383 protein-coding genes, 4 tRNA genes, 1 other RNA gene and 1 pseudogene (1 of these 389 cut by a window edge) are annotated in these 431,148 nt (G+C 68.4%); 232 read left to right on the forward strand and 157 right to left on the reverse strand.

Annotated elements, in window-relative coordinates; translation table 11 throughout:
• Window positions 1-237 carry the 3' end of a Rieske (2Fe-2S) protein gene (locus R8G01_21480; GenBank protein ID MDW3216579.1) on the forward strand. 516 nt of this gene lie to the left of the window's left edge, so only the last 237 of its 753 coding nucleotides appear in the window; its start codon lies off the left edge, out of view; the stop codon is at window positions 235-237.
• 682 nt (window positions 238-919) lie between these two features.
• The gene (locus R8G01_21485; GenBank protein MDW3216580.1) at window positions 920-1,477 is read left to right on the forward strand and encodes a type 1 glutamine amidotransferase domain-containing protein; all 558 of its coding nucleotides are present in this window, start codon (window positions 920-922) and stop codon (window positions 1,475-1,477) included.
• A 236-nt stretch (window positions 1,478-1,713) separates the two neighbouring features.
• Here R8G01_21485 and R8G01_21490 read toward each other — a convergent pair whose 3' ends face one another.
• Window positions 1,714-4,101, reverse strand: a complete 2,388-nt coding sequence (locus R8G01_21490) for an HAD-IC family P-type ATPase (protein MDW3216581.1) — start codon at window positions 4,099-4,101, stop codon at window positions 1,714-1,716.
• Window positions 4,102-4,114: 13 nt separating this feature from the next.
• Window positions 4,115-5,002 (reverse strand): universal stress protein, encoded by an 888-nt coding sequence (locus R8G01_21495; protein ID MDW3216582.1) that lies wholly within the window; start codon window positions 5,000-5,002, stop codon window positions 4,115-4,117.
• A gap of 242 nt (window positions 5,003-5,244) precedes the next feature.
• Here R8G01_21495 and R8G01_21500 point away from each other — a divergent pair, with 242 nt between their 5' ends.
• Window positions 5,245-6,189: a universal stress protein gene (locus tag R8G01_21500; protein ID MDW3216583.1), complete on the forward strand. Its 945-nt coding sequence runs from the start codon at window positions 5,245-5,247 to the stop codon at window positions 6,187-6,189.
• Window positions 6,190-6,219: 30 nt separating this feature from the next.
• Here the strand turns inward: R8G01_21500 and R8G01_21505 are convergent, their stop codons facing one another.
• Both R8G01_21505 and R8G01_21510 read right to left on the reverse strand, forming a co-directional pair.
• On the reverse strand, window positions 6,220-7,167 hold the full coding sequence (locus R8G01_21505; GenBank protein MDW3216584.1) for a hypothetical protein: 948 nt from the start codon (window positions 7,165-7,167) through the stop codon (window positions 6,220-6,222).
• Window positions 7,168-7,303: 136 nt separating this feature from the next.
• A complete protein-coding gene (locus R8G01_21510; protein ID MDW3216585.1) occupies window positions 7,304-7,507 on the reverse strand; it encodes a DUF1918 domain-containing protein in 204 nt (67 codons plus the stop codon).
• A 455-nt stretch (window positions 7,508-7,962) separates the two neighbouring features.
• Between R8G01_21510 and R8G01_21515 the strand changes: the two genes are divergently transcribed.
• Window positions 7,963-10,176 carry a hypothetical protein gene (locus R8G01_21515; GenBank protein ID MDW3216586.1) on the forward strand — a complete coding sequence of 738 codons (2,214 nt, stop codon included), beginning with the start codon at window positions 7,963-7,965 and terminating at the stop codon, window positions 10,174-10,176.
• Window positions 10,177-10,323: 147 nt separating this feature from the next.
• Here R8G01_21515 and ssrA read toward each other — a convergent pair.
• From ssrA to R8G01_21550, 7 genes are all read right to left on the reverse strand, one after another.
• Window positions 10,324-10,723: a transfer-messenger RNA gene (ssrA, locus tag R8G01_21520) on the reverse strand.
• Between the two features lie 96 nt (window positions 10,724-10,819).
• Window positions 10,820-12,124, reverse strand: coding sequence for a dihydrolipoamide acetyltransferase family protein (locus R8G01_21525; protein ID MDW3216587.1), 1,305 nt, complete (start codon window positions 12,122-12,124; stop codon window positions 10,820-10,822).
• The gene (locus R8G01_21530) at window positions 12,121-13,125 is read right to left on the reverse strand and encodes an alpha-ketoacid dehydrogenase subunit beta (GenBank protein MDW3216588.1); all 1,005 of its coding nucleotides are present in this window, start codon (window positions 13,123-13,125) and stop codon (window positions 12,121-12,123) included. The genes R8G01_21525 and R8G01_21530 overlap by 4 nt, the downstream gene beginning before the upstream one ends.
• 49 nt (window positions 13,126-13,174) lie before the next feature.
• Window positions 13,175-14,410 (reverse strand): thiamine pyrophosphate-dependent dehydrogenase E1 component subunit alpha, encoded by a 1,236-nt coding sequence (locus tag R8G01_21535; protein MDW3216589.1) that lies wholly within the window; start codon window positions 14,408-14,410, stop codon window positions 13,175-13,177.
• Window positions 14,411-14,517: 107 nt separating this feature from the next.
• The gene (locus R8G01_21540) at window positions 14,518-15,804 is read right to left on the reverse strand and encodes a glycosyltransferase (GenBank protein ID MDW3216590.1); all 1,287 of its coding nucleotides are present in this window, start codon (window positions 15,802-15,804) and stop codon (window positions 14,518-14,520) included.
• Window positions 15,801-18,020, reverse strand: a complete 2,220-nt coding sequence (locus R8G01_21545) for a glycoside hydrolase family 92 protein (protein MDW3216591.1) — start codon at window positions 18,018-18,020, stop codon at window positions 15,801-15,803. The genes R8G01_21540 and R8G01_21545 overlap by 4 nt, the downstream gene beginning before the upstream one ends.
• Before the next feature lie 186 nt (window positions 18,021-18,206).
• Window positions 18,207-18,986, reverse strand: a complete 780-nt coding sequence (locus tag R8G01_21550) for a hypothetical protein (protein MDW3216592.1) — start codon at window positions 18,984-18,986, stop codon at window positions 18,207-18,209.
• A 259-nt stretch (window positions 18,987-19,245) separates the two neighbouring features.
• Here R8G01_21550 and R8G01_21555 point away from each other — a divergent pair, with 259 nt between their 5' ends.
• From R8G01_21555 to R8G01_21575, 5 genes are read left to right on the forward strand one after another with little or no spacing between them, the layout of a single operon-like run.
• Window positions 19,246-21,297 carry a cyclic nucleotide-binding domain-containing protein gene (locus R8G01_21555; protein MDW3216593.1) on the forward strand — a complete coding sequence of 684 codons (2,052 nt, stop codon included), beginning with the start codon at window positions 19,246-19,248 and terminating at the stop codon, window positions 21,295-21,297.
• A gap of 10 nt (window positions 21,298-21,307) precedes the next feature.
• Complete coding sequence (locus R8G01_21560; protein MDW3216594.1) at window positions 21,308-22,453, forward strand: acetyl-CoA C-acetyltransferase; 1,146 nt, start codon at window positions 21,308-21,310, stop codon at window positions 22,451-22,453.
• A 56-nt stretch (window positions 22,454-22,509) separates the two neighbouring features.
• Window positions 22,510-23,031 (forward strand): TIGR03086 family metal-binding protein, encoded by a 522-nt coding sequence (locus R8G01_21565; GenBank protein MDW3216595.1) that lies wholly within the window; start codon window positions 22,510-22,512, stop codon window positions 23,029-23,031.
• 37 nt (window positions 23,032-23,068) lie between these two features.
• On the forward strand, window positions 23,069-23,653 hold the full coding sequence (locus R8G01_21570) for a GNAT family N-acetyltransferase (GenBank protein ID MDW3216596.1): 585 nt from the start codon (window positions 23,069-23,071) through the stop codon (window positions 23,651-23,653).
• Between the two features lie 7 nt (window positions 23,654-23,660).
• Complete coding sequence (locus tag R8G01_21575; GenBank protein MDW3216597.1) at window positions 23,661-24,047, forward strand: VOC family protein; 387 nt, start codon at window positions 23,661-23,663, stop codon at window positions 24,045-24,047.
• Here the strand turns inward: R8G01_21575 and R8G01_21580 are convergent, their stop codons facing one another.
• Complete coding sequence (locus R8G01_21580) at window positions 24,048-24,869, reverse strand: fumarylacetoacetate hydrolase family protein (GenBank protein MDW3216598.1); 822 nt, start codon at window positions 24,867-24,869, stop codon at window positions 24,048-24,050.
• A gap of 154 nt (window positions 24,870-25,023) precedes the next feature.
• On the opposite strand from R8G01_21580, the gene R8G01_21585 reads away from it, so the two are divergent.
• On the forward strand, window positions 25,024-25,272 hold the full coding sequence (locus R8G01_21585) for a hypothetical protein (GenBank protein ID MDW3216599.1): 249 nt from the start codon (window positions 25,024-25,026) through the stop codon (window positions 25,270-25,272).
• Here the strand turns inward: R8G01_21585 and R8G01_21590 are convergent, their stop codons facing one another.
• Complete coding sequence (locus R8G01_21590) at window positions 25,273-26,700, reverse strand: NAD-dependent succinate-semialdehyde dehydrogenase (GenBank protein MDW3216600.1); 1,428 nt, start codon at window positions 26,698-26,700, stop codon at window positions 25,273-25,275.
• 84 nt (window positions 26,701-26,784) lie between these two features.
• On the opposite strand from R8G01_21590, the gene R8G01_21595 reads away from it, so the two are divergent.
• A complete protein-coding gene (locus R8G01_21595; protein ID MDW3216601.1) occupies window positions 26,785-27,519 on the forward strand; it encodes a sulfite exporter TauE/SafE family protein in 735 nt (244 codons plus the stop codon).
• A 14-nt stretch (window positions 27,520-27,533) separates the two neighbouring features.
• Here the strand turns inward: R8G01_21595 and smpB are convergent, their stop codons facing one another.
• Window positions 27,534-28,037, reverse strand: a complete 504-nt coding sequence (smpB, locus tag R8G01_21600) for an SsrA-binding protein SmpB (GenBank protein MDW3216602.1) — start codon at window positions 28,035-28,037, stop codon at window positions 27,534-27,536.
• Window positions 28,038-28,103: 66 nt separating this feature from the next.
• Between smpB and R8G01_21605 the strand changes: the two genes are divergently transcribed.
• From R8G01_21605 to R8G01_21625, 5 genes are all read left to right on the forward strand, one after another.
• A complete protein-coding gene (locus R8G01_21605) occupies window positions 28,104-28,523 on the forward strand; it encodes a M67 family metallopeptidase (protein MDW3216603.1) in 420 nt (139 codons plus the stop codon).
• A 186-nt stretch (window positions 28,524-28,709) separates the two neighbouring features.
• Window positions 28,710-29,696: a cysteine synthase family protein gene (locus R8G01_21610; GenBank protein MDW3216604.1), complete on the forward strand. Its 987-nt coding sequence runs from the start codon at window positions 28,710-28,712 to the stop codon at window positions 29,694-29,696.
• A 99-nt stretch (window positions 29,697-29,795) separates the two neighbouring features.
• Window positions 29,796-30,938 (forward strand): Na/Pi symporter, encoded by a 1,143-nt coding sequence (locus tag R8G01_21615; GenBank protein ID MDW3216605.1) that lies wholly within the window; start codon window positions 29,796-29,798, stop codon window positions 30,936-30,938.
• A gap of 17 nt (window positions 30,939-30,955) precedes the next feature.
• Window positions 30,956-31,627: a PhoU domain-containing protein gene (locus R8G01_21620; protein MDW3216606.1), complete on the forward strand. Its 672-nt coding sequence runs from the start codon at window positions 30,956-30,958 to the stop codon at window positions 31,625-31,627.
• Between the two features lie 60 nt (window positions 31,628-31,687).
• Window positions 31,688-32,653, forward strand: coding sequence for a fasciclin domain-containing protein (locus R8G01_21625; GenBank protein ID MDW3216607.1), 966 nt, complete (start codon window positions 31,688-31,690; stop codon window positions 32,651-32,653).
• Window positions 32,654-32,670: 17 nt separating this feature from the next.
• Here R8G01_21625 and R8G01_21630 read toward each other — a convergent pair whose 3' ends face one another.
• Window positions 32,671-35,229, reverse strand: a complete 2,559-nt coding sequence (locus R8G01_21630) for a GNAT family N-acetyltransferase (GenBank protein ID MDW3216608.1) — start codon at window positions 35,227-35,229, stop codon at window positions 32,671-32,673.
• Between the two features lie 62 nt (window positions 35,230-35,291).
• Here R8G01_21630 and murI point away from each other — a divergent pair, with 62 nt between their 5' ends.
• The 3 genes from murI to rdgB are packed head-to-tail and all read left to right on the forward strand — an operon-like array spanning window position 35,292 to window position 37,445.
• Complete coding sequence (gene murI / locus R8G01_21635; protein MDW3216609.1) at window positions 35,292-36,128, forward strand: glutamate racemase; 837 nt, start codon at window positions 35,292-35,294, stop codon at window positions 36,126-36,128.
• Window positions 36,115-36,864 carry a ribonuclease PH gene (rph, locus tag R8G01_21640; protein MDW3216610.1) on the forward strand — a complete coding sequence of 250 codons (750 nt, stop codon included), beginning with the start codon at window positions 36,115-36,117 and terminating at the stop codon, window positions 36,862-36,864. The genes murI and rph overlap by 14 nt, the downstream gene beginning before the upstream one ends.
• The gene (rdgB, locus tag R8G01_21645; protein MDW3216611.1) at window positions 36,861-37,445 is read left to right on the forward strand and encodes an RdgB/HAM1 family non-canonical purine NTP pyrophosphatase; all 585 of its coding nucleotides are present in this window, start codon (window positions 36,861-36,863) and stop codon (window positions 37,443-37,445) included. Before rph ends, rdgB begins: the two co-directional genes overlap by 4 nt.
• On the opposite strand, the gene R8G01_21650 is transcribed toward rdgB, so the two are convergent.
• Genes R8G01_21650 through R8G01_21660 form a run of 3 tightly spaced genes read right to left on the reverse strand, consistent with a single transcriptional unit; the run spans window position 37,437 to window position 41,537 of the window.
• Complete coding sequence (locus R8G01_21650) at window positions 37,437-38,390, reverse strand: endonuclease/exonuclease/phosphatase family protein (GenBank protein MDW3216612.1); 954 nt, start codon at window positions 38,388-38,390, stop codon at window positions 37,437-37,439. The genes rdgB and R8G01_21650 overlap by 9 nt on opposite strands.
• 20 nt (window positions 38,391-38,410) lie before the next feature.
• A complete protein-coding gene (locus R8G01_21655) occupies window positions 38,411-39,409 on the reverse strand; it encodes an alanine racemase (GenBank protein MDW3216613.1) in 999 nt (332 codons plus the stop codon).
• A 52-nt stretch (window positions 39,410-39,461) separates the two neighbouring features.
• The gene (locus R8G01_21660) at window positions 39,462-41,537 is read right to left on the reverse strand and encodes an EAL domain-containing protein (GenBank protein MDW3216614.1); all 2,076 of its coding nucleotides are present in this window, start codon (window positions 41,535-41,537) and stop codon (window positions 39,462-39,464) included.
• Window positions 41,538-42,247: 710 nt separating this feature from the next.
• On the opposite strand from R8G01_21660, the gene R8G01_21665 reads away from it, so the two are divergent.
• Window positions 42,248-42,321, forward strand: a tRNA-Leu gene (locus R8G01_21665).
• A gap of 41 nt (window positions 42,322-42,362) precedes the next feature.
• On the opposite strand, the gene R8G01_21670 is transcribed toward R8G01_21665, so the two are convergent.
• Window positions 42,363-44,759, reverse strand: coding sequence for a helicase HerA-like domain-containing protein (locus R8G01_21670; protein MDW3216615.1), 2,397 nt, complete (start codon window positions 44,757-44,759; stop codon window positions 42,363-42,365).
• A 90-nt stretch (window positions 44,760-44,849) separates the two neighbouring features.
• On the opposite strand from R8G01_21670, the gene R8G01_21675 reads away from it, so the two are divergent.
• The gene (locus R8G01_21675) at window positions 44,850-46,268 is read left to right on the forward strand and encodes a hypothetical protein (GenBank protein ID MDW3216616.1); all 1,419 of its coding nucleotides are present in this window, start codon (window positions 44,850-44,852) and stop codon (window positions 46,266-46,268) included.
• A gap of 10 nt (window positions 46,269-46,278) precedes the next feature.
• Window positions 46,279-46,941 (forward strand): DUF2461 domain-containing protein, encoded by a 663-nt coding sequence (locus tag R8G01_21680; protein ID MDW3216617.1) that lies wholly within the window; start codon window positions 46,279-46,281, stop codon window positions 46,939-46,941.
• Window positions 46,942-46,965: 24 nt separating this feature from the next.
• Here R8G01_21680 and R8G01_21685 read toward each other — a convergent pair whose 3' ends face one another.
• The 3 genes from R8G01_21685 to R8G01_21695 form a co-directional block, all read right to left on the reverse strand.
• Window positions 46,966-48,489, reverse strand: a complete 1,524-nt coding sequence (locus R8G01_21685; protein MDW3216618.1) for a PH domain-containing protein — start codon at window positions 48,487-48,489, stop codon at window positions 46,966-46,968.
• Window positions 48,479-49,036, reverse strand: a complete 558-nt coding sequence (locus R8G01_21690; protein ID MDW3216619.1) for a PH domain-containing protein — start codon at window positions 49,034-49,036, stop codon at window positions 48,479-48,481. The genes R8G01_21685 and R8G01_21690 overlap by 11 nt, the downstream gene beginning before the upstream one ends.
• A 93-nt stretch (window positions 49,037-49,129) precedes the next feature.
• Window positions 49,130-52,087: a BTAD domain-containing putative transcriptional regulator gene (locus R8G01_21695; protein MDW3216620.1), complete on the reverse strand. Its 2,958-nt coding sequence runs from the start codon at window positions 52,085-52,087 to the stop codon at window positions 49,130-49,132.
• Window positions 52,088-52,229: 142 nt separating this feature from the next.
• Between R8G01_21695 and R8G01_21700 the strand changes: the two genes are divergently transcribed.
• The 5 genes from R8G01_21700 (at window position 52,230) to R8G01_21720 (ending at window position 59,391) form a co-directional block, all read left to right on the forward strand.
• Window positions 52,230-54,554 carry a hypothetical protein gene (locus tag R8G01_21700; GenBank protein MDW3216621.1) on the forward strand — a complete coding sequence of 775 codons (2,325 nt, stop codon included), beginning with the start codon at window positions 52,230-52,232 and terminating at the stop codon, window positions 54,552-54,554.
• 70 nt (window positions 54,555-54,624) lie between these two features.
• Window positions 54,625-56,142, forward strand: a complete 1,518-nt coding sequence (locus R8G01_21705) for a pyridoxal-5'-phosphate-dependent protein subunit beta (protein ID MDW3216622.1) — start codon at window positions 54,625-54,627, stop codon at window positions 56,140-56,142.
• Window positions 56,143-56,321: 179 nt separating this feature from the next.
• The gene (locus tag R8G01_21710; GenBank protein ID MDW3216623.1) at window positions 56,322-56,885 is read left to right on the forward strand and encodes a cysteine hydrolase family protein; all 564 of its coding nucleotides are present in this window, start codon (window positions 56,322-56,324) and stop codon (window positions 56,883-56,885) included.
• A gap of 39 nt (window positions 56,886-56,924) precedes the next feature.
• Window positions 56,925-57,650, forward strand: coding sequence for a class I SAM-dependent methyltransferase (locus tag R8G01_21715; GenBank protein MDW3216624.1), 726 nt, complete (start codon window positions 56,925-56,927; stop codon window positions 57,648-57,650).
• Between the two features lie 106 nt (window positions 57,651-57,756).
• The gene (locus R8G01_21720; GenBank protein MDW3216625.1) at window positions 57,757-59,391 is read left to right on the forward strand and encodes a tetratricopeptide repeat protein; all 1,635 of its coding nucleotides are present in this window, start codon (window positions 57,757-57,759) and stop codon (window positions 59,389-59,391) included.
• 27 nt (window positions 59,392-59,418) lie between these two features.
• Here R8G01_21720 and R8G01_21725 read toward each other — a convergent pair whose 3' ends face one another.
• A complete protein-coding gene (locus tag R8G01_21725) occupies window positions 59,419-60,582 on the reverse strand; it encodes a L,D-transpeptidase (GenBank protein MDW3216626.1) in 1,164 nt (387 codons plus the stop codon).
• A 72-nt stretch (window positions 60,583-60,654) separates the two neighbouring features.
• Here R8G01_21725 and R8G01_21730 point away from each other — a divergent pair, with 72 nt between their 5' ends.
• The 4 genes from R8G01_21730 to R8G01_21745 all read left to right on the forward strand — a co-directional run bounded on the left by R8G01_21730 (window position 60,655) and on the right by R8G01_21745 (window position 64,240).
• Window positions 60,655-61,893 (forward strand): PLP-dependent lyase/thiolase, encoded by a 1,239-nt coding sequence (locus R8G01_21730; GenBank protein MDW3216627.1) that lies wholly within the window; start codon window positions 60,655-60,657, stop codon window positions 61,891-61,893.
• A gap of 48 nt (window positions 61,894-61,941) precedes the next feature.
• Window positions 61,942-62,448, forward strand: a complete 507-nt coding sequence (locus R8G01_21735; protein ID MDW3216628.1) for a DUF664 domain-containing protein — start codon at window positions 61,942-61,944, stop codon at window positions 62,446-62,448.
• Window positions 62,449-62,517: 69 nt separating this feature from the next.
• The gene (locus R8G01_21740) at window positions 62,518-63,570 is read left to right on the forward strand and encodes a phosphotransferase family protein (GenBank protein MDW3216629.1); all 1,053 of its coding nucleotides are present in this window, start codon (window positions 62,518-62,520) and stop codon (window positions 63,568-63,570) included.
• A 73-nt stretch (window positions 63,571-63,643) separates the two neighbouring features.
• Window positions 63,644-64,240: an ATP-dependent Clp protease proteolytic subunit gene (locus R8G01_21745; protein ID MDW3216630.1), complete on the forward strand. Its 597-nt coding sequence runs from the start codon at window positions 63,644-63,646 to the stop codon at window positions 64,238-64,240.
• 44 nt (window positions 64,241-64,284) lie between these two features.
• On the opposite strand, the gene R8G01_21750 is transcribed toward R8G01_21745, so the two are convergent.
• Entirely contained in the window at window positions 64,285-64,743 is a 459-nt protein-coding gene (locus R8G01_21750) for a hypothetical protein (GenBank protein MDW3216631.1), read from the reverse strand.
• Between the two features lie 150 nt (window positions 64,744-64,893).
• Between R8G01_21750 and R8G01_21755 the strand changes: the two genes are divergently transcribed.
• The 10 genes from R8G01_21755 to treZ all read left to right on the forward strand — a co-directional run bounded on the left by R8G01_21755 (window position 64,894) and on the right by treZ (window position 78,208).
• On the forward strand, window positions 64,894-66,414 hold the full coding sequence (locus R8G01_21755; GenBank protein ID MDW3216632.1) for a YifB family Mg chelatase-like AAA ATPase: 1,521 nt from the start codon (window positions 64,894-64,896) through the stop codon (window positions 66,412-66,414).
• Window positions 66,411-67,532: a DNA-processing protein DprA gene (gene dprA, locus R8G01_21760; protein ID MDW3216633.1), complete on the forward strand. Its 1,122-nt coding sequence runs from the start codon at window positions 66,411-66,413 to the stop codon at window positions 67,530-67,532. Before R8G01_21755 ends, dprA begins: the two co-directional genes overlap by 4 nt.
• A gap of 18 nt (window positions 67,533-67,550) precedes the next feature.
• Window positions 67,551-68,432, forward strand: coding sequence for a tyrosine-type recombinase/integrase (locus R8G01_21765; protein ID MDW3216634.1), 882 nt, complete (start codon window positions 67,551-67,553; stop codon window positions 68,430-68,432).
• Complete coding sequence (locus R8G01_21770; protein MDW3216635.1) at window positions 68,429-69,190, forward strand: FliA/WhiG family RNA polymerase sigma factor; 762 nt, start codon at window positions 68,429-68,431, stop codon at window positions 69,188-69,190. Before R8G01_21765 ends, R8G01_21770 begins: the two co-directional genes overlap by 4 nt.
• Window positions 69,191-69,265: 75 nt before the next feature.
• Window positions 69,266-69,781: a M23 family metallopeptidase gene (locus R8G01_21775; GenBank protein MDW3216636.1), complete on the forward strand. Its 516-nt coding sequence runs from the start codon at window positions 69,266-69,268 to the stop codon at window positions 69,779-69,781.
• 140 nt (window positions 69,782-69,921) lie between these two features.
• Window positions 69,922-71,175, forward strand: coding sequence for a 30S ribosomal protein S2 (rpsB, locus tag R8G01_21780; GenBank protein ID MDW3216637.1), 1,254 nt, complete (start codon window positions 69,922-69,924; stop codon window positions 71,173-71,175).
• A 13-nt stretch (window positions 71,176-71,188) separates the two neighbouring features.
• On the forward strand, window positions 71,189-71,977 hold the full coding sequence (gene tsf, locus R8G01_21785) for a translation elongation factor Ts (GenBank protein MDW3216638.1): 789 nt from the start codon (window positions 71,189-71,191) through the stop codon (window positions 71,975-71,977).
• A 249-nt stretch (window positions 71,978-72,226) separates the two neighbouring features.
• Entirely contained in the window at window positions 72,227-74,455 is a 2,229-nt protein-coding gene (gene glgX / locus R8G01_21790) for a glycogen debranching protein GlgX (protein MDW3216639.1), read from the forward strand.
• A gap of 91 nt (window positions 74,456-74,546) precedes the next feature.
• Window positions 74,547-76,373 (forward strand): 4-alpha-glucanotransferase, encoded by a 1,827-nt coding sequence (locus R8G01_21795; GenBank protein ID MDW3216640.1) that lies wholly within the window; start codon window positions 74,547-74,549, stop codon window positions 76,371-76,373.
• On the forward strand, window positions 76,370-78,208 hold the full coding sequence (gene treZ, locus R8G01_21800) for a malto-oligosyltrehalose trehalohydrolase (GenBank protein MDW3216641.1): 1,839 nt from the start codon (window positions 76,370-76,372) through the stop codon (window positions 78,206-78,208). The genes R8G01_21795 and treZ overlap by 4 nt, the downstream gene beginning before the upstream one ends.
• Window positions 78,209-78,211: 3 nt before the next feature.
• Here treZ and treY read toward each other — a convergent pair whose 3' ends face one another.
• Window positions 78,212-80,569: a malto-oligosyltrehalose synthase gene (gene treY / locus R8G01_21805; GenBank protein ID MDW3216642.1), complete on the reverse strand. Its 2,358-nt coding sequence runs from the start codon at window positions 80,567-80,569 to the stop codon at window positions 78,212-78,214.
• A 25-nt stretch (window positions 80,570-80,594) separates the two neighbouring features.
• Entirely contained in the window at window positions 80,595-81,479 is an 885-nt protein-coding gene (locus R8G01_21810) for a CPBP family glutamic-type intramembrane protease (GenBank protein ID MDW3216643.1), read from the reverse strand.
• 74 nt (window positions 81,480-81,553) lie between these two features.
• On the opposite strand from R8G01_21810, the gene pyrH reads away from it, so the two are divergent.
• The 9 genes from pyrH to R8G01_21855 all read left to right on the forward strand — a co-directional run bounded on the left by pyrH (window position 81,554) and on the right by R8G01_21855 (window position 90,197).
• A complete protein-coding gene (pyrH, locus tag R8G01_21815) occupies window positions 81,554-82,297 on the forward strand; it encodes a UMP kinase (GenBank protein MDW3216644.1) in 744 nt (247 codons plus the stop codon).
• Window positions 82,298-82,353: 56 nt separating this feature from the next.
• Window positions 82,354-82,911 carry a ribosome recycling factor gene (gene frr / locus R8G01_21820; protein ID MDW3216645.1) on the forward strand — a complete coding sequence of 186 codons (558 nt, stop codon included), beginning with the start codon at window positions 82,354-82,356 and terminating at the stop codon, window positions 82,909-82,911.
• A gap of 38 nt (window positions 82,912-82,949) precedes the next feature.
• On the forward strand, window positions 82,950-84,374 hold the full coding sequence (locus R8G01_21825) for a phosphatidate cytidylyltransferase (GenBank protein ID MDW3216646.1): 1,425 nt from the start codon (window positions 82,950-82,952) through the stop codon (window positions 84,372-84,374).
• Between the two features lie 15 nt (window positions 84,375-84,389).
• The gene (gene dxr / locus R8G01_21830; GenBank protein MDW3216647.1) at window positions 84,390-85,544 is read left to right on the forward strand and encodes a 1-deoxy-D-xylulose-5-phosphate reductoisomerase; all 1,155 of its coding nucleotides are present in this window, start codon (window positions 84,390-84,392) and stop codon (window positions 85,542-85,544) included.
• Entirely contained in the window at window positions 85,545-86,831 is a 1,287-nt protein-coding gene (locus tag R8G01_21835) for a M50 family metallopeptidase (GenBank protein MDW3216648.1), read from the forward strand. It begins immediately after the preceding gene.
• 411 nt (window positions 86,832-87,242) lie between these two features.
• Window positions 87,243-87,512, forward strand: a complete 270-nt coding sequence (locus R8G01_21840) for a hypothetical protein (GenBank protein ID MDW3216649.1) — start codon at window positions 87,243-87,245, stop codon at window positions 87,510-87,512.
• Between the two features lie 107 nt (window positions 87,513-87,619).
• Window positions 87,620-88,123, forward strand: a complete 504-nt coding sequence (locus tag R8G01_21845) for a nitroreductase family protein (GenBank protein MDW3216650.1) — start codon at window positions 87,620-87,622, stop codon at window positions 88,121-88,123.
• Window positions 88,124-88,198: 75 nt separating this feature from the next.
• A complete protein-coding gene (gene ispG / locus R8G01_21850) occupies window positions 88,199-89,428 on the forward strand; it encodes a flavodoxin-dependent (E)-4-hydroxy-3-methylbut-2-enyl-diphosphate synthase (protein ID MDW3216651.1) in 1,230 nt (409 codons plus the stop codon).
• A gap of 43 nt (window positions 89,429-89,471) precedes the next feature.
• Window positions 89,472-90,197, forward strand: a complete 726-nt coding sequence (locus tag R8G01_21855; GenBank protein ID MDW3216652.1) for a hypothetical protein — start codon at window positions 89,472-89,474, stop codon at window positions 90,195-90,197.
• A 17-nt stretch (window positions 90,198-90,214) separates the two neighbouring features.
• Here R8G01_21855 and manA read toward each other — a convergent pair whose 3' ends face one another.
• The gene (manA, locus tag R8G01_21860; protein MDW3216653.1) at window positions 90,215-91,177 is read right to left on the reverse strand and encodes a mannose-6-phosphate isomerase, class I; all 963 of its coding nucleotides are present in this window, start codon (window positions 91,175-91,177) and stop codon (window positions 90,215-90,217) included.
• Window positions 91,178-91,292: 115 nt separating this feature from the next.
• Here manA and R8G01_21865 point away from each other — a divergent pair, with 115 nt between their 5' ends.
• Complete coding sequence (locus R8G01_21865) at window positions 91,293-92,168, forward strand: hypothetical protein (protein MDW3216654.1); 876 nt, start codon at window positions 91,293-91,295, stop codon at window positions 92,166-92,168.
• 6 nt (window positions 92,169-92,174) lie between these two features.
• Here the strand turns inward: R8G01_21865 and R8G01_21870 are convergent, their stop codons facing one another.
• The 8 genes from R8G01_21870 to R8G01_21905 all read right to left on the reverse strand — a co-directional run bounded on the left by R8G01_21870 (window position 92,175) and on the right by R8G01_21905 (window position 101,076).
• The gene (locus R8G01_21870) at window positions 92,175-92,804 is read right to left on the reverse strand and encodes an MBL fold metallo-hydrolase (protein ID MDW3216655.1); all 630 of its coding nucleotides are present in this window, start codon (window positions 92,802-92,804) and stop codon (window positions 92,175-92,177) included.
• Window positions 92,804-93,895 (reverse strand): S-(hydroxymethyl)mycothiol dehydrogenase, encoded by a 1,092-nt coding sequence (locus R8G01_21875; protein MDW3216656.1) that lies wholly within the window; start codon window positions 93,893-93,895, stop codon window positions 92,804-92,806. Before R8G01_21875 ends, R8G01_21870 begins: the two co-directional genes overlap by 1 nt.
• A gap of 63 nt (window positions 93,896-93,958) precedes the next feature.
• Window positions 93,959-94,840 carry a hypothetical protein gene (locus tag R8G01_21880; protein ID MDW3216657.1) on the reverse strand — a complete coding sequence of 294 codons (882 nt, stop codon included), beginning with the start codon at window positions 94,838-94,840 and terminating at the stop codon, window positions 93,959-93,961.
• A gap of 63 nt (window positions 94,841-94,903) precedes the next feature.
• Complete coding sequence (nucS, locus tag R8G01_21885) at window positions 94,904-95,575, reverse strand: endonuclease NucS (GenBank protein ID MDW3216658.1); 672 nt, start codon at window positions 95,573-95,575, stop codon at window positions 94,904-94,906.
• 163 nt (window positions 95,576-95,738) lie between these two features.
• Entirely contained in the window at window positions 95,739-97,337 is a 1,599-nt protein-coding gene (locus tag R8G01_21890; GenBank protein ID MDW3216659.1) for an AarF/UbiB family protein, read from the reverse strand.
• 85 nt (window positions 97,338-97,422) lie between these two features.
• Window positions 97,423-99,390: a hypothetical protein gene (locus R8G01_21895; protein ID MDW3216660.1), complete on the reverse strand. Its 1,968-nt coding sequence runs from the start codon at window positions 99,388-99,390 to the stop codon at window positions 97,423-97,425.
• Window positions 99,391-99,443: 53 nt separating this feature from the next.
• A complete protein-coding gene (locus R8G01_21900) occupies window positions 99,444-100,283 on the reverse strand; it encodes an enoyl-CoA hydratase-related protein (protein ID MDW3216661.1) in 840 nt (279 codons plus the stop codon).
• A 19-nt stretch (window positions 100,284-100,302) separates the two neighbouring features.
• Window positions 100,303-101,076 carry a 3'(2'),5'-bisphosphate nucleotidase CysQ gene (locus tag R8G01_21905; protein MDW3216662.1) on the reverse strand — a complete coding sequence of 258 codons (774 nt, stop codon included), beginning with the start codon at window positions 101,074-101,076 and terminating at the stop codon, window positions 100,303-100,305.
• Window positions 101,077-101,133: 57 nt separating this feature from the next.
• Between R8G01_21905 and dinB the strand changes: the two genes are divergently transcribed.
• The 4 genes from dinB to nadC all read left to right on the forward strand — a co-directional run bounded on the left by dinB (window position 101,134) and on the right by nadC (window position 106,045).
• Entirely contained in the window at window positions 101,134-102,345 is a 1,212-nt protein-coding gene (gene dinB / locus R8G01_21910; protein MDW3216663.1) for a DNA polymerase IV, read from the forward strand.
• A 93-nt stretch (window positions 102,346-102,438) separates the two neighbouring features.
• Window positions 102,439-103,428: a quinolinate synthase NadA gene (gene nadA / locus R8G01_21915; GenBank protein ID MDW3216664.1), complete on the forward strand. Its 990-nt coding sequence runs from the start codon at window positions 102,439-102,441 to the stop codon at window positions 103,426-103,428.
• Between the two features lies 1 nt (window position 103,429).
• Complete coding sequence (locus R8G01_21920; protein MDW3216665.1) at window positions 103,430-105,091, forward strand: L-aspartate oxidase; 1,662 nt, start codon at window positions 103,430-103,432, stop codon at window positions 105,089-105,091.
• 21 nt (window positions 105,092-105,112) lie between these two features.
• Window positions 105,113-106,045, forward strand: coding sequence for a carboxylating nicotinate-nucleotide diphosphorylase (gene nadC / locus R8G01_21925; protein ID MDW3216666.1), 933 nt, complete (start codon window positions 105,113-105,115; stop codon window positions 106,043-106,045).
• 8 nt (window positions 106,046-106,053) lie between these two features.
• Here the strand turns inward: nadC and R8G01_21930 are convergent, their stop codons facing one another.
• The 6 genes from R8G01_21930 to R8G01_21955 all read right to left on the reverse strand — a co-directional run bounded on the left by R8G01_21930 (window position 106,054) and on the right by R8G01_21955 (window position 111,569).
• The gene (locus R8G01_21930) at window positions 106,054-106,995 is read right to left on the reverse strand and encodes an FKBP-type peptidyl-prolyl cis-trans isomerase (GenBank protein ID MDW3216667.1); all 942 of its coding nucleotides are present in this window, start codon (window positions 106,993-106,995) and stop codon (window positions 106,054-106,056) included.
• Window positions 106,996-107,014: 19 nt separating this feature from the next.
• A complete protein-coding gene (locus R8G01_21935; protein ID MDW3216668.1) occupies window positions 107,015-108,388 on the reverse strand; it encodes an AarF/ABC1/UbiB kinase family protein in 1,374 nt (457 codons plus the stop codon).
• A gap of 138 nt (window positions 108,389-108,526) precedes the next feature.
• On the reverse strand, window positions 108,527-109,627 hold the full coding sequence (locus R8G01_21940) for a hypothetical protein (protein MDW3216669.1): 1,101 nt from the start codon (window positions 109,625-109,627) through the stop codon (window positions 108,527-108,529).
• A 174-nt stretch (window positions 109,628-109,801) separates the two neighbouring features.
• Window positions 109,802-110,545, reverse strand: coding sequence for an alpha/beta fold hydrolase (locus R8G01_21945; GenBank protein ID MDW3216670.1), 744 nt, complete (start codon window positions 110,543-110,545; stop codon window positions 109,802-109,804).
• Between the two features lie 137 nt (window positions 110,546-110,682).
• A complete protein-coding gene (gene greA / locus R8G01_21950; GenBank protein ID MDW3216671.1) occupies window positions 110,683-111,132 on the reverse strand; it encodes a transcription elongation factor GreA in 450 nt (149 codons plus the stop codon).
• Window positions 111,133-111,191: 59 nt separating this feature from the next.
• Window positions 111,192-111,569, reverse strand: a complete 378-nt coding sequence (locus R8G01_21955; GenBank protein ID MDW3216672.1) for a VOC family protein — start codon at window positions 111,567-111,569, stop codon at window positions 111,192-111,194.
• A gap of 43 nt (window positions 111,570-111,612) precedes the next feature.
• Between R8G01_21955 and R8G01_21960 the strand changes: the two genes are divergently transcribed.
• From R8G01_21960 to R8G01_21970, 3 genes are read left to right on the forward strand one after another with little or no spacing between them, the layout of a single operon-like run.
• Complete coding sequence (locus tag R8G01_21960) at window positions 111,613-112,605, forward strand: 3-isopropylmalate dehydrogenase (GenBank protein ID MDW3216673.1); 993 nt, start codon at window positions 111,613-111,615, stop codon at window positions 112,603-112,605.
• Window positions 112,606-112,665: 60 nt separating this feature from the next.
• On the forward strand, window positions 112,666-113,583 hold the full coding sequence (locus R8G01_21965) for a branched-chain amino acid transaminase (GenBank protein MDW3216674.1): 918 nt from the start codon (window positions 112,666-112,668) through the stop codon (window positions 113,581-113,583).
• 58 nt (window positions 113,584-113,641) lie between these two features.
• On the forward strand, window positions 113,642-114,295 hold the full coding sequence (locus R8G01_21970; GenBank protein ID MDW3216675.1) for a DUF5995 family protein: 654 nt from the start codon (window positions 113,642-113,644) through the stop codon (window positions 114,293-114,295).
• Window positions 114,296-114,304: 9 nt separating this feature from the next.
• Here R8G01_21970 and R8G01_21975 read toward each other — a convergent pair whose 3' ends face one another.
• The 5 genes from R8G01_21975 to speB all read right to left on the reverse strand — a co-directional run bounded on the left by R8G01_21975 (window position 114,305) and on the right by speB (window position 121,493).
• Window positions 114,305-115,240, reverse strand: coding sequence for a nucleoside hydrolase (locus tag R8G01_21975; protein ID MDW3216676.1), 936 nt, complete (start codon window positions 115,238-115,240; stop codon window positions 114,305-114,307).
• Between the two features lie 123 nt (window positions 115,241-115,363).
• On the reverse strand, window positions 115,364-118,564 hold the full coding sequence (locus R8G01_21980; GenBank protein ID MDW3216677.1) for an ExeM/NucH family extracellular endonuclease: 3,201 nt from the start codon (window positions 118,562-118,564) through the stop codon (window positions 115,364-115,366).
• Between the two features lie 190 nt (window positions 118,565-118,754).
• A complete protein-coding gene (locus tag R8G01_21985) occupies window positions 118,755-119,990 on the reverse strand; it encodes a DUF6596 domain-containing protein (GenBank protein MDW3216678.1) in 1,236 nt (411 codons plus the stop codon).
• A 35-nt stretch (window positions 119,991-120,025) separates the two neighbouring features.
• Window positions 120,026-120,388, reverse strand: coding sequence for a YciI family protein (locus tag R8G01_21990; protein MDW3216679.1), 363 nt, complete (start codon window positions 120,386-120,388; stop codon window positions 120,026-120,028).
• Window positions 120,389-120,476: 88 nt separating this feature from the next.
• Window positions 120,477-121,493: an agmatinase gene (gene speB, locus R8G01_21995; GenBank protein MDW3216680.1), complete on the reverse strand. Its 1,017-nt coding sequence runs from the start codon at window positions 121,491-121,493 to the stop codon at window positions 120,477-120,479.
• A 57-nt stretch (window positions 121,494-121,550) separates the two neighbouring features.
• On the opposite strand from speB, the gene R8G01_22000 reads away from it, so the two are divergent.
• From R8G01_22000 to bcp, 5 genes are all read left to right on the forward strand, one after another.
• Window positions 121,551-121,886 carry a hypothetical protein gene (locus R8G01_22000; GenBank protein ID MDW3216681.1) on the forward strand — a complete coding sequence of 112 codons (336 nt, stop codon included), beginning with the start codon at window positions 121,551-121,553 and terminating at the stop codon, window positions 121,884-121,886.
• A gap of 1,085 nt (window positions 121,887-122,971) precedes the next feature.
• Window positions 122,972-124,582, forward strand: coding sequence for a citramalate synthase (cimA, locus tag R8G01_22005; GenBank protein ID MDW3216682.1), 1,611 nt, complete (start codon window positions 122,972-122,974; stop codon window positions 124,580-124,582).
• Window positions 124,583-124,611: 29 nt separating this feature from the next.
• Window positions 124,612-125,133 carry a hypothetical protein gene (locus tag R8G01_22010; protein ID MDW3216683.1) on the forward strand — a complete coding sequence of 174 codons (522 nt, stop codon included), beginning with the start codon at window positions 124,612-124,614 and terminating at the stop codon, window positions 125,131-125,133.
• Window positions 125,134-125,196: 63 nt separating this feature from the next.
• Window positions 125,197-126,033 carry a TIGR03619 family F420-dependent LLM class oxidoreductase gene (locus R8G01_22015; protein ID MDW3216684.1) on the forward strand — a complete coding sequence of 279 codons (837 nt, stop codon included), beginning with the start codon at window positions 125,197-125,199 and terminating at the stop codon, window positions 126,031-126,033.
• Between the two features lie 80 nt (window positions 126,034-126,113).
• Window positions 126,114-126,590 (forward strand): thioredoxin-dependent thiol peroxidase, encoded by a 477-nt coding sequence (gene bcp, locus R8G01_22020; protein MDW3216685.1) that lies wholly within the window; start codon window positions 126,114-126,116, stop codon window positions 126,588-126,590.
• Window positions 126,591-126,905: 315 nt separating this feature from the next.
• On the opposite strand, the gene R8G01_22025 is transcribed toward bcp, so the two are convergent.
• Complete coding sequence (locus R8G01_22025) at window positions 126,906-127,157, reverse strand: hypothetical protein (protein MDW3216686.1); 252 nt, start codon at window positions 127,155-127,157, stop codon at window positions 126,906-126,908.
• 46 nt (window positions 127,158-127,203) lie between these two features.
• Window positions 127,204-128,031, reverse strand: a complete 828-nt coding sequence (locus tag R8G01_22030; protein MDW3216687.1) for a GNAT family N-acetyltransferase — start codon at window positions 128,029-128,031, stop codon at window positions 127,204-127,206.
• Window positions 128,032-128,135: 104 nt separating this feature from the next.
• On the opposite strand from R8G01_22030, the gene R8G01_22035 reads away from it, so the two are divergent.
• The 4 genes from R8G01_22035 (at window position 128,136) to R8G01_22050 (ending at window position 130,217) form a co-directional block, all read left to right on the forward strand.
• Window positions 128,136-128,318 (forward strand): hypothetical protein, encoded by a 183-nt coding sequence (locus R8G01_22035; protein ID MDW3216688.1) that lies wholly within the window; start codon window positions 128,136-128,138, stop codon window positions 128,316-128,318.
• A gap of 35 nt (window positions 128,319-128,353) precedes the next feature.
• Entirely contained in the window at window positions 128,354-129,433 is a 1,080-nt protein-coding gene (locus tag R8G01_22040; GenBank protein MDW3216689.1) for a DUF3048 domain-containing protein, read from the forward strand.
• 149 nt (window positions 129,434-129,582) lie between these two features.
• Entirely contained in the window at window positions 129,583-129,816 is a 234-nt protein-coding gene (locus R8G01_22045) for a CopG family transcriptional regulator (GenBank protein ID MDW3216690.1), read from the forward strand.
• Window positions 129,816-130,217 (forward strand): PIN domain-containing protein, encoded by a 402-nt coding sequence (locus R8G01_22050; protein ID MDW3216691.1) that lies wholly within the window; start codon window positions 129,816-129,818, stop codon window positions 130,215-130,217. The genes R8G01_22045 and R8G01_22050 overlap by 1 nt, the downstream gene beginning before the upstream one ends.
• Window positions 130,218-130,432: 215 nt before the next feature.
• On the opposite strand, the gene R8G01_22055 is transcribed toward R8G01_22050, so the two are convergent.
• Window positions 130,433-130,801 carry a DUF2237 domain-containing protein gene (locus R8G01_22055; protein ID MDW3216692.1) on the reverse strand — a complete coding sequence of 123 codons (369 nt, stop codon included), beginning with the start codon at window positions 130,799-130,801 and terminating at the stop codon, window positions 130,433-130,435.
• Window positions 130,802-130,837: 36 nt separating this feature from the next.
• On the opposite strand from R8G01_22055, the gene R8G01_22060 reads away from it, so the two are divergent.
• The 3 genes from R8G01_22060 to R8G01_22070 are packed head-to-tail and all read left to right on the forward strand — an operon-like array spanning window position 130,838 to window position 132,857.
• Complete coding sequence (locus R8G01_22060) at window positions 130,838-131,230, forward strand: TIGR03618 family F420-dependent PPOX class oxidoreductase (GenBank protein ID MDW3216693.1); 393 nt, start codon at window positions 130,838-130,840, stop codon at window positions 131,228-131,230.
• A complete protein-coding gene (gene purE / locus R8G01_22065; GenBank protein MDW3216694.1) occupies window positions 131,227-131,724 on the forward strand; it encodes a 5-(carboxyamino)imidazole ribonucleotide mutase in 498 nt (165 codons plus the stop codon). The genes R8G01_22060 and purE overlap by 4 nt, the downstream gene beginning before the upstream one ends.
• The gene (locus tag R8G01_22070) at window positions 131,721-132,857 is read left to right on the forward strand and encodes a 5-(carboxyamino)imidazole ribonucleotide synthase (protein ID MDW3216695.1); all 1,137 of its coding nucleotides are present in this window, start codon (window positions 131,721-131,723) and stop codon (window positions 132,855-132,857) included. Before purE ends, R8G01_22070 begins: the two co-directional genes overlap by 4 nt.
• Here R8G01_22070 and R8G01_22075 read toward each other — a convergent pair.
• From R8G01_22075 to R8G01_22085, 3 genes are all read right to left on the reverse strand, one after another.
• On the reverse strand, window positions 132,841-133,557 hold the full coding sequence (locus R8G01_22075) for a VIT1/CCC1 transporter family protein (protein ID MDW3216696.1): 717 nt from the start codon (window positions 133,555-133,557) through the stop codon (window positions 132,841-132,843). The two genes, R8G01_22070 and R8G01_22075, sit on opposite strands and share 17 nt — an antisense overlap.
• An 87-nt stretch (window positions 133,558-133,644) precedes the next feature.
• Window positions 133,645-134,562 (reverse strand): hypothetical protein, encoded by a 918-nt coding sequence (locus R8G01_22080; protein ID MDW3216697.1) that lies wholly within the window; start codon window positions 134,560-134,562, stop codon window positions 133,645-133,647.
• Window positions 134,559-135,116, reverse strand: a complete 558-nt coding sequence (locus R8G01_22085; GenBank protein ID MDW3216698.1) for a sigma-70 family RNA polymerase sigma factor — start codon at window positions 135,114-135,116, stop codon at window positions 134,559-134,561. The genes R8G01_22080 and R8G01_22085 overlap by 4 nt, the downstream gene beginning before the upstream one ends.
• 93 nt (window positions 135,117-135,209) lie before the next feature.
• Here R8G01_22085 and R8G01_22090 point away from each other — a divergent pair, with 93 nt between their 5' ends.
• The 6 genes from R8G01_22090 (at window position 135,210) to R8G01_22115 (ending at window position 144,598) form a co-directional block, all read left to right on the forward strand.
• Window positions 135,210-139,904: an NAD-glutamate dehydrogenase gene (locus R8G01_22090; protein ID MDW3216699.1), complete on the forward strand. Its 4,695-nt coding sequence runs from the start codon at window positions 135,210-135,212 to the stop codon at window positions 139,902-139,904.
• A gap of 49 nt (window positions 139,905-139,953) precedes the next feature.
• Entirely contained in the window at window positions 139,954-141,363 is a 1,410-nt protein-coding gene (gene gltX / locus R8G01_22095) for a glutamate--tRNA ligase (protein ID MDW3216700.1), read from the forward strand.
• A 17-nt stretch (window positions 141,364-141,380) separates the two neighbouring features.
• On the forward strand, window positions 141,381-142,082 hold the full coding sequence (locus R8G01_22100) for a YdcF family protein (GenBank protein ID MDW3216701.1): 702 nt from the start codon (window positions 141,381-141,383) through the stop codon (window positions 142,080-142,082).
• Window positions 142,083-142,142: 60 nt separating this feature from the next.
• Window positions 142,143-142,217 (forward strand) — tRNA-Gln (locus tag R8G01_22105).
• 63 nt (window positions 142,218-142,280) lie between these two features.
• Window positions 142,281-142,356, forward strand: a tRNA-Glu gene (locus R8G01_22110).
• A 193-nt stretch (window positions 142,357-142,549) separates the two neighbouring features.
• A complete protein-coding gene (locus R8G01_22115) occupies window positions 142,550-144,598 on the forward strand; it encodes a PKD domain-containing protein (GenBank protein MDW3216702.1) in 2,049 nt (682 codons plus the stop codon).
• Window positions 144,599-144,634: 36 nt separating this feature from the next.
• Here the strand turns inward: R8G01_22115 and R8G01_22120 are convergent, their stop codons facing one another.
• Window positions 144,635-145,900 carry a cytochrome P450 gene (locus R8G01_22120; GenBank protein ID MDW3216703.1) on the reverse strand — a complete coding sequence of 422 codons (1,266 nt, stop codon included), beginning with the start codon at window positions 145,898-145,900 and terminating at the stop codon, window positions 144,635-144,637.
• A 101-nt stretch (window positions 145,901-146,001) separates the two neighbouring features.
• Here R8G01_22120 and R8G01_22125 point away from each other — a divergent pair, with 101 nt between their 5' ends.
• Window positions 146,002-146,808 carry a DUF1330 domain-containing protein gene (locus R8G01_22125; protein ID MDW3216704.1) on the forward strand — a complete coding sequence of 269 codons (807 nt, stop codon included), beginning with the start codon at window positions 146,002-146,004 and terminating at the stop codon, window positions 146,806-146,808.
• A gap of 8 nt (window positions 146,809-146,816) precedes the next feature.
• Here the strand turns inward: R8G01_22125 and R8G01_22130 are convergent, their stop codons facing one another.
• From R8G01_22130 to selD, 3 genes are all read right to left on the reverse strand, one after another.
• Window positions 146,817-149,318 carry a vWA domain-containing protein gene (locus R8G01_22130; GenBank protein MDW3216705.1) on the reverse strand — a complete coding sequence of 834 codons (2,502 nt, stop codon included), beginning with the start codon at window positions 149,316-149,318 and terminating at the stop codon, window positions 146,817-146,819.
• A gap of 79 nt (window positions 149,319-149,397) precedes the next feature.
• Window positions 149,398-149,958, reverse strand: a complete 561-nt coding sequence (locus R8G01_22135) for a hypothetical protein (protein MDW3216706.1) — start codon at window positions 149,956-149,958, stop codon at window positions 149,398-149,400.
• A gap of 195 nt (window positions 149,959-150,153) precedes the next feature.
• Window positions 150,154-151,194, reverse strand: a complete 1,041-nt coding sequence (selD, locus tag R8G01_22140) for a selenide, water dikinase SelD (protein MDW3216707.1) — start codon at window positions 151,192-151,194, stop codon at window positions 150,154-150,156.
• A 74-nt stretch (window positions 151,195-151,268) separates the two neighbouring features.
• On the opposite strand from selD, the gene R8G01_22145 reads away from it, so the two are divergent.
• Window positions 151,269-152,135 (forward strand): aldo/keto reductase, encoded by an 867-nt coding sequence (locus R8G01_22145; protein ID MDW3216708.1) that lies wholly within the window; start codon window positions 151,269-151,271, stop codon window positions 152,133-152,135.
• 132 nt (window positions 152,136-152,267) lie between these two features.
• On the opposite strand, the gene R8G01_22150 is transcribed toward R8G01_22145, so the two are convergent.
• The 3 genes from R8G01_22150 to R8G01_22160 all read right to left on the reverse strand — a co-directional run bounded on the left by R8G01_22150 (window position 152,268) and on the right by R8G01_22160 (window position 157,648).
• A complete protein-coding gene (locus R8G01_22150; protein MDW3216709.1) occupies window positions 152,268-154,973 on the reverse strand; it encodes a PKD domain-containing protein in 2,706 nt (901 codons plus the stop codon).
• Between the two features lie 142 nt (window positions 154,974-155,115).
• Window positions 155,116-157,302, reverse strand: a complete 2,187-nt coding sequence (locus R8G01_22155) for a PKD domain-containing protein (GenBank protein MDW3216710.1) — start codon at window positions 157,300-157,302, stop codon at window positions 155,116-155,118.
• A gap of 208 nt (window positions 157,303-157,510) precedes the next feature.
• Window positions 157,511-157,648, reverse strand: a complete 138-nt coding sequence (locus tag R8G01_22160) for a hypothetical protein (protein ID MDW3216711.1) — start codon at window positions 157,646-157,648, stop codon at window positions 157,511-157,513.
• Between the two features lie 49 nt (window positions 157,649-157,697).
• On the opposite strand from R8G01_22160, the gene R8G01_22165 reads away from it, so the two are divergent.
• From R8G01_22165 to R8G01_22175, 3 genes are read left to right on the forward strand one after another with little or no spacing between them, the layout of a single operon-like run.
• Complete coding sequence (locus R8G01_22165) at window positions 157,698-159,614, forward strand: PKD domain-containing protein (GenBank protein MDW3216712.1); 1,917 nt, start codon at window positions 157,698-157,700, stop codon at window positions 159,612-159,614.
• A 46-nt stretch (window positions 159,615-159,660) separates the two neighbouring features.
• Entirely contained in the window at window positions 159,661-162,825 is a 3,165-nt protein-coding gene (locus R8G01_22170) for a hypothetical protein (GenBank protein MDW3216713.1), read from the forward strand.
• A 30-nt stretch (window positions 162,826-162,855) separates the two neighbouring features.
• Window positions 162,856-163,575, forward strand: a complete 720-nt coding sequence (locus R8G01_22175; protein ID MDW3216714.1) for a sulfite exporter TauE/SafE family protein — start codon at window positions 162,856-162,858, stop codon at window positions 163,573-163,575.
• A gap of 146 nt (window positions 163,576-163,721) precedes the next feature.
• Here R8G01_22175 and R8G01_22180 read toward each other — a convergent pair whose 3' ends face one another.
• Window positions 163,722-164,546 (reverse strand): thioesterase family protein, encoded by an 825-nt coding sequence (locus R8G01_22180; GenBank protein ID MDW3216715.1) that lies wholly within the window; start codon window positions 164,544-164,546, stop codon window positions 163,722-163,724.
• A 1-nt stretch (window position 164,547) separates the two neighbouring features.
• Between R8G01_22180 and R8G01_22185 the strand changes: the two genes are divergently transcribed.
• A complete protein-coding gene (locus tag R8G01_22185; GenBank protein MDW3216716.1) occupies window positions 164,548-165,402 on the forward strand; it encodes an LLM class flavin-dependent oxidoreductase in 855 nt (284 codons plus the stop codon).
• Entirely contained in the window at window positions 165,399-166,076 is a 678-nt protein-coding gene (locus R8G01_22190; GenBank protein MDW3216717.1) for a CDP-alcohol phosphatidyltransferase family protein, read from the forward strand. Before R8G01_22185 ends, R8G01_22190 begins: the two co-directional genes overlap by 4 nt.
• Window positions 166,077-166,085: 9 nt before the next feature.
• Here R8G01_22190 and metH read toward each other — a convergent pair whose 3' ends face one another.
• The 3 genes from metH to R8G01_22205 are packed head-to-tail and all read right to left on the reverse strand — an operon-like array spanning window position 166,086 to window position 171,651.
• The gene (gene metH, locus R8G01_22195; protein MDW3216718.1) at window positions 166,086-169,781 is read right to left on the reverse strand and encodes a methionine synthase; all 3,696 of its coding nucleotides are present in this window, start codon (window positions 169,779-169,781) and stop codon (window positions 166,086-166,088) included.
• Window positions 169,778-170,626: a methylenetetrahydrofolate reductase [NAD(P)H] gene (gene metF, locus R8G01_22200; protein MDW3216719.1), complete on the reverse strand. Its 849-nt coding sequence runs from the start codon at window positions 170,624-170,626 to the stop codon at window positions 169,778-169,780. The genes metH and metF overlap by 4 nt, the downstream gene beginning before the upstream one ends.
• Complete coding sequence (locus tag R8G01_22205; protein MDW3216720.1) at window positions 170,623-171,651, reverse strand: metalloregulator ArsR/SmtB family transcription factor; 1,029 nt, start codon at window positions 171,649-171,651, stop codon at window positions 170,623-170,625. Before R8G01_22205 ends, metF begins: the two co-directional genes overlap by 4 nt.
• Window positions 171,652-171,809: 158 nt before the next feature.
• Between R8G01_22205 and R8G01_22210 the strand changes: the two genes are divergently transcribed.
• Both R8G01_22210 and R8G01_22215 read left to right on the forward strand, forming a co-directional pair.
• A complete protein-coding gene (locus R8G01_22210; GenBank protein ID MDW3216721.1) occupies window positions 171,810-172,742 on the forward strand; it encodes an ATP-binding cassette domain-containing protein in 933 nt (310 codons plus the stop codon).
• Entirely contained in the window at window positions 172,739-173,491 is a 753-nt protein-coding gene (locus R8G01_22215; GenBank protein MDW3216722.1) for a hypothetical protein, read from the forward strand. The genes R8G01_22210 and R8G01_22215 overlap by 4 nt, the downstream gene beginning before the upstream one ends.
• Window positions 173,492-173,518: 27 nt before the next feature.
• On the opposite strand, the gene R8G01_22220 is transcribed toward R8G01_22215, so the two are convergent.
• Window positions 173,519-173,722, reverse strand: a complete 204-nt coding sequence (locus tag R8G01_22220) for a hypothetical protein (protein ID MDW3216723.1) — start codon at window positions 173,720-173,722, stop codon at window positions 173,519-173,521.
• A 1-nt stretch (window position 173,723) separates the two neighbouring features.
• Entirely contained in the window at window positions 173,724-175,427 is a 1,704-nt protein-coding gene (locus R8G01_22225) for a glutamine--tRNA ligase/YqeY domain fusion protein (GenBank protein MDW3216724.1), read from the reverse strand.
• A gap of 74 nt (window positions 175,428-175,501) precedes the next feature.
• Between R8G01_22225 and hrcA the strand changes: the two genes are divergently transcribed.
• From hrcA to hemW, 5 genes are all read left to right on the forward strand, one after another.
• On the forward strand, window positions 175,502-176,497 hold the full coding sequence (gene hrcA / locus R8G01_22230; GenBank protein ID MDW3216725.1) for a heat-inducible transcriptional repressor HrcA: 996 nt from the start codon (window positions 175,502-175,504) through the stop codon (window positions 176,495-176,497).
• Entirely contained in the window at window positions 176,497-177,639 is a 1,143-nt protein-coding gene (gene dnaJ, locus R8G01_22235; GenBank protein ID MDW3216726.1) for a molecular chaperone DnaJ, read from the forward strand. The genes hrcA and dnaJ overlap by 1 nt, the downstream gene beginning before the upstream one ends.
• Window positions 177,640-177,649: 10 nt before the next feature.
• On the forward strand, window positions 177,650-178,321 hold the full coding sequence (locus R8G01_22240; protein ID MDW3216727.1) for an RsmE family RNA methyltransferase: 672 nt from the start codon (window positions 177,650-177,652) through the stop codon (window positions 178,319-178,321).
• 91 nt (window positions 178,322-178,412) lie between these two features.
• Entirely contained in the window at window positions 178,413-178,922 is a 510-nt protein-coding gene (locus R8G01_22245) for a transcriptional regulator (protein MDW3216728.1), read from the forward strand.
• A gap of 17 nt (window positions 178,923-178,939) precedes the next feature.
• Window positions 178,940-180,010 carry a radical SAM family heme chaperone HemW gene (hemW, locus tag R8G01_22250; GenBank protein ID MDW3216729.1) on the forward strand — a complete coding sequence of 357 codons (1,071 nt, stop codon included), beginning with the start codon at window positions 178,940-178,942 and terminating at the stop codon, window positions 180,008-180,010.
• Here the strand turns inward: hemW and R8G01_22255 are convergent.
• A complete protein-coding gene (locus R8G01_22255; protein MDW3216730.1) occupies window positions 180,007-181,035 on the reverse strand; it encodes a 2-oxoglutarate and iron-dependent oxygenase domain-containing protein in 1,029 nt (342 codons plus the stop codon). The two genes, hemW and R8G01_22255, sit on opposite strands and share 4 nt — an antisense overlap.
• Before the next feature lie 25 nt (window positions 181,036-181,060).
• On the opposite strand from R8G01_22255, the gene R8G01_22260 reads away from it, so the two are divergent.
• Together R8G01_22260 and R8G01_22265 are read left to right on the forward strand one after the other, a co-directional pair.
• Window positions 181,061-181,134, forward strand: a tRNA-Val gene (locus R8G01_22260).
• 1,051 nt (window positions 181,135-182,185) lie between these two features.
• A complete protein-coding gene (locus R8G01_22265; protein MDW3216731.1) occupies window positions 182,186-182,425 on the forward strand; it encodes a YegP family protein in 240 nt (79 codons plus the stop codon).
• Between the two features lie 60 nt (window positions 182,426-182,485).
• Here the strand turns inward: R8G01_22265 and R8G01_22270 are convergent, their stop codons facing one another.
• Entirely contained in the window at window positions 182,486-184,210 is a 1,725-nt protein-coding gene (locus R8G01_22270; protein ID MDW3216732.1) for an NACHT domain-containing protein, read from the reverse strand.
• Window positions 184,211-185,036: 826 nt separating this feature from the next.
• On the opposite strand from R8G01_22270, the gene R8G01_22275 reads away from it, so the two are divergent.
• Both R8G01_22275 and R8G01_22280 read left to right on the forward strand, forming a co-directional pair.
• Entirely contained in the window at window positions 185,037-185,789 is a 753-nt protein-coding gene (locus R8G01_22275; GenBank protein ID MDW3216733.1) for a hypothetical protein, read from the forward strand.
• A 392-nt stretch (window positions 185,790-186,181) separates the two neighbouring features.
• A complete protein-coding gene (locus R8G01_22280) occupies window positions 186,182-186,829 on the forward strand; it encodes a hypothetical protein (GenBank protein MDW3216734.1) in 648 nt (215 codons plus the stop codon).
• Between the two features lie 336 nt (window positions 186,830-187,165).
• Here R8G01_22280 and R8G01_22285 read toward each other — a convergent pair whose 3' ends face one another.
• The 3 genes from R8G01_22285 to R8G01_22295 all read right to left on the reverse strand — a co-directional run bounded on the left by R8G01_22285 (window position 187,166) and on the right by R8G01_22295 (window position 190,215).
• On the reverse strand, window positions 187,166-188,533 hold the full coding sequence (locus R8G01_22285; protein MDW3216735.1) for a hypothetical protein: 1,368 nt from the start codon (window positions 188,531-188,533) through the stop codon (window positions 187,166-187,168).
• Between the two features lie 482 nt (window positions 188,534-189,015).
• Window positions 189,016-189,495, reverse strand: coding sequence for a SigE family RNA polymerase sigma factor (locus R8G01_22290; GenBank protein MDW3216736.1), 480 nt, complete (start codon window positions 189,493-189,495; stop codon window positions 189,016-189,018).
• A 240-nt stretch (window positions 189,496-189,735) separates the two neighbouring features.
• On the reverse strand, window positions 189,736-190,215 hold the full coding sequence (locus R8G01_22295; GenBank protein MDW3216737.1) for a DUF5990 family protein: 480 nt from the start codon (window positions 190,213-190,215) through the stop codon (window positions 189,736-189,738).
• Window positions 190,216-190,304: 89 nt separating this feature from the next.
• On the opposite strand from R8G01_22295, the gene R8G01_22300 reads away from it, so the two are divergent.
• On the forward strand, window positions 190,305-190,721 hold the full coding sequence (locus tag R8G01_22300) for a hypothetical protein (protein MDW3216738.1): 417 nt from the start codon (window positions 190,305-190,307) through the stop codon (window positions 190,719-190,721).
• A 231-nt stretch (window positions 190,722-190,952) separates the two neighbouring features.
• Here the strand turns inward: R8G01_22300 and R8G01_22305 are convergent, their stop codons facing one another.
• Window positions 190,953-191,603, reverse strand: a complete 651-nt coding sequence (locus R8G01_22305) for a hypothetical protein (protein ID MDW3216739.1) — start codon at window positions 191,601-191,603, stop codon at window positions 190,953-190,955.
• Window positions 191,604-192,520: 917 nt separating this feature from the next.
• On the opposite strand from R8G01_22305, the gene R8G01_22310 reads away from it, so the two are divergent.
• The gene (locus R8G01_22310; GenBank protein MDW3216740.1) at window positions 192,521-194,476 is read left to right on the forward strand and encodes a hypothetical protein; all 1,956 of its coding nucleotides are present in this window, start codon (window positions 192,521-192,523) and stop codon (window positions 194,474-194,476) included.
• Window positions 194,477-194,925: 449 nt separating this feature from the next.
• Here the strand turns inward: R8G01_22310 and R8G01_22315 are convergent, their stop codons facing one another.
• Together R8G01_22315 and R8G01_22320 are read right to left on the reverse strand one after the other, a co-directional pair.
• Window positions 194,926-195,318 carry a PIN domain-containing protein gene (locus tag R8G01_22315; GenBank protein ID MDW3216741.1) on the reverse strand — a complete coding sequence of 131 codons (393 nt, stop codon included), beginning with the start codon at window positions 195,316-195,318 and terminating at the stop codon, window positions 194,926-194,928.
• Window positions 195,315-195,563: an AbrB/MazE/SpoVT family DNA-binding domain-containing protein gene (locus tag R8G01_22320; GenBank protein ID MDW3216742.1), complete on the reverse strand. Its 249-nt coding sequence runs from the start codon at window positions 195,561-195,563 to the stop codon at window positions 195,315-195,317. Before R8G01_22320 ends, R8G01_22315 begins: the two co-directional genes overlap by 4 nt.
• Window positions 195,564-195,911: 348 nt before the next feature.
• On the opposite strand from R8G01_22320, the gene R8G01_22325 reads away from it, so the two are divergent.
• Window positions 195,912-196,328, forward strand: a complete 417-nt coding sequence (locus R8G01_22325; protein ID MDW3216743.1) for a GNAT family N-acetyltransferase — start codon at window positions 195,912-195,914, stop codon at window positions 196,326-196,328.
• A 233-nt stretch (window positions 196,329-196,561) separates the two neighbouring features.
• Here the strand turns inward: R8G01_22325 and R8G01_22330 are convergent, their stop codons facing one another.
• Both R8G01_22330 and R8G01_22335 read right to left on the reverse strand, forming a co-directional pair.
• Window positions 196,562-197,566, reverse strand: coding sequence for a tyrosine-type recombinase/integrase (locus tag R8G01_22330; GenBank protein ID MDW3216744.1), 1,005 nt, complete (start codon window positions 197,564-197,566; stop codon window positions 196,562-196,564).
• Complete coding sequence (locus tag R8G01_22335; GenBank protein ID MDW3216745.1) at window positions 197,563-198,606, reverse strand: tyrosine-type recombinase/integrase; 1,044 nt, start codon at window positions 198,604-198,606, stop codon at window positions 197,563-197,565. Before R8G01_22335 ends, R8G01_22330 begins: the two co-directional genes overlap by 4 nt.
• Window positions 198,607-198,743: 137 nt before the next feature.
• On the opposite strand from R8G01_22335, the gene R8G01_22340 reads away from it, so the two are divergent.
• Both R8G01_22340 and R8G01_22345 read left to right on the forward strand, forming a co-directional pair.
• Window positions 198,744-199,031, forward strand: coding sequence for an antibiotic biosynthesis monooxygenase family protein (locus R8G01_22340; GenBank protein ID MDW3216746.1), 288 nt, complete (start codon window positions 198,744-198,746; stop codon window positions 199,029-199,031).
• 713 nt (window positions 199,032-199,744) lie between these two features.
• Window positions 199,745-201,016 (forward strand): IS256 family transposase, encoded by a 1,272-nt coding sequence (locus tag R8G01_22345; protein ID MDW3216747.1) that lies wholly within the window; start codon window positions 199,745-199,747, stop codon window positions 201,014-201,016.
• Window positions 201,017-201,372: 356 nt separating this feature from the next.
• Here the strand turns inward: R8G01_22345 and R8G01_22350 are convergent, their stop codons facing one another.
• Window positions 201,373-201,615: a hypothetical protein gene (locus tag R8G01_22350; GenBank protein ID MDW3216748.1), complete on the reverse strand. Its 243-nt coding sequence runs from the start codon at window positions 201,613-201,615 to the stop codon at window positions 201,373-201,375.
• Window positions 201,616-202,041: 426 nt separating this feature from the next.
• Between R8G01_22350 and R8G01_22355 the strand changes: the two are divergent.
• Window positions 202,042-202,791 (forward strand): annotated as a pseudogene (locus R8G01_22355) (DDE-type integrase/transposase/recombinase).
• 19 nt (window positions 202,792-202,810) lie between these two features.
• Entirely contained in the window at window positions 202,811-203,431 is a 621-nt protein-coding gene (locus R8G01_22360; GenBank protein MDW3216749.1) for a hypothetical protein, read from the forward strand.
• A gap of 593 nt (window positions 203,432-204,024) precedes the next feature.
• On the opposite strand, the gene R8G01_22365 is transcribed toward R8G01_22360, so the two are convergent.
• Window positions 204,025-205,197 carry a tyrosine-type recombinase/integrase gene (locus R8G01_22365; protein ID MDW3216750.1) on the reverse strand — a complete coding sequence of 391 codons (1,173 nt, stop codon included), beginning with the start codon at window positions 205,195-205,197 and terminating at the stop codon, window positions 204,025-204,027.
• Window positions 205,198-205,604: 407 nt separating this feature from the next.
• Here R8G01_22365 and R8G01_22370 point away from each other — a divergent pair, with 407 nt between their 5' ends.
• Genes R8G01_22370 through R8G01_22380 form a run of 3 tightly spaced genes read left to right on the forward strand, consistent with a single transcriptional unit; the run spans window position 205,605 to window position 206,418 of the window.
• Window positions 205,605-205,832 (forward strand): hypothetical protein, encoded by a 228-nt coding sequence (locus R8G01_22370; protein ID MDW3216751.1) that lies wholly within the window; start codon window positions 205,605-205,607, stop codon window positions 205,830-205,832.
• Complete coding sequence (locus R8G01_22375) at window positions 205,829-206,050, forward strand: hypothetical protein (GenBank protein MDW3216752.1); 222 nt, start codon at window positions 205,829-205,831, stop codon at window positions 206,048-206,050. Before R8G01_22370 ends, R8G01_22375 begins: the two co-directional genes overlap by 4 nt.
• Complete coding sequence (locus R8G01_22380) at window positions 206,047-206,418, forward strand: DoxX family protein (GenBank protein ID MDW3216753.1); 372 nt, start codon at window positions 206,047-206,049, stop codon at window positions 206,416-206,418. The genes R8G01_22375 and R8G01_22380 overlap by 4 nt, the downstream gene beginning before the upstream one ends.
• 106 nt (window positions 206,419-206,524) lie before the next feature.
• Here R8G01_22380 and R8G01_22385 read toward each other — a convergent pair whose 3' ends face one another.
• The 5 genes from R8G01_22385 to R8G01_22405 all read right to left on the reverse strand — a co-directional run bounded on the left by R8G01_22385 (window position 206,525) and on the right by R8G01_22405 (window position 211,631).
• Complete coding sequence (locus tag R8G01_22385; GenBank protein MDW3216754.1) at window positions 206,525-207,571, reverse strand: Gfo/Idh/MocA family oxidoreductase; 1,047 nt, start codon at window positions 207,569-207,571, stop codon at window positions 206,525-206,527.
• On the reverse strand, window positions 207,568-208,587 hold the full coding sequence (locus R8G01_22390) for a Gfo/Idh/MocA family oxidoreductase (GenBank protein ID MDW3216755.1): 1,020 nt from the start codon (window positions 208,585-208,587) through the stop codon (window positions 207,568-207,570). Before R8G01_22390 ends, R8G01_22385 begins: the two co-directional genes overlap by 4 nt.
• A 106-nt stretch (window positions 208,588-208,693) precedes the next feature.
• Complete coding sequence (locus R8G01_22395) at window positions 208,694-209,359, reverse strand: GntR family transcriptional regulator (protein MDW3216756.1); 666 nt, start codon at window positions 209,357-209,359, stop codon at window positions 208,694-208,696.
• 76 nt (window positions 209,360-209,435) lie between these two features.
• On the reverse strand, window positions 209,436-210,503 hold the full coding sequence (locus R8G01_22400) for a pyridoxal-phosphate dependent enzyme (GenBank protein ID MDW3216757.1): 1,068 nt from the start codon (window positions 210,501-210,503) through the stop codon (window positions 209,436-209,438).
• A gap of 36 nt (window positions 210,504-210,539) precedes the next feature.
• Window positions 210,540-211,631, reverse strand: coding sequence for an Ldh family oxidoreductase (locus tag R8G01_22405; protein ID MDW3216758.1), 1,092 nt, complete (start codon window positions 211,629-211,631; stop codon window positions 210,540-210,542).
• 132 nt (window positions 211,632-211,763) lie between these two features.
• Here R8G01_22405 and R8G01_22410 point away from each other — a divergent pair, with 132 nt between their 5' ends.
• Genes R8G01_22410 through R8G01_22420 form a run of 3 tightly spaced genes read left to right on the forward strand, consistent with a single transcriptional unit; the run spans window position 211,764 to window position 215,835 of the window.
• Window positions 211,764-213,353 (forward strand): CocE/NonD family hydrolase, encoded by a 1,590-nt coding sequence (locus tag R8G01_22410; GenBank protein MDW3216759.1) that lies wholly within the window; start codon window positions 211,764-211,766, stop codon window positions 213,351-213,353.
• The gene (locus R8G01_22415) at window positions 213,350-214,384 is read left to right on the forward strand and encodes a Gfo/Idh/MocA family oxidoreductase (protein MDW3216760.1); all 1,035 of its coding nucleotides are present in this window, start codon (window positions 213,350-213,352) and stop codon (window positions 214,382-214,384) included. The genes R8G01_22410 and R8G01_22415 overlap by 4 nt, the downstream gene beginning before the upstream one ends.
• Complete coding sequence (locus R8G01_22420; protein ID MDW3216761.1) at window positions 214,381-215,835, forward strand: sulfatase-like hydrolase/transferase; 1,455 nt, start codon at window positions 214,381-214,383, stop codon at window positions 215,833-215,835. The genes R8G01_22415 and R8G01_22420 overlap by 4 nt, the downstream gene beginning before the upstream one ends.
• Before the next feature lie 18 nt (window positions 215,836-215,853).
• Here the strand turns inward: R8G01_22420 and R8G01_22425 are convergent, their stop codons facing one another.
• Complete coding sequence (locus R8G01_22425; protein MDW3216762.1) at window positions 215,854-216,768, reverse strand: dihydrodipicolinate synthase family protein; 915 nt, start codon at window positions 216,766-216,768, stop codon at window positions 215,854-215,856.
• Between the two features lie 311 nt (window positions 216,769-217,079).
• On the opposite strand from R8G01_22425, the gene R8G01_22430 reads away from it, so the two are divergent.
• The 6 genes from R8G01_22430 to R8G01_22455 all read left to right on the forward strand — a co-directional run bounded on the left by R8G01_22430 (window position 217,080) and on the right by R8G01_22455 (window position 224,422).
• Complete coding sequence (locus R8G01_22430) at window positions 217,080-218,843, forward strand: ABC transporter substrate-binding protein (protein ID MDW3216763.1); 1,764 nt, start codon at window positions 217,080-217,082, stop codon at window positions 218,841-218,843.
• Between the two features lie 96 nt (window positions 218,844-218,939).
• Entirely contained in the window at window positions 218,940-219,911 is a 972-nt protein-coding gene (locus R8G01_22435) for an ABC transporter permease (protein MDW3216764.1), read from the forward strand.
• The gene (locus tag R8G01_22440) at window positions 219,908-220,870 is read left to right on the forward strand and encodes an ABC transporter permease (protein ID MDW3216765.1); all 963 of its coding nucleotides are present in this window, start codon (window positions 219,908-219,910) and stop codon (window positions 220,868-220,870) included. The genes R8G01_22435 and R8G01_22440 overlap by 4 nt, the downstream gene beginning before the upstream one ends.
• Window positions 220,867-221,868, forward strand: a complete 1,002-nt coding sequence (locus R8G01_22445) for an ABC transporter ATP-binding protein (GenBank protein MDW3216766.1) — start codon at window positions 220,867-220,869, stop codon at window positions 221,866-221,868. The genes R8G01_22440 and R8G01_22445 overlap by 4 nt, the downstream gene beginning before the upstream one ends.
• Complete coding sequence (locus tag R8G01_22450; GenBank protein ID MDW3216767.1) at window positions 221,865-222,902, forward strand: ATP-binding cassette domain-containing protein; 1,038 nt, start codon at window positions 221,865-221,867, stop codon at window positions 222,900-222,902. The genes R8G01_22445 and R8G01_22450 overlap by 4 nt, the downstream gene beginning before the upstream one ends.
• On the forward strand, window positions 222,899-224,422 hold the full coding sequence (locus tag R8G01_22455; GenBank protein ID MDW3216768.1) for a sulfatase-like hydrolase/transferase: 1,524 nt from the start codon (window positions 222,899-222,901) through the stop codon (window positions 224,420-224,422). The genes R8G01_22450 and R8G01_22455 overlap by 4 nt, the downstream gene beginning before the upstream one ends.
• A 37-nt stretch (window positions 224,423-224,459) precedes the next feature.
• Here the strand turns inward: R8G01_22455 and R8G01_22460 are convergent, their stop codons facing one another.
• Entirely contained in the window at window positions 224,460-225,245 is a 786-nt protein-coding gene (locus R8G01_22460) for an SDR family oxidoreductase (protein MDW3216769.1), read from the reverse strand.
• 358 nt (window positions 225,246-225,603) lie between these two features.
• On the opposite strand from R8G01_22460, the gene R8G01_22465 reads away from it, so the two are divergent.
• The 11 genes from R8G01_22465 to R8G01_22515 all read left to right on the forward strand — a co-directional run bounded on the left by R8G01_22465 (window position 225,604) and on the right by R8G01_22515 (window position 238,112).
• Window positions 225,604-226,569, forward strand: a complete 966-nt coding sequence (locus R8G01_22465; GenBank protein ID MDW3216770.1) for a dihydrodipicolinate synthase family protein — start codon at window positions 225,604-225,606, stop codon at window positions 226,567-226,569.
• Window positions 226,566-227,525, forward strand: a complete 960-nt coding sequence (locus R8G01_22470; protein MDW3216771.1) for a succinylglutamate desuccinylase/aspartoacylase family protein — start codon at window positions 226,566-226,568, stop codon at window positions 227,523-227,525. The genes R8G01_22465 and R8G01_22470 overlap by 4 nt, the downstream gene beginning before the upstream one ends.
• On the forward strand, window positions 227,522-228,283 hold the full coding sequence (locus tag R8G01_22475) for an SDR family oxidoreductase (protein MDW3216772.1): 762 nt from the start codon (window positions 227,522-227,524) through the stop codon (window positions 228,281-228,283). Before R8G01_22470 ends, R8G01_22475 begins: the two co-directional genes overlap by 4 nt.
• A gap of 67 nt (window positions 228,284-228,350) precedes the next feature.
• Window positions 228,351-229,346, forward strand: a complete 996-nt coding sequence (locus R8G01_22480) for a C-terminal binding protein (GenBank protein ID MDW3216773.1) — start codon at window positions 228,351-228,353, stop codon at window positions 229,344-229,346.
• The gene (locus R8G01_22485) at window positions 229,343-230,380 is read left to right on the forward strand and encodes a Gfo/Idh/MocA family oxidoreductase (GenBank protein MDW3216774.1); all 1,038 of its coding nucleotides are present in this window, start codon (window positions 229,343-229,345) and stop codon (window positions 230,378-230,380) included. Before R8G01_22480 ends, R8G01_22485 begins: the two co-directional genes overlap by 4 nt.
• Window positions 230,377-231,543, forward strand: a complete 1,167-nt coding sequence (locus R8G01_22490; protein MDW3216775.1) for a mandelate racemase/muconate lactonizing enzyme family protein — start codon at window positions 230,377-230,379, stop codon at window positions 231,541-231,543. The genes R8G01_22485 and R8G01_22490 overlap by 4 nt, the downstream gene beginning before the upstream one ends.
• A gap of 89 nt (window positions 231,544-231,632) precedes the next feature.
• Window positions 231,633-232,442 carry an aldolase/citrate lyase family protein gene (locus tag R8G01_22495; protein MDW3216776.1) on the forward strand — a complete coding sequence of 270 codons (810 nt, stop codon included), beginning with the start codon at window positions 231,633-231,635 and terminating at the stop codon, window positions 232,440-232,442.
• 39 nt (window positions 232,443-232,481) lie between these two features.
• Window positions 232,482-234,098, forward strand: coding sequence for an MFS transporter (locus tag R8G01_22500; protein ID MDW3216777.1), 1,617 nt, complete (start codon window positions 232,482-232,484; stop codon window positions 234,096-234,098).
• A 69-nt stretch (window positions 234,099-234,167) separates the two neighbouring features.
• Window positions 234,168-236,057, forward strand: coding sequence for a hypothetical protein (locus R8G01_22505; GenBank protein ID MDW3216778.1), 1,890 nt, complete (start codon window positions 234,168-234,170; stop codon window positions 236,055-236,057).
• Between the two features lie 184 nt (window positions 236,058-236,241).
• On the forward strand, window positions 236,242-236,853 hold the full coding sequence (locus R8G01_22510) for a TRIC cation channel family protein (protein ID MDW3216779.1): 612 nt from the start codon (window positions 236,242-236,244) through the stop codon (window positions 236,851-236,853).
• A 23-nt stretch (window positions 236,854-236,876) separates the two neighbouring features.
• Window positions 236,877-238,112, forward strand: a complete 1,236-nt coding sequence (locus R8G01_22515) for a threonine ammonia-lyase (GenBank protein ID MDW3216780.1) — start codon at window positions 236,877-236,879, stop codon at window positions 238,110-238,112.
• A 2-nt stretch (window positions 238,113-238,114) separates the two neighbouring features.
• On the opposite strand, the gene R8G01_22520 is transcribed toward R8G01_22515, so the two are convergent.
• Window positions 238,115-238,576: an Lrp/AsnC family transcriptional regulator gene (locus tag R8G01_22520; protein MDW3216781.1), complete on the reverse strand. Its 462-nt coding sequence runs from the start codon at window positions 238,574-238,576 to the stop codon at window positions 238,115-238,117.
• Between the two features lie 149 nt (window positions 238,577-238,725).
• Here R8G01_22520 and R8G01_22525 point away from each other — a divergent pair, with 149 nt between their 5' ends.
• Complete coding sequence (locus tag R8G01_22525) at window positions 238,726-239,349, forward strand: hypothetical protein (protein MDW3216782.1); 624 nt, start codon at window positions 238,726-238,728, stop codon at window positions 239,347-239,349.
• A 33-nt stretch (window positions 239,350-239,382) separates the two neighbouring features.
• Here the strand turns inward: R8G01_22525 and R8G01_22530 are convergent, their stop codons facing one another.
• Window positions 239,383-241,611: a sulfatase-like hydrolase/transferase gene (locus R8G01_22530; protein ID MDW3216783.1), complete on the reverse strand. Its 2,229-nt coding sequence runs from the start codon at window positions 241,609-241,611 to the stop codon at window positions 239,383-239,385.
• Between the two features lie 65 nt (window positions 241,612-241,676).
• Between R8G01_22530 and R8G01_22535 the strand changes: the two genes are divergently transcribed.
• Together R8G01_22535 and R8G01_22540 are read left to right on the forward strand one after the other, a co-directional pair.
• Complete coding sequence (locus tag R8G01_22535) at window positions 241,677-242,822, forward strand: acyl-CoA dehydrogenase family protein (GenBank protein ID MDW3216784.1); 1,146 nt, start codon at window positions 241,677-241,679, stop codon at window positions 242,820-242,822.
• Window positions 242,822-243,517, forward strand: coding sequence for a phosphotransferase (locus R8G01_22540; protein ID MDW3216785.1), 696 nt, complete (start codon window positions 242,822-242,824; stop codon window positions 243,515-243,517). The genes R8G01_22535 and R8G01_22540 overlap by 1 nt, the downstream gene beginning before the upstream one ends.
• Here R8G01_22540 and R8G01_22545 read toward each other — a convergent pair.
• The 3 genes from R8G01_22545 to R8G01_22555 form a co-directional block, all read right to left on the reverse strand.
• Window positions 243,492-244,307: a DUF1932 domain-containing protein gene (locus R8G01_22545; GenBank protein MDW3216786.1), complete on the reverse strand. Its 816-nt coding sequence runs from the start codon at window positions 244,305-244,307 to the stop codon at window positions 243,492-243,494. The two genes, R8G01_22540 and R8G01_22545, sit on opposite strands and share 26 nt — an antisense overlap.
• Window positions 244,308-244,311: 4 nt before the next feature.
• The gene (locus tag R8G01_22550) at window positions 244,312-244,965 is read right to left on the reverse strand and encodes a nitroreductase family protein (GenBank protein MDW3216787.1); all 654 of its coding nucleotides are present in this window, start codon (window positions 244,963-244,965) and stop codon (window positions 244,312-244,314) included.
• A 231-nt stretch (window positions 244,966-245,196) separates the two neighbouring features.
• The gene (locus R8G01_22555; protein ID MDW3216788.1) at window positions 245,197-246,312 is read right to left on the reverse strand and encodes a hypothetical protein; all 1,116 of its coding nucleotides are present in this window, start codon (window positions 246,310-246,312) and stop codon (window positions 245,197-245,199) included.
• Between the two features lie 89 nt (window positions 246,313-246,401).
• Here R8G01_22555 and R8G01_22560 point away from each other — a divergent pair, with 89 nt between their 5' ends.
• Window positions 246,402-247,541 carry an alpha/beta hydrolase gene (locus R8G01_22560; protein ID MDW3216789.1) on the forward strand — a complete coding sequence of 380 codons (1,140 nt, stop codon included), beginning with the start codon at window positions 246,402-246,404 and terminating at the stop codon, window positions 247,539-247,541.
• 100 nt (window positions 247,542-247,641) lie between these two features.
• Here the strand turns inward: R8G01_22560 and R8G01_22565 are convergent, their stop codons facing one another.
• On the reverse strand, window positions 247,642-249,129 hold the full coding sequence (locus tag R8G01_22565; GenBank protein ID MDW3216790.1) for an NAD(P)/FAD-dependent oxidoreductase: 1,488 nt from the start codon (window positions 249,127-249,129) through the stop codon (window positions 247,642-247,644).
• Between the two features lie 62 nt (window positions 249,130-249,191).
• Entirely contained in the window at window positions 249,192-250,088 is an 897-nt protein-coding gene (locus tag R8G01_22570; GenBank protein ID MDW3216791.1) for an alpha/beta hydrolase, read from the reverse strand.
• 250 nt (window positions 250,089-250,338) lie between these two features.
• Here R8G01_22570 and R8G01_22575 point away from each other — a divergent pair, with 250 nt between their 5' ends.
• Complete coding sequence (locus R8G01_22575) at window positions 250,339-252,234, forward strand: alkyl sulfatase dimerization domain-containing protein (protein ID MDW3216792.1); 1,896 nt, start codon at window positions 250,339-250,341, stop codon at window positions 252,232-252,234.
• Between the two features lie 130 nt (window positions 252,235-252,364).
• Here R8G01_22575 and R8G01_22580 read toward each other — a convergent pair whose 3' ends face one another.
• Entirely contained in the window at window positions 252,365-258,415 is a 6,051-nt protein-coding gene (locus R8G01_22580; protein MDW3216793.1) for an alpha-2-macroglobulin family protein, read from the reverse strand.
• 125 nt (window positions 258,416-258,540) lie between these two features.
• Window positions 258,541-259,512, reverse strand: a complete 972-nt coding sequence (locus tag R8G01_22585; protein ID MDW3216794.1) for a hypothetical protein — start codon at window positions 259,510-259,512, stop codon at window positions 258,541-258,543.
• 60 nt (window positions 259,513-259,572) lie between these two features.
• On the opposite strand from R8G01_22585, the gene panB reads away from it, so the two are divergent.
• The 4 genes from panB to R8G01_22605 are packed head-to-tail and all read left to right on the forward strand — an operon-like array spanning window position 259,573 to window position 262,609.
• Complete coding sequence (gene panB, locus R8G01_22590; GenBank protein ID MDW3216795.1) at window positions 259,573-260,427, forward strand: 3-methyl-2-oxobutanoate hydroxymethyltransferase; 855 nt, start codon at window positions 259,573-259,575, stop codon at window positions 260,425-260,427.
• A gap of 3 nt (window positions 260,428-260,430) precedes the next feature.
• A complete protein-coding gene (gene trmB / locus R8G01_22595; protein MDW3216796.1) occupies window positions 260,431-261,102 on the forward strand; it encodes a tRNA (guanosine(46)-N7)-methyltransferase TrmB in 672 nt (223 codons plus the stop codon).
• Between the two features lie 25 nt (window positions 261,103-261,127).
• Window positions 261,128-261,754, forward strand: coding sequence for a TetR/AcrR family transcriptional regulator (locus R8G01_22600; GenBank protein ID MDW3216797.1), 627 nt, complete (start codon window positions 261,128-261,130; stop codon window positions 261,752-261,754).
• A 42-nt stretch (window positions 261,755-261,796) separates the two neighbouring features.
• Window positions 261,797-262,609 (forward strand): thioesterase family protein, encoded by an 813-nt coding sequence (locus R8G01_22605; GenBank protein MDW3216798.1) that lies wholly within the window; start codon window positions 261,797-261,799, stop codon window positions 262,607-262,609.
• Between the two features lie 7 nt (window positions 262,610-262,616).
• Here R8G01_22605 and R8G01_22610 read toward each other — a convergent pair whose 3' ends face one another.
• The gene (locus R8G01_22610) at window positions 262,617-263,759 is read right to left on the reverse strand and encodes a nitronate monooxygenase family protein (protein MDW3216799.1); all 1,143 of its coding nucleotides are present in this window, start codon (window positions 263,757-263,759) and stop codon (window positions 262,617-262,619) included.
• A 288-nt stretch (window positions 263,760-264,047) separates the two neighbouring features.
• Here R8G01_22610 and R8G01_22615 point away from each other — a divergent pair, with 288 nt between their 5' ends.
• The 8 genes from R8G01_22615 (at window position 264,048) to R8G01_22650 (ending at window position 269,321) form a co-directional block, all read left to right on the forward strand.
• Window positions 264,048-264,500: a DUF1778 domain-containing protein gene (locus R8G01_22615; protein ID MDW3216800.1), complete on the forward strand. Its 453-nt coding sequence runs from the start codon at window positions 264,048-264,050 to the stop codon at window positions 264,498-264,500.
• A 10-nt stretch (window positions 264,501-264,510) separates the two neighbouring features.
• Window positions 264,511-265,278 carry a DUF4097 family beta strand repeat-containing protein gene (locus tag R8G01_22620; protein MDW3216801.1) on the forward strand — a complete coding sequence of 256 codons (768 nt, stop codon included), beginning with the start codon at window positions 264,511-264,513 and terminating at the stop codon, window positions 265,276-265,278.
• A 21-nt stretch (window positions 265,279-265,299) separates the two neighbouring features.
• A complete protein-coding gene (locus R8G01_22625) occupies window positions 265,300-266,475 on the forward strand; it encodes a CoA transferase (GenBank protein MDW3216802.1) in 1,176 nt (391 codons plus the stop codon).
• Between the two features lie 21 nt (window positions 266,476-266,496).
• Window positions 266,497-267,591: a histidinol-phosphate transaminase gene (hisC, locus tag R8G01_22630; GenBank protein MDW3216803.1), complete on the forward strand. Its 1,095-nt coding sequence runs from the start codon at window positions 266,497-266,499 to the stop codon at window positions 267,589-267,591.
• Window positions 267,588-267,950, forward strand: a complete 363-nt coding sequence (locus tag R8G01_22635) for a DUF202 domain-containing protein (GenBank protein MDW3216804.1) — start codon at window positions 267,588-267,590, stop codon at window positions 267,948-267,950. Before hisC ends, R8G01_22635 begins: the two co-directional genes overlap by 4 nt.
• Before the next feature lie 13 nt (window positions 267,951-267,963).
• Window positions 267,964-268,311: a DUF202 domain-containing protein gene (locus R8G01_22640; GenBank protein MDW3216805.1), complete on the forward strand. Its 348-nt coding sequence runs from the start codon at window positions 267,964-267,966 to the stop codon at window positions 268,309-268,311.
• Between the two features lie 150 nt (window positions 268,312-268,461).
• Complete coding sequence (locus R8G01_22645) at window positions 268,462-269,025, forward strand: sigma-70 family RNA polymerase sigma factor (protein MDW3216806.1); 564 nt, start codon at window positions 268,462-268,464, stop codon at window positions 269,023-269,025.
• Window positions 269,022-269,321: a zf-HC2 domain-containing protein gene (locus R8G01_22650; protein MDW3216807.1), complete on the forward strand. Its 300-nt coding sequence runs from the start codon at window positions 269,022-269,024 to the stop codon at window positions 269,319-269,321. Before R8G01_22645 ends, R8G01_22650 begins: the two co-directional genes overlap by 4 nt.
• A 206-nt stretch (window positions 269,322-269,527) precedes the next feature.
• Here the strand turns inward: R8G01_22650 and R8G01_22655 are convergent, their stop codons facing one another.
• Genes R8G01_22655 through R8G01_22665 form a run of 3 tightly spaced genes read right to left on the reverse strand, consistent with a single transcriptional unit; the run spans window position 269,528 to window position 273,055 of the window.
• Window positions 269,528-269,923 (reverse strand): TerB family tellurite resistance protein, encoded by a 396-nt coding sequence (locus R8G01_22655; GenBank protein ID MDW3216808.1) that lies wholly within the window; start codon window positions 269,921-269,923, stop codon window positions 269,528-269,530.
• Between the two features lie 10 nt (window positions 269,924-269,933).
• Window positions 269,934-272,039 carry a prolyl oligopeptidase family serine peptidase gene (locus R8G01_22660; protein ID MDW3216809.1) on the reverse strand — a complete coding sequence of 702 codons (2,106 nt, stop codon included), beginning with the start codon at window positions 272,037-272,039 and terminating at the stop codon, window positions 269,934-269,936.
• Window positions 272,040-272,074: 35 nt separating this feature from the next.
• The gene (locus tag R8G01_22665) at window positions 272,075-273,055 is read right to left on the reverse strand and encodes a nucleoside hydrolase (GenBank protein MDW3216810.1); all 981 of its coding nucleotides are present in this window, start codon (window positions 273,053-273,055) and stop codon (window positions 272,075-272,077) included.
• Between the two features lie 38 nt (window positions 273,056-273,093).
• Here R8G01_22665 and R8G01_22670 point away from each other — a divergent pair, with 38 nt between their 5' ends.
• From R8G01_22670 to atpC, 15 genes are all read left to right on the forward strand, one after another.
• Window positions 273,094-273,951, forward strand: a complete 858-nt coding sequence (locus R8G01_22670; GenBank protein MDW3216811.1) for a hypothetical protein — start codon at window positions 273,094-273,096, stop codon at window positions 273,949-273,951.
• Between the two features lie 67 nt (window positions 273,952-274,018).
• Window positions 274,019-274,465: a ribose 5-phosphate isomerase B gene (gene rpiB, locus R8G01_22675; GenBank protein MDW3216812.1), complete on the forward strand. Its 447-nt coding sequence runs from the start codon at window positions 274,019-274,021 to the stop codon at window positions 274,463-274,465.
• Between the two features lie 51 nt (window positions 274,466-274,516).
• Window positions 274,517-275,770: a serine hydroxymethyltransferase gene (glyA, locus tag R8G01_22680; protein ID MDW3216813.1), complete on the forward strand. Its 1,254-nt coding sequence runs from the start codon at window positions 274,517-274,519 to the stop codon at window positions 275,768-275,770.
• A 37-nt stretch (window positions 275,771-275,807) separates the two neighbouring features.
• Window positions 275,808-277,226 (forward strand): undecaprenyl/decaprenyl-phosphate alpha-N-acetylglucosaminyl 1-phosphate transferase, encoded by a 1,419-nt coding sequence (locus R8G01_22685; GenBank protein MDW3216814.1) that lies wholly within the window; start codon window positions 275,808-275,810, stop codon window positions 277,224-277,226.
• Window positions 277,227-277,288: 62 nt separating this feature from the next.
• Window positions 277,289-277,588 carry an AtpZ/AtpI family protein gene (locus R8G01_22690; protein ID MDW3216815.1) on the forward strand — a complete coding sequence of 100 codons (300 nt, stop codon included), beginning with the start codon at window positions 277,289-277,291 and terminating at the stop codon, window positions 277,586-277,588.
• Complete coding sequence (locus R8G01_22695; GenBank protein ID MDW3216816.1) at window positions 277,585-278,028, forward strand: ATP synthase subunit I; 444 nt, start codon at window positions 277,585-277,587, stop codon at window positions 278,026-278,028. Before R8G01_22690 ends, R8G01_22695 begins: the two co-directional genes overlap by 4 nt.
• Window positions 278,029-278,060: 32 nt before the next feature.
• On the forward strand, window positions 278,061-278,822 hold the full coding sequence (gene atpB / locus R8G01_22700; GenBank protein ID MDW3216817.1) for a F0F1 ATP synthase subunit A: 762 nt from the start codon (window positions 278,061-278,063) through the stop codon (window positions 278,820-278,822).
• A gap of 54 nt (window positions 278,823-278,876) precedes the next feature.
• Window positions 278,877-279,140: an ATP synthase F0 subunit C gene (gene atpE, locus R8G01_22705; protein ID MDW3216818.1), complete on the forward strand. Its 264-nt coding sequence runs from the start codon at window positions 278,877-278,879 to the stop codon at window positions 279,138-279,140.
• A 52-nt stretch (window positions 279,141-279,192) separates the two neighbouring features.
• Window positions 279,193-279,828, forward strand: a complete 636-nt coding sequence (locus R8G01_22710; protein ID MDW3216819.1) for an ATP synthase F0 subunit B — start codon at window positions 279,193-279,195, stop codon at window positions 279,826-279,828.
• Window positions 279,825-280,370: a hypothetical protein gene (locus R8G01_22715; GenBank protein MDW3216820.1), complete on the forward strand. Its 546-nt coding sequence runs from the start codon at window positions 279,825-279,827 to the stop codon at window positions 280,368-280,370. The genes R8G01_22710 and R8G01_22715 overlap by 4 nt, the downstream gene beginning before the upstream one ends.
• Window positions 280,370-280,897, forward strand: a complete 528-nt coding sequence (atpH, locus tag R8G01_22720) for an ATP synthase F1 subunit delta (GenBank protein MDW3216821.1) — start codon at window positions 280,370-280,372, stop codon at window positions 280,895-280,897. The genes R8G01_22715 and atpH overlap by 1 nt, the downstream gene beginning before the upstream one ends.
• 51 nt (window positions 280,898-280,948) lie before the next feature.
• Complete coding sequence (gene atpA / locus R8G01_22725; protein ID MDW3216822.1) at window positions 280,949-282,541, forward strand: F0F1 ATP synthase subunit alpha; 1,593 nt, start codon at window positions 280,949-280,951, stop codon at window positions 282,539-282,541.
• Between the two features lie 5 nt (window positions 282,542-282,546).
• Complete coding sequence (locus R8G01_22730; protein MDW3216823.1) at window positions 282,547-283,839, forward strand: F0F1 ATP synthase subunit gamma; 1,293 nt, start codon at window positions 282,547-282,549, stop codon at window positions 283,837-283,839.
• Window positions 283,840-283,872: 33 nt separating this feature from the next.
• Window positions 283,873-285,309, forward strand: coding sequence for a F0F1 ATP synthase subunit beta (gene atpD / locus R8G01_22735; GenBank protein ID MDW3216824.1), 1,437 nt, complete (start codon window positions 283,873-283,875; stop codon window positions 285,307-285,309).
• Window positions 285,309-285,710: an ATP synthase F1 subunit epsilon gene (atpC, locus tag R8G01_22740; protein ID MDW3216825.1), complete on the forward strand. Its 402-nt coding sequence runs from the start codon at window positions 285,309-285,311 to the stop codon at window positions 285,708-285,710. Before atpD ends, atpC begins: the two co-directional genes overlap by 1 nt.
• A gap of 25 nt (window positions 285,711-285,735) precedes the next feature.
• Here atpC and R8G01_22745 read toward each other — a convergent pair whose 3' ends face one another.
• Window positions 285,736-286,071 carry a hypothetical protein gene (locus R8G01_22745; protein MDW3216826.1) on the reverse strand — a complete coding sequence of 112 codons (336 nt, stop codon included), beginning with the start codon at window positions 286,069-286,071 and terminating at the stop codon, window positions 285,736-285,738.
• Window positions 286,072-286,234: 163 nt separating this feature from the next.
• On the opposite strand from R8G01_22745, the gene R8G01_22750 reads away from it, so the two are divergent.
• Window positions 286,235-287,011, forward strand: coding sequence for an SDR family NAD(P)-dependent oxidoreductase (locus R8G01_22750; protein MDW3216827.1), 777 nt, complete (start codon window positions 286,235-286,237; stop codon window positions 287,009-287,011).
• Between the two features lie 18 nt (window positions 287,012-287,029).
• Here R8G01_22750 and glpX read toward each other — a convergent pair whose 3' ends face one another.
• The gene (gene glpX, locus R8G01_22755) at window positions 287,030-288,028 is read right to left on the reverse strand and encodes a class II fructose-bisphosphatase (protein MDW3216828.1); all 999 of its coding nucleotides are present in this window, start codon (window positions 288,026-288,028) and stop codon (window positions 287,030-287,032) included.
• A 545-nt stretch (window positions 288,029-288,573) separates the two neighbouring features.
• Here glpX and R8G01_22760 point away from each other — a divergent pair.
• The 4 genes from R8G01_22760 to R8G01_22775 are packed head-to-tail and all read left to right on the forward strand — an operon-like array spanning window position 288,574 to window position 292,424.
• Window positions 288,574-290,346: a prolyl oligopeptidase family serine peptidase gene (locus R8G01_22760; protein MDW3216829.1), complete on the forward strand. Its 1,773-nt coding sequence runs from the start codon at window positions 288,574-288,576 to the stop codon at window positions 290,344-290,346.
• A gap of 16 nt (window positions 290,347-290,362) precedes the next feature.
• Window positions 290,363-291,139: a hypothetical protein gene (locus R8G01_22765; GenBank protein ID MDW3216830.1), complete on the forward strand. Its 777-nt coding sequence runs from the start codon at window positions 290,363-290,365 to the stop codon at window positions 291,137-291,139.
• Between the two features lie 5 nt (window positions 291,140-291,144).
• Window positions 291,145-291,861: a J domain-containing protein gene (locus tag R8G01_22770; protein MDW3216831.1), complete on the forward strand. Its 717-nt coding sequence runs from the start codon at window positions 291,145-291,147 to the stop codon at window positions 291,859-291,861.
• On the forward strand, window positions 291,858-292,424 hold the full coding sequence (locus tag R8G01_22775; GenBank protein MDW3216832.1) for an alpha/beta family hydrolase: 567 nt from the start codon (window positions 291,858-291,860) through the stop codon (window positions 292,422-292,424). Before R8G01_22770 ends, R8G01_22775 begins: the two co-directional genes overlap by 4 nt.
• Here the strand turns inward: R8G01_22775 and R8G01_22780 are convergent.
• Window positions 292,393-293,937 (reverse strand): MFS transporter, encoded by a 1,545-nt coding sequence (locus R8G01_22780; GenBank protein MDW3216833.1) that lies wholly within the window; start codon window positions 293,935-293,937, stop codon window positions 292,393-292,395. The two genes, R8G01_22775 and R8G01_22780, sit on opposite strands and share 32 nt — an antisense overlap.
• A 77-nt stretch (window positions 293,938-294,014) precedes the next feature.
• Between R8G01_22780 and murA the strand changes: the two genes are divergently transcribed.
• Window positions 294,015-295,292 carry a UDP-N-acetylglucosamine 1-carboxyvinyltransferase gene (murA, locus tag R8G01_22785; GenBank protein MDW3216834.1) on the forward strand — a complete coding sequence of 426 codons (1,278 nt, stop codon included), beginning with the start codon at window positions 294,015-294,017 and terminating at the stop codon, window positions 295,290-295,292.
• A gap of 10 nt (window positions 295,293-295,302) precedes the next feature.
• Here the strand turns inward: murA and R8G01_22790 are convergent, their stop codons facing one another.
• Window positions 295,303-295,458 (reverse strand): hypothetical protein, encoded by a 156-nt coding sequence (locus tag R8G01_22790; protein MDW3216835.1) that lies wholly within the window; start codon window positions 295,456-295,458, stop codon window positions 295,303-295,305.
• A gap of 63 nt (window positions 295,459-295,521) precedes the next feature.
• Between R8G01_22790 and R8G01_22795 the strand changes: the two genes are divergently transcribed.
• The 3 genes from R8G01_22795 to R8G01_22805 are packed head-to-tail and all read left to right on the forward strand — an operon-like array spanning window position 295,522 to window position 297,570.
• Window positions 295,522-295,779 (forward strand): NifU family protein, encoded by a 258-nt coding sequence (locus R8G01_22795; protein ID MDW3216836.1) that lies wholly within the window; start codon window positions 295,522-295,524, stop codon window positions 295,777-295,779.
• A gap of 14 nt (window positions 295,780-295,793) precedes the next feature.
• A complete protein-coding gene (gene meaB, locus R8G01_22800; protein MDW3216837.1) occupies window positions 295,794-296,753 on the forward strand; it encodes a methylmalonyl Co-A mutase-associated GTPase MeaB in 960 nt (319 codons plus the stop codon).
• 40 nt (window positions 296,754-296,793) lie between these two features.
• Complete coding sequence (locus R8G01_22805) at window positions 296,794-297,570, forward strand: enoyl-CoA hydratase-related protein (protein ID MDW3216838.1); 777 nt, start codon at window positions 296,794-296,796, stop codon at window positions 297,568-297,570.
• A gap of 3 nt (window positions 297,571-297,573) precedes the next feature.
• Here R8G01_22805 and R8G01_22810 read toward each other — a convergent pair whose 3' ends face one another.
• The 4 genes from R8G01_22810 to R8G01_22825 form a co-directional block, all read right to left on the reverse strand.
• Window positions 297,574-298,734 (reverse strand): glycosyltransferase family 4 protein, encoded by a 1,161-nt coding sequence (locus R8G01_22810; protein MDW3216839.1) that lies wholly within the window; start codon window positions 298,732-298,734, stop codon window positions 297,574-297,576.
• Window positions 298,735-298,758: 24 nt separating this feature from the next.
• Window positions 298,759-299,196: an SRPBCC family protein gene (locus R8G01_22815; protein ID MDW3216840.1), complete on the reverse strand. Its 438-nt coding sequence runs from the start codon at window positions 299,194-299,196 to the stop codon at window positions 298,759-298,761.
• Window positions 299,197-299,210: 14 nt separating this feature from the next.
• The gene (gene galT / locus R8G01_22820) at window positions 299,211-300,197 is read right to left on the reverse strand and encodes a galactose-1-phosphate uridylyltransferase (GenBank protein ID MDW3216841.1); all 987 of its coding nucleotides are present in this window, start codon (window positions 300,195-300,197) and stop codon (window positions 299,211-299,213) included.
• A gap of 74 nt (window positions 300,198-300,271) precedes the next feature.
• A complete protein-coding gene (locus R8G01_22825) occupies window positions 300,272-301,018 on the reverse strand; it encodes a class I SAM-dependent methyltransferase (GenBank protein ID MDW3216842.1) in 747 nt (248 codons plus the stop codon).
• Between the two features lie 68 nt (window positions 301,019-301,086).
• Here R8G01_22825 and R8G01_22830 point away from each other — a divergent pair, with 68 nt between their 5' ends.
• Together R8G01_22830 and mnmA are read left to right on the forward strand one after the other, a co-directional pair.
• Window positions 301,087-302,205, forward strand: coding sequence for a cysteine desulfurase family protein (locus R8G01_22830; protein ID MDW3216843.1), 1,119 nt, complete (start codon window positions 301,087-301,089; stop codon window positions 302,203-302,205).
• Entirely contained in the window at window positions 302,202-303,248 is a 1,047-nt protein-coding gene (mnmA, locus tag R8G01_22835; GenBank protein MDW3216844.1) for a tRNA 2-thiouridine(34) synthase MnmA, read from the forward strand. The genes R8G01_22830 and mnmA overlap by 4 nt, the downstream gene beginning before the upstream one ends.
• Window position 303,249: 1 nt before the next feature.
• Here mnmA and R8G01_22840 read toward each other — a convergent pair whose 3' ends face one another.
• Window positions 303,250-304,137, reverse strand: a complete 888-nt coding sequence (locus R8G01_22840) for a hypothetical protein (GenBank protein ID MDW3216845.1) — start codon at window positions 304,135-304,137, stop codon at window positions 303,250-303,252.
• 85 nt (window positions 304,138-304,222) lie between these two features.
• Here R8G01_22840 and R8G01_22845 point away from each other — a divergent pair, with 85 nt between their 5' ends.
• From R8G01_22845 to R8G01_22855, 3 genes are read left to right on the forward strand one after another with little or no spacing between them, the layout of a single operon-like run.
• On the forward strand, window positions 304,223-305,272 hold the full coding sequence (locus R8G01_22845) for a hypothetical protein (protein MDW3216846.1): 1,050 nt from the start codon (window positions 304,223-304,225) through the stop codon (window positions 305,270-305,272).
• Window positions 305,273-305,301: 29 nt separating this feature from the next.
• A complete protein-coding gene (gene ligA, locus R8G01_22850; GenBank protein ID MDW3216847.1) occupies window positions 305,302-307,368 on the forward strand; it encodes an NAD-dependent DNA ligase LigA in 2,067 nt (688 codons plus the stop codon).
• Between the two features lie 10 nt (window positions 307,369-307,378).
• Window positions 307,379-308,068 (forward strand): aspartate/glutamate racemase family protein, encoded by a 690-nt coding sequence (locus R8G01_22855; GenBank protein ID MDW3216848.1) that lies wholly within the window; start codon window positions 307,379-307,381, stop codon window positions 308,066-308,068.
• A gap of 3 nt (window positions 308,069-308,071) precedes the next feature.
• On the opposite strand, the gene R8G01_22860 is transcribed toward R8G01_22855, so the two are convergent.
• Window positions 308,072-308,617 carry a hypothetical protein gene (locus R8G01_22860; GenBank protein MDW3216849.1) on the reverse strand — a complete coding sequence of 182 codons (546 nt, stop codon included), beginning with the start codon at window positions 308,615-308,617 and terminating at the stop codon, window positions 308,072-308,074.
• 120 nt (window positions 308,618-308,737) lie between these two features.
• Here R8G01_22860 and R8G01_22865 point away from each other — a divergent pair, with 120 nt between their 5' ends.
• Together R8G01_22865 and R8G01_22870 are read left to right on the forward strand one after the other, a co-directional pair.
• Window positions 308,738-310,909, forward strand: a complete 2,172-nt coding sequence (locus tag R8G01_22865) for a PASTA domain-containing protein (GenBank protein MDW3216850.1) — start codon at window positions 308,738-308,740, stop codon at window positions 310,907-310,909.
• Window positions 310,910-310,955: 46 nt separating this feature from the next.
• Window positions 310,956-311,855: an SDR family NAD(P)-dependent oxidoreductase gene (locus R8G01_22870; protein ID MDW3216851.1), complete on the forward strand. Its 900-nt coding sequence runs from the start codon at window positions 310,956-310,958 to the stop codon at window positions 311,853-311,855.
• Here R8G01_22870 and R8G01_22875 read toward each other — a convergent pair.
• Genes R8G01_22875 through R8G01_22885 form a run of 3 tightly spaced genes read right to left on the reverse strand, consistent with a single transcriptional unit; the run spans window position 311,845 to window position 314,099 of the window.
• Window positions 311,845-312,249, reverse strand: a complete 405-nt coding sequence (locus R8G01_22875) for an SCP2 sterol-binding domain-containing protein (GenBank protein MDW3216852.1) — start codon at window positions 312,247-312,249, stop codon at window positions 311,845-311,847. The two genes, R8G01_22870 and R8G01_22875, sit on opposite strands and share 11 nt — an antisense overlap.
• Window positions 312,250-312,273: 24 nt before the next feature.
• Window positions 312,274-313,389: an o-succinylbenzoate synthase gene (gene menC / locus R8G01_22880; GenBank protein ID MDW3216853.1), complete on the reverse strand. Its 1,116-nt coding sequence runs from the start codon at window positions 313,387-313,389 to the stop codon at window positions 312,274-312,276.
• Entirely contained in the window at window positions 313,386-314,099 is a 714-nt protein-coding gene (locus R8G01_22885) for a hypothetical protein (protein MDW3216854.1), read from the reverse strand. Before R8G01_22885 ends, menC begins: the two co-directional genes overlap by 4 nt.
• A 125-nt stretch (window positions 314,100-314,224) precedes the next feature.
• On the opposite strand from R8G01_22885, the gene serA reads away from it, so the two are divergent.
• Together serA and R8G01_22895 are read left to right on the forward strand one after the other, a co-directional pair.
• Complete coding sequence (serA, locus tag R8G01_22890) at window positions 314,225-315,790, forward strand: phosphoglycerate dehydrogenase (GenBank protein MDW3216855.1); 1,566 nt, start codon at window positions 314,225-314,227, stop codon at window positions 315,788-315,790.
• Window positions 315,791-315,838: 48 nt separating this feature from the next.
• Complete coding sequence (locus tag R8G01_22895; protein ID MDW3216856.1) at window positions 315,839-316,189, forward strand: hypothetical protein; 351 nt, start codon at window positions 315,839-315,841, stop codon at window positions 316,187-316,189.
• A gap of 14 nt (window positions 316,190-316,203) precedes the next feature.
• Here R8G01_22895 and R8G01_22900 read toward each other — a convergent pair whose 3' ends face one another.
• From R8G01_22900 to R8G01_22930, 7 genes are all read right to left on the reverse strand, one after another.
• Window positions 316,204-317,013 carry an isocitrate lyase/phosphoenolpyruvate mutase family protein gene (locus R8G01_22900; protein ID MDW3216857.1) on the reverse strand — a complete coding sequence of 270 codons (810 nt, stop codon included), beginning with the start codon at window positions 317,011-317,013 and terminating at the stop codon, window positions 316,204-316,206.
• 66 nt (window positions 317,014-317,079) lie between these two features.
• Window positions 317,080-317,892: an orotidine-5'-phosphate decarboxylase gene (gene pyrF, locus R8G01_22905; protein ID MDW3216858.1), complete on the reverse strand. Its 813-nt coding sequence runs from the start codon at window positions 317,890-317,892 to the stop codon at window positions 317,080-317,082.
• Between the two features lie 77 nt (window positions 317,893-317,969).
• Complete coding sequence (locus R8G01_22910) at window positions 317,970-318,161, reverse strand: ferredoxin (GenBank protein ID MDW3216859.1); 192 nt, start codon at window positions 318,159-318,161, stop codon at window positions 317,970-317,972.
• 21 nt (window positions 318,162-318,182) lie between these two features.
• A complete protein-coding gene (locus R8G01_22915; GenBank protein ID MDW3216860.1) occupies window positions 318,183-318,638 on the reverse strand; it encodes a hypothetical protein in 456 nt (151 codons plus the stop codon).
• Between the two features lie 81 nt (window positions 318,639-318,719).
• The gene (leuA, locus tag R8G01_22920) at window positions 318,720-320,399 is read right to left on the reverse strand and encodes a 2-isopropylmalate synthase (protein ID MDW3216861.1); all 1,680 of its coding nucleotides are present in this window, start codon (window positions 320,397-320,399) and stop codon (window positions 318,720-318,722) included.
• Window positions 320,400-320,710: 311 nt separating this feature from the next.
• Window positions 320,711-322,096 (reverse strand): hypothetical protein, encoded by a 1,386-nt coding sequence (locus tag R8G01_22925; protein ID MDW3216862.1) that lies wholly within the window; start codon window positions 322,094-322,096, stop codon window positions 320,711-320,713.
• A 326-nt stretch (window positions 322,097-322,422) separates the two neighbouring features.
• Entirely contained in the window at window positions 322,423-324,114 is a 1,692-nt protein-coding gene (locus R8G01_22930) for a sigma-70 family RNA polymerase sigma factor (protein MDW3216863.1), read from the reverse strand.
• A 223-nt stretch (window positions 324,115-324,337) separates the two neighbouring features.
• Here R8G01_22930 and R8G01_22935 point away from each other — a divergent pair, with 223 nt between their 5' ends.
• Together R8G01_22935 and R8G01_22940 are read left to right on the forward strand one after the other, a co-directional pair.
• Window positions 324,338-325,705: a DEAD/DEAH box helicase gene (locus R8G01_22935; GenBank protein MDW3216864.1), complete on the forward strand. Its 1,368-nt coding sequence runs from the start codon at window positions 324,338-324,340 to the stop codon at window positions 325,703-325,705.
• Between the two features lie 63 nt (window positions 325,706-325,768).
• Window positions 325,769-326,731, forward strand: coding sequence for a hypothetical protein (locus R8G01_22940; protein ID MDW3216865.1), 963 nt, complete (start codon window positions 325,769-325,771; stop codon window positions 326,729-326,731).
• Window positions 326,732-326,737: 6 nt separating this feature from the next.
• Here the strand turns inward: R8G01_22940 and leuD are convergent, their stop codons facing one another.
• Both leuD and leuC read right to left on the reverse strand, forming a co-directional pair.
• Entirely contained in the window at window positions 326,738-327,325 is a 588-nt protein-coding gene (leuD, locus tag R8G01_22945) for a 3-isopropylmalate dehydratase small subunit (GenBank protein ID MDW3216866.1), read from the reverse strand.
• Window positions 327,326-327,422: 97 nt separating this feature from the next.
• Entirely contained in the window at window positions 327,423-328,814 is a 1,392-nt protein-coding gene (gene leuC / locus R8G01_22950) for a 3-isopropylmalate dehydratase large subunit (protein ID MDW3216867.1), read from the reverse strand.
• Window positions 328,815-328,870: 56 nt separating this feature from the next.
• Between leuC and R8G01_22955 the strand changes: the two genes are divergently transcribed.
• Complete coding sequence (locus R8G01_22955; protein MDW3216868.1) at window positions 328,871-329,518, forward strand: IclR family transcriptional regulator; 648 nt, start codon at window positions 328,871-328,873, stop codon at window positions 329,516-329,518.
• A gap of 83 nt (window positions 329,519-329,601) precedes the next feature.
• The gene (locus tag R8G01_22960) at window positions 329,602-330,900 is read left to right on the forward strand and encodes an META domain-containing protein (GenBank protein MDW3216869.1); all 1,299 of its coding nucleotides are present in this window, start codon (window positions 329,602-329,604) and stop codon (window positions 330,898-330,900) included.
• 254 nt (window positions 330,901-331,154) lie between these two features.
• Here the strand turns inward: R8G01_22960 and R8G01_22965 are convergent, their stop codons facing one another.
• Entirely contained in the window at window positions 331,155-332,459 is a 1,305-nt protein-coding gene (locus R8G01_22965; GenBank protein ID MDW3216870.1) for an HNH endonuclease, read from the reverse strand.
• Window positions 332,460-332,707: 248 nt separating this feature from the next.
• On the opposite strand from R8G01_22965, the gene R8G01_22970 reads away from it, so the two are divergent.
• Together R8G01_22970 and R8G01_22975 are read left to right on the forward strand one after the other, a co-directional pair.
• A complete protein-coding gene (locus R8G01_22970) occupies window positions 332,708-333,676 on the forward strand; it encodes an RNA polymerase subunit sigma-70 (GenBank protein ID MDW3216871.1) in 969 nt (322 codons plus the stop codon).
• A 118-nt stretch (window positions 333,677-333,794) separates the two neighbouring features.
• Window positions 333,795-334,340: a dihydrofolate reductase family protein gene (locus tag R8G01_22975; protein MDW3216872.1), complete on the forward strand. Its 546-nt coding sequence runs from the start codon at window positions 333,795-333,797 to the stop codon at window positions 334,338-334,340.
• Window positions 334,341-334,418: 78 nt separating this feature from the next.
• Here R8G01_22975 and R8G01_22980 read toward each other — a convergent pair whose 3' ends face one another.
• Window positions 334,419-335,987: an NAD(P)-binding domain-containing protein gene (locus R8G01_22980; GenBank protein MDW3216873.1), complete on the reverse strand. Its 1,569-nt coding sequence runs from the start codon at window positions 335,985-335,987 to the stop codon at window positions 334,419-334,421.
• Window positions 335,988-336,163: 176 nt separating this feature from the next.
• Between R8G01_22980 and R8G01_22985 the strand changes: the two genes are divergently transcribed.
• Window positions 336,164-336,502, forward strand: a complete 339-nt coding sequence (locus R8G01_22985; protein ID MDW3216874.1) for a PRC-barrel domain-containing protein — start codon at window positions 336,164-336,166, stop codon at window positions 336,500-336,502.
• A 112-nt stretch (window positions 336,503-336,614) separates the two neighbouring features.
• On the opposite strand, the gene ettA is transcribed toward R8G01_22985, so the two are convergent.
• Window positions 336,615-338,288 carry an energy-dependent translational throttle protein EttA gene (ettA, locus tag R8G01_22990; protein ID MDW3216875.1) on the reverse strand — a complete coding sequence of 558 codons (1,674 nt, stop codon included), beginning with the start codon at window positions 338,286-338,288 and terminating at the stop codon, window positions 336,615-336,617.
• A gap of 156 nt (window positions 338,289-338,444) precedes the next feature.
• Between ettA and R8G01_22995 the strand changes: the two genes are divergently transcribed.
• Together R8G01_22995 and R8G01_23000 are read left to right on the forward strand one after the other, a co-directional pair.
• The gene (locus R8G01_22995; GenBank protein ID MDW3216876.1) at window positions 338,445-340,892 is read left to right on the forward strand and encodes a hypothetical protein; all 2,448 of its coding nucleotides are present in this window, start codon (window positions 338,445-338,447) and stop codon (window positions 340,890-340,892) included.
• 62 nt (window positions 340,893-340,954) lie between these two features.
• Window positions 340,955-341,761 (forward strand): DUF4111 domain-containing protein, encoded by an 807-nt coding sequence (locus R8G01_23000; GenBank protein MDW3216877.1) that lies wholly within the window; start codon window positions 340,955-340,957, stop codon window positions 341,759-341,761.
• A 141-nt stretch (window positions 341,762-341,902) separates the two neighbouring features.
• Here R8G01_23000 and R8G01_23005 read toward each other — a convergent pair whose 3' ends face one another.
• Complete coding sequence (locus R8G01_23005) at window positions 341,903-343,051, reverse strand: ATP-binding protein (GenBank protein ID MDW3216878.1); 1,149 nt, start codon at window positions 343,049-343,051, stop codon at window positions 341,903-341,905.
• Window positions 343,052-343,143: 92 nt separating this feature from the next.
• Between R8G01_23005 and R8G01_23010 the strand changes: the two genes are divergently transcribed.
• The 4 genes from R8G01_23010 to R8G01_23025 all read left to right on the forward strand — a co-directional run bounded on the left by R8G01_23010 (window position 343,144) and on the right by R8G01_23025 (window position 346,477).
• The gene (locus tag R8G01_23010) at window positions 343,144-343,932 is read left to right on the forward strand and encodes a fumarylacetoacetate hydrolase family protein (GenBank protein ID MDW3216879.1); all 789 of its coding nucleotides are present in this window, start codon (window positions 343,144-343,146) and stop codon (window positions 343,930-343,932) included.
• A 40-nt stretch (window positions 343,933-343,972) separates the two neighbouring features.
• On the forward strand, window positions 343,973-345,154 hold the full coding sequence (locus tag R8G01_23015) for an aminotransferase class V-fold PLP-dependent enzyme (protein MDW3216880.1): 1,182 nt from the start codon (window positions 343,973-343,975) through the stop codon (window positions 345,152-345,154).
• A 130-nt stretch (window positions 345,155-345,284) separates the two neighbouring features.
• Entirely contained in the window at window positions 345,285-346,103 is an 819-nt protein-coding gene (locus tag R8G01_23020) for an MBL fold metallo-hydrolase (protein MDW3216881.1), read from the forward strand.
• Window positions 346,100-346,477, forward strand: a complete 378-nt coding sequence (locus R8G01_23025) for a hypothetical protein (protein ID MDW3216882.1) — start codon at window positions 346,100-346,102, stop codon at window positions 346,475-346,477. The genes R8G01_23020 and R8G01_23025 overlap by 4 nt, the downstream gene beginning before the upstream one ends.
• A gap of 24 nt (window positions 346,478-346,501) precedes the next feature.
• On the opposite strand, the gene R8G01_23030 is transcribed toward R8G01_23025, so the two are convergent.
• Entirely contained in the window at window positions 346,502-348,520 is a 2,019-nt protein-coding gene (locus tag R8G01_23030; protein MDW3216883.1) for a S9 family peptidase, read from the reverse strand.
• A 34-nt stretch (window positions 348,521-348,554) separates the two neighbouring features.
• On the opposite strand from R8G01_23030, the gene R8G01_23035 reads away from it, so the two are divergent.
• The 8 genes from R8G01_23035 (at window position 348,555) to R8G01_23070 (ending at window position 356,483) form a co-directional block, all read left to right on the forward strand.
• Window positions 348,555-348,893: a ferredoxin gene (locus tag R8G01_23035; protein ID MDW3216884.1), complete on the forward strand. Its 339-nt coding sequence runs from the start codon at window positions 348,555-348,557 to the stop codon at window positions 348,891-348,893.
• A gap of 155 nt (window positions 348,894-349,048) precedes the next feature.
• Window positions 349,049-350,452 (forward strand): Fe-S cluster assembly protein SufB, encoded by a 1,404-nt coding sequence (gene sufB, locus R8G01_23040; GenBank protein MDW3216885.1) that lies wholly within the window; start codon window positions 349,049-349,051, stop codon window positions 350,450-350,452.
• A gap of 64 nt (window positions 350,453-350,516) precedes the next feature.
• Entirely contained in the window at window positions 350,517-352,472 is a 1,956-nt protein-coding gene (locus R8G01_23045; protein MDW3216886.1) for a hypothetical protein, read from the forward strand.
• Window positions 352,473-352,520: 48 nt separating this feature from the next.
• Window positions 352,521-352,883 (forward strand): hypothetical protein, encoded by a 363-nt coding sequence (locus R8G01_23050; GenBank protein MDW3216887.1) that lies wholly within the window; start codon window positions 352,521-352,523, stop codon window positions 352,881-352,883.
• A 43-nt stretch (window positions 352,884-352,926) separates the two neighbouring features.
• Window positions 352,927-354,030, forward strand: a complete 1,104-nt coding sequence (sufD, locus tag R8G01_23055; protein MDW3216888.1) for a Fe-S cluster assembly protein SufD — start codon at window positions 352,927-352,929, stop codon at window positions 354,028-354,030.
• The gene (locus R8G01_23060) at window positions 354,027-354,362 is read left to right on the forward strand and encodes a non-heme iron oxygenase ferredoxin subunit (GenBank protein MDW3216889.1); all 336 of its coding nucleotides are present in this window, start codon (window positions 354,027-354,029) and stop codon (window positions 354,360-354,362) included. The genes sufD and R8G01_23060 overlap by 4 nt, the downstream gene beginning before the upstream one ends.
• Window positions 354,359-355,144 (forward strand): Fe-S cluster assembly ATPase SufC, encoded by a 786-nt coding sequence (gene sufC / locus R8G01_23065; GenBank protein MDW3216890.1) that lies wholly within the window; start codon window positions 354,359-354,361, stop codon window positions 355,142-355,144. The genes R8G01_23060 and sufC (R8G01_23065) overlap by 4 nt, the downstream gene beginning before the upstream one ends.
• Before the next feature lie 58 nt (window positions 355,145-355,202).
• A complete protein-coding gene (locus R8G01_23070) occupies window positions 355,203-356,483 on the forward strand; it encodes an acyl-CoA dehydrogenase family protein (protein MDW3216891.1) in 1,281 nt (426 codons plus the stop codon).
• Window positions 356,484-356,490: 7 nt separating this feature from the next.
• On the opposite strand, the gene R8G01_23075 is transcribed toward R8G01_23070, so the two are convergent.
• Complete coding sequence (locus tag R8G01_23075) at window positions 356,491-357,354, reverse strand: zinc metalloprotease HtpX (protein ID MDW3216892.1); 864 nt, start codon at window positions 357,352-357,354, stop codon at window positions 356,491-356,493.
• 94 nt (window positions 357,355-357,448) lie between these two features.
• On the opposite strand from R8G01_23075, the gene R8G01_23080 reads away from it, so the two are divergent.
• Genes R8G01_23080 through add form a run of 6 tightly spaced genes read left to right on the forward strand, consistent with a single transcriptional unit; the run spans window position 357,449 to window position 363,673 of the window.
• Window positions 357,449-358,693 (forward strand): MFS transporter, encoded by a 1,245-nt coding sequence (locus R8G01_23080; GenBank protein ID MDW3216893.1) that lies wholly within the window; start codon window positions 357,449-357,451, stop codon window positions 358,691-358,693.
• A complete protein-coding gene (locus tag R8G01_23085) occupies window positions 358,690-360,096 on the forward strand; it encodes an amidase (GenBank protein MDW3216894.1) in 1,407 nt (468 codons plus the stop codon). Before R8G01_23080 ends, R8G01_23085 begins: the two co-directional genes overlap by 4 nt.
• Complete coding sequence (locus R8G01_23090) at window positions 360,093-360,569, forward strand: YbaK/EbsC family protein (GenBank protein MDW3216895.1); 477 nt, start codon at window positions 360,093-360,095, stop codon at window positions 360,567-360,569. The genes R8G01_23085 and R8G01_23090 overlap by 4 nt, the downstream gene beginning before the upstream one ends.
• Window positions 360,566-362,116, forward strand: coding sequence for a carboxyl transferase domain-containing protein (locus tag R8G01_23095; GenBank protein ID MDW3216896.1), 1,551 nt, complete (start codon window positions 360,566-360,568; stop codon window positions 362,114-362,116). Before R8G01_23090 ends, R8G01_23095 begins: the two co-directional genes overlap by 4 nt.
• A gap of 19 nt (window positions 362,117-362,135) precedes the next feature.
• On the forward strand, window positions 362,136-362,648 hold the full coding sequence (locus tag R8G01_23100; GenBank protein MDW3216897.1) for a pyridoxamine 5'-phosphate oxidase family protein: 513 nt from the start codon (window positions 362,136-362,138) through the stop codon (window positions 362,646-362,648).
• Window positions 362,645-363,673 carry an adenosine deaminase gene (gene add, locus R8G01_23105; protein ID MDW3216898.1) on the forward strand — a complete coding sequence of 343 codons (1,029 nt, stop codon included), beginning with the start codon at window positions 362,645-362,647 and terminating at the stop codon, window positions 363,671-363,673. The genes R8G01_23100 and add overlap by 4 nt, the downstream gene beginning before the upstream one ends.
• A gap of 563 nt (window positions 363,674-364,236) precedes the next feature.
• On the opposite strand, the gene R8G01_23110 is transcribed toward add, so the two are convergent.
• The 3 genes from R8G01_23110 to R8G01_23120 form a co-directional block, all read right to left on the reverse strand.
• Entirely contained in the window at window positions 364,237-365,508 is a 1,272-nt protein-coding gene (locus tag R8G01_23110; GenBank protein MDW3216899.1) for an HNH endonuclease, read from the reverse strand.
• A gap of 415 nt (window positions 365,509-365,923) precedes the next feature.
• Complete coding sequence (locus R8G01_23115; GenBank protein ID MDW3216900.1) at window positions 365,924-367,357, reverse strand: FAD-binding oxidoreductase; 1,434 nt, start codon at window positions 367,355-367,357, stop codon at window positions 365,924-365,926.
• 194 nt (window positions 367,358-367,551) lie between these two features.
• On the reverse strand, window positions 367,552-369,648 hold the full coding sequence (locus R8G01_23120) for a hypothetical protein (GenBank protein MDW3216901.1): 2,097 nt from the start codon (window positions 369,646-369,648) through the stop codon (window positions 367,552-367,554).
• Window positions 369,649-369,829: 181 nt separating this feature from the next.
• Between R8G01_23120 and R8G01_23125 the strand changes: the two genes are divergently transcribed.
• A complete protein-coding gene (locus R8G01_23125) occupies window positions 369,830-370,405 on the forward strand; it encodes a TIGR03086 family metal-binding protein (protein MDW3216902.1) in 576 nt (191 codons plus the stop codon).
• 46 nt (window positions 370,406-370,451) lie between these two features.
• Window positions 370,452-370,835: a hypothetical protein gene (locus tag R8G01_23130; GenBank protein MDW3216903.1), complete on the forward strand. Its 384-nt coding sequence runs from the start codon at window positions 370,452-370,454 to the stop codon at window positions 370,833-370,835.
• 597 nt (window positions 370,836-371,432) lie between these two features.
• Here the strand turns inward: R8G01_23130 and R8G01_23135 are convergent.
• Together R8G01_23135 and R8G01_23140 are read right to left on the reverse strand one after the other, a co-directional pair.
• A complete protein-coding gene (locus tag R8G01_23135) occupies window positions 371,433-371,768 on the reverse strand; it encodes a hypothetical protein (protein MDW3216904.1) in 336 nt (111 codons plus the stop codon).
• Window positions 371,765-372,289 carry a hypothetical protein gene (locus R8G01_23140; GenBank protein MDW3216905.1) on the reverse strand — a complete coding sequence of 175 codons (525 nt, stop codon included), beginning with the start codon at window positions 372,287-372,289 and terminating at the stop codon, window positions 371,765-371,767. Before R8G01_23140 ends, R8G01_23135 begins: the two co-directional genes overlap by 4 nt.
• Before the next feature lie 559 nt (window positions 372,290-372,848).
• Here R8G01_23140 and R8G01_23145 point away from each other — a divergent pair.
• Both R8G01_23145 and R8G01_23150 read left to right on the forward strand, forming a co-directional pair.
• Window positions 372,849-373,493 (forward strand): cation transporter, encoded by a 645-nt coding sequence (locus R8G01_23145; GenBank protein ID MDW3216906.1) that lies wholly within the window; start codon window positions 372,849-372,851, stop codon window positions 373,491-373,493.
• A gap of 384 nt (window positions 373,494-373,877) precedes the next feature.
• Window positions 373,878-374,585 carry a GNAT family N-acetyltransferase gene (locus R8G01_23150; protein MDW3216907.1) on the forward strand — a complete coding sequence of 236 codons (708 nt, stop codon included), beginning with the start codon at window positions 373,878-373,880 and terminating at the stop codon, window positions 374,583-374,585.
• A gap of 167 nt (window positions 374,586-374,752) precedes the next feature.
• Here the strand turns inward: R8G01_23150 and R8G01_23155 are convergent, their stop codons facing one another.
• Genes R8G01_23155 through R8G01_23165 form a run of 3 tightly spaced genes read right to left on the reverse strand, consistent with a single transcriptional unit; the run spans window position 374,753 to window position 376,170 of the window.
• The gene (locus tag R8G01_23155; protein ID MDW3216908.1) at window positions 374,753-375,259 is read right to left on the reverse strand and encodes an SRPBCC domain-containing protein; all 507 of its coding nucleotides are present in this window, start codon (window positions 375,257-375,259) and stop codon (window positions 374,753-374,755) included.
• Window positions 375,256-375,678 (reverse strand): metalloregulator ArsR/SmtB family transcription factor, encoded by a 423-nt coding sequence (locus R8G01_23160; protein MDW3216909.1) that lies wholly within the window; start codon window positions 375,676-375,678, stop codon window positions 375,256-375,258. The genes R8G01_23155 and R8G01_23160 overlap by 4 nt, the downstream gene beginning before the upstream one ends.
• 33 nt (window positions 375,679-375,711) lie before the next feature.
• On the reverse strand, window positions 375,712-376,170 hold the full coding sequence (locus tag R8G01_23165; GenBank protein ID MDW3216910.1) for a helix-turn-helix domain-containing protein: 459 nt from the start codon (window positions 376,168-376,170) through the stop codon (window positions 375,712-375,714).
• 54 nt (window positions 376,171-376,224) lie between these two features.
• Between R8G01_23165 and R8G01_23170 the strand changes: the two genes are divergently transcribed.
• Window positions 376,225-377,064, forward strand: coding sequence for a thioesterase family protein (locus tag R8G01_23170; GenBank protein MDW3216911.1), 840 nt, complete (start codon window positions 376,225-376,227; stop codon window positions 377,062-377,064).
• An 87-nt stretch (window positions 377,065-377,151) separates the two neighbouring features.
• Here R8G01_23170 and R8G01_23175 read toward each other — a convergent pair whose 3' ends face one another.
• From R8G01_23175 to sufC (R8G01_23195), 5 genes are read right to left on the reverse strand one after another with little or no spacing between them, the layout of a single operon-like run.
• Window positions 377,152-378,210 carry a DNA adenine methylase gene (locus tag R8G01_23175; protein MDW3216912.1) on the reverse strand — a complete coding sequence of 353 codons (1,059 nt, stop codon included), beginning with the start codon at window positions 378,208-378,210 and terminating at the stop codon, window positions 377,152-377,154.
• On the reverse strand, window positions 378,207-378,881 hold the full coding sequence (locus tag R8G01_23180) for a PaaI family thioesterase (protein ID MDW3216913.1): 675 nt from the start codon (window positions 378,879-378,881) through the stop codon (window positions 378,207-378,209). Before R8G01_23180 ends, R8G01_23175 begins: the two co-directional genes overlap by 4 nt.
• Before the next feature lie 33 nt (window positions 378,882-378,914).
• Window positions 378,915-379,358, reverse strand: coding sequence for an SUF system NifU family Fe-S cluster assembly protein (locus R8G01_23185; GenBank protein ID MDW3216914.1), 444 nt, complete (start codon window positions 379,356-379,358; stop codon window positions 378,915-378,917).
• A gap of 31 nt (window positions 379,359-379,389) precedes the next feature.
• Window positions 379,390-380,622 (reverse strand): SufS family cysteine desulfurase, encoded by a 1,233-nt coding sequence (locus R8G01_23190; protein MDW3216915.1) that lies wholly within the window; start codon window positions 380,620-380,622, stop codon window positions 379,390-379,392.
• A gap of 2 nt (window positions 380,623-380,624) precedes the next feature.
• Complete coding sequence (gene sufC, locus R8G01_23195) at window positions 380,625-381,395, reverse strand: Fe-S cluster assembly ATPase SufC (GenBank protein MDW3216916.1); 771 nt, start codon at window positions 381,393-381,395, stop codon at window positions 380,625-380,627.
• A gap of 60 nt (window positions 381,396-381,455) precedes the next feature.
• Here sufC (R8G01_23195) and R8G01_23200 point away from each other — a divergent pair, with 60 nt between their 5' ends.
• Together R8G01_23200 and R8G01_23205 are read left to right on the forward strand one after the other, a co-directional pair.
• The gene (locus R8G01_23200) at window positions 381,456-382,904 is read left to right on the forward strand and encodes an LCP family protein (protein ID MDW3216917.1); all 1,449 of its coding nucleotides are present in this window, start codon (window positions 381,456-381,458) and stop codon (window positions 382,902-382,904) included.
• A gap of 47 nt (window positions 382,905-382,951) precedes the next feature.
• The gene (locus R8G01_23205; protein ID MDW3216918.1) at window positions 382,952-384,346 is read left to right on the forward strand and encodes an LCP family protein; all 1,395 of its coding nucleotides are present in this window, start codon (window positions 382,952-382,954) and stop codon (window positions 384,344-384,346) included.
• 162 nt (window positions 384,347-384,508) lie between these two features.
• On the opposite strand, the gene R8G01_23210 is transcribed toward R8G01_23205, so the two are convergent.
• Window positions 384,509-385,108 (reverse strand): class I SAM-dependent methyltransferase, encoded by a 600-nt coding sequence (locus tag R8G01_23210; protein MDW3216919.1) that lies wholly within the window; start codon window positions 385,106-385,108, stop codon window positions 384,509-384,511.
• 44 nt (window positions 385,109-385,152) lie between these two features.
• Here R8G01_23210 and R8G01_23215 point away from each other — a divergent pair, with 44 nt between their 5' ends.
• The gene (locus R8G01_23215; protein MDW3216920.1) at window positions 385,153-386,127 is read left to right on the forward strand and encodes a glycosyltransferase family 2 protein; all 975 of its coding nucleotides are present in this window, start codon (window positions 385,153-385,155) and stop codon (window positions 386,125-386,127) included.
• Window position 386,128: 1 nt separating this feature from the next.
• Here R8G01_23215 and R8G01_23220 read toward each other — a convergent pair whose 3' ends face one another.
• The gene (locus R8G01_23220) at window positions 386,129-386,764 is read right to left on the reverse strand and encodes an MBL fold metallo-hydrolase (GenBank protein MDW3216921.1); all 636 of its coding nucleotides are present in this window, start codon (window positions 386,762-386,764) and stop codon (window positions 386,129-386,131) included.
• A 44-nt stretch (window positions 386,765-386,808) separates the two neighbouring features.
• On the opposite strand from R8G01_23220, the gene R8G01_23225 reads away from it, so the two are divergent.
• Window positions 386,809-387,507, forward strand: coding sequence for an ATP-binding cassette domain-containing protein (locus R8G01_23225; GenBank protein ID MDW3216922.1), 699 nt, complete (start codon window positions 386,809-386,811; stop codon window positions 387,505-387,507).
• Window positions 387,504-388,283, forward strand: a complete 780-nt coding sequence (gene fetB / locus R8G01_23230) for an iron export ABC transporter permease subunit FetB (protein ID MDW3216923.1) — start codon at window positions 387,504-387,506, stop codon at window positions 388,281-388,283. Before R8G01_23225 ends, fetB begins: the two co-directional genes overlap by 4 nt.
• A 16-nt stretch (window positions 388,284-388,299) precedes the next feature.
• On the opposite strand, the gene R8G01_23235 is transcribed toward fetB, so the two are convergent.
• Complete coding sequence (locus R8G01_23235; GenBank protein MDW3216924.1) at window positions 388,300-388,704, reverse strand: type II toxin-antitoxin system VapC family toxin; 405 nt, start codon at window positions 388,702-388,704, stop codon at window positions 388,300-388,302.
• On the reverse strand, window positions 388,701-388,970 hold the full coding sequence (locus R8G01_23240) for a type II toxin-antitoxin system prevent-host-death family antitoxin (GenBank protein MDW3216925.1): 270 nt from the start codon (window positions 388,968-388,970) through the stop codon (window positions 388,701-388,703). The genes R8G01_23235 and R8G01_23240 overlap by 4 nt, the downstream gene beginning before the upstream one ends.
• Before the next feature lie 55 nt (window positions 388,971-389,025).
• On the opposite strand from R8G01_23240, the gene R8G01_23245 reads away from it, so the two are divergent.
• The 11 genes from R8G01_23245 (at window position 389,026) to R8G01_23295 (ending at window position 399,859) form a co-directional block, all read left to right on the forward strand.
• Window positions 389,026-390,141: an acyl-CoA dehydrogenase family protein gene (locus tag R8G01_23245; GenBank protein ID MDW3216926.1), complete on the forward strand. Its 1,116-nt coding sequence runs from the start codon at window positions 389,026-389,028 to the stop codon at window positions 390,139-390,141.
• A gap of 321 nt (window positions 390,142-390,462) precedes the next feature.
• On the forward strand, window positions 390,463-391,029 hold the full coding sequence (locus R8G01_23250) for a hypothetical protein (GenBank protein MDW3216927.1): 567 nt from the start codon (window positions 390,463-390,465) through the stop codon (window positions 391,027-391,029).
• 498 nt (window positions 391,030-391,527) lie between these two features.
• On the forward strand, window positions 391,528-391,923 hold the full coding sequence (locus tag R8G01_23255; protein ID MDW3216928.1) for a hypothetical protein: 396 nt from the start codon (window positions 391,528-391,530) through the stop codon (window positions 391,921-391,923).
• A gap of 9 nt (window positions 391,924-391,932) precedes the next feature.
• Window positions 391,933-392,391 carry a hypothetical protein gene (locus R8G01_23260; protein ID MDW3216929.1) on the forward strand — a complete coding sequence of 153 codons (459 nt, stop codon included), beginning with the start codon at window positions 391,933-391,935 and terminating at the stop codon, window positions 392,389-392,391.
• A 297-nt stretch (window positions 392,392-392,688) separates the two neighbouring features.
• A complete protein-coding gene (locus tag R8G01_23265) occupies window positions 392,689-392,913 on the forward strand; it encodes a hypothetical protein (GenBank protein MDW3216930.1) in 225 nt (74 codons plus the stop codon).
• Between the two features lie 21 nt (window positions 392,914-392,934).
• The gene (locus R8G01_23270; GenBank protein ID MDW3216931.1) at window positions 392,935-393,693 is read left to right on the forward strand and encodes an alpha/beta hydrolase; all 759 of its coding nucleotides are present in this window, start codon (window positions 392,935-392,937) and stop codon (window positions 393,691-393,693) included.
• Between the two features lie 45 nt (window positions 393,694-393,738).
• The gene (locus R8G01_23275; GenBank protein MDW3216932.1) at window positions 393,739-394,203 is read left to right on the forward strand and encodes an Rrf2 family transcriptional regulator; all 465 of its coding nucleotides are present in this window, start codon (window positions 393,739-393,741) and stop codon (window positions 394,201-394,203) included.
• A complete protein-coding gene (locus tag R8G01_23280; protein ID MDW3216933.1) occupies window positions 394,200-395,165 on the forward strand; it encodes a 3'(2'),5'-bisphosphate nucleotidase in 966 nt (321 codons plus the stop codon). The genes R8G01_23275 and R8G01_23280 overlap by 4 nt, the downstream gene beginning before the upstream one ends.
• Window positions 395,166-395,245: 80 nt before the next feature.
• Window positions 395,246-396,175, forward strand: coding sequence for a sulfate adenylyltransferase subunit CysD (gene cysD / locus R8G01_23285; GenBank protein MDW3216934.1), 930 nt, complete (start codon window positions 395,246-395,248; stop codon window positions 396,173-396,175).
• On the forward strand, window positions 396,175-398,076 hold the full coding sequence (gene cysN / locus R8G01_23290; GenBank protein MDW3216935.1) for a sulfate adenylyltransferase subunit CysN: 1,902 nt from the start codon (window positions 396,175-396,177) through the stop codon (window positions 398,074-398,076). The genes cysD and cysN overlap by 1 nt, the downstream gene beginning before the upstream one ends.
• A gap of 19 nt (window positions 398,077-398,095) precedes the next feature.
• On the forward strand, window positions 398,096-399,859 hold the full coding sequence (locus tag R8G01_23295; GenBank protein MDW3216936.1) for an SLC13 family permease: 1,764 nt from the start codon (window positions 398,096-398,098) through the stop codon (window positions 399,857-399,859).
• A 21-nt stretch (window positions 399,860-399,880) separates the two neighbouring features.
• On the opposite strand, the gene R8G01_23300 is transcribed toward R8G01_23295, so the two are convergent.
• The gene (locus tag R8G01_23300) at window positions 399,881-400,435 is read right to left on the reverse strand and encodes a hypothetical protein (protein MDW3216937.1); all 555 of its coding nucleotides are present in this window, start codon (window positions 400,433-400,435) and stop codon (window positions 399,881-399,883) included.
• A 203-nt stretch (window positions 400,436-400,638) separates the two neighbouring features.
• Here R8G01_23300 and R8G01_23305 point away from each other — a divergent pair, with 203 nt between their 5' ends.
• Both R8G01_23305 and R8G01_23310 read left to right on the forward strand, forming a co-directional pair.
• On the forward strand, window positions 400,639-401,886 hold the full coding sequence (locus R8G01_23305; protein MDW3216938.1) for a glycosyltransferase family A protein: 1,248 nt from the start codon (window positions 400,639-400,641) through the stop codon (window positions 401,884-401,886).
• A gap of 1 nt (window position 401,887) precedes the next feature.
• Window positions 401,888-404,338 carry a glycosyltransferase family A protein gene (locus R8G01_23310; protein MDW3216939.1) on the forward strand — a complete coding sequence of 817 codons (2,451 nt, stop codon included), beginning with the start codon at window positions 401,888-401,890 and terminating at the stop codon, window positions 404,336-404,338.
• A 9-nt stretch (window positions 404,339-404,347) separates the two neighbouring features.
• Here the strand turns inward: R8G01_23310 and R8G01_23315 are convergent, their stop codons facing one another.
• The 7 genes from R8G01_23315 to R8G01_23345 form a co-directional block, all read right to left on the reverse strand.
• On the reverse strand, window positions 404,348-405,736 hold the full coding sequence (locus R8G01_23315; protein MDW3216940.1) for a class I SAM-dependent methyltransferase: 1,389 nt from the start codon (window positions 405,734-405,736) through the stop codon (window positions 404,348-404,350).
• On the reverse strand, window positions 405,733-407,196 hold the full coding sequence (locus tag R8G01_23320; GenBank protein MDW3216941.1) for a hypothetical protein: 1,464 nt from the start codon (window positions 407,194-407,196) through the stop codon (window positions 405,733-405,735). The genes R8G01_23315 and R8G01_23320 overlap by 4 nt, the downstream gene beginning before the upstream one ends.
• 83 nt (window positions 407,197-407,279) lie before the next feature.
• Entirely contained in the window at window positions 407,280-408,293 is a 1,014-nt protein-coding gene (locus tag R8G01_23325; protein ID MDW3216942.1) for a hypothetical protein, read from the reverse strand.
• Window positions 408,290-409,234: a hypothetical protein gene (locus R8G01_23330; GenBank protein MDW3216943.1), complete on the reverse strand. Its 945-nt coding sequence runs from the start codon at window positions 409,232-409,234 to the stop codon at window positions 408,290-408,292. The genes R8G01_23325 and R8G01_23330 overlap by 4 nt, the downstream gene beginning before the upstream one ends.
• Window positions 409,235-409,334: 100 nt before the next feature.
• Complete coding sequence (locus R8G01_23335) at window positions 409,335-410,594, reverse strand: nucleotide sugar dehydrogenase (protein MDW3216944.1); 1,260 nt, start codon at window positions 410,592-410,594, stop codon at window positions 409,335-409,337.
• 62 nt (window positions 410,595-410,656) lie between these two features.
• A complete protein-coding gene (locus R8G01_23340) occupies window positions 410,657-411,547 on the reverse strand; it encodes a glycosyltransferase family A protein (protein MDW3216945.1) in 891 nt (296 codons plus the stop codon).
• Window positions 411,544-412,776, reverse strand: coding sequence for a glycosyltransferase (locus R8G01_23345; GenBank protein MDW3216946.1), 1,233 nt, complete (start codon window positions 412,774-412,776; stop codon window positions 411,544-411,546). Before R8G01_23345 ends, R8G01_23340 begins: the two co-directional genes overlap by 4 nt.
• 222 nt (window positions 412,777-412,998) lie before the next feature.
• Here R8G01_23345 and R8G01_23350 point away from each other — a divergent pair, with 222 nt between their 5' ends.
• From R8G01_23350 to R8G01_23360, 3 genes are read left to right on the forward strand one after another with little or no spacing between them, the layout of a single operon-like run.
• Window positions 412,999-413,724 carry a class I SAM-dependent methyltransferase gene (locus R8G01_23350; protein MDW3216947.1) on the forward strand — a complete coding sequence of 242 codons (726 nt, stop codon included), beginning with the start codon at window positions 412,999-413,001 and terminating at the stop codon, window positions 413,722-413,724.
• A 53-nt stretch (window positions 413,725-413,777) separates the two neighbouring features.
• A complete protein-coding gene (locus R8G01_23355; GenBank protein ID MDW3216948.1) occupies window positions 413,778-415,022 on the forward strand; it encodes a hypothetical protein in 1,245 nt (414 codons plus the stop codon).
• Window positions 415,019-415,888, forward strand: coding sequence for a glycosyltransferase (locus R8G01_23360; GenBank protein MDW3216949.1), 870 nt, complete (start codon window positions 415,019-415,021; stop codon window positions 415,886-415,888). The genes R8G01_23355 and R8G01_23360 overlap by 4 nt, the downstream gene beginning before the upstream one ends.
• Window positions 415,889-415,910: 22 nt before the next feature.
• Here R8G01_23360 and R8G01_23365 read toward each other — a convergent pair whose 3' ends face one another.
• Window positions 415,911-416,954 (reverse strand): hypothetical protein, encoded by a 1,044-nt coding sequence (locus R8G01_23365; protein ID MDW3216950.1) that lies wholly within the window; start codon window positions 416,952-416,954, stop codon window positions 415,911-415,913.
• Window positions 416,955-417,080: 126 nt separating this feature from the next.
• Here R8G01_23365 and R8G01_23370 point away from each other — a divergent pair, with 126 nt between their 5' ends.
• Window positions 417,081-419,939: a heparinase II/III family protein gene (locus R8G01_23370; GenBank protein MDW3216951.1), complete on the forward strand. Its 2,859-nt coding sequence runs from the start codon at window positions 417,081-417,083 to the stop codon at window positions 419,937-419,939.
• Window positions 419,940-419,955: 16 nt separating this feature from the next.
• Here the strand turns inward: R8G01_23370 and R8G01_23375 are convergent, their stop codons facing one another.
• Genes R8G01_23375 through R8G01_23395 form a run of 5 tightly spaced genes read right to left on the reverse strand, consistent with a single transcriptional unit; the run spans window position 419,956 to window position 426,109 of the window.
• Window positions 419,956-422,031 (reverse strand): acyltransferase family protein, encoded by a 2,076-nt coding sequence (locus R8G01_23375; protein ID MDW3216952.1) that lies wholly within the window; start codon window positions 422,029-422,031, stop codon window positions 419,956-419,958.
• Between the two features lie 21 nt (window positions 422,032-422,052).
• Complete coding sequence (locus R8G01_23380; protein MDW3216953.1) at window positions 422,053-422,820, reverse strand: ABC transporter ATP-binding protein; 768 nt, start codon at window positions 422,818-422,820, stop codon at window positions 422,053-422,055.
• Entirely contained in the window at window positions 422,807-423,661 is an 855-nt protein-coding gene (locus R8G01_23385; GenBank protein ID MDW3216954.1) for an ABC transporter permease, read from the reverse strand. Before R8G01_23385 ends, R8G01_23380 begins: the two co-directional genes overlap by 14 nt.
• Window positions 423,658-424,710: a glycosyltransferase family 2 protein gene (locus R8G01_23390; protein MDW3216955.1), complete on the reverse strand. Its 1,053-nt coding sequence runs from the start codon at window positions 424,708-424,710 to the stop codon at window positions 423,658-423,660. The genes R8G01_23385 and R8G01_23390 overlap by 4 nt, the downstream gene beginning before the upstream one ends.
• Window positions 424,703-426,109 carry an exopolysaccharide biosynthesis polyprenyl glycosylphosphotransferase gene (locus R8G01_23395; GenBank protein ID MDW3216956.1) on the reverse strand — a complete coding sequence of 469 codons (1,407 nt, stop codon included), beginning with the start codon at window positions 426,107-426,109 and terminating at the stop codon, window positions 424,703-424,705. The genes R8G01_23390 and R8G01_23395 overlap by 8 nt, the downstream gene beginning before the upstream one ends.
• A 58-nt stretch (window positions 426,110-426,167) precedes the next feature.
• On the opposite strand from R8G01_23395, the gene R8G01_23400 reads away from it, so the two are divergent.
• Genes R8G01_23400 through R8G01_23410 form a run of 3 tightly spaced genes read left to right on the forward strand, consistent with a single transcriptional unit; the run spans window position 426,168 to window position 429,135 of the window.
• Entirely contained in the window at window positions 426,168-426,419 is a 252-nt protein-coding gene (locus tag R8G01_23400) for a hypothetical protein (protein ID MDW3216957.1), read from the forward strand.
• A 1-nt stretch (window position 426,420) separates the two neighbouring features.
• Window positions 426,421-428,274 (forward strand): glycosyltransferase, encoded by a 1,854-nt coding sequence (locus R8G01_23405; protein MDW3216958.1) that lies wholly within the window; start codon window positions 426,421-426,423, stop codon window positions 428,272-428,274.
• A gap of 45 nt (window positions 428,275-428,319) precedes the next feature.
• Complete coding sequence (locus R8G01_23410) at window positions 428,320-429,135, forward strand: ABC transporter permease (protein MDW3216959.1); 816 nt, start codon at window positions 428,320-428,322, stop codon at window positions 429,133-429,135.
• 31 nt (window positions 429,136-429,166) lie between these two features.
• On the opposite strand, the gene R8G01_23415 is transcribed toward R8G01_23410, so the two are convergent.
• On the reverse strand, window positions 429,167-430,375 hold the full coding sequence (locus tag R8G01_23415; protein MDW3216960.1) for an ABC transporter ATP-binding protein: 1,209 nt from the start codon (window positions 430,373-430,375) through the stop codon (window positions 429,167-429,169).
• A gap of 125 nt (window positions 430,376-430,500) precedes the next feature.
• On the opposite strand from R8G01_23415, the gene R8G01_23420 reads away from it, so the two are divergent.
• Window positions 430,501-431,148, forward strand: a 648-nt coding sequence (locus R8G01_23420; GenBank protein MDW3216961.1) for a hypothetical protein, incomplete at its 3' end; no start/stop codon positions are given.

Consider the following 431,148-nt stretch of genomic DNA (forward strand, 5'->3'; position numbering starts at 1 on the left):
CTCGAGGACCGTTGCTCACATCGCGGCGGTCCGCTCGGCGAGGGTTGGATCGACGGCGACTGCGTGGTGTGCCCGTGGCACGGATCGAGCTTCGAGCTGGGTTCGGGCCGGGTTCGTCAGGGGCCGGCATCGGTCGCGCAACCTGCCTATGACACTCGTGTCGTCGACGGGCGACTCGAGGTCCGGCGCACCGAGCACGGAGCGTTGCGTCGCAACCCCGTCGGAGCGCGGGCGTGATCCGGGAGTTGTGACCGAGCGCCGAGCGAGGCGCGCGACGGTTCGCGTCACCCGACCGGGGGATCTCGGGCCGGTGAGGTCGCCCGACCGGCCACCGTGGGTAGGGAACGGGCGATGTCCGTTCTCGATGATGCACCGCCGGCGGCCCACCGACGGCCCCACGGTTCCGGTGAACCCGCCGAGGTGCAGACTCGCTTCGAGCAGCACCGCGCACTCGCCTCTCGGGTCGCTCGCCGCCACCTGGGCACAGGCGACATTGACGACGTCGTCGAGCTCGCGGAGGCGGCGCTCCTGGCGGCATGCCGGACGTACGAACCGAGCGATGGCGCCTTCGAACGCGTCGCGGTGCTCGCCATCCTGAGCCAACTCAGGTCGTCCCGCCGCTCGGGACACGGCGGTGACTCGGCGTCTCGCCGACTTCGTGCCGATACGGCGAAGGTCGTCGTGGCGATCGACCGGCTCAGCGTCGAGTTCGGTCGGTCGCCGCGGCTCACGGAACTGGCCGACGCCTGTCATCTCACGGTTGCCAGGGTCGCTCGGGTCGTGCGTGCCGGGGTCGTCGGACGCGACGTTCCGGACGGTCGGGTATCGGATCGACGGCAACGGGGTAGTCCAACGGCGACGCCATCTGGCGGATCGAACGACGAACACCCATGAGACCGAACACTCAACGGAGGACATCATGTCGAACGAACTCAACGGCAAGCGGATCGCGTTCCTGGCGGCGAACGAAGGTGTCGAGCAGGTCGAGTTGACCGAGCCATGGCAGGCCGTACAGGACGCCGGCGGCACGCCCGCCCTGATCGCCCCCAAGCCAGGCAAGGTGCAGGCGTTCGACCATCTCGACAAGGCGGACACCTTCGAGGCCACCATCGCAGCGAACGACGCCGACGCTGGAGACTTCGACGGTTTGGTGTTGCCGGGAGGGGTGGCGAACCCCGATCAGTTGCGGATGGACGACGACGCCGTTGCCTTCACGTCGGCGTTCTTCGAACTCGGCAAGCCGGTCGCGGTGATCTGCCACGGGCCGTGGACGCTGATCGAGGCGAACCGAGTCGCGGACCGCACGCTCACGAGTTGGCCGAGTCTGCAGACCGACATCGAGAACGCGGGCGGCACGTGGGTCGACCAGGACATCGTGGTCTGTACGGAGGGGCCGAATCGGCTGGTGTCGAGTCGCAAGCCCGACGATCTGCCGGCGTTCACGAAACAGATGGTCGAGACGTTCTCGTCCGTCTGATCTCGCGAGGTCGGTGACACCCCCGAACGTCGGCAACCCGGCCCGGACAGGAGGTCCCGATCGGTCGCGGGTGAGCGTCGATGTCGAGCGAGTGCGGACTGGCCTCGAGTTTGCTCGGCCTCGCACGAGTGGTGAACGGGTGAGCAGCCGGGTGCGCATGTGGCCATCGCGGCGATGTGCCCGACGTACACGACGACGATGACGCTGCCCCAGTCCTAGCTGACCGAGGGCCGTCCTCAGCGGCGACGGAGGAGCACGGCACCGATCTGAGCGAACACGGTGCCGGCGCCGACGGTCCCCGCCGTCGTCGCCCACACCGCGGCCGGCGGCCAGTCGAGCCGGTAGAACTCGCGGATCGGCGCGACCGTCAGGCTGAGCACGAACGCACCGACGAGCGCGGCGAGCAGGAGCAGGTCGAGGCGGTCGACGGGGTGCATCAGCACGAACAGCACCCAGAACCCGAACGCGACGAGCGCGATGGTCGACGCCGTGCGGGCTTCGTCGAGGCTGGCTCCGCTCACCGGGGCCCGGGCGATCCAGTAGGCCGACAGCGTCACGACGGTCGCCGCCACGCCCGCCGGTGCGGCGAACCGCATGACCCGCCGCAGATACCCGGGACGGCTCGCCGTGTCGGCGGCGCGGAAACTCAGCATGAACGCCGGGATGCCGATCGTGAGTTCGGACACGAGGCTGATGTGACGCGGCAGGAACGGGTACACCGACCCGGAGAACCCGATCGCGAGGACGAACAACGCGGCGTACACCGTCTTGGTCACGAAGAGCTTGGAGACCCGTTCCATGTTCGCGATGACTCGCCGGCCCTCCGCGACGACGTGCGGCATCCGATCGAATCGTCCGTCGAGCAGCACGAGCTGCGAGATCGCCTTCGTCGCCGAGGTCGCGGTGTCGACCGCCACGGCGATGTCGGCGCGCTTCAACGCCGGGATGTCGTTCACGCCGTCGCCGGTCATGGCGACGTTGTGGCCCGCCTGTTGGAGCGCATCGACGATCGCCCGCTTCTGATCGGGGCGGACCCGGCCGAACACCGTGGTGGCCTCGACGAGCTCGGCGAAGCCCGGCCCGGTGACGTCGACCGTTCGCATGTCGACCCGGTGGCCGGCGCCCGGGAGGTCGAGGCGTGCGGCGATCGCTCCGGCGGTGACCGCGCTGTCGCCCGAGATCACCTTCACGGTGACCCCCTGTCGGTGGAAGAAGTCCATCGTCTCGCCGACGTCGGGCCGCACCTGTTCGGTCAGGACGATGATCGCGGCGGGCGTCAGGTCGTCGGGAAGATCGTCGGTGTGCATCGTCGACGAGGACGAAGCGAGCAGGACCACCCGCCCGGCGCGCTCCGCCGCGGCGTCGACGTCGGTCATCACGGCGCGGCTCGTCGGCTCGTCGGCTCGTTCGAGCAGCACCTCGGGTGCGCCGAGCACCCACGTGGGTGCGATGTCCGTCCACGGAGCGGTCGACCGGAACGACGAACCGCTCCACTTCCGCGTCGACGAGAACGGCACCCGGTGCTCGGTCGTCCAGCCGGGATCGGTGTCGACCCGTTCCGCGATGACCCGAAGCGTGGCCGTGGGGTTCGGTTCGTTGTCGGCGATCGCGGCCAACGCGGCGTCGACGATCGCGGCGTCGGTACCGATCGGCTCGATCGACTCGACCTCCATCGTCCCGGTCGTGAGCGTGCCCGTCTTGTCGACGCAGAACACGTCGATCCGGGCGAGCCCCTCGACGGCGTGGAGTTCCTGAACGACGACGTGCTCGCGGGCGAGGCGGATCACGGCGACCGCCAACGCCATGCTGACCAGCAGCACGAGGCCTTGCGGGACGAGTCCGACGACTCCGGCCACCGCGGAGATGATCGCGTCGTCGGTCGGCTGGTCCGAGCGGAGCTGGCTCCAGACGAGCAGCGCTCCGAGCGGCACGATGACCCACGCGACCAGGCGCAGGATCTGGTCGACGCCGCTGCGGAGTTCGGACGTGGCCGGCGCATACTCCTTGGCCTGTGTGACCAACGCGTGGATCCACGTCGCGGTGCCCACCGCCTCGGTCACGACGACCGCCTCGCCGGCCGTGACGGCGCTGCCGGACAACACGGTGTCGCCGACCAACTTGCCGACCGGGTCGGCCTCTCCGGTGAGCGCCGATTCGTCGACCTCGAGACCGCGGGTCTCGACGACCCGCGCATCGACCGCGACCTGGTCGCCGGGCACCAGCACGATCACGTCGCCGTACACCACGGCCTCGGGCTCGATCTGCTCGATGCGACCGTCACGTCGCACGGTGACGACCGGGGCGATCAGCAGCCGGAGACGGTCGAGGGTGCGTTTCGCCCGGATCTCCTGCACCACACCGACGGTGGTGTTGACGACCATGACGATCGCGAACAGCGCGTCGGCCGGCTCGCCGACCGTGAGCACGACGACCGCCAAGGCGGAGATGATGAAGTTGAACCGGGTGAGGAGGTTGCTCCGGATGATCTCCCCGTGAGACCTCGAGGTCCGATCGGGCACGCTGTTGAGCTGACCGGCGCGGGTCCGACGGTCGACCTCCGATGCGGTGAGCCCGACGGTCGCGTCGACCGGTGGGGCCACGAGTTCTTCATCCGGCTGTGTCATCCCGTCGGTCACGTCATCGTTCGAGCTGAACGGGAACGACCGCGATCGGACAGCGGGCGTGGGCGAGCGCGTATCGCAGCGGCTGGGTGGCGTGGCGGGTGCCGGTGACCGGGGTGCGGTGCTGGCCGATGACGAGCAGCGACGCGTTCGTGCCGGCTTCGGTGAGGCGCGTCGCCGGCCGGCCGGGAACTGCGGTCGTCGCGATGTCGAGGGGCGTCTCGGTCGCCGCCTGGGCGGCGAGCGCGAGCTGCGCCAGGTCTTCCTGGGTCCACACGTGGCGCTGCGCCGGATCGATGTAGAACGACACGACGTCGAGAAAGCCGTCGACCTGGAAGATCGGGCTCTCACCCGTCGCTCGGATCAGCCCGAGTCCGACGTCGTGGGCTGCGGCGAACTTCGCGCCCCACCGCACCGCCTCGTCGGTGGCATCCCCGTGGCCGACGCCGACGATGACGGGGTCGCCGTCGCCGGGCGCGTGCTGCCACCGGTGCGGGATGACGAGCAGCGGGCACGGCAGCTCCTTCATCAGCTGCCGCGTGGTCGTCCCGATGGTCTTCGGGAGGAGCCGGGCAGGAACATGCGCTCCGACTGCGATCGCGTCGACGTCGCGCCGGCGCGCCTCCGCGACGATCGCGTCGGCTGCCCAACCCTCGTCGGCCACTGCCGTCACGGTGCCGACCAGGTCACGCACCGGTGCCAGCCAGACCGATTCGAGTTCGTGCTGCAACCGGTGCACGTAGGCGACACTGTCACCCAGCACTGCGTCGATGGCCAGCTCGGTGACCGGCGAGACGGCGGTCACCGCGTGGATCGTCCCGTCGGGGCCTACCGCTCGGGCAGCCCACTCGAGCGCGCGCTCGGCCGACGCACTGCCGTCGACACCGACCACGATCGATCTCATCGCTCCCTCATCTTCCTGTCAACTCCATGGTCGAACACGAGACCGGGATGACGGCAGGGTCGAACGTCACGACCGATGGTCGGTGCCCGGCACCAGCCGGCCGTTCGGTCGTTCCGAGAGTACCTGCGTGGCCGCCCGCTCCTCGACGGGCCGAACCACCGGTCTCAGGGTCATCTCGTCAGACCTCGGGAAAGGGTCGTTCGTCGCTACCGCCGCGTCCTCCTCCTGCGTACGTTCGGAGTATGAGCGCGACCAGTTCCGCTGTTGCGGCAGCCCCGCGTGGTCGGCTGTTCCACAACGTGCTGTTCTCCCCGCTCGCTCGCCGAGGGAATGCCGCGGCATTGCGGCGCGTCTGCGGTCTCGCCGGCGTCGATGGTGGCACGGTCACCGTCGTGGGCGTGATCGACGAACCCACCCGTCTCCAGCGCCTGCTCCACGGTTCCGGCCACGTCGAACGTGTGCTCGCGGCCGAGCACCGCGCGATGCAGCAACGTCTCGATCGGTGCACACGCCCAGTCGAGGGCTGCGACGTCACGACGATCATCGACATGGGATCGCCCGCGTTGAGGCTGCTCAAGCGCACGATCGCGGCGCAACACGACCTGCTCGTGATCACCAGTGACGAAGACGAGGAGGATCAGGCCACGATCAAGCGCCTGATGCGGAAGAGCCCGTGCCCGGTCTGGCTCGTGCGACCCAGCAGGGCCCGTGCCGTTCGGGTGTTGGCCGCGATCGACCCCGAACCCGACGAACTCGGCCTGAACCAATCGATTCTCGACATCGCCGCTGCGATCGCCGGTCCGGAGAACGGCGAGCTGCACGTCGCGAACGCCTGGGAGTTGTTCGGTGAGGCGACCATGCAGTCGTCGGCCTTCCTCGAGATCGATCCCGAGACGCTCGACGAACAACGTCGGGAGGTACGGGTCGCTCACGAGGCAGCGGTCGCCGAACTCGTCGCCGACCGACTCGGCGAGGGTGTCGAGGTGCACGTCGAGGCCGGGACGGCGACACATGTCATCCCGGGCCTCGTCGACCGTGAGCACATCAACGTCGTCGTGATGGGCACCGTCGGCCGATCAGGCGTGTCGGGTTTGGTGATGGGCAACACGGCAGAGCAGGTCATCGACCGGTTGACGTGCTCGATGGTGACCGTCAAGCCACCGGGATTCGTCTCACCGCTCGAGTGACGAGCCGGGTTCGGTACCAGGTGAGCGCGGTCACCCCGGCGCCCACACGATCAGCGCTGCGATGCACACGACGTAGACCGTGGCGAGCTGGAGAGCTGTCTGTGTGCTCGTCCGCTGACGACGCCAGACGTAGGTTGCCAGGGCGACGCCCGCGGCCACGATGAGCACGCTCGTCACCGCATCACCCGACACCTCGGTCGACCGGAACAGCGGTCCGATGCCGATCGACAGGCTCGCGTCGACGAGCGACGATCCGAAGATGTCGCCGAAGGCGAGCGCGGTCGCACCCCGTCGGATCGCCGTCCAGTCGACGACCAGCTCCGGCAGCGATGTCCCGAGCGCCAGCACGACGGTGGACGCGACGAGTTCGGGAACGCCGATCGCGTCGGTCAGCTCGACGAACGATCGGACGACGAGCGTGGCGGCTGCGCCGACCACGGCCAGCCAGCCCATCAGCATCGCCACCGCACGCCCGAGGCCGAGCCGCGGGCCGTCCGGCACGACCTTGGTCTCGCGTTGCCAGCGGCCCAGGATCAACACGGAGCTCACCCAGAACGACACGAGCAGCAGGCCGTCGAACCGGCCCAGCTCCCCGTCGCTGACGGCCCAGGCGATCCCGAGACACGCGACCACCGTGAGGGCCCCGATGGCGACCGCCAATTCGGTCCCGGTGTCCTGGGAGACATTGCCCATCTTGGCGGCAGCGACGACGAGGATCGCCAGGATCAGTGTGATCTGGGTGAGGGCCGACCCCGTCGCGTCGCCGACGATCAGGTCGCCGTGCCCGGTGAGCGACGCCGAAATCGAGTTCGCGATCTCGGGCAGGTCGGTGCCGATCGCGACGAGCGTGGCTCCGATCAGACCTTTGGACCAGCCCATCTCGTCGGCGACCGCGAGCGCGCCGGTCACCGCGCGTCGGCTGCCGTACGAGGCACCGACGACGCCGACAACGAGCGCGACCACCCACAGGGCCAACACGGTGATCGTCCGTCGTCCTCAGGTCGTCACGGGGCGAGGGCCGGCGCGCTGGATGGTTCGGTCGGGGCCGACCGGGACGCCGGATCGCTGACGACGCTGGATGGCACGCATGACGTGGTTCCTTTCGTGAGCCGGGTCATTCGTCGTGATGACCGAGGTGTCGGACGAACGCGTCCGAACCGGGGAAGAACAGTGATTCGTGGCCGTCCTCGGACCAGCGGACCACGAACGGTGGGCCACCGTCGGGTCCTCGCACTTCGAGGACCTCGGCATCGCGTTCGGGTTCCCCCACACGATGGCCGTGGACGACCAGTTGGTCTCCGACCTGTGCGGTGATCACGGCGACTCCTTCCGATGGTCGATCGGTTGCACTTCGATCATCCCGCCTCGTGGAATCGGTCCGTAGAGGCGATCGACCCGTTTCGTGGGCGTTTCCGTGCGGTCGACCCGAGGAGTCGGTGCCGTGGGGACCCAGCCCGCAGCACTGACCAGGTACGTCGCGGCGGACCCGGATCGGATCACGTCGGATCGCTGGATGCCTCGTCGGCCTTCCGCTGGCCCTGGCACATCGTGGTCGGTATCTCGCCTGGCCGGAGCGGGGCGGCCGGTTCGGATGTTCTGTGCGCGCGATGATGGCGCATGTCGTCTGCTCATGCGAAGGTCGGTTTGGCGGGTCGTCGCGGGAGTCGAAAACGTTCGAGGTCGTTGCGGGTGGGGGTCGTTGCGTGCGTTGCGGCGGGTTCGGCTGTGGTGCTGTCGCCGCCCGGCGCGGCCGGGGGTACGTCGGGTCCTGTTGTGGCTGCGACCGAGGAGGCGGATGGTGTGTACTTCGACCAGGTCGGTCAGAACATTCCCGCCGATGCGGCGGCGATGTCTGCCGACGGGAATCGCCTGGCCGTCGAGACGTCGCGTGCCGACCCGGGCGGCCAGGTTCCCGTCGTGCGCGTGTTCGGTTGGGAGGGAGCGGAGTGGCTGCAGCTCGGCGCCGACATCGACGGGGCGCACGTGAAGGCGCTGTCGGGCGACGGGGATCGGTTGGTCGTCGGCGTCCCGGTCGAAGCCGGCGGTCGGATCCGCGTTCTCGAATGGGATGGCTCGGGATGGGCGCAGCTCGGCGCCGACATCGACGGCGAGCACGAGTTCGGCCGGTCGGCGGAGATCTCGTCCGCCGGGGATCGCGTGGCGATCGGTGTCACCGGTGGTCCGTCCTCGAGTGCCGGACATGTACGAGTGTTCGACTGGGACGGCGTCGCGTGGAATCAGGCGGGCGCCGACATCGATGGGGCCACCCCAGCGGCTGACTTCGGTTGGTTGGTGGCGATGTCCGCCGCGGGCGATCGAATTGCGATCAGCGAACGCCGGGACGAGGGCTTGGTGCGCGTCGTCGAATGGGACGGTGCCGGATGGGCACAGGTGGGGAGCGACATCGAGGCGGCCGGCGATGACCTGGCCCTGTCGGGATCAGGCGACCGCGTGGCGGTCGGCATGCGCGGCGAGTACGGCGCCGGGCCCTGGGGTCGAGTGCGGGTGTTCGATCTCGTCGGCGATGTCTGGAGCGTGGTCGACGACAGCGGCGAGAACTGCTGCCAGGGAAGACCGGCCCAGTCGGTCGCCCTCTCCGCCGACGGGCATCGCCTCATCTACGCGGGGAACCGACAGAACTGGCCGATCGACAGTTCTCCCGGCGAGTCGGTGGTGCGCGACGAAGGCCCGACGGGTTGGACGGACGTCGGTGTGGTGCGTGGGGAGTTCTTCGAGAGTCACGACGATTGGGTGGGGCTCTCCGCTGATGGGAGCCGCTTGGCGATCGGCGGTTCCGGGTACATCCGAGTGCTCGACATCTCGTCGACGCCGCCTCCGCCGCTGGCTGGTCCGGTGCCGGTGGCGCCCGCGCGGTTGTTGGACTCGCGCGTCGGCGAGGCGACGGTGGACGGGTTGTCGGCCGGCATCGGGGTGCGACCGGCCGGTTCCGTCACCGAGGTGTCGGTCGCGGGCCGCGGCGGTGTCCCCGCCGATGCGTTGTCGGTGATGTTGAACGTGGCGGTGGTGTCGCCCGAAGCTCCCGGCTTCCTCACCGTGTATCCATGCGGTTCTCAAACGCCGTTGGCGTCGAGTCTGAACCACGCCGCCGGTGAGGTGATCGCGAACTCGGTGTTCACCGGGTTCGGCGCTGACGGCAAGGTGTGCATCTACAGCTTGGTGGCAACGGACCTGATCGTTGATGTCACCGGCTATACACCGCGGGGTACCGGGCTCCAGACGACGTTCCCGAAGCGCCTGATGGATTCGCGCACGGGTGAGATCACCACGGGTTACGAGGTCTGGGACGAAGTGAACCGAGTCACGGCCGGCACCACCGTCAGTCTGTGGGCGCTGGGCCCGTTCCCGGTGCCGTTCGAGGCGTCGGCGCTGATGTTGAACGTGACCGCGGTGGATCCCGAGTCGGCCGGCCATCTGACGGTGCATTCATGTGACAGCCCACGTCCGCTGGCGTCGAGTCTGAACTATGCGGCAGGGCAGGTGATCGCCAAGCAGGTGTTCACGTTCATCGGTGCCCGCAACAGGATCTGCATCTACACCCACGCGACCACCGACATCGTCGTCGACGTCACCGGATACACGTCGAACGTGTCGGGCCTGTCGTCGCTGGATGCGACACGACTGCTGGACACCCGGGTCGGCGAACTCACCGTGGACGGGGTATCGGCCGGAATCGGTCGCCGCCCCGCGATGTCGGTCACCCGGATACCGGTGGCCGGTCGGGGTGGCGTGCCGGCCGACGCCACCGCCGTGATGTTGGACGTCATCGCGGTGTTGCCCGACGAGCCCGGCTACCTGACGGTGTACCCGTGCGGCACGGCGGTCCCGTTGGCGTCGAACGTGAACCATGGCAATGGGCAGGTGATCTCGAACTCGGTCTTCACCGGGATCGGCAGCGACGGCACGGTGTGCATCTACAGCCACGCAGCCGTCGATCTCGTCGCCGACGTCACCGGCTACACCGAGTAACGCCCGCGGTCGGTCCGCATTCTGTGTCCACAAGCGGCGGGCTCACGACCCCCCCCCCCCCCCGAAGACAACACGCCGTACTCCCGGTAACCGCAACACCCGAACCCCATGAGGGTTCGGGTGTCCGAGATGTCTCGCGACATCACATCGTGGAGCTGGGGGGAATCGAACCCCCGTCCAACAGCCTGAGAACGGACCCGATACGACCATTCCCGACTTCACACCTACGCAGGTGTACCGGCGGGTCGGCTACTCATCCGTCACCGAAGATCAGGGTGAGTCACGAATCGTCTTTCCGAATCGTCAGCGGTCTTTCTCGCCGTCAGCAGTCTTTCCTGCCGTCATCCCTCACTTCTGTTGCCGGGCTGTGATGGATTGGCCCCGTGCGGCATTGCTGCTCACGATGACTCTCCTTCCATCTGAAATGAATCAGGCGGCGAGAGCGAACTGCTCATCGGCAATTCTTTTGGTTGCCCCGTTTAGCGAGTCTGAGCAACTCGGGTCGCAAACCCGCCCAACAGTTCTGATGTCGAAACCAGTCAGCCCCGAGATCGTTCCTGAGAACGGTATGTAGATCCCCAGTCTACGGCCGTGCCCGGCCTTCCGGCGATCGGGTTCGGGCCCGCCGGCTCGATCGACCGGATCAGTCGTCGACGAACAGCAGCGCCGGTGTTTCCAGGAGCGTCTTGATCCGCTGGACGAACGTCGCAGCATCCCACCCGTCGACCATGCGGTGATCGAAGCTCGACGACAGGTTGAGCACCTGCCGGGGCTCGAACCGGTCGCCGTGCCACACCGGGCGGGTCTCGATCTTGTTGACGCCGACGATCGCGACCTCGGGGGCGTTGAGGATCGGTGTCGTGGTGACCCCGCCGATCGCACCGAGCGACGTGATCGTGATCGTCGAACCCGACAGTTCGTCACGGGTGGCTGATCCGTCGCGGGCGGCTTCGGTGACCCTGGCGATCTCGGCGGCGAGGTCGCGGAGGCGTCGCGCCTCGGCGTGGCGCACGACCGGCACCAGCAACCCGCCGTCGGTCTGCGTGGCGATGCCGATGTGCACCCCGTCGAACCGGGTGAGCACCTGTTCGGCGTGGTCGTAGTGCGCATTGATCGTCGGCTGCTCCGAGCAGGCGATCGCGAGCGCGACGGCGAGGAACGGCAGCATCGTGAGGCGGTCGGCAGCGTGCTGCTCTCCCTGCCGGTTGAGCTCGGCCCGCAACCGTTCGAGCTCGGTCACGTCGACCGACTCCACGTACGTGATGTGGGGGATCTCCGTCCACGCCGCAGTCAGTCGTTCGGCGATCCGGCGACGGATACCGCGCACCGGTTCGGGATGCCTGTCGTCGGCGCTGCCGGTGCCGCCGGCCAGGGGGCGGGCACCCGACCCACCGGCGATCATCCGGTCGAGGTCGGCGTGCACGACACGTCCGTCCGGGCCGGTCCCGGGCACCGAACCGAGGTCGACCCCGAGCCCGCGCGCACGACGCCGAACGGCGGGTGCGGCTGATGCGCGAGCGCCGGCGGGATGGCCGGACGGCGCCGGCGGGGGAGCGGGCAACTCGGTCGCCGACTCCGAATCGCCCTCGGGCGCGTCCGCAGGAGGAACCGGCGGGTCGAGCGGTGTGCCGGCATCGGATGTGTCGCCGCCGGCATCGACGTCCGGTTCGGCCGGCTCGACCTCGGGGTCGGGTGGTGCCGTCGGCGAGTCGCCGGTGTCGATCTCGATCAGGTCACTGCCGACGGCGAGGGTGTCGCCCGGCTCGCCGTGCAGCGCGGTCACGACGCCCGACACCGGACACGAGACCTCGACCGTCGCCTTGTCGGTCAACACCTCGACCAGCGCCGAGTCGGGCGTGACCTCGTCGCCAACGGCCACCAACCATTCGATCAGTTCGGCTTCGGCCACGCCCTCGCCGACGTCGGGCAGTCGCATCGTGTAGGTCATGCGTCCAGCACCTCCCGCATCGCCCGTCCCACCCGTTCGGGGCCGGGAAAGTACGACCACTCCAGCGCATGCGGGTACGGCGTGTCCCAACCGCCCACCCTGGCGATCGGCGCCTCCAGGTCGTAGAAGCAGCGTTCCTGCACGGTGGCCGCGAGTTCGGCGCCGAACCCGGAGGTCGTCGTCGCCTCGTGCACGACGACGCATCGGCCGGTCTTCGTCACCGACTCGACGATCGTGTCGACGTCGAGCGGTACCAGCGTGCGCAGGTCGATGATCTCGGCATCGATCTCCTGCTCGGCCGCGGCCGCCTCGGCCACGTGGACGAGCGTGCCGTAGGTCAGCACCGTGAGGTCGCCGCCGGCCCGGTGGATCCGTGCCTTGCCGAGCTCGACCCGGTAGTGGCCCTCCGGGACGTCGCCGAGCGGATGCTGCGACCACGGCACGATCGCCCGATCGTGGTGTCCGTCGAACGGGCCGTTGTACACGCGTTTCGGCTCGAGGAACACGACCGGGTCCTCGTCTTCGATCGCGGCGATCAACAACCCCTTCGCGTCGTACGGGTTGGACACGACCACGGTCGTCAGGCCGGCCACGTGCGTGAACAGGGCCTCAGGGCTCTGCGAGTGCGTCTGGCCGCCGTAGATGCCGCCGCCGGTCGGCATCCGCACGACGATCGGCGCGGTGAAATCACCGGCGGAGCGGTGTCGGAGCCGAGCGGCCTCCGACACGATCTGGTCGTAGGCCGGATACATGTAGTCCGCGAACTGGATCTCCACGCACGGCCGCAGCCCGTAGGCCGCCATCCCGACCGCCGCACCGACGATGCCCGACTCGCTGATCGGTGCGTCGAAACATCGGGTTCGGCCGAATCGTTCCTGCAACCCCTGCGTGCACCGGAACACCCCGCCGAAGTACCCGACGTCCTCGCCGAAGACCACGACCCGATCGTCGCGCTCCATCGCGACCATGTGGGCGTCGCGAATCGCCTCGATCATCGTCATCGACGTCACGGCGACACCGCCGGGTCCGCCGCCGTTGCCACCGGTGCGCTCATCGCTGCGACCTCGCCCGGTCGCGCTGCTCGACCAGATGTCGTGGCAGGTCGCGGAACACGTCGTCGAACATCGTGTCGGGGTCGGGCACGTCGCCGCTCTTCAACGAACCATTGGCGAGGGCTTCGGCGAATGCTGCGTCGACCTGGCCGGTGACCTCGGCGAGCAGGTCACCATCGCGGTCGTCGTCCCATTCACCCGACGCCACCAGGTGCCGGCGCAGGCGATCGATCGGGTCGCCGAGCGGGAACGATTCGGCCTCGTGGTCGGGGCGGTACACCGACGGGTCGTCGGACGTCGAATGCGCTCCCCGGCGCAACGTGATCCACTCCAGCAGCGTCGGCCCGAGGTTGGCCCTCGCCCGTTCCGCCGCCCACTGTGATGCCGCATAGGCCGCGAGATAGTCGTTGCCGTCGACCCGGATCGCCGGGATGCTGAAGCCGTATCCCCGGTCGGCGAACGTCGCCGACGCGCCGCGGGCGAAGTCTTCCGGGGTCGAGATCGCCCAGTGGTTGTTCACGATGTTGAGGATCACGGGTGCCTGGTAGGTCGAGGCGAACACGAGCGCCGAGTGGAAATCCGACTCGGCCGTCGAACCCTCACCGATCCACGCCGATGCGATCTCGGTGCCGCCTCGCATCGCCGACGCCATCGCCCACCCGACCGCCTGCGGATACTGCGTGGCGAGGTTGCCCGAGATCGAGAAGTACCCGTACTCCTTGGCCGAGTACAACACCGGCAACTGGCGGCCCTTCAACGGATCCTTCGGGTTCGACAGGATCTGGTTCATCATCTCCACGAGCGGGTAGCCCGCCGAGATCAGCAACCCCTGCTGCCGGTAGGTCGGAAAATGCATGTCGCCGGCCCGGAGTGCCCGCTGGTGGGCGCAGGCGATCGCCTCCTCGCCCAACGCCTGCATGTAGAACGAGATCGTGCCCTGCCGGTGGGCTCGCAACATGCGTGCGTCGAACGCCCGCAGCAGCATCATGTCGCGCAGGCCCGCCAGCTTCTGGTCGACCGACAGTTCGGGCACCCACTCGCCGACGGCGGCCCCATCATCGTCGAGCACCCGGACGAGCTGCTTGCGCATCAGCGCCACCCGCTCGACCTTCTCGTCGAGCGCGGGTTTCTTCATCTCGCCGGCCGCGCTCACGAACCTGACCCGGTCGGGCTCCTGATGGCCCCGCGCCGGGTCGGGGATGTTCAGCCGGAGTGCATCGGGCTCGGTTCCCACAGGCCAACCCTGCCACGCCGATCGGCCGCGAGCCAGTGCACCCGTCGCGGTCGGCGTGTCGCCCCGTGAGCGGGACCGCCCTCCGAAGGTGTGTCGGTGTCCTCGGCTCAGGCGGCGATCGCCGGGGCCGACTCGGTGAAGAGCCGGTCGAACACGTTGACCCGGTCGAACTGCATCGCATACGAGCGGGCCGCCAGCTCACGCTGACGCAACTCGGCCGGTGTCATGCCGCCCACCGCCCGGTCGATCGCGTCGGCGATGTCCTGTCGGGAGCCGTGGCGCACCGTCAGCGCGTGCTCGCCGACCGCCTCGGGGATACCACCCGTACGGCAGGTGATCACCGGCCCGCCGCCGGCAAGCATCTTCTCGACGAGTGCGATCCCGAACGTCTCGACGAACTCGGGTCGCGGCTTGCTCGGCAGGGCGAACGCCGAGCTGCCCGCCATCAGTGCGGGCTTCTCCTCGTCGCTGACGTCGTCGAGGAACACGATCTGATGGGCGGCGGGCGACGACGCTGCCTGCTGGCGCAACGCGACGGCCTCGGGGCCGTTGCCCGCGACCACCAACTTCGCGTAGCGACGCGAACGCGATCGAGCGAAGCCGTCGATCAGGTCGTTCACACCCTTCGCCTTCGACAGGCGAGAGAGGAACAACACGTACCGATCGCGCTCCAGGCCCCGTCGGGCGACGGCGTGCCCGATCGCTGCATCGCCCAACCCGACGTACTCCCGGCTGTCGATCGCCGGGTACGAGATCGCGATCTGTCGACGGCAGCGCTCGGCGAAGTCGGTGCCGTGTCGCAGGTCGATCTCGGCGGCTGCGGCGACGATGATGTCGCGGGTGTACTCCGACACGGCGACACACCGGTCGTTCGACAGATAGGTCGCGAACAGGTGCGCTGCGGCACCGAACCGGCCGGAGTCGACGCACGACCGCACCACGTTCGTGATGTCCGAGCCCACGGCCTCAGCGATCGTGGTCAGCTGCATCGGCAGGCCGGTCGCCTCGGCTGCGACGCGCGCGTCGGCGACGATCGACGCATGGGGGGTGAGGTAGAGCGACATGCACACGGTCGGCACCCCGTCGGTGAAGAGCTCGATCAGGCGTCCCGTCATGCCGCCGGTGAATCGGCCGTCGGGCACCTTGTAGTCGCCGACCGCGTCGGGCCGCTCGACCGTGATGCCGTCGCTGTACGGCGACACCGCATCGAGCGGCTTGAGCGGCAACCCCGCGGCTCGCAGCGTGTCGAGCTGCCAGGTGACGATCCGCACGTCGTCGAAGCCTCTCGTCAGCGCCACCTCGGCGAGGTTGCGGGCCTCGCCGGAATGACCGCAGATCACCGGGTCGGCTCGGACCACGATGACGAGGCGTTTCGACGGACGTTCGGGCTTCATGACATGGACCTCCGGGACGGGGGAGCGGTGCTGGTGGACGGGGGACGGGTCGTGGTGGCCCAGGCCGACGGGCTCGGGCCGAGTTCGACGTGCAGCGTCGACGCGGCGCGCAGTTCGTCGCCGGACAGCCACGAGCGGTCGAGATCGACGCCGTCGAGCCGCATCGACCGGACGAACTGTGGCGGGTCGTGCGGGGTGGGCTCGACGAAGCCGGTGGTCTCGATCGTCAGCGGTGCGTCGCCGAGTCGGATCGTCGCCCGCTCGAACGACGGTGCGTTGACGAGCACGAAGTTCTGGCCGGCGACCGGGAACAGGCCGAGCGAGGCCCACACGTACCACGAGCTCAGGCCGCCGGAATCGTCGTTGCCGGGCAGTCCGCCACGACCGACACCGAACTGGTTGTTGACCGCGGCGTGCACGACCTCGGCGGTGCGATCCGGCCGGCCGACGTAGTGATAGGCCCACGGCGCTTCCATGTCGGGCTCGTTGTTGAGGCCTTCGAACCGACCGAGTGCGTACCCAGCCGCCATCTCCTCGGCGCCCGGGTGTTCGCCGGGTTGTTCGACCGGGTCGGCACCGAACCCGAAGAACCGGTCGAGCAGCTCGACGAAGGCCGTCTCGCCGCCGGCCAACTCGATCCGTCGTGCCATGTCGTGCACGAGCCGGAACGAATAGTTCCACTTGCCACCTTCGTAGAACGACGAGTCGACGAGCAGGCCCGTCTCCGGGTCGAACGCGCGCTCCCAACCAGTGGCCAACGCCTCGAACTGGCCGGCCAACGCGTCGTCGTCGAGATGTCGGGCGACGACCGCCGTGCACTGGTAGGCGAACGCGACGTCGAGCGTCTGGCTGATCGGGTGCGTGATGCCGCGCTCGAGGTACTCCTCGCCGTAGGCGCGGCGCAGGTCGCCGTGCATGTTCACCAGCGCCCACTCCCAGTCGATGCCGCCGGCATCGAGGTGGCACAGGTCGGCGAGGAACGTCTGCGCCAGACCGCTCGCCTGGCGGGAGAACCGGTCGGCGCCCTTGGCCATCCGGTAGCCGATCGGCAGATTGCCCTCCTCCTCGCAGACGTGGAGCAGCGCGTTCGCCAGCTCGACCGACCGCTCGGGGAACAGCGCCGTCATCAGCGGGAGCTGTGTGCGGTAGATGTCCCACATCGTGCAGATGTCGAACGCGAACGGCCCCGTCGATGGCCAGAACGGGCTCTCGCCGAACGCGAAGCACGGTTTGATCAGCGAGTGGTAGAGCGCGGTGGCGAACACCGTCGCTCGCTCCGGCGTCGCCGTCGAGATCTGGATCCGATCGAGGTGACCGGACCAGGTCTGGCGGGTGGTGCGCCGCCGCCGGTCGAACGTGTGCGACTCGGTACCGCAATCGGCGCGGAGGTTGGCGTGCGCCTGCTCCACACCGCGCAGCGAGAACCCGAAGCGCATCTCGATCGTCTGACCGGCGACGGACGGGCCCCGCCACAGCATGCCGAACGGTCGGAGCGTCGTCGGCCGGATGTAGTCGAACTCGAGGCGCGTGCTGCCCTGCATCAGCCGGCGGTCGTACCAGAGCATCTGGCGCCACCCCGGCGCGTCGCATTCGACGTGGAACGCCAGCGGCGCTCCTTCGACGACCACCTCGCCGCTCGCCGACGCGGCCGACAGGGCGTGGACCTGTGCCCTGATCGGGACGGTGGTGCCGTGGGGGATCGCCAACCCGCCGAGCGACAGGTCGACGACCAGTCGGGCGTCGTCGTCGTTCGGGAACGTGTAGCGGTGGACGGCCGACTTCGGTCCGACCGTGATCTCGCACCGGACTCCCGAGTCGAGCGTGCAGGCGTAGTACCCGGGTTCGGCGACCTCGTCGGAGAGCGCCCACGCCTCGCCGAGCGAGTCGAGTGGTGCCCGCATCGGCGTGACCCGGAAGTAGTTGTAGTACTTGCGGATCGCTCCGGTGCCCGACTGCTGGAAGTGCGTGAACCCTGACGCCGCCGGCCGGTCGAACATGCGGCCGGGCACGCCTTCGGTGTTGAACTCGAAGCAGCCGTAGCCGGTGGGATAGGCGCCGGAGTAGGCGCTGGCGGACACCATCCCGAACGGGTACGTCGCTCCGGGGTGGGTGTTGCCGACCTGAGGTTTCGGCCACCACCACGTGGCTGCGAGTCCCTCGGGCGGCGGCAGATCGGTGGCGTCGGTCCCGATGAACGGGTCGACGCGGTCGTACATGATCGGACCATACGAACCAACGGCGTCGCCATGGTGCCGACCCGGTTTCGGCTCGGTGAACAGTTCGTGCGTCGGGCGGGGCCCCGCTCGGTCCGTCGACCCGACGCGAAAAAGCCGAGTGGGCCTCTCCGATCGGAGAGGCCCACCCGGGTTGTCAAGTCGGCGGAACCGACTCGAGATGGTGGATCAGGCGTTGACCTTCTCGGGCATGTCCTGGAGGAGACCCTCCGGAACCGTGTCCGGCGCCTTGTACATGTTCCGGCGTGTGTGCCAGAGGAAGGCGACGCCCATGGCCAGCGTGACCACACCGAGCCCGGCGAGCAGGCCGGCGATGCCGAGGGCCAGCATCAGGGCGCTGTGGGTGGCGGCACCCACACCGAGTTCGGCGACCAGTGCGTGGGTCGTACCGCTCCAGGCTCCTTCACGGGCGGGCCCGTCGAGGAGGTCGGTGCGGCTGAAGTCGGTCCAGTAGCGGCCGTTCACCGGCACCTCGTAGACGCCCGGCTCGAGCACCTCACCCTGGTAGGCCTCGACCACACCGGTGTAGGTGCCGTCGGGCTCCAGCGCTCCGGACTCCGTCGCCGCAGCGATCTGGTCGGCGCTCAGGTTGACCATCTGGGTGCCGGTCAGCGTGTGGTGCACGATCGTGGCCATCTGGTACATGTACTCGCTCTGGTTGTTGACGACCGGGTCGTTCGGGTCGAGCCCGCCCTTGCCCATGACGACGGGGAAGTCCCATTCGTCTTCCAGCAACTCCAGGATCGCATCGGCGCCTTCGGTGGTGCCCCGGTCGATCAGCTGACCGTCCTCGTTGTAGGACAACTCGACGTTCTGTGCTGCACTGAATGCCTCCAGTGAGCCGTAGCCGCCCTGGGTCTTGCTGTAGGCGACACCTGCGCCCACGAAGTAACCCATACTGACGACGATCAGGAACGCTCCGAGCAATCCGAGTGGCTTCCTCAACATGACAACCCCTTTCATTTGGTTCTCAAATCAGTTCGTGATCTCGATCACGAACTCTTGGACTCAGTGTGTGTCACGGTCGGGGGGTGGGCCAGGGGCCGAAGGTCCCAAGGGTCCCGCCGAAGGGCACACGCGGGCAGCGAATCCAACGGCCGTGCGTGCCGGCGGTCCGGTTCGGCCCCGGCCCCGCCACCTGCGGTAGCGGCATCGGTGACCACGATCGACTCGGCGTCCCCCGCGCCGCCTTCGGTACCCTGCGTCGATGCGGAGGGGCGGGGCTGCGGGCCGAATCGTGACGGTCGCCGTGATCGCGTCGATCACACAGATCGCACTGACGATCGCGTACACGTCACTGACCTTCCGTGACGAGTTGTCACCTCAGATCGGGCTCGGGCTCACCGCCATGCTCCTCGGTGTCCTGATCACCGCCGCTGCGATCGGTCGCTGGAGCGGTGTGCGCGGCCACGTTGCCGGCCCGCAGGACAGCGGCCTCGTGGTGCTCTCCGTCGTCGCGCCCACGATCGCCGCGACGGCCGATGCGCCGGGAGAGACCATCGTCGTCCTGATGGGGCTGAGCTCGCTCGCCGTCGGGCTCACGATGATGACACTCGGCCGATCGGGACTCGGTCGGATGATCCGGTATCTGCCGTATCCCGTTCTCGCCGGCTTCCTGGCCGGTACCGGACTCGTGATGGCCCGGGCGGTCGTCGAGATCGGCGACCGAGGGATCAGCGGAGACGCAGCCGGCGGCGGCGATCGGGTGGCACGTTTCGCGGTCGTGCTCGTCGTGGTGTTCCTGATGACGGCGATCTCGCGGAGCCGTCTGCCGAACGAGCGCTTCGTGCCGCCGATCGTGCTCGGCTCGATCGCGCTCTACCACGCCGTCGCACTGGCGGTCGGTGTTGGCCGAATCTCCGGTGCTGAGCGTGGCTGGCTGCTACCGGTGCTGCCCGACGGGGCGCTGATCAGCGGTGACACGTTCACGGTCGCCGGTCGGGCCGACTGGGCCGTCGTCGCCGACCACCTGCCGGCACTGCTGCCGCTGCTGCTCCTCGCCCCGCTCACCGTGTTGCTGTACCTCGGAGCGCTCGAGACGATCCTCGACGTCGACATCGACACCGACCGCGAGTTCCAGGTCATGGGTGGTGCCGGCGCGGTTGCGGGCCTGTTCGGCAGCGCTCCGTCGTACACGCAGTTCGCCAACACGATGCTCGTTCAGCGCATGGTGGGGCCCGTGCGAGCGGTGCCGATCGCGATCGGCGGTTCGGCCGTCGCCGTGCTCCTCCTCGGCGACCGGGTCGTCGGGTTGATTCCGCAGCCGGTCGTCGCCGGAATGCTCGGGTTCATCGCGGTGTCGTTCGTGCTCGACTGGACCTGGGATCTCAGGAACCGGGTCGGTGCCATCGAGCTCGCGCTCGCCGCAGCCGTGTCGATACCGGTGTTCGGGTTCCTGGCCGGCGTCGGGTTCGGCCTGGTGCTCACGTCCGGATGGTTCATCGTGCAGTACAGCCGGATCAGTGGGGTGCGCCGAATCCGCAATGCCCGCCGGGTCCGGAGCAACGCCTACCGCTCGGTCGAGGACGACGACGTGCTCGTCGAGGCCGGCCGACGCGTGCTGATCGTCGAACTCGAGGGCTTCCTGTTCTTCGGTATCGGCGACGTCATGCTCCGGTCCGTGACCGAGCGCGCCGACTCGGCGCGGCACCACGACGTCGATGTCGTGTGGGTCGCAGCGAATGCGCACGTTCAGCGCGCCCTGTCGCCGCTGATGACCGGCGAGCGGTGGGGAACGGTCGAGGTCGACCTGGACCGGGCGCTCGCAGCCGTCGAGGACCAGCTCCTCGCGGAACGCTCCGCCGGTTCCGATCAACCGAAGCTCCATCTCCTCGAGATGAGTGCGGTGGCCGGAGCGGAGCAACGCGAGTTCGGCCCCGGTGATGCGCTGATCGCTGCGGGGGAACCCGTCGACGGCCTCCTGGTGATCGAACAGGGGCGGGTGAGCGTGCTCGGCGGCGCTCCCGGCACCCGGTTGCGTCAGCTCGGACCCGGCGCGGTGCTGGGTGAGCTGAGTCTGTACGGCGACCGGACGGCTTCGGCCACCGTGGTCGCCGACGAACCGGTCATCACCCGTCACGTCGGGCTGGAGGAGATCGATCGGCTGGAGCGCACGGACCCGACGGCCGCCGCCGCGCTCCATCGCGAACTCGCGACGCTCGTCGCCGAGCGACTCCGGACGGCGAACGATGCTGTCGACTCGTTTCGCGGACGTCACGACCGAGGCCCCGATTCGGCCCGTGAGCAGGACGAGCCGTAGCGTCGGGGTCATGTCGGAAGCGTTCATCGTCGAAGCAGTTCGTTCGCCCGTCGGCCGTCGCGGCGGTGGGCTGTCACAGGTCCATCCCGCCGACCTCGGTGCTCACTCGATCCGTGCCCTCATGGAGCGCTCGGGCGTCGATCCGCACGCCGTCGACGACGTCGTGTTCGGCTGCCTCGACACCATCGGACCGCAGGCCGGCGACATCGCCAGGACCTGCGGACTGGTCGGCGGTCTCCCCGAGCACGTCCCCGGCGTCACCGTCGACCGCCAGTGCGGGTCTGCCCAGCAGTCGGTGCACTTCGCCGCCCAGGCCGTCATGTCGGGCACCATGGACGTCGTCGTCGCCGGCGGGGTGCAGAACATGTCGCAGGTCCCGATCACGTCGTCGTTCACGCTCGGCCAGGAGGAGGGGTTCAACCCCTACAACAGTTCGCCCGGTTGGCAGACGATCTACGGCGCCGGTGACGTGAGCCAGTTCGTCGGCGCCGAGCTGATGGTCGACAAGTGGGACATCACCCGCGACGAGATGGAGGCCTTCGCCGTCGAGTCGCACGAGCGGGCGCTGCGGGCGCAGGCCGAGGGCCGGTTCGACAACGAGATCGTGCCGCTCGCCGGCGTCGAACGCGACGAAGGGCCCCGCGAGCCCGACTGGGACAAGATCCGGTCCCTCAAGACGCTCACCCCTGACGGCCGGATCACCGCCGCCGTCGCCAGCCAGATCTCCGACGGTTCGGCCGCGATGCTGATCATGAACGAACGGGCCGTCGAGGCTCACGGCGTCACGCCGCGAGCTCGCATCCACCACATGTCGGTGCTCGCGGACGACCCGATCATGATGCTGTCGGCGCCGATCCCCGCCACGCTCCGAGCGCTCGCCAAGACCGGTCTGAAGCCGAGCGACATCGACCTCGTCGAGATCAACGAGGCGTTCGCGCCGGTGCCGCTCGCGTGGATGCGTGAGACGGGGTTCGAACACGAGCAGATCAATGTCAACGGCGGAGCGATCGCGCTCGGGCACCCGCTCGGCGCGACGGGTGCGCGGCTGATGATCACGCTGCTCAACGAACTGGAGCGAACGGGCGGGCGATACGGCCTCCAGACGATGTGCGAAGGTGGTGGCCAGGCGAACGTCACCATCATCGAACGCCTCTGATCACGAGTTGTGCCAGGCACAACTCGTGATCGGCCAGCAGACAAAGGAGCACCATCATGAGTGGCATCGGAGACATCTGGCGTCAGGCCGCAGCGAAGTGGAGCGAGGTGTCGGGGCAGATCACCGACGACGATTGGGGGAAACCGACCCCGTGCGACGAGTGGACGGTGCGCGAGCTCGTCGACCACGCCATGCACTGGCAGGGCATGGGCGGCGGGATCCTCGGTGCGGGCACGGCGCCCGGCGACGACTGGGCCACGATCGAGCCGAAGCTGTCGGCGGCGCTCGACGACCCCAGCAATCTCGAGGGCACCGCCGAGCAGATGGGCGGCATGCCCAAGCAGCAGGTTGCCGGGTTCGTGATCGGCGACCTCGTCATCCATTCGTGGGACCTCGCCAGGGCGATCGGTGTCGACGACACCCTGCCCGAGCCGGCGGTCGAGGCGACCCTCATGGGGTTGCAGCGGGTTCCGGCGGAGATGCTCCGCTCGTCGACCATGTTCGGTGAGCCGGTCGAGGTGGCCGACGACGCCAGCGCCCAGGATCGGCTGCTGGCGTTCGCCGGCCGCACTCCCTGATCAGCGTCATTCGCACCGTCGCATGGTGGAGCACGTCATGGTGAACGTCCGACGCGCCACCGAGCTCGACATCTCTCGCATCGCTCGGACCGCGAGTCGCGCGTTCGTCGACGATCCGGTGATGCGATGGCTCGTCCCCGACGACGAGGAGTACGAGCGCGATCACCGCCTGCTGTTCGGCAACATCGCCCGCCGCTGGTTGGCGACCGACTCGCTGTGGTGCACCGACGACGTGGCGGCGGTGGCCGGCTGGATCCCGCCCGGCCGCCCCGAGGTCGACCCCGAGGGGATCGTTCAGGTCGAGCACCCCGAGTGGCGGCTCGCACGGTTCGCCGCGCTCGGTGAGGCGATGGGGGCCAACACGCCACCCGAGCCGCACTGGTACCTCAACATGTTGGCGACCCATCCGGATTGGCAGCGCCAGGGAATGGGCGGCGCGCTGATGCGGGTCGTGTTCGAGATCGCCGACGCCGAGGGCCTGCCCTGTTACCTCGAGACGGAGACCGAGGTCAACGTGGCGTACTACCGGCGGCACGGATTCGAGGTGCGTACCGAATGGGACGTGCAGACCGACGACAGCGAGGGCCCGCACATGTGGGGCATGTTGCGGCCCGCGAGGTGATGGTGCGATGAGCAGGCCACGCCTCCGTATCGCCGGCACGGTCCTCAGCACCCGTGATCCGCGCGGGCTCGCAGCGTTCTACGAACGCCTCCTCGGTTGGCCACGGCTGATGGACGAAGACGGATGGGTGGTGCTGCGCGACGACCCCGCCGGGCAGGCGCTCTCGTTCCACGGCGACGACGAGTACGTGCCGCCGACGTGGCCGTCGGTCGCCGGTGAGCAGTTGATGATGCTGCACCTCGACATCGCCACCGATGACCTCGACGCCGCGGTCGCTCACGCGATCGAGTGTGGGGCGACCCGTGCGGCGTTTCAGCCGCAGGACGACGAGGTCACGGTCATGCTCGACCCGGATGGCCACCCGTTCTGCCTGTTCCCGTCACCGAACTGGTGATCAGACGCACCGATTGCGGCACTCGCCGACGCCGTCGACGCGCGTGACGACCGTCTGACCACGCTGCAGGAACACCTGCGGATCACGCGCCACACCGACGCCGCCGGGGGTGCCGGTCACGATCAGGTCGCCGGGCACGAGCGTGGTGAATGTGGAGATGTAGCGGATCAGTTCGGTCGGCCCGAAGCACAGCTCGCGGGTGTTCGACGACTGCATCACCACCCCGTCGACCTCGCACGAGATCGCGAACTCCGGCGCCGCGTCCGCTTCGTCGACGACGAGGTGGGGTCCGACCGGCGTCGAACGTTCCCATGCCTTACCCGGCATGAACTGCGTCGTACGGTTCTGGAAGTCGCGAACGCTGATGTCGTTGACCACCGTGTAGCCGGCGATCGCTGCGGCCGCCTGCTCGTCGTTCGCCCGTCGGACCGAGGCGCCGATCACCATGCCCAGCTCGGCCTCCCAGTCGACGCTGGTCGACTCGTCGTCGCGGGGGAGTTCGATCGGGTCGTTGGCGCCCACGAGCGAGTTGGCGAACTTCGGGAACAGCGTCGGGGCGGTCGGCCGCTCACGGCCGGTCTCGGCGATGTGATCGAGGTAGTTCAGGCCGACGCAGATGATCTTGTCGGGGCTCGTCACCAGCGGCGCGTAGTCGAGGGATGCCACTTCGTGTTGGGCTCCGTCAGCATCGGCGGCGAGATCGCGCCAGCCGGGAAGCCGGAGGAGTGCACCGACGTCGGCGTGGCCCGTCTCGGTCGCGGTGCTGTCGTCGACACGTACGCAGATCGTGCCGTTCGAGGTTCGAATCGTTGCGAGGCGCATGCGTGCAGCTTGCTCGATTCGCGACGGCGGAGCGCGATCCGAGACGCTTGATCATCAGCAGGAATGATCATCATGATCGATGATCATCGCTGTACGTGATCCTCACCGGTCCGTACCTTGGAACGTGACGGACCCACCCCGACAGGAGTTCACCATGTCGTCCCTCTCCGAACAGATCGACCAGATCGCGGCGCACGTCGGCCGCTACGGCATCGCCGCCAGCGAGACCCAGCTGCATCGGCTCCACGGTCTCGCGGCGCGACTCCAGGTGCAACCCGCGATCTCGTCGCTGCTCGTCGACGGCGACGCACCCGATGTCGTGCGCAGCCGCGCGGTCGCCCGTGTCGTCGCCGGTCTCCGCGCGGTGCCGGTCACGTCGTCGCTCGCCACGTTCGTCGCCTGATCAGATCGCGAAGCCACCGAGTTTGGTCTCGAGGTATTCGGCGATGCCGTCGTGGCTGCCCTCGCGACCGATCCCCGAGTCGTTCATCCCACCGAACGGCGCCGATGCCGCCGTCGGGTTGACATCGTTGATGCCGACGATCCCGAACCGCAACCCTTCGAATGCCCGGATCGCCGTGGAGAGGTCCTGCGTGTAGACGTACGCGGCGAGGCCGTAGTTCGTGTCGTTCGCGAGGTCGATCACCTGGTCGACGTCGTCGTACGTCACGACCGGCGCGACCGGACCGAAGGTCTCCTCCCGGTAGATCGACATGCCGTCGGCGACGCCGTCGAGCAGCGTGGGTGCGAAGAAGTGGCCTCGGTCGAACGGCTCGTCGGTCAGCCGCGCCCCGCCGACGAGGGCGGTCGCACCCCGGGCGACCGCGTCGTCGACCTGCGCCTCGACCTTGGCGACCGCTGCCTCGTCGACGAGCGGGCCGACGCCCACCCCCTCGTCCAACCCGTTGCCGGCCCGTACCCTGCCGACCCGCTCGACGAGCGTCGACACGAACGCGTCGTGGTGGCCTGCGCTGACGTACAGCCGGTTCGGACTGATGCACGCCTGGCCGGCGTTGAGGAACTTGAGGGCGGCGGCCCCCTTCGCCGCCCGGACCGGATCGGCGTCGGGGAACACGACAAACGGAGCGTGCCCGCCCAACTCGACCGAGACACGCTTGAGGTTGCCGGCGGCGACGCCGGCCAGGTGTCGCCCGACCGCGGTCGACCCCGTGAACGTGAGCTTGCGCACCCGTGGGTCGTTCGTGAACACGTCGCCGATCGGCTTCGGGTCGCTCGCCGTCACCAGGTTGGCCACTCCGGCGGGAAGCCCGACCTCCTCGAAGATCTCGAAGACGGCTCGCGCGCACAGCGGGGTCGCCTCGGCCGGCTTGAGGACCAGGGTGCAACCGGCGGCGAGCGCGGGCCCCATCTTCCGGGTCAGCATCGAGATCGGGTAGTTCCACGGCGTCACCATCGCGACCACGCCGACCGGCTGGCGCAGCACCAGGAAGCGCTGATCGGGCCGCGCCGACGGCAACCATTCACCCGCCACCCTGGTCGCCTCCTCGGCGTAGAAGCGGAGGAAGTCGGCGGCGTAGGTCACCTCGGCCCGGCTCGCCTTGAGCGGCTTGCCCTGTTCGCGGGTCATCAGTTCGGCCAACGATTCGCTGCGTTCGGTCATGAGCCGCCACGCGGCGTACAACAGGTCGGCGCGGGTGCGTGCCGTCGTGCCGGCCCACGACCCGAAGGCCGCGTCGGCGGCCGCGATCGCATCGGTGGCGTCATCGGCCTCGCCGTCGGGTACCGAACCGATCACCTCACCCGTCGCCGGGTCGGTGACGTCGAACTCCCGACCCGAACGCGCAGCCTGCCAACTCCCGTCGATGAACATGACGACGACGATAGGACAGACGTCACACTCGCGTTCGCCCCGCGACCTGGGTCGTCCGGTCACCGGTCTGGCAGGATGCCGCCCGTGGAATGGTGGGAAGCGCTGCTCTTGATCTTCGGCGGGACCGCCGCCGGTCTGATCAACGCCGTCGCCGGTGGCGGTTCCACCCTCACGGTCCCGCTGCTCGTGCTGGCCGGCGTGCCGGGCAACAACGCCAACGGATCGAATCGCGTCGGCATCCTCACCTCCAACGCTGCGGCGGCGACCGCGTTCCGGAAGCTGGGCGTGCGGGGGCTGTCGAAGTCGGCGCCGGTGCTCGTGCCGATCGTCGTCGGTTCGCTGATCGGCGCCTTCGCGATCACCAGCCTCACCGACGACACGTTCGAGCGCGTCTTCGGTCTCGTGATGCTGCCGATCATCTTCCTGTCGATCCGAAAGCCGAAGGTCAAGCTCGACGCCGAGCCGTGGCCGGTCGCGATGACGGTCGGTGTGTTCTTCGCGGTCGGTCTGTACGGCGGGGCGGTGCAGGCGGGCGTCGGCCTCGTCATGCTCGCCGCGCTCACGCGCGCCGGCTACGACCTGGTCACCGCGAACAACATCAAGGTGGTCGCCAACCTCACGTTGACCGCCGTCGTGCTCCCGATCTTCATCGCTCAGGGCAAGGTCGAATGGGTGCCGGCCCTGATCCTCGCGGCCGGCCTCACCGCAGGCGGCTGGATCGGAGCGCACGCCGCCGTCAAGGGCGGCGAACGGTTGATCCGGGGCGGCATGATCATCTCGGCCCTGATCCTCTCGGGCAGCCTGCTCGGGCTGTACTGAGCGTCGCTCGGGTTTCAGCCGCCGTACTTGCGGGCGCGGCCCATCTCGCGTTCGGCGTCGCGGAGCGCGTCGCGCTCGGCGATCGCGTGCCGTTTGTCTTCCTTGGACCGACCCTTGCCGACGCCGATCTCGACCTTGACCCGACCGTCACGGAAGTAGAGCGTCATCGGCACGAGCGACACACGGTCCTGGTCGACGCGCGCCTTGAGCTTCTGGATCTCCGAGCGGTGCAGGAGCAGCTTGCGTGAGCGATCGGGGTCGTGGGCGCCGAACCCGATCGCGAACGAGTACGGGGCGATGTGGATGCCGTCGAGCCACGCCTCGCCGTCGCGGATGCGGACGTAACCGTCGGCGATCTGGACCTGCGCCTCGCGCATGCTCTTGACCTCGCTGCCGAGCAGCACGAGGCCCGCTTCGAAGGTGTCGGTGATGGCGTAGTTGCGGCGCGCGGCGCGGTTGCTCGCGATCAGCGTCGTGCCGTCGGGCGCGCGCTTGGCCTTGGTGGACTTCTTCGCCATCGTGCGAAGGCTACCGACCGGCCCCGTTCTGGGGGCCGGGAGTTGCCAACCACTAGCCTCCGCGGTGTGCTCCGTCTCGGTCGTGAAGTGTTCGACGCCATCTGTGACCTGGCGTTTCGCGAGTACCCGCTCGAGATGTGCGGGCTGATCGCGGGTGCGCCGGGTGCCGACCATGCCGTCCGGTTCTTCCCGTGTCACAACGATGCCGAGTCGGCCAAGGTGTACACGATCAACCCGAAAGATCACCTGCGGGCCGAGATGGCGGCGGACGACCTCGACGAGGAGATCATCGGCGTGGTGCACAGCCACACGCATTCCGAGCCGTACCCGAGCCCGACCGACGTCCGTCAGGCACCCGATCCCGACTGGCACTACGTGATCGTCGGTCTCAAGCGTGACGCACCCGAACTCCGCAGCTACCGGATCGTCGACGGCGACATCACCGAGGAGTCGGTCGAACTGGTCGACGCCGTCCGGCCGGCCTGACCGGCGGCGTCGGACGGCGCCTCAACGGGCGAGCACGGCCGGCACGACCGCCACGGCGATCGCGTCGATGGCGACGACCGCGAGCAGCAACTCGGATGTGGGGACGACGGCGCTGATCCGTACAATCCTGATGAGTCAGATCGGATTTGTCGGAATGATCACTGGAGCGAGGCGGTTGTGAACAGCATGAGCATGATCACACAGGAGCGGAAGGCGTCGGCCGGTGCCGTACACGGCGATGTGCTGGGGCTCGTCGGCAACACCCCGGTGGTCGACGTGTCCAACCTGTCGCCGAACCCGAATGTGCGCATCCTCGCCAAGCTCGAGATGCAGAACCCGTTCGGGTCGGTGAAAGACCGGATCGCCAAGGCGATGATCGAGGCCGCCGAGGCCGACGGCTCGCTGCTGCCCGGTCAGACCATCCTCGAACCGTCGTCGGGCAACACCGGCATCGCGCTCGCGGCCATCGCCCGGCTCAAGGGCTACCCGATCAAGATCCTCATGCCGGAGAGCGTGTCGATCGAGCGCCGACAGATGCTCGAGATCATGGGTGCCGAGATCATCCTCACCCCCGGACCCGAAGGGTCGAACGGTGCGGTCAAGCGTGCCCAGCAGCTCGCCGCCGAACATCCGGAGTGGTGCTTCATCTACCAGTACGGCAACGACGCCAATCCCCGCGCCCACTACGAGGGCACCGGCCCGGAGATCTGGCGCGATGTGCCCGACATCACCCACTTCGTCGCCGGACTCGGCACGAGCGGCACGCTGATGGGCACCGGACGGTTCCTCAAGGAACAGAACCCCGACATCCAGATCGTCGCCGTCGAGCCGCCGCTCGGCGAGCGGGTCGAAGGCCTCCGCAACATGGACGAGGGATACATCCCGCCCGTGTTCGAGCAGTGGAACGGCTACGACCTGCTCGACCGCAAGCGGGTCGTCCGCCCTCGCGAATCGATCGAGTGGGTCCGCCGCTTGGTGAACGAATGCGGCGTGTTCGCCGGGCTGTCGTCGGGTGCCGCGCTCGCTGGTGCGGCCAAGGTGGCCGCCGACATCGACCACGGCACGATCCTGTTCATCGTGTGCGACGGCGGCTGGAAGTACCTGTCGACCGGGGCGTACACGGCCGACCTCGACGAGGCCGAGCAGAACGCGGAAGCGATCATCTACTTCTGAGGCACCGAGCCGCCGAGTTGCGGCTCCCCCGAGCACTGTTCATCTGCGGTCCACGCTCCGTTTCATCGCGGTTCACCCGCTGGCTACAGTCATCGGCACATGCCGAGCCTGCCGCCTCCCCTCGCGCGCCTCCTGCCGCTGCCGCGTCCGGCTCGCGCGGCACTCGTCGTCCTGCTGATCTACATCTTCCTGGTCGGCGTGTCGTCGCTCGAAGGCGGTATCAAGGTGATGGGCGCCGACACCCAGGCCCGTCTCTTCGACAACGTCGACCATCCGCTCGCCGGCCTCTTCGTCGGCATCCTCGGCACCGTGCTCGTGCAGTCGTCGTCGGCGAGCACGTCGGTGATCGTCGGGCTCGTCGCCTCGGGAGCCCTCGGGGTCGAAGCGGCGGTCCCCATGATCATGGGTGCCAACATCGGCACCACCGTCACCAACACGCTCGTGTCGCTCGGGCACGTCCGGCAGTCGAACGAGTTCCGCCGCGCCTTCGCAGCGGCCACGGTGCACGACTTCTTCAACGTGTTGGCCGTCATGATCCTGCTGCCACTCGAACTCATCACGGGGTGGTTGTCGTCGATCGCCGAATGGGTGAGCGGCAAGCTCGTGGGGTCGGCAGGCGCCGACTGGGAGAGTCCGATCAAGAAGTGGGTCAAGGAGCCCGTCGGGTGGGTCCAGGACGGGCTCGGGGCCCTCGTCGACAGCAACAACGTGCTCGGCACGATGATGGTGCTCGCCGGTCTCGCGATCGTGCTCACGTCGCTCGTGTTCATCACCAAGAACATGAAGACGCTGATCGCCGAGCGCGTCGAACGTTCGATGAACGCAATCCTCGGGCGAGGCGGCGGAGCGGTCGCGATGGTCGTCGGTGTGCTGATCACGGTCGCGGTGCAGAGTTCGAGCATCACCACGTCGATCCTGATCCCCATGTCGGCCGCCGGGGTGATCAAGCTGAAGAACGCCTACCCGGTCACGCTCGGCGCCAACGTCGGAACCACGATCACCGCCCTGCTGGCCGCGCTCGCTGCCAGCCGACCCGAGGCGCTCACGATCGCACTCGTCCACACGACGTTCAACCTCGCCGGCATCCTGGTCCTGTACGTCATCCCGATCCTTCGGCCGGTGCCGATCTTGGCGGCCGAACGACTTGCCGACATCGCGGTCGAGCGGCGGATGATCGCCGTCGCGTACGTCGTCGGGTCGTTCATCGTGCTCCCGCTGCTCGGTGTGGCAATCTTCCGTTAGGCCCTGGAGGTCCTCACATGGTCATGTCCTTCTTCCGGAAGTCAGAGTCCGGTCTCGAACACGTCTCGCATCAGACCATCTCGATGCTCGGCGATGCCCGCCACTCCTTCGACCTCGCCTCGACCGCTGTCCTGAGCGGTGCCGACCCCGGCGCGATCGGTGCCGACATCGAAGCGACCGATCGTCGGATCAACGAGGCCGAGCAGCAACTCCGGTCGGAACTCGTCGTGCACGTGTCGGTGCGCGGCAGCGACGACATCGGGCTCGTGCTCGGTTACACGTTGCTGTTGAAGAAGATCGAGCGGATCGGCGACCAGGCCAAGAACATCTTCGAACTCGCCACCGAGGGGGTGTCGCTCGTCGGAGCGGACGACATCGAGGAGTTCGTCACCCGCCGCCAGGAGATCTCGCTGATGTACGTCGAGGCGGCCGACCTGCTCGCGTCGCAGGACGTCGACGCGGCACGCGACTTCCTCGCCCGGTCGCTCGAGTTGAACGACCAGTGCGGCGCCAAGGTCCGCGAGTACATGCAGTCGGAGCAGCCGGGGAGCTGGGCGGTGCCGCGCGCGATCCTGTACCGGTACTGGAAGCGCATCGTCGCCAACCTCGCGGGGATCGTCACCGCGGCGATCGAGCCACTCCAGAGCATCGATTACCTCGACGAGGGCCGGACCGACCTCGACGACTGATCCCTGTCGCCGCCGACGGACGTCACGTTTCGTCGGCGCAGCGCCAGGGCACCGTCGGGCATGCCCGACGATCCGAACACGCCCGAGCCGCCGAACGATCCGGCCGGCGTCCCGCCGACCGAGCCGATCCCGATCGTCCCCCAGACCCCCGATCCGCCACTGCCGCCGACCACGCAGATGTCGACGACACCGACCGACCCCAACCTCGCGGTCCCGAACGGGCCGCGCGACCCCCGATGGTACGAGAACCGCGCCGCCACCGCATCACTGATCGCGATCGGTCTCATCACCATCTTCCTGTTGATCGGTTGGTTGCTGTGGTGGTCGGACGACGACGACTCGGCCGCGCCGGCCGACACGATCGGGACCGCCGTCGTCGTCGACGGCTCGACGGTGCCCACGATCGACCCCACGACGATCCCGCCGGCCTCGGTCGTGCAGGGCACACCGGTGTCGACCGTCGTGGCCACTCTGCCGCCGGAGTCCACCGCACCGACGACCGCCCTGCCGGCGACGACGGTCGCCCCGACGACCGTGCCGACCACCGAGGCGACCACCACGTCGACGTCGACGTCGACGACGACCACGACATCGGTCCCGGTCGTCAGCGTGCCGGCGTCGCCGTCGGCCACCGTCATGGACATCCTCGCGGTCAGCCCCGACCTGTCACGGTTGGAAGAACTCGTGATCGACGCCGATCTGGTCGAGACGCTCGCCGGTGACGAACCGATGACCCTGTTCGCTCCGTCGAACCAGGCGATCGAGACCCTCGAGGCAGCGCCCGGGGGAGCGGAACTCCTGGCCGACCCCGACCGGCTTCGGAATCTGTTGCTCGGTCACGTCGTCCCCGGTGAACTCGACATTGCGACGATCCTCGCCGGCCAGGACCTCACCTCGTTGAGTGGCTCGATCCTCGCGGTCGACGCCGCCACCGAGACGATCGGCGGGGCGAACGCCGTCGTCACCGACGTGACCGCAGCCAATGGCGTGCTGCACGTGATCGACCGCGTCTTCGACGAGGCCTGACGTTCGAGCGACGGTCGCTATTCGAGTCGCCGCAACGCCTGCTCGACCCGCTCGGGCAGGCGCAGCTCGATGTGGGCGTCGGTCACCCACATGCCGACCTCGCCGACGATCACCGGATTGAGATCGAGTTCGGCGATCCGATCGTGGTCAGACACGAGCTGGGCGATGCGCGTGAGCTGATCGGCGACCAGGTCGAGGTCGTCGTCGTCGAGCATCGAAGCGGCCCGCGTGTCGGCGACCATCGACCGTGCCGTCGAGGGAGAGAACGGCGCGAGTCGGCTCGTGACGTCGCCGATCGCGTCGGCCTGGGCGCCACCGATCCCGACCGACACGAGTGGACCGAGTCGCGGGTCACGGCTCGCCCGGATGCGGAGGTCGACGCCGGGTGGCACCATCCGTTGGACGAACACCCGGTCGGCACCAGCGCCGAGTGCCTGGTGCATCGCGGCGGCCGACACCCGCACGTCGCTGTCGTCGGCGAGGTCGAGCCCGATGCCCGCCTCGACCGAGCGGCCGATACGACGCCCGGTGGCCTTCACCGCGACCGGGTAGCCGAGGCGTTGCGCGGCGTCGACCGCGTCATCGATGTCGACCAGTTCGGTGGGTGGCATCCTGACGCCGTAGGCGCCGAGCAGGTCGGCGACCCGATCGGGCGGCACCTGAGCGCCGTCGTCGAAGGTGGCGAGGATGCTGCCTGCTGTCGCTGAGTCGATGTGCGATGCCGGGTGGTCGGCCTGGCCGTCGGGCGCGGTCGCGGTCTCGCTCCGACGCCAGGCGGAATAGGCGGCCAACCGACCGAGCACTGCCGCCGCCTGCTCGGGGAACGAGAAGTTGGGGATCGACGAACCTTCGCCGAGCGGACCGTCACTCGCCCCGAGCATGACCGCCACGACCGGCTTGTCGGCCGCCGTCGCCGCCGCGTCGATCGCCGCGACCTGGTCGCTCACGGCGCCGAACGTGGCGGGGGCGTGCACGACCAAGAGGGCATCGACCTCGTCGTCGGCGAGGACCGCACGAATCGCCGTGGCGTACGCCGCGGTGTCGCTCCGCCAGTCGAGGTGTGGCGTCGCGGTGACCCGCAGGCCGGCGGCTTCGAGGGTGGCGGTCGCGAGCACGGTCGGACTCGCCGAATTGCTGACGACCGCGACCCGGTCACCATCCATCAGCGGCTGTGATGCGAAGACACGCAGGGTGTCGAGCAGCGCGGTCACCGTCGGGACCTCGATCAGCCCGGTCTGCTCGTACAGCGCAGCGTTGGCCTGACCGACCAGAGCGGCACCCGTTCGCACCGAGACGATCGGCTTGCGAACCGAGACCCGGCGAGCGATCCGGGCGAACTTGCGGGGGTTACCGAGCGACTCGGTGTACAGCCCGATCACCGTGGTCGCGTCGTCGTCCTCCCAGAACTGGAGGAGGTCGTTGGCGGAGATGTCGCGTTTGGTGCCGAGCGACACGAACCAGGACATTCCGAGCCGGAGCGAGTCGGCGAGGAGCAGCAGCGCACTGGCGAGCGTGCCTGACTGCATCGAGATCGCGACGCCTCCGGCCGGGAGATCGACATCGACGAGGGCCGCCTGCAACTCCACCTCTGGTCGTGGTGACGCGATCCCGAAGCTCGACGGGCCGATGATGCGCAGGCCGTTGCGGCGGGCGTGCGCGACGAGCTCGTCGCCGGCCTCGTCGTCGCTGTCGGCGGTGATCACCACGGCACCGCGGACGCGCTGATCGATGCATTGGTCGACCGTGTCGCGCAGCGCTGCGGCCGGCACGGCGATCACCGCCAGACCGATCTCCTCCGGCACGTCGGCGATGGTGCGATACGCCGGCACGCCGCCGACCGAGTCATGGGCCGGGTTGACCGGATAGACGGCGACACGGGCATGACCGTGGACGTTGGTCCACACGGCATGGCCGACCGACCCCGCGACGTCGGAGGCACCGATCACCGCGATCGACGTCGGCAGGAGGAGGCGGGCGACCGCGCGCGAGTCGGCGCGGTGCTCACGGCGCTCGACCGAGTCGATGAACTCCGACGTGTCGGCCAGCGGGAAGTCGACGTCGATCACGCCGGACTCGAACCGCCGGTGCACCGGCCAGCCTGCCTTGGAGAACACCGCCAGCATCGCCCCGTTGTCGCCGAGCGTCTGAGCGGTGAATCGCTCGATGCCGTTCGTGCGGGCGATCGCCGCCAGGTGCTCGAGGAGCAGGGTGGCGATGCCCTTCCCACTGTGGTCGTCGCCGACCATGAACGCGACCTCGGCGTCGGTGCGGTTCTGCAGCCGCTCGTAGCTGGCCCAGGCGATGAACTCGCCCCGGTCCTCGACGACCAGGGCGACCCGGTCGACGAAATCGACGTGGGTGAACCGCTCGAGATCGGCGTCGCGCAACGTGGGTTTCGGGGAGAAGAACCGTCGATATCTGCTCTCGGGAGACTGCCGCACGTGGAAGTCGGCGAGTGCCGGCGCGTCGTCGGGATCGATCGGCCGTATCACCGCGGTCGAACCGTCGCCGAGCACCACGGTGGAACTCCACGTCGCCACGACGTCGTCGGGAGCGGCGGGGGTGGCGGACTCCATGGCCACGAGCTTGCCAGATCCGAACCGCCTCGGCCGCCCGGCTCCCGTAGCCTGGCCGATCGATGGATGGACCGATCGGTATGTTCGACTCCGGATTCGGCGGGCTGACGGTCGCCCGCGCCGTCATCGACCTGCTGCCGACCGAAGACCTGGTGTACATCGGCGACACCGGTCGGTACCCCTACGGTTCGAAGCCATTGGGCGACGTGCGCGAGTACGCGACCGAGCTCGCCCGATCGCTGGTGGCCGACTTCGGGGCCAAGGCGATCATCGTTGCGTGCAACACGGCGACCGCCGCCGGCCTCGACGACCTGCGGGCCGAGCTCCCGGTGCCGGTCATCGACGTCATCGAGCCGGGAGCGCGAGCGATCGTCCGTGCGACCAGCTCGGGTCGCGTCGGAGTGATCGGCACGGTCGGCACCGTGTCGTCGGGCGCCTACGTCGACGCGGTCGGTCGTACCGGCGCCCCGGTCGAACTGGTCTCGGCCGCGTGCCCTGGTTTCGTCGAGTTCGTCGAGCGGGGGCAGACCGTCGGCGACGAGGTGACGGTCCTGGCCGAGCGGCTGCTCGCCCCGATCCGTGACGTCGGCATCGACGCGCTGCTGCTCGGCTGCACGCACTACCCGTTCCTGGCCCGTCCGATCAACGACGTGATGGGACCCGGCGTGACGCTCGTGAGCTCGGCCGACGAAACCGCGTTCGCCGCCCGAGACCGCCTCCAGGCGCTCGGGCTGTTGCGTGGCGGCGATGTCGCGGGCCAACATCGATTCCTGTCGAGCGGCGACATCGACATGTTCCGCGAACTCGGTGGCCGACTGCTCGGCTCCGAACTCGCCAGCACCGAACGCTGGCCCCTCATCGAATACCCAACCACTGGAGATGACCATGACACGACCTGATGGCCGAGCCGTCGACGAACTGCGCCCGATGCGATTCGAGCGCGACTTCACGGAGATGGCCGAGGGCTCGTGCCTCGTGTCGTTCGGCAAGACGCGCGTGTTGTGCACTGCGTCGGTCGACGAAGACGTGCCGCGCTGGATGAAAGGACGCGGATCGGGCTGGGTCACCGCCGAGTACTCGATGCTGCCGGGCTCGTCGCCCGAGCGCGTCGGTCGCGAGGCGGCGAAGGGCAAGCAGAGCGGCCGCACGGTGGAGATCCAGCGGTTGATCGCCCGGTCGCTCCGCGCCGCGTGCGACATGAAGGTGCTCGGCGAACGCCAGGTGACGGTCGACTGCGACGTGCTCCAGGCCGACGGCGGCACCCGCACGGCCAGCATCTGCGGCGGTTTCATCGCCCTCCACGACGCACTCGAGCGGGTCGTCGCTCGCGGCGACCTCGCAGCCAACCCGCTGCACTCGTTCTGCAGCGCGATCAGCGTCGGCATCGTCGGCGGCACCCCCGTCCTCGACCTTCCGTACGTCGAAGACAGCGCCGCCGAGGTCGACATGAACGTCGTCATGCTGAAGCCGCGCGACGGGGGAGAGGCCCGGTTCGTCGAGGTGCAGGGAACCGCCGAGGGCATGGCGTTCACCCGTGGCGAACTCGACTCGCTGCTCGCACTCGCCGAGGGCGGCCTGGGTCGGATCGCCGCGACTCAGCGCGAGTTGGTGGCCACGCCGCCGGCATCACGATGAGCGACCTGCCCCGACTCGTCTGCGCCTCGGCCAACCCCGACAAGGTCGCCGAAATCGAATCGATCCTCCGTGGCGTGGTCGACCTCGTGCCCCGTCCGGCCGACGTGCCCGACGTGGTCGAGGATGCCGACACGCTCGAGGGGAACGCCCGACTCAAGGCGGTGGCGATCTGCGATGCGACCGGACTCGCTGCGGTGGCCGACGATACGGGGTTGGAGGTCGCCGCGCTCGACGGCGCCCCTGGCGTGTACTCGGCCCGCTATGCCGGCGAGGGCTGTTCGTACGCGGACAACCGGGCCAAGCTGCTGCGCGAACTCGACGGCGTCGCCGACCGCCGCGCGGCGTTCCGTACCTGTGTGATCGTCCGCCGTCCCGACGGCACCGAAGTCGTGGTCGATGGGGTGTGCACCGGCACGATCGCGTCGTCACCGGGCGGCGACCGTGGATTCGGCTACGACTCTATCTTCGTGCCCGACGACGGCAACGGTCGAACGTTCGCCGAGATGACCGATTCGGAGAAGAACGACATCTCGCACCGAGGACGCGCGTTCCGGAACTTGCTCGCCGCCCTGTCAGCCTGAACCGGCGAATCCGACCGTCGCCCAGACGGCGCGATGGTCGGCCCCCGGGACGGCGATCACGCCGGCGTGGTCGACCGCGAGGCGGCCGTCGAGGAGGATGTGGTCGAGGGCGACGAACGGGGGCAGCCAGATGTCGGTCGGCCACGTCATGGCGAGAGGATGCCCTGCGGCCGGAACGGCGTCGATCAGGCCCGCCTCGTCGAGCGCCTCACGGAACGGCGGGTGGAAGACGTTGGCGTTGAAATCGCCCATGACGATCGTCGGGAACTCGGAACGGCCCACTGCGACCGGAACGGCATCGAGTTCCTGCTGCCACACCGGCCGGTTGAACACCGGCGGCGGTGGGTGCACCAGCACGACCCTGACCGGCCCGTCGGGCGTGGCCACGTCGGCCGCGAGGCTCCGGTCGAGGTCGGCGCCGGTGTCGGCCTCGACGATGGGAAACCGACTCCAGATCATCAGACCGCGTGCGCCTCGACCGGCGCGCTCGAGGCGATACGCATAACGCTCGGCCAGCGGGTGGGCCCGCAGTATCGCCAGTTGTTCTGGCGTGATCTCGGCGAGCCCGACGATGTCGGCGTCGCCGAGCAGCACGTCGCCGGCGCGGTCGATCCGGTCGTTGGAATACAGCACGTTCGACGCCAGCACCGTGAACGTCGCGGCGTCGGAGCTCACCTCCGGCCCCTGCGCGGGGAACGCCACGGGCGCCGTGAGCACGAGGTAGCCGAACCCGACGAGCGACGCGACGAACCCGAGCCGGTGCCGTCGCCGGAACATGGCGATCAGGGCCACCGTGACGACCGGCGGCAGCGCCCAGGGGCTCAACGACTGCAGCGCAGCGATGGTGGCGGTGGGCGTGCCGAACGGTTGGGTGAGCAGCACGAGCGCGGCACCGACGGCGATCGTCCAACCGGCGACCGACCAGACGGGGTGCAACCGGTCCACGACCGTCCTCCCGGCCGGGCTCACCAACCGCGTAGGTCGATCGGCCAGCGGTCGATCACCTCGTCGCCGCGCACGAGCCACGCCGACTCGTGCAAGGCCATCGTCGGGTCGACGTGGGCGGTGACCACCCGCACTCGATCACCGACGGCCGGCCGCTCGTTCGGAGCGAAGACCACATGCTCATCGGAGCAGAACCACACCTTCCCGCCGGTGACCGAGGGGTTGCCGTGGTCCATCGCGAGCGCCTTGAGGCCGGCGTCGGCGACCGCCCAGTCGTCACTCACCGAGATGACGGTGGCGACCACGAACAAGGCCTGCTCGAACGGCAACCCCTGTTCGCCGTACTGCGAGTCCATGAGGACGTAACTGCCGGCCTGCACCTCGTTGACGCCGGTCGCACCATGGAGGTCGAACGTTCCGGTTCCTCCCGCCGAAACGATGTCGCCGCCCACGTCGTCGTGGGCCCGCCGCAGGAGCGCCATCGACGCTTCGACGGCCACCAGTCGGTCGGAGCGTTCCGGCACCATCATCAGGTGGCCCTCGTAGCCCATCACGCCGCGCACCTCGAGGCCGGCGGCGCGGGCGCGGTCGGCGAGCGCTCCTGCCGATTCGGGGGCGACGCCGCATCGGGGGAGTCCGACGTTCACGTCGATGAGACACGCGGTGATGCCGTTGCGAGCTGCCGCGTCGATCGTCGCGTCGGAGTCGACGGCGACGGTCACCGCGACGTCGAGTTCGGCCATCGCCCGCAGGCGTGCAGCGTCGAGCGTCTCGTTGGCGAGCAGGAGATCGGTGCCGACGCCGGCTTTGGCCATGCCGACCACCTCACGAGGCGTCGCGCACGTGAAGGTCTCATGGCCGGAAGCGATCTGCCGTGCGGCCAACGCTGTGCACTTGTGGGCTTTCACGTGCGGCCGAAGCGCCCGGCCTGGATGCACGGCCGCCATCGTCGCCAGGTTGCGATCCAACGCATCCGCGTCGATGATCAGCGCAGGGGTCGGGAGTTCATCGGGGTGCACGTCGACAGCGTGGCAGGTCGGAACCGGGCCGGGAGACTCAGCGTCGGTCGGTTCAGTGGGTGACGACGGGTGCGTGCGGTCGGATCTGTCGTTGGCTGATCGGCTCCGGGACGCCCGGAACCGGCTCGACGACGACCTCGTTCCAGCCGGAGAGCCAGCCACGGAGTTCGGGGTAGGCCATCGGCGCCGCGATGCCGTATCCCTGCGCCACGTCGCAGTCGAGCTCGGCGATCGCATCCCACAGCTCGGTGTTCTCCACGCCTTCGGCGACGACGTCGAGACCGAGGTCGTGCGCGAGGCGGATGACCGATGCGACGATCAGCCGATCGCGCTCGTCGTGGAGCACACCCTGCACGAAGTCCCGGTCGATCTTGACCCGGTCGACCTGCAGCACGCGAAGGGCTTGGAACGAGGAGTAGCCGATCCCGAAGTCGTCGATCGCGATGCGGACGCCACGCCGTCGGAGCTGCTCGATGGTGTACCGGCAACGTTCGGCGTTGCTGACGATCGAGCGTTCCGTGACCTCGAGTTCGAGTCGGTCGGGACGGAACCCCGATTCTTGGAGGATGGCGAAGACCTGTTGGGCGAACGACGGGTCCTGGAGGTTTCGCGGCGAGACGTTGACGGCCAGGCGGGCGGTGACGCCGCTGTTGACGAGTCCCCGTGTGGCCACCCGCAGCACCATCTCGGTGATCGGACCGATCAGGTCGGTCTGTTCGGCGAGGCCGATGAACTCGTCCGGCGGGATCGACCCGTGTTCGGGGTGCTGCCAACGGATCAATGCCTCGACCGTGTCGACCTCACCGTTGGCGACTCGCAACTGGGGCTGGAAGTGGATGTAGAGCTCGTGGTTCTCGAGCGCGACACCGAGGTCGCTCAGCAGGTTGAGTCGGCCACGCTGCGGCCCTTGGACGCAGGACTCGTAGTGGCACACGGGCACGCCGGTCCGCTTCGCCTTGTACATCGCGATGTCGGCCGCGCGGAGCAGGTCGGACGAAGTGCGTCCGTCGACCGGGTACGTCGCCGCGCCGATGCTCACGCCGATCGTGACGGGGAAGCCCTCGACCATCAGCGGGGCACGGAGCGCGGCACACAGTTGCTCGATCGAGCGAGCGACGTTCTCGCGGGTGTCGACGAACAGGATCGCGAATTCGTCGCCGCCGAAGCGGGCGGCGATGGCGTCGGCGGACAGGCTGTTCTCGAGCCGGTCGGCGAACGCCATCAGGACCGAGTCGCCGAGCTGATGGCCGAGCCGATCGTTGATGTCCTTGAAGTCGGTGAGGTCCATGACGAGCGTGACGGGCAGGACCGCCGAGTCGCCGTGTGATTCGGCGAGCGTCTCGTCGAGGGTCTCGAGGAAGTTGCGCCGGTTGATCAGCCCGGTCAGGGCGTCGTGGTGCGCTTCGTGCGAGCGTTCGAGCGCCTGGCGAGTCGACCGGAAGACGAGGGCGGTGGTGATCCCCAACAGCGGGAGCAGCACGAGTCCGAAGTCGACGCCGATCACCCAGATCGGTGCCAGCGAGAGGAGCGCGCCTTCGGCGGTGATCCTCATGCCGAGGCCGCGCTGCATGAGCGACAGGAATCGGATCCGACGTCGGATCGACATCGAGAGGGCGGCGACGGCGGTGTTGAGGACGACGATCGTGACGCCGGACAGGACGATCGCGAACGCCCACCGCCACGGGAGTTCACCGAACTGCGTGATCGAACCCCGGACGCCGAGCCCCATGAGCACGAGCCCCGCGGACGCGAGCGAGATGGCCGTGCCGCCGACGCGCAGCACGATTCCGGTGACGGTCTCGGCCTGCGTCACCGAGTGGAGCGTGGCGCCGAGCAGCGCGACGCAGAGCGCGAACGAGGGTGAGCCCACGAGCATGAGGCCGAATGCGAACAGCCACAGCGGGGTGACGACGCCGGCGGGCCCCAGTCGGACCCATGCCGCCGGCACCCGTTCGCACAGGAGCAGCATCGTCCCGATGACCGCGAACGCCGGCCAGTTGACGACCGGCTGTCCGGCACCGGTCTCGGTGAGGACGAGCACCCAGGTCGCCACGAAGGCGATGACACCGATCGCGCCCGTCACGAGCGCCACACGATGGCGGAGGAGGAGGTGTCGAAGGTGAGTCATGGCCAAGAACGGAACAGCGCTGGTGTCCCCCTGCGTTATCGTCACGAACGCGTTGTTATTGAGTGAAGGTTGTGTCAAACCCCATGGTCACGGCGGATTCTTCGCTGTCGCCCGGACGTGCGATGCGCCGGGCCCGCCCGATCCGGGAGTGGAGACGGGTCGAGGGGGCGTCGGGCGCGGTGGTGATGGGGTCGTCGTGGGGAGGTTCGGGTGTGGTTCCGCCGACGTAGCCCAACTGGCACAGGCACGGTGTTGAGGGGGTCGTCGAGTGTAGGTTCGGGTGTGGTTCCGCCGACGTAGCCCAACTGGCACAGGCACGGTGTTGAGGGGGTCGTCGAGTGTAGGTTCGGGTGTGGTTCCGCCGACGTAGCCCAACTGGCACAGGCACGGCGTTGAGGGGGTCGTCGAGTGTAGGTTCGGGTGTGGTTCCGCCGACGTAGCCCAATTGGCAGAGGCACGGTGTTGAGGGGGCCGTCGAGTGTAGGTTCGGGTGTGGTTCCGCCGACGTAGCCCAATTGGCAGAGGCACGGTGTTGAGGGGGTCGTCGAGTGTAGGTTCGGGTGTGGTTCCGCCGACGTAGCCCAATTGGCAGAGGCACGGTGTTGAGGGGGTCGTCGAGTGTAGGTTCGGGTGTGGTTCCGCCGACGTAGCCCAATTGGCAGAGGCACGGTGTTGAGGGGGTCGTCGAGTGTAGGTTCGGGTGTGGTTCCGCCGACGTAGCCCAATTGGCAGAGGCACGGCGTTTAGGTCGCCGTCAGTGAGAGTTCGAGTCTCTCCGTCGGCACGCACCGATCGCTCACCTCGTTCGGGGCGAAGCTGGTGGCGTCAGTCGACGGGCATCCAGGCGAGCACCAACTGCGACACCTTGACGTCGGTCTTCTCGAGCGGCACGCGCAGCGTGTCGACATCGGCGGCCGCGGACGTCCACTTCGTGTCGATCTCGACGACGTCCTCGGCGAGGTCGGCCTCGAGGTCCTCGAGCTGCTCCTGCAACCGTGTGACCTTGTTCTCGGCCGCATCGACCCGCTCGCGACTGGCCTTGGTCCGACCGCGCCGCCCGGCAGCCGTGCCGAGCTTGCCGAGCAGGCCACCTCGTGATTTTCCGCCGAGCAGGCCGCCCAGGACGGAGCCGGCGGTCGACAGCAGCTCGGAGTTGCGTTTGCTGTTCGCCTCCTCCTCCAGCACGTCGACGCGGTCTTGGGCGGCCTCGATCTGATCGCGGAGTCGGGTGACCTTGGACTCGTACTTGTCGCGCAGTTTCGCGATGTCGGCGTCGGCGAGTTCGTCGGCGGCGCGGGCGCAGCGCCCGCGGAACTCTTCGGCGGTTTCGCCGGGCCGTCCGTAGAGCTTGAGCGACGCGTTGGCGGGGACCTCGATGTTCATGCTGCGCACCAGGTGGTCGCGCAGGTCGCGTTCGACCCCGGAGAAGAACGTCTTGTTCGTCAACCTGGCGTCGGTCATCCGGTACACCGCGCCATCGGCCGGCTCGCTGCGGAGATCGCGATCGTCGTAGTCGACGGCCAGCGCCCGGCTGACGTCGACGGTCTCGCCGATCGGAGCGATCACGCACTCGTACTCCTCGTCGTGGACGAGGTCGGCCTTCGTCTCGTCGTACCGGAGCTGCACGCGGGCGACGATCGCCGCTTCGAGCCGGGTGCCACGCGGGTTGCCACCGGCGGTGTCGAGCCACGGAGCAGCGGCGTCGATCCAACGGACCGGCACGCTGCTGGTGGTCTCGGGCATCACGGTGGTTTCGTCGTCGGCGAGGTCCGGCCCGGTCGCGGTGGAACCGACCGCGGTCGTACCGGCGATGTCGCCGGCCGTCGTCGATTCGGCGACCTCGGCGCGCTCGGCGGCCATCAGTTCGCTGATCTGGTCGCGGGTCATCGGCCCGCGCAGGTAACTCATCGCCCAGCGCGTCGTGAAGACCGACGTACCGTCCTGGCCGGGCACCCGCAGCACGAACTCGCGCTTGCCGAGCCCGGAGATCGTGTCGTCGACCGCGCCGATGTCGACGCTGCCGGCCGCCGACGTCAACCCTTCGAGCAGACGCGACTTGTCACGTTCGGTGGAGAGGCGTCCGATCATCCAGGTGCCGGCGTTCGAGAGCGCCTTGTAGTCGATGTCGACCGGGTTCTGGGTGGAGAGGACGACGCCGACACCGAACGCACGCGCCTGCTTCATCAACGTCATGATCGGCTTCTTGGTCGGCGGGTTGGCGGTGGGCGGCAGATAGCCGGCCACCTCATCCATGTAGAGCATCGCCCGCAGGTCGGTCGTCCCCGACTGGCGGCGCATCCACGTGACGAGCTTGGCGAGCACCAGGGAGGTGACGAACTGGCGCTCCTCGTCGCTCAGGTGTGCGGTCGTGACGATCGCGCAACGCGGTGAGCCTTCGGCGGTGTAGAGCATCGATTGGATGTCGAGCGCAGGGCCCTCGGCCCACGTCGCGAACGACGGCGAGGCGAGCAATCCGTTCAGCTGCATCGCCAGCTTCATACGGTCATCCGGCGGGAAGAACTGGTCGAGCTCGAACACCCCGAGCTTGCGGATCGGCGGGTTGCCGACGAGCCCGACCAGGGTGGGGAGGTCGAGCGCCTTGCCCGCCGACCACGAGTGGTGGATCAGGTTGGAGAGCAAGATGTGTTCGCGACTCGACAGGGGATCGGCCTCGATGCCGACCAGGCCCAGCAGGCCGGACACGTAGCCCTCGATCTCGTCGCCGACGATCTCGGCGTCGCTCATGTCGTCGGGAACCTGGAGCGACCCGACGATGTTGACGGGCACCCCCGACTGCGAGCCGGGGGTGTAGATCGTGAAGTCGGTCGTTGCGCGCAGGTCGGTGATGTTCTGCGTGGTGTAGCCCCACCCGAGCAGACCCTTGGTCCAGAGTTCGCTCTGCTGTCGGGCGAACTCGTCGGGAGTCGCGCCCGCGGCCTTGGCCTGTGCCTCGTCGACCCAGGGCCGGAACTCGGGTGGGCTCAGCGCCGGGAACGTGAGGCACAGGTTGGTGAGGTCGCCTTTCGGGTCGATCACCAGTGCGGGGAGCCCGGACGCCAGGACCTCTTCCAACAGCACCACGCCGAGGCCGGTCTTGCCCGACCCGGTCATGCCGACGATGACCCCGTGCGTCGTGAATTTGTCGGTGTCGATCCGGATCTCGTCGCCGGTGCGCTCGTGCGTGGCGGGATCGACATGACCGCCGAGGAAGAGTTCAGGCATGTCGGGCAGGGTAGTTGCCGCGGCCGAACGGTTCCGAGGGTGGCGTGTTGCGGCCCCGACCCCGACAGCGCCGTGGGATATCGTCCTGCGATGGGGAGCACACGAGCCGGGGGTCGCTCGCGCACTCCTCGGCAAGGACGCGTCACCGAACCTGGCTCGCGGCGCGGTCGGCTCGTCGCCACGCCGGTGTTCGCCGGCTCGGTCGGGTTGCTCCTGCTGAACGACCACGTGCTCAAAGCGGCGTGGCCGGGTTGGGTGACCGGCAAACTCAGCGACGTCGCCGGGGTGGTGATGGTCGCGATCGCGCTGACGGCGCTGATCCGCGTTCGTGCGGTGGCGTTCGGCATCACCGTGTGCGCCTTCACGCTGCTCAAGACCGTGCCGGCGGTCGCCGGGTGGGCGGCTCCGATCCTGGGCGGCGTCACCCGCACCGATCACACCGACCTGCTGGCGCTCACCGCCCTCGTGCCCCTCGCCAGATGGATGGCGGGATCCGCGCCGCCGCCTCCGAAACCTCGGCGGGCGACCGTCGTTCGGGTGCGCCTCGCGTTGCAGGTCATTCTGATCGGGGCGGCGATCTTCGCGACGACGGCCACCTCGGCCGATTGTGGACCGACCGGTCTCTGGGACGTCCAGGTGATCGACGACGTCGTCTACGCACGGGAGGATCAGAACGTCTGGACCAGCACCGATGGCGGGGCGTCGTGGCAGTCCAGTGCGATCCCCACCAACGACCATCGCTTCGCCAATGGACCGAAGTTCGAGAGTTGCGCGGGTGACCGATGTTTCCACATCGTCACGTCCGCGTCGGACGACTCGTTCGAGATCGTCGAAACCGTCGGCGGCACGGAGACCGAGATCCTGCGGGTCGGCAGCGAGCAGCGACGGGAGTTCCGGTCCGAGATCCAACCGTCATGTGGCGACGACTCGGGTGGAGACGTGGCCGCCGTCGAGGTCGACGGCGATGTGAGCGTCGTCGTCGGTATGGGGGAGGCCGGCACGCTGCATCGGTCCGCCGACCACGGGTGGGAGTGGGTCGCGGTCGGCCAGTGGGGTGTCGGGAGTGGCGTCGCGACGGGCGACACGTTCCTCGGGCACCCGATCGCGGAGCGACCGGACCGTCCGCCGTTCTCGTCGAGGTGGACGGCTCGCGCACTGCTGTGGGCGGCGCCGATCCTCTCGTTCGGTGCCGCCGCTCCACTCGCGGCACTCGCGCACCGCCGGGGACGTAGCCGGGTGGCGGCGCTCTCGCTCGCCGTGCTGCTCGGTCTTGTCGTCCTGGCCCCGTCGCTCCTGCTGTCGAGCCTCCTCGACGGCGCCACCGATCGCAGCCTCGGCGGCTTCCTGATCGGCGGTGGCATCATCCTCTTCCTGGCCGTCGTCGGCGTGGGATCCTTGGCGGTGTGGTTCGGACGGGATGCGCGCCCGCTGCAACCGGATCCGGGCTGGACGTCCACGACGCCGGCGTGGCCACCACCGCCGAGTCAGCGTCCACCGAACCCCGACTAGCGTTCCGGCCATGAGGTTCCGCGGCATCCCGGTCGAGGTCATCCAGTTCTACGACCGGCTCGAGGCCGACAATTCGAAGACGTTCTGGGACACCAAGAAGCACATCCACCGCGACGTGGTGAAGGCCACGGCGACCGCGTTGGCCGAGGAACTGGACGAGTTCGGCCCGTTCCACCTGTTCCGGCCGCACAACGACCTCCGGTTCTCGAAGAACAAGCCGCCGTACAAGACGCACCAGGGCGCGTACGGAGAATCCGAGGGTGGAGCCGGGCACTATTTCCAGATCTCGGCCGGCGGCCTGATGTGCGGCACCGGGTACTACGCCATGGCCAAGGACCAACTGCTGCGATTCCGCGAGGCGGTGGTGGCCGACCACACCGGCGCCGAGATCGCCGAGATCGTGGCCGGGCTCACGAAGCGGCGGTACACGATCGGTGCGATCGGTGAACTGAAGACCGCACCTCGCGGTTTCGACAAGCACCACCCGAGGATCGAACTGATCCGCCGCAAGGGACTGATGGCGTCGAAGGACTTCGGTGCCCCGAAGTGGATCCACACGAAGCAGGCGGCGGCGAAGATCCGCGAGGTCTGGGACGCGGCCGGCGACATGAACGCCTGGCTCGACGCCCACGTCGGGCCGAGCAACCTGGAGCCAGAGGGCTTCTTCGTCTGACGCGTCGCCGAGCCCGGAACGGCGTCAGATGACGCGCCGGCGGTCGGTCTCGACGACGTGCAGGATCCGGTCGCGGACCGCGACGGCGTCGCGGTAGGGGATCAGTGGCACGGCGAGGAAGCCGGCCGCCGTGCGGACCTGGACGGTGGCGAGGTCCTTGCGCCGCTCGAAGAAGCTCTGCGACACCGTGACGACCTGCGCCTTGTGGAGCGGTACCTCTGCCGTGTGGCGGGCCACGAACTGGTACGACTCCGCGATCCGGTCGTCGTCGAGGCTCCAACGGCGCAGGCGCCACTGCCGTCGCGCTGCCGCCCACCTGGCGGCGACCGCCGCGAGGAGGAGCAACGACCACCATCCGAACACGAACCAGAACGGCACGGCCAGCAGCACCGCCACCACGGCGATGCCGCGGGTGGCCTTGAACACGAACCAGCGGGAGATCGATCGGTCGAATTCCGGCTCGTCGGCGTAGCCGAAGACCATCGTGCGCAGGACAGCGACCTCGTCGGCTCGCGTGCCGGGGAGGCCGATGTCGTTCTCGCCGAAGGTCCGGAGCCTGAGCAGCGTGAACCCGAGCCAGCGTTGGGGTGGTGATTCGTCGGTGGTGATCGACTGGATCCGTCGGATCGTCGACGACCGGCTGGTGGTGCTCACGAGCCCTGCGGTCCTCCGCAGCCCGGTCGTCGTGCGGGCGAGCGTCAGGTCCCAGTTGGTCAACAGCTCGCGAGCGAGCTGGAGCACCGTCCCCACGATGGTCGCCGCCACGATGATGGCGACGACGAGCGCGGTCACGGCGATCGCCGACCCCCCGCCGATGTCGCCACCACGGTCGACGAGCCGTTCGAGGCGCGACCCGACGCCGAGTTCGTCGTCGAGTTCGCCGGCGAGCGCGATCAGGGGAGCGAACGCGACGAGACCGGCCCAGGGCACCTTGGTGACGCCGACCCGAACCAGTTCGGCCGGCGTTCGCCGGAGCACGATCTCGTCGAGGTTCGCGGGCCGGGTCGCGCGCTGCTCGGCTCCCGCCGCGGTGGGCCGGGAATCCGCCGCGACTCGACGGAGCGCCTCGGCATGTTCCGCCTCGATCGCGTCGATCACGAACTCGACTCCCGCCGATCCGGCCGTATCGACGGATGCGCTCACGAGACCGACGAATCGGTGCGCGAGCCGCTGCTCGATGGCGACGCTCTGGACGCGGTCGAGCGGGATCACCAGTCGCTCGACCGAGAGGATGCCCCGCGTGACCACGAGTTCGTCGTCGCTGACCATGAACGTGAACCGCCACCAACTCAGCGCCGAGAAGACCAGTAGCGCCGTCGCCGCTGCGGCGGCCAGCACGCCGATCCCGAGCCCGAGTCCGCCGTTGGTCACGAACAGCACGGCCGCGATGACGGCAGACATGCCGAGCCGGCGGGTGAATCGCACGGCGATGAACATCAGTGCGATCGGCGATTGCCGAGCCGGGTGAGCGAGTCGGATGCGGTCCGCGTCGGTCGCCGTGCCAGGTGTCGGTGGTGCCCAGTCGGGGGCGCCGTCCTCAGACGGCATCGGTGTCGATCTCCGCATCCGCGAGTGCGCCGGCCCGGTCGGCGACGAGTTGCTTCAGGCGATCGGCGAAGTCGGTGTTCAGACCGGGGATGGAGACCTCGCCGCCCGCGGTGCGGAGCTGGAGCGACGCGAGCCCGTACCGGCGCTCGACGGGCCCTCTCGTGATGCTCACGTGTTGCACGCGTGCGAACGGCACCGTGGCGACCGAACGTCCGATCACGCCCCGCCGGAACGAGAGGTCGTGCTCGCGCACGAGGTATCCCATGTGGGCGACCTCGATCCGATGCGCGATGCCGACGGCGGCGACGAGGGCGAGCACCCCGGCGCCGACGAAGACGGCCACCCACGACGAGGTCGCCCAGGCCGACGCGACGGTGACCAGGGCCACGGCGCCGGCGAACCCGAGCGCGAACATCGTCCTCAGTCGCGCGTAGTCGGGGTCGAGCGGTTCGAAGTCGTGTTCGTCGAGCCGCGGGAGATCCGTCGCGCCGACGACATCGTTCGTGAACCCGGTCCGCCCCGAGTCGTCGGGTTCGGTGCTGTCCACACGTCGATCGTACCGGTGCCGGGCCGCTCGAGATCGCCGGTGTCCGCCACCCACCCGGAGCCCGAGCGTGATTCCGTCCCCGCCGCACGCGTGTCAGGTCAGCGCCACGCCGATCTGCTCGGAGCCGCGTTCGAGGATCGCCCTGGCCGACGTGTGGTCGTCGATCGCACGGTATGCGTCGGCAAGCGCCCGGTAGCTGCGTTCGTGGTACGGGTCCGCATCGAGCGCCGGACGAGCCGCGGTGATCGCCCGCTCCGGTTGCCCGATCGCGACGAGCAGTTCTGCGGCTCGACACGACGCCCGCACGTATCGGCTGCGTACGTGAATCCGTTCCAGCTCGAGCCACTCGTGGTCCAGCCCGGCCGCGAGCTCACCGCGCCACTCGGCGATCGCCTCGGCCAGGAGCGGTAGCGCCTCTCGCGGGTGACCGTCGCGGTCCGCCTGTTCGGCGCGATCGAGCAACTCGTGGAAGCGCCAGAGGTCGACCACGGCACTCGGATGCAGCGTGAGGCGTTGGCCGACCGTTCGAATGAGCCACGGGGCGTCGCCTGGGGCGCGTGTCGGCTCGAGGACCCCGTGCAGGTAGTTGAGCGTGGTGCGGAGGTTCTTCGCGCTGCGGTCCCGATCCAGATCGGGCCAGAGCGCCGTCGCAGCCCGGTCGCGGCTCGTCGCCGGGTGCAGAACCAGCCACGCGAGCAGAGCCTGCACCCGCTCGCGCCGCCAGTTCGGGTCGTGGGTCGGAGCGCCGTCGACGTCGACGTCGAGTTGGCCGAGCGTCTTGATCCGGATCGACTGAGTCGGCGGCGTCGGGGTGTGAGCCAGCACATCCCGCGCCGTCTCGCCGAGCTCCGGATCGTCGACCCACGCCGCCAGTGCGTCATGTGCCGGTCGCTGCCAGTGCTCGCACAGCCAACCGGCGAGCCGCCGGCCTTCCTGCCGATTCGCCCGTACCCCGTGAACCGCGAGCTCCATCGCCCACCGCGCGGGAATGTACGCGGCGATCAAGCCGGCATCCGGCCACTCGATCGACGCAAGTACCGACAGGTCGCCGTCGCGCGCCGAAGCGAGGCCCACGACCATCTCGTGCGCTCGCTTGACCGTGCCGTCCCTCGCCATCGCGTCCCACATCGGGCGAGTCTCGGGGAGCAGAAGATACGGGTAACAGAAGTGATGCCGGAACACGTGCTGCACCAAGTTGGTGTCGGCGGGAACGAACTCGAGGAGCCCCGCCAACAGCTCGGCAGCGTCGTCGTCACGGTCCTCGGCGACCCTGATCAACACCTCGAGACCGGCAATCTGCGCCTGGACGAAGACACCGGGGTGCTCGCCGGCGTATCGGCTCGCTGCGGACGTGGCATCGCGAGCACCGTCGACGTCCCCGGCGTAGCAGCAGATCATCGCCTCCCAAGCGCTCGCGATGAACCGGTCGCGGGCACCGTGACGGTCGGTCGAGCCGCGCGGCGGGGCGGCGCGGGCCAGCTCGGGCCGGCCCGCGTACCACAGGCATTGCGACTCGGTCACGAGCGCACCGGGAATCGGAACGGGCAACGTGTCGATGTCGTTGGGCACGACCTCGAGGCCTTCCGCGGCGCGTCCGAGGTTGAACAATGCGTTCGCGATGAGATGGCGGCGCGTGATCCGCCACACCGGCGGGAGTTCGTCGCCGTCGATCGAGGTGAGCGCTGCGAGTTGGAGGTCCGGTCGCCCCGTCGTCAGCGCAGACCATGCCTCACCGATCGCGAGGAACGGTCGCGCCGGTGGGTATCGCTCGGACAGCGCTGAGAACCGATCGGCGACGGCGGCGATCTCATCGGTGTCACCGAGAATTCTGGCGAGGTAGCCGAGCTGCGTCAGCGCGACCAATTCGAGTTCGGGTTCGTCCGCGCCGGCGAATCGATCGGCGGCCTCGCCGAGCAGAGCGACCGCCTGCGTGGAGGTCGGATCATGTTCGCGTGCGAGCAGGCCGTCGATCAGCATCGCCAGCCCTGATGTGTCGTCGGAGATGTCGAGGTGGCGCTTCCACGAGCGAAGATGATCGGCACGGATACCGCCGTCGATGCCGTCGATCGCGGCTTGGCGAATGCTCGTCTCGATGTCGTGCTGCTCACCGACCAGCGCCGCGAGATCGATCGCGGTCGCGATGTCTCGACGTTCCCGGGCGACACGTGCCGCGGCGAGGGCGGCGCTCCGCCGTTCGTCGGCACCGAGGTCGGGAACGAGCAGGTCGCTCCACAGGTCGTGCAGTTGGGCGACGTCGCCCGACCACCGAACCAGCGGGAGATCGGCGACCAGGTCCGCCAGCGGCCCGCCGGTCACTGCGTGTGCTACCTCGTCGTCGCCGCCGCCGACGAACGCGAACACGGCGAGTCGCCGCCGGCGCTCGGGGCCCACGCCGGCGAGCGCCTCTTCGTCGAGATAGGTCCGTGATCGCGAGTCGGTGCCGCTCGATGCGAGCTCGACGAAGGCGGGCCATCCGCCTGCGTTGCGCAGCTGTTCGACGTCGACACCTCGGAGCTTCGCGAAGTCGATGAGCTCGTCGGGCGTCAGCAGGAGTTCGTCTTGCTCGATCACTTCGAGCTGGCCGGCTGCATCGAGTCGCGCGACATCGATGGCCGGCCTCACGCGGCCCGCGATCAGGACGTGTCCGTTCGTGGGAAGCTCTCGCACGAGTTGCGTGACGAGCTCGGCCTGCCCGAGCAGATGGCCGTCGTCGAGCACGACGCACATCTGTCGTGGCGACGCGCCGACGACGAGTTCGTTGACGCGGTCGAGCGACGAGTCCTTCGGTGATGCGCCGACGGACTCGCTGAGCACGTCGCAGACGCGCGCCGCGAGCCGAGCGGGATCGCTGTCGAGACTGCGGCACGGGACCCACACGTCGACGTGGTGTCCTTCTGTCGACATCGCCTGTGCCAACAGGGTGGTCTTCCCGCACCCCGCTCCTCCGGTCAGCAGCGTCAAGCGGACATCGAACCGTCGTTGGAGACGATCGATCAACCGCTGCCGCTCGACGACGGAGCGTCGCGGTGCTTCTCCGACCGGCGGGCCCATGTCCCGACGGTAGATCACGCTCCGTCAGCGAGGCGTCAGCGCCATCGGTTGTCATCTCGCTGACGCGCCTCGGATAGCTGTTCGCCGACATCGGAGGGCGGGCGCTGACGCGGCGAGGACGCCCGACGCGAAGGAGGAACCGATGAGACGTCCAGCAATCGCGACACTGGCTGCAGCCGTCCTGGCGTTGGGAACCATCGCCGGGGAGGCCGGTGCAGCAGGGACCGGAGATCCGGAACCGGAGGAACTCACACAGCTCGAGATCGCGGCGATCTTCCTCATCGAGGGATGGGACGGGCTCTTGCCCCCGGAGTCAGAATCGCTGTTCGAACCCGTTGGAGCGGCCCCTGTCGACGGCGACCCGAACCAGATGTGTGGGGCCGTGGCGCAGTCGTTCCGGTTCGACGGGGCCGCCGCCGACGCCGACACGTTCTCGCTGGAGGCGCTCGGTGACGGCATCGATGTCATCAGCCCCGGCGATCCGAGCTTCTTCCAGTTCCAACAAACCTTCACACTGGTGATCGCGTGCTTTCGTACGTCGCCGCTGCTCACCGACGCATCGATCAGCGAGGTATCGCTCGGGTATCTGCTGTTCGGGCAGGAACCGCTGACGGACAGCCAGTACCCGGGCGAACCGCATCTCGGCATGAACACGGTCGTCAGCAGCGCCTCGATCAAAGGCACCGATGCCCCCGAGGACCAGTTGCTGAGCGGTGCCTCGTTCGTGTCGAACGGTGCCTTCGCCCCGGCCGCGACCAATCCGATCCCGACGTCGCAGTTCTGGCTCTCCGCCGGCTACTTCCAAGCGTGGCTCCTGCCCGGGATTCCCGAGGAGATCCGCGTCAACTCGGCGGACGCCGGTGCGCTGACACTCGACGCGTTGTCGAACCAACAGGTCGCGGTGACACCGAGTCCGGAACTCGTCGATCTCGAGGACCCCGGCATACGGGCGGCTGCCGGCGAACGTCTGTCGGCGGTTCGCCAGTCGCTGACCGAAGCGAACCCGACGGCTGACGACCCGGAGGACGTCGTCGACGGCGAGCCGCCACAGGATCCCGAGCCCGACTCCGAACAGCCGGTCGTCATCGCGGCGCCGGACGATGAGGCCGCCGTCGTGTCGACCACGACCACCGCGTCGACGACCACAGCCGCCTCGACGACCACGGTGGCGTTGACCACGGTCGCGCCGACGACCACAGCCACCGAGGGCAGCGGTGAGCAGGCCGGCGGTGGCCGGTGGAAGTGGCTGGCGATCCTGCTCGGCGCGAGCGCATTCGCCGTGCTCGTCGCGTTCCTGACGCGGATGCGTCGCCGTCGCTCACGGCCATCGGGGACGGACGAGGATGAAGACGGCGGAGTCGGGGACCCGGTCCCCGAGCAACCGGCGCCACCGATGCCACCCGACGGGCCCGTCGTGGAGGAGGGCACCGCGCCGCCGCTCGTCCCGGGCACACCGCCGCCCCCGCACGTCCAGTGCGACTGGGAGTTCTGGTTCGGCGCTGCGCAGCTGAAGCAGGTCGCGCCGGGCCACCAGGTGTGTTGCGTGTACCGGATGGAGATCGACACCACGCGCACGATCGCCGAACAGAACGAGATGATCGCAGGGTCGACGACAGGGCGGATTCGCATCCCGGGTTCCGTGTTCGACGGTTCCGGCCTCGGCTGCACGGCCGAGGCCATGACCCGGAGCGTGCCCGAGGACGGCGGTTCCGAGGAGATCGCGGCGCCGGGCGCGCCGGTCGCCGACGTGGTGGCGGCGGTCTTGCCCGACGGGGTCCCGCCGGATGTCGCCGCCCACATCGCGTGTGAAGAGGACACCCGGGTGTCGGTCACGTTGGCGTCGCGCTGCCATGACCACGGTCACCAGTATCTGGGCTCGGCCGAGACGATCATCGATCTCTCGGCCGGCGGGCGCTGTTCGAACACCGATCCCGGCGACGATTGTGCCGTGTCGCTGGCCGCCGCGAGCTCTGGGGACGCCGGCATATCCGGTGACCTCGATCTGTCCGTCGGCGGTGACATCGGGCTCCATGGCGATCGGAACCAGGCGCGGCCCGCGCACGGTAGTGATCCTCATCGCCACGAAACGGACGGGAAGCCGGTGGTCGAGGTCGTCGACTCGTCGACGATCGGCTCGGCCATCGCCGCGGGGTTCGCGTGGTCGGCGACGTTCGCGAGCAGCTTCGAGGTGGATGCGGCCCAGATCGTTCCACCGGTCGTCCGTCCGACGACCGATGAGGTCGAAACCCGAGCAGCCGGGACGACGAGGCACGCACTCGCGCTCCAGGCGATGACCATCGCGCGAGGATGCGCCGGCACGGCATGCGGCTGCGGTGCAACGGAATGCACCTGCGACCCGTCCTTCGATCTGCGCGTCGACGCGCAACAGCAGGAGTTGGTCATCGACGGGAGGCGGTGGGTGCTGTCACGGCCCGCCGCCGGCGCCGGGCGCTGGACCGCGAGGTGACCTCTGAGTGATCGGCGTGCTGGTGCCGAGCATCATGCGGTCTCGGCCAACCTTTGACAGAATGTCAATCGTGACGATCACCGACATCAACCGCGAGGCCCTCGAGAACCAGTTCGGACTGGCCGACCGCATCGTCGACGCTGAGGCCCTGGACAACACGGTGGCGCGCTTCCGTGAACGGGGCATCAGCCTGCCGACGCTCGCCCAACTGGCTGACCCGTCGACGTTCGACCACGCCGCCCACGTCGGAGATGCGGACCCACAGGGGCCCGACGCCCGGAACCTGTGGCGCGTGCACTGGTACAACGACCTCGCGGGCAACCGCGTCGACGTGCCAGAGCACGTCGTGCTGCCACCCGAACTGACCGGCGTCGAGAGTCCGATCATCGTCGTATTCGGCGACCGGTTCCCGATGATCACGGCCCACAAGGTGCTCGCGGCCTACGCCTGCCTCGCACCCCGAGTCGTCACCGGGCAGTTCGACCCCACCCGGCACCGTGCGATCTGGCCGTCCACGGGCAATTACGCCCGCGGCGGCATCGCGATCAGCCGCATCATGGCCAGCCGCGGTGTGGCGATCCTGCCCGAGGGCATGAGCCAGGAGCGGTTCGACTGGCTCAACCGCTGGTGCGAGAACCCCGACGACGACGTGATCCGGACGTTCGGCACCGAGTCGAACGTCAAGGAGATCTACGACGCCTGCAACGAGCTGGCGAAAGACCCGGGCAACTTCGTCCTCAACCAGTTCTCCGAGTTCGGCAACCACCTCGGGCACTACACGGTCACCGGCCGAGCGCTCGGCCACGTGTTCGAGACGGTGCGCGACGCCAGCGGACGCGATCTGCGGCTCGCTGCCTTCACGTCGGCGACCGGGTCGGCCGGCACGATCGCAGCGGGCGACCGGCTCAAGGAGGAGTACGGCGCCCAGATCGTCGCCGTCGAGGCGCTCGAGTGCCCGACGATGCTCGAGAACGGCTACGGCGAGCACAACATCCAGGGCATCGGCGACAAGCACATCCCGCTGATCCACAACGTGATGAACACCGACGTCGTGTGTGCGATCAGCGACGTCGCCACCGACGAACTCGACATGCTCTGGAACACACCCGCCGGTCAGGGGTACCTCGTGCAGTCCAAAGGCGTGTCGCCCGACCTGGTCGAGGCGCTCACGCACTTCGGGTTCTCGTCGTCGTGCAACGTGCTCGCCGCGATCAAGACGGCGAAGCTGCACGGTCTGGGTGCCGACGACGCGATCATCACCGTCGCCACCGACGGCGGAGCGATGTACCCGAGCTCACGAGCGGAGTTCCTACAGACTCGCTACCACGGTGAGTACAGCCACACCGACGCCGCCGAAGCGTTCGGTCAGCACCTCGGCCACGCCTCGACCGAGAACATGATCGACATGACCGAGGCCGACCGGCGTCGCGTGTTCCAGCTCGGCTACTACACCTGGGTCGAGCAGCAGGGCACACCGTTCGAGATGTTCGAGCAGCGTCGCTCGCAGGAGTTTTGGCGCGGCCTGCGCCGCTATGTCGGCGTGTGGGACGACATGATCAGCGACCTGAACGACCAGATCTCAAGCTGACAGAACCCACGACCACGACGATGATGACGATCAGTACAGCGACCACGACGGTGATCGTAACCATCACGGTCACCGACCGAGGGGGTCAGACCCCCTCCGCTCACCCGCTGGCGTCGGACGGATAACGTCGCGGTCCAGGCGGTAGCCGTCGGGTTGCCGGGAGACCCGGGGAGGGTGCGATGACGTCACTGGCCGATCGACCGAACACGGCGCTCGTCGTGATCGACATGCAACGGGGCGTCGTCGCCGACGCCCACGACGTCGACGCGGTGGTCGACAACATCAACACGCTCGTCGACCGGGCCCGAACCGCGTCGGTGCCCGTGGTGTGGGTCCAGCACACCAGTGACGAACTGCCCACCGGCTCCGAGCCATGGGAGTACATCGACGAACTGGAACGCCACGACGACGAACCGCTCGTGCACAAGGCATACGGCGACTCGTTCGAGGAGACCGACCTCGAGTCGGTCCTCGCCGAACACCGCGTCGGCAGGCTCGTCGTGACCGGCGCCCAGACCGATGCCTGCGTCCGCTCGACGCTCCACGGTGCGCTGGCACGCGGCTACGACGCGGTCCTGGTCGAGGACGCCCACACCACCGAGGACATGCGGCAGTGGGGTGGGCCGATCGGCCCCGCCGAGGCGATCGCCTACACCAACCTCTACTGGCGCTTCTCCAACGCTCCCGGGCGATCGGGTTCCACGATGCCCACCGCAGCGGTGGAGTTCGCCCCGCCCGCCTGACCCGTCGGATCGAGGCCGAGCCGATGGCATGATCATCCCATGTCGAACGAGCATCCCGACCATGCCCACGGACATGGTCACGACCACGACCACGACCACGCGGGTCACAATCACGGGCACCATCACGGGCACGAGAACGATCAGGGGCTCCGCGGTGCGCTCCGCTACCTCCGGTGGCTCCCACAGATGTGGAGTTCCGACATCAACGACGCGGTCGTCGACCTGATCGACCCGAAGCCCGACGAGCGGGTCGTCGACATCGGCGCCGGCATGGGTGCCGGGTCGTTCCGTGCCGCATCCGTCGGTGCTCAGGTCACGGCGGTCGAGCCGACGCCGTTCATGCGTCGCGTCCTCGGACTCCGGCGTCTCACGTCGCGACACCGCAGCCGCATCGTCGTCGTCGAAGGCACTGCCGAGCAGCTCCCGATCGCCGACCACCACGTCGACGCGATCTGGGCCGTCAACACGATGCACCACTGGAGCGACCTCGAGCAGGGCGCCCAAGAGATCGCCCGCGTCCTTCGACCCGGCGGCCGCGTGGTGCTCGTCGACGAGGTGTTCACCGACCCGTCGCACCCCGACTACGAACGATTCGGCCGGGAGCACGAAAGCGACCATCACGGGTTCACGCTGGTCGAGGCCGACCGGATGGGCGAGCTCGCTCGGACCGTCGGTCTCGTCGATGTCCAGGCCGGCTCACGGTCGGTGGCCGACCGCCCGGTGATCGTCGTGTCCGCACGGAGCGCCGCCGCCGGCGTGGGCTGATCGTCTCGGATTCCCCGGTCGTATCGGCCGTCGCGCGCCTCGTCTCGCCGGAATCTCGACCACCCCGGTTCTGCTAGAATCGTACGCCTCACACGGGGAGTGCAGCATGGAGTACTTCGACCTCGGTGCCCACACGCGGCCCGTCACCACGACGTCTGCCGAGGCGCAGACGTGGTTCGATCGAGGCCTCGGCTGGACCTACGGGTACAACCACGAGGAGGCCATCGAGTGCTTCCGCAAGGCCATCGCCGCCGACCCCTCCTGTGGCATGGCGTACTGGGGCCTGGCGTACGCGATCGGCCCCAACTACAACAAGCCGTGGGACCTGTTCGAGCCCGACGAGCGCGTCGCCGCGCTCGAGGAAGCCCGCGCCGCGCTCGACGCGGCCCAGGGCCTGACCGGTCTGACGCCGGTCGAGACGGCCATGATCGCAGCCCTCGCCGCGCGCTACCCATCCGATCCCGAGATCGACGACTTCGGTCCGTGGAACGACGCGTTCACCGATGCGATGAGGCCGGTGTACGAGGAACACCCCGACGATCTCGACGTGGTCTCGGTCTTCGCTGAGGCGGGCATGAACCGGACACCATGGCTCCTCTGGGATCTCGTCGCGCGCACCCCGGCCGAAGGCGCCTCGACGCTCGAGGCCCGCGCCGCCCTCGAGCGCGCGTTCGCCTCGCTCCCGGGGGCCTGGGACCACCCTGGGCTCCTGCACCTGTACATCCATCTCATGGAGATGTCGCCGTGGCCCGAACTCGCGCTGAGCCACGGCGATCGCCTCTGCGAGATCGTCCCGGACAGCGGTCACCTGCAGCACATGGCGACCCACATCGACGTGCTGTGTGGCGACTACCACAACGTGATCGTCCGCAATCAGCGTGCGGCGGCGGTCGACCGCAGGTTCGAGGACTATGCCGGCAGCGCGAATTTCTACACCCTCTACCGCATCCACAATGTGCACTTCGAGGCGTACGGAGCGATGTTCATCGGTCGCAAGTCGCAGGCGTTGGCGGCGGCCGCCGACCTTCGACGGCTGCTGCCCGTCGAGACGGTGGCGTTCCTGCCCGACTTCTTCGAGGCGTTCTGGGGGATCCGCCTGCACGTCTTCATCCGGTTCGGGATGTGGCAGGAGATCCTCGACGAGCCGTTGCAGGACGACACCGAGTTGTTCAGCTTCACGACCGCGCTCCAGCGGTACGCGCGCACGGTGGCGCTGGCCAATCTCGGGCGGATCGCAGACGCGAAGGCCGAGTACGACCTCTTCCATCCGGCCCGGGCCGCGGTGCAGGAGACGCGCTACATGTTCAACAACCCGGCCGAGAATGTGCTCGCCATCGCCGACCACATGGCGGCCGGCGAGCTGGAGTACAAGTCCGGTCGGATCGACGACGGGCTGGAGCAGCTCCGCCGTGCCGTGGTGGCCTCCGACGAGCTGCTCTACGACGAGCCGTGGGGTTGGATGCAGCCACCGCGCCACGCGCTCGCGGCCCTGCTTCTCGACCAAGGCCGCCATGCCGAGGCGGAGGCGATCTACCGCGCCGATCTGGGCCTCGACGAGACGTTGCCGCGTGCCGTGCAGCACCCCCGCAACGTCTGGTCGCTGCACGGGCTCGACGAATGTCTCGCGGCCCGCGGCGAGTCGATCGAGCGCCCCCACGTCCAGTCGTTGCTCGCACAGGCCGTGGCGCGCTCGGATGTGCCGATCCGTTCGTCGTGCTACTGCCGCGGCGCCGCGGCCTGACCGGTCGGTGGTCGCGCGCCGACTGCGTCAGCGGTCGACGTAGGCGCCCTGCACGTTGACCGCGAGGCCGATCCGGTCCTCGTTGTAGGTGACACCGCCGACGTCGTCGAGACCGAGCCAGCTCACGAGTGCGTCCATGTGTTCGAGGCGCAGCCGGGCACATCCGTGGCTGGCCGGCGACCGTGGAACGTTGTTGGCACCGTGGATCGCCTGCCCGCCGTCGAAGTAGATCGGCTTGTACATGTTGCCGTTCAGGGGGTTGTCCTCGGCAGCCGGGAAGTCGAAGCTGTCGTGCCAGCCGCCGTTGTCGAGCGCCGGGTCGTACTTGAAGGCGTCACTCCGCGTCTGTGGGCGGGTCGGGAACTCGGCGAGCCCGGTCGAGGTGGGGAACACGAACTGCAGGCGTTCGGTGCCCTCGCCGACGAACATGATCTGACAGGTCTCGTCGATGAGCGCCCAGCGATCGGCGAGAATCGCCGAGGTGAACGGGATGCCGAGCGTCTCGGTGGCCATGAGGAGTTGCTCTTCCTCGCTGCCGGCGACCATGTCCTCGGTGTTGACCGGCAGGTTGGCGCTCAGCCGGAACGCACACAACCGCTGGCGTGTGACCGGACCGGAGATGCCGTCGACGAGCAGTTCACGGATGCCATAGCCCTCGAACAGCTCGTTGAGCTTCTCCTGCTGGGCCATGACCTCACGTTCGACGAACACCGCGGCGCGTTCGGTCCGGGTCGACCCGTCGATGTCGTTGACGCCGTTGTCGGGGCAGACGTCGAGCAGTTGGTCATCGACCAGGTCGGGCGATTCCATGCCGTTCTCGGCCATCAGGGTGTCGACGTCGATGGTGTCGTCGTCGATCATCGCCGCGATCTCCTCGAGGGTCTCGCCGGGGAAGACCTGCAGCGCGCACGCCAGGTCGTACACGTCGAGCGGCGGCAACGTCGTCGACGTCGTGGTGGTGCCGGGGGTCGTCGTGGTGGGGGTGGTCGTGGTGGGGGCCGTCGTGGTGGTTGCGACGGTGGACGTCGGTGCAGATGTCGTACTCGGCGGTGTGGTCGTCATGACCACGGTGGTCGATGGGAGGCCAGCCGAGGTCGGGGTGGTCTCGCCGCCGCTCGACTGGACGGCGGCGCTACACGCCGTTCCGACCAGGGCGAGTGCCAGGAGAAGAGCTGCCCGCCGATCACGCATGACCGTCGACGGTAGCGCCAATCTCACTCGGAGTGACGTCGGGTCGCAGGTGCCGACGGTACGGTTCGTGGCATGCGACGACGTGCAGCAGCGACGGCGATCACTGGGCTCCGGTGCGCCGTGTGCGGCACCGCCGTCGACATCGCCGACGCCGCTGCGTGGCAGTGCCCGCGGCGGACACCGGACGACCTGCACCACGTCCTCCACCTCGTCGCCGGCACCGAGCCGGTCGATGATCTCGACGACCCGAACCCGCTCGTACGGTACGGACCGCGGCTCGGTTGGTGGGCGTTCGCCAGGGCCCACGGCATGTCCGACGATGCGTGTGCCGAGCTCACGCGTCGCGTCGCCGACGGGTTCGTCACGACGCCGTTCGCTCGTTCGGGGGTGATCTCCGACGAACTCGGCGTCGACGTGTGGGTCAAGGACGAGACCGGTCAGGTCGCCGGGTCGCAGAAGGGCCGCCACCTGGTGTCGATTCTGCTGCACCTCCTCGCGGCCGAGGAACTGGGTGTCACGTCGGGTCGGCCACCGCTGGCGATCGCCTCGTGCGGCAACGCCGCCATGGCGGCCGCGACGCTCGCGCACGGGGTGGGTTGGCCGATCGATGTCTACGTCCCGACCTGGATGGACCCGACATTCGGGCGACGGCTCGACGAACTCGACGCCCGCACCCACGCATGCGAGCGCCGGGAGGGTGATCCCCCCGGTGACCCGGCGATGTTGCGCTTCCGCGAGGCGGTCGCCGATGGCGCCGTGCCGTTCAGCGTGCAGGGGCCCGAGAACGCGTTCTGCCTCGACGCCGGCCGCACGATGGGGTGGGAGCTCTTCGACCAGGCCGGCGCCGCGGGCGTCTCGCTCGATCGGGTGCTGGTCCAGGTCGGCGGCGGGGCCTTCGCAGCCTCCGTCGGTGCCGGGCTCGGCCCCGACGTCCGGCTCGACACCGTGCAGGCCGCCGGATGCGCCCCGCTCGCCGCGGCTGCTCGGCGAGCCGCACCGTTCGACGAACCGGCACGACATTGGGGCGAGGTCATGCAGCCGTGGCCCGACCCACACTCGGCCGCCGACGGCATCCTCGACGACGAGACCTACGACTGGCTCGCCGACCTCGAAGCCATGCAGCGGAGCGGGGGAGCGGCGGTCGTCGCGACCGAGGACGAGATCGTACGAGCGCACGAACTCGCCACGACGGCCGGGTTCGACGTCAGCGTCACCGGTGCCGCCGGACTGGCGGGTCTGCTCCACATCCGCGACGATCTCGGCGCCGACGAGCAGGTCGCCCTGATCATGTCCGGCGTCGCCCGCGACTGAGGCGGGTCGCGGCGGGACCCGGGCCGGCAGATGTGCTGAGATCTGGTCATGGATGTGTCCGATCTGTACCTCGAGCTCTATGGCCGGATCCCGCCGCTCGCCGAGCAAGCCGTCGACGGGCTCGGTCCCGAGTCGCTGTGCGCTCCTCCCCGACCCGGAGCCAACACGGTGGGCTGGTTGATCTGGCATCTGGCGCGAGTGCAGGACCATCACATCAGTGAGTTAATGTCGGTGGAGCAGCTGTGGCAGCGGCCAGGGTGTGCCGCACGCTTCGGCCTCCGTCCGGATCCCTCGAACACGGGCTACGGGCACAGCGCCGACGACGTCCTGACCGTCCGCCCGGACTCGACCGATGCCGTGCTCGAGTATCTCGGCGAAGTCGACGCCCGCACCCGCGGCTACCTCGGAACCATCGACGCTGCCGGTCTCGACCGCATCGTCGACGACAGTTGGGACCCCCCGGTCACGCTCGGCGTCCGACTGGTGAGCGTGGCCGACGACTGTCTGCAACACGTCGGCCAGGCGAACTACGTACGGGGTCTGCTCGTTCCCTGAGGTGCTTCACCGAGGGTCGCGAGTCGGCCGGTTGCGCCCACCGAGCGCCGGGGTGGCACGCTGACCGGCATGGCATCGCAGAGTCCCGAGGTCGTCGGCTTCGACGTACCGACCATCGAACGCTGGCTCCCGACCGTGACCGACGTGACGACGCCGATCACCTGGGAGCGATTGCCGGGCGGCCACTCCAACCTGACCTACCTGCTCACCGACGCCGCCGGCCGCCAGATGGTCATCCGCCGGCCGCCGCGCGGCGAGCTGCTGCCCAAGGCCCATGACATGTGGCGCGAGTACCGGATCATCGACGGTCTCTGGCCGACGGCGGTGCCCGTCGCCGAGCCGATCGCGTACTGCGACGATCGCGACATCTGCGAGGTCCACTTCTACGTGATGGGCAAGGCCGAGGGGCAGGCGCTCTACGACGGCGAGACCGTGTCCGCCTGGCTCACCGAAGACGCGCGTCGTGCCGCCGGCGAGCACTTCGTCGACGTGCTGGCCGCGCTGCACTCGATCGACCCTGCCGACGTCGGTCTGGCCGAACTCGGCCGTCACGACGGCTACGTCGCACGCCAGTTGAAGACCTGGTACGGATCGTGGAACGCGTCGATCGCGTACGCCGATCACGACGATCCGCGGGTGCACGAGTTGCACGAGATGCTCGTCGCGACCATCCCCGAGCAGGGCCCGGCTCGCGTCGTGCACGGCGACTACGGCCCGCACAACAGTCTGTTCTCGCGCAGCGGCGAGGTCACGGCGGTGCTCGACTGGGAGATCGCGACCTTGGGTGATCCGCTCGCCGACTTCGCCTACTCGATCAACGCATGGGTGGAGCCGGGTGACGCCGGCGTGTACGGCGCCGACCCGCCCACCGCTCTGCCCGGCTTCCCGAGCCGCGACGACATGATCGCCCGCTACGGGGCCGCGACCGGCGCAGACCTGTCGAACCTGGCGTACTACCGCTCCTTCAACTCGTTCAAGACCGCCTGCATCCTGCACGGCGTGTACGCCAGATACCGCGCTGGTCAGAAGAGCTCCGAGGGCGTCGACCTCGAGATGCTGTTCGCCCGCATCGGCCTCTCGCTCGACGCCGCCGAGGCGATGTCGAACGAGATCGACCGCTGAGTCGCCGGCGTCGGCGATCGCCGACCGATGGCGTCGGACGAGCTTCGGCACACGTCCCGATAGTCTGACCCGCATGACCGAACGCATCGCTTCGCCCGTCGCGCTCGAAGGTGGCTTCGACCCCCGCTCCGACGTCTTCAACCGGTTGATGAAGAACCGCGTGATCATGCTCGGTTCCGACGTGAACGACGACATCGCGAACCAGATCTGTGCGCAGCTGCTGTACCTCGAGGGCGAAGATCCCAACGCCGACATCTGGCTGTACATCAACAGCCCGGGTGGGTCCGTCACCGCCGGCATGGCCATCTACGACACGATGCAGTTCGTCGGTTGCGATGTCGCCACCGTCTGCCTGGGCCTCGCCGCCTCGATGGGGCAGTTCCTGCTCACCGCCGGTGCCGCCGACAAGCGCTACACGCTCCCCAACGCCCGCATCATGATGCACCAGCCGCTCGCCGGTCTGCGAGGCCAGGCAACCGACATCGCGATCCAGGCCGAGCAGCTCCGCTACACCAAGCGCCGCATGGCCGAACTGATCGCCGAGCATTCCGGCCAGACGCTCGAGCAGATCCAGCGCGACTCCGAGCGCGACCGTTGGTTCACCGCCGAAGAGGCCGTCGAGTACGGCCTGGTCGACGCCGTCAAGAAGGCTCGCAACGAGGTCGTCTGACGGGCGCTGTCGCCGGCGCGGCGGCAGACAGGACTTCGCCGACGTCAGCCGTCGGACGGGACCGTGGTCTCGATGGTCGGCGGAGGGATCGTCCGAGCCGGCACCGCTGCTTGCGGGGCGATCGTGGTGATCGGGATGTCGAGGCGGCAGTTGTCGAAGAGCCACTCCTTCACGGCGAACGCCGACGGCTCGGTCGCGTATGCGGTCTTGGCCACGAGTTGTTCCGACTCCGGATCGCCCGGTACGAGCGTCGACGCGGTCTCGAGGCTGATGAGGACGTCGTTCCACTCGTCGGCGATCGCGACCGGGGCGAGTTGACCCATCAATTCGTAGAACTCGAGGGTCGCGTCGATCTCCGCGTCGGTCGTCAGCGGGGGAGCGACGAGGCTGTTCCGGTTCTCGATCGCCTCGCCGCAGAACCGCTCGGCGTCTGACTGCACCGGCTCGTCACGGCTGCACCCGACCAGCAGCACGGCGACGATGAGGAGGGCGATCCGTGGCACCGAATGAGTGTGCCATAGCGACCCTGGGTTGCGTCGGGCAGCGGAGCTTCGTTGTGGCACCCCGGCGGTAGGGTGATCCGTGCTGTCGAGGGGGCAGTTCCTCCCTCCCAATCGAGTCGGTGCACGGCACCGGTGATGTGGGAGGTCGAGATGATCGCATCGGTCGATGCAGCAACGATCGTGGGGGCACGTGGCCACGCGGTCACCGTCGAGGTCCACGTCGGCAAGGGATTGCCGACGTTCACGATGTTGGGATTGCCCGACGAGTCGTGCCGCGAGGCGCGCGATCGGGTCAGGGCCGCGATCTCGTCGGCCGGATTCGAGTTCCCCGAGAAGAAGGTGGTCGTCAACCTGGCGCCGCCACAGTTCCGCAAGACCGGGTCGGGGCTCGATGTCGCGATCGCGATCGGGGTCCTGGTCGCGACCGAGATCATCATGCCCGAGTCGATCGCCGGGCTGGCGTTCGCCGGCGAGCTCGGCCTCGACGGTTCGGTCCGCTCGATCCCCGGCGTCGCGCCGATGGTCGGCGTGCGCCCCGAGCACGACTGGATCGTGCCGGCCCGGTGTGTCGCCGAGGCCCGCATCGCCGGGCAGGGCATCGTGCGGCCGGTCGACTCGCTGCGCGATCTGGTCAACGCGCTGAACGGCGTCGAGCGGTGGCCGCGCCCCGACGAAGCGGTGTCCACGTTCGTCGAAGTCGAGACGCCCGACCTCGCCGATGTCCGTGGTCAGCCGTTGGCGCGCCTCGCCCTCGAAGTGGCGGCCGCGGGCGGGCATCACCTGCTGTTCGTCGGGCCGCCCGGTGCGGGCAAGACGATGCTGGCCCGGCGGCTCCCCGGTCTGCTGCCCGACCTCGAGGCCGACGTGGCGCTCCAGACGACGATGGTGCACTCGGCCGCCGGCGCCCAGTTGCCCGAAGGCGGGCTCGTGCGGCGACCGCCGTTCCGGTCGCCGCACCACACGAGCTCGCTGGGTTCCCTGGTGGGCGGGGGCGGTCACCAGCAACGGCCCGGTGAGATCTCGATGGCTCACGGCGGCGTCCTCTTTCTCGACGAGATGGGCCAGTTCGTCCCGCAGGCGCTCGACGGGCTTCGCGAAGCGCTCGAATCCGGGCAGATCATGGTGGGGCGGGTCGAACAGCTCCGGGTGGCGATGCCGGCCAGCTTCCAGCTGATCGGGGCGACCAATCCCTGCCCGTGTGGCGGCGGAGCACCCGGCGCCTGCCAGTGCGACGAGCGGGCCAAGTCGCGCTACTCGTCACGCCTCTCGGGGCCACTGCTCGATCGTTTCGATCTCCGTGTCGCGGTCCAACGCCCCGACGTGGCCGAGATCCTCGATGGTTCGCCGGGCGAATCGACGGCCGACGTGGCCGTTCGTGTGGCCGCGGCCCGCACCGCCGCGAGAGCTCGCGGAGGGTCGCTCAACGCGGCGCTCGACGACCGGGGGCTCGCCGAACATGCTCCACTCGATGCGGCTGCTGCGGCGTTGCTGCGCGACGAACTCGAACGAGGCCGCCTCACGGCTCGCGGGTACCACCGTGTCCGGCGGGTCGCTCGCACGCTCGCCGACCTCGCCGGGGCGTACGACGACCCGATCACCGACGAGTTCGTCGTCACGGCGCTGGGCATGCGGACGAGGGTCGGTTTGAGCAAGGTCGAGCAGGCGGCATGATCGACGACCGATCGGGAGCGATCGCGCTCGCGTCCATCGCTCGGTTGGGGCCGCGGCGACTCCGGCGCATCGTCGGTCACCACGATCCCGCCGACGCGTTCGAACGGCTGCGGTCGGGCTGCCCGCTCGATCCGATGGTCGAGCGAGCGATCCCCCAGCGCGACCTCGCGGTCATTCGGCGTGAGGCAGCCGAGGTCGACATCCGGGCGATGATCGGTGCATGCGACGAGGCGGGCGTCGAGGTGACCTGGCTGGGCTCGTCCGGCTACCCGGTGCAGTTGGCCGACGACCACGAAGCACCGGCGGTGCTCTTCTGGCGTGGTGAACTTGGCGCGCTCGATCATCGTCGCGTCGGTGTGGTCGGCACCCGTAACGCCACGGCCTCGGGCCTTGCCACCGCTCGCGAGCTCGGTGTCGAGCTGGGCCGTGCCGGCGTCACCGTGGTCTCCGGCTTGGCGCTCGGGATCGACGGTGCCGTCCACGACGGGGTGCGCTCCGCTCAGGGGCCCGGTCGTGCGGTCGCGGTGGTGGGGTGTGGGCTCGATCGGCCGTATCCCAGACGCAACGGATTGCTGTGGCAGTGGGTCGCCGCCGAAGGTCTGATGCTCTCCGAGTGGATGCCGGCGACCACACCCGACGCGTGGCGGTTCCCCCTCCGCAACCGCATCATCGCTGCGCTGAGCGAGGTCCTCGTGGTCGTCGAGAGCCGTGAGAAGGGCGGGAGTCTGATCACGGCGCGAGCCGCCGCCGATCGTGACGTCGAGGTCATGGCGGTACCCGGTTCACCCCGGGTCAGGGCATCGGCCGGCACCAACATGCTGCTCGTCGACGGCGCGGCCCCGGTGACCTCGGTCGCCGATGTCCTCATGATGCTGGGGCTCGACCACCGCCGAGCGGGTGCCGCCCGGTTCGATCCCCGCCGGCGACCCGATGGGGTGGAAGTGTCGGTCCTCGAGGCCTGTCGAGTCGAGCCGCGGACGCTCGACGGCATCGTCGCCGCCACCGGTCTGGCGATCGCGACAGCGGCGCTCGCCGTCGCTCGGCTCGAGCAAACCGGCTGGTTGCAGGAGGCCGACGGATGGTTCGAACCCGTGGGATCCCGGTTGAGCGGCCGATGACCGAATACCGTTATCGCAATGGCGGATCCGGACCTCTGGCGATTGGGCGACTTCCAGCGCTCGCAGACGTCGCTGTCCGAACGCACCCTGTCCGCCTACGGGTCCGACCTCCGACTCTTCGCCGAATGGGTCGCTCGTTCCTCCGTCGACTCGCCCGCCGGGGTGACACGAACCCTCGTCCGGCGCTACATCGCGTCGCTGTCGACGCGCGACTACGCACGCCGCAGCATCGCCCGCAAGGCAGCCGCACTCCGCCGTTACTACGCCTGGGCGATCGAATCGGGGCTGGCCGAGGTCGACCCGACGATCGGCGTCCAGGTGAGCGCCGGGCAGGGGCGGCTGCCCCGGGTTCTCGACCGACGCGAACTCGACCACCTGCTCGACGGGCCGACGGCCGACGACGAGCCGGTCTGGCGTCGACGGCGCGACGACGCCGTCCTCGAGGTGCTCTACGGGTCGGGCGTCCGGGTGTCCGAGCTCTGCGAACTCACCCTCGACCAGGTGCGCGTCGACGAGCGCGTCTTGCTCGTGTGGGGCAAGGGCTCCAAGGAACGGCGTGTTCCGCTGGGCGACCCGGCGGTCGACGCGTTGCGAGCCTGGTTCGCCGTTCGGGCCGAGGTGGTGCCCGCCGCGGCCGGCCCGATCGTGTTCGCCAACGAGCGCGGCAACCAGCTCACCCCGCGCGATGTGCGCCGCATCCTCGACCGTCGCTCGCCCACCCCGACGCACCCGCACGCACTCCGCCACACGTTCGCGACCCACCTCCTCGACGGTGGGGCAGACCTGCGATCGGTGCAGGAGCTGCTCGGCCACTCCGACGTGGCGACCACGCAGCGTTACACTCACGTCAGCCGAGATCGTCTGCGCTCGGCCTATCAGAAGAGCCACCCACGCGCATGAGCATCGTTCCCGACGACCCCGATCTGGCAATGCATTGGACGCGTTGGCTGAATCGCAAGAACGCAGCCTCGCGAGATCACCTGATCGTCCACTACTCGCCGCTGGTCAAGTTCGTCGCCGGCCGTATCGGCGCCGGCCTGCCCAACAGCGTCGATCCGGGCGACCTCGTCAGCTCCGGCGTGTTCGGCCTCATCGATGCGATCGACCGGTACGACCCCGAACGGGCCGTCAAGTTCGAGACCTTTGCAGCGCCGCGGATCCGCGGCGCGATCTACGACGGCTTGCGTCAACTCGACTGGGTGCCGCGCTCGGTCCGGAGCCGTGCCCGCGAGGTCGAGCGGGCCTTCGCTCAACTCGAGCACGAACTCGGACGCGCGCCGACCGACGACGAACTCGCCGAGAAGCTCCACATCGGCGAAGACGAACTGGCCCGCTGGTTGGCGTCGATCGCGGCGACCACGATCGGTCCGCTCGATCGGGCCGTCGCCGCCGGCTACGAGCCCGAGTCCGTCGAGTCCGAGGGGATGGAGCACCCGGTCGCGGCGGTCGAAGACCGCGAACTGCGCGACATCATGAAGACCGAGATCCTCAAGCTGCCCGAGCGGGAGAAGCTCGTACTCTCCCTGTACTACGACGAGGGTCTCACCCTCGCCGAGATCGGCAACGTGCTCGGTGTCACCGAGAGCCGGGTCTCACAGATCCACACCAAGTCGGTGCTGCACCTGCGGTCGCGTATGGCCGCCGCCGGCGTCGGCTGACCGTCACCTCGGCCCGGTCGGGCTCCCTTCGTGGCTCCGGCCACCTCCCGTTCCACGAACCGAGAGGGCCGACCCATGTGGCGTTCCGTCCAGTTGTCATCCGTCGTACTCGGAGCCGTCTGTCTGCTGCTCCCATCGGGCGTCGTGCACGCCGCCCCGTGTTGGCCGCCACCCGTCGCTGCGCCGGTCTCCGACCCGTTCCGCGAGCCGGCGTGTGCGTGGTGCCCGGGGAACCGTGGCGTCGAGTTCGGAACGGCGCGGGGTGCGTCCGTCCGGGCCGTTGCGACGGGTCGGGTCACGTTCGCGGGCTCGGTCACCGGCACGGTGTACGTCGTCGTCCGACACGGCGACGGTCGTCGGGTCACGTACGGCAACCTCGTTTCCGAGTCGTACGACGTCGGTGACCTGGTGGTTCGCGGTCAGGTGGTCGGTCGCGCCGCCGGTCCGTTCCACCTCGGGCTCCGCGTCGGCGAGCGCTACGTCGACCCGGGATCGCTCATCGGTCGTCACGTGTACCGGCCGCGCCTGATCCCGGTCGACGGCAGTCCGCCCAACCCGGCCCCACCACCTCGGCTGCGCTGCAGCGGCTAGGGCGGTTTGACGGCACGGCTCAGCTACACTCGGTCGCTGGCTCACCGTCCGGTGGGCTGCCACGAATCAGCCGCTCGTTCCTCAGATGCGGTCGCCACGGCGCCCGGAACGAGTCGGACAACCGCAACAAGGAGCACCACATGGCTGTCATCAGCATGCGTCAGATGTTGGAAGCCGGCGTTCACTTCGGGCACCAGACCCGTCGTTGGAACCCGAAAATGCGTCGTTTCATCTTTGGCGAACGCAACGGCATCTACATCATCGATCTCGAGCAGACGCTCACCCGCGTCGAGACGGCCTACGGGTTCGTCCGTGACCTCGTCGCCAACGGCGGCAACGTGCTGTTCGTCGGCACCAAGAAGCAGGCGCAGGACCCGGTCCAGAGCTACGCCCTCAAGGTCGGGATGCCGTACGTCAACGAGCGTTGGCTCGGCGGCATGCTCACCAACTTCGAAACCATGTCGAAGCGTGTCGACAAGATGCTCGAGTACGAGCGCATGAAGGCCTCGGGCGAGTTCGACGCCATGATCAAGAAGGAAGCGCTCCTCCTCGATCGCGAGCTCACCAAGCTCCAGCGCAACCTCGGTGGTCTGCGCGACATGAAGAAGGCCCCTGACTGCGTGTTCGTGATCGACACCAAGAAAGAGCACATCGCCGTCACCGAGGCCAACAAGCTCGGCATCCCGGTCGTCGCGATCGTCGACACCAACGTCGACCCCGACGTGATCCAGTTCCCGATCCCGGGCAACGACGACGCGATCCGCGCCAACAGCCTGCTGGTTCGGGTCATCGCCGATGCCGTCGAAGAGGGTCGCTACATCGCACAGCGTCGTCCGAAGGCCGCCGGTGCTGCCGGCGCTGACGGTGCCGCCGCCGAGGCGAAGCCCGAGCGCAGCCCCGAAGAAGAGGCAGCGTTCGCCCAGGCGCAGGCCGAGGCCCGCAACGCGGCAGCCCGCGCCCAGGCCGATCGCGAGGCGCGCCTGACCGCGAGCAAGCAGAAGCCCGCCGACGAAGCGCCCGCCGAGGCATCGCCCGCCACCGAGGCCGCCGACGGCAGCGCCCCGGCCGCCGATGTCGAGGTCGCCGACGGCGCTGCGGTCGAGACCGACGGCACGACCGTCGAGGCGTCCGCCGCCGCACCGGTCGACGAGGCTCCGGCCGAGGCCGCGACCGAAGCGCCGTACGGCGAGGGGTCGCACGCACCGATCGCCGACGACGCACAGCCCGACGGCTTCCCGATCAAGGGCAACGCCGATTCGATGCTCTACCACACCCCGGAGAGCCCGTTCTACGGCCGCACGGTGGCCGAAGTCTGGTTCGCCGACGAGGCCGCCGCCGAGGCCGCCGGGTTCTCGAAGCCCGCCAGCCAGCAGAAGACCGAAGACGAGAGCTGAGGAACACCCCCAAATGTCATTCACCGCACAAGATGTCAAGGCGCTGCGTGAAGCCACCGGCGCCGGCATGATGGACTGCAAGAAGGCCCTCGAGGAGACGGGTGGCGACATCGAAGCCGCCAAGCAGCTGCTCCGCGAGAAGGGCCTCGCGGCGAGCGCGAAGCGCGACGACCGCGACAACAACCAGGGCGTCGTCACGCTCAAGGTCGACGGCAACGTCGGAGCGATCGTCCAGCTCAAGAGCGAGACCGACTTCGTCGCCGGCTCCGACCAGTTCAAGGAAGAGGCCGATGCCCTCGTCGACCTGGTCATCGCCAAGGGCGCCGACGCCGTCGCCGAGCGCGACGCCGAACTCGAAGAGCTCAAGATCACCCTCAAGGAGAAGATCGAACTCGGCGAGATCGTGCACATGGCCGCTGCCGACGGCAACACGATCGGGTCGTACTCGCACATCCAGGGCGGACGCGGCGTCAACGGCGTCCTCGTCGAGCTGACCGGCGACAACGCCGAACTGGCGCACGACGTCGCAGTGCACATCGCGTTCGCTCGTCCGAAGTACCTGACCCGCGACGACGTCCCGGCCGACGTGGTCGAGGCCGAGCGCAAGACGCTCGAGACGATCACTCTCAACGAGGGCAAGCCCGAGGCCGCGGTCCCGAAGATCGTCGAAGGGCGGATCAACGGGTTCTTCAAGGACGTGTGCCTGCTCGAGCAGCCGTACGCCAAGGACGACAAGCAGTCCGTGAAGCAGATCATCGGCGACGCCGAGATCGTCCGCTTCGCCCAAGTCGAGATCGGCTGACCTCGACGGTTCTGACGGGCCCCGTGGCCCGATCCGACGATGCCCGTCCGCGAGGGCGGGCATCGTCGCGTCCGGTCCCGGATGTTTTGTCTTGCCGAGGAGGTGCCGGTTCGCGATCGGGCCAGACTGTGGACACATGGATCGTCACCTCGTCACCTCGTCAACCGATCGGCCTGATCATCGCTGGTGCCACGCCGCGGCGGGTCAGCGATGACGGATCGGGCTTCGCGACCCGATCGTCGTGTGTGGGTGGGCAAGCCGTTCCCGCTCGGAGCGATCTACGACGGTTCCGGTACGAACTTCGCCCTGTTCTCGAGCGCGGCCGACGGCGTCGAGCTCTGCCTGTTCGGCGACGACCACACCCGCGGTGGTGACGAAGCCGACGACGAGGTGCGGATCGAACTCACCGAGGTCGACGGTCACATCTGGCACGCCTATCTGCCCGACGTCCGCCCCGGGCAGCGCTACGGCTATCGGGTCCACGGTCCGTGGAACCCGAGCGCCGGTCAGCGCTGCAACTCGAGCAAGTTGCTGCTCGACCCGTACGCCAAGGCGATCGCCGGCGACATCGACTGGGACCCGGCGTGCTTCGGTTACGACTTCGACGATCCCGACCGCCGCAACGACCAGGACAGTGCTCGTCACGTGGCCAAGGCGGTCGTCGGCGATCGGTTCTTCGACTGGGGGAACGACCGCGCCCCCGACATCCCGTTGCACGAGACCGTGATCTACGAGGCGCACGTCCGAGGCATGACGATGCGGCACCCGAAGGTCCCACCCGAACTCCGTGGCACCTACGCGGGCATCGCCCACCCGGCGATCATCGAGCACCTCCACGATCTCGGGATCACCGCGATCGAACTGATGCCGGTCCACCAGTTCGTCCAGGATCACCACCTCGTCGAGAAGGGCCTGCGGAACTACTGGGGCTACAACTCGATCGCGTTCCTCGCGCCGCACAACGGCTACACCTCCTCGGCGGCGCTCGGCCAGATCCAGGAGTTCAAGACGATGGTCAAGGCTCTCCATTCGGCCGGCATCGAGGTCATCTTGGACGTGGTGTACAACCACACCGCCGAGGGCAACCACATGGGCCCGACCCTGTCGATGAAGGGCATCGACAACCAGGCGTACTACCGCCTGGTCGACGACGACCCGCGCTACTACCTCGACTTCACGGGGACGGGCAACAGCCTCAACATGCGCCATCCGCACGTCCTGCAACTGATCATGGACAGCCTCCGGTACTGGGTGCTCGAGATGCACGTCGACGGGTTCCGGTTCGACCTCGCGTCGACGCTCGCCCGCGAACTCCACGAGGTCGATCGGCTGTCGGCCTTCTTCGATCTGGTCCAACAGGACCCCGTGCTCTCCCAGGTCAAGCTGATCGCCGAGCCGTGGGACATCGGCGAGGGCGGCTACCAGGTCGGCAACTTCCCGCCCCAGTGGTCGGAGTGGAACGGCCAGTACCGCGACGTCATGCGCGACTTCTGGCGTGGCGAACCGTCGACGCTCGCGGAGTTCGGGTCTCGCTTCACCGGGAGTTCCGACCTCTACGAGGCCGACACGCGGCGACCGACGGCCTCGATCAACTTCATCACCGCGCACGACGGCTTCACGCTGGCCGATCTCGTGTCGTACAACGACAAGCACAACGAAGCCAACCTCGAGGGCGGCAACGACGGCGAGTCGCACAACCGCACGTGGAACCACGGCGTCGAGGGTCCGACGGACGATCCGGAGATCAACGAACTCCGGGCGCGACAACGACGCAACCTGGTGACCACGCTGATGCTGTCGCAAGGTGTGCCGATGCTCGTCGGCGGCGACGAACTCGGCCACACGCAGCACGGCAACAACAACGCCTACTGCCAGGACAACGAGATCTCCTGGTACCCATGGGACGACATCGACGCCGACTTCGCCGCCTGGTGTCGGCGTGTCATCGCCTTCCGTGGTTCGCACCCGGTCTTCCGTCGTCGACGCTGGTTCCAGGGCAGCGTCATCCGCGGGATCGACGACCTCGCCTGGCTGCGCCCCGACGGTGACGAGATGACCGACGACGACTGGTCGACGGGCTACGCCCGAGCGGTCGGCGTCTTCTTGAACGGTTCGGCGATCCCGACCACCGACACCTACGGCGAGCCGATCGTCGACGACACCTTCCTGGTGCTGTTCAACGCCGGCCACGAGTCGATCGAGTGGCGGCTGCCCGGACCCGCGTGGGGTCGCCGTTGGACCGTCGATCTCGACACCGCCGACCCGCGCAAGGGGGTGCAGCGCACCGCCAACGCGCGTCAGGGCAGCACGCTCGACGTGCTCGGCCGATCGATCGTCGTGCTCCGTTCGACGCAACCACCACTCGCGCCCCGTCGCCCCACCGCGCGGCCCGATGCGCCTGCCCCCGCCCCGAGCACGAAGCAGCGCCGGAGCGGGGACGACGACCCCGACGAGACGAAGGAGGCCGTGGCGACGTGAGCCGGTCGAGCGCGCCCCCGTGCCCACCCCCGACCCGTGAGCGACCGAGACCTCGGACCTCCTCGCTCGCCGAACTGCAGGAGTCCCGGACATGACGCGCCGACCGACCGACCGATCCTCCTCGCCCGAGCTCGCGCAGCGCGCCACCGATCTCGGTGTCGTCGTCCGCTACGAGGACGTTGATCAGGTCCCGCACGACGCAGACCCCGACGTTCTGGCCCGAGTGGTGGAGATCCTCGAGGCCGATCGCGCGGAGTCGCGGCGCCACGTCGTCGACGGTGTCCACGTGGTCGATCCCGGTGGCTCGCGAGGCGCGATCAGGATCGGTGTCCAGGGCCGGGTCGATGATGCCTCGCTGATCGTCGGCGGCACACGCACGGCGGTCGCCCCCGGGTCGACGCCCGGAGCGATCACCCTGCCCGAGTTGCCGATCGGGTGTCACGTCCTCACGGTCGAGTCGGGTGCCCACGTCGAGGAGTGCACGATCGTCGTACCCCCGGCGACCATGCCCGGTCTCGACCCGGACCGTGCCTGGAGCAGCCTGTTCGTGCCGGCTTACGCCCTCTGGGAACGCGACGATCCGATGCCGGCGTACGAGCACCTGCGGTCGCTCGCCGTGACGTTGGGCGAGCGCGGCGTCGACACGCTGGCGACGTTGCCGCTCTATGCGACGTTCCTCGACGAGCCGTTCGATCCGAGCCCGTACTCGCCGATCAGTCGGCTGCACTGGAACGAGTCGTACATCGACGACGACGTGCTGCCTGCCGCCCCGGTCCCCGAGTTCGGTGATGTGGTCGACTGGCGTGTTGTCGGCGCTCGTCGCCGGCGCCAACTGGTCGAAGCCGCCGCCGCTGCCGACCCGGCGCTCCTCCGGCGACTGAGCCAGTTCGTCGCCGCCCATCCCGACGTCGGTGCCTACGCCCGGTTCATGGCCGACCGTGACCCTGCCGGTGGCGAGATCGTCGAGCGCTCGCACGTGCTGGCCCAGCTGCTGTGCGATGAACAGATCGGGGCGATCGGGGCCGCCCCCGGCAGCGCCGGACTGTCGATCGATCTGCCGATCGGTTCGCACCCCGCCGGCTACGAAGCATGGGCGCACCCGCGTCTGTTCGCACCCGACACGGCGGTGGGTGCTCCGCCCGACACGTTCTTCGTCGACGGTCAGAACTGGGGTTTCCCGCCCCAGTTGCCCGGCCAGATGCGAGACAGCGGCTACGGGCTCTGGCGTCAGATGATCGAGCGGGCCGGGCGGCACGCGACGATGCTGCGCATCGACCACGTGATGGCCGTCCACCGGCTCTGGTGGATCCCCGACGGCAGCTCTGCCGACCGGGGCGTCTACGTCCGGTATCCCGAGCGAGAGCTGCTCGCCGTCATCGCTGCCAGTGCCGCCGTGGCCGATGTCGCGGTCGTGGGGGAGAACCTCGGCACGGTGCCGCCCGAGGTCGGCGTCGCCCTCGACGACTGGGAAATGCTCGGCATGTACGAGGAGCAGTTCACGACCGGCGAAGCGCAGCTCGCCGACATTCCCGCACGCAGCGTCACCGGCGTGCGAACCCACGACATGGCAGCATTCGCCGAGCACGTGGCCACCACCGACCTGACGACCTACATCCGCAATCTGGCCGCGAGTCGGGACGAACCGATCGACGACCTGTTGGACGCGGTGCTCGAACGCCTCGCGGCGAGCGATGCCGCCATGCTCGTGGTCGACCTGGACGATCTGCTCGGCGAACGGCGCCCGCACAATCTGCCCGGCCGCGTCGTGCCGGGGATCTGGCAGCGTCGTCTCGACCGACCGACGTCCGAAGTGCTCGCCGACGAGACCGTGCGAAGCCGCCTCCGCATCCTGAGCCGTGCTGCGAGCGTGGACGACACACCCTCCGGCCGACCGCCGGTCGACCCGGCGGCGTCATGACGGGCCGTCTCGGGGCGACACCGGTCGCTGACGGAACACGCTTCGAGGTGTGGGCGCCCGATGCCACCAGCGTCGACATCGTCGCCGAGCGCTCCGGCGCGGTCTTCGGCCTGACGTCGACTGAGGATCCCGACGTCGCTGGTCGCTTGACCTGGGTCGGCGTCGTCGCCGAGATCGGCGCCGGCGATCGGTACCGGGTCCGACTCGACGACGGCGACCCGCTTCCCGACCCGGCGTCGCGCTGGCAGCCGGACGGCGTGCACGGCGCATCCGCCGTCGTCGATCCGGGTCGGTTCGCCTGGAGCGATCACGAGTGGACCGGGGTGTCCCTCGACGACGCCGTGCTGTACGAGTTGCACGTGGGCACGTTCACGCCGGGCGGCACGTTCGATGCGGCGATCGGGCGGCTGCAGCACCTCGCCGACCTCGGCGTCACCCTCGTCGAGGTGATGCCCGTCAACGCGTTCCCGGGCGAGCGCAACTGGGGTTACGACGGCGTCTTCCCGTCGGCGGTCCAGCACTCGTACGGCGGACCCGAAGGGTTCGCCCGCTTCGTCGACGCTGCCCACGCTCACGGCCTGGGCGTGGTGCTCGACGTCGTGTACAACCACGTCGGTCCGGAGGGCAACGTGCTCGGAGCGTTCGGGCCCTACTTCACCGATGCCTACGGCACGCCGTGGGGTCCGGCCGTCAATGTCGCCGGACCCGGCAGCGACGACGTCCGGCGGTACTTCATCGAGAGCGCCGTCGGCTGGGTCGACGACTTCCACGTCGACGGCTTGCGCCTCGACGCCGTCCACGCGATCGTCGACCCGACGGCTCGCCCGATGGTCGAAGAACTCGTCGCTGCGGTACAGGAAGCCGGTGAACGAGCCGGGCGAACGGTGCTGGTGACACTGGAGAGCGCGGCGAACGATCCCTCGATGGTGCGCCCGGTCGCCTCGCACGGTTGGGGGGCAGATGCCGTCTGGAACGACGACGTGCACCACGCCCTCCGGGTGGCGCTGACGGGCGAGCGCCACGAGTACTACGCGGCCTACGAGGGGGTCCGCGACCTCGCTGCAGCGCTCGAACACCGCTGGGTCTATCGGGGCCAGTACTCGCCGACCCTCCGACGCCGACACGGCGCACCGGCGACCGGCATCGACCCGGCGCGTTTCGTCGTGTTCGCGACGAACCACGACCATGTGGGCAACACCCCACGCGGCGAGCGGATGCTGCACGATGCTGCGCCGACCGATCCGCGACGCCGTCTCGCTGCGGCGTTCGTGCTGCTGTCGCCGTTCACGCCGATGCTCTTCATGGGCGAGGAGTACGGCGAACCGGCACCCTTCCCGTACTTCGTCGACCATGGTGACCCCGAACTGGTCGACGCCGTCCGTCGTGGGCGCCAGGCCGAGTTCGCCGATGTCGATTGGGGAGGCGGCGTGGCCGACCCCGCCGATCCGGCGACGTTCGCGGCGGCCGTGCTCGACCCCTCGGTCGCCGAATCCGGCGCCAACGCTGCGCTGCTCGCGATGTACACCGAGTTGCTCCGCATCCGTCGGGAGACACCGGTGCTGACCGACCCGGATGCCGAACAGCAGGTGCTGCTCGATGGAGCGGTACTCACCGTCGTTCGCGCGTCGGCGACGTCGGTGGCGGTCGCTCGGTTCAACTTCTCCGATCGGCCGATCGACGTGTCGCTCGATGTGAACGACGCCGGCACCTTCGAGGCCGGGTCCGAGCTGTTCGATTCGTCGGCGGAGCGGTGGGGTGGCGAACCGGCCACCGCAGCGACCGTCTCGACGCCGGCGTTCTCGGCCCGACTGTGGGTCGCCCCACGAGCAGGCTGAAGGTCAGGAACGCCTCAACACGGCGACCCCGTCGTCGCCCGTGAGCGCGGCGACGTCGATCGACCCGGCGGCCACCTCGACGTCGTGCACGAGATCGTGCCACCGAGCACCGGGAACGGCGACGGACGCGTCCAGGTCGGATGCGCCCGGTCGGACGGCGACGGTGGTCACGGCGGGTACGCCGTCGGGGTCGGCCCGGGCGAACGCGATGACCCGTCGTGCATCGGGGCCGTCCGACTCCAGCGGCACGTAGCCGGCACGGGGACCGAACGCTGCCGCGTGCTCGCGGCGGGCGGCGAACACGCGCCCGACGAACCGTGTGCGTGCGAGGTCGGGCTCGTCGAGGTCGATGGGAGCGTTTCGGGCCAGAGCGTCGTCGACCAGGTCGCCCCACGCCGACCATCCGGGTCGGCGTCGGTTGTCGGGATCGACGAGCGACAGCAACTCGCGGGGCGCGCCCTGGTACAGGTCGGGCACGCCGGGGCAGGTGAGCTGCAGTGCGAGGAGCCGCAGACCGATCGAACTGCCTGGCCCCACGACGTCGGATGCCATCCGGGCGAGCGGCGTGCGCTCATCGCCGGCTTCGTCGACCAGCGTGGTCGCGAGCGAGTGCAGGGCAGCTTCGTACGTGTCGTCGGGCTCGGTCCAGCTGGTGACGAGGTCGGCTTCTCTCGAGGCCTTGACGAGGTACTGGTGGAGGCGGTCGGCGTCGAGCGGCCACGCCGCCACGACCGTCTGGAGCGCGAGCGACACGTCGGTCGTGTGGAGCGACCCGAGGTCGTGCTCCGAGATCCACGCTCGCACGAGGTCGGACCATTCGTCGGCCCGGGTCACCAACGCGAGCGATCGGGCACGTACCGCCGCCGAGCGCTTGGTGTCGTGGGTGGTCGCGGTCAACATCGTGGTCGGCCAGCCCGACTGGACCCGCTGCTGGTGGTTGTGGAAATCCGCGACGTCGAGCGTCCAGGTGCCAGGGCTGCCGCCGACCTCACACATCGACGACAGTCGCTGGTGCCGGTAGAAGGCCCGGTCTTCCGCCCCCTTGGCCATCACCGGGCCGGTGAGCTGCTGCCACCGGGTTCGCACGACGTCGTCGGTGCGGACGAGGGAGGCGACGGCCGCGATGGCGGCGGCGTGTTGCGGTGTACGTCCGAGCGCCACCTGCTCGGCGGTGTCGAGTACGGCGACCGACTCGGGGTCGGGCAGGTAGGTGCGGTACCGATCGAGGGCGAGCGTCAACTCGACGAATCCGGTCCGGAGATCTTCGTCGGACGGCCCCCGGTCGCGCCGAACGGCCCTCACGAGGCGGTCGAGGTCGGGTCGCAGCCCACCATCGAGCACCTCGCGCCGGGCGGTGGCTTCGAGGGCGTGGAACTCGTGGGGTTGTCCGGACTCGGCGGCCAGTTCACGCCAGAGCCCGTCGAGCGGGTCGAGGCCCGACGGGTCGAGCAGCGTGTGCTCGGCCGCCGTCACCTGCTCGTACCCGGTCGTGCCGGCGACCGGCCACGACGTGGGGAGCGTCTCGTCGGGGGCGAGGATCTTCTCCACGACCAGCCACCGGTCGCCGATCACCGACCGCAGTGCGCGGAGGTACCCCTCGGGGTCGGCGAGACCGTCGACGTGGTCGACGCGAACGCCCGCGAACGCCTCGTGTTCCGCGAGGAGCCGCGGGATCGTGTCGACCGCGGCGGCGACGTCGTCGTGCTCGACGCACAGGGCCACCAGGTTGTCGATCGTGAAGAAGCGGCGGACGTTGCGTCGCGGCGATCGCCACCACTCGAGCTCGAAGTGCTGCGCAGCGAGGGCTTCGTCGATCGGCAAGTCCTCGGTGCCGGCGGCCATCGGGTAACGCAACGGTCCGTACCGGATCTCGTGGCCGTCGTCGCCGGCGGCGACGGTGAGCTCGCCACGCTCGACGAGTTCGGCCACCGGAGCGCCGAGCTGGGGGATGATCACCTTGCCGCCGGCGTACTCCCAGTCGACGTCGAACCACGCCGCGGCCGGCGATTCGGGCCCGCCTCGCAACATCTCCCACCAGGAGGGGTTCAGGTCGGGGCGTTCGACGGACGCATGGTTCGGGACGTGGTCGATGATCACGCCGAGACCGGCCGCGCCGGCTGCGTCGAGCAGGTCGAACAGTCCGGCCTCGCCGCCGAACTCGGTCCGGACACGTCGGTGGTCGACGACGTCGTACCCGTGGCTGCTGCCCGCCATCGCCTCGGCGACCGGCGACAGGTACAGATGACTCGCGCCGAGCGACGCGATCGACTCGATCAGCCCGGTGGCCTGCGCGAATCCGAACGTCGGTGTGAGTTGGAGTCGGTAGGTCGCGACGAGTGGGCGGTCGGCGGGAGCGTTCACGTTCACCGGTCTATCGCGAGATCGATCACTGGCCGACGTAGAGCGCGACGACCGCGAGCCCGTTGACGACGAAGTGGGCGACGATCGGCGCGGCGAGTCGGTTGCCGGTCCAGTGGCAGGCCAGGTTGAACCCCAGACCGAGCACCCCGATCGACGCGAACAGACTCACGACCTCGGGCCAGCTGCCGACCGCCGGGAGATGGGGGAGCACGAAGACGAGCGTGGTGATCGGGATCGCTCGTCGCGGTGAACGGCCACGTTTCAGGATGCTGCGATACAGCAGCCCTCGGAAGAAGAGTTCCTCCACGATCGGTGTCACGATCGCCACGGCGACGAAGAACACGGCGAAGTCACCGAACGATGCCAGTTCGTCGAGCGGGACGTTGCTCGTCGGTTCCTCGGCGCCGAACGCAGTGTCGATGCCGTAGCTCGCGAGTCCTGCGACCATCAGGGCCGCGAACCCCGTCCCGAGACCCACGAGCGGATCCCACCGGCGCATCTCGAGTCCGAAGTCGGCCCGCAGACTGCCCTGGCCGCGCCGGCGGGTCGCCAGCACCACGACACCCACCGTGGCGATCGCGTTGAGTCCGACGAACGCTGCGATCGCGACCGGTCCGTCGCCGTCGATCGGGTCGCCGGTGATCGCCTCGATGCCCACGAGTGCGAGTCCACCCGCCAGTCCGGCGACGACGTAGGCGAGCACACCCCACCAGACGTCGCCGAGCCCCCAGCCCGACAGCCGCCAGCGCTCGTGCCCGGCCGGACGCCAGCGACCGTCGTCCGCGAGCACGTATCCGGGCGCCGGGGAGCGGTCCGACCGGTACCACTCGCCGTCGTCGGCGAGGTACCAACCGGTCGTGCCCTCGGGGACGCCGGTGGGTGCCGCCCACGACCTGCCCGAATCCGCCATGTGGACATCGTACGAACCTCCGACGCCGGGAATGATGCGCGATGCGCCGGGTCGATCTGTCAAACTCTCCGGCGATGTCTGACGAGCAGCCCGTGACACCGACGCCTCGCTGGAAGCGGATCGTGTTCAAGCCGTCGGGTGAGGCGCTCGCCGGCGAGTCGGGTCGGGGACTCGACGGGCCGACGCTCGATCAGACGGCGACCGAGATCATCGACATCCGTCAGAACCTCGGCGTCGACGTCGCCGTCGTGGTCGGTGGGGGCAACTTCTGGCGTGGCCGTACCGGCGCGATGGAGGGGATGGACGCGACGCAGAGCGATCACATCGGCATGCTCGGCACGGTCATGAACGCCCTCGCGCTCCAAGATGCGCTCGAGCGGCGTGGTCAGCCCACCCGCGTGCAGTCGGCGATCGAGATGCCCCGGATCGCCGAGCCGTACATCCGACGCCGGGCGATGCGGCACCTCGAGAAGGGCCGCGTCGTCATCTTTGCCGCCGGTACCGGCAACCCGTTCTTCACCACCGACACCGCCGCCGCCCTGCGAGCTGCGGAGATCGAGGCCGACGCGCTGCTCAAGGGCACCCATTCGGGCGTCGACGGGGTCTACGACAGCGATCCACGCACGAACGCCGACGCGGCGAAGTACGACGAGATCGACTACATGGACGTCATGAACCAGGACCTCAAGGTCATGGACGCGACCGCGATCGCCTTCTGTCGCGACAACGAGATCCCGATCGTGGTGTTCGACATGTCCGCCGACGGCGCGCTCCGGACGATCCTGACCGGCGGCGACGTCGGCACGATCATTCACTGACGCACGTTCGCGGCGTATCTCCCCCCGTCGCCCAATCCCTGGTTACGCTGGTCCGTGTGACCGAAGAAACCCTGCTCGATGCCATGGACAAGATGGACAAGGCGGTCGAGCACGTCCAAGTCCAGTTCTCGACCGTCCGAACGGGCCGTGCTGCGCCGGCGCTCGTCGAGCGCTTGACGGCGGAGTACTACGGTGCGCAGGTGCCGATCCAGCAGATGGCGTCGATCTCGGTGCCGGAGGCCCGGATGCTGATGGTCAAGCCACACGACCGCAGCTCGCTCGGGGCGATCGAGCGGGCCATTCGCGACAGCGACCTGGGCGTGTCGCCCAACAACGACGGCGTCGTCATCCGATTGAACTTCCCGCCGTTGACCGAGGAGCGTCGTCGCGACTACGTCAAGGTCGTCAAGACGATGTCCGAGGACGGCCGCATCGCGATCCGGAACATCCGTCGCGATGCCCGCAAGGCGATGGAGGCATCGGAGAAGGCCGGCGACATCTCGGCCGACGATCTCGAGCGGGCCGAGAAGGAACTCGAGAAGATCACTGCCGAACACGTCGACAAGATCGACGCCGCGTTCGGACGCAAGGAAGCAGAGCTGCTCGAGGTCTGAGCCCGAGCTGATCACCTGATGGGGAAGGGACGCAATCGATGAGCGATGAGAGCTGGCGGAGTCGCCGCGACGACGATTTCAGCGAGTTCGGCTCGTTGTTCGACGACGCCGAGCCGACGCAGAACCTGCCGCCCGTCGCCGCCGAGCCCGATGCGGAATCCTCCGACGCGATCACCTTCGGCGACAGCGACACCGGATCGCTGCCGCACTGGACCGAACCGCCGACCGGTGAGATCCCGCGCTTCGAGGCGCAGGCCGACGCCGGTCACGACGATGACGAAGAACTCGACGTGTGGTCGTCGTTCTCGTCGGAGTCGCCCGTGTGGAAAGACGACGAACCCGCCGTCACCGACAGCGGGGCGGTCGACGAACAGCTGCCCACGGCGCAGCACCGTCGGGTGACCGACGAACACGGCGCCGTGTCCGGTCAGCACCGTCGGGTCACCGGCGAGTCGGCGGCCGTCGAGAGCGAGCCGAGCCGCATCACGATCGGTACCGACCCGTCCGGTATGCCCCGGCGCCAGCCCCCTTCGCCCCGCCGCCGCGGCGGAGGCACCCCGCCGCCGCGGGCCACCCACGCGCCGGCGCCCCGAGCGTCGGGCCGTGACATGCCGGCGGCGATCGCCGTCGGCCTCGGTCTCGCCGCAGCGTTCATCGCCGCACTCATGTACAAGCCGGTCGCCGCCGCCGCCCTGATCGTCGTGATCCTCGGTCTGGCCGCCGTCGAGTTCTACGACAAGGTCGCCGAAAAGGGTTACCGGCCGGCCGTCGTCCCGGGGATCGTCGCCTGCGTCGCCGCCCCGCTGACCGCCTATTGGCTCGGTGTCGGCGCATTGCCGCTCGTCTTCGCGTTCGGGTTCATGGCCACGGCTGCGAGTTTCATCGGCGCCCGCAGCGTCGAGGCCGGTCCGATGCCGAACGTGTCGATCACCACGCTCGGCATCGTCTGGATCGGCTTGCTCGGTTCGTTCGCGATGCTGATCCTGCGTTTCTCGACCAACTCGGGCAGCCTGCTCGAGGTGGCCGAGCATCGAGGCACCGACACGTTGTTCCTGTTGGCGCTGGGTGTCGTCGCCAACGACGTCGGCGCGCTGTTCGTCGGGTCGGCCGTCGGGCGCACCCCGCTCCGCCACTGGATCAGCCCCAACAAGACCGTCGAGGGTTTCATGGGTGGAGCGATGCTCACGGTGATCGCCCTCATGCTCGTCGGCATCAGTGAGAGCAGCTCGACCTGGACCTCCTACTGGCATCTGCTGGCGCTCGCCGTGGTGATCTCGATCATGGCGCCGATGGGCGATCTCGTCGAGAGCATGTTCAAGCGCAACCTCGACGTGAAGGACTTCGGTTCGATCGTGAAGGGTCACGGCGGCATCCTCGACCGGTTCGACGGGTTCCTGTTCAGCCTCCCGGCCGTGTACTACCTCACCCTCGTCCTCGAGCCCTGGACGAACTTCGTCGGCTGATCCCGACGCTCGTCGATGGCTCCGGTCCGAGTCGCGATCGCCGGTTCCACCGGTTCGATCGGCACGCAGACGCTCGACGTCATCCGAGCCGAAGGGCTCGACCGGTACGAGGTGGTTGCGCTCGGTGTCGGTTCCTCCGCCGACGCCCTGATCGAACAGGCCCGTGAGTTCCGTCCGGCGGTCGTGGCGGTCGCCGACGAGGCCGAACGGAAGCGAGTTGCGGCCGAACTCCCCGACGTCTACGTCGTCGCCGACCAGGCCGAACTGATCGTCGACGCCGATGTCGTGATCAACGGCGTCGTCGGTTTCGCCGGGCTGTCGGTCACCACCGAGACCCTGCGTGCCGGTAAGCGCCTCGGGCTGGCCAACAAGGAGAGCCTGATCGCCGCCGGCCCGGTGGTGCAGCCGCTGCGCGACACGCCGGGCGCCGAACTGGTGCCGGTCGACAGCGAGCACTGTGCGGTGCACCAGTGTCTCCGATCGTCGCTCGATCCGCGTGAGATCAGCGGCATCGTGCTGACGGCGAGCGGCGGTCCGTTCCGTGGTCGATCCGCCGACGAACTCGCCTCGGTCACCGTCGCCGAAGCGCTGAAACATCCGACCTGGTCGATGGGTCCGAAGATCACGGTGGACTCCAGCACCCTGATGAACAAGGGCCTCGAGGTCATCGAGGCGCACGAACTGTTCGGCGTCGCCTACGACGACATCGACGTCGTCGTCCACCCGCAGTCGATCGTGCACTCGATGGCCGAGTTCACCGACGGTTCGACGATCGCCCAGCTCAGCATGCCCGACATGCGGTTGCCGATCGGCTACGCCCTCGGGTATCCCCATCGGATCGGCACTGCGTTCGGTCGCATCGACTGGACCACGCTGTCACGCCTCGACTTCGAACCGCCTGACCGGGCGACGTTCCGCTGCCTCGATCTCGCCTACGCGGTCGGTCGCGCCGGCGGTGCGGCGCCGGCGTGGCTCAGCGCGGCGAACGAAGTCGCCGTCGACGCATTCCTCGACGGGCTCATCTCGTGGACGGGAATTGCCGATGTGTGTGCTGCGGTGCTCGACGAGTATGACGGCGTCGCACCAGATACTGTCCACGATGTCATCGCCGCCGACGGCACGGCCCGTCGCCGAGCAGAGCGTGTGATCCAGCAGAGATTGGCGAAGTAGATGTCCACCGACGAACGAACGGAAGCGAAGCCGCAGCACGGCCGGTTCACCAGTGAGGTGATGGCCGGCGGCTCGGTCGTGGAGAAGTCCGACGACGAGCTCGTCGGTGGTCTCCGCGGCGCCGTCGGGGTGCTCGGCGTGGTCGCACTCATCGGCATCCTCGGGCTGTTCAGCATCTGGTGGCTGGTGTTCGTCGTCGGGGTGCTGATCGCGATCTTCCTGCACGAGACCGGCCACTTCGTCACCGCTCGCTGGACCGGCATGAAGGCGACGCAGTTCTTCATCGGGTTCGGACCCCGACTGTGGAGTTTCCGCCGGGGCGAGACCGAGTACGGCGTGCGAGCGCTACCGCTCGGTGCGTTCGTCCGCATCATCGGCATGAACAACATGGACGAGGTCGAGGCGGGCGACGAGGATCGCACCTATCGCTCGAAGAGCTACCCGAAGCGGCTGCTCGTGATCTCGGCCGGATCGATCATGCACATGCTGATCGCGATCGCGCTGCTGTTCGTGGTGTACGTCGCCGACGGCGAGGTCGTCGAGCGCGACGGTGCCGAGATCGGCATCGTCCAGGAAGCCGGTCCCGCGGCCGTCGCCGGCCTCGAGCCGGGCGACGTGGTGCTGTCGATCGACGGCGAAGAGGTCGGTGGTTCCGCCGATCTCGGACGTCTGGTCCAGGCCAACGAGCCGGGCACCTCGCTCGCGTTCGACGTGCTCCGTGAGGGGCAGGCGCTCACGATCCCCGTGACGCTCGGTGCCAACACCGACGAGGAATCGGTCCTCTTCGGCAAGCCGTACGTCGGTGTGTCGAGCGGGGCCTACTACGACACGATCGAACACTCCGTCCCCGCCGCCGCCGTCAACGCGGTCACCGACATCTTCCCGACCTCGTGGGAGATGACCAAGGGTGCGGTTCGGGTGCTGAACCCGGTCAACATCTTCACGCACGTCACGGGCAGCAACGACGACCTCGAGACCCGTCCGACCACCCTGGTCGGGGTCACCGGCCTCAGTGACGACGTCGGCGACGCCCAGGGGATCATCGGCATCCTGTTCCTGCTCGCCGTGCTGAACGTGTTCGTCGGCGTGTTTAACATGTTCCCGCTGCTGCCGCTCGACGGCGGCCACGCGGCGATCGCCACCTACGAGCGGTTGCGCGAGCGCGGCGGCCAGCGGTACTACGCGGACGTCGCCAAGATGATGCCGTTCGCCATGGCGGTGATGACGGTGTTGCTGTTCCTGTTCATGAGCGGGCTCTACCTCGACATCACCGACCCCGTCGGCTGAGCGGGGCCGTTTTCCGCCCTGGCGGCGTTGCGCCTCGCCGCTCACAGCCCGAAGGCTGTTCGGGCTCGTCGCGCCTTGCCAGGACGAAAACCGATCCCCGCTCAGCTTCGCTGCTGGTCGCGGCTGGGACGGTGGTGTGTGGGTGGTGCGGTTGCGTTGGTGGCGTTGCGGCTCGCGGCTGACAACTCGAAGGCTGTTCGGGTTGCCCGGTGTCGGCGCGTAGAAGCGTTGTCCGCCTCAGCGGCTACTCGATGCGATTGACGTCGGCGTTGGTGTTGCCGAAATGGGCGTTTGGTTCCGATCCCGCCCGCACTGGGGACGCTAGGCCGGGACCGGGTGGACTTGCGGTCGTGGTGATGACCGCATCTCTGCGCTCATCTGGTGAGTGCAGCTGTCGGTAGTGTTGGCACCATGAGCTCTGCTCTCGGCGTTGCGGGCGACACTTCGAGCGTCGTGGTGGAGAAGGTCGTCGAGTGGTGGCGTGGGATGTCCGCCGGCGAGAAACTCGATCAGGTTGTCGAACTGAATCGGACGTGCGAACGGCTGTCCGAGGCCGGCGTCCGTGCTCGTTATCCGGAGGCCGGTGGTGACGAGGTGCGGCTACGGGTGTTGGCGTTGCGGCTCGGCCGTGATGTGATGGTCGAGGTGTACGGCTGGGATCCGACGGTTGAAGGCTGGTAGGTCGTGACACCACTCGAGCATGTGGTGTCGCTCGGGCGGATCCTCGATGAGCTCGGGATTGCGTGGGTGCTGGGAGGCTCGCTGGCGAGCGTGAGGGCGATCGGCTGGTGAGGCTGGTTCGGTCGATGCGGGCGGTTCGGACGTTCACGGCCGAGGCGGTCGACGATGCCGTGCTCACGCAGATCCTCGATGTCGCCCGATGGGCGGGGTCGGCCCGGAACCGACAGCCGTGGCACTGGACGGTCTGTCGTGGCGCTCGTCTTCGTCGTGAGCTGGCACGATCCGGCCCGTACGCCGGGTTCCTGACGGATGCTCCCGTGGTCGCCGTGCTCAGCGTCGACTCCGATACCGGGGGAGCGGACGGCGAGTTCGACTGCGGTCGAGCGGCGCAGCAGCTCCTCGTTGCCGCCGCCGCGGTCGGGCTCGGGGCGTGCCCGGTGACGCTCGACCCCGACCGTGTCGTCGGCCTGCGGACGCTGCTCGGCTTGGACGACCGGTGGTCACCCCGCTGGGCGATCGCCCTCGGGCACCCGGCACCGCCTCCCACGGAGGGGCGTTCGGCGATCCCACGCGGTCGCCGGGCCCTCGATGACGTCGTGACCTGGCGGTGACATCACCGGTGCGGCGCGATGTGCCCGATGCCCTACGCCATGAACGGGTGTCGGCGCGGTAGCGTCGGTCGTGCCATGGACGTGACCGACTGGAAGACCGAGCGGCGGAAGACCCGCCAGATCATGGTGGGCGACGTGCCCGTCGGCGGTGACGCCCCCATCAGCATCCAGTCGATGACGATCACCAAGACGGCCGACGTCGACGGCACGCTGCAGCAGATCTACGCGCTCGCAGCCGCCGGATGCGACATCGTGCGGTGCACCTGCAACGAGCAGGCGGCCGCCGAAGGCCTCGCCCAGATCGTTCCCCGCTCACCCGTGCCGATCATCGCCGACATCCACCACCAGTACAAGATGGCGCTGGCGGCCATGGAGGCCGGCGTCCACGGGCTCCGGCTCAACCCCGGCAACATCCGCAAGCCCGAGCACATCAAAGCCGTCGCCAGCGAGGCTCGCGACCGGCAGATCCCGATCCGGATCGGTGTCAACGCCGGCTCGCTCGACCCGGCGCTCTACGAGAAGTACGGCGGAGCGACGCCCGAGGCGATGGTCGAATCGGCCCAGCGCGAGATGGCGTACTTCCACGAGGTCGACTTCGACCTGATGAAGATCTCCGTCAAGGCGTCGAGCGTGCCGCTGATGGTCGAGGCATACCGGCAGCTGTCGGCCGTCACCGATGTGCCGCTGCACCTCGGCGTGACCGAGGCCGGGCCGCCGCCCGCCGGGCTGGTCAAGGCCACCGCCGGTATCGCCACGCTCCTGATGGAGGGCATCGGCGACACCATCCGGTACTCGCTCACCGCCGACCCCGTCGAAGAAGCCAAGGCCGGCCGCCAGCTGCTCGAAGCGCTGGGCCTGCGTGAACGCAAGAACGTCGACCTGATCGCGTGCCCCTCGTGCGGCCGCGCGGAGGTCGACGTGATCGACGTCGCCAACCGGGCCATGGAGGCGTTCGGCGAGCGCGAGCTCCCGCTCCAGGTCGCCGTGATGGGATGCGTCGTCAACGGGCCGGGCGAGGCTCGCGAGGCCGACATCGGCATCGCCGCCGGCAACAAGCGCGGTCATCTGTTCGTCAAGGGCCGCAACATTGCGGTCGTGCCCGAAGACGAGATGGTCGACGCGCTCGTCGAGTGGGCGGAGTTCATCAACGAACACGGGACCGACGCAGCGATCGCCAAGGCCGACACGGCGGTGGCCGAACGCGAGGCGGCCCGCGACCGTTCGGCGCTGCTCGAAGCGCAGGGTGACGATGCCAATGCCGCCGGCGAGAAGATCGTCGAGATCCGCAAGACGGTGTCGGGCTGACCCGACTCGCTACCTCACTCGCCGGAGTGTGAGCATGGGGTGCATGACCCCCGTCGAGATCATGCGAGCCACCGACGCGATCGGCACCGTCGGTGCGGCGTTCTACTTCCACCCCGACACGCTGGCCCGCGGCAAGGCCGCCGGTCTCGACGGGTTCCGCTTCTACATCCTCGGGCGCGGCGGCGTGCTCGGCGACGTCGAACCGGCCGTCGTGCACGGCGCGTTCGGCTACTTCCATCCCGGTCTGATCGCCAAGATGTGGACCACCGCCGCCGAGCGTGTGGCGCCCCGTGAGGCCGCCCGCATGTACCACCAGTGCGCGCACGAACTCGGACGTTCGGCGCTGGCGGAGGTCGACGGACTCGACGGGTTCGTCGACGCTGCGTCGCAGATCATCGGCTCGGTCGAGGGAGCGTCGCTGCCGCTGTTCACGGCGATGCGGGCCGAACCCGTCCCCGAGGATGCTCCGGCCGCCGCCATCCACCAGGCGATGGTGCTCCGCGAACTCCGCGGTAGCGTGCACCTGCTCGCACTGGTCGCTCAGGGGCTCGACAGCGCCACGGCGCACGCGATCAAGCGGCCCGACGACGTGACCGTCTTCGGCTACGAGACGGCACCCGACGTGACCGACGACGACCGTGCAACGTGGCAGCGAGCCGATGACATGACCGACGAACTGTTGACGCCCGCCTACGCGTCGCTCAGCGATGCACAGGCCGACGCACTCGTCGCCGGAACCGCCGCGATCGCCGCCGCCCTCGGCGTCTGATCGACTCTCCGCCGGGGTCAGCCGTCGATCGGGACCGTCACGTACGTGACCTCGTCGGCGACCAGCCGATCGCCGGGTGCGGCGTACCAGCTGTTGCCGAGCAGGTCGATCGACAGCTCGTGGTCGCTGGCGACGTGCGACTCGCCCGGTCCCAGGCGGAGCAACGACACGCCCGCATCGGGCAGGTCGTAGCGGGTCCCCGACGGCAACGTCGGCTCGACCAGCGGCGTCGGATCGACAGTGGCGAGCAGGAGGTCGACGTCGACCGGTTTGGTCGTGAGGCCGCCGCGCACCACGTTGTCGCTCGCGCCCATGAGTTCGACGCCGGCGCCGTGGAGGTAGGCGTGCAGATTGCCCGCATCGAGCCGGATTGCGTCACCAGGCTTCAACGTGATCAGGTTGAGCAACAGCGTCGCGGCGACGCTCGGATCGCCGGGGTAGCGCTCGGCCAACCGGCGGACCCACTCGGCTTCGGGAAGTGACGAATCGGCGCACGCATCGACGATCGGCAGGGGATCGATCGTGTGACGGTACAGACCCTCGAGCGCCGCACCGGGACCGTGCTCGGCAAGCACGTCGGCGAGCGCCTCGATGTCGAGTCCGCGGAGCAGACCGAGCGTGGCGTCGACGGGGCGGACCCCACACAAGGCCTGGAACGGCGTGAGCGCACACAGCAGTTCGGGCTTGGGGTTGGCGTCGAGGAAGACACCGCGTTCGAACCCCGCCCTGGCCTGCTCCCGGTCGGGATGGGTCTGGAGCGAGAGCGGGCGCGAGCAGGCGAGCACCTTGAGCAGGTAGGGGAGCGGGCCGCTGACGTCGACGAGCGGTGCGCCATCGTCGAACATCGACGGCCCGTTCGGATGGGTACCGAGCCACAGTTCGGCCCAGGGTCGGCCGTCGGGATCGAGCCCGAGCAGCGCGGGGATGAACGTCGGGTCTCCCCAGTCGTAGTGCCGGACGATCCCTTCGATGCGCTGCACCTTGCCGACCTTATCCCGGTGTCAGTGACGGCGACTGCGGCGTCCGATGCCGGGTGGATCCGGTACATCCGGATGTTTTCGGGAACTGCGATCGGGGTAGGAACGTCGAAGAACCATGCAACGACGCAACAACCCCCAACTCCGCCTCGCTGCCGCCACCGCCACCGTGGCGCTCGTCCTCGCCGCTTGCGGCGACGACGGCGCCGAGCCGGTCGCGCAGCCGGGCGACAGCATTCCCACCCCCGATACGACGGTCCCAGCGACCGACGCTCCGTCCGACGATGCCCTGGAGCATCCGACCGGTGCCGACGAGGTCGTGGTCGAGATCGGCTACGAGGGCGGCTTCATGCCGGTCGACGGCGTGTTCACGCAACTCCCGCTCCTCCTGGTCGCCGGCGATGGCAGCCAATACGTCCAGGGGCCCCAGATCGAGATCTACCCGGGCCCGCTCCTGCCGAACGTGCAGGTCAGCGACATCGGGGAGGACGGCATCCAGTCGCTCCTCGACCTCGCCGCCGAGCACGGCCTCTTGACCGAGCGCGAGTACGACGCGCCCGACAACGTCGCCGACGCCCCCGACACCGTGGTGACCATCCATGCGAACGGCGAGACCTACGTCCATCGAGCCTACGCGCTCGGCATCGGCGGACTCGACGGCTCCGCGGAGACCGGCGACCGCGGCGAGCTGCAGGCGTTCGTCGAGGCGGCGACCGCCGGCCAACTCGAAGGCGAGCGCCGTTTCGAACCCGACACGTTCCTCGTCAGGGCCACCCCGGTCGACGACCTGTCGGCCTACGAGGTCGAGCCGACCGTGCTCGACTGGCCGGCCGACGTGACGCTGGCGCTGGCCGACGCCGGTGATTGTGCCGAGGTGCCCGCCGCCGAGGTCGCCGAGATGTTCGCCGACGCGAACCAACTGACGTTCTACGTCGACGGTGACGTGACGTACCAGATCTCGGTCAAGCCCGAGCTCCCCGGCAGCGGCTGCTGAGCGAACTCAGGCGACACCGAGCTCGGCGGCCCGCGCCATCACGGTCTCGCGCTCGTCGCGGATCGTGGTGGTGTCGCCGTGCCCGGTGTGCACGATCGTCTCGTCGGGCAGCGTGAGCAGCTGCGAGATGATCGACCGCAGGATTGTCGGCTCGTCGCTGTAGCTGCGCCCCGTGGCACCGGGGCCACCACAGAACAGCGTGTCGCCCGACACCACGAGACCGGACGCCTGGTCGTGGAAGCAGCAGCATCCCGGTGAATGACCAGGCGTGTGGAGGATGCCGAGCGAGTGACCCCCGACGTCGATGGTCTCTCCGGGGATCACGGCACCGTCGGTGTCGTGGCCCGGCCACACGACGTCCCACAGCATCCGGTCGTCGGTGTGGAGCAGGATCGGGGCGTCGACGGCATCACGGAGTGGTACGGCGGCGTTGATGTGGTCGTTGTGGCCGTGTGTGAGCACGATCGCCTTGACCCGACGGCCGTTGATGCCGTCGATGATCGGCTGGGCGTCGTGGGCGGCGTCGAACACCACGACTTCGCGGTCGTCGCCGACGATCCAGATGTTGTTCGTGACCTCCCATTCGCCGCCGTCGAGAGCGAAGATCCCGTCGGTGGTGACCAGTTCGATCGCCATCAGGAGTCGACTACCACGACGCTGCGGAGGACCTCGCCGCGCTCCATCTTGTGGAACGCTTCCTCGACGTCGCCGATCCCGATCGTCTCGCTCACGAACCGGTCGAGGTCGAGTCGGCCCTGTCGGTACAGGTCGATCAGCATGGGGAAGTCGCGGCTGGGCAGGCAGTCGCCGTACCACGACGACTTCAGCGAACCGCCACGACCGAACATCTCGATGAACGGCAGCTCGACGGTGTGGTCGGGGTGCGGCACACCGACCAGCACCACGGTGCCGGCGAGGTCGCGCGCCTCGAACGCCTGCTTGTAGACGTGCGGGTTGCCGATCGCCTCGATGCAGACGTCGGCCCCGTTGCCGTCGGTGACCGACTTGACGAACTCGACGGCGTCGGTGTCGTTGGCGTTGCAGGTGTGCGTGGCGCCGAAGTCCTTGGCCCACTCGAGCTTCTGGTCGTCGATGTCGATCGCGATGATCGTGGAGGCGCCGGCCAGGTAGGCACCGGCGATGGCGGCGTCGCCGACGCCGCCGCACCCGAACACGGCGACCGAGTCACCGCGGGTGACCTCACCGGTGTTGATCGCCGCACCGAGTCCGGCCATCACGCCGCACCCGAGGAGTCCGGCCGCGGTGGCCGGTGCCTCGGGATCCACGGGGGTGCACTGACCCGAGTGCACCAGTGTCTTCTCGACGAACGCGCCGATGCCCAGGGCGGGGGAGAGTTCGGTGCCGTCCTCGAGGGTCATCTTCTGCGTGGCATTGAACGTGCTGAAGCAGTACCAGGGCTTGCCCTTGAGACACGACCGGCACGTGCCGCACACCGCACGCCAGTTGAGGATCACGTAGTCGCCCGGTGCGACGTTGGTGACACCCTCGCCGACCGACTCGACGATGCCGGCGGCCTCGTGGCCGAGCAGGAACGGGAACTCGTCGTTGATCCCACCCTCGCGGTAGTGCAGGTCGGTGTGGCAGACACCGCACGCCTGGATCTTGACGACCGCCTCGCCGGGGCCGGGGTCGGGAATGACGATCGTTTCGAGGGTGACGGGCTCGCCCTTGGCGCGGGCGACGACTCCTTGTACGTGCTGAGGCATGGCATCAGACCGTAGTGCACGACCGGGAACGTGTCCGGTCCCGCGGAACGGAAACCGGCAACTTCAGTCCGCGGGCGTGTGTGCGCCGAAGAAGCGGACGAACTCGCCCGCGAAGAAGTCGGCCAACACCTCGACGCCGACCTCGCTCGGATGGACCATGTCGTTGAACTCCACGCCCTCTCGGAGCGGTTCGAGGTCACGCGACAGGATGTGACCGACGTACTCGATGCGCTCGAGTTCGGGGTCCAACTCGGCGAACTGTGACTCGGTCGCGGCGAGTCGCGGTTCGAGCTCGGGGTCGGCGAGCGATTCGGCGGAGTGGGGGATCACGTACAGATAGGCCGGGATCCCGGTGGCGACGATCGTGTCGACGAGGCTGCGGACGTCGTCGCGCAGCGCTGAGACGTCGGTCTCGGGACGGGGTTCGAGCACGCAGGCGTAGTAGGCGTGCGCCGGCGTGATGCCCGAACACTCCTCGTGCCCGTCCCAGCTCAGCCACGACGGGTTGAGGATGACGACCAGCCCGTCGGTGTTCCGTTCGGCCGCCTGCTCGACCCGGGCCTCGACCTCACCCGGGAGTGGCGCGATCTTGGTGTCGGCGACCACGACGAGGGGTCGATCGCCGAGCATCGGTGAGCGAGCCATCACCGCCGCCGGGACCGAGCGCCCGTCGAGGTCGAGATCGGATCCGCCGATCCAGGTGAGGTGGACGGCCTCGTCGAGTCGATCGGCCGGGGTGGTCGCCGTCGCCGGTTCGTCGACCCGTGTGACCGTCGGTGGCGCCGTGTCGGCTGCCGTCGTGGACGACGGGGCGGGCGTCGTCGCCGCGGCGGGTTCGACCCGTTCGTCGTCGGAGGCACCGCACCCGGCGAGCACCGAGGTGGTCAGCGCGATGGCGGCGACGGCACGTCGCGTGGAGCGGCCGGTCTCACGGGATGGGATCACCGGTACCACGGTACCGATCCGTCGCCGACCGCGGGCCGCGGGCGGTGCGGGGCGGTTCGGGCGTCAGAACAGCCGGAGTTCGTCGGGTGCCATGCCCCGGAGGTCGTCGTAGTCGACCTCGACCCAGCGGAAACCTCGACTCTCGGCGAGCACCTTGGCCTGCGGCTTGATGGACTGGGCCACGAACACGCCGCGGATTTCGCCGAGCGACGAATCGAGCTGCAGCCGCTCGATGTAGCGACCGAGCTGCTCGACGCCGTCGATGTCGCCGCGCCGCTTCACCTCCACGGCGACCACCGTGTCCTCGGGGTCGCGGCAGACGAGGTCGATGGGCCCGATCGCCGTCGGGTACTCGCGTCGGACCAGCGTGAGCCCGTCCTCGATCGCCTGCGGCGAGGCGGCGAGGAGCTCTTGGAGGTGCGCCTCGACGCCGTCCTTCTGGAGCCCGGGGTCATCGCCGAGTTCGTGGGCGCTGTCGGCGAGCACCTCGTGCAGCGTGATCGTCAGCGTCTCCTTCTTGTGGTTCGTCACGACCCACTGGTGCACGTCGTCGTCGTGCACCTCGGTGATGATGTTGGGCGCGTTCATCCAGTTGAGTGGCTTGTAGGCGCCGCCGTCGGCGTGGATTGCCACACATCCGTCGGCCTTGACCATGATCAGCCGGTTCGCTTCGGGGAGATGGGCGGCCAGCCGACCGGCGTAGTCGACGGAACAGCGGGCGATCACGAGACGCACGGTGTGCGACCCTACCGATCGCGAGTTGTGCCTGGAGGATCAGCGGAGAGGTCGCTCCGCTCCTTTTCATTCCGCTGATCCCTCCCCGTATCCATTGGGAGGTCGAGCGGCCAGGTTCGGCAGAGCCTCACCTATCCGCTCGACCTCCAGGCACAACTCGTGATCAGCGGTGCTGTTCGACGTGGTGGCGCATGCGCTTCTGGATCAGCTCGCGGCGTGCCTGCAACTCGCGGTAGGTGAGGCTGTCGACGTCGGACTCGAGCCCGAAGCCGGCCTTGACCCCGTCGAAATCGAACTCGATGTCGGTCGAGGCGAGCCCGAGTTCGGTCGCGATCCGTTGCCCGTGGCGCTGGGCGAACATCATCGAGATGTTGGTGACCTCGGCGAGCAGGTCGAGGTCGGGTGCCAGGCGGGCGATCGCGCCGTCGAGGAACACCATGTTCTTGACGTACAGCATCAGCTCCTTGGGAAGCCGGGCGCCGTACCCGAGCAGCGCCTTCACGACCCGCTGCACCTCGTGCACCATCTCCTCACCGGTGAGCGTGGTCGGGTCGAGCGGCGGCCGGTCGAGGCCGAGGTCGACGATCACGGCGTCGAGGTCGGTGTCGCGGGGCAGGGCTCCCAGATCGCGCAGCGCCGCCAACTGGCCCTTGACGTCGTTGGTCGTGGCGCCGAGCATGAGGCGGAGGAAGGCGAGGCGGCGCTCTTGCGAGAGTCGTGCGACGATGCCGAAGTCGAGCAGTGCCGTGCGGCCGTCGGGGAGCACGAACAGGTTGCCGCCGTGCAGGTCGCCGTGGAAGACCCCGTGGATCATGGCGCCTTCCATGAAGGCGATCATCCCGGTCCGGATCACGGCTTCGGTGTCGATGCCGGCGTCCTGCATCCCGGCGACGTCGTCGAAGTTGAAGCCCGACAGCCGCTCCATGACCAGCACGCGTTTCGTTACGAGTTGCGGGTGTGGCCGCGGCACGACGTAGCCGTCCTGGCCCAGGTCGTGGATCACGGCGCCGACGTCGAGCATGTTGGCGGCCTCGAGCCGGAAGTCGAGTTCCTCGACGATCGTCTCCGCGAAGAGTTCGACCAGCGCCGGCGGGTTGGCGAGCGCGGCGACCGGGATCCTGCCGACGAGGTGCGGCGCGATCCACGCCATCGCCCGTAGGTCGTTGTGGACGAGCTTGCCGACCGACGGACGCTGGACCTTGACCACGACGTCTTCACCCGTCCGGAGGCGGGCGGCGTGCACCTGGGCGATCGACGCGGCGGCCAGCGGCTGTGTGTCGAAGTACTCGAACACGTCGTGCAGTCGGCAGCCGAGGTCCTGCTCGACCGTCAGCCGGACGGCGTCGAACGGCTCGGCCGGCACCTGGTCGCGGCACTTCTTGAACTCCTCGACCAGCTCCGGCGGGAACAGACCTTCACCGGAGGAGATGATCTGCCCGAGTTTGATGTAGCTCGGCCCGAGGGCCTCGGCGGCGAGCCGGAGACGCTGGGAGAGGTCGGCGCGGCTGGCCTCGGGCCCGGCGTACGCCCCTCGACGCTTGCGCCACCACCACGGGAGGATCGCCCGCGTGAGTCGGGCGACGACGACCGCCACCCGCCGCGCCGGCGGCCGTCGGGACGTGGCCGTGAGGCGTGGCACATCGGTGCGAGCCTTCGCCCGGAGCCGGTCGACCGGCGGCATCCAACGGATCGCCGACCGATCGAGCACCCAGGGGGCCTGCTCCGAGAAGGCGGCCCAGCTGCGATCATCCGGTGAGGCCATGTCCACATGATGCCGCGGCCGACCGAGGAATCGGGCGCGTCCGGCGCCTGGCACAGGTCAGCGAGTACCGGTCAGGGGGGACGGATCAGTGGGCGCCGTGGGCGCTGTCGCACAGGATCGACTCGCCCTCGGGGACCTGGCCGCCGGCGATGCCGTCGAGGGCGGCGAACGGCCCGCACTCGTGCGGGGTGATCCACACGTGGATCATCGGCGCCAGCGTGCCGTCGACGAGCGGCGGGGGACACGGTGATCCGACCGGCTTGATTCCGGCGACCTTCGGGGCTTCGGGGTCGTCGGTGAAGCAGAGGTCGCCGTGGACGTGCCACTGCATGAGGGCGCCACCGAAGTCGGGGACCTCGTCGAGCGGGGTGGTGCTCGGCATCATGAACATCGCCGACACGAGCCGCTTCGAGCCGTCGGGCTGCGGCTCGAAGACGAGGCTCTCTGGGTAGTCCGGGTCGAGGACGACGTCGTCGTCGATCCAATCCCACTGGATGTAGTGCTCGTGGCCGGTGGCGGCGTCACCGATCGACCGGAACCCGGCGGCCTCCACCGCGTCGAGATCGGCCCACTGCGGCAGGTCACGGACGGTGGCGGCGACGAGGTTCTCCGCGAACGCCTGCTGCTGGAGCGTGACCCCGTCGACGCCGCCCAGGTCGATCGGGAGTTCGGGGTCGTACGGGACCGTCGCAGCGGCGTCGTGGCCGACGGTGCCGTGGTCGTCGTGGCTGCACTGGTCCATGCGGGCGCCGTCGCTGACGCTCGCCTGTCCGGCGCCGTGACCTTCGAGCGCGGCGAACGGACCACATGCGTGCGGAGCGATCCAGACGTGGACCATCGGGTTCTCGCCGCCGGCGTTCAGCGTGCCGGGTGGGCAGGTGCCACCGAACGATTCGAGCACGCCGACGACGACGGGCACGCCGTCGCTGTCGAGGCCCCAGCAGAGGTTGTCGTGGACGTGCCACTGCATGAGCGGGCCGGCGAAGTCGGTGAGTGTCGGGTCGTCGATCGGCGTCTCGGCCGCGATGAACATCGCCGAGACGAGGGTCCGGTCGTCGCCGTCGACCTGGTACACGAGCGATTCGGGCGCCGTCGGGTCGAGGAACTTGTCGTCGTTGATCAGGTCGGTGTTGATGTAGTGCTCGAACCCGGTGCTCGCGTCACCGATCGAGCGATATCCGAGCGCCGGGAGGTCGGTCACGTCGGCGAACCGGGGGAGGTCGCGGATGGTGTCGGCCGTGAGCTGTTCGGCCCGGGCGCGCTGCTCGTCGGTGACCCCCTCGACACCCGAGAAGTCGATCGGCTGGGACGGGTCCCACGGCCGCGGCCACGCACCGGTCTCGGCCAGGTACTGCGCATGCTCGTCGTCGGTGTGTGCCGAGTGGTCGACGTCGGCGTCCGGGTCGGCAACGTCGTGGTCGTCGGTCGAATGATCGCCGTGGTCACCGCTCGCCAGCGCCGGTGCGAGCGCTTCGACGAGGTCGTCGCCCTGGGCGATGTGATCGTGACCGTCGTCGTGTTCGTCGCCGGTGGCCGTGGTGCTGCCGTGATCGTGGGTGTCGCTCGATGCCTCGCCGTGGCTGCTGTGTTCGTGGGCGGTCGCGTCGGCGAGGCCGGGTACCGTCAGGACACCGACGAGGATGGCTGCGCTGCTGATCGCCCTCGGCGGCAGCGCCACGGAGCGTGAGCCGAGCGTCGACGCCGCGCCGGCGACGGCGACCAGTGCGAGCGTCGCTGCGATCGTGTCGGCGAGGCCCGGACGTTGGGCGACCTGCAGCCCGTCGATCCACGACACACCGGTCAATCGGGCCGCGGCCCAACCGAGCACGGCGGCGGCGTTCACACCGATCAGGGCGAGGGCGGCGCGGCGGTCACCACGGACGAATCCAACGACGGCAGCGGCGGCCTGCGCGATCGCCAGCGCGATGAACACGCGGGCGAGTCCGGTGGTGTCGGCGTGTACCCCGGCGGCGGTGGCATGCAGGACAGCAGCTCCCGCTGACGCGATCGCCGGGATCGCCAGGCGATGGCCGACGGGCCACGTGTCGTCCATCGGGTCAGTCTACGAGGTGACCGGTTGACGACGCCGTCGGCGCTGCCCGGAGTTCAGAACGCCGGCGGTCGTTTGTCGCGCAGGGCGGCGACGCCCTCTCGGTACTCGGCCGTGCCCATCGCTTCGTCGAGCAGCACCTTGGAGTCGGCCACGGACGCCGCCGCGTCGTGACGATGGAGGTCCCGGTAGATCTGCGACTTGGTCACGGTGACCGCATTCGGGCCGACGCTCGTCGCGAGCAGTTCCGCGTACGCCGTCGCGGCGGCGAGGGTCGCCTCGCCGTCGGGGAGCACCTCGTTCCAGAGGCCCCAGTCGGCGGTGTCGCCCACCGTGACAATGCGGCCGGAGAGCAGCAGGTCGTTCGAGCGGGTGACCCCCACGAGCCTCGGCAGGATCCAGCTCATCCCGTACTCGGCGGGCAGGCCGAGTTTGGGGGCGGCGGTGGTGAGCTTGGCGTCGGTGGCGCCGAATCGGAGGTCGCAGAACAGCGCGAGCGCGAGGCCGACGCCGGCGGCCGCGCCGTTGACGGCGGCGATGATGGGGGTCCGGTATCCGAACATCCAGGCGAAATCGTCGTCGTACTCGGGGCGGCGACGGGCGCCGGGTGTCGCCGGCTCCGGCGGCAGACCGGTGTCGTAGCCGCCCTGTTCGGCGTGTCGGGCGAGCGCCTCGCTGTCGCCGCCGACGCAGAACGCCGGGGGCGTGCCGGTGATCACCACGGCGCGCACGTCGAGGTCGTCCTCGATCTGCTGCATCACCCAGCGGAACTCGGCGTGCATCCGCCCGGTCCACGCGTTGTGGCGGTGCGGACGGTCGAGGTGGACGGTGGCGACCCGTCCGGCGGTCGCGGAGCGGATCGACATGAGTTCCGTGTGGTCGTCGGTGCCGCTCATCGTCGTGAGGTCCTGGCGATCATCCCCACAAGGCCTCGAGAACCGGGCCGGCGAGTTCTTTGCGACAGATGATCAGGTCGGGAAGCCATGGGTCGCGAGCGTTGTACACGATCGGGCTGCCGTCCACTCGGCTGACGTGCAGCCCGGCGGCGAGGGCGACGGCGGCCGGGGCTGCCGAGTCCCACTGGTACATCCCGCCGTCGTGCACGTAGATGTCGGCCTCACCCATGACGACTGCCATCGCCTTGGCCCCGGCCGAGCCGAGCCGGACCGCGTCGCACTCGAGGGCGTTGGCCACGATCACCGCCGCGTACGGCGCCCGGTAGCGGGAGGTGATGATGCGCGGCCGGTCGCGTTCGGGCGGGCGCAGGGTCGGCGCGGGGTCGGTGGCGAAGACGAGATCGACCGCCGGGAGCGACACCGCTCCCGCCACGAAGTCGTAGCCGCCCCAGAGCGCCACGTGCACCGCCCAGTCGTGACGGCCCGGTTCGCCGTACTCGCGGGTGCCGTCGAGTGGATCGATGATCCAGACCCGGTCCGAGGTGAAGCGGCGGGGATCTTCGGCTGCTTCCTCGTCGAGGACGGCGTCGTCGGGCCGGTGGCGGCGCAGTTGCTCGGCGATGAATGCGTGGCCGACGGCGTCGCCGGTGTCCATGACCTCCCAGGCGCCGGCGCCGGACTCGAACATCTCGGTCCGTGTCGCCACCAGACGTCGACCCGCCTCGACGGCCAGCCGGATCGCCAGGTCGGCGTCGGTCTCGCCGGCGGGCGAGGTGGCAGGGTCGTTCGTCACGGGCCACCAGTATGACCGCAGCCCCCACCATCACACCCATGTGCGAACATGTGTTCGATGAGTCGAGTCCGAACGGGCACCGAGGCGACGATCCTGCACGCCGACCTCGATTCGTTCTACGCGTCGGTCGAGCAGCGTGACCGGCCCGAGCTGCGGGGGCGCCCGGTCGTTGTCGGTGGCGGCATCGTGCTGGCGGCGAGCTACGAGGCGAAGCGGCTGGGAGTGTTCACCCCGATGGCCGAGCACCGGGCGCGGCGGCTGTGCCCCGACCTCGTCGTGGTGCCACCCCGCTTCGACGCGTACACCGAGGCCAGCCGTGCGGTCTTCGACGTGTTCCACGACACGACGCCACTGGTCGAGGGCATGTCGATTGACGAGGCCTTCCTCGACGTCGCCGGCCTCCGACGCATTGCCGGTTCGCCCGCCGAGATCGCGGCGCGTTTGCGTCGCGACGTGGCCGAACGGGTCGGTCTACCGATCACCGTCGGTGTGGCCCGCACGAAGTTCCTCGCCAAGGTCGCCAGCGGGGTCGCCAAACCCGACGGCCTCCTCGTGGTCGACCCCGAGTTCGAACTCGAGTTCCTGCACCCGCTGCCGGTCGGTCGGCTCTGGGGCGTCGGGCCGGTGACCGAACGCAAACTCCGCGATCGTGGGATCTTCACGGTCGGCGACGTGGCGCTGCTCGGCGAACCGCACCTGACGGCCATGCTCGGCCCGGGCTCGGGCCGTCACCTCCATGCGCTCGCCCACAATCGCGACCCGCGTCCGATCGACACGACGAAGCGGCGCGGCTCCATCGGCTCCCAGCAGGCCCTCGGCCGCGGGTCCAAGTCGCCGGCTGTCATCGAGGCGATGCTGCTGGGCATCGTCGACCGCGTGACCCGGCGCCTCCGCGCCGCCGGACGTCTGGGACGGACGATCACGCTCCGCTTCCGATACGACGACTTCCAGCGCGCGACCCGCGCCAAGACGTTGGTGCATGCGACCGCCGCCACCGATCCGATCCAGGCGGTCGCGCTGTCGGTGCTCCGGGGCGAGCACGACACGATCGCGGAACGTGGTCTGACGCTGATCGGCCTGTCGGTCGGCGGGCTCACCGACCGGTCGTGCGGGGCCGAGCAACTGCTGATCCCGTTCGGACGGGCCGGTGGCTCCGAGCTCGACGGGGCGGTCGACTCGCTTCGCGAGCGGTTCGGCGCCGCGGTGCTGACCCGAGCGTCGTCGATCGGTCGTCGCACCGGGCTCGAGGTACCGAAGCTGCCCGACTGAGGCGGCGGCCTGACGCTGGTCGATCGAATCGGGCGGTGGGGTCCGACTGGGCTTCGGCCTAACGTGGGCCTAATGACGGCGATCGACGTAGAGGTGGAAGTCCTGCCGACCGACTGGCGTGAACAGGTCCGGGCCCTCGCCGACGAACGCGACGCGGTGATCCTGGCGCACAACTACCAACTCCCCGAGATCCAAGACGTCGCCCACCACACCGGCGATTCACTGGGACTCTCCCGCCTCGCCGCGCAGGCCGAGCAGTCGACGATCGTGTTCTGCGGCGTCCACTTCATGGCCGAGACCGCCAAGATCCTCAGCTACGACAAGACCGTGCTGATTCCCGACGAGCGGGCCGGGTGCAGTCTGGCCGAGACGGTCAACGCCGAGCAGCTCCGGGCCTGGAAGGCCGAGTACACGGTCGAAGGGCAACCGCCGCCGGTCGTCGTCAGCTACGTCAACACCACCGCCGCCGTCAAGGCCGAGACCGACATCTGCTGCACGTCGTCCAATGCGGTCGACGTAGTCGCCAGCATCCCGGCCGACCGCACGGTGCTGTTCGGCCCCGACCAGTTCCTCGGTGCTCACGTGCAACGCAGCCTGCAGCGCGAGAACATGCACATCTGGCTCGGCGAATGCCATGTGCATGCGGGCATCAACGGTGCCGAGCTCAAGGAGCAGGTCGCGGCTGACCCCGACGCCGAGCTGTTCATCCACCCCGAGTGCGGGTGTGCCACCAGCGCGCTGTACCTCGCCGAGGCGGGCGTCGTGCCCGAGGGTCGCACGAAGATCCTCTCGACGAGCGGCATGGTCGATCGTGCCCGTCGCACGGGTGCCAAGCGGGTCCTGGTGGCGACCGAGACCGGCATGCTGTACCCGCTGTCGAAGGCCGCCCCCGACACCGAGTTCGCCCCGGTGAACCGGGCCGCGGTGTGCAAGTACATGAAGATGATCACACCGGCGAAGCTGCTGGCGTCGCTGCGCGACGGCACCGACGTGGTCGACGTGCCGGCCGACATCGCCGATCGGGCGCGGGCGAGCGTGGAGCGGATGATCGAGATCGGCACGCCGTCACCCACGGCCGAATGACGTGAACTTCACCCTGCCGGCAAAACTCGCCGCGCCGTCGGCCACGTGGGAGCGCGATGTCGACGTCGTCGTCCTCGGTTCGGGTGCGTCAGGACTCGCCGCAGCGTTGGCGATGCGCCCCGAACGGTCGGTGCTCGTGGTGACCAAGGACGTGCTCGCCGCCGGTTCGACCGCGTGGGCGCAGGGCGGCCTCGCGGCCGTGCTCCACCCCGACGACTCGATCGAGAACCATGTGCACGACACGCTGGTCGCCGGCGCCGGCCTGTGCGACGAGTCGGCCGTGCGCACACTCGCCGCCGAGGCCCCGGCTGCGATCCGGCAGCTGATCGAACTCGGTGCGCTGTTCGACCCCGACGAGTCGGGTGAGATGGCGCTCACCATGGAGGGAGGGCACTCCCATCGCCGGATCGTCCACGCCGGCGGCGATCAGTCGGGTGCCGAGGTGCAGCGAACGCTCGACTCGGCCGCGATCGAGGCCGGGGTCGAGATCATGGAGCACACGTTCGCGCTCGACCTCTTGACGGCCCGCAACGGCCACGGCCGCCGTCAGGCGGCCGGTGTCCGCGTCGCCGAGCTCGACGCGACGGGCGCGGTCGAATCGGTCGGCGTGATCACCGCCAGGGCGGTCGTGATCGCCACCGGTGGGTACGGCCAGGTCTTCGCGTCGACCTCCAACCCGCCGGCGGTCACCGGCGACGGGTTGGCGCTGGCGCTGCGTGCCGGCCTCGCCGCCCGCGACGTCGAGTTCGTGCAGTTCCATCCGTCGGTGTTGTGGGTCGGCCCCGACTCGCGCGGCCAGCAGGCCTTGGTCTCCGAAGCCGTGCGCGGTGAGGGAGCGATCCTCTACGACGGCCTCGGCCGCCGGGTGATGGCAGGCGTGCACCCGCTCGAAGACCTCGCGCCGCGCGACGTGGTGGCGTCGGCGATCAGCCGGCGGATGGCCGAGGCGCCCGGCGGCGTCGGCGACCACGTGTTCCTCGATGCCACGCACATGGGCGAGGAGTTCTACGAGCGGTTCCCGTCGATCACCGAGTCGTGCAAGGCGGCCGGCGTCGACCCGGCCCGAGACCGCATCCCCGTCGCTCCGGCCGCCCACTACGTGTGTGGTGGCATCCCGGCCGACCTCGACGGCAACACGGAGATGCCCGGCCTGTTCGCGATCGGCGAGGTCACCTGCACGGGTGTGCACGGTGCCAACCGGCTCGCGTCCAACAGCGTGACCGAGGGCATCGTCGCCGGCACCCGGGTCGGGGCTTCGCTCAAGGCCTCGGTGCCCGAACCGGTCGAGCTCGCGCACGATGCCGGTCGGAGCTACGACGCGCCGCTGCGCAACCCTGCCCAGCGGGTCGAGCTGCGCTCGATCATGTCGAGCCACGTCGGCGTGCTGTGCACGCCGTGGGGTCTCGAGGGAGCGCTGCGTCAGTTGCAGGTGCTCGCCTCGACCGCGTCGGTGGGCGTCACCGGCTCGCGCGCCGCGTGGGAGGCCACCAACATGCTCACCGTGGCCGCTGCGGTCACCTCGGCGGCGATGACCCGCACCGAGAGTCGGGGCTGTCACCGCCGCGACGACCACCCCGAGCCGCGTGCCGAGTGGCTGACGCATCTCGACGTGCGGATGACGATCGACGGCGACCTCGCGGTCACCGGCATCCCACACGTGTGAACGGGCCGGTACGTTGGCCCGATGTTCGTGTTCCATCCCATCAGCGACGAGACCCGCCGGCGGCTGATCGACGCGGGGCTCGACCCCGATGCGGTCGCTGCGCTGGTCAGGGCCGCGGTGCAGGAAGACCTGATGGGCGGTGTCGACGTCACGTCGACCGCCACGATCGGGGCCGACCACCGCAGCGTCGCCACGTTCGGTGCCCGCGAGGCCGGTGTGATCGCCGGTCTCCCGGTGGCGGCCGCGACGATCGACGCGGTCTGCGGCGATGCGGCGAGCGATTTCGAGTACCTGGTGGCGGACGCGTCACGCGTCGAGGCCGGGCAGCGGGTCGCGAGGGTGACGGCGCCGACCCGTCTGCTGCTCACGGCCGAGCGGACGGCGCTCAACCTGCTCTGTCGCATGTCGGGCATCGCGTCGCTGACGCGCGGGTGGGCCGATCAACTCGAGGGCACCACCGCCACGGTCCGCGACACGCGCAAGACGACGCCGGGGCTCCGAGCCCTCGAGAAGTACGCGGTGCGCTGCGGCGGGGGAGCCAACCACCGGTTCGGGCTCTCCGACATGGCGCTCGTCAAGGACAACCACGTCGCCGCGGCCGGTGGCGTCGCCGAGGCCTACGCGTCGGTCCGCGAGCTCGAGGCCACGATCCCGGTCGAGATCGAGGTCGACACCCTCGATGGTCTGGCCGAGGCGATCACCGCCGGCGCCGACATGGTCCTGATCGACAACTTCGACACCGACCGGATGCGGGCGGCGGTGCGATATCGCGACGAGCACGCGCCCGAGGTGCTGCTCGAGGCCAGTGGCGGGCTCACGCTCGAGACCGCACGGTCGGTCGGGGAGACCGGGGTGGATCTCATCGCCGTCGGCGAACTCACGCACTCGGCCCGGGTGCTCGATCTCGGACTCGACTTCGAGTCGGTCGACGAGGCATCCGCGACCGCTCGCTGACGGTGGGGTCAGTAGACGCCGACGACGTCGACGATCGCGATCAGATCGGTCCCCGCGGGGAGCCCCAGGCTCGCGTCGCCCTGCTCGCCGAACGCCTCCGACGGCGGCATCGCGATCGAGAGCCGTGAGCCGACCTCTGCGCCCTGCAGCCCTTGGAACAGCCCGGGGATCGTCTGACCCTCCTGGAGGATGATCTGGAAGGGGTCGGACCGTTCCCACGTGTTGAACAACACGACCTCGTTGTCGCCGCGGACCAGCAGGAGGTGCACGACGACGGTGTCGCCGAGTTCGACCGTGGCACCGTCGCCGGGCGAGAGTTCGGTCACCGTGACCTCGGTGGCGCCCACCGACGGTTCGATCTGGAGGTCGAGGGGTGCATCGACGGCGGTGACGGGCGCGATCACCGCTCGGACCTCGACGATGAACGACAGCGCGTCGCCCGGTTCGATACCGCTGCTCTCGCCGCCGGGTGGCGTGTCGCCGTAGGCGAGATCCGCCGGCACGTCGAGCTTCACGAGGGAGCCGGCCTGTGTGCCGATCAGCCCGTCGTCCCACCCCTGGATGACGCCGCCACGCCCCAGGGGGAACTCTTGCGGAACACCACGCGAGTAGCTCTCGTCGAAGATCGCTCCGTCCTCGGCGCGGATGCCGATGTAGTCGACGATGAGCGAGTCGCCGTCTTGTGCGTTCCGGCCGGTGCCCGACCGGATCGTGTGCGTCACGAGCGCCGTCGGGGTCTCGCACGGCCGCACAGCCTGCGGGATGGCGCCGACTTCGTAGTCGGCGGGGTCGGGGGCGTCTTCACACCCCTCGGCGGGCAACAGCGGGCTGTTCACGATCGACGTCGGGACGACGACAGGGGCGGTGGTGTCGGCCGCCGGCGTTGCGTCGTCGTCGCCGCCCCCACACGCAGCGAGGACGACGAGGAGGGCTGGAACGGTGGGCCGCATGGTGGGCGACGCTACCGGCTCAGGGTCGCGGGTTGGCGGCGAGCCAGGCCGCCTCGGCGACACCGATGTCGGTCGACGGCGTGGCTCGCATGAACGGCCAGAGCTCTTCGGCGATCCGCCGATAGTTGCCCGTGGCGCCGAGCTCGCCGAGCAGCGCATACAGCCCGAGGTTGATGCGCTGGATGAACACGAACGCCCGCGGCACGGTCGCGTACTGCGAGATCGGGCTCGTGCGGTCGAACGTGTGCCGCACGATGCTGCTGGCGTACTCGCCCGTCCAGGTCATCTCCCGGTCTTCGGCGACCGGTTCGTAGAAGCGGCGGAAGTACTCGCCAACCTCGTCGGTGGGGACGGGTGCGCCGGGCGCGAGCATGCCTGCCCGCTCGAGGATGGAGCGGAACTCGGCCGCGTCGTCGTCGACCGCTGCGGCCTCGACCATCGATGCGAAGGTCCGCATCTCGTCGGGTGTGAAGTGCTTGACCAGGCCGAAGTCGAGGAACGTGACCCGCCCGTCGCCGTGGAACAGGTAGTTGCCCGGGTGCGGATCGCCGTTGAAGGCCCGCATCAGGTAGAGGCTGCGGAACACGAACCGGAAGATGGTCTCGGCCGCCAGGTCTCGTTCGCGCTGCTCCCAGGTGAGGAGTTCGTCCCAGGTGGCGCCGACGACGAGTTCGGAGGTCAGTACCCGGCCGGTGGAGTAGTCCGGCACGACGTCGGGCACGTGGATGAACGGATGGTCTCGGTAGTAGTCGGCGAACTCGGCCTGGTTGCGGGCTTCGAGCCGGTAGTCGAGTTCTTCGACGAGCCGTTCCTTGATCTCAGCGACCATCTCGTCGGGGTCGAGACCGCCGAAGCCCTGCTTGAGCATCGTGCCGAGCATGCCGGCGTTCTTCAGGTCGGCCGTGATCGCCTCGTCGACACCCGGGTACTGCACCTTGACCGCGACCGGGATCTCGTCGCCGGTGTCGGGGTGGAGGGCGATCGCCCGGTGGACTTGGCCGATCGACGCGGCGGCGATCGGGATCGGGTCCCACTCGACGAAGACATCGTCGGGACGCCCACCGAGTTCACGCTCGACCACCTGTGCCGCGAGTTCGCTCGACATGGGTGGCGCCTCGGACCGCAGCTGGGCCAGCGCCAGACGCATCGGCTCGGGCAGGCCTTCGTCGAGGTAGCTCGCCATCTGGCCGAGCTTCATCAGCGCGCCCTTCATCTGGCCCAGTTCCGCGGCGACCGCCTCGGCGGTCTTCATCTCGCGGGCCGAGTCGAGCTCGACCCGGCGCTCGGTCGACGCGAACACCTTCCGTGCGGCCGTCGATGCGTAGTTGCCGCCGACCTTGGCGCCCAGCTTGGCGACCTTGGCGGAACGCCCCGCCCACGACTTGCGCATCATCGGGCCAAGGCTACGACGCTCGAGCGGGGTAGCTCCGCCCGAGCCGTCGACCCGTTTCGTCTTCCCGCGTCAGCGGGACCGTCACGCCGGGATGCCGTCGTGCGGGCATCCCGGCGTGAGAGCTGCGTGCGGCCGTCGTCAGTCGACGGACCCTGCCTCGGCCAACCCGTCGGCACCGAACGGGAGGACGATCAACCCGGCCGGCTTGTACGAGGTCGCGAAGAACGTGGCCGAGATCTGGATGTCATCGAAGCGAGCCGTGCCAGAAATCAGATCACACACGAGGTTGATCGGCTGACCGGTGCTGAACAGCAGCGGGTTGTCGGCCAGGTCGATCTCCATCACCCGGTGCGCCGAGAACTCCGTGTACCGGCTGATGGTGGCAGCGCCGCGTTCATCGAGGATGAACCAGGGCTCCGAGGTGTTGATGGCGCCGATCGAGCCCTTCTGGAGCTGGCACCACACCTCGTCCTCCGCACCTTCGTTCTCGTTGCGCCACATGCCCGTGACTTCGATCGAGACGTAGCCGTCCGACGGTACCCGGATCGCCGTCGCGGCGATCGAACCCGGCTCCGAGGTGGCCGCCACCGATGTGGACTGGTAGTCGAACGCGATGCCCGGCTCGTTGGAGGTGTCGGCGTTGCTGACGGTGCCGTTGTCGATGTCGTCACCGGTCACGGTCTCGTCTTCGATGTCGGCCCCGGTCAGCGACCCGTCGACGATGTCGGCGCCCGTGTGCTCGTGGTCGTCGAAGACGCCCACCACGTCGATGATGACGTTGACGGTGCCGGCGAGGTTGTAGATCGAGAACTCGCCCCCACCGTTCAGGTCGACGTTGACGGCATTCGGGGTCGGGCCCTGGCCCGGCAGCGGGTTGAGGTGCGAGGCGACCGGTAGTGAGGCGCCGGCCGGGAACAACGACACGAAGGTCGGTGCCGAGGCATCGAGTGCGGTCACGTTGAGGCTGAGTGCCGTGGTGCCGTTCGGCAGGTTGCAGTTGCCGACGGAGCCCTGGCCGTCGAGGGTGTAGGTCTCGTCGGCACCCAGTGGGGTGCCGCGCGAGCCGACCTGGAAGTCTGTTCTGGTGTCGGCGAGACGGCATGGCTCGATCGGAATGTAGATCGGCATCTCACCCGATGAGGTGGTGGCGTGGGTGATACCGATGCCGCCGGCACCGAGTGTGACGGCAACGGCGGCCCCCACCGCTGCCCACTTGCTCCTGAGTCGATTGACGTTCATGATGCTTCCCTTCGCGTGTTGCGTGTGCGACAGCCAGCGTTGCACACCGCATGCGGGGGAAGCGGTTATTAAATCCGGTGCGAAGGATGAGTGACCCGCACGCGCCGTTGACCACGAAACGCTCTTCCAGGCACAACCCGTGATCCGGGAGACGGGGCTTCGGGGGACCGGCTCTCAGTGGCCCGCCCGCGTCGTCGCCGAGTCGACGGCCCGCATGAGCTGTGGGACGAAACGTTTCGCGTTGGCGACGACCGCGTCGTGGCCGCCCTCGACCCGGAACGCCTCGGCGCCGGGGATCCAGTCGAACAGCTTGACCTGCCGCCGCAGCGGCACCACGGGGTCGTCCATCGTGATGACGACCGAGGTCGGCACGTCGATGTCACCGATCCAGTCGGACGACGAGAACTCGCCGATCGCCCTACCGGCCTCGAGGATCGCCTTCCAGTCGTGCTCGGCGACCTGCTCGGTCGCCCACGTTCCCCAGGTGTCGGTCTTGCGTTGGAGGTACACCTGGTCGGTGATCCAGTCGCGGGCCTGCACGGGCGTGAAGCGTGCGAGCGCGGCGAGACCGGTGAGTCCGATGAACGACAGTCGCTCAGGACGCTTGCCGGCGAAGTACGGGGTCGTCGCGCACAGCACGAGTGCATCGACGCGGTCGCGATGGCGCTGCCAGGTCAGCTGGGCCACCGGGCCGCCCATCGAATAGCCGACCGGGACGAACGTGTCGATGCCGAGCGCATCCGCGACCGCGGCGACGTCGTCGGCGCAGTCCTCGAGCCGGAAGGGACGGCGGCTGCGGATGCCGCGGCCGTGGCCACGGTGATCGAAGGCGACGACGCGGTAGCGCTCGCTCAGAGCTGCGTAGCAGGTGAACCAGTTGATGTCGGCCGTGGCCGTCCATCCGTGCAGTAGCACCACCGTGGGTGCGCCGGGAGGGCCGGCGAGGTCGCGGACGAACAGCGACCCCCGTTCACCCAGGTCGAGCTCCTGGCCGGGCGGGAGGTCCGGCGTGTGGGATGAGCCCGACGCGAAGGTGAGGTCACGGTCGGTCGAGGTCAGACGGACTCCACTTTCAACACCTTGACGGTGAGCGCGCCGTTGGGGGCGTCGTACGAGACGGTGTCGCCCTCGGACGCCGTCTGGAGCGCGGCGCCGAGCGGGCTCGCCGGGCTGATCACATCGGCTCCGTCGACCTGCTCTTCCATGTTGCCGATGACGTACCGCTCCGCCATGTCGTCGGAGTCGCCGTCGTACACGATCGTGTACACGCTCTGGTCTTCGACGATCTCACAGTTCTCCAGCATGTGTTCGAGCTGACGAATGCGGCCCTCCATGTGGCCCTGTTCGTCTTTGGCGGCGTGGTAGCCGGCGTTCTCCTTGAGATCGCCTTCTTCCCGGGCCCGTTCGATCTTGTCGGCCACCTCGATCCGGCCACGTGTGGTCAGGTCGTGGAATTCCGCCTGGAGCCGGTCGTAGGCGTCGCGTGAGAACTTCTGAGTCGCCATAGGCGGGCCAGCTTACCGAAGGGCCTCGACGGTCGAACGTTGCTGGACGCCGTCGCCGGTCAGTCGTAGCTGCGGATCTCGACGGTGTTGCCGTCGGGGTCGGTGACGTAGATCGACCACCCGTCGCCGCGGGCCCCGTACCGTCGATCGGGTCCGTCGACGACCGTGAACCGATCGTCGTCGGCGATGGCGTCGACGTCGGTCCTCCGCGCGACGAGACAGAAGTGGTTCAGGCTGCCCGCCGGTGCGACCTCGTCGGCGGCGAACAGATCGATGATGCAGCCGGGGCTCACCCGAACGGAAGGGAACGGTGCCTCTCCCCGTCGCCATTCGTCGACGCGGACGCCGTCGAGCCCCAAGAGGCCGGTGTACCAGGCGAGCGAACGCTCGACATCGGAGACGTTCAGCACCAAGTGATCCAACTCGTGAATCTCCACGGCCTGTGACCGTAGCCCCGTGAGGCTCTAGATTCGACGGACTATGGCACACAAGATCGCAGTCATCGGAGGAGACGGAATCGGCCCGGAGGTGACGGCCGAGGCACTCAAGGTGATGGAGGCCGCCGGCGTCGACCTCGACACCACCGATTTCGACCTCGGCGGAGCCCGGTACCTCCGCGACGGCGAGATCCTCAGCGACGCCACGCTGGCCGAACTCCGGGGCTTCGACGCGATCCTGCTCGGCGCGGTCGGAACACCCGACGTGCCGCCCGGCGTGATCGAGCGCGGGTTGCTCCTCAAGATGCGCTTCGAACTCGACCTGTACGTGAACCAGCGGCCGTTCCAGGGCACCGCTCCCGGCCACGACCGACCCCACGACTTCGTGGTGATCCGCGAGAACACCGAGGGCCCCTACGTCGGCGAAGGTGGCGTGCTGCGCAAGGGCACACCGAACGAGGTCGCGACCCAGGGTTCGGTCAACACCCGGATGGGCGTCGAACGGTGCGTCCGCTACGCCTTCGAACTCGCTCAGACCCGCGAGCGCAAGCACGTCACGCTGGTGCACAAGACGAACGTGCTGACCTTCGCCGGTGATCTCTGGGAGCGCACGTTCAACCAGGTGGCGGCCGAGTACCCCGACACCGAGACTGCGTACAACCACGTCGACGCGGCCTGCATCTACTTCGTGCAGGATCCGCACCGCTACGACGTGGTGGTGACCGACAACCTGTTCGGCGACATCCTGACCGACCTCGGCGGCGCGGTCAGCGGGGGCATCGGTCTCGCGTCGTCGGCCAATCTCAACCCGGCCCGCACCGGCCCATCGATGTTCGAGCCGGTGCACGGATCGGCGCCCGACATCGCCGGGCAGAACAAGGCGAACCCGACCGCGGCCGTGCTGTCGGCCGCGCTCATGCTCGACTTCCTCGGGGAGAGCGACGCGGCCGATCGGATTCGTGCCGCCTGCGACGACGCAGGTACCGGGAGTACCACGTCCGTGGGTGACACCATCGCCGCCCGAGTGCGAGACTGAAACCGGTCGCACCGCCGCTGCGGGCGACGCCACCACCTGCTTCATCAGTAAGGACACACGATGCCCATCACACCGACCCCGAAGATCTGGATGAACGGCGAACTCGTCGCCTGGGAAGATGCCACGGTGCACGTGCTGACGCACACGCTGCACTACGGGACCGGTGTGTTCGAGGGCATCCGTGCCTACGAGACCTCGCAGGGGCCGGCGATCTTCCGGTTGACCGAGCACATCGAACGGCTCTTCAACTCGGCGAAGATCCTCGGCATGGAGATCCCGTACACGGTCGACGAACTGATCGCGGCGACCAAGGCCACGGTCGCATCGACGGGGCTCCCGTCGTGCTACGTGCGGCCACTCGTGTACCTCGGGTACGGCGAGGTCGGGCTCAACACGATGCCCTGCCCGGTCGACGTGTCGATCGCCTGCTGGCCGTGGGGTGCCTACCTCGGCGACGACGCGGTGACCAAGGGCGTCCGCCTGAAGACGTCGTCGTGGACCCGGCACGACCACAACACGATGCCGCCGGCAGCGAAGACCACCGGGAACTACGTCAACTCGTCGCTGGCCAAGGTCGAAGCCCTCAAGGCCGGCTACGACGAGGCGCTCATGCTCGCCCCGAACGGACTGGTCGCCGAGTGCTCGGGCGAGAACATCTTCGTGTCGCGCCACGGCAAGCTGATCACCCCGCCGGTGTCGGCCGGCGCCCTCGAGGGCATCACGCAGAACACGGTCATGGCGCTTTGTGAGGACCTCGGGATCGAGGCGGTGTGCGACAACCTCGCTCGGTCCGACGTGTACATCGCCGACGAGATGTTTCTCGTCGGCACGGCTGCCGAGGTCAGCTCCGTGAACTCGGTCGACGATCGTTCGATCCCGTGCCCCGGCCCGAAGACGTCGGCGATCGCCGAGCTCTACCACCAGGTGGTCCGCGGTGAGGTCGATCGTTTCAAGGACTGGTGCGAGCTGGCACAGTGACGTGACGGCCGGGAGCGCACCGAACGGTCGGCCACGCCAGCAACTGCTGGCAGCTGACATGGCCGAGCGTGCAGCGTCGTGGGAGCAGTGCGGCGACGGCCGGGCGGTGTTCCTCGATTGCTACGCACGGATGACCGATGCGGTCGTGACCGCGGTCGTGAACGATCGGTTCCGCGACGGCGACTGGGTGCTCCTCCTCCTCGAACGTTTCGCGTCGTATTACGACGCATCGATCGACGGGGGGTCGGAGGGTCTGATGATCCCCGAGCCGTGGGTGCTGGCACATGCTGCCGCGGTCGGCAACGACGCGCACCCGATGCAACTCCTGCTCGCCGGTGTCAACGCCCACATCAACTACGACCTGGTCCTCACACTGATCGATCTGCTCGAACCCGAGTGGGCGTCGATCGACGGCACGATGATCGAGCATCGCAAGCGCGATTACGACGAGATCAACCAGGTGATCGCCGAGACGGCCGACCTCGTGCAGGACCGTGTCCTCGAGCGGCGCGTGCCGTGGTTGCAGATCCTCGACCGTGGCCTCGGGCGGTGGGACGAGCGGATGGCCGTGCGCCTGCTGGGTGGTTGGAGGAGCCGGGTGTGGCGCCAGTCGGTCACGTTGCTCGACCTCGACGACCTCGACGACCGCCGCGCACGGACCGCTGCGATCGAGCGACAGTGCGCCCGACGGGCGCGGATGCTGTTGGCCTGACCGCGGTGGTCACGACAGGGCGGCGCGCAGCATCTCGATGAACTTCGCAGCGTCGGCCGCCGTGACGACCGTGGCGTTCGGCTCGGCACCGGTGAGCCCGAGCAGATCCATGACGACCATGCCGCGGGTGAGCTCGCTCTCGGTCTCGACGGAGAGGTGGAGTCGCCGAACCGCGGTGGCGATCGAGGGGTCGATCGCGTAGGCCATCGCGATGGGGTCGGGCAGGTCGAACCCGGCGAGCTTGGTCTCGGTCGCACAGAACTCGGCGACGACGCACTGGATGTCGATGCAGAACCCGGCGAGCGGGGTGCCGATCGTCCGGAGATCGGCCGCGAGGTCCGGCTCGACCACGGCGAAGTGCCGGGAGATGTCCCAACCGACGAACTCGACGTCGAGGCCCGACTGCAGGACGACGTCGACGGCGTGTGGGTCGGCCCACATGTTGAACTCGGCGACCGGCGTGACGTTGCCGATGTGATCGGCGACAGCTCCCATCGTGACCACTCGGGCGAGACGGGACGGCAGCGTGGTGTCGCGCTGCACGGCGAGCGCGAGGTTGGTGAGTGGGCCCAAGGTCACCAGTGTGAGTTCGCCTGCGTGGTCGTGCGATGCGCGGATCAACTCCTCGACGGCGTCACCCTCGTCCGGCACCCGCCCGGCGAGGGCGAGCCCGATGTCGCCCATCCCGTCACCGCCGTGCACGTTCTGTGCGGTCTCCAGCGGGATCGAGAGCGGAGCGGCGGCACCCGAATGGACGGGGACGTCGTCGCGTCGGCACAGCTCTCGTGTGTAGAGCGCATTCTGCACGGCCATGTCGAGCGGGACGTTGCCGGCGACCACGCCGACACCGATGACGTCGATGTCGGCGTGACGGAGTGCCATGACGAGAGCGACGGCATCGTCCGACGCGGTGTCGGTGTCGATCCAGAACGGGCGGCCGGTCATGGCGACAGACGGTACGCCGGGCAAGGCGGCGGGACGGAATCCGAACCGGGTCCGGACGCGGAACGGGCACGGCGACCGAAGCCGCCGTGCCCGTTCCGCAGCGTCAACGACGCCCGCTGAACCTCAGCGCCACCACCAGCGGCGCGAATGCGGCACGAACACCGTCGAGGTCTCGTACCGAACCTGCCCCGGCTGCTCGAGCATCACGGTGAGCGTGTACGTGCGGCCCTCGGTGCTGAAGCGCTCCGCGCGCAGCTTCACGAGGTTGTCGTTCACGATCTGGATGTCGTTCGGCCGGTCACCGCCACCCAGCCCGGAGTCGGCCTCCGACGAGGTGACGTCGACGATCGAACTCGGAATCAGGTTCCGGTAGTCGGTGGCGAACACCAGCACGTTTCGGAGCTTGTGGTTGGGAGCCCAGAGGGTGCCCGGCAACGTGATCACGTCGGCGTCGAAACTCTCGAGCGAGAGTCCGACGACGGCAGCGTCGTGGTCGGACGCACGGTACGGCGACGCCGGGTCGAACAACGCGTCCTGGTAGTCGGACTTGAACCCGGTGTCGTAGTCGAACACGTCGGGCTCGTCGGCGTTGATGTGCCACTCGGTGGCACCGGTGACCTGCGACGTCATCGACGAGCTCGACATGACGTAGTCGAGGTAGCCGAACTGGCCGTCGAACACGTAGCTGTACGCCAGCTCGCCGCCGTACTCGCCGATCAGGTCGGCGTAGCCGTTCGCCGCGAGTGCGGAGATCGGGTCTTCCTTGTCGTACGAATTGAGGTCGCCGAGGATGAGCCAGTCGTCGTCGTCAACGCCGGTCGGATCGCCGGCGATCCACGAAGCGAGTTCCTGCGCCGCCTTCGTGCGGGTGTCATTGCAGTTGCCCGCGAGCGGGTGATCGTCGGGTGCACCACACTCGGAGCCCTTCGACTTCAGGTGGTTGACCGCCACGGAGAACACCTCACCGCTCGCGTTGTCGATGAACGACGCTGCGACCGACGCCCGGTTCTTGTCGTCGGACGAACCATCGTCGTTCACGTACCCGTTCGGGTTGAGGAACTCGGGTGTGTCGAGCACCGCGACTGCACCGGTCGGGGTGACCGCGGCGGGCCGATAGATGATGCCGACCTTGATCGCGTCGGTTCCGACCACGGAGTTGTCGCCGGCGGCGATGTAGTCGTACGTGCCGGCGCCGAGGCGGTCGTTGAGGCCGGCGGCGATGTCCGCCAGCGGTTCGACACCCGGGGTGTTCTCGACCTCGACGAGGCCGATCACGTCGGCGTCGAGCCCTTCGAGCGCGTTGAGGAGCTTGACCCGCTGCCGATCGAACTCTTCGGCGTCGTCGGCTCCACGGCAGTCCTGGTCCTGTGTCGGACCACAGGTGTCGGCGGTGTCGAGGCTGACGAAGTAGTTGAGAGCGTTCAACGTGGCGACACGGACGTCACCGCCGACCGCCTCGGGGGCTTCGGGCTGCTCGGTCTGCACGTAGCTGTCGTAGCCGCCATCGGCCACGGGGACGATCCGATACTGGCTGAACGCGTAGTAGATCGGGCCCGTGAGACCGACGACCTGGTCACCGCCGCGGAAGCTGTTGTCCTGCGTGAACGGTTTGCGGTTGATCGGATGGATCGGTGCGTCGGGGTTCTGACTGCTGTTGCCGTCGTCGACGGTGATCCGGCTACGCAGGTTGAGGTCGAGCCGGTCGGCCGCTTCCTGGCTGTCGGGGTCGAACAGGGCCGTCGGGTTGTAGGGACGGTCCTCGCCGTCGGCCGGCAACGCCACCACGATCTCGCCGAAGCGGTCGTAGTTGAAGTACTCGGAGATCACGAGCGTCTGCGGCATGGTCACCGCCATGCCCTCATACGCCTCGAGGTCACCGGCCACGGGGAGCGGGAACTCGAGTGTCGCCGGAGTCGCGACCCGAGGTTCGACGTCGAGCACCTCGACCTCGACGAACGAGCCGAGTTGGGTGTTGTCGAACTGCTCCTCGACGGTGCCCTCGACCCGCACGACATCACCGACGTTCACGTCGTCGTCGTCGAAGTTGAACACGAAGATGCCCTCGGACGTGGCCGGGTCGGCGTCGGCGTCGGTGTCCTCTTCCTGGACGAAGAAGCCGCGCAGCGCCGGCGACGGGCCCTCCTCGTCGCCGACGACGACGCCTTCGACGATCACGCGCTGGCCGAGCAGCGGGGAGTCGCCGCCGGTTCCCTGGATCTCGTGGATCTTGACCTCGGCGGGCGGTAGCGGGCACGTCGTCTCGGCCTCGGGATCGTTCAGTTCGCCGAACGAGTTGCAGAGTGGGCCGGCCCAGGCGCCTGTGCCATCGCGTTGGAGCGACTGATCGCCCAGCGTCGAACTGGTCTCCTGCGCCAGGATGTCGGTCGAGGTCATGCCGGCGGCCGGGCCGCTGGCGGCCTCGAACGAGCCCTCGTAGCTGAGGAACTCGACGACGGCACCGTCGGGGTCGACGAGCGCGAGCCCGTCGGGTGCACCGTTCTGGATGCCGTTTCCGGGGCCCTCGACCACGACGACCCCGTTGCCGTCACCCTGGTCGGTGACGACGCCGGAGAGCGTCAGCGTGGCGTACACGTTGCGCTGCGAGGAGCTGCCGTTGTAGAGCGCGATCGTCCAACCGGCGAGGTCGGTGCCGTCCGGAGCGAGCACCTCGACCGCTTCGTTGACGTCGTCGCTGGCGTTGTCGTAGTGCAACTCGTTGATGCGGATCGGCGAGACCGCGCACGCCGCCGGGTCGCCACCGGCGCCCTCGGGGGTCATCAGACCGAACCCACCGAAGTTGTCGGCGCCGCTGGTCCAGGTGAAGTCGCCGTAGGTGTCGCCGGTGCCCTGGAGCTGCAGCGAATCGCCGATCGGGCTGTCGGACGCCTCGGCGACGCCGATGTCGGTCGAGGCCATGCCGGCGGCGGGGCCGTCGGTCGGCGTGAAGTCACCCTCGTAGCTGAGGAACTGACGGACGGTGCCGGTGCCGTCGACGAGTGCGAGGCCGTCGGGACCGCCGTTCTGGATGCCGACTGCAGCGACGGAGACGGTACCGAAGCCGGCGCCGCCGTCGGGGATGACGCCGCCCAGCGGCAGCGTGTCATACACGTTGAGCTGGCTGGGGCTGCCGTTGTACAGCTCGATCGTCCAGCCGCTGAGGTCGGTGCAGGTCGGACCGAAGACCTCGATCGCCTCACCCTCGTCGCCGCCGCCGTTGTCGTAGTGCAGTTCGCTGATGAAGACGGCGTCGTCCGGCGAACTCACCGCCGACGCCGTTCCGACCGGGATCGCCCCGATGAGTCCGAGGATGGAAGCTGCGCCCACCCATGTTCGAAGCCGCTGGCCCATGTTCAACACTCCTTGTCGATCCGCCGCTGGTTGTCGCTGTCGGCACGTCCCCAACGTGATGGCATCGCCACCGGCCGCAACACCTGGCACCGTAGTGCACCCACGGCGCGGTGCCCAGGGGGTCCACCGAAGCACCATCGGATGTTCACATGCCGTTGACCGATCATCACCCGGACAGGTGCCGGACGGCCCGGAGCCGCCGCTCGAGGTGCCGTCGCTCCGTGTCGGACGAGACCGTGGCGAGTGCGTCCTCGAACGCCGTGGAGGCCTGTTCGTGCCGACCCGACCGGGTGAGGAACTCGCCCCGTGCCGCCGACAGCAGATGCGGCTGAGGGAAGCGTGACGGGTCGGCGACGATCTCATCGATCGCGGCGAGTCCTGCCTCGGGGCCGTTGGCGAAGCCGACGGCCACCGCTCGGTTGAGGGCGATGACCGGGCTGGCGTCGATCCCGACCAGGAGGTCGTACAGGGCGACGATCTGCGCCCAGTCGGTGTCGGCGAACGTCGAGGCCTCGCTGTGCAGGGCTGCGATCGCCGCCTGGAGTTGGTACGGCCCGATCGAGCGCCGTCGCATCGCCGCTTCGAGGATTCGTCCCGCCTCGCCGATCGCGGCCCGGTCCCAACGGCCACGGTCCTGGTCCTCCAGCAACACCAGATCGCCGACCTCGTCGAAGCGTGCGTGGGCCCGTGCGTGCTGCGCCAGCATCAGCGCGAGCAGGCCACCCGCCTCGGGCTCGTCGGGCATCAGGTCGACGAGGGCACGTCCCAGACGGATCGCCTCGTCGGCGAGGTCGACCCGGACCGGTTGATCGGTGCGCCTCGACAGGTACGCCTCGTTGAACACGAGGTAGATGACGCGGAGCACCCCCGCCAGCCGTCCGGGCAGCTCGTGGCCGACCGGGACCCGGTACGGGATCCCGGCGCGCTTGATCTTCGCCTTGGCGCGGACGATTCGTTGGGCCATCGTCGGCGTCGGGACCCCGAACGCCTGCGCGATCTCGTCGGTGCCGAGCCACGTGACGCTGCGGAGGGTCAGGGCGATCCGTGACTCGAGGTCGAGGTCCGGATGGCAGCAGGTGAACAGCAGCCGAAGGCGGTCGTCGTCCACGCCGCTGTGCCAGCGCTCGGCCCGCCGGTCGAGTTCGTCGAGCTCGCGCCGCTCGAGCTCTCGATGTGCGGACTGCTGACGTTCGCTGCGGCTCCGTTCGCGTCGGATCGTGTCGAGTGCCTTGCGCGACGCGACGGTGAACACCCAGCCCGGTGGGTTGTCCGGCCAGCCGTCGGCTGGCCACGACTCGGCAGCGGCGAGCCATGCGTCCTGCAGCGCCTCCTCGGCCAGTTGGAAGTCGCGGTACTGGCCGATCAGCGACGCGAGGATGCGGCCCGAGTGCTCTCGGACCACACCCTCGAAGCGACGCCGCTCGGCGTCGGGCGAGTTCAGCCGCCCGCTCCCGGGATCACCATCAGCGGGCGGACCTCGGTGCGGCCGTACTTCGCCGAGGGCAACTCGGCACCGAGTTGCTGCGCCCGCTCGAGTGAGTCGACGTCGACGATGTAGTAGCCGCCGAGAATCTCCTTCGTCTCGGCGAACGGCCCGTCGGTGACGACGGTCTCGCCGCCGCGGACGGTCACGGTGGTCGCCGTCTCGATGCCCTGGAGCGGGTCACCGGCCACCAGCTCGCCGCTGTCGACGATGCGCTGGGTGAAGGCGAACCATTCGCCCATCGCCGCCTCTTGCTCGGCTTCGGTGCCGACGCCCTCGGCGCCCGGCTCGCTGTAGATCAGCAGCATGTACTTCATTGGTTCCTCCTGTGTGTCATAAGTGGTACGGAGTGGAGACGAACCACATCCGGCGTTCTCGACAGCCGGCCGTAACTTTCTCGATTTCCTACGGGGAGGGGGGTGCGGCGTTGCGGCGGCGACGTTCGGCCATGCCGCCGAGCGCCTCGAACACCATGCGGTGCGCTGCATTGACCGTGAGGTCACTGACGTCGTAGGCGGGAGCGACTTCGACGACGTCCATGCCGACCACCTCGTGGTCGAGGGCCAGCTGGCGGACCATGCGCAGCAAGTCGACCGTGGTGATGCCACCCGGCTCCGGCGTGCCGGTGCCGGGAGCGAAGGCCGGATCGAGACTGTCGACGTCGAGCGAGATGTAGAGCTTGTCGGCCTGACCGAGAGCCTCGCCGATCGCGTCGGCCATCACGGCCTTGAAGCCGCGTTCCCAGATCTCCTGCATGGTGTGCCAGACCATGCCCTGCTCCTTCATCCACGCAAAGGTGTCGGCGGGTGGCCAGTACCCGCGCAGGCCGACCTGCACGAATCGGTCGCCGGGCACCGCCCCTGATTCGATCAGGCGCCGGATGGGGGTGCCGTGGCTGGCGAGGTTGCCGTCGATGATGTCGGCCGTGTCCGCGTGCGCGTCGAAGTGCACGATGCCGACGTTGCCGTAGCCATGCACGTCGGCGACGGCGGTGGCGGCGGGCCACGTGATCGAGTGGTCGCCGCCGAGGACGATCGGGACGATGCCTCGTGAGGCGATCTGGTGGACGCGCTCGCGGATGTTCCGGTGGCTGGTCTCGGTCTGGCCGTGGGGGCAGTACGCGTCGCCGTAGTCGACCACCTCGAGGTGGTCGAAGATCTCGATGTCGAGATCCATGTGGTACGTGCCCGACTCGTACGCGGCCGAGCGGATCGCCCGCGGGCCGAACCGGGCGCCCGGCCGATTGGTGGTGGCGATGTCGAACGGTGCGCCGACGATCGCGACGTCGGGCTGCCACTCATCGAGCTGCTCGGGGTCGGTGAGGAACGGACGCTGACCGAACGTCGAGAGGCCGCCGAAGACGTACCCCAGTTCGAGCTGTTCGTGCATGCCGGGGGAGAGGTGTCGGCGGGGTTCGGTCACGGGCCCACCGTAGCCCGGCCACGTTTGGCGCCGAACCCGCTCGGGCACCCTCGTGCCATGTCTGACAACCACGCACCCCAACTCGATGGCGACGTCCTCGGTGAGCAGGTGGGCGACGACGGCCTTCCCGGCGTCGCCGGATTCCCGCCCGACCAGATGCAGGGCGTCAACGACCCGAACCAGGTCGCGTCCGACGACGTAGCGATGCGTGAGGCACGAACCCGCGACGAGGAGTTGCCGGGCAGCACCGAACGCACGGGCGACCTGTTGCCACCCGACGGCGACGACGACCGGCGAGACGACGTCGAGCAGCTGCTCGGGGCCGAGGGCGACGACGACCGGGCCGAGGCACCGGCCGAGGTCGCTGCCGTGCACGTCGACGAAGCCGACTGACGCCCGGATCCTGACCGTCCCGAAAAAGAGCGGCCCCGGGTGCCGCAGCCAGCTGACGCCGGCGCAGCCCCCGGGGCTACCCAAAAGGTGGAGCGATCCACCACCGATCGATCTGCGGGCGTTAGCCTTTCGCTCGATCATCACATCGCCCGTCGGACCCGAAGGTCTGGCGGGCGATGCCCGTTTTCGGCCGTCGACCCGGTTGCCCGGATCCGCTGCCGTTCGACACCGTCCATCGGTCGCCCGATGTTCGCGGCCACTCCGAGCCTCGGGCCGGCGGACCGGCCTCTGTCTCGCAGCTGAGCACCCGGTCGATCGGCTACCCGACCTCGTTGCGCTCTGGCGTTGCCGCCGGTTCCCCGGCCGCTGTGCCGCCCCGACCACGCTGCCCGGCGGACCGGACCCCGTTGCCGGAGCCGAGGCCCGGTCTGCCGGCAAGCCGGCTCCGTCGCCTCTCGACGTCGTTCACGCTGACCCGGTAAACCGTGCCATCGGATGGTGACGCCGCCGAACCTCGGCATTCGGGAGCAGTTGGGGTGCTCCCTCGGCCTCGGCCCGGTAACCCTGTGCCCGTGGCCACCGGTTGCCCGGCGACTCGGTACCCAGAGCGAGTGGTTTCTCGCTCCGTCCGGACCCGCTTCCGCCTCGTGGGCCGAACTCGTCATCGCTCTCGGATCACCCGGAGGTGTTCGTCGTGCGACTCGGTTTCCCGGCCCCGGTCGGCGTGCGCTCTCCGGTACGAGGGATACCTTCGCGAATGAGAAACCCCAGGTCAAGGGGTATTTCTGAATCCCCAGGGTTATCCCCTGAACTTTCCGTCAATCCCCAGGAATTTGGTGTTCATCCACCTTCCGTACACAAGCTCGTGCACAGCTTTGTCCCCAGGATCGCCGTCTCGGACCCACCCGGGGGACCTCGGCGTTTGACGTTCGCGCCCGCGACGGGTTGAATGGGGAGCGATGAGTTGCGTTCCGACCTCCCACGACGTCGTCGTCATCATCATTTCGTAGAGCACGTGGACATCCACGTGCTCGTCAAGCCGCCCACCGGGCGGCTTTTTTGTTGCTCCAGTGAGGAATCACCCCATGACCAGCCAACCGAACTCCCCTGACAAGGTGCGGGTCGAGATCTTCGACACGACACTCCGCGACGGCTTGCAGGTCGAGGGTGTGTCGGCCTCGGTCGACGACAAGCTGCGCATCGCCGAGCAACTCGACCACCTCGGCGTCCGCTTCATCGAGGGCGGCTGGCCAGGTGCCAACCCCAAGGACATCGAGTTCTTCGCCCGAGCGGCGACCGAACTCGCCCTGACCACGTCGACGTTCGTGGCGTTCGGGTCCACACGACGTCCGCGTGGCAAGGTCGATGACGACCAGACGCTGCAGCACCTGCTCGACGCGAACACGTCGGCGGTCTGCATCGTGGCGAAGAGCAGCGACTACCACGTCACCGAGGCGCTCAAGACCACCCTCGACGAGGGTGCCGCGATGATCGCCGACTCGGTCGAGTTCCTGCACGGACACGGCCGGCAGGTGCTCGTCGACATGGAGCACTTCTTCGACGGGTTCAAGGACAACCCGGAGTTCTCGTTCCGGGCGCTGGAGGCCGCCGTCGTCAAGGGCGCCACCCATGTGGTGCTCTGCGACACCAACGGCGGCTCGCTGCCACACGAGATCGAAGAGATCGTCACCGCCGTCCACGCTCACGTCGGCAACGACGTCATCATCGGGATCCACTGCCACGACGACACGGGGTGTGCCGTGGCGAACTCGATGGCGGCCGTGCGCGGTGGCGCCCGGCACGTCCAGGGCACGCTGAACGGCCTCGGCGAACGGACCGGCAACGCGAACCTGACGTCGATCATCCCGAACCTCCAGCTGAAGCAGAACTACCTGTGCCTGCCCGAGGGGCGGATGGAACGGCTGACCGTCGTGTCGCACCGCATCGCCGAGACGCTCAACCGTGCGGTCGACCCGCAGGCGCCGTACGTCGGGTCGTCGGCGTTCGCTCACAAGGCCGGGTTGCACGTCAGCGCGATCGCTCGGGCGAAGGACGCCTACGAGCACGTCAGTCCCGAAGCGGTCGGCAACGGCACACGGTTCGTCGTGTCGGAGATGGCCGGCAAGGCGACGATCCAGATGAAGGCCGACGACCTCGGCATCGACATGGACGGGCCGGCCGTGATGCAGGTCATCGACGACCTGAAGCGACTCGAGCACGAGGGATACCACTTCGAGGCGGCGGATGCGTCGCTCGAACTGCTCATGCGTCGCTCGGCCGGCTGGGAACACGAGTTCTTCCAGGTCGAGTCGATGCGGGTGATCACCGACGAGGTCGGGGGCGGCGAGTTCAACACCGAGGCCACGGTCAAGGTCTGGGTCGGTGACGAGCGCTACGTGTTCACCGCAGAGGGCAACGGCCCGGTCAACGCGATCGACACCGCGCTGCGCCGCGCGGTCGGCAAGGCGTACCCGCATCTCGCCAACATCCACCTCACCGACTACAAGGTGCGCATCCTCGAAGGTGGGGGAGCGACCGGCGCCGTGACCAGGGTGCTGCTGTCGGCGACCGACGGTGTGACCGACTGGACGACGATCGGTGTGAGCCCGAACATCATCGAGGCATCGTGGCGAGCGCTGGAGGAGAGCGTGGTCTACGGCCTCCTGCACGCGCCCGACGCCGTAGGCGGTGTCTGAGGCACCGAGCGCCTACGATGGGGCTCGCTATGGCCGCCCCGAAATCAGCCCCTGCCGGTGCACGCGAGACGCGCTACTACTCGTCGCCGGACGTCGTCCCCGAACCGTGGTCGCCCGACCGACCCGGCGTCGTCGAGGGCCTGCAGCCCGTCGGCCGACGGATGGGTGCCCAGGGGCCCGATCAGGGATACGCACTGACGATCGCGGAACGGCTGGCTCCACGTCTTCACCTGCAGGGCCAGGAGCGCCGTGACGACGCGATTCGCGGCTGTCTGGGCATCGCGCTGCGCCGGGCGTCGCTGTACTCGCGTGCTCCGGTCGTGCACGACCTCACGATCGCGTTCACGATCTGGGGTTTCTTCGACGAGCAACCGCCCGACGACCTGATCGCACGCCGACCGCAACTGTTCGAGGGCGTCGGCAACGTCAACCACCACTACGCCGAAGGCCGCAAGATCGCCGACCTCGTGCCCGAGTCGACGCTGCGCATGACCCCCGACCAGGCGGCCGCGGCCTATCCGGCCCGCTGGCGCGAACTCACCGGCGCCTGACGCCGGCGAGCGGCCAGGCGGCGCCGCATCGACAGCGCACCGGGGATTCTCTACGGTCACGGCATGCACATCGGCGCCCTGATCTTCCCGACCGACGAGACGATCCGTCCGGACGTCCTGGCGCCCGAGCTGGAGCGGCGCGGCTACGAGTCGTTCTGGGTTGCCGAACACACCCACATTCCCGTTGGCCGACGCACCCCGTATCCGGGTGGTGGCGATCTGCCCGACATGTACTGGCGCACGATGGACCCCTTCGTCGTGCTCACGGCCGCAGCCCTGGCGACCACGACGCTCAAGGTCGGGACGGGTATCGCGCTGGTGAACCAGCATCACCCGATCAACGCCGCCAAGCAGACCGCGTCGATCGACTTCCTGTCGGGAGGTCGGTTCCTGTACGGCGTGGGCGTCGGGTGGAACGAGGACGAGATGGAGCATCACGGCATCGACCCGTCGAAGCGCCGCACGAGCGCCCGCGAGCGCATCCTCGCGACCAAGGCGCTCTGGACGCAGGACGAAGCATCGTTCGACGGTGACCACGTGCAGATCGCCCCGAGTGTCTCGTACCCCAAGCCGGTCACGAAGCCGCATCCTCCGGTGATCATGGGAGGTGGCGGTGGGCCGGTCACGTTCCGGCACATCGTCGAGTACTGCGACGGCTGGATGCCGATCCACGGCCGCACCGATCCGCTCGAACGACTGCCGCTGCTGCACGAGATGGCCGAACAGGCGGGCCGCGATCCCGGCTCGATCGAGATCGGGATCTACGGCTGCCCGATGCAGAGCGACGTGGTCGAGCGCTATCGCAACGCCGGGGTGGATCGGGTCGTGTTCTGGTTGCCCGCCACCGACCCCGATTCGGTGATGGCGGCGGTCGATCGCGGCGCAGAGTTCATCGGCTGACCGCAGCCGCCGGTGGGCGGCGGGGTGCGACGCCGATCGTCGACTTCGTCGACCGGTGCTCCCGTCGTATCCTGCCCCACATGGCTGAAACATCATCGACCCCCGCCGTCGGCAAGCGCGCCCCGGCGTTCACCCTCCTCGATCAGAACGAGGAGTCGGTCCGGTTGTCGGCGCTCAAGGGCCGCCGCGTGCTCGTGTACTTCTACCCGCGAGCCGACACGCCGGGTTGCACCACGCAGGCGTGCGGTCTGCGCGACATCAGCGCCGACATCGGCGACACGGTGATCATCGGCATCAGCCCCGACAAGCCGGCCAAGCTGAAGAAGTTCGACGACAAGTACGAGCTCGGGTTCACGCTCGTCAGCGATCTCGATCATGCGATCGCCGAGAAGTACGGCGTGTGGGTGCTCAAGAAGAACTACGGCAAGGAGTACATGGGCGTGCAGCGCTCGGCGTTCCTGGTCGGCGCCGACGGCAAGATCGAACAGGCCTGGCCGAAGATCAAGCCCAAGGACACCCCCACCGAACTCCTCGCCGCCCTCGCCGACGACGCCTGAACGCGAGTTTGCCTCCTCACGACCGGAGGAGTTGCAGGGTTCCGAGCCCAGGCACCAGGCGCCTCGAGGCAGACTGGCGATCAGCAGCTGGAGGCCCACGTTCTGAAAGGCGTCCCCAACCCGCACATCGAGGGCGCGATCATTCGGGTGATCCCGGAGCGTCATGTGGCGGTCGGCCGTGATAAGAATGCCGGTTCCCGAGCGGGTCCGATGACCGCCGTCAGCCGTCGGTATGCGCACAGGTCTCCGGCGTTGGAGGACGCCGTCCGTGCCGGGTTGCGATGAGTTCCTCGGAGGCCGACATCGATGTCGGCCTCATACGTGAGCGACGACCTCGCACACCTCGGGGAGCTCGAGGTCCATCGGCGACCCATTGAGGATCTCCCCGAGCAGACGGTCGAGACCGGCCTGCGCTTCGGCCCTCGTCTCGAACAGGAACATGCTCCGTCCGAACTTGCCGAACTGCGTGTTCGTCGACCAGGCAACGGTGCCGTTGATGAAGCCAGGCGACTCAGCCAGACGCTTCAGCACGTCCTCCATCACGTCCTGCTCGGCGGTGGGTGCCATTCTGCTCGCTCCGACGATCGCATACATCAGGCTCTCCGCTGGCCCCTCAGACCCGGACGAACGTACGGACGTGGCCAGCGGTCTCGAATCCCATCCGGGTGTACACGGGGGCACCCATGACCGACGCAACGAGCGTCGAGCGCACCGCCCCTCGTTCCCGGCCGCAGCGGACGGCCTCCCACGTCGCCGCCGCGCCGAATCCCTTCCGGCGATGAGCGGCTGGAACAGCGACGTTGAAGATGTTCGCCGTGTCGTCTGCGAGGAACAGCATCGCGGTCGCAACGGGTTCGCCACCAGCCCACAGCGTGAACCACTCGAGGTCGTCCCAGGTGAGCGTTGACGCGTCGGTCGCTGCCTCAGCAACCTCGCGAGGCATACCGAACACCTCGACGCTGAACCTGGTCGGCGCCGCGAGGTCCGCTGCCGTCATCGCCCGGACTGACGTGACGCCGTCAGGGAGCGGCGGGACATCCAGGTCGGTCAGAATCATCGCAGGAGCCGGTCCACCCAGCACCGCAAACCCCAGCTCGATCGCCGCTCGTTCGACCGAGGCTTCCTGTGGAGCTCCCACCGGGGCGCAGATGGTCATCGCCAACCCGTCCTTCTCACCCACTGCTACCAGGCTTGCGATGTCGGTCCGAGCGTCGCCCTCACCCCTCCAGATGTGAATACCGTTGAACGGCGGGAACGGCAGACCGGTGAAGACGCCGACTGCGCTGCCAGCTCTCACGACCTCGCCAGAGAGCCTCGCCAACGATTCGAGCCCCGCAGTGTGCGCTTCGCATGCAGTGAGAAGTGGGTCCACCGCCGCCTCCTTGTCGACGTCCAAACGTACCAGGCTCCCCGCGACTGGGCCGCCGGATGCGGCGATCACAGGTCCGCATCGCTTCTTGGACGCATCGACGGCGTGGCCCGAGATCCCGCCGAAGGCACGCATTGCGCTCCGGCTCGGGTGGCGCGGCGATCGGTAATCTGGTCGTGATCGCGGTCTTGGCCTGCGACCTCGAGGACGGTGTGCAGGCCTTCTTCGAGGCCATATCGATTCGGCTTCGAGGTGAGCGGCATCTGCACACCCAGGATCAGCGCACCTCGGCCCGGCGATTCATGGTCGAGGGGCGCGGTGACGTACGCTGCGGCACACTTGTCGAAGATTGGGAATGACCGGTGCACCGACCTGCAGTGTTGACGACAGATCGATGAGGAGAAGCGCGTTGCTCGTGGTCGCGACCACGATGGCGCTCGCTCTTGCTGCGTGTAGTGGTGGCGATGACCGTGCGCAGGACACGGTTGGCAGCACGACCACACCGGACGCGGCGACCGTGACCATCGTGGCCGACGCAACCGCCGACAGCCCGGAGGCGCCGCCCGACGTGGTCCGACAGCCGTTGACGGGCGAGCTGATCACGGGTGGTGCCGATGTCATCGGCCGGCCGGCGTTGGCCGTCACGATCGACAATCACCCCGACGCTCGCCAGAACCACTCGGGGCTGGCGGTCGCCGACATCGTGTACGAGCAGATCGTCGAGGGAGGTTTCACGCGCTTTCTCGCCATCTTGCACACGAACGATTCGGATCTGGTCGGGCCGATCCGGTCAGGTCGATCGCACGACGTGGCGCTGCTCGCACCGCTCGACGTGCCGCTGTACGCCTGGAGTGGCGGCAACCCGGGCGTGAACAGGTTGATCGCCGAGGCGCCGGTCGTCGACCTCAGCGCCCTCTTGGGTGCGGCCGGCTACTTCCGAGGTCCGGGTGTCGGTCCACACGATCTCTACAACGACACCGAGTCACTGTGGGACCAGACCCCGAGCGATCATGCTGGGGCACCACGGCAGCAGTTCGAGTACACGTTCCCGGGGGAGAGCTTCGTCGGTACCGAGATCGCCGGATTCGACCTCCGTATCGGCGATCTCGTGGTGGGGTGGAATTGGGATGCGGCAGCTGGCTCGTGGCGACGTTCGCAGGACGGCGTCGAGCACGTGGATGTCACCCACGGGCCGATCGCTTCGACCAATGTCGTCGTCATGGTGGTTGCGTACGGTCGCAGCGCGATCGATGTCAACAGCCCGGAGGCGCGAACGGTCGGCGAAGGGCTGGCGGTCGTGTTCAGCGACGGGAAGGCGGTCGAAGGCCGATGGGAGCGGTCGGCGGAGAACGAACCGATCGCGTTCCTCGACGAGAACGGCGATCAACTCGCGTTGACCCCGGGTTCGACGTGGGTCGAGCTTGCGGCAGGCGATCCCGAGAACCCGGTCGCGCCCATTTCCTCGTTCCCCTGAGTCGTACGGTGCTGCCGGCGCCGGCCGCGGCACGAAGATCGCTCGGCCACCTCGACTGGGCAGAGCGCTCGCGAACGGCGCGTTCGATCGGGCATCGCCACTCAGAAGATCATCGCACGCAGACCAGCCCCAAGGGTATGCTGGCATACATGCAACGGACGACGGTCAAACTTCCTGACGATCTCGACGCTCGACTGAGGCACGAAGCCGAACGCCGAGGAGTCACGGTGTCCGATCTCACCAGAGAAGCCATCGAGACGCTGCTCTCCGCCCCGCAGGGACAGCGCCGGCTCCTCGCTGCCGGCGCCGGTGCCAGTGGTCGCAGTGACATCTCCGAGCGGATCGAAGAAATACTTGCCAACGAGGTCGGCTCATCTCACTGATCGTCGATGCCGGCCCGCTCTACGCATACATCGATCGCGACGACCGGCACCACGCTGCGAGCCTCGACCTGCTCGAGTCGCACCCCGGGCCGCTGATCGTGCCGGCCCTCGTCGTCACCGAAGTGACCTACCTCCTCGGCACTCGTCTCGGTCCGGACCCAGAAGTGCGCTTCCTCGGCGACCTCGCCGCAGGCAACCTCATCGTTGAGCCGGTTGCAGCGTCAGACTGGTTGCGCATCGCCGAACTGGTCGCGCGGTACGCCGACTTGCCGTTGGGCACGGTCGATGGATCGGTGATTGCGGCAGCTGAGCGACTTGGTACCAACGACATAGCGACACTCGACCACCGCCACTTCACGGTCGTCAGATCGAACATCGGACCTCTCAACCTCCTGCCCTGAGACCGAAGCGAACCACTCCAGAATGTTCGACCGGAAACCCGGACGGACTCGCTCCTGATCGGCACGTAGACGCTCGGAGACTGATCGCTGACGGGTGCAACCCAACGCCGGATTGGTGGGCGCATCTGGACGCGCAGCGTGTCGCCATCCTGGGCGACCGCGGACGAGGCGTGGGAACTCGCGAGTCCATCGTCGGGGCATCCGGCTGGTGACGGTCAGTCGGGGGTGACGGCGTGGGCGCGGAGGTGGGCGAGGTCGACGAACTCCAACGCCGACACGTGGGTGCTCTCCAGCACGACCGGGCACGCACGGCCCGCCTCGCGCGCCTCGTCCCAGCGGGCGGCGCACACGCACCACTGGTCGCCGTCGGACAACCCGGCGAAGCCGTACTGCGGCATCGGTGTCGACAGGTCGTTCCCCGACTCCTTCGAGAACGCCAGGAAGTCGTCGGTGACCCGGCAGCACACCACGTGCATGCCCGGGTCGTCACCCCGGTTCTCGCAGCAGCCCGTGCGGTAGTAGCCGGTCATCGGGTCGTACGAACAGGGCATGAGCTCGCTGCCGAGGACGTTGATCTGCTGCATGTCGAAGGTGTAGCACGCGCGACGTAGTCTCGAATCATGCTCGAACCTGCGATCCGGGAGCTGGCCACCGCCGGCACGAACTTCGCCACCGTCTGCGTGACCCTGCCCACCGGCGAGATCGCGAGTCACGTCATGTGGATCGACGCCGACGACGACCACATCGTGTTCAACACCGAGACGCACCGTGCGAAGTTCCGTGCGCTCGAGCACGACCCCCGGGTCACCGTCACGATCCTGAAGGCCGACAACCCGTACGCCTATGCCGAGGTGCGCGGCACGGTGGCGGAGACGATCACCGGCGACGAGGCGCGCGCCCACATCGACGCGCTGTCGCAGCGCTACTTCGGCAAGCCGTACGACAATCCGATCACCAGCGAGCGCGTGATCGTCAAGGTCGCTCCCGATCGTCAGCGAGCGGTCGGGCTGTGAGCGGTTCGGAGCCGGTCGTCGGCGTCGTGATGGGGTCGTCGAGCGACTGGCCGACGATGTCCAAGGCGGTCGACGTGCTGACCGAGTTCGGGGTTGCCCACGAGGCGCGGGTGGTCTCGGCGCATCGGATGCCCGACGAGATGTTCGCCTACGCCGAGGGCGCCGCCGACCGCGGGCTGCGAGCGATCATCGCCGGTGCCGGGGGAGCGGCGCATCTGCCCGGCATGCTCGCCGCGAAGACTTTGGTCCCGGTGCTCGGTGTGCCGGTCGCCTCGCGGCACCTGGCCGGGCAGGACTCCCTGCTGTCGATCGTGCAGATGCCCGCCGGCGTGCCGACGGCGACGTTCGCGATCGGCGAGGCCGGGGCCACCAACGCCGCGTTGTTCGCGGTGGCGATGCTCGCCGCCGACGATCCGGCGCTGCGTGACGCCCTGGCGGCTTACCGGTCGGCCCGACGCGACCAGGCGGCTGCCTCGGTGCTGCCCCCGGGATGAGCGAACATCCTCCGATCCTCCCGCCGGCGACGATCGGCATCCTCGGCGGCGGCCAACTCGGCCGCTACGCGTTGATCGCCGCCCGAACCATGGGGTACCGGACGATGGTGCTCGAACCCGATCCGAATGCGCCCGCCGGTCGGATCGCCGACGAGCACCTGATCGCCGATTACGACGACGTCGACGCGCTCCGGCGGCTCGGCGACGAGTGCAGCGTGGTCACGACCGAGTTCGAGAACCCGCCGGCGACCGCGCTCGACGAGCTGAGGCGCCGCACCATCGTCGCCCCCTCGCCGCGGGCGGTCGCGATCGCACAGGACCGGGTCGCCGAGAAGGCGTTCCTCGTCGACGCCGGCATCCCGGTCGGCACCTACGCCGTCGTCGAGCACGCCGACGACGACCCCGACATCGTGTACCCGGCGATCCTGAAGACCGCTCGGCTCGGCTACGACGGCAAGGGGCAGCGTCGGGTCGGCGACGCGTCGGAGATGCGGGCGGCCTGGCGGCTGCTCGGGTCGGTGCCGTGCGTGCTGGAACAGGCACTCGACCTGCAGACCGAGGTCAGCGTCATCGTCGCTCGGTCCGCGAACGGCGGGTTCGAGTCGTATCCCGTCGCGGAGAACACCCACGTCGACGGGGTCCTGGACCTGACGGTCGTGCCGGCGTCGATCTCGCCCTTGCTGGCAGACCGGGCCGTCGGTCTGGCGCTCACGATCGCCGACGCGCTCGACTACGTGGGCGTGCTGGCCGTCGAGTTCTTCGTCGTCGGCGGCGACCTGCTGGTCAACGAGTTGGCGCCGCGGCCGCACAACAGTGGGCACTGGACACTCGACGTCGCCCAGACCTCGCAATTCGAACAGCAGATCCGAGCCGTGTGCGGCCTCCCGCTCGGCGACACGTCGATGACGCAGGCCGGCGCGGCGATGGCGAACCTGCTCGGCGATGTGTGGGATGCCGGCGAACCGGTGTGGGACCAGGGCCTCCAGTCGGGCCGGACCGCCCTGCATCTCTACGGCAAGCAGGTGGCGCGTCCGGGTCGGAAGATGGGGCACCTGACCGCGTGGGGTGATGACTGGCAACAGGCCGCCGTCGCCGTGCGAACGGCGCGTGAGCGACTCAGCCGCCCAGGTTGACGCCGACCAGCTCGCCGATCAGGTAGGTGATGCCGCAGGCGACCACCACGATCACGACCTGGCGCACGACGCCGATGACCACCGAACGCTCCGCGAAACGGGCCACGAGACCGCCCACGAACGCAGCGGTGACCATGCCGATGGCGAGCGACGACCACGCCGCCGAGTTTCCGCCGCCGACGAACCAGGGGATCACCGGCAAGAGCGCGCCGAAGAGAAAACAGATGAGGGACAACCCGGCCGCCCACGCGGCCGATTGGAGCGAGTCGGGGTCGACGCCGAGCTCTTCGCGGGCATGTACCGCCAGCGCCATCTCGGGTTGTTGCATGACCTCGTGGGCGGCGGCAGCGGCCCGCTCGGTGCCCATGCCGTGCGACTCGTAGACGGCGGCGAGTTCTTGGGTCTCGTGTTCGGAGTTGTGGATGAGTTCGCGGCGCTCGATGTCGAGCTCGCGCTTGATCAGGTCGTTCTGTGAGCTGATCGACACCCACTCACCCGCAGCCATCGAGATGCCACCGGCGACGGCGCCGGCCAGACCGGCAAGACGAACCACCGTGTTGTCGACGCCCGACCCGGCGAAGCCGAGGATGAGCGAGACGTTGGACACGAGGCCGTCGCTCACCCCGAAGACCGCCGCTCGGGCGAGGCCGCCGGACACCGCTCGGTGCCCGCCGTGGGGTTCGTGGGAGTGCGCACTCACTCCGTCGACGTTATCGCCCGGGTGTGACGCAGTTCGCCGAGGCGCCGAAACCTCGTGGAGCGCCGGCGTTCGTCAGGGCTGGTGGGGTCAGGGCTGGTCGGGCTTGCCCGGCTCGCCCGACCGCTCGGGTGCGTCGCCGGAGTTGCCCGGTGCCACCTCGTCGTCCTGGCCGGGTGCGTCGCCGGAGTTGCCGGGAGTCCCGCCGTCGTTGCCCTGTCCGGGAGCCTCACCGGACTGCCCCGGCGGCTCGCCCTCCTGCCCGGGAGCACCGCCCGACTGTCCGGGGGTGTCGCCGGTCTGACCCGGCGGGTCGGTGTCGGACTGGCCAGGGGTCTGGCCCGACTGTCCCGGGGTGTCGCCCGACTGACCCGGGGCGTCGCCGTTCTGGCCGGGGGTGTCGCCCGACTGACCCGGGGTGTCGCCGGTCTGACCGGGTGCGTTGCCGGAGTTGCCGGGTGCGTCGTCGTCGTCATCGCCCTTGGTCTGGCCGGGTGCGTTGCCGGAGTTGCCGGGTGCGTCGTCGTCGTCGTCGCCCTTGGTCTGGCCGGGTGCGTTGCCGGAGTTGCCGGGTGCGTCGTTGTCGCCCTTGGTCTGGCCGGGTGCGTTGCCGGAGTTGCCGGGGCGGTCGCCGCGAGCCGGCTCGGAGCCCTCCGAACCGTCAGGCGACGTCGTGGTGTCGTCGTCGTCGATCGATTCGACGTCGTGGTCGACCGCTGTGTCGGGCACCGTCGTGTCCACCGGGACGGACGGTTCGGGCCGATCGGCAGCGGGCGAGAAGATCCCGGGCCCGGCGGCGGCAAGGCCGCCGAGCCCCAAACTGGCAACCGTGACGGCGGCAATCGCGACACCCCGGCGAGGGCGGGCCTTCTGCGGCGCAGCGGGAATCCGCGCCTGAGCCTTCACCATCGCCGCCACCGCCGCCGCCTCGCCGCTCTGCTCCTCGGGAAGAGCAGGTTGGCGCAGTGCGGCGGTGAGCGCGTCGGAGTTGTGGTCGTTGCCGGTCACGGTGAGGACATCGTTCGTGAAGGTCGATCTGTTACATCGACGAGGTCGGAGAGTCGTTTGAGGCCACGGTGGACCAACACGCGGACCGTACCCTCCCGGCGGCCCATGATCGCGGCCACCTCGGAGATACTGAGGTCGGCGATGATGCGAAGGGTGACCGCTTCGCGCTGGGCAACAGGCAGTGAGGCGACCAGCGCGAGTGCCCGGTCGAGCGCCCGTTCGCGGTCACCGACGTCGCCGGCGGACGGTGAACTCACGTCCGTCATCCTGGTCGGGGGAGCGTCGGCGTCACGTTCTCGTCGCTTGGCCGAGCGAATGTCGTCGATCCGTCTGCGGGCAGCGATGGTGAACAACCACCGCCGGAAGTCGTGTTCGGTCCCCTTGAATCTGGGCAGGCTCGACGCGACCTCGAGCCACACGGTCGATGCGAGGTCTTCCGGCTCGGGCATGCCCTTCGCCCGGAAATAGCGGAGGAGCAGGTGCTGGTACTCGCGCCACAGCGCGCCGAGCGCGTCGGCGTCGCCGTTCTGAGCGCGCCGAATCACATCCTCCACGATCTCTAGTATCGGCCACAGCAGGCTGGTTCTGCAGGCAAGCTCGCAGCGCTCGCGTTTGGGCGTAGGGTTCGATTGGTCGAGGGGAACGAGATGGGTGATCACATCGGGCGAGACGGCAACGGCGCCGCTCCGCTCACCGAACGGCTGCAGACGCTGGCGACGAGCCGGCGACCCGACGACGATGCGTTGCCAGGGTTCCTCGAGGCCTACTACCGCGAGCTGCCCGATTTCGACGTCGACGACCGGACCGACGCCGATCTCTACGCAGCAGCCGTGCGGCATTGGGGGCTCGGACTCACTCGGTCGGAAGGCGCGACCGACATCGCGATCCTGTCGCCCGATCGTGATCGGGACGGCTGGAACTCCGACCGCTCGTTCGTGATGATCGTCACCGCCGATGCGCCGTTCCTCGTCGACACGGTGCGGATCGTGCTCGAACGGCACGGCATCTCGACCCATCTGCTGGTCCACCCGATGCTGCACGTCTGCCGTGACGAGAGCGGACGCATCACCGCGGCAGGTGGTCCGACCGATGACGAATCCTGCCAGGTCGAGGCATGGACGCAGGTCGAGATCGACCGATGCGACGCCGCGACCGCGGCAGCGCTCCGCGACGACCTCGACGCGGCGATCGCCCAGACCCACCAGGTCGTCGCCGACTTCGCCGCGATGCGGGATCGCATGCGGGACCAGGCTGATCTCGACCCGTTGCTCGGCTGGCTGATCGACGACAACTTCGTGTTCCTCGGCGCGTCCCGTTTCGTGTTCGACGACTCGGGGATCACCCGGGCGCCCGACGGCGACCTCGGACTGTCGATCGGCAACGATGTCGTCGATCCGGCGATCGACCTCTCGGCCCCTGCCGTCTCGGTCGCGCGTTCCTCTCACGAGTCGACGGTGCATCGCTCGAGTCGTCTGACAGCGGTCACGATCCGTTACACCTCCGACGACGGCTCCGGGCGCGTCGATCGGTTCGTCGGGCTGTTGTCGTCGACCGCGTACCGTCAGAGCACCCTGTCGATCCCGTCGGTCGGCGACCGGGCCCGGGCCGTGCTCGGACTGGCCGCCGACGGCGCCGAGACCCACACCGGCCGATCGATGCGCAACGTGCTCGAGACCCTGCCGCGTGACGTCGTGTTCGAGCTCGACGCCGACCAGCTCGCATTGCTGGTGATCGAGGTCGTCAGTCTGCAGGAGCGTCAGATCGTGCGGGTCATCGACGTCCCCGAGCCGGTCGGGACCTGGTCGACGGTGCTCGTGTTCCTGCCCAAGGCCCGATTCAGCGCTGATCTGCCCGAGCGGATCGCCGAGTTCGTCGGAGCTGCATACGGTGCGCCGACGACCGACGTCGAATCGTTCATCGGCACGAGCAGCCTGGCGCGGATCACGTTCACGGTGCAGCGGTCGGACGACGACGTCCCCGACCTCGACGAGTTGTCGGATCGTGTCGACGCCATCACGACCTCGTGGTCCGACCGTCTGCGGATCGCCGTCCGGCGCGAGTTGGGTGACCCTGCGGCGGGTCGGCTCGTCGACCGGTTCGCCGAAGCGGTTCCCGACTCGTACCGCAGCAGCGTCGACCCGGCGACCGCGGTGGCCGATCTCGAACACCTCTCCGAGCTGCTCGATTCCGATCGGTCGCTCCGCGCCGCGCTCACGCGCAGCGTCGACGCCGATCCCGGCGTGTGGCGGATGCGGGTGTACAGCCGCGAGCTGCGGATCGCCCTGAGCGAACTGCTGCCGGTCCTCGGCCACCTGGGCGTCCGGGCGATCGACGAGCACCCGTACCACGTGCGGCTGGGCGACGAGCACTGCTACATCTACGACATCGGTCTGCGTGTGCCCGACGAGGTGACGATCGACGAGCACCGCCATCGCGAGGTGACGCTGGCGTTCGAGCGTCTGCTGCTCGGCGAGATCGAAGCCGACGGATTCAACCGGTTGGTACTGATGGCCGGGCTCACGTCGCGTCAGGTGAACTTCCTGCGGTGCTACTCGAAGTTCGCTCATCAGACCGGCTTCACGTTCAGCCAGTCGTACGTCGAAGACACCCTGGCGCGGCTGCCGGAGCTCGCGTCGACGCTCGTCGAGTTGTTCGAGGCCCGGTTCGACCCGTCGCTCGACGACGGTGAACGACTCGCGTCCTACGCCACCGCCGATTCCGAACTCCTCGCCCATCTCGACGAGGTGCCGTCGCTCGACGACGACCGCATCGTCCGGATGTTCCGGTCCCTGATCAAGGCAACGGTCCGCACCAGCGCCTTCCAGGACCGGCCGACGATCGCGTTCAAGTTCGACCCGTCACTCGTGCCCGATCTGCCCGAGCCACGTCCGGCCCACGAGATCTTCGTGTGTTCGCAGCGGGTCGAGGGGGTCCACCTGCGCGGCGGCCCGATCGCCCGTGGCGGTCTGCGCTGGAGCGATCGGCCCGAGGACTACCGCACCGAGGTCCTGGGCCTGGTCAAGGCCCAGATGGTGAAGAACGCGGTCATCGTGCCCGTCGGCGCCAAGGGCGGGTTCGTCGTCAAACAACCGAAGGCGACGGCCGAGGACAATCGTGCCGAGGGCGTCGCGTGCTATCGGATGTTCGTGAGTGCCTTGCTCGACCTAACCGACAACCTGGTCGACGGCAAGATCGTGCACCCCGAGCGGGTGCTGCGATACGACGGCCCCGACCCGTACCTCGTCGTCGCCGCCGACAAGGGCACGGCGACGTTCAGCGACATCGCCAACGAGATCTCGGCCGACTACGGATTCTGGCTCGGCGACGCGTTCGCGTCGGGCGGCAGCGACGGCTACGACCACAAGGCGATGGGGATCACCGCCCGTGGCGCCTGGGAGAGCGTGCGTCGTCACGCCTCCGTGCTCGGCCGCAACGCCGACACCGAGGCATTGACCGCGGTCGGCATCGGCGACATGTCGGGCGATGTGTTCGGCAACGGCATGTTGATCTCGCCGAATCTGCGGCTCGTCGCCGCGTTCGACCATCGTGACATCTTCATCGACCCGACCCCCGACGCTGCCACGGCACACGCAGAACGTCGGCGATTGTTCGAGCTGCCGAGGTCGAGTTGGGCCGACTACGACGAACGGCTGATCTCCGAGGGTGGCGGCGTGTTCTCGCGGCGTTCGAAATCGATCGACCTCACGCCGCAGATGCAGGCGGCACTCGGTGTCTCCGACGAGTCGATGACCCCGAACCAGCTGATCAGCGCGGTGCTCCGAGCACCGGTCGATCTGCTCTGGAACGGTGGAGTCGGCACCTACATCAAGGCCTCGACCGAGACCAACGGTGACGTCGGCGATCGCTCCAACGACGCGGTGCGCGTCGACGCGGCGACCCTTCGTTGCCGGATCATCGGTGAGGGCGGCAACCTGGGCGTGACCCAGCTCGGACGTGTCGAGTACGCCCTGAACGGTGGGTTGATCTACACCGACGCGATCGACAACTCGGCCGGCGTCGACTGCAGCGATCACGAGGTCAACATCAAGATCCTGCTCGGTGCGGTGGTCGGACGCGGCGACATGACGCTGAAGCAGCGGAACGAGCTGCTCGAGCAGATGACCGACGAGGTGGCCGAACTCGTGCTCGACAACAACAAGGCGCAGACGTTGGCGCTGATGATCGCCCGGCAGCAGGGCATGCCGATGGTCAACGTGCACGCCCGGTACCTCGACCAGCTCGAGTCGGAAGGCTGGCTCGACCGGGACCTCGAGTTCCTGCCGAGCGACAAGCAGATCGCCGAACGGCAGTTGAACGGCTCGGGCCTCCGCACCCCGGAGTTCGCCGTGATGATCGCGTACACCAAGAACGCGAACATCTCCGAGATCATGACGACCGACCTGCCCGACGCCCCGCTGCTCGAGCACGACGTGATCGAGTACTTCCCGACCCCACTCCGGGAGCGATTCAGGAACGACATCCTGCAACACCGGCTGCGGCGCGAGATCGCGGCGACACAGCTCGTCAATCAGATGGTGAACCTCTCGGGCATCTCCTACGACCACCGGATGACCGAGGACACCGGTGCGTCGGTGACCGACGTCGCCAGGGCGTGGTTGGTCGCCCGTGAGGTACTCGACTTCCCGGCCTGGTGGGAGGCCATCGGGGAGCTCGAACACCTGAGCGCCGACCGGCAGATGGAGCTCTATCTCGATTGTCGTCGATCGGCCGAGCGGACATCGCTCTGGTTCCTCCGTCACCGGCGCCCGCCGATCGGCATCGCCGCCGAAGTCGAGCGGTTCCGAGACGCCGTGCAGGCGGTCTCCGATGGTCTGCTCGACTGTCTCACCGGGCCGATGCGCGCCGAATCCGATCAACTCGCCGAGGAGCGGCGAGCCTGGTCGGTGCCGCCCGAACTCGCAGCTGCGTCGGCCAACTGGCGCCTGCTGCACACCATCTTCGACGTGATCGAACTCGCCGATCGGGTCGACGTGCCGCCGCTGACCGCATGCGCCACCTACTGGGAGGTCTTCGACCGGCTCGATCTGATGTGGTTGTGGGACGCGGTCGGCACCCTGCCCCGGTCCGATCGGTGGCAGACCCAGGCTCGTGGCGCCCTGCGCGACGACCTGATGACCACGCTGGCGGAGCTGGCGGCGAGTGTGCTCGACGGGGGCGGCGGCACGGTCGACTCCTGGATCGGTGCGAACGAACGAGCCGTGCAGCGGGTGACCGCGCTGCTCACGCAGGTGCGGCGCGCCGACGCCTTCGACGTGACCAACCTGTCGGTCGCGCTGCGCCAGCTCCGCAACCTGGGGCTCACCTCACGTCACGAGGCCTGAGCGCGAGGCGACCTCCACGGTGACGGTGCAGCGGTAGCGTTTGCCCGGCATGTCTGGTTCACCTCGCTATCGATTCGCCCCGTCGCCGACCGGCTTCTTCCACGTGGGCGGTGCCCGCACGGCACTGTTCAACTGGGCGCTCGCCCGTTCGACGGGTGGCACGTTCGTGCTCCGGGTCGAAGACACCGACGAGGCCCGCAATCGGCCGGAGTGGACCCAGGGCATCATCGACTCGCTCGCTTGGATCGGTATCGGTGCCGACGACCCCCACTTCGAGGGCCCGTTGTTCCAGAGCACGTACGCCTCCGCCCACCTCGCCGCTGCCCAGCGCCTGTTCGAGTCCGGCCACGCGTACTACTGCGACATGACCCCCGACGAGATCCAGGAGCGAGCCAAGGCGGAGGCAGTGACGGGGTACGCCGGCTGGTCGCGCGACAGCGGCCTCGGCCCGGCGACCGGCAGCGTGTTGCGCTTCCGGGTCCCCGACGGCACCACGGTCGTGAGCGACCAGGTGCGCGGCGACGTCTCCTTCGACAACGACACGATCGAAGACTTCGTGCTGCTCCGTGGCAACGGGACCCCGGTGTTCATGCTCGCCAACGTGGTCGACGACATGGAGATGGGCATCACCAACGTGGTGCGGGCCGAGGAGCACCTGCCCAATACGCCGAAGCAGCAGATGATCTGGGAGGCGCTCGGCCAGGAGCCGCCCGTGTGGGCCCATGTGCCGGTGCTCGTCAACGAGCAACGCAAGAAGCTGTCGAAGCGGCGTGACAAGGTCGCACTCGAGCAATACCGCGAGGAGGGGATCCTCGCCGACGCGATGGTCAACTACCTGATGACGCTCGGTTGGACCATGCCCGGCGCCGAAGCTGCCGGTACGGAGATCTTCCCGTGGTCCGAGATGGAGGCGGCATTCCGTCTCGAAGACGTCAACCTGTCGCCGGCGTTCTTCGACACGAAGAAGCTCGTGTCGTTCAACGGTGAGTACATCCGTCAACTGTCGGTGCCCGAGTTGGTCGAGGCGTGCGAGCCCTGGCTGCCCGCCGAGTGGGACCGGACCCGCTTCGCCGAGATCGCCCCGTACATCCAGCAGCGCCTCAACACGCTCGCCGATGCGCCCGGTGTCGTCGACTTCCTGTTCGCCGACGAGCCCGAGTTCGACGAGGCGTCGTGGGACAAGACGATGACGACCGAGTACGCGGCTCCGTTGCTCGCCGACGCGATCGACGCGTACGAGCACGCCGAGTGGAACCACGAGACGCTGAAGTCGACGCTCGAAGACGTCATGGTGCGCTACGAACTCAAGCTCGGCAAGGCGCAGGCGCCGGTCAGGGTCGCGGTGACCGGTCGCACGGTCGGTCCGCCGCTGTTCGAGGCCCTCGAGGTCATGGGGCGCGACGAGTCGTTGCGCCGCATGCGGGCCGCGTCGGCGCGACTCGACGGGTCGGACGGCTGAGACCGCCGGGGTGGTGCATGCCTGATCGCGGCTCGTACGACCCGCTGGACGATCTCGTCGACCGGTCCGAGTCGGAGGCGACCGAGCGCGGCCCCGTCGTGTGGTGGCGCCGGCGTCCGCGCTGGTCCCGGGTCGTGCTCGGCGTGATCGGGGTCATCGGGTTGTATTTCGGCATCTCACTCGTGCAGGTGGTGCAGGCGGGTCGAGCCGACGATCGCAACCCGGTCGGCGCGATCGTCGTATTGGGTGCCGCCCAGTACGACGGCCGGCCGTCGCCCCAGCTCGGCGCACGCCTCGATCATGCGGTGACGCTGTGGGAGGCCGGCGTCGCTCCCGTGGTGATGGTGACCGGCGGCAAGCAACCCGACGATCGATTCACCGAGGCCGAGGCGGCGCGCAGGTACCTCGCAGCGCGCGGTGTTCCCGACGACGCGATCCTGATGGAAGACGTCGGTCGGACCACCTACGAGTCGCTCGAGTCTGCTGCTGAGATCCTGCTCGCCGGCGATCTCGACGAGGTCGTGCTCGTGTCGGATCCCTTCCACATGAAGCGGTCGCAGCTGATCGCCGGCGGGTTCGGACTCGACGCCCGTGTCTCGGCGACACCATCGTCGGTGGTGACCGGCTGGACGTCGGCCCGCCGTCACGTTCGGGAAGCGGCCGGGGTCGCGCTCGGACGTCTGGTCGGGTTCGAGCGACTCAGCGATCTCGTCGGCTGAGTCGTCGGCCGGCAGGGTGGTGCCCCGCGGAGCGGCCGATACACTCACCGGTCGCCTCACTGGGGTGTGGTGTAATTGGCAACACGACAGTTTCTGGTTCTGTTATTCAAGGTTCGATTCCTTGCACCCCAACCATCGGGCGGGCCGTCGGCTCGCCCGGTTGACATAGCTCCGGCGGTAACGTCGGAGTCGCAGCTTGGCCCGTTCGTCTAGAGGCCTAGGACACCACCCTCTCAAGGTGGCGGCACGGGTTCGAATCCCGTACGGGCTGCCAAGAAAACCACAAGGTCAGAGGCCCTCGCAAGAGGGTCTCTTTCCGTTCCTCGGACGATGCGATGCGGATGTGTCTCGGGCTCACGGGTCAGTAGATCGGCGTCCCGTCTGCCTCTGGCTTTTCTGCTTGCTCGGGAGCGCGGCGAGGAGTAGAACGAGGTGAACAACTCAGCGACTGATTGATCAGAGGCGGCGTGAACATCGTGGTCGATTCGGAACGGCGGGCCTCTTGGGCCGTCACGGTGGTCATCGGTCTCCTGGCGATCTCGTCGCTGGCGGTCGATGCTGCCGCCGCAGCGGGTCCAGGCACCGCATGGGCGTGGGGTGCCAATGACGACGGCCAGCTGGGCAACGGGTCGACCGCGTCGCGGCTCGCGCCTGCGGCGAACGGCCTCACCGGCGTGATCGACCTGCACGGTGGCCGTGAGCACGTGGTAGCGCTGCTGTCGAACGGCACGGTTCGCACGTGGGGCGACAACGGTCAGGGCCAGCTCGGTGACGGCACGCTCACCGATCGTCGCGGCCCGACCACCGTCGGGGGTTTGACCAATGTGACCGCCGTCGAGACCGGGCACTACCACTCGCTGGCGCTGAAGTCCGATGGTTCCATCTGGACGTGGGGCTACAACGCCTTCGGCCAACTCGGAGACGGGACCACGACCCGGAGAACCACTCCGGTGAGGGTGCTGGGTATCAGCGATGCGATCGAGATCGCGGCGGGCCGTGACATGAGTTACGCGATCCGCGCAGACGGCAGCGTGTGGGCGTGGGGGCTCAACGGCGACGGACAGCTTGGAGACGGGACGACCACGACCCGTACCTCGCCGGTGAGGGTCGGCCTGACGAACGTCGTGGACATCGCCGGTGGCCGTGACCACGGGCTCGCCGTTCGCTCGAACGGCGAGGTCTGGGCGTGGGGTTGGAACAGCTACTCGCAGCTCGGTGACGGAACGACGACCGATCGATTGAGTCCGGTTCGGGTCGGCGGATTGGGCGCCGCGACCGAAGTCATCGCAGGAGCGCACCATTCCTATGCGCTGCTGTCGAACGGCCAGGTGTGGTCGTGGGGACGGAACTATCGGGCGGAACTGGGTGATGGCACCACGGTCCAGCGGAGCACCCCCGTGCGGGTCTCCGGGTTGGCGGGCGTCGTCGCGATCGGCAGCGGACGCGATCACGGCCTGGCGGTCCTGGCCGACGGCACATTGCGGGCCTGGGGAGACAACAGCGGCGGCCAGCTCGGCGACGGCACGGTGACTCGTCGCCTGACCCCCGTGGTCGTCCCCGGCATCAGCGGTGTCGAGGTGGTCGCGGGCGGCTCCAGCTACTCCGTGGCGCTCGCCTCGACGGGGTCGCCGCCGGCGAACCTGCCGCCGACGGCCGCCATCACGGTCGACTGCAGCGGGTTGTCGTGCGTGTTCGGCAGCACCGGCAGTTCCGACCCCGACGGCACGATTGCGACACGCGCCTGGAATCTCGGTGACGGGACGGCATCAGGTGCCCAGTCCGTCGCGCACGTCTACGGCGAGCCAGGTTCGTACACGGTGACGCTCACCGTGACGGACGACGAGGGCGCAGCGGGCACTGCCGCCTCCACGATCACCGTCGGCGATCCGGCCGGCGGAACGGTCGGGTATCGCGATGCCGCGTCGTCGAATGCGAACACCACGAACGCACGGGTCACGGTGCCCGGTTCGGTCCGAGCCGGCGACGTCATGCTCCTCTTCTCGACGACCAACAGCACCGCGTCCGCCTCGACCCCGACCGGGTGGACGATGCTCGGCGTTCAGACAGACGGGAGCCCCGACATCGTCTCGCGGCTCTACACCCGAGTCGCGGCCGCAGGGGATGCCGGAACGACGGTGTCAGTGGTGACGGGTGCGCTCGCCAAGACCTCGTTGAGTCTGGTCGCCTATCGAGATGCAGCGCCCGTGGCGACCTGGGCGGTGCGGGCCGAGCCGGGTACGACAGCGTCGCACGTCACGCCGTCCGTGTCGGTCGGCGTCAGCGGCTCGACGATCGTGAGCTACTGGGCCGACAAGTCGAGCGCCGCCAGCGCGTGGACGCTGCCTGCGTCGGTCGCCGAACGGGCCCGGAGCAGCGGGGCCGGCGGTGGGCGCATCGACGCGATCACCGGCGACACAGTCGCCCGGACCGCCGGAAGCTGGGCGGGAGCCACGGCGACTGCTGCGACCACTGCGAGCAAGGCGGTGATGTGGTCGGTCGTCGTGTCTCCCGGGTGATCGTCGATACCGATCACCACACTGACGACGCCCGAGCTATCGCGTGCGGGTCGGCGCCGTCGGCGTGAACGCCACCGGGAGCCGCTTGATGCCCGAGACGAGCGGGATGCCGGCCGACTCCAACGGCACCGGCGTGCCGGTCACGTGCAGGTCGGGCAGCCGCTCGAACAGTTCGCGGAACACGACGGCGAGCTCGCGGCGGGCCAGGTGTGCACCCAGGCAGAAGTGTGGGCCGGGACCGCCGAAACCGACGTGCGGGTTGGGGGAGCGGCGGACGTCGAACTGCTCGGGGTCGTCGAACCGGCGCGGGTCGCGGTTGGCGGCGTTGTAGAACAGCACCATCCTGTCGCCGTCGGTGAACTCGTACTCGCCGAGCTGGACGTCACCGGTCGCCGTGCGCCGCATGAAGGTGACGGGCGAAGCCGCACGCACGATCTCGTCGACGGCGGTCGGCGTGACGCCGTCGACGTCGGCCTGCCAGATCGCCCGCTGATCCGGGAATCGGGACAGCAGATCGACGCCGTGGCTGATGGCGGTCCGGGTGGTGTCGTTGCCGGCCACCGCGAGCAGCACGAAGAACGAGGTGATCTCCTCCGGGGTCAACATGTCCTCGGCGAGGTCGTTGTGGATCAGCCGTGACGTCAGGTCGTCGGTCGGGTTGGCGCGGCGTTCCTCGATCAGTTCGCCCATCAGGGTTGCGAGCGAGACGCCGGCGCCGATCAGCTTGCCGATCACGTCGTCCTCACCGACGAACTCCGGGTCGCCGCCGCCGAGGATGATGTTGGTGGCGTCGAGGACGGTCTGGAACTCGCTGCGCGGGATGCCCATCATGTCGCAGATGATGAGCAGCGGGAACGGCTGGGAGAGCACCTCGACCAGGTCGACCTCGCCGCGTTCGCAGAACCCGTCGATCAGCTCGGTGCAGATCGTCTCGACCGAGTCGAGGACACCGGAGAGTTCGGTCGGTGTGAACGCCTTGGCGACGATCCGACGCTGGTGGGCGTGACGGGGGTTGTCCATGTTGATGAACCCGCCGAAGAACTCGAGCATCTCCATGGGGAGGTCGAAGATCGCGGTCGCACCACGGCCCGAACAGAAGTCGTCGGGTCGCTTGCTGATCTCGACCAGTTCGTCGTAGCGGGTGACCGCATGGAACGTGTCCATCGTCTCGGTGAACGGATTCTCGACCGTGAGCGGGATGATCGCACCCTGCTCCCTGATCTCGGCGAACTGCGCCATCCGATCCGGCATCGGTTGGTGCCAATAGTCCGGTTCGGTCAGGCGTTGCGGGGAAATGGGCATCGATCTCTCCAAGACAGTGACCCGGAGTCGGGCTCGGAACGAGTATCGCCGTCCGGCCGCCGTGACGACGAACTCGCCGCACCCGTCCTACAGTCGAGGCCGTGACCGCCTACATCATCGTCGACACCAACGTCTCCGAACCGGAGCTCTACGAGGAGTACAAGGCGCTGGCCCGGCCGGTCGCCGAGCAGTACGGCGGCGAGTACCTGGCGCGCGGCGGCGAGATGCGGATCGACGACGACGACCTGTGGACGCCGCGGCGACTCGTCGTGCTGTCGTTCCCCGACATGGCGGCGGCGAACGCCTTCCTCGACAGCGACGAGTACGCGCCGGTCAAGCAGCTCCGCCGGCAGTACGCCACGTCGACCGTGGTCGTGGTCGACGGGGCGCCGACCGCGCCCTCGACACCCGCCGAGCGCCGCATCGAGGTGCAGCGGGCGATCGCTGCCGATCCCGCCACGATCTTCGACCTGCTCCGGCGCCCCGAGGGTCACGTCGAGATCGACGCGTCCGGCATGCTGATGTCGGCGACCGGTGAACCGGCGGGCTCCGTCGGCGACCGGTTCACCGTGCACATGGATCGCGACTCGCTGCGCGACTTCGACCTGGGCGAGTACGACGTCGAGGTCGTGATGACGGTGTTCGAACCGGACCGCGAGATCGCCTGGACGATCGACGGTCAGCTCCAGCCGCCGATCAACCACGTGTACGGGTACCGCCTCGAAGCGATCGACGGCGGCACGATCGTGACGTCGTACTACGACTGGTCGGAGATCCACGAGCAGTACGAACCGTTCGCGGAGACCATCTTCCCGGTCGTGTCCGAGCAGAACCTGCGTGGCACGCTCGGCATCCTCGCCCGCCGGGTCGCACCCGGCGCATCACGCCCGCAGATCGACACCGCCTGAGCGACCGGTCAGCGCGGCGCGAGGACCGGCGGCTTCGTCGGCAGACCGAGCCGGTCGTCGCTGCGGAGCGGGCTCACCCACCGTCGGGGATCGAACGGTTTCCGCGGATCGTCGTCCGATCGCCCCTGCTCCTCGTCGTCGGGCAGCCGCCCGGACGGGTCCTTGACCGGTCCGAGCACCACGGAGATCGGCACGTGCCGGACGAACCCGGCGGTGTCGGCCCGTGCCGCCCCGATCTCGTCGTGGGAGTCGGCGTGCAGCAGCGTGTGCTGCATGTTCGCGATCAGCGGCCGCTCGGGGGCCCGGATCTCGATGTAGCCGGAGTACGCGCCGTCGGGGAGGTCGGCCCAGCCCCGGTACACCCCGTCGAGCATGTCGTCGTGCAGGCGCAGGTCGTGCCAGGGCCCGCCGGGCCGTCGGATCCGGGCGCCGACCGTCAAGCCGGTCAGCGGTTCGACGAAGCGGGCCCCGGCACGGAACTCCACCGGACAACCGGCGCCGTGCCGGAGGGCCTCGCCGAAGACGGTGACCTCCCGATGGTCGATCGCTGCGATCGCCTTGGACGGAACGGCCGCGCCCCGGTCGAGGCGCACGCCGATCACGAGCCACTGACCGGCCGCCGGACGCTCGATCTTGGCGAACTCGTACGGCTCGGGCCCGGCGTTCCAGGCGACGACCTCGCCCGCCGACGGATGGACCTCGTTGCCGCTCGGATCGATCAGGTACATCCAGTACGTGGCCGGCTCGCCGTGCGAGAGCGTGAACGTCGTGTTCTGAGCGCCCTTCTCGACCTCGAGCCCGAACCAGGTGTAGCGATGCGGAGCCGAACCGCGAGCGCTGACCGCCTTCTCGAAGGGGAGCAGGCCGAACTCGGCGATCAACTCGTCGAGCGACGGGCGGTCGGGTGGTGCGATGTCGTCCGCCTTGCGGGCGAGTTCGTCGAGCCGATCGTCGACCTCCTTGGTGTCGCCGCCGCCGCTTCCGGTCGTCGAGAGCATGCCGCCGCGGATGACGGCGTTGATCTCGATCATCGCCGCCTGGATCGCTGCGGCGTCGGAACCTTCACCGGCGGTCTGCGCGGTGCCGCCGGTGTCGGACGCGAGTTCGACCAGACCCGGCAGGTCCATCTCGGCGCCGGCGCCGACGCCGAGCGTGTGGATGTTGGTGTTGGCCGAGCGGTAGGGATCGACCGCATCGGCCACCGCGGTACCACCCGCGTTGTGGGCGCCGTCGGTGATCAGCACGGCTGCCTGCACGCTCGCGGGCGTCGCCGGACTCGTGATCTGCCCCAAGGCGTCCAGGAGCCCGTCGACGATGTTCGTCCCACCCGCCGCGGTCTGGTTGTCGATCGTGTCGAGCTCGGCTGCCACCGCCGTGTCGCTCAGGGTGCCGAAACCGACCAGCGGGAGCTGCACGGCTGCAGCGTTGTCGTACCAGACGATCGTGAGCTGATCGTCTTCGACAGCGGCGTTCTCGATCCAGAACTTGGCGCCGGTCTGGACGCCCTGCAGCCGTGCCCCGCTGTTGCGGTTCATCGACCCGGAGCGATCGAGCACCAGTGCCAGCCGGACGTTCGGGTCGAGCTCGACCCAGGTGGGAGCGGTCCACCCGCCCGGCATGGTCGTGTTCGCAGCGTCCGAGCTGTCGGGGTCGCCCGAGCTCAGGTTCGTGAACCCGTCGACCGCGACGATCGTCTCCCAGCAGGGCTCGCCCAGGTCGCTCTCCTGGTCGGTGTCACCGTCGGGATCGTGGTTGGCGGCCGTGCAGAACTCGGTCACTGGTTGTGGATGCGGTGTCCAGGTGCCGTCCGGCGCGAGATCGCCGGCGCTGCTCCTGCTGAACTCCATGATGCAGGCGCCCGTCGACCGGTCGCCGGTGCACTCGACGTCGTCGACCCACTGGATCGTCACGGCCTCCCAGATGCAGTCCTGGGGGTTGTCGGTGAACGCCGACACGGTGGTGATGCGGTTGCCCACCTTCGACAGGATCTCGATCGTCTCGACCGGCTGCCCCTCGAACCGGAGGAGCGCGTTCGCCCCGGCGTAGTTGGCGTCGGGTTCGTCGTGCGAGGTACTCGTCAGCGGGATCGTGCGGTTGCCGTGACCGGCCGGCAACGTGGCGTCGGTGTCGATCCACATTCCCTCCGATCGGGCGTACTCCTCCTTGAGACCCCACACGTGATGCCCCATCTCGTGGAGGATCGACAGGACCTGCTGCTGGGCGTACGCCGGCAGGAAGATCGCCTCGCCGGACTGCCCCCACTTGCCGTTGGTGCCGAGCGCCCGGCCCGCCGTGTCGGGGTCGAGGACGAACTCGGCGTTGTTGGCGCCGGCGTTGTTCTCCGCGACCCAGATCGTCCCGATCCGGAGTTGCCCCTCGGTCGCGTTCCAGAGCAGCTCGGACGCCTTGCTGAACGCCCGCTGCCACCGATCCCGGTCGTCGGCGTTCATGTTGTAGTTCGCGGTGATCTGGAAGTTCAGGACCTGCCCGCTGCGATTGCCGTTCCCCATGGTCGTTCCTCTCGGTGTTCCCTCGTCGGTACTGACAGAGAGGCGCGTGCACGCCTTCAGATACGTGCGTGGCGACGAATCAGCCGTCGCAGTCGGGCGACCAGATGCCGAGCTCCTGGTCGCGGGCGTCCTGCTCGGTGGATCGATACTTCGCCGGGTCGGGACCCTCGCCCGTGGAGCGCGCCAACCCGAGCGAGAGCATCACGAGCGCGAGGTCGTCGCCGGTGTCACCGACGACCGTGGCGTCGTCGATCCGGCCGTTGCGGGCTTCGGGAGGGGTGACCGTGACGGTCCGGCCGCCGCCGGTGATGAACGCGAGCGAGTCGGTCGCTTGTTGTGCGAGACAGGCGTCGCCGACCGGCACGTCGATCCCTGCGAGGGTCGCCGTGGCGCGCTCGAGCCCCTGGTGGAGCTCGAGCGTTCGGCCGTCGATCGCACTCGCGATGCGCCATTGGCGGCCGTCGACGGGTGCCGGCGGAACCTCCGCGGCGACGGCCGCGGCGCGCGGCGTCAGCACCGCCGGATCGATGGTGCCGTGGATCGGTTCGAGGGGCTCGTCGTCGGCGACCTCGGGCAGCGAGCACCCGGCGATCACCAATGCGGCGCACATCGGCACCGCCCAACCCGTCACCGGCCTCACGGCTCCATCAAACCCGCAGCCGCTCGGCGACGCAATCACCCGAGTGGGTGCGATCGAGTGGTCCGGTTGCCTGTCGATGGGCACCGGGGCCGGGCGGGGTCATGCCGTGGTCGGCCCCGGCCGGACAACTCGTACGTTGCGCCGAGCCGGCGGCGTCCGAAAGCAGCGAAAGCGGTGAACGCGCCAACCCGGCGATCAGGCCAGTCGGAAGCGAGGTGTGCCGCTCGAGGTGTGCCCGATCCGCGCGGCCGTGTGGCCGGTCGCACGCAGCTTGCGTAGCACTTCGTCGGTGTGCGCCGGGTCGATGCCGAACACGAGACCGCCGGACGTCTGCGCGTCGGCGATCAGCAAGCGGTGGACCTGGTCGTGCGAGCCACCATCGAGGAGATCGACGCCCCACTCGAGGTTGCGGGCGCTGCCGCCCGGCATCACGCCGTCGGCGGCCAGCTCGACCGCACCCGGCAGGAACGGCACGGCGTCGAAGTCGACGTCGACGACCACGGCGGACTCGACCGCCATCCGACCGAGGTGTCCGAGCAGCCCGAACCCGGTGACATCGGTACAACCGGTGGCGCCCGCGGCGACCGCCACCTGGGCGGCCTGATCGTTGAGGCGGGTCATCGACGCGACCGCGGCCTCGGCCGACTCGAGCGGGGCGACGTCGCGCTTGATGGCCGTCGTGATGACGCCGACGCCGAGCGGCTTGGTGAGGATGATGTCCTGGCCGGATCGGAGCCCAGCATTGGTCAGGATGTGATCGGGGTGGACCTCGCCGGTGACGGCCATGCCGTACTTGGGTTCGGGATCGTCGATCGTGTGACCCCCGACGATCGCGAAGCCACCGGCGGTGGCGATGTCCTGGCCACCGGCGAGCACCTCGCCGAGCAGCGTGGTCGGGAGCGCGTCGACGTTCCAGCCGACGAGGTTGAGCGCGAACAGCGGCCGGCCGCCCATCGCGTACACATCGGACACGCTGTTGGCGGCTGCGACACGGCCCCAGGTGCGCGCATCGTCGACCACCGGGGTGATGAAGTCCGCGGTGGAGACCAGGGCTCGCTCGTCGTCGAGCCGCCACACAGCGGCATCGTCACCGGTGTCGGTGCCGACGAGGAGTTCGGTGGGATGATCGGACTGCAGGTCGCGCACGACGTGCGCGAGCTCGCCGGGGGCGAGCTTGCAGCCTCAACCCGCGCCGTGGCTGAATTGTGTGAGGCGATGCGTGTGGGGTTCGTCCATGATTCCTCGCTCGTGCCAGCCTACGGCCGGGCGACCTCGCGTTTCCGGACGCTGGGATCGGGTACGCCAGGAGCATGACCTCCATCCACGACACGACGACCTTCCGACTCGCCGGCGGCCACGAGATCCGCCGGCTCGGCTACGGCGCCATGCAGTTGACCGGCGATGGCGTCTGGGGCGAGCCCGCCGATCCGGTGACCGCCAAGCAGGTGTTGCGCGACGCCGTCGAGTTGGGTGTGAACTTCTTCGACACCGCCGACTCGTACGGGCCGGAGGTCAGCGAGCGGCTGATCGGCGAGGCGCTCTCGCCGTATGCCGACGACGTCGTGATCGCGACGAAGGCGGGTCTGGTTCGACCCGGCCCGGGACAGTGGGAACCGAATGGCTCGCCCGAACACATCCACACCTCGTGCGACCGGAGTCTGGCGAGGCTCCAACTCGACCGGATCCCGCTGTATCAACTCCATCGCATCGACCCCGACGTCCCGGTCGCCGAGTCGATCGGCGCGATGCTGGAGCTGCGCGAGGCGGGCAAGATCGATCAGATCGGTGTGTCGGAGGTGACCGTCGACGAACTGCACCAGGTGCGCGAACTGTGTGACGTCGCATCGGTGCAGAACCGGTTCAACATCGCGGACCAGGACGACTGGAACGACGTGGTGGACGCCTGCGCTGCCGACGGCATCGCGTTCATCCCCTGGTTCCCGTTGGGTTCGGGCGACCTCGGATCGACCGGGAAGGCGCTCGACGCTGTCGCTTCCGCGCACGAGACCGACCGGTACGCGGTCGCGCTGGCCTGGCTCCTGCATCGGGCGCCGAACATCGTGCCGATCCCCGGGACGAAGTCGCCCGATCACCTGCGGAGCAATGTGTCGGCCGCCCACCTCGTCGACGAGATCACCGACGAGGAGTGGTCGACGCTCGACTCGGCCGCCGTCTGAACGCAGCACCCGCGACCGTCTTGCGCCGGCCGGGAGACCGAACACGAGCTTGCTCCACGCGAGCAGACTCCCGCCGCGCTCGCGGCGAGCACATGAGTACTCCGGCGCGTGGACGGCGGAACGTCGATCTGATCAGTTCGTGAGATAGCCGAACGCATCGGCGAGGAGGTGGGCGCCGGTGAGTGCATAGGCATCGATGCGCCCCTGCTCACCGATGTCCACGATCACGCCGTTGGCCCGGACGTCGCCGCCGATCGGGGCGTTGACGTTGGACGTGCCCGGCCGAGCGAGTCCGGTGGCCCACAGCGTGACATAGCCGGGCGCCGTGCTGATGTACGTCGCGTTGAGCACGACGCCGCTCGCGTCGGCAGGGATCCCGCCGACGTCGGCGATCTGGACGGTGATGGTCGAGTCGTCGGCGATCACCCCCTTGGGTCCCGGAGCAGGCTCGCTGGGACGGGTGTCGAAGATCCGGCTTGGGTCGATCGGCACGAAGAGACCGGTGGTGATCGCCGGGGCGGACGGCCCGGTGGCGTAGCCGAGCAGGTCGATCACCACGTGGGTCGACGCGTTCGAGAACACGCGGACCTTGCCGTCGGCGCCGATGGGGACGATGACCATGTTGGCGCTCGTCTCGCCGACGCCGCTCGCGTTGACGGAGCTGGCGGTTGGTCGAGGCCCGTCGGGCCACACGGTCAAGAACGCCGGCGCGGACGGTTCGGTGATCGTCACATTGACGAGAACGGCGCCGGCTCCAGCGGGGATGGCCGAGGTGTCGGCGATGGTGACCTCGAGTTCGCCACCGGCCGGAATGCGACCCTTCGGTCCCGGGTCGGAGCCGGGCCGGGTGTCGAGCAATCGTGTCGGCGTCTGGGTGACGATACGACCGGAGCTGGTGGCGCCGGACGCCGTGAAGTAGCCGACGACGTCGCCGATCAGGTGGGCCTCGCGGAGGCTGTACAGACTGATCATGCCCTCGTCGCCCACGGGGACGATCGCCAGGTTCGCCCGGACGGCGCCGGGTTCGATCACGTTGAGGCTGGAGAGTTCGGTCGGACGGGGATCTCCGGTCGGCCATGCCGTGATGTAGCTCGGTGCGTCGACGGCGACCACGGTCAGATTGATCGCCACGGCGGTGATGTCCGCCGGAACCGATCCGACACCCGCCACCGCGACGTCGATCTGCGTGCCCTCGGCGATGACGCCCTTGGGCCCGGGCGCCGCTTCGTCGGGTCGGGTGTCGAACAGCCGGAATGGCGTCACGGCGGTCAGTGCCGACGGCAGTGCCGTCGGCGGAGAGCTCGCGGCATCGTCCACGACGATCGTCTGTTCCGCCGTCGAGGTGGCGCCGTCGTCGTCGGTGACGGTGAGGGTGACGGTGTAGGTTCCGCCGGTTGTGTAGGTGTGGCTGGGGGTGGCGCCGTTGCCGGTTGTGCCGTCGCCGAAGTCCCATGACCGCGAGGTGATGACACCGTCGGCGTCCGACGACGCCCCGCTGTCGAACACACAGAGGAGGAGCCCGCACGACGAGACGAACGTCGCGTCCGGTCCCGTGTTGGAGAGCGGAGCGATCGTCTGTTCCGCCGTCGAGGTGGCGCCGTCGTCGTCGGTGACGGTGAGGGTGACGGTGTAGGTTCCGCCGGTTGTGTAGGTGTGGCTGGGGGCGGTGCCGTTGCCGGTGGTGCCGTCGCCGAAGTCCCATGACCGCGAGGTGATGACACCGTCGGCATCCGACGATGCCCCGCTGTCGAACGCGCAGGTGGTCTTGTCACACGCCGCGGTGAAGTCGGCGTCGGGAGCGAAATTGAGCGTGACCGACCCGGAGGTGGCGTCGACGGCGCCGTCGTCGTCGGTGACGGTGAGGGTGACGGTGTAGGTGCCGCCGGTTGTGTAGGTGTGGCTGGGGGTAGTGCCGTTGCCGGTGGTGCCGTCGCCGAAGCTCCAGCTCCGTGCCACGATCGTTCCATCCGGGTCGCTCGACGAGCTCGAGTCGAAGTCGCAGTCGAGCTGGTCACAGGTGGACGTGAACGAGCCGTTCGGCGGTTCGTTCGCCGGCCCGGAACCCCCTGCCTTCTCGATCTTCACGTAGTCGATGTTGCCGTTGAAGTAGTCGCAGGAAACCTCGATCTGGTCGCACGAGTACTTCCCTCCGATCGACAACACCTTGGTGTTCGACACCGACTGGACGAAATCGTTCGGATCGGATTTGGTGGTCTGCGCTGCCCGCACACCATCGACGAAGAGCCGAACCCGGTTCTGGGTCTTCTCGCATCGGATCGTGTGCCAGTCGCCGTCGTTCGTCTTGAACTGAGGCTCGTGCGGGGCGCTGGCGCCGAGCGTGTCGCCGTCGACATCTTTGATGAGGCACGTCATGTACCCGTTCGGCTGCTCGAACTTGAAGTATCCGCCGACCGTCGTGTTCTGCCCCTTCTGGACGATGTTTCCCCAGCTGACCGTGCTGCGGTACCTGAACTCGACAGCGAAGTCGGAGGTTCCGAAGTCGAGCGCGTCGTTGTCGGGAACGGTCACCAACCGTTCCGTGTCGGCCGGGATCTGGGTCGGCGACACTGCATTGAAGCGGTAGCCGGTGGCGCCCCCCGTTCCGACCCCCGTGCTGACCAGGGAACCGATCGACCCGTCGAGGTCGTTCGGGCCTGAATCGTCCATCTTCGCGGCGCCCGACGACTCGTTCATCTGGTAGTTCGCGATCACCGGCATGAGGGTCGGATCCACGGCGCTGGCCGTCGACGCCGGCAGCGCAACCAAGGAGGTCAACGTGAGTGCGAGTGCGATCGCGACCCCGCTGCCGAGGTACCCACCAATTCGTTGTCCGCTCATCCATCCGCCCCGTCGAGTGATCGGCACGAGCGTCCCCAACCGCCGCTCCGTCGCCATCACGACGATATCACCGCACAGCGTGGCGAATTCGTCAAAAGACTTGGTGATAACGAGATGTTCGGGTCGATCGCCGGAGGTTCGTTCAGGGCAGGAGGTACCCGACCGCATCCGCCACGACGTGAGCGGTGGTCAGCACGTACACGCCGACGCGCTGGTCGTCGCCCACGCGGACGATGGCACCGTTCGGTCTCACGTCGCCGTCCCGGTCGACGTTGACGCTGGAGGTCGTCGGACGAGACGACCCAGCCGGCCACAACGTCGCGAAGCCGGGTCCACTTCCGATCAGGGTCACATTGAGCACGACACCACCGGCGTCGGAGGGGATCCCGGAGACGCCTGCGACTCGTGGGGTGATCGTCCTGTCGCTCTCGACGATCCCCTTGGGGCCGGCTGCCGGTTCGTCCGGCCGGGTGTCGAAGACACGACTCGGTTCGAGAGGAACGAACAATCCGGCGGTTGCCGTCTCGGCGTTGCCGTCGGTGACCCAACCCAACACGTCGGCGACCAGGTCCACCTCCGTCGAGGAGGCGAAACGGACCCGACCGTCCGAGCCCACGGGGACGATGACCTGGTTCGCGACCGTGTCGTAAGTCCCGTTGATGTTCAGGCTGCTGGCCAACGGCCGTCGGCCGTCGGGCCACACCGTGACGTAGCCCGGTCCGGCTGCTGCCGTGGCGGTGACGTTCATCACGACCGCGGCGACCCCGACATCGGGTATTCCGGCACGTCCGAGCACTTGGGCGGTCACGGAACCACCGGCCGGAACGCGCCGTGGCGCGCCCGGAGCGGAGTCCACGCGCGTGTCGAAGAGCCGACGCGGGCGCTGCGTGATGATTCGGCCATCGTCGGACGGGGTGTCCTGAGGTCGGAAGTAGCCCGCGACGTCACCGAGGAGATGAGCGTCGCGCAAGCTGAAGAGTGAGATCGTGCCGTCCGCATCGACGGGAACGATGACGAGATTGGCGCGCACGTCTCCGGGCACGACGACGTTGAGGCTCGATGTGGTCGCTGCGGTGGATTCGGTGGGCGTGGCTGCGACGTAGCTGGGCGCCTCGATACCGATCGCGGCGAGATTGATCGCAACGGCGGTCACCCCCGACGCAGGGACGCCGGCGTGCCCGGCGACCTGCACTCGAAGCGAGGTGCCACCGCGGACGACGCCCTGGTACTCGTCGGGTGACATTCCTGGCCGGGTGTCGAACAATCGCGTCGGCGACACGGCGATGAACTTCGATGCGACGAGGGGATCGGCGGTGTCGCCGTGCTCGACGACGACGAGGCGTTCGCGCTCGGTCGTCGCTCCGTCGTCGTCGGTGACTGCGAGCGTCACCCGGTGCTCGCCGGCGAGATCGAACGCGTGCTCGACCCGGGCTCCCGATGCCGTCGCCTCCGATGCGTCGAACGTCCAGCGCGTCTCGGCGATGACGCCGTCGGTGTCGAACGAGGGTGCGCTGTCGAGTGAACACGTCAGTTCGGAACACTCGACGGTGAAGTCCGCCGTGGGAGCCTGGTTCGGTGCCTCGCCGACGTCCTTGTCGATCCGGACGTAGTCGATGTCGCCGGAGAAGTAGTCGCAGCCGACGGACTGCTGGTTGCACTCGACCTTGCCCCCGATCGTGACGTCGAAGTCGTTCGAGATCGAGCCGACCGAAGTGCGCCGGCGATCGACCACCTGTCCGTCGACGTACATTGTGACGGCATCGCTGGAGCGCACGCATCGAAGGGTGTGCCAATCGCCGTCGGCGAGCGAGGTCGGGCCGCTGACGGCAGCTTCGTCTTGCAAGGTGCGACGGAACAGACAGGTCGGGATGCCGTCGTCGTGCTCGAGCTTCCAGTATCCGCCCGACGTCTGGCTCTGCCCCTTCTGCACGATGTTGCCGAACCGGCGATCGGTTCGGTAGCGGATCTCGACGGCGAAGTCGTCCGAGCCCGGATCGAGGTGGGGATGATCCTCGACGACAGCCAACCGCTGTGGTCGGAGGGGGGAGGTGTCGGGCGCAGCGTACGGCCACCGGTACCCGGTCGAGCCCTGGTGCGACGTCGCGGTCACGATGTCGCCGCCGATTCGGCCATCGAGACCGAAGGGTCCCGAGTCGCGCATGACGGCTGCGCCCGCGCCCTCGTTCATCTGGTACGAGGCGACCGTCTGGATCGCTGCTCGTGCGACGGGTGCCGTCGAGAGCGTGATGGCGCCGACCATCGTCAGACACGCGACGGAGAGGATCGCAGCACGAGACCGTTGGGGGCGAGCGAGATGCATGTGTGTCATGTGGGAGCCGTGGCGCTCGGGACGAGCCATCCGGTACCACGGAGGTAACCGGAGGCGTCGCACTCTAAACGGCGCGGGGCGAACTCGCCGACGGAACCGGCGGCAAGTTGATGGCGGAGCCGCGAATCCCACACAACGTGACGATCGCGCTCTGTTCGGCACGAACAGCGCGCGGTCGGGTGGCAGTTGCTCCGCCGGCCTCCGTCAACTAGAACAGACCTTGAGCGGACGAGCGGAGTCCGGTCACGACGGTGGGAGGGACCGACATGCGGGTTGCGGCGAGGCGGAAGCGCCGATCGGGGTTGGTGACGGCGCTCGGCGTCGTCGCTGCGTCCACGGCGCTCATGGTGGCAGTACCGGTGTCTGCGGCGTCCGGACCGGGTTCACCCGCCACGATGGGAGCGAACGGAAGCGGCCAACTCGGCGACGGTACGAACAACGATCGTCGTTCGGCCGAGGTCATCGACCTCTCCGGTGTCACCGATCTCCACGGCGGTCGCGAGCACGTGATCACGCTGCTCGCCGACGGAACCGTGGCGACGTGGGGCCGGAACAACCAGGGGCAGATCGGCGACGGGACGCGCACCGACCGATCGAGCCCGAGGGTGGTCTCGGGCCTCTCGGGGATCGTGGCGGTGGAGACGGGCCATTACCACTCGCTCGCACTCGACGACGACGGCCGGATCTGGTCGTGGGGCTACAACGCATTCGGCCAACTCGGTGACGGGACCACGACCCGGCGTCGGACACCGGTACGGGTGCAGGGCATCGACGACGCGGTCGCGATCGCCGCCGGACGCGACATGAGCTACGCCATCCGCAGCAACGGCACGTTGTGGGCGTGGGGGCTCAACGGCGACGGTCAGCTCGGAGACGGAACCACCTCCACCCGGACCACGCCCGTGCGTGTGGGCAACCTGACCGACGTGGTCGAGGTCGCCGGTGGTCGCGACCACGGACTCGCCGTCCGTGCGAACGGTGAGGTCTGGACGTGGGGTTGGAACCGTTTCGCTCAGCTCGGTGACGGCACGACCACCGATCGCACGAGCCCGGTCCGGGTGACGGGTATCTCGGCGGCGACCAGCGTGATCGCGGGAGCACATCACTCCTACGCTCTGCTCCAGAACGGCCAGGTGTGGTCGTGGGGGCGCAACTATCGCGCCCAGTTGGGTGACGGGACGACGGCCCAGCGCAGCCGCCCGGTGCGCGTGGGCGGCGTCTCGAACGCGGTAGAGATCGGCAGCGGGCGAGATCACGGTCTCGCCGTACTGGCCGACGGCACGGTTCGAGCGTGGGGCAACAACCAGGCAGGACAGCTCGGCGACGGCACCCTGACACGTCGCCCCAACTCGATCGCGGTGCCGGGGCTCGACGATGTCGAGGTCGTCGGTGGAGGCGCCGACTATTCCGTTGCGTTGGTGTCGAGTGGTGGAACGCCGCCACCGAACCAGCCGCCCGACGCGGCGATCTCGGCGAACTGCGCCGGGCTGTCGTGCAGTTTCACGAGTGCCGGCAGCAGTGATTCCGACGGGTCGATCGTCGCCCGTTCCTGGTTGTTCGGTGACGGCGCGTCCGGCACGGGGGTCGCTCCCGATCACGATTACGGCGCCTCGGGGTCGTACCTCGTGACGGTGACGGTCACCGACGACGACGGTGCGACCGATTCGGCGTCGACCACGGTGTCGGTGTCCATCCCGACCGGCTCGGCGCCCGCGTTCCGCTCGGCAGCCTCGTCGAATGCGAACACGACCTCCGCCGACGTCACCGTTCCGGGATCGGTCGCGTCGGGCGACCTGCTGCTGCTGTTCGTGACGACGAACACGGTCACATCGGCCTCGACCCCGGCCGGCTGGACGCTGCTCGGCTCCCAGGCCGACGGGTCCATGATGTCACGCCTCTACTCGCGGATCGCCGGGCCCGGGGTCGCAGGCTCGATGGTCGCGGTCGACCTCGGCACGCGGACGAAGACCGACATGAGCCTGGTGTCGTATCAAGACGCGGTCGTGGCCGACTGGGCGGTGCGGGGCGAACCGGGCAACACGGCGTCGCACACGACGCCGTCGATCGGCGTCGCCGCCCCCGATTCGTTGGTCGTGAGCCACTGGGTCGACAAGACGAGCGACCCCACGTCGTGGTCGCTGCCCGTCTCGGTCGTCGGGCGCGTCGACAGCGTCGGATCCGGCGGCGGCCGGATCAACTCGATCACCGGCGACTCCGCCGTCGCGACCGGGACATGGCCGGGTGCGACCGCGGTCGCGGTCAACCCGGCGAGCAAGGCCGTCATGTGGTCGGTGGTGGTGTCGCCGACCTGATCCGGCCGGTACGTCCAGGGTCCCCACGTGGTGGCAGGATTGCTCCATGACGACGGTCGATCCGAAACTTTTCAGCCAGATTCGTTACCGGTGCATCGGCCCGTCACGCGGCGGTCGCGTGGTGGCCGTCGCCGCCGACCCGGTGAAACAGAACGTGTTCTACTTCGGCGCCGTCGCCGGCGGGGTCTGGAAGTCGGACGACGCCGGCCAGTACTGGGAGAACATCACCGACGGCTCCCTGGGTACCTCGTCGATCGGGGCGCTCGCGGTCGCGCCGTCCGATGGCAACGTGATCTACGCCGGCACGGGTGAGACCACGATCCGGCTCGACATCACCCATGGCGACGGCATGTACAAGTCGACCGACGGCGGTGCCACGTGGCACCACATCGGGTTGACCGGCACCCGTCACATCGGCGAGATCCGGGTGCACCCGCACGATCCCGACACCGTCTACGTCGCCGCGCTCGGCCACGCGTCGATCGACAACCCCGACCGAGGGCTGTACCGCACCAGGGACGGCGGTGAATCGTGGGAGCGCGTGCTGTACGTGAGCGACCGTGCCGGCGCGGTCGATGTCGCGCTCGATCCGAACAACCCACGGATCCTGTTCGCCACGATCTGGCAGGCGCGCCGCACGTTCTGGTCGATCGACTCCGGCGGCCCCGACTGTGGTCTGTGGCGGTCGAAGGACGGCGGCGACACCTGGGAGGACCTCAGCGCGAAACCCGGTCTGCCCGTCGGCACGCTCGGCAAGATCGGCGTCTCGGTCTCTCAGGCGAGGCCCGGTCGTGTCTTCGCGATCGTCGAAGCCGAGGGGCGCAAGCGCGGCCTGTACCGGTCGGACGATCACGGCGAGACCTGGGAGCAGGTGTCCGCCAAGCCCGAACTCCAGTGGCGGCCCTGGTACTACATGCACGTCATCGCCCATCCGACCGATCCCGACACCGTCTACGTGATGAACATGAAGGCGTGGAAATCGATCGACGGCGGCAAGACCTTCGAGGAATGGCTGACGCCCCACGGCGACAACCACGCGCTCTGGATCGATCCGTCACGGCCCGAACGCATGATCGGCTGCGACGACGGCGGGGCGTGGGTCTCGCTCAACGCCGGCGAGTCGTGGTCGTCAATCTACAACCAGCTGACGGCGCAGTTCTACCACGTCGCCACCGACGACCAGTATCCGTATCTCGTCTACGGCTCGCAGCAGGACAACTCGTCCATCGCCGTGCCGAGTCGGACCAACAAGGGTGCGATCAACTGGGCCGACTGCTACCCACCGGGCACAGCGGAGAGCGGCTACGTGGCGCCCAAGCCAGGTGACCCCAACATCGTCTACGTCGGCGCGATCGGGAGTTCTCCGGGTGGCGGCGACGCACTCCAGCGCTACGACCACCGCACCAAGCAGATCCAGCTCGTCAGCGTGTGGCCCGAGGCGTACCACGACGGCAACACGGCCGAGGTCCGATTCCAGTGGACCTACCCGATCGTGTTCTCGCCGCAGGACGCGAACACCCTCTACGCGGCCGGCAACCAGGTGTTCCGGTCACGCGACGAGGGACACAGCTGGGAGCCGATCAGCCCCGACCTCACCTACGCCGACCCCGACACGATGGGCGTGTCCGGACCCCTCACGATGGACACCGCCGGCGCCGAGATGTACGCCACGGTGTTCTCGCTCATGGCGTCGAAACATGAGCAGGGGGTCCTGATGGCCGGCTCCGACGACGGGCGGGTCCACGTCACCCGCGACGACGGCGGCGAATGGACCGAGGTGACACCTCCCGACCTGCCGAAGTTCTCCCAGGTCACGATGATCGAGGAGTCGCGGCACCGCGCCGGCACCGTGTACATGACCGTGGCCCGTCACAAGATGGGTGACGACGGCGCGTACGTCTACCGGAGCCCCGATCTCGGAGGCTCGTGGACGCGCATCGACGCCGGCATCCCCGACCAGCACTTCTGTCGCGTGATCCGGGAGGACCCGCAGCGACCGGGGCTGCTCTACCTCGGGACCGAACTCGGGATCTGGTGCTCGTTCGACGACGGAGCCAACTGGCAGTCGTTGCAGTGCAACCTGCCCGTCACCCCGGTGTACGACTTCGTCGTGAAGGACGACGATCTCGTGGTCGCGACGCACGGCCGGTCGTTCTGGATCCTCGACGATCTCACCCAGCTCCGCCAGATCTGCGACGACGTGCAGGGCGCCGATCGGTACCTGTTCAAGCCGCACGACACCGTCCGGACGCCGCCCGATCTGTTCGGCTCGTTCTGGGGCGAGCCGGGCGGGAAGAACTACCACGTCACGATCGGTCAGAACGCCACGTACTACGTCGACGAGGACGAGACCGGGTACTCCCGCAAGCGCGTGATCGACGGGGGCGACGACATCGAACGAGGGGTGCGGATCACCTACTTGCTGGCCGACGACCAGACCGGCACCGCGACCCTGACGATCAGCGACGCCGACGGGAACGAGATCGAGACCTTCACCAGTGACGTCCCGTCGGACAAGAAGGAGCGAGCCGGCAACCGGTACATCCATGCCGAGCAGGGCATGAACTCGTTCCTGTGGAACATGAACCATCGGAGCGGCGTGAAGATGGTCGACACCGAGTACCACGGTCGCCCCGAGGGGCCCCTGGCGATGCCGGGTACGTACCAGGTGACGCTGGCCGTCGGCGACTGGACGATGACCCAGAGCTTCGACCTGATCAAGGACCCCAGGGTCACCACCAGCGACGAGGACCTCGCCGAGCAGTTCGACCTGATGCTGCAGATCCAGACGAAGTTGTCGGAGGTGGCGACCGCCGTCAACAGCATCCGTGGCATCCGGAGACAGCTGACCGACTGGACGGCCCGGCTGGCGGGCGACGACGGCAGCGGCGAAACAGCCGACGCGATCACCTCCGCATCGGCGCTCGGCGACGCACTCACCACGATCGAGCACGAACTCGTCCAGGTCGAGCTCACGTCCGAAGGCGACTCGCTCAACTACCGGGAGATGCTCTTCGAGAAGCTCGGCGCGCTCGCCCCGGTGGTCAGCAGCGCCGACGCGCGGCCGACCGTCCAGTCACACCGGGTGTACGACAAGCTGGCGGGGCAGGTCGACGCGCAACTCGCCGCGCTGCGATCGGTGATCGACGGCGATCTGGCCGCCTTCAATCGCCGTCTCGCCGACCTCGACCTGCCCATCGTCGGCGTCTGATCATCCGCCCGTCCGCCGGCGCCACCCGTCATGACCGTCCTGACCGCGATCGTCGCGCTCGTCCTCGTCTACGTGTCGTTCACGATCTCCGCGTCGGCGGGGCTCGGCGGCTCGTTGCTGATGGTGCCGACGCTGGCGCTGTTCCTCGGCTCGAAGGAGGGCGTCGCGCTCGCTGCGCTGCTGCTGGCCAGCAACAACGTGATGAAGATCTACGCGTACCGGCGCACCCTGCCGTTCCGGGCGGCTGCGCTGATCGTGGTGCTCATCGTCGTCGGCGCGGCGATCGGCTCGACCCTGCTCGTCAACGCACCGGACTGGGCCGTGACGATCGGCATCGTGGTGATGTTCATCGGGTCGGTGATCGCGGAACGATTCCGGCTCGAGCGGCTCCGAACCGGGTTCGCTCCGTTCCTCGCGTTCGTGTCAGGAGCGTCGAGCGGCTTCTCCGGCACGTCGGGGCCGCTCAAGGGTGTGGCGATCCGGAACCTCGACCTCGACCGCCGTCACTTCGTCGGAGCGGCGTCGCTCGCCTCGTTCGCCGGCGATGCCACCAAGACGGCGATCTTCGCCGACGCCGAGCTGCTGGGACGGACCTCGGTGCTGACCGCCGTCGCCGCGGTGCCGCTGATGGCGCTCGGCACGTGGACCGGTTCGTCGATCAACGCGAAAGCGGGGGAGCGGACGTTCGCCGCCCTGTTCTGGACCGTGATGGCCGGCTACAGCGTGCGGCTGTTCATCCTGCTGGCGTGATCGCGAGTTGTGCCAGGAGGATCAGCGGATAGGTCGCTCCGCTCCGTTTCATTCCGCTGATTCCTCCCCGTATCCATTGCGAGTGTCGAGCGGCCAGATTCGGCAGAGCCTCACCTATCCGCTCGACCTCCAGGCACAACTCGCGATCAGTCGGACCGGCGGAACTTGCGGAGCAGCACCTGCTGGGCGAACGTCGCGACCTGAACGCCGGACCGGCTGATGATGTCGCCGGTCACGAGACCGCGCCCGCCCGACAGCCCGTGCGAGCGGGTCTCGAACCAATGCCACTCGCCGGGATCCGCCGGTCGATGGAACCACATCGAGTGGTCGAGGCTCGCGCCCTGGAAGATCTTCCGGTCGGCCGTCGTGCCGGTGAAGTCGGGATGCGGTGACCTGGCCGCCCGCGACGGCGCCGCATCCGACACGAACGTCAGCCCGCACACGCGATCGACCGGGTCGTCGTCGAGCTCGGCGTCGAGACGGATCCAGTGGCCGATGCCGCCGTCGGCAAGTTGCACCGACTTCCGTCCGATCAGGGCGCCCCACGACCCGTCCTCGAGCGTCGGGTCGTCGGGAGCCGGAGCGTCGTCGGGCACGTCGCACAGCTGCACGTCGGCTTCGTCCTCGCCCACCTGGAACGACACCGACAGGTTCAGGATCGCGCCGGCCGATTGCCGGGCGACCACCTGGCGGGTGCTGAACGACCGGCCGTCGCGGAGCCGCTCGACCTCGTACCTGACCGGCTCGCCGTGCGAGCCGGGCCGGATGAAGTACGAGTGCAGCGAGTGTGCCGGCCGATCCGCTTCGACGGTGAGCGCTGCCGCCTTCAGCGCCTGTGAGACGACCTGGCCCCCGAACAGCCGACCACCCCAGGGGTAGCGGGTCGCGATGCCGACGAACGTGTCGGGACCATGTGGCTCGAGGGCGAGCAGCTCGCGGAACTCGATGTCGGTGATGTCGGGGACGTGCACCGTGGCAGTCTCGCCGTTGACCCGCGACATCGGCAAGGCTGGGCGGATGCGACACGCGCTGACGATCCCGCCCTACGGAGATTTGGCCGACCCGGCCGCGTTGGTCGAGGTCGCGGTCGCCGCCGAGCGCTCCGGATGGGACGCCGTGTTCCTCTGGGACCACGTGCTGCGCCGTCCCGACGACCCGCAGGAGACCGCCGACCCGTGGGTGGCCATGGCGGCGATCGCCGTCGCGACCGAACGCATCCGGATCGGTCCGATGGTCACGCCGATCACCCGGCGTCGGCCGATCAAGCTGGCTCGTGAGACCACCACGCTCGACCACCTGTCCCGAGGGCGCCTGACGCTCGGGCTCGGGCTCGGCGTCGACACCACCCGTGAACTCAGCGCGTTCGGCGAGGTCGTCGATGCGCGTGAACGTGGCGAGCGCCTCGACGAGGGCGTCGAGTTGCTGTGCGCGTTCTGGTCGGGTGACGAGGTCGACTTCCACGGCGAGCACTTCATCGCCGATCGCGTGACCGTGCTGCCGAGGCCGTATCAACGCCCACGCATCCCCCTGTGGTTCGCTGCTCGTGGCGGGGCGACGAAGCCGGTGCGGCGTGCCGCGCGCTTCGACGGGCTCTTCCCGATCGAGGTCGACGACGACGCGCTCTCCGAGATGCTCCGGATCGTCCGGGAGGAGCGCGGCTCGCTCGACGGGTTCGATGTCGTCGTCCGCCCGGTCGACGCTGCGCAGTACGGGCGATTCGCGGACCTCGGGGTCACGTGGGCGATCACCGGGCCGGACCCCGGCGATCCGGGCGTGCTCGAACTGGCGTCGACCGACCCGACCGTCGTGTTCGGGGTCGACCGATGAACGAGGCCTTCGCCGGCGACAAGAAGCAGGGTCAGTCGTTGCTCGGACCGGTCGAGCGCCGGTTCATCGACTGGGCCGTCCCCAGGATCCCCGGCCCGATCATGAGCCACCACCTGACGTCCGTGACGCTCCTGTGGTCGGCGGGCACCGTGCTGTTCGGCTGGTTGGCCACCGGCGATCGTGCGTGGCTCCACGGCGTGTCGGTGATGGTGTTCGGGCAGTGGTTGACCGACTCGCTCGACGGCACGCTCGGCAAGTACCGCAAACAGGGCCTGGTCAAGTGGGGGTTCTACATGGACCACTTGCTCGACTTCCTCTTCGCCGGTTCGATCGTGATCGCCTACTCGTTCCTGGTCGACGCCGAGTGGCTCGAGTTCCTGTTCCTGCTCCTCCTGCTCGTGACGTGCGCGACGATGGCGGTCTCGTTCCTGTCGTTCGCGGCCACCAACCAGTTCCAGATCGCCTACTACGGCATCGGTCCGACGGAGATCCGGATCGGCTACATCGCGCTCAACACGCTCGTGGTCTTCGCCGGCACCGACATCTTCAGCTGGGGCGTGCCCGTGGTACTCGCCCTCAACGTGGCCGCGTTCGTGATGATGGCGGCGCAGACGAGCAGCAACCTCTGGCGGATCGACCACGACGCAAACGTCGACGGCGCGCCGCGGCCCTGAGCGATCAGGTCACGACGGCTGGTAGGCGAGGATCGTGCCGAGCAGCCGCTCGGTCTCCTCGACCGTGAGCCCCTTGCGTTCGGCGTACGACTCGACCTGATCGCGCTGGATGCGTCCGACCGCGAAGTACTTGGCGTCGGGGTGGGCGAAGTACAGCCCCGACACCGATGAACCGGGCCACATCGAGTACGACTCGGTGAGCTCGACGCCGATCCGCGTCTCGGCCTCGAGCAGTTCGAAGATCGTGACCTTCTCCGAGTGGTCGGGCTGGGCCGGATAGCCGGGGGCCGGGCGGATCCCGCGGTACGCCTCGGCGATCAGCTCCTGCGGCGTGAGCGACTCGTCGGGCGCGTAGCCCCACAACTCGCGTCGAACCTGAGCGTGGGTTCGCTCGGCGAGGGCCTCGGCGACCCGATCGGCGAGGGCCTTGACCAGAATCGACGAGTAGTCGTCGTTCGCTGCCTCGAACCGCTCGGCGATCGCGACCTCTTCCGGTCCGGTCGTGACCGCGAAGGCGCCGACGTGGTCGATGGTGTCGGCGGCCGGGGGAGCGATGAAGTCGCCGATCGACAGGTTCGGCTTACCGTCGCGCCGCTTGAGTTGCTGGCGGAGCCCGTGCAGGCGGCGGCCGTGCTCGGACAGGAGGATGTCGTCGCCGTCGCGATGTGCCGGCCAGAAGCCGACGACCGCGCGCGGGAGGAACCACTGCTCGTCGACGATGCGGTCGAGCATGCGCCGGGCGTCGTCGAACAGCGATGTCGCCGTGTCGCCCATCGAGCTGTCGGTGAGGATGGCGGGGTAGCGGCCACGCAAGCCCCAGGCATGGAAGAACGGTGTCCAGTCGATGTACTCGACGAGGTCACCCACGTCGATGCCCTCGATGGTTCGGGGTCCGGTGAACGTGGGGGCGACGAGGATCGAGGGATCGCAGTCGAACTCGCCCGCGTTGACCCGGGCCTCGTCGAGCGTCAACCGGTTGCGTTCGACTTCGGCCCGTTCGTGGGAGGCGATGACGCGGGTGTACTCCGCGTCGAGGTCGGCCAGGAACTCGCCACGCTGACCGGGGTTCAGGAGCTTGGAGATGACCCCTGCAGCCCGGCTGGCGTCACCGACGTGCACGACCGGACCGCCCTCGTACGCCGGGGTCACGCGCAGCGCCGTGTGGATCCGGCTCGTGGTGGCGCCGCCGACGAGGAGCGGCACGGTGAATCCCTGACGCTGCATCTCGGAGGCGACGTTGACCATCTCGTCGAGCGACGGCGTGATCAGCCCGGAGAGGCCGATCACGTCGGCACCGCAATCTCGGGCGGTGTCGAGGATCGTCTGGGCGTGCACCATCACACCGAGATCGATGATGTCGTAGTTCGCGCATCCGAGCACGACGCCCACGATGTTCTTGCCGATGTCGTGGACATCGCCCTTCACGGTCGCCAGTACGACGGTGCCGTTGGAGTTGTCGGCGATCGAGCCGCCCGCGGCGATCGCCGCTTCGCGCTCGGCTTCGAGGAACGGGGTGAGGTACGCGACCGCCTGCTTCATGACGCGGGCCGACTTCACGACCTGTGGCAGGAACATCTTGCCGGAACCGAACAGGTCGCCGACGATGTTCATGCCGTCCATCAGCGGGCCCTCGATGACCGAGACGGGCGAGGCCAGGCGGACGCGTGACTCCTCGACGTCGGCCTCGATGAACTCGGTGATGCCGTTGACGAGCGAGTGCTCGAGCCGCTTGTCGACGTCCCAGTCACGCCATTCCTGACCGATCCGCTCCTTCACGGACGCGCCGTCGCCGACATAGTCCGTCGCTGCGTCGAGCAGACGTTCGGCTGCGTCGGACCGGCGGGCCAGCACGACGTCCTCGCACAGCTCGCGCAGCTCGGGCTCGATCTGCTCGTAGACCCCGAGCTGGCCGGCGTTGACGATGCCGAGCCGCATGCCGTTCGAGATCGCGTGGTAGAGGAACACCGAGTGCATCGCCTCGCGAACCCGTTCGTTGCCGCGGAAGGCGAATGACAGATTGGAGACGCCGCCCGAGATGTGGGAGTGCGGGTAGCGGCGGCGCAGCTCGGCGGTCGCCTCGATGAAGTCGAGGCCGTACCGATCGTGGTCGGCGATGCCGGTGGCGATCGCGAAGATGTTCGGGTCGAAGATGATGTCATCGGCGGGGAAGTCGAGTTCGCTGCGCAGCAGTTCGAACGCCCGGCTGCAGATCTCGATCTTGCGCTCGGCGGTGTCGGCCTGGCCGTCCTCGTCGAACGCCATGACGATCACGGCAGCCCCGTGGTCTCGGCACACCCTCGCCTGCTCGAGGAACTGGTCGACGCCCTCCTTCATCGAGATGGAGTTGACGACCGCCTTCCCCTGGACGCATTCGAGCCCGGCCTCGATCACCTCGAACTTCGACGAGTCGATCATCACGGGCACGCGGGCGATGTCGGGCTCGGCGGCGATCAGGTTGAGAAACGTGACCATCGCCTGCTCGGAGTCGAGCAGGCCTTCGTCCATGTTCACGTCGATGATCTGGGCGCCGTTCTCGACCTGTTGCCGAGCGACGTCGAGCGCCTCGGCGAACTCGCCGTTGGTGATCAGGCGGCGGAACTTGGCCGAACCGGTGACGTTGGTGCGTTCACCGACGTTCACGAACGGCACGTCGGCGGTGAGCGTGAACGATTCGAGACCCGAGAGCTGCAGGCGCGGCGCGCGTTCCTCGACACGTCGGGGGGCAAGCCCGTCGACGGCGGCGGCGATCTGCTCGATGTGGGCAGGGGTGGTGCCACAGCAGCCGCCCACGATGTTGACGAACCCGGATTCGGCGAACTCGCCGATGATGGCGGCGGTGTGTTCGGGCGTCTCGTCGTACTCGCCGAGGGCGTTCGGCAGGCCGGCGTTCGGGTACGCGCACACCAGCGTGTCGGCAAGCGTGGCGATCTCCTGGATGTACGGTCGCATCTCGGCGCCACCGAGGGCGCAGTTGAGACCGACCGACAGGGGCTGCGCGTGTCGGATCGACTGCCAGAACGCGCCGACGGTCTGGCCGGACAGCGTCCGTCCCGAACGGTCGGTGATCGTGCCCGAGATCATCAGCGGCGTGGAATGTCCGGTCTCGGCCGCATGGCGCCGCGCCGCCCAGATCGCAGCCTTGGCGTTGAGCGTGTCGAACACGGTCTCGACGAGGAGCACGTCGGCGCCGCCCTCGACCAGGCCGGCGATCTGCTCGCGATAGGCCTGGGCCAGCTCCCGGAACGTGAGCGCTCGGTAGGCCGGATCCTCGACGCGGGGCGAGAGCGACAGGGTGATGTTCGTGGGTCCGAGCGCACCGGCGACCCAGCGTGGCCGTCCGTCGGCCTGCTGAGCGTCGTCGGCCATCTCGCGGGCGAGTCGGGCGCCGGCGACGTTGAGGTCGTGCACCAGTGCTGCGTCGTCGAGGCCGTACTCGCGCTGGGCGACGGTGGTCGACGAGAAGGTGTTGGTGGTGATGATGTCGGCGCCGGCAGCGAGGTAGCTGCTGTGGAGGTGCCGGACCGCGTCGGGCTTCGACAGGATCAGGAGGTCGTTGTTGCCGGCGAGCGAACGCCCGTGGTCGGCGAACCGGTCGCCGCGGAGGTCGTCCTCGGTGACGCCGAGCGCCTGGATCTCGCTGCCGCTCGCCCCGTCGAGGATCAGGATCCGCTCGTTCGCGACCTGCCGCATGGTCTCGACGCTCATGCCGACACCGTCGCCAGGCGGTCGCAGACCGCGAGCGCAAGTTCGGAGCGGTTGAGCGTGTACAGATGCACGTGTTCGACCCCGTGCGTCGTCAGTTCCCTGATCTGGGTTGCCGCGAGGTCGGCGGCGAGTTCATGCGTCGCCGCCCGGTCGTCGTCGAGGCCGTCGAAGCGTCGGGCGATCGCCGCCGGCATCGTGGCACCGCAACGTGCTGCGAACCGGGCGACCGCCGGGAACGAATGGATCGGGAAGATGCCCGGGACGATCGGCACCTCCACGCCTCGGGCGCGGACCCGACGCAGGTAGTCGACGAAGTGACCGTTGTCGAAGAACATCTGGGTCATCGCCCGGTCGGCGCCGGCGTCGACCTTCGCGGCCAACACGTCGAGGTCGTGATCGTCGGTCGGTGACTGCGGGTGGCGCTCGGGGTACGCCGACACCGATACCGAGAGATCGCCGCGACGCTTGATGGCGGCAACGAGGTCGGCGGTTGAGTGGAAACCGTCGGGGTGGGGTTCGTAGGGGGCATCGATGCCGCCGGGCGGGTCACCGCGGAGCGCCACGATGTGATCGACACCGAGGTCGAGGTACCGGTCGATGACCGCATCGACGTCGGCCCGCGACTGGCCGACGCAGGTGAGGTGGGCGGCGATCGGCGCCGACGTGGACGACCGAACTACGTCGATGGTGTCGAACGACCGCTGCCGGTCGGATCCACCCGCGCCGTACGTGACCGAGATGTAGGCCGGGTCGATGTCGTCGAGTCGAGCGACCGCCTCCGAGAGGGTGCGAAGCCCGGCGTCGGTCTTCGGCGGGAACACTTCGAAACTGACCGAGAGCGTCATGATGCGGCTTCCTTGCTGGGCGCGAGTGCGGGGTCGTCGGACCGTTCGGCACCGGTCCGGGTGTCAATCCCGGTCCAGAGCGAGACGGTGAGGAGTTCTTCGTCGGTTCGTTCGACGCCGAGCGGTGGTTCGACGACGCGGACCGGCCCGATCGCCAGGCCCGCCTGTTCGAGCCAACCCACGAGGGTGTCGGACCGGATGCCGAGTCGCCGGTGGGCGTGATCGGAGCGCAGGAACTCGAGCGAGTGCGGGGCGAAGTCGACGATGAGCAGTCGTCCACCCGGAGCGAGCAGGTGTGCTGCTTCCCGGATGGCTCGGGCCGGGTCGTCGAGGAAGTGGAGGACCTGGTGGATGATGACGAGGTCGAAGGCGCCGCGCTCGAGCGGCGGGCTGTACACGTCGCCCTGGCGGAGATCGACCCGCCGCACCTCGGCCCGTTCGAGGTTGGCGCGGGCGACCGCCAGCATCGTGTGGCTGCTGTCGAGCCCGACGGCGCGCTCGATCCGCTCGTGGGCGACCAGCTGGAGCATCCGACCGGTGCCGGTACCGAGGTCGAGGACCGAGCGGTAGTCGTGGTCGCCGATCGTGTCGAGGATCGCCGCCTCGACGTCGTCGTCGGTGGCGTGCAGCGAGCGGAGTTCGTCCCAGTGTTTGGCGATCGCGGTGAAGTACTGCTGCGCCTCGGCGGACCGACGACCCCGCACCTGTTCGAGGCGGTCGAGGTCGGCGGCGCCGACCGGGTCGTGGGGATCGGTATTGGCGGTGACGTCGGCGACGAGGGCGCCGATCGGTCCCCGCGTGGTCAGTTCGAAGAACGCCCGTGTGCCCTCGCGGTGCTTGTCGACGACCCCGGCGTCGGCCAGGAGCTTGAGGTGCCGAGAGATCCGGGGCTGTGACTGCCCGAGGATCTCGGTCATGTCGGTGACCGTGAGTTCACCGTGTTGGAGCAAGAGCACGATGCGCAGTCGTGTCTCCTCCCCGATCGCCCGGAGCACGTCGAGCATCGCCGAACTGGACAGTCCCATCCGGCAACCATATAAGGATATCTACATATACGCAAGAGGTGCGTCGGGCGGGTCCTTGGCCACTTGCGCACGCCGGCGGGTTTCGGCGACGATCGAGGGGTGTCACACCGGAACCGCTCAGCGAACTCGGGACCGCGTCCTCCGAGGGGGCGATCGCTGTGACCCCGCCCGCGCCCGGCCACCGGCTCGGCGTCGAGCACCTGACGAAGCGATACGGCGACCACACCGTCGTCGACGACCTGACCTTCGACGTGCCGCCGGGGCGGGTCACCGGCTTCCTCGGGCCGAACGGTTCGGGCAAGTCGACGACGATGAAGATCGTGCTCGATCTCGCCGCGGCCGACGGTGGTCGCGCCCGGATCGGCGGTCACCGTTACCGCGAGCTTCCCGAACCCTCCCGCACGGTGGGCGCGCTGATCGAGACCGACGCATTCCATCCCGGCCGCAGCGGGCGCAACCACCTTCGGGTCCTCGCCGACGCGACGGGTGTCGATCAGCGTCGGGTCGACGCCGTTCTCGACGAGGTCGGGCTCGCCGATGCAGCCGATCGTCGTGCCGGCGCCTACTCGCTCGGTATGCGCCAGCGGCTCGGTCTCGCGGCTGCCCTCCTCGGCGAACCACCGGTGCTGATTCTCGACGAGCCCGGGAACGGCCTCGACCCGCAGGGCATTCGCACCCTTCGGAATCTGCTGCGCGACCGCGCCGCCCGAGGCGGGACGGTCTTCGTGTCGAGCCACCTGCTCGCCGAGATCGAACATCTGGCCGATGACGTCGTGGTCATCGATCAGGGCCGACTCATCGCGCACGGCCCGCTGGCCGAGCTCCGCCGCGCGTCGATGCTGGTGCGGAGCTCCGATGCGAGCGGGCTCGCCCGGGTGCTCGAGGCGGCTGGGGCGACGACCGAGACCGAGGGTACCGACGGGCTGATCGTGAGCGGGATGGAGAGCGATGAGATCGGCGATCGTGCGTTCGCCGGCGGCATCGCCGTCCACGAACTCACGAGGCGCGCCGGCTCGCTGGAGGAACTGTTCCTCGACTGGACCGCACACGCGTCGGCCGACCAACCGTCGGCCGCGGAGGATCCGGCATGAGCACGCGTTCGTCTCGTCTCGTCCGCTCCGAGCTTCGCAAGCTCACCACCACCAAGATGCCGCTCGCGTTCCTCGCCGTGCTCGTCGTGATCGCCGGACTCAACGCGTTCGCGGTGGTCGCCGGAACCGACATGGATGGCAGCAAGGCATTCATCTCGACGGCCGCCGACCAGCAGTCGCTGATGGCCTTCGCGTTCAACGCCTTCGTCGGCGCCGGCCTGTTCGGCGCGATCGCCGTCGCTCGAGAGTACGGGCACCACACGGTCATCCCGATGTTCCTCGCCTCGCCACGTCGATCCCGTGCCGCGTTCGCTCAGTTGGTCGCTGTCGCCGTCGGAGGTTGTGTGATGAGCTTGATCGGTGCGGCGCTCACCGTCACCGCCGTCGCGTTGGCGATCCCGACCACCGAGTACGGCTTCCTCGTCTCGGCCGGTGGCGTCGCCCGCGTGATCGGGGCCTCGGGGCTCGTCGGCGCGGCTGGAGCGGTGCTCGGGGCCGGCATCGGCACGATCGTCCGCAACGTCGGTGGCGCGGTCACGCTCACGTTCTTCACGTTCATGATCGCGCCGGGGCTCATCGTGCAGATCGCCGGCGGGACGGCGTCGTGGATGCCGGCGACGCTAGCCAACGTGCTCTCCGGCACCGTCGACGACGTGAGCCCGCCCGCCGCGTTGCTCGCGATCGCGGTCTGGGCCGCGATCCCTGCGGCGATCGGCCTGGCTGTCGTGGAGCGGCGTGATGTCGGCTGAGCGTTCCGTCTCGACGGCCCGGTTCAGCTAGTGCCGTTCGTTGCCGCGTCGGTAGTTGCCGGTCGCCCGCGCCATCAGGTGCTGCGCTTGGTCGACTGACGCTGACGCGAGTCGGTCGAGCAGCCGTAGGGCGGCCCGGCCTCGCACGACGGTGACGACCCGGCCGTCCCGACCGATCGCGACCTCGCCGTTCTTGCGCGCCGTCCAGGTGAACCCGGTCGGCGGCGGCATGTCAGCCCTGGCGCTTCTGGATGTTGGCCCACTCGTCGCGCAGGCCGACGGTGCGGTGGAACAGCATCGGTTCACGCGGGTCGTGCGCGAAGTAGCCGATCCGTTCGAACTGGACGACCTCGCCGGGAGCGGTGTCGGCGAGTGCGGCCTCGACCCGGCAGTCGGTGAGCAGCTCCCTCGAATTGGGATCGACGTCGTCGAGCGGGTCGCCGGTCGCCTCGCCGGGCACCTCGGCCGAGAACAGCCGCTCGTACAGCGCGACGGTGGCCGGCACGGCGTGGGCCGCGGAGACCCAGTGCATCGTCGACTTCACCTTGCGGCCGTCGGGGGCGGATCCGCCTTTGGTGTCGGGGTCGTAGGTGGCCAGCACCGTGGTGACGTTGCCGTCATCATCGGCTTCGAAGCCGGTGCACGTGACCAGGTAGGCGCCGCGAAGACGCACTTCCCGGCCGGGGGTGAGTCGGAAGTACTTCGGCGGCGGGTCGGCCCGGAAGTCGTCCTGCTCGATGAACAGCTCGCCCGAGAACGCCACCGAGCGCGTGCCGTCGGCCTCGTTCTCCGGGTTGTTGGTGACCTCGAAGTACTCGACGACCGGGTTGCCGTCGGCGCCGGTCGGCCAGTTGGTGAGTTGCAGTTTCACGGGATGCAACACCGCCATGCGCCGCTGCGCGGTGCGGTTGAGCTGGGTTCGCACGAACGACTCGAACAGTTCGACCTGGTGGCGGCTGTTGGTGCGAGCCAGGCCGATGAACCGGCAGAACTCGCGGATTGCCGAAGCGGGGTAGCCGCGCCGACGCATGCCGCGCAGCGTCGGCATGCGCGGGTCGTCCCAGCCGTCGACGATGCCGTCGGCGACCAGCTTGGCGAGCTTGCGCTTGGACGTGATCGTGTGGGTGAGCTCGAGCCGGGCGAACTCCGTCTGGCGAGGCTGCTCGTGGGGGAGTGGGAGCTGCTCGAGGAACCAGTCGTACAGCGGGCGGTGGCTGTCGAACTCGAGCGTGCAGAACGAGTGCGTGACGCCCTCGATCGCATCGCTCTGGCCGTGCGCCCAGTCGTACGTGGGATAGATCACCCAGGTGTCGCCGGTGCGGTGGTGGTGGCCACGCCGGATGCGGTACATGACGGGGTCGCGCAGCTGCATGTTCTCGTGCTGCATGTCGATCTTGGCCCGCAACACCTTGGCGCCGTCGGGGAACTCGCCGGCCCGCATCCGACGGAACAGGTCGAGATTCTCCTCGGGGGTGCGGTCGCGGTGTGGCGATTCGATGCCCGCGTTGCCGTAGCCGCCCCGCTGGGCCCGGATCGTGTCGCCGTCCTGGTCGTCGACGTACGCCTTGCCGTCGGTGATCAGCAGTTCGGCCCAGTCGGCGAGCTGTTCGAAGTAGTCGCTCGCGTAGAGCGGTTCGCCGACCTCGTAGCCGAGCCAGGTCACGTCGTCGATGATGCCGTCGACGAACGAGGTGTCCTCGGTGTCGGGATTCGTATCGTCGAACCGCAGGTTGCAGACACCGTCGAAGTCGGCGGCGAGGTCGTAGTCGGCGGTGATCGCCTTGGCGTGACCGATGTGGAGGTAGCCGTTGGGCTCGGGCGGGAACCGGGTCTGCACCCGGCTGAACACGCCGTCGGCGAGGTCGCGCTGGACCAATTCCCGTACGAAGTCGGTACTCGTTCGGTCCGCGCTGGTGTCTGGATCGGGCGTCGCCATCGCCCACCAGTATGGAGCGTTCGTCACGGAACGCCGCGCCTGGTTCCAGCACTCGGTATCCTCGATTGCCAACCATGCTCGATGACCGCAAGACCGCCATCCTCCGTGCCGTCGTGCAGGAGTACATCGCCACCGCCCAGCCGGTGGGATCGTCGCACATCGCCAACTCGGCCGACATCAACGTCTCGTCGGCCACCGTTCGCAACGACATGGCCGCGCTCGAGTCCGAGGGATACCTCATCCAGCCGCACACGTCGGCCGGTCGCGTGCCGACCGATCTCGGCTACCGGTTCTTCGTCGACCATCTCGCCTCGCCGAGGCAGGTCGACGACGCGACCACCAAGACGGTCGGCGAGTTCTTCGACGTCGCTCACGGGCGTCTCGAAGAGATGCTCCATCACACGAGCGACCTGCTGACGCGCCTGACCAACAACGCCGCCGTCGTGCTCGGGCCGAAGGCCGACGCCGCGACGATCCGGAGCGTCCAGCTCGTCCGGCTGTCCGCCGGTGCCGCGACCGCGGTGTTCGTGTTCAGCAACGGCGGGGTCGAGAGCGAGATCGTCGAGATCGACGACGAGACCTCCGACGCAGCCCTGGCGGCGGCGTCGGTCCACCTGGCCGGCACGCTGGTCGGCGGCACGCTGGCCGATCTCGACGCCGTCCCGCCGACGGGGAGCGCCAGCGCCGACACCGTCTGCAACGCGGTGGTCGAGGCGATTCGTGTCAGCGCTGCGGACGACCACGTCTACGTCGGTGGCGCGTCCACCGTCGCCGCCAGTTTCGAGGCGGTCGACGTGGTCCGTCAGGTCCTGCACACGCTCGAGCAGCAGTTCGTCGTCGTGTCGCTGGTCCGTGACATCGTCGACCGCGGGATGTCGGTCGCCATCGGGGTCGAGCACGGCGTCGAGCCGCTCTCCGCCTGTTCGGTGGTCGTGGCGCCCGTCGTCGTCGACGGCGAACATCTCGGATCGGTCGGCGTGCTCGGCCCGACCCGCATGAACTATCCACAGGCTCTGGCAACGGTCGACTTCGTGAGCGATCGCCTGGGCCGCCGACTCGGAGAGGGCTGATGGCCGCCGACTACTACGACCTGCTCGGGGTCGATCGATCCGCGAGCGCCGACGAACTCAAGAAGGCGTACCGCAAACGCGCCCGGGCGGTGCATCCCGATGCCAACCCCGACGATCCCGAAGCCGAAGCGCAGTTCAAAGAGCTGTCCAAGGCCTACGCGGTGCTGTCCGACGACCAGCAGCGCGCTCGGTACGACCAGTTCGGCGAAGCCGGCGTCGGTGGTGCGGGCGGCGGCGGTGCCAACTTCGACGACATGTTCGGCGGCGGCGGGCTCGGCGACATCTTCGACGCGTTCTTCGGCGGTGGCGGCGGTGGCAACCCGTTCGGCGGTGGCGCTCGGCGCCCGACCGGGCCGCCGCGCGGGCAGGACATGGAGGTCGCGGTCGCGATCACGTTCGAGCAATCGGTGTTCGGCGACCAGGTCTCCGTCGACCTGAAGCTGCCGCAGGCGTGCGACACCTGCGACGGGTCGGGGGCCGGCGAAGGCACCCGACCGGTCACGTGTTCCGAGTGCAGCGGTTCCGGACAGGTCCGGCGCGTGCGGCAGAGCGTGCTCGGCCAGATGGTGTCGTCGAGCCCGTGCCCGCGCTGCGGCGGCCTGGGCGAAGTGATCACGACGCCGTGCGAGACCTGCCGCGGCGAGGGGCGGGTCACCGCCGACAAGACCTACACGATCGACGTGCCGGCCGGCGTCGTCGACGGGAGCACCCTGCGGCTGACCAGGCGCGGTGCCGCCGGACCCCGTGGTGGGGCTCCCGGTGATCTGTACGTGCACCTGCGCGTTCGACCCCACGACCGCTACCGGCGTGATGACGACGACCTCGTCACCGAGGTGCCGATCTCGATCGCACAGGCCGCGCTGGGGACCTCGGTCAAGCTCGAGACGCTCGACGGCGACGAGGACCTCGCGGTCCCGGCGGGCACGCAGCCCGGGCACCAGTTCGTGCTCAAGGGGCGTGGCGTCCCCCGCTTGCACGGCCGAGGACGCGGCGACTTGCGGGCGATCGTCGCAGTCGAGGTGCCGACGAAACTGACGTCGGAGGAGTCCGATCTGCTGCGGACCTTCGCCGAGGGTCGGGGCGAAACGGTCGGCGAGGGCGGGTCGAGCCTGTTCTCCCGCATCAAATCCGCATTCACGTGACCGGGCTGCCATGAGGGCCGAGGTGCTGCGCGCCGCCAGCGCTCACGTGCTGGTCGACGACGTCGCCACGCCGGCGCTGTCCGACGACGACGCCCATCACGTGTTCCGTGTGCTCCGGGTCCGGCCGGGTGAGACCGTCACGGTGACCGACGGTGCCGGACGATGGCGCGCCTGTCGTGCGGCTGATCGCCTGCTCGAACCGGTCGGGGAGATCCACGACGTCCCTCGGCGAGCGAGACCGCTCACGTTGGCGTGCACGATTCCGAAGCAGGACCGACCCGAGTGGATCGTGCAGAAGCTGGTCGAGTTGGGCGTCGACCGGATCGTGTGGCTGCACGCCGAGCGATCGGTCGTGCGGTGGAACCCCGAACGGGCCGAGCGTCACCTCGCGAAACTGCGGCGGGTCGCGGCCGAGGCACTCCAGCAGTCGCGCGGCGTGTGGCTGCCCGAGATCACCGGACCGGTGTCGACGCTCGAGGTGCTGCCGAGTGCGGCTGCTGCCGAGCCGGGCTCCCCGCCGATCGGGGCCGGCGACACGATCGTTGCGATCGGCCCGGAGGGCGGCTGGTCGCCGTCGGAACTCACCGCCGCTGCGTCGACGGTGTCGTTCGGCGACACGGTGTTGCGGGTCGAGACGGCGGCGATCGTCGCGGCAGCCCGAATGGTCATGCACGCAGAGTGAAATACAGCCGAGTCGAGTGGTCGAAATGCCACGTTCGGCGTCCAAGCGTGCTAATTTTGCGTGACCACATGTTGGAGGGCGAGGAGCTGAGGTGGACTTTCAAGAAGATGCCGACGATGCCGGCTACAGCGTCCAGGTCGGAGAACGCCTGCGGGCGATCCGCAAGCAGAAGCGCTTGTCGCTCCACGACGTCGAAGCGCAGTCCGAGCAGGAGTTCAAGGCATCGGTGCTCGGGGCGTACGAGCGAGGCGAACGAGCGCTCTCCCTGCCGCGCCTCGATCGCCTGGCGCAGTTCTACCGGGTGCCCGTCGATCAGTTGCTGCCTCGTGGTGACAACACGCCGATGGGTAACGAAGACGGCACGACACCGCGACCGAAACTCGCGATCGACATTTTGAAGCTCAGTCAGCTGTCGGGTGCGCCCTTCGAGATGCTGACCCGCTTCATGCGGATGATCCAGGTGCAGCGCCAGGACTTCAACGGGCGGGTGCTGACGATCCGCGCCGACGACAAGCGAGCGATCGCGGCGATGCTCGACATCCCGGTCGATCAGGTCGCCCTGCGGCTCGAAGCACTCGACCTGGTGTTCCGACCCGCCTGACCTGATTCACTGACCCGATGGCCGCCCCGGCGGCGCCCTTCGGCGTCTACATCCATGTCCCGTTCTGCGCATCGAAGTGTGACTACTGCGCGTTCGCGACCTGGACCGACCGGCACCATCTGACCGACGCGTACCTCGCTGCGCTGCGCAGCGACATCGAACGGGCGCTCGACGAGGGGATGCCGACGGCCACGAGCATCTTCGTCGGGGGCGGTACGCCGTCGATGGTCGACGGTGAGGCGCTCGCCGAGGTGGTCGGTCTCGTGCCGGTCACGTCCGACGCCGAGGTCACGGTCGAGTGCAACCCCGACAACGTCACCGACACCCTGCTCGAGAGCTATCGCCGCGGTGGGGTCAACCGGGTCAGCCTCGGGGTGCAGTCGATGTCGTCGCACGTGCTCGGCGCGCTCGGTCGACAACATGATCAGCGCAACGTCCGGCTCGCCGTCGACGCGATCCGCCGCGTGGGGATGGCGTCGTTCAACCTCGACGTGATCTATGGCGCAGCAGGCGAGTCTCTCGACGACTGGCGGCACACGGTCGACGCGATCGTCGAACTCGACCCGCCGCACGTGTCGGCGTACGCGCTGACGATCGAGGCCGGCACACCACTGGCCGACCAACCCGACCGGCACCCCGACGACGACGACCAGGCGGACAAGTACGAACTGGTCGACGACCGCCTGGTCACGGTCGGCCTGTCGAACTACGAGATCTCCAACTGGTCGCGGCCGGGGCACGAGTGCCGCCACAACGTGCTGTACTGGCGGCAACAGAACTACCGGGGGTTCGGGTGCGCCGCCCATTCGCACCACGACGGTCGGCGCTGGTGGAACGTGCGCACGCCCGACCGCTACATCGACCTGGTCGAGCGCGGTGAGTCGACCGAGGCGGCGGGGGAGACGCTCGACGAGGCGACCCGACGGTTCGAGCGGCTCGAACTCCAACTCCGGATGCCGGAGGGTGTGCCGGTCGACGCTCTCGACGGCGATGAGCTGCCGGGTCTGGTCGAGCGACACGACGACCGATGGGTGTTGACCCGGCGCGGCCGACTGATGGCGAACGACATCAGTACCCGACTGAACTAGCCGCCGTCCGCGACCGCGGCGAACAATTCGGGGAAGACGCGGGAGACCTTCGACATGAGATAGTCGCCGTAGCGCCCGGACCACGCCTGGAGGCTTGCACCGTCCCACCGACGCTCGGCGTCGTCGGCCGGAGCGGTGCCGTCGAGTGGGAGCGGCACGACCTGGGCATCCCACGACGGATCGAAGAAGTAGGGGAACGACAGCCGCGTGCGACCGCTCGTGTTGCGGACGCGGTGCGGCGTCGACCGGTACCGACCCTCGGTGAGCCGGTCGAGCATGTCGCCGAGGTTGCACACGAACACGCCGGGCTCGGCCGGGACGTCGAGCCAGCGCCCGTCGGGTGTCCGGACCTCGAGTCCGCCGGCGTCGTCTTGAGCGAGCAGCGTGAGGAGTCCGTAGTCGGTGTGTTCGCCGACGCCCCATTCGTCGGTGACGTCGTTGTCGTCGAGCGCCGGGTATTGGAAGATCCTGAACAGTACGGTCGGGTCGCTGGTGACGTGGCGTTCGAACCAGTCGGCGGGCAGGCCGAGGCCGAGTGCAATCCCCTGCATGACCGCATCGGCGACCGTGCGCACCGCGGCGAGCCAGTCGTCGACCGTCTGGCGCAGTTCGCCGTCGGGGAGGAGGTTGCGGCCGTGCAGCGGTGCGCCGGTCATGACCAGCGGGTGATCGTCCGCATGGTCGATGCCGACGTACAACCCCTCCTTGCGGTCGGGGCGGCCGGAGGTGATCTCGCCACGCAGTGGGAACCAGCCGCGCCAGGCCGCGCCGGCGTTGGCCATCGCGAACGGCTCCTTGTCGTGGTCAGACCGGGCGAAGAATGCCCTCGCAGCGCGGTCGAGATCGGCGAGCAGCCCCGGGTCGACCCCGTGGCCGGTCACTCGGAAGAATCCGAGTTCGCGGCACGCGCGGTCGATCTGAGTGGCCACATCTGCGGTGTCGGTGCCGGGTGTCAGGAGGGGTGCGACATCAATCGTCGCGAGCCGCTCGATCGGGGTCGAGTCAGGGTGTGAGCCGGGGTTCACGGCTGGTATCGTACGTGCCCGCTGAGGGCGTATGGCTCAGTTGGTTAGAGCGCATCCATGACACGGATGAGGTCGGGGGTTCGATTCCCTCTACGCCCACCGAAAAACCCCAGGTCATAGACCTGGGGTTTATTGGTTGGCTGCCAGCTGCTCGTCGGGAGTGAGTCAGTTGGTGAGTTGCAGCGCAGTCCGGACAGCGCAGTCCCCGCAGCCCCGCCCGTGACCGGACGCCGCTTCTCGCGAGCGCGAAAACCGATGCTCGGGCTATTCGCTGTTGTCGATGACGTCTTTGAGTTGTCGTTGAAAGTGCGACGTCACGCTTGGGTAGACGCGATAGTCAAAGTGCGCCGACGTGCCTGGCCGCGATGCGGCGCGCCGGTCCTCGTTCAGAGTGTCGTTACGTGTGCCGATATCGAGTGCCCACCAACGGCACGTATCTCTAGGCCGGTTTGGGTGTTCTCGATGTAGCGGGCGGGGGACTTGATGTGTGTAGTGGACGCGTTATCTCTAGCGCGTCTCCGACGCATCGCGTATCCGTTCCCACTCTTTGCCGCCCTTTCGTGCGGGCCATCGGCCGACTTGGAGAATGTCGACGACATGTCCACGACGCACAGCACCTGGTCAGACCCGTTCAGGGCGCCGGACTCGAGATAGCGGCACTTTGTGGCGAGGCCCACGGCCTCCCTCCGACGTCGTTATGTGGCAGTCGCTAGCCGGGTTGTCGCTACCACAGTTCGCCGGCGGTGCGGCGCGGATCTGAACCTACCGGTCCGCGACTGTCGCGCTGGTCCGACGAGTCGATCGGCCGATCGAAAGTCGAGAGTGCCGTGCTGTGCGGGTGTATTTCGCCGGAGGCACTGCCGGTGGCTGCAGTGGCTAGTTGGGTGTCGCAGCTGTCCGGGCCGAGGCCGGAAGCTGTGAGGTCGATCGAGTGTCCACCCACAGCCTTCGTCGCGGATTCGTCACCGAATGCCGTCACCATCACATCGCCGCCGGGCACATCCGCCGTGTCACTGGCCACCGCAACCTCAACACCCTCTTGGGCTACGACGCACCTCTCGAACACCTCATGCGACCACTCCACCAAGCCGGATGGTGGTAGGGGTCTATCCCCCGCCCGCCCATCGCGGAGGTGGCCTACAGTTCCTGGATGACAACTGAGGCTGAACTTCCGAACCCGAAGATCGTCGTGTACGAGCGTCGCGACGCAAGCAACAAGCCGACCGGAGAGTACGGCTGGCGGCTCCGTGCGGACAACGGGAATATCATCGCGACCGACGGCGGTCAGGGCTACAAAGACCGGGAGTTCACGGCGCGGATGGCTGAACGGATCATCAAAGACGGCGAGTTCTCCGACGCACCGATCCATCACATGTATCCGAAAAAGTAGGATGGCCCGATCGTCGGGATGAGTTCTGGCCAGTCGGCGGCAGGAAGAGCGCTCGGGAAACTAGGCGGACGGTGGTCTCGGCGGGCGGCCGAGCACCCGGACCGTGAAGTCCCATGGAGCGGTGTAGGTGATGGGTTCCCCCCAGAGGTCTGTGCATGTGAAGTACACCCGGTCACCCCTGGCTGCCTCCGGCGTGTCCTTGATCACCAATTTGATCGCGGCGCGTACCGCCTTCATGGCCACCAGCCCGTCGTACACGATGACGTCATGAGTGCCCGAGATGGTTGTGAGTCGTAGCACTGCATGTCCCAGCTCAGGGGTCGCTTTGAAGCGAGGGCGTTCCTGTACGAGCCGACGCAGGTACTGGTGGAGCGGCGCCAGGTCGTCTGGCGACCGTTCGAACATGTCGGCGATGCTCCCGAGGGTGCCGGAAGCGTCTGACGAGAGTGCCGTCGCGACCGCTACCAATTCGGGGTGCGTTGGCAACTCGGCAATCAAGTCGCGAGTCCGACCTCGAGCGAGGTAGTCGCCGGCGAGGAACTCCTGGATCGACAGGTGCGAGAACTCGTACTCGAGGCCGACCTTCACGACGAGGCCGGTATGCGATTCGATCTCGCGCACGATCTGGCGGGTCTGTTGCTTTGGTAGGCCGTAGGTCGGTGCGATGTCACGCATAACCGCGGTTAGGTTCTCGTCGCCAAACCTGATGAGGTCGTCTTGGTAGAGCTGATAGGCGACCTCGCTCAGCATCTCCATCTTCTCGTCGGGTCCGAACCCGGCGTACGCGGATGATCGTTGCACACTGCGGGTTTCGTCCCAGTCCTGAAGCACGAGCCGCACGATCGTGCGGCAAAGGTCGACCCGCCTGTCCGGCACCGCACCTTGTCGCTTGAAGGCGGTCACCATGTGAGCCAAGAACAACGGCCGATCCGCGAGCTCGGCGGCTGCGCCGCCCTGCGCCGCGACCGCTTCATGGAAGCGTTCGGCCTCCTCAGCAGAGAGCCAACCAGCGACCGCGGCCCTGATCTGCGTCCCTGTCAGAGGCAGGATCTCCACCGGCTTGAAGTGAGCACCGAGACTCTCCGCGTACGCCGCGGAGCGGCACGACACGATCATCTTCGAGTTCGTCAGACCCCGGGTCAACTGGACGAGTTGCATCTCCAGCCGTGATCGATGGTTCGACTTCACCTCATCGAGACCATCCACCAAGATGAGCGCCCCTTGCGCCAGCAGGTGGCGGATCTCAATCTCGGGATCGTCAACCAGCGCAGCGACCCTCTCCTTAACGCCAGTGATATCGGCCAGCACCGGATAGAGCCCCCCTCTCCAATCGCGTTCGCGGCAGACGATCAGGATCACGAACTGGAACCAGTCGGGATCTCCACTCGGCGCCTCAAGCGCCACCTCGCGGGCAAGGCGCCGCAAGGTGGTCGTCTTGCCTGCTCCTGGATCCCCCAACACAGCGAAATCGCCCTCGTCAAAGAGCAGCTCCAACTCCTCGAGCGCTGGGCTGCCAGCGCCACCGAGTCGTCGGGGAATCGATCTGAGATGCAGACCGATAGTCGGCGCATCCGTCGGCAGATGAACCAAGCTGGAGGGAAGATGCGACTCCTCACACCACCGGACGACTTCGACATGGTGCATCGCGAGTCGTCCACCCACCGCATCGATGAACCGACCGCGCTCTCGCCGTCGGTCTCTACCTTTCCGGTCCTGCCACGCCGGCAGGACGGTGCCGAGGAACTGAACGATCGCGGCGCTCAGCTGCATCGCTCCATCGGTCATGCGCAGAGCTCCGCTGATGTCCCATCCATGTTCACCAGCATGGCACCATGCACATGGCGTGCCGATGGAGATCACAGAAGCCGCGGCGAGCGCGGCCACTTCCGAGCATTGACGTCGTCAACACGCTCGAGTTCGAGCGACCAGTCAGGTCGTGCTTCCGGGCTTCCTTCTCCGGTCGGCTCGCGCTGGCCGGACGAGGTCTGGAGGCAACGAGTCCGAACAAAGCAGCGGCCGCGACGGCAGCCGCCACGCCGCTAGACTTGCACCGGCCCAGGACCGGCGATAGAGGACAACATAGGTTCCTCGACGGAAGCAGAAATCTGGATTTGCTACAAGCCCCCCGCCCCGACGTACGTTGAGAGTGGCGAGAGGAGGGCGATGCGCAGTCATCGATTCGGACCACTTCGCCCTTCGCGCAATCGTGAGCAGTCCGACCATCACCGGCCGAGCGGATCCAGGCGCTTCGCGCGCCGGCGAGGTAGGACTGCCGCCCGCACGCTCTGATCGGCCACCACCGTCGCTCTTTCAACCGGCGTTGTGGGGCAGTCTGCCCACCGTGACGGCCGCGTGTTAGGTGACACCGGGGACAACCTCCGCCGAGAGCTACACGAAGCGACCAGAAGTGGTGTGCGTGCGAACCGACTCGCGGAACTCCGTACCGGCCTCGACGAGTCGACGAGTGCGCCGAACGATGAACGCAGGCTCGGGGCGACAGGTTCCCGCCCCGGTCCGTCTGCTTGAGCGGTCTTCCGCGTGGCAGGCTGGGCAGGTGGACGGGGAGGGTAGTGAGGCGGACGGTCCTGCGGCGCCGATCGCGGTGGCCGGTGTGGCGGTTGGGATCGGTGCCGGGCTGGTTCTCGTCTGGTTCACGATGGTGCCGCCACACGCTGTGGGCACCGCCTGGCGCGTAGTCGGCGTTCTGCTCGTCGTGGGCGCCGGATGGGTCCGGTATCGAGTGCACTACGTTCGGATCGCGGTCGGGTCGTGGCGGTCTCTGTTCTGGGGAGTCCTCACCGCTGTGCTGCTTGTGGGCTATGCGTTGCTGTATCCCGGGGTGGGAGTCGAGTTGTTCGCAATGCTCGTCGTCGGCGTCTTCGCGGCGTGGTTCGTGGCCGTACTGGTCGTCATCGCTTTCCGATTCCGTGAGCATCGGGCAGATGCGGTGGCAGGATCACTCGCGATTGTCGTGGTTGGTACGACCGCGCTGCTTTTCGGGGCCACGCCTGGGCGTCAGCTTCGGTTGCTCACCGTTCAAGATCGGTATGAGTCTGCGATCGCTTCCGGTCGGGTGGGTGATGAGGCCGGTACGTCAGACGGGGACCTCGCGGCATGGGTGTGGGTGGATGGCCACAACTCGGCCGTTGCTGGTGTCGTTTTCGATCCTGCCGACAATCTTGTTGAGCGATCGAGCGCTTCGGCCTTGACCGTCGGATCGGTCGGGCAGGTGGCGGACTGTAGCCGCCTCCAGGAGACCTGGTTTTGGTGCGACTTCGAGTTCGATCCTGACTCAGACAGCTCCTCGGGAACATCCGCGGCGAGATCGGCAAGGACGCGCCTCTCACCGTCGGCCGGACTCTGAGCGGCCAGCGCACCAGCAGCCCGAAGCCACCCAACACTCGGTCGAGGGCGAGCAGAACGATGCGAACCGTCAGTTGCCCACCACAAACGCGACATCAGCGCACTCCCGGCGTTTGGTGGCACCCACGAAGAGCGTCGGAGGCGCGCGTTATGTGTCGACTGAGCGAGTACCGACGTGCCGATACCGGAGGTTCGCGAGTCGACCTGACAGATGTCGTTCTGCTCCAGAGCGCTTGACGTTCGACGCCCTGGGAACTCCAAGCGACGCTGTAGCGTCGAACGGTGATGAGGACGTTCTCCAGCTTGGTCGTGCTGGCGTCGACGTCGCTAGTCGCAGCATGTGGCTCCGACTCCGGTTCCTCGACCGCTCAGCCGTCCAACCTGGGGACCGACGTGAGTGAGTCGATTGTCGTAGTTGGTTCTGACGAGAGTTCATTTGCTGGTCTTCGGCTGCAAGAAGAATTGCTGGAACGGTACGGTTCGCGCTTCCACAGTACGGTGCTGGCCGATGATTCCTTGTCGATCACACTGGCGCCGGAAGAGGCAGACCTCGCCGCAGAACTCAAAGCCGAGTTTGGTCGACACGTGAACCTCACGGTGGGATTATTGCCGTTCCCGCTGGACGCAGCGTCGCCGGTCTGTGGTGAACGCCCCACATCAACAGACGAGGCGCCGCTATCGGTACGGTTGGAGATGCCGGATGAACCTGTTGACGCAGGTGGCGCCGTGCCCGCTCGACTAACCGGCGTCGTCACCAACGAAGGAAGAGATCCCGTTGAACTCTTGATCGGATACCTCAGCGCCGTAGTCCTCCAAGACGACCGCGTCGTGAACGGCAACGGCTTCTCAGTGCCCGAAGGCGCTGTTGAGATCGAACTAGCACCGGGGTCCAGCGAGGAAGTCGAGGTCTTACTGTCGACGGCAAGTTGTGACCCTGACATCGGATACGTGTTGCCTGCAGGGAGATATCCGGTAGTCGCCGTGCTAGGGACGCCCGAATACGTGGTTGTGTCTCCGCCCGTGGACATCACCGTCAGCTGATGTCGAGACGAGCGGTGGTCACCAGATCGATCGCCTGACAATGAGCAGGCGTGAGCGACCAAACGACTCGATCCGTAGCGGTACCCGCTGAGCATCCGTCGTGTCGAGCGCACCAACTGGGCGAGTCAGACGAACAACCGCGGCCGTCCCGTGACGCTCGGTTCGACGCCCGTCTTGCGACCGCGAACCGGCGGTCGGGGGCACTTGTCACGCTCACCCAGCCGCGCGTTCTGGGACACCTGGGCGATCGGCTACGGGTCTGTGGTTCGCGGCGTTTTGGGTCACGTGACTGGTCGCGTCCGTGGCGGTCTTAGATGATCGGCCGGGGCGGCGGCGTCAGTCTGTTGTTGATGGTGGCGTCCAGGTCCAGATCTCGTTGAGGAGTCGGCCTTGCTCGCCTGTCCAGTCTTGTCCGCCGTACACGACCAGGCTGCGTTCGCTGTTCGTGATCGATTCGCCATCGGTTGGAGCGCCGGGGCGAGCGGGGATTTCGATCCATTGATCGGTTGTGGTGTCGCGTGCCCATCCGTATGCGTACTCGTAGGTTGCATCGTTGTCGGCCAGGATGCCGGCCATGTCGTTGCGCCATGAGTCCGATGCGGGCGGTTGCGGGAAGTCGGCCCACGTGTCGGTGGCAGGGTCGTACACACCGCCTTGGACAGACGGTCCGAAGTGGGGGTTGAGGTAGTAGCCGTCGTCGCCAGCCCAGACTTGGTAGCCGGCCGCGTTCGAGGCGGTCAGTTCGGTCCATGTCTGGTTGTCGACGTCGAGCACGGCGCCGAGTTTGGATGGCGCATCACCGTCGATGGGGCTTCCGAACACGAAGATCTGCTGACCGGTGCCGAGGACGAATCGGTCGTAGACCGCAGGGAGCGGGTCGTCGGGGAGCGGCTCCCAGCCGGAATCGTCCACCAGGCGATAGTCGGGTGTCTCGCCCTGTTCGTCGCTGCTGTTGAATGCGATCACCGTGCCGTCGGACAGGCTGGTGAGCATCGGCGACGCGAGCCGATCGGGGGTTGGGAGGATGTCCCATGCGTCGTCGGCGCTGCGATACCGGAGGATCGGGTTCTCGTTGGCGCATGCCGAGTCGCCGACGCATGCCGCTGTGACGTACAGATCGCCCCCGCTCGTGGTCGAAGCGCCTGCGACGATGGGAACCGGCGCATCCGCGATCGGCGTCCACTGGTCGGTCCCCGGGTCGTAGATCGCACCGTCGACAAACCTCGTGACGTCGTCGACGACGCACTCTGCAGCGGGTGGGCAGAGGAGTTCCCATCCACCAGTCACGACCAGGCGTCCATCGAGATCGGCCACGATCGCGGCGGAACGAGCGCTCAGTGGAGGATCAGGTAGCTGTCGCCATCCGCTCACCGACGGTGCCTCGACACTGTCCGGCGTTTCGGTGGATGATCCCGTTTGCACGACGGAGATCGAGTGTTGCACGTAGGCGAGCTCTCTGAACTCGCCCTCGGCGCACGCGTCGACGCGCGCTGCAAGGGCGTCGTCAACGAGCAGATGCTCGAGCATCTCCGGAGATCCGAACCCGCCACCTGCCGACAGGGTTGATCCGGGCGGGATCCGGGTCCCATCCGGGCCGACGACCTCCTGCGCTTCAGCATCCCATGTCGTGCCGAAGGGCCACAACACGGCGGTTCGCAACCCGGGCGCGCCCCCGCCGACGAAGAGACAGTCACCGTCGCGCACCAAAACTCCTTCGATCCGAGCGTCCTCGCCGCCTGACATCGGCGGGCCCGGACCAAACATGACCGGCCCATCGACACCTCCCGCGAAGTCTGACGCAACTGTTGCATCAGGTTCGGTCGTCGTCTCGCCCGGCTCGATCGAGGTCGGCGCGGTGGTCGCCGGCGGGTCGGTCTCCCCGGGAGCGTTCGAGGCGCCCGGCGCTGTCTCTTGCGTCGAAGCAATCGAAGGCACGGAGGCGTTGCCGTTTTCGGATCTCAACGCTCCGCTCACCACCAACGCGGCCGTGCCACCGGCGATCAACGTAACTGCGGCCGCTACGGCAAGGCCACGCGGCCAGCGCGCATCCTTCTGCAACCCGGCAGCCGGCGCCGGGCCGCTGCGGACAGCGCGGAGTTCCGCTTCGGTGTCGAGGTCCGAGAAGCTCGCGATCAGATGCTCAGACGCATCGACCAGACGGGCCTCGACCGTGGCGTCGTTGTCGTTCATGTCGCTTCCTCCGACAGCACTCGGCGCAGTCGCTTGCGGGCCTTGTGGAGCGTGGTCTTCACCGTTCCCTCATGGACCCCCATCTCTTCGGCCACGTCACTGATGGAACGATCCCCGATGTAGAACAATGCGACGGCGGTTCGTTGCCGCTCGGGCAGCGACGCGACCGCCGCCCACATCTCGCCGTCCAGCGACATCTCGTCGGCCGCGGCGTCGCCGGCAATGCGACTCGCGAGTTCGGACAAACGACGGCGCCGCACGCCGAGGTGTCGCCCGTGATCGTGCACCAAGTTGACGACGACCCGACGCGTCCATCCCCCGGGACGCTCCAGCCGACCCACACGATCCCACTCCTGGTAGGCGCGAGTCAGTGCCTCCTGTGCAACGTCACGACCGGTTTCTCGATCACCGCACAACGCGGTCGCGAGCGCCGCCAACCGCTGATGCTCGGCGCGGAAGAACGCGTCGAACGACACGCCACCACCCGAAACAGTTCGTGCTTCGTCCACCATCTCCATCCCAGAATCACACGTCCCACACCCCGAACGGGTTGACTCCCTTTCCCAAAAAGCTCGATACCGCGCTGTGGCCCTTCAGCGGCGCTTGCGCCGTCCACTACATACACCCGACGCTGCAAGCACCACCCTGGCCAATCACCACCCCAGGGGTGCGCTCGCAGCGCGCGGCCTCCAGCCGGCGTTCTCGAACGGTCCGGGTCACTCGTTCACGACGGACCAGCTGACCGCCGGTGGGTCAACTCGAGCACACCGTGGACCGCCGTCGTGGCCGGTGAGATCGATGTCCGCCACGAGTGTGCCGCCTGTGCGCGCTGACTCGATCAGGTCCGGTTCGACACAGTTGAGCATCAACTTGGCTCGCCGGAACATCTCGAAGCTTCCGTCGGGCCCTACTTCACCCCAGGTGAGGTAGACGAATCTGTCACCTGTTTTGCCCTGGACCTCGGGACCTCGGAAGTCGACCGAACCGTTGCGGTCGACCACGTCGACAGAAATGTCCCATCGCGCCCGATCAGCATCGGCGCGTACGAGCGAAACGGGTTCGCGGCGCTGCTGGACACCGACATGGACGTTGTTCATCGGTGTACCGTCTGCATGGCAGAACGTGCGCCCCGGCAGATTCGTGCCCACCATCGAAACCCGCATGGAGACATGTTCGCACGGAGCCGATCGGCGCATCCGCGTCCCGGCGGTTGGTGTCACCCCCCGACCATGTCAGCGACGGAAGTTATGTGGCATCGCCGGTGCGAGCGGAGACAGTCGTGCCGATGCCGCGCTTGCACCGTGAGATGATGCAGCCGATGAGAGCGGCATCGACCTTCATTGCGGTACTCGCCGCGGCTGCACTGCCGGTTGTCGTCACGGCGTGTGCCGGCAACGGCGTCGATGCGCTCGCCATGATCGAAACCGAGCCAGGAATCCTCGAGCTGACAACAACATGCGCAGATGGTCTGTCGGCCGACGTCGAGGAAGCGGTCGATGAGGTGCGCATCACGGACCTCCAGGGGGACGCCATCGATGGCGACTGCAATGGACTGCTCAGAATCGAGCTGACCGCACCACTTCAGGACCGACAAGTCGTCGTCGGCGGCGAGCGCTGGGTCGACTTGCCGGCGACATGTCCGTGGGGAGTGATCGGGCCGCCGGACCTCGGCGAGCGTCTGGAGTCGTGCGCATCGGAGTGAGCGCGAAGCCAGGCAGAACGTCGGTCGACGAGACCCCGCCTCGGACGCCAAGCCAGCAGACGGTGCCATGACGAGCCTCTCGTCAAGCGCCCTCCACCCGGCGGTCTGGGGCACTCGCACCCGTCATCACCACCGCGCGTTCTGGGACACACGCGCTCCGGATCGTGCCGTTTCGGACGTGGCGACAGAACATTCTGTTTCGACGTGAGGTAGTGGACCGAGTTGGCCGCGTCAGGCTTGGGCCGACTCTCCCAGGGACATCACGATGAGCAGTCCGCTCGCGCAGTGGATCACGGCCTTGCCGGATGCTGGAGATGACGGAGCGTCTTCTGTTTCGCGTTCGAACGTGAACCCGACGTGGTACGTGCCATCGCGCGAAAACTGCGAACTGATGTCGTCGAGAGAGATCTGTCGCTGCTTGGAGTGTTCATCCGCGATGTAGGGCTCCAGGGAGTCGCGGTCGTATGGGCTCCACGCTTGGGCCGACGAGACGCGATCTGGCGGGTTCGAGAACCATTCGAACGCGGGCTCCTCGGCGAAGAAGGCTGCAGCCTCGGACGCTTCTCCCTCCGAATAGTGTTCGAAGAATCCTGAGATCGTTTGCTCAGGATCTACACCGTCGCACCGAAGCGACTCATGGATGCTGTCTGGGGCAATCGTACTGTCTGGGGCAATCGTACTGTCTGGGGCAATCGTGCTGGCGAGGGCAATCGTGCTGGCGGGGGCAGTCGTGCTGGTCGGGGCGATTGTGCTGGCCGAGGAAGCAGTCGACTCCCCAGCCGGCCCATCGGTGCAGGACGCAACGAGCACGACGCTGGTACAGACGGCCAGCCACGTCGATGGTGCTGGACGGTGCGTCGTTGCGGCTGATCGAGAGGTCATCAAGTCACGTCACAACCTTGCATCCCCGTCCGACACCGCCCAGAACCGTCCCGTTCCATCAACCAGCGTCCTTCCAACCGACGATAGTCGCCGGCCGGAACACGCACCGGCCGCAGAGCCGGCGGTCCGGGGCAGCCTTGCTTCCCCGTTCTCGTCGCGCGGCCTGGGGCACTTGCCGATCGCCAAGCGGGGTGTAGCCGGGAGTGGCGGAGATTCTGTCCGATCCGCGACGGCTGGCGGTCAAGCCAGTTCACGTGTCGCCGAACCGTGCAGCGGTTCTCGATGGTTGTTGGGTTGATCGTCGAGCAGCGTGGGGCTGGTTCTGCCGAGCGTGCTTGGGAACGGCGGTCGGGGTGGTGGTGTCGGACGGGAGTGGAGACTGTTCGTCGTTCTTGCCTGCTGTCGTACCGTGTCTGAGGTGATGTCGTGCTCGTGTTCGAGGTCGTCTGCCCGCGAGCCGTTCGGGGTGTCGGATGACTGATGATGCTTCCGATGGGCACATCGAGATCGAGTTGGTCGATCGCACACTCGAGTCCTCCGGTCGTTCGTCTCGTGACCTTGCTGCGACGTCGACCACCGTCGATGACGATGCTGAAGGCGCACCGATCGGGAGGGTGTGGCGTCGTACTGCCGCTATCGCGATAGCAGCCGGAGTCGTCGGCGTGCTCGTGGGTTGGGTGATCTGGGCGAGCGGTGACGGCGATTCGTCCTCGCCGGCGACAACCGTGTTTGCTTCCGATTCGAGTTCCATGACGGTTGCAGCGCCGGAGGCGGCACCGGTGTCGCCGGCACCGACAACGACCGAGGCAACGTATGTCCAACAGGCGCTCACGGTTGGCGAGGTCGAGGTGAGTTCGACGGTTGCGGGGCTGCCGTATGAGGTCGTTGTTCTCTCCTCTGAAGGCGAGTTGCGGAGGATGGATCTCACCACTGGTCGCTGGGTCCAATCCGAACCAGTCGGCGGCGAGCATGTTGTTGCCGGCAACGGGTGGATCCTCGTCGGGAACGGCCGGGACGCCGACTTGTACCGAGGCGGCAGCGTTCAGGCCTCGATCGATGTCGATCTGTCACGGGCCTGGCTCGACCCGGCCGGGGACACTCTGTGGGTGGGCGACGAGGAGTTGGGACAGGGACGAGCCGGAACGGTCGCCGAGCTGCGCCCAGATGGCACGGCGACGGGTCGGACGATCGAGCTGCCGGCCATGCCGTCCGCGATCGATCACACGGGAGCGTTCGTCGTCAATACAGCGGCCGGCTCGCAGCTCGTCGGCCTCGACGGGGCGACCGAACTCTCGGAGGATCCCGTGGTCGCGCTCGGACCGACTGCTGTCATCTCGGTCGGTTGCGACAACGGCGCCTGCGGCTACTCCGTGATCGACCGAACCGATGGACAACAACGCCGCCTCGACCTCGACCAGGACTTCGACGTGGCCCCCGTCGACCTCGGCGCCTTTTTGTGGGGCGAAGTCTCGCCCGACGGACGGTGGGCAATCATGACGATCACCTACAACGAGACGAATGAGTCCGGCGAGCGCTCCACATGGGCGCAACCCGCGGCGATTGAGCTGGAAACCGGCAGGACCGTCGTCCTGGCGAGCGAGTCGAGCCCGCACGTGGCGCACCCACATTGGACAGCTGACTCACGCTTCGCGTTCTTGCCGCTCGACCCGACGCAGGAGAGCGCATCCCCCGGCGATGTCGCCGTGTTCGATACCGACACAGAACAACTCGTCCCACTTGCCAACACCGCTCCAACGAGCGGGAACATCATCGAACTGAACGTTCGACCAATTGGCTGGGCAGACAGCGAAGCGCCCGCGCCGGTTGTGACAACAGATGACGTCGACGAGGACCCATCGCTTCCGCCGCCGGAATCTTCGACTGTCGAGACTGGCACCGTTCCAGCGATGGTTGCCGTGGAGGAGTTCATGGTCGATGATCGACTCGCGGGCCTTCCGTTCGAGATTGCAGCAGTGCGAAGTGACGGGACGTTGGTGCGCCTCAACTTCGTCACCGGTGAGCGGAGGTTCGCTTTCGCTTCGGTGGCCCTTGATGGTGTCGTTGCACATCGAGGCGGGGTACTGCAGCTCGGCGGCGCCGATTCGGTCTTTCACTCCGACAGCGGTGGCGTGCACCGGGCGCAGCTGAGCGACGAGACCTCGGTGTTCCATGCGCCCGGGTCGGGGATCGTGTGGGCGTTCGACGATGCGCTCCTCGCAGGACTGCCCGGCGAGATGACGATGCTCGACACGACCGGCAACCTCACCCACCGCACCGTCGAGGTGCCCGGTCCGCCGATCGCGGTCGACCGGGCGGACAACTGGGTCGTGACCGTTGCCGGCAATACGTACACGGTGACCGCCGACGGCGCAACCGATCTGCTCACATCCGGTTCGCTGGTGGCACTCGGCGAAACGGTCGCGATTGCCAAGGAGTGCGACGAAGCCGACGTATGCGGGTACGTGAGGATCGACCGGGATACCGGGGAACGCGGACCATCGTTGGTTCCGTCGTCGGTTGCGTTGCGGCTCGCCACACGCGGCGAATCGATCTCCCCGGACGGCCGGTTCGCGATCACCATGGCCAGCTACCGTGAGCCCACCAGGAACGGCGACGCGGTGTTCGATGCCGCCACTCTTGTCGATCTCGATCAGGGCACCGCAGAACGTCTCACACTGGCGCTCGACAACCCGGTCCTCGACGTGTACTGGACACCGGACAGCAGCTTCGCCTTCTTCGAGACGTACGGCGTGATCGTTGCGTTCGATACCGCTTCACAAGAGATAATCGACGTCACGCAGCGACCGACACCACTCCCCGGCGAGAATCGCTTCGTCGGGTTCGACGTGCGCAGTGCCGACCTCGTGTTCTGAAGACTTCGTCGACCGCCGTGACACGCAACTGGTGGCTCCTCGGGAACGGACCAATCCTGACGTCGCACCTTCACGGAATGAACGAGCCGACGATCGGGTCACGAACCTCGAAGTCCCGACGGCGACCGAACGCGTCATTCGGCCGAAGAAGGTAGTGGTGCGTGTTGGCCCGTCTCGTCGCTCGATCGACCGGTGTCTCTGGCAACGGGCCAGATGCTGTCCTGAATCGCCATGAGCTGCTTGGCGTCCGCCTGACAGCTGGTACAGACGACTATGTCGCGTGCCGGGCTCCACGAACCAGGCCTGCCCACCTTGTTGCAAACGGCGCACGCGACCGGAGTTCCAGACACGCCCGCATCCTCGCGCGTCGGCGTCCTCGACCCGGCGTTCCGGGGCACTCCGTTCGTGGATGTCTGCCGTACCTTCTGGGATGCCCGAGCGAACCACGATCAGGGCTCGAGCCGCTCCACGGTGGCGACGCGGTCGATTGCTCGATCGAACGATGCAACCCGGCCGACGCCGGTACTCTCGGCGCACGCCACCAGGTAGGCCTCGGCGAAGTCGAGACGGTCGATCTCGTAGACCTCGACGGCACGGAGCAACAGCGCCGGGTCGACGGTGATGACCGAACGCATCGTGATGAGCGAGCGCATCGCGGCGGCGACCTGTTCGCGGGGTGCGTCGTAGAACGACTCGAGCACGTACACGGTTTCCGCCACGATCAGGTCGGCCAGAAACAGGTGCGTCGAATCGGCGAGAAACGCCGTGGCGCGCGCCGCCATCTCCGGGGGGTCGGCTGTGAGGTGACGGACGAGGATGTTGGTGTCGACGAACGCCGTCACCGGCGCGCCGTTGCTCGGTCGGCGTGGGTCTTCCGAATCACGTCGTCCCACGCGGCATTCCGCTTGGCGGCGGGAACGGCAATGCTGCCCGCGAGCGACAGAAAGTCCGGAGTGCGTGCGAGCACGGCTCGGTGTCCTTCGACGCGGAAGATGACGTCGTCGCCTTCGTCGAGGCCGAGCGCGTCACGAACGCTCTTCGGAACGGTCAACTGCCCTTTCGAACTGATCTTCGCGGTGATCTCCAACTGGTCCTCCTTACCTGGGGTCAAATGTAAGGATATCGGGCAGCGCCACGCGCACCGCGCCCTCGATCCGGCGTTGGGTGATGGTCGCTGTTGCGATTGGGGGACGCACGATATGGGACACCTCGCCGCCCGCGTACGTGCCGTTCACGAGCACGTGCGGCCCCAGCCTGCGGTGGGGAATATGCTCGGGTTCGTGTTGGCGATCGCCAGTGCGACTCGACCCAGGAGGCCCTTGATGGACACCACTCACTTCAGTTCCGACACCCTTGCTGTGACGATTTCTGCCAAGGACTGAACGACATCGGCTCGCAGCCGGGGCAATCACTTTCCTGAATCAAAGGAGTGACAATGCCTCACGGCAACATCACCTACTCGTGGCGTGAATCCTTCACGAACCACGAGATCCATCAACTTCACGCAGCCGCATTCGAAACCCCACTCTTTGACGAGTCCGAGTGGGACTGGGTAGAACAAACCGAACGACACAGCCTCGGCTGGGTCGTTGCCCGAGACGGTGACCGGTTCATCGGTTTCGTCAACGTGCTCTGGGACGGGCTTGTCCATGCGTTCATCGAGGACGTCATGGTCGATGCCGACTACCGCCACCACGGCGTCGGCGTCGCCCTTGTCCATGCAGCGCGCGACGGCAGCACCTCTGCAGGCTGCGAGTTCCTCCACGTCGGCTTCGACGAGGATCTAGCGTCGTTCTACATCGACGCATGTGGGTTCCAGCCCACGCTCGGCGGCTTGATGGAACTGACGTAACCGACCGGGGTCGAGCGACGAGCATCCAAGCTCATCGCTCGACCCCGATCAGAACGTTCGCAAGGACAGCTTCAGGACCCGCACATAGCCGGCATTCTGGTCACGGCCGACCGTCACATAACGCGCAGCCGATCATCCGTGTAGCCGCATCCCAGAAGTGCCGATGATGGGCACCCGATATCGCCCCGCGTAATCCCGTTCCGGACGGAGACGGCCGCGCCACACTGCGGTCCTTATGCCGGTGATGTTGTCAAGTGGGTCTGGTAGAGCTGGTCGACTTTGTCGGCGGCGGCGAAGTATTCGTCGGCGACGGTGCGGTCTGCGATGCGGGCGTAGACGAGGGTCATGCGCATCGATCGGTGCCCCAACATCGCGGACACAGCTTCGAGGCTCATGCCGTTGTTGATCGACTGCGTCGCGAGCGTGTGACGCAATTGGTGGGGATGGACGTGGCCGATCCCGGCGATCCGGGCGCAGGCTTTCACGACGCGACGAACGACGTCGACGGACAGTGGCCTGCCCTTGTTCGAGATGAGCTGGCCGGTGTCGTTCGGGCCGTTCCAGGCCAGCCAGTCCCGGTGCAACTCGATCAGCGAGGGATGCAGCGGGACGTAGCGATCGGTGTGGAGTTTGCCGACCGGCACCCGCAGCCAGTTCGTCTCGTTCATCTTCACGATGGCGTCGTCGGTGAGCTCACAGAACTCGGTGACGCGCAGTCCGGTGCGGGCCAGCATCTCGACGATGAGTCGTCGTTGTGGATCAAGTCGGACTGCGGCGGCCATGAACTTGGCGGCCTGGTCGTCGTCGAGGAACTTCGGAAGCGGCTCGTCCATCTTGGGAAGGTCGGTCCACATGATCGGGTTCCTCGTCGGTGTGTCGGGATGGTCCCATTCGATGAGCCGCTCGATGACAACGCGCAGCATCGACAACCGAAGATTGATCGTCGACTTCTTGAGCGGCTGGCCGTGCTGGTTCTCACGGGTGGCGAGCCAGAGCTTGTAGTGCTCGATGTGTCGACGGTTGACCTGTCGCAGCGACACGACGGCGGGGTCGTGGTCGATGATCCAGCTGGCGAACAATCGCAAGGCGACATCGACCGAGTTGATCGTGCCCGGTCGAGCGGTCACCGAAATCTGATCCATGTAGCTGCGGGCAGTCGCAGCGAGGACCGGAGCGTGTGCGCCGATGCGTGCCCAGCGCTCGTCGACGGGCTCGTGTTCGATCGCGAGCATGGTCATGACGCCACGACCTGGCGGCCGAGTGCAGCCTGGGCATCAACGGCTTGAGCTGCACGTATGTACTCGCCGGCGAGCCAATCGTTGGCGAGGTGCAGGTAGATCTGCGTTGCTGAGATCGAGCGGTGACCGGCTTGGGCTTGGAGTGCTTCGAGTGCCATGCCGGCCTCGCGGAGCCGGGTGAAACAGGTGTGGCGCAGCTCGTGACACGTCGCATGCTCGAGCCCGGCACGCGTGCGCGCACCCAACATGATCTCATCGAGCCCCTTCGCCGTGAGCGGGCGGCCACGGTTGGGTCCTTTCAACACGACGAACACGAACGGCGTCTCCGCGTCCGCCGGTCGCTCGTTGTCCAGATAGCGGCGGAGCGTGTCGAAGAAGCGCGGCGAGATCGGCACGATGCGTTGATGGCCGCCCTTGCCGTCAGCGATGAACAAGCGGCGTTCACCCCAACGAATGTCCTGGAGTCGCAGGCCGAGCACTTCGCAACGCCGCAGACCGGCGAGCAGCATCGCGTCGATCATCGCCCGATCCCGCTCCTTCCGGAGCGCTCCGACCAACTTGTTCACGTCGTCGTGATCGAGGATCTGTGGCAGGTGTCGGATCGGTCGGACCAGTGGGATCACACGTCGGTCGCGGGTCACGGGGGCACGCACTGGCATGCCGCGCTGCACCGGGTTGTGGTCGAGTTCTCCGAGTGCGACGAGGTGCGCATAGAACCCCGCGAGCGTCGACAGGCGACGTCGGATCGTCGACAACGCCAACCCGTCGGACTGGTCCATCGGGACCACCGTCGCATGGGCCGAACCGGTCCGCTGCACGCGGATGAACTCGAGCACGTGACGGCGTCGGACGTCGAGCGGGTCGACGTCGATGACGGTGAAGAACACCTTCAAGTCGTAGACAACCGCCAACGTCGAGTTCGGTCGAAGCCGCGCATGCACCGACTCGAGATAGTCGTCGACGAGCCGGTGGCCGAGGGTCGGGGCGACGCGCGAACCCGGGTCAGGAAGCGTCAGCTTCGGAAACGAAATGGGCTTCATGTGATCCTCCGATCACGCCCGCTGCACCATCGTCACCGACGGAACAAGCAGGCGGGTGGATCACCGACATATCTACCCAAGCCGAGTGCCCGATAATCCCAACTCCGCGTAGCAGTGAACGATGCTAGAAACGGCCGATGATCATCGTCGCAGGCTTTCTCCGGGTCGATCCCGATCAACGCACGAGCTATCTCGAAGATTGCGAGGGAGTCATTCGGGCGGGTCGTGCCGCGGCCGGCTGCATTGACTTCCATCTGTCCGCTGACCCCCTCGAGTCAGACCGAATCAACATCTTCGAGCGATGGGATTCAGCTGAGTCCGTCGAGACGTTCCGTGGATCGGGGCCGAGCGAGGACCAACAGGCGACCATTACCGAGGCGAACGTTCTACAGCACGAGATCGCCAGCACCATCTCGTTGACCTGACGTCGGGCAACCCTGGCGCACACTTCGCCACGCAGAATCACCAGGGAATAGCCGATCGCGTGACCGGCTTCGGCCCAATCGTGGCGCGAGATAATGCTGGTCGTCTATCCGGAGGGTCTCAGCTCACGCGCTCACTCCACCGTTCTTGCCTCACCATTCTCCGGCGTAGTGATGCCGAAGCGAGGCGGCGCTCGCAGGCGGAGTAGGACGGCCGCACCCGCTGCGACCGACCCTGACACGATCGCGAAGGTCAATCTGGTCGACGCACTCCAAGTCTCGTTCGCGAACACCGGCACCGCGAACCGCAGCCAAACTATTGCAGCGAGCAACCCGATCCATGACAAGAGGCCTGTCCGGTTGAAAGAAGCCAAGAAGAGCACGATCACGACGAGTACCGAAAAGTACCCAACAATTTTGACAATGCTGTCCAACGTCGAAACCCCAAAGGCCATCGTAACGAGCCATCGTCGCGATCAAGCTACGCCGAAGGCCGGACTTGATCGTTGGAAGCGGCACACTTCGCCACGCTGAATCCTGGCGCTAACCGACGACGACGCGCCGCACTGCGGCCCAAGCAGCGCACCCGGCAATCCCGCGGCGGAGCCGCCGATTCGTTCCGAGAGCGTAGGCGCAGATGGGACTGTCAGATCCGCGGTGTAACTGGTCTGGCCTGAAACGCTGAGCGACCCGCTCGGCGAGAAGGACAGGCAACGATGACAGACCATGATGTGGCGGTGGCGACACCGTCGGACGACACGAATGAGCAGCGGCCGGATCGGTCGCTCGCGGAGCAGCTCGTCGACCAGGCCAAAGCCGACGGGCGCAGCCTCGTCGGGCCGGGAGGCTTGCTCGCGGATCTGACCAAGCAGGTCCTCGAGACCGGGTTGGAGGTCGAGATGGACGACCATGTCGGCTATCCGAAACACGCCGTCGAGGGCCGCAATCACGGCAACAGCCGCAACGGGACGCGTTCCAAGACGGTGATCACCGAGATCGGTCCGATCGAAGTTGACGTGCCCAGGGATCGTGACGGCACGTTCGAGCCGTTGACGGTGCGCAAGGGTCAGCGCCGGCTCGACGGGGTCGACTCGATGGTGATCTCGTTGACTGCGAAGGGGCTCACGACCGGTGAGATCGAAGCCCACCTGGCCGAGGTGTACTCGACGAACATCAGCCGTGAGACGATCTCGAAGATCACCGACCGGGTGCTGGGCGAGCTCGCCGACTGGCAGAACCGGCCCCTCGACCGGGTGTATCCGGTGGTGTTCATCGACGCGATCGTGGTGAAGATCCGCGACGGCCAAGTCGCCAACCGGCCCGTGTATGCAGCGATCGGTGTGACCGTGGATGGTCAACGCGACATCCTCGGGTTGTGGGTCGGCACCGGCGGCGAAGGCGCCAAGTACTGGCTCCAGGTCCTCACCGAGATCAAGAACCGTGGCGTCGACGACGTGTGCATCGTCGTCTGCGACGGGTTGAAGGGTTTGCCGGAGTCGATCGAAGCGACCTGGCCGTTGGCGATCGTGCAGACCTGTGTGCTGCACCTGCTGCGCAACACGTTCCGGCTCGCCAGCCGCAGAGACTGGGACAAGATGGCCCGCGACCTGCGACCCGTGTACACCGCCGTCAACGAAGCCGACGCAGCAGCACGCCTCGACGAGTTCCACACCATCTGGGGCAACCGCTACCCGGCCATCAAGACGCTCTGGGCGAACGCATGGGCCGAGTTCGTGCCGTTCTTGGACTACTCACCCGAGATCCGCCGAGTGATCTACTCGACCAACGCGATCGAGTCGCTCAACGCCAGGTTCCGGCGGGCGACCAGGGCGCGTGGGCACTTCCCCAACGAGCAGGCCGCCATGAAATGCCTCTACCTCGTGGTCCGTTCGCTCGACCCGAAAGGCACCGGCCAAGAGCGATGGATGAACCGCTGGAAGCCCGCCCTCAACGCCTTCGCGATCACCTTCGAAGGCCGCCTCTTCTGAGGCTCTACGATCCCCAACAACAATGACCAGCCAGATCAGTTACACCAACGATCTGACAGTCCCGTCCACGCAGAAGTACTCCGACGCTGCACCACTGGGTGTGGAGCAGGTGATGGATGTCGGCGTAGGACCGGCCCAACCTCATGCTCGGCATCGGGAGCAGCGGCTCCAAGTCGGTGATCTCGGTCAGGCTCTCCAGGTACTCGACCTCGATGCGCTCGTTCACAGTGCCTCCTCATCGCGAGGGACTCTCCCTCCTACTGCTGAGGTGTCGAACTCCTGCTTCCCACAGGGGCGAGGATCAGTTGCACTTGCAACGACCATCCATAGCCGAGGACGGCTCTAAGGCGAGGACGTTATTCATCGTCGAAGCGCAGGTCGTACCGGCGGTAGCGGTCAGGCCGCTCTCGCCATCCGTTGACGCTCGTGACGTAGCGCACCGTCCCGTCGGACCGGAGGCTCGCAACGCCACCGGCGGTGAGATGTCCAATTGTTGGGGGCAGACGGTTGACGGTTCTGACGGTTGTGGTGCCATCGTCCAAGGTCGCCTCCACTACCACGTCGGTATCGGTTCCGTTGATGTTGAGTGATGCGCTCATGACTGACGATCATGATCGGTTCACCCTTATCAAATCCACACCCCCGGTCTCTCGCTCACTCGATTCCTCGCGTGCGGCGTGGGGAATGCGACTGTTGCGCAGGCGGGGCACGACCCGTCATCGCTCCTTTCGCCCTTTGCGGGTTACTAGCAAATTCGAGACGTGCCCCTCGGCACCTATATGAGGCAGCCGTGCCGTCAGTCTGTCACCTGTCATCGGATGGTTCGCATCCAGCAGCCGAGGCTCTACTGTGACGACCGGGGAGGTTGTCCCTGGAGCGATGGTGTAGGCGTCCGCCGTTGAGGTGAGGCCCCTTTGGGAGTCGTGGGTCTTCCACAACTCACCGACTCCAACAAGGAGGGACTCGTGACCCACGCTAGGACCCAGCACCCGAACGCGAGGCTGACACCGCGCCATCGCGGCACCATGGTCAGCTGCGTCGTCGATCGAGGCTGGACGATCGAGATGACCGCCGAGCGGTTCTCCAGGTCGATTCCAAGACCGGGCTGCCGGCGTCGACGGTACAGAACACCTTGAACGCCGCCGGGGTGGGTCGGCTTGACCGTGGGGATCGGTCGATCGAGCCTGTCGTGCGATTTCAGCGTGACCGCCCGGGCGAGCTGTTCCACGTCGACGTCAAGAAGATCGGTGGGATCCCCGACGGCGGCGGATGGCGGATCAACGGACGCGGTCCCGGTCCTACCGGCGGCCATGCCGGCGTCCCCGCCGCTACATCCACTCAGCCATCGACGAGCGCACCCGACGCGTGTACTCCGAGATACAACACGACGAGACCGCCGACACCGCACGCGAGTTCTGGCAGCGTGCCGCCACGTGGTTCTCCGAACACGGGATCCGCTGCGAACGAGTCATCACCGACAACGGCACCTGCTACAAGAAGCGCTGGGCTGACGCACGCGCCGCCACTGGCACCACCGTCAAGAAGACCCGACCCTACCGACCCAGACCAACGGCAAGATCGAACGCTTCCACCGGATCCTGCTCGAGGAATGGGCCTACATCCGACCCTGGCACTCCGACCAGGAGCGTCACGTCGCCTACGACGGCTTCGAGCACTTCTACAATCACCACCGCGCCTACGGCGCCCTCGGCTGGTCAACCGCAGCCGCCACCCTCACCAACTTCGAGGACAACCTCCCCGGCGAACACAACTAGTTCAGCGCACGCTGTAGGGGTGAAGTATTCGCGAGCGTTCCTCATCCCCGCTGTGGCTGCCGCCTGGCTGCTCCTCGCAGCGAGCAGAATTGACACTCCACGTTGGTTCTACGCTGATCGTGTCGGCTCCGCCGGTGAATGGTTCTCGGGAATCATTGGTGCGCTCGTGCTGGTCTGGGCCTTGTGGGAACCGGCGAGGACCAGAGCTGCGATAACAGAACGCGACGCTCGGCGGCGCGACGCCGAGGCGGCAGAGCAGTCGATCCGCGCAATCTACGAGTCGCGTATACGACACCAAGAGGACCTACCCGATGACCTTGGGCGAGCGTGCAGGCGGCTCTATGACGAGCTTGAGATTCAGCGCGAGATCGTCACCGATCCAGCAGCATCGCGACGGATGAGAGCGTTCATGGTCTTTCTCGCGTACACCTGGGACGATACGAAGCGGTCACGGGAGGGTGTCGACGAAACCCTTTTGCACGACGAAGTGCGTCTGGTGTCCGACGCTTGCAAGGCGCAGCTATTTCACGTTTGGAAACATGAACCGACACGACCTTGGGCTTGGCCAGATGGTGAACGAACCGGTGACGGAGACCCGGTTGAGCAGTGGATCAGAGACAACTGCGCATCTACTCAATGATCATCGTCAGATGACGTGTGAACCGCCACGGACTATCCCCAGCGTCGGCAAGGGGTAGGTGCGAATCAGGTGCTCGAGCCGGACGGATAGTTCTCGATAGAACGAGTCGCATCCGGTCGTTCGCGGCGACTATTGCGCCCGTCGGGCGCTTCGAAGACCCCGGCGTCGACCCGCTACGTTCGATGAGGTCATGCAGCAGGTTTCTCTGGAAGCGCTTCTTCCCGTGGACTGCGGGGAAGTCACCGGGGCAATACTGCATGGCACGCTTGACGACCGCCCGCTGGATCACCGCTGTGGATCGCGCCCGAGGCGCCGGCGGCTCGGAACGCGCTTCAGAGGTCCCGAAAAGGTCCCGGGATTCGCCGACGCGGACCGAACTTGGCCGCACTGCACGGACGGGACGGACCGCGGGCCCGCATGGAACGGGGACATCCGGACGGAACGGGATTGAACGGACGGTTTGCGTCGGTCTTAAACGCCTCTTGGAGCGGCGGGCCGTCGCCGCATCCCTGTTCGACTGTTGCTCACCCCGGTCCGAGCATGTAGCGAGTCCCACCCACCCAAACAGCGCCCGCGGCCATCCTTGCGCGATGTCAGCCGAGAACGTCCTCCATGAGGCGTGCGCCATCGATTGTCGGCACGACCGCGTGCCGGTAGACGAGCGCTGTCATCCGGGTGCCGTCGTGACCGAGCACGTCGGCGACCCGCTCGAGTGGCAGGCCCGCTGCGCTCATGATTGATGCTGCGCTATGCCTCAGCTCGTGCGGATGCCAGACACCGAGCCCAGCGGACGTCGTCAGCTTTGCGAACGAGCGGCGAAGGTTCGACGGGTCGATGGGGGAGCCGACATTCGTCGTGAAAACGAGGTCGTCCTCGTTCAGCCAATCGGGACTGGCAATGACCTTCTCCTTGGTCTGTCGCTGTTGGTGCGCCTTGAGTGCGACGATCACTGCAGGAGGAGCATCGAGTGACCGTCGGGATTTCGATGTCTTCAGTTGCTCGTCCACATGGAGTGTCCCCGCGACGCCGAACTTGAGCGAGCGGCGCACATGCACGACGCCGGCTCTCAGGTCGACATCGACCCATGACAGGCCGGTGGCTTCGCCGGGTCGAAGACCCAACATCAACATGACGAGCCACAAAGCGTGCAGGCGATCGCCTTCGGCTTCCTGAACGAGCTTCTTGGCCTGATCCACGGTGAGTGCCCGACCAGGTGGAGTTCGTCTGGCCTCGGCCGGTAGCTCCACGATGCGTGCGACGTTCGTACCGACGAGACCTCGTCTCATCGACCAGTCGAGAGCCTGGCCGAGCACACTGCGGACCTTCACCAATGACGCGCGACTCATTCCTTCGGACGCTCGTGTCGCGAATGCGGCTTCAACTGCGTCGGCACTCAGCTTGCGAACCCGTCGCGACCCGAGGTCAGCTGAAAGAACTCCGAGCGCCCATCGATAGGTTTCGGCTGTGCGAGGAGCGACGTCGCGACCTGCCAGCGCCTTCGCTTCCCATCGGTCCAGGAGATCGCCGAGGGTGAGATTGCCGTCGGCGATTCCCAGTCCGGAATCGACTGCCGCAACCATCTTTTTGAGCGCTCGCTTGGCGGCCGCTTCGGTCGGGTGGAATGTGCGACGGTACTTGCCTTCGACACGTACCTGGGCCACCCAGCGACCGTTCAGGTCTTCGCCGAGCGAGCGGGCCCGCTTCGCTCCCTCCTGATAGACGGAGCCTTCGCCATTGCCACGCGTTCGCGGTGCTCTTGCGTCCACTTCAGACCCTTCCGTCGATGGCGTGGCGTAACTCAGTGAGTCACTTGGTGAGTTACGCTCAACGTATCATCACGAACGGCAGCGCACACCGACCAGACAAAAGACCAGGTAAACGTTGTGATCGAGGCACGTCTGCGAACTCTAGCAAACGTCAGAAAGGCGGCGATCATCCATGACACGGATGAGGTCGGGGGTTCGATTCCCTCTACGCCCACCGCAGCAAGAACCTCAGGTCCCCGGGCCTGGGGTTCTTTCGCGTCCGGGGAACGTCGCGGGACGATGTCGGCTCGCAGCATTTCCACGGCGCGTCCGCTCGTGAGGCGGGAGCGATGGTGCAGAACCGGCGTGTCGGAATAAATAAGACTGAACAATGTTAAATAGGGGCGACTCCCAAGAAAGGTCGCCCCATGAAGAACCTCCCCACGTCCGTCCGCCTCAAGCTGCCATTCCTGATCGCCGGCTTCCTCTCGTTCCTCTTCTCCGTGTTCCTGTACTTCGTGCAGGACGAGCAGATGGCCGGCATCTTCGTCGGTCTCTGGGTGCCCTCGATCCACTCGCTGGGCACGCTGCTCCTGACTCCTACCGAGGCCGACTCCAGCGCTCCGGTGCAGCCCGAGGCGGCGTCGGCACGATGAGCGATCTGAACACCATCCTGTTCGCCGTCGGATCCTTCGTCTTCATGCTCACGGTCTACGGAGCGGTGCTCGCCGGCGGAGCGGCGCTCAAGCACAAGCAACTCGACGAGCTCCCGGACGGCACCAACGAGGTCGTCGACCGTGACGGTTTCGAGTACTTCGTCACCGCTCCCGATGCCGCTGACGAGCCGGCGAGCGCGAAGAAGCCGACGCCGTGAAGTGGGTCGGCAAGGTCGCCCAGACGATCGCCGCACTCTGGATCCTCGATGTCTGGTTCCGCCGGTTCGACAAGGACACCGGCTACCGGGGCGGCGGTGCCACCAACATGCGCGAAGAGTTCGAGGAATACGGTTTGTCCGAGAACGTGATGTACGGGGTCGGTGCCGCCAAGGTGAGCCTCGCGCTGGCGATGTTGGCCGGACACGCCGTTCCCCGGCTGGTCCGACCGGCGTCGGCCGGATTGGCCGCATTCATGCTCGGCGCGATCGGGATGCACGTGCGCGTGCACGACCCCGTCGAGCGTGCCATGCCGGCGATCACCGTCTTCACGCTGTCGACCACCGCCGCCGTGCTCGCCGACCGGTAGACCCGAGCGCGTGATCGCAGCGAGTGTTCCGGTGATGACGCGCTGGCGTGCCCGACGATGAGCTGACCGTCGCCACCGTCGCCGCCTTGGCGGATCCCATAGCGAGTCAGTCGAGCTGTGCGACGGCGACAGGCCTGCCCGTCTCGATCGATCGGTAGGTCGCTTCGATGGCGGCGATCGCGATGGCGGCGTCGTCGATCGTGTATCTGAGCGGTTGGCCATGGCGGATTGCACCCACGACGTCGTGCAACATCTCGGAGACCGCCTCGTGCTCTCCTCGCGATCCGGCGTGGATCGCGTCGACCTCGCGGTTGGCTCGATGGAGCGCCACGGCCGGCTTGCTGTCGTCGGCGAGCAGGTGGCCGTGGGACCCGACGATCCTGACCGTGCTGGCACCCGGTCCGGCGGACGGTGCGGCCGGAATGCGACCCACGGTGATCGTCGCAACGACGCCGTGTGTGAAGCGCGCCGAGACGACGGCAACATCCTCGGCGCCGGCTTCGCGGTGAAGTTCGGAGAACGCCGTCGCCGAATAGCCGAACACCTCGAGCGGTTCGCAGCCCGTGAGCACGCGCACCGAGTCGATGCAGTAGCCCATGAAGTTCATGATCTCGCCGCCACCCGACAGCGTGGCATCGATGACGAGTTCTGGCCGCTCCACCGCTGTGGCGAACTGGGCGCCGTCGGAGAGGAACTCGACGTCGACGCTGCGCGCGAACCCGATGTGGCCGGCGTCGATCGTCGCCTTGGCGCGTCGTGTGCTCGCCAGAAGCGTGCGGTTGACGCTGGTGCAGACGAGCTGCCGCTCTCGGCTCATCGCCCGGAGCGCCAGCACGTCGGCGAGCGTCGTCGCGGCCGGTTTGTCGATCAGGACGTGGTGCCCGGCTTCCATCGCGGCGAGCGCGCACGCAGCGTGGCGGGTCGGCTCGCTGCATACGATCACGAGGTCGGCGTCGTCGGGGATCGAGTCGACCACGGGGACACCGCTGCGTTCGGCCACCGCACGGGTGTCGGCGTGGGCCCAATCGGGCGCGTCGTCGGAGTCGTGGACCGCCACCAGTTCGACGTCGGGATGGGCAGCGATCACGTCGGCATAGTTCCTGGCGTGGCGGACGCCGGAGAAGATGACGGTCTGCAACGGTGCGTCGCTCATCGTGCACCCCCGGTCGGGCCGGTCGGTTCGAGATCGACCGGTTGTCCCGTGTCGTAGGAACGTTGGGCGGCGATGGCCCCGGCGAGCGCGATCCGGGAGTGGGCGAGCGGGATCGGGGACTCGATCTCGCCCCGCACGGCGAGGAGCCAGGTGCGGATCTCGGCGGTCATGGCGCCGACGGTCGACGACGGCGTGTCGGCGACGGTCGGGTTGACGAGTTCGGTCTCGTCCGTCGTCGAGTGGCTGAGCGTGCCGAGTGCACCGGCGGCGACGATTCGCCTGACCGGATCGGCCGGGGGTCTGAGGCCGTAGCTCGTCTCGAGTACGGCGAGGGTCCCGCGTCGGCCCCTGATCAAGACGTGGAAGCTGTCGGGGGTGGGCACGTCGGGGCTGTAGGTCTTCCAGCCACGGGTGAACACCGAGGCCGGTTCGTCGTCGAGCAGGCGGAGCGCGAGGTCGATCGAGTGCATCCCATTGTGGATGAGGTGGCCGCCCGACGATGCCTCGTCGAGTTGCCATCCGCGCCAGGCGCGCGGCCACACGTGGGCGACGTACCACGTGATGTGCACCATCGAGACCTCGCCGATCTCGCCGGCGTCGACCGCCGTGATGATCGCGTCCATGCCCGGCTGGAAGCGAACCGTCTGGCCGACCATCACCAGCCGGCCGCTGCGTTCGGCGGCTTCGGCGATGCGATCGAATGCTTCGAGCGTGATCGCCGGTGGCTTCTCGATGAGCACGTCCTTGCCGGCGTCGAGCGCAGCGCAGGCGACCGGGCCGTGGGCGAGGGTGTGACCGCACACGTCGACGGCGTCGACCGCAGGGTCGCCGATCACGTCGGCCACGTCGGTCACGGTGCGGGCGCCTGGTGCGCGAGCCGCCAGCGCCCGGCCACGCTCGGGGTCGCTGGAGACGATGGTGGTCACCCGAGCGAGGTCGCCGAGGGCCAGATATGCGTCGAGGTGCGCCTCGGCGATCGCGCCCGAACCGGCGATGGCGATGTTGAGTGGTTGCACGGCTGGCGTTCTCCCGGTCGGCGGTCGTTCACCGCGCTCGACGAGAGAAGCTACGTTCTGAGCGATTGTCTGTCAAGTTGACATCCGTCGCCGACGGCGACGGGGCTCACTCCGCCGGATACAGGTCGTCGAACCCGGACCACAGGTGCTCGCGGACCGTCGCGACCGCCGCCTCGGCGTCACCCTCCCGGATCACCTCGACCAGATGGCGATGCCCGGCGAGCTGGGCGTTCGGTGAGCCGAACTCGGCGCTGAGGTGGGAGGGCACGAGGCTGACCCAGGTCTCGGCGGACAGCATCTCGAAGTGACGCAGCAGACGAGGGCTTCCCGTCGCACCGACGATCGCGCGGTGGAAGGCGAAGTGGACCTCGAGATAGTCGACCCAGCTCACGTCGTCGGGGAGACGTTCCAACGCTTCGAGGGCCGCTTCGACCTGCTCGATGCCCTCGTGCGTCAGCGTGAGGCGGCGGGCGGCCTCGCCTTCGATCAGCTCACGCAGCTCGAAGATGTCCTTGGCGTCGGTGCGGGTGAGCACCGGCACCCAGTAGCCACGGTTCATCTCGTGGTGCAGGAGACCTTTGCCGTTGAGCTGGGCCAACGCCGCTCGCAGCGACTGCCGACTGACGCCGAGGTCTTGCGACAACTCGACTTCGCGGAGGTTGGCACCCGGTCGGAGATCGCCGTTGAGGATTCTGGTGGACAGCTCTTGCGCGATCGAATCCGTGAGCGATACGCGCTGGATTCGATTGGTGGAACGTCCGCCATTGGTCATCGTCACACCTTCAATATGCCAGACAACCCGGGGTCTCCCCCCGATGGTCGGAGGATTATTGGGTCCGGCGTGCCGGTCACGTCGGTGCTCCGGCGAGGAGTTCTCCCGCATAGGCGAACACCGCGGGGGTGCCGCCGGTGTGCCAGAACACGACCGGGCCGTCGGGGAGATCACCGGTGTGGTGATCGGACACCATCGCCGCAGCTGCCTTCATCGTGTAGATCGGATCGAGCATCAGCCCCTCCGTCCGGGCGAAGAGACGGGTGGCGTGCACGCCGCCCTCGGTCACCTGGCCGTAGGTGCCGGCGAACTCGAACGTGGTCCTGACATCGGCCGGGTCGATCCGGGTCTCGAGCCCGAGCATCTCCGCCGCTTCGTTGGCGAGCCGCGCGACCTCTTCCTCGGCCGTGCGGTCGGCCCACATGCCGTCGGCGTACGGCGACACGCCGATGACCTCGATGTCCGAACCGGCGGCGCGCAGGCCGAGGAGGAGTCCGGCGTGCGTGGTGTCGAGGCTGCAGATGTAGATCCGGGCGGCGTCGATACCGCTCGCTTCGAGCTGGTCCAGGAATTCGAACGCCGCCTCGAGGTACGGCAGCGCGTGCATGGTCTTGTCGTCCTCGCTCGCTTGGAGTGCTCGGTAGACCACCCGTCCCTCGGCCTCGAGCCGGTCTCCGAGGGCGGTCAGCGTGTCGACCTGGAGATCGCGGTCGTCGTCGACGAGTTCCACGTGAGCGCCGTAGAGGTGATCGAGCAGCAGCGAGCCTTGCGGGGCATCGTCGTCGCGGCCCTCCATGCGACGAAGCACGAGGTGGCAGTCGAGGCCGAGCTTGGCGCACGATCCGGCGAGCACCCTGGAGTAGTTCGACTGCGACGCCGAGCCGCCGATCACGGTGTCGCACCCGGCCGCGATCGCCTTGCCGAGCACGTACTCGAGCATGCGGACCTTGTTGCCGCCGAAGGCGAGGCCGGTCATGTCGTCGCGCTTGATGTAGATCGACCGATCGCCCAGACGTCGTCCGAGTCGGGGAGCCGCTTGGAGCGGCGTCGGTGTGACCGCCAACTCGGCGCGAGGGAGCAGGCTGAGTGCGTCGGTCACCTGTTTGCGACGCCGGTCGGCTGCCTTCGCCGTCTCATCGTTCATCGTCACCACTTCGTTGCCTCTCGGGTCGTTCGTCGTTCATGGAGATGTCGTGCCGTGATCGCTCACGGATGCGGCGAGTGTGCGGAGGTCGTCCCAGCATCCGACCTCGATCATGACGTCGCCGGGCTCGCAGGTCGACTCCCACTCGCGCTCCGGGTCGCCCGGGACCTTGACCGGCGTGTCCGGGTCGACCGGCGGCGAGTCACGCAGCGCGCCGATGAGTGTGTCGAGGGCTCTGTTGGTGGGCTCGACCCCGGCCAGATGGGCGGGGTCGATGACGATCACACTGTGGGAAACGTGGCCGGCGAAGCGCTCGGCGCCGGACTTGTGCGCCCGGAGGTCGCCGCCACCGCTCAGCACGGCGGATAACACCTCCACGAGCAGGCCCATGCCGTAGCCCTTGTGGCCGCCGTGTCCGGTGCCGCTGCCGCCGAGCGGAAGCAGGCCACCGGCGTGTCCCGTCAACATGCCGTCGATCAGGTCGGACGGCCGGTTCAGGGGTCGACCGTCGCCGTCGACGGCCCATCCGGTCGGAACGAGTTCGCCGGCCCGGTCGGCGAGCTCGAGCTTGCCCATCGCGACGGTCGACGTCGACATGTCGACGACGATCTCGTCGCGCTCGCTGCGGATCCCGAGCGCGAGCGGGTTCGTGCCCAACTCGGCGCGGGTGCCGCCGGTGGGGATGACGAGCGGACCACCGGACGTGAACGCCATGGCGATCAGTCCGCGGTCGGCCGCGCGTCGGACCCAGTGTCCGGCGTAGCCGAAGTGGTTCGACCCGTGCACGACGCCGATGTGCGAGCCCACCTCGTTCGCCTGGTCGCAGGCGTGATCGACGAGTGCGGCCATGGCGACCTGGCCGAATGCGTGCTTCGCGTTCCAGCAGCTGGCGGCCGGAGCGCCGTGCTCGATCGTCGGCACCGCGGTGGGGTCGATCGACCCGGACGTGAGTCCGTTGAGGTACATCGGCACACGGGCGATGCCGTGCGTGTGGATGCCGCGACGGTCGGCCTGGATCAGGTTGTCGACGACCAGCGCGATGTGGCCGGACGATGCGCCGTGCGGCGCGAAGACGGTGCTCGCCGCGGCCGTGACCTCGTCGATGGGCAGGCGGACGAGATCGGTCACGTCGGCGCAGCCGCGAGGATCGGTGGGCGAGAGATGGACATTGGCAGACAATCATACACATTGAATGGTTGACATCTGCGCCGGACCCTTCCTATCGTGCGTCGGGCCGCGCCACCGACGGAGAGTCCTGCGATGATCACTGTTGACCACCCCTTGATACCGATGCGCGACGGTGCGACGGTGGCAGCGGATGTCGTCATGCCGTCCGGCCGTCCGACACCGACGCTGCTGGTCCGCACACCGTACGGCCGAGCCGGTTCCCGGATGACGAGCGATCCGGTGGGCCTCGCCGTCCGGGGATGGTCGGTGGTCGTGAGCGACGTGCGCGGACGCGGCGGTAGCTCCGGCGAGTTCGACCCGTTCCACCAGGAGACGAGCGACGGCACCGACACCGTCGACTGGATCGCGAAGCAGCCGTGGTGCGACGGCCGGGTGGCCATGGCCGGTGGCTCCTATCGAGGAGCGGTGCAGTGGTCGGCCGCAGCCGGTGGGCATCGGGCGCTCCGAGCCATCGCGCCACTCATGACGACCGCTCGCTTCGGTCCCGGTTGGTCGAGCGAGAACGGCATCGCGCTCGCCGGCTTCCTGCGAGCCTGGGCCCTGCGGTTCGCCATGTCGGCCCCCGGTGCGGACGACGCGGTCGTCGAACGGGCGCGGGAGCTCGGGGATCGTCTGCTCGCAGCGCCGGCGACGCCGGACATCGATCGGGAGATCGGCGAACTGTTCCCCGTGTTCGAGCGATGGATGCAACCCGACGACCAGGCGTACTTCGGTCCGCTCGACCTGCTCGCCGACGGCCGCATCCGGACGCCGGCGCGTCAGACCGGCGGGTGGTACGACATGTTCTGCGAGGGCGGGCTGGACGCGTTCGCGACGCTGAGTTCGTCGCTCGACCCGGCGCGGAGCCCGCAGCGCATGCTCGTCGGTCCGTGGTCCCATATCGGCGCCGCGAGCGCGGTCGTCGGCGACCGCTACTTCGGGCCGGGCGCCGACCCGGAACGTCTGCGGCTCGTCGACCGGGAGATCGAGTGGCTCGGCGCCGCGCTCGCGCCCGGACCTCGCTCGGAGCTCGGCCACCGGCTGAGCGTCTACGTGCTCGGACGGGGCGATTGGATCGACCTTCCGACGTGGCCGCCGCCCGACGCGGAGGTCGAGCGTTGGCAGCTCGGTGCCGACGGCACGATCCTCGTGCCGGGGGAGACGCCGCCGACGCCGGGGGAGCGGGTGGTCGAACACGATCCGGACCGACCGTTGCCGACGCACGGCGGCCGTGGGTTCGGCTTCTGGCCGCGATCCGGGCCACTCGTCGGGTCACTCGAAGCTGCCGGCGACGCCGACCGGCGTCTGATCCGCTACGTGTCGGCACCGGTCGAGCGGCCGGTCACCGTCGTCGGCCGCATCGCCGTCGATCTCGAGTTGGCTCCGGTCACCACCGGCTGTCATGCCGTCGTCCGCGTCGAATGCCTCGCCGTCGATGGTTCGACGATGTTGATCGTCGAACAGGGAACGCAACTCGTGGCCGGCGCTGCGTCAGCCGAGGTGCAACTCGCCGCCGGGTCGACCGCCTGGCACATCGACGTGGGCGAACGGATCGCCGTGTCGGTGTCGATGTCGAGTTGGCCGCGCCTCGCCGTCGCCCCGTCTGCCGGGTCGCTCGTGGTCAGACACGGCGACCCGAACCGGTGTGCGATCCTGCTCCCCACGCTGGAGGTCGGACGATGACGAGTGTGCAGATCGGGGTGAGTGGACTCGGGTCGATCGGCTGTCGTCACGCTCGCCTGCTCGCCGGGATGCCAGGCGTCGAGGTCCACGGTTTCGACAGCCACGGCGTGTCCGACGCGGCGGCGGCCGAACTCGGCGGACTCACCTCGATCGCTCCGAGTCTCGATGCGTTGATCGAGCGGGCGCCGACCGGTTTGATCGTGGCGACACCGGATGCCGTGCACGTCGAACAGGCGGAACTCGCCGTGCGAGCCGGGGTGCCGGTCCTCATCGAGAAGCCACTGTCGAACGACCTCGTGTCGGCGCAGGCGATCACCGATCTGGCAGCGGCGCAGGGCGTGCCCGCCATGGTCGGCTACGTGTTGCGACACCACGGCACGATGCGTCGGTTGCAGCGGGTCATCGCCGGCGGCGACATCGGTGCGCCGGCATCCGTGCACGCCACGCTCAGCGCGTACGAGACGCTCGTGGTCGCCCGCAATCGGTTCGACGACGACGCCACGTATCGGCTCGTGTTCGACTACAGCCACGAGTGGGACTATCTCCAATGGTTGTTCGGCCCGATCGTGCGGTGCGCGGCGACGTCGCGGGTCGCTCCGGGCGTCCGGCCGTCGCAGACCCCGAACGTGGTCGACGTGCTCTTCGACTTCGAGACCGACCTGACGGGGAGCGTCCACCTCGACTACGTCAGCCCCGGGGTTCGACGCTGCCGGGTGATCGGCGAGGAGGGTGTCGTCGAGATGGACATCGCGACCGGGTCGATCGTGATCAAGCCGCATGGCGGTGACGAACAGAGCGAGACCGTCCGAGAAGAACGCGACGTCGCATTCGTCCGTCAACTCGAACACTTCGTCGAGGTCGCGCAGGGTCGAGCGGAGCCGATCGTGTCGTTGCGTGACGGTGTGAACGCGATCGCGGTCGCCGACGCACTCGTCGTGGCCTGTACCGAGCGACGCTGGGTCGACGTCTCATCGGTTCCGGGTCGAGGCGATGCCGAGCCGCAGATTCCACCGACCAGGAGGTCTGAATGAGTGCAGCGAACGCGCAACCGAACATCATCTTGATCGCCACCGACCAGCACCGGTTCGATTGTCTCGGCCTCGCCGGTCACCCGGTGTTGCAGACACCGAACCTCGACTTCCTCGGAGGATCCGGCACGCACTTCAGAAGTGCGTACGTCGAAGCGCCGAGTTGCATTCCCGCCCGCCGGACGCTGATCTCCGGCCAGGCTCCGGCGGCCAACGGCATGGTGGGATTCCAGGAGGGTGTCGCCTGGGACCCGCCCCAGACGATCGCCGGAGAACTGTCGAAGGCCGGCTACCAGTGCGAGATGGTCGGCAAGATGCACCTGTGGCCGCAGCGGAAACGGTACGGCTTCCACCGGATGGCGTTGGCCGACAGCACCCGCGGGCCCAACAACGACTATCTGGACTGGCTGTCCGGAGAGGTACCCACCGATCGTTGGGCGATGGCGCACGGCGTCAGCCCGAACGGTTGGATCGCCCGTCCAACGCATCTCGACGAGACCCAGACACACACCTTCTGGTGCATCAGCCAGGCGATCGAGTTCCTCGAGAAACGTGATCCCGAGATGCCGTACTTCCTGTACATCGGCTTCATCGATCCGCACCCGCCACTGACCCCGCCTGCGTTCTACTACGACCGGTACGCGCGCCAAGAGCTCCCGGGTCCGCTGATCGGCGACTGGGTCGACCCCGAGTTCCGGCCGCGGAAGGGGCAGGACCCCGAAGGGCCGGAGACGCGCGCCGACCTCGCCCTGGACGATGTCGCGATGCACGACTTCCGAGCGGGGTACTACGGCTTGATCAACCACGTCGACGATCAGGTCGGACGGCTGTTGCAGTACCTGCGCGACACGAGGCTGCTCGACGAGTCGTTCCTGCTGTTCACCTCCGATCACGGCGAGATGCTGGGCGACCATCACATGCTGGCCAAGGCAGCGGGGTTCGATGGTTCGGCTCGCATTCCGTTCCTCGCCCGCGCTCCCCGGTCGTTCGATCTGCCGAGCGGCAGGGTCGTCGATGCGCCGGTCGGTCTCCAGGACGTGCTGGCGACCCTCGTCGACGTCGCCGGCGGGGAGGTGCCGCCAGCGGTCACCGGGCGCTCGGTCCTGCCGTTGATGGGCGAACCGTCGGCGGGTGACGCCCCGTGGCGCGACGTGCTCCACGGCGAGCACTCGCCTGCATACTCGGGCGACTACGGGATGCACTTCCTCGTCGACGGGCACACGAAGTACATCTGGCACACGCAGAGTGGCCGGGAGTTCTTCTTCGATCTCGACGGGGCCGGCGAGGCGCACAACCTGGTCGAACACCCCGACCGGAGCGACCAGGTCGCGGCGTTCCGGCGGCGGTTGATCGAGATCCTGACCGACCGGCCCGAGGGGTTCGTCGACCGCGGTGAACTCGTCGCCGGTCGGCCGTATCAGGCGCTCATCGACCCGATCCGACCGGGGGTGTGATCCCGGCGCTCGCCCTGGTCACTCGATCAGGCCGAGTTCGACCAGATCTGCGTGCAGCGTGTCGAGTTCCGGGTCCGTGAGGCTGTGGTACGGGCTTCGGCGCCACCTGCCGTAGATGCCCTCGAGTTCGCACCAGCCGTGAATCGCCGCATCGAAGCCGCCCGTCGCTCGACGCAGGACATCGAACATCGGTCGATCGACCTCGCCGATGATCCGTGCCATCTCGATCGCGTCGGCGTTCGTCGTGGCACCCCAGTAACGCCGAGCGATCTCCGGCCGGAAGGGGGTGAGCGTCGACAGGTAGCCCGACGCACCGTAGGGCCAGAGCTGGGAGTGCAGGGTCTTGCTGCCGCCGGCGATCACCGCCCACGACTCGGACACGGCTGCGGTCATGCGACTCCCGAACTCGCCGCCGAAGTCGTCCTTGATCGCGACGACCCCGTCGACGCTCTCGTGCACGCGCTCGATGATCTCGAGGCTGTCGGCGACGCCGCGAGCCACCATGTAGGTGCTGACCAGCACGACCGGGATCTGCTCGGCGACGGCAGCGTAGTGGCCGACCAGTGTCTCGGCAGTTCCTGAACGGGTCCAGTCGGGCGGCAGCACCATCAGTGCGTCGACGCCGAGGTCGCGGCAGTACGCGGCGAACTCGACCGTCCGTCCGGTCCACCAACTGCGATCGGCAGCGACCAGGGGAACCCGAGCGCCGACGGCGTCGACGACGAGTCGGGTGACGAACTCGACCTCGTCGTCGGTCAGGAGCGAGTACAGGCTGTCGCCGTAGGTGAGCACGAGGGCGGTGGCGTCGTTGGCCACGCAACGGTCGACGTAGCGGGCGAGTCCTCCTGCGTCGATCTCACCGGTGGGGAGGAACGGGACCCGGACGCTGGCGATCGGACCGACGAGTCGTGTGGTCAGTGCATCTTGTGTCATCGTGACCTCCGAGGTCGGCGGCCGTGGAGCCACGGCGCGTCCCCGACCTCGATCGCGCCGATTGCCAGACAATACTACAGCCTGACTAGTTGACAAAGAGTTGGGTTGCTTCCTAAGATCGGCGCACTCCCGACCGAGAAGAACGCGCCGGGAACCGTGCTTCGGCTCGAAGCCCGGTGCGACGACTCCACTCGTTCGCCTGCGGCGGCGAGGGGAATCGGAACTTCTCGGTCGAGCGTGAAGGCCGGCGGTGCAGCGTGCTCCGAGCAGGCGAACTCAACAGTCGAACTTGGAGGTTCGTGATGATGGGAATGAGAAGAGTCGCCGTGGTGGTGGTCGCCGCATTGGCGCTCGCAGCCTGTGGTTCGGGTGACGACGATGCGACCGACGACGTCGACGACACCGTCGAGGACACCGCCTCGGGCGATGACGCCGGTGACGATGGTGACGATGGTGACGACGGTGCGGGTGACGACGGTGCGGGTGACGATGAGCCGTCCGATGATTCGGACGCCGACGACACGACGGACGCCGGGGGCGACGACGGCGGGGACGACGCCGTCGGCGAACGGTCGATCAACATCCAGCTCTACCAGGGTCCGAGCTCGTTCAGCCCGCTGCTCGCGGCCACCGGCCCGAACGGCCTGATGCAGCAGATCCACTGGGACGCGCTGGTCGGACTCGGCGGAGAGACCGACTACGTCGGGCGTCTGGCCGAGAGCTGGGACGTCAGCGACGACGCGACGACCTGGACGTTCAACCTCCGTGACGACGTCCGCTGGAGTGACGGTGAGCAGTTCACCGCCGACGACGTGGTCTTCACGTTCGAGGCGCTGTCGAATCCGGCCACCGGCAGTGGCAACACCGGCAAGTTCAGCAACGTCGCCGGTCACGCCGAATTCGTGGCCGGGGAGGCCGACAACATCAGCGGCTTCACGGCGCCCGATGACTTCACCTTCCAGATCGAACTGCTGGCGCCGAACAGCGCGTACATGGTCGACATGGTCGAGCCGCTGATCCCGATCCTCCCCGAGCACGTGGTGTCGCAACTGCCCGTGGAAGGGCTCGCGGAGAACCAGTTCTTCCGCGAACCGACGGTCGGTATCGGGCCGTACATCTTCTCGCGGTGGCTGAGTGATGACCAGGTCGAGTTCGTCGCGAACCCCGAGTTCCGCGACGAACTCGGACTCGACACGGTCTACACGACGTTCCTGGCGACCGACGTCGCCCAGGCGCAGTTGGAGACCGGCGAGATCGACTACACGCAGGTGTCCGCCGTCGACCTCGAGCGTGTCTCCGGCATCGACGGCGTCACGGTGCACAGCGTCGACGGCCCGAGCATCGCTGCGCTCCACACCGCTTGGGACACCAAGACCGAGCTCGTGCAGCCGCAGGTTCGCCAGGCGATGATGCACGCGATCGACCGTCAGGCGATCGTCGACTCCGTCATCGCCGGCGAGGGCGACGTCATCAACACGATGGCGTTCGGACCGGATTGGGCCGTCCCGGACGGCTTGAACGAGTACCCGTACGATCCGGAGAAGGCCCAGGAACTGCTCGCCGAAGTCGGCTGGGATTCCGACACCGAGGTCACCATCGAGATCGTGCCGGGGCAGACCGATCGTGACCAGGTCGTCACGATCGTTGCCGGACAGCTGCAGGCGGTCGGCATCAACGCCGTCGTCGAGCCGATGGACGGCACGGCGATGGGCAGCGACATCGGCGACCGGAACTTCGATCTCCTCATGTCGATCTACGGTCTGTTCAACGCCGACCCTGCCGCGATGGGCTTCCGCCTGGCGTGTGCGCAGGGCAACGGCGGCGGCAACCTGTCGAACTACTGCAACCCGGAGCTCGACGAACTCCTCGCCGCAGGTGTTGCGACGACCGATCAGGACGAGCGGGCGGCGATCTACGCCGACGCCCAGAAGATCGTGAACGAGGAGTTGCCGGTGATCCTGCTCTACTCGCCGCGGACCATCTCGGCCACCAGCGACCGCCTCGAGGGGTACGTCGCGAGCCCGATCCCCACGCAGGCGTTCTGGAACATCGCCGAGTGGTCGGTCAGCGGCTGACCACGTGAGTGTTCTGCTGAGGTGTCGTGGCGCGGTCGCGCGGTGGTGCCGGCCGTCCACGACACCTCAACGGTCACATTCGGATAGGAACTAGCGATGCTCGCCTTCATCGCCCGGCGCCTGATCATCTCGGTGTTGGTCCTCTTCGGCATCAGCATCCTGCTGTTCGCGATGCTGCGATGGATGCCGGGCGACCCGACCGAGGCGTTGCTCGACCCGATGTCGTTCACCGGTGACCGCGAGGCAGCGCTGGCCGACCTGCGACGCCGGCTCGGCCTCGATCGCTCACTGGTCGTCCAGTACTTCTCGTGGTTGCGCGAGGTGATGCAGGGGAATCTCGGCTATTCGTACGTGGACGGTCGACCCGTGACCGAGATCCTCGGCGATCGGTTGGGCGCAACGGCGCGCCTGATGTCGGCGAGCGTGTTCATCGGGTTGTTGGTCGGCGTCCCGCTCGGGATCGTCGCCGCGATCCGCAAGAACTCGATCATCGACTATGTCTCGAGTGCCGGCAGCTTGCTCATGATCTCGGTGCCGTCGTTCTTCACGGCACTGATCGGCATCTACGTCTTCGGCATCAAGCTCGGCTGGCTGCCGACCTCGGGACAGAACACCCCGGGCGAGACCGGCCTCCTCGACTCGATCGAACATCTGATCCTGCCTGCCTCGATCCTCGGGCTGTCGCTGGCAGGGCCGTACATGCGCTACGTGCGCTCGAGCCTGCTCGAAGTCCTCAGCCAGGACTTTCTCGTGACGGCCCGGTCGAAGGGCCTGTCGCGAATTCGGGTGGTGGGGCGGCACGCGCTGGCGAACGCCCTGATCCCGTTGATCACGGTGATGGCCGTCCAACTGCCGGCGCTGTTCGGCGGCGCCGTCGTGATCGAGCAGATGTTCGCATGGCCGGGGATGGGCCGCATGGCGCTCGATGCGGTCAACGCCCGCAACTATCCGATCATCCTGGGGTTCGTCATGTTCGTGTCGATCCTGGTGCTGCTGTCCAACCTGGCGGCCGACGTCCTGTACGCCGTGGTCGACCCACGGGTTCGGACGGGGCAGGAGGAGTCATGACCACTCACGATCACGGTGCGCCGGGTGACCCCGAGTTCGTGGTCGCCGCCGATCTCGCTCCGGTCGATGCCTCGACCGACGCCGGAACCGACGGCGAACCGGAGCCGGGTGAACTGTCGCCATCCCGGCTGGCCTGGAAGCGATTCCTGGCGAACCGGTTGGCCGTTGCCGGCCTCGTCATCCTCTCGTCGTTGATCATCCTCTGCGTGTTCCTGCCGATGATCATGACGCTCGAACCCAACGCCGTGGACGCGGCGCAGTTCCGCAAGGGGCCTACCGACGGACGACCGCTCGGCAGCGACTCGGCGGGCCGTGACGTGTTCGCGAGGCTGGTGTACGGCGGGAGGGTCTCGCTGCTGGTCGGCCTGAGCGCTGCGTTCTCCGCCACGGTCATCGGCATGGCGCTCGGAGCCGCGGCGGGTTTCTTCGGTGGCGTCGTCGACGGATTCATCAGCCGCGTCACCGACGTCGTGCTCTCGTTCCCGACCGTCGTCATCATCATCATCGTCGCTGCGTTCGCCGGTCCGAGCCTGAAGGTCCTGATCCTGTCGATCGCCCTGTTCGAGTGGCCGACGGCGTGCCGGTTGGTGCGCGGCCTGACGCTGTCGCTTCGTGAGCAGGAATCGGTCGTCGCAGCCCGCGGCCTCGGCGGGAGGTCCCTGCACATTCTGCGCCGACACATCGTGCCGGCGACGATCGCTCCGTTGACCGTGGTCGCAACCCTGCTGGTGGCGCAGGCGATCCTGCTCGAGGCGGCGTTGTCGTTCCTCGGACTCGGCGTCCCGCCGCCGACGGCGAGCTGGGGCAACATGCTCACCGAGTCGCAGTCGTTGTCGATCCTCGAGTCGATGCCATGGCTCTGGATGCCGCCCGGAGCTGCGATCGCCGTCGCGGTGCTCGCGGTCAACTTCGTCGGGGACGGGCTGCGTGAGATGGCGGATCCGAGGCAGCAGCGATGACCACCGAACCACTGCTGCGCATCGACGGGCTGGTCACGGAGTTCCAGACCCACTCCGGGGTGATCACCGCCGTCGCCGGCGCCAGCTACCACGTCGATCGCGGTGAGACCCTCGGGGTGGTGGGCGAATCCGGGTCTGGCAAGAGTGTGACGGTTGCCTCGGTGCTCGGCCTGCTCCCGCCGGCGAGTTCGCGCGTCCGGGCGGGGACCGCCATGTTCGACGGACGCGACCTCCTCGCGATGCCCGAGTCCGAGCTCCGTCGGGTGCGAGGCGCCGACATCGGCCTGATCTTCCAGGATCCGATGACGGCGTTCAATCCGGTGATGACGGTCGGCGCCCAGATCGCCGAATCGCTCCGCGAACACGGCGATCATTCGCGGCGGTCGGCCAAGGCCCGGGTCGCAGAACTCCTGGCCGAGGTCGGGATCCCCGACCCCGCTCGACGTGCCACCCAGTATCCCCATGAGTTCTCCGGTGGCATGCGCCAGCGGGCGATGATCGCGATGGCGATCGCCAACCGACCGTCGCTCATCATCGCCGATGAACCGACGACGGCGCTCGACGTGACGGTCCAGGCGCAGATCCTCGACCTCCTGCGGTCGATCCAGGAAGAACACAACGCGGCGATGATCATGATCACCCATGACTTCGGCGTGATCGCCGAGGTCGCCGAACGTGTGGTCGTCATGTACGCCGGACGTGTGGTCGAGTCGGCCGATGTCGACACGACGTTCCATGCGCCGCGCCATCCGTACACGTCCGGGCTGTTGCACAGCCTGCCCGTGGTCGACCGGCGCGTGGACGACCTGCCGACCATCGGAGGTCAACCACCGAATCCGATGCACGTCCCCGCCGGATGTTCGTTCGCTCCGCGATGCGACCGATCGCGCGGCCGACCCGAGTGCGCCGTCGAACCGAGCCTCGTCGAGGTGGTCGGTGGACATCGGGTGGCGTGCCACTTCCAGGAAGAGGCCGCGTCGATCGAGGTGGAGTCGTGACGTCCGAGACCCCCCTGCTCGAAGTCGTCGACCTGGTGAAACACTTCCCGGTCCGCGGCGGGGTGCTCCGACGTCAGACCGGAACCGTGCACGCGGTGAACGGCGTCTCGTTCGAGATCAACCGCGGCGAGACGCTCGCGCTCGTCGGTGAGTCGGGCAGTGGCAAGTCGACCACCGGTCGCACCCTGATCGGGTTCCAGCCGGCCACCTCGGGGACCGTGCGGTTCGATGGCATCGACCTCGCCTCGATCGGTTCGGCCGAGCGCCGCGCACTCCGCGGTCGGATGCAGTACGTCTTCCAGGACCCGTACGCGTCGCTCAACGCGCGCATGACGGTCGGGGAGATCATCGCCGAGCCGCTGCAGATCCACCGTCGGGGCGACCGGAGCGCTCGGCGGCGGCGGGCTCAGGAGCTCATGGATCTGGTCGGTCTCGACCCCACCATGCATTCGCGCTATCCGCATCAGTTCTCGGGTGGTCAGCGACAGCGGATCGGTGTGGCCAGAGCGCTGGCGCTCGAGCCGGACCTGCTGGTGCTCGACGAACCCGTCTCGGCGCTCGACCTCTCGGTGCAGGCGCAGGTGATCAACCTCCTGACCCGGCTCCAGCGCGAGATGAACCTCGCCTATCTCTTCATCGCTCACGACCTCGCCGCCGTGCGGCAGCTCGCCGACCGGTTGGCGGTGATGTACCTCGGCGAGATCGTCGAATGCGGGGACGCCGACACCGTGTACGACCGTCCCTCGCATCCCTACACGAGGGCGTTGCTGTCGGCGATTCCGCTGCCCGATCCGCGGCTCAGGGACCGTGCCGGGCGGGAGCTGTTGAGCGGCGATCTCCCGTCACCGCTCGAAGTGCCGAGCGGGTGTCCGTTCCGGAGCCGCTGCCCGCTGGCCGAAGCGCGGTGCACCGAGCACCCGGAACTGAAGGTCCGAACTGCCTCGGGAGCGAAGTCGGCGTGTCACTTCGCCGAGGAGATCCCGATCCTCGCCCGATCGGTGCCCGGCGGGCGACGAACCGACCCGGCGGGATGATGGTGTCGAAGCGGCCGAATGTGCTGCTCGTCATGACCGACGAGCACCACGCCCAGGTCAGCGGGTACGCCGGCGACCCGGTCGTCGAGACCGGCTGCCTCGACCGTCTCGCGAGTCGGTCGGTTGCGTTCGATCGTGCGACGTGTGCCGGACCGGTCTGCACCCCGAGTCGGATGTCGATGCTCACCGGGCGCGAACCGCACCGGTGTGCCGGGTGGTCGAACCACTGGGTGATCTTCCCCGAGCGCGTCACCTGGCCGGCGCACTTCGCCGAACACGGCTACCGCACGGCGCTGATCGGCAAGATGCACTTCGGCGGCCGCGATCAGATGCAGGGATTCCAGAGCCGCCCGTACGGCGACCTCCGCCACGGTCTCGGGCACCAGCCCGATCCGCTCAGCATGTTCCCGGGATACGCGCACACCGCCAGCGCCGGTACCACCGAGGTCCCGGTCAGCATGCTGCAGGACGTCGTCGTCAGTCGCGAAACCCGCGAGTTCATCGTCGAGCACGCCGACACGACGCCGGAGCAGCCCTGGTTCGTGTGTGCGTCGTACTCCCGTCCGCACGCCCCGCTCACGACACCGGGCCGGTACCAGCGGCGATACTCCGGTCGGGTTCCCGCCGCAGCCGGTACGTCGGCCGACGGATTGATCGAGCAGTTCGCGCGGAACCGCGTGCACGCCGTGTCCGAGGCACAGTCGCTGCGCGCCCGCGAGGCGTACTACGCCTGCGTCGACTTCGTCGACGACTGCATCGCCGAGCTGATCGAGCCACTCGAGCGCGACGGCCTGCTCGACGACACGATCGTCATCTACACCTCCGATCACGGTGAGATGCTCGGCCTGCACAGCGTGTGGGGCAAACAGCTCTACCACCAGGCATCGGTCGGCGTCCCGCTCCTGATCTCCGGTCCCGGCCTTCCCGCCGGCACCGGGCGCAGCGACCCGATCTCGCTGATCGACCTGTTCCCGACCACCTGTGGACTCGTCGGCCTCCCCATCCCGTCGGATGTCGACGGAACCGACCTGAGCGGCAGTCTGCTCGGCGACGCGAACGCCCCGACTCGGCAGTACACGGCAAGCGCCGCCTACCGGTACGGCATCAGGATCGCGCACGACGCCACCGAGGAGTCGGCCCCGCACGAAGCCTGGCGGTGTGTGCAGGACGGCGAGTGGAAGTACGTCGAGGTCGAGCGCGGGGCGCGGTTGCTCTTCAACTTCGTCGACGACCCGTGCGAGACCGACAACCTGGTCGATCAGCCCGAGCACGGCGAGCGGGTCGAGCGGATGCGTGGCTGGTTGTACGAGTCGTTCGGCTGGGAGGACGTCCACGAGCAGTTGCGAAGCGACCGCGACCGTGTCCCCGATCACCTGTCGGGGCTGCAACCGTCGACGCCGAACCAGTACATGCTGCCCGACGGTCGGACCTTCGATGCCGAAGGTGGCTTGTACGGCGCTCGCTGGCTCCCGATCCCGGAAGGTGCCGACGCCGGCATCATCCCGCAGCAGTTCGGCTGAGGTGGCGGACCGAGCCGAGAGCGGTCGGCACCGGTGCTCAGACGGCGGTCCAGCCCCCGTCGACCATCAGGTTCACACCGTTCACATAGCTCGCAGCCGGTGACGAGAGGAAGACGATCGGTCCCTTGATGTCGTCGGGGCCGGCGAGGCGGCCGAGCGGCGTTCGCTGCGAGTAGGCCGCGACGAACGACTCCGGCTGGTCGGGGGTGGCGAGTCCGCCGGGGCTCACACAGTTCACCCGGATGCCCGACGGGCCGTAGTACGCCGCGAGATGTCGGGTGAGATTGATCATGCCGCCCTTCTCGAACGCGTAGAAGGCCGGGCTCACGATGTCGGTCCCCTCGTAGACCGCGAACTGAGGCCCGACGACCCCGTAGATCGACGCGACGTTGACGATCGAGCCGCCGCCGCGCTCGACCATCTGCTCGGCGACCCGCCGTGTGATCTGCATCAGTCCGACGTAGTTGACCTCCGCGGTGGCGCGCAGGTCGTCCGACTCGACGGTCAACATCGCGCCACCGCGTCGGTATACGGCATTGTTGATCAGGATGTCGATGCCACCGAGTTCGGCGGTGACCGTGTCACAGGCCTCGGAGATCGAGTCGGCGTCGCCCTGGTCGAGACGGGTCGCCGTCGCCGCCAGCCCGTCGGCGACGAGTGTGGCGGCGGCTGCGTCACAGGCGTCGAGGTCGCGCGAGGCGATGACGACGTGCGCTCCGGCCTCCGCGAGCGCTCGACAGATGTGGCGGCCGTATAGACCTGCGCCTCCGGATACGAGCGCCACGTTGCCGTCGAGTCGGAACATGTCGGTGATGTGGGTCATGGGTGCTCCGTTCGTGGTGCCGGGTCGCCGTCCGCGACGCCGGGCCGGCAGGTCACGCGCCAAGATAGTCGGATTGGCAGACAAGAATTGACATACAAGATGACAAAATATACTCTGTCCCGAGGAGACCAGGGGTGGCACGAACACCCTGTTCGAAAGCCAAGCCAAGCCAAGCCGGGCACGACCGGCAGGGAGACACAATGCGACATCCGCGGGGGAAGCGGTGCACGATGCGGCCGACGGCGGCGCTCGGGCGCCGGCGAGGCGGTGCCCACTCCGAGCCCTCGGGTCTGCCCGCCCGCCCGTGCGTCATCGACACCATCACCACCCAGCGGGCAGTTCGCCCGATCGGAGCAGCATGAACCCCTCAGCCACCGACCGCGCGACGAACGCACGCGTCCCGATCCCCGCCGGCGGCATCATGCCGCCGATGGTCACACCGCTCCGACCGGATGGTTCGCCGGATCCGGAGTCGATCGACTCGCTCGTCGACTTCTTCGTCGACGGCGGTGCGACCGGTGCACTGGTGCTCGGCTCGTGCGGGGAGAACGGCGCCCTGAGCCGTCAGCACCGCTTCGATGTCGCCGCCCGCACGATCGAACGCAGCGCCGGTCGGATCCACATCACCGTCGGCCTGCCCGCGCTCGGACTCGCCGACGCATGCGATGACGCCAAGGAGTACGCGACGATGGGCGCCGACTCGATCCTGGCGCCCGCCTCGTTCGTGTTCCCGAACTCGCAGAACGAACTCGAGCGGTACTTCGGGGCGATCGGCGACGCCGCCGACGGCACCCCGTTGATCGCCTACAACGTGCCTGGTCGGACGGGGGTCACCTTCGAGGTGCCGCTGCTCCGCAACCTCGCCGCCAAGTCGGTCATCTCCGGCGTGAAGGATTCGTCCGGCAACATCGAAGGTCATCGCATGCTCGCCGAGGCGACCGCCGACCTCGAGGGCTTCGCCCGATTCAGTGGGAGCGAGCTGGCGATCGACGGCGTGCTCCTCGCCGGGTTCCACGGCGCGGTGCCGGGACTCGCCAACCCCTTCCTCGAGTTCCACGTCGAGCTCGCGCGCCGTGCGGCGGCCGGCGACTGGGTCGGTGCGTCGGAGATGCAGGGCAAGATCGCGGCGCTGTTCGACCTGTACTTCCATCCAGTGGGTGAGGGGAGCTTCAACGCCATGGTGTTGGGCACCCTCAAGGAGGGACTCGTGCAACGCGGTGTGATCGCCACCTCGACGACGTCCGCCCCATTCCGACAGATCGACGACGACGTGCGTGCGCACGTGTCCAAGATGCTCGATCTCGCCAAGGAGATCGCACCATGACCGACTCGCACGGCGTCACGGTGACCGAGGAGACGCTCGGTGCCGACATCGACGCACCGATCGTGATGCACCGGTTCCGGTCGGCCGAAGCCGGCCCGACGATCACGCTGTTCGGCGGTGTGCACGGCGACGAACTCGAAGGCGTGCTCGCAACATCGATGCTGCTCGATCGGCTGTCCGGCCTGCTGTGCGGCGAGGTGCGCGTCGTGCCGCGAGCGAACCCGAGTGCCGTCGCGGGGTGCAACCGGGAGAGCATCGACGACGGCAAGAACCTGGCGAGGTGCTTTCCGGGCGACCCCGCCGGCTCGTACACCGACCGCATCGCCCACGTGCTGACGGAGTCGGCGATCCGCGGCGTCGACGGGCTCATCGACCTGCATTCGAGCGGCTACAAGTACGCGATGCCGTTCTTCGGCGGATACGTCACCGGGTTGTCGTCGTCGGCCGAGTCGGCCGAGATGCTCGAACGGTTCGCCCCGCCGATCATGTGGCGCCACGACACCCTGAATCCCGGGCGGAGTCTGTCGGCTGCGGCCGACCTCGGTGTCCCGGCGATCTACGTCGAAGCGAGCCAGGGTGGAGGCGTCCTGCAGCACGCCGAGGTCATGGGATACGTCGACGGCGTGACGCGCGTCCTCGTCGGGTACGGCATGCTCGACCAGGCGAGCGCGACACCCGGGCCCGACGTCAGCCACGCCATTCCAGGAGGCAGCGGCAACTCCGACGTGTCGATCCCGACGGCCCACGGTGGCTATTGCCTCAGACTCGCCGATCGTGGTGACACGGTGCGCGCCGGTGATCCGGTCGCCGAGATCCGGGACGATCGCGGCCACCTGCTGGAGACGATCGTCGCGCCGTTCGACGGTGTCGTGATGCTGATCAGGGCCATCGCTCCGGTCGAGCCGGACGATGTGATCGTGATGGTCGGCCCGCCGTTCGAACCTCCCGAGTCATGACCGCGAAGCTCGTCGGGTCGGTGGTCGTCGTGACCGGAGGCAACGCCGGCATCGGCGCAGGCATCGTCGAGCGGCTGGTCGACGACGGAGCGACGGTCGTCGTCGGCGTCGAGAACGACACGATTGCCGACGAGGTTCGCCATCGCTGGGCCGAGACGGGAGCGATCGATCCGGACGACGTCGTGGCCGCGGATCTTCGCGATCGCGCGGCGTGCCGCTCGCTCATCGACGGATGCGTCGAACGGCATGGACAGATCGATGCGCTGGTGAACAACGCCGCGGTGACCGGGGCCGCAGCGCGCGGGGCGTTCCTCGACGTGTCCGACGACGCGTTCGACCACCTCATGGACGTCAACGTCGGTGCCGCGTTCCGGTGTGGTCGACGCGCCGCGCAGCACATGGTCGAACAGGGCGATGGCGTGATCGTCAACATCGGGTCGGTCGGCGGCTTCGTGGCCCAGTACACCGGGTCAGCGTACAGCACGTCGAAGAGCGCGCTGCTCGGATTGACGCGCGGCATCGCCCTGGAACTCGGCGCGCACGGGGTTCGCTCCGTGTACGTCGCACCGGGCGACATCGACACCGGCCTCGCGCCGAGCGACTACGCACCGTCGCACCCCTACGAACGCACGACGCCGTTCCGTCGGCGTGGCACGCCCGCCGACGTCGCCGGGGTCGTGGCGTTCCTCTGCTCACCCGACGCCGAGTTCGTGTCGGGCACCAGCTGGGCGGTCGACGGGGGCTGGTTGTCGTACTGATCCCGCCCATCGACCCTTCGCCCACCCGCGCTCACGAACCATCAGCTCACACCGGAGAACCGCCTTCATGTCATCGTCAGGAACCCGTCCACTCGTCGTGGTCTACGACCCGATCACCTCGATTCGCTGGGACTACGACCACGAGCGGGCGGAGCTCGGCGCGCGTGACGTTCGATTCGAGTTGGCGGACACTCCGGAACGACAGCGCGAGCTGCTTCCGCAGGCCGATGTGGTGATCGTGTCGCAGCGTCTGCCGGACGACGCGTTGGCGACCATGTCGAACTGCTGCGGGATCCAGTGCTATTCGGTCGGGATGGATGGCGTGAACGCCGACCTCGCCGCCGAGATGGGCATCACGATCTCGAACGTCCCCGGCTACTGCACCGAAGAGGTGTCCGACCACGGGATCGCGTTGCTGATGGCGCTCCAGCGTGTGATCGTGCCGTTCGCGACGGCGGCAGCGGCCGGCTCCTGGGCGATCCACGACCGTGGCGACTTCTACACCATTCGCCGGATCTGCGACACGACGCTCGGCGTGATCGGCGTCGGCCGCATCGGCAGCCGCACAGCGGAGAAGGCGCGCGGGCTCGGCATGACGACGATCGGGTACGACCCGTACGCCGATCAGGCGTCGCTGCCCGACGTCGAGTTGTTGGAGCTCGACGAAGTGCTGCGTCGTGCCGACGCGGTGATCCTGTGTGCGGCACTGACGAGCGGGTCCGAGAACCTGATCGGTGCGGCCGAGCTCGCGCACATGCGGCCCGATGCGCTGCTCGTCAACGTCGCACGAGGTGGGTTGATCGACGAGGCGGCGCTCGCGGACGCCCTCCGGAACGGCCGTCTGCGCGGCGCCGGTCTCGACGTGCGCTCACCCGAACCGCCGGACTCGACGAGCGACCCGTTGCGGGGCCTCGACAACGTCGTACTGACCCAGCACGTCGGTTCGGTGTCGATGGAGGCGTTTCGCGACATGCACCATCTCGCGATCGGGCACGTCATCCGCATGCTCGAGGCAGACGGCCGGATCCCGGCTGCGAACAACAGTGAAGGAGCAACATCATGACGTACGGCGTCGGAATGGCCGGGTCCGGTTTCATGGGCCGCACCTGGTCGGAGGTCGCGCAGCACCACGCGCCCGGAACCCATCTCGCAGGGGTGGCGATCGGTCGGCGCGCCGCGCAACTCGCGACCGACTACCACGTGCCGCTCTACCGCACGTTCGACGAATTACTGGCCGCCGACGACGTCGATCTCGTCGTGTTGGCGACACCGCCTGCGGTCCACCTGGAGCAGACGCTGGCGGCAGCCGAGGCGGGCAAACACCTGCTCGTCGAGAAGCCGATGGCACAGAACGCCGACGAGTGTCGGCAGATGACCGAGGCGTGCGAGCGAGCCGGCGTGACGATGTCGATCGTCTCGCAGCATCGATTCCGCGCTGCGCCGGCGTTCGCGAAGAAGCTCATCGACGAGGGTGCGATCGGCCAGGTGAGAATGGTGCGAGCGATCGGTCCGGAGACGGGATTCTGGGACACGTCGGTGACGCAGGACGAGTGGAAGCTCGACCCGAACCAGCAGACGGCCTTCGCGTCGTGGGGAACGCACGCCTGCGACCTGTTGCGGTGGTTCATCGGCAGCCGGCCGACCCAGGGCTACGCCGTCATCGACCACTTCGACAGCACCCCGCCCCCCGGGAGCAGCGCGATGGCGACCTACCGCTTCGAGAACGGGGCGATGGCCCAGGTGTGGATGAGCTACGACATCCCGCAACCCGGGCTCGGCACCGGCCTGCAGTTCGAACTCGTCGGCGAGCGCGGCATCATCCAGCTCGACTCGTACGGCGAGGTCCGCCTCGGTACCGACGACGGCTGGTCGGTGCCGTTCGTGATGCCACCGTTCGATCCGACGAACCCGGTCGATCCCGTTCGCCTGGAGGCCTACACCCTCGAGCTCCAAGATCTCGTCGACGCCGTCGACGAAGGTCGCCCCCCGATGCTCGATGGTGTAGGCGGCGAGGCCACGGTCGCGATGATCGACGCCGCCGAGCACTCGGCGCGTACCGGTGAGGGCGTCCGCATCGTGCTGGGCGGCGAGGCGTGAGCGACGAGCCCCCACCAGCCACGGCGCCGACCGGCCCGCTCGGCGTCGAGATCGTCGACGCCGAGGTCCTGCACGTCCGCAAGGCGCTGGAGCACCCCGCTGGGCCTGCCGGCGCGAGCAACGCGTGGAGAGAGTCGACGTTCCTGAAGCTCACCACCGACGACGGCACGGTGGGGTGGGGCGAGACCTACTCGGTCGCCGGTACCCCTGCCCGCCTCCGCCAGGTCGCCGAGACGCTCATCGGCACCCCGCTCGCCGCCATCGGTGGATGGCCACCGCCGTTCGGTCTCGACGAAGTCGGTGACTCGTTCGTGCTCGGAGCGATCGACATCGCGCGTCACGACCTGATCGGCAGCATCCTCGGTGTCCCGGCGCACGCTCTGCTGGGGCCGCAGCGGCGCACGACGGTGCAGGCCTACGCGTCCGGATTCCTGTATCGGCAGGGGAGCGACCCGGCCGGTCACTGGCTCGACGAGGCGCAACAGCTCGTCGACGCCGGCTACCGCTCGATCAAGGTGCGGATCGGAGGGCTCGACGTCGACGAGGAACTCGACCGGCTCACCGCGATCCGCGAGCTGGTTCCGACCGGGACCACCCTGATGGTCGATGCCTGGGGTGCGTACACCCCGGCGACGGCGATGCGGGTCGGCGATCGCCTGTACGACCTCGGCGTCGTCTGGTTCGAGGAGCCGTGCCCACCCGGGCCCGACTGCGCCGGCTACGAGGGGCTGGTCACGTCGATGCGTGTGCCGATCGCCGGTGGCGAAGCGGCACGGACGCGGTCGGCGTTGCTGTCGCTGCTGCAGCGCCGAGCCGTCGACGTGATCCAGCCGGACGCGGCGATCTGCGGAGGCATGACCAACGTCATGTTCGCGGCCGAGCTCGCCGTCCTCCACGGTCTGTCGTGTGTGCCGCACACCTGGAACGGTGGCGTGATGGCAGCCGCGACGATGCACGTGCTGGCGGCGATGCCGCTCACCGGCCGGATCGCCGACGGCACGGGCCCGTGGCTCGAGTACGACACCACCGAGAACGCCTTCCTGCGCGGCGCGCTCGTCGATCCACCGCACCTGATCGACGGCTCGTTCCCGATTCCCGACGGGCCGGGGCTCGGCGTCGAGGTCGACGAAGCGTTCCTGCGCGCCCACCTGGTCGACGCCTGAGCTGCGACCACCCGCCCCGTTCCCGAGACCGTTCGCAGACCGAGACCACCGAACCGACAACCAGCAACCGACACGACGAGGACACCTTCATGAACGCACCTGTCAACCCCGCCCGCATCCTCCGCGACAAGATCGCCGACGACTCCCACATCACGACCGGAATGCTCTGCACCTTCCACTTCTGGCCCGGGATGGTGGAGATGGCGATGGAGGCCGGGCTCGACTACCTCATCATCGACCTCGAGCACCTCACCTACGATGCCGAGATGGTCGCGCACTCCTGCGCGATCGGGCGGCGGGAAGGTTTCCCGATCCTGATCAGGCCGCCGGCAGCCGAGTTCACGCCGATCCGCCTGGCGATGGACCTCGGACCGTGTGGCCTGCTCGTCCCGATGGTCGAGAACATGGAGATGATGCAGACCATCCAGGATGCGGTGTATCTCCGGCCGCGCGGCAAGCGTCGCCCGGGAGGGCTCGGCAACTTCTGGGTGTCCGACGTCAACCACGCGACCTGGGTCGACGAGTTCGAGAACGACTTCATCGTCCTGCCGCAGATCGAGAACCAGAGCGGCCTCGACCATGCCGACCAGATCGCCGCGCACGACATCACCACCGCGGTGGCGGTCGGGCCCTACGATCTGTCGGCGGCGCTCGGTGTGTGCTGGCAGCCGGACTCGCCCGAATTGCAGGGCGCGCTGGCCAAGATCAAAGGTGCCGGCGAATCGGTCGGCAAGAAGATGTGGATGATCGGTGATGGACCAGACCTGGTGCAGCGGGGCTACCGCTTCCTGTGCATCGGTGAGCCGACGATGCATCTCCAGGCGTCGATCGCCGAACTCAACCATCGGACGAAGGGCACGGAGGGGTCGTCGCGTTTCGACGACCTGCCACTGCCGTGATGTCCTGATGAGCGCCCCACGACCGACGGCGGGTGCACGATGAGCGAGTCGTCGTCGATGGCGCCGCTCAGGATCGCCGTGTTCCGACGGTTGTGGATCGCGCTCGTCATCTTCAGCCTCGGCCATCTCGTGCAGGTGGTCGCGTCGTCGTGGCTGATCCTCGAGTTGACGGGCTCGCCGTTGTGGGTCAGTGCGATGATCGGCGCCCCGACGCTGCCGTTGCTCGTGCTCTCGCTGCCGGCGGGCGCCGCCGCCGACCTTTTCGATCGGCGGCTGATCCTGTTGATCTCGTCGGCCGTGCTGGCCAGCGCGTCGGTGACGATGTCGGTGCTGTCGATGTTGGACGCCTTGACGCCCGCCCGCCTGGTCGGGCTCGGGCTCATGATCGGCTGCGGCATCGCGTTCTTCAACCCGACGTGGCATGCCATCGTGCCGTCGCTGGTGCCGGCCAGCCTCGTGCCGGGAGCCGTGTCGCTCAACTCGGCATCCGGCGGCGTCGCCACGGCACTCGGCCCGGCACTCGGCGGCCTCATGCTGGCGACCGTCGGGGCCGGCTTCTCGTTCGGTGTCGCGGCCGTCGGCTACCTCGCGGTGCTGGTGGCGATCGCGACGACTCGGACCGAAGAACTGGACCAGGAGAAGGGTTCGATGGTCGTGGCGATCGCGACCGGCATCCGGTATCTCCGATTCTCCCGCGACTACCTGTGGCTGCTGCTGCTCGGTTCGCTCTTCGGCTTCGCATCGGCGAGTCTGCGGGCGATGCTGCCGAACCTGACGAGCGATGTGCTCGGCGGTGGGTCCGCGCTGTACGGCATCCTCCTCGGACTGTTCGGCGCCGGGGCGATGGTCGGTGGGTTGAGTCGATCCCTGGCCAGCAGACGACTCGGGCCCAGGTTCCTGTCGATCTGCATCGCGTCGTTCGGCGTGATCGGTGTCACGGTCGGCCTGTCGCAGTGGGTGCCGGTCACCGCGGTGATCATCACGGTCGGCGGCGTCGTCTGGACCTGGATCCTGGCCACGTTGAACAGCATCTACCAGGTGCTCACTCCCGACTGGGTGCGCGGCCGGACGATGGGTGCGTTCATCCTGTCGGTCTTCGGGTTCATGCCGCTCGGGGCGATCACCTCGGGCGTGCTGGGCGCGTCGGTCGGCGCCGACGTGGCGCTCGTGATGTTCTCGGTGGCGGTCGTCGCCGTGGGTGGCCTGTCGTTTCGGATGCCGATCCCGGTGCTCGAGCAGATCGAACCGCCGGTGGTGCTCGAGCCGGACGCCGCCGCGATCCCCGAGGTGGAGGACACCGACGAACCGGTGCTCGTGATCACGACGTGGCACGTGGCCGAGGAGCAGCTCGACGACTTCCTCGAGGTGCTCGCCGACCTCCGCCGTGTGCGGCTTCGAACGGGTGGTTACCAGTGGTCTGCCTACCGGGACGCGACCGACCCCGGCTCGATCAGCGAAGTCTTCATGATCTCGTCCTGGGAGCAGCGGGTGCAGCAGATCAAGCGGCTCGACACCGTCGCCATGCAGGTGCTCCGACTGGCCGACACGTTGGGTTCGGCCGAGACGAGGGTCCGGCGAAACCTGATCGGTTTCGATGTCGACGGCGAGCTCAAACGCCGCGAGCCCCTGGAGATCCCGGACTATCCCGACCCGTAGCCGAGGGGTTCGTCCGAGGGTGCACGTGCTGTTACCGGCCTGCTACCGGCCACGTTTAGGTTCCCACCCATGGCGAGGACACTCACTTCACGCGGCGCGTGCGCCGCCCCACTCATCACGGCGAGAATCTGGGCCATGGTCGGCGCGTTGCTGGCCACGGTCGTCGTCGGCGTCGCTGCGCCGGCGGAGGCTGCCGTGCTCGTCCAGTTCGAGGCCCTCGACGCTCCGCAGCGGATCGCCGACACCCGCCCGGACGGCGAGACCGTGGACGACATCGGCGCCAAGACCGGCACGATCAAGGCGGGCGCGACGATGCAGTTGCAGGTCGCCGGGCGAGCGGGCGTCGGCGACGACGCGGCGGCAGCGACCCTCAACGTCGTGGCGGTCGGTGGTGCCGGGCCGGGCTTCCTCACCGTGTTCCCCTGCGGTCAGGATCGTCCGAACTCGTCGAACGTCAACTACTTCGCGGGCACCGTCCACTCGAACGCGGTGTTCGCCGGCCTCAACGGCGCCGGGAAGACCTGCATCTACGCGCTGACCGAAGTCCACGTCGTCGTCGACGTCAACGGCTGGATGCCCGACGGTGTGTACGACCCGCTCGACGCGCCGCAGCGGATCGCCGACACGCGTCCGGAGGGCGACACGATCGACGGTGACAACGAGGCGACGGGAACGGTCAGGGCCGGAACCGACCTGGTGGTGCAGGTCGCCGGCCGAGCCGGTATCGACGCCGACGCCGAGGTCGCCGTCCTCAACGTGACCGTGGCGAACAGCGCTGCTCCGGGCTTCCTCGCGGCGTACCCGTGCGGCGAACCGTTGGCGAACTCGTCCAATGTCAACTACACCGCCGGTCAGATCACGGCCAACTCGGTGATCGCGAAGCTCGACGGCCAGGGCCGGACCTGCATCTACTCGCTCGCCGATGCCGACGTGATCGTCGACGTCAGCGGTTCGTTGAGCAGTGACTTCTTCGTGGGTCTCGACACACCGAAGCGGATCGTCGACTCGCGGCCCGAGGGAGAGACCGTCGACGACGACGTCGAGAAGGACGGCTTCCGGCGCAAGGGCACCACGCTGCAGTTCCCGGTCTCGGGCCGGGCCGACATCCCCGCCGAGGCGACGGCCGTGGCGCTCAACGTGACGATCACGAACGGCGTCGAGCCCGGCTTCCTGTCGTTGCATCCCCGCAACTCGCCGCGCCCGATCGCGTCGAGCGTCAACTTCTACCCGAACAGCGTGAACGCGAACATGGTGGTCGCCGGACTCGGCGGCGGGGGCATGGTGTGTCTGTTCGCATCGGCCGACGTCGAAGTGATCGTCGACGTGGCCGGCTACTACGTGGGTGACGAACCGGCCGACACCGGTACCGACTGCCCGGCCGAGTATCCGATTCGGGACCATTGGGACGGCTACCCGGTGGGCGAGTACCAGATGCCGCCGGGGCGCTACATCGCCGACACGCCGCCGGAGAACAACGTCTGGTGCGACACGATGCGGCTCCGGTTCCGGAGCTTCGCCGAGTACCGGAACGGCGACGACATCTTCGGCACGCACGGCGCGGCCGACGGCCGTCTGCTCGTCGACGTTCGCCCGGGTGACGGGTTCCTGAACTACCGCACGATCTGGGGGATCGACACCGTCGGACCGTGCGACCCCCTGGTGCCGTACGTGCCCGAGGATCCGCCGATGCCCACCGGTTCGTTCGGCCCCGGAGACCACATCGTCGGCCAACACATCGAGCCCGGCGTCTACCAGGCGGCCAAGCTGGCTGATCACAGCTGGTGCATCGTGAGCGTGCACGCCGCGTCGGTCGGTTTCGACGGGTCGGACAGCCAGTGGGCCGGGCACTACGACCAGTGGCCGATGCGCCGGTACGAGGACATCAACGGGGTGACCACCATCTCGGTCGCCCTGGGTGAGCACGTCTCGGTCGGAAACGGCTGCGACACGTTCGGGTGACCTGATCCCGCCACGGCCGCGGGGGTGGTCGTGGCGGGACCCGGCACGACGCAGCCAGGAGCGGTGGTTCGCTCCTGGCTGCGTCGGTCGTCCTGCCGAGCATCGCCGCGTCGGGTTACGCTCGCCCGGTCATGTCGGGGTCCCGGAGTTCGTCGAGCGGAGCGGTGCGTTCGGAGCGGGCTCGATGAACTGGCTACAGATCCTCGACCTGGCGGGCATCTTCGTGTTCGCACTCTCCGGCTGTGTGGTCGCGGTCCGCAGCGACATGGACGTCGTCGGCGTGGTCGTGCTCGGTCTCGTGACGGCGCTCGCCGGCGGCGTCATGCGTGACATCCTGATCGCGGACCTGCCGCCGGCCGCGGTCCGGGAGCCGGGATACCTCGTGATGCCCCTCGTCGCCGCGGCGCTCGTGATCATGTCGCCGGCGCTCACCAACCGTCTGTGGTCGCCCGTGCTCGTGCTCGATGCCGCCGGCCTGGGGCTCTTCGCCGCCGTCAGCGCAGGCCGAGCGATCGACGCAGGTCTCGGCACGATCGGGGTCGTCCTCACCGGGACGGTCGCTGCCGTCGGCGGCGGCTTGGTCCGCGACATCCTGGCGAACCAGGTGCCGCAGATCTTCGCGACCGGCAGTCGTCTCTACGCCATACCGGCAGCGATCGGCGCCGGGATCGTCGCCGCCGCCCATGCAGCCGGGGCGCCCGACGGCGCCGCCCAGACGACCGCCGTGGCCGTGACGGTGCTGATCCGACTGCTCGCACTGCGGTTCGACTGGTCGGCACCACTCCCGCGCCGCTGACGACGAGGTGCGATGATGTCGCCGTGGCAACCTCCGACGCTCCGTCCGTGACGATCGCCGACATCCGAGCCGCCGCCGAGCGGATCGAGGGCCACGTGGTTCGCACCCCGACGGCCCACTCCTCGACGCTCTCGGAGATCACGGGGGCCGACGTCTTCGTCAAGTTCGAGAACCTCCAGTTCACCGCGTCGTACAAGGAGCGTGGCGCGCTCAACCGACTCGCCTTGCTCCCGGACGACGCGGCGGGGGTCGTCGCTGCGTCGGCCGGCAACTTCGCGCAGGGCGTCGCCCATCACGGCGCGCGGTTGGCGATCCCCACCGTCATTGTGATGCCGGTCACGACGCCGTCGATCAAGGTGTCGCGGACAGCCCATCTCGGTGCCGAGATCGTCCGGTTCGGCGAGACGTTCGACGAGGCCCGTGCCCACGCTGCGGCGGTCGCCGCCGAGCGCGGCTACGAACTGCTGTCACCCTTCGACGATCCTGCGGTGATCGCCGGGCAGGGCACCGTCGCACTGGAGCTGCTCGCCGACGTCCCCGAACTCGATGCCATCGTCACGCCGGTCGGCGGTGGTGGCCTCCAGGCCGGTATCGCGGTCGCGGCGCGGGCGCAGTCGCCCGGCATCCAGCTGGTCGGTGTGCAGAGCGAGCGGTTCCCGGCGGTCCACAACGAGGTGACGGGCAACGATCTGCCGGTCGGTGGTTCGACCATCGCCGAAGGGATCGCCGTGGCGACGCCGGGCGAACGCACGGTCGCGATCATCCGGTCGCTCGTCGATCACGTCGAGGTCGTGACGGAGTCGCTCGTCGAAGAGGCGATCGGGCTGTATCTCGAGATCGAGAAGACCGTGGCCGAGGGCGCCGGTGCTGCGCCGCTCGCCGAGCTGTTGGCTCGCCCCCAGCGGTACCGCGGTCGCCGGGTCGGACTCGTCCTGACCGGTGGCAACATCGACCTGCGACAGCTCGCGTCCGTGACCTTGCGTGGGCTGGTCCGGAGCGGGCGGCTGACGACGTTCTGGGTCGAACTCGACGACCGGCCGGGCAGCCTGGGAGCGATCACGACGGCGGTCGGGGAGATGGGCGGCAACATCGTCGAGGTCATCCACCGGCGTCTCGACGTGACGATGCACGCTCGGTCGAGCGAGGTGGAGTTGACCGTCGAGACGAGCGACCGCGAGCACGCGTCGTCGGTGCTCGCCGGTCTGACCGAGCGGGGTTTCCGGGTGCGCGGCCCGAAGGTGGCCGACATCACCCCGTGACATCACCCCGTGACGAGGTGCACGACCGAGCGCGACAGGCTGGTGGCGAGTGCCAACTGCGACTGGCTTCGGAGCACGGTCGGAATGTGGGTGATCCGCTGCAGCACCTCGTGCAGGTGATCGTTGGACCGAGCGACCACGCGAACCAGCAGGTCGCCGGGGCCGGTGATCGTGTGGATCTCGACGACCTCGGCGATCGCGGCGATCGCCTCCGTCGTCTCGTCGTGCGACCCCTGCGCGATTTCGAGCGTGCAGAAGGCGAGCACGTCCAACCCGGCGGCCGCCGGCGCGATCTCCGGGCCGTACCCGATGATGACGCCTTCGTGTTCGAGACGGTCGAGTCGGGAGTAGACCGTGCCGCGGGCGATGTCGAGGTCGCGTGCCAGCTGCGCATGGCCGGCCTTCGGGTCGGCGTCGAGCGTCGCGATCAGACGTCGGTCGATGTCGTCGAGCGGTCGGCGCATCGTCCAATCATGCCACGGCGGAACCTCTGTGGTGTGAACACATCGCCCGCCTGCAGACGGCAGAGATGAGCATTCCGTTCACACCGGTTGCGTGGTTTCATGCAAGCGGCTTGGCTGACGGTCCGTCGTCGAGTGAGGGGAGTTCCGACATGAGCCATCTGAAGAAGGTCGACCACATCACGTACGCATGCCGGCAAGGCATGATCGAACAGTGGGCGTGGTTCCACATCGACGTGGAGGGTGGCACCCTCATCAACCGGATCGACGACGTGCGTCCCGACGACCCCGACAGCAGCATGAAGATCTGGTGCATCGACTTCGGCGAGTTCGGCGTGGCGCTGATCGAGGGCATCGACCGGGCCAAGAAGTCACAGGTCACCAAGTTCGTCGAGGTGCACGGCGACCACTCGTGTCAGCACGTCGCCTACGACACCCATGACCTCGATGCGTTCGTCGATCACCTCAAGGCGATGGGTGGCACGCCGCGTGGCCAGGTGCTGGTGCGCAACGACGGGTTCGGCACGCTCAAGCAGATGTTCGCCCGCGGCTACGCCGAGGGTGACGCTGCCGAGGCGAGCTTCCCGGAGTACTGCCAGCGCCCGCGGGTCGACGACGAAGAATCGGTCGCGATCACGTTCGCCGAGGAGACCGGCAAGGGGTTCTACGACCAGATCGAAGACGCGGTCGCTGCCGGTGACGAGGCACCGTTCTTCGACTTCTCGAAGATGCCCGACGATTGGCAGGTGCCGGCCGCCGTCCCCAAGGGGAGCTGAGCTCCACGCCGGTCGGGTCGTCCGGCGACGGCGTCACTCCCGCGCCATCTGGGCCACGCCGGCTGCCTCGTGGTCGACGTCTTGGTCATGGTCCATGTCGACGACCACGCGGCGCAGGTTTCCGGTGAATTCGAACGGCGCGGCATAGTGCCCGACCGGACTTCCGCGATCGAGCCCGATGTCGAGTCCGGAGAACGAGATCAGCGTGAAGAAGGAGTGGTCGGTTGCCATCGAACCGACGTCGACGCCATCGACCGACAGCGTCCCGGTGCCGTGCCCGTCGACCCGCTCCATCCGGAACCCGAGTTCGTGGCGGCCCGGTGCGACCGGCTGATCGGAGCGGACCACGTGGTGGGTGCCGCCGACGTTGAGGTCGTGCACCAGATGGCCGCCGGCGAGGTGGAGGGAGTAGCCGCTCGTCGCGTCTCCGTGTGCCACGAGCACACCCTCGGCGCCGCCGTCGGGGATCTCGACCTCGGCCACGATCCGGTAGCTGCGTGAACGCACGTCGGGTGCGACGTCGCTGGCGAGATGCCCCATCCCGGCCCAGAACTCGTAGTGGGTGCGTTCGCCGTGCACGCGAGCAGCGTTCTCGGCGAAGCGTTCACCGAACCGGTCGTCGAGCGGGAGTACCTGGTGTGCCTCGGCCTCCTGCCACCAGCGCTCGATCATCGACGCCAGCCGTTCGGGGTGCTCGGCGGCGAGGTCGTGAACTTCGTTGAAGTCCTCGTCGAGGTGATAGAGCTCCCACACGTCGTCGTCGATCGGCGTGCCGGGCGCGTGGTAGGCGACCGCCTTCCACCCGTCGAGCCACAGTCCGCGATGGCTGAACATCTCGAAGTACTGGACCGACTTGCCGGTCTCGGCGGCCGGGTCGGCGAGCGTCGCGGCGAAACTCGTTCCCTCGATCGGCTGCTGTGCCGCGCCGCGCACCGTGGTGGGTGGCTCGATCCCGATCACGTCGAGCAGCGTCGGCACGACGTCGCTGCAGTGCGCGAACTGGTGACGGAGCCCGCCGTGGTCGCCGATGCCGGCGGGCCACGACACCACGAGCGGGTCGCGGATGCCGCCGCCATGCGTGTTCTGCTTGTACCGCTTGAGCGGGGTGTTGGCGGCCATCGCCCACCCCCACGGGAAGTTCGTGTGGGTGTCGGGACCGCCGATGTCGTCGAGTCGGGCGAGCTTCGTCTCGGTCGTCTCGTGGATCAGGTTGAACGGACCGAGCGCGTTGACGAACCCGAGCGGCCCACCCTCCTGCGACGCGCCGTTGTCGCTGAGCACCAGCACGAGCGTGTCGTCGAGTTGGTCGGTCGCCTCGAGGAACTCGACGAGCCGGGCGAGCTGCTGATCGGTGTGGTCGAGCATCGCCGCGTACGCAGCTTGGAGTCGCTGCGCAACTCGCCGCTCGTCGGCTGTCAGCTCGTCCCAGGGGAGCACCCGGGCGTTGCGTTCGGGGAGCACGGTGCCGGCAGGCACGATCCCCAGGTCGATCATGCGGGCGAGACGCCGTTCGCGAGCCGCGTCCCAACCGTCGGCGAACATCGGGTCGTAGTGGTCGATCAGTTCCTTCGGGCCCTGGTGCGGCGCGTGACAGGCTCCCGGCGCGACGTACATGAACCACGGAGTGTCGGGGGACCCGGCGCGGTGTTCGGCCAACATCCGGATCGACTCGTCGACCAGGTCCTCGGTGAGGTGGTAGCCGCTCTCGTACGTGCCCGGCGCGGTCACGTGGGTGTTGTCGCGCACGAGTTCGGGCGAATACTGGTCGGTCTCGGCGTCGAGGAAGCCGTAGAACCGATCGAACCCGCGGGCGAGCGGCCATCCGTCGGTCGGACCGGTCGGACCAGTCTCGTACAGCGGGGTGACGTGCCACTTGCCGGTCATGTAGCTGCGGTAGCCGTGCGGCCGCAGCATCTCGGCAACCGTGCCGGCGCTGGTGGCGATCTTGCCGCGGTATCCCGGGTAGCCGCTGTCGAAGTTGGCGAGGCACCCGACGCCGACCGAGTGATGGTTGCGTCCGGTGAGCAGCGCAGCACGGGTCGTCGAGCACATCGCGGTCGTGTGGAAGCCGGTGTAGCGGATGCCGTCGGCGGCGAGCCGATCGATGGTCGGCGTCGCCGCGTCGCCGCCGTAGCACCCGAAGTCGCTGAAGCCCACGTCGTCGAACAGCACCAGCAGGATGTTCGGTGCACCTTCGGGCGGACGTGGCGCGGCGGGCCAGTTCGGGGTGGAGTCGGCGACGGTCCGTCCGATCGAGGTCATGGCAGCATTGTCGCGGTTCGTCGGTCGACGCTCGCGATCGGACGGGCGCTGCGTACGGTGGACACATGCGAGATCTCTTCGACGACGAACACGACGCGTTCCGGGCATCGTTCGCGGGATTCGTGGCCAACGAGGTCACGCCGAACTACCTGCAGTGGGAGGACGACGGGATCGCGCCGCGCGAGCTGTATGCCAGAGCCGGTGAGTACGGGTTCGTCGGGATGGCGATACCCGAGGAGTTCGGCGGCGGGGGCTCGACGGACTTCCGGTTCAACCAGGTGATCGCCGAGGAGTTCGCGGCGGCCGGGATCGGCGGGGCGGGTCTCGGATTGACGCTGCACAACGACATCACGACCCCGTACTTCCTCGAGGTGTGCAACGACGAGCAGCGGGAGCGCTGGCTGCCCGGGATCGCGTCCGGTGAGCTCATCACGGCCATCGCGATGACCGAGCCCGGTACCGGCTCCGACCTGGCCGGTGTCACCACGACGGCGCTCCGTGACGGTGACGAGTACGTCCTCAACGGGTCGAAGACGTTCATCACCAACGGCATCAACGCCGACCTCGTGATCGTGGTGGCCAAGACCGATCCGTCCGAGCGTCACGCCGGCATGTCGCTGCTCGTGGTCGAGCGTGACATGCCCGGATTCGAGCGCGGTCGCAACCTCGACAAGATCGGGATGCACAGCCAGGACACCGCCGAGTTGTTCTTCACCGATGTCCGCGTCCCGGTCGCGAACCTGCTCGGTGAAGAGGGCAAGGGGTTCAACTACCTGACGGCGAACCTGGCGCAGGAGCGGCTGTCGATCGCCGTGACGGGTGTCGCCACCGCCCGGGCCGCGCTCGGTTGGACCGTCGACTACGTGAACGATCGGGTCGCGTTCGGTAAGCCGATCGGATCGTTCCAGAACACGAAGTTCGTCCTGGCCGAGATCAAGACCGAGGTCGACGTCGCGCAGGCGTACGTCGACCAGTGCGTCATGCGGTTGAACGCCGGCACGCTCAGCGCCTCCGATGCCGCGCAGGCCAAACTGTTCTGCTCCGAACTCCAGAACCGGGCGGTCGATCGCTGCCTGCAGTTGTTCGGCGGCTACGGGTTCATGACCGAGTATCCGATCGCCAGGGCCTACGTCGACTCGCGGGTCACCTCGATCTACGGGGGCACCTCGGAGGTCATGAAGACGATCGTCGCCAAGTCGCTCGGTCTCTGATGCCCGACGTGCCGGGCCGGTTCCTGGCCGCAGGGCGCGCCGCCGACGTCTACGACCTCGGCGACGGCACGGTGCTGCGCCGGTACCGGACCGATCGCGACTGCACCGCCGAGGCCCGGCTGATGATCTGGCTCGAGGCGAAGGGGGTGCCGGTCCCGACCGTGCACCGCGCCGACGGGAGCGACATCGTGATGGACCGGATCGCCGGCCCCACGATGGTCGACGACCTGGCCCGACGCCCCTGGCGGCTCGTGCGGCACGCCCGCAGCCTGGCCCGGCTGCAACGGGAACTCCACCGGTTCGAGGCGCCCGACTGGATGCCGACACCGTGCGGTGTGACCGTCGGTGACCGTGTGCTGCATCTCGATCTGCATCCGATGAACGTGATCATCGGCACCGACGGCCCCGTGGTGATCGACTGGACCAACGCGAGCCGAGGGGACCCCGCGTTCGACGCGGCGATGACGTACCTGCTGATGGCGAGCTACGAGGCGGAGGGCGCCGTCGAGCGAATCGGCCGGTGGGTGCTCGTCACGGTCTTCGAGCGGGCGAGGGGGCGCGCCCTCGTGCGCAGTGGTGTGGTCGATGCGGCTCACCACCGCTTGGGCGATCGGAACGTGACGCCGGGCGAGCGGGTGAACGTCGAGCGTCTGCTGGAGCGCGCTCAGGTCAGCGGTCGAGCAGCGCGGCGGTGACCTGGTCGAGGTCGACCGCCGCGGTCGCGTCCTTGAAGCCGGCCATCCTCCGGTAGATCTCGGCGGCGCCACGGTGGAACTCGGGTGGGAGCCCGACCGCCTCGAACGTCGCCGCGATCTCGTGCATCTCGCCCTCGAACCTCCACGCCTTGGGAGCGGTGCCGACGGCGGCGGCCTCGGATCGGGTGACGAACTCGGGGACCGACAGCTCCCACTCGCCGCGGATCGCATCGGTGACCCCGTACGCGTCCGCCAGCGCGTTGATCGCCAGCATCAGGGCTGCGTTGTGCTTGCCCCAGCCGGCGTAGAGCATCTTGACGGCCGACGCGGCACCGATCCCGCCGTCGATCGCACGGGCATCGAGCGGCGAACCCTCCCACCGGGTCGCGACCTGAGCGGCCTCGTCGCCGCTGAGATAGAGGCGAGTGGTTCCGGCCGACGTGGCGGGAGGGCCGATGATCCCGCCGTCGACATAGCGGGCGAACAGGCGGCCGATTCGCTGCGTGGTCGCCGGTGCGATCGCGTTGGCGTCGACGTAGCGGCCGTCGAAGCCGGCCGCCGCGACCTGCTCGGCGACGGCGAGCGCCTCGCCCGGGGGACAGACCGAGACGATCGTGTCACACCGAGCAGCGAGGTCGGTGAGCGTGGCGACGGCGGTCAGTCCGGCGGCATCGGCCCGCTGCCGGGTCGCATCGGAGCGGTTCGCGGAGCACCACAGGCGTTCGCCGCCGCATGCCGCTGCGATGGTGACGCCCATGGCGCCGGGGTGCAGAAAGCCGGTCGTCGTCACGAGGTCACGACCACGCGCTGCCGAAGGTGTCGCGATAGGCGAGCACGCTGGGTGGCTGGCGGGTGATCGGCCCGTGGCCGCGGCCGACCGGATAGCCGATCGGCACCATCGCGACCGTCGCCCAGCCGTCGGGTACGTCGAGCAGCTCCTTGACCTCGGCTTCCTTCAGGCAGTGCAGCGTCGTCAGCGTGCATCCGAGTCCCTCGGCGACGCAGGCCAGCATCGCGTTCTGCACGGCCGGGTAGACCGAGCCACCGCCGACCATGCTGATGCGGTCGAGCTTGGCGTCGGTGATCGCCATCATCTTCGGATCGGCGCAGAACATGAGAATGGCCGGCGCTTCGTGCAGGTGCGCGGCGAGGTGATCGCCGGCTGCGGTCACCCGGTTGCGCTGCTCGAGATCGTCGGGCGAGAGCGCCGCCATCCGGGCGGCCATCCCGTCGATGTACCGGCGCCATTGCGGCTCGTAGATCTCCTGCAGGCCCGCCTTCTTCGCCGGGTCGGTGACGACGATCACACGCCACGGCTGCTGGTTGCCGCCGGTCGGAGCCCAGCAGGCGGCTTGGAGGACTCGCTCGAGCACGTCGTCGGGGATCGGGTCGGTGCGCAGCTTGCGGACGGCGCGCAACGTGCTCATCGTCTCGTAGAGGTCGGTCATGGCCCCGACCCTACGACGCGGTCCCACCCCACCCGGACTCGAGCCTCGCCGGCGCGCCGCCCGACCGGTGGTGGATCGACCGGTGGATCGGCCGTGTCGCGCTCTAGTGCGTGATGGCCCCAGGTTCGCGACACGGTTGTGGGTGGATCGACCGGTGGATCGGCCGTGTCGCGCTTTGGTGCGTGATGGCCCCAGGTTCGCGACACGGCGGATCGCGGCGGGTCGGCCGAGTCAGGCGCCGTCGAAGAAGTCGGTGAAGCCGGCGGGGGCGTATGGTCCGATCACGATCTGTTCGAGCACGCCGATGCCGGTCCGGTCGCCGTCGGTGGCGCGCACGACCTGCTGGGCGTGGATGTTCTCCGGGGCGAGCAGATCGAGTTGGTCGAGGTCGAACGTCTCACCGCCGATCGCGAGTTCGTCATGCCACACGCCCTGCTTCCAGACGGGATGCCCGTAGCCGAGCCCCTGCATCTGGAACCGGAGCGTCGGGGTGAGCGAGATCGTGCGGACCTCGCCGCCGAGGCGCACGAGGTCGATCTCGGCCGACGCCGCGAGCCGCGTGCCCGGGTGATAGCTGACCCGGTGGGCGGCCGTGGCCATGCGACGGTCGGTACTCGTCAGGTCGGGCGGGATCTGTGACTCGGCGTCGTACAGCCTCGCCTCGATGCCCTCGCGGACCAGCGGCTCGCCGCTCGGTCCGTCGAAGAAGATGGCGTGGCTCACGTGGTCGTCCCAGATCAGTGGCGCCCACAGGAAGAAGATGCCGGTCGGGAGATGCGGAGCACCTCCGGTCTCGCGCTCGCCGACCGGGCGGATCCCCCACGAGCGGTCCTTGGTGCCGTGCCACTCGTCGACGACGAACTCGCCGTCGGGATGCACGACCGTTCCCGACCACCGACCGAACTGGTCGAAGCGGGTGGCGTCCATCCATCGACGGTGCCCCGCCCACAGCGTCTGTCGTGCCTCCTCGATCGGTGCGGTGCGAGCCGAGAACGTGAGGTCGCAGGCGACGCCGGACTCGTTGTCGTCGAGGATCACGCGGGTTCGTCGCAGCGGCTCGACGACCTCGAGCCGGAACGGTCCGACTTGCATGTCGGTGCGTTCGAGCGGCGCACGGCGAGAACCGTAGAACGCGTGCTGGCGACCTCCGGCCTCGACCGTGCTCACGGCGCCGTCGAGAACGCCCCGATGCGGGTACACGGCCATGCCGATGCCGAAGTACTGCGAACCGTCGGTGCTGTACCCGTTGAACCAGGTGCGGTCGTACAGGTTGCGGTCGGAGGAGGCCGGCACCGCGATCGGCTCGGGTGTCTGATGGATCGGGTAGTCGTCGAGCCGGTTCAGCATGGTCCGATCATGCCGCGTCGGCCCGAACCGGCCCGCAGCAGAAGCAGCGCGGTCACACCGGTTGCGACGTCGCACGGTTGCGGTTCGGCGTGTCCCGAACCGTTCGGCCGTGCGAGTCACCGGCCGCCGGTGACCCGCCCCCGAGTTCGCCGACGTCCGGCCGGCCGCTCGGCATCATCGCCGCCAACGAGATCGTGCCCGATTCGCGCCTCGACGGGAACGAACGGCCCGAGCCCGGGCCGGGGACGGCGTGCCTGCGAGACTGGGGCATGATCGATCATCGATTCGAGACGGTGTCCAACGGTGACATCGACATCCGAGTGGCGGTGGCGGGGGAAGGGCCCCTGATGCTGTTCGTGCACGGGTGGCCCGAGCTCTGGTACTCCTGGCGTCATCAGATGGAGCACTTCGCCGACCGCTACACGGTGGCGGCGATGGACGTGCGCGGCTACGGCGGCAGTTCGAAGCCCGCCGAGATCGAGCGGTACAGCTTGCGCGAGTTGGCGAGCGACGCTGCTGCCGTCATCGACGCGATGGGTGGGAGCGCGATCGTGGTCGGCCACGACTGGGGTGCGCCGATCGCGTGGCAGACGGCCCGACTCCACGCCGATCAGGTCTCGGCGGTCGCCGGCCTCAGCGTGCCGTACCTGCCCGTCGGGCCCGATTCGCCGATGGCGCTCTGGGATCTGCTGTACGCGGACAAGTTCTTCTACATGAAGTACTTCCAGGAGCCCGGTGTGGCCGAAGCCGAGCTGTCGGCCGACTGCGCTCGGAGTCTGCGGATGGTCTGGTACAGCGCCAGTGCCGACGGGCGTGGCGCGATGATCATGGACAAGCCGGCCGACGCCACGATGCTCGACGGTCTGATCGACCCCGATCCGTTCCCCGCGTGGTCGACGCCCGACGACCTCGCGGTGTACGTCGAGGCCTTCGAGGCCGGCGGGTGGACCGGGCCGCTCAACCGGTACCGGGCCCAGGGCGTCGACGCGGAACAGCTGGGTTCGCAGTCCGAGCCGCAGAAGCAGGTCCTGCAGCCGTCGACGTTCATCGGCGGCGAGTTCGACCCGGTGCGGAACTTCGCCGCCGGCATCGACCTGTTCGGCGACACCGGCGCCAACTGCGCCGACTTCCGGGGTGCGACGATCGTGCCCGGCGCCGGTCACTGGGTGCAGCAGGAGGCTCCCGAGGCCACGAACGCCGCCCTCGACGCCTTCGTCGCCTCGCTGTAGCTCGGCGCGCCCGACGGGGTGTGTCGCGCTCTTGGGCGTCGTGGCCTCGGAGTCGCGACACGGCTCGCCCGGCTGTGGCTGAGCCGGGCCGGCGTTCGCGTCAGCGGTCGACGGCGGCGGTTGCCCGTGCGTGGTGGAACTGCATGACGTCGTCGTCGACCGGCGCCTTGGAGATGAGTTTGACGTCCTGGTGATAGCGCTGGGTGTTGACCCACGGGGCCCGGTCGCCCTGCTTGGGCATCATCGGCATGATCCGCTGCATGTACCCGGCCGAGAAGTCGTCGATCCACGGCCGCTGCGGCATGTCGGCATCTGACGGGCGCAGCCTCGGCACGCAGTAGTCGGTGCCGGTGTCGCGCATGTGGTTGAGGAGGCGGCACACGAAGTCGCAGGTGATGTCGGCCCGGAGTGTCCACGAGGCGTTGATGAACCCGAACGACGACACCAGGTTGGGGACGTCGGAGTAGGCGAGACCCTTGTAGGTCCAGGTCTGGCTGAAGTCGAGCGGCTCGCCGTCGATCGTGAAATCCATCTCGCCGACGGTCACGAGTTGCAGCCCCGTGGCGGTCACGATGATGTCGGCGTCGAGGTGTTCACCCGACTCGAGTTGGATGCCGGTTCGCGTGAACGTCTCGATGTGGTCGGTCACCACCGACGCCGACCCGTCCTTGAGCGCCTCGTAGAGGTCGCCGTCGGGAATCAGGCACAGCCGCTGGTCCCACGGGTTGTAGGTCGGTGTGAAGTGTCGGTCGACCATCTCGTCGCCGAGTTCCTTGCGGGTGAGCCCGAGGAGCTGTTCTTTGACCTTGGCCGGCTGCTTGCGGGTCTTGTCGTAGAAGAACTGGCCGAGGGCCACGTTCTTCTTCCTGACGATCTTGTACGCGAGCGACTCGGGCAGGATCTTCCGGAGTCGGTTGGCGATGCCGTCGCGAGCCGGGCGGGCGACGACGTAGGTGGGTGAGCGCTGCAGCATCGTGACGTGGCCGGCGTCGTTCGCCATCGCCGGGACGAGCGTCATCGCCGTGGCACCCGACCCGATGACGACGACCTGCTTGCCGGCGTAGTCGAGGTCGTCGGGCCACTGCTGGGGGTGGACGACCTGGCCCTCGAACTCGTCGGCGCCGGGGAACTCGGGCGTGTAGCCGCCCCGGTAGGAGTAGTAACCCGAGCACATGAACAGGAAGGAGCACGTGTAGCTGACCGTCTCGTCGGTGTCGGTGCGGGTGGCCGTGATGGTCCAGCGGGCGTCGTCGGTCGACCACGATGCCGCGTCGACGTGGTGGTTGAAGCGGATGTGCCGCTCGATGTCGTACTCGTGGACGGTCTCGCGCAGATAGTCGAGGATCGCCGGGCCGTCGGCGATCGACTTCTCGTGCTTCCACGGTTTGAAGCTGTACCCGAGTGTGTGCATGTCGCTGTCGGAGCGCACGCCGGGATAGCGGAAGAGATCCCACGTGCCGCCGATGTCGGCGCGCCCCTCGAGGATCACGAACGAGCGGTCGGGGGAGGACGTCTGCAGGTGGTAGGCGGCGCCGATGCCGGAGATCCCGGCTCCGACGACGACGACATCGACATGTTCAACGGCCATGATCGGACGCTACTTGACCGACGGGTCAAGTGCGAGAGGCGGAACGACGCGACGTCGTAGGGTCAGGGCGACAGCGAGCCGGTGATCACCCCGACGACTGCGGCCCAGGCGGGGTCGGACGGCTCGATCAGATCCATGTGACCCGCACCGTCGACCTCGATCACGACGACCGCTCCGGGCAGCGTCGGGTCGACCGAGTAGCGCGGCGGGACCACGGTGTCCCGGACACCGACGACCGAGACCATCGTCGGGCCCGCGTCAAGCCGCGGCCGAGCTGCTGCGTACCGTTCGGGAACCTCGTCGGGTGCTCCGCCGAGCAGTTCCATGACCGCACCGTTGCCGAGCGGTGCGGCGGCCGCTCCGAGCAGATCGACGACCGCTCCCTGCCCGACGGCCACCACCGGCGTCACCACGGGGGAGGCTCCCGGCACGTCATCGGGGAGACCCGCCCGTCCGGCGGCCCACAGTGCGAGGTGCCCGCCGGCGGAGTGCCCGACGATCGCCACCCGGGTCAGGTCGAGCGAATGGTCGACCGACAGCGCTGCGAGCGCGTCGACGGCCGCGGCGACATCGGTCAGCGTGCCGGGCCAGCCGCCACCGGCATCACCCACGCGGCGGTACTCGATGTTCCAGACGGCGTGGCCCCGCTCGACGAGGTCGGTCGCGAGCGGGTCCATCAGCGACAGGTCGTAGGGGTTGCGCCAGAATCCGCCGTGGACGAGGACCACGACCGGCAGCGGACCGTCGACGCCGGTCGGGAGGTGGAGCTCGCCGAACTGTTCGGGTGCGTCGCCGTAGCTGTGCCGGATCATGCGTGCTCCCGTGGTCGTCTCATCGGAGTTCGCCTCCTTCGGTCGAATGGTGGCTTCGGATGGCATCGAGTTGATCGGTGCGGCGTCGTCGTCCGAGACGCTCGGCGCGCACGCCGACAGCAATCCCAGCAGGCTCGTTGTCGCCATCGCGAATCGAATCGGTCGCCAGGGTTCCACGACGACGGTTCGGAGCCCGACCCACCAACGGATCGGAGCGCGCGACGGGTCACCGGGACGTTCAGCTGCTCCTGCCGCGGAGCTTCCGTCACTCGGTCGTCATCCCGGTGAGCGGGTTCGCCGAACGCGATCCCCACGTCCCCCGGGACCCGGGCGAACGGTGCCGTGGGGGTGGTGGTGCGAGTCGTGGCGAGCCGTCCCGAGCGGTCACACTCGTGGCATGCCGACGTTTCCGAAGGACGCCTCGACCCACACCCAGCAGGCCAATGCGCCACGTGATCTCGGCATGGACCCGGCCGATTTCGAGCGGGCATCCCGTGGACTGGTCGCCCAGCACCCGACGGGAGTGATCGAGGGCGCGTGGGGCACCGCGTGGGACATCAACAAGTACGACTTCATCGAGCAGGGCGCGCCCAACCCCGACACGGTCAACCCGAGCCTCTGGCGCCAGGCACAGCTCAACAACATCCACGGTCTGTTCGAGGTCGCGCCGAAGGTCTGGCAGGCCCGCGGGTACGACATCTCGAACATCACGTTCATCGAGGGCGAGACCGGCTGGATCGTGATCGACCCCCTCACGGTCGAGGGCTGCGCTCGGGACTGTCTCCGGCTCGCCAACGACACGCTCGGCGAACGGCCGGTGACGGCCGTGATCTACACGCACTCGCACACCGACCACTTCGGTGGCGTGCTCGGCGTGACCACCCAGGAGGAGGTCGACGCCGGCCGCTGCCGCGTCATCGCCCCCGAACACTTCCTGCGTGAAGCGATCTCCGAGAACGTCATCGCCGGGTTCGCGATGGCCCGCCGTGCGCTGTACCAGTTCGGGCCACTGCTCCCCGCAGGGTCGCGTCAGCACGTCGACTGCGGCCTCGGCAAGGCGATCCCGCTGTCGCCGCCCGGCCTGATCGCGCCGACGGAGGACATCACCCACACCGGACAGGAGCTGATCGTCGACGGCGTGCGTGTGATCTTCCAGCTGACACCCGAGACCGAGGCGCCCGCGGAGATGAACTTCTTCTTCCCCGACCGCGGTGATGGCGGCGGGTGGCTGTGCATGGCCGAGAACTGCTCGCACAACATGCACAACCTGATCCCGATCCGCGGCGCCCAGGTGCGCAACTCGCTCGCCTGGTCGAAGTACATCGACGAGGCGATCGACCTGTTCGCCGATCGGACCTCGATCATGTTCGCGTCGCACCACTGGCCACGCTGGGGGAGCGACGACGTGCGCGGTTTCCTCGAGAAGCAGCGCGACATGTACCGCTACATCCACGACCAGACGATGCGGTTCGCCAATCACGGCCACACCCCGCTCGAGATCGCCGAGATGATCGAACTGCCCGAGGAGTACCGCACCGAGGCCCACACGACCGGTTACTACGGCCACCTCGCCCACAACGTGAAAGCGGTCTACCAGCGCTACCTCAGCTGGTACGACGGCAACCCGGCCAACCTCTGGAAGTTGCCGCCGACCGAGGTCGGTCGACGTTACGTCGACCTGGCCGGGGGAGCGGATGCGCTGCTCGCCAAGGCCCGTACGGCGTTCGACGAGGGCGACTACCGGTGGGTGGCCGAGCTCGTCGGACACGTGGTGTTCGACGATCCGACCAACACCGAGGCCCGTGAGCTCCAGGCCGACGCCTTCGAACAGATCGGGTACCAGAGCGAGTCGGCGACGTTCCGGAACGCGTTCCTCACCGGGGCACACGAACTCCGCCACGGGCACCCTCCCCGGAACCCGGCGATGCGTCGCGGCTACATGGAAGCGATGACCGTCGACCAGTTGATGGACGCGACTGCGGTCCGACTCAAAGCCGAAGAGGTGGGAGGCGTGCGCGTGTCGGTGAACCTCCGGTTCACCGACGTCGACGAGGAGTGGCGGACCCGCATCTCCAACCGCACGATGCAGACGGCACCGGGCTTCGCCGATGGAGCGGACGCGACCGTCGAACTCGACCGTGAGGTCATCATCCGGATCGCGACCGGAGAGTCCACCGCCGCCGAGCAGGTCGAGACGGGTCGAGCGACGGTCACCGGCGACCACGCTGCGTTCACCGTGCTGTTCGAGCACCTCGACGTCTTCATGTCGATGTTCCCCATCGTCGAACCCTGAACCGGGTACGCCCCCATCCCGCCCCCGAGGACCTCGCCGTGTCGCGGCGGTGTGCGTGCGGGTGTCGGGATCGCGACGCGCCGACGTCCACGAGGTCGCGCCAGACCGCTCGAACTCGAGACGAACCCCGCTATTCGACGATGACGAGTTCGCTCGCGCTGCGGCCGAACACCTCGGGGGAGTAGATCTCCTCGGCGCGGGTCGGCGGTACGACGAAGGAACCGGGCGTGGTGGCCCTCGCGATGTAGGAGTACTCGTAGGTGCCACCCGGGAGGTAGCTGGCGAACGCCTCGGCGCGGTCGTCGCGCAGGTTCTGGTGCTCGTACCAGTTCCAGCCCCAGAACCAGGAGCTCTCGAAGGTCGCCTCGTCGGCGTCGCCGTCGCCTGGCGGCGGGGTGGTCTGCGACACGCCGAGGGCCGGGTTGACCGGTTCGAGACCGGCGGGGAGGGGGTCGATCAGCGCGACGTGGGTGCGTCGCGCATCCGCGACCATGGTCAGCTCGACCCTGACCTTGGCGCCGGCACGGATCGTCCAGGAACCGTCGGCGTTCCGCCGGACGTCGTCGGGATCGTCGATCGCCTGATACTCGCGCTCGACGACGAAGCCCTCGTCGCGTGCGTCGAGCTGGAGGTCGCTCGGGGCGTACCGGAGCCCGAGGCGGTAGTAGAGGCGCCCGTCGCCCTCCTTCGAGAGCACGATGTCGGTGTCGCCGGCGTTGATCACCTGGGGCATCGGCACGAGCGTGTTGACCCGATCGGTCGTCCGGCCGTCGAACGTCGCCTCGGCTGCGTAGAGGTCACCGAGCCAGGCGCGGGCGACGAAGTCGGGGGTGACCGACTCGAACGTTCCGAAGTACCGATCGAGCGCGATCAGGATGAAGGCGTTCTCGTGGGCGTTGTTCCAACGGCCGCGGGTCTGGCCGCCGAGCAGGCCGGCGACGACCTTGGGGATCAGGTCGCTCGTCGGCGCCTCGCTGATCAACGCGTCGAGGATGATGCCGTCGGTCTTGCGGTCGCTGTTCGCGATCACGTAGGCGTCCTCGCCGTACGACGTGGCGAAGGTCGCGGCGCCGGCCGTCTCGACGGCGGCGTTGCCGAAGCGGCCCTCGATCTCGTCGCGCAGACCGGGGTCGGTGATCGACGGCCACAACCAGGCGACGGCATCGAGCTCCAACTCGTCGCCGACGCGCTCGTACAGGTTCGTCGCCTTGGTGGTGTCGGTCCGGCCGGCCTCGTCGCGAACGGACAGTGCGTACGAGCTGAGCGAGTTGCGTACCTGCTCGCCGTAGGTCGACGGGTAGTACTCCTCGATCGAGGCGAGATGGTCGAGTGCCCGGTCGAGCGTGTCGTCCGGCACGGAGAAGCCGGCATCCCGAGCGAGGACGAGCGCGTGTGTGGTCTGGATCGACTGCCACGGGATCGACTCGCGGCCGCGCTGCCAGTACGGGAACCCGCCGTCGTCGTTCTGGAGTGCGGCCAGTGCGTCGACATCGCGGCGAACCGCGGCGTTCAGCTCGGCCGTGCTCGGCAGGCCGGCCGCGTCGAACGCGTCGAGGACGTCGCGCAGGGCGGCGATGGCCATGATGCGAGAGGCGAGACCGTCGGACGAGGCATAGCGGTACTCGGTGAGGTAGATGACGGCATCGGTCAGCGCCTGGAGCGCCGTCGACGACGTGTTGATCTCGAGCCCGCCGAACTGGGGGAAGACGCCGGTCGGCGCGATCGTCGGCTGGGCGATCGCTCCGTCGTCGATCACCCCGTAGGTGGCGAAGGCCTCGGCGGTCGCCGGGGTGTACACCGGCAGTTCGATCGCAGCGGCGTCGCTGAACTCGCCGCTGACGGCAACGACTCGGAACCGGGCGGTGCCGACCGCGTCGGTCGTCGCCGGGAATCTGACCTCGATCCGGTCGTCGGCGGGCACGGTGACCCGCAGGCCGGCCGGTCCGGTCAGCTTCAGGTTGGCCGTTTCGATCGCGACCTCGACCTCGATCGGCTCGCGGGTCTGGTTCTGGAGCACGACCGGCAGTTCGAACTCGTCACCGAAGTTGAGGAATCGGGGCGCCGACGGGCGCACCTGGAGCGGGAGGCGGGCCGTGATGGTGGACTCGCCCTTGCCGAATCGGTCGGCACCGTCGATCGCGACGGCCATGACCCGGTAGCGCGTGAGGCTGTCGGGCAGGGGGACATCGACGGTGACCTCGCCGTTGCCGTCGGTCGACTCGGCCGGCGCGTACACGGCCAAGGCGTCGAAGTCCTCGCGCACGTCGATCTGCTGGCCGGCGCCGGCGTTACCGCCGCCGTCGTCGCTGTCGTCGGCCGACTCCTCTGCCATGTCGTCGCCGCCGTCGGCGGCTCCCGCGGTCGGTGCGGCGTCGGCGCGATCGCCGGCTTCGCCGGTGACGAGGTCGGCGCGGGTCAGCAGGATGCTCGATCGCATGTACGTGCTGTTCACCTGTGACCACACGTCGCGGTAGAACACGTCGAGCGGGTCGGCCAGGTCGTAGCCGGTGAGGGAGAGCACGGCTTCGTCGACGACCACGATCGCCACGTCGGCGCCCGAGACGGCCGTGCCGTCGGCGTCGGTCACCGCGACCGTGACCGAGGTGTCCTGGCCCGGTTCGAGTTCGGTGTCGGCCGGCGTCGCGACCACGTCGAGCGCGCGGGTGACCGGCGGGATCGAGAGGCCGATGCGCCCGGTGGCGAACGCGGCCTGCTCGGGGAGGTCGGGTTGGGCGACCCCGTCGTCGTCGACCCGGGTGCTCGCTCCCACCATGTCGATCTGGATCTCGACGTTCGGGACGAACGCGTCGTCGATCGGGATCTCGAGCACGGCACTGCCGTCCTCGGCCTCGAACGACTCGGTCGAGACGATCCCGCCCCGGGCGATCGTCACGATGCCGGACGCCGGAGCGAACGGTGCCTGCACCAGGAGTTCGGCGGTCGCGCCGGGCTCGTAGGTCTCCTGGTCGGGGACGATCGTGACCGTGCCCTGTTCGAGACCGCGCACCGGACGGCCGGTCGATCCGCTGACCCACTGCGTGAGCTGTGTGCGGTTGGTGTGGCCCTCGTCGTCGACGACGAGGGCGGTGATGCGGTAGGTGCCGCCGACGTCGGTCGCGAACTCACACCGCATCGCCGTGTCGGTGGCATCACCCGTCGAGGTGAAGACGCACGTCTGCTCGTCGGCGAGTTGTTCGGTCCATTCGCCGTCGACGAGGACCCATTCGAGTCGGCCGGCCGTGACCGTGACATCGCGGCCGGGCACGGTGCCTCCGTCGACGTCGGTGACCACCCCGTCGATGCGGATCGGCGTGCCCTGGCGAACGAACGCGCGGTCGCTGCGGAGACCGACGTAGTACTCGGCCGGGTGGACCAGCAAGTCGGTACGCGACGACCAGGCCTGACGGTTCACGTCGAAGACGGTCGCCTCGGCCGTGACCGTGGTGGGCAGATCCACGTCGGGTCCGTCGAAGTCGATCTGGAGGTAGTGGGAACCGCCGGCGTCGGTCGATCCGGAGAACTCCTCGTACTCGACCGGCGTCCCTGGCCAGCAGTCGAAACAACCATCGGACGCGACGTCGCCGTCGCCGGAACGGCTGTCGGCCCACCACCATGGGACCCAGACACCGAACACGTACTGATCCCACTCGGGCGGACGGTACGTGGTCTCCCGTTTCGACACGAGCCAGTCGACGTCGGCGTCGGGCAGCGGTCCGCCGGAGAAGTACTCGGCGTCGACCCGGACGGTGGCGGGCCGTCCGACGTAGAACGGGCCTTCGGACTCGTTGCCGGCGGTGACCTCGAACTCGGGTCGACGGAACTCCTGGACGGAGAACGAGTGGCCGCTCGAGGCGTTTTCGGCGTCGACACCCGTCGCGCGGAACTCGACCCATGCCTGACCGAGGTTGGCGCCCTCGGGGAGATCGATCGAGAGGTTGAACCCGCCGAGCGCGTTCAGGTCGACGGTCCCGCTCGCGAGTTCGTTGCCCTGCGCGTCCCAGGCGTCGTAGCGAACCGTCACGTCGCCGTCGTAGAGGGCGAGCTGGGCGTCGGCCGACCAGGCGAACTTGCGGAGCCAGCCCGTGAGACGGACCGTCTCGCCCGGCCGGTAGATGCCGCGGTCGTCGAACACGTACCAGCGGCCCTCGTCGCTGCGCTCGTTCGCCGTCCAGCCGTCGTACCAGTCGGCGGGCAGGAACGCGGTGCCCTGCCCCGTGCTGGCCCACAACCCGACGATGCCGTTGTCGCCGAGGTCGAGTTCGACGAGGCCCTCGCCGTCGGTGGTGGCGACCCGGCCGTCGCCGATCAGTTCGACCGGTACCCCATCGAGCGGCTCACCGGTGGCGAGGTCGGTCGTCCAGATCACCAGCTGTTCGTGGTCGTAGAAGGCGTCGATGCCGACCGTGGTCGATTGCACCCAGGCGACCGTCGGACGGTTGCGCCAGTAGTCGTCGTCGTTGCGTGAGAACTCCCGCGTCGGGTCGATGCGGACGACGATCTGCGAGTCGACCTGGTCGAAGGCGCTCGACAGATCGATCGACGTCTCGACGTACTGGTCCTCAGAGGCGTCGATCTCGACCACGTCGTCCATGACGACCGGCCACTCCGGCTCGTCGGCCGCCTCGTCGGACCACATGCGTTCGAGGTAGGTCCGGAAGGCGGCGAGGTCCGTCGGGGACACCGCCCAGGCCCGGACGCGAACGGCGTCGTGGTTGACGGTGGAGATGCTGACCTGCGGGCGTTCTGCGGTGGGGTCGGTCGTGATCCACTCGCGCGGGAGGCCCAGCAGGGCCGGTCGCGCGGAGCCGACCCGGAAGTCGACGGTGGTGTCGGTGCCCAGGGTCTGGCCGAACACGTCGGTGAGGTCTGCGTCGAGTGTGACCTGATACGTGGTGCGGCCCCGGGTGGCGCCGGAGAGCTCGATGACGTTGCCGTACACGTTGATCGTCAGTTGCTCGATCGCCGGTTCGACGTCGACGAGGTCGGCGGCGAACAGCTGGGCGTCGAGCGCGTTGCTGAACTCGATCACCAGCGGCGTACCCGGTTCGCAGCCGTCGCCGTAGCCGCAGTCGGTCCGCTCGACACGGAGGGAACCGAAGGTGCGACCTCGATAGGTCGCGGCGAGGCTGCTGGTGCGGTCGCCCTCGGCGGACGGTGTACCCGGACCGATCGTCACGGTGAACGCGGTGTCGGCGGGCAGTTCGGAGACGGGTCGGAATGCGACCGCCCGCGCCTCCAGCGCCTGATCGACGGCGGACCGGGCGTTCCGGTCGGCTTCGATCTCGTCGTCGGTCGCGAGTCGGACCGCCCTCGTGGTGCCGTCGGCCTCGAGGGAGATGGTGGAGAGTACGGCGGCGGCGTCGACCCGCTGGTCGAAGACGGCGACGAACACCGGCTGCAACGAGGTGGTCTCGGTGTCGCCGACGAACGACTCGACGGTCGGGGCCGGGGTCGCGAACGTCCAGCTCACCGTCTCCGCCAGTCGACCGCCGGTCTGGGAGGTCGTGCCGGCGGGCACCGTGACCTCGTACACGGTGGCGGCAGGCAGACGGTCGATCTCGCCGGGCTCGACCTCGAACCGGAGCGTGCGCGTGCCGATCCAGCGCCACCGACCATCGATCGCCGGCGAGACCTCGACGGGTACGTCGGCATCATCGAGCTGGTCGAGCGTCGCGATCGGGACCATGGGCTGATCGAACGTGACGCTCAGGAACGGGGCGAGGTCGACCTCGCCCTCGGGCTGGTACCTCACGACCTCGAGCGGGCCCTCGGCCGGTGGGGGCGCAGCGTCGTCGCCGGTCGGCGGGAACACCCCGTCGATCGTCTCGCCGACCAGCGGCGGTGGCAGGGTCTGCGCCGGCAGGTTGAACTCGTCGCGGTCGGCGTCGGGCACATCCCAGGGCGGCAGTCGGTCGAGCAGTTCCCGAACGGCCTGTTGGCCGAGTGGGGTGCCGTCGACCACGTCGACCGTGGTGGGGGTGTCGTCGGCCGGCGAACCCTCGCTCAGGCGGAGGCCGAGCTGGGCGATCGACGCGTCGGCGTCGGCGCCGTCGACGTTGACGCGAGGACCGGCCGGTTCGGTCGACGTCGGAACGGTGGTGATCGGCGATTCGGCATCGTCGTCGTCGCCGCCGAACCAGCAACCCGTCAGCGCGAGCGCCAGCGCGACGACGGTCGTCACCGTCCTTTTCGTCGTCCCGCTCACCATGTCGCCACCAATCCTCTCCGGGTCAACCTTACGAACTCGTCATCGGTTTGACGTGGCGAGGAGGCGTCTGGTTCCCCTGATCTGTCGGTGGCGTCGGGTCAGACACCCCAGACGATCGGTGTCCACCTGAGGATGTCGACCGGGTCACCGTCCGCGACCTTGGTGCCGATCACCTCGAAGCGCATCAGCCGGCCCGCGCCGACGTCGGTCTGCTCCACGAGGCGATGGCGGAACTCGATCAGGTCACCCTCGTACGCGGGCCCGATGTGATCACACCCGTCCCAGCCCTGCACGCTCGCCAGCCCGGGGAGCATCCTCGTGAGGGAGGCTTGCGCCAAGCCCTGCACGTGACCGCCGTACACGAGACGACGGCCGTCGGCCGTCGTCGTGTGGTCGCGATGCACCGCGGCCTGGTTGAACGTCAGCCGGGCCAGCGGCGCTGCGAGGTCGACGTGGTCGCGCAGGGGATCGACTCGGGTCTCGTCGACCGCCCAGTCGGTCGAGATCGATCCGGCGAGGTCCCAGTCGGGCACACCGTCAGCGAGATCGGCGAGCGGTGTCGGATCGGACGGCCCCGGAATCGCATCGGCATGACCCGGCTGTCCGGGCCCACGGCCACGCACGAGCGCACACCGTTCGTACTCGACGACCGGCCCGTCGTCGGTCTCCGACGTGATGCCGAGCCAGACCTTGCCGCGGAACTGGTCGCCCTTCGGTGCCGAGTCCTTGAGACCGAGCACGGTGGTCGTCGTGCGGAGCGTCTGACCGAGCTCGACGGGCCGGAGCACTCGAACCGAGCGGTAGTACAGGTTCGCGATCGCCTGACGCGTGGCCATGGTCGTCTGACCGATCGAGTACTGCATCACGAGCGCCGGGTTGGCCAACCGTCCGGTCGATCCGGAGGCGGCACGGTATGCGGCGGCGTCGGAGGCGAGTGCGTGCTGGTCGCCGGTGATCGCCCGGTAGACCGCGTTGTCCGCATCGGTCAGTGTGATCGCCGGGAGCGGCGGCAGCGTGGCGCCCACCGTGAAGTCCTCGTAGAGCGGGCCGAGTCGCGAGGTGTCGAACATCACGCCATCGTGGCATTCGCGAGTGGCCGCGGCCCACCTCGCGCGGCCTACGGTGGACATGTGAGCGACGAACAGCGACCCTACGGCGGCGGTGCCGACAGCAACCCCGCCTTGAAACGAGTTCGGACCCGTCATTTTCAACGTGCCAAGGAACAGGGCATCAAGATCACCGGCCTGACGAGCTACGACTTCCTGTCGGCGGCGATCTTCGACGAGGCGGGGATCGACTTCCTGCTGGTCGGCGACTCCGCCGGCAACACCGTGTTCGGGTACGACACCACGATCCCGGTCACACTCGACGAACTGATTCCGTTGACCCGAGCGGTCGTCCGCGGTGCGAGCCGGGCGTTCGTGATCGCCGACATGCCGTTCGGTTCGTACGAGAACGGGCCCGACGAGGCGCTCGCCACGGCGATCCGTTTCATGAAGGAGACCGGATCGCACGCGGTCAAGCTCGAAGGTGGCGTCCGCAGCGCCAAGCAGATCAAGCGGGTGGTCCGGGCCGGTATCCCGGTGATGGGCCACATCGGCTTCACCCCGCAGAGTGAGCACGGCCTCGGTGGGCACATCATCCAGGGGCGCGGTGACGACGGCGCCGAGCAGTTGCTGGCCGATGCCCATGCGGTCGAGGACGCCGGCGCGTTCGCGGTGGTCCTCGAGATGGTGCCGTCGGCGATCGCCGGACAGGTCACCCAAGAACTCGCGATCCCCACGATCTCCGTCGGTGCCGGCCCCGAGTGCGACGGACAGCTGTTGGTCTGGAGCGACTGGGCCGGGTTCACCCGCGGCCGGATCCCGCGGTTCGTGAAGCAGTACGCCCAGATCGCCGACACCCTGCTCGCAGCGGCGCAGGAGTTCCGCGCCGACGTCGAGTCGGGCGTCTACCCGGCGCTCGAGCACGAGTACGGCGAGTAGCCGGTGGGGTCGGACCCGCGACCGGCCCACCGAGTCCGGACCTTCAAGCCCCGTCGCCGTCAGCTGACGCCGGCACGGGCTGAACTGTTCGAACGGTTGCGACCGTCGCTCTGCCTCGACGTCGAGGGCGAGCGGTTCGATCCGATCGTCGAGTTCGGGCGAGCGGCACCACTGATCCTCGACATCGGGATCGGCCACGGCGATTCGGTGACGACGGCGGCCGCCGCCGAACCCGACACCGATGTCATCGGTGTCGATGTGCACACACCCGGCATCGCGTCGACGTTGGCTCGGATCGAGTCGATGCGGCTCGACAACGTCCGGCTCGTGCACGGTGACGCGCTCCAGTTCGCCGAGCGGCTCGCGCCCGCCTCGCTCGACGGGATCCGGATCTACTTCCCCGACCCGTGGCACAAGGCGCGTCACCGGAACCGTCGGTTGGCGAGCGGGCCGAACTTCGACCTGTTCGGTGCGCTGCTCGCGTCCGGCGGCACCGTGCACATCGCAACCGACATCGTCGACTACGCCCTGCAGGTCCAGCGCCTGATGGAGGTCCGAGACGACTTCGTCGGCGGTGTGGTCGATCGGCCGGTGTGGCGTCCCGAGACGCGCTACGAGCGCAAGGGCCTCGCTGCCGGCCGAGCGGTCACCGACCTGATCTACCGTCGACGGTGAAGCCGGTGCGGGTACGGTTCTGCACATGTCGGTACCCGGATCGGTCGCAGCGCGCCGCCGCCCGCGACCGCTGCTGTCGCAGCGGGCCGAGGCCGAACTCGGGCCTCGCCACCGCGAGGTGCTCGACGACCTCGAGTCGCTGTTCTTGCGTGACGGGTTCTCCGGGTTCAGCGTCCGCGAGTTGGCGGCGCACGTCGGCTGTTCGCGACGGACCCTGTACGAGGTCGCCCCGTCGAAGGACGAGCTGGTCCTCATCGTGCTCGACCGGTTCCTGCATCGCGTCGGGCGTGATGCCCTCGATGCGATCGACACGACTCGGTCGTATGCGGATCAGATCACCGCGTACTTCCTCGGCGGGGTCGAGCTGCAGCGCCTCACCCACGTGTTCGGCGAGGACCTCGCCGACGAGGCCGCCGCCCGACGGCTGTTCGATCGCCACTACGGGTTCGTGATGGCGGTGACGGAGCAGCTCGTCGCCGACGGTGTGGCCGCAGGGGAGTTCCGCCCGGTCGAGCCGGCGGTCGTCGCGGGCGTCCTCGCCGGGACCGGCATGTTCTTCCACCAGCCCGACGTCCAGAGCGACAGCGGCCTCGACCTGCAGCACGCGATCGACGGCGCCCTCGAACTCGTCGTCCGCTCCATCCGAGCCTGACGATCACCGTTCGCGAACGGGCGCGCCTGGCACGATGCGGGGATGGGGGACTTCGTGCTCGAGACCGCGGTGACGCCGGAGGGCGACGGCGTCTGGGCGACCGAGCTGTCGACCGACTGGAACATCGGCGACAGCGCCAATGGCGGGTACGCCCTCTCGCCGGTGCTCCGAGCGGCCCGCGAGATCGGCGGGCACCCTGACCCCATCTCGGTCACCACGCATTTCCTCCGGCCGGTGCAGGGTGGGGGAGTCGGACGTGTCGAGGCGAGCCTCGTGCGGGCCGGCCGGAGCGTGTCGGTCGCCACGGGCAGGCTCCACCAGGCCGGTCGGGACCGTCTGGTCGTCAACGCCGTCTTCGGTGATCTCGAGGGGCCGGCCGATGCCGACGGCGACGAGGGTGCCCCCACGATCGAGGTGGGGCCGCCGGCGATCCCACCGCCCGAACGCTGCGTCGACCGCACCGAGCTGCTGCAGGGCGTCGAGTTGCCGATCGCGAGTCGCGTCGACGTGCGGATCGCACCGGAGCGAGCGATCGCCGGCGCATCCGCCGATGCGGTCATGGAGGGGTGGATCCGCCTGGCGGACGGATCGCCGCCGTCGACGATGACACTGCCGCTCTTCTCCGATGCGTTCCCGCCGTCGCTGTTCGCGAAGTTCGGTCGCGTGGGCTGGGTGCCGACGATCGAGCTGACCGTCCATGCCCGCCGTCGCCCCGCAGCGGGGTGGTGTCAGGCGAGGTTCGAGTGCGACGATCTCATCGACGGCCGCATGGTCGAGACCGGCACGCTCTGGGACTCGACCGGTCGCGTGATCGCTCGCTCGCGACAGCTCGGGTTGCTGCTGACCGGCGGTTGAACGGCGATCAGCCGTTCATCTGGGTGTTGAGCCGTTCGACCGACTCGATGAACTCCTCGATCATGTCGTACACCACGCGCGTGGCCGACTTCGACTCGTTCATGTTGCCGACGATCTGCCCGACGAAGTAGTTCGCGAGTTGGTTCGCTCCGCTGCCCTCGTGGTGTGCGGCCCGGTCGATCCGGCGGATGGCCCGGTCGATCAGGATCGGTTGGAGCGGCATCCCGAGGGGGTCGGGCGTGTCGGGACGGTCCCACTCCTCGGTCCAGGCGGTCTTCAACTGGCGTGCATGCTTGCCGGTGCGCGACCGTGAGCGGATCGTGTCGGCGGAGGTCGCGTGGAGGAACTTCTCCTTGACCGCCGGGTGGGTCTCGGCTTCTTCGGTGGTGAGCCACACCGATCCGCACCAGACACCTTGGGCGCCCAGCGCCATCGCGGCGGCCATCTGGCGTCCGCGGCCGATCCCGCCGGCGCCGAGGACCGGGGTGTCGCCGACGGCGTCGACGATCTCGGGGATCAGGACCATCGTGCCGATCTCGCCGGTGTGGCCGCCCGCCTCGGAGCCCTGGGCGATGATCACGTCGACGCCTGCGTTGACGTGCCGTTCGGCGTGCTGTGCGGCGCCGGCGAGCGCGCCGACGAGGCGACCCTCGGCCCGCACGCGTTCGATCATGTGGGCCGGCGGCGGTCCGAGCGCGTTGACGATCAGGCAGGGTCGGTGCGCGAGCGCGATCTCGAGCTGCACGTCGGCCCGATCGGCGGAGAACGGGGCGTTGTCGCCGCCGCCCCCGACGAGACCCCCGGCCCCTGCGTCGTCGGGGAGGTCGGGGACGTCGTACCTCGCGAGGATGTCGTCGACGAACGCCCGGTGCTCGTTCGGGATCATCGCCACGAGGTCGCTCAGCTTGATGCCGCCCTCGTCGGAGCCGGCGTACTTGGCCGGCACGATCAGGTCGACGCCGTAGGGGCGGTCACCGATCTCGTCCTCGATCCATTCGAGGTCGATCTCGAGCTGTCGATCGCTGTGGCCGACGGCGCCGAGCACCCCCAGCCCGCCTGCCTTCGACACGGCGGCGACCACGTCGCGACAGTGCGTGAACGCCACGATCGGTACGTCGATGCCGAACATCTCGGTGATGGCGGTCTGCATGGATTCGACGGTACCAGTCGGCGCCGACCGGTACCGGGCCGGAGGGGGTTGACATCGATGATGTCGCTATGACATCATGATGACATCACTACGACATCATTCGGGGTTCGGCACGGGCCGGTCCAACGAGTGGTCACGACGAGGACGAGACACCATGTACGAGAGTCATCCCGATCTGCTCAGAGTCCTGCACGACCAACGGGTCGAACGGTTGCGACGCGACCGGGACGCCGGCCGGACGCGGACGCGTCGCCGCGCCGGCACGAGCCGCCTGCGCCGGGACCGCTGATGCAGGTCCAACCGATCCTCAACGGGCTTCGCGCCTCGCTCGAGAGCCAGCGATCGCTGGCGGGTGGCGATGCGGCGATCGACGACGCGGTGGTCTGGCTGACCGAGGCGCTCGGCCCGGCGCTGCGGATCGCCGCGCTCGAACTGGCGCAACAGGCCGCGGTCGAGGTCGCGGCGCAACTCGACGACCGCGACATCGATGTCGTCGTGGTCGACGGCGACCCGAGCCTCCGCGTCGCCGCACGATCCTCCCAGGGCCGGCTCGAGGCGACCGCCGAGGAGTTCGATGCGCGGATCACGTTGCGCCTGCCTCCCTCGCTCAAGAACCTGATCGAAGAAGCGGCCAGCACCGACGGCGGTTCGGTCAACGGGTGGGTCGTCGACGCGCTCAGCAAGCGGGCGAACAAGCCCGACGCGCGGGGGCGTCACGTGACCGAGGGGTTCGACCTGTGAGCCTGTCGGCATGAATCGCCGCGAGGAGTTCAGCGTCGGCGATCGCGCCGCGATCGCCGTCGAGATCCGGACGGGATCGGTCGAGATCCGCGCCGGTGCCCCTGGTCGCATCGTGGTCGCGCTCGACGGACCCGACGTCGACCGTTGGGACATCGCCCAACTCGGCGACTCCGTGTCGGTCGAGTCGGCACGGGGCGGGTGGCGTTCCCGGTCGACCCGCGTGTTGGTCGAGGTGCCGGTCGGCACCGACGTCGACGTCAGATCCGCATCGGCCGATGTCGCGCTGTCCGGCGAATTCGGAGCGACGCGGATCAAGTCGGCCTCCGGTGACGTCCGCGTCGGATCCGCAGCGCGACTCGACATCGACACCGCGTCCGGCGACGCGTCGGCGACGGCGGTCGTCGCCGCCACGTCGTGCAACACCGCATCCGGCGATGTCGAACTGGGCCACGTGGGTGGGCGTCTGATGGTCAGCACCGCGTCGGGCGACGTTCGCGTCGCCGCAGCCGACGACGACGTCGAGATCGGCAGCGCGTCGGGTGACGTGCGGATCGGTCGGTGTGGCGGGTCGAACATCACCGTGAAATCGATCTCCGGCGATGTGGTCGTCGGGCTGCCACCCGGGATCCGCGTCGAGCCCGACCTGACGACCCTCAGTGGCAGGACCCACCTGCCGAAGCCGTCGCGGAGCAGCTCCACCGAATCACGCAGAGTCGTCCGCGTCGGACTGCGAACCGTGTCCGGCGACATCACGATCCGACGGGTCGACGAGCCGTGACCGCGCACTAGGTTGCTCGCCGTGCAGCTTCCGTTGGACGGCATCCGAGTCATCGACCTCACGTCGGTGGTGATGGGGCCGGTCGCGACGCAGATCCTGGCCGATCAAGGTGCGGAGGTGATCGCGATCGAGGATCGACGTGGCGACACCAACCGATCGATGGGCGCCGGTGCGCACCGCGAGCTCTCGGGGGTCGCGATGAACCTGTTGCGGAACAAGCGCAGCGTCGGCCTCGACATCAAGTCCCCGGCCGGGTACGAGGCGCTCGGTCGGCTGGTCGCGACCGCCGACGTGGTCGTCACCAACCTGCGACCCGGGTCGAGGTCGCGGGCGGGCCTGACGTACGAGCGGCTCCGCGCCTTCCGGTCCGACATCGTCTTCTGCGCGGCGGCCGGCTATCCGGTTGATCACGAACTGGCCGACGCCCCGGCGTACGACGATGTGATCCAGGCAGCCACCGGCGTGGTCGACCTCAACCGACGGATCGGCCTGCCCGAGGTCCTGATCCCGACCCTGATCGCCGACAAGTCCGCCGGCCTCGTGATCGCCAACACGGTGCTCGCAGCGCTCGTCAAGCGCGGCCGCACCGGCGAGGGATCCGACATCACCGTCGCGATGACCGAGGTGATGCGCGCCTACCTGCTGGTCGAGCACGGTGTCGGTGCCGTGCTGGAGCCGGCGCAAGGGCCCGCCGGGTACCCGCGAATCCTCAACCCGGACCGCCGCCCGCACCCGACCGCCGATGGGATGATCAGCGTCCTGCCGTACGACCAGCACCACTACGAGACGCTGTTCCGGCTCGGTGGGCGTGAGGACCTGATCTCCGATCCGCGGGTGGCGACTCGTCGATCCCGAATCGAGAACGGCCCGTCGCTGTACCAGGAGGTCGCCGCCATCCTGGCGCAGCGGACCACGGCCGAATGGCTCGAGGTGCTCCGCCCGGCCGGCCTGCCGATCGCCGAGGTCGCGTCGCTCGACGATCTGATCGATGACCTCCCGGTGGTCGAGCATCCGCACGCCGGCAGCTATCGGATCACCCCGCCGCTCACCGGCGTCACGGCGACCGCCGACCAGGTCCGCCGTCACGCCCCGCTCCACGGCGAACACAACCGCGAGGTGCTCGCCGAGGTCGGCTACACCGGCGCCGAACTCGACCTCCTCGAAGCCGACGGCGTCCTGTTCGAAGGCTTGCCCTGACCGGGCGCTACGGTCCGTGAGGTGAGCTCTCAGCAGATCGGACGTCCCCGCTCGGTGGTGGCAGACCTTCCGGCCTATCGACCGGGCAAGGGTGCTGCGCAGGCCGAAGCCGAACACGGCATCACGCACGCCATCAAGTTGGCGTCGAACGAGAATCCGACGGCGCCGCTCGACCCGATCGTCGCCGCCGTGTGCGAGGCCGCGGTCGGTGTCAACCGCTACGCCGACCATCGGGCGACCGCGGTGCGCGAAGCGATCGCGCGACGGCTCGGCGTCGATGCGTCGATGGTGACCGTCGGTTCCGGGTCGTCGGGCATCCTCCAGCAGCTGTTCTTCAGCTACGTCGACCCGGGCGACGAGGTCGTGTATCCGTGGCGGTCGTTCGAGGTGTACCCGGTGTTCACGCAGCTGATGGGCGGCACGTCGGTGCAGGTGCCGCTCGCATCCGACCTCGGACTCGACGTCGACGCGGTGGTCGGTGCGGTCACCGATCGCACCAAGCTCGTCGTGATCGCGACGCCGAACAACCCGACCGGTGTCGCCGCCACCACCGCCGAACTGCGCGGGCTGATCGAGCGCGTCCCGACGGGCACGATCGTGTGCATCGACGAGGCGTATCGCGAGTTCCTCGACCCCGGCTTCGGCGACCCGATCGCGGACCTGCTGCCCGACTTCCCGAACGTCCTGGTCACCCGCACGTTCTCGAAGGCGCATGGTCTCGCCGGGCTGCGGGTCGGATACGCCATCGGTCACCCCGACGTGATCGCGACGATCGACACGACGATGTTGCCGTTCACCGTCAACGCCCTCGCCCAGGCAGCTGCGCTCGCCGCACTCGAACTCGACGACGAGATCCGTGGTCGGGTCTCGTCGATCTTGGCCGAGCGCGCCCGGGTCGAGGTCGAGCTCGCCGCCGCCGGTTGGACGTTCCCGAACCATCAGGGCAACTTCGTCTGGCTGGCCACCGGCGAGCGCACCGACGAGATCGCGCTCGCGCTCGAGCGGCAGGGTGTGGTCGTGCGCCCGTTCGGTGGCGAGGGTCTCCGTGTGACCATCGGGTCGGCCGACGAGAACGATCGGTTCGTGGCAACGCTCGCAGCGACGGCCGCGCCGTGAGACGGGAGCTGTTCCCGGGAGACCCCCGGTCGGTCGGTGACGATCCGGACTACCGCTTCTCGCTCGCCAACGAGCGCACGTTCCTGGCGTGGATCCGGACGGCGCTCGCGCTGGCCGCAGGCGGGCTCGGTGCGGTGACGATTCTCGACGACTTCCCGGGCGAGGAGTTCCTCGGGATCGGCTTGTTGGCCCTCAGCTTCCTCACCGCCGCGAGCGCCTATCGGCGATGGGCGCTCAACGAGCGGGCGATGCGGCTCGACGAGCCGCTCCCGCCGTCGCGGTTGCCGATGCTGATGGCCGTCGGGGTCGCCGTCGTGGCCGTGGCCGCAGCCGTGCTCTTCGCGGCCGACGTCTCGTGACCGTCGACGCATCATGAACGGTGACCGGCCCACCACCGTCTTCGACCCCGGTCTCCAGCACGAACGAACCGCGCTCGCCTGGGAGCGGACAGCGATCGCTTCGATGGTCGCCGGCGTGCTCATGGCGAGGTACGCAGCCGGCGAGTTGCATCCGTCCATGGCGGCGATCGGCATCGCGCAGGTCGTGTTCGGGGCGGTGCTCCTCGTGTGGAGCGCACGTCACTACGACGACCTGCACGGTCCGTTGCGGGCCGGTGCGTCGCCGATCCACCCGAGCGCGGCGCGCGTCGTCGGCATGGGCGCGATCATCTTCACCGGTGCGGGGCTGGTGCTCGCCGTGATCATCGTGGTCGCGGCGTGACCGAACCGCGAGCCGGCGACGGCGACGCGGAATACCGGCGTGTCGTGTCGGGGTTCCGTGCGCATGCGAAGCTGGAACCATGCGACCGGTGCTGACGACCGTGGCAGCCGCCGGTGAGACGTGCCCACCGCAGTGCTGGAGTGCGCCTCGGTGAGCCGCGAGGGAGACGCCGCCTTCGAGCAGTACGTGCTGCCCGAGGTCGAGGTGATGATGCGGGTGGCCCAGTCGTTGACGCGCAACCGAGCCGACGCCGAGGATCTGGTGCAGGACTCGCTGGTCAGGGCGTACAAGGCGATCGACCGGTTCGACGGCCGATTCCCGAGGGCGTGGTTGCTCACGATCCTTCGCAACACGCACATCAACCGCAACCGTCGTCGGCGCCCCGAATTGCTCCGGGATCCGGACACACAGCTCGAACGGCTGGGGCAGTCACCCGAGACCGAGGAGGCGACGCGGCCCGACCGGTTCGTCGACCTCGAGTTCGACGCCGACCTCGAAGCGGCGTTGGCGACGCTGTCCGAACCGTTCGCCGAGGTGATCGAGCTCGTCGACCTGAACGGGTTGGCGTACGCCGAGGCGGCCGAGGTGCTCGGCGTTCCGATCGGCACGGTGATGAGCCGGCTGCATCGCGCCCGCAAGAAGATCCGGGGTCAGCTCCGACGCACCGGTGTCGCTCCGACGCACGACGACATGGTCACAGGGAGGCAGTCATGATCCGCTCGACGATGCGACGACTGACGTTCGGCCGGTGGCCCGATCTCCGACCGGGCGAGCCGATGACGTGCCCGGAGGTCGGTCGGCTGCTGCAGCGGTTCCTCGACGACGAACTCAGCGACGACGTCGACGCCGCGATGCTCTCGCAACATCTCGAACTGTGCCGTCGGTGCGGGCTCGAGGCCGAGACGTATCGGAGGATCAAGGCAGCATTGGCGAGCCGTCGTGCCGAGGTGCCCGAGGAGTCGATCGAACGTCTCCGGGCCTTCGGTCGCCAACTCACCGACGGCCGCTGAAGCCAACGCTGCGCCTACACAGCGCCATTCGCCGAGACGTTCCCGCCACACCAGGTGTGGCTCACAGCGCGGTCGCGTGGTGTTGCGGTGCTACGCGGCGCTCAGGCTCCGTCCCGACAAGGCAGCAGTAGCGAACCCGTTCTCGCCGCACCAGACGTACGTCGCGAGAGGTCGCGTGAAGTGTGCGGAGCTGAGCCGGGACCGGCTCAGGCGAAGCGGACGGCGATCTCGGCGAGAATCGATCCCTCCTCGGGCGATACCTCGTCGTCGATGCCGGCGACCTCGCGAGCCGCCGAGAACAGCGCACGCCGGAGCACCCGACTGCTGATCCGGGCATCGATGTCGTCGATCAGTTCGACGACCTCGTCCTTGGTGATCGCGTCCTGCGCTCGGACGATGGCCGGTCCGAGGTACTTGTCGAACGTGAAGTCGCCGTCGCGCCAGTCGTCGGAGATGTCCTTGATCGCATCGATCTCCGACTGGTCGAGGACGCGGTCGGCCGCCATGACGAGCGCCAGGAGTTCGAGTGCCGCGGTGTGCTCGAGATCGGCGTTCGCGTGGACGGCGACGCCGCGGTACAGCTCGTGCAGGCGGTCGTTCATGCGACCGAACCTAGTTGCCGCGGGCCTCGCCGAACGACCGACGCAGGAAGTCGAGCTGGTGGAGCAGCAGGTTCTCGGCCACGATCTCCTGCGGCGTCATGTGCGTGACGCCGACCAGTGGCAGGACCTCGTGCGGACGACCCGCCGCGAGGAGCGCCTGCGAGAGCTGCAGCGTGTGTGCAGCGACGACGTTGTCGTCGGCGAGACCGTGGATCAACAACAGCGGCCGATCGAGTTTCGGAGCGAGCGGGAGCAGCGAGTTCGCGTCGTAAACATCGGGCCGTTCGTTCGGATCGCCGAGGTAGCGCTCGGTGTAACAGGTGTCGTAGAGGCGCCACTCGGTGACCGGGGCGCCGGCGACGGCGGCGTGGAACACTTCGGGTCGTTCGAGCACGGCGAGGGCCGAGAGATAGCCACCGAAACTCCACCCGCGGATCGCGACCCGATCGAGATCGAGTTCGGGGTGTCGCTCCGCCGCGGCGTGCAGCGCGGTCACCTGGTCGTCGAGCACGCCGGTGGCGAGGTCGTGCAGCACGGCACGCTCGTAGTCGGTGCCGCGTCCTGGCGTGCCGCGTCCGTCGGCGACCACCACGGCGAAACCCTGGTCGGCGAACCACTGCGATGCGCAGAACGCGTTGTGGGACCGGACCACGCGCTGCGCGTGCGGGCCGCCGTACGGGTCGAGGAGCACGGGGAGCGGCGAGCCGTCGTGGTCGTGGGGGAGCAGCACGGCGGTGGTCGGCGTCGAGGCGGTGTGCGCCATCACGCGCACGTTGGGTCGGACGAGGGGCCGTTCGGCGTGTGAGGCGAGGGTGCCGCCGCCGGGCAGTCGCCACCGGGCGCCGGGCTCGTCGGCGGTCGCCGAGCGCAGCACGACGGTCTCGCCGCCCACCGCCGCGGCATGGACCCCGAGCCCGTCGGTGATCGCCTCGAAGCCGTCACCCGAGGTCCAGCGGTACACGTGCTGGACCGACGCGTCGTCGAGCGGGTTGCCGGTGGCGACGACCCGGTCGGCGGTGGCGTCGACGACCGCCCGAATCTGGACGTCGCTCGGTGAAACCGTCCGGTCGCCGATCAGGAGTCGGCGGGCGCCGTCGCGTTCGGCGCACATCACCGCGGTGCCGTCGGCGATCAGTGAGCAGGTGCCGGGGACGAGTTCGACCCACGCGTCGTCGTGGTCGGTGAACGCGACCGCCGTCGCCCCGGTCGATGGCTCGACCGTGCGGACCTCGAGATCGTGCTGATCACGCGAGAGCACGGTGATGGCGAGGCCGTGCGTGTTCCAGTCGACCTTGGCGAGGTACTCGAACGCGGTGCGGTCCCATTCGACCTCGATCGGGTCGCCGCCGTCGACCGGGCACAGGTGGAGGCTGACCTCGGGGTTCGGGGTGCCCGCAGCCGGATACCGCACCGCGTTCGGCACCGAGCCCGGTTCGGCCGGATTGGAGATGTGCCAGACCTGCACCGGGGCGTCGTCGACGCGGCAGGTCGCGATCGTCGCGCCGTCGGGGCTCCACCAGAACCCCCGGTAACGGTTCATCTCCTCGGCGGCCACGAAATCGGCGCTGCCCCAGCTGACCGTGTCGGGTTCCCCCTCGGCCGGGCCGGTGAGACGGGACGCGACGGCATCGAGGTCGGTCACCCAGAGCTCGCGACCGCGCACGTAGGCGATGCGGTCGCCATCGGGGGAGAGGTGCGGGTCGAAGACCGGGCCGGGCACGTCGAGGTGTCGGGTGGTCGCCGCGCCCCCGTCGGCGAGATCGGCGAGGAAGAGTTGACCGGCGAGCGAGAACGTGACCCTGGCGCCGTCGCGGTCGATCGCGTAGCCGGTGATGCCGCCGGCGCCCTCACGCATGCGCTCGCGCCGGGCGCGCTCCTCGGGCGGGAGGTCGACGTCGTCGACGGCGATCTCGGACATGGCCGCGGCCGGGTCGACGAGCAGTGACTCGGCCCCGGTCGTCGGGTCGGCGCTCCACAGGCAGTTGACGGGATCGGCGCCGCCCCGAGAACGGGCGAAGATGACACGCGAACCGTCCCGGGTGACGGTGAGGTCCCGTGGCTCGCCCAGGGTGAGCCGTTGTGTGCGTGCGTACTGACGGGGGAATGAGTCGGTCACGTCGGCGACGCTAACGCCTCACCGCCGACGCTCGATCAGCCGTCGAGCTGTTCGTGTCGGCGCGGCGCGGACCGGTCGCCGGCCGCCGCCAATGCGTCGAGCACCACCTGCCATGCCGCCGCGTCGTCGACGTGTTCGAGCACACGGACGTTGGGCGGTTCCCGGTCGCTGATGTCACGACGGTCGATCGCCGTCATCCCGGTCGTGTGGCGACCGGTCGTCTCGACGACGACGTGCCGGTCGACCGACTCGAAGAGCTGGGGGTGGGTCAGCGCCATGACGGCGAGTGGGTCGTGGAGCGCCGCGCCGCGGATCACGTCGTGTCGGCTGATGTAGTTCTTCGAGAAGAAGCGGAACAGGTCGGTGATCAGATCGGTGAACGGCGCTCCCATGGCCGCGACCTGATCGATGCGGTCGGGCGTGATGAGGAACTGATGGGTCACGTCGAGCCCGGCCATCGTGATGTCGGCGCCGCTCCCGAACACGATCGCCGCCGCGTCGGGGTCGGCCCAGATGTTGAACTCGGCGAGCGGCGTCCGGTTCCCGAACGTGCCGCCACCCATCAGCGAGATCCCGGCGATGTGGTCGACGAGGTCGGGTGCGGATCGCATCGCCAACGCGATGTTGGTGAGCGGGCCCGTCGGCGCCAGCCAGGTTCCCGGCCGGGCACGACACGTGTCGATGATGAACCCGACGGCGTCGACGCCGTCGGCGCCTCGCGACGGGACGGGCAGTTCGGCACCGTCGAGCCCGCTCTCGCCGTGCACGAAGCCGGCGAACTTGGGTTCGGCCACCAAGGGGCGATCTGCGCCCGAGTGGACGGTGGTGTCCAGACCCAAGGCGTCGCGAACGACACAGGCGTTGTACGTGGTGCGATCGAGCGGCGCGTTGCCGGCCACGGTGGTGATGCCGGCCAGGTCGGTGCAGTGGGCGGCGACGACGATCGCGATCACGTCGTCGTGACCGGGATCGCAGTCGAGGATCACCCGCGGCATCTCGGAGGAATCATGGGGCATGCCGATCAGCTTCGCGCGCGGCATGCGACCATGGAGTGGTGAACATCCCCCGATCACCGGTCCGTCTGGCCGCACTCGTCGTGTGCGTGGTCGCCGCCGCGAGCGGATGCTCGCGCAGCGACGAGCTGACCGCTCCGACCGCCTCCGGCGTCGACACCTCGAACGGGTCCCCGGCGACCGCGCCGGCGTCGCCGCCAAAGACGTCGCCGACATCGTCGCCGTCATCCGGTGCGAGCGACGGGGTGGGCGGCGACGGCGCGGAGACGTCCGACGACGGCTCGGCGCCGGTGAGCCTGGTCACGACGCCGCCGGTGACGGTCGTCGACATCGACGAGGTGGGCGTCCCGGGGCTCGACAGCGACGACGTGTTCTGTTCGGCGTGGAGTCGGTTCGCCGGCTCGTTCCAAGTCGTCGCCGTCACCGCCGCGTTCGGGTCGGGGCCTCCGGACCAGCTGGCGTCGTTGGAGGTCGCCGCCGCCCCGACGGTCACGGCGGCCTACGAACAGCTCGTCGAGAACTGGCCCGACGAACTGGCGTCGGAGGCCGATCTGGTCGCCGATGAGTTCCTCGGGCCGTTCGCCCGTCGTCTGCAGGCCGCCCGCGCGGCGTTGAGCGACGTCGGTGCCGATGACGACGTGATCGTGACGATCGAGCAGGCCTGGCTCGCCGGGCTCACACAACGTGACCCGACGACACCCGAGTTCGTCGTCGACCTGCCCGACGACGTGTGGGCGCTGATCGACGACGCGGCGAACTCGTTCGCACAGCAACGTGTGCCGTTCGGCCAGGACCCGAGTCTGGTCACCGACGTGCAGACCCCGCTGACCAGTGAATACCTCGCCGTTTCCTGTCCCGATCAGGGCACGTTGAGCGGCCAGGAGGTCGAAACCCCCTGACCGCGCGTCCTGACGATTCGTCAAGCCATTCGAATCGGTTCGGTGCCCGCTCGTACACTCGGCGTCCGTGACGCGCATCGCCTTCGGATCCGACCACGCCGGCTACGAGCTCAAGCAGCACCTGATCGACCGGCTGTCGGCGGCGGGTCACGAGATCGTCGACTGCGGGACCGATTCGACCGAGAGCGTCGACTACCCCGAGTTCTGCGCCGCCGCCGGCCGCAAGGTGCGAGACGGCGACGCTGATGTCGGGATCGTGCTCGGTGGCAGCGGTCAGGGCGAGCAGCTCGCCGCCAACAAGGTGCGCGGCGTTCGCGCGGCCCTGTGCAACTGCCTGTACACCGCCCGGATGGCCCGTGAGCACAACGACGCCAACGTGCTGTCGATCGGGGCACGCGTCGTCGGCGTCGGTCTCGCCGAGGAGATCGTCGACCTGTTCCTCACCACCGACTTCGAGGGCGGTCGCCATGCCCGCCGCGTCGACCAGATCACCCAGCTCGAATCCCAGTTCTGACCATCACGAGTTGTGCCAGGCACAACTCGCGATTTCCATCCAGGAGAAGCCATGCCGTTCCATTCCGACACTCATCCCGACACCGAGGTCGAACGCCTGATCGCGCTCGAGGTCGAGCGTCAGACGACCGGCCTCCAGCTGATCGCCAGCGAGAACTTCACCTCGCCGGCCGTGATGCGGGCGACCGGTTCGGTGCTGACCAACAAGTACGCCGAGGGATATCCCGGTAAGCGTTACTACGGCGGCAACGCGCTGGTCGACGACATCGAGTCGCTCGCGATCGAGCGGGTCAAGGCGCTGTTCGGCGCCGAGCACGCCAACGTGCAGCCGCACTCCGGGGCCAATGCGAACATGTGCGTCTACCAGGCGTTGCTCGAGCCGGGTGACACCGTGCTCGGCCTCAGCCTCGATCACGGCGGCCACCTCACGCACGGATCGCCGGTCAACGCGAGCGGCCTGCTCTACCACTTCGTCTCGTACGGAGTCGGCGGCGAGGAGCGCATCGACATGGAATCGGTGCGAGCGCTCGCCCACGAGCACCGTCCCAAGATGATCGTGGCCGGCACGACGAGCTACCCGCGCCGCCTCGATCCCGAGCCGTTCAAGGCGATTGCCGACGAGGTCGGTGCGCTGTTGATGTTCGACATCGCGCACCTCGCCGGCCTGGTCGCCGGTGGCGCCCACCCGAACCCGGTGCCGTACGCCGACATCGTGACGTTCACCACCCACAAGACCCTCCGGGGTCCGCGCGGCGGCTGCATCCTGTCCAAGGAGGAGTACGCCAAGGCGATCGACAAGGCCGTGTTCCCGGGTTGGCAGGGCGGCCCGCTCGAGCACGCGATCGCCGGCAAGGCGATCGCGTTCTACGAGGCGTCGCAGCCGAGCTTCTCTGAGTACGCCCACCAGGTCGTCGCGAACGCGTCGGCGCTGGCCGAGGCGTTGGCGGGGGAGGGCTTCCGGCTCGTCTCCGGCGGTACCGACAACCACCTGATGGTCGTCGACCTGCAACCGTTCGATGCCGAACTCACCGGCAAGGTCGCGCAGGCGAAGCTCGACGAGGCCGGCATCACGCTCAACAAGAACACGGTGCCCGACGATCCGCGCAGCCCATTCGTCACCAGCGGCGTCCGGATCGGCACCCCGTCGGTCACCACCCAGGGCATGACCGAGTCGGAGATGCCCGTCATCGCCTCGCTGATCGCGCGGGCGCTGCGCGACCGCGACGACGAGGCGGCGCTGCAGTCGGTTCGGGCCGACGTCGCCGACCTGTGCGCCCAGTTCCCCGCCTACCCCAACGGCTGCTGACCTCCCCGACGACCACGACCGCGTAACCTGGCCGCTCGTGACGCCCGGCTTCGGTGACTTCCTCCTGATCGGCGTCGTCGCCGCGGTCGTCACGTTCGCCACGACGCCGCTCGTGCGGGCGGCCGCGAGCCAGCGGGGCTGGGTGGTGGCACCCAACGAACGCTCGGTCCACACGTCGCCGATCCCGCACGTCGGCGGGTTCGCGATGCTCGCCGGGTTCTGCGCGGCATTGCTGACCGCCTGGGCGATCGGTGCGTTCGCACCGATCTTCGAGAGCAACTCCGAACCGCTCGGTGTACTGATCGCCGCGTTGATCGTCTTCGCGACCGGACTGCTCGACGACGTCCGCGACATGGCCCCGCAGGGCAAGGTCACGGGTGTGGTGCTCGCCGGCGCTGCGCTGTCGTGGTTCGGTGTGACGATCGACTACTTCCGGGTGCCGTTCTACGACGTGCTGGTGTTGTCGAACGACTGGAAGCCGCTCGTCACCGTGCTGTGGCTGCTCGGCATGACGCAGGCGATCAACCTGATCGACGGTCTCGACGGGCTGGCCGCCGGCATCGTGGCGATCGCGTCGATGTCGTTCTTCCTGTACTCCAATCGCCTGAACGATCTCGGGTTGCTGTCCGACCGCAACATCGGGCCGTTGGTCGCGATGATCACGGCGGGGATCTGCATCGGGTTCCTGCCGCACAACTTCAATCCGGCACGGATCTTCATGGGCGACAGCGGTGCCTTCCTGCTCGGACTCATGCTCGCGGTGTCGACCAGCGTCGTCGGCGGCCGCGCCGACCCGAACACGCAGCAGTTCGTCGGGCAGACGTTCTTCTTCTTCGCTCCGCTGGTGATCCCGCTGCTGATCCTCGGTGTCCCGATCCTCGACACGACGTTCGCGATCGTGCGCCGGGCGTCGAAGCGGCAGGCGCTCGACGTCGCCGACAAGGGGCACCTGCACCATCGGCTGATGAACCTCGGCCACGGGCACCGCCGCAGCGTCCTGATCCTGTGGACCTGGACCGCGCTGCTGTCGGGCTTCGTGCTGTACCCGGTGCTGACCGACGACAACCCGCGCTACCTGCCGTTCGGGATGGGTGCCCTGGCGATCGTGCTGTTCACGGTGCTGCACCCGAGCGTGCGACGCAAGCGGGCGATGGAGGTCGAGGCCGCCCTCGAGCGTCCCGCCTCCGAGCAGGTCGACCCCTCGCGTCCCGAGCGTCGTGAGTCCGATGCCACCGGCGAGATCTCCCGCCCGGGCCCCGGCGACGGAGCGATCGGTGACGATCTCGACGGTCCGGGAACACCGGACGGCGAGGCGGACTCGTCGGGTGATTCGACGCCGGGGAGCGCCGGCGAGCGAGCGACCGAGCGCGGTCCGCTCGGCCCGAACATGCCGAAAAACGAGGAATCCGAGAATCGCGGTCGGCAGGAGTTGCCACTGGACGTCGACGCGGACTAGTTTGTGCCTGCGTTCACAAACTCCCGATGCCGCCGTGTGCGAAGCTGGGAACCCTCCGCCTCATGAAGCCGCTCCTCTCCGCCCTCCGCTCCGGTCGCGCCAGCGACCGCATCGCGCCCAGCAGCGACGACTCGCTCGGTCGCGGCATGGACCTGGCGTTGACGGTGCTCGTGTTCCTCGGCCTGGGCGCACTGATCGACCGCTGGCTCGGGTTGTTCCCGGTGTTCACGATCACGTTGGTCCTCTTCGCGGCCATCGGGGCGTTCGTGCGGATGAAATTCGTGTACGACGCCACCATGGAACGTCACGAGGCCACCCGGCTCGCCGGACGATCGCCCGCTCCGATCGAGGATGCAGCGTGAACGCCGAGACGTCAGCGATGGTGACGCAACTCGACGGTGAGCCCGTCGAGATCCAGGTCTCCGCCGACATGATCAAGCGCGGCCTCGTCGTCGCTCCGGTCATGATCGGTGTCTGCGCCCTCATCTGGGGCTCGGCCGGCGCATGGTCCGCCGCCTTCGCGATCGGGCTCGTGCTCGTCAACTTCGCGTTGTCGGCAGCGCTGATCTCGTACACCGCCAAGATCTCGCTCGGTCTGATGATGGGAGCCACCCTGTTCGGCTACCTGATTCGCCTCGGGCTCATCATGCTGGCCGTACTCCTCGTGAAGGATGCCGGTTGGATTTCGCTTCCGGCACTCGGAACGACCATCATTGTGACGCACCTCGGACTTCTGCTCTGGGAGCTGAAGTACGTCGCGATCTCCCTTGCCCACCCTGGCCTCAAGCCTGCCCGCCCGTAACACCATTCGGAAGAACTGAACGGAACAACAACGTGCTCGCACTCGAATTCCCGCCGATCAACGAGATCCTCCGCTGGAGGGACCTCATCGACCCCATCGGTCTCAACAAGGTCGCGCTGATCTCCGTCTTCGCGGCGCTGATCTCGATCGTGATCTTCCTCCTGGCATCGAACCAGGACGGCATGAAGGCGCCGAAGGGCGTGCGCAACCTGGCCGAGACGATCGTCGAGTTCATCGAGAACCAGATCATCCTGCCGACCATGGGCAAGGACGGCCTCGGCTGGACTCCGTTCATGCTGAGCCTGTTCGCCTTCATCTATCTGGTGAACGTGCCCGGCATCATCCCGATCATCTACATGCCGGCGACGGCTCGCATCGCGATCCCGCTGTTCCTCTCGCTGCTCGTCTGGGTCATCTTCATCGGCGTCGGCTTCAAGCACCAGGGCATCGGCTACATCAAGAACTCGCTCATGCCGCCGGGCGTGCCGGGGCCGTTGTACATCCTCGTGATCCCGATCGAGTTCATCTCGACGTTCCTCGTCCGCCCGTTCTCGTTGACGGTTCGACTCTTCGCCAACATGCTCGCCGGGCACATCCTGCTCGTGACGTTCGCACTGCTCACCGAGGAGCTCGTGCAGGGCGACAGCTGGATCCTCAAGCCGGTCGGCATCCTGCCCTTCTTCATGCTGATGTTCATCACGGCATTCGAAGTTCTCGTCGGCTTCCTGCAGGCCTACATCTTCACCATTCTCGCTGCCGTGTACATCGGCGGTGCAGCACACCCCGAGCACTGATCAGCAGTACTCACTCTCTCCCAACCAAGACAGCAACAGGAGATCAACCCCAACATGGAAGCATTCAGCATCCTCGCAGCCCTCACCGGTGACGAAGCCAAGGCTGCGGCTGCGGCCGGGTCCGCCGGCTTCGCCTACGGCCTCGCGGCCATCGGCCCCGGCATCGGCATCGGCTACCTCGTCGGTAAGTCGGTCGAGGCCATGGCCCGTCAGCCCGAAGCGGCCGGCATGGTCCGCACCACGATGTTCCTCGGCATCGCCTTCACCGAGGCGCTCGCCCTGATCGGCTTCGTGGTGTTCATCCTCATCGGTCTCTGATCGATTCCGAACACCGCATTATTCGTATCCACTTCTCCCACAAGGAGTTGACGTGCTGACTGCCGTCGTCACCCGGGGCTCACAGATCGAGGTGAAGTTCGTCGCCGCCGAAGAAGGCGAAGGCGAACACACCGAAGTCGACTGCGAGTTCCCACTCGAAGAAGGTTCATCGGGCAACTACCCCTGCGAAGAGGGGCCGAGCCCGATCGCGCCCGAGGTCAAAGAACTCGCATGGGGAGCCGGCTCGTTCATCGTGCTGGCGCTGCTCATGCGCTTCTTCCTCTTCCCGCGGCTCAAGAAGGGCATGGATGCGCGCTACGCGCACATCCGAGCCGGTCACGAGCAGGCCGACAACGCCCGTGCGGCCGCCCGGGCCGAAGTGTCCGAGTACGAATCGGCGCTCGCCACGGTCAAGGCCGAGGCGAACGAACGGGTCGACGCGGCACGCCACACGCTCGAGACCGAGCGCCAGGCACGGCTCGCCGAGGTCAACGCGGCGATCGCCGCCAAGCGTGAGGCAGCGGCCGCAGAGGCCGAGGCCGCTCGTGAGGCCGTCCGTGGCGACATCACCACAGCGGCGACCGACGTGACGGCCCGCACGATCGAGTTGGCCACGGGCAAGACACCCGACCCCGACGCGGTCCGCTCCGCTGTCGAGCAGTCGATGACCGCAGGAGTCGCCTCATGATCCTCGCCAATCTCTTCGCCGCCGAAGACGTCGATCCGGCACGTTCGATCCACTGGTTGTGGCCCGAGCAGGCCGAGCTGATCTACGGCTCGATCGCCTCGTTGCTGATCTTCGGTGCGCTGTTCAAGTTCGCCGGTCCGGCCGTCAAGAAGGCGATGGCCGAGCGCAGCGAGAGCATTCAGAGCGATCTCGACGAATCGGCGGCGGCCAAGGCAGAAGCCGAGGCCGAAGCGGCGGGTATCCGCCAGGCCGCCGGCGACATCGATGCCGAGCGTCAGCGCCTCTTCGCCGATGCCGACGCCCAAGCCGAGGCCGTGCTGGTCGACGGCCGGGCCCGACTCGAGCAGGAGGTCGCCGAGCTCGAGGCTCGTGCAGCTGCCGACATCGCGTCGGCATCCGGCCGGGTCAACGACGAACTCCGGGCCGAGATCACCCGGTTGTCGCACTCGGCCACCGAGCAACTGCTGTCGTCGGGCGTCATCGACGATGCGACGCAGCAGGACCTGATCGAATCGTTCATCTCACGAGTAGGAGCGAGCTGATGTCCGACGCACGCATCGACGGATACGCCAGGGCCCTGTTCGAGGTCGCCCGCGCCGAAGGCACGATCGACGAGGTCGAAGACGAGCTGTTCCGCTTCGCCCGTTCGTTCGAGTCAAGCGACGAGCTCCGCAACGCACTCACCGACGAGCAGGTGCCGGCCGCCAAGCGGCAGGCGATCGTCGAGGATCTCCTCGGCGGCAAGGCGACGTCGACCACGTCGCAGCTGGTGTCGATGGTCGTCGGCTCCGGCCGCGGTCGTGACCTGCCCGCCATCATCAACAAGCTGGTCGCCCGTGCGGCCAGTTCGAAGGACCTGTCGGTTGCCGAGGTGCGAAGCGCCGTGGCACTGACCGACGATCAGCAGGATCGCCTCAAGGCTGCGCTGGCCAACGCCACCGGCAAGCAGGTGAGCCTGAAGGTCATCGTCGACCCCTCCGTCCTGGGCGGCCTCGTCGCCACCGTGGGCGACACCGTCATCGACGGCAGTGTCCGCACTCGCGTCGACCAACTCAAGAGCCGTCTCTAGACAACACCGTGACGAACGCACCTCACTCGCACTCCGCAAGGGATCATCAACATGGCTGAACTCACCATCTCCGCCGCCGACATCGCATCGGCGCTCAAGAACAACCTCGAAGGTCTGGAGACCGATCTCGAGGCTCGCACCGTCGGCCGCGTCGCCGAGGTCGGCGACGGCATCGCCCGCGTCTCGGGTCTGCCCGGCGCGGCCGTGAACGAGCTCCTCGAGTTCGAGGACGGCTCCGTCGGGCTCGCCCTCAACCTCGACGAGGACTCGATCGGCGCCGTCGTGCTCGGCGACGTCGACAAGATCGAAGAGGGGCAGACGGTCAAGGCGACCGGCCGCATCCTCTCGATCCCGGTCGGCGACGCCATGCTGGGTCGGGTCGTCAACGCCCTCGGTCAGCCGATCGACGGCGGTGGCGACATCGTCGGCGGCATCGAGCGCCGTATGGAGGTCCAGGCCCCCGGCATCCTCGGTCGGAAGCCGGTGCACGAGCCGCTGCAGACGGGCATCAAGTCGATCGACGCGATGACGCCGATCGGCCGTGGCCAGCGCGAGCTGATCATCGGTGACCGCAAGACCGGCAAGACCGCGATCGCGATCGACACGATCCTCAACCAGAAGGGTCTCGGCGTGAAGTGCATCTACGTCGCGATCGGCCAGAAGGGCTCGACGGTCGCCCAGACCGTCGCCACCCTCCGCGAGGCCGGCGCGATGGAGTACACCGTCGTCGTCTCGGCGCCGGCCGCCGACTCGGCCCCCTTCAAGTACCTCGCTCCGTATGCCGGTTGCGCCATCGGGCAGCACTGGATGGAGAACGGCGAGCACGCCCTCGTGGTGTACGACGACCTCTCCAAGCAGGCCGACGCCTACCGTCAGCTGTCGCTGCTCCTGCGTCGCCCCCCGGGCCGTGAGGCGTACCCCGGCGACGTGTTCTACCTGCACAGCCGGCTGCTCGAGCGGGCCGCCAAGCTGTCCGACGACAACGGCGCCGGCTCGCTGACCGCCCTGCCGATCATCGAGACCAAGGCCGGTGACGTCTCGGCGTTCATCCCGACCAACGTGATCTCGATCACCGACGGCCAGGTCTTCCTGCAGGACAGCCTGTTCAAGTCCGGTATCCGCCCGGCCGTCGACGTGGGCATCTCCGTGTCGCGAGTCGGTTCGGCCGCCCAGACCAAGGCCATGAAGGCCGTCGCCGGTACGTTGAAGCTCGACCTCGCACAGTTCCGTGAGCTCGAGGCGTTCGCCACGTTCGGTTCCGAACTCGACGCCGTGTCCAAGGCGCAGCTCGAGCGTGGCTACCGCCTCGTCGAGTTGTTGAAGCAGCCGCTCAACAGCCCGATGCCCGTCGAACAGCAGGTCGTCTCGATCTTCGCCGGTACCAAGGGGTACCTCGACGACGTCGCCACCACCGACGTCGTGCGCTTCGAGCGCGAGCTGCTCGAGTTCATGCAGAGCCGCCACGGTGGTCTGCTCTCCGAGCTCCGTTCGGGTGGCATTCCCGACGACCTGGCCGGTGCGGTCGAGTCGTTCAAGGAGCAGTTCCAGGGTGGCGCCGCCGGCGGCCACCACGTCGACCCGTCGAGTGTCGATGCCGACGAGCTGGGCGACGCTGCGTCGGCCAAGACCCTCGCGACGGAGTGATCTAGATGGCAGGTGGACAGGAACGCATTCTGAAGGGCCGCATCCGTTCGATGCAGGCCACGAAGAAGATCACGCGCGCCATGGAGCTGATCGCGGGATCCCGCATCGTCAAGGCTCAGCAGCGCGTGCAAGCGGCTGTCCCGTACTCGGAGCAGATCACCGAGGTGGTCAAGGATCTCGCGGCCGCAGGTGCGTCGAGCGATTCACCGCTCCTGGCCGGGCGTCCAGAGATCAAGAACACGTGCTACGTGGTGATCACGGCCGACCGTGGTCTGTGCGGCGGCTACAACGCCGGTGTGCAGCGTGCCGCCGAGGGTGAGATCAAGGCCGATGTCCTCGCGGGCAAGGGGTACGAGATCATTCCGGTCGGTCGGAAGGCCGAGAGCTACTTCAGGTTCCGTGAGTACGAGCTCGGCAAGGCGTTCGGTGGTTTCAGTGACCAGCCGACGTACGACGACGCCAAGGCGATCGGCCAGCACGTCGTGGCGCTGTATGCCAGTGGCCACGTCGACAAGGTCGAGCTGGTGTACACCCGCTTCATCACGCCGGGCAACCAGGAAGTCGTGCTGCGCCCGCTCGTGCCGCTGTCGGAAGACACGGTCGCCGGCGGTGACGGCAAGGCCGGCTCCGACGACGGCTCGGGTTCCGACTACGAGTTCGAGCCGGATCCCGGCACGATCCTCGACACGCTGTTGCCCCGGTACGTCGAAGCTCGCGTCTACGCCGCACTCCTCAACGCAGCCGCCTCCGAGCACGCATTCCGCCAGCGGGCCATGAAGTCGGCGACCGACAACGCCGAAGAGCTCATCCGCACGCTCAGTATCACCATGAACCGCGCTCGCCAGGCCTCGATCACCACGGAGATCATGGAGATCGTCGGTGGCGCCGAAGCACTCGGCGGCGGCAAGAACACCGAACTCCGGATCGTCGATCTCGATCTCAACATGGGGTTCGGCGAGCCCGAAGCGCAAGGTCCCGCGCCGGCAGCCCCCACACCGACGTCGACGGTGCAGCACGCTGCGTCGCCGACCGTCGCGACCGAGTCGCCGACGACCGGTGCCGCGACCGCCACGATCGAACCCGACGACCTCACGCGCATCAAGGGTGTCGCCGGTGTCCTCGAATCCCGACTCCACGAGATGGGGATCACCACCTTCAAGGAGATCACCACGTGGACGGACGAAGACATGGATCGCATCGACGATTCGCTCGGCTTCGAAGGCCGGATCCAGCGAGACGACTGGCAGGGACAAGCCCGTCGTTTCCACAATGAGAAGTACCCCGACGACCAGATCTGACGATCGACTGAACACCCAGGAGACACCCCAGTCATGACCATGACAGAACCATCAACTGGCCTGAAGGACGGACGCGTCGTCGGCATCGCCGGCCCCGTGATCGACGTCGAGTTCCCGCCGAACTCGCTGCCCGAGCTGAACTCGGCCGTCGAGTTCGAGGTCGAACTCGACGGTGAGACCATCGTCGTCCTCGCCGAGGTCGCCCAGCAGCTCGGTCACGGCCGTGTGCGTGCGGTCTGCCTGAAGCCGACCGACGGCCTGAAGCGCGGCACCCCGGTGAAGAACCTGGGTCACGGCATCCAGGTGCCGGTCGGCGACATCGTGCTCGGCAACGTCTGGAACGTGTGGGGCGAAGCGCTCGACCACCAGCCGGAGGGCCTCGATCAGGCCGAGCGTTGGGACATCCACCGCCCGGCCCCCGACTTCGACGCGCTCGAGCCGTCGGCCCGTCTCTTCCCGACCGGCATCAAGGTCATCGACCTCCTCACCCCGTACGTGGCAGGCGGCAAGATCGGCCTGTTCGGCGGCGCCGGTGTCGGCAAGACCGTGCTCATCACCGAGATGATCAACCGTGTCGCCTCGCAGCACGGTGGTGTGTCGGTGTTCGCCGGCGTGGGTGAGCGCACCCGTGAAGGCACCGACCTCCGTCTGGAGATGCAGGAGTCGGGCGTCTACGAGAAGGCCGCGCTGGTCTTCGGCCAGATGGACGAGCCGCCGGGCGTGCGCCTGCGGGTCGCCCTGTCGGCACTCACGATGGCGGAGTACTTCCGCGACGTGCAGGGGCAGGACGTGCTGCTGTTCGTCGACAACATCTTCCGCTTCGTGCAGGCCGGTTCCGAGGTGTCGACGCTGCTCGGCCGTATGCCCTCCGCCGTGGGTTACCAGCCGACCCTCGCCGACGAGATGGGCCAGCTCCAGGAGCGGATCACCTCGACCCGCGGCCGCTCGATCACGTCGCTCCAGGCCGTCTACGTGCCTGCTGACGACTACACCGACCCGGCTCCGTTCACCACGTTCACGCACCTCGACGCCACCACCGAGCTCTCCCGCCAGGTCGCGGCGCTCGGTATCTACCCGGCGGTCGACCCGCTGGCGTCGACCTCGACGATCCTGAGCCCGGAGGTCGTCGGCGATCACCACTACAACGTGGCCCGCCGCGTGCAGGAGAACCTGCAGCGCTACAAGGAACTCCAGGACATCATCGCGATCCTCGGCCTCGACGAACTGTCCGACGAAGACCGTCTGACCGTCAACCGGGCCCGCAAGATCCAGCGCTTCCTGTCGCAGCCGTTCTTCGTCGCCAAGGTCTTCACCGGCCTCGACGGTGAGTTCGTGCCGGTCGAGGAGACCGTCGAGAGCTTCGACGCGATCCTCAAGGGCGAGCTCGACGACGTGCCGGAGCAGGCATTCCTGAACGTCGGCGGTGTCGAGCAGGTGCTCGCCAAGGCGAAGACCCTCCAGGAGAGCTGATGGCGAACCTCATGACCGTCGAAGTGGTGTCGCCCGAGCAGGTCCTCTACTCGGGCGAGGCGACCATGGTCATCACGCGGACGCTCGGCGGTGGCGAGATCGCCTTCCAGCCGGGGCACGCAGCGTTCCTCGGTGCCCTGCAGGAGTGCCACACCCGCGTCTTCCTCGACGGCGGCGCCGTCGAGGACATCGCGGTCCATGGCGGGTTCGTCGAGGTCAGCAGCAACAAGGTGTCGATCCTGAGCGACTCGGCCGAACTCGGCACCGACATCGACATCGAGCGGGCGCGTGCCGCCAAGGACCGCGCCGAGACCGCGCTGCGTCACGCACACGACGCCGAAGCGGTCAGTGCGCTGAGCCGGGCCCACGCCCGCCTCAACGCCGCCCGCGTCTCGGTCTGAGACCCTCGGTCGGCGCAGCCGACCGTCACGTCCAGAGTTCGAGACCGAGCAGCACCAGCACGATCAACACGGCCGCGGCGATCCGCAGTGGCCGGTCGTCGTCGGCCTCCATGCTTCGCCATCGCGCACGCTGGATCGTCGCATCGCCCAATCGGCGGCGGGCTGCCTGCCAGTAGCGGGCACGGACGACGAGGCCGATCGAGAAGAGCACGGCACCGGTCGACCAGGCGACCACGAACGCTCCGAGTGAGCGGGCGAGGAGCCCACAGCCGAAGGCGAGGACCGACGTGACGATCCACACGCCACCGGCATTGCGACCGCGAGCGACCGCCTCGTCGGCCTGGACGTCCTCCGCGGACACCGGGGGTGCCTGCCGTTGCTGCACTCCACGTCATCGGTCGGGGCCACGGAACGCTTGAGTTCGGCGCTCATTCGGGCAGTACGACTCGCTGCTGGCCGGCGAGTACGCGTGAGGCCTTCCGTGGTCGCAGGCGGGCGTCGAGCACCCCGCTGTAACGTGTCCCATGGCGAATTTCCCGTTCTCGTCCGCTCTCGTGACCGGTGCGTCGTCGGGGATCGGTGAGGTCATGGCCCGTAAGCTCGCTGGCGCCGGCGTTCCCGTCGTCGTGGTGGCGCGCCGTGCCGAGCGTCTCCAGGCGATCGCCGACGAGTTCGACGACGTCGAGGTGCTGGTCGCCGATCTGCAGACGATGACGGGCCAGCGAGCCGTCGCCGACCGCATCGCCGATGACGGCCGCCCGATCGACCTGGTGGTGAACAATGCCGGGTTCGGCACGAACGGGCTGTTCCACGAGCTCGACGCCGACCGGCTGGCCGACGAGATCGAACTCAACGTGGCGGCGCTGACGCGGTTGAGTCATGCCGCGCTGGCTGTCATGGTCCCGCGGGGACGGGGCTGGCTGCTCAATCTGTCGAGCGTGGCGAGCTTCCAGCCGGCACCGAGGCTCGCGGTGTACGCCGCGACCAAGGCCTACGTGACGAGCCTGACCGAGAGCCTGCACGAAGAGGTGAAGTCACACGGCGTCCACGTGACGGCGTTGTGCCCCGGGCTCACGAAGACCGAGTTCCAGTCGGTCAGCAATACCGAGCAGTACGCCGATGAGTTCCCGGACATCGCCTGGACCAGCCCCGACCAGGTGGTCGACGAGGGATTGTCGTCGGTGATCGCGAACCGTGCACTGGCGGTGCCAGGCGCTCAGTACAAGCTGCTCAGCGCCGCAGCGAACGTCACGCCGCGTTGGGTGAAGCGCCGCATGTCGGCGCTGGTCCAGCGCGCCTGACCCGGCGGGGCCGGACGGTCAGGTGTAGTCGATCGCGCTGAACTCCTGGAGCTTGCGCACGCGGTGGCGGGCGTCGATGAATCGCACCGTGCCGCTCCGGGAGCGCATGACCAGGCTCTGGGTGCGGGCACCTCGCGAATCGAAGCGCACGCCCCGCAGGAGTTGGCCATCGGTGAGCCCGGTCGCCGCGAAGAAACAGTTGTCGCCCTGCACGAGGTCGTCTTGGGTGTAGACACGGTCGAGATCCATGCCGGCGGCCTGCATCGCGTCGCGTTCGGCGTCGGACTGTGGGCAGAAACGGGCCTGCTGTTCGCCACCCATCGCCTTGAGCGCAGCGGCGGCGATGACCCCTTCGGGTGTGCCGCCGATGCCGAACAGCACGTCGACGCCGGCGTCGGGCCAGGCGCTCGCGATCGCTCCGTAGACGTCGCCATCGTTGATCAGGCGGATCCGGGCACCGCTGGCGCGCACCTCGTCGATCAGGTCGGCGTGGCGGGGTCGGTCGAGGATGACGGCCGTGAGGTCACGCACGCTCTCCTGCTTCGATTTGGCGATCCAGCGCAGGTTCTGCGTGGGGCTCGCGGTGATGTCGATCGCGCCGACGCATTCGGGGCCCACCGCGATCTTGTCCATGTAGAACGACGGGCCGGGGTTCAGCATGCTGCCGCGTTCGCTGACGGCGATCACCGACAGCGCGTTGTTGAGGCCTTTGGCCGTGAGCGTGGTGCCGTCGATCGGGTCGACGGCGACGTCGACGAGTGGTTCGTTGCCGTCGCCGACGTGCTCGCCGTTGTAGAGCATCGGCGCTTCGTCCTTCTCGCCCTCACCGATGACGACGATGCCGTCCATCTGGACCGAGGAGAGACTGAGCCGCATCGCGTCGACCGCAGCTCGGTCGGCGCCTTCCTTGTTGGCCCTGCCGACCCATCGGGCGGAGGCGAGTGCGGCGGATTCGGTGACTCGCACCAGTTCCATCGCGAGGTTGCGGTCGGGGCGCTGAGCTGCCGGACTGGGCATGCCACCACCGTAGTGGTGGCATGCCCGATCGTTGGCATTCGTGCTGCTACCTGCTCGGTCCGGCACGACGTCGCTGGTGTTGCCGCGACTGTCGGGCTTCACGGCGCAGGCGGCTTGCTCCGGCCGCACGCCGCAGTTCGGCGTGACGGTCCTCGGCCAGCTGGCGCAGCAGTTCGGGGCTCTGATGGAACATGGTGGTTCCCTTTCTGTGGGTGTTGGTGGGATCGGGGAGCGTCGCGGACCCGACAGCCGAGCGCGCAGGGGCGAGCGGGTGTCGAGGTGCTGACGACGCGGGCGGCCGGGCGCAGGCGACGGCCGACGAAGGTCACCGTCGGAACGGGGCAGCGATCGGGCGGTGGTCAGCCGGTGATCGTCCCGAGGCCGAGGCACATGGACACGGCCGGTGCGGTCTGCTCGCGAATGTCGAAGTTGTCGATCATGCTGTCGTGTCCTCCTCTCGGTGTCGGGTTCAGCGCATACGATGACCGATCGTCGGCGGTCGAGTCAACGAGGTTTCGCGCGGGTCGTGCTCCTACGCTCGAACCGTGGAGATCAGCGTCGACATGTGCCTCGCCGGACGCGACCTCACCGAGCCGAAACTGTCGCCCGACGGCGACAGCGTTGCATTCGTCGCCCGATGGGGGAGCAGCGCCGCGGTCGTCGGCGTGCCGACCGTCGGCGGACCCGAACGGATCCTGACGACCGAACCGGCACCCGCGCCGGGTCGGGGTCTCGGTGGTGGCTGCTTCGGCTGGTTGCCCGACGGCACCGGGATCGTGTACGCCGGCCGAGACGGCGATCTGTGGTTGCAGCCGATCCCGGGCGGCCCGGCGCGCCGCATCTCGGATGTCGGCGACGGCCGCCGATGTGAGGCGCCGGCGACGTCGCCCGACGGCACCGAGGTCGCGGCGGTCGTCGACCAGGCCGAGGTGTGGGTCTGGAGCATCGCCAACGGGCGTTCCGAGCGTGTCGACGACGGCACCGCCGACTTCGTGTTCGACCCGAGCCCGATGCCGACCGGCTTCGGCGCCGGGTGGATCTGGCAGGTGTGGAACGTGCCGGACATGCCGTGGGACGCGAGCCGCGCCGCGTTCGCGACCCGGACGGCCGACGGCTGGGACCGAGGCGTGTACGTGCCCGCGGCGAGCATCCAGCAACTCCGTCACCATCCCGACGGCCGCGGGCTCAGCGTGCGCGACGACACCGGTTGGCGCAACGTGTGGCTCGGCGACGAACCCCTGGTCGACGAGCCGTTCGAACACGCCGGGCCCACGTGGGGGATGGGGCAGCGTTCGTACGCGCTGTCGCCCGACGCCGCCGCGCTCGCGTTCACCCGCAACGAACGCGGCTTCGGTCGGTTGTGCGTCGTCGATCTGGCATCGGGCCAGGTCGACGAGGTCGCACGCGGCGTTCACGGACAGCTCTCCTGGTCCGGTGACCGTCTCGTCGCGCTCCGCACCGGGGCCCGTACACCGACCCAGATCGTCACGTACGACACGACGTCGTGGCAACGGAACACGCTCGCGATCGGTCCGGTCGGCGGGTGGGAATCGGCCGACCTGCCCGAACCCGAACTCGTCGAGGTCGGTCACGAGGGCGTCACGCTCCACGCTCGCCGCTATGCGGCCGGTAACGGGCGCACGATCTGCTGGGTGCACGGGGGTCCCACCGACCAGTGGCAGGTCGAGTTCATGCCCCGGGTCGCCTACTGGTGGGCGAAGGGCTGGGACGTCCTCGTGCCCGACCCCCGTGGCACGACCGGGCACGGCCGGGGCTACCAGCAGGCGCTCCTCGGCGAGTGGGGTCGACGCGACGTCGACGACACGGCGGCGCTGCTCCGAGCGCATCACGCGCAGGGGCACGGCACGCCCGACCTGACGGTCCTCATGGGGAGTTCGTCGGGCGGCCTCACTGCGCTCGGTGTGCTCGCCCGGCATCCCGGACTGGCGGCCGGCGGCGTGGTGCGCTACCCCGTGGCCGACCTGTCGGTGCTCGCCACCGCCGGCCATCGGTTCGAGGCGCACTACACGGTGGGACTGGTCGGTCCGCTCGACGAGACCGCCACGTACCGGGAGCGATCGCCGGTGACGTACGCCGACCGGATCGGCGTCCCGCTGCTCGTGATGCACGGTGACAGCGATCCCGTGGTGCCCCTGGCCTCGACCGTCGATCTGGTCGACCGGATTCGCGCCGCAGGTGGCGACGTCGAGTTGGTGGTCTACGAAGGCGAGGGCCACGGATTCCGTGACCCTGAACACCAGCGCGACGAGTACCGGCGGGTCGGGGAGTTCCTGGCGAGCGTCGCAGGCCGTCGGTGACGGGTAGCGTCAACGCATGGCTATCTTGAACAAGTCGGGCGGCGACGACGAGGAAGATCGCGCCGCCGCCGCCGGGGCCCCCGACCCCTTCAGCATCGACTTCGACCCGAACGACCCCGACCAGACCAAGGTGCACTACAACCTCACCGGTTGGGGTTTCGAGCAGCGCGCGGAGCTGTCGGAGACCCTGGCCGAGCGCGGGGTACCCCACATCTGGGACGACGAGGAGCTCGTGGTCCCCGAGCAGATCGAAACTGCCGTCGACGCACTGTTCGACGAACTGGAGGCCGAGATCGGCCCCTTCCCGGTGCCGCTGCTCGAGGGCGACGCGTCGACCGAGTTCGGCCTCGACGAATGGCCGGCCCGCGACGTCGAGACGCTGCGTGAAGCGATCGTCGACGCGGAGATCCCGCACCTCTGGAACGGCAGAACCCTCCTCGTCGCCCAGGACGCCGAAGACGTGGTCGACGATCTGCTCGACGCGATCGAGGCCGGCGATGTGGCGCTCATCGACGAAGACGCCGAGGCGCCCGACGGAGCCCTGCACGACCTCTACTCCGCCGCCGACCGGCTCGCCCGCGACGCGACCCACAGCGGCGGTCGCACCAAGGTGCTCGAGCTCGTGCCGCAGCTCTCCCCGTCGGTCCCACCGTTCGGCATGTCGCCCGGGGCGTGGGGCGTCATCGTCGGTCATGCCCAGGCACTGCACGAACGGTTCGAGGAGGGTGCCGAAGCCGAGTTGCTCAGCGCGCAGGCCGACGAACTCCGCACCGTCTGCCGTCCCTACGTCTGACGTCGATGCTCCTCGCCGAACTCGAGGTCTTCCACACCCGTCCCGCGGTGCCGACGCGCCGCGTCGCGCTCGGACACCTGCTCCTGCCGGTCGATCCAGCGCCCGGGCTCGGCGGGCTGCTGCTCGGAGCGGTCGTCGCGAATCACATCGCTGGCGTCGATGTCGATCTGCAGGGTGACGTGGCGCGCTTGATCACCGAGATCGAACGTGGCGACCGCGTCGTCCAACCACGCCTCCGTCATCGGTTCCAGGTCGACCGCCACGGGCTGTCACACAGCCGACACCGCATGATCGGGGTCGAGGACGACATCGAGTTCGACTTCGGGACCAATGGCAGCGATCTCGCGCAGGTGCTCGGTGCGGTGTACGCACTCGAGCGGCTCGAGCTCACGAGCCGTCGAGTGATCGCGCCGGTGCTGCTCAAGGCGACGCAGTGGCGCGGGCCCATCGGTCCGGCGTTGATCGCCCATCTCGCCGGCGCGCAGTCGTCGACCCTGTCGGCGCTCGCCGACCCTCGGGCGTGGGCGATGCAGATGTTGGGCTTCTCGGCCGACGCTCCGAAGCCGTCCAAGCGTGAGGTCACCAAGCAGTACCGTGTGCGGATGCGCGACGTGCACCCCGATCACGGCGGAGCGGCGGTCGACGCGAGCAAGGCGATCCTCGACCTCAACGAGGCCCGCCGCATCCTGACCGACAAGGTCGAGAGTTCGGTCCGGTCGTGACGCTGCTGCTCTACCCGGGTGCCGGCTCCGACTCGACGCACTCGTCGCTGGTCACGACCGAACGATGGGTGGCGCCGCACCCGTGCGTGCGCGCCGACTTCCCGTACCGCAAGGAGGGGCGCCGAGCACCCGACCGTGCCCCGAAGCTGTTGGCGGCCGTGCGCGAGCAGCTCGACGAGCTCGATCCCGACGCCCCGCTCGTGATGGGCGGCCGTTCGATGGGCGGCCGGATGTGTTCGATGATCGCCGCCGGCGCCGACGGGGAGCCGCCGCCCGACCAGCTCGTCGGGCTCGTGCTGATCTCGTACCCGTTGCACCCGCCCGGCAAGCCCGACCGGCTCCGTGTGGAACACCTGCCCGACATCAAGGTGCCGACGTTGTTCATCTCGGGCACGAAGGACCCGTTCGGTTCACCCGACGAGTTCGCCGAATGGACGGCGACGATGCCCAAGCGGGCCAAGGTGACCCACCTGTGGCTCGAGGGCAAGGGGCACGACGTCAAGGGTGCCGATCACACCATCGCCGGTGCGATCAGGGACTTCCTCGACCGCTGGGCGGGCTGACCGTTCGGTCGAGCGGATTGAGGTCCTCGAGTTCGCGGTGTGCGGTCTCGGGGAACATCGTCAAGACGACCGCCACCACCACGATCTGGGCGAGGGCCACCACGCCGATCGCCTGGCCGTACGACCAACCGCGGTCGAGGAGTTGTCCGACGAGCAGGAGTCCGCCGATCCCGCCGAGGAGCGCCGACGCCGTGAGCAGCCCCGCCGCTCGGCCGCGGTTGCCGGTCGGGAACAGTTCGGCGCGGTAGACGGCGAGTGCCGGGAGCGAGATGCCGCCGATGAACCCGCCGGCGAACGCGGCGATCCACATCGGCGGCCCGTCGACGACGAACGAGGTCAGGATGAGCGCGGTCGCGACCGGCACCGTGATGGCGATCAACCGTCGACGCCCGCGCACGTCGGCGAGGCGGCCTCCGATGACCAGCCCGAGCCCTGCGGGCGTCGCGGTGGTCAGCGTGAACAGCGAGATCGTGCCGGCGTCGAAGCCCCGGATCTCCCGCAGGTACCGGTTCTGGAAGAAGCTCGCCGGTGCCACGAAGAAGTTGGCGCAGATGGCCACGGTGGCGAGGATCGCGAAGCGCCGCCGGTCGAGCCGTGGCGCCACCACGTGCTCACGCACGAAGCGAACCGTCTCCGGCAACCTGCGGGTGATGTCGACGGCGACGACGAGCCAGATCAGCGTGACGAGGTAGACGTACCGCCACCCGCTGTCGCCCAGATCGGCGAGCGGCAGGGCCATCACGGCGATGCCGGCGCCGAGACCGCTCGCCATCGCCATGATGCTCACCGCGTACGCCCGGCTGTTGCGGGGCATCTCCTCGGCGACGACGACGGCGATCAGGAAATCGAGAGCCAGCCCGAGTGGTCGTCCGACGGCCTGGGTCGCGACGAGCAGCGGGAAGGTCGGGGCGAAGGCGCCCATCGCGGTGATCGTCGGTGCGGCCCAGGCCACGAGTCGCATGATCTTCTGGCGTCCGACCCGGTCGGCCAGCACCGCGAACGGCACCGCGACGATGATCCCGGCGCGCACGACGGCGCCGGCGATGCTGAACCCCACATCGCCGATCCCGAAGTCGTCGGCCGCGAACTGGGCGGTCTGGGTGAACAAGGTGTTGGTGAACGCCGACGACATCGACGCGGCCGCGAGCAACCCGAGCACGAGGGCCTGCCGCTCGTCGATACGGTCGGGCGGTGCCCACCACGGCGGGGTACTGCGAGCCTCGTGCGCGACGCCGCGACCGCGGCGCGCCAGATGCGCCCAGACCGGGATCGCGAACAGCCACCCGAACCAGGGAATGCGGAGTCGGTACGACGTGGATTCGACGATCCGGTCGTCGTGCACGGTGACGGTGCGTTCGTAGGAGCGGAACGGACCCTCGGCCTGTTCGAACGCTGCGGTGGTGCCGGCGACCCCGACCGCCTGCTCGCGCACCAGGTCGCGGCGCTCGGCGAGAAGTCGCTCGTGCGTGGCGGTCTCGTTCGGCCACACGCGGGTGGCCGACCGGGTGAACACGGGCGGAGCATAACGCCGTCGACCGTCGCGTCGCCCTGGACGCCGCAACCTCGTCGGGTCGGCATACTGTGGTCGTGATGACCGAGCCCGAGCGCTGTATCAGGGTGCATCACGCAGCACCGCTGCGCGGTGAGGTGTTGGTGCCCGGTGCCAAGAACTCGGTGCTCAAGCTGATGGCGGCGAGTCTGCTCGCCGACGGCACCTTCGAGATCACCAACGTGCCGGGCATCGTCGACGTCGGCATCATGGCCGAACTGCTCCGCGCGATCGGCGCGCAGGTGACCGAGACGCCCGAGTACGGCGTGGTCACGATCGAGATCGACGGCGACCTCACACCGGTGGCACCGTTCGAACTCGTCGAGAAGATCCGGGCGTCGATCAACGTGCTCGGCCCGCTCCTGACCCGCTGCGGTGAGGTCACGATCGCGATGCCGGGTGGCGACGACTTCGGGACGCGTCCGATCGACATGCACATCGCCGGTCTCGAGGCGATGGGAGCCACCTTCGAGTACGACGGCGGCACGGTCATGGCGCGCGCCGGTCGGCTCCACGGCGCCGAGATCACGTTCGACTTCCCGAGTGTCGGCGCGACCGAGAACATCCTCACGGCCGCGGTGCTCGCCGACGGCTTGACGACCATCCACAACGCGGCCAGAGAGCCCGAGATCATCGACCTCTGCGAGTTCCTCAACGAGATGGGAGCGAACGTCGAAGGCGCGGGTACGTCGACGCTGAGGATCGAGGGCGTCGAGCCGGGCGCACTGCACGGCTGCGAGCACGAGACCGTGCCCGACCGGATCCAGGCCGCCACGTACATCGCCGCCTGCGCCGTGACCGGGGGCGAACTCGACCTCCTCAACGCCCAGTCGAAGCACATGGAGATGGTCCTCTCACGGTTTCGCGACATGGGGCTCGAGATCGAGTCGCTGCCGTACGGGCTCCGGGTCGCCGCCCCCCGCCGATTGCGCTCGGCCGACGTGGCGACGCTGCCGTACCCGGGCATCGCCACCGACTACAAGCCCCTGATCATCACGATGCTGACCGTTGCCGAGGGGGTCGGGGTCGTCACCGAGAACCTGTACCCCGGCCGGTTCGCCTACGTCGAAGAACTCCAGCGCCTCGGTGCCCACATCAAGACCGACGGGCACCACGCCCTGATCCGCGGCGTCGACCGCCTGGTCGGCGCTCCGGTGGTGTCCCACGACATCCGGGCCGGGGCGGCGATGGTCGTCGCCGGTCTGGCCGCCGAGGGCACGACCACGATCACGGGTGTGCATCACATCGACCGCGGCTACGACGATCTGGTCGGCCGCCTGAAGCGTGTGGGTGCCGACATCGAGCGAATCGGCTGCTGACGGAGCCGCGTCAGGCCGATGGCGGTGGATCGTCGCCGTCGGGCAGCTCGGCGTCGACGCGACGCTTCACGACGGCGAGGAGGCCGACGATCACCACGATCGGGACGGTGACGAGGAGGATCTCGTCCCAACCTCCCTGGTGCGCGACGAGCGTGGCGACGGCCATGGGGTCAGGCTAGGCAGCACGAACACGGGAGCGGGACCAAACGCTGATTGAATGGTCGTTGTCATGCGAAGCAAAGTCGAAGCCTGCATCGAAGTGATCCGTCCGGCGCTCCAGGCCGACAACGGCGACATCGAGCTCGTCGACGTCGACGAGTCGACCGGCATCGTGTCCGTCCGGCTGGTCGGCGCGTGCGGCACCTGCCCGGTGTCGACGCAGACGCTCAAGGGCGGCATCGAGCGGATCATGCGCGACCGCGTCGACGGGGTGACCGAGGTGGTCAACATCGCCGAGGCCGAAGCGGCGATCGACAGTCCGGTCTGACATCCTGTCGAGGCATGGCCCGATCTTCCGACCCGGACGAATTGTTCACCGCCGCCCGTTCGGGTGATCGGGGCGCACTCGCCCGGTTGCTGTCGCTGATCGAGCGTGGTGGCGAGCCAGGACGGCGCGTCGGCCGCCTTGCCTACCCCGAGAGCGGACAGGCCTACACCGTCGGGCTCACCGGTGCCCCCGGCGCCGGCAAGAGCACGCTGACGAGCGCGACGATCGCTCACCTGCGCTCGCTCGAACTCGAGGTCGCGGTCTTGGCGATCGATCCGTCGTCGCCGTTCAGCGGCGGCGCCATCCTGGGCGATCGGGTCCGCATGCAGGATCACGCCACCGACCCGGGCGTCTTCATCCGGTCGATGGCCACCCGGGGGCATCTGGGCGGGCTGTCGCTGGCGACGCCAGAAGCGGTCCGTCTGCTCGACGCCGTCGGTCGGCACTGGGTGCTCGTCGAGACGGTCGGCGTCGGCCAGGTCGAGGTCGAGATCGCCGGCAAGGCCGACACCACGGTCGTCGTGGTCAACCCCGGGTGGGGTGACAGCGTGCAGGCCAACAAGGCCGGGCTGATGGAGATCGCCGACGTGTTCGTGATCAACAAGGCCGATCGCAAGGGCGTCGACGAGACACGTCGTGACCTCGAACAGATGCTCGACCTGTCCGACCTGCCGCACGACGCGTGGCGGCCGCCGATCGTGCCGACGGTCGGCTCGACGGGCGAGGGCGTCCCGGCGCTCTGGGATGCCGTGCTGGCCCATCGTTCGCACGCGGAGTCCAGCGGCCAGCTCGTCGAGCGCCGGTCGTTCCGGGCTGCTCAGGAGCTGCGCGAGATCGTCGCCAACCGGCTCCGTGAGAAGGCCCGCTCGCTGTGCACGGGAGAACGGTGGGACGAGCTCACCGCTGCGGTCGGCGATCAGACGACCGACCCGTGGACGGCCGCCGACGAGATGCTGTCGGGGATCGACGCGTAGCGCTTCGTGTCGCGTGTCGCCCGTCGGGCAAGATGGCGCCATGAGTGACGACGTGGTCCTGCTCGAGCGCCGAGACGACGGGGTGGCCGTCGTCACCCTGAACAACGGCAAGGTCAACGCGCTGTCGAGCGCCGTCGTCGATGCGATCCACCGGATCGCCGACGACCTGACCGCCGATCCGCCCGGCGCGGTCGTCGTGACCGGTGGCGACCGGATCTTCGCCGCTGGTGCCGACATCTCCGAGTTCGGGGGCGCCGACGAGGCGGTCGGCATCACCGCACGCATCCACGCCGCGCTCGATGCGCTGGCCGCCGTGCCCCGATTCGTGATCGCGGCGGTCTCGGGGTACGCGCTCGGCGGGGGCTGCGAGTTGGCGCTCGCGTGCGACTACCGCATCGCGAGCGAACGGGCGGTGTTCGGTCAGCCCGAGATCCTGCTCGGCACCATCCCGGGTGGTGGCGGGACGCAGCGTCTGGCGCGCCAGGTGGGGCCCAGCCGGGCGAAGGAGATCTGCATCACCGGTCGCCAGGTCGCCGCCGACGAGGCGCTCCGGATCGGCTTGGCCGACGAGGTCGTGCCGGGTGACGAGCTCCACGATCGGGCGCTCGAACTGGCCGGCCGGTGCGCCGCGGGCGCGGTACTGTCGCAGGCGCTGGCCAAGCAGGCGATCGATCAGGGTCTCTCGACGTCGCTCGTCGACGGCCTGCGGATCGAGCAGGAGGCGTTCGTCGAGTCGTTCCGGACCAACGACAGTCAGATCGGCGTGCAGAGCTTTCTCGAGCACGGCCCCGGCAAGGCCGAGTTCACCGGAACCTGATCGTCACACGGCGTCGATCGCGTCGACGTAGACGTTCAACGTCCGGATCGCGATCGCCTGCCACGAGTAGGTGGCCTCCAACAGTTCCTGGCCGCGTTCGACGAGCCCGTCGGCGAGTTCCTGGTCGGTGAGCACCCGCTCGATGCAGTCGGCGAGATGCTCGGCGTTGCCCGGTTCGAACAACAGTGCCGAGCCGGTGCCGCCGACCAGTTCGGCGAGGCCGCCGGTGTCGGCGACGATGAGCGGGGCCCCGCTGGCGAGCGCCTCGAGCGCGACGATCCCGAACGGTTCGTAGAGCGACGGGATGACGATGCACCCCGCCCGGTGGGTCGCGGCACGGAGCTGATTGTCGCTGACGAACCCGGGTAGCTCGACGATGTCACCGACGCCCGCGACGTCGACCTGCGACTGGAGTTCGGGGAGGTAGCTGCCGCGCCCGGCGATCAGGCACTCGAGCCCGCCGATGCGATATCGCAGGCTGCCGACCGCTCGCGCCAGCACCTGGAACCCCTTCTCGTACTGGACACGACCCCAGGCCAACACCAGCCCGCTGCGGCCGCTGACCGGGGTCTCATCGGGCCCGGCCGACCGCCACCACTCGGGGTCCATGCCGCCCGGGATCCGGCTCACGTGGGCCGGATCGACCTCGAACCCGTCGACGATCTCGCGGACCATCAGCTTGGTGGATGCGGTCATCCGGCGCGATCGGTACGCCTGCCACCACTCGACACTGTTGATGTCGGTGGAGTCGCCCGGCTTGAGGTGGCCGCCGTGGCGCCCTCGCTCGGTGCCGTGGAACGTGGTGACGAGCGGCGCCTTGGTCGACGTGCTGATGACGTCGGCCGCCCAGGCGACCGACCAGTCGTGCGCGTGGACCACGTCGGGCCGCCAGCCGTCGAGGCGGGCGAAGGCGGTGACGAAGGCGTGGTTGGCCGATGCGGTCGCGGCCACGCTGTTGTCGGGCAGCCACGGCAGGTCGACGTCGGCACGGAGGATGCGGACACCGCCGAGCTGACCGTCGGCGTCGGAGCCCGCGACCCGCCGGGTGATCACGACGACCTCGTGCCCGAGTTGGTCGAGTGCGTCGGCGAGGCCGTCGACGTGGGCTGCCATGCCACCGGCGGCACTGGGCGGGAACTCCCAGGACAACATCAGGACGCGCACCGCCCGCACGATAGTGCGAGCGTGTCAGACGGTCGGGTTCTCGACGAGGGTGGTCAGGCGACGCAGGTTCCGCTTCCAGATCTGCTTCATGACCGCCTGGCCACCGATGACCTCGCCGAGCCGGCCACCGAGGTACCAGGGGAATCTCAGGTCTTCGGTCCACGTGAACCGGGTCCGGCGGCCCAGATCGATGGGCTCGAGTTCGAACACGCCGGTGCCCGTGACGATGCCGGTGTGGCGCACACCCATCGAACGCTCCGGCTCCCACTCGGTGACCGTCATCTCGTCGGTCAGCGTGATCGGGCCGACCTTGGTGTCGCATTCGAACTCGGTGCCGACACCGCGGGTCGACTCGCCGGTGAACCGGATCGCGACCGCATCGGCCATCCAGTCGACGTGGCGTTCGATCGGCTCGACGACCGCCCAGACGTCCGCGGGCGATGCGTCGATCTCGACGGCCACCCGGATGCGGCCCACTACGACCCGGCGAGCGAGACGGTGGTGCGGAGGGTCTCGGCCGCCTGCTCGGGCGGCATGATGTTGATCAGCACCCCGGTGCCGCGCTCGAAGCCGGCCTGGGTCACGAGGTTCGGCCACACGTGGATGTGCCAGTGGTACTCGCCGGTGTGTGCGTGGGGCGCCGTGTGGAACCCGACGTTGTACGCGACGTCGCCGAGGGCCTCGTTGAGGAAGGCGGTCGCGTCACGCAACGCACGGCCGACGGCTTCGAGCGAGTCGTCATCGGCGTCTTGCAGGTGCAGTTCGTGGCGGCGCGGCACGATCAGGAGCTCGTAGGGGCTGCCGCTCCAGTACGGGCAGATGACGGCGACGTCGTCGTTGGCGAACACCACGCGCTCGCCGGTCGACAGCTCGGCTTCGACCGTGGTGCACAGCAGGCAGCCACCGGCGAACCGGCTGAACGCACGCTCCTCGTCGAGGACCTCGCCGGGGACGAACGGCAGCCCGAGGAGCTGGCCGTGCGGGTGGGCGATCGACGCACCTGCCTCGCGACCGTGGTTGACGATCGCCTGCGTGTACCGGATGTTGGCGATGTTGGCGTGCTCGGCGAAGCGATGCTTCAGCGCGAGCATGAACCGACCGGCGCCGGCATCGTCGAGCCGGTCGAGCGAGGCGTCGTGATCAGGCGAGTAGACGAAGACTTCGTGGATGCCCGAGCCTTCGGCCATGACGTGGACGGGGCCGACGTGGCGGACGGCGAAGCCGTCGTCGCCCTCGAACGCGGGGTAGAGGTTGGGGACGACACGGAGCGTCCAGCCGCCGCCCTCGCCGATCGTCTCGAGCGCGGGTGGCGTCGACTCCTCGTGACCCGGACAGAACGGACACGCCCGATCGGACTCGACCTCGATCTGCTCACGCGGAGCGAAGTCGGACGGTCGCAACGCCCGCTCGGCGACGATGGTGACCCATCGACCCGTCAACTGATTCAACCGCATCTGGCTCATCGGCTACCCAGGATAGAGCGCGCCTGGCGCGGAAGTTGACCAGATCGCGAACCGGTCGACACGACGCTCGATCCTCAGCGTGCCCGGAACACGGTCACGTGGCGTTCGGCGTCGTCGCGGAATGCCGTCCGGTCGAACGACGTCCACCGCTGCTCGACGTCGAAACCGGACGCGTCGGCCATGCGGTCGAGCTCGTCGGTGGTGCTGTACCGGATCGACCACGGACGGAGGCGGACGCCACCGGCCTCGGTGAACTCGACGAACTGCCCCTCAGCCGTCTGCAGGTCGGGGTCTTGCAGCGAGACCGACAGGACCACCCGGTCGGCCGCCAGTGAGCGGACCGACACATCGGACGAACGTTCGCCCGAGCTGGCGGGGACGAACGCTTCCACGACGAACCGGCCGCGTGGCTCGAGGACCGCTGCGACTTCGCGGAAGCAGTCGGCCTGGAGCTCCGGCGATGCCAGGTTGAAGAGCGTGTTGTAGGCGACGAACGCGAGCCGGAACGGCCCACGGGGGAGTGGCCCGGCCATGCTGCCGAGATGGCGGTCGATCAGGCGCTCCGGGTCGCGCTCCGCGAGTCGGTCGAGCATCGCCCGGCTGGCGTCGAGCCCGGTGACGGTCACGCCGTGATCACGGCCGGCGACGGCCAGGGGCACCGCCAGGCGTCCGGTGCCGACGCCGAGTTCGAGTACCGCCCCGCCGTCGGCGAGGTCGAGGAGCGTGTCGGTGGTCGCGGCGATGTCGGAGATGGCGTCGTACCAGTCGTCGTAGACGTCGGCGAACGCGTCGCCGTAGGTGGTCTCGTCGTAGCCGTCCATCGTGATCCGTTCCGCACGGTAGCCCCGTCTGCACGACGTGCGGGCGCTCGCTCGATAGCGTTGTCGGGGTGGCACCGACCTATCTCGATCATGCGGCGACGACGCCGATGCGGCAGTCCGCGATCGACGCCATGCTGCCGTTCTTCACCGAGCGCTTCGCGAACCCGAGCGGCTCGCACCGGTTCGCCCGCGACGCCCGCCGTGCGATCGACGAATCGCGTGACCTGGTGGCCGGCCTGCTCGGTGTGCAACCGGGCGAGGTCGTCTTCCTCGGATGCGGTACCGAAGCCGACAACCAGGTCATCCGCGGCGTCGACGGCGTACCGGTGTGCCCGGCCGTCGAGCATCACGCGGTGCTCCATCCGGTCGAGGCGCAGGGTGGCCGCGTGGTCGGCGTCGACGCCACCGGTCACGTCGAGCTCGACCGGCTCGCCGACGCTCTCGGACCCGACGTCGGTGTGGTCAGCGTGATGGCGGTCAACAACGAGGTCGGCACGGTCACCGACCTCGCGGTGGTCGCCGCGATCGTCCGCGAGCATGCGCCGCAGGCGATCCTCCACACCGACGCCGTGCAGGCGGCGTGCTGGCTCGATCTCCGCGAGGTGTCGGCGCTGGTCGACGCCATGTCGCTGAGTGCGCACAAGTTCGGTGGTCCGAAGGGCGTCGGCATCCTGACGATCCGCGACGGCCGCTCGCTCGCTCCGATGCTGATCGGTGGGGGGCAGGAGCGTGAACGACGCAGCGGCACGCACAACGTGGGCGGCATCGTCGCGATGACGGCGGCACTCGCCGAGACCGACACCCATCGCGACGACGAGAACGCTCGCCTCGGCGCCCTTCGGGATCGACTCGTCGACGAGATCACCGGTTCGCTCGACGACGTCGTCGAGACCGTGCCGCGCGACCGCAAGGTCGCCGGGTCCGCGCACATCTGCATCGACGGCATCGAGAGCGAGTCGCTCCTGTACCTGCTCGACGAGGCCGAGGTGTGTGCGAGCGCGGCGTCGGCGTGCGCGAGCGGTGCCATGGAGCCGTCGCACGTGCTCGCGGCGATGGGGATCGACCGACGCCGCGCCGGCGGCGCCCTCCGCATGAGTCTCGGGCACACGACCACCGCAGCCGACGTCGATCGGGGTGTCGAGGTCGTCGTGGCCGGTGTGCGGCGCCTCCGGAAGGCCGCAGCATGAAGGTGATGCTCGCGATGAGCGGCGGCGTCGACTCGTCGGTCGCCGGTGCACTGCTGCTGCAGGCCGGTCACGACGTCGTCGGCGTCACGATGAAGCTGTGGGGCGGCGACAGCGACTCGGGCTGCTGCAGCGTGAGCGACGTCGACGACGCCCGCCGTGTCGCACAGCAACTCGACATCGATCATCTCGTGTTCAACTTCGGTGACGACTTCGATCGTCATGTCGTCGAACCGTACGTGCGAGACCACGCCCTCGGTGTCACGCCCAATCCGTGCATCGAGTGCAACCGACACGTCAAGTTCGACCGCCTGCTCGAGCGGGCCGATCAGCTCGGATTCGACGCCGTCGCGACCGGGCACCACGCGCGCATCGGCCGTGACTCGGCCGGCCGGTTCACGCTCGAGCGCGGTGCCGACACGGCGAAAGACCAGAGCTACGTCGTCCACATGCTCGATCAGCACGATCTCGGTCGCACGATGTTCCCGGTCGGCGACATCGACAAGGGCGAGGTCCGGCGACTCGCGGTCGAGATGGGCCTGCGCACCGCCACCAAGCCCGACAGCCAAGACGTGTGCTTCATCACCAGCACGGGCGGTCGCGAGACGTTCCTCGGTGATCGCATCCCGTTCCGACCCGGCACGGTCGTCGACCGGGCCGGCGAAGAACTGGGCCGGGTCGACGCCGTCGAGATGGTCACGATCGGTCAGCGCAGGGGGATCGGCCTGCCGGGCGGCGGACCGAAGCGGTACGTCGTCGACGTCGACGTGCCGAACGGGGTCGTGACCGTCGGCGACGACGCCGATCTCTACCGCGACGCCGTGACGGTGCTCGACCCGACCTGGGTCGCAGCACCGTTCGAGGGGCGAGCCCTCGTGCAGTGCAGCGCCCACGGGGCCACGAACGAAGCCGTGGTGACCGCGATCGGGGCCGGTTTCGATGTCCGCTGGGTCGAACCGCAACGTCGCATCGCCCCCGGACAGAGCGTCGTCGTGTACGACCTCGACGACCGTCGCGTCATCGGCGGCGGCACGGCGGCCCGCTGACTCAGCCGACGGGCAGCCGGCGGCGAACCGCGCTCCGGAGCGCCTCGCCCGGTCGTGACGGTGCCACGAGGCACGACCGGAGGTGGATCGCATTCCCACGGGGAACCTTGGGAGTCGCGGCGAAGATCACGGTGGTCGACTCGTGCGTCGAGATCTCGATCGTGTGCCCGGAGGCGGGCCCGGTCAGGTCGGCCGCCTCGGTCCCGACCGGAGCGAGCCGGATGCGGGCGATCTCCTGCCGCCGCAGCATCACCGTCTCGGCCAGGACGAGTTGGTCGTGGATCACCACCCCGATCGGCACGATGACGAACCAGCGCCGAGCGAGACGATGCCAGCGCGGCCACCCGAGCACGCCGCCGCAGATCGCCACGAGGGCGACGAGCAGGCCCGTGATCCAGCGGCGGTCGGCCAGGAGGAGGACGGCGGTGATCGCCGAGGCGGCCCACACGGCCCAGCTCAGCCCGGCGGCGAGCGCGTAGGCGGCAGGGGGGCGGAGCAGATGGCGGTCCTCGTCGCCGTACGCGGACGCCTGGACGAACACCCGGCCGATCAGCGCCGAGTAGGCCACGACGACGGCGAGCAGGGCCAGGATCAGGAACGCAACGCCCGAAGCGGCGTCGGCGCCGCCGAGCAGTGCGGCGACGGCGGTCGGGACGGCGATCGGCACGATCAGGCGAACGGCGGTGAGGCTCACGACGGCGGGGAGCGCCATCGAACACACACCGGCGAACCAGCCGACGAAGGCCGCGTACCGGACGATGTCTCCGAAACGGTCGGTCGCCGAGACCGTCGCCTCGTCGATCGCCGCGCCGCCGGCGACGAGCACGCCGACCCAGATGAGGCGCAGCACCCAGGGCATCGCTCGTTCGAGGCGGGCGAGGTCGGTCACCCGGCCAGTCTGGCGGCCACGAACGGCGAAATCCCACGCCGTGTCGAAGTCGTCGTCGTCGACGCCGAGGTGTCACGATGGAGCGATGACGGTGGACGGCGACGTGAGGCCCGGTACCGAGCCGGCCGCGCGAGCGTCGACCGTGGCCCGGCCCCCCGCCTTCCTCGACATCGTTCCCGCCGCCGCGACGATCGGCGTCGGCAGCCTGCCGCACCGTGACGTCGAGGCAGCCGCCGAATTCAGCTTCGAAGCATTCGACGTGCTCACGCTCCCGAGCCTGCCGCGCCGGTGCCCGGCCGAGGCGCCGATCGCACAGGCGCTCGTCGGCGCCCCCGGCGTGACGCTCGGGCAGTACGGCACGGTGGCGATCGACGTCTCACGCCTCGATCCAGCCGCAGAGGTGTTCACCGATTTCGGGGCCGACCGTTTCGCCGGTTTCCGCTCGTGTCTGGAGTTGGCGGTCGAGCGCGGACACCGAGGCCCGGTCAAGTGGCAGTTCGTGGGGCCGATCAGTGTCGGCGTCGCGCTCCGCCGCGGTGGAGCTCCGTCCGACGTCGCGTTCGCGCTGGCATCGCGGGTCGTCCAGAGCCACCTGCGCGCCCTCGCCGCTCGGATCTCCGACGCATTGCCGCACGCGTCGCAACTCGTCGTGATCGACGAACCCTTCCTCGACGACGTCATGGCGCACGACTTCCCGATCGCGCCCGACGAGGCCGTCGACTTGCTCTCGTCGGCCATGGCGTCGATCGAGACGTCGGCGACCGTCGGCGTGCACGTGTGCGGTGACATCGACGTCGCCGCCCTCACGGCGTCCGGTCCGAAGGTGCTGTCGCTGCCTGCCCGCACCTCGCTGGTCCCGTATGCCGGGTACCTGGCCCGTTTCCTCGACCGTGGGGGCGTGGTCGCCTGGGGAGCGGTGCCGACCGAAGGTCCCATCGGAGCGACGGCGAATCGGACGGCCGCTCGCCTCGAAGCGCTGTGGGACCAGTTGGCCGAGCGCGGGTGCGATCCGGCGAGGCTCCGGCGACAGAGCCTGATCTCGCCACAGTGCGGCCTCGGGGGCCACAGCACATCGGTCGCCGAGCGCGTCTGCGAAACCGCCCGCGCGGTGTCCCGTTCCGTGTACACGACCTGATCGGCGGCCGCTCCCTACAATCGGGGACGATGACGGCCAGCGAAGACATCACGGCTCGGATCGCCGACCTGCGCGAGCAGGTCGCCCATCATTTCCGCCTCTACCACGAGCACGACGCGCCGGAGCTGCCCGACGGCGACTACGACGCGCTGGTCCGCGAGCTGCGACGGCTCGAGGCGGAGCATCCGGAGCTGTACGAGCCGGATACCCCGTCGCAGTGGGTCGGCGGATCGGCCAGCGCCACGTTCGCTCCCGTGGCGCATGCCGTGCCGATGATGAGTCTCGACAACGCGATGGACCCGACCGAACTGCGCGCCTGGTACGACCGGCTGGTACGTGGCCTCGACGGTGTCGAGCCGCGCCTGGTGGCCGAGCTGAAGTTCGATGGGGTCGCGATGAGTCTGCGCTACGAGCACGGCGAACTCGTCCAGGCGGCGACGCGAGGCGACGGCAAGGTCGGCGAAGACGTCACGGCGAACATTCGCACGATCGGCGACATCCCGCACCGGCTGGAGGGCGACGTCGTGCCGACGGTGATCGAGGTCCGTGGCGAGGTGTACATGCCGACGGCTGTGTTCGAGGCCCTGAACGACGGCTACGTCAACGATGGCAAGCCGGCGCTCGTCAACCCGCGCAACGCCGCCGCCGGCAGTCTTCGGCAGAAGGATCCGACCATGACCGCCAAGCGGCGGCTGTCGTTCTGGGCCTACCAGCTCGGAGCGGTCGAGGGTGGGCCCGACTTCGGCTCGCACTCGGACACGCTCGACTACATCGCCTCGGTCGGTTTCCCCTCGAACGACCAGCGCCGTTCGTTCGACGACATCGACGCCGTGGTCGAGTACTGCGCGTACCGCGAGGACCACCGCCACGATCTCGGCTACGAGATCGACGGGGTGGTCATCAAGGTCGACGATCTCGCGCAGCAGGCCGAACTGGGTTTCACCTCGCGCGCACCGCGATGGGCGATCGCCTACAAGTTCCCCCCGGAAGAGCGCACGACGCTGCTCCGCGACATCCAGGTGTCGGTCGGTCGCACCGGTCGCGCCACCCCGTTCGCGGTGCTCGAACCCGTCTTCGTCGGTGGGTCGACGGTGTCGATGGCGACGCTGCACAATCAGGACCAGGTGGCGGTGAAGGACGTGCGTCCCGGCGACACGGTGGTGGTGCGCAAGGCCGGCGACGTGATTCCCGAGGTCGTCGGCCCGGTGCTGTCGATGCGGAAGCCAGGTGCGGAGCCGTGGACGTTCCCCTCCCACTGTCCGGCCTGTGGTCAACCGTTCGTCCGTCCGGAGGGTGAGGCCGACACCCGGTGTGTGGCACCCGACTGCCCGGCCCAGCGCGACCAGAAGGTCGCCTACTGGGCCAGTCGCGGAGCGATGGACATCGAGGGGCTCGGCGAGCAGATGGTCGAGAAGCTCACGGCGGCCGGCCTGGTCGCCGACCCGGCCGACCTCTACGCGCTGACGGTCGAACAACTCGTCGAACTCGACCGTGTCGGTGAGACCAGCGCGACCAACCTGGTCGCCGAGATCGACAAGTCGAAGCAGCAACCGCTCCCGCGGCTGCTCACGGCGCTCGGGGTCCGTCATCTCGGCCCGGCGGCCTCGCAGGCGTTGACCGCCGAGTTCCACACGCTGGACGCGATCGTCACGAAGTCGGTCGAGGAGATGGCCGAGGTCGACGGCGTCGGCGGCGTCATCGCGTCGACCGTGCGGACCTGGTTCGATCAGCCCGCGAACGAGGCGTTCATCGAACGTCTTCGCGAGGCCGGTCTCAACTTCGGCGACGAAGAACAGGCCCGCCGGGCGGCCGAAGCACGGGCGTCGACCCCGCAGACGATGGAGGGCAAGACGGTCGTGGTCTCGGGGGCGGTCCCCGGCTACAACCGGGAAGAGGCCGAGCAGGCGATCACCTCGCGCGGCGGCAAGAGCCCCGGCAGCGTCTCGAAGAAGACGTTCGCGCTCGTCGTCGGTGCCGGCGCGGGCGCCAGCAAGCTGTCCAAGGCCGAAGCCAACGGCACACCGATCGTGCCGGCCGAACAGTTCGAGGAGTTCCTGGTCGATCCCGAGGCGGTCGTCGGCCGGATCAGCGCATGAGTGCGACATCATGAAGATGATCGGGCTGCTCGGCGGCATGAGCTGGGAGAGTTCGATCGAGTACGAACGGCTGATCAACGAAGGGGTCAGGGCCCGGCTCGGGGGAACCCACTCGGCCGATCTCGTGATCCGCAGCTACGACTTCGCCGCCGTCGAGGCGCTGCAGGCGGCGGGCGACTGGGACGCCGCCGGCGACCTGCTCGCGACCGACGCGGTGATGCTCGAACGTGCCGGTGCCGAGATCATCGTGCTCTGCACCAACACGATGCATCTGTTGGCCGATCGGATCGAGTCGGCGATCGGTGTCGAGTTCCTGCACCTGGCCGATGCGACGGCCGCGGCGGTTCGAGCGGCCGGCGTCGGACGTGTGGCGCTCCTGGGCACCCGGTACACGATGGAACACGACTTCTACCGTGGCCGTCTCCGGTCGCACGGTCTCGATGTGATCGTCCCGGACGCCGACGACCGCACCACGATCCACGACGTGATCTACGACGAGTTGGTGCGCGGCGTGGTGCGGAGCCGGTCGAAGCGTCGCTGTCTCGACGTGATCGATCGGCTGGTCGAACGGGGAGCGGAGGGTGTGATCGCCGGTTGCACGGAGATCGAACTCCTCGTCGGGGCCGACGACCTGGCCGTGCCGTACTTCCCGACCACGGCGCTCCACGCGGCCGCAGCGGTCGAGGCCGCGCTGGCGTGAGGATCAGACGACCGTGAAGGTCCAGGTGTACGACCTGGCGAACCGGCGGCCGTCTTCGATGCGCCAGTAGATGACCTCGACGGTGTGCTCCCCGTCGACGAACTGGGTGATCGGAGCCGTGGAACTGGGGGTGAACGTCAGGGTGGCGTTGCCGGGCTCGTACCGGGTGACCGGGGGCAGTTCGACCTGCTGGCCGGGCTCGACGTCGGTCCGGCCGAGTTCGTCGATGTTGATCGTCTCGATCTCGATGTCGTCGATCACCAGGACCCCGGTGTAGCCGGTCTCGAGATCGACGAACACGTTGCTCTGGTTGAGGACCTGGACGGCCTCCGGGACCGGCTCGACCGACTCGACGTATGGGGGCAGGTCGGCGCGCTCGTCGCCGGTGATGCCGACCAGGAGGCCGCGCGTCACGAGCAGGCTGCCGACGAGCAGCAGCAGGATCATCAGCACCGTGGTGCGATCGGGACGCCGCCGACGACCGGTGGGCGGGACCGGCTCGGCGACGTCGGAGTCGTCGGTGATCTCCGGGGCGTCGGTGTCGCTCACCACACCATCATGCCGGGATCCGGACGTGGACCGGCCACGCGCAGGTGTCATGGGCCGGCGTCGAAACGCGTGGGGGGCGTCACCCCACGAGGTGGGGGCAAGCGATAGCGTTCGGACATCGTGAGCACCAGCGCATCGCCCCCCGGCGGTCCCACCGAACCGTCCGACCTGCTCGGTCGTGTCGTGGCCGACCATCTCGTGCTCGCCCGTGTGGTGAGTGCCGGCGCGAACGCCACCGTGTTCGACGCCTCCGACGAGACCACCGGCCGCACGGTCACCGTCAAGTTGATCCAGCCCGGCATGGCGGCACCCGAGGCGTTCCAGCAGCGTTTCGACGAGACGATGCGCCGAGTCGGTGCCCTGAGCCACCCGAACATCGCAGCGCTCTATGACTGGGGCACCACCGAGATCGACGGCCAGACGACGTGGTACGTGGTGGTCGAGCAGCTCACCGGTGGCAGCCTGCGCGACATGTTCGACCGAGCCAGGCGGTTGTCGCCGTCGCAGGCGCTCGCGATCGGTCTCGACGCGTGTCGTGCGCTCGACTACGCGCACCGGCGCGGGTTCGTGCACACCGAACTCACCCCGTCGAAGCTGGTGTTCGGCGACGATCGCCGACTCCGCATCACCGACTTCGGGCTGGCGGCGCTCCTCAACGAATCCACGTGGGAGCAGCCCGACGCGGTCGCTACGCACACCGCCTGGTACGCCTCGCCCGAACAGGGGCTCGCACAGCCGATCGACGGCAAGACCGACGTGTACGCCCTGTGCCTCACGCTGCACGAAGCGGTGACGGGCGTGCTCCCCTTCAAGAACGATTCGACCGTGGCCGCCCTGGCGGCGCGTGTCGGGCGCCTGATGCCCGTCTCGGCCGATCTCGGTCCACTGGCGTCCGTCCTCGAACACGCCGGGCGGCCCGAGGCCGACGAACGTTCCTCGGCCGCCCAATTCGGCAAGGAGTTGGTCCAGGTGGCCTCGAAGCTGCCGCGCCCCGAGCCGCTCCCGTTGTTGTCGACCGGGTTGTTCGAGACGCCGGCCGAGCAGCTGCGAGCACCCGACGACCCGACGGGTGGGGTCGTCCGGCCGACCGAGACGCCCGAGCCCCCGCTGATCGTCGAGGCCGAGCCGGAGATGCCGACCGACGTGACGTCCGGCGACGATCTGGTGATCCTCCCGCTCGACTCCGAGATCGGTGGTGCCCGCTCGGCATCGGAACCCGAACCCGAACCCGATCCCGAGACCGCGCAACCAGCGGCGCCTGCGACCGCCGCGTCGGCGACGCCCGAGGAGACCGCCGTCCGGCCCGAGCGTGCGGCCGGGGTCACGACTCAGGCGATGCCGATGTTGACCACCGACCCGCCACGGCGTCGACGTGGTTTCCCGTGGAAGATCGTGCTCGCCGTCCTGGTGGTCGCGGCGCTGACCGTGCTCGGCATCCTGGCCACACGATTGTTCGAGACACCGGTGTACACCGTGCCCGACCTCGTGGAGATGCCCGAAGCCGAAGCGCGGAACCTCGTGGCCACCAACCGGTGGGAACTCGAGATCACGCGAGAGCGCAGTGATCTCGTGCCCGTGGTCGGGCAGGTCGTCCGCACCGCACCGCAGGCCGGCGTCGACCTGGCCGAGGGCGAGCCGTTCCTGATCGTGGTGAGCGAGGGTCCGACGCTGCGGGAGTTGCCGGAATCGACGGGCCTGACACTGCCCGAGGCACAGACCCGTCTGGTCGAGCGAGGACTCGACGTCAGACCACCGGTCGAGGAGTACGACGAGGTCGTTCCGGCCGGCACCGTCATCAGCTGGTCGGTCCCCGGCGATGCGACACTCGGCGTCGGCTCGATGGTCGAGCCGGCGACGCCCGTCGAGCTGGTCGTCTCCCGGGGGCCTGCACCTCGGACGATTCCCGACGTCGTCGGCCAACCGGTGGGCGCGGCACGCAACGAACTCGTCGCGCTCGGACTGACGCTGACCGAGACGGCACAGGAGTTCAGTGACGACATCGTGCTCGGGTCGGTCATCTCACAGAGCTTCGAGCCGGGCACCGAGGTCGAGCGCGGCACCGACATGACGGTGATCGTGTCGAAGGGACCCGACATCGTTCCGTTCCCGAACCTGTCGGGTGCAGCGACCTACGAAGACGCCGCCGAGATCCTGATCGAGGCGGGTTTCCAGCCCCGATTGACCTTCGGTGACACGTTGGGCGAGGTGCAACAGGTACGGATCGACGGCGAGGAACCGATCGTCGGCAAGACGTATCGGCGCGGCACGCAGGTCGACATTCGCGCCCTCTGATCACTACGGTTGGCTGGCCGTCCGACCGGCGGCGCGAAAGGATGGCATGAACGAACTCGAGGGACGCGTCGCGATCGTGACCGGGGCCGGTCGCGGTCTGGGCCGTGAACACGCCAAGTTGCTGGCCTCCCACGGTGCCCGCGTGGTCGTCAACGACCTGGGTGTCGGAGCCGACGGCACCGGTTCGGATCATCGGCCCGCCGACGACGTCGTCGCCGAGATCAGCGACGCCGGGGGCACGGCCGTCGCCTCGCACGACGACGTCGCCGACTGGGACGGTGCCCGCAAGGTCATCGATGCGGCCATCGCGGCATTCGGTGAACTCGACGTGGTGATCAACAACGCCGGCATCCTCCGTGACAGCACGATCGTCAACATGACCGAGCACGACTTCGACGCCGTCGTCCGGGTGCACCTCAAAGGGCATGCGGCGCCGACCAAGTGGGCGGCGACCTATTGGCGTGAGGAGCACAAGCGCGGTGCGACCCGGCAACGCAACCTCGTGCACACCAGCTCGACGTCGGGCCTGTACGCCAACCCGGGTCAGTCGAACTACGGATCGGCCAAGTCGGGCATCGCGACGTTCAACCAGATCGTCGCCCAGGAGTTGGCCCAGTACGGCGTCGTGTCGAACTGTGTCGTTCCCGGTGCACGAACCCGACTGACCCTGGCGTCACCCGGACTCCCCGAGATCATGGAGGCACCGGCCGAAGGTTTCGACATCTGGGATCCGGCCAACGCGTCACCGCTCGTCGCTTTCTTGTCGAGCGCCTCGTGCCGGTTCAACGGCGAGGCGTTCTACGTGCAGGGTGGCACGATCCGCCGGCTCGAGCCGTGGACGCTGATCGGCGATTCGATCGAGAAGTCGACCCGCTGGGACCTGACCGAGCTGTCCGATGCCATGCAGGCGTTCGCGACGACGTCCGAGGTCGCTGCTACGCAGTGATCGACTGGAGCTCGGCCGCGAACTCGACCGACGCTTCGTTGACCGGCACCGAGGTCTGCATCGCCATGAGCTTCATCATGTCGCCCTGCACCGTGATCTTGCCGGCCATGAACGACTGCATGACCACGGCCGGGTCCTGATCGACCACCATGGCCTTGGCGGTCTCGTAGTCGGTCGTCAGCGTGACGTCGGGCTCGTCGAGCTCGCCGAGCTCGAGATCGAGATTGCCGTCGGTGCTGTCGATGTACGCCCGGATCGTGCCCTCGCCGAACGGCACGCCGGTCACGACCTGGTTGATCCGGACTTCGACGGTGACGTCGGGCAGCCGGTCGGCGTACCGGACCCGCAGCGCCCGCGCCGCCTCGATCCACTCGTCGGTCAGGAACGTGTACATGGCCGCGACTGTATCGGTGCTGGTTCAGGTCGCGGCGAGCGTCGTCGACCACGTGGTGATGCTGTCGAGGAACTCGTGATCGAGTTCGAAGCCCATGCCGGGGCCGTGGGGCACCCGGACCTGGCCGTCGTCGACCGTGATCGGATCGGTGACGATGTCGCGCCGGTAGAAGCGTGACGAGGCGCTGATGTCGCCCGGCAGCGTGAAGCCCGGGAGCGCGGCGAGCGCTGCGTTGGCCGCGCGCCCGATGCCGGTCTCGACCATGCCGCCGCACCACACCGGGACGCCCCGATCGACGCAGAGGTCGTGGATCCGTCGAGCCTCGAGGTAGCCACCGACGCGACCCGGCTTGATGTTGATGATCTCGGCCGCGCCGAGCTCGATCGCGTCGGCAGCGGTCTGCAGCGACACGATCGACTCATCGAGACAGACCGGCGTCCGGATCGCTTCGGCGAGCAGTGCGTGGCCGAGGATGTCCTCCTCGGGGAGCGGCTGCTCGATCAGCAGGAGGTCGTAGTCGTCGAGACGGGCCAGGTGCTCGCCGTCGGTGCGGTCGTAGGCGGTGTTCGCGTCGACCTGGAGGCCCATGTCGGGCCCGATCAGCTCGCGGACGAGGCGAACGGGTTCGATGTCCCAACCGGGTTCGATCTTGAGCTTGATGCGGGCGTACCCGTCGTCGACGTACCCCTGTACCTGGGCGAGCAGTTCGTCGAGCGAATCGAAGATGCCGACGCTGACCCCGCTGGGGATGCGGTCGCGGTTGCCACCGAAGTATGCGTGCAACCCGGTTCCGGCGGCGCGCAACTGCGCGTCGAGCACGGCGGCTTCGAGCGCGGCCTTCGACATCGGGTGGCCGCTGTACCGGGCGAGACGGCCGGTGACCTCCTCGGCGGTGATCGGCCCGCCGGCGGTCAGGGTCGGCCAGAAGTGGTCGCGGATGACGAGCACGGCGGCGTCGACGAACTCCGCCGAGTACGCCGGTTCGGCCATGGCGACGCACTCCCCCCAACCCTCGCCGTCGTCGGTGGTGACGTGGAGCAGCAGGATGTCGCGCAGCTGTTCGGTGCCGAAGCTGGTGCGGAACGGCGTGACGAGGTCGAGCGCGATCCGTCGGAGTTCGAGTTGCCGGAGTTCGGTCATCGGGCCGGGTGCCGAACGACGTAGGAGCCGTCACGGGTGAATCCGGTGACGACGCCACCGGAGGCGAGGAGCGGCTCGAGGCGGTCGCGGAGTTGCATGCGCCACCCGGCTGCGGCGGCCGGGTCGGTGCGGCGGAGCACGACGATGTCGTCGGGGGTCGCGACGAGCGTGGTCTCGGTCGCCGAGTCGGCCGCTGGAGACTCGGCGTCGTCGGAGGTCGGCCAGGCGACCACGAGCCGGTCGGACTCGTCGTGGGCGTTGATCGAGTCGCTCATCGTGCCGTAGAAGTTCCGGAGGTATTCGGTGACGTGGGCGCCGATCACCTCGATGTTGAACCAGGCGTTGCGGCGTACCAGCGGATCGAAGGTCCAGACGATCCAGTCGATGTCGCGTTCGGCGGCCCAGGCGCGCTGGTGGTTCTTGATGGCCCGGCCGACGCCGCCGTGCTGGACCCCGGGCAGGATCCCCGTCACGTGGCTGTGCAGGGCTCGATCGCCCTGGTGGTCGGCCAGGAAGCCGAACGACGCGCCGACGGCGTTGCCGGACTCGAATGCTCCTGCGACGTACCCACCCGCGTGCGAGATCGCCATCAGCAGTTCGACGGTCACGATCGGCGTCGCGGTGCCCCAGACCTGCTGGAACACGGTGCCGATCGCGGCCATGTCGCCGGCGGTCTCGAGCGTCCGGATGTCGAGATCTCCCTCACCCATGCATCGGACCGTATCCGGTTTGCACCCGCCGGACCGTCCTCGCCGGACGAGACGGTGACCAACGACCGTTGACGACTCGTCAAACTGTTTGGGTTCGCGGCGACGGCAGCGATAAGCAGTGACCCATGGCACGAGTACTCGTCACCGAAGCGATCGCCGATGGCGGTCTCGATCGACTCCGCGACGTCGGGCACGACGTCGACGTGCAGCTCGGTCTGTCGCCGGAGGAGCTGCGTTCGGCGATCGTCGGTGCGCACGCGCTCGTGATCCGGTCGGCGACCCAGGTCGACGCCGAGCTGCTCGCTGCCGCCACCGAGCTCGTCGTGGTGGGCCGGGCGGGTATCGGGCTCGACAACGTCGACGTCGCTGCGGCAACGGCGCGCGGCGTGATGGTCGTCAACGCCCCGCAGTCGAACATCATCTCGGCCGCCGAGCACACCATGGCGCTGCTGATGGCGCAGGCCCGCAACATCCCACAGGCGCATGCGGCACTCGTCGCAGGCCGTTGGGAGCGCAGCAAGTGGGAGGGCGTCGAGCTCGCCGACAAGACGCTCGGCATCGTCGGCCTCGGACGCATCGGCAAACTCGTCGCCGACCGCGCCAAGGCGTTCCAGATGCGCCTCGTCGCCTACGACCCGTTCGTCTCGGCCGATCGTGCCCGCCAACTCGGCGTCGAGCTGTTGCCGCTCGACCAGTTGGTCGCCGAATCCGACTTCCTGACCGTCCACCTGCCGAAGACCAAGGAGACCGCCGGGTTGATCGACCGCGACCTCCTCATGAAGGCCAAGCCGAGCCTCCGGGTGATCAACGTGGCTCGCGGCGGCATCGTCGACGAGGCCGATCTCGCCGAGTGCATCCGCGACGGCGTCATCGCCGGTGCGGCGCTCGACGTGTTCGACACCGAGCCCACGACCGAGTCCCCGCTGTTCGAGCTGCCGTCGGTCGTCGTCACCCCGCACCTCGGTGCGTCGACGCGTGAAGCGCAGGACAAGGCGGGCGATGCGATTGCCGACATGGTCAAGCTGGCGCTCGACGGCGATTTCGTCCCGTGGGCGGTCAACGTCGATGCCGCCGAGGCCAACGAGACGATCCGCCCGTTCCTCCCGCTCGCGGAGCAACTCGGCCGTCTGTACGGTTCGCTGCACGGCAGCTCGCCCGACAACTTCGATCTGTCCTGCGAGGGCGAGATCGCGGCGTACGACACCCGGATCATCGGTCTCGCCGTGCTCAAGGGCTTTTTCAGCCGCATCTCCGACGACCCCGTGAGCTATGTCAACGCGCCGAACATGGCGAAGGCGGCGGGCATCTCGATGCGCGAGGTCACCTGCGTCGACACCGACGAGTATGTCAACCTGATCTCGCTCAAGTGCGAGGATCACAGCATCTCCGGCACGCTCGCCGGTCGCCGCCGTGAGCAGCGCATCGTCGAGGTCGACGGGCACTCGGTCGACGTGCCGCCGGCGGAGCACATGATGGTGATCAGCAACGACGATCGCCCCGGTGTGATCGGCACCGTCGGCGTGATGCTCGGCGGTGCCGGTGTCAACATCGCCGACATGGACGTCGGCCGCGTCGGCACCGGCGGCAACGCCACGATGGTCCTGGCCCTCACCGATGAGATCCCGGCGCCGCTGGTCGACGAGCTGCGAGCCGCCGCCGGCATCCTCAGCGTCAAAGTGCTCCACGGCTGACCGTCGCCGCCGATCGACCTCCGGCACCCGGCGGCGCACGATCACACCGTGCGTGGTCACCCGATGTGGATCGTCGCGATGGTGCTGTGCGTCTCCAGCTGTGCCGGGGACACGCGGGACGCTCGAGCCACCGCCCTGCTGACGGTGAGTCCCGACGGACGATCGATCGCCGTCGCGGTGGGCAGCTGCAACGCCGAGCCGGTGGTCGAGATCGGCGAGCAGAGCGCTGATCGAGTCGTGGTGTCGGCGACCGCCGAGCGCAACGCCGGTGGCGACTGCGCCGATGTCGTGTCCGTGGTCCTCGACGAGCCCTCGGGAGACCGGCGTCTCGTCGACGGTTCCACGGGTGACGACGTGAACTCCGATGGCATGGCCGTCACCGACGACCCGATGGAGTGATCAGCCTCGTCTGATCACCCGAGCAGGCGGCGGTCCTCACCGGTCAGCCTGGTGGCCAGGTAGCTGCTCGTCCCCGACTCGATCAGCTCGCGGGCACCGGCCATCATGGCGCCGTAGGCGGTCGAGGCGAGTGAACTGCCGATCGACACCCGACGGCCCCCGGCCGCGCCGATCTCGGCCACGGTCGGGCCGCCGGGCAGCGCGAGCACGTTGATCGGTACGTCGACTGCGTTTGCCACGCGTTCGATCTGATCGACGGTGTTCAGGCCGGGGGCGTACACGCAGTCCGCCCCAGCCGAGGCATAGGCGATGAGCCGCTCGATCGTGTCGTCGAGGTCGGTCACCCCGTGCAGGAAGTTCTCGCAGCGAGCGGTGAGCAGCATCGGATCGCCGTCGCGGTGGGCGGCCTCGGCGGCAGCAGCGACCCGCTCGGTAGCGACGTCGACGGGGTCGATGCGCCCGGCCGGGCCGTTCCAGTCCTCGATCGAGCAACCTGCGGCACCGGCGTCGTGCAGCAGACCCACCGTGTGACCGATCGCGGTGAGATCGCCGTCGTCGGCGAAGCAGCGTTCGCTGTCGACGTTGAGTGGCAGGTGGGTCGAGGCCGCGACCGCTCGGGTGTGCTCGACGAGTTGATCGAGTGTGATGCCGTAGTCGTCGCGGCCGTCGGACCACGCGAATCCGGCGCTCGTCGTCGCGAGTGCGTCGAAGCCGAGTCCGGTGAGCAGCTTGGTCGAACCGACGTCCCATGGATTGGGCATCACGACCACCTGCTCGCGGGCGTGGAGCTCGAAGAAGCGGGTGCGGCGTTGCTGCGGCGTCATGGCGCCATCATGGCCGACCCGGCCGGATCCCGTCGGCGGAGTTCGGACGCGAACGTGGTGCGGCCGCTACCAGCCGGCCGGCAGCGTCGCGAGCCGCGACTCGATGGCGGCGGCCCGTGCCGCCTCGGCGAAGTCGTCACCGTCGCTCGCGTAGATGATCGCCCGGGAGGAGCTGATCATCAGACCGCGCCCGTCGGCGGTCGCGCCGGCGGCCACGGCGGCACGCGGATCGCCGCCTTGATGACCCAGACCGGGGACCAGGATCGGGAGGTCGCCCACGACCTGGCGAACGCGGCGGAGTTCGTCGGGATAGGTGGCGCCCACGACGAGTCCGCAGTCGCCACGCGGTGCCCACTCGTTGGCCACCATCTCGGCCACGCGCACATAGAGCGGTTCGCCTCCGACGTCGAGCGATTGCAGGTCGTCGCCGCCGGGATTGCTGGTCCGACAGAGCGCGATCACGCCACCGTCGTGGGCGAAGAACGGCACGATCGAGTCGGCGCCGAGGTAGGGGTTCACGGTGACGGCGTGAGCCTGATAGCGCCCGAACGCCTCGCGCGCGTAGTGCTCGGCGGTCGAGCCGATGTCGCCGCGCTTGGCGTCGAGGATCAGGGTGACGTCGGGGTAGTGCTCGAGGATGTAGGCGCAGAGACGCTCGAGCGTCGCCTCCTCGCGCTGGCTCGCGAAGTATGCGATCTGCGGCTTGAACGCACAGACCACGTCGGCCGTGGCGTCGATGATCTCCTTGCAGAACCGGAAGACGGCGTCGGGTGCGGCGTCGAGTCCGGCCGGGAAACGGGCAGGGTCGGGATCGAGACCGACGCACAGGAGGGAGTTCGATGCAGCCCACGAGCGTCGGAGTTGGTCATGGAAGCCCACGACGACGACGGTAGATCAGGGGCGCTGCGGAGCGGCACCCGGTTTGGTTGCGATCCTGTGACGAACGGGCCGAATCGTCAGTCGACGAGCTCGATCGCGGCGGTCGGGCAGAGGTCGGCCGCCTCGCGAACCCGGTCGTGCAACTCGGGTGCCGGCTCGTCCTGCAGGATGTACAGATAGCCGTCGCTGCGGACCTCGAAGACCTCGGGGCACACCTGCATGCAGCCACCCGTCGACGCACACATGTCGAAATCGACCTTGACCTTCATCGTGGATCCTCCGTGGCTCGCTCAGGCTTTCGACCGACGGTAGCCGTCGGCCTCGGCGTCGTGTGCGTCGGCGTAGCACCGCTCCGGCACCGTCCGCTCGTAGAACCGGCCTCCGGGCACGTGGAAGATCCCCGAGTTGTCGTTGGCCTTGATCGGGTAGCCCTCGGGGCAGGCGCCGTCGATCGGCTCCACCCACGTGGCCGATGAGAACGTCGAGGATGCGTCGGCAGGGGCCGGCGCGGCGCCGTCGTCGACCGGGAGGTCGACGAACCCCGCCGCGGTGGCGGACGGCGGCGGGCCCGCCGACGGCACGGCCGCGGCGACCGAGTCGGTCGCCGACGGCGGCGGATCGAGCGGCGGCCATTCGGGCGCTGCGTCGGGAGCGTCCCCGGCCCGGGCCTGCCACGCCGTCCAGCCCGCGTACCCGGCCCCGCCGAGCAGCGCCAACCAGAACATCCGTCGCAGCATCGTCAACATGCAATGAACCTTAGACGCGTCGACCGACCCGTCCCGGAGGGCGGGCCGGTCGACGGCTCCGAACGACGAGGGGCCGGGGCGTCAGCCGTGCTGGCGTTCGAACGCCGACAGCACGGCTCGCAACGACGCGGTGGTGATGTTCGGATCCTGGCCGAGACCCCACTTGATGTCGTTGTCGGCGTTGGTCGTCTCGACGTAGGCGACGGCCTGGGCGTTGCTGCCTCGACCGATCGCGTGCTCGGCGTAGTCGACGACGTCGAACTCTTCGCCGAAGTGGTCGGCGATCGCCTGCACGAACGCCTCGACGGGGCCGTCGCCCTCGCCGATCGCAGTGACGGCGTCGCCGTCGACGTCGAGCTGCGCGGTGACCTTGGTGCGGCCGTCCTTGGTGTGCAGTTCGTGGGTCCGCAGGCGGAAGCGTGGTTCGGGCGGGAGGTACTCCGTCTGGAACGTGTCCCACATCACGCCGGGGCTGATCTCGGTGCCGGAATCCTCGGTGACGTGCTGGATCGCCTTGGAGAACTCGATCTGGAGGCGGCGCGGCAGGTCGAAGCCGTGCTCCTCCTTCATCACGTAGGCGACCCCGCCCTTGCCGGACTGCGAGTTCACCCGGATGACGGCCTCGTACGAGCGGCCGACGTGGTGCGGGTCGATCGGCAGGTACGGGACTCCCCACCGGTCGTAGTCCTTCGGCAGCCGGTCGAGCCCCTTCTTGATGGCGTCCTGGTGAGAGCCGGAGAAGGCGGTGTAGACCAGGTCGCCGACGTACGGCAGTCGCTCGGGCACCGGAAGACGGTTGCAGTACTCGGCCGTGCGGCGCAGGGCGTCGATGTCGCTGATGTCGAGTTCGGGATCGACCCCGTTGGCGAACAGGTTCATCGCCAGGTTGACGACGTCGACGTTGCCGGTGCGCTCACCGTTGCCGAACAGGGTGCCTTCCACGCGGTCGGCGCCGGCCATCACGCCGAACTCGGCCGCAGCGACCGCACAGCCGCGGTCGTTGTGCGGGTGCAGGCTGACGATCACCGACTCGCGCTGTTTGATCGTGCGGCCGAACCACTCGATGACGTCGCCGTAGACGTTGGGGGAGTAGCACTCGACCGTGGCGGGCAGGTTGAGGATGATCGGATCGTCCGGGGTCGGCTCGATCACGTCCATCACCGCCTCACAGACCTCGATCGCGTAGTCGGGCTCGGTCAGCGTGAAGCTCTCGGGTGAGTACTCGTAGCGGATCGTCGTGTCGGGAATGGTTTCCTCGAGCTTCTTGCAGAGCTTGGCGCCGTTGACGGCGATCGACTTGATGCCGTCGGTGTCGAGGCCGAACACGACGTCACGCTGCAGCGGATTCGTCGAGTTGTAGAAGTGGACGATCGCCCGTGGCGCTCCGGCGAGGCATTCGTAGGTGCGCTCGATCAGTTCCTGGCGACACTGCACGAGCACCTGGATGTGGACGTCGTCGGGGATCAGGTCGTCCTCGATCAGCTGGCGCACGAAGTCGAAGTCGGGCTGGCTCGCCGACGGGAAACCGACCTCGATCTCCTTGAAGCCCATCTTGACGAGCTCCTGGAACATGCGCAGCTTGCGAGCCGGGTCCATCGGGTCGATGAGCGCCTGGTTGCCGTCGCGCAGGTCGACCGAGCACCAGCGGGGTGCCCGGTCGATGACGACGTCGGGCCAGGTGCGGTCGGCGAGGGTGATCGGGATGAACGGTGCGTACTTCTCGAACGGCATCTTCTTGGGGGTCACGTTGGCTGGTGGCATGGCTGGCTCCTGTGGACGAGATCGGGGTGGGCGTGCGGGTGGGTGCGAACTGGCCGGAAAAATCAAAGTGCCCCCGGCCGGGCGGCTGGGGGCGGGCGAACGCGGAGATGTCGGCGTCGCCCTACGTAAGCAGAAGGAGGGTGCGCTCGGCGTTCGTCATCACGGTCCTCCACTGTACGGCCATCTCGCCCGAGTTTCAAGGTGATGCGTCGGGGCCGAAAACGGCGGCGATCCCGGGCACGAGTTGCAACTCGTACCCGGGATCGTTTCGTCGACGGGGTGCGGGCGTCCCGTCGGCGATCTGTTGGGCCTTACGCCCGGAGGGCGCTCCGGCGCAGGCCGTACCCGGTGAGCGACAGCGCTGAACCGAGCAGGAGGGTGAGGGCGATCGAACCGCCGGTCAGCGGCAGGCCGCCGGAACCGTTCTGGGTGCCGCCGCCGGTGAAGCCACGGGGGCTCTGGTCCGTGGCGTTCTCGTCGTCACCATCGTCGTCACCATCGTTGTCGGTGTCGCCGTCGTCGTCGCCGTCGTCGTCGCCGTCGTCGTCGTCGCAGTCGGTCTCGCACCCACCGTCGTTGTCGTCGCAGTCGGTCTCGCACTCACCGTCGTTGTCGTCGCAGTCGATTTCACAGTCGTCGTCATCGCCGTCGTCTGCACCGCAGTTCGTGTCGGTGGTCCCGATGACCGAGATGCCCAGGCCACAGAGGCCGAGCGTGCCGTCGATGTCGATCAGGCTCTCGCAGAGCTGGGCGATACCGAGGCAGGCGCCGATGTCGGTGGTGGGGGTGTCACCGCAGTTGGTGCTGGTGTTGCCGATGATGGCGACTTCGATACCGCAGAGGGCGGCGAACACATCGCCGTCGAACAGGTCGGTGGCACCGCCGTTCTGGCTGGAGTCGGCGTCGGATTCGCAGTCGACCGACGAGTCACCGAGGACGGCGACGTGCAGGCCACACACCGATTCGGCGGCGTCCAGGTCGAGGAGGGCGTCGTCACCGCTGCCCAGCGTGGCGCCGGGCTCGTCGCAGGTGCGATGACCGTCACCGGTGATCACGACCTGGACACCGCAGACGACGGTGTCGTTGTCGACGACCGTCAGGTCGCCGGCGGACGCCTTGGTCGTGTTGTTGGCGTCGACGTTCACGATGAGGCCGTCGTCGCTGCTGACGTTCACGACGGCGTCCTGGTGCAACTCGACGTCGACCTCGGCCACTTCGACGTCGACATCGATCTCCGGCGTGACGGTCAGGCCGTCGTCGGTGTCGACATCGACGCCGACCGTGGCGTCGTTGCCCTCGCCCAGAAGTTCGTCGGTGATGGTGACGGTGGCGTCGAGATCGCCGAGATCGCCGAGATCGCCGAGATCCCCGAGACCGCCGAGATCGCCGAGATCCCCGAGATCCCCGAGATCCCCGAGGCCGCCGACCGGATCGGTGGGTTCGTCGTCGGGTGCCGGCTCGGTGTCGAGGTCGATCTCCACGATGCCGAGGTCGATGTCGGGCTCGTCACCCGGCTCGGCGTCGTCGCCGTCGTCACAGTTGGAGAGCAGCTGGCAGAGCGGGTTCTGCGGAGCCGGCTGCGCCGAGGCCACATCGGCGGTCAGGCCGATCGAGGTGCCGACCACGCCGAGGACGGCGAGGGTGCGGAGGATCGTGTTGCGCCGGCTGGCGGAGTGTGGTGTCTGCTGAGTTTCCATGATGCCCGTTCCTTGTGTGAGTGAGTGAGAAGTCGTCTTCTCACTGGTGCACACCCACCAGGACGGATCACGTCACGGCTGCGGGAAGAAAAACTCGAAATTCTCCTCGAGAATCTTCTCCCTCCCAGGTCAGGGCACATTTTCGAGATCCGAGAAATCCGTCGAACCCGGCGGAGACGACCTCGGCACGGCCGGGGAACGTCGGTGAGCCGGGTCGCGATCGGCCGGTGAACGGCCGCTCGCCGAGCGCCCGTCAGGGCGGCGTCCCTCGTGGGGAGGTTCTGGCAACCCGGCGAAGGGCTCGCCGTGCTGCGGCGTGCCGGCCGTCAGTCGCCGAGACCGCTGCTGCCCGAGCCGAGCGCTCCGAGCAGCGAACCAACGGTGTCGTCGATCACCGTGTCGATCGTGTCGATCGTGTCGATCGTGTCGATCGTGTCGACCAGGTCGCCCGTCGGGCCGCTCTCTGGTGCCGTCGGCACCGCGAGGGGGTCGAGGACGTCATCGACGATCGTGGTGATCGGTTCGGCCGCGGCGACGACCTCGTCGGCGACGTCTTCGACCGTCGTGACGACCTCGGCGGCGACGTCCGTGACGTCGTCGACGGCCTGGTCCACGACGGCCGTCGTGCCGACCAGGAGCTCGTCGGCGATGGTCTCGACCTGCGTCACCGTCTCGGTCACGAGCCCCACGACCTCGTTCGTCACGTCGTCGACGGTCGCGGTCAGATCGGTCGTTCCGGCGAGCACGTCGTCGACCGCCGTGGTGACGGGGTCCAACACGGTGCCCGAACCGGTGTCCGGCGGCGGGACCACCGATGGGAGGGGGTCGGGCGCGACCGCTTTCGCCGGCGACGGATCGGACGGCTGTCGGTTCGTCAGGTCCCGTGGGCGGAGGATGTCGTCGTCGTCGGTCGGTGCGTCCGGCTCGACGACCGGCGAAGCGGTGATGGGGGCGGATCGGGTGGTGGCGGGTTCGACCGCTGCCCGCGACCGTGACGCAGCAGCACGCGTCGGGCGTTGCGCCGGCGGCCTCGAGAGAGGTGTCGCGCCGGTCTCGGTCGCTCCCCGGGTCGCTTGCTGGGTCGCGTCGATGTCGGGCGTCGGGGGCTCGATGGTGACCGCTCCGGTCACGACCGCTCCGGCGACGAGCGCCGACGCCAGCGGCTTGGTGAGGAGCGGCGTCAGCGTCGAGCCGAACCGCAGCCAGCCACGCACGACGGCGATCAACAGACCGAGCAGGGTGACCGAGCACATGCTGCGGTCGAGGTCGCTCATCTCGTCGTAGACCTCGCGGCACGGTTCGCAGGAGTCGATGTGACGGTGGACGGTGGTTGCCGTCGAGGCGCTGGCCTCGTCGCGGAGGCAGCCGGGCATCGACGTGCGAATCCGGTGGCACCGATCGGTCGGTTCGGGACGCGTCGTGCGTTGGAGCAGGTACGACCGGCCGAGCGCGCGCCGGGCGCGGAGCGCCAGGGACGTGACGCAACTGGCGTCCAGCCCGCCGGCGGCGGCGACCTCGCTCGTCGGTCGGCCCTCGACGCACGTTGCCCAGAGCACGTCGCGGTGACGGTCGGGCAGATGGCCGAGTGCGATCTCGACGTCGCTGCGCAGGTGGACCTCGCCGTCGACGGGTCGGTCGAGTCGGTCGATCGGCACGGGTTCGCTCCGGCCGGTGTCCTTGCGGGCCCGGAGCTTGCCGGCGGTGTGACGGACCGAGCGAAGCAGGTAGGCCTGGGCGTCGTCGCGGGGACCGCGCCCATGGCGGATCGCCCGCAGGGTGTTGGCGAACACGTCGCTGACGATGTCGTCGGCTTCGTGGTGATCGTGTGCCATGCGGCGGGCCAGGCGACGGACCACGGCCACGTGACGGCTGTAGAGCGCGCCGAACGCGTCGTTGTCGCCGGCTCGAACCGCGTCGAGGATGGCCCGATCGTCGGTGGATCGTGGCGCGTGTGTGCCCCCAGGTGTGCCTGGCGGGGCATCGACCATCGAGGCACCGAATTGCATCGGTGCTTCCATCGGGTGACACTAAATCACACCCAGAGTGGGAAAGCTACCACGGAGAGTGATAACCCTGTGATTCCTGGCGTATTTCGTCGTGATGGACGAAATCGAGGTGGAGTTGGGAATGCTCGGGCGTGAGCCGGAGATCGAACCCGGGCCCGGCGGTGTGTGCTTGACTCGGGACGGGCACCGGGGGATCGTCACCGGAGCCGTGGCGCCCCGATACCCTGATCCCACCATGAATCAACCCAACGCACGGCCCGCAGGCCGCGGACGTGGAGGCCGGCCCGGGGGGCGCCGCCGTGACACGTCGACATCCGACTCCTCTCGCAGCCATCGCGGCTCATCCGACGGCTCCCGCCACGATCGGCCCGTCGACGACGGTCCCGCCCGGACGGGCAACCTCACCTCGATCAATGCGCTGCCTCCCGTCGAGGCACCCACCGGCTTCGCCGAATTGGGTGTGCCGTCCCGGATCGACGACGGGCTCGCCAAGTGCGGGTTCGCCCAGCCGTTCGCGATCCAGACCGAAGCCGTGCCGGTGGCGATGGAGGGCCGCGACGTCTGTGGCCGTGCCAAGACCGGTTCCGGCAAGACGCTGGCCTTCGGCGTGCCGATGCTCGCCCGCATCACCGACACCGCCGAGCCTCGTCGCCCGCTGGGCCTGGTCCTGGTGCCGACCCGTGAGCTCGCCGTGCAGGTCGCCGAGGTGCTCGAGCCGATCGCGCAGCACGCAGGTCAGCGAGTGCTCGCCGTGTACGGCGGAGCGAGCCGCCACACCCAGATCGAGGCGCTCGCCAGGGGTGCCGAGCTCGTCGTCGCCACACCGCTGCGGCTGATCGACCTGCTCAAGTCGAACGAGCTGGTGCTCGACGACATCCAGATCGTGTGTCTCGACGAGGCCGACCGGATGGCCGACGACGGGTTCACGCCGCAGGTCGAGTGGGTCCTCCGGCACTGCACGAACCGGAACCAGACCATGCTGTTCTCGGCGACGCTCGACGGCGACGTCGGCCACCTGATCCGCCACTACCTGACCGACCCGATCGAGATCGCGGTCGACGAGGCGACCGACACCGTCGGCACGATGCATCACCTCTTCCTGGCGGTGCATCACATGGACAAGGACAAGGTGATCGGGGCGATCGGCCAGGGCATCCAGAAGGTCGTGGTGTTCTGCCAGACCAAGCGCAACTGTGACCGCGTCGCGCGCAACCTCGACGACCTGGGCGTGAGCTGTTCGGCCATCCACGGCGACCTGCCCCAGAAGGCCCGCGAACGCGCCCTGCAGCGGTTTGCCGAGGGCAAACTCGACGTGCTCGTCGCCACCGACGTCGCCGCTCGCGGTATCGACATCGACGACATCGGCGCGGTCATCCACTACGAGCCGGCCAAGGACGTCAAGGACTACCTGCACCGGTCGGGACGCACCGCCCGTGCGGGCCGTGACGGCTGGGCGGTCACGCTCGTCGAGTACAACCAGCACACGCAGGTCCGGATCCTGCAGCGCGGCATGCGGCTGCCCAACGTTGCGCCGATCGAAGTGTTCTCGAACAATCCGAACCTCCGTGACCTGCCGTCGTTCGGCGTCGACGTCACGACCTGACGGGCTGGGCGGGTCCGCGATCGCGACGGCACGACGCCGCACGTGACCGGTACCGTTCACCTCATGCGCAGCATCGTGGCGTCGTGCGGCGTGGTGCTCGCCCTCTGCGGCTGCTCGTCCGGGTCGGCGGCGCCGGACGACGTCCGGCCGTCGCCGTCGTCGATCCCCGCCGACGAGCCAGGGGCGGCCGAGTCGGGCGAGTCGGCGACACCGACCACGGAGGTCGACGAGGCGGCCGCGGCATCCGCCTACCAGGTGATCATCGACGTGTCGGTCGATCGGCTCGGGCTCAGCGAGCGTTTCGACGTCGCCATCGATCCGGCCGAACTCGACGAGATCGATCCCTTCACGCGGTTCAGTTCGTGCTCGGGGCTCCGGGCGTCGATCGGGACGTTCACGGTCACCGCCGTCGACGCTTCGGCGGCGGTGAATTCGGTGTCGGTCGTCACCGCCGATCGGGTGGACGGCTCGGGGATCTACGACGCCGATGTCCGGGTCGAACTCGACGGCGAGGATCCCGTGACCGCCGTCGGAACCCTGACCCTCGACCAGAGCTCGAGGGCCGGTTCGTTCCAGGCGTTCGAGGCGACGGGTGAGCGGGTCGCGGGTACGTTCGTCTGCGATGGTCCCCCCGGGACCCCGGTGCCGATCGTCGACCCCGCGGTCGACGACGGCGTGCTCCGGGCGGTCGAGGTCGTCGCGCTGCTCCGTCGAGGTTCCGAAGAGCGAATCGTGGGACTGACGCTCGACACGGCCGAGGTCGAGGCGGCCGCAGCCGAGTGCCGGGGCGCCACCGATGACGAGGGCGGACCGCTCGTGCGGGTCGACGGCGGTCAGGCGGTCGGAGCGATCAACTCGTTCGAACTCGTCCCCGAGCAGTCTCCCGGCATGCGGATGCGGGTGGGCGGTGCGTCGTACGAGGTCGACGACGTCGAGATCACGGTCGACGAACGCGGGGCATCGGGGAGCTTCAGTGGGACGACCGTCGACGGCATCGCCGTCGACGGTGCGTTCCGCTGCGCCTGATTCGAATCAGTTCGTCATCCAGCCCGGACGCGTGGCTTCGAACTCGTCGATCGCGTCACCGTGCGTGAGTGTGAGCGCGATGTCGTCGAGGCCCTCGAGGAAGCGGTGCTGCGTCGGCGGGTCCATCGGGAACTCGGCGGTGATGCCGGCGGCCGGGACCTCGACCATCAGCCGCTCCATGTCGACGACGATCTCGGTGGTCGGATCGGCCTCGATCGCCGCCCAGATGGCCTCGACCGTTGATTCGGGCAGGACGACCGGGACGAGACCGTTCTTCGTGCAGTTGTTGCGGAAGATGTCGGAGAAGCTCGGAGCGATCACGGCGTCGAAGCCGCCTTGCTGGATCGCCCACACGGCATGTTCGCGGCTCGAACCGACCCCGAACGCCGGCCCGGCGACCAGGACCGATGCGCCCTGGTACTGCTCCTGGTTGAGGACGAAGTCACGGTCGTCGCGCCACGTGGAGAACAGTCCCTTCTCGAAACCGGTGCGCTCGACACGCTTCAGCCAGTCGGCGGGGATGATCTGGTCGGTGTCGACGTCGCTGCGTTTGAGCGGCACACCGGTTCCGGAGACGATGCGAACGGCTTTCATGATGTCGGTCCTTCTGCTGGTCCGGAACGGAGGGGGTCGGACCCTCTCCGAACGAGATGTGAACGGTCGGTCGCGGAGGGGGTCTGACCCTCTCCGATCACGGGAGATCCCGGGGGTCGGCGAAGGTGCCCTGGACCGCGGTGGCGGCGGCCACGGCAGGGGACACGAGGTGGGTGCGTCCACCTCGTCCCTGGCGTCCTTCGAAGTTACGGTTGCTCGTGCTCGCCGCCCGTTCGCCCTGAGTGAGTTTGTCGGGGTTCATGGCGAGGCACATCGAGCAGCCGGGTTCGCGCCAGTCGGCGCCGGCAGCCCGGAAGACCTCGTGGAGACCCTCGGCCTCGGCCTGCACCTTGACGCGGTGTGATCCGGGGACGACCATCACGCGGGGCACGGTGACCTGGCGGCCCTCCATGACCGCGGCGGCCGCACGGAGGTCTTCGATCCGGCTGTTGGTGCACGACCCGATGAACACGGTGTCGACCGGGATGTCCTTGATCGCGGTGCCGGGTTCGAGGCCCATGTACTCGAGTGCACGTGCGACGGTCTCGCGGGTGGTCGCGTCGTCGTAGTCGTCGGGGGACGGGATCGTGCCGTCGATCGGGCCGACCTGGCCCGGGTTGGTGCCCCAGCTGACCTGCGGCGTGAGCGTGGAGGCGTCGATGACGACCTCCTTGTCCCAGACCGCCCCGTCGTCGGTCTGCAGGGTGCGCCAGTCGGCGACGGCAGCGTCCCAGTCAGCGCCCTTCGGTGCGTGGTCGCGGCCCTGTAGATACTCGAACGTGGTGTCGTCGGGGGCGATCATGCCCGCCTTGGCGCCGGCCTCGATCGACATGTTGCACACGGTCATGCGGCCCTCCATCGAGAGGTCGCGGATCGCCTGACCGCGGTACTCGATGACGTGGCCGATGCCGCCGCCGGTACCGATCTCGCCGATGATCGCGAGCACGATGTCCTTGGCGGTCACGCCCGCCGGCGCTTCGCCCTCGACGGTGACCGACATCCACTTCGGGCGACTCTGCGGCAGGGTTTGGGTGGCGAGCACGTGCTCGACCTCGCTGGTGCCGATCCCGAACGCCAGTGCCCCGAACGCTCCGTGGGTGGCGGTGTGGCTGTCGCCGCACACGATGGTCATGCCGGGCTTCGTGCGGCCCTGCTCGGGGCCGATCACGTGGACGATGCCCTGGTCGGGGTCGCCCATCGGGAAGTTGGTCACGCCGAACTCGGCGGTGTTCGCCCGGAGTGTGTCGACCTGCTTGGCGGAGATCTCGTCGGCGATCGGCTCGTGGATGTTCTCCGTCGGCACGTTGTGGTCTTCCGTGGCGATCGTGAGGTCGGGGCGACGGACGCTCCGACCCGAGAGCCGGAGGCCGTCGAACGCCTGCGGGCTGGTGACCTCGTGCACGAGGTGCAGATCGATGTAGAGCAGTTCGGGCTCGCCCGGTGTGGAATGGACGAGATGGCGGTGCCAGAGCTTCTCCGGCAGTGTCATTGGGTGGTCGACGGACATGTACGTTGTCTCACTCTCTGAGATACACTTCTTGCGGTATGGACATCGTAACCGGCGTAGGAGTCCTCGACAAGGCGGTGCACGTGCTGCGTGCCGTCGCCGAACAGCCGCTGTCGCTCGGTGGGCTGCAGTCAGCCACCGGGTTGCCGCGGGCAACGGCCCATCGCCTGGCGGTGGCGCTGGAGCAGCACGGGTTGTTGCGCCGTGACGACGACGGACGGTTCGATCTCGGGCCCGAGCTCGCTTCGCTGGGCCGGGCCGCCGCCGATCGGTTCCCGCTCGCCGAGTTGGCGCTCCCAGCGCTCGAGTCGCTCCGGGTGAGCACCGAGGAGAGCGTGCAGTTGTTCGTCCGCGAGGGGGCCCATCGCCGATGTGTCATCTCGCTGCAGTCGCCGCATGCGCTGCGGTGGATCGTGCCAGAGGGCGTGCTGTTCCCGCTCGACGTCGGTTCGGCCGGCCGGGTGCTGTCGGGTGAAGCGCCAGTCGAGGGCTGGGTCGAGAGCGTCGAGGAGCGCGAGCCCGGTGTGGCGTCGGTCAGCGCCCCGGTCGTCGACGCCTCCGGCGTGATCGTCGCCGCGGTCAGCGTGTCGGGCCCCATCGACCGGCTGACTCGTTCGCCGGGTGAGCGGTTCGGCCGTCAGGTCTCCCAGGCGGCTGCGGCGGTGTCGTCGGCGCTGGCGACCTGAGGTCGCTCACGTCGTTCCGCTCGAGCTCGAGACGATCGCGTTCGATCCGGGAACCCGACGGTGGTCGCTAGCGTCGAACCCACATGAAGACCTTTCGATCGTCCTTTTCGCTGCTGGTCGCCCTGACGCTCGTCGCCGCCGGATGTGGCGACGAGAGCGACGACACCGGGCCGGCCGGCACGCCGGTGCCGACGGTGGATGACACCACCGACGACACCACCGCCGACGCCACCGACGACGCAACCGACGAAACGGCTCAGGGCGACTGGGTGCTCGTGAGTGGGCATCTCGACGGTGAGGAGATCGAACTCGTGGACGGGTGGAACGTGACCATGTCGATCGACGGTGATCGCATCGGCGGCACCGCGGCGTGCAACGGCTACGGCGGCACCGTCGCGGTCGGCCACGAGTTGGGTCTCGGCGGCTCGTTCGTGGTCGGCGAGCTGAGTTGGACCGAGATGGGCTGCGAGCCCGAAGTGATGGAACTCGAGCAGCAATTCCTCGCCGCGCTCGGCCGGGTCGATTCCTACGAGTTGGCCGACACCTTGTCGCTGGCCGAGACGGGAGTCGGCACCGGACTGCAGTTCGAACGCGTCGAACCCGTTGCCGATACCGAACTCGTCGGCGTCGCCTGGAGGCTCGACACCCTGATCACCGGAGACGCCGCTTCGAACTCGCCCGGCATGGACGACGCCTTCATCGAGTTCCACGACGACGGCACGCTCACCGGCTCGACGGGTTGCCGCCGGTTGGAGGGCGAGTGGGTGCTCCAGGGTGCCACGGTGCAGGTGCCGACCCTGTCGGCGATCGACGACCCGACCGCCGGAGCCTGCGCCCCCGAGTCGGAGGCCCTCGACGGCGCGATCATCGCCGTCGTCGAGTCGGGCATGACCGTCGAGATCGTCGGCAACCGGCTGACCCTGACCGCCCCGGGTGGCGATGGCCTCTCGTTCGTCGGCGAATCGGGCTCGGACGATGCGAGCTCGACCGAGCCTGTTGGTGGCGACACGGCAGGGCTCGACCCAGCCGGCGGTGTCGACGGTCTCGTGGCCTACGGGGCCGAGCGCCGCGATGGGGGAGGCGAAGACGCGTTGCTCGAGGGCGAGCTCGTCTTCGGCGGCGACGGTTGCCCCAGGGTCGGCGACTCGGTGTTGCTGTGGCCGTTCGGCGCCCGTTGGCAGGCCGAACCGCCCGCCGTGCTGGTCGACGGCCTGGTGCTCGTCGCGGGCGACCGCATCGCAGCGGGCGGCGGCTACCACGATCTCGACAACCTGGGCTGGTGGACCGAGAACCCCGAGGTGATCGAGTACCTCCGTGGCTGCGAGGCGGCGTCGGGAGACGGCGTGTTCGTCATCCAGCACCGCGTCGAGCCGCTCGGCTGACCCGGGACCCCACGGCCGGCGGTGTACCGATCCGGCGGGACCATCGCTCGTCGAGCCGCTGAGGGCCTGCTCGGCGCTTCCGAAGCTGACGGCACCGGGTGTGCCGAAGGTGAGGTCGGCGAAGCGGGCGCTGAGGTTGATCGGGGGACGGGCCGCTCGAACGCCGGCGGTTCGGAAGTTGGACGTGGTCATGTCGATGCGTCGTCTGGCGACGTAGATCCTGGACGCTCGACGAGTAGCTCCGGTCGGGCCGGTCAGGCCGATCGTGGTGGGTCGGACGATCGTCGTCGTTCCCGTTCCCGTTCCCGTTCCCGTTCCCGTTCCCGTTCCCGTTCCTGTTCTCGTTGCCGATTGATGCTGGGACCTTCGTGCCAGATCGTGCCGTCGGGCTGGATCCAGGTGCATCTTCGGTCGGCGGTCATCGTGAGTTGCCAGCCGCCTTCGTGCACCAGGTGATGATGCCGCTCGCACACCGGAATCAGGTTGTCCAGATCGGATCGGCCACCGTTGCGCCAGAACACGATGTGGTGGACTCGACACCGGTCGACGCCGACCTCGCAGTGCGGGTGGGCGCAGGTGGCATACATGGCCGAGAGCGCTCGTCGCTGGGCCCGGGTCGCCGTGCGGAACTCTCGGCCGACCGCCACCGCCTCACCGTGGTCGTCGATGGCGGCGAGCGCGATCGTCGCCTCGCAGCAGAGTCGCTGCGCCGTGCTCACCGGGATGGGGGTCCCGTCGGCGAGTTCGCACATCGTCGCGCCATGCCGCCCGTGGCATGCGGTCCCGAGATCGACGTGCATGGTCACGTCGGCAGACTTGGGGGAGGGAGCGTCGGACGAGACGGTCGCCATGAACGCTTCCACCTGGAGTTCGGCGAAGGGGACTCCGGCCTGATCGGGCTCGGACCTCAAGCGCGCGAGTTGCGCCTGATGGGCGCTGTGGAACTGGGCATCGCGGATCGGGTCGAGTTCGATCAGGGTCTTGCACATACCCGTGGACTTCTCGACCCAGCGTGACATCTTCGACGCGGCACGCTGACGTTCGAGTTCCGCGACGTCGCTGCCGGGGGAGTGGATCTCCTTGATCTTGTCGACGATGTTGCGCGTCTTGCGTTCGAACTCCGAGACCCAGTCGGACGTGGCCGACCCGATGATGTCGTCGGCCACGGAGTGCAGGTCGGATCGCTCGGCGTCGGTGAGCCCCTTGGTGAGCCGGTGCAACGCGTCGAGGTGGTCGGTCGAGCACGCCCCTGTTGCGAGGGCGTCTTCGAGCGGCGGGAACTCGTTGCAGACTTCTTCGCGCTGCTCGGTCGCCTTGGCTTCACGACCGGAGCGTCGGCCCTCGTCCATCAGGGCGTGCGAGGCCGACTCGGATTCGCCGGCTGCCTCGAGCTCGCGGAGCCGTCGTGCCAGACGGACGTTGGCCGCCTGGACCCACCCCAACACGTGATTGGCCCGGCCGATCATGGTGCCGATGTCGGCGCGGTCGGCGACATCGGGGTCGAAGTGCAGCAGATCGGTGAGTGCGTCGAGCACCCCGTCGTTTCGCATGATCGTCACCCCCAGCCCCTGTCGAACCCCGTCGAACTTCCTGTAGATCGTTGTGTTCGAGCCCAATCTACCAGCGGGAACGTCAAGAAAACGAACGTATGTTCGATTTCTGGTCAATCTCTGGTCAACTCGTCGATGCCGAGCCGTATGTCGGGCCGCGACCCGTGCTCGGTCGATCCATGCGAGTCGTCGTCGAGCATCGAACGGGTCCCGCTCGACGCCCACCGTTCCGTCGGTCGGGGCTACAGTCCGCCGAGATGACCGACGTTGCCGACCGAGTGGTGGCGCTCGCCGACGAGCACCGTCGGGAGCTCCTCGGCTACTGCTACCGGTTCCTCGGCGCCGCCTCCGAGGCCGAGGATGCCGTGCAGGAAACGATGATCCGGGCGTGGAGGGCCGCCGACCGTTTCGAGGAACGGTCGTCGATGAAGACCTGGATCCACCGCATCGCGACCAACGTGTGCCTCGACATGCGAAAGGCCCCGCAGCGGCGTGCGCTCCCGATGGACCTCGCCGGACCGGGCACGCTCGGCACCGGTCAGCCGCATCTGTCGACGCGGCCGGCCGAGACGTGGGTCGGTCCGATCCGATCCGACCGACTCGCCGACGACCCAGCCGATGCCGCGGCGCTGCGCGACTCGGTCGGGCTCGCCTTCCTGTCCGCGCTCCAGCAGTTGCCACCGATGCAGCGAGCGGTCGTGGTGCTGCGCGACGTGTTGGCATGGTCGGCGGCCGAGTGCGCCGACGTGCTCGACACCTCGGTGGCCTCGGTCAACAGTGCGTTGGCCCGCGGTCGCCGCACCCTCGGCCGATCGAGCGACGGGCCACCGGCGCAGCCGGTCGACCCCCATGAGGCGCAGGTGCTGCAGCGGTACGTCGCTGCCTTCGAGGCCTACGACGTCGATCGCCTCGTGACGCTGCTGGCCGCCGACGTCGTGTTCTCCATGCCGCCGTTCGAGCTCTGGCTTCGAGGTGCCGAACAGGTCGAGCGGTGGTGGCGAGGACCTGGTGAAGTGTGTCGGGGCTCGCTCACGGTCGTCGCGTCGGCCAACCGGCGGCCTGCGGTCGGCGTGTACCACCCGGTCGGCGACGACCGCTGGGAGCCCTTCGCGCTGCACGTCCTCGACGTGGCCGACGGTCGCCTGACCGCGATCACCCACTTCATGGGCCCCGAGGTCTTCGCCGAGTTCGACCTCCCCGAGGTGCTCACGGCGGCCGCTCGGTGACGATCTCGTCCGATCGGACAGAAATGTCAGCGACGAGCGATCAGTTTCGGCAGGTCACGTCGTCAGTACGGGCAGCAGCGGCGCATCCGGCTCCGCTCGACCGAAAGGACACCCCACCATGACCCGCTCCGTCACCGCCCACCTGTTCAGCTCCGTCAACGGCGTCAACGAGTCGCCCAACCTGTTCCAGTTCGATTCGTTCGGGCCGGAAGAAGGCGAAGCAATGGGCAGGGCGATCGCCGGTGTCACCGACGTCGTGATCGGACGCACGCTCTGGTCGGAGTGGGCGGAGTACTGGCCGGCGAACTCCGACGACGGCTTCGGCGACTTCATCAATCCGGTACGCAAACACGTCGTGTCCAACACGATCCGGGGCGACCTCGGCTGGAACAGTGTGCGTATCGAGGGCGACCCCGTCGAGTACGTGCGTGCCCTCGCCTCGGGCGACGGCGGTGGCATCACGGTCGCCGGCGGCATCGAAACCGTCCGCTCGCTCTTCCTGGCCGGCGTGATCGACACGCTGACGCTCACCATGCATCCGGCGATCACCGGCGAGGGTCGACGCGTCTTCGACGACAGCGTGCCGCTCACCCGCCTCCGGCTGGTCGACAGTCAGATCACGTCGGCGGGCAACGCCATGCTGACGTATTCGCTGCGCGACTGATCAGCGGCGGTCAGCGGGCGATCAGCTCGTCGGCGGTCGACATCGCGAGACCGGGGTAGCCGGCTTCGGCGACCTCGGTCACCACCCTGTTGTACTTCGGGGCTCCCCCGAAGTACGCCTGATAGCGAACCTTCGTGAGGTCGCGCCCGGCGATGTTGGTGTTGTAGCCGGTGAACCATCCCTTGCCGTCGCGCATGAGCATCCGCTCCTGGGCCGTGACGACCTCGTCGAGCCACGCCCGCTCGGCATCGAGTTCGGCGTCGATGCGATCGACGCCGTGCTCGCGGGCGTGCTCCAGGAGTCGGACGATCCAGTCGACACCGGTCTCGATCGCTCGAGGAAGTTCGACGATCCCGAGACACTCTGCGGCCCGGCGACCATGCACAGGTTCGGGAACCCGTTGGTCAGCAGGCCGTAGTAGGTGCTCGGACCATCCGCCCACTTGTCCGCCAGACGAACCCCGTCGACGCCTCGGATGTCCATGCGGTCGTACGCGCCGGTGATGGCGTCGAATCCGGTGGCGAACACGATGATGTCGAGGTCGTGGTGGGCTGCGGTGGTCTGGATGCCGGTGGCGGTGATGCGTTCGATCGGCGACTCCGACAGGTCGACGAGGTGGACGTGATCCCGGTTGTAGACCTCGAAGTAGTTCGTCTCCAACGGCACCCGCTGCATGCCGAACCCGTGGTCCTTGGGGATCAGCTTCTCGGCGACGACCGGGTCGTCGACCCGACCCCGGATCCGGTCGGCGAGGTAGTCGGACAACTCGCGGTTCGCCGCCTCGTCCATGAACGTCTCCGCGTAGTTCGCGGCCCAGATCGCGAACCCCGGGGTCTCGTACAGTTCGTCCCACAGCGCCCGACGTTGCTCGGGGGTGTGCTCCGCGTAGTCGCGGCGGGGTCCGTGGATGAACCCTCCGGGTGTCGACGCGCACAGCGCGAAGATCTCGTCGTACCGGCTCCGGATGTCGGCCATCTCGGTCTCCGAGATCGGCCCGTTGTTGAGCGGCGCGCTCCAGTTGGGTCGCCGCTGGAACACCGTGAGCTCGCCGACCTGATCCGCGATCGCCCCGATCACCTGGATGCCGGTCGCTCCGGTGCCGATCACGCCGACCCGCTTGCCGGTGAGGTCGATCGGCTCCTTCGGCCAGTGGTAGGTGTGGAACGCCTCCCCCTCGAAGTCGTCGATCCCCTCCAGCCGCGGCAGCGTCGGGGCCGACAGCGGACCGAGACTGGCGACCACGAACCGCGCCGTGTACTCGTCGCCGTCGGTCAGGCGGAGGTGCCACGTTCGGGCGTCGTCGTCCCACGTCATCTGCTCCACCCGGGCGTCGAACCGGATGTGACGACGCAGATCGAACCTGTCGGCGACGTGGTTGAGGTAGCGCAGGTTCTCGGGCTGTGACGAGAACCGTTCCTTCCAGTGCCACTCGTCCAGCAGTTCACGCGAGAACGAGTACCCGTACGTGTAGCTCTCCGAGTCGAACCGGCAGCCGGGGTACCGGTTGCGATACCACGTGCCGCCGAGGTCGTCGTCGGCTTCGAGGACGACGGCGTCGAACCCTTCGTCGATCAGGCGCTTGATCTGGTAGAGGCCAGACACGCCGGCACCGATCACCACCACCTCGTGGTGTCGCTGGCTGGTCATGGGTGCTCCTCGTCTCGTCGTGCCGTCGTACCTGGGCCACTCGGCCCCGCTCTCGGCGACAGCGTAGGGATGCCGACCTGCCGCGGCGGTGTCGGCCGGTGGATCCGCTGCGAGTTTCGTCATCACCGGCGAGGGGTACGCGACGTGCAGCGGGCTCGTCAGCAAAGGAGTTCGACATGACCGACTTGTGGAGTTACCGCATCGACATCGAGACCACGGGTCTCGACCTCGACGGCTTCGACGTCGAGGCCACCGACGGGCACATCGGGACCGTCCACGAATGGAGCGGTGCGGCCGGCGACTCGTACCTGATCGTCGACACCGGCTTCTGGATCTTCGGCAAGAAGCGCGTCGTCCCGGCCCGCGCGGTGAAACAGATCGACGCCGATCGTCGGACCGTGTTCGTCGACATGACGAAGGACCAGGTCGAGGATGCGCCGGACCACCACGACGAGTGGGCGCATCCCGAACGACGCGAACCGTTCGTCGGCTACTACGGCGTGATGCCGTGGTGACCGTGTCCGAGCTGCCCTGACCGATCGACCCGCCGGCCGCAGGGGAACCTGCGGACGGCGTCGCGTCGGCGGGCGTCGATCTCGCCCACCGGGCCGACGGTGAAGCTCGTCGTCAGGCGAGTTTCTTGTACTTGATCCGGTGGGGCTGGTCGCCCGACTCGCCGAGTTCCTTGCGCTTGTACTCCTCGTACTCGCTGAAGTTGCCCTCGAACCAACGCACCTCGCTGTTGCCCTCGAACGCGAGCACGTGGGTCGCGATCCGGTCGAGGAACCAGCGATCGTGGGAGATCACGACGGCGCATCCGGGGAACGACTCGAGACCCGACTCGAGGGCCTGCAACGTGTCGACGTCGAGGTCGTTGGTCGGCTCGTCGAGCAGCAGCACGTTGCCGCCCGCCTTCAGCACCTTGGCGAGCTGCACGCGGTTGCGTTCGCCACCGGACAGCTTGCCGACCGACTTCTGCTGGTCGGTGCCCTTGAAGTTGAAGCTCGCGACGTAGGCGCGGCCGTGGATCTCGCGGTTGCCGACCTTCATGTGCTCGACGCCTTCGGTGATCTCTTCGTAGATCGTCTTGTCGGCGTCGAGGTCGTCGCGCGACTGGTCGACGTAGGCGAGCTGCACCGTCTCGCCGATCTTGATCGAGCCGGCATCGGGCTCTTCGAGGCCCATCAGCATCCGGAACAGCGTGGTCTTACCGGCGCCGTTGGCGCCGATGATCCCGACGATGCCGGCCGGCGGCAACGAGAACGAGAGGTCGTCGATGAGGAGCTTGTCGCCGAATGCCTTGGTGAGGCCCTCGACCTGGATCACGGTGTCGCCGAGACGCGGGCCCGGGGGGATCGCGATCTCCAGCTTGTTGCTCGTGTCCTGTTCGGCCTCGGCTTCGGACTGCAGCTTGTCGTAGGCGGCGAGGCGGGCCTTGCCCTTGGCCTGACGCGCCTTCGGCGACATCTTCACCCATTCGAGCTCGCGCTGCAGCGTGCGGCGCCGGGCGATGTTCGACTTCTCGTTCTGGGCGAGACGCGCCTCTTTCTGCTCGAGCCACGAGGAGTAGTTGCCTTCGAACGGGAACCCCTTGCCGTTGTCGAGTTCGAGGATCCACTGGGCGACGTTGTCGAGGAAGTATCGGTCGTGGGTGATGGCGACGACGGTGCCGGCGTAGTCCTTCAGGAACCGTTCGAGCCAGAAGACCGACTCGGCGTCGAGGTGGTTGGTCGGCTCGTCGAGCAGCAGCAGGTCGGGGCGCGACAGCAACAGTCGGCAGAGCGCCACGCGGCGCTTCTCACCGCCGGACAGCTTGGTGACGTCGGCATCGTCGGGTGGGCAGCGCAGCGCGTCCATCGCGATCTCGACGTTGCGTTCGAGCGACCAGGCGTCGGCCGCCGCGATCTTGTCTTCGAGCGCCGCCTGCTGCTTGCCGATCTTGTCGTAGTCGGCGTCGGGGTCGGCCCACTGCGCCATGACCGCGTTGTACTCGTCGATGATCGACTGCACCGCGGCGACGCCGTCCATCACGTTGCCCTTGACGTCCTTGTCGGGGTCGAGTTCGGGCTCCTGGGAGAGGTAACCGACGCTGAAGCCGGGGGTCAGGCGGGCGTCGCCGGAGAACCCGTCGTCGAGGCCGGCCATGATCTTCAGCAAGCTCGACTTGCCGGCACCGTTCGACCCGATCACCCCGATCTTGGCGCCCGGATAGAACGAGAGGGAGATGTTCTCCAGGACCGTCTTGTCCGGCGGGTAGTGCCGGGCGAGCTTGTAACAGGAGTAGATGAATTCGTGCGCCATGGTGTGGCCGAGGCTAGCGGTGCCACCCGTGGGAGATCATCCGAGCATCCGGGGTGGCGTCGATGTCGTCGCCGCCGGCCGCGGGCGAATTCGTTTGACCCGCCGGCGGACCCTTCGTAGGTTGCGGCGGACGACGAGTTGGTGCGGGGGTGCCACATGAAGCGGATGTTGATCGTTCTGTCGCTGTTGACGGGCTCGGTGGTGATGGCGGGTGGAAGCCAGGTCGTGGCCGAGCGCGCGTCGGCGCCGCCCGGGGCGGGCCGCGACGACGCCGCTCGCGTGTCGCTGGGGCACGGGACGGCGTGCGTCATCCTCGACAACGGTCAGGCACGGTGCTGGGGGAGCAACAACCAGGGGCAGGCCGGCAACGCCGTGCAACAGACCGTGCAGGGTCGCGACGAGACGCCTGACACCCTCCCGACGCTCCAACTCGGAGCGGGTCGAACGGTCAGGGAGATCCAGACGGGGACGCAACACGGCTGTGCCGCCCTCGACAACGGCGATCTCCAGTGCTGGGGGCGCAACGTGCGCGGCCAGTTGGGCGTACCCGGCGCCGCGAGCACCGGCTACAGCGCTCCGCCGACCGCGAATCCGGTCACGGACGTCGGCGGCGACGTCGACTCGTATGCGGCCGGCTACCTGTTCGGGTGTGCGCTGCTGGAGAACGGCTCGGTTCGCTGCTTCGGATGGGGCGATGCCGGGCGAACCGGTCAGGGCAGCACCGACGACGTGGGCGATGACGAGACACCGGCCAGCCGTCCGGTCGTCAGTCTCGGTGCCGATGCCACCGCTGTCGCCGCGGGTGGGTCCCACGCGTGCGCGATCCTGGACGACGGCATGATCCGCTGCTGGGGTGCCGGCAACTCGATGCCGTTCCAGCCGCCGGGCCCGCTGCCCGAGAACGTCGGCGACGACGAGGTGCCGAGCGACGTCGCGGCGTTCGACCTCGACGGCTCCGCCGCCGTCGCGATCAGCGCCGGGTCCGGGAGCACCTGTGCGATCGACGTCGCCGGCGACGTCTACTGCTGGGGCTACGGCGTGGCGAGTAGGTACTCGTCCGGTACCAACACCAAGCCGGTCGAGCCGACGAAGGTCGATCTCGGCGGCAAGGAGGCGGTCGACATCGATCTGGGCGACACCCACGCGTGCGTCGTGTTCGCCGATGGAACGTTGACGTGCTGGGGGAACGCGTCGTCGGGCAAGCTCGGCTACGGCAACACGGACGACATCGGCGACGACGAGGCGCCCGATTCGGGTGGGCCCGTGGCGCTCGGAGCGGGACGCACCGCCAAGGCGGTGTCGGCCGGCTTCCACGGGACCTGTGCGCTGCTCGACAACGACACGGTCCGCTGCTGGGGCGACGCCAACGAGATCGGCTCCGGTCAGCCACTCGACATCGGCGACGACGAACTCCCGACCGCGATCCCACCGGTCAACTACATCGGCACGGCGGCGTTCGTCCCGCTCACCCCGTCGCGCATCCTCGACACCCGGCCGGGTGAGGCGTCTCCCGCCGGCGCACCCAAGGGCTTCGTCGCCGGCGAGACCTCGATCGACGTGCCGGTCACCGGTGTCGGCGGTGTGCCCGACGACGACGTGTACGCGGTCGTGATGAACGTGACGGTGACCCAGTCCGGCGGACCTGGGTTCGTGACCGCCTATCCGAAGGGCGTGAGCCGACCGACCGCGTCGAACATCAACGTGTCCGGTGTCGGTCAGACCGCCCCGAACCTCGTGGTCGTGCCCGTCGGCGACGACGGTGAGGTCTCGCTGTTCATCGGCGGTCCCGGTGGCGGACACCTGATCGCCGACGTCTTCGGCTACTACCGGCAGACGTCGTCGGCGACCGCCGGTCGCCTGATCGGGGTCACCCCGAAGCGGGTCTTCGACACCCGACCCGCCGAGACCCCGCCCGGCCCCAAGGGCAGGATCCCGGCCGGCGGGACGATCACGATCAAGATGACCGGTGCCAACGACGTGCCGGACAGCGGCGTCTCGGCGGTCGTCGTCAACCTGACCGGCACCGAGGCGGGCGCCCCTGGTTTCGTGACCGCCTACCCGTCGAACGTGGATCGTCCGAACACCTCGAACGTCAACCTGGTCACCGCCGGCGCGACGCGTGCCAACTCGGTGATCGTCCCGGTGTCCCCGTCGGGCGAGGTGACGTTCTACTCCCTGTCGTCGACCCACCTGCTCGCCGACATCACCGGCTATTACACCGACGACGCGGCGGAAGACACCGATGACGGCCTGTTCGTGCCGCTGGCGCCGGCCCGATTGCTCGACACCCGTGACACCCAGGCGAGTCCGGTCGCGGCCGGTGGAACCACCGACTTCGCAGTGACCGGGCTGCTGGGGATCCCGTCGACCGCGAACGCCGTCGTGCTGAACCTGACCGTCACCGAGACGGGCGGCATCGGCTTCGTCACGGGTTGGCCGTCCGACGAGCCGCAGCCAGGGTCGTCCAACGTCAACTACCTGGTGGCCGACGACACGATCGCCAACCTGGCGATCCTCCCGCTCTCGCAACCTTCGGGTCGGATCAGCCTGTACACGCTCAACTCGACCCATCTCATCGCGGACACGAGCGGGTACCACCTGTAGGCGCTGGGCTCCGTTGCGGTGGGCGACACGGATCCCGTGTCGCTGCGAACCATCATGGGGCGATGGCCGACTCGACGCCCCCGTCCCTGCCGGCACCGGTCGAGGCGGCCGTCGAGGCGTGGCTCGGTCATCACGACCGGCTCGCGCCCGGGGTGGTCGAGGGGCTGTACCTCGTGGGATCGGTGGCGCTCGGCGATTGGACGCCGCGCAGCGACATCGACATCATCGCCTTCGTCGCCGACCCGACCGACGCCGACGTCGTCGAACGACTCGATGCGGCCCACGAGGCGTACCGGCGGGATGGCGACGGGCCGACGGTCGACGGTCCGTTCCTGTCGTGGGCCGACGTGGCCTCGCCGCCGATGTCGGTGCAGCGGGCGTGGACGCTCGACGGCGAGTTCCGTTTCGACGCCGAGTGCTTCGAGACCAACCCGGTCGTCTGGCTCACGCTCGCGGAGCACGCCGTCGTGGTGCGAGGTCCGTCGACGGCGTCGCTCGACGTCCGTCTCGACGCCTCCGACCGACGGGCCTGGGTGCGGGAGAACGTCGACACGTATTGGCGCAGCGTGCGCGGTGAGATCGCCGAGATCCTGGCAGCCGACCCCGATCGCACCGAGTTCGGTGGCGGCACCGTCGAGTGGTGTGCGCTCGGCATCGCCCGGATGTGGTTCACGGCCGAGACCGGGGACGTGACCTCCAAGAACGCCGCGGGTGCATGGGCGGCGGCGCGACTCCCGCAACACGCCGACCTGTTCGCCGTGGCGTCCGAGGTGCGATCGGGCGCCGCCGACCGGATGGTCGATCGGGCGGCGATCGAGTCGCTCGTCGACGCCATGGGGACGATGATCGACGCGATCGTGTCAACGTGAGAGGCCCGACGGTCGGCGGTGGTACGCAGCGAGCCGGTCGCCCCAGATGTCGTGCACGCTGAACGGCATCCCGTACACCGCCTCGAGGGGACGTTCAGGTGATCACCCCGTGCGGCGTCCACGCTGCGGAGCGGTCGATGGTCAGCGGGGGAGCGCCCGCCGTACGTACCGGTCGAAGTGCGGGATCGCGAACTCGACCCAGCCGTACCGAGGTGCGTAGATCACGCCCTCGGTGATCAGTCGTTCGCGGAAGGCGGCGACCTGCGGGGTCCGCATCGACATCGCCTCGGCGACCTCGCCCGACCGGTGCGGTCCGGGGCCGAGGGAGGCGAGTCCCTGGACGTACGCGACCTCCGACGAAGGAATCCGGGCGATCCGTGCGGCGAAGAACGAGGTGTCGAGGGCGTGATCGGCGTGCGGCTGTGCCCGCTCGACGTCGGCGGCCGAGATCGGCTCGTCGCGGGCGGTGTTCCACGTGTGGTACGCCCACGTCTGCACGAAGAACGGGAACCCGTCGGAGTGATCGACGATCGCATCGGTCGCGTCCTCCGTCCATTCCACGCCGATCTCCGCCGACGGTTCGACGATCGCGCGCGCGACCTGCTCCGGGGTGAGCGGTCCGAGGTCGGCGACCGTGAACATCCGCTCGGCGTACGTGGCCGCCCTCGCGACGTCGCCGACCAGGTTGGGGAGACCGGCCAGCACGCAGGCCAGCGGGAGGCCGTCCTGGCCGCACCGGTGCACCCCGGCGAGCAGCCGGCGCAGGTCGTCGCCGGCGATCGACTGGGCCTCGTCGATCGCGAGCATCACGCCGAGGTCGTGGTCGGCGGCGGCGGTGGCGAGGTCGGTGACCACGTCGGCGAGTGCCTCGCGGTCGGGGGTGGCCGCGGTGCGCTCGATCGTGACGCCGGTGCCCGCCAGCGTGATCGCGACCGACTCGATCGAACGCAGGGCCCGCGTCACCTTCTGGCTGCGATCGAGATCCTCGAGGATGCGCCGCGACTGGCGGAGCAGGCTGCGGAGCGTGTCGTCGCCACCGACCGCCTCGATCCGGATGACCCGATAGCCGACGTGCTGTGCGAGGGCGGAGAGCTTGCCCAGCAGCACGGTCTTGCCGACGCCGCGCAGGCCGGTGATCAACCGGTGTTGGCTCGTCCGTGCCGCCCGCAGCCGCTGCAGCGAGATGTCGGCAGCCTCGAGGATCGCATCTCGTCCGACGAGGGCGGGGGGAGGGGTCCCGGCCCCGGGCGCGTACGGGTTGGCGACCGGGTCGTAACGTTCCTCCAACATGCCCTGAGTTTAGCGGTATCTGATAAACCGTGTGCAGATCCGAGGAACCCCGATCGCCCGGCGACGTTCACCACGACGCTTACCATGACGTCATGGAGCCCGAACGGATCAGAGCTGCGGCCGACGAGTTGTCGGCGATGCGGCGTGACAAGCGGATCCGCGCCGACCTCGATCCGATGCACCGGCCCGCCGACCTGGGCGACGCCTACGCCGTGCAGGCGCAACTGGTCGCCGGACTGCTGCCCCCCGGCGAGACGCCGATCGGGTACAAGGTCGCGTGCACCAGTCGGATCGCCCAGGCGGCGTTGCACATCGACCGACCCGTCTTCGGCCGCCTGCTGCCACACACCACGTCGCGGTCCGGCGCGGTGCTGCCGGCCGACCGATTCGTGCACCGCGTGGTCGAGGCCGAGTTCGCATTCCGCCTGGGTGCCGACGTGCCCCACCGGCCGCGCGGGCACACCCACGAGTCGATCGCCGAGTTCATCGACACCGCGATGCCCGCTGTCGAGATCGTCGACCATCGGTTCGAATCGTGGGCGATCGGTGCGCTGCCGATCGCCGCCGACAACGCCATCCACGGATGGTGGATCCACGGGGAGCCGATCGAGGCGTGGCGCGAGATCGACCTCGGCCGGGCCGAGGTGGTCGTGGCCCGGAACGGCGAGACGGTCACCACCGGCACCGGTGCTGCGGCGCTCGGGCACCCGCTCACCGTGATGGCCTGGCTCGCCGACGAACTGCCGAAGTACGGCGCGGCGCTCGCGGCCGGCGACGTGGTCACCACCGGGGTGACGACCGACGTGTTCGAGGCCGACGCCGGTGACGAGCTGCGTGCCGAGTTCGACGGACTGGGTGCGGTCGAACTGCGGTTCGAGTGAGGCCCCGGCACAGCCGGCCGCTGCCTGGCAGACTCTCGCCGTGATCCCGCTCTCCGCCGACCAGGACCTCGTCGCGATCCCCGGGCCCTCCGTCGTGCCCGAACGTGTGCTCTCGGCGATGCATCGCTCGATGCCCGACATCTACGACGGCGAACTGCTGTCGGTCACCGACGAGGTGTTCGACGCGCTGCCCGCCCTGGCCGGAACCTCGCATCGGGCGTTCGTCACCATCGGCAACGGACACAGTGCCTGGGAGATGGCGCTGACCAACACGCTGTCGCGTGGCGACCGTGTGCTGGTGCTCGACTGCGGACGCTTCGCCGCGATCTGGGGCGAGATGGCGACGTTCCTCGGCCTCGACGTCGAACTGGTCGAGTCGGCGCCGGGATGCGCCAACGACCCCGAGGCGTTCGAACAGCGCCTCCGCGACGACGCCGCGCACGACATCAAGGCCGTCCTGATGGCGCATGTCGACACCGCGTCGTCGGTGCGCAACGACGTTCCCGCCTTCCGCCGCGCCCTCGATGCGGCCGCTCATCCGGCGTTGCTGATGGTCGACTGCATCGCATCGATGGCCTGCGAACCGTTCGAGTTGGACGAATGGGGTGTCGACCTCGCACTCTCCGCATCGCAGAAGGGCCTGATGACCCCGCCCGGCCTCGGCATCGTGTGGCCGGGCGAGCGGGCGCTCGCCGCTCATCCGCAGGCCGACCTCCGGACGCGCTATTGGGACTGGACCGCGCGGACCGAGGACGGGCCGCACTACCTGCGCTTCTGTGGCACGCCACCGGTCACCCACCTGTTCGGTCTGCGCGAGGCGCTCCGCATGATCGACGAGGAGGGGCTCGACGCCCGCTGGCGACGACACCGCGTGCTGGGCGGAGCGATCCGGGCGGCGGTCGCAGCGTGGTCGGCGCCGGGCGGGATCGGGTTCCACGTCGTCGACGAACGCGAGCGCTCCAACGCGGTCACGACGATCCGCTGCGGGAACATCGACGCGGTCGAACTCCGTCGTCGCTGCCAGGAGTCGCTCGGCGTCACGCTCGGCGTCGGCATCGGAGCGATGGTCGGCTCGTCGTTCCGGATCGGGCACATGGGTCACGTGAACCCGCCGATGGTGCTGGGCGTGCTCGGATCGATCGAGTCGGCGCTGACGGCGATGGGTCACGCCCCGGCCGTGTCCGGCGTCGGCGCCGCTGCTGCGTTCATCGGTCGACCCTGACGCCGGACCCCCATCGACCGGCTCCGAACGGTGTGACCGTTCACACAGTCGCTACGTCTACGGATGCATCTCGGGTGACGGCTAGCGTGTCGCCATCTGGGGAAACGGTTTCGACATCACCTTCCACGGCGTGCGGGGTTCCACGCCGTGCCACGGCGACGAGATTGCTCGATACGGCGGCAATACATCGTGCGTCTCCGTCGACGTGCCCGGACACGACCCGATCCTGTTCGACCTGGGCACGGGTGCTCGCTACTTCGGCCGTCGATGTGATCCGAACGTGCCGTTCCACGGCAGTTGCCTGATCACCCATCTGCACTGGGACCACGTACAGGGCCTGCCGTTCTTCCCGCCCCTGCTCCGTGCCGACAGCCGACTCGACTTCTACGCGCCGGTCCAGGAAGACGGCGGCTCGATCGGGGACGTGATCCGAAACGCGCTCGGCCCACCGATGTTCCCGATCGGTCTCGACGAGTTCCCCGGCCAGGTCGTGTTCCACGCCAAGGGCGACGAAGAGTTCTCGGTCGGTGACGTCTCGATCATGTCGCGGCTGATTCCGCACCTCGGCAACACGCTCGGTTATCGCGTCGAGTTCGGAGGGGCGACGGTTGCGTACCTCAGCGATCATCAGCAGCCCGGCGTCGACGTGTACGAGGCCACCGACAACGCGCTCGAGCTGTGCGACGGTGTCGACCTGCTGATCCACGACGCGCAGTACAACCGTGCCGAGTTCGCCCGAAAGGCCAACTGGGGTCACTGCACGGCCGAGTACGCCGCCTGGCTCGCGGTGGAGTCAGGTGCCAAGCAGCTGGCACTGTTCCACCACGACCCCAACCACGACGACGACCAGATCGACGCCGCACTGGCTTCGGCTCGTGAGCGGTGTGACGGCACCGGGACACACGTCGTCGCGGCCAGCGAGGGGCTGACGCTCCACGTCGGCTCGTGAGCGCGGTCGCGTTCGTTGCGTCGATCCTCGTCGGCGTTGCCTTCCTGGTGGCCGGTGGATCGAAACTCGCCGCCGGACCGTCATGGCCGGCGCAAGCCGCAGACCTCGGCGCACCGGCGATCGCGATCCCGACCCTGCCGTGGATCGAACTGGTCATCGGTGCCGCGCTCGTGCTGCAGCTCGGGAGTCCGGTGCCGGAGATGGCGGCGATCGTGTTGCTCGCAGCATTCAGCGGTCTGATCGCGCTGCGGATGTCGCAGGGCCGAAGGCCGGCATGCGCCTGTTTCGGCGCGTGGTCGGCCAAGCCGATCGGCCCGTCACACCTGATCCGCAACGGGGCGCTGCTCGGCCTCGCCGTGCTGGCGTTGGCGTGAGGACGGACCCGTCGCCGGGGTGGCTCAGGTGGTGACGAGGAGGAACGCAAGAACGCGGGCTTCGTCGCGCCACGCCTCGTAGCGTCCGCTCGGCCCGGCGTGTCCTGCCCCCATCTCGGTGCGGAGGATCAGCGGCGCGTCGTTGGTGCGGACCTCGCGCAGCTTGGCGGCCCACTTCGCCGGCTCGTGATAGCTGACCCGCGGGTCGTTCAGGCCGGCGGTGATCATCAGCGCCGGATAATCGCACGCGACCGTGTTGTCGTACGGCGAGTAGCTCGCGATGTACGACGCGGCGGGCTCGGCGCGTGGGTCGCCCCACTCCTCCCACTCGGTCACGGTGAGCGGCAGCGACGGGTCGCTCATCGTGGTCGTGACGTCGACGAACGGCACCTCGGCGACCGCGGATCGGAACCGCGCCGGATCGATCGTGACGCACGCTCCGACCAGCAGGCCGCCGGCGCTGCCGCCGCGGATCGCGACACGATCGGGGCTCGCGATGCCGGCCGACGTGAGGTGCTCGCACACAGCGAGCGTGTCGGTGAACGTGTTGCGCTTGGTGTGGAGCTTGCCGTCGAGGTACCACGACCGGCCGAGTTCGCCGCCCCCGCGCGGGTGGGCGAGGGCCCACACGACGCCACGGTCGAGCAGCGACAGTCGGGCGACCGAGAACCACGGCGGCATCGACACCTCGTACGACCCGTAGCCGTAGACGCAGCAGGGTGCGGTGCCGTCGACGGGGGTGTCGACGTGACGGACGACATCGACGGGAACCTGGGTCCCGTCGTCGGCGGTCGCCCAGTGCCTGCTCGCCACGTACCGATCGAGGTCGACATTGGGGGTCGGTGTCTCCTTGACGACGGTGATGTCACCGTTCGCCATGTCGACGTCGATGACGCGGGCCGGCGTGGTCAGGGACTGGTGGGTGAGTCGGACGACGTCGGTGTCCCACTGCTCGTTGGGCCCGAAGCCGACGTCGTGCGGCGTCGGGTCGATCTGGAGCATGCGCTCGCCGCCGTCTCGGTCGAGGACGCGGATCATCGGCTGCGCCCGGTTCCACTCGTGGACGGCGAGGAACCGCTCGAAGGGCTCGACCGCCGTGATCCGCCGACCCTCCTGGTGGGGGATCAGCTCCGACCATGTGCCGGGCTCGTCGTCGGCGGCTTCCATCACGCGGAAGTCGATCGCGTCGTCGTTCGTCACGATCACGAAGCGGTCGCCCCAATGGTCGATCTGGTACTCGACATCGTCGGTGCGCTCGCGCACGCACTGCGCGTCGGCGGTCGGATCGGCGGCCGGGACGAGCCGGCACTCCGACGATGTCCGGCTGCCCGAATGGATCACGATCCATTCGGCGCTGCGGGTGGCGCCCACGCCGACGAAGAATCGTTCGTCGTGATCGGCGTAGACCTCGACGTCGTCGGCTTGCGGGGTGCCCAGTCGGTGGCGCATCACCCGGTACGGGCGCTCCTGCTCGTCGGCCTCGACGTAGAAGAGATGCGTCCCGTCGTGGCTCCACGCGGCGCCGGCCCACGTCGTGTCGAGCAGTTCGTCGTCGAGGTCGCGCTGGTGGGCGATGTCGCGGATTCGGAGGGTGTAGTGCTCGTCGCCGCTGGTGTCCATCGACCAGGCGACGAGGCGGTGGTCGGGGCTGATCTCGAACGCACCGAGGTCGAAGAACTCGTGCCCCTCGGCCTCGGCGTTCTGGTCGAGGACCAGTTCGTCGGTGGCGGTGGCCGCCGACCGTCCGCGGCAGTGGATCGGGTACGACCGACCCTCCTCGGTGCGGGCCGAGTAGAACCACTCGGCCTTGGGCACCGGTGCCGCCACGTCGGTCTCCTGGACGCGCGACTTGATCTCCTCGAACAGCTCGGTCACGAGGTCGTCGTGGCCGGCGAAGAACTCGTCGGCGTAGGCGTTCTCGGCCTCGAGGTAGGCCGCCGTGTCGGGGTCGTCACGGTCGCGGAGCCAGGCGAAGTGATCGGGTACCTCGCCGGTCGGACGGTTCCAGACATGGGGTATGCGCTTGGCAGATGGCTCTGACACGTGGAGCAGGGTAGGCGGTAGCTTGGCTCGTGCGATGCGCGTGTGGATCGACCAGGACCTCTGCACCGGTGACGGCCTGTGCGTCGATCACTGTCACGACGTGTTCACGCTGCTCGAGGACGGGATCGCCTACGTGGTCGAGAACCAGCAGGTGCTCAACGATCCCGGGAGCTCCGGCAGCCTGGCCGAGGTCTCGCCCCGCAACGTTCCCGACGTGATCCGTGCCGCCGAGGTGTGTCCGGGGGAGTGCATCTTCATCGAGATCGACGCACCGCGCGACGCCGAGCTCGACGTGTCGGTCGACGGCAAGATCGCTGCCCGGATCGAGATCCGCGACGACCGCGACGACCTCGACGACGAAGCCGCGGCCTGAAGCCCGACCGCTCGGGTACACCCTCCTGGCGTCCAGCCGATCGGCGTCGAGGCGAACGATCCTCGTCCTGCCGTGGGCATCGGCTCGGGGATTGTTACTATGGCGGTAGTGCAAATACCTCGATTCGCCCACACTGCACGGCACCGGAGCTGATCATGACCTCGTTCGATCTCGACCTCAGCAAGTACGACCTCGGCTGGAACGACGAAGGCGTCGAGTACGCCTTCGAGCCCGAGAAGGGCATCAACCCCGGTGTCGTCGAGCAGATCTCGTGGTGGAAGGGTGAGCCGCGCTGGATGACCGACATGCGGCTGCGCAGCCTGCGCCTGTTCGAGCGCAAGCCGATGGCCGAGTGGTTCGCCGTCAACATGCCCGACATCGACTTCCAGGACATCTACTACTACCTGCGCCCCAAGGGCGAGCAGGTCAGCGAGTGGGACGAGCTGCCCGAAGAGATGATGCGCACCTACGAGAAGCTCGGCATCCCCGAAGCCGAGCGGCAGTACCTCGCGGGCGTGACCGCGCAGTACGAATCCGAGGTCGTCTACCACAAGAACCGCGAAGACCTCGAGGCCCAGGGGATCCTGTTCTGCGACATGGACACGGCGCTGCGTGAGTACCCGCACCTGGTCAAGGAGTACTTCGGCACGGTCATCCCCCCGGGCGACAACAAGTTCGCCGCCCTCAACACCTCGGTCTGGTCGGGTGGCTCGTTCATCTACGTGCCGCCGGGCGTCGAGGTCGAGATGCCGCTGCAGGCGTACTTCCGGATCAATTCCGAGAGCGCCGGTCAGTTCGAACGGACGCTGATCATCGCCGACGAGGGCTCCAAGGTCCACTACATCGAAGGTTGCTCGGCGCCGGTGTACACCAAGGACTCGCTGCACTCGGCCGTCGTCGAGATCGTCGTCAAGCCCAACGCCCGGGTGACCTACACCACGATCCAGAACTGGTCGCCCAACGTGTACAACCTCGTGACCAAGCGGGCACGCGTCGAGGCCCACGGCCACATGGAGTGGATCGACGGCAACATCGGCTCCAAGCTCACCATGAAGTACCCGGCCGTGTACCTGGTCGGCGAAGGCGCCACCGGCGAAGTGCTCTCCGTCGCCTACGCCGGCGAGGGTCAGCACCAGGATGCCGGCGCCAAGATGGTGCACGCCGCCCCGAACACCACCTCCAAGATCGTGTCGAAGTCGATCAGCAAGGACGGCGGCATCACCACGTACCGCGGTCTCGTCCGCGTCGACGAGGGAGCCACCGGCGCCAAGAGCCATGTCGAGTGCGATGCGCTCATCCTCGACGAGGACTCGGTCTCCAAGACGCTGCCGTACATGGAGATCGGCGAACGCGACGCCCAGATCGGCCACGAGGCCACGGTCTCCAAGATCGCCGACGAGCAGATCTTCTACCTGACCAGCCGCGGCCTCTCCGAGGAGCAGGCGATGGGGATGGTCGTCAACGGCTTCATCGAGCCGATCACCAAGACGCTGCCGATGGAGTACGCCGTCGAGTGGAGTCGCCTGATCGAGCTGCAGATGGAAGGCTCGGTCGGCTGACGTCGACTCGGCGGGCCCCTCGGCCCGCCTCAACCATCACGCGGGCGCGGTCGATACTGGAGAGATGTCCGTGAAGCGTTCGCACCAGTGGTCGAGAACCCTGACGACGGTTGCGCTGGGCGCCCTCGTCGCCGGCGCTGCGATCGTGGCGCCCGCCGCATCCGACACACAGCGGGTCGAGGCGGCGACCACCGCGGCGTCGGCATTCGAGCCGGTGACGCCGTGCCGTCTCCTCGACACGCGTGACGGCGAACGTCTGGGAGCCGGCAAGGCCGTCGGGATCCAGGTCGCCGGCCGCTGTGGTGTGCCCGACGACGCAACCGCCGTCGCGGTGACGATCACCGTGGTCCAGCCTGATGCGCCCGGGTTCGTGGTCGGCTACCCGACGGGGACCGAGCGTCCGACCGCGTCGAGCGTCAACTACCAGCCGGGCGAGGTCGTCGCGAACCTGCAGTTGTTGCAGCTCGGTTCGGGACGCATCTCGATCTACTCCCTGGCCGCGAGCGATGTGGTCGTCGACGTGAGCGGCGCGTTCGTTCCGGCCGAGTCGGGTCGGGCCCGCGCCGGTCGGTTCGTGCCCCTCGAGCCCACTCGGGTCGTCGACACGCGCGAGACGCGTCGTCCCGCAGCAGGGTCCACCGTGCGGGTTCGCACCGACGTGCCCGACGACGCGGTCGCCGTCGCGGTCAACATCACCACGACCGCGGCCAGGGGGCCCGACGTGTTCACGGCGTTCGCGGCGGGAGGCGACCTGCCGCTCGCCTCGTCACTCAACGTCGACGCTCCCGGTCAGACGAGGGCGGCGGCGGCGGTCGTCCCTGTCCGCAACGGTGACCTCGACGTGTACACGCTGCGTGGCAATCACGTGATCGTCGACGTCGTGGGCTACTACACCGGCCCGTCCGAGCAGTCGTCGTCGGCCGGTCTGTTCGTCTCCGAACAGCCGACGCGTCTGGTCGACACCCGCGAGCCGTACGGCACGTCGGGCGGACCCCGGCTGTGGGCGGGTGGAGCCCGCGAGTTCTCGCTCGACGACGTGGCGGGCGGTCCGATCAGGGCGGTCGCGGCGAACATCACGGTGACCGAGACCGAAGATGCCGGCTTCGTGGCGGCGTATCCCGCCGGAACCGATCGGCCCGCCACGTCGACGCTCAACTACGACCGGCCCGGGCGCACGGTCGCCAACCTCGCGTTGATCGGCGCGTCCGAGCGCGGCATCACGGTCTACGCGCTCGACTCGACCGAACTCGTCGTCGACGTCACCGGATGGTTCACGGGCGAACCCGAGGCCGCCTCGGCAGCGGTGCCGGAGAACCAGCCACCACCCGACCGGAAGGTCACGATCATCGGCGACTCGGCCAGTGCGGGCATGCGGTGGAACGGTGCCCTGGGCGGTCTCCAGGGTTTCCGGGCCGATGCGCGCCTCGAGTCGTGCCGACGCCTCGTGCAGTGGTCGTGTCGAGGCCGTGAGGGCTACGCACCACGCACGGTCGTCGCAGAGATCGAGACCCTCGCACCGGCCGGCATCGACGACATCCTCGTGGTGATGACCGGCTACAACGACTGGCACGAACGATTCGCCGCCGACTTCGACGCCGTCATCGCAGCGGCCCGGCAACGCGGCTTCCATCACATCGCCTGGGTCGACTATCGGTCGAGCGTCGGCTACACGCTGCCGAGCAGCGGGGGCACCCGGTCGAACTACGGCGAGATGAACCGGATCATCGGCGAGAAGCTCGCGTCGGGCGCCTATCCCGAGGTGCGCCGATGGTACTTCGACCTCTACACGGCGGACACCTCCGGCTGGTTCCGCAGCGACGGTGTGCACGAGACGACGTTCGGGTCGTGGGGCGTCGCCGATTGGCTCTCCCGGCACGTCCGGGCGTTCGACGACCGGCCGTGTGCGCAGCCGTTTCGGCCGGGCGATCCGATTCCCGATCCGTGTCCCGATCCCGACCCGTTGCCCGCCACCGTCGGCTACCCCGACATCGGTGGCCTGTATCCCGACGCGGTCGACTGACGGGTCGCGTCCTGATGCTGGCCACGATCGCTCGGTAGGATCGACACCATGCCCATGCGGACGGAGTGCAAGAACTTCGAGAGCCGCACATACCCGAACGGCGACACGGTTCGGAAGTGCAACCTCGACCTCGCCCCCGACGCCCCGTGGCGGTGCCCCGAGGAGTGCGTGGGGTACCAGCGTCGGCTCGCCGACCAGGCATGGACCCACGGCTCGCTGGTCGTGCCCCCGACGCCGCCCGAACCCTCGTCGGTCGACGACGGCACCGCCGCCTCCCTGCTCGACGAGGCCGAGGACATCCTCAACGAGGCCGGTGCCCGCATCATGGCCGAGGTCAACGAGCAGCAGCTCGAAGAAGAGCGCCGGTCGCGTGGCCTCCGGCGGTTCCTCAAGCGTCGCCGCGATCGCTGACCCGGTCGGATTTCCACTACCGCCGTAGTAGAATTCCCCTCCGATGACTGTGCTGGACCTCGACCACCTCGACGCGATCGAACTGCCGACTGCCGATGAGGAGATCTGGCGTTACAGCCGCATCGGCGACCTCGACCTGTCGGCGTTCCGACGCGTCGACACCACGCCGGACGTCACCGGTCCGACCGAGTTCGTGCAGGTCGGTGGTGACGGCCTCGACCTGTTCCCCGATGACACGCCCGACGTGTTCGCCGCGATCAATCTGCGGGCGGCGAGCCAGGTGCACGTCGTCGTGCCGGCCAACACCACGGTCGACGGGTCGATCGTCATCACCCATACGGTGCCCGCCGACGGGTCGCTCGTGTCGCCACGCCTCGTCGTCGAAGCCGGCGACAACTGCGAGGTCACGATCGTCGAACGGTTCGTGTCGGCAGCCGACGGCGCCGCACTGGTCCTTCCGGTGCTGCAGATGGCCGTGGGCCAGGCGGCCCGCGTCAACTACCTCGCCGTCAACGAACTCAGCGAGCAGGCGTGGTCGATCGGGAACCAGCAGGCGGTGGGGCAGCGCGATTCGCAGACGCTGCTCGCGACCGTCGCACTCGGTGGCGACTACGCCCGCGTCAGCACCAACGCCCGGGTCTCGGGTCGCGGCGCATCCACCCGTCAGGTCGCCCTCTATTTCGCCGGCGGCACGCAGATGCACGACTTCCGCACCACTCAAGATCACGACGCGCCCAACACCAACAGCGACCTCCTCTTCAAGGGTGCCGTGCAAGATCATGCCGCCAGCGTCTACACCGGTCTGATCAAGATCCGTGAGCACGCCAACGGCACGGCGGCGTACCAGACCAACCGCAACCTGACGCTCTCCGAGGGCGCCTGGGCCGAGAGCGTGCCGAACCTCGACATCCGCACCAACGACGTCAAGTGCTCGCACGCATCCACCGTCGGCCCCATCGACGAAGACCAGCGCTTCTACCTCGAGAGCCGCGGCGTCCAGCCCGAGATCGCCGAGCGTCTCGTCGTGCTCGGATTCTTCGACGAGGTCCTGTCGCAGCTCCCGGCCCACGACCTCGCCGCCGAGCTCCGGGCCCGCGTCGCCGCCAAGCTGAACATCGGCGCCACCGACGAGGAGGCCACCTCATGAGCACCGCAACCACCACGGTCTGTGCACTCGACGAGCTCGAGCCGGGCACCGCTCGCAAGTTCGACGTCGGCGGCATCGCCGTCGCGGTCGTCCGCATCGACGACGACGTGTACGCGATCGGCGACGTGTGCAGCCATGCCAACGTGTCGTTGTCCGAGGGTGAGGTGTGGTGCGACGAGAAGGAGCTCGAGTGTCCCAAGCACAGCAGCGCCTTCAGCCTCGTCACCGGTGAACCGCAGACGCTCCCGGCCACGCAGCCCGTGCCGGTGTTCGATGCATCGGTCGTCGACGGCAGCATCGTCGTGTCGGTCGCTCTGGAGGTGGAGTCATGAGCACCCTGAAGATCGAGAACCTGCACGCCACGGTCGGCGGCAAGGAGATCCTGAGGGGCATCGACCTGACGATCTCGTCGGGCGAGGTCCACGCCGTCATGGGGCCGAACGGCGCCGGCAAGAGCACGCTGTCCGCGGTCATCATGGGCAGGCCCGGCTACGAGGTCACCGAGGGATCGGTCACGCTCGACGACGTCGACGTGCTGGCGCTGCCGGCATGGAAGCGCGCCGTCGCCGGTCTGCACCTGGTGATGCAGTACCCGACCGAAGTGCCCGGCGTCCTGCTCGACGACGTGCTCGGCGAGGCGCTGACCAGCCGTGGTCGCGACATCTCCGGCCTCGGCGACGTGCTGCGGACCGAGGCCGCACGCATCAACTTCGAAGAACGGTTCCTCCATCGGCCGCTCAACGTCGACCTGTCCGGCGGCGAGAAGAAGCGCAACGAGACCCTGCAGCTCGCGGTGCTCCAGCCGAAGATCGCGATCCTCGACGAACTCGACTCCGGCCTCGACATCGACGCGCTCCGCGACTGTTCGCGGCGGGTCGAAGACCTCAGCAACGAAGGTGATCTCGGGGTGCTCGCCATCACGCACTACAGCCGCCTGCTGACCGAGCTCAAGCCCGACCACGTCCACATCCTCGTGAAGGGTCGGATCGTCACCTCCGGCGGGCCCGAACTCGCCGATGTGCTCGAGTCCGACGGGTACGGAGCCTTCGTGCCCGACGACGACGCCGACGAACCGGCCTCGTCGGGCGGGCTCGACGACCTGTTCGCCCTCTGATCCGAGCTGAGCGCCCGCCGACTTCGGCTCGGCGGTGACAGTCTGCAACCATCTCGGCATGGCAGACGCGACCGATGAACTCCAGGGCTGGCTCGACGACAATTGGGATCCGGACCTGACGGTCGCCGAGTGGTGGCAGCGGCTCGGACTCGCCGGGTGGTCGGCGCCGTCGCTGCCCGAGCACGCCTACGGCAAGGGGCTGTCACGCAACGACGCCAACCGGGTCGCCGAGACGATCTCCGACCACGGAGCCCTCGGGGCACCCGGTGGCCTCGGGCTGCTGCTGGCCGCGCCCACGATCGCGATGCACGGCTCACAGGAGCAGATCGACCACTACGTCCGTGACATCGTGACGGGGCAGCGGGCGTGGTGTCAGCTCTTCAGCGAGCCGGTCGCCGGCAGCGATCTGGCCGGGCTGCAGACGAAGGCCGAACTCGACGGTGAGGAGTGGATCGTCAACGGCCAGAAGGTCTGGACCTCCGGTGGGCACTTCGCCGACCTCGGCATGTTGATCGCCCGCACCAACTCCGACGCACCCAAGCACCAGGGCATCAGCTACTTCGCGATCGACATGCACCAGCCGGGCGTCGACATCCGCCCGCTGCGCGAGATGACCGGTCGGGCGCTGTTCAACGAGGTCTTCATGAGCGATGCTCGCGTCGCCGACGATGCGCTGATCGGCGACCGCAACAACGGGTGGGCGGTCGCCAACTCGACGCTGATGTTCGAGCGGGCCGGTCTCAGCTCGGGCTCGGGGCACGCGGCCTCGAGCGCCGCGCTGCCGGGCACGGTCGCCGGGCACCTCGACCAGCGTGCCGGCGACTTCGTCAGCAAGCGATCGGGTGGCGGAGGTGGCCAGTTCCGCGGCGCCGGTCGGATGCTGATCGAGCTCGCCAAGTCGGAAGGCAGGGCCGACGACCCGAGTATCCGCCAGGACCTGATGCGGCTCCACACGCTCGCCGAGATCGGCCGGTACAACAACCTGCGGCTCAAGGGCGAGAAGGCCCGCGGTGGCGACATCCCCGGAATCGGCAACATCGGCAAGCTGTCGATGAGCGAGATGATGCGGCTCCAGCGCGATCTCGGTCTCCGGGTGATCGGCGCCAACGCCATGCTGCACGCGTACGACGGCGACGGCAAGCAAGCGCTCGACGCTGCCACCGGCAAGCCGATGAACGGCTTCGTCACCGAACTGGCGCTGTTCGCACAAGCGCCCCCGATCTACGGCGGGACCGACCAGGTGCAGCGCAACATCATCGGCGAGCGGGTCCTCGGCCTCCCCAAGGAACCGGGCCACGACCGCAACACCCCCTTCAGCGACCTCCCCAAGAACGCCTGACTCGCGATCAGATGGCGAGGAGGCGGCGGATGCGCTCGTCGGTCGGCGGGTGGGTCGAGAACAGCTTGGCGAAGTTGTTGCCCTGGCTGCCGCCCCGAGCCTCGGCGAGCGGGTTGTGGATGTAGTGCGAGGCCTGTGCCGGCTGCACGGCCATCGGCCGTTGCGTCGCGATCGCCTCGATCTTCTGCAGCGCCCGAGCCAGCGGGGCGCCCGAGCCGATCAACTCGGCGGCGCCTCGGTCGGCCTCGTATTCGCGCGACCGTGACACGGCCATCTGGATCAGCGACGCGGCGATCGGAGCGATGATCGCCACCGCGATCATGATCAGCGGGTTCCCGCCGTTGCGGCGATCACGGCCGCCGAACATCGACGAGTACATGGCGATCTGGGCCATGAACGAGATCGCCGTCGCGATGGCGGCAGCGACCGAACCGATGAGGATGTCGCGGTGCTTCACGTGCATCAGTTCGTGTGCCATCACGGCTTCGACCTCGTCGCGGGTCAACGACTGCAGGAGCCCTTCGGTGGCGCACACGACGGCATGTTTGGGCCCCCGGCCGGTGGCGAACGCGTTGGGTTGGGCGTTCGGTGAGATCGCGATCGTCGGCATCGGCATGTTCGCCCGAGTCGCGAGTTGTTCGATCATGTCGTAGAAGTCGGGCGCCTGCTCTCGCGTGATCACGCGGGCCTTGGCCGACTTCAGCGCGAGCTTGTCGCTGAACCAGTAGGAGCCGCCGACCATCACGAGCGCGGCGACGAGGCCGATCACCAGTGACGTGCTGCTGCCCCCGCCGAGAATGCCGGCGACGGCCACGATCAGCCCGCCGAGGCCAGCGAGGAGGACGGTGGTCTTCATCGTGTTCTTGAACATCGTGCGACTCACGATATCGACGGCGCGATCGGTACGGTTCGGAGATGGCCGGTCCCGACGACGCATGTCCCGCTGCGGTCAGCCGAGTGCGGCAGTGAGTCGAGACAAGTTCCCGGGCTGGCGGGTCGTCACCGGCTGCTTCATCTGCCTGACCACGGGGTCGGGCCTCGGCTTCTACGGTCTGGCCGTCTACCTCAATGCGCTGAGCAACGAACGTGGCTGGGACGTCGCGTCGATCTCGCTCGCGACCACGTGGTTCTTCTTCGTCAGCGGCATCGCCGGGGTCTGGGCCGCGAGGCTGATCGTACGGTACGACATCCGGTACGTCGCGTCGGGTGGTGCGGTCGTCGCCGGGATCTCCCTCGCCGGGCTCGGTCAGGTCGACCGCCAGTGGCAGCTGTTCGTGGTGTACGGGTTCTTCGCGATCGGGTGGGCGCTGTCCGGCTTGGTCCCGATGACGACGGTCGTGACGAGATGGTTCCACGCCAAACGTTCGGTGGCGCTCTCGGTGGCGTCGACCGGGCTGTCGGCCGGCGGCATCCTCATCACGCCGGCCGCGAAGTGGCTGCTCGACCGCCAGGGGCTCGCGACCGGGACGCCGTGGCTCGGTCTGGTGTTCGTGGTCGGCATCGTGCCGTTCACGCTCTGGCTGATCCGGCCCGACCCTGCGGTGCTCGGCTGGCTCCCCGACGGCGAACGGGCAACGCCCGGCGCGGCGGCCCCGCAGGCGACCGGCACTCCGTATCGAGAAGCGATCGCGAGCAAGTTCTTCCTCTTCGTGACCATCGGCTACGTCCTCGCGCTGGGCTCCCAGGTCGGTGGGATCCAGCAGCTCGTCAAGCTCGTCGAGGAACGGACCACCGCCGACACGGCCGCCCTGGCCACGCTCGTGCTGGCGGCGACGTCGGTCGTCGCCCGGCTCATCGGCGGGAGGGTGATCGCCTCGCTCCCGATGATTCCGTTCACCGCTGGGCTGGCGTCGCTGCAGATGGTCGCCATGGTCGGGCTGGCCTTCGCCATGTCGACCACGCCGATCTTCGCGGCGATCATCCTGTTCGGTGCGACGATCGGCAACATCTTGATGCTGCAGCCGCTCCTGATCGCCGAGCGGTTCGGCGTGCGCGACTATCCCCGGATCTACAGCCGAGCGCAGCTGCTCGGCCTGGTGGGCACCGCCGGTGGCCCGCTCCTGCTCGGCTGGCTCCACGACGCCGCCGGCGGCTACCGGTCGTCGTATCTCGTCGCCGGCGCGCTCTCGCTGGCGGGAGCGATCGCCATCCTCTTCGCCGGACCGGCCAAGGTGTCGCTCGACGCCGAGCCCCGGGAGGTGCTGGTGTGACCGAGCTGGTTCGTCGATCGGCGGTCGAACTCCGCGACATGATCGCCCGTCGTGAGGTGTCGGCGTGCGAGTTGCTCGACGCCTGCCTCGAACGGATCGAACGCGTGAATCCCCAGCTCAACGCCATCGTCACCATGGTCCCCGAGATGGCGCGCGAGTGGGCGGAAGCCGCCGATGCGGCCGTGGTCGCCGGTGACGACCTCGGTCCGCTCCACGGCTTGCCGATCGCGCACAAGGACCTCGAACCGACGGCCGGGATCCGCACCACCATGGGTTCGCCCCTGCTCGCCGACTTCGTCCCGTCGGAGGACGGCCTCGTGGTGCAGCGTCTCCGGGCCGCCGGTGCGGTCACGATCGGCAAGACCAACACCCCAGAGCTCGGCGCCGGCTCGCAGACGTTCAACCCGGTCTTCGGCGCGACCGTCAACCCGTACGACCTCACCCGGACCTGCGGCGGATCGAGTGGGGGAGCGGCGGTGGCGCTGGCCGCCGACATGATCCCGATCGCCGACGGCTCCGACATGGGAGGCTCACTTCGCAACCCGGCCTCGTTCTGCAACGTGGTCGGCCTACGGCCCTCGGCGGGCCGGGTGCCGTCGTGGCCGAACAGCACCCCGTGGTCGTCGCTCGCGACGAAGGGTGCCATGGCCCGATCGGTCCGAGATCTCGCCCTGCAACTCCAGGTGCTCGCCGGGCCCGACCCGAGGGTACCGATCTCCCTGCCCGAGTCGGGCTCGCTGTTCACCGCCGACCTCGACGTCGATCTGGGTCAGGTTCGCGTCGCCTGGACACCGGATCTCGGCCTGCCGGTCGATGGTGCGGTCCGCGACGCGTTGGCCTTCGTGCCCGCGCAACTCGAGGAGTTGGGATGCGCCGTCGGCGAGGCGATGCCCGACCTGACCGACGCGCGCGAAATCTTCCAGACGTTGAGGGCATGGCAGTTCGAGATCGCAGGCGGAGCCCTGTACGACCAGGCGCCCGACGACGTGAAGGACACGGTTCGGTGGAACATCGACGAGGCACGTCGCCGCACGATGGTCGACCACACGCGAGCGACGGTCGAGCATGCTGCCCTGGTCGAGCGGGTGCGCAGCTTCTTCGACGAGTACGACGTCCTCGCACTGCCGACGTCGCAGGTCGTGCCGTTCGACGTCGGGCTCGACTGGCCGCGTGAGATCGACGGCACCACGATGCCCACGTACATCGACTGGATGCGGACCTGCTGCGACATCTCGCTCACGGGGTGCCCGGCGATCTCGATGCCCGCTGCGTTCACGCCCGACGGGCTCCCGGTGGGCGTGCAGTTCGTCGGCCGCCCGAGCGACGACGTCGGCCTCCTGCGGTTCGCCCGGATGTGGGAACGATCGGTCGCCCCGACCCGTACTACGGTCCTCGATTCGTGACCCATCACAAGAACGTCCAGCGAGTGATCGACGCCGGTGCGGCGCTCGGCGTCGAGGTGCGACCGCACCACTTCCCCGAAGGCGCCAAGACCGCGCAGGATGCGGCCGACGCGATCGGCTGCGCCGTCGGCCAGATCGTGAAGAGCCTCATCTTCGGCGTCGACGGTGAGATCGTGCTCGCCTATGTGAGCGGCAGCAATCAGCTGGCCGAGCCGAAGCTGGCGGCCGCGGCAGGCGGCGAACGATGCGGCCGCGTCGACGCCGATGCCGTGCGAGCGGCGACCGGGTACCCGATCGGCGGTGTCCCACCCTTCGGCCACACGACCGAGCTCCGCGTCTTCATCGACCCCGATCTGTTGCAGTACGACGAGGTCTGGGCGGCCGCCGGCACCTGGAACGACGTCTTCCCGATCGAGCCGGCAGCGCTCGTCGAGGCCAGCGGCGGCACGGTCGTGGAGCTCCGCCGCGGATGAGCTGGCAGCCCGAGCTCGACGAACTTCGCCGCCGCGAAGCGCTCGCCGAGCAGTTGGGCGGTGCCGACAAGGTCGAGCGACAGCACCATTTCGGCAAGTTGACCGTGCGAGAGCGGGTCGCCGAGATCGCCGACGACGGCAGCTTCTGGGAACTGGGGAAGACGGCCGGCGTCGCCCGCTACGACGACCAGGGCAACCTGGTCGAGTTCACGCCGTCGAACTTCGTGTTCGGGATCGCCGAACTCGACGGCCGGCCCGTGGTCCTGTCGGGCGACGACTTCACGGTGCGCGGCGGTTCGAACGACGCATCGATCTCGGCCAAGCGGGAAGCATCCGAGTCGATCGCCGCCGAGATGCGGCTCCCGCACGTCCGGCTCCTCGACGGGATGTCCGGCGGCGGGTCGGTCAAGACGATCGAACAGGCGGGCCGCACCTACATCCCGGTCCTGCCCGGGTGGCACGTCGTCGTCGACCATCTGAACATCGCGCCGTCGGTGTCGCTCGTGCTCGGCTCGGTCGCCGGGTTCGGCGCGGCCCGGGCGGTCGCATCGCACTACTCGGTGATGGTGCGAGACACCTCGCAGATGATGATCGCCGGACCGGCGTTGGTCGAACAGGCGGGGTTGGGTTCGGTGTCCAAGGAGGAGCTCGGACACGCCGACGTCCACACGACCAACGGGGCGATCGACGACGCGGTCGCATCGGAGGCCGAGGCGTTCGAGCGGGCGTCGCAGTTCCTGTCGTACCTGCCGACGAGCGTCGACGAGTTGCCGCCGATCGACGACTGGGGTGACGATCCGGCGCGCCGCGAGCCCCGGCTGGCCGATCTCGTGCCCCGCAACCCTCGCCAGTCGTACGACATGCGGTCGCTGATGTCGCTCGTCGTCGACGACGGCAGCTTCTTCGAGATCGGTCGCGACTGGGGGACGTCGGTGATCGGTGGGCTCGCCCGTCTCGACGGCATCCCGGTCGCGGTGTTCGGCGAGAATCCGATGATGTACGGCGGTGGATGGACGGCAGCGTCGTGCCGGAAGCTCACCCGGCTGATCGACCTGGCATCGATGTTCAAGCTGCCGATGGTCCACTTCGAGGACTGTCCCGGGTTCTTGATCGGCAAGCAGTCGGAGCAGGACGCCACGGTGCGGTACGGGACCGAGGTGCTCGTCGCGCTCCGTGAAGCGCAGATGCCGTACTGCACCGTCGTGATCCGCAAGGCGTTCGGTATCGCGGGCGCGGCCAACCGCAAGCCCGGGAGCGAGTCGATGCGGATGGCGTGGCCATCGGGCGATTGGGGCTCGCTCCCGCTCGAAGGTGGTCTCGAGGTCGCGTACAAGGCCGAGCTCGCGGCCAGCGACGCCCCCGACGAACTGAAGGCGCAGATCACCGAACGGTTGAACCGACTCCGCTCGCCGCACCGGTCGGCCGAGTTCTACGAGATCGAGCAGATCATCGACCCGCTCGACACCCGCCCCATGCTGTGCGATTGGGCGCGGCTGGCCCGTCGGTCGCTCACGCCGTCGGCGCCCTCGTGGGGTTACCGACCGTGACCGGCGGGGGAGACGTGACGTGCCGAAGCTGACCGATGCCGAACTCGAGGTGTTCCTCGACGAGCGTGGGCACCTCGCCCGGGTCGGCACCGTCGACGACGACGGGTTACCGCGTGTGCTGCCCCTGTGGTTCGTCCGTGACGGGCGTCGGCTGCTCTTCACGCCTCGTTCGCCGGCGGTGATCTGGCGCAACATCCAACGCGACCCGAAGGTCGGCATCACGATCGACGAGAGCGAGCAGCCGTACCGCAAGGTGACCGTGCAGGGGGTGTGCGAGGTGGTGCACCCGCCCGGCGACGACGACGTCTGGCGTGACCTGTACCGCACGATCACCGGGCGCTACACCGCCGACTGGTTCGCCGACGAGTACGTCGAGGGAACCGACGATCAGCCACGAGCCCTCTGTGCCGTCGACCTCGACGCACCGACGACACGGTGGTCGACCTGGCGGATGCCGATCTCGGGCGAGGACCGACGCGGGGTGTGGGCGAAGCGGTACTTCCTGCCCGGCACGAAGTGGGCCGACTCGTGACGCTGACCGACGCCGACCGGGCCTGGTTGCTGGCGCTGCCGAAGGTCGAGCTCCACGTCCATCTCGAGGGGTCGATGTCGGTCGCCACGGTGCGCGAGCTGACCGAACGCCATGGGATCGATCCGACGCCGGTGTGGCCCGGCGGCTTCCCCGCGGCGTTCTCGTTCGACGGGTTCCCGTCGTTCGCCGCGCAGTACTTCTACGGACTCTCGCTGCTGCGCTCGGCCGACGATCTCGCCACGATCACCGACGACCTGGCGGCCACGCTCGCGTCGCAGCACGTCCGCTACGCCGAGATCACCACCACGGCGTACACACACTTCCTCGACAAGGACGACCGACCGGGGATGTCGTGGGGCGAGTACCGCGACGGGCTCGACGAGGGGCAGCGTCGCGCTCGCGAACGTGGCGTCGAGCTGGGCTGGGTCGTCGACATCCCTCGCGACCTCGAAATGCCCGACGAGACGGTGACGATCGAGTACCTCGAGAGCTCCGAGACGCCGACGGGGCTGGTCGCGGTCGGGCTGGGTGGGTACGAGGTCGACTTCCCGGCGGCGCCGTATGCACCGCACTTCGCCAGGGCTGCTGCGCTCGGCCTGCCGGCGGTTCCGCACGCCGGCGAGACCGAAGGGGCCGACAGCGTCCGTCAGGCCGTCGAGCGACTGGGTGCGGTCCGTATCGGCCACGGTGTGCGCTGCCTCGAGGACCCGTCGGTCGTCGAGTTGCTGCGCGAGCGCGAGATCATGCTCGAGGTGTGTCCGACCAGCAACGATCTGCTCCAGGTGATCGAACGGATCGAGGACCATCCGCTGCCGGCGCTGATCGAGGCCGGCCTCCGGGTGTGCCTCAACACCGATGACCCCGGCTGGTTCGACACCGACCTCGTGCACGAGCTGGAGGTCGCCACCGAGTTCCTGGGGGTGTCGCTCGAACAGCACCGGGGAATGCAGCTCGACGCGGTGGCCGCGTCGTTCATGTCCGCCGAGTCGGCGGCGGCGTGCCGACAGGCGATCTCCGCCCACTGAATCAGTTCGGGGCAGGGACCGGTTCGGTGTATTCCGACGGATGCCCACGCCTGCTCGTCGGTGCGATCCTCGGGGAGGATCGGGTTCAGGTGGGGGTTCGATCGGCGTGATCGCTGCCGCTCGGGGTGAGCAAGAGCCGTCGGACGGACGGATGCCGCGACCGGACCTCGGTGGCGCGGAACCGACGGTTCCTCAGCCTTCCGGGTCGGCCCGCCGTCGGCGGCCGTACCGTCGACGATGCGGACGCGGCACACGCTCGTCCGAGGTCGACGTTCCGGGGCGCGCGGCAGCCCGGGCTGCCGAGCGGCCGGTCCGATCGTGTTGGTCTCGCTCCCGGTCGCTTCCGTTTCGGCCGATGGCCGGAAACACGGCTCGGTCAGACGTCGCCTGCTTCCGGAACGCTGCGGCACATCGTGCGACGGTCCGGGGCCGGCGTCGGTGGGGCAGAGGGCTTCGCCCGTCAGCGTGCCCAGCCCGATCGGGGCTCCTCGATCGCAGGAGCAGGTCGCCTCGTCACTGTCGTCCGGCGGGTCACGGCCGGCGACGGGGGTTCGGTCGGGTGGTCACGCGGTGGCTCCCACCGTTGTCGGTGGGGATGTCCGCCGCGGCGTCGACCGGTCGCCGAAACCAGCTCGATCGACGGTGCTGCCGGTGTGGTGGTGCACCCCGTCGGGCCGGGTCCAGGTGGCGACCCGATCGGCGGTCATCGTCAGGCCCCATCCGCCCTCGTGGACGAGATGGTGGTGTGGCTCGCAGACCGGCACGAGGTGGTCGAGATCGGTCGGGCCGCCCGACTGCCACGGGATGACGTGGTGGATGCGGCACGCGTCGAACGTCACGGTGCAGTCGGGATGCACGCACGTGCGATGCATCGCACGCAGCGCTCGTCGCTGGACTCGCGTTGCGACACGTTTCGATGTGCCGACGTCGAGTACCTGACCGGCACCGCCGAGCACCACGGGAACGATCTCTGCTTCGCAGCACAGCCGCCGCACGGTGGAGACCGGGAGCGGAACACCGTTGTCGGTCTCGCAGATGCCTCGGGCGTGCAACCCGTCGATCAGTGTCCGGTAGTCGATCAGGACGGTGATCTCGGGCACACGATCGACGTGATCGCCGCCGCCGATCGCGGCGACGACGGCGTCGACCGTGAGCTGGTCCCATGGTGTACGCCGATTGCCGTCCTGTCGACGCAACGATGCCCGGGCGGCTTCGATCGCGGCCCAGAGCGCTCGGTCGCGAACGGGGTCGAGTTCGACGTGCGTGTGACACATGCCGGTGCGTTGATCGACCCATCGCCGCACGTTCGAGGCCGCCCGCTGGCGGTCGAGCTCGTCGGCGTCGGATGCGGCTGCAGCCTGTGCGATGAGGCTCTTGGCCAGCTCACGGCAACTGCGGCCGAATGCGTCGACCCCGAGCCGAACCGCATCGGTCAGCAGGTCGTCGTGCTGTGCGTTGAACTCGGATGCGAGGGCTTCGTCGAGGTTGCGGGTCGCGTTGGCGATGGCGTCGACGTGTCCGGCGGCGACGGTGCCGGCGTTGAGTGCATCTTCGAAGCCGGGCATCGCGGTGCAGATGCGTTCGCGTTCGTCGGCGGCATGCGCCTCTTTCGACGAGTTGCGTCCGTGCCGTGACAGCGTGTTGCGGGGATCGTCGGCGCGCCCCTCGGCAGCGAGCGTGCGCTGGCGGCGCGTGGTCCGCACCTGGAGCGAGTCGCACCAGCTCTTGAGCTGAGCGATCTGCCCGGTGAGGACCGCGAGTTCGTCGCTGTCCATCACGTCGGGGTCGGCGGCACGCAACACCCCGAAGAGGGCGTCGGTGTCTGGTGGGCTCATGTCGTCTCCGATCTGTCGATGGTTCGAGATCGGGGAAGTCGGATACGAACAGTGTGGACGCGGGGTGTGACAGAGTTGTTGTGGGGGCCGGCCCGCACGCAGGAGCAGCCTCCCGGTGTGGTGGGTCCGGTGCTCAGCCCTGACCTCGGGTGGCATCCACCGACGTCTCGTCACGGTCACGTGCGAGCTGACTCGTCGAGGGTGACCCGCGGCGGCGGAACGCAGACCTCCACCATTGACCGGCCGTGCATCGTCGAGACCGAGCAGCCCCGAGTGCGCTGGTTCGGCCGGTCCTGTGCGACCTGGTGCACTTCTGTCCGTGTCGAGATGGGCGCAGCCGGGGCGGAAGCCATGAGCGAACGATTCGAGATGGTCGACGTAGTCGTCCCTCCCGCGCACGTGCCGAGTCGCGCCATCATGTCTCCGGGGGGATGTTGGCGTTGAGGCGGAACCGGTTGTCGGGGTCGTACTCGCGCTTCACCTGTCGGAGGCGGTCGAGGTTGCGGCCGAAGGCCCGCTCGCGGGCGCGGTCGTCGATGTCGCGGTCGCCGCCGAAGTTGAGGTAGGTGCCCGATGCGACGTCGAGTTGTGTCGCGTCGTCCCACGCCGATCGGATCCAGGCGATGTTCGCGTCGTTGTCGGCCGGGTCGGGCCAGCCGCCGTCGAAGCTCAACATGTAGTCCGCGCTGCGGTCGCCGTAGGCGGTGGCGCCGGCGTCGACCCGTGACATGGCGCCGCCCAGCATCGGGACGTGGACGAGCGTGAGCGGGTCGGGACGGTGGTTGGCGCGGTCCGCGATCAATCGACGTGCGTCGACGTCGACGTCGTCGAGGTACACCGACTTCCAGTAGTTCTGAACCTCGCCCTTCGGAAAGAAGGGGTCGAAGTTCGACTGTGCCACCCGGTAGGGCAGCGTCTCGCTCAGGTCGGCGAGCGGTTCGCCCATGGCCGACAGCGGCGCACAGAGACGTTCGCCGTCATCGGGGGCACCCGAGTGGAGCGCGGCGAGGATGATCACGTCGCGGTTGTGGACCGCAGGGGGGAGCAGGGGTGCTTCCGGCATGGTCCAGCACAACGCGCGCGTGGTGATCTCGTCGGGGATGTTGGTCGCCCAGTCGTGCCAGCGTTCGATCACGCCCTCGGCTTCGCCGAGGGGGTACATGACGGCGCTGTTCCACACGGTCGGACCAACCGGGGATGCGTCGAACTCGAAGGTCGTGACGACACCGAAGTTGCCGCCTCCGCCACGCAGCGCCCAGAAGAGGTCGGGGTGTTCGTCCGCCGATGCGCGCACGACACGTCCGTCGGCGAGGACGACCTCGGCGGCACGGAGTGCGTCGCACGCCAGGCCGTACTTTCGGTGCAGCCAGCCGATGCCACCGCCGAGTGTGAGTCCGGCGACGCCGGTGGTGGAGATCACCCCACCGGGCACGGCGAGGCCGTGGAGTTGGGTTTCACGGTCGACGTCGCCCCAGACGGCCCCTCCTTGGACGCGGACCCGTCGCTCGGATGCGTCGACCCAGACGCCACGCATCCGTGACAGGTCGAGCATCAACGCGTCATCTGCGGTGCAGGTGCCGGCGATGCTGTGTCCACCGCCGCGCACCGACAACAGGAGATCGCGTTCCCGAGCGATCCGGACGCAGTCGACGACGTCGGCGACGCCCGTGCATTGCACGATCAGGCCGGGGCGCCGGTCGAACATGCCGTTCTGGACGACACGCGTCTCGTCGTAGGTGCTGTCGTCGGGTGTGACCACGTCGCCGTGGAAGATCTCCCGGATCTCGGCGATCGTTTCGTCGCTCAACTCGTGGCGAGTACCGTCGAGGGTGGTGATTTCGGTTGACATAGGGGCTCCTTTCGTCTCCGGCACCCGGAAGCGAAGGTTGGCCCTGCGAGCACCGGCTCGCTTGTCATCGATCACTCCCACCGTTACCAGGTGTCGTACCGAGATGCAACGACGGCGACGCAACCAGCGTTCGGAGGTTTCGCCCGACGTGTCGGCTGGTGTTCCTGCCCGTTTCGTCGTCTCTCGGCGCGGTGTCAGTGTTGCTCCATGATCCCGGTCGTGTTCCACCGGACCGCGACCAAGGGATCTGGCCGGTAGCAGCAGTACGTCCCCGTGGAGACGCAACGGTCGAGGTGAGCAGCAACCGCCGGGTGTTGCTCGTGGAGACGTGCGATCGCGTAGCGGACGGAACGCGTGACACTGCTGCGGGCCCGTTCGGCGCTGCCGCCCACCGCTCGTCGTCGTCCTCCGAGGCCGACGGCACGGCGGAGCTCGGCGACGAGGAACTCCCGGTCGCGCTGGGCGAGTTCGACGCGTCCGACGTCGTTGAGCCGGGACGCCTCGTCGATGTCGTCGTCGATCTCGGCGAGACGTCGCCGGTACGCCTCTCGGGCCTCGTCGTCGATGGTCGGCAGGGGACCGCCGGTGCCCTCGATCGTCTCGAGCTCGTCGTCAGCGCGCGCTGCAGACGCACCGAGACCACTCTCGGACGCGACGAGGTCGAGAACATGATGCTCACGATCCGGTGAGTCGAGGAGGCGTTCGATGTACCGCAAGCCCTTGAGGTCCCGCATCTCCACTTCTGCGTCACCGAACGCAACCACGCGCACGTCTCCGTCGACGCGGAAGACACCCTCGGACATCGCACGCTCCGGCTGCTCATCGCGGTGCCCGTCCGGCAGCTCGTCGAGCAGTCGTTGCGTCGTATCCGCACGTCGATGGGCCCCGAACGAGTGAAACGCCGCGCGCGCGGTCGACCACTCGAGCCGCGCCGCCGCATCGTTGCCCGACCGGTGGCACACCGTTCCGAGGACCGTGCGTGCCGTGGCCGCCTCGTACGGCGCCCCGACCGCGACCCAGGCCTCGATCGCCGCCGTGCAGTGCGCCGCCGCGCCGTCCAAGTCGTCGCTGATGAGCGCAGCGCGCCCCTCGGCCAGATGCGCCGAGGCGTCGAGTACCCGCGTCGGAAACGCGTCCGCGATCGAGCGCAACCGTCGCGCTCCCCGGTCGGCGCTGTCGGCGTCGCCGGCGGCGACGGCGATCTCGACCTGGGCGTCGAGCAGCGGCGCCAGACGCAGATCACCGAAGGGCGGTCGCTCCTTCCATGGGAGATCGAAGGGACGCTCGATCGCATCGGCGATCAGCGATGCCGCCGTCGACGTCTCGCCGCGCTCGAGATGTACGAGTGCCAGGCCCGGTTGTGCGGACCATGCGTGGTCGTGGGCCTCGAGGAACGCTTCCTCGGCCGCGTCGAGGTCGCCCTTGCGGAGCCTGATCGTGCCCAGTTCGACCAGCGGCCAGCCGTACTCGCGGCGCATCCACGGGCGGAGTTCGGCACACGCAGCGAGGGCCTCGGCTTCGGCGGCGTCGCATGGCCCCGAGACGCGCAACAGCTCGGCGCGATGTACCCGGCAGCGGCCGTTGATGCCACCGAAGGCCACGCCGTGTCGCCAGCGCTCCATCACCTCGGTCCACTCCGCGGCGCGTTCGTGGAGACTGAGGCCCTGCGCCGCACAGATCAGCTCGCAATACATCATCCCGGTCGTCAGCGGGTCGACGTCGCCCGACATCAACAACGTCGCGATCTCGTCGAGCTGGGCGATGCCCCCGTCGACGTCGCCTGACAGGATCGTCACCCGCGCCGTCACCACCCGACCGATCACCACCGCCGGCTCCACAGCGAAACGCTCGCCGAGTTCGATCGCGGCCGCCGCCTCCACCCGTACCGCCTCCATGTCACCGCACATGAACCGCTCGTAGGCGCGAGTCATCGCGATCAGCGCCAGCGCCGGCGCCTCGTCATCGCCCGTCACGAGCCGCTCGGCGCGGCCCAGCCAACCCCGTACCGGTGCCATCAGCCCGGTGTCCATCATCAGGTACATCGCCACCATCGCCGCCGCCCGCGCCGCCGCGCGGACGTCACCCGCGTCGACGCAGTGCGAATGCAGATCCTCCCAGGCGCCAACCGCCGCCTCGAATCCGCCGCTGCCGTACTCGGCCAGCGCCCGAAGCTCCAGCAGGTCGGTGACGGTCGACGGCTCGGGCTCGACGGCGGCGAGCGCCTCCAGGGCGTCGTCCCACTCGCCGCGTTCGACACAACGGCGCGCCTGATGCAGGGCCGCGTCGGTCACCGCGAGTCTCCGTCCGCTTGCTGCGGGCGGGCGCATTCTCGGCCACTTCCGCTCGTCCAAGTCATTTGTTCCATTGTGACAGCCCGTTCTCACGCCTTCATGGGTGTCGGACGATCAACCGCCGAACAGCGGCGATCCCGACGACGACAGACCGCCGACAACACCACCGAGGTGACCGCACATGACACCGACCGAACAGCTCTCCCAGATCCTCCCGGCCCTGAACGACACCGTGGGCCAGATCCGAGCCGACCAGCTCGACAACCCGACACCGTGTGACGAGTTCACCGTCCACGACATCCTTGATCACATGATGGTCCTGGGCGCGACCTTCACCTACCAGTACCACGGAGAGACTCCGCCCGAGATCACGCCACCCCCGGTCTACGGCCGCGTCCCCCTCGCCGAGTTCCGCGAGGTCATGGACGACCTCCTCGACGCCGTGACGGCCCCCGGCGCGCTCGACCGCACGATCGACTCCCCACTTGGGGAACTTCCCGGCGACACCTTCGCCAGGTTCCTCGCCTTCGACGGCCTCGTCCACGGCTGGGACATCGCCGTCTCCACAGGTACGAAGCTGGCGGTCAACGACGACGTCGTCGACGCGGTCGATTCGTTCGCCCGAACCGCACTCACCGACGACCTGCGCGACGGCGACACCTTCAAGCGACCTGCCGAACCGCTCGCACTGTCGTCCAACCTCGACGACCTCGCAGCGTTCAGCGGCCGAACCGTCAAGACCCACGCGATGACCTGACCCAGATTCTCCACACATCCCCAACACGAACCAACGAAAGGAACCCATGCATCTCGCAACCCACGACATCCCCGTCAAGGTCCACACCGACGGCGCCACCGCCCGCCAACAGCGCGACTTCGGCGACGTCGCCGGCCGACTCGGCGCCGAACACTTCGCCATGCAGGCCGGCACCGACCTCGCCCCACTCCTGAAAGGGCTCGAAGGCGACACATGCCAATCCGCGCACTGGGGCTACATCATCAGCGGACGCGTCGTGATCGACTACGCCGACGGCACCAGCGAGACCTGCGTAGGCGGCGACATCGTCCACTGGCCCGCCGGACACAGCGTCCGAGTCGACGAAGACGCTGAGCTCGTGCTCTTCAGCCCTCAAGCCGACCACACCCCGGTCCTCGACCACCTCGCCGAACAACTCAACACGAACTGATCGGCCAACCGACCGACCGTCCGCCGGCATCCGATGCAGGCGGGCGGTCTCGGCGCGTGAGGACCGACATGGGAGAGACGGCTCGGTTTCGACCACGCGGTGCCCACGCATGGCGGCCGGGCGAGACGGCTGTCCGCATGTTGGCTGCCGTGCCCCCAACCCTGAGGAGCACGCTGACGCGTTCCATTCGTCGCTGTCGGCGACGCGCCGACGATCGTGGTGTGGTCGCCGACCGAGAGTCAGGCCGTGCAGTTCGGCGTGAAGGCCGACCCCGGGCGAGGCCTCGAGATCGCCCGCGGCATCGGCTCGGTGGCCGAGGAGACCTCGAACTCGGTAGCCCGGCCGCCCGACGCACACGCGATGGCTGTAACACCTTCGTGTGCTAACGAATCAACCTCCGATGTGACACACACATCGCAAATCGCCCCATCGCCTTGGAACCAGGCTCGCCGAACCCGGTCGGCACCGACCGGGTTCGGCGAGATCCGCATCAGCGTGCGGCCGAGGCCGCTGGGGACCCTGCCGCGGGCGGTTGGGCGGTTGGGGGAGGTCACGCTCAACATGCACCGCCGCGGGGGTTTCCTTCCTACGGCGACGTTACACGTGCTCCATCGACGACTGCCCGCTGGTGAGACGCCGCCGGATGTACCACTCCCCGACCTTCGGCGACGCTAGCCCGAGGGCAGCGAGGACGACCCCGATCCCGAGTCGAACCGGCACCGTCACGAAGAGCGAAGCGATGCCAGCCGTTGCGAAGAGACCTGCCCAGGCCAACGTGAGGAGCCGAGCCATGTCGTCGAAGACCTGCATCGACCGGATCTCCGCCGGCGCGGTCCGCGACGCCGGACGGCGCACCCACGGCCGCCCGACCGCCACGCTTCCGAGCGACCACAGGGCCGCGGCGAAGTACAACATCGGGAACACAGGGCTCATGAGTGCTCACCGGCCCAAACGTGTCGCGACTCCGCAGCGTCGTCGAGTTCGATGACAGGTTCAGGGTCTCGCAGCACTGCCGCCAATGCAACACCCACCGCCAACATGCCGATCAGCTCCAGCCCAAGTTCGACGAGCACCAGCCCGAACGGCTCGTGCAACGCGTTGTAGGGCACCCATGTCTCAAAGAACATGTACGCCAACGCCCACGCGCCCACGCCGAATGCGATGCCGCGCCCGAACCATCTCGACGGCAGGGAGGCTCGCACGTATTCGAAGGCTGCGGCCAGAGCGATACCCCAGAGCGTGAGCATGCCCATCACGGCAAGCAGCCGAGAACCTTCGACGACGTCGCCGTAGGGCGTGATCGTCGGGGGCGGATCACCCTGCCAGAACTCGAGCACGCTGTCGGTCTGACCATTGCCAGCCTCGAACAGAAGCGACTCGACGGCTGGATTCCCGAACAACACGGTGAATGCAAGCATCTGCACGGCCGTCGCCACGACCCCCGCGATCAGCACTCGACGCCAACGGAAATGCCTCGGCGAATCTCCCGCTCGCTCGCCGGGCGGCGGGCCACCGGGCGCGTGTGGGCGGTCATCGATCTGTGTAGTCATATCGACCCTCCAGGTTGCTGTAGCGATACCCCTTTCCAGGCATGGTTGACGTGGGCCTACCCACTCGAACCTGGGCCGAAACGACGTCGCCCACCCTCACCGCCTCTGCCAACACCTTCGAGGGCAGCCCCTTCTGAGGACGATCCGACCAAGCAACATGTACCGCCAGACCAGTGACACCAATCGTCTGGCAGTCCCGCCCATGACGCTCGGCGGCGCACCTGACAGGGTTGTCATCTGTCGCCGGGCAGGTGACGCGTGCTGAACCATGCCGGCTGGTGCGCGCTCGGGCACTCGCGCCACGTCGTGCGGAGGAGGAACGGGTTGGACACGAGATGTGCTGATTGCCGATCTCCGCTCCCGGCTCTGGTCGGGGTCCGAGCTTCGTGCATGGCGACACGCGTCGAGCGCGAGCGCGAGGGCGAGATGGCCGACGGGGTCGGGAGCTGAGAGACTGGGACACGTGAGCCCCGGCTGCTGTGGAAGTGACGACGACACGCTCGTCGCGCTGCGAAACCGCCAGCGCACGTTGCTGTGGCTGGTCCTCGGGATCAACGCCGTCCTCTTCGTCGTCGAGTTCGGGGTCGGTTGGTGGGCGCGCTCGACGGCGCTGCTCGCCGATTCGCTCGACATGCTCGGCGACGCATTCGTCTATGCGTTCAGCTTGTGGGTGCTCCACCGCGGCACCCGCTGGCGTGCGCGGGCGGCGCTCTCCAAAGGTGTCGTGCAGCTGATCTTCGGGCTCGTCGTGCTGAGCCAGGCCGCGTGGCGAGCCGTCGAGGGCACACCGCCGGTCGCCGACGCGATGGCGCTCATGGGACTCGTCGCGCTCGCCGGCAACACGTGGTCGTTCGCGCTCTTGTGGCGGCACCGCTCGGACGACATCAACATGACCTCCACGTGGCTGTGCTCACGCAACGACCTGATCGCCAACGCCGCCGTGCTCGCTGCTGCGGTGGCGGTCTGGCGACTCGACAGCGTCTGGCCCGACGTGATCGTCGGCGTCGCGATCGCTGCCCTGTTCCTCCGCACTGCCGGCCAGGTGATTCGAGACGCTCGCGTCGAGTTGGCGAAGCCCGACCAGGACCTGCCGCAGGTTACGGCTTGACAGATCGCCGCCAGGCGCTCCAGGTCGGCCGTCCGCCGGCGAGACCTTCGCAGCGCCCGCAAAACGAAGACGGCCCCTGGGGCAACGACCGTCAGGGAGCGGCACATCGGTGTGCGCCTCGTGGCCCGGAAGGGTGCGATCGCCCAGCGGTCTCGGCGGGGATTGAGCTCGACATGCGCGGCCGGAACGGCCGGAGGGCTCGGACGGGGCCGACGAACACCCAGAGGGCGGCGTCGCCGGAGTCGCTCGACCGCTGACGAGGTGCGTTCGTCCCGGCAGCGCGACCCGTTGTCGTAGTCTCTCGTGTCGCGAGTGTGAGGGGGCGTCGTGGAACGGGACCAGCGGGCAGATCTGGAGACGAACTGGGCGGCATGGCTGAGTTTCATGACCGACCAAGTCCCGGCAGGCGAAACGCACACCGTCGGGTCGATCCGCTGCTGCTCCGTCGGCGTCCCCATTCCGCTGTTCAACCAGGCGTTCGTGTTCGAAGAGCCTTCGGTCGACGATCTGCAGTCTGCGGTGGGTTGGTTGTCGCAGCGAGAGGTTCCGTTCTGGGTGACTGCACCCGAATCGGTGGCGAACGCGATCGGCGAGATCGCCGTGACCCCGGGTCTGGTGTCGGAGGGAACGATGCCGGGGATGGCGTTGGCACCACTCGGCGATGTGCCGGCGGGCGCCGTGGGCGCGGCCGACAGACAGCTCGTCACCGACCCTGCGCTGTTGTCCGATGTCGCCGTGGTGACAGCGGAGGCATTCGGCGCTCCGTTGGAGGCAGCGCAGATGCTCGCGCCGGCATCGATGCTGGATGACGAGCGCTGTTCCTGGTTCGTCACGCACGTCGACGGCGAGCCGGCGGCGTGCGGGCAACTGCTCCGCACCGACGACGTGGCGGGCGTCTACTCGATCGCGGTGCGCGAGCAGTTCCGGCGACGGGGGCTCGGAGCTGCGATCAGCTGGACCGTGCTCGCCGCCGGTCGCGACGCCGGTTGCTCGGTCGGGGTCCTCCAGGCCAGTCCGATGGGCGAGCCGGTCTACCGCCGGATGGGCTTCGAAACCGTCACGCCGTACCACCTCCTCGTCCCGTCGGCCTGATCGGTCACAGACCGCGAGCGCAGAGGCTGCTCGCCCTGCGAGAGCGTCGCGTTCATCACCGACTCGAAGTGCACCGGCACGCGTCCGGGGAACGGCGTGGGAGTGAGCGCGCGTCCGGTTCGGAACCCGTGACTGGCGTCGACCGGAGTGCGCTGGATCAGGCCTGGTCAGCCGAGGTCGACGAGGTGGGCGGCGAGCTTGTCGATGGCCATGTTCCAGCCCATCGCTCCGCCGGAGTCGGCGGGCACCCCGCGGTGGGTCATCACCATCCTGGTCCGGCCGCCCACGTCTTCGAGCTCGACGATCACCTCGGTGACCTCCGGGTGGCCGTCGGGCATGCCCATCTCGGCGGGGGAGAGGACCTGGCCGGTCTCGTCGGCCATGCTCTCGGTGTAGGCGAGGCGATCGGTCGGGTCGACGACGCGGTACTCGCCCACGAACCACATCGTCATCGGACCGTTCGGCGTCTGCATCTCCATCGAGATCCGTCTCGACCCGCCGACGCGCACGTCCATCTCGGCGACCGGCACCGTGGCGCCCTGGGGGCCGTACCAGGCCCGGAAGTGCTCCGGCTCGGTCCACATGTCCCACACGGTGGCGACCGGAGCGTCGAACGTCCGCTCGATCACCACCGCATCGGCCGCGGCGTCGTCGGGGTTCTGGTGCTCGGTCATACGTCGTCCTTCTGGTCGGTGTTCGGGTGGTCGGTGTTCGGGTGGTCGATGTCGGGGTGGTCGGTGTTCGGGTGGTCGGTGGCGCGGCCGCGGTCGAGTTGGTGGAGGTAGGACTCGAGTTGGTCGAAGCGACCTTCCCAGATCGGTCGGTACCGTTCGGCCCAGCTCGCGATCTCGCGCAGCGGTGTGGCGTCGATCGCGCACGGCCGGTACTGGGCGCGCTGCCCCTGGGTGACGAGGCCGGCGTGCTCCAGCACCTTGATGTGGCGCGAGATCGCCGGCAGCGACATCGAGAACGGCTCGGCGAGCTCGTTGACGGTGGCCCCGCCGTGAGCGAGCCGTTCGAGCATCGAGCGCCGGACCGGGTGGGCGAGCGCGGAGAACGTCACGCTCAGTCGATCGTCGGTCGCGGTGGGCATGACCGCGATACTAAACAACTCAGTTAATTAACGTCAAGGTGAAATATGGCCGGGTCCGGTTTCGGCTCGCACCGACCGGGTGTCGAGGTGTTCACCGCATTCCGAGCAGGTCGCCTCGACGTGGGTGAGCTCGCCGCAGTCGAGGTGGCGGAGCACGACCGGCTCGTTGCCCTCGCCGAGCAGCCACTCGTCGCCCCACTGGCGCAGTGCCGTGAGAACGGGCCAGAGCGCGCGCCCGCGTTCGGTGAGCACGTAGTCGTAGCGGTTGCGACCCTCGTCGTAGGGGCGGCGCTCGAGGATCTCGGTGTCGACGAGCTTGTCGAGACGGTCGGTCAGCACGTTGCGGGAGATGCCGAGGCGTTCGACGAAGTCGTCGAACCGACGGACACCGAGGAAGCTGTCGCGCAGGATCAGCAGGGTCCACCACTCGCCGACGAGTTCGAGGGTCTGCGCGATCGAGCAGTTCATGTCGGCGAACGAGACCTTGCGCATGCCGCCATCGTACGCGAGTTGCGTGACGCAACTCAACCTGTCATGCTCAGTTGTATGACGCAACTCACGCACGAGGAACTCGGCACGGCCGAGCCGAAGTCAGCGGCACCGACCGACTTCGATCGGACGACGGCCGTCGTCCCGACCGACGATGCGAGCCGCTACGACCTGGAACTCTCCGACGGCTGGACCGCACTGGTCGGGACGCACGGCGGCTACCTGGCCGCGCTGACATCGAACGTGGCCGAGGCGTTCGTGCCCGGCCGCTCGGTACGAACGGTGACGACCACGTTCCTCCGTCCCGGCCACGCCGGGCCGGCGACGGCACGGGCCACGACGGTGCGACACGGCCGGACGATCAGCACCGTCGTGGTCGACCTCGAACAGGACGGCCGCACGATGGCCACCTCACGGCTGACGCTCGTCCCGCCGGTCACCGGGACCGAATGGAGGACGCCGGTGATCTTCGACCTGCCGCCTCCCAGTGAGTGCTCACGGATCCAGGAGCGCTCGTCGTCCGAACACTTCAACCGGGTCGACGGCTACCTCGACCCGTCGAGCCTGCCCTTCTCCGACGGTGAGCGAGCCATGGTCCAGGGGTACATGCGCCCGATCGAACCCCGGCCCATCGACGCCGCGTGGCTGGCGATGGCGACCGACTGGTTCCCGCCGCCGGCGTTCGTCCGGGTCGCCCCACCCCTCGGCGGCATCAGCATCGACCTCACCACCCACGTCCACCGTACGATCGCCACCGATCAGCACGACTGGCTCGCCGCTCGATTCGAGATCGACACGCGCTCGGCGGGCCTGGCCGTCGAGCACGGCCGGATCTGCACGCTCGACGGCACGGTGCTCGCCGAGTCGTTCCAGACCCGCTGGTTCGCCGAGGTCTGACGGCGATGAGCGACACCGACCTCCGAACCGGCGCTCCGCCCGCAGGTGGGATCGCACGCACGACGGGTGCCGAACCCACGAGCCCGATCAGCTGACGCGAGCCACGGCCAACGGGCCGGTCATCCGGTCGATGCGTCGCCGCGGCCCGGCGACGAGCACGTACTCGAGATTGCGGGTGTGGCTGACCTCGCCGACCTTGTCGCCACCGGGGCCGTGGATGCCGATCTGCGCCCCCACGTAGCGTTTGGAATCGAACGCCAGGGCCACCACGTCGCCGTGGACGGCACACATCTCCCGCAGTTCGTCCAGCTCGACCCACGACTCGTCGTTGTACGACACGACCACGATCTCGGCATCGACCGCAGCGATCGTCCGCGCGAGCGCATCGGGCATCTCGCGCTTGCGGTTGAACACACTCTTGGTCTCGTCGTCGCGGGCGTCGACCCGCTTGCAGGCGACGCCGTAGAACTCCGGTCGATCCCACGCGACGATCGTCTCCCACACGTGGTAGTTCGTGAAGTAGCGGTGCTGGTTGTAGGGCGGGTCGAGATACGCGAGGTCGAACGAACCGAGCGTCCCGGCGACCTCGGTGGCGTCGCCCCGCACCGCCCGGCCGGTGCCCGGCAGCAGCGACGGCACCTCCAGCGTGACCGGCTTGTACGACCTCGGCGCCCACTGCTTGATGTACGCCATCTGGACACCGGCGGTGGAGTCGACCTTGTCGGCAGCCAGCAGCAGGCTGGTCAGCAGGATCGGTTCGAGCGGGGAACCGGCGTGATCGCGGGCGATCGCGTCGCGGATCGCGTCGATCCGTTCACCGTTGAACGGCTGGAAGAACCGTGACTGCACACAGAACGTGTCGGTGACGTACCCCGGCTCGCCCGGAATGCGGTTCAGATCGTCGATCGCGGAGCGCAGTTCGTCCTGGTCGACCGAGGCGGCGTCCAGCTCGATCCAGGTGCGAGCGAACACCTCGGAGTAGCGGGCGACGTCGACGGCGGTGACGTGAGCCCCTGTCGTCTTGAACGCCTGTGCCACCCGGGTGGTGCCGGTGAACAGGTCGAGCGCCGTCGAGGCGCCGGATCGCTCGAACAGATCGGCGAGCACCGGGATCAGCCGACGCTTCGATCCGAGGTACTTGATCATGCGCCTTCGTCGGGCGGTGCCGGCCGCGCAGCCGTCGCGCTCGCGAACGCGTCGGGATCGACCGAGATGAACGTCGCCTTCGCGGTCACGACGACCTGGTCGGACTCGGTGTCGACCAGTTCGCCGGTCATGAAGATGCGCCGGCCCTCACGATCGGTCATCCTCACCCGGCATGCCAGTTCACGGAACAGCGGGGTGGGAGCTGCATAGCGGATGTAGATGTCGCCCGTGAACGCGGCCTGCTTGATCACGTCGAGCACGGAGCCGAACACGTCGTCGAACAGCGCCGCCACCACGCCGCCGTGCGCGCGCCCGGGTGCTCCCTCGTGCGCGGCTCGCAGGGTGACCAGCGCCACGATCTCGTCGCCGTGCCGGTGCAGCTCGGGGTCGAGCCCCCACGGCGAGGAGCGTCCGGTGATCGGCCGGTCGTCGAACGTGTGCTGGAACCGACCCTGCGGCACGTCGAGGCGTTCCGGGTGCGAGAACTCGTGACCGCGACCTCTGGTCCGCTCGGCCCCGGGCCAGAGGGCGGCGGTGACTCCTTCGACGACGTCGCTCAGGTGTTCGATCTGTTCGAGGGTCGCGTGGCGACCGATGAAGGCGTGGCCGAGGTCGCGGATCGCCTGTCCTGCTCGCGCCCGGGCCTCGATGATGTCGGTCTCATCACTCATTCGGAACCGACTCTCGCAGCCCGACGGCCCGGATCAGGAATCGGGTGACTCGAGTGCCTCGAGGAGGGTGTTCCAGGCGAGGGTGGCGCACTTGATGCGGACGGGGAACTTGACGACGCCCTGGAGCGCCTCGAGGTCACCCAACTCGACGTCGTCGACCGGGTCGTCGCCCTCGGTCTCGATCGACATCATGCCCTTGAACCGGCGCACGAGCGCTCGGACCTCGGCCACCGACTTCCCCTTCACCGCGGCGCTCATCATCGATGCCGACGACTGCGAGATCGAACAGCCTTGGCCGCTGACCTTGACGTCGTTGACGGTGTCGCCGTCGACGTCGAGGTAGACGGTGATCTCGTCGCCGCACAGTGGGTTGTGACCCTCGGCGTGACGCGCCGGGGGCGGCAACTCACCGCGGTTGCGGGGGGTGCGGTAGTGATCGAGGATGATCTCGCGATAGAGGTCTTCGAGGCCTGGCATGGGTGTCTCCCGCAGTCGAGGGGCGGCTCGGTCAGAGACCGAAGATATCGGTGGCGCCGTCGAGCGCATCGGTCAACGCGTCGACGTCGGAACGGTCGTTGTACAGGTAGAGGCTCGCCCGGGCGGTGGCGTTCGCTCCGAGGATGCGCATGAGCGGCTTGGCGCAGTGGTGCCCGGCCCGGACGCACACGTTGCGCTCGTCGAGGACCTGGCTGACGTCGTGCGGATGGATGTCGCGGAACGCGAAGCTGAGCACGCCGCCGCGGACCTCGACGTCGTCGGGCCCGTGGATCGTGATGCCGTCGCCGTACCGCCCCTTGAGCGTGTCGATCGCGTACCTGGTGAGTTCCATCTCGTGGTGACGGATCTCGTCCATGCTGATCGCCTCGAGGTACTCGACGGCAGCGCCGAACCCGATGACGTCGACGATCGGGGGAGTGCCGGCTTCGAACTTGGCCGGGACCGGCGCGGTGGTGAAACCGTCGAGGCGGACGTCGGCGATCATGTTGCCGCCGCCGATGTAGGGCGGCATCGCACCGAGGAGCTCCATGCGCCCCCAGAGCGCTCCGACGCCGGCCGGACCACACATCTTGTGGCTGGAGAACGCCACGAAATCGGCGTCCCACGCCTGGAGATCGGTCGGATTGTGCGGCACGTACTGGCACGCATCGACGACCGCGATGGCGCCGGCGTCGTGCGCCGCGTCGACGAGCCGCCGGACCGGTGTGATCGTGCCGAGCACATTGCTCATCGCCGTGAACGACAGCACCTTGGCGCCATCGAGCAGACGATCGAGGTCGGTGAGATCGAGCTGGCCGTCGCTCGTCAGTGGGATCCAGCGGATCTCGGACCCGGTCCGAGTGGCGAGGATCTGCCACGGCACGATGTTGGCGTGGTGCTCCATGTGGGTGAGCACGATCGCGTCGCCCTCGCCGAGGTTCGAGCCGCCCCACGACGATGCGACCAGGTTCAGCGCCTCGGTCGCGTTCTTGGTGAACACGATCTCGTCGGCACGCGGCGCGTTGACGAGCCGAGCGACGGCGGATCTGGCGCCTTCGAAGCGATCGGTGGCCTCGCCGGCGAGCCGGTACGCACTGCGATTGATCGGGGCGTAACCGGTGCGGACGAAATGGTCCATCGCCTCGATCACCTGGACCGGCTTCTGCGAGGTGTTGCCCGAGTCGAGGTACACGATCGGAGCACCGTCGATCTCGCGGCGGAGCACCGGAAAGTCGTTGCGGACGGCAGCCCAGTCGACGCCCATCGTCAGCTGGTCACCTTGAACGCCTCGTAGCCGTCGCGTTCGAGCTGCTCGACGAGCTCCATGCCGCCGGACTGGACGATGCGCCCGTCGACGAGGATGTGAACGTGGTCGGGCTGGATCTCGTCGAGGAGCCGCTGGTAGTGCGTGATGAGCACCACGCCCATCCCTGGCCGCTCGTTGCGGACCTCGCGGATGCCCTGGGCGACGATCCGAAGCGCGTCGATGTCGAGTCCGGAGTCGGTCTCGTCGAGGATCGCGAGCTCGGGCTCGAGGATCGCCATCTGCATGATCTCGTTGCGCTTCTTCTCGCCGCCGGAGAATCCTTCGTTGAGGTAGCGGTCGACGAACGACGAATCCATGCCGAGCCGCTTCATCCAGTCCATCGTGGCGAGCCGCAGTTCGAGCACCGACAGATCGACGCCCTTGCGTGCGGACAGCGCTGCCCGCAGGAACTGGATCACCGAGACGCCGGCGATCTCCTGGGGGTACTGGAACGCCAGGAACATGCCGGCCTTGGCGCGCTCCTCGGTGGGCCAATCCGTGACGTCGTCACCCTGGAACGTGATCGAACCGGAGGTGACCTCGTACTCGGGTGAGCCGAGCAGCGTGGTGCCGAGGGTGCTCTTGCCCGACCCGTTGGGCCCCATGATCGCGTGCACCTCACCCGCCTTCACGGTCAGTGAGAGGCCTCGGAGGATGTCGTCAGCGGGGGTCGCACCCGGCTCGGTGGTCGGTCGGGCGTGCAACCCATCGACCTGAAACAGCTCGGTCATGGTCTCCAGTCTACGATGCAGGGGTCGGGATTATCACTACGGCGGTAGGAGAAATAGCTCGTGCACACGGAGATCGCGGCCACGCTGGTGGCACCCGGCTGGGCGGCGCGCGAGCGGCGACGCTCGGTGGCGATCGCGATGCTGGTCGTCGGCGTCGGTCTGCCCCTGCTCATGGCGCTGTACGTCGTCGTGGGGGGCCGCAGTTGGGTGGCGCTCACACTCGACCGAGAGTTCCTGGGGCTGGTCGTACTGGTCGGCTGCCTCGGCATCGCGGTTCGGCTCGCGGCGTTGGTCGAGGTGTGGCTCGCGGCAGGCAGACGGCGGTCGCTCGATCGCATCGAGACCGCAGCGGCGGTGGTGGCGATGGTCGGACTGATCGCCGGCAGCGTGGCGGTGGTGGAGGTCGGCCGGGCGCGGGCCGCGCTCGCCCCGACGTTCACCGCGACGGCGGGTGAGCCACTCTTCGATCCTGATCGGCCGGTCACGTCGGCGCCGGTCGAGTCGACCGCACCGGTGACGACCGCGGCAGCAACGACCACGTCGACGACCCGACCCGACCTCGAACCGAGGGGCGGTGTCGGCGAGATCGTGGTCGTGACGACCACGACCACGACGTTGCCGCCGAAGCCGGCGCAACCCGATAGCGGTGTGAGCGCCGCAGACCTGGCCGACGTGACGACCGTGCTCCTGCTCGGCGGTGACGCCGGGCCGGGACGTGGCGGCCTGCGGACCGATTCGATGATGCTGTTCAGCCTGCACCGGCCATCCGGCCGGGCGGCGCTGATCTCGATCCCGCGCAACCTGGAACGGCTGCTGTTCCCGCCGGGGAGCGCGCTCGAATCGTCGTACCCGTACGGGTTCGGTGACATCGCCAACGCCGTGTACCCCATCGTCTCCTCGCGCGGGAGCCTGCGCGACGCGTACGCGGTCGGCGACATCCGCCCCGGGGTCGTCGCCATCGCTCAGGGCATCGGCTACTCGCTCGACGTCAAGATCGACGACTACGTGCTCGTCGACATGCAGGGGTTCCTCGACCTCATCGACGCGATCGGTGGGGTCACGCTCACCCTCACGTCGGCGATCCCGATGCCGGGCAACGTCCCGGGTGCGCGGACCCAGTACCCCGACACGATCGGTCCGGGCGTGGTCCAGATGGACGGATCGACCGCGCTCGGGTACGCGCGCAGCAGGAAGGGTGACAACGACTACCGGCGGGCGCGTCGCCAGCGCGATCTGCTCGCAGCCCTCGCGCAGCAGGTGTCGCTCACCGATGTGGCCCTGTCGTTCGGGTCGGTGGCCGCGGCGATCGGGGGCACGCTGCGCACATCGCTGACACCCGACGAGCTCACCGAGACCCTGAACGTGATCGGCGGTGAGACGGCGATCGTCGAGTCGGTCGGACTCGTCCCGCCCCTGGTCGACGTGCGGCGACCCGACTACGACGCGATGGCCAAGATCGTCGGTGCGGTCCACATGGCGCTCGTCACCGGCGCGAGCTCCGGCTACTGACGCCGCGACGAGAATTCGACATCGCCGGGTCGTACGCTTCGCGGTCGATGTCCAACACCAACGACACCCAGGCCCTGCGGGGTCTCGACGACCTCGAGAGCCGACTGCGCGGTCCCGATCTCCAAGAGGGATCCCCCGGCGCGCAGATGGCCATTTCGGTCGTCCTGCCGGGTGTTCCGGCGTTTCGCCGAACGCCGCCGTTGGCCCTGCTCCTGTCGGTGCTCGGCGTGATCGTGCCGGTGCTCGGCGTGCTCTGGGCCTACGCGAACCGCAGCGATCTGATCGGCTTCGCCCTCGACCAGCGTGTGCTCCTCGGTGTGGTCGTGGTCGGGCTGCTCGCCGTGGTGGTCCGTCTGGCGGCGATCGCCGAGATCGCGCACGCATTCCGACGCACGCCCGGGATCGGCGGGCGGACCGCCGTCGCCACCGTCGTCGTGCTCGCGCTGAGCATCCCGGTGCTCTGGGTCGCGTTCCGTGCCAACGAGGCCCGGAGCGCGGTGGGCAACGTGTTCTCGTCGTCCGACGGTGACCCGCTGTTCGAGCCGACTGTCGGCGACGGCGCCGCGTCCGATGGTGCCGAACCGATCGATCCCGACTCCGTCAAGAACATCCTGCTGCTCGGTGGCGACGCCGGCCCCGGGCGCTGGGGCCTGCGCACCGACACGATGATCATCGTCTCGGTCCACGAGTCGTCGGGCCGCACGTCGTTGGTCTCGATCCCGCGCAACCTCACCCGGCTCCAGTTCCCGCCGGGCAGCCCGCTTCGCGATGCATTCCCCGACGGCTTCAACGACCTGGCGAACGCCGTGTTCCCCTACGTGTCGACCCGCGACGAACTGATGGCCCACTATGGCCGCAACGGGCTGCAGGCCGAGGCCGTCGCGCTGTCCGAGGCGATCGGGTACTCGCTCGATGTCAAGATCGACGACTACGCGCTGGTCAACATGCAGGGGTTCCTCGAGGTGATCGACGCGATCGGCGGGGTCGACATCCAGATCGATCAACGGTTGCCGATGCCGGGCACGATCCCCGGTGCGAAGCGCGAACTGCCCGACACGCTCGGCCCGGGGCTCGAACACCTCGACGGCACCCTCGCGATCGCCTACGTGCGTTCCCGCTCCGGTGACTCCGACTATCAGCGAATGGGGCGGCAACGCCAGTTGCTGTCCGCGCTCGGTTCGCAGGTGTCCACGACCGAGGCGATCGGGGCTTTCGGTTCCGTCACCGGCGACCTCGAGAACTCGATGCGGACGTCGCTGTCGTCGGGTGAGTTCAGCAACCTGCTCGACCGACTCGGTGACAACGACGGGATCCACGAGTCGATCGGTCTGACCCCGCCGCTGATCACGCCGGGATCGCCCGACTACCCGTTCATCCAGAGCGTGATCGACGCCGTCGAGCTGGCACTCGTCACCGGGGCCGGCAGCGGGTTCGCCTCCTGAATCACGAGTTGTGCCAGGAGGTCGAGCGGACAGGTGAGGCTCTGCCGAACCTGGCCGCTCGACACTCCCAATGGATACGGGGAGGAATCAGCGGAATGAACAGGAGCGGAGCGACCTATCCGCTGATCCTCCAGGCACAACTCGCGATCGGTCGCGGTGTGGTCATGCCCGCGGACGGGCCGCCAGCATCATCCACGGAAGCGGCCGTCGCACGGCCGTGACGTCGAACTGACCGCTCACGAACCGCTCGAACGAGCGCGACGACCAGTGGTTGACGTGACCCGGGGTGTTGCCCAGCTCGCGGAGGTACCGGCCCCTGGCCATGTTGCCGGCTCGCCAGATCGGCTCCCTCGGTACCGAGAGCACGGTGGCGTGCCGGCAGACCCTGGCGATCTCACGCAGCGCGTCGTCGGGTCGCGGGATGTGCTCCATGACCTCGAGCCCGACGACGAGGTCGATCGAGGCGTCGGCGAACGGCAACCGAGTCGCGTCTCCGAAGAACATGGGGAGGCCGAGCTCGGCCCAGTCGCCGGCGAGGTCGTCGTCGAGCAGGTCGAGACCGATCACGGTCGCGTCGGGAAAGCGCTCCACGAGCCGTGCGGTGACCCGTCCCTCGCCCGCTCCGACCTCGACGACGGTCGACGGCGACATGTCCTCGAGCATCGTGTCGAGCGCTTCGAAGAACCCGCTCATCATCCGCTGCTCGATCGGGTTGGTCGAGGCGTACTTGTCGTAGTTGTTCCCCGCAACGTTGGCGTTCACGCATCCGGACCGTATCCGGATCTCACGCCTATGCTCGGGCAACCATGGCTGAATCCGCGACGCCTCTCGCCAAGTTGCTCATCCAGATCCCGTGCTTCAACGAAGCCGACACGCTGGCTGCGACCCTCGCCGACCTGCCCCGGTCCGTGCCGGGTGTCGACGTCGTCGAATGGCTGATCATCGACGACGGCAGCACCGACGGCACCGCGGACGTCGCCCGAGCGAACGGTGTCGATCACGTCGTCACCCATGCTCGCAATCGCGGCCTGGCTGCAGCGTTCCTGACCGGGCTCGATGCGGGCCTCCGTCTGGGTGCCGACGTCATCGTCAACACCGACGCCGACAACCAGTACGTGGCCGACTGCATCCCCGAACTCATCGCCCCGATCTGTGACGGATCGGCCGACATGGTGGTGGGGGAGCGGCCGATCACCAGCATCGACGACTTCTCGTGGGCCAAGAAGAAGTTGCAGCGGTTCGGCTCGTGGGTCGTCAGGAAGTTCTCCGGGACCGACGTGGCCGATGCGCCGAGCGGGTTCCGTGCGATCGGCCGCGAGGCAGCGCTGAGGCTCCAGGTGTTCGGCAGGTTCAGTTACACGATGGAGACGCTCGTGCAGGCGAACGCCGAGGGGCTCTCCGTCGTGTCGGTCCCGGTCCGCGTCAACCCGCAGACCCGTCCCTCGCGGCTCGCCAAGAGCACGTTCCAGTACCTGCGCTCGTCGAGCCAGACCATCGTGCGCAGCTTCGCGCTGTACCACCCGTTCAAGTTCTTCTTCCGGGTCGGCCTGGTGCCGTTCGCGCTCGGGATGGTGCTCCTGATCCGCTGGGGACTGCTGTGGCTGATCGACGACGAGTACCGGAGCCGCATCCCGAGCCTCGTCGTCGGTGCCGTCTTCGTCGTCGTCGCCGTGCAGATCTGGGTGGTGGCGTTCCTCGCCGACCTCCAGGCGGCCAGTCGTCGTCTGCTCGCCGAGTCGAGGGTGCGTGAGCGTCGGCGTGCGCTCGACGACGCCGCCTGAGTCACCAGCCCCGGTCGACCCACTCCTGCAGGTGCGGGCGCTCGCGTCCGATCGTGGTGTCGACGCCGTGGCCGGGCAGCAGGATCGTCTCCGCCGGGAACGTGAACAGCTTGGTGTCGATCGAGTCGATGATCGCTGCGAAGTCGCCGCCGTCGAACGAGGTGTTGCCGGGGCCGCCGGGGAACAGCGTGTCACCGGTGAACAGCAGCGGCGTGCCGGCCAGGTGGAACGAGATCGAGCCGGGCGTGTGCCCCGGGTTGTGGATCGCGTCGAGGCGGAGACGACCGAACTCGATGACCTCGGCGTCGTCGAGGAACACGTCGTACCCGACCTTGGCGAGCATCGGCGCATCGGCGGCGGTGACCGCGACCTCGTACCCGGCCTCGCGCAGCTGGCTGACCGCTCCGATGTGGTCGAAGTGGCCGTGCGTCTCCAGGACGCGCCGTACCCCGAGCTGCTGGCACAGTTCGAGGAGGAGCTCGTGCTCGTTCGCGGCGTCGATCAGCACGGCCTCGCCGGTCCGTCGGCACCGGACGACGAAGACGTTGTTGTCGTACGAACCGACGACGACCCGGTGGACCTCGACGTCGGCATCGGCCCAGTGCAGCGTCGTGGACGGGATCGCGGCGGTCGTCATCCGACCAGTGTCGCGCGTGGCGCCGTTTGGTTACGGTTCGTGTCGTGCCGTCGTCGTTCGAGCTCCGTGAGGTCACGGCGGGACCGCCGGGAGCACCGATCCTGCGGTCGGTGTCGGTCGCGGTCCCGTGCGCGGGCATCACGGTGTTGGCCGGACCGTCGGGCGCCGGCAAGTCGAGCCTGCTGCGACTCCTGAACCGGTTGGACGACCCGCACCGGGGTGAGGTCGCGCGGGACGGGCGCGATGTTCGGACCTGGGAGCCGACCGAGCTCCGTCGGCGAGTCGCCATGGTCTTCCAGCGCGCACCGGTGTTCCCGGGCACGGTGCTCGACAACCTGCAGGTCGCCTGCCCGAGCCTCGATGCCGAAGCTGCCGAGGCGGCCCTCTCGCGAGTCGGGCTCGATCCAGCGTTGCTCGGACGCACAGCGACCGACCTGAGCGGTGGCGAGGCGCAGCGGATGTGCTTCGCGCGTGCGCTCGCGACGGAGCCGCAGGTGATGCTCGCCGACGAGCCGACCGCCTCGCTCGACGGGGCGTCGCGTCGGACGATCGAGGCGCTCGGACGCGACCTCGCCGACGGCGGGATGCCGTTCGTGTGGGTCAGCCACGATGTAGTGCAACTCCGCCGGCTCGCCGATCACGTGATCGTCCTCGTCGACGGCGCCGTCGCTGCGTCGGGTCCGTTGGCCGAGCTCGACGAGCACGACGATGCGCTGGTGCGTGACCTGGTGGGAGCGACGTGATCGCAGCGGCGGCGACGACCGACATCGGTCTGGTCGGAATGGCGGCCTCGGGCATCCTGGTCGCGGTGGCGCTCGGTGTCTCGATGTGGCGCCGGCTCGGTCTCGAACGGAGTCTGCTGTGGTCGGCGCTGCGAGCGCTCGGCCAGCTGGTCGTCGTGGGCTGGGCGCTGCAACTGATCGTCGACGACGACGATCCGCTGGTGTTCTCGTTCCTGTGGCTGGCGGTGATGCTCGGCCTGGCCGGGTACACGACGTGGCAGCGCGCCGGCCGGGTCCGGGCGGTGCTGCCGTTGTCGCTCGCCGCCTACGCGGCCTCGGCCGCGGTCACGCTCGGTGTGCTGTTCGGATTCGGCATCTACGAGCTCGAGGGACGCACGATCGTGCCGCTCGCCGGCATTGTCGTCGGCAACTCGCTGTCGGCCACCGTGCTGGTCTCCCGGCGACTGTTCGACGCCGCCGACGATCACCGCGACCTGATCGAGGCCCGACTCGCCCTCGGGCTCTCCGCATCCGAAGCGTTCGCTCCCGATCTGCGCGAGTCGCTGCGCACGGCGCTCGTCCCGCAGATCGAGACCACGAAAGCGGTCGGCATCATCGCGTTGCCGGGAGCCATGGTCGGCCTGATCCTCGCCGGCGTCGACCCGGAGCAGGCCGTTCGCGTCCAGCTCTCGGTGATGTACCTGGTGCTCGGCAGCGTCGCGACGACGACGGCGGTCATGAGCCTCGGGATCTCCCGCCGGCTGTTCACGAGTTCGCAGCAACTCGTCCGCCGCTGACGCAGCCCGCCGCCGATCAGCTGGAGACGACCTCGAACCCGAGACCGAGGGCGACGCCGATCTGGGCGGGGTCGAAGGTGACGAACCGCACCGGACCCGGCAGACGTTCGGCGGCCGCGAAGTGGATCGCATCGGTGAGCCGGACCGGTTGCAGGCGCGAGAGGGTTGCTGCCCGATCGAGGCAGCGCTGGTCGACCGGGACGACGTGCAGGTGATCCCACGTGAGACGGATCGCGTCCTCGAGGTCGGCGCGGAGGATGCGTTCGTCGGTGAGCCGGTCGATCGCCGGGAGCGCCTCGGTCAGCGCCATCGCCGACGCACACCACGCGCGGTCGGTCGAGAGCGCCTCGACGACGACGTCGCGTTGATCGCCGGCGACCGCCAGTGCGAGCAGCGCGCTCGTGTCGAGCGCGATCGTCATCCGCGCAGCTCTCGGAGCGCCCGGTCGACCCGCACGGTCGCCCAGATCGCGACCGGGTCGGGGGCGCGCCACTCGCCGGTGCGTCGCGGCGGGATCAGCGCGCCGGCGGCGACGAGTCGTTCGATGTCGGGTGCCGCCTCGTCGAGCGGAGCGAGCTGGGCGACGGGACGTCCGTGGGAGGTGATGACGGTTCGTTCGCCGGCCGTCGCGCGGCGGACCGCGCCCGCCAGGTCGGCCCGGAGTTCGCGTACTCCAATAGTGTCCACATGTGTACACAATCAGATTTGCGCCCGGTGATCAACCCCCTCCAGACTCTCGCCCATGAACTTCGCTTTCACCGAGGAACAAGAAGAGCTCCGCTCGACCATCCGCTCGTTCATGGAGGCCAAGAGCCCCGAATCGGCGGTCCGTGAGCAGATGGAGACCGACGACGGGTACGACGCCGACGTCTGGAAGCAGATGGGTGAGCAGATGGGCCTCCAGGGCCTGCACATCCCCGAGGAGTACGGCGGCTCGGGCTTCGGCTACGTCGAGCTGGGCATCGTGCTCGAGGAGATGGGTCGGGCACTGCTGTGCGCCCCGTACTTCTCGTCGGTCGTGCTCGCCGCCAACGCGCTGATCCACTCCGGTGACGAAGCCGCCAAGCAGGCGCACCTCCCCGGCATCGCCGCCGGCGAAACCGTCGCCACCCTGGCGTTCACCGAGCCGTCGGGCAAGTGGGACGAGGCCGGCATCACCATGGAGGCCACCGCCTCGGGCGACGGCCACACGCTGTCGGGCACGAAGAGCTTCGTGATCGACGGCGCCACCGCCGGCCTGATCCTCGTCGCCGCCCGCACCGACGCCGGCGTCAGCCTGTTCGCCGTCGACGGCGACGCCTCGGGCCTCACCCGCACCGCCCTGTCGACCATGGACCAGACCCGCAAGCAGGCCAAGCTCGACTTCGACAACACGCCGGCCACGCTGATCGGCACCGACGGCGGCGGCTGGGACATCCTGTCGACCGTGCTCGACCTCGCAGCGATCGGCCTCGCCGCCGAGCAGGTCGGCGGCGCCCAGTTCGTGCTCGAGATGGCCGTCCAGTACGCCAAGGACCGTGTGCAGTTCGGTCGGCCGATCGGTTCGTTCCAGGCGATCAAGCACAAGTGTGCCGACATGCTGCTCGAGGTCGAGTCGGCCAAGTCGGCCGCCTACTACGGCCTTTGGTGCGCCAGCGAGATGAACGACGAACTGCCGTCGGTCGCCTCGCTCGCCAAGGCCTACTGCTCCGAGGCGTACTTCCACGCCACGGCCGAGAACATCCAGATCCATGGTGGCATCGGCTTCACCTGGGAGCATCCGGCGCACCTGTACTTCAAGCGGGCCAAGAGCAGCGAGTTGCTGTTCGGTGACCCGACGTACCATCGCGAGCAGCTCGCTCAGCGCATCGGCATCTGAGCCGGTCTCATCTCACTGGTGGCTCCGCCCCGACCGCTTCGGTCGGGGCGGAGCCGCGTCCGGGGAGTTCTCCCCATGGCGCGCCGTCGTGCGTTCGTTGATGGTGTTCGGGTGCGGGAAGGTGGCCCGAATCGGGCGGTGCGGCGGAGCGGGCTATCGTCCGAGGCGATGGTGAGGCGTCTGGCGGTGGTCCTCCTGGTTCCGGCGATGTTGTTCGCCGGCTGCAGCGGCGGTGACGACGACGTCGCGTCGACGACCACCTTCGCCCCACCGCTGACGAATCCACCCCTCCCGGCCAGTTCGACGACGGAGGGGTCATCCGTGGACGAGGCGCCGACGACGACCGGGCCGGTCGGGTCGACGTCGCCGACCACGGCGCCGGATCCGGGCAGCAGCACGTCGTCGATGGTGACGGTGGCATCGACGCCCGACGACACGACGGCCACGACGCAACCCGACGAGTTCGACTGGGTAGCGATCGTCCAAGGCCTCTACGACACCTTGGCCGACATCAACACTTCGCCGGCGATCGACAGAGTGAGTGAGTTCTGCGTGGCGGTCGAGAGCCCCTGTCGAGATCGGCAGGGAGCACAGATCGAGACGCTTGTTCGGGACGGATGGCGCGTCGTCGACCCAGTGCCGATCCCCGTTGTTAGCGCAGAGTTCGACTCGACCGCCGATGGGCGGGAGCCGATTGACAGCACGCTCGTCGTTCTGAACGTCGTAGTAGGCCCACGTGACGGCGTGGTGGGAACCATCATTGACGCGAACGGAGATGTTCTGTTCGAAGTCGATGACGAAACCACGGAGCCGACGCCGGTGACGTGGTTCGTTCGTTTTGAGCCCGACGTCGGTTGGCGAGTATTCGAGACACGGGGAATCGACTGAGTGCGGGTACTGCGGTTCCTCTCGGTCGCAGTGTTGCTGGTCGGGCTGTCAGCGGTCGGTGCTGCGGCACGGTCAGCCCTGGCGCAAGAGGTCACCTGCAGCGAGAACAGCGAAGGTGAGTACAGCTGCGTAGTGGTCAAACCTCCTGACGCCCCGGACATCGAGCAGCCGATTGGCGACGGCACAGGGCCTCCGTTGCGATGGTCTCGTACCCGAATCCAGGACAGCGTGGGGGCACCGCCCTCGTGCCCTGCGCGTGAGGTGGTGACTCCGACTGGCACGGAGATGGAGTGGGGCATCCCATGGCTGATCGTCGTCAGAAACACCGAGACGGGAGAGATTGTCCTGATCCGGTTGGAGTGTCAATACTCGGGCGAGGAACCGCCGGAACCGCCGCCCCCACCGCCCGATCTTGCCGAGATCGCGAGGGACCAAGGCGCCGCGTTTGCGCTGGAGACGGGTCTGAACCCACCTCAGGAGCGGCGAGGGGTCAGCCAGTTGCCGACATGGCTGTGGTGCTCGAATGCCGGGCCGGTCGACGTCGAGGCCACGGTCTGGCCGCACCGTGCGTCGGCGCGTGCGGTCGTGACGAACGTGGCGTGGACGATCGAGGGTCCCGACGGGCGGATCGAGCGAGCGGCCCAACACTGTGGTTCTGAGCCGGATCCGGAATCCGACGGCAGCGCCGCCGCAGCGACGTGGACGCCGAACGAACCCGGTGTGTCGACGATCACGCTCACGACGGAGTGGTCGGCGCAGTGGACGTACACGTACTTCGATCCGGTGCTCGGTCCCGTCAACCTCGGGACCTTCGATCTCGGAGCGATCGTTCTGGCGTCCGAGCCGATCAGCTACGAGGTGTACGAGATCCAGTCGGTCGGGGTGGGGCCGTAGGCTGATCGGATGGACGCCACGACGATCGTGTTTGCCGTGATTGCCGCGGTGCTGGTCTTCGCCATCGCTGCCGGCACGATCGGCCGTGAGGCCCACCGCCTCGACGCGGTGGCTCCCCGGGCGGTGTACCAGCTCGACGAAGCGATCGACTTCGTGGCCGACCGGCTCCCGCCGGAGAGTCAGGCGCGGCTCACCCCCGAAGAGGTCGACCAGCTGCTCCGGGCGCACCTGCGGTGGATGCACGAACAAGGCCTGCAGCCCGACAAGGCGGTCGACGCACGCCAGGAGATCGACGGTGTCGTGGTGAGCGACGACGCACTGGTCGCATTCCTGTTGGCGACCGCCGAGCAGGAGGGCGTCGAACTCCTCGACGACGTCGACGCGGTGAACGTCGTCGACGCCCACCTCGCCTACTTCGAGGCGATCGGCGCCGTCGGCCCGGAAGCGCCGCTCGACGACGTCATCTGATCTCGTACGAAAATCCTCGAAGGTGCTTGGCGCGGCCGTCCCGATTGTGGTGAGCTATCGGCACCAGAGAGAGGAGGTGGTCCAAACAATGAGTGATAGTTCTTACGGGACCCTGGAGGTGGTTGGCCGCTAGGTCAACAGGCTGGACGGCCTGGCGAATCCTCGCCAACCCCCGCCGAACACGCTGCCGAAGCTCGTCCCATCGGCGAATACCAGGCTGTGTTCGGTCCCAATCAGTCAGAAACGTGAACGAGGGAGTGCACCCGCACTCCCTCGTTCCGCGTACGATGTGCGGTCATGGATCGCCCCACGCGTTTCGAGCACGCACGTTTCGTCGGAGACAAGCGGACCCAACTCGTCTACGACCTCGACGAGTGGGACGACGCCGAGATCGTCCAGGAGTTCGTCGATGCCGGCGTCGGCATCCAGTTCGGTCCCGACACGCTCGTCGAGGCGCGGAACCGCGGGTACACGTTGGCCACCCCGGGCAAGCGGCGAATCGCCCGCAAGCCACGTTCCTGACCCGCTCCGACCCGTCACGTCATGGAATCGACCTTCCGCAGCGGCGGATTCACGCTGGCGAGTCATCTCAAGGAGCCGTCCGGCAGCGGCGCGCGCGATGCCGATGTGCCTGCGCTGATCCTGTGCCACGGGTTCCCGGTCGGGCCGATCGACGCTCGTCGTTCGGCCGGCACCTTTCCCCAACTCATCGATCGGGTCGCCATCGAGATCGGGATGCCGGCGATGACGTTCACGTTCCGCGGGTGCGGGACCAGCACCGGCGACTTCTCGCTCCAGGGGTGGATCGACGACCTGCGTGCGGCGATCGACCACTCGATCCACACCTTCGACGTGTCGAAGGTCGTACTGGTCGGCACCAACACGGGCGGGTCGATCGCGATCTGTGTGGCCGCGGACGACCCGCGTGTCGCCGCGGCGGGGCTGCTGTCGCCACGAGCCGACTTCGACGACTGGGCCGACCACCCGCGCCGCTTTCTCGACCACGCGCGTGACATCGGTGCGGTGCGAACGCCCGGCTTCCCGAACAACATGGACGATTGGGCGAGGGCATTCCGCCGATTCCGCCCGACCGCTGCGGCCCGGCGCTTCTCGCCACGCCCGCTGCTCGTGATGCACGGCGAGGACGACGAGAGCGTCCCGACGTCCGATGCCCGGCAGTTGGCGCAGGCTCACGGAGCGGCCGAACTGTCGTTGCTCCAGGGCGCCGGGCACCGTTTACGGCACGATCCGAGAGCCGTGGCGATCCTCATGGGATGGCTCGAGCGGGTGAAGACCGGCTGACGGGTCCGCCGCCACCGGGCGGCTTCGGCGGTAACGTCCGGTTCCATGCGGATCTCCGAGCGTGTCGACAATGCCGTGCGCTCCATGGCGGAGTTGGCGACGGCGGAGGGCGAATCGCTCAAGGCCGAGGTCATCGCCGAACGCCAGGGCATCTCGCTGAAGTACCTGCTCGACATCCTGCGTGACCTCAAGCGGGCCGAGCTCGTTCGGTCCCGACGGGGTCCGCACGGCGGCTTCACGCTCTCTCGGAGCGGCGAGTCGATCACGCTCGCCGACGTGTTCCGGGCGATCGACGGCCCACTCGCCGACGTGCACGACGAGAGCCTGCGCGGGCTCAGCTACGCCACACCCGCAGAACAGTTGCCCGAGGTCTGGATGGCGATTCGAGCGAGTTTGAGGCGGGTGCTCGAGACCGTCACCGTGGCCGATCTGGCCCGAGGCGAACTGCCGGCCGACGTGCGATCGCTCGCCGCCGAGTACCGACACGACACCGAAACGAGACATGCATGACCGTCGACCGACCAACCATCGACGCGGCGATCGCCGCCGTGACCGCTGCCGCCGACCTGACGACGTCGGCACAGGGGCGATTGCTGGCAGGCGACACGCTCACCAAGACCGATGACAGCCCGGTCACGGTCGCCGACTTCGGCGCCCAGGCGGTCGTCTGCGCCGTCCTCACCGATTCGCTCGGCGAGATCGAGATGGTGGGGGAGGAGGACGCGAACGACCTCGTCGACGATCGGTCGGGCTTGCTCGACGGCGTGGCCGGGCTCGTGTCGTCCACGCTCGCCCGCGATGTGTCGCCGGCGACCCTGCTCGACTGGATCGCCGTCGGCTCGGGGTCGGCTTCGGCCGACCGGTACTGGACACTCGACCCGATCGACGGCACGAAGGGCTTCCTCCGCGGCGATCAGTACGCGATCGCGCTGGCGCTGATCGAACACGGCGAGGTCGTGCTCGGCGTGCTCGGATGTCCGAACTACCCGCTCACCTCCGGCGCTCGGGGTGCGACGTTCGTGGCCGCTCACGGCGAAACCCATCTACTGGCGGCGGGGGAGCGCACCCAGGTGAACGTCGTGCCGCCCGCGTCGCTCGATGTCGCCCGGTTCTGCGAATCGGTCGAGTCCGGGCACTCCGACCAGGGGCAGTCCGCCCAGATCGCCGAGCAACTCGGTATGACCGCCGAGCCGTATCGGATCGACAGCCAGTGCAAGTACGGCGCGATCGCCCTCAGCGACGCGAACGTGTACCTGCGGCTCCCGACGCGGGCCGACTACGTCGAGAAGATCTGGGATCACGCGGCCGGCAAGTTGGTGGTCGAGAACGCCGGTGGGCGGGTGACCGACGTGCACGGCGCTCCGCTCGACTTCGCCCGGGGCGCTCGCCTGTCGGCGAACAGCGGTGTCATCGCGACGAGTGGCAGGTTCCACGACGAGGTCGTCGCGGCGGTCGGCAACGTGCTGTCCTGAAGAATTCTTGAGTCGAATCGGGTTGCACCCGGCCGCTCAACTCCGTATTCTCCCGTGTCATGGTAGAGAATACGGTAAACGTGTCTGAGCAGGCACCGGAGATCACGGCCGGTCGCCTGACCCATCTCCAGCGCCTCGAGTCCGAAGCGATCCAGATCATGCGCGAGGCCGTCTCCGAGAGCGAGCGTCCCGCCATGCTGTACTCGATCGGCAAGGACAGCTCGGTCATGTTGCACCTGGCCCGCAAGGCGTTCTTCCCGAGCGTGCCGCCGTTCCCGCTGGTCCACGTCGACACCACGTGGAAGTTCAGCGACATGTACGCGTTCCGTGATGGCGCCGCCAAGGAGGCCGGCATGGAGCTGATCGTGCATCAGAACCCCGAGTGCGTCGAGCGGGGGATCAACCCGTTCGACCACGGTTCCGCCCTCCACACCGACATGTGGAAGACCGAGGGCCTCAAGCAGGTCATCGACAAGCACCGATTCGACCTCTGCTTCGGCGGCGCCCGTCGCGACGAAGAGAAGTCCCGTGCCAAGGAGCGCGTGTTCTCCATCCGCTCACCGCAACACCAGTGGGACCCGAAGCGTCAGCGCCCCGAGCTCTGGCAGGTGTACAACGGCCGCCGCAGCCCGGGTGAGACGTTGCGTGTCTTCCCGATCTCGAACTGGACCGAACTCGACGTCTGGCAGTACATCCATCTCGAGCAGATCCCGATCGTGCCGCTCTACCTGTCGGCGCCGCGTCCGGTCGTCGACCGCGACGGCGTGATGATCATGGTCGACGACGACCGCTTCCGCCTGCACGAGGGTGAGCAGCCCGAGATGAAGTCGATCCGATTCCGCACGCTGGGTTGCTACCCGCTGTCGGGTGCGATCGAGAGCGACGCGACCGAGTTGACCGACGTCATCCAGGAGATGCTGCTCGCGACGACATCCGAGCGTCAGGGTCGAGTGATCGACTTCGATGGTGCGGCGTCCATGGAGAAGAAGAAGCAGGAGGGGTACTTCTGATGGCACATTCATCCGATCTCATCGCCGAGGACATCGAGGGGTACCTCCGGTCCCACCAGTACAAGTCGCTGCTCCGCTTCATCACGTGCGGATCGGTCGACGACGGCAAGTCGACGCTCATCGGCCGGCTGCTGTTCGAATCGCACCTGGTCTTCGAAGATCACCTCGCCGCACTGAAGGCCGACTCGGCCAAGGTCGGCACCCAGGGTGAAGATCTGGACTTCGCACTGCTGCTCGACGGTCTCGCCGCCGAACGCGAGCAGGGCATCACGATCGACGTCGCCTACCGGTTCTTCTCGACCGAGCACCGCAAGTTCATCGTGGCCGACACCCCGGGCCACGAGCAGTACACCCGCAACATGGTGACCGGTGCCTCGACGGCCGACGTCGCCGTGATCCTGATCGACGCCCGCAAGGGCGTGCTCACCCAGACCCGTCGACACAGCTACCTGGTGTCGCTCCTGGGCATCAAGCGGGTCGTCGTGGCCGTCAACAAGATGGACCTCGTCGAGTTCTCCGAAGAACGTTTCGACGAGATCGAGGCCGAGTACCGCGAGTTCGCCGCCCAGATCGGGCTCGAGCACATGACGTTCATCCCGATGTCGGCGCTCAAGGGCGACAACGTCACCGAGCGCAGCGCGCACACCGACTGGTACGACGGCCCGACCCTGATCGGGTTCCTCGAGACCGTCCCGGTCGACGACGAGCGCGCCGACGGCGACTTCCGGTTCCCCGTGCAGTGGGTGAACCGCCCGAACCTCGACTTCCGAGGCTTCTCCGGCGAGATCGTCGGCGGCACCGTTCGACCGGGCGATGCGGTTCGGGTGCTGCCCGCCGGCACCACGAGCACGGTCGACCGGATCGTGACGATGGACGGCGATCTCGACGAGGCGATCGCCGGCCAGTCGGTGACGCTCACGCTCACCGACGAGATCGACGCCTCACGCGGCGATCTGATCTGCGCCGCCGACGCCCCCGCCGAGGTCTCCGACCAGTTCGAAGGCCACGTGATCTGGATGCACGAAGACGCCATGCTGCCCGGCCGCCCGTACCTGATGAAGATCGGGACCCGGACGGTCGGCGTGTCGATCGCCAACCCGAAGTACCGGGTCGACGTGAACACGCTCGACCACCTGGCGGCCAACACGCTCGAGCTCAACGAGATCGGCGTGTGCAACCTGAGCCTCGACCGGCCGATCCCGTTCGATCCGTACGCCGCCAACCGGAACACCGGCGGGTTCGTCATCATCGACAAGCTGACGCAGAACACCGTCGGCGCGGGTCTGCTGCACTTCGCGCTCCGCCGCTCGCACAACATCCACTGGCAGGACGTCAAGGTCGACAAGGCCGCCCGCAGCGAGTTGAACAGCCATGGACCGGGCGTCGTCTGGATGACCGGCCTCTCCGGCGCCGGCAAGTCGACCATCGCCAACATCGTCGAGTCGAAGCTGCACACGATGGGCGTGCGCACCTACCTCCTCGACGGCGACAACGTCCGCCACGGACTCAACCGCGACCTCGGGTTCACCGACGCCGACCGCGTCGAGAACATCCGCCGGATCGCCGAGGTGTCGGGCCTGATGGTCGACGCCGGCCTCCTGGTACTCGTGTCGTTCATCTCACCGTTCCGAGCGGAGCGCCGGCTGGCCCGCGAGCGGGTCGAGGACGGCGAGTTCGTCGAGGTGCACGTCGACGCGAGCGTCTCGCTCGCCGAGAGCCGCGACCCGAAGGGGCTGTACGCCAAGGCGCGCCGCGGCGAACTCAGCAACTTCACGGGGATCGACTCGCCGTACGAACCACCGGAGCACCCGGAGGTCTACGTCGACACGGCGACGATGGCGCCAGAGGACGCGGCCGATGCCGTGATCGCAGCGCTCCGCGAGCGCGGCATCCTTCGGTGACGTCGGCAACCGGTCGATCATGAGCACCGATTCCTGGATCACGCTGGTCGTCCTGCTGGTCACCGGCGTCGTGCTCGTGCGCGACCGGTTCCCGGCCGTCATCGTCCTCGGCGGTGCAGTGGCATCGCTGCTGTTCGCCGGGGTGATCGACCAGAACATCGCACTCAGCGGGTTCTCGGCGTCGGCGCCGTCGACGATCGCAGCGCTCTACGTGGTCGCTGGTGCCGTCACGCTGACCGGTGCATTGAACGTGCTGGTCGATCGGCTCCTCGGCCACGGGTCGCTGCTCCGGCTGGTCAGCGGCACGGCCGCGATCTCGGCGTTCGTGCCCAACACACCGCTGGTCGCGATGACCGCACCCCGCCTCGTTCGCTCGTGTCAGCGGCGTGGCGTGAGCGCGTCGCGCTTCCTGATGCCGCTGTCGTTCGCGAGCCTGCTCGGTGGCACGATCACCCTGATCGGCACGTCCACGAACCTGGTCGTCTCCGACCTGCTGAAGCAGGCGGGGGAGGAGCCGCTCGGGATGTTCGAGATCACCGCCGTCGGACTGCCGGTCGCGCTCGTCGGCGTCGCCGTGCTCGTGGCTGTCGGTCCCCGGCTCCTTCCGGAACGGGTGGCCGCGACCGCGAACATCGATCGACGGGCACGTGAGTTCCAGATGGCGGCCCGCGTCGACCGCGACGGGCCGCTGCACGGCCGCACCGTCGGCGAATCCGGCTTGCGTGGCCTCGACGGGGCGTTCCTCGCACTGGTCGAACGGCAGGGCCCCGACGGGTCGGTCATGACGATCACCGCCTCGTCCGACACCGTCCTCGATGCCGACGACGTGTGCTGCTTCGTGGGTGACTCCACCCGCATGATCGACCTCCACGAGATCCCCGGGCTCACCAGCCTCGAACGATCGCAACTCGCCGTCGCCGAAGGCCCCGGCACGCAGGTGTTCGAAGCCGTCGTGTCCCCGGGGTCGCGGCTGATTGGCGCCACGCTGCAGTCGGCGGAGTTCCGGACCCGCTACGGCGGCGCCGTCATGGCCGTGCACCGGTCGGATGGCGAGCTGACCGGCCAACTCGGTCGCCTCCAACTCCGCGCCGGCGACGTGCTGCTCGTGCTCGCCTCGGCGTCGTTCGCGACCCGGTGGCGCGGCGATGCCGACTTCTCCCTCGTCGCTGCTCTCGACGATCCGCCGCCGGCGCGGCGACACCGGGCCTGGCTGCCGATCGTGGCGGCGGTGGCGATGATCGTCACCGCAGCGGCCGGTTGGCTCTCGCTGTTCGAAGCAGCGTTGGCGGCAGCGATCGTGGTCGTGGGCGGCGGTGTGATGTCGGCGCGCGAGGCGTGGCGATCGATCAACATCGACGTCGTGCTCACGATGGCCGTGGCGATCAGCCTCGGCGGCGCCGTGTCGGCGAGTGGTCTCGCCGCGGAGATCGCGTCACTGCTCGGTTCCGACGGCGTGCTGCGCGCGGGCGACGCCGGCCTGATCGCGGCGGTGATCATCATCACGATCGCGTTGACCGAGTTGGTCACCAACACGGCTGCGGCGGCGTTGATGGTGCCGGTCGGCCTCTCGGCAGCGGTCGAGGCCGGCGTCGACCCCCGAGCGATCGCGACCGCCGTGTTGGTCGGCGCGTCGTGCTCGTTCCTGTCGCCGATCGGCTACCAGACCAACCTGATGGTGTTCGGCCTCGGTGGTTACAAGTTCACCGACTTCGCCCGAGTCGGGTTCCCGCTGACGATCACGACCGTGGTCACGGCGACCACGATGCTCGCGCTCGCAACCTGATCCCGGACCCCGAGTTGTTCGTCACGCCGTGCTGGCATTGTGCTGCGTGCCGATCTCGGCGAGAATTCGGTCCGTCGGTCCGGTCGCTCCGATCACGTTCATGAACTCGGGGAACGCGGTCCCGAGGTCGGGGAGCCAGTACTCGACCGAGCGGCGAGTGGAGACGAACTCGGTGATGTTCGCAGTGACCACGTCGACATAGGTCTGGCAGACCATCGGCTTCTCGTCCTCCTGCCAGTCGGTCTTCCGCTGCACGATCCCGTGGGCGAAGGCCCGAATGATGTTGGCTCGGTAATCGGAGTCCCAGCGCCGCAGGAAACTGTTTGCCACCTCGTCGGGGTCCCGCCGGAGGTGGACGTAGAGCACGTCGGTGCCGTCGAAGCGCGACGCGAGGGAGCCCAGCATCCAACTCAGACGATTGTCGACCTCGATGTGGTCGTCGGGATACGCGAATCGTTGTTCACCGACGAGACGGGAGTTCGTCTCGTGGCCCGCGGTGAAGTTCTCGATGTGGGCGCAGGCGCGGGCGAACGTGGTGGTGCCGCAGCGACCGGTTCCGAGGACGAAGACTCGCATGGGCCCGTACGGTACCGGGTGGCCAGATCGCACGGTCGATCTCGGTTCCGCCCTTCACCGTGCCGAGCCGGTGTTTGACGATGTCGTGCGAAATCAACGCATACTGTGCGGGTTATGTTCTGTGAGGCCCCAGCGCTTCGAGCCGACCGATGTGCCGACCGGAACCCTCGGACCGGCTGGCGGGCCCCGAGAGCCGGCAGCGCGTGAGCCGGGCGCGTCAGCTCGTCAAGCGGGTCTTGCCGGCTCCACTCGTCGAAGCCATCCGGAAGCGGCGACGTTCGGGGGAGGAGCGACGTTCGGGTCGTGGCCGTCGGGCCGCAGCGCGTCGATCCGGCGACACCGATCGGATGATCGCGCTGGGTACCGGTCTGTGGTCGAGCGACGAGTCCACCGATGCGGCACGGTTCGAGGCGGCGCTCGCGACGACTCCCGACGCGACCGACGCCCGAGGTCATGGTGCGTTGGCGCTCGCCCAGTGGCGTCTCCATCACGGCGAGCCCGAGGCGGCACTCCGGACGGTCGAGACCTCGCGCGCGGCGAGCCGGTCGGTCCAAGACGATCTCGACCTCCTGCGCGTCGACTGTCTGATCGAGTGCGGGCGTGCGCGTGACGCGCTCAGCGCCCTGGCGCGGCTGACCGGCAAGCACTCGAACGATCCGGCGCTCACGCTCCGCGCCGCGTCGGCGCGCCTGCTCCTCGAACCCGACCGGGGCACCGGGTCGGGACCCGTGGTCGAAGCGTTGAACACGATCTATCGCGATGGGTCGACGGCGATGGCGTGGCGGACCTGCGTCGGCTCCCCGGTCGGCGTGGCCAACCTGTCGAGTGCAGCACCCCGTGCCGAACCGAACGGCGGGTCGGCGTTGGTGACCGTCGTGACGTGGGTCGACGATTCGGGAGAGGTGCCCGTCCTCGAGTCGCTGTGCGATCAGACCTGGTCGAACATCGAGGTGCTGATCCTGAACGGATCTCGAGCCGTGAGCGGCGGTGTGCTCGACCGTTCGGAGAGCGACGACCGCGTCCGCGTGGTCGACGGTGACCCGGCCGGCCGCGGACCCTTCGACGCAGCTGCCGAGCACGGCAACGGTGAGTTCGTCACCATGCAGCCGCCCAGCTCCTGGGCGCACTGCCAACGGATCGAGATGCAGGCTGCCGCGATGACCATCGACCCCCAGCTCACCGGGACCGTGGCGAGTCACCTGGTGGTCGGTCGCGACCTCCGACCGTTGCCGCTCGGTCGGGTCGCCGGCAAGCCGCTGATCGGACCCGCGCCGCGACTGGCCATGTTTCGAGTCGCCGGGTCGACTCCGGCCGAGGTCACCCGCCGGTTCGAGGCGGTCTCGAACTGCACGTCGCCGACGACCGGCGAGTTGTTTCCACCCGACGGAGTGACGCTCGTCCTTCCGGGCATTCCGCTGGTGCTGACGAACGAGCATCGGGAGGCTGACTGACATGGCGAGCGCAGCCACCTCCGATGTGTTCGTCGGCGTGGCGTCGATTCCGGATCGGGAAGACTCGCTCCGGCGCGTGATCGACCGATTGCTGCCCCAGGCAGCGAAGATCGGCGTCTACCTCAACGGCTACGAGCGCATACCCGGCTTCCTTCGGCGGGATCGCATCGTCGTCGAGCGTTCGCAGGATCACGGCGACGTCCGCGACAACGGGAAGTTCTTCTTCCTCGGGCAGTCGACCCAGCGGTACTACGCGACCGTCGACGACGACATCTCCTACCCGACCGACTACATCGAGAAGCTCACCGAGTTCCTCGTCGACGCCGACCAGCTGTCGGCAGTCGGCGTGCACGGCGCGCTGTATCCCGACCCGATCATCGACCTGTTCGATGCCCGGGTGCTGCTCCACTTCGAGAAGTCGGCGGCGCACGTCGCGCCCGTCCACCTGCTCGGCACCGGCACCACGATGTTCGATCAGCAGGCCTGGCAACTGAGGTTCGACGAGTTCGGCACCCCGGGAATGGCCGACGTCTGGTTCGCGAAGGCGGCTGTCGAGCGAGGTGCGAGTTGTTTCGTGGTGCCCCGCAAGCGGAAGTGGCTGCAGCCGATTCGCCCGGAGCGCGCCGGTGGTGGCGCGCTGTTCCACGAAGGACTGCACTCGAGCAGCGAGCAGGTCACCGTGCTGCGGGAGGCCAGGCCGTCGGCGGCCGGCACCGACGGCCTGGTCGGTTTCCTGCTGCGAAGTGATCGCTTCCTCGACCGGCTCAGCCTCCATCAAGCGCTGGATCTCGACCGGGTGCGCCGCCAGCTCGGCTTCGAACCGATCTCGGCGTCGATGGCAGCCGAGCTGCGTGAAGCCATCGAGCGGCGACGCCGAACCTGGTCACAGCCGGGGCAGCTTCCACCCGACGGTACGGCCGTCCACGGCAGCCTGATCGTCGACGTGCTGGCCGGCACCGTTACCGCAGACAGCGTGGCCCCGTCCCTGTCGGTTCTCGACCGGACCAGCGCGTTGGTTGCACGCGATCCGGATGTCTGGAACGACCTGCCGTACGGGTTGCAGCTCGATTCCAGGTCGGATCGGTTCGACGAGGTGCGGTCTGCCGTACTCAGCGCCGGGATGCAGGCAACGGCGTCGGACGCCCACCGCCTCTGGGAACTCGATGAACGACGCGCTGCTGCGACGCTGGACCAAGCACTGGCGGCCGCGCGGGCGGGCGCCGAAGTCCCGTTCGAACGCCTTCCTGCCCTCGTCGAACAGGCGCGGGAGCGACCCGAGTCGGCCGCCAAATTCCTGTACGAGTTCCTGCAGATCCTCGACGGAGCTCGTTCCCCCGATGTCACGGGGTTGCGGCTCGCCTTCGGCGACGAGTTCGAATCGCTCGGCGTCGGACTTCCGGTGTGCCAGGCGCTGCTCCGCGCCGGCGACATCGACGCAGCACGACGGATCCTGACGCTCCTCCGGAAACGATCGCCGGCAGACGTCGATGTCAGACTCATGGCGGCTCGTCTCGACAGCGAGGTGGACGAGGGTGGCACGGTCGACCTACGCCCTGCCTTCTCGGTGATCGACGACCTGGTGCGCGGCGAGGGCCTGATCCCGTGGACCGAGCTGTTCCTGCCCGGGAGCGACGGCCACTGGATCCACCGGATGCGGGCTCCTCGGGCGCACGATTCCGACACGGCGCCCGACCGCACGGTCAGCGTGATCATGACGACCCACAACGACGAGACCACGATCGAGCCTGCGGTCGAATCGATCCTTGCATCCACCGGGGTCACGGTCGAATTGGTGATCGTCGACGACCGCAGCACCGACGGCACACTCGCCCGGGTGTCCGGTTTCGACGACCCGCGGATCAAGCTCGTCTCGAACGACCTCAACGTGGGGCCGTACGTGTCACGCAACCGAGCATTGGAGCGGTGTACGGGGCGCTACGTGGCGATCGCCGATGCCGACGACTGGTCACACCCGCAGCGGCTGGCACACCAGTGTTCGCTCCTGGAGGCATCACCACACGTCCACGGGTGCAAGGTCGGCCACGTCAGGGTGTGTGCCAACGGCGACATCGATCTGGAGAACAACTCTAGGTTCGTGGGGGAGGGACCGATGTCGTTGATGTTCCGCAGGTGGCTGGTCGACCACGTCGGAGGATTCGACCACATCAGGACGCGTGGTGACGTCGAGTTCATGCGCCGCGTCCAGTCGCGGTTCGGGTCGACGTCGCTCGAGTCGGTCGGGGTACCGCTGGTGCTCGCCTCGTCGAGCCCTCACTCGAACTCGAAGCGGTTCTCGGAGGGGTCACTGAACCTGTACCGCACGGCATCTCGCCGATGGCACGAACGTCACCGTGGCCGCGACAGTCTCTACGTACCGCTGACAGGGAGCCGTGCGCCGTTCATGGCGCCGGCCGACCTGGTGGTCACCGACGAGCCCGCGGCCCCCGGCTGACGAACGGGCTCAGGCCGGATCGGTGGCCGGGTCGCCGGACTCCGACGATTCGTGGTCCGACGCGGCGTCGCCGTCGGCGCTCGCCGCATCATCGCCGTCGGCCGTCTCGGGCTGGATCGGCCGCGTCAAGGCTGCGAAGCCCCCGGGTGGCGTGATCAACGACTCCCACCCGAGCTCATCCCGCCAGCGAGCCATCGCTGCCTGTTCGCCGGGGCGGTGTGCGTCGTCGACGATGACCAGTGCCGTCTCGCCGAGGCGGCCACCCAGGAGCGGCACCGCTGGATAGCGGGCGAGTTTGCCCGTCGCCTGCGGTGGACCGTCGACGAGCAGCACGTCGATCTCGGCGATCTCCGCCAGGACGGACGGGTCGTACCACGGTTGGGTCCCGCCGCCGACCTCGACGTCGATCAACGGGGCGTGCCGGACCTCGGCGAACTCACTGAGTCCGCGGCGGGCGAGATCGTCGGTCACGTAGTTGTAGAAGCGCTCGTCGTGTTCGAGGCTGACCACCCGGCCGTGACCGCGGCGACGGAAGAACTCGGCGAGATAGATCGTCGAGGCGCCGGGACCACACTCGACCACCAACGAGCTGCCACGGGCTTCGACGTGCTCGAGGAGGTAGAGCAGTGCACCTGGGCCGATCGCCCATCCGCCGAGCGGCGGCGGCTTCTCCGTCACCGGGAAGCGCTCGGTGAGTCGCTGCAGCGAGTCGAACTCGGAGACCGCCTCGTCGACGAGGCGCCGGAAGTTCGTCACCACCTCGTTGCGGGAACGGCGGGTCAGTTCCTCGAGCACGCTGGCGCGCAGATCGTCGAACGCGGTGCGGCTGGTGGCCGCGAGCGTCTCGACCTCGCCGATCGTCGCCTCGAGGCGTTGGGTCGTCTCGTCCAGCCGGCGGCCGGTGACACTTGCCTCTCGTCGCGACACGTCGACGCCGCTGACGAGGGTGCCGAGTTCTCTCGTGGCCGATGCCAGTTCCCTGTCGACCGATCGGAATCCCCGTTCGATCGACTCCAAGACGCTCGACGAGAGCTCGTCGGCAGCGCGTCGGGTCTCGAGTTCCTGACGTGCGAACGCCGATTGCACCGCAGCGAGCAGTTGTTCCGACTGTTTGCCGGTGTGCCCGGAGGCGGCGATCCCGTCCCTGAGGTTGGTCGTCATCTTCTCGATGGCTTCGGACAGCCGTGTCTCGCGTCGATGGTGCTCGGTCATCAGACGGCGGATCCGTCGCTCGGACATGGCGACGAGTCCGCCGAGCGCCGCAGTGGACAGCGTCGTCAGCGCGACGACGACCACGAGCAGCCCGGTACGGCCACCGACCAACCATGCCACGATCGCCGCCACGACCACGACGACCGCGCCGAACGCTGCGAGCACCTTGTTGCGACCGATCCTCATTGTGTCTTCACCTTCGTTTCCAGTGGGTTCATGATGGTCTGGGTCGTGCCGTAGCGACGTTCGATGCCGGCAAGGCGCATCGCAACATACTCGCCGTAGCCGTAGTCGCCGACTCGACGCCATTCGTCTTCGTCCAGGATGGTCTCGAACACGACGCCGAGGCCGTAGATGGGGCCGGGGTCCGCATCGCGGGTGACGACGACGGTCCTCGCGATGTCGTCGGGTGACCAGGTGGCGACGAGTTGCCCGAGTTCGTCGCCGTCGAGATCGAGCGCGACGACGACACGATCGAGCGCCGGGGTGTGATCGGTCGGTGTCGACGTTCGAGCACCGGTGGGATACGGGCCGGGGCGCTCGGCGACCAGCCCGGCCAGGACCTCGGCGAACTCCTCGGCGCCGTTCATCGAGCCGAGCAGTTCGGTCGTCCGTCGAGCGATCTCCGGCTCGTACGGACGCAGCATGCGACGCACCGCCTGATCGAACTCTCGGCTGAAGATGTTCGCTGCCCACTGTGACCGACCACACAGCGACGCGAACTCCGCTCGACGGTACTGGTCGTCGATCCGAGCGCCGCGGTGCGGCACGAAGACGGCCGGGAGGCCGCTCGCGACGACCTCGTGGAACGAGTTGTAGCCGGAACTCGACACGACCGCGTCGAACGCGTTGAAGAATCGGGCGACGGGATAGACGGGGGCCATGTGGATGCCGGGCACCTCCCCGACCTCGCCACCGTGGAGCGGGTGCATCGGCGCGAACACGTGCGTGTCGCGACCGCCGTGGCGACGGATGGCCTGGGTGGCGCGGTCGATCATTCGGCGGACTTCGTCGGAACTCCGATCGCCGACGTTCACCAGGACGGCGCGACCTTCGCGGGGTATCCCGAGGGCGTCTCGTGCCTCGTCAGCCGGTACGTAGTCGGCGGGGTCGACCATGACGACCGGTGCCGTCGAGACCGTGCCGGAGCGCTGGGCCGTGGTCGCCCCCTGGTCGATCACCGACGCCACGTCGCCCGGCTCGACGACGAGATCGAACTCGTCGCTGAGGGATACGGCTGCTCGGTTCTTGTCGGGTTGCCACAGCCCGCGCCGGGACCAGATGAAGCGGGTTCGGGGTGCGCGCTCGCGGAGCGCGGCGAAGATCCTCGGGGGCGACACATGGTCGACGACCACCGCACGGGTGTCCGTCGCCTCGATCACTTCGAGAAGTCGCTCCATGATCATCGGCTCCCACTCCGGCTTGGTGATGTCGAGCCGACCGTAGGACGGGAAGTACTCCGTCGGGATCCCAGCCGACCGGGGCAGCGTGAAGCCGGCCGACATGGTCAGGAACAGAGGCTGGAACGCCCCTCGCGATCGCAGGGCGATCGCCAGCTGGCGAGTGAGATGCCCGAGCCCGATGCCGTTGTCGGTGTAGAACAGGACGACGGGGCGTGCGCTGCTCGAGTCGTCTTCGGCGGCCATATCCGCTTCGACCTTACTCCGCAGCCGGTCGCGGCGCGACATGGCCACTCGCCCGTCGCCGGCGGTGGGAACGCAACGTCACCTCAGTTCGGCTCGGCCGGGAGCACGTGTCTCCGGAACCAGTCGAAGAGCAACTCCTCGGTGCGTTCGACGAGGTCGACGGAGCTGTCGGCGTCCGGCGTGGAGGCGACCGTCTCGGACGATGCCAACGCGTCGACATCACCGAGGACCGTCGTGCCGGGGGGAAACTTCGCGATTTCCTCCCGGGCCCACCCGACGCTCTTCTCGATGTGCTCTTCCGGAAACTTGATCCTCGAGCCGAGCCCGCTCTGCGCCGCCGGGAACAGCAGATGCTCGAGCAGGAAGCCGCGGAACTCGTCGGCGTCGGGTCGTCGACGTGCGTTCGTGGTTCGGTTGACGCTGCGGAGCAGCTCGGCATCTTCCCAGCGCAGCGAAACGTTGCGGTCCTTCGCCGACAGTTCGGGCGCCGCGAGTTCGACGTCGTCGATCCGGGCGGCGCGCAGGAAGGCGTCCATGAGTTCGTCGCGGTCGAAGCTGTCGACGACGACCACCGACACGTCGGCGTGGTGCGTCCATCGGTCGACAGTATTACCGAATGCGTAGTTGCGCCACAGTCCTGACCCGGTGTCGCGTTCGTCGTGCATCCGGGCGAAGAACTCCGCGAGGCTCGCCTCCGAGCCGCGCTTCACGCCCTGCTGCCACGCCGAGAGCAACGTGCTGAGCATGTTCCTGACCGTGACCACGACGGTGTCGATGCCGCCGATTCGCTCGGCAAAACGATCCACCCCGGACTGGGGCATGCACGACAGCGCCTCGCTCGAGATCACGACGGTTTCGTCGGATGCCCGGATCGAATCGAGCAACGCGTCACCGGCGTGTTCCCAACGCTCCTGGTCGTGGACCCAGTAGATGTCGTTGCCGCAGAGTCCGTAGCAGGCGTGCTGCTGGTTGTACTTGGGGCCCGGGTACGAGATGCCGCTCCGGAGCAACGACTCGCGATTCTGTGCGAGCGTCTGCTGCATGAAGGTCGTGCCCGACTTCATCTGTCCGACGTGCACGATCACCCGGCGCGTCATGAGGGACGGTCCGTCCCTCCGGCCGAGTCGTCGGTCGCTGCGAGCGGTACCGGTCCGTACCCCAGCAGGTCACACAGATCCTGGTACCGAGCGTCGTCACAGACCATCGTCTGCGCAGCAGTGGAGAACAGGACCTGATACTTGTCGTCCTGTTTCCAGTCGCCGGCGGCAACCGACGAGTCGTAGTACGTCGTCCGGGCGTTGGTCGGCGCTGACTGGCCATGGGCGCGTCGTGTCATCCAGATCGGCTGGCGGTTGCCGCCGATCGTGTGGGCAGCGTGCTGCGAGAAGCGGGCGGGGTCGAAGGTGCCGTCGGCGATCCCGAGATGGGCCTCGAGGTGACGAAACGCGGCGAACGAGTCGTCGTCCGCCTCGTCGGCACGGAACACGTGGGCGTCGGGACATGCGTCGGTGATCGTTCGGTAGCTTCGCAGGAAATGGGCGGCGGCCGAGTGCACGACCGGGACGAACTCGTCCAACGACCGATCGATCGTTGCGCCGATCTCGCCGAGGTCGTCGGTGTCGATGCCGAGACGCCGACGGCGGTTGTACAGATGGCTCGCGATCAGACGCATCGGGTGTTTGCGAGGCGAGATGACGAAGTCGGGGCTGTCGTCATCGGGATCGGGCACCGACTTGGAGCCGTCGACGAGCATCGTGATCTCCGGGTGACGTCGCAACAACGCTTGGTGGACGAGGGAGATCCGGTCGGCGTTCGACGCCTCGAGTTCGTCTCGGAGCTGCTCCGACCAGTAGTCGCAGGACGGCCCGCAGAAGTCGCAGCTGGGAAACCGGCCGTCGTTCTCGGCGGCGCGCCAACTCGACAGGTACCGGTAGATCTCGGAGCCGAAGAACACGCCGGTCCCGGTGTTCATCGCACACCCGAGCACCGTCGAGCCGCAGTACGAGGGCCCCACGATCCTCACGATCGACGCGTTCACGTCGGACTCCCCGAGGTCCCGAGCCGGGGGACGTGGAACCTCGTGGCGCCGGTGTGCGGCTGCGCGCCCCCAACGGGGACCTGGCACTGTTCGACGACCATCACAACCGCTCGACGTTCGCGCCGGTGAGCACTCCTCGGGTGTCGAACATCGCGCTCGCGGCACCGGTGACGGCGTCGAGGTCGAAGTCGTCGTGGGCTTGCAGGAGGACGATCAGATCGGCATCGCCGGCGGCCTCGATCACATCGGTTCGCCGGGGGACGTCGATGTCGTCGATGCTCCACGAATCGACATAGGGGTCCCCGTACTCCACTTGGGCGCCGAGTTCGAGGAGTCGGCGTCCGATCGGGCGAGCGGGCGACTCCCGTTCGTCGGCGATGTTCTTCTTGTAGGTCACGCCGAGGAGCAGGATGCGAGCGTTCTTGACCGACTTGGCTTCGTCGTTGAGGATTCGGATGACGCGCGAGACCACATAGGCGGGCATCCGGGCCGAGATCTCCTGTGCCAGTTCGACGAACCGGAAGGGGTACCCCAGCGTGCGAACCTTGTACGACAGGTAGTTCGGATCAATCGGGATGCAATGGCCGCCGACACCGGGGCCCGGGTAGAACGCCTGATACCCGAATGGCTTCGTGCTGGCAGCCGCGATCGACTCCCAGAGGTCGATGCCCAGGTCGTGGCAGAAGATCGCCATCTCGTTCATCAACGCGATGTTCACGTGCCGGTAGGTGTTCTCCAGCAGCTTGGCCATCTCCGCTTCGCGCGTGCCCGAGGTCGGCACGACGGTGTCGATGAAGCGTTGGTACAGCGCGACGGCCGCGCTGGTCGACTGCTCGTTGACGCCACCGACGACCTTGGGGGTGTTCTGCACGCCGTACACGGCGTTGCCCGGGTCGATGCGCTCGGGCGAGTACGCGAGATCGAAGTCGGTGCCGGCGACGAGTCCGGTCTGTTCGAGGATGGGGCGGACGACGTCCTCGGTCGTACCCGGGTAGGTGGTGGATTCCAGCACCACCAGCGTGGATGGCCGAAGATGCCGGGCGACCGATTCGGTCGCCGCCTTCACCGCCGCCAGGTCGGGACCACCCGACTCGTCGAGCGGCGTCGGTACGCAGATCACGACCGCCGAGGCGGTTTCGAACACGGTCGGGTCGGACGACGCCAAGAACCCGGATTCGACCATCTTGCGGACGTCGTCGTCGTCGAGGTCGTCGACATGGCTGCGACCGTTGTTCAGCGCGTCGATCGTGGTGGTGTCGACATCGAAGCCGACCACTCGGAGTCCTTTGGCGACCGCCTGTTGGGCGAGCGGCAGGCCGACGTAACCCAGCCCGACGATCACGAGGTCAGTTCCGCTCATTGGTTGTCCTTTCACCGAAGACGTGTGCAGTGGGAGATCTGCGGGGCGAGTGGGATGTCTCGCTACGCATCGAACACCAGCCGCCTGAATCGACCGCGCAGGATGAACAGGATCTCGAGACCGAGAATCCATGCCAGCGCCAGCGAATGATCGTTGGCCCGTGCGTACCGGCGGGCCACCCGGTAGTGGTGCCGTCGCCACTTGCGGGCGTTCCGCATGCCGTACGACACGTAGTGGTGGCGGTGTGTGCGCCAGATCCGGTTCCACGAGCGCCAGACGTCCATCGTGCCGCGTCCGCTGTCTTCCTTGTGGTACACGCACAGCGGCGCCTCGGTGTCGACCCGTCGGAACCGTCCGCCGAGTTCGGCGAACCGGATGAAGTAGCCGAGATCCTGCAGCCGGGGGAGTCGCTCGTCGAACGGCCCGGCCTCGAGGAACGTGGTACGGAGGCCCATCATCAGCCACAGGTAGCCGCCGAAGCTGGCATCGAGGAGCGACCTCATCGGATCGTCCGGCTCCTCGGGTGCCATCAGCTTCGGACCACTCCAGTCGGGGCGGAGCCAGTGATAGTTCGTGTAGACGAGGAGGCCGTCCAGGTGGCCGGTGCCGAGTTCGGTTTCGACCCGCCCGAGTTCGTCCAGCTGCGCTCGGAGCATGCCCGGGTACTTCTCGTCGTCGGCATCGAGCCAGGTGAGGAAGCGTCCACGGGCCGATTGCAGCAGCAGGTTGCGCGTGTAGGGGCGACCGCGGTTGCGGGCATTGGCGATCAGACGGATCTGGTGGATCTCGTCGGAGAGCCGCTCGACGATCGCGCGCGTGTCGTCCGTCGACCCGTCGTCGCAGACGAGGATCTCGACCTCCCCGTCGACCTCGTCGACGCAGATCGAGCGGATCGCCCGCTCGATGTGATCGTGAGCGTTGTACGCCGGTATGCAGATCGTGAGGGTGGTCACCGTCCGGGCCTTCCTCGATGGACGCGGAGCAACAGGTCCTCCCAGGCATCGATGATTGCATCGGGTCGGAAGCCCGCCACGGTCGAGGGCGCCTGACGGGCCAGTCGTCGTCGTTCGGGTTCGTCGTCGATGAGACGTTGCATCGCTGTCGCGAACGCCTCGACTCGGTCGGTGCCCGGGTCGACGAGGAGTCCGTTCTCGCCGTCGATCACGATCTCGTTGGTGCCCTCGCAGTCGGCGAAACCGACGACGGGGACGCCGCACGCCATCGCTTCGGCGGTGACCAGTCCGAAGCCTTCGTAGGACGACGACATCGCGACGAACTTGGACGAGGTGTAGGCGTCCTCGATGTGGGCGGTCGGCTCGTCGATCGTGACGCGCTCGAGTTGCCGATCGACGATCAACGACTCGAGGTCGGCCCGGAGCGGTCCGGTGCCGATGATGCGCAACCGCCAGCGGGGATTGGACGGTTCGAGGAGCGCCCACGCTCGCAGGAGGGTGGCGTGGTCCTTCGCCGGAGCCAGACGACCGACCGCCAGGATGGTGTTGTCGTCGTCATCGTCCGAGACATCGGCCGGCTCACCGCCGTACGGATGGATCATGTTCGGGATCACGGAGGCCTTGGCGCGGACGTCGGGCGGGAGCTGCTCGACGAACGACGGCAGGAGCACCGTCGTCGCGTCGGCCGTCGCGAGGCTCCGGCGGCGCATCGCGATGTCGACCGGATTCTGGTCCCATCGTTCGGGATCTCCGCCGAGGTCGCGATCCGGGACGTTGTGCAGGGATGCGATCGTCTTGACGCCGGAACCCGTCGCTGCGAGCGTGAGATACGGGAACGTCGACGGGAGGAAACCGATCGCGAGGTCGGGCCGGGCGAGTCGGAGCAGCCTTCGGTAGCGGAGGACCTTCGGGGCGTACGTCGCGAGCCAGGTGGCGACCGCCACCGCGCGATGGCGACGCGACACCCCGGCGAGGGGGTCTGCGAGGCTTCGGCCACTGCCGGCGGCGTGGCGTGGCCTCCCGTCGAAGCGGGCGATCCCGTAGTCGAGGGGGTAGAACGGCGTCCCGTTCAGCGCTTGATAGGTGAGCACCGTGACTCGGAAGCCACGCCGATGGAGCCCATTCGCGACATCGACGAAGACACGTTCGGCGCCCCCGGATGTGCCGTGCAGTCCCTGGATCGCCATCGCGACGTGCGGTCGCTCCTGCTGCCCGAGCACCTTCGTCATGATGACGGCGTCCGGATCCCGCCGCTCACGGCTTCCGCGGTCCGCGTCGGATCGTGACTGGTGCCGTGGGCGCGCATCCGGACGGATGATACCAGCACGGTTCAGGCGCTGGTCCGGCATCGCGCCGACGGGACGAGGGCGGACGTCGTGGTCACGGGTGGGCCGACCTCGACTCCGACGACGATATAGGGTGGGCGGCCGCGGCGAGAGAGGATCGGTGGAATGGCCAGGCAACTCGATCTCTTGGGTGACGTGGTTCCCGACGACCGGGCGATCCAGGTCGATGGCAACTACTACGTCAAGCTGGTCGGGGCGAGCGTCCCGACCGGTGGACACGTCCTCGATGTGGGTTGTGGGACCGGACGCTCGGAGCGGGTGGTCCGTTCGCTCGACCGAGAACTCGTCTGGACGGGCGTCGACATCGTCTCGTCACCGGCGGTGGACCGTCGGAAACCGGGTTCGAAGCGCCGTCTCGTCGCGTTCGACGGGATCGAGCTGCCATTCGCCGACAGCGCATTCGATCTGATCTACAGCAATCAGGTGCTCGAGCACGTCCGCCACCCGGAGCACCTGCTTCGCGAGATCCGTCGCGTCCTCAAGCCCGGTGCTGCGTTCGTCGGCGGTACGTCGAACCTGGAGCCGTACCACGCCCTCAGCTACTGGAACTTCACCCCGTTCGGGTTCAAGACCATCGTCCAGGACGCCGGCCTGCAGCTGGTCGAGATGCGCCCGGGCATCGACGGCCCGACCCTGATCGAGCGCCAGGTGCGCGGACGCCCCGACGAGCTCAACCGGTTCTTCACGGAGACGTCACCGCTGAACGAGCGGATCATCGGTTCGAAACGTCACCGGCGTGGCGCCATCCGCCAGAAGAACGATCGCATGCTGCAGTTCTGCGGCCACTTCGGGTTCCACGTCGTGAGGCCGAACATCGAGGAATCCACCTGAGCGACGCCGTCGCGCGGTTCGACCCCGGTCGTGCGTCGTTAGTCTCGGGCCCCATGTCGACCGTCCGCACGTGGTTGGTGTCGGCGGCCAGCGTGATCGCTGCGCGCTGGACACAGTTCGTGGCAGGACGCCGTCGACTCGAGGGGTGGCTGTCGCCGATCATGGGAACTCGGCTCGCGACCTTGCCGGCCAGACCCGTTTCGACCGAGGACCATCGGCCGGGCGATCGGTGGCGGCCGATCCATTTCCCTCAGCGAGGTCGCGGGGACCTGAACGTCGGTGAACTCGCCGAGCCGGGTACAGCGGAGTTCTCCCGGTTCGTCGCGTCGGCACGTCGACGCAGGCAGGTGGTCCTCCGGCCGGAGGCCACTCGCAGCCCCTGGGCCGCTGATGCGATCGCAGCGCTCGGTGCGGCGGGAGCCCCGCTCGGTTGGGCCGGCCGACCCGCCGACCTGCCCGCCGACCTCGGCGACGACCTGGGCGCAGCGATCGCCGCCGGTGTCGGACGCAGCCGACACGCCCGTGAGCTGCACTCGATCCGCGGCCGCCGCTCGGCCATGCACCTGCTCGATCGACGTGCAGGGTGTGCCGACCCGCCCGGCGTATCGGTCTTGCTCGCGACGAAGCGTCCGGCGGACATCGAACGGGCGGTCGGCCTGGTCGCCCGGCAACGGGGTGTGCGTGTCCAGTTGCTCGTCGGTCTGCACGGTTCGGAGTGGTCCGACGGGACGAGCCGACGGCTCGAGGCCCTCGGGCCGTCGGACACCACGGTGCAGCGCTTCGGTGCCGAGCAACCGTTCGGGGACGTGCTGGCAGCGCTCACCGGTCACGCCCGCCACGCCCTGGTGGCGAAATGGGACGACGACGACTGGTACGGCATCGATCACCTCGGTGACCTGTGCCTCGCGTACCGCTACTCCGGTGCCGATGTCGTGGGGAAGGCGGCCGAGTTCGTGTATCTCGAAGGGTCCGATCTGACGATTCGGCGGTTCGCGTACGGCGCGGAGTCGTACAGCCGGACGTTGGCCGGCGGGACCCTCCTGACCTCCACCGGCTGGCTGGAGCGGGTGGGTGGGTGGCGCCCGGTCGCTCGCGGGGTCGACCGTGAGCTGCTCGACGCGACCCGCCGGTTGGGGGGGACGGCCTATCGGACACACGGTTTCCAGTACGTGCTTCGCCGACGAGGTGGCGACGTTCACACCTGGGCAGAGCCGGACCGCCGTTTCCGGTCCGTCGCCACCGAGCGGCGCCCCGGGCTGGATCTGGCCTTCGCCGACGTCGAGGCGCCGACGTCGTGAACGCGCCGCGTCTCAGCTGGGTGCTCCTCACGATGGGCGATCGGTTTCCCGAACTCCGGGCCGCCCTGGAGTCCGTCGATGCCCAGGACCACGATGCCGAAGTCGTCGTCGTCGCCAACGGTGGTGAGGCCTCGGTCGTGCGGTCGGAGCTGCCGGAGACGGTCAGGCTGCAGGTGATGGAGGACAACGTCGGGGTGCCGGCCGGTCGCGACGCAGGCTTCGCTACTGCGAACGCACCGGTCGTCGGGTTCCTCGACGACGATGCCGTCCTGCTGGACACGGACGCCACGTCGAGGATCGTCGAGCTGTTCGAATCGGACCCTCGGATCGGGGCCGTCACGCTCCGGATCGTCGACGAGACGGGACGCTCCGCTCGTCGCCATGTGCCCCGTTTGGGTGCGTCGGGAAGCGAACGGTCGGGTGACGTCGTCACCTTCCTCGGTGGTGCGTCGGTCATCCGTCGCGAGGCGTACGAGCGGGCGGGCGGCTATTGGGGCGACCTCTTCTATGCGCACGAAGAACTCGATCTGGCGTGGCGCCTCCACGATCTCGGCTACGCGGTGAGGTACCTCGCCGACGTCGAGGTCGAGCATCCGGCGATGCCGATCGGTCGGCACGCCGATGGCTGGTGGCGGACGGGCCGGAACCGCGTCATGATCGCTCGCCGCAACCTCCCCTGGGCGGTGGCACTCCCACACGTGCTGATCTGGCTCGTCGCCGGGTGGTGGCGGGCGCCGGCCGGATCGTGTCGCCGCAGCTATCGGCAGGGTTGGCTCGCCGGTTGGACCGTTCCGGTCCCGAGGCGCCCCATCCGCTGGCGGACGGTGTGGCGGTTGACCAAGCTGGGACGACCGCCGATCGTGTAGCCGGAGGTTCCGAGCGCCGTGGTCAGCTCCGGCCGAACTTGGCGCCGCGATCGATCAGCTCGGCCTTGAGTCGTGCGCGCGCCTCGGGGTCGATCGTGACGAGCTGGTCGAGCGACTCGAACACCCGCCCTTCCAGCTCGTCGGGGTCACCGATGGGGCTGAGCACCGCAGGGTCTCCGATCGCCGAGTACCGGAATCCGAAGTTCCGGTCGAGCTTGGCCAGCTCCTCGACATCGGTGTCGAGGTACGCAGCGAGTTCTGGTTTGAGCCGGGCGGGGCTGACGCCGAGCCGGTCGCCCGCCGCCGCCTCGATCGTGTGTATCTGCTCGATCAGTCGCAGCGATTCGGGCATGATGCGGTCGCGGCCGTCGGGCCAATGGAAGCGACGGTGCTCGACCAGGAGGTCCATGCCCTCCGCGGAGATCGACTCGTTCGCGTCCGTCGGCCGGTCGAATCCTCGGATGTCCACGCCGAGCACCGATGCGAAGTCGTCGACGACATCGCCACCGACGAGCGTCGCTCGGCTGAACTCGCGAACCGTGACGTCCCCGACCTTTCGCCACATCCGGAGGCGCCTCGCCCAGTTCGACCGATTTCGACCGAAGGCCATCATCTTGTTGGAGCCCTTGAGGTGCTGCTGGAGCCAGGAGACGTAGTGCGTGGACGGCTGGCGGAGGTAGAACACCACGCTGATGTCGAAGTCGGTGAGTTGCTCCTTCGCGAAGGCGGCCACGTGAGCGGCCCCCGCCCGAGTGAAGAACTCGCCCGAGATCAGGAGGGTCTCCTGATCACTCTGCCGGAACTCGTCGAGCTGACCGGTCCACGCCTGCAGGCTGTCGCCCCGAAGCCGCTCCAGATCGTCGCCGTAACGGTCGGCGTAGATCCGCTGCACGCGGTTCCAGAACGCCATCGCCAAGAAGTTGTGGTCGCGACGGTTCTTCCGATCGGCCACCGGGCGGAACCACACGCCCTGCTCGCCCAGAGCCTCGGCGTTGGCATTCAGGAACCGCTGGATCGAGGTCGAACCGGTCTTCGGCAGGCCGGCGTGCAGGACGAGTCGGGGCATGTCGTCGGATGCTACCGAGACCGCCGGGCGCGCTCCCTCGTGGCCGGGGTGCCGGTAGCTTCTGGGCGTCGTCCGGTACCAGCTCGGTGTCAAGTTCCGGGACTCCGGTGACGAAGCACTAGTCGTATGCGTGTCCTCAGATCCCTCGTCTCGTTCGCACTCCTGGTCGGCATCTCCGCCGGCACGGAGACGACGACCGTGCGGGCTGCTGCGGCCGACGGCTGTCTGCCCACCAACGGGTTGATGAACCTCAACGACGCCGACGACCTGCTCGCCGGCACCGTCCGCGTCACGTCGTCGGTGACCGTCGACATCGGACCGGGGAACGTGAACTGGAACCGATCGTCACTCGGCGACGGTCCGGCGCGCCAGCTGTACAGCTTGAAGTGGGTCGAAGAACTGGTCCGTGAACACCGCCGCAGCGGCGATGGCAGGTACCTCGACCGTGCGGTGGCCATCGTGCTCGACTTCGCCGCCGATCACCCGGTCGGCGGCGGACCCGACGCCGCCGACGCGTGGTACCCGATGCACGCCGGCCAACGCACGACGGCGATCGCCTGCGTTGCGGCGGTGACCGACCACGCCGGCATCGACGCTGCCCTCGAGGCCCACGCCCGATGGCTGTCGGGCATCGTCGGTGGGCTCGACGACTGGAACCAGGCGATCGACCCTCACCTCGGGCTCCTCATGGGGGGCTGCGACCTCGGCGTCGGTGCGTGGCGCGACCAGGCACGTTCCGGATTCGCGTCGCTGGTGAAGACGATGATCGACGAGCAGGGTGTGTTGGCCGAACAGACCCCCGGCTACGGACGCTTCGTCTGGGAGCGATGGGGTGCCGTCGAGGACCAGGTCGCCGCATGTGGTCTCACCCCCGTGCCCGACATCACGCAACGTCGCAGCGCGCTCCTGACCTGGCTGGCGTGGATGAGTGCTCCCGACGGGACGACGACGCCGATCGGCGATGCGTTCCGAACCGTCGAACCGCCGACTCCGGCCGGCTCGCCAACCGCCTACACGGTTCCCGGTGGCACCAAGGGCACCGCCCCCGACGGAACCTTGCGCGTGTTCGACGCCGGCTACGTCGTCGGACGCAATTCGTGGGTCGACCTCGCACGGTCGACGTACTGGACGTTCCGGTTCGGGCCCGGCCGCGACCATCACGGCCACGAGGATCACACCTCGGTCACCTTCTGGGTCGACGGTCGCGAGGTCCTGATCGACTCGGGGCACAGCGGGTACGGCGATGCCACGTACCGGGCCGCTCTGCAGAGCCCGGAGGCGCACAACGTGCTCGTCCTCCCCGACGTCCCACCCCGCCTCCGTACCCCGGCCGAACTCGTACGGTCCGACTCCGGACCCGGCTGGCGGTTCGACGAGGTTTCCGACGACGCCTACGCCTTTCAGGACGGCGGTCTCCGCGATGCCCCTCGCACACGCGGCGTGATCGTGCTGCCCGACGACGGGGTGATGGTCGTACAGGATCGGGCCACCCGCACGACCGACGGGCTCTTCGAACAGCTCTGGCACCTGCCTCCCGGTGCCGTCGTCACATCGCAGACCCGCACCGAGGTCGTGGCGCGACACCCCGAGGGGGACGTCGACATCCATGTGCTGCGGGTGCCGCTCCCCGGGCAGTCCCGTGGGACGACGTCGGTCGTCGAAGGACAGCCGGACCCTGCGCTCGGCTGGTTCTCCGAAGCGGACGGCCACCGTGTGCCGGCTCCCGTGGTCCGAGTCCGTGACACGGGCACCTCCGCCCGGATGATCACCGTGATCTCCACCACCCCCGTCGGCGGCGACATCTCGACGAATGCGAAGTCGGTCGATGGCGGCTGGACGATCGAGCTCGAGGCAGACGGCCTCCGCCGCACCATCGGCGTCGGGGTCGACGGTTCGATGCAGGTCGGGGCGCCCGATCCCGTGCCGGTGCTGACGCGCGGTGCTCGTCGGTGTTTGGCGGTGTCGGGTTCGCCGGGTGATGCGGCGGTGGTGAATCTGACGCCGGTGTTGGCCGGTGGTGATGGGTTCGGTGTGTTGGTGTCGTCGGATGTGTCGGGTGTGCCGAATGCGTCGAATGTGAACTATCGGGCTGGTTCGGTGGATCCGAATGTGGCGATTGCGCCGATTGGTGCTGATGGTCGGGTGTGTTTCCAGAATGCGGACTTGACGAGTGTGCATCTGGTGGCGGATCAGTTGGGGACGGTTCCGGCGGAGTCGTATGAGGCGGCGACGTCGTCGGGTGCGCCGCGTCGTCTGCTCGACACCCGTGAGGATGGCAAGGCGATCAAGCCGGGTGCTCGTCGGTGTTTGGCGGTGTCGGGTTCGCCGGGTGATGCGGCGGTGGTGAATCTGACGCCGGTGTTGGCCGGTGGTGATGGGTTCGGTGTGTTGGTGTCGTCGGATGTGTCGGGTGTGCCGAATGCGTCGAATGTGAACTATCGGGCTGGTTCGGTGGATCCGAATGTGGCGATTGCGCCGATTGGTGCTGATGGTCGGGTGTGTTTCCAGAATGCGGACTTGACGAGTGTGCATCTGGTGGCGGATCAGTTGGGGACGGTTCCGGCGGAGTCGTATGAGGCGGCGACGTCGTCGGGTGCGCCGCGTCGTCTGCTCGACACCCGTGAGGATGGCAAGGCGATCAAGCCGGGTGCTCGTCGGTGTTTGGCGGTGTCGGGTTCGCCGGGTGATGCGGCGGTGGTGAATCTGACGCCGGTGTTGGCCGGTGGTGATGGGTTCGGTGTGTTGGTGTCGTCGGATGTGTCGGGTGTGCCGAATGCGTCGAATGTGAACTATCGGGCTGGTTCGGTGGATCCGAATGTGGCGATTGCGCCGATTGGTGCTGATGGTCGGGTGTGTTTCCAGAATGCGGACTTGACGAGTGTGCATCTGGTGGCGGATCAGTTGGGGACGGTTCCGGCGGAGTCGTATGAGGCGGCGACGTCGTCGGGTGCGCCGCGTCGTCTGCTCGACACCCGGCAGTCATAGACCGCTCGAACCGACGTCAGGGCGACGGTGAGCCGGGGAGCATCTGGTCGATCTCCTCGGCGATCGGGCCGCTGAGCGTCGCCGCGAACTCCATCGTGAGGTGGTGCGGATCTCGCCGGACGACGATCCCGTCGACGATCGGAACGCATCGCGGCAGCGTCGGGCAGGTGATCGAGTCGAGGTCGAGGGTGCGAACCAGGTCCGATCGAGCGGCGATCGCTCGCTCGGCGGCCTCCTCGGTGCCCTGCGCATGCGCCTCGATCACACACTCCGATGCCATCGTCGCCGCTGAGAGACAACTGACCGGGTTGGCATCGAGATGGGGAAAGGGCTCGATGACCAGTACGGGGACACCGTGTTGCTCGAGTCGCTCGAGCGTCTCGATGGTCGCACGCTCGACGAGGCTTGCTCGGTCGAGGCCCTGCCACGCGGGATTCGGTGTGGTCATCGCACCTCGGCCCTCGACCGACGCCGGAAAGCCCGCCACGACGATCAGTTCGGGTTCGATCATCTCGATCCGTCCGCCGTAGGTGAGTTCGCGCCGCTCCGCACAGCGTCGGGACTTGTCGCCGTCGGCATCGCCGAGGAGTTCGAACTGCCACGGGCATCCCTGGGAGAAGTCGAGCGCCAGCGACATGTCGCGACCGGCCGCTACCTGCTCGAGGGCGGGGAGCAGCATCCGTGCGTGGCTGTCGCCGATGAGCAGCATGGTGCCGGCGGAGCCCTCGGCGACGAAGCAATCCGAGCCGTCGAGTCGCTCGCACGTCGGCACGTCGGGAACCGCGACGGCCAGCGCCGACCAGTCGACGTCGGGCACGACGACGTCGTCGGTGATCGCACCGTCGAGGGAGGACGACCGGGCGACGATGGTCGGGGTGCGATCGGCTTCCAAGAGCGCCGGCGCGACGACCAGCCCGGCGACGGTCGCCGCGGACACGCCCAGCGCGATCGCCACGACCGGCGCACGATCCAGCCGCGACGGCCGTCGAACCGGCCGTTCGAGCATCTCGGCGCTCAGCGCGGCGAGGGCCGTGCCGACGACGCCGGAAACCACGAGCGCACTGACCGGGCCCATGTCGACCAGCGCTTCGGTCAGCACCAACACCGGCCAGTGCCAGAGGTAGGTGCCGTACGAGATCTGACCCAGGTACCGAACCGTCGGTCGCGACAGCACACCGGTCGCCGCGGACCGGCCCAACTCGAGCGAGGCGATCGAACCGACGGCGACGACCGCGGCCAGCAACCCCCTGGTGGAAACGTCGACGTCGATCGCCGGTGTGGCGAGCAGGACGAACACGGTCAGGACGACGGGGGCGACGACGCCGACGGCCGCAGCGCCGCCTCGCCACCGCTCCACCATCGACCTGACGTCGTGCCGCCAGAACAGGAGTGCGAGCGCCGACCCGGCCAAGATCTGGTAGGCGCGTGCGTCGGTGCCCAGGTAGGCGCGGTTGGTGTCGCCGTCGGCGAGCACGATCTGTGCGGCGACGCTGAGCACGATCGCCACGATCATCGTCGCGAGCAACGAGGCGAACCGTGGGGCGAGCCGCCAGGCGACGATGAGGACGAGGGGGAAGCCGACGTAGAACTGTTCTTCGATGGCGAGCGACCAGAAATGGATGAACGGGCTCTCGGGCCCCTCACTGGCGAAGTAGTCGCTGCTCTCGTGCAGGAAATGCCAGTTCGCGAACCAGAGTGAGCTGGCCGTGGCATCGCCGGTCAGCGTCGATCGGTCGAAGGAGGTGAGCACGAGGAGCGCGCCGAGCGACGTGCCGATCACCGCGACGGTCGCCGCCGGGATCAGCCGTCGCGCTCGTCGGCCGTAGAACCTGGTCAAGCGGATTCGACCGTGGTTCGACAGGTCTTGGAGCAGCACCATCGTGACCAGATACCCCGACAGGGTGAAGAACAGGTCGACCCCGATGAAACCGCCGTCGAATCCGCTGACCCCTGCGTGGTACGCCACGACGAGGTACACCGCGACGGTCCGCAGACCGTCGAGGTGCGGGCGTTGGGCCCACGGTGTCGCGGAGGGAGCGAGCTGCCTCGCCGATTCGGGGAGGGCCGCGACGGATCGCGCCGCGTCGGTCATGTTCACCGCCGAGGCCGTGAGCTAATCGTCGGCTTCGTACGCGTTGGCGACATCATCCGCCGGACCGTCCATCACGATCTGCCCGGATTCGAGCCAGATCGCTCGTGAGCAGGTCTGGCGGATCTCGTTGAGGTTGTGGGTCACCATCACGAGGGTTCCGGCCTGTTGCTGCATCTCCCTCAACCGTTCGAGACTCTTTCGTCGGAAGTGACGGTCGCCGACGGCGAGCGCCTCGTCGATCAGCAGGATCGGCGGCTGCGTCATCGTGGCGATCGAGAACGTGAGTCGCGCCTTCATGCCCGAGCTGTACGTTCGCATCGGCCGATCGATCGCATCGGCCAGTTCGGAGAACTCGATGACATCGGGCATGCGGGCCTCGATCTCGTCGGGCAGCAACCCCATCGCGAGCCCGCCCAGCATGACGTTGCGACGACCCGAGAGTTGGGCGTCGAGTGCTGCGTTGACGGCGAGGAGTTGCGCCCGGCCGCGAATGAGGACACGTCCGGCCGACATCGGTTGGACCCCGGCGATCGCGCGCAAGAGGGTCGACTTGCCGGAACCGTTCGGTCCGATCAGCCCGACGGCTTGACCGACGCCGATCGTGAGACTGACGCCGCGGACGGCGTGGACCTCGGTGCCGCGCCGCGACCGGAAGCCGCTTCTCACGAGTTCGGCGAGCCGGAGATTGCGGTCCTCGAGCACCCGATACCGGATGTGTACGTCGTCGACGACGATCGCGGGCGGGGCCGATTCCGGTGCCTCGAGGGCCGGCCCGCTATCCCTCGCCATACGAGTCCTCCGCACGACGGAACCACCAGAGGCCGCCGACGAGCAGGACGGCCGACCAGGCGCCGGCGATCATCGCCAGCTGCCAGTCGATCACGTTTCCTTCGAGGACGGCGCCGCGGTAGATCTCGAGGAAGCAGTAGAGCGGGTTGAGTCGGAAGATGATCTCGTACGACTTGCCGTCGACGTAGGCGTTCACGTTGAACAGGACGCCCGAGAAGTAGAAGCCGAGCCGGAAGATGAACGGCAAGACCTGCTGCACGTCGGCCAGGTGACTCACCGAACGAGCGGTGATCATCGCGAGCCCTGCATTGAACGCGGTCTGCACCACGAAGAACGGGATCACCAGCAGCCAGCTGGCCGAAACGGGCTCGCCGGTGAGGAGCGCGACGACGAACATCACGGCGAACGGTGGAATCGTCGCGAGCGCTTCGGTCACCGTGGTCGTGATCGGGAGCGTGGCCCGTGGGAACGAGACCATCTTCATCAGTCCGCGGTACTTGACCAGACTGCGCGCTCCGGTGATCGCGCACTTCTGCGAGTAGCTGTAGACGAAGATGCCGATCGACAGGTACCCCAGGAAGTTGTCGACGCCGCGTGTGGTGTCGAGCACGAGCCCGAAGAACAGGAAGAAGACGCCGATCTGCAGCAACGGATTGAGCAGGTGCCAGAGGTTGCCGAGCACCGAGTTGATCTGCCGCGTGCGGAGCGCAGCCTTGGAGACGTAGGAGATGTAGTGGCGACGTTCCCAGATGCCGCGGAGGTACGACGGGAGGCGCTCGGCTTCGCGAGCGTCGGAGAGACCGTCGGTCGCGATGACACCCTGCGGGCTCGGCTGAGTCACTCGCAGGATGCTACCCGGGGGGTCCTGAGGAGTGCCGGTTCCGTCCGCTTGCCGGGGCGCAGGAGACGCGCCAGGAAACCGGTGCTCCACGAGAGTTGGCTGACGAGTAGCACGCCGGCAGTGCGGGTGAGCCGGGGAGCCCGGCGGCCCGCGACCACCGTGAGGACGCCGACCACGATGCCCGCTTGTCTGAGCCGCCGGGAGCGCAGTACGGCGACCGCCGCGAACGCAGCCCCTGGTACGACCAGGGCTGCTGCCGCCTGGCGCGCCCGAAGTGACTCGGGATACCGCCGGAGGACTTCGAGTTTCCACCAGCCGTACTCGTAGTACTGCTCGGCGAGTGCCCGCCAGGTACCCCGCGGCCGGTAGCCGACGCTCAGGGCCGGATCGAACCACACGTCGCCACCGGCGCGGCGGAGACGGATGTTCAACTCGTAGTCCTGGTTCCGGATCAGCGTCTGGTCGAACCAGCCGACCGCGTTGCCGGCGGAACGGTCGAACACACCCAGATAGACGGTGTCGACCGCCCCCTCGGCGCCGCCGACGCGGTAGGTGGCGCCGCCGGTTCCGACCCACGAGGTGGTCGCCGACGCGACCGCTTCTTCGAACGGAGATTCGGGTCGCGGCACCTGCATACCGCCGACGTTGACCGCCCCGGTCCGGCACATCGTCTCGACGGCCCGGGTGATGTAACCGTCGGACAGTTCGGCGTGTCCGTCGACGCGGACGACGATCGACCCGGAGGTGGCGGAGATCGCCGCGTTCAGGCCGGCCGGTGTGACGCCGGCCGGATTGTCGACGACGTGTACCCGGTCGTGCGCGGCGGCCAGTCGGGCGGCGACGGCGGCCGTGTCGTCGTCGGAGGGAGCGACCGCGAGACACACGTCGAACGGCCGCGGATAGTCCTGCGACAGGATCGACACCACCGCACGCTCCAACGTCGGGCCCTCGTTGCGGACCGGCACGACCACGGAGACGGTCGGCCAGCCGTCACGTTCGACGTCGCGCCTGTGACACGCCGCCCGCAGTGCGGGTCGTGCCTCAGACACGGCGGCTGAGCACGACCCAGACGGTGCGCAGCAGGATCTGGATGTCGAGCACGATCGACCAGTTGACGAGGTACTGGAGGTCGTAACCCAGCTTGAACGCGGCGTCGGTCTCGTACCGCCCGTTGATCTGGGCGAAGCCGGTGATGCCGGGTGGGAGTTCGTGGCGTCGGGCATACCCGGCGACGTCCTGCTCGATGGTGAGGATCATCTCCGGCCGCTCGGGGCGCGGCCCGACGAGCGACATCTCACCACGGAGGACGTTCCAGATCTGGGGGAGCTCGTCCGCTCGGGTCGACCGCATCCAACGCAGCGCCGGCACGACCCGTGGATCACCGGATGACGAGTACTGTGCCCCGTTCTCCTCGGCGTCGGGCACCATCGTGCGGAACTTGATGACCTCGAACCGGCGGCCGCGCAGGCCGACGCGGGTCTGACGGAAGAAGACGGGTCCGCCGGCGACCACCCGCACGTAGAGCGCCAACAACCCGAGGAGCGGCAGCACGATCGGCGCGATGGTGATCGTGACCACGAGGTCGAACAGGCGCTTGAGCCGCAACTGGTGCGACGCCATCGCGTGGGTCCGCATCCGGGTGAACGGCATCCCGGCGATCTCGCGTACCGACTGGAGGCCGAGCAGGGTCTCCCTGGCGCTCACGCGCTGGTGGACGCCGACGCCTTCACGGTCGAGCGCGGTGAGCGGCTCGGGGAAGGCCGACGAGAACGCCGACAGGTCGAGCAGCAGGACGTCGGTCGCGGTCGTACCGTGGACGCGGTCGAACAGCTCGGTCGTGTGTTCGGCCGTGCCGACGACGACGGCGTGCGAGGCACCGGCGAAATGCCGCTGCGCCAACTCGACCGCCACGCCGTGGCCGACGAGGAGCACCCGTGAGGGGCCCATCCGACGATTCGCGAAGTAGCGGCTGATCGTGCGGTTGGCGGTGAGCCACACCGACGCGACGATCAGGAGCACCCCGAGGTTGAGACGGGGCATGAGGTATCGATCGGTGAGGACCGCGGCGAGACCGTCGATCGCCACGGCGATGCCCGTCGCGACGGCGATACGGGGGAGCCACGGTCGGTAGCCGAGGCGGGGTTCGCGCTCGTACAGGCCGGCGAAGTAGTTGACCAGCAGGTGGATCGCGGTCGCGAGGCCGAACCCGATCCAGTAGTGGCTCCGGGGATACGTCGGCCAGGTCCAACCGAACCGGACGAGATTGATGACCACCATCGACGCGAACAGGCTGACCGCGTCGAGCACGAAGAGGAACCGGAAACCACGATCCCACATCCAGCCGAGCGGTCGGCCGGCACGGCCGATGGCGCGCTCGATCGCCTCGGGGAACGGCTGCACCTCGGCAGTCTCGGGCTCGAGTCCCGGCGGTCGGGTCATCTCACGCATGGGCGATCACCTCGCAGCGTACTCCTGGTCGGCGTTCGAACGCCGTAGCCTCGGTGTTATGAACGACCGGGTGGACGCCGCGGCGATCGAACGCCGGCTCGACGAGTTGGAGCGTGAATCGCAGGAGCGCCGCGCCGAACTCCGTGCGTTGGCGGCCGAACTGCCGGCGGCCACGAGTCGCCGGGCGTACCTGCGTTCGATGGTCACCGGCGTGATCGATGCCCCCGACAAGCCCCAGGTGGCCAAGCGCGTGGCGTCGAAGGTCGCACGCACCCCTGCTGACCTGGTGCGACGCCTCCGGGCTCGCTGACATGGCCGACGTCGCCGTGCGGGATCTCAACGTGTACGTCGCCCCGCGCGGCAACGCGTTCATGACCGACATCGCCCGCTGGATCACCGAAGCGGGAGCGCTCACGGGCCGCACGGCCCGGCTGGTCGACGACGGTTCGACCCCCCACGACTCCGACGCGATCAACCTCGTGGTGGCGCCGCACGAGTTCTACCTGCTCGGGGGCGACGACGACGCCACCATCGACCGCTCGGCCCGCCTGAGCGTTCCTGTGTGCACCGAGCAGCCCGGGACGCGCTGGTTCGACATCGGTCTCGTCACGGCTGCGGCGGGTCGGATGGCGCTCGACATCAACACGCACGGGGTGGCCGCACTGCAGGCTGCCGGTGTCGATGCGGCGCACCTCCGGCTCGGCGGCGTCCCGTCGATGGTCGCCCCGAACGTCGAGCGCGACATCGACGTGGTGCTCCTCGGCGGCAAGACCGAGCGGCGGGCGGCCCGCCTGGCGGCCATGGCGCCGGGACTGTGGCAGCACCATTGCGACCTGCGGCTGTTCTCGTTCTCCAAGCCGGTACGGCCCGACACGCCCGGGCTCGTGTTCGGCGACGACAAGTACCGCCTGCTCGCCCGCAGCCGCATCCTGCTCAACATCCACCGCGACGATCAGCGCCCGGGCTACTTCGAGTGGGCCCGCATGATCGAGGCGATGGCGAACGGCTGCTGCATCGTCACCGAGCCCGTCACCGGGTTCGAGCCGTTCGTCGAGGGCCGCGACTTCATCGCCACCGACGATCTCGAAGGTGCCGTGGCCGAACTGTTGGCCGACGACGCCCGTTGCCGGGAGATCGGCGAAGCGGCCCGTCGCGCAGCGATCGAGATGCACCCGCTGGAAGCCTCGATCGCCCCGTTGCTCGACCGACTCGATCGGCTTCCCGCACCGGAACCCGCGCCGCGTCGGACGCCGAAGTACCGGCAGCGGATGGTCGCCGCCGAGCAGCGGCCGCTGCTGCCCGTGTTCCGGCCGAACCGCGCGATCCGGACGAAGTTGTACCGAGCGCTGATCGCCGAGACCAACCTGCAGCGGCGGATCGAGCGGGCCCGATCGCTGCTCGTGTACGGCGTCGACGACCACACCGAGATCGTCGAGTCCGAGGCGTACGGCACCGCGTCTCCCCAGGTCAGCGTGGTCGTGACCTTGTACAACTACGCACACCTGGTGTTGGAGACACTCGACTCGATCGCGGCGAGTGTCGGCGTCGATCTCGAGGTGATCGTCGTCGACGACCACTCGTCCGACGACGGCCGCGTCGTCGTCGAGCGGTTCATCGGCGAGCATCCCGATCTGCCGGTGCTGCTGCTCGGCAGTGATATCAACCGTGGGTTGCCGGCCGCCCGCAACCTCGGGTTCGCTCACGCCCGTGCCGACCGGGTCATGGTGATGGACGCCGACAACCTGGTCTACCCGAACGCCATCGCGCGGCTGTCGCAGGCGCTCGACGACGACCCCGATGCCGCGTTCGCGTACTCGTCGCTCGAGGAGTTCGGTGTCGAACCCGGTGTGCGGAGCGCCATGGCGTTCAGCGTCGAGCGACTCTGCGCCGGCAACTACATCGATGCCCAGGCGATGATCCGGCTCGACGCCTGGGCCCGCCACGGCGGCTACCGCACGGGTGACGAGATGATCTTCGGCTGGGAGGACTGGGAGCTGTGGCTGAGGATCGCCGCGGCCGGCGAGCACGGCGTCCACGTCGCCCAGCTGCTCGGTCGATACCGGACCCAGGCGGAGTCGATGCTCAGCACCACGAACCTGGTCGCGGACCAGATGATGGAACACCTCCAGGCCGTTCATCCCGGTCTGCCGTGGTCGATCGACTGACGATCCCCGCCGGTTGGGCCGCGAGCCGCACTACGCTCCCGATCCATGTCTTCGGCGAGTGAACTGATCGCGCGCCGCGAGCTCCTCTGGAACCTCACGCTGCGGGAACTCCGCGGCCGGTACAAGCGCAGCTTGCTCGGATGGGGCTGGTCGCTGCTCAACCCGATCGCGTTCATGCTGGTCTACACGTTCGCCTTCTCGATCGTGATCGGCGCCAACCCCGACCCCGGCGTCCCCAGCGGGAACTCGTCGTACGCATTCTTCCTGCTCTGCGGGCTGCTGCCGTGGTCGTTCTTCAACGTGTCGGTCGGTGAGGCGATGGGCAGCATCGTCAGCAACGGCGCACTCGTCCGCAAGGTCGCCTTCCCCCGTGAACACCTCGTCGTCGCCACGATCCTCGCCGGGATGTTCACGCTGGCGATCGAGCTCACCGTGCTCAGCATCGCGCTCGCGCTGTTCGGATACATCGTGCTGCAGTGGCTGCCGCTCGTGATCCTGACCTCGCTCGTCCTCGCGGTGTTCGCCGCCGGATTCGGACTCGCGCTGGCTGCCGCCAACGTCTACTTCCGCGACATGACGTACCTGTGGGGCATCGTGGTCCAGGCATGGTTCTTCTCGACGCCGATCGTGTACCGACCGGGGTTGGTCGCCGAACGGCTCGACGAGTACCCGACGATCGTGCGGATCTACAACGACCTGCCGATGGCCGTCGTCGTGCGCGTGTTCCGCGATCTCATGTTCAACCTGCGGATGCCGCGGTTGATCGACTACGGGCTGCTGACGGGGTATGCCGTGGTCGCGTTGCTGTTCGGCTGGTGGCTGTTCGACAAGCTCGAAGGCCGGTTCGCCGAAGAGCTCTGACCGCCGCTGCGCCGTCCGGTCGGCGCCGTCGTCAGGGGTAGAGATTCCACGTGCCGCCGAGCGTCACGAGGCCGCGGTCGCCCGACTCGCCCTTGAGCACGTCGAACTTGACGAACCGGCTCCGCACGTCGTACTCGCGCTGGCCCGACTCGTCGACGACCGAGCAGCTCATCTCGTAGGTGCCCTCGGTGAGCGGCAGCGTGTCGAGCTCGAATCTGATGATCCGTTCACCGTGGACCACGTCGATGAACGCGTCGCGGTTGCGGGTGCTGACCTCGGAGACGAGCGTCGCGTTCTGGTCGTAGATCGACAGCACGATCTCCGGGGCGATCACCGGCTCGTCCGCGGTCAGCAACAGCTGGATCGCGTGTGGTTCGCCGGACACGGCGAAGTCGATGGGCTTGTTGTCGGAGCCGAGGATCTCGACGGCGGCGACCTGGACCTCGCCGGTGCCCCAGCGGAGCCCGTCGAGGTACTGCACCGACCGACCGTCGTGGGTGGTCTGCATGTACGCCTCGGTGATGTCCTGCGGCGGGCCGATCATGCGGAGGTTGCCGTGGTCGATCCACGCCGCCCGCTTGCAGAGCCGGACCACGTCGGACATGCCGTGGGTGACGAGCACGATCGTCTTGCCGCGGTCGCGGAAGTCGGCGATCTTGTCGCCGCACTTGGCCTGGAAGTCGGCGTCGCCGACGGCGAGCACCTCGTCGATGATCAGCACGTCGGGGTCGACGTTGACCGCCACGGCGAACCCGAGCCGGACGAACATGCCCGACGAGTAGTTCTTCACGGGGGTGTCGATGAACTGTTCGAGACCGGAGAACTCGACGATCTCCTCGAACTTCTGATCGACCTGGCGTCGCGACACACCCAGGATGGCGGCGTTGAGGTACACGTTCTCCTTGCCGCTGAGCTCGGGATGGAAGCCGGCACCCAGTTCGAGCAGGGCCGAGATCGAACCGTCGACCGAGACCGTGCCCTCGTCGGGTTGCAGGATCTTCGTCAGACACTTGAGCAGCGTCGACTTGCCGCTGCCGTTGTGCCCGATGATGCCGAAGGTCTCGCCCTCGTGCACGTCGAAACTGATGTCGCGGAGCGCCCAGAAGTCTTCGTAGGTGCTGCGCCGCAGGTTGAGGAGCGACTGCTTGAGCGACTGGTTGCGTTCGTGGAACAGCCGGAAGCGCTTCGACAGGTGCGAGACGTGAACGACCGGTTCAGCGTTGCTCGTCGTGGAAGACATCGCCCTGACGCTATCCGTCGCCGGGCTCCGCAGGCGCGACGCCCGTGCCGGGGAGCGCTCCCGGCCTGGTTCCGCCGCGTCCGGCCCGCCGTGCCGGAACCAGGTGGATTGGTAGGGTCCTCGCCATGTCAGAGCCCGCCGACGGCGACACACCGGGCGACCGTCCACCGGGTTCGTACGACGACACGCCGGTCGCCGGTGTCGTCCTCGACCCGCCATCGGAGACCGACGACCGTGCCGACGAACCGGAGCGCGACGCTGCGGTCTGGGTGCGCGACGACTGGTACGTGTGCGTCGGGCTGTTCCTGGTCTCGCTCCTGTTCGTCGGGCTCCACCAGGCCTCGTACGAGACCCTCTCGCCGATCGACGAACTCCAGCACGTCGACTTCGTGATCCGAGCCGGCGAGTTCGACATCCCGCTCCGGAACGAGCGCATCGGGCAGGAGGCGATGGCCGAAGCCGCCTGCCGGAGCGTCGACGCGCCGGGGTACGAGGGGCCCGGGTGCGGCCTCGAGGAGTACGACCCCGCCGACTTCCAGGAGAACGGATTCAACACGGCCGCCTCCCAGTTCCCGCCGTACTACGTGGTGACCGGTGTGGCGGCTCGGGTCCTGACCGGGATCGGCGTGTTCGACAGCAAGGTCACCGCGGCACGCACCCTCGGCGCCGTCTGGGCCGGAGCCGCATGGTCGGTCGCCTGGTACCTCATGGCACTGCTCGGAATCCGCCGCCGGGCGAGGGCGGTGGCGCTGTCGCTCCTGCTCGTCACGCCG

The sequence above is a fragment of the Ilumatobacteraceae bacterium genome, assembly GCA_033344875.1.
Taxonomy (GTDB): domain Bacteria; phylum Actinomycetota; class Acidimicrobiia; order Acidimicrobiales; family Ilumatobacteraceae; genus Ilumatobacter.

Excerpts from the sequence above, each read along its gene's own strand:
- R8G01_21485 (MDW3216580.1), top strand. The coding sequence starts at position 920 with ATGTCGAACGAACTCAACGGCAAGCGGATCGCGTTCCTGGCGGCGAAC.
- R8G01_21490 (MDW3216581.1), bottom strand. The coding sequence starts at position 4,101 with ATGACACAGCCGGATGAAGAACTCGTGGCCCCACCGGTCGACGCGACC.
- R8G01_21495 (MDW3216582.1), bottom strand. The coding sequence starts at position 5,002 with ATGAGATCGATCGTGGTCGGTGTCGACGGCAGTGCGTCGGCCGAGCGC.
- R8G01_21500 (MDW3216583.1), top strand. The coding sequence starts at position 5,245 with ATGAGCGCGACCAGTTCCGCTGTTGCGGCAGCCCCGCGTGGTCGGCTG.
- R8G01_21525 (MDW3216587.1), bottom strand. The coding sequence starts at position 12,124 with ATGACCTACACGATGCGACTGCCCGACGTCGGCGAGGGCGTGGCCGAA.
- R8G01_21530 (MDW3216588.1), bottom strand. The coding sequence starts at position 13,125 with ATGACGATGATCGAGGCGATTCGCGACGCCCACATGGTCGCGATGGAG.
- R8G01_21540 (MDW3216590.1), bottom strand. The coding sequence starts at position 15,804 with ATGAAGCCCGAACGTCCGTCGAAACGCCTCGTCATCGTGGTCCGAGCC.
- R8G01_21545 (MDW3216591.1), bottom strand. The coding sequence starts at position 18,020 with ATGTACGACCGCGTCGACCCGTTCATCGGGACCGACGCCACCGATCTG.
- R8G01_21550 (MDW3216592.1), bottom strand. The coding sequence starts at position 18,986 with ATGTTGAGGAAGCCACTCGGATTGCTCGGAGCGTTCCTGATCGTCGTC.
- R8G01_21555 (MDW3216593.1), top strand. The coding sequence starts at position 19,246 with ATGCGGAGGGGCGGGGCTGCGGGCCGAATCGTGACGGTCGCCGTGATC.
- R8G01_21560 (MDW3216594.1), top strand. The coding sequence starts at position 21,308 with ATGTCGGAAGCGTTCATCGTCGAAGCAGTTCGTTCGCCCGTCGGCCGT.
- R8G01_21565 (MDW3216595.1), top strand. The coding sequence starts at position 22,510 with ATGAGTGGCATCGGAGACATCTGGCGTCAGGCCGCAGCGAAGTGGAGC.
- R8G01_21570 (MDW3216596.1), top strand. The coding sequence starts at position 23,069 with ATGGTGAACGTCCGACGCGCCACCGAGCTCGACATCTCTCGCATCGCT.
- R8G01_21575 (MDW3216597.1), top strand. The coding sequence starts at position 23,661 with ATGAGCAGGCCACGCCTCCGTATCGCCGGCACGGTCCTCAGCACCCGT.
- R8G01_21580 (MDW3216598.1), bottom strand. The coding sequence starts at position 24,869 with ATGCGCCTCGCAACGATTCGAACCTCGAACGGCACGATCTGCGTACGT.
- R8G01_21585 (MDW3216599.1), top strand. The coding sequence starts at position 25,024 with ATGTCGTCCCTCTCCGAACAGATCGACCAGATCGCGGCGCACGTCGGC.
- R8G01_21590 (MDW3216600.1), bottom strand. The coding sequence starts at position 26,700 with ATGTTCATCGACGGGAGTTGGCAGGCTGCGCGTTCGGGTCGGGAGTTC.
- smpB (MDW3216602.1), bottom strand. The coding sequence starts at position 28,037 with ATGGCGAAGAAGTCCACCAAGGCCAAGCGCGCGCCCGACGGCACGACG.
- R8G01_21610 (MDW3216604.1), top strand. The coding sequence starts at position 28,710 with ATGAGCATGATCACACAGGAGCGGAAGGCGTCGGCCGGTGCCGTACAC.
- R8G01_21615 (MDW3216605.1), top strand. The coding sequence starts at position 29,796 with ATGCCGAGCCTGCCGCCTCCCCTCGCGCGCCTCCTGCCGCTGCCGCGT.
- R8G01_21620 (MDW3216606.1), top strand. The coding sequence starts at position 30,956 with ATGGTCATGTCCTTCTTCCGGAAGTCAGAGTCCGGTCTCGAACACGTC.
- R8G01_21625 (MDW3216607.1), top strand. The coding sequence starts at position 31,688 with ATGCCCGACGATCCGAACACGCCCGAGCCGCCGAACGATCCGGCCGGC.
- R8G01_21630 (MDW3216608.1), bottom strand. The coding sequence starts at position 35,229 with ATGGAGTCCGCCACCCCCGCCGCTCCCGACGACGTCGTGGCGACGTGG.
- murI (MDW3216609.1), top strand. The coding sequence starts at position 35,292 with ATGGATGGACCGATCGGTATGTTCGACTCCGGATTCGGCGGGCTGACG.
- rph (MDW3216610.1), top strand. The coding sequence starts at position 36,115 with ATGACACGACCTGATGGCCGAGCCGTCGACGAACTGCGCCCGATGCGA.
- rdgB (MDW3216611.1), top strand. The coding sequence starts at position 36,861 with ATGAGCGACCTGCCCCGACTCGTCTGCGCCTCGGCCAACCCCGACAAG.
- R8G01_21660 (MDW3216614.1), bottom strand. The coding sequence starts at position 41,537 with ATGACTCACCTTCGACACCTCCTCCTCCGCCATCGTGTGGCGCTCGTG.
- R8G01_21670 (MDW3216615.1), bottom strand. The coding sequence starts at position 44,759 with ATGCCTGAACTCTTCCTCGGCGGTCATGTCGATCCCGCCACGCACGAG.
- R8G01_21675 (MDW3216616.1), top strand. The coding sequence starts at position 44,850 with ATGGGGAGCACACGAGCCGGGGGTCGCTCGCGCACTCCTCGGCAAGGA.
- R8G01_21680 (MDW3216617.1), top strand. The coding sequence starts at position 46,279 with ATGAGGTTCCGCGGCATCCCGGTCGAGGTCATCCAGTTCTACGACCGG.
- R8G01_21685 (MDW3216618.1), bottom strand. The coding sequence starts at position 48,489 with ATGCCGTCTGAGGACGGCGCCCCCGACTGGGCACCACCGACACCTGGC.
- R8G01_21695 (MDW3216620.1), bottom strand. The coding sequence starts at position 52,087 with ATGGGCCCGCCGGTCGGAGAAGCACCGCGACGCTCCGTCGTCGAGCGG.
- R8G01_21700 (MDW3216621.1), top strand. The coding sequence starts at position 52,230 with ATGAGACGTCCAGCAATCGCGACACTGGCTGCAGCCGTCCTGGCGTTG.
- R8G01_21710 (MDW3216623.1), top strand. The coding sequence starts at position 56,322 with ATGACGTCACTGGCCGATCGACCGAACACGGCGCTCGTCGTGATCGAC.
- R8G01_21715 (MDW3216624.1), top strand. The coding sequence starts at position 56,925 with ATGTCGAACGAGCATCCCGACCATGCCCACGGACATGGTCACGACCAC.
- R8G01_21720 (MDW3216625.1), top strand. The coding sequence starts at position 57,757 with ATGGAGTACTTCGACCTCGGTGCCCACACGCGGCCCGTCACCACGACG.
- R8G01_21725 (MDW3216626.1), bottom strand. The coding sequence starts at position 60,582 with ATGCGTGATCGGCGGGCAGCTCTTCTCCTGGCACTCGCCCTGGTCGGA.
- R8G01_21730 (MDW3216627.1), top strand. The coding sequence starts at position 60,655 with ATGCGACGACGTGCAGCAGCGACGGCGATCACTGGGCTCCGGTGCGCC.
- R8G01_21735 (MDW3216628.1), top strand. The coding sequence starts at position 61,942 with ATGGATGTGTCCGATCTGTACCTCGAGCTCTATGGCCGGATCCCGCCG.
- R8G01_21740 (MDW3216629.1), top strand. The coding sequence starts at position 62,518 with ATGGCATCGCAGAGTCCCGAGGTCGTCGGCTTCGACGTACCGACCATC.
- R8G01_21745 (MDW3216630.1), top strand. The coding sequence starts at position 63,644 with ATGACCGAACGCATCGCTTCGCCCGTCGCGCTCGAAGGTGGCTTCGAC.
- R8G01_21755 (MDW3216632.1), top strand. The coding sequence starts at position 64,894 with ATGATCGCATCGGTCGATGCAGCAACGATCGTGGGGGCACGTGGCCAC.
- dprA (MDW3216633.1), top strand. The coding sequence starts at position 66,411 with ATGATCGACGACCGATCGGGAGCGATCGCGCTCGCGTCCATCGCTCGG.
- R8G01_21765 (MDW3216634.1), top strand. The coding sequence starts at position 67,551 with ATGGCGGATCCGGACCTCTGGCGATTGGGCGACTTCCAGCGCTCGCAG.
- R8G01_21770 (MDW3216635.1), top strand. The coding sequence starts at position 68,429 with ATGAGCATCGTTCCCGACGACCCCGATCTGGCAATGCATTGGACGCGT.
- R8G01_21775 (MDW3216636.1), top strand. The coding sequence starts at position 69,266 with ATGTGGCGTTCCGTCCAGTTGTCATCCGTCGTACTCGGAGCCGTCTGT.
- rpsB (MDW3216637.1), top strand. The coding sequence starts at position 69,922 with ATGGCTGTCATCAGCATGCGTCAGATGTTGGAAGCCGGCGTTCACTTC.
- tsf (MDW3216638.1), top strand. The coding sequence starts at position 71,189 with ATGTCATTCACCGCACAAGATGTCAAGGCGCTGCGTGAAGCCACCGGC.
- R8G01_21795 (MDW3216640.1), top strand. The coding sequence starts at position 74,547 with ATGACGCGCCGACCGACCGACCGATCCTCCTCGCCCGAGCTCGCGCAG.
- treZ (MDW3216641.1), top strand. The coding sequence starts at position 76,370 with ATGACGGGCCGTCTCGGGGCGACACCGGTCGCTGACGGAACACGCTTC.
- R8G01_21810 (MDW3216643.1), bottom strand. The coding sequence starts at position 81,479 with ATGGCGGATTCGGGCAGGTCGTGGGCGGCACCCACCGGCGTCCCCGAG.
- pyrH (MDW3216644.1), top strand. The coding sequence starts at position 81,554 with ATGTCTGACGAGCAGCCCGTGACACCGACGCCTCGCTGGAAGCGGATC.
- R8G01_21825 (MDW3216646.1), top strand. The coding sequence starts at position 82,950 with ATGAGCGATGAGAGCTGGCGGAGTCGCCGCGACGACGATTTCAGCGAG.
- dxr (MDW3216647.1), top strand. The coding sequence starts at position 84,390 with ATGGCTCCGGTCCGAGTCGCGATCGCCGGTTCCACCGGTTCGATCGGC.
- R8G01_21835 (MDW3216648.1), top strand. The coding sequence starts at position 85,545 with ATGTCCACCGACGAACGAACGGAAGCGAAGCCGCAGCACGGCCGGTTC.
- R8G01_21840 (MDW3216649.1), top strand. The coding sequence starts at position 87,243 with ATGAGCTCTGCTCTCGGCGTTGCGGGCGACACTTCGAGCGTCGTGGTG.
- ispG (MDW3216651.1), top strand. The coding sequence starts at position 88,199 with ATGGACGTGACCGACTGGAAGACCGAGCGGCGGAAGACCCGCCAGATC.
- R8G01_21855 (MDW3216652.1), top strand. The coding sequence starts at position 89,472 with ATGACCCCCGTCGAGATCATGCGAGCCACCGACGCGATCGGCACCGTC.
- R8G01_21865 (MDW3216654.1), top strand. The coding sequence starts at position 91,293 with ATGCAACGACGCAACAACCCCCAACTCCGCCTCGCTGCCGCCACCGCC.
- R8G01_21870 (MDW3216655.1), bottom strand. The coding sequence starts at position 92,804 with ATGGCGATCGAACTGGTCACCACCGACGGGATCTTCGCTCTCGACGGC.
- R8G01_21875 (MDW3216656.1), bottom strand. The coding sequence starts at position 93,895 with ATGCCTCAGCACGTACAAGGAGTCGTCGCCCGCGCCAAGGGCGAGCCC.
- R8G01_21890 (MDW3216659.1), bottom strand. The coding sequence starts at position 97,337 with ATGGCCTCACCGGATGATCGCAGCTGGGCCGCCTTCTCGGAGCAGGCC.
- R8G01_21895 (MDW3216660.1), bottom strand. The coding sequence starts at position 99,390 with ATGGACGACACGTGGCCCGTCGGCCATCGCCTGGCGATCCCGGCGATC.
- R8G01_21900 (MDW3216661.1), bottom strand. The coding sequence starts at position 100,283 with ATGAGCGGCACCGACGACCACACGGAACTCATGTCGATCCGCTCCGCG.
- dinB (MDW3216663.1), top strand. The coding sequence starts at position 101,134 with ATGAGTCGAGTCCGAACGGGCACCGAGGCGACGATCCTGCACGCCGAC.
- nadC (MDW3216666.1), top strand. The coding sequence starts at position 105,113 with ATGTTCGTGTTCCATCCCATCAGCGACGAGACCCGCCGGCGGCTGATC.
- R8G01_21930 (MDW3216667.1), bottom strand. The coding sequence starts at position 106,995 with ATGCGGCCCACCGTTCCAGCCCTCCTCGTCGTCCTCGCTGCGTGTGGG.
- R8G01_21935 (MDW3216668.1), bottom strand. The coding sequence starts at position 108,388 with ATGATGCGCAAGTCGTGGGCGGGGCGTTCCGCCAAGGTCGCCAAGCTG.
- R8G01_21940 (MDW3216669.1), bottom strand. The coding sequence starts at position 109,627 with ATGAACGTCAATCGACTCAGGAGCAAGTGGGCAGCGGTGGGGGCCGCC.
- greA (MDW3216671.1), bottom strand. The coding sequence starts at position 111,132 with ATGGCGACTCAGAAGTTCTCACGCGACGCCTACGACCGGCTCCAGGCG.
- R8G01_21960 (MDW3216673.1), top strand. The coding sequence starts at position 111,613 with ATGGCACACAAGATCGCAGTCATCGGAGGAGACGGAATCGGCCCGGAG.
- R8G01_21965 (MDW3216674.1), top strand. The coding sequence starts at position 112,666 with ATGCCCATCACACCGACCCCGAAGATCTGGATGAACGGCGAACTCGTC.
- R8G01_21970 (MDW3216675.1), top strand. The coding sequence starts at position 113,642 with ATGGCCGAGCGTGCAGCGTCGTGGGAGCAGTGCGGCGACGGCCGGGCG.
- R8G01_21975 (MDW3216676.1), bottom strand. The coding sequence starts at position 115,240 with ATGACCGGCCGCCCGTTCTGGATCGACACCGACACCGCGTCGGACGAT.
- R8G01_21990 (MDW3216679.1), bottom strand. The coding sequence starts at position 120,388 with ATGAAGTACATGCTGCTGATCTACAGCGAGCCGGGCGCCGAGGGCGTC.
- R8G01_22000 (MDW3216681.1), top strand. The coding sequence starts at position 121,551 with ATGTCTGACAACCACGCACCCCAACTCGATGGCGACGTCCTCGGTGAG.
- cimA (MDW3216682.1), top strand. The coding sequence starts at position 122,972 with ATGACCAGCCAACCGAACTCCCCTGACAAGGTGCGGGTCGAGATCTTC.
- R8G01_22010 (MDW3216683.1), top strand. The coding sequence starts at position 124,612 with ATGGCCGCCCCGAAATCAGCCCCTGCCGGTGCACGCGAGACGCGCTAC.
- R8G01_22015 (MDW3216684.1), top strand. The coding sequence starts at position 125,197 with ATGCACATCGGCGCCCTGATCTTCCCGACCGACGAGACGATCCGTCCG.
- bcp (MDW3216685.1), top strand. The coding sequence starts at position 126,114 with ATGGCTGAAACATCATCGACCCCCGCCGTCGGCAAGCGCGCCCCGGCG.
- R8G01_22025 (MDW3216686.1), bottom strand. The coding sequence starts at position 127,157 with ATGGCACCCACCGCCGAGCAGGACGTGATGGAGGACGTGCTGAAGCGT.
- R8G01_22040 (MDW3216689.1), top strand. The coding sequence starts at position 128,354 with ATGAGGAGAAGCGCGTTGCTCGTGGTCGCGACCACGATGGCGCTCGCT.
- R8G01_22045 (MDW3216690.1), top strand. The coding sequence starts at position 129,583 with ATGCAACGGACGACGGTCAAACTTCCTGACGATCTCGACGCTCGACTG.
- R8G01_22055 (MDW3216692.1), bottom strand. The coding sequence starts at position 130,801 with ATGCAGCAGATCAACGTCCTCGGCAGCGAGCTCATGCCCTGTTCGTAC.
- R8G01_22060 (MDW3216693.1), top strand. The coding sequence starts at position 130,838 with ATGCTCGAACCTGCGATCCGGGAGCTGGCCACCGCCGGCACGAACTTC.
- R8G01_22070 (MDW3216695.1), top strand. The coding sequence starts at position 131,721 with ATGAGCGAACATCCTCCGATCCTCCCGCCGGCGACGATCGGCATCCTC.
- R8G01_22090 (MDW3216699.1), top strand. The coding sequence starts at position 135,210 with ATGGGTGATCACATCGGGCGAGACGGCAACGGCGCCGCTCCGCTCACC.
- gltX (MDW3216700.1), top strand. The coding sequence starts at position 139,954 with ATGTCTGGTTCACCTCGCTATCGATTCGCCCCGTCGCCGACCGGCTTC.
- R8G01_22100 (MDW3216701.1), top strand. The coding sequence starts at position 141,381 with ATGCCTGATCGCGGCTCGTACGACCCGCTGGACGATCTCGTCGACCGG.
- R8G01_22120 (MDW3216703.1), bottom strand. The coding sequence starts at position 145,900 with ATGCCCATTTCCCCGCAACGCCTGACCGAACCGGACTATTGGCACCAA.
- R8G01_22130 (MDW3216705.1), bottom strand. The coding sequence starts at position 149,318 with ATGGGGAACGGCAATCGCAGCGGGCAGGTCCTGAACTTCCAGATCACC.
- R8G01_22145 (MDW3216708.1), top strand. The coding sequence starts at position 151,269 with ATGACCTCCATCCACGACACGACGACCTTCCGACTCGCCGGCGGCCAC.
- R8G01_22150 (MDW3216709.1), bottom strand. The coding sequence starts at position 154,973 with ATGAGCGGACAACGAATTGGTGGGTACCTCGGCAGCGGGGTCGCGATC.
- R8G01_22155 (MDW3216710.1), bottom strand. The coding sequence starts at position 157,302 with ATGACACACATGCATCTCGCTCGCCCCCAACGGTCTCGTGCTGCGATC.
- R8G01_22160 (MDW3216711.1), bottom strand. The coding sequence starts at position 157,648 with ATGAGCGCCGTGGACGCAGCGACGACGCCGAGCGCCGTCACCAACCCC.
- R8G01_22165 (MDW3216712.1), top strand. The coding sequence starts at position 157,698 with ATGGGAGCGAACGGAAGCGGCCAACTCGGCGACGGTACGAACAACGAT.
- R8G01_22170 (MDW3216713.1), top strand. The coding sequence starts at position 159,661 with ATGACGACGGTCGATCCGAAACTTTTCAGCCAGATTCGTTACCGGTGC.
- R8G01_22175 (MDW3216714.1), top strand. The coding sequence starts at position 162,856 with ATGACCGTCCTGACCGCGATCGTCGCGCTCGTCCTCGTCTACGTGTCG.
- R8G01_22190 (MDW3216717.1), top strand. The coding sequence starts at position 165,399 with ATGAACGAGGCCTTCGCCGGCGACAAGAAGCAGGGTCAGTCGTTGCTC.
- metH (MDW3216718.1), bottom strand. The coding sequence starts at position 169,781 with ATGAGCGTCGAGACCATGCGGCAGGTCGCGAACGAGCGGATCCTGATC.
- metF (MDW3216719.1), bottom strand. The coding sequence starts at position 170,626 with ATGACGCTCTCGGTCAGTTTCGAAGTGTTCCCGCCGAAGACCGACGCC.
- R8G01_22205 (MDW3216720.1), bottom strand. The coding sequence starts at position 171,651 with ATGGGACTGTCCAGTTCGGCGATGCTCGACGTGCTCCGGGCGATCGGG.
- R8G01_22215 (MDW3216722.1), top strand. The coding sequence starts at position 172,739 with ATGAGCACGCGTTCGTCTCGTCTCGTCCGCTCCGAGCTTCGCAAGCTC.
- R8G01_22220 (MDW3216723.1), bottom strand. The coding sequence starts at position 173,722 with ATGCCGCCGCCGACCGGGTTCACCTGGACGGCGCGCAAGAACGGCGAG.
- R8G01_22225 (MDW3216724.1), bottom strand. The coding sequence starts at position 175,427 with ATGGCGACGCCCGATCCAGACACCAGCGCGGACCGAACGAGTACCGAC.
- hrcA (MDW3216725.1), top strand. The coding sequence starts at position 175,502 with ATGCTCGATGACCGCAAGACCGCCATCCTCCGTGCCGTCGTGCAGGAG.
- dnaJ (MDW3216726.1), top strand. The coding sequence starts at position 176,497 with ATGGCCGCCGACTACTACGACCTGCTCGGGGTCGATCGATCCGCGAGC.
- R8G01_22240 (MDW3216727.1), top strand. The coding sequence starts at position 177,650 with ATGAGGGCCGAGGTGCTGCGCGCCGCCAGCGCTCACGTGCTGGTCGAC.
- hemW (MDW3216729.1), top strand. The coding sequence starts at position 178,940 with ATGGCCGCCCCGGCGGCGCCCTTCGGCGTCTACATCCATGTCCCGTTC.
- R8G01_22265 (MDW3216731.1), top strand. The coding sequence starts at position 182,186 with ATGACAACTGAGGCTGAACTTCCGAACCCGAAGATCGTCGTGTACGAG.
- R8G01_22270 (MDW3216732.1), bottom strand. The coding sequence starts at position 184,210 with ATGACCGATGGAGCGATGCAGCTGAGCGCCGCGATCGTTCAGTTCCTC.
- R8G01_22295 (MDW3216737.1), bottom strand. The coding sequence starts at position 190,215 with ATGCGCCGATCGGCTCCGTGCGAACATGTCTCCATGCGGGTTTCGATG.
- R8G01_22300 (MDW3216738.1), top strand. The coding sequence starts at position 190,305 with ATGCCGCGCTTGCACCGTGAGATGATGCAGCCGATGAGAGCGGCATCG.
- R8G01_22305 (MDW3216739.1), bottom strand. The coding sequence starts at position 191,603 with ATGACCTCTCGATCAGCCGCAACGACGCACCGTCCAGCACCATCGACG.
- R8G01_22310 (MDW3216740.1), top strand. The coding sequence starts at position 192,521 with ATGGATCTCACCACTGGTCGCTGGGTCCAATCCGAACCAGTCGGCGGC.
- R8G01_22325 (MDW3216743.1), top strand. The coding sequence starts at position 195,912 with ATGCCTCACGGCAACATCACCTACTCGTGGCGTGAATCCTTCACGAAC.
- R8G01_22330 (MDW3216744.1), bottom strand. The coding sequence starts at position 197,566 with ATGACCATGCTCGCGATCGAACACGAGCCCGTCGACGAGCGCTGGGCA.
- R8G01_22335 (MDW3216745.1), bottom strand. The coding sequence starts at position 198,606 with ATGAAGCCCATTTCGTTTCCGAAGCTGACGCTTCCTGACCCGGGTTCG.
- R8G01_22340 (MDW3216746.1), top strand. The coding sequence starts at position 198,744 with ATGATCATCGTCGCAGGCTTTCTCCGGGTCGATCCCGATCAACGCACG.
- R8G01_22345 (MDW3216747.1), top strand. The coding sequence starts at position 199,745 with ATGACAGACCATGATGTGGCGGTGGCGACACCGTCGGACGACACGAAT.
- R8G01_22350 (MDW3216748.1), bottom strand. The coding sequence starts at position 201,615 with ATGAGCGCATCACTCAACATCAACGGAACCGATACCGACGTGGTAGTG.
- R8G01_22370 (MDW3216751.1), top strand. The coding sequence starts at position 205,605 with ATGAAGAACCTCCCCACGTCCGTCCGCCTCAAGCTGCCATTCCTGATC.
- R8G01_22375 (MDW3216752.1), top strand. The coding sequence starts at position 205,829 with ATGAGCGATCTGAACACCATCCTGTTCGCCGTCGGATCCTTCGTCTTC.
- R8G01_22385 (MDW3216754.1), bottom strand. The coding sequence starts at position 207,571 with ATGAGCGACGCACCGTTGCAGACCGTCATCTTCTCCGGCGTCCGCCAC.
- R8G01_22395 (MDW3216756.1), bottom strand. The coding sequence starts at position 209,359 with ATGACCAATGGCGGACGTTCCACCAATCGAATCCAGCGCGTATCGCTC.
- R8G01_22400 (MDW3216757.1), bottom strand. The coding sequence starts at position 210,503 with ATGAACGATGAGACGGCGAAGGCAGCCGACCGGCGTCGCAAACAGGTG.
- R8G01_22410 (MDW3216759.1), top strand. The coding sequence starts at position 211,764 with ATGATCACTGTTGACCACCCCTTGATACCGATGCGCGACGGTGCGACG.
- R8G01_22415 (MDW3216760.1), top strand. The coding sequence starts at position 213,350 with ATGACGAGTGTGCAGATCGGGGTGAGTGGACTCGGGTCGATCGGCTGT.
- R8G01_22420 (MDW3216761.1), top strand. The coding sequence starts at position 214,381 with ATGAGTGCAGCGAACGCGCAACCGAACATCATCTTGATCGCCACCGAC.
- R8G01_22425 (MDW3216762.1), bottom strand. The coding sequence starts at position 216,768 with ATGACACAAGATGCACTGACCACACGACTCGTCGGTCCGATCGCCAGC.
- R8G01_22430 (MDW3216763.1), top strand. The coding sequence starts at position 217,080 with ATGAGAAGAGTCGCCGTGGTGGTGGTCGCCGCATTGGCGCTCGCAGCC.
- R8G01_22435 (MDW3216764.1), top strand. The coding sequence starts at position 218,940 with ATGCTCGCCTTCATCGCCCGGCGCCTGATCATCTCGGTGTTGGTCCTC.
- R8G01_22440 (MDW3216765.1), top strand. The coding sequence starts at position 219,908 with ATGACCACTCACGATCACGGTGCGCCGGGTGACCCCGAGTTCGTGGTC.
- R8G01_22445 (MDW3216766.1), top strand. The coding sequence starts at position 220,867 with ATGACCACCGAACCACTGCTGCGCATCGACGGGCTGGTCACGGAGTTC.
- R8G01_22455 (MDW3216768.1), top strand. The coding sequence starts at position 222,899 with ATGATGGTGTCGAAGCGGCCGAATGTGCTGCTCGTCATGACCGACGAG.
- R8G01_22460 (MDW3216769.1), bottom strand. The coding sequence starts at position 225,245 with ATGACCCACATCACCGACATGTTCCGACTCGACGGCAACGTGGCGCTC.
- R8G01_22465 (MDW3216770.1), top strand. The coding sequence starts at position 225,604 with ATGAACCCCTCAGCCACCGACCGCGCGACGAACGCACGCGTCCCGATC.
- R8G01_22470 (MDW3216771.1), top strand. The coding sequence starts at position 226,566 with ATGACCGACTCGCACGGCGTCACGGTGACCGAGGAGACGCTCGGTGCC.
- R8G01_22475 (MDW3216772.1), top strand. The coding sequence starts at position 227,522 with ATGACCGCGAAGCTCGTCGGGTCGGTGGTCGTCGTGACCGGAGGCAAC.
- R8G01_22480 (MDW3216773.1), top strand. The coding sequence starts at position 228,351 with ATGTCATCGTCAGGAACCCGTCCACTCGTCGTGGTCTACGACCCGATC.
- R8G01_22485 (MDW3216774.1), top strand. The coding sequence starts at position 229,343 with ATGACGTACGGCGTCGGAATGGCCGGGTCCGGTTTCATGGGCCGCACC.
- R8G01_22495 (MDW3216776.1), top strand. The coding sequence starts at position 231,633 with ATGAACGCACCTGTCAACCCCGCCCGCATCCTCCGCGACAAGATCGCC.
- R8G01_22500 (MDW3216777.1), top strand. The coding sequence starts at position 232,482 with ATGAGCGAGTCGTCGTCGATGGCGCCGCTCAGGATCGCCGTGTTCCGA.
- R8G01_22505 (MDW3216778.1), top strand. The coding sequence starts at position 234,168 with ATGGCGAGGACACTCACTTCACGCGGCGCGTGCGCCGCCCCACTCATC.
- R8G01_22510 (MDW3216779.1), top strand. The coding sequence starts at position 236,242 with ATGAACTGGCTACAGATCCTCGACCTGGCGGGCATCTTCGTGTTCGCA.
- R8G01_22520 (MDW3216781.1), bottom strand. The coding sequence starts at position 238,576 with ATGCGCCGACCGCTCGACGACATCGACCGACGTCTGATCGCGACGCTC.
- R8G01_22525 (MDW3216782.1), top strand. The coding sequence starts at position 238,726 with ATGAGCCATCTGAAGAAGGTCGACCACATCACGTACGCATGCCGGCAA.
- R8G01_22530 (MDW3216783.1), bottom strand. The coding sequence starts at position 241,611 with ATGACCTCGATCGGACGGACCGTCGCCGACTCCACCCCGAACTGGCCC.
- R8G01_22535 (MDW3216784.1), top strand. The coding sequence starts at position 241,677 with ATGCGAGATCTCTTCGACGACGAACACGACGCGTTCCGGGCATCGTTC.
- R8G01_22540 (MDW3216785.1), top strand. The coding sequence starts at position 242,822 with ATGCCCGACGTGCCGGGCCGGTTCCTGGCCGCAGGGCGCGCCGCCGAC.
- R8G01_22550 (MDW3216787.1), bottom strand. The coding sequence starts at position 244,965 with ATGACCGACCTCTACGAGACGATGAGCACGTTGCGCGCCGTCCGCAAG.
- R8G01_22555 (MDW3216788.1), bottom strand. The coding sequence starts at position 246,312 with ATGCTGAACCGGCTCGACGACTACCCGATCCATCAGACACCCGAGCCG.
- R8G01_22565 (MDW3216790.1), bottom strand. The coding sequence starts at position 249,129 with ATGGCCGTTGAACATGTCGATGTCGTCGTCGTCGGAGCCGGGATCTCC.
- R8G01_22570 (MDW3216791.1), bottom strand. The coding sequence starts at position 250,088 with ATGGCGACAACGAGCCTGCTGGGATTGCTGTCGGCGTGCGCGCCGAGC.
- R8G01_22575 (MDW3216792.1), top strand. The coding sequence starts at position 250,339 with ATGCCGACGTTTCCGAAGGACGCCTCGACCCACACCCAGCAGGCCAAT.
- R8G01_22585 (MDW3216794.1), bottom strand. The coding sequence starts at position 259,512 with ATGTTCGACACCTCGCGACTCGGCCCGCTCTACGAGGACTTCACGGTG.
- R8G01_22600 (MDW3216797.1), top strand. The coding sequence starts at position 261,128 with ATGTCGGTACCCGGATCGGTCGCAGCGCGCCGCCGCCCGCGACCGCTG.
- R8G01_22605 (MDW3216798.1), top strand. The coding sequence starts at position 261,797 with ATGGGGGACTTCGTGCTCGAGACCGCGGTGACGCCGGAGGGCGACGGC.
- R8G01_22610 (MDW3216799.1), bottom strand. The coding sequence starts at position 263,759 with ATGCAGACCGCCATCACCGAGATGTTCGGCATCGACGTACCGATCGTG.
- R8G01_22615 (MDW3216800.1), top strand. The coding sequence starts at position 264,048 with ATGCAGGTCCAACCGATCCTCAACGGGCTTCGCGCCTCGCTCGAGAGC.
- R8G01_22620 (MDW3216801.1), top strand. The coding sequence starts at position 264,511 with ATGAATCGCCGCGAGGAGTTCAGCGTCGGCGATCGCGCCGCGATCGCC.
- R8G01_22640 (MDW3216805.1), top strand. The coding sequence starts at position 267,964 with ATGAACGGTGACCGGCCCACCACCGTCTTCGACCCCGGTCTCCAGCAC.
- R8G01_22650 (MDW3216807.1), top strand. The coding sequence starts at position 269,022 with ATGATCCGCTCGACGATGCGACGACTGACGTTCGGCCGGTGGCCCGAT.
- R8G01_22655 (MDW3216808.1), bottom strand. The coding sequence starts at position 269,923 with ATGAACGACCGCCTGCACGAGCTGTACCGCGGCGTCGCCGTCCACGCG.
- R8G01_22665 (MDW3216810.1), bottom strand. The coding sequence starts at position 273,055 with ATGCCCCATGATTCCTCCGAGATGCCGCGGGTGATCCTCGACTGCGAT.
- glyA (MDW3216813.1), top strand. The coding sequence starts at position 274,517 with ATGCCGTTCCATTCCGACACTCATCCCGACACCGAGGTCGAACGCCTG.
- R8G01_22690 (MDW3216815.1), top strand. The coding sequence starts at position 277,289 with ATGAAGCCGCTCCTCTCCGCCCTCCGCTCCGGTCGCGCCAGCGACCGC.
- atpE (MDW3216818.1), top strand. The coding sequence starts at position 278,877 with ATGGAAGCATTCAGCATCCTCGCAGCCCTCACCGGTGACGAAGCCAAG.
- R8G01_22715 (MDW3216820.1), top strand. The coding sequence starts at position 279,825 with ATGATCCTCGCCAATCTCTTCGCCGCCGAAGACGTCGATCCGGCACGT.
- atpH (MDW3216821.1), top strand. The coding sequence starts at position 280,370 with ATGTCCGACGCACGCATCGACGGATACGCCAGGGCCCTGTTCGAGGTC.
- atpA (MDW3216822.1), top strand. The coding sequence starts at position 280,949 with ATGGCTGAACTCACCATCTCCGCCGCCGACATCGCATCGGCGCTCAAG.
- R8G01_22730 (MDW3216823.1), top strand. The coding sequence starts at position 282,547 with ATGGCAGGTGGACAGGAACGCATTCTGAAGGGCCGCATCCGTTCGATG.
- atpD (MDW3216824.1), top strand. The coding sequence starts at position 283,873 with ATGACCATGACAGAACCATCAACTGGCCTGAAGGACGGACGCGTCGTC.
- atpC (MDW3216825.1), top strand. The coding sequence starts at position 285,309 with ATGGCGAACCTCATGACCGTCGAAGTGGTGTCGCCCGAGCAGGTCCTC.
- R8G01_22750 (MDW3216827.1), top strand. The coding sequence starts at position 286,235 with ATGGCGAATTTCCCGTTCTCGTCCGCTCTCGTGACCGGTGCGTCGTCG.
- glpX (MDW3216828.1), bottom strand. The coding sequence starts at position 288,028 with ATGCCCAGTCCGGCAGCTCAGCGCCCCGACCGCAACCTCGCGATGGAA.
- R8G01_22765 (MDW3216830.1), top strand. The coding sequence starts at position 290,363 with ATGGCTATCTTGAACAAGTCGGGCGGCGACGACGAGGAAGATCGCGCC.
- R8G01_22770 (MDW3216831.1), top strand. The coding sequence starts at position 291,145 with ATGCTCCTCGCCGAACTCGAGGTCTTCCACACCCGTCCCGCGGTGCCG.
- murA (MDW3216834.1), top strand. The coding sequence starts at position 294,015 with ATGACCGAGCCCGAGCGCTGTATCAGGGTGCATCACGCAGCACCGCTG.
- R8G01_22790 (MDW3216835.1), bottom strand. The coding sequence starts at position 295,458 with ATGGCCGTCGCCACGCTCGTCGCGCACCAGGGAGGTTGGGACGAGATC.
- R8G01_22795 (MDW3216836.1), top strand. The coding sequence starts at position 295,522 with ATGCGAAGCAAAGTCGAAGCCTGCATCGAAGTGATCCGTCCGGCGCTC.
- meaB (MDW3216837.1), top strand. The coding sequence starts at position 295,794 with ATGGCCCGATCTTCCGACCCGGACGAATTGTTCACCGCCGCCCGTTCG.
- R8G01_22805 (MDW3216838.1), top strand. The coding sequence starts at position 296,794 with ATGAGTGACGACGTGGTCCTGCTCGAGCGCCGAGACGACGGGGTGGCC.
- galT (MDW3216841.1), bottom strand. The coding sequence starts at position 300,197 with ATGAGCCAGATGCGGTTGAATCAGTTGACGGGTCGATGGGTCACCATC.
- R8G01_22825 (MDW3216842.1), bottom strand. The coding sequence starts at position 301,018 with ATGGACGGCTACGACGAGACCACCTACGGCGACGCGTTCGCCGACGTC.
- mnmA (MDW3216844.1), top strand. The coding sequence starts at position 302,202 with ATGAAGGTGATGCTCGCGATGAGCGGCGGCGTCGACTCGTCGGTCGCC.
- R8G01_22845 (MDW3216846.1), top strand. The coding sequence starts at position 304,223 with ATGACGGTGGACGGCGACGTGAGGCCCGGTACCGAGCCGGCCGCGCGA.
- ligA (MDW3216847.1), top strand. The coding sequence starts at position 305,302 with ATGACGGCCAGCGAAGACATCACGGCTCGGATCGCCGACCTGCGCGAG.
- R8G01_22855 (MDW3216848.1), top strand. The coding sequence starts at position 307,379 with ATGAAGATGATCGGGCTGCTCGGCGGCATGAGCTGGGAGAGTTCGATC.
- R8G01_22870 (MDW3216851.1), top strand. The coding sequence starts at position 310,956 with ATGAACGAACTCGAGGGACGCGTCGCGATCGTGACCGGGGCCGGTCGC.
- R8G01_22875 (MDW3216852.1), bottom strand. The coding sequence starts at position 312,249 with ATGTACACGTTCCTGACCGACGAGTGGATCGAGGCGGCGCGGGCGCTG.
- menC (MDW3216853.1), bottom strand. The coding sequence starts at position 313,389 with ATGACCGAACTCCGGCAACTCGAACTCCGACGGATCGCGCTCGACCTC.
- R8G01_22885 (MDW3216854.1), bottom strand. The coding sequence starts at position 314,099 with ATGGGTGAGGGAGATCTCGACATCCGGACGCTCGAGACCGCCGGCGAC.
- serA (MDW3216855.1), top strand. The coding sequence starts at position 314,225 with ATGGCACGAGTACTCGTCACCGAAGCGATCGCCGATGGCGGTCTCGAT.
- R8G01_22900 (MDW3216857.1), bottom strand. The coding sequence starts at position 317,013 with ATGACGCCGCAGCAACGCCGCACCCGCTTCTTCGAGCTCCACGCCCGC.
- R8G01_22910 (MDW3216859.1), bottom strand. The coding sequence starts at position 318,161 with ATGAAGGTCAAGGTCGATTTCGACATGTGTGCGTCGACGGGTGGCTGC.
- R8G01_22915 (MDW3216860.1), bottom strand. The coding sequence starts at position 318,638 with ATGTTGACGATGCTGCGACGGATGTTCTGGTTGGCGCTGCTCGGCGGG.
- leuA (MDW3216861.1), bottom strand. The coding sequence starts at position 320,399 with ATGCCACCAGCCAACGTGACCCCCAAGAAGATGCCGTTCGAGAAGTAC.
- R8G01_22925 (MDW3216862.1), bottom strand. The coding sequence starts at position 322,096 with ATGGAAACTCAGCAGACACCACACTCCGCCAGCCGGCGCAACACGATC.
- R8G01_22930 (MDW3216863.1), bottom strand. The coding sequence starts at position 324,114 with ATGGAAGCACCGATGCAATTCGGTGCCTCGATGGTCGATGCCCCGCCA.
- R8G01_22935 (MDW3216864.1), top strand. The coding sequence starts at position 324,338 with ATGAATCAACCCAACGCACGGCCCGCAGGCCGCGGACGTGGAGGCCGG.
- R8G01_22940 (MDW3216865.1), top strand. The coding sequence starts at position 325,769 with ATGCGCAGCATCGTGGCGTCGTGCGGCGTGGTGCTCGCCCTCTGCGGC.
- leuD (MDW3216866.1), bottom strand. The coding sequence starts at position 327,325 with ATGAAAGCCGTTCGCATCGTCTCCGGAACCGGTGTGCCGCTCAAACGC.
- leuC (MDW3216867.1), bottom strand. The coding sequence starts at position 328,814 with ATGACACTGCCGGAGAAGCTCTGGCACCGCCATCTCGTCCATTCCACA.
- R8G01_22955 (MDW3216868.1), top strand. The coding sequence starts at position 328,871 with ATGGACATCGTAACCGGCGTAGGAGTCCTCGACAAGGCGGTGCACGTG.
- R8G01_22960 (MDW3216869.1), top strand. The coding sequence starts at position 329,602 with ATGAAGACCTTTCGATCGTCCTTTTCGCTGCTGGTCGCCCTGACGCTC.
- R8G01_22970 (MDW3216871.1), top strand. The coding sequence starts at position 332,708 with ATGACCGACGTTGCCGACCGAGTGGTGGCGCTCGCCGACGAGCACCGT.
- R8G01_22975 (MDW3216872.1), top strand. The coding sequence starts at position 333,795 with ATGACCCGCTCCGTCACCGCCCACCTGTTCAGCTCCGTCAACGGCGTC.
- R8G01_22980 (MDW3216873.1), bottom strand. The coding sequence starts at position 335,987 with ATGACCAGCCAGCGACACCACGAGGTGGTGGTGATCGGTGCCGGCGTG.
- R8G01_22985 (MDW3216874.1), top strand. The coding sequence starts at position 336,164 with ATGACCGACTTGTGGAGTTACCGCATCGACATCGAGACCACGGGTCTC.
- ettA (MDW3216875.1), bottom strand. The coding sequence starts at position 338,288 with ATGGCGCACGAATTCATCTACTCCTGTTACAAGCTCGCCCGGCACTAC.
- R8G01_22995 (MDW3216876.1), top strand. The coding sequence starts at position 338,445 with ATGAAGCGGATGTTGATCGTTCTGTCGCTGTTGACGGGCTCGGTGGTG.
- R8G01_23000 (MDW3216877.1), top strand. The coding sequence starts at position 340,955 with ATGGCCGACTCGACGCCCCCGTCCCTGCCGGCACCGGTCGAGGCGGCC.
- R8G01_23005 (MDW3216878.1), bottom strand. The coding sequence starts at position 343,051 with ATGTTGGAGGAACGTTACGACCCGGTCGCCAACCCGTACGCGCCCGGG.
- R8G01_23010 (MDW3216879.1), top strand. The coding sequence starts at position 343,144 with ATGGAGCCCGAACGGATCAGAGCTGCGGCCGACGAGTTGTCGGCGATG.
- R8G01_23035 (MDW3216884.1), top strand. The coding sequence starts at position 348,555 with ATGCGCGTGTGGATCGACCAGGACCTCTGCACCGGTGACGGCCTGTGC.
- sufB (MDW3216885.1), top strand. The coding sequence starts at position 349,049 with ATGACCTCGTTCGATCTCGACCTCAGCAAGTACGACCTCGGCTGGAAC.
- R8G01_23045 (MDW3216886.1), top strand. The coding sequence starts at position 350,517 with ATGTCCGTGAAGCGTTCGCACCAGTGGTCGAGAACCCTGACGACGGTT.
- R8G01_23050 (MDW3216887.1), top strand. The coding sequence starts at position 352,521 with ATGCCCATGCGGACGGAGTGCAAGAACTTCGAGAGCCGCACATACCCG.
- sufD (MDW3216888.1), top strand. The coding sequence starts at position 352,927 with ATGACTGTGCTGGACCTCGACCACCTCGACGCGATCGAACTGCCGACT.
- R8G01_23060 (MDW3216889.1), top strand. The coding sequence starts at position 354,027 with ATGAGCACCGCAACCACCACGGTCTGTGCACTCGACGAGCTCGAGCCG.
- sufC (MDW3216890.1), top strand. The coding sequence starts at position 354,359 with ATGAGCACCCTGAAGATCGAGAACCTGCACGCCACGGTCGGCGGCAAG.
- R8G01_23070 (MDW3216891.1), top strand. The coding sequence starts at position 355,203 with ATGGCAGACGCGACCGATGAACTCCAGGGCTGGCTCGACGACAATTGG.
- R8G01_23075 (MDW3216892.1), bottom strand. The coding sequence starts at position 357,354 with ATGTTCAAGAACACGATGAAGACCACCGTCCTCCTCGCTGGCCTCGGC.
- R8G01_23095 (MDW3216896.1), top strand. The coding sequence starts at position 360,566 with ATGAGCTGGCAGCCCGAGCTCGACGAACTTCGCCGCCGCGAAGCGCTC.
- R8G01_23110 (MDW3216899.1), bottom strand. The coding sequence starts at position 365,508 with ATGAGCCCACCAGACACCGACGCCCTCTTCGGGGTGTTGCGTGCCGCC.
- R8G01_23115 (MDW3216900.1), bottom strand. The coding sequence starts at position 367,357 with ATGTCAACCGAAATCACCACCCTCGACGGTACTCGCCACGAGTTGAGC.
- R8G01_23125 (MDW3216902.1), top strand. The coding sequence starts at position 369,830 with ATGACACCGACCGAACAGCTCTCCCAGATCCTCCCGGCCCTGAACGAC.
- R8G01_23130 (MDW3216903.1), top strand. The coding sequence starts at position 370,452 with ATGCATCTCGCAACCCACGACATCCCCGTCAAGGTCCACACCGACGGC.
- R8G01_23135 (MDW3216904.1), bottom strand. The coding sequence starts at position 371,768 with ATGAGCCCTGTGTTCCCGATGTTGTACTTCGCCGCGGCCCTGTGGTCG.
- R8G01_23150 (MDW3216907.1), top strand. The coding sequence starts at position 373,878 with ATGACCGACCAAGTCCCGGCAGGCGAAACGCACACCGTCGGGTCGATC.
- R8G01_23155 (MDW3216908.1), bottom strand. The coding sequence starts at position 375,259 with ATGACCGAGCACCAGAACCCCGACGACGCCGCGGCCGATGCGGTGGTG.
- R8G01_23160 (MDW3216909.1), bottom strand. The coding sequence starts at position 375,678 with ATGCCCACCGCGACCGACGATCGACTGAGCGTGACGTTCTCCGCGCTC.
- R8G01_23165 (MDW3216910.1), bottom strand. The coding sequence starts at position 376,170 with ATGCGCAAGGTCTCGTTCGCCGACATGAACTGCTCGATCGCGCAGACC.
- R8G01_23170 (MDW3216911.1), top strand. The coding sequence starts at position 376,225 with ATGACGCAACTCACGCACGAGGAACTCGGCACGGCCGAGCCGAAGTCA.
- R8G01_23175 (MDW3216912.1), bottom strand. The coding sequence starts at position 378,210 with ATGATCAAGTACCTCGGATCGAAGCGTCGGCTGATCCCGGTGCTCGCC.
- R8G01_23180 (MDW3216913.1), bottom strand. The coding sequence starts at position 378,881 with ATGAGTGATGAGACCGACATCATCGAGGCCCGGGCGCGAGCAGGACAG.
- R8G01_23185 (MDW3216914.1), bottom strand. The coding sequence starts at position 379,358 with ATGCCAGGCCTCGAAGACCTCTATCGCGAGATCATCCTCGATCACTAC.
- R8G01_23190 (MDW3216915.1), bottom strand. The coding sequence starts at position 380,622 with ATGGGCGTCGACTGGGCTGCCGTCCGCAACGACTTTCCGGTGCTCCGC.
- sufC (MDW3216916.1), bottom strand. The coding sequence starts at position 381,395 with ATGACCGAGCTGTTTCAGGTCGATGGGTTGCACGCCCGACCGACCACC.
- R8G01_23205 (MDW3216918.1), top strand. The coding sequence starts at position 382,952 with ATGTCCAACACCAACGACACCCAGGCCCTGCGGGGTCTCGACGACCTC.
- R8G01_23215 (MDW3216920.1), top strand. The coding sequence starts at position 385,153 with ATGGCTGAATCCGCGACGCCTCTCGCCAAGTTGCTCATCCAGATCCCG.
- R8G01_23220 (MDW3216921.1), bottom strand. The coding sequence starts at position 386,764 with ATGACGACCGCCGCGATCCCGTCCACGACGCTGCACTGGGCCGATGCC.
- R8G01_23235 (MDW3216924.1), bottom strand. The coding sequence starts at position 388,704 with ATGACGATCGCGCTCGACACGAGCGCGCTGCTCGCACTGGCGGTCGCC.
- R8G01_23245 (MDW3216926.1), top strand. The coding sequence starts at position 389,026 with ATGAACTTCGCTTTCACCGAGGAACAAGAAGAGCTCCGCTCGACCATC.
- R8G01_23260 (MDW3216929.1), top strand. The coding sequence starts at position 391,933 with ATGGACGCCACGACGATCGTGTTTGCCGTGATTGCCGCGGTGCTGGTC.
- R8G01_23265 (MDW3216930.1), top strand. The coding sequence starts at position 392,689 with ATGGATCGCCCCACGCGTTTCGAGCACGCACGTTTCGTCGGAGACAAG.
- R8G01_23270 (MDW3216931.1), top strand. The coding sequence starts at position 392,935 with ATGGAATCGACCTTCCGCAGCGGCGGATTCACGCTGGCGAGTCATCTC.
- R8G01_23275 (MDW3216932.1), top strand. The coding sequence starts at position 393,739 with ATGCGGATCTCCGAGCGTGTCGACAATGCCGTGCGCTCCATGGCGGAG.
- R8G01_23280 (MDW3216933.1), top strand. The coding sequence starts at position 394,200 with ATGACCGTCGACCGACCAACCATCGACGCGGCGATCGCCGCCGTGACC.
- cysN (MDW3216935.1), top strand. The coding sequence starts at position 396,175 with ATGGCACATTCATCCGATCTCATCGCCGAGGACATCGAGGGGTACCTC.
- R8G01_23295 (MDW3216936.1), top strand. The coding sequence starts at position 398,096 with ATGAGCACCGATTCCTGGATCACGCTGGTCGTCCTGCTGGTCACCGGC.
- R8G01_23300 (MDW3216937.1), bottom strand. The coding sequence starts at position 400,435 with ATGCGAGTCTTCGTCCTCGGAACCGGTCGCTGCGGCACCACCACGTTC.
- R8G01_23310 (MDW3216939.1), top strand. The coding sequence starts at position 401,888 with ATGGCGAGCGCAGCCACCTCCGATGTGTTCGTCGGCGTGGCGTCGATT.
- R8G01_23315 (MDW3216940.1), bottom strand. The coding sequence starts at position 405,736 with ATGAGGATCGGTCGCAACAAGGTGCTCGCAGCGTTCGGCGCGGTCGTC.
- R8G01_23320 (MDW3216941.1), bottom strand. The coding sequence starts at position 407,196 with ATGGCCGCCGAAGACGACTCGAGCAGCGCACGCCCCGTCGTCCTGTTC.
- R8G01_23325 (MDW3216942.1), bottom strand. The coding sequence starts at position 408,293 with ATGACGCGCCGGGTGATCGTGCACGTCGGACAGATGAAGTCGGGCACG.
- R8G01_23335 (MDW3216944.1), bottom strand. The coding sequence starts at position 410,594 with ATGAGCGGAACTGACCTCGTGATCGTCGGGCTGGGTTACGTCGGCCTG.
- R8G01_23345 (MDW3216946.1), bottom strand. The coding sequence starts at position 412,776 with ATGACGAAGGTGCTCGGGCAGCAGGAGCGACCGCACGTCGCGATGGCG.
- R8G01_23350 (MDW3216947.1), top strand. The coding sequence starts at position 412,999 with ATGGCCAGGCAACTCGATCTCTTGGGTGACGTGGTTCCCGACGACCGG.
- R8G01_23355 (MDW3216948.1), top strand. The coding sequence starts at position 413,778 with ATGTCGACCGTCCGCACGTGGTTGGTGTCGGCGGCCAGCGTGATCGCT.
- R8G01_23365 (MDW3216950.1), bottom strand. The coding sequence starts at position 416,954 with ATGCCCCGACTCGTCCTGCACGCCGGCCTGCCGAAGACCGGTTCGACC.
- R8G01_23370 (MDW3216951.1), top strand. The coding sequence starts at position 417,081 with ATGCGTGTCCTCAGATCCCTCGTCTCGTTCGCACTCCTGGTCGGCATC.
- R8G01_23375 (MDW3216952.1), bottom strand. The coding sequence starts at position 422,031 with ATGACCGACGCGGCGCGATCCGTCGCGGCCCTCCCCGAATCGGCGAGG.
- R8G01_23380 (MDW3216953.1), bottom strand. The coding sequence starts at position 422,820 with ATGGCGAGGGATAGCGGGCCGGCCCTCGAGGCACCGGAATCGGCCCCG.
- R8G01_23395 (MDW3216956.1), bottom strand. The coding sequence starts at position 426,109 with ATGCGTGAGATGACCCGACCGCCGGGACTCGAGCCCGAGACTGCCGAG.
- R8G01_23400 (MDW3216957.1), top strand. The coding sequence starts at position 426,168 with ATGAACGACCGGGTGGACGCCGCGGCGATCGAACGCCGGCTCGACGAG.
- R8G01_23405 (MDW3216958.1), top strand. The coding sequence starts at position 426,421 with ATGGCCGACGTCGCCGTGCGGGATCTCAACGTGTACGTCGCCCCGCGC.
- R8G01_23410 (MDW3216959.1), top strand. The coding sequence starts at position 428,320 with ATGTCTTCGGCGAGTGAACTGATCGCGCGCCGCGAGCTCCTCTGGAAC.
- R8G01_23415 (MDW3216960.1), bottom strand. The coding sequence starts at position 430,375 with ATGTCTTCCACGACGAGCAACGCTGAACCGGTCGTTCACGTCTCGCAC.